General features: G+C 64.5%; 409 protein-coding genes, 3 tRNA genes, 1 other RNA gene, 2 pseudogenes and 1 riboswitch (2 of these 416 running past the window's edge). Of the genes and pseudogenes, 211 read left to right on the forward strand and 204 right to left on the reverse strand.

The features are described 5' to 3' along the window. A protein-coding gene (rocF, locus tag ACE10Z_RS39875; protein WP_375785566.1) for an arginase crosses the window boundary here: on the forward strand, nucleotides 1-63 show its 3' portion. The gene continues 915 nt to the left of window position 1, outside the view; 63 of the gene's 978 nt are visible here — the last part of the coding sequence; its start codon lies beyond the left edge, outside the window; the stop codon is at nucleotides 61-63. A 217-nt stretch (nucleotides 64-280) separates the two neighbouring features. Here rocF and ACE10Z_RS39880 read toward each other — a convergent pair whose 3' ends face one another. Then, complete coding sequence (locus ACE10Z_RS39880; RefSeq protein ID WP_375785567.1) at nucleotides 281-1897, reverse strand: phosphoenolpyruvate carboxykinase; 1617 nt, start codon at nucleotides 1895-1897, stop codon at nucleotides 281-283. 878 nt (nucleotides 1898-2775) lie between these two features. Further along, entirely contained in the window at nucleotides 2776-3510 is a 735-nt protein-coding gene (locus ACE10Z_RS39885) for a HugZ family protein (protein WP_375785568.1), read from the reverse strand. A gap of 238 nt (nucleotides 3511-3748) precedes the next feature. Between ACE10Z_RS39885 and ACE10Z_RS39890 the strand changes: the two genes are divergently transcribed. The 5 genes from ACE10Z_RS39890 to ACE10Z_RS39910 all read left to right on the forward strand — a co-directional run bounded on the left by ACE10Z_RS39890 (nucleotide 3749) and on the right by ACE10Z_RS39910 (nucleotide 7745). Further along, nucleotides 3749-4450, forward strand: a complete 702-nt coding sequence (locus ACE10Z_RS39890) for a response regulator transcription factor (RefSeq protein ID WP_016843287.1) — start codon at nucleotides 3749-3751, stop codon at nucleotides 4448-4450. A gap of 110 nt (nucleotides 4451-4560) precedes the next feature. Then, on the forward strand, nucleotides 4561-6369 hold the full coding sequence (locus tag ACE10Z_RS39895) for a stimulus-sensing domain-containing protein (RefSeq protein ID WP_375785569.1): 1809 nt from the start codon (nucleotides 4561-4563) through the stop codon (nucleotides 6367-6369). After that, the gene (locus ACE10Z_RS39900; RefSeq protein WP_375785570.1) at nucleotides 6366-6806 is read left to right on the forward strand and encodes an HPr kinase/phosphorylase; all 441 of its coding nucleotides are present in this window, start codon (nucleotides 6366-6368) and stop codon (nucleotides 6804-6806) included. The genes ACE10Z_RS39895 and ACE10Z_RS39900 overlap by 4 nt, the downstream gene beginning before the upstream one ends. A gap of 214 nt (nucleotides 6807-7020) precedes the next feature. Further along, complete coding sequence (locus ACE10Z_RS39905; RefSeq protein WP_021076632.1) at nucleotides 7021-7422, forward strand: PTS sugar transporter subunit IIA; 402 nt, start codon at nucleotides 7021-7023, stop codon at nucleotides 7420-7422. Then, complete coding sequence (locus tag ACE10Z_RS39910; protein WP_173639261.1) at nucleotides 7419-7745, forward strand: HPr family phosphocarrier protein; 327 nt, start codon at nucleotides 7419-7421, stop codon at nucleotides 7743-7745. The genes ACE10Z_RS39905 and ACE10Z_RS39910 overlap by 4 nt, the downstream gene beginning before the upstream one ends. Nucleotides 7746-7910: 165 nt before the next feature. Here the strand turns inward: ACE10Z_RS39910 and ACE10Z_RS39915 are convergent, their stop codons facing one another. The 3 genes from ACE10Z_RS39915 to ACE10Z_RS39925 all read right to left on the reverse strand — a co-directional run bounded on the left by ACE10Z_RS39915 (nucleotide 7911) and on the right by ACE10Z_RS39925 (nucleotide 11840). Then, nucleotides 7911-9524, reverse strand: coding sequence for a glycosyltransferase family 39 protein (locus tag ACE10Z_RS39915; RefSeq protein ID WP_375785571.1), 1614 nt, complete (start codon nucleotides 9522-9524; stop codon nucleotides 7911-7913). Between the two features lie 174 nt (nucleotides 9525-9698). After that, nucleotides 9699-10466 carry a M15 family metallopeptidase gene (locus tag ACE10Z_RS39920; RefSeq protein ID WP_375785572.1) on the reverse strand — a complete coding sequence of 256 codons (768 nt, stop codon included), beginning with the start codon at nucleotides 10464-10466 and terminating at the stop codon, nucleotides 9699-9701. Next, nucleotides 10467-11840: a YARHG domain-containing protein gene (locus ACE10Z_RS39925; protein WP_375785573.1), complete on the reverse strand. Its 1374-nt coding sequence runs from the start codon at nucleotides 11838-11840 to the stop codon at nucleotides 10467-10469. 160 nt (nucleotides 11841-12000) lie between these two features. Between ACE10Z_RS39925 and lepA the strand changes: the two genes are divergently transcribed. Both lepA and ACE10Z_RS39935 read left to right on the forward strand, forming a co-directional pair. After that, nucleotides 12001-13812, forward strand: coding sequence for a translation elongation factor 4 (lepA, locus tag ACE10Z_RS39930; RefSeq protein ID WP_298368398.1), 1812 nt, complete (start codon nucleotides 12001-12003; stop codon nucleotides 13810-13812). A 411-nt stretch (nucleotides 13813-14223) separates the two neighbouring features. Then, nucleotides 14224-14559: a hypothetical protein gene (locus ACE10Z_RS39935; protein ID WP_223974863.1), complete on the forward strand. Its 336-nt coding sequence runs from the start codon at nucleotides 14224-14226 to the stop codon at nucleotides 14557-14559. 379 nt (nucleotides 14560-14938) lie between these two features. Here the strand turns inward: ACE10Z_RS39935 and ACE10Z_RS39940 are convergent, their stop codons facing one another. Continuing rightward, a complete protein-coding gene (locus ACE10Z_RS39940) occupies nucleotides 14939-16360 on the reverse strand; it encodes an AAA family ATPase (protein ID WP_375785574.1) in 1422 nt (473 codons plus the stop codon). A 308-nt stretch (nucleotides 16361-16668) separates the two neighbouring features. Here ACE10Z_RS39940 and ACE10Z_RS39945 point away from each other — a divergent pair, with 308 nt between their 5' ends. Both ACE10Z_RS39945 and ACE10Z_RS39950 read left to right on the forward strand, forming a co-directional pair. Continuing rightward, complete coding sequence (locus tag ACE10Z_RS39945; protein ID WP_375785575.1) at nucleotides 16669-17895, forward strand: MFS transporter; 1227 nt, start codon at nucleotides 16669-16671, stop codon at nucleotides 17893-17895. Between the two features lie 150 nt (nucleotides 17896-18045). Continuing rightward, on the forward strand, nucleotides 18046-19218 hold the full coding sequence (locus tag ACE10Z_RS39950) for an acyl-CoA dehydrogenase family protein (RefSeq protein WP_375785576.1): 1173 nt from the start codon (nucleotides 18046-18048) through the stop codon (nucleotides 19216-19218). A gap of 135 nt (nucleotides 19219-19353) precedes the next feature. On the opposite strand, the gene ACE10Z_RS39955 is transcribed toward ACE10Z_RS39950, so the two are convergent. Beyond that, nucleotides 19354-19890, reverse strand: coding sequence for a hypothetical protein (locus ACE10Z_RS39955; protein WP_375785577.1), 537 nt, complete (start codon nucleotides 19888-19890; stop codon nucleotides 19354-19356). 79 nt (nucleotides 19891-19969) lie between these two features. Continuing rightward, nucleotides 19970-20137, reverse strand: coding sequence for an RNA polymerase sigma factor region1.1 domain-containing protein (locus ACE10Z_RS39960; RefSeq protein ID WP_375785578.1), 168 nt, complete (start codon nucleotides 20135-20137; stop codon nucleotides 19970-19972). A gap of 297 nt (nucleotides 20138-20434) precedes the next feature. Here ACE10Z_RS39960 and ACE10Z_RS39965 point away from each other — a divergent pair, with 297 nt between their 5' ends. Continuing rightward, a complete protein-coding gene (locus ACE10Z_RS39965) occupies nucleotides 20435-21196 on the forward strand; it encodes a hypothetical protein (protein WP_375785579.1) in 762 nt (253 codons plus the stop codon). Between the two features lie 357 nt (nucleotides 21197-21553). Here the strand turns inward: ACE10Z_RS39965 and ACE10Z_RS39970 are convergent, their stop codons facing one another. Next, nucleotides 21554-22054, reverse strand: coding sequence for a methyltransferase family protein (locus tag ACE10Z_RS39970; RefSeq protein WP_375785580.1), 501 nt, complete (start codon nucleotides 22052-22054; stop codon nucleotides 21554-21556). A gap of 331 nt (nucleotides 22055-22385) precedes the next feature. After that, nucleotides 22386-22910 (reverse strand): DUF2867 domain-containing protein, encoded by a 525-nt coding sequence (locus tag ACE10Z_RS39975; protein ID WP_375785581.1) that lies wholly within the window; start codon nucleotides 22908-22910, stop codon nucleotides 22386-22388. 362 nt (nucleotides 22911-23272) lie between these two features. Between ACE10Z_RS39975 and ACE10Z_RS39980 the strand changes: the two genes are divergently transcribed. The 8 genes from ACE10Z_RS39980 to ACE10Z_RS40015 all read left to right on the forward strand — a co-directional run bounded on the left by ACE10Z_RS39980 (nucleotide 23273) and on the right by ACE10Z_RS40015 (nucleotide 29968). Further along, nucleotides 23273-23563, forward strand: coding sequence for a hypothetical protein (locus ACE10Z_RS39980; RefSeq protein ID WP_375785582.1), 291 nt, complete (start codon nucleotides 23273-23275; stop codon nucleotides 23561-23563). A 208-nt stretch (nucleotides 23564-23771) separates the two neighbouring features. After that, nucleotides 23772-24584: an aminoglycoside phosphotransferase family protein gene (locus ACE10Z_RS39985; protein ID WP_375785583.1), complete on the forward strand. Its 813-nt coding sequence runs from the start codon at nucleotides 23772-23774 to the stop codon at nucleotides 24582-24584. Between the two features lie 309 nt (nucleotides 24585-24893). After that, nucleotides 24894-26861 carry a methyl-accepting chemotaxis protein gene (locus ACE10Z_RS39990; RefSeq protein WP_375785584.1) on the forward strand — a complete coding sequence of 656 codons (1968 nt, stop codon included), beginning with the start codon at nucleotides 24894-24896 and terminating at the stop codon, nucleotides 26859-26861. A gap of 70 nt (nucleotides 26862-26931) precedes the next feature. After that, complete coding sequence (locus tag ACE10Z_RS39995; protein WP_375785585.1) at nucleotides 26932-27390, forward strand: DUF1801 domain-containing protein; 459 nt, start codon at nucleotides 26932-26934, stop codon at nucleotides 27388-27390. Nucleotides 27391-27752: 362 nt separating this feature from the next. Beyond that, nucleotides 27753-28133 carry a hypothetical protein gene (locus ACE10Z_RS40000; RefSeq protein WP_375785586.1) on the forward strand — a complete coding sequence of 127 codons (381 nt, stop codon included), beginning with the start codon at nucleotides 27753-27755 and terminating at the stop codon, nucleotides 28131-28133. Nucleotides 28134-28410: 277 nt separating this feature from the next. After that, nucleotides 28411-29067: a DUF2865 domain-containing protein gene (locus tag ACE10Z_RS40005; protein WP_375785587.1), complete on the forward strand. Its 657-nt coding sequence runs from the start codon at nucleotides 28411-28413 to the stop codon at nucleotides 29065-29067. A gap of 297 nt (nucleotides 29068-29364) precedes the next feature. Beyond that, nucleotides 29365-29649 (forward strand): HdeA/HdeB family chaperone, encoded by a 285-nt coding sequence (locus tag ACE10Z_RS40010; protein WP_223974847.1) that lies wholly within the window; start codon nucleotides 29365-29367, stop codon nucleotides 29647-29649. 25 nt (nucleotides 29650-29674) lie between these two features. Continuing rightward, nucleotides 29675-29968, forward strand: a complete 294-nt coding sequence (locus ACE10Z_RS40015) for an HdeA/HdeB family chaperone (RefSeq protein WP_375785588.1) — start codon at nucleotides 29675-29677, stop codon at nucleotides 29966-29968. Between the two features lie 344 nt (nucleotides 29969-30312). Here ACE10Z_RS40015 and ACE10Z_RS40020 read toward each other — a convergent pair whose 3' ends face one another. Together ACE10Z_RS40020 and ACE10Z_RS40025 are read right to left on the reverse strand one after the other, a co-directional pair. After that, a complete protein-coding gene (locus ACE10Z_RS40020; RefSeq protein ID WP_375785589.1) occupies nucleotides 30313-32505 on the reverse strand; it encodes a putative bifunctional diguanylate cyclase/phosphodiesterase in 2193 nt (730 codons plus the stop codon). A 443-nt stretch (nucleotides 32506-32948) separates the two neighbouring features. Next, nucleotides 32949-33386, reverse strand: coding sequence for a L,D-transpeptidase (locus ACE10Z_RS40025; protein ID WP_375785590.1), 438 nt, complete (start codon nucleotides 33384-33386; stop codon nucleotides 32949-32951). Between the two features lie 192 nt (nucleotides 33387-33578). Here ACE10Z_RS40025 and mepA point away from each other — a divergent pair, with 192 nt between their 5' ends. The 6 genes from mepA (at nucleotide 33579) to ACE10Z_RS40055 (ending at nucleotide 39021) form a co-directional block, all read left to right on the forward strand. Then, nucleotides 33579-34526, forward strand: coding sequence for a penicillin-insensitive murein endopeptidase (mepA, locus tag ACE10Z_RS40030; RefSeq protein ID WP_375785591.1), 948 nt, complete (start codon nucleotides 33579-33581; stop codon nucleotides 34524-34526). Nucleotides 34527-34674: 148 nt separating this feature from the next. Further along, nucleotides 34675-35184 carry a hypothetical protein gene (locus ACE10Z_RS40035; RefSeq protein ID WP_375785592.1) on the forward strand — a complete coding sequence of 170 codons (510 nt, stop codon included), beginning with the start codon at nucleotides 34675-34677 and terminating at the stop codon, nucleotides 35182-35184. 186 nt (nucleotides 35185-35370) lie between these two features. Then, on the forward strand, nucleotides 35371-36156 hold the full coding sequence (modA, locus tag ACE10Z_RS40040; RefSeq protein WP_375785593.1) for a molybdate ABC transporter substrate-binding protein: 786 nt from the start codon (nucleotides 35371-35373) through the stop codon (nucleotides 36154-36156). 163 nt (nucleotides 36157-36319) lie between these two features. Further along, on the forward strand, nucleotides 36320-37015 hold the full coding sequence (modB, locus tag ACE10Z_RS40045) for a molybdate ABC transporter permease subunit (protein WP_342708339.1): 696 nt from the start codon (nucleotides 36320-36322) through the stop codon (nucleotides 37013-37015). A gap of 2 nt (nucleotides 37016-37017) precedes the next feature. Further along, complete coding sequence (modC, locus tag ACE10Z_RS40050) at nucleotides 37018-37689, forward strand: molybdenum ABC transporter ATP-binding protein (RefSeq protein WP_375785594.1); 672 nt, start codon at nucleotides 37018-37020, stop codon at nucleotides 37687-37689. A gap of 114 nt (nucleotides 37690-37803) precedes the next feature. Continuing rightward, on the forward strand, nucleotides 37804-39021 hold the full coding sequence (locus ACE10Z_RS40055) for a hypothetical protein (RefSeq protein ID WP_375785595.1): 1218 nt from the start codon (nucleotides 37804-37806) through the stop codon (nucleotides 39019-39021). A gap of 66 nt (nucleotides 39022-39087) precedes the next feature. Here ACE10Z_RS40055 and ACE10Z_RS40060 read toward each other — a convergent pair whose 3' ends face one another. Next, a complete protein-coding gene (locus tag ACE10Z_RS40060; protein ID WP_375785596.1) occupies nucleotides 39088-40881 on the reverse strand; it encodes a potassium/proton antiporter in 1794 nt (597 codons plus the stop codon). A gap of 240 nt (nucleotides 40882-41121) precedes the next feature. Between ACE10Z_RS40060 and ACE10Z_RS40065 the strand changes: the two genes are divergently transcribed. Both ACE10Z_RS40065 and map read left to right on the forward strand, forming a co-directional pair. Beyond that, the gene (locus ACE10Z_RS40065) at nucleotides 41122-42438 is read left to right on the forward strand and encodes a mechanosensitive ion channel family protein (protein WP_375785597.1); all 1317 of its coding nucleotides are present in this window, start codon (nucleotides 41122-41124) and stop codon (nucleotides 42436-42438) included. Between the two features lie 168 nt (nucleotides 42439-42606). After that, nucleotides 42607-43431 (forward strand): type I methionyl aminopeptidase, encoded by an 825-nt coding sequence (gene map, locus ACE10Z_RS40070; RefSeq protein ID WP_050426054.1) that lies wholly within the window; start codon nucleotides 42607-42609, stop codon nucleotides 43429-43431. 15 nt (nucleotides 43432-43446) lie between these two features. On the opposite strand, the gene ACE10Z_RS40075 is transcribed toward map, so the two are convergent. After that, nucleotides 43447-44166 carry a DNA-3-methyladenine glycosylase I gene (locus tag ACE10Z_RS40075; protein ID WP_375785598.1) on the reverse strand — a complete coding sequence of 240 codons (720 nt, stop codon included), beginning with the start codon at nucleotides 44164-44166 and terminating at the stop codon, nucleotides 43447-43449. A gap of 123 nt (nucleotides 44167-44289) precedes the next feature. Here ACE10Z_RS40075 and radC point away from each other — a divergent pair, with 123 nt between their 5' ends. From radC to ACE10Z_RS40100, 5 genes are all read left to right on the forward strand, one after another. Further along, complete coding sequence (gene radC, locus ACE10Z_RS40080) at nucleotides 44290-45003, forward strand: DNA repair protein RadC (protein ID WP_375785599.1); 714 nt, start codon at nucleotides 44290-44292, stop codon at nucleotides 45001-45003. A 531-nt stretch (nucleotides 45004-45534) separates the two neighbouring features. Further along, the gene (glgX, locus tag ACE10Z_RS40085) at nucleotides 45535-47649 is read left to right on the forward strand and encodes a glycogen debranching protein GlgX (RefSeq protein ID WP_375785600.1); all 2115 of its coding nucleotides are present in this window, start codon (nucleotides 45535-45537) and stop codon (nucleotides 47647-47649) included. 323 nt (nucleotides 47650-47972) lie between these two features. Beyond that, the gene (locus ACE10Z_RS40090; protein ID WP_375785601.1) at nucleotides 47973-49838 is read left to right on the forward strand and encodes a sigma-54-dependent Fis family transcriptional regulator; all 1866 of its coding nucleotides are present in this window, start codon (nucleotides 47973-47975) and stop codon (nucleotides 49836-49838) included. Between the two features lie 81 nt (nucleotides 49839-49919). Continuing rightward, nucleotides 49920-51503: a hypothetical protein gene (locus ACE10Z_RS40095; protein WP_375785602.1), complete on the forward strand. Its 1584-nt coding sequence runs from the start codon at nucleotides 49920-49922 to the stop codon at nucleotides 51501-51503. Next, on the forward strand, nucleotides 51503-51907 hold the full coding sequence (locus ACE10Z_RS40100) for a hypothetical protein (protein ID WP_375785603.1): 405 nt from the start codon (nucleotides 51503-51505) through the stop codon (nucleotides 51905-51907). The genes ACE10Z_RS40095 and ACE10Z_RS40100 overlap by 1 nt, the downstream gene beginning before the upstream one ends. Before the next feature lie 9 nt (nucleotides 51908-51916). Here the strand turns inward: ACE10Z_RS40100 and ACE10Z_RS40105 are convergent, their stop codons facing one another. From ACE10Z_RS40105 to ACE10Z_RS40120, 4 genes are all read right to left on the reverse strand, one after another. Next, nucleotides 51917-52672: an SDR family oxidoreductase gene (locus ACE10Z_RS40105; RefSeq protein WP_375785604.1), complete on the reverse strand. Its 756-nt coding sequence runs from the start codon at nucleotides 52670-52672 to the stop codon at nucleotides 51917-51919. 317 nt (nucleotides 52673-52989) lie between these two features. Continuing rightward, on the reverse strand, nucleotides 52990-53544 hold the full coding sequence (locus ACE10Z_RS40110; RefSeq protein WP_375785605.1) for a flavin reductase family protein: 555 nt from the start codon (nucleotides 53542-53544) through the stop codon (nucleotides 52990-52992). An 80-nt stretch (nucleotides 53545-53624) separates the two neighbouring features. Then, nucleotides 53625-54725: an LLM class flavin-dependent oxidoreductase gene (locus tag ACE10Z_RS40115; protein WP_375785606.1), complete on the reverse strand. Its 1101-nt coding sequence runs from the start codon at nucleotides 54723-54725 to the stop codon at nucleotides 53625-53627. Nucleotides 54726-54949: 224 nt separating this feature from the next. Next, nucleotides 54950-57289: a mechanosensitive ion channel family protein gene (locus ACE10Z_RS40120; RefSeq protein ID WP_375785607.1), complete on the reverse strand. Its 2340-nt coding sequence runs from the start codon at nucleotides 57287-57289 to the stop codon at nucleotides 54950-54952. Between the two features lie 325 nt (nucleotides 57290-57614). Here ACE10Z_RS40120 and ACE10Z_RS40125 point away from each other — a divergent pair, with 325 nt between their 5' ends. After that, a complete protein-coding gene (locus tag ACE10Z_RS40125) occupies nucleotides 57615-59345 on the forward strand; it encodes an ATP-dependent Clp protease adaptor ClpS (RefSeq protein ID WP_375785608.1) in 1731 nt (576 codons plus the stop codon). Between the two features lie 178 nt (nucleotides 59346-59523). Here ACE10Z_RS40125 and ACE10Z_RS40130 read toward each other — a convergent pair whose 3' ends face one another. Then, a complete protein-coding gene (locus ACE10Z_RS40130; protein WP_375790039.1) occupies nucleotides 59524-61605 on the reverse strand; it encodes a tetratricopeptide repeat protein in 2082 nt (693 codons plus the stop codon). 153 nt (nucleotides 61606-61758) lie between these two features. On the opposite strand from ACE10Z_RS40130, the gene ACE10Z_RS40135 reads away from it, so the two are divergent. The 3 genes from ACE10Z_RS40135 to ACE10Z_RS40145 all read left to right on the forward strand — a co-directional run bounded on the left by ACE10Z_RS40135 (nucleotide 61759) and on the right by ACE10Z_RS40145 (nucleotide 65706). After that, the gene (locus ACE10Z_RS40135) at nucleotides 61759-62223 is read left to right on the forward strand and encodes an Rrf2 family transcriptional regulator (RefSeq protein ID WP_375785609.1); all 465 of its coding nucleotides are present in this window, start codon (nucleotides 61759-61761) and stop codon (nucleotides 62221-62223) included. Further along, on the forward strand, nucleotides 62210-63028 hold the full coding sequence (locus tag ACE10Z_RS40140; RefSeq protein WP_375785610.1) for a class I SAM-dependent methyltransferase: 819 nt from the start codon (nucleotides 62210-62212) through the stop codon (nucleotides 63026-63028). The genes ACE10Z_RS40135 and ACE10Z_RS40140 overlap by 14 nt, the downstream gene beginning before the upstream one ends. Before the next feature lie 407 nt (nucleotides 63029-63435). Continuing rightward, nucleotides 63436-65706, forward strand: coding sequence for an IPT/TIG domain-containing protein (locus ACE10Z_RS40145; RefSeq protein ID WP_375785611.1), 2271 nt, complete (start codon nucleotides 63436-63438; stop codon nucleotides 65704-65706). Between the two features lie 54 nt (nucleotides 65707-65760). Here ACE10Z_RS40145 and ACE10Z_RS40150 read toward each other — a convergent pair whose 3' ends face one another. The 9 genes from ACE10Z_RS40150 to ACE10Z_RS40190 all read right to left on the reverse strand — a co-directional run bounded on the left by ACE10Z_RS40150 (nucleotide 65761) and on the right by ACE10Z_RS40190 (nucleotide 72152). Next, entirely contained in the window at nucleotides 65761-65943 is a 183-nt protein-coding gene (locus ACE10Z_RS40150) for a hypothetical protein (RefSeq protein WP_375785612.1), read from the reverse strand. 49 nt (nucleotides 65944-65992) lie between these two features. Further along, nucleotides 65993-66412 (reverse strand): large conductance mechanosensitive channel protein MscL, encoded by a 420-nt coding sequence (gene mscL, locus ACE10Z_RS40155; RefSeq protein ID WP_375785613.1) that lies wholly within the window; start codon nucleotides 66410-66412, stop codon nucleotides 65993-65995. 75 nt (nucleotides 66413-66487) lie between these two features. Then, on the reverse strand, nucleotides 66488-66772 hold the full coding sequence (locus tag ACE10Z_RS40160; protein WP_375785614.1) for a hypothetical protein: 285 nt from the start codon (nucleotides 66770-66772) through the stop codon (nucleotides 66488-66490). 75 nt (nucleotides 66773-66847) lie between these two features. Next, nucleotides 66848-67261: a DUF3597 domain-containing protein gene (locus tag ACE10Z_RS40165; RefSeq protein WP_375785615.1), complete on the reverse strand. Its 414-nt coding sequence runs from the start codon at nucleotides 67259-67261 to the stop codon at nucleotides 66848-66850. A gap of 342 nt (nucleotides 67262-67603) precedes the next feature. Further along, the gene (locus tag ACE10Z_RS40170; protein WP_375785616.1) at nucleotides 67604-68104 is read right to left on the reverse strand and encodes a Rab family GTPase; all 501 of its coding nucleotides are present in this window, start codon (nucleotides 68102-68104) and stop codon (nucleotides 67604-67606) included. Continuing rightward, a complete protein-coding gene (locus tag ACE10Z_RS40175) occupies nucleotides 68104-69855 on the reverse strand; it encodes an OmpA family protein (protein WP_375785617.1) in 1752 nt (583 codons plus the stop codon). Before ACE10Z_RS40175 ends, ACE10Z_RS40170 begins: the two co-directional genes overlap by 1 nt. 1 nt (nucleotide 69856) lies before the next feature. Then, a complete protein-coding gene (locus ACE10Z_RS40180) occupies nucleotides 69857-70219 on the reverse strand; it encodes a hypothetical protein (protein WP_375785618.1) in 363 nt (120 codons plus the stop codon). Between the two features lie 159 nt (nucleotides 70220-70378). Next, the gene (locus tag ACE10Z_RS40185; RefSeq protein ID WP_050406118.1) at nucleotides 70379-71035 is read right to left on the reverse strand and encodes a response regulator transcription factor; all 657 of its coding nucleotides are present in this window, start codon (nucleotides 71033-71035) and stop codon (nucleotides 70379-70381) included. Between the two features lie 46 nt (nucleotides 71036-71081). After that, nucleotides 71082-72152 (reverse strand): sensor histidine kinase, encoded by a 1071-nt coding sequence (locus ACE10Z_RS40190; protein WP_375785619.1) that lies wholly within the window; start codon nucleotides 72150-72152, stop codon nucleotides 71082-71084. A 137-nt stretch (nucleotides 72153-72289) separates the two neighbouring features. Between ACE10Z_RS40190 and ACE10Z_RS40195 the strand changes: the two genes are divergently transcribed. After that, nucleotides 72290-72706: a hypothetical protein gene (locus ACE10Z_RS40195; RefSeq protein WP_375785620.1), complete on the forward strand. Its 417-nt coding sequence runs from the start codon at nucleotides 72290-72292 to the stop codon at nucleotides 72704-72706. 39 nt (nucleotides 72707-72745) lie between these two features. Here the strand turns inward: ACE10Z_RS40195 and ACE10Z_RS40200 are convergent, their stop codons facing one another. Continuing rightward, on the reverse strand, nucleotides 72746-73699 hold the full coding sequence (locus ACE10Z_RS40200) for an alginate lyase family protein (protein WP_375785621.1): 954 nt from the start codon (nucleotides 73697-73699) through the stop codon (nucleotides 72746-72748). A gap of 252 nt (nucleotides 73700-73951) precedes the next feature. Here ACE10Z_RS40200 and ACE10Z_RS40205 point away from each other — a divergent pair, with 252 nt between their 5' ends. The 4 genes from ACE10Z_RS40205 to ACE10Z_RS40220 are packed head-to-tail and all read left to right on the forward strand — an operon-like array spanning nucleotide 73952 to nucleotide 76580. Further along, a complete protein-coding gene (locus ACE10Z_RS40205; protein WP_375790040.1) occupies nucleotides 73952-74404 on the forward strand; it encodes a MarR family winged helix-turn-helix transcriptional regulator in 453 nt (150 codons plus the stop codon). A 52-nt stretch (nucleotides 74405-74456) separates the two neighbouring features. Further along, nucleotides 74457-75032, forward strand: a complete 576-nt coding sequence (locus tag ACE10Z_RS40210) for an isochorismatase family protein (protein ID WP_375785622.1) — start codon at nucleotides 74457-74459, stop codon at nucleotides 75030-75032. After that, complete coding sequence (locus ACE10Z_RS40215; RefSeq protein ID WP_375785623.1) at nucleotides 75019-75348, forward strand: hypothetical protein; 330 nt, start codon at nucleotides 75019-75021, stop codon at nucleotides 75346-75348. The genes ACE10Z_RS40210 and ACE10Z_RS40215 overlap by 14 nt, the downstream gene beginning before the upstream one ends. Continuing rightward, entirely contained in the window at nucleotides 75345-76580 is a 1236-nt protein-coding gene (locus ACE10Z_RS40220; RefSeq protein ID WP_375785624.1) for an MFS transporter, read from the forward strand. Before ACE10Z_RS40215 ends, ACE10Z_RS40220 begins: the two co-directional genes overlap by 4 nt. A gap of 39 nt (nucleotides 76581-76619) precedes the next feature. Here ACE10Z_RS40220 and ACE10Z_RS40225 read toward each other — a convergent pair whose 3' ends face one another. From ACE10Z_RS40225 to ACE10Z_RS40250, 6 genes are all read right to left on the reverse strand, one after another. Then, the gene (locus tag ACE10Z_RS40225) at nucleotides 76620-77837 is read right to left on the reverse strand and encodes an acyl-CoA dehydrogenase family protein (RefSeq protein WP_375785625.1); all 1218 of its coding nucleotides are present in this window, start codon (nucleotides 77835-77837) and stop codon (nucleotides 76620-76622) included. Nucleotides 77838-77927: 90 nt separating this feature from the next. Next, nucleotides 77928-78356 (reverse strand): phasin family protein, encoded by a 429-nt coding sequence (locus tag ACE10Z_RS40230; protein WP_375785626.1) that lies wholly within the window; start codon nucleotides 78354-78356, stop codon nucleotides 77928-77930. Nucleotides 78357-78379: 23 nt separating this feature from the next. Continuing rightward, nucleotides 78380-79330 (reverse strand): poly(3-hydroxyalkanoate) depolymerase, encoded by a 951-nt coding sequence (gene phaZ, locus ACE10Z_RS40235; RefSeq protein WP_375785627.1) that lies wholly within the window; start codon nucleotides 79328-79330, stop codon nucleotides 78380-78382. After that, a complete protein-coding gene (locus ACE10Z_RS40240) occupies nucleotides 79323-81026 on the reverse strand; it encodes an alpha/beta fold hydrolase (protein WP_375785628.1) in 1704 nt (567 codons plus the stop codon). Before ACE10Z_RS40240 ends, phaZ begins: the two co-directional genes overlap by 8 nt. After that, on the reverse strand, nucleotides 81023-81499 hold the full coding sequence (locus ACE10Z_RS40245) for a MaoC family dehydratase (protein WP_375785629.1): 477 nt from the start codon (nucleotides 81497-81499) through the stop codon (nucleotides 81023-81025). Before ACE10Z_RS40245 ends, ACE10Z_RS40240 begins: the two co-directional genes overlap by 4 nt. A gap of 41 nt (nucleotides 81500-81540) precedes the next feature. Beyond that, complete coding sequence (locus ACE10Z_RS40250; RefSeq protein WP_375785630.1) at nucleotides 81541-83193, reverse strand: fatty acid--CoA ligase; 1653 nt, start codon at nucleotides 83191-83193, stop codon at nucleotides 81541-81543. Here ACE10Z_RS40250 and ACE10Z_RS40255 point away from each other — a divergent pair. Continuing rightward, a complete protein-coding gene (locus tag ACE10Z_RS40255; protein WP_375785631.1) occupies nucleotides 83192-84643 on the forward strand; it encodes an AraC family transcriptional regulator in 1452 nt (483 codons plus the stop codon). The genes ACE10Z_RS40250 and ACE10Z_RS40255 overlap by 2 nt on opposite strands. Nucleotides 84644-84689: 46 nt before the next feature. Here ACE10Z_RS40255 and ACE10Z_RS40260 read toward each other — a convergent pair whose 3' ends face one another. The 16 genes from ACE10Z_RS40260 to ACE10Z_RS40335 all read right to left on the reverse strand — a co-directional run bounded on the left by ACE10Z_RS40260 (nucleotide 84690) and on the right by ACE10Z_RS40335 (nucleotide 100235). Then, on the reverse strand, nucleotides 84690-84866 hold the full coding sequence (locus ACE10Z_RS40260) for a hypothetical protein (protein ID WP_224924689.1): 177 nt from the start codon (nucleotides 84864-84866) through the stop codon (nucleotides 84690-84692). Nucleotides 84867-84980: 114 nt separating this feature from the next. Further along, on the reverse strand, nucleotides 84981-85403 hold the full coding sequence (locus tag ACE10Z_RS40265; protein ID WP_375785632.1) for a hypothetical protein: 423 nt from the start codon (nucleotides 85401-85403) through the stop codon (nucleotides 84981-84983). A gap of 109 nt (nucleotides 85404-85512) precedes the next feature. Beyond that, on the reverse strand, nucleotides 85513-86064 hold the full coding sequence (locus tag ACE10Z_RS40270) for a lytic transglycosylase domain-containing protein (RefSeq protein WP_375785633.1): 552 nt from the start codon (nucleotides 86062-86064) through the stop codon (nucleotides 85513-85515). 357 nt (nucleotides 86065-86421) lie between these two features. Beyond that, the gene (locus tag ACE10Z_RS40275; RefSeq protein WP_375785634.1) at nucleotides 86422-86955 is read right to left on the reverse strand and encodes a YbjN domain-containing protein; all 534 of its coding nucleotides are present in this window, start codon (nucleotides 86953-86955) and stop codon (nucleotides 86422-86424) included. A gap of 13 nt (nucleotides 86956-86968) precedes the next feature. Continuing rightward, nucleotides 86969-88012 (reverse strand): peptidylprolyl isomerase, encoded by a 1044-nt coding sequence (locus tag ACE10Z_RS40280; RefSeq protein WP_375785635.1) that lies wholly within the window; start codon nucleotides 88010-88012, stop codon nucleotides 86969-86971. Then, complete coding sequence (locus tag ACE10Z_RS40285) at nucleotides 88009-88602, reverse strand: hypothetical protein (protein WP_375785636.1); 594 nt, start codon at nucleotides 88600-88602, stop codon at nucleotides 88009-88011. Before ACE10Z_RS40285 ends, ACE10Z_RS40280 begins: the two co-directional genes overlap by 4 nt. A gap of 2 nt (nucleotides 88603-88604) precedes the next feature. Beyond that, complete coding sequence (locus ACE10Z_RS40290) at nucleotides 88605-90473, reverse strand: putative porin (RefSeq protein ID WP_375785637.1); 1869 nt, start codon at nucleotides 90471-90473, stop codon at nucleotides 88605-88607. Nucleotides 90474-90535: 62 nt separating this feature from the next. After that, entirely contained in the window at nucleotides 90536-91345 is an 810-nt protein-coding gene (locus ACE10Z_RS40295) for a TonB C-terminal domain-containing protein (protein ID WP_375785638.1), read from the reverse strand. Beyond that, nucleotides 91342-91899 (reverse strand): hypothetical protein, encoded by a 558-nt coding sequence (locus ACE10Z_RS40300; RefSeq protein WP_375785639.1) that lies wholly within the window; start codon nucleotides 91897-91899, stop codon nucleotides 91342-91344. The genes ACE10Z_RS40295 and ACE10Z_RS40300 overlap by 4 nt, the downstream gene beginning before the upstream one ends. Continuing rightward, nucleotides 91896-92300 carry a biopolymer transporter ExbD gene (locus tag ACE10Z_RS40305; protein WP_092122695.1) on the reverse strand — a complete coding sequence of 135 codons (405 nt, stop codon included), beginning with the start codon at nucleotides 92298-92300 and terminating at the stop codon, nucleotides 91896-91898. Before ACE10Z_RS40305 ends, ACE10Z_RS40300 begins: the two co-directional genes overlap by 4 nt. A gap of 5 nt (nucleotides 92301-92305) precedes the next feature. Continuing rightward, entirely contained in the window at nucleotides 92306-94351 is a 2046-nt protein-coding gene (locus tag ACE10Z_RS40310; protein ID WP_375785640.1) for a DUF2341 domain-containing protein, read from the reverse strand. Then, nucleotides 94351-96048 carry a ShlB/FhaC/HecB family hemolysin secretion/activation protein gene (locus tag ACE10Z_RS40315; RefSeq protein ID WP_375785641.1) on the reverse strand — a complete coding sequence of 566 codons (1698 nt, stop codon included), beginning with the start codon at nucleotides 96046-96048 and terminating at the stop codon, nucleotides 94351-94353. The genes ACE10Z_RS40310 and ACE10Z_RS40315 overlap by 1 nt, the downstream gene beginning before the upstream one ends. A gap of 353 nt (nucleotides 96049-96401) precedes the next feature. After that, nucleotides 96402-97652, reverse strand: a complete 1251-nt coding sequence (locus tag ACE10Z_RS40320; protein WP_375785642.1) for a FecR domain-containing protein — start codon at nucleotides 97650-97652, stop codon at nucleotides 96402-96404. Nucleotides 97653-97848: 196 nt separating this feature from the next. Continuing rightward, nucleotides 97849-98391, reverse strand: a complete 543-nt coding sequence (locus ACE10Z_RS40325) for an RNA polymerase sigma factor (RefSeq protein WP_375785643.1) — start codon at nucleotides 98389-98391, stop codon at nucleotides 97849-97851. A 348-nt stretch (nucleotides 98392-98739) separates the two neighbouring features. Then, on the reverse strand, nucleotides 98740-99468 hold the full coding sequence (locus tag ACE10Z_RS40330) for a TonB family protein (RefSeq protein ID WP_375785644.1): 729 nt from the start codon (nucleotides 99466-99468) through the stop codon (nucleotides 98740-98742). Further along, nucleotides 99465-100235, reverse strand: coding sequence for an STN domain-containing protein (locus tag ACE10Z_RS40335; protein ID WP_375785645.1), 771 nt, complete (start codon nucleotides 100233-100235; stop codon nucleotides 99465-99467). Before ACE10Z_RS40335 ends, ACE10Z_RS40330 begins: the two co-directional genes overlap by 4 nt. A 416-nt stretch (nucleotides 100236-100651) precedes the next feature. On the opposite strand from ACE10Z_RS40335, the gene ACE10Z_RS40340 reads away from it, so the two are divergent. The 6 genes from ACE10Z_RS40340 to ACE10Z_RS40365 all read left to right on the forward strand — a co-directional run bounded on the left by ACE10Z_RS40340 (nucleotide 100652) and on the right by ACE10Z_RS40365 (nucleotide 108197). Next, nucleotides 100652-101359: a TetR/AcrR family transcriptional regulator gene (locus ACE10Z_RS40340; RefSeq protein ID WP_375790041.1), complete on the forward strand. Its 708-nt coding sequence runs from the start codon at nucleotides 100652-100654 to the stop codon at nucleotides 101357-101359. Between the two features lie 19 nt (nucleotides 101360-101378). Next, nucleotides 101379-102350 (forward strand): ABC transporter permease, encoded by a 972-nt coding sequence (locus ACE10Z_RS40345; protein ID WP_375785646.1) that lies wholly within the window; start codon nucleotides 101379-101381, stop codon nucleotides 102348-102350. A 41-nt stretch (nucleotides 102351-102391) separates the two neighbouring features. Continuing rightward, entirely contained in the window at nucleotides 102392-103408 is a 1017-nt protein-coding gene (locus tag ACE10Z_RS40350; RefSeq protein ID WP_092122674.1) for a sugar ABC transporter substrate-binding protein, read from the forward strand. Nucleotides 103409-103486: 78 nt separating this feature from the next. Continuing rightward, nucleotides 103487-105610 (forward strand): ABC transporter permease, encoded by a 2124-nt coding sequence (locus ACE10Z_RS40355; protein WP_375785647.1) that lies wholly within the window; start codon nucleotides 103487-103489, stop codon nucleotides 105608-105610. After that, nucleotides 105607-106704 (forward strand): hypothetical protein, encoded by a 1098-nt coding sequence (locus ACE10Z_RS40360; protein ID WP_375785648.1) that lies wholly within the window; start codon nucleotides 105607-105609, stop codon nucleotides 106702-106704. The genes ACE10Z_RS40355 and ACE10Z_RS40360 overlap by 4 nt, the downstream gene beginning before the upstream one ends. Next, nucleotides 106701-108197, forward strand: a complete 1497-nt coding sequence (locus ACE10Z_RS40365; protein WP_375785649.1) for a sugar ABC transporter ATP-binding protein — start codon at nucleotides 106701-106703, stop codon at nucleotides 108195-108197. Before ACE10Z_RS40360 ends, ACE10Z_RS40365 begins: the two co-directional genes overlap by 4 nt. Nucleotides 108198-108272: 75 nt before the next feature. Here the strand turns inward: ACE10Z_RS40365 and ACE10Z_RS40370 are convergent, their stop codons facing one another. From ACE10Z_RS40370 to ACE10Z_RS40395, 6 genes are all read right to left on the reverse strand, one after another. After that, the gene (locus ACE10Z_RS40370) at nucleotides 108273-108647 is read right to left on the reverse strand and encodes a hypothetical protein (protein ID WP_375785650.1); all 375 of its coding nucleotides are present in this window, start codon (nucleotides 108645-108647) and stop codon (nucleotides 108273-108275) included. A 175-nt stretch (nucleotides 108648-108822) separates the two neighbouring features. Continuing rightward, nucleotides 108823-109110 carry a DUF5658 family protein gene (locus ACE10Z_RS40375; RefSeq protein ID WP_375785651.1) on the reverse strand — a complete coding sequence of 96 codons (288 nt, stop codon included), beginning with the start codon at nucleotides 109108-109110 and terminating at the stop codon, nucleotides 108823-108825. Next, a complete protein-coding gene (locus ACE10Z_RS40380; RefSeq protein WP_375785652.1) occupies nucleotides 109097-109897 on the reverse strand; it encodes a sterol desaturase family protein in 801 nt (266 codons plus the stop codon). The genes ACE10Z_RS40375 and ACE10Z_RS40380 overlap by 14 nt, the downstream gene beginning before the upstream one ends. A gap of 227 nt (nucleotides 109898-110124) precedes the next feature. Beyond that, complete coding sequence (locus ACE10Z_RS40385; RefSeq protein ID WP_375785653.1) at nucleotides 110125-110457, reverse strand: hypothetical protein; 333 nt, start codon at nucleotides 110455-110457, stop codon at nucleotides 110125-110127. Nucleotides 110458-110683: 226 nt separating this feature from the next. Further along, the gene (locus ACE10Z_RS40390) at nucleotides 110684-111115 is read right to left on the reverse strand and encodes an alpha/beta hydrolase (RefSeq protein ID WP_375785654.1); all 432 of its coding nucleotides are present in this window, start codon (nucleotides 111113-111115) and stop codon (nucleotides 110684-110686) included. 200 nt (nucleotides 111116-111315) lie between these two features. After that, nucleotides 111316-113319: an autotransporter outer membrane beta-barrel domain-containing protein gene (locus ACE10Z_RS40395; RefSeq protein ID WP_375785655.1), complete on the reverse strand. Its 2004-nt coding sequence runs from the start codon at nucleotides 113317-113319 to the stop codon at nucleotides 111316-111318. 449 nt (nucleotides 113320-113768) lie between these two features. Between ACE10Z_RS40395 and ACE10Z_RS40400 the strand changes: the two genes are divergently transcribed. Then, complete coding sequence (locus tag ACE10Z_RS40400; protein ID WP_375785656.1) at nucleotides 113769-114866, forward strand: helix-turn-helix transcriptional regulator; 1098 nt, start codon at nucleotides 113769-113771, stop codon at nucleotides 114864-114866. A gap of 365 nt (nucleotides 114867-115231) precedes the next feature. Here ACE10Z_RS40400 and ACE10Z_RS40405 read toward each other — a convergent pair. Further along, nucleotides 115232-115308: transfer RNA gene (locus ACE10Z_RS40405), tRNA-Arg, on the reverse strand. A gap of 154 nt (nucleotides 115309-115462) precedes the next feature. Then, nucleotides 115463-116941, reverse strand: coding sequence for a sensor histidine kinase (locus ACE10Z_RS40410; protein WP_375785657.1), 1479 nt, complete (start codon nucleotides 116939-116941; stop codon nucleotides 115463-115465). A 364-nt stretch (nucleotides 116942-117305) separates the two neighbouring features. On the opposite strand from ACE10Z_RS40410, the gene rpmH reads away from it, so the two are divergent. From rpmH to dapE, 11 genes are all read left to right on the forward strand, one after another. Next, nucleotides 117306-117440, forward strand: a complete 135-nt coding sequence (gene rpmH, locus ACE10Z_RS40415) for a 50S ribosomal protein L34 (protein WP_008542748.1) — start codon at nucleotides 117306-117308, stop codon at nucleotides 117438-117440. Nucleotides 117441-117472: 32 nt separating this feature from the next. Continuing rightward, a complete protein-coding gene (gene rnpA / locus ACE10Z_RS40420) occupies nucleotides 117473-117880 on the forward strand; it encodes a ribonuclease P protein component (protein ID WP_375785658.1) in 408 nt (135 codons plus the stop codon). A 3-nt stretch (nucleotides 117881-117883) separates the two neighbouring features. Continuing rightward, nucleotides 117884-119773 (forward strand): membrane protein insertase YidC, encoded by a 1890-nt coding sequence (yidC, locus tag ACE10Z_RS40425; protein ID WP_375785659.1) that lies wholly within the window; start codon nucleotides 117884-117886, stop codon nucleotides 119771-119773. A gap of 133 nt (nucleotides 119774-119906) precedes the next feature. After that, nucleotides 119907-120560, forward strand: coding sequence for a ribosome biogenesis GTP-binding protein YihA/YsxC (gene yihA / locus ACE10Z_RS40430; RefSeq protein ID WP_375785660.1), 654 nt, complete (start codon nucleotides 119907-119909; stop codon nucleotides 120558-120560). Next, nucleotides 120557-120925, forward strand: a complete 369-nt coding sequence (locus tag ACE10Z_RS40435) for a DUF423 domain-containing protein (RefSeq protein ID WP_375785661.1) — start codon at nucleotides 120557-120559, stop codon at nucleotides 120923-120925. The genes yihA and ACE10Z_RS40435 overlap by 4 nt, the downstream gene beginning before the upstream one ends. A 173-nt stretch (nucleotides 120926-121098) precedes the next feature. After that, nucleotides 121099-121992 (forward strand): acetylglutamate kinase, encoded by an 894-nt coding sequence (gene argB, locus ACE10Z_RS40440; RefSeq protein ID WP_021079576.1) that lies wholly within the window; start codon nucleotides 121099-121101, stop codon nucleotides 121990-121992. 71 nt (nucleotides 121993-122063) lie between these two features. Next, nucleotides 122064-123050 carry a DUF1036 domain-containing protein gene (locus ACE10Z_RS40445; protein ID WP_375790042.1) on the forward strand — a complete coding sequence of 329 codons (987 nt, stop codon included), beginning with the start codon at nucleotides 122064-122066 and terminating at the stop codon, nucleotides 123048-123050. 161 nt (nucleotides 123051-123211) lie between these two features. Further along, nucleotides 123212-123910 (forward strand): pyrimidine 5'-nucleotidase, encoded by a 699-nt coding sequence (locus tag ACE10Z_RS40450; protein WP_375785662.1) that lies wholly within the window; start codon nucleotides 123212-123214, stop codon nucleotides 123908-123910. Nucleotides 123911-124168: 258 nt separating this feature from the next. After that, nucleotides 124169-125014, forward strand: coding sequence for a 2,3,4,5-tetrahydropyridine-2,6-dicarboxylate N-succinyltransferase (gene dapD / locus ACE10Z_RS40455; RefSeq protein WP_298368107.1), 846 nt, complete (start codon nucleotides 124169-124171; stop codon nucleotides 125012-125014). Nucleotides 125015-125231: 217 nt separating this feature from the next. After that, nucleotides 125232-125819: a DUF805 domain-containing protein gene (locus ACE10Z_RS40460; RefSeq protein ID WP_375785663.1), complete on the forward strand. Its 588-nt coding sequence runs from the start codon at nucleotides 125232-125234 to the stop codon at nucleotides 125817-125819. 49 nt (nucleotides 125820-125868) lie between these two features. Further along, the gene (gene dapE, locus ACE10Z_RS40465; RefSeq protein WP_375785664.1) at nucleotides 125869-127035 is read left to right on the forward strand and encodes a succinyl-diaminopimelate desuccinylase; all 1167 of its coding nucleotides are present in this window, start codon (nucleotides 125869-125871) and stop codon (nucleotides 127033-127035) included. 278 nt (nucleotides 127036-127313) lie between these two features. On the opposite strand, the gene truA is transcribed toward dapE, so the two are convergent. The 3 genes from truA to def form a co-directional block, all read right to left on the reverse strand. Beyond that, nucleotides 127314-128051 carry a tRNA pseudouridine(38-40) synthase TruA gene (truA, locus tag ACE10Z_RS40470; protein WP_375785665.1) on the reverse strand — a complete coding sequence of 246 codons (738 nt, stop codon included), beginning with the start codon at nucleotides 128049-128051 and terminating at the stop codon, nucleotides 127314-127316. Continuing rightward, nucleotides 128051-128986, reverse strand: a complete 936-nt coding sequence (gene fmt / locus ACE10Z_RS40475) for a methionyl-tRNA formyltransferase (protein ID WP_375785666.1) — start codon at nucleotides 128984-128986, stop codon at nucleotides 128051-128053. The genes truA and fmt overlap by 1 nt, the downstream gene beginning before the upstream one ends. 166 nt (nucleotides 128987-129152) lie before the next feature. Then, complete coding sequence (gene def / locus ACE10Z_RS40480; protein ID WP_076864526.1) at nucleotides 129153-129680, reverse strand: peptide deformylase; 528 nt, start codon at nucleotides 129678-129680, stop codon at nucleotides 129153-129155. 170 nt (nucleotides 129681-129850) lie between these two features. Between def and ACE10Z_RS40485 the strand changes: the two genes are divergently transcribed. From ACE10Z_RS40485 to ACE10Z_RS40495, 3 genes are all read left to right on the forward strand, one after another. Next, entirely contained in the window at nucleotides 129851-131062 is a 1212-nt protein-coding gene (locus ACE10Z_RS40485; RefSeq protein ID WP_375785667.1) for a DNA recombination protein RmuC, read from the forward strand. 77 nt (nucleotides 131063-131139) lie between these two features. After that, entirely contained in the window at nucleotides 131140-131445 is a 306-nt protein-coding gene (locus tag ACE10Z_RS40490) for a GIY-YIG nuclease family protein (protein ID WP_375785668.1), read from the forward strand. Between the two features lie 78 nt (nucleotides 131446-131523). Beyond that, nucleotides 131524-132897 (forward strand): MFS transporter, encoded by a 1374-nt coding sequence (locus ACE10Z_RS40495; protein ID WP_375785669.1) that lies wholly within the window; start codon nucleotides 131524-131526, stop codon nucleotides 132895-132897. Nucleotides 132898-133108: 211 nt separating this feature from the next. Here ACE10Z_RS40495 and ACE10Z_RS40500 read toward each other — a convergent pair whose 3' ends face one another. The 5 genes from ACE10Z_RS40500 to ffs all read right to left on the reverse strand — a co-directional run bounded on the left by ACE10Z_RS40500 (nucleotide 133109) and on the right by ffs (nucleotide 136792). Continuing rightward, nucleotides 133109-133537 carry a hypothetical protein gene (locus ACE10Z_RS40500; RefSeq protein ID WP_375785670.1) on the reverse strand — a complete coding sequence of 143 codons (429 nt, stop codon included), beginning with the start codon at nucleotides 133535-133537 and terminating at the stop codon, nucleotides 133109-133111. Nucleotides 133538-133684: 147 nt separating this feature from the next. Further along, nucleotides 133685-134290 (reverse strand): recombination mediator RecR, encoded by a 606-nt coding sequence (gene recR / locus ACE10Z_RS40505; RefSeq protein ID WP_028335942.1) that lies wholly within the window; start codon nucleotides 134288-134290, stop codon nucleotides 133685-133687. A gap of 97 nt (nucleotides 134291-134387) precedes the next feature. Beyond that, nucleotides 134388-134708 (reverse strand): YbaB/EbfC family nucleoid-associated protein, encoded by a 321-nt coding sequence (locus tag ACE10Z_RS40510; protein ID WP_092122614.1) that lies wholly within the window; start codon nucleotides 134706-134708, stop codon nucleotides 134388-134390. A 21-nt stretch (nucleotides 134709-134729) separates the two neighbouring features. Then, nucleotides 134730-136583 (reverse strand): DNA polymerase III subunit gamma/tau, encoded by a 1854-nt coding sequence (locus ACE10Z_RS40515; RefSeq protein ID WP_375785671.1) that lies wholly within the window; start codon nucleotides 136581-136583, stop codon nucleotides 134730-134732. Between the two features lie 112 nt (nucleotides 136584-136695). Then, nucleotides 136696-136792, reverse strand: an RNA gene (ffs, locus tag ACE10Z_RS40520) — signal recognition particle sRNA small type. A gap of 111 nt (nucleotides 136793-136903) precedes the next feature. Between ffs and ACE10Z_RS40525 the strand changes: the two genes are divergently transcribed. From ACE10Z_RS40525 to ACE10Z_RS40540, 4 genes are all read left to right on the forward strand, one after another. Beyond that, nucleotides 136904-137323 (forward strand): HIT domain-containing protein, encoded by a 420-nt coding sequence (locus tag ACE10Z_RS40525; RefSeq protein WP_212021210.1) that lies wholly within the window; start codon nucleotides 136904-136906, stop codon nucleotides 137321-137323. Between the two features lie 6 nt (nucleotides 137324-137329). Further along, nucleotides 137330-138280: an NAD(+) diphosphatase gene (nudC, locus tag ACE10Z_RS40530; protein ID WP_375785672.1), complete on the forward strand. Its 951-nt coding sequence runs from the start codon at nucleotides 137330-137332 to the stop codon at nucleotides 138278-138280. Between the two features lie 79 nt (nucleotides 138281-138359). Next, nucleotides 138360-139307, forward strand: coding sequence for a sugar kinase (locus tag ACE10Z_RS40535; protein ID WP_375785673.1), 948 nt, complete (start codon nucleotides 138360-138362; stop codon nucleotides 139305-139307). A 76-nt stretch (nucleotides 139308-139383) separates the two neighbouring features. Continuing rightward, a complete protein-coding gene (locus ACE10Z_RS40540; RefSeq protein WP_024578797.1) occupies nucleotides 139384-139884 on the forward strand; it encodes an Lrp/AsnC family transcriptional regulator in 501 nt (166 codons plus the stop codon). A 160-nt stretch (nucleotides 139885-140044) separates the two neighbouring features. Here the strand turns inward: ACE10Z_RS40540 and ACE10Z_RS40545 are convergent, their stop codons facing one another. After that, nucleotides 140045-141544, reverse strand: a complete 1500-nt coding sequence (locus tag ACE10Z_RS40545; protein ID WP_375785674.1) for a phosphomannomutase/phosphoglucomutase — start codon at nucleotides 141542-141544, stop codon at nucleotides 140045-140047. Between the two features lie 495 nt (nucleotides 141545-142039). Between ACE10Z_RS40545 and ACE10Z_RS40550 the strand changes: the two genes are divergently transcribed. The 4 genes from ACE10Z_RS40550 (at nucleotide 142040) to ACE10Z_RS40565 (ending at nucleotide 144271) form a co-directional block, all read left to right on the forward strand. Further along, a complete protein-coding gene (locus tag ACE10Z_RS40550; protein ID WP_375785675.1) occupies nucleotides 142040-142681 on the forward strand; it encodes a hypothetical protein in 642 nt (213 codons plus the stop codon). 199 nt (nucleotides 142682-142880) lie between these two features. Next, nucleotides 142881-143273: a hypothetical protein gene (locus ACE10Z_RS40555; protein ID WP_375785676.1), complete on the forward strand. Its 393-nt coding sequence runs from the start codon at nucleotides 142881-142883 to the stop codon at nucleotides 143271-143273. Nucleotides 143274-143336: 63 nt separating this feature from the next. Continuing rightward, the gene (locus ACE10Z_RS40560; protein ID WP_375785677.1) at nucleotides 143337-143612 is read left to right on the forward strand and encodes a DUF6881 domain-containing protein; all 276 of its coding nucleotides are present in this window, start codon (nucleotides 143337-143339) and stop codon (nucleotides 143610-143612) included. A gap of 176 nt (nucleotides 143613-143788) precedes the next feature. Beyond that, on the forward strand, nucleotides 143789-144271 hold the full coding sequence (locus tag ACE10Z_RS40565; RefSeq protein ID WP_375785678.1) for a hypothetical protein: 483 nt from the start codon (nucleotides 143789-143791) through the stop codon (nucleotides 144269-144271). Nucleotides 144272-144444: 173 nt separating this feature from the next. Here ACE10Z_RS40565 and ACE10Z_RS40570 read toward each other — a convergent pair whose 3' ends face one another. The 3 genes from ACE10Z_RS40570 to hrpB all read right to left on the reverse strand — a co-directional run bounded on the left by ACE10Z_RS40570 (nucleotide 144445) and on the right by hrpB (nucleotide 149448). Then, entirely contained in the window at nucleotides 144445-144957 is a 513-nt protein-coding gene (locus tag ACE10Z_RS40570) for a TIGR02281 family clan AA aspartic protease (protein WP_373851899.1), read from the reverse strand. Nucleotides 144958-145290: 333 nt separating this feature from the next. Continuing rightward, nucleotides 145291-146757, reverse strand: a complete 1467-nt coding sequence (locus tag ACE10Z_RS40575; protein WP_375785679.1) for an NCS1 family nucleobase:cation symporter-1 — start codon at nucleotides 146755-146757, stop codon at nucleotides 145291-145293. A gap of 222 nt (nucleotides 146758-146979) precedes the next feature. Then, nucleotides 146980-149448, reverse strand: a complete 2469-nt coding sequence (gene hrpB, locus ACE10Z_RS40580; RefSeq protein WP_375785680.1) for an ATP-dependent helicase HrpB — start codon at nucleotides 149446-149448, stop codon at nucleotides 146980-146982. Nucleotides 149449-149661: 213 nt separating this feature from the next. Here hrpB and ACE10Z_RS40585 point away from each other — a divergent pair, with 213 nt between their 5' ends. From ACE10Z_RS40585 to ACE10Z_RS40625, 9 genes are all read left to right on the forward strand, one after another. Further along, a complete protein-coding gene (locus ACE10Z_RS40585; RefSeq protein ID WP_375785681.1) occupies nucleotides 149662-150729 on the forward strand; it encodes an acyltransferase family protein in 1068 nt (355 codons plus the stop codon). 235 nt (nucleotides 150730-150964) lie between these two features. Next, nucleotides 150965-151576, forward strand: a complete 612-nt coding sequence (locus ACE10Z_RS40590) for a sigma-70 family RNA polymerase sigma factor (RefSeq protein ID WP_375785682.1) — start codon at nucleotides 150965-150967, stop codon at nucleotides 151574-151576. 518 nt (nucleotides 151577-152094) lie between these two features. Further along, the gene (locus ACE10Z_RS40595; RefSeq protein ID WP_375785683.1) at nucleotides 152095-152790 is read left to right on the forward strand and encodes a cytochrome c biogenesis CcdA family protein; all 696 of its coding nucleotides are present in this window, start codon (nucleotides 152095-152097) and stop codon (nucleotides 152788-152790) included. An 18-nt stretch (nucleotides 152791-152808) separates the two neighbouring features. After that, on the forward strand, nucleotides 152809-153387 hold the full coding sequence (locus ACE10Z_RS40600) for a redoxin domain-containing protein (protein ID WP_375785684.1): 579 nt from the start codon (nucleotides 152809-152811) through the stop codon (nucleotides 153385-153387). Nucleotides 153388-153504: 117 nt separating this feature from the next. Next, nucleotides 153505-154911 carry a cytochrome ubiquinol oxidase subunit I gene (locus ACE10Z_RS40605; protein WP_375785685.1) on the forward strand — a complete coding sequence of 469 codons (1407 nt, stop codon included), beginning with the start codon at nucleotides 153505-153507 and terminating at the stop codon, nucleotides 154909-154911. Next, on the forward strand, nucleotides 154908-155918 hold the full coding sequence (cydB, locus tag ACE10Z_RS40610; RefSeq protein WP_375785686.1) for a cytochrome d ubiquinol oxidase subunit II: 1011 nt from the start codon (nucleotides 154908-154910) through the stop codon (nucleotides 155916-155918). The genes ACE10Z_RS40605 and cydB overlap by 4 nt, the downstream gene beginning before the upstream one ends. Nucleotides 155919-156019: 101 nt before the next feature. After that, a complete protein-coding gene (locus tag ACE10Z_RS40615) occupies nucleotides 156020-156148 on the forward strand; it encodes a DUF2474 domain-containing protein (RefSeq protein ID WP_092122578.1) in 129 nt (42 codons plus the stop codon). A gap of 271 nt (nucleotides 156149-156419) precedes the next feature. Beyond that, complete coding sequence (locus tag ACE10Z_RS40620; RefSeq protein WP_229199275.1) at nucleotides 156420-157013, forward strand: L,D-transpeptidase; 594 nt, start codon at nucleotides 156420-156422, stop codon at nucleotides 157011-157013. A 63-nt stretch (nucleotides 157014-157076) separates the two neighbouring features. Next, nucleotides 157077-158114, forward strand: a complete 1038-nt coding sequence (locus ACE10Z_RS40625) for an amino acid ABC transporter substrate-binding protein (RefSeq protein WP_298378829.1) — start codon at nucleotides 157077-157079, stop codon at nucleotides 158112-158114. Between the two features lie 175 nt (nucleotides 158115-158289). Here ACE10Z_RS40625 and ACE10Z_RS40630 read toward each other — a convergent pair whose 3' ends face one another. Then, nucleotides 158290-159429 carry an acyl-CoA dehydrogenase family protein gene (locus ACE10Z_RS40630; RefSeq protein ID WP_375785687.1) on the reverse strand — a complete coding sequence of 380 codons (1140 nt, stop codon included), beginning with the start codon at nucleotides 159427-159429 and terminating at the stop codon, nucleotides 158290-158292. Nucleotides 159430-159578: 149 nt separating this feature from the next. Then, the gene (locus ACE10Z_RS40635) at nucleotides 159579-160763 is read right to left on the reverse strand and encodes an acyl-CoA dehydrogenase family protein (RefSeq protein ID WP_375785688.1); all 1185 of its coding nucleotides are present in this window, start codon (nucleotides 160761-160763) and stop codon (nucleotides 159579-159581) included. Nucleotides 160764-160932: 169 nt separating this feature from the next. Between ACE10Z_RS40635 and ACE10Z_RS40640 the strand changes: the two genes are divergently transcribed. Next, nucleotides 160933-161478: a carboxymuconolactone decarboxylase family protein gene (locus ACE10Z_RS40640; RefSeq protein WP_375785689.1), complete on the forward strand. Its 546-nt coding sequence runs from the start codon at nucleotides 160933-160935 to the stop codon at nucleotides 161476-161478. Between the two features lie 135 nt (nucleotides 161479-161613). Next, nucleotides 161614-162108, forward strand: a complete 495-nt coding sequence (locus tag ACE10Z_RS40645) for a VOC family protein (protein WP_375785690.1) — start codon at nucleotides 161614-161616, stop codon at nucleotides 162106-162108. 116 nt (nucleotides 162109-162224) lie between these two features. Here the strand turns inward: ACE10Z_RS40645 and ACE10Z_RS40650 are convergent, their stop codons facing one another. Next, nucleotides 162225-162728 carry a DUF2938 domain-containing protein gene (locus ACE10Z_RS40650; protein WP_375785691.1) on the reverse strand — a complete coding sequence of 168 codons (504 nt, stop codon included), beginning with the start codon at nucleotides 162726-162728 and terminating at the stop codon, nucleotides 162225-162227. Further along, nucleotides 162721-163584 (reverse strand): class I SAM-dependent methyltransferase, encoded by an 864-nt coding sequence (locus ACE10Z_RS40655; RefSeq protein ID WP_375785692.1) that lies wholly within the window; start codon nucleotides 163582-163584, stop codon nucleotides 162721-162723. The genes ACE10Z_RS40650 and ACE10Z_RS40655 overlap by 8 nt, the downstream gene beginning before the upstream one ends. 95 nt (nucleotides 163585-163679) lie before the next feature. Between ACE10Z_RS40655 and ACE10Z_RS40660 the strand changes: the two genes are divergently transcribed. Next, the gene (locus tag ACE10Z_RS40660; RefSeq protein WP_375785693.1) at nucleotides 163680-164120 is read left to right on the forward strand and encodes a helix-turn-helix domain-containing protein; all 441 of its coding nucleotides are present in this window, start codon (nucleotides 163680-163682) and stop codon (nucleotides 164118-164120) included. Between the two features lie 79 nt (nucleotides 164121-164199). Here the strand turns inward: ACE10Z_RS40660 and ACE10Z_RS40665 are convergent, their stop codons facing one another. The 3 genes from ACE10Z_RS40665 to ACE10Z_RS40675 form a co-directional block, all read right to left on the reverse strand. Further along, the gene (locus tag ACE10Z_RS40665; protein ID WP_375785694.1) at nucleotides 164200-165414 is read right to left on the reverse strand and encodes an MFS transporter; all 1215 of its coding nucleotides are present in this window, start codon (nucleotides 165412-165414) and stop codon (nucleotides 164200-164202) included. Between the two features lie 118 nt (nucleotides 165415-165532). Beyond that, nucleotides 165533-166777 carry an MFS transporter gene (locus ACE10Z_RS40670; protein ID WP_375785695.1) on the reverse strand — a complete coding sequence of 415 codons (1245 nt, stop codon included), beginning with the start codon at nucleotides 166775-166777 and terminating at the stop codon, nucleotides 165533-165535. A gap of 290 nt (nucleotides 166778-167067) precedes the next feature. After that, nucleotides 167068-167565, reverse strand: coding sequence for a type II toxin-antitoxin system HicB family antitoxin (locus ACE10Z_RS40675; protein WP_223974706.1), 498 nt, complete (start codon nucleotides 167563-167565; stop codon nucleotides 167068-167070). A 43-nt stretch (nucleotides 167566-167608) separates the two neighbouring features. Between ACE10Z_RS40675 and ACE10Z_RS40680 the strand changes: the two genes are divergently transcribed. Next, nucleotides 167609-167920 carry a hypothetical protein gene (locus ACE10Z_RS40680; protein WP_375785696.1) on the forward strand — a complete coding sequence of 104 codons (312 nt, stop codon included), beginning with the start codon at nucleotides 167609-167611 and terminating at the stop codon, nucleotides 167918-167920. Here the strand turns inward: ACE10Z_RS40680 and ACE10Z_RS40685 are convergent. Beyond that, entirely contained in the window at nucleotides 167911-168597 is a 687-nt protein-coding gene (locus tag ACE10Z_RS40685) for a DUF938 domain-containing protein (protein WP_375785697.1), read from the reverse strand. The two genes, ACE10Z_RS40680 and ACE10Z_RS40685, sit on opposite strands and share 10 nt — an antisense overlap. 329 nt (nucleotides 168598-168926) lie before the next feature. Between ACE10Z_RS40685 and soxX the strand changes: the two genes are divergently transcribed. The 9 genes from soxX (at nucleotide 168927) to ACE10Z_RS40730 (ending at nucleotide 175581) form a co-directional block, all read left to right on the forward strand. Then, nucleotides 168927-169274: a sulfur oxidation c-type cytochrome SoxX gene (gene soxX / locus ACE10Z_RS40690; protein ID WP_375790043.1), complete on the forward strand. Its 348-nt coding sequence runs from the start codon at nucleotides 168927-168929 to the stop codon at nucleotides 169272-169274. 32 nt (nucleotides 169275-169306) lie between these two features. Continuing rightward, a complete protein-coding gene (gene soxY, locus ACE10Z_RS40695; RefSeq protein ID WP_375785698.1) occupies nucleotides 169307-169801 on the forward strand; it encodes a thiosulfate oxidation carrier protein SoxY in 495 nt (164 codons plus the stop codon). 72 nt (nucleotides 169802-169873) lie between these two features. Then, entirely contained in the window at nucleotides 169874-170185 is a 312-nt protein-coding gene (gene soxZ / locus ACE10Z_RS40700) for a thiosulfate oxidation carrier complex protein SoxZ (protein WP_050419904.1), read from the forward strand. 86 nt (nucleotides 170186-170271) lie between these two features. Then, nucleotides 170272-171105, forward strand: a complete 834-nt coding sequence (soxA, locus tag ACE10Z_RS40705; RefSeq protein ID WP_375790044.1) for a sulfur oxidation c-type cytochrome SoxA — start codon at nucleotides 170272-170274, stop codon at nucleotides 171103-171105. Further along, the gene (locus tag ACE10Z_RS40710; RefSeq protein WP_375785699.1) at nucleotides 171102-171416 is read left to right on the forward strand and encodes a hypothetical protein; all 315 of its coding nucleotides are present in this window, start codon (nucleotides 171102-171104) and stop codon (nucleotides 171414-171416) included. Before soxA ends, ACE10Z_RS40710 begins: the two co-directional genes overlap by 4 nt. Before the next feature lie 36 nt (nucleotides 171417-171452). After that, a complete protein-coding gene (soxB, locus tag ACE10Z_RS40715) occupies nucleotides 171453-173201 on the forward strand; it encodes a thiosulfohydrolase SoxB (protein ID WP_375785700.1) in 1749 nt (582 codons plus the stop codon). Continuing rightward, on the forward strand, nucleotides 173198-173653 hold the full coding sequence (locus ACE10Z_RS40720; RefSeq protein ID WP_375785701.1) for a hypothetical protein: 456 nt from the start codon (nucleotides 173198-173200) through the stop codon (nucleotides 173651-173653). The genes soxB and ACE10Z_RS40720 overlap by 4 nt, the downstream gene beginning before the upstream one ends. Nucleotides 173654-173835: 182 nt before the next feature. Continuing rightward, a complete protein-coding gene (locus tag ACE10Z_RS40725) occupies nucleotides 173836-174279 on the forward strand; it encodes a hypothetical protein (RefSeq protein ID WP_375785702.1) in 444 nt (147 codons plus the stop codon). 261 nt (nucleotides 174280-174540) lie between these two features. Next, entirely contained in the window at nucleotides 174541-175581 is a 1041-nt protein-coding gene (locus ACE10Z_RS40730) for an MBL fold metallo-hydrolase (protein WP_375785703.1), read from the forward strand. A gap of 152 nt (nucleotides 175582-175733) precedes the next feature. Here ACE10Z_RS40730 and ACE10Z_RS40735 read toward each other — a convergent pair whose 3' ends face one another. The 3 genes from ACE10Z_RS40735 to ACE10Z_RS40745 are packed head-to-tail and all read right to left on the reverse strand — an operon-like array spanning nucleotide 175734 to nucleotide 178395. Continuing rightward, nucleotides 175734-176582, reverse strand: a complete 849-nt coding sequence (locus tag ACE10Z_RS40735) for an ABC transporter substrate-binding protein (protein WP_375785704.1) — start codon at nucleotides 176580-176582, stop codon at nucleotides 175734-175736. Continuing rightward, the gene (locus tag ACE10Z_RS40740) at nucleotides 176582-177355 is read right to left on the reverse strand and encodes an ABC transporter ATP-binding protein (RefSeq protein ID WP_375785705.1); all 774 of its coding nucleotides are present in this window, start codon (nucleotides 177353-177355) and stop codon (nucleotides 176582-176584) included. The genes ACE10Z_RS40735 and ACE10Z_RS40740 overlap by 1 nt, the downstream gene beginning before the upstream one ends. Further along, nucleotides 177352-178395, reverse strand: coding sequence for a FecCD family ABC transporter permease (locus tag ACE10Z_RS40745; protein WP_375785706.1), 1044 nt, complete (start codon nucleotides 178393-178395; stop codon nucleotides 177352-177354). The genes ACE10Z_RS40740 and ACE10Z_RS40745 overlap by 4 nt, the downstream gene beginning before the upstream one ends. A gap of 112 nt (nucleotides 178396-178507) precedes the next feature. After that, a riboswitch (cobalamin riboswitch) is annotated at nucleotides 178508-178706 on the forward strand. 177 nt (nucleotides 178707-178883) lie between these two features. Here ACE10Z_RS40745 and ACE10Z_RS40750 point away from each other — a divergent pair. Further along, nucleotides 178884-181094: a TonB-dependent receptor gene (locus ACE10Z_RS40750; RefSeq protein ID WP_375785707.1), complete on the forward strand. Its 2211-nt coding sequence runs from the start codon at nucleotides 178884-178886 to the stop codon at nucleotides 181092-181094. 109 nt (nucleotides 181095-181203) lie between these two features. Next, a complete protein-coding gene (locus tag ACE10Z_RS40755) occupies nucleotides 181204-181377 on the forward strand; it encodes a hypothetical protein (protein ID WP_375785708.1) in 174 nt (57 codons plus the stop codon). Nucleotides 181378-181488: 111 nt separating this feature from the next. Here the strand turns inward: ACE10Z_RS40755 and ACE10Z_RS40760 are convergent, their stop codons facing one another. After that, the gene (locus ACE10Z_RS40760; RefSeq protein WP_375785709.1) at nucleotides 181489-182778 is read right to left on the reverse strand and encodes a hypothetical protein; all 1290 of its coding nucleotides are present in this window, start codon (nucleotides 182776-182778) and stop codon (nucleotides 181489-181491) included. 225 nt (nucleotides 182779-183003) lie between these two features. Here ACE10Z_RS40760 and ACE10Z_RS40765 point away from each other — a divergent pair, with 225 nt between their 5' ends. After that, on the forward strand, nucleotides 183004-184236 hold the full coding sequence (locus ACE10Z_RS40765; RefSeq protein WP_375785710.1) for an MFS transporter: 1233 nt from the start codon (nucleotides 183004-183006) through the stop codon (nucleotides 184234-184236). Between the two features lie 70 nt (nucleotides 184237-184306). Here the strand turns inward: ACE10Z_RS40765 and ACE10Z_RS40770 are convergent, their stop codons facing one another. Next, the gene (locus ACE10Z_RS40770) at nucleotides 184307-185782 is read right to left on the reverse strand and encodes a CHAD domain-containing protein (protein ID WP_375790045.1); all 1476 of its coding nucleotides are present in this window, start codon (nucleotides 185780-185782) and stop codon (nucleotides 184307-184309) included. Here ACE10Z_RS40770 and ACE10Z_RS40775 point away from each other — a divergent pair. Next, on the forward strand, nucleotides 185753-185989 hold the full coding sequence (locus ACE10Z_RS40775; protein ID WP_375790122.1) for a hypothetical protein: 237 nt from the start codon (nucleotides 185753-185755) through the stop codon (nucleotides 185987-185989). The genes ACE10Z_RS40770 and ACE10Z_RS40775 overlap by 30 nt on opposite strands. Nucleotides 185990-186069: 80 nt before the next feature. Here the strand turns inward: ACE10Z_RS40775 and ACE10Z_RS40780 are convergent, their stop codons facing one another. Beyond that, the gene (locus ACE10Z_RS40780) at nucleotides 186070-186522 is read right to left on the reverse strand and encodes a MarR family winged helix-turn-helix transcriptional regulator (protein ID WP_375785711.1); all 453 of its coding nucleotides are present in this window, start codon (nucleotides 186520-186522) and stop codon (nucleotides 186070-186072) included. A 78-nt stretch (nucleotides 186523-186600) separates the two neighbouring features. Here ACE10Z_RS40780 and ACE10Z_RS40785 point away from each other — a divergent pair, with 78 nt between their 5' ends. Further along, nucleotides 186601-188409 carry a chloride channel protein gene (locus ACE10Z_RS40785; RefSeq protein ID WP_375785712.1) on the forward strand — a complete coding sequence of 603 codons (1809 nt, stop codon included), beginning with the start codon at nucleotides 186601-186603 and terminating at the stop codon, nucleotides 188407-188409. Nucleotides 188410-188760: 351 nt separating this feature from the next. Next, complete coding sequence (locus ACE10Z_RS40790) at nucleotides 188761-190479, forward strand: amidohydrolase family protein (RefSeq protein WP_375785713.1); 1719 nt, start codon at nucleotides 188761-188763, stop codon at nucleotides 190477-190479. A gap of 325 nt (nucleotides 190480-190804) precedes the next feature. Here the strand turns inward: ACE10Z_RS40790 and ACE10Z_RS40795 are convergent, their stop codons facing one another. Beyond that, complete coding sequence (locus ACE10Z_RS40795; RefSeq protein ID WP_375785714.1) at nucleotides 190805-192121, reverse strand: MFS transporter; 1317 nt, start codon at nucleotides 192119-192121, stop codon at nucleotides 190805-190807. Between the two features lie 248 nt (nucleotides 192122-192369). On the opposite strand from ACE10Z_RS40795, the gene ACE10Z_RS40800 reads away from it, so the two are divergent. The 5 genes from ACE10Z_RS40800 (at nucleotide 192370) to ACE10Z_RS40820 (ending at nucleotide 197906) form a co-directional block, all read left to right on the forward strand. Further along, nucleotides 192370-193128, forward strand: coding sequence for a class I SAM-dependent methyltransferase (locus tag ACE10Z_RS40800; RefSeq protein ID WP_375785715.1), 759 nt, complete (start codon nucleotides 192370-192372; stop codon nucleotides 193126-193128). Between the two features lie 40 nt (nucleotides 193129-193168). After that, nucleotides 193169-193822 (forward strand): ABC transporter ATP-binding protein, encoded by a 654-nt coding sequence (locus ACE10Z_RS40805; RefSeq protein WP_375785716.1) that lies wholly within the window; start codon nucleotides 193169-193171, stop codon nucleotides 193820-193822. Then, a complete protein-coding gene (locus tag ACE10Z_RS40810) occupies nucleotides 193819-196278 on the forward strand; it encodes an ABC transporter permease (RefSeq protein ID WP_375785717.1) in 2460 nt (819 codons plus the stop codon). The genes ACE10Z_RS40805 and ACE10Z_RS40810 overlap by 4 nt, the downstream gene beginning before the upstream one ends. Further along, nucleotides 196268-197353: a lipocalin-like domain-containing protein gene (locus ACE10Z_RS40815; RefSeq protein ID WP_375785718.1), complete on the forward strand. Its 1086-nt coding sequence runs from the start codon at nucleotides 196268-196270 to the stop codon at nucleotides 197351-197353. The genes ACE10Z_RS40810 and ACE10Z_RS40815 overlap by 11 nt, the downstream gene beginning before the upstream one ends. A 163-nt stretch (nucleotides 197354-197516) precedes the next feature. Next, nucleotides 197517-197906: an MAPEG family protein gene (locus tag ACE10Z_RS40820; RefSeq protein ID WP_375785719.1), complete on the forward strand. Its 390-nt coding sequence runs from the start codon at nucleotides 197517-197519 to the stop codon at nucleotides 197904-197906. A 169-nt stretch (nucleotides 197907-198075) separates the two neighbouring features. On the opposite strand, the gene ACE10Z_RS40825 is transcribed toward ACE10Z_RS40820, so the two are convergent. From ACE10Z_RS40825 to ACE10Z_RS40835, 3 genes are all read right to left on the reverse strand, one after another. Beyond that, nucleotides 198076-199266 carry an ABC transporter substrate-binding protein gene (locus tag ACE10Z_RS40825; RefSeq protein WP_375785720.1) on the reverse strand — a complete coding sequence of 397 codons (1191 nt, stop codon included), beginning with the start codon at nucleotides 199264-199266 and terminating at the stop codon, nucleotides 198076-198078. A gap of 262 nt (nucleotides 199267-199528) precedes the next feature. After that, complete coding sequence (locus tag ACE10Z_RS40830; protein ID WP_375785721.1) at nucleotides 199529-202702, reverse strand: efflux RND transporter permease subunit; 3174 nt, start codon at nucleotides 202700-202702, stop codon at nucleotides 199529-199531. After that, nucleotides 202699-203922 (reverse strand): efflux RND transporter periplasmic adaptor subunit, encoded by a 1224-nt coding sequence (locus tag ACE10Z_RS40835; protein ID WP_375790046.1) that lies wholly within the window; start codon nucleotides 203920-203922, stop codon nucleotides 202699-202701. The genes ACE10Z_RS40830 and ACE10Z_RS40835 overlap by 4 nt, the downstream gene beginning before the upstream one ends. Nucleotides 203923-204883: 961 nt before the next feature. Between ACE10Z_RS40835 and ACE10Z_RS40840 the strand changes: the two genes are divergently transcribed. From ACE10Z_RS40840 to ACE10Z_RS40880, 9 genes are all read left to right on the forward strand, one after another. Continuing rightward, a complete protein-coding gene (locus ACE10Z_RS40840; RefSeq protein ID WP_375785722.1) occupies nucleotides 204884-206038 on the forward strand; it encodes an iron-containing alcohol dehydrogenase in 1155 nt (384 codons plus the stop codon). A 115-nt stretch (nucleotides 206039-206153) separates the two neighbouring features. Next, nucleotides 206154-207704 (forward strand): AMP-binding protein, encoded by a 1551-nt coding sequence (locus ACE10Z_RS40845; protein ID WP_375785723.1) that lies wholly within the window; start codon nucleotides 206154-206156, stop codon nucleotides 207702-207704. Between the two features lie 119 nt (nucleotides 207705-207823). Further along, nucleotides 207824-208522, forward strand: a complete 699-nt coding sequence (locus ACE10Z_RS40850; RefSeq protein WP_375785724.1) for a DUF2270 domain-containing protein — start codon at nucleotides 207824-207826, stop codon at nucleotides 208520-208522. Nucleotides 208523-208601: 79 nt separating this feature from the next. Beyond that, nucleotides 208602-209489, forward strand: coding sequence for a TauD/TfdA dioxygenase family protein (locus ACE10Z_RS40855; RefSeq protein ID WP_375785725.1), 888 nt, complete (start codon nucleotides 208602-208604; stop codon nucleotides 209487-209489). A gap of 420 nt (nucleotides 209490-209909) precedes the next feature. After that, nucleotides 209910-211505: an ABC transporter substrate-binding protein gene (locus tag ACE10Z_RS40860; RefSeq protein ID WP_375785726.1), complete on the forward strand. Its 1596-nt coding sequence runs from the start codon at nucleotides 209910-209912 to the stop codon at nucleotides 211503-211505. An 85-nt stretch (nucleotides 211506-211590) separates the two neighbouring features. Further along, on the forward strand, nucleotides 211591-212538 hold the full coding sequence (locus tag ACE10Z_RS40865) for an ABC transporter permease (RefSeq protein WP_375785727.1): 948 nt from the start codon (nucleotides 211591-211593) through the stop codon (nucleotides 212536-212538). 4 nt (nucleotides 212539-212542) lie between these two features. Beyond that, nucleotides 212543-213436, forward strand: a complete 894-nt coding sequence (locus tag ACE10Z_RS40870) for an ABC transporter permease (RefSeq protein WP_375785728.1) — start codon at nucleotides 212543-212545, stop codon at nucleotides 213434-213436. Continuing rightward, on the forward strand, nucleotides 213436-214449 hold the full coding sequence (locus ACE10Z_RS40875; protein ID WP_375785729.1) for an ABC transporter ATP-binding protein: 1014 nt from the start codon (nucleotides 213436-213438) through the stop codon (nucleotides 214447-214449). Before ACE10Z_RS40870 ends, ACE10Z_RS40875 begins: the two co-directional genes overlap by 1 nt. Beyond that, complete coding sequence (locus ACE10Z_RS40880; RefSeq protein ID WP_375785730.1) at nucleotides 214446-215462, forward strand: ABC transporter ATP-binding protein; 1017 nt, start codon at nucleotides 214446-214448, stop codon at nucleotides 215460-215462. Before ACE10Z_RS40875 ends, ACE10Z_RS40880 begins: the two co-directional genes overlap by 4 nt. Before the next feature lie 133 nt (nucleotides 215463-215595). On the opposite strand, the gene ACE10Z_RS40885 is transcribed toward ACE10Z_RS40880, so the two are convergent. The 4 genes from ACE10Z_RS40885 to ACE10Z_RS40900 all read right to left on the reverse strand — a co-directional run bounded on the left by ACE10Z_RS40885 (nucleotide 215596) and on the right by ACE10Z_RS40900 (nucleotide 221917). After that, the gene (locus ACE10Z_RS40885; protein ID WP_375785731.1) at nucleotides 215596-217575 is read right to left on the reverse strand and encodes an acetyl/propionyl/methylcrotonyl-CoA carboxylase subunit alpha; all 1980 of its coding nucleotides are present in this window, start codon (nucleotides 217573-217575) and stop codon (nucleotides 215596-215598) included. Then, nucleotides 217572-219188, reverse strand: a complete 1617-nt coding sequence (locus ACE10Z_RS40890; protein ID WP_375785732.1) for an acyl-CoA carboxylase subunit beta — start codon at nucleotides 219186-219188, stop codon at nucleotides 217572-217574. Before ACE10Z_RS40890 ends, ACE10Z_RS40885 begins: the two co-directional genes overlap by 4 nt. A gap of 150 nt (nucleotides 219189-219338) precedes the next feature. Next, a complete protein-coding gene (locus ACE10Z_RS40895; protein ID WP_375785733.1) occupies nucleotides 219339-220940 on the reverse strand; it encodes an AMP-binding protein in 1602 nt (533 codons plus the stop codon). A 110-nt stretch (nucleotides 220941-221050) separates the two neighbouring features. Continuing rightward, complete coding sequence (locus ACE10Z_RS40900) at nucleotides 221051-221917, reverse strand: 3-keto-5-aminohexanoate cleavage protein (protein ID WP_375785734.1); 867 nt, start codon at nucleotides 221915-221917, stop codon at nucleotides 221051-221053. A gap of 214 nt (nucleotides 221918-222131) precedes the next feature. Here ACE10Z_RS40900 and ACE10Z_RS40905 point away from each other — a divergent pair, with 214 nt between their 5' ends. Continuing rightward, entirely contained in the window at nucleotides 222132-223355 is a 1224-nt protein-coding gene (locus ACE10Z_RS40905) for an ABC transporter substrate-binding protein (RefSeq protein ID WP_375785735.1), read from the forward strand. 139 nt (nucleotides 223356-223494) lie between these two features. Here ACE10Z_RS40905 and ACE10Z_RS40910 read toward each other — a convergent pair whose 3' ends face one another. The 4 genes from ACE10Z_RS40910 to ACE10Z_RS40925 form a co-directional block, all read right to left on the reverse strand. Then, nucleotides 223495-224316 (reverse strand): helix-turn-helix domain-containing protein, encoded by an 822-nt coding sequence (locus ACE10Z_RS40910; RefSeq protein WP_375785736.1) that lies wholly within the window; start codon nucleotides 224314-224316, stop codon nucleotides 223495-223497. 218 nt (nucleotides 224317-224534) lie between these two features. Continuing rightward, on the reverse strand, nucleotides 224535-225191 hold the full coding sequence (locus tag ACE10Z_RS40915) for a glutathione S-transferase family protein (RefSeq protein WP_375785737.1): 657 nt from the start codon (nucleotides 225189-225191) through the stop codon (nucleotides 224535-224537). Further along, nucleotides 225191-226360: an acyl-CoA dehydrogenase family protein gene (locus ACE10Z_RS40920; RefSeq protein ID WP_375785738.1), complete on the reverse strand. Its 1170-nt coding sequence runs from the start codon at nucleotides 226358-226360 to the stop codon at nucleotides 225191-225193. Before ACE10Z_RS40920 ends, ACE10Z_RS40915 begins: the two co-directional genes overlap by 1 nt. A 91-nt stretch (nucleotides 226361-226451) precedes the next feature. After that, nucleotides 226452-227588, reverse strand: coding sequence for an acyl-CoA dehydrogenase family protein (locus tag ACE10Z_RS40925; protein WP_375785739.1), 1137 nt, complete (start codon nucleotides 227586-227588; stop codon nucleotides 226452-226454). Nucleotides 227589-227803: 215 nt separating this feature from the next. On the opposite strand from ACE10Z_RS40925, the gene ACE10Z_RS40930 reads away from it, so the two are divergent. Together ACE10Z_RS40930 and ACE10Z_RS40935 are read left to right on the forward strand one after the other, a co-directional pair. After that, nucleotides 227804-229345, forward strand: coding sequence for a long-chain fatty acid--CoA ligase (locus ACE10Z_RS40930; protein ID WP_375785740.1), 1542 nt, complete (start codon nucleotides 227804-227806; stop codon nucleotides 229343-229345). 127 nt (nucleotides 229346-229472) lie between these two features. Next, the gene (locus ACE10Z_RS40935; RefSeq protein WP_375785741.1) at nucleotides 229473-230693 is read left to right on the forward strand and encodes an ABC transporter substrate-binding protein; all 1221 of its coding nucleotides are present in this window, start codon (nucleotides 229473-229475) and stop codon (nucleotides 230691-230693) included. Nucleotides 230694-230909: 216 nt separating this feature from the next. Here the strand turns inward: ACE10Z_RS40935 and ACE10Z_RS40940 are convergent, their stop codons facing one another. After that, nucleotides 230910-231674, reverse strand: a complete 765-nt coding sequence (locus ACE10Z_RS40940) for a multiprotein-bridging factor 1 family protein (RefSeq protein WP_375785742.1) — start codon at nucleotides 231672-231674, stop codon at nucleotides 230910-230912. Nucleotides 231675-231873: 199 nt separating this feature from the next. On the opposite strand from ACE10Z_RS40940, the gene ACE10Z_RS40945 reads away from it, so the two are divergent. From ACE10Z_RS40945 to ACE10Z_RS40955, 3 genes are all read left to right on the forward strand, one after another. Then, nucleotides 231874-234147: a marine proteobacterial sortase target protein gene (locus tag ACE10Z_RS40945; protein WP_375785743.1), complete on the forward strand. Its 2274-nt coding sequence runs from the start codon at nucleotides 231874-231876 to the stop codon at nucleotides 234145-234147. Nucleotides 234148-234289: 142 nt separating this feature from the next. Beyond that, nucleotides 234290-234880: a class GN sortase gene (locus ACE10Z_RS40950; RefSeq protein ID WP_375785744.1), complete on the forward strand. Its 591-nt coding sequence runs from the start codon at nucleotides 234290-234292 to the stop codon at nucleotides 234878-234880. Between the two features lie 168 nt (nucleotides 234881-235048). Continuing rightward, nucleotides 235049-237271 carry an acetate--CoA ligase family protein gene (locus ACE10Z_RS40955; RefSeq protein WP_375785745.1) on the forward strand — a complete coding sequence of 741 codons (2223 nt, stop codon included), beginning with the start codon at nucleotides 235049-235051 and terminating at the stop codon, nucleotides 237269-237271. A 174-nt stretch (nucleotides 237272-237445) separates the two neighbouring features. On the opposite strand, the gene ACE10Z_RS40960 is transcribed toward ACE10Z_RS40955, so the two are convergent. Next, nucleotides 237446-238207 carry a trypsin-like serine protease gene (locus ACE10Z_RS40960; RefSeq protein ID WP_375785746.1) on the reverse strand — a complete coding sequence of 254 codons (762 nt, stop codon included), beginning with the start codon at nucleotides 238205-238207 and terminating at the stop codon, nucleotides 237446-237448. Between the two features lie 434 nt (nucleotides 238208-238641). Here ACE10Z_RS40960 and ACE10Z_RS40965 point away from each other — a divergent pair, with 434 nt between their 5' ends. Further along, nucleotides 238642-239316, forward strand: coding sequence for a LuxR C-terminal-related transcriptional regulator (locus tag ACE10Z_RS40965; RefSeq protein WP_375785747.1), 675 nt, complete (start codon nucleotides 238642-238644; stop codon nucleotides 239314-239316). Here the strand turns inward: ACE10Z_RS40965 and ACE10Z_RS40970 are convergent. After that, the gene (locus ACE10Z_RS40970) at nucleotides 239275-239775 is read right to left on the reverse strand and encodes a hypothetical protein (RefSeq protein WP_375785748.1); all 501 of its coding nucleotides are present in this window, start codon (nucleotides 239773-239775) and stop codon (nucleotides 239275-239277) included. The genes ACE10Z_RS40965 and ACE10Z_RS40970 overlap by 42 nt on opposite strands. On the opposite strand from ACE10Z_RS40970, the gene ACE10Z_RS40975 reads away from it, so the two are divergent. From ACE10Z_RS40975 to ACE10Z_RS41015, 9 genes are all read left to right on the forward strand, one after another. Further along, entirely contained in the window at nucleotides 239734-242121 is a 2388-nt protein-coding gene (locus ACE10Z_RS40975; protein ID WP_375785749.1) for a S8 family serine peptidase, read from the forward strand. The genes ACE10Z_RS40970 and ACE10Z_RS40975 overlap by 42 nt on opposite strands. A gap of 174 nt (nucleotides 242122-242295) precedes the next feature. Continuing rightward, a complete protein-coding gene (locus tag ACE10Z_RS40980) occupies nucleotides 242296-242487 on the forward strand; it encodes a hypothetical protein (RefSeq protein WP_029080476.1) in 192 nt (63 codons plus the stop codon). Between the two features lie 56 nt (nucleotides 242488-242543). Then, nucleotides 242544-242723, forward strand: coding sequence for a hypothetical protein (locus ACE10Z_RS40985; protein ID WP_050630159.1), 180 nt, complete (start codon nucleotides 242544-242546; stop codon nucleotides 242721-242723). A 36-nt stretch (nucleotides 242724-242759) separates the two neighbouring features. Beyond that, on the forward strand, nucleotides 242760-243098 hold the full coding sequence (locus ACE10Z_RS40990) for a hypothetical protein (protein WP_375785750.1): 339 nt from the start codon (nucleotides 242760-242762) through the stop codon (nucleotides 243096-243098). A gap of 95 nt (nucleotides 243099-243193) precedes the next feature. Continuing rightward, complete coding sequence (locus tag ACE10Z_RS40995) at nucleotides 243194-243880, forward strand: methyltransferase family protein (RefSeq protein WP_375785751.1); 687 nt, start codon at nucleotides 243194-243196, stop codon at nucleotides 243878-243880. Nucleotides 243881-244035: 155 nt separating this feature from the next. Further along, nucleotides 244036-244668, forward strand: a complete 633-nt coding sequence (locus ACE10Z_RS41000) for an HAD-IA family hydrolase (RefSeq protein ID WP_375785752.1) — start codon at nucleotides 244036-244038, stop codon at nucleotides 244666-244668. A gap of 174 nt (nucleotides 244669-244842) precedes the next feature. After that, the gene (locus ACE10Z_RS41005; protein WP_375785753.1) at nucleotides 244843-245166 is read left to right on the forward strand and encodes a hypothetical protein; all 324 of its coding nucleotides are present in this window, start codon (nucleotides 244843-244845) and stop codon (nucleotides 245164-245166) included. Between the two features lie 257 nt (nucleotides 245167-245423). Next, complete coding sequence (locus tag ACE10Z_RS41010) at nucleotides 245424-246377, forward strand: AAA family ATPase (protein WP_375790047.1); 954 nt, start codon at nucleotides 245424-245426, stop codon at nucleotides 246375-246377. A 6-nt stretch (nucleotides 246378-246383) separates the two neighbouring features. Further along, the gene (locus tag ACE10Z_RS41015; RefSeq protein ID WP_375785754.1) at nucleotides 246384-247760 is read left to right on the forward strand and encodes a VWA domain-containing protein; all 1377 of its coding nucleotides are present in this window, start codon (nucleotides 246384-246386) and stop codon (nucleotides 247758-247760) included. 111 nt (nucleotides 247761-247871) lie between these two features. On the opposite strand, the gene ACE10Z_RS41020 is transcribed toward ACE10Z_RS41015, so the two are convergent. Beyond that, on the reverse strand, nucleotides 247872-248399 hold the full coding sequence (locus ACE10Z_RS41020; protein ID WP_375785755.1) for a hypothetical protein: 528 nt from the start codon (nucleotides 248397-248399) through the stop codon (nucleotides 247872-247874). A gap of 333 nt (nucleotides 248400-248732) precedes the next feature. Here ACE10Z_RS41020 and ACE10Z_RS41025 point away from each other — a divergent pair, with 333 nt between their 5' ends. After that, nucleotides 248733-249944, forward strand: coding sequence for a DUF2235 domain-containing protein (locus ACE10Z_RS41025; RefSeq protein ID WP_375785756.1), 1212 nt, complete (start codon nucleotides 248733-248735; stop codon nucleotides 249942-249944). Between the two features lie 236 nt (nucleotides 249945-250180). Continuing rightward, nucleotides 250181-252049 (forward strand): DNA helicase RecQ, encoded by a 1869-nt coding sequence (gene recQ / locus ACE10Z_RS41030; RefSeq protein ID WP_375785757.1) that lies wholly within the window; start codon nucleotides 250181-250183, stop codon nucleotides 252047-252049. A gap of 7 nt (nucleotides 252050-252056) precedes the next feature. Here recQ and ACE10Z_RS41035 read toward each other — a convergent pair whose 3' ends face one another. Further along, nucleotides 252057-253763, reverse strand: a complete 1707-nt coding sequence (locus ACE10Z_RS41035; protein WP_375785758.1) for an SWIM zinc finger domain-containing protein — start codon at nucleotides 253761-253763, stop codon at nucleotides 252057-252059. A gap of 378 nt (nucleotides 253764-254141) precedes the next feature. Between ACE10Z_RS41035 and ACE10Z_RS41040 the strand changes: the two genes are divergently transcribed. Next, entirely contained in the window at nucleotides 254142-255890 is a 1749-nt protein-coding gene (locus ACE10Z_RS41040; protein ID WP_375785759.1) for a flavin-containing monooxygenase, read from the forward strand. 83 nt (nucleotides 255891-255973) lie between these two features. Continuing rightward, on the forward strand, nucleotides 255974-256915 hold the full coding sequence (locus ACE10Z_RS41045) for a metallophosphoesterase (protein ID WP_375785760.1): 942 nt from the start codon (nucleotides 255974-255976) through the stop codon (nucleotides 256913-256915). A gap of 163 nt (nucleotides 256916-257078) precedes the next feature. Here the strand turns inward: ACE10Z_RS41045 and ACE10Z_RS41050 are convergent, their stop codons facing one another. The 3 genes from ACE10Z_RS41050 to ACE10Z_RS41060 form a co-directional block, all read right to left on the reverse strand. Continuing rightward, nucleotides 257079-258344 (reverse strand): S1C family serine protease, encoded by a 1266-nt coding sequence (locus tag ACE10Z_RS41050; RefSeq protein ID WP_375785761.1) that lies wholly within the window; start codon nucleotides 258342-258344, stop codon nucleotides 257079-257081. 205 nt (nucleotides 258345-258549) lie between these two features. Then, nucleotides 258550-258795, reverse strand: coding sequence for a hypothetical protein (locus ACE10Z_RS41055; RefSeq protein ID WP_375790048.1), 246 nt, complete (start codon nucleotides 258793-258795; stop codon nucleotides 258550-258552). A gap of 339 nt (nucleotides 258796-259134) precedes the next feature. Further along, nucleotides 259135-260148: a 1-aminocyclopropane-1-carboxylate deaminase gene (locus ACE10Z_RS41060; RefSeq protein ID WP_375790049.1), complete on the reverse strand. Its 1014-nt coding sequence runs from the start codon at nucleotides 260146-260148 to the stop codon at nucleotides 259135-259137. Between the two features lie 161 nt (nucleotides 260149-260309). Between ACE10Z_RS41060 and ACE10Z_RS41065 the strand changes: the two genes are divergently transcribed. Continuing rightward, on the forward strand, nucleotides 260310-260774 hold the full coding sequence (locus ACE10Z_RS41065; protein WP_375785762.1) for an Lrp/AsnC family transcriptional regulator: 465 nt from the start codon (nucleotides 260310-260312) through the stop codon (nucleotides 260772-260774). A gap of 260 nt (nucleotides 260775-261034) precedes the next feature. Here the strand turns inward: ACE10Z_RS41065 and ACE10Z_RS41070 are convergent, their stop codons facing one another. Further along, nucleotides 261035-261277 carry a hypothetical protein gene (locus ACE10Z_RS41070; protein ID WP_375785763.1) on the reverse strand — a complete coding sequence of 81 codons (243 nt, stop codon included), beginning with the start codon at nucleotides 261275-261277 and terminating at the stop codon, nucleotides 261035-261037. Between the two features lie 296 nt (nucleotides 261278-261573). On the opposite strand from ACE10Z_RS41070, the gene ACE10Z_RS41075 reads away from it, so the two are divergent. The 3 genes from ACE10Z_RS41075 (at nucleotide 261574) to ACE10Z_RS41085 (ending at nucleotide 263986) form a co-directional block, all read left to right on the forward strand. Continuing rightward, complete coding sequence (locus tag ACE10Z_RS41075) at nucleotides 261574-261780, forward strand: hypothetical protein (protein WP_375785764.1); 207 nt, start codon at nucleotides 261574-261576, stop codon at nucleotides 261778-261780. Between the two features lie 195 nt (nucleotides 261781-261975). Continuing rightward, nucleotides 261976-263115 (forward strand): LysM peptidoglycan-binding domain-containing protein, encoded by a 1140-nt coding sequence (locus tag ACE10Z_RS41080; RefSeq protein ID WP_375785765.1) that lies wholly within the window; start codon nucleotides 261976-261978, stop codon nucleotides 263113-263115. A gap of 67 nt (nucleotides 263116-263182) precedes the next feature. Further along, entirely contained in the window at nucleotides 263183-263986 is an 804-nt protein-coding gene (locus ACE10Z_RS41085) for an NAD-dependent protein deacetylase (protein ID WP_375785766.1), read from the forward strand. Nucleotides 263987-264009: 23 nt separating this feature from the next. Here the strand turns inward: ACE10Z_RS41085 and ACE10Z_RS41090 are convergent, their stop codons facing one another. From ACE10Z_RS41090 to ACE10Z_RS41115, 6 genes are all read right to left on the reverse strand, one after another. Next, the gene (locus ACE10Z_RS41090; protein WP_092122321.1) at nucleotides 264010-264306 is read right to left on the reverse strand and encodes a hypothetical protein; all 297 of its coding nucleotides are present in this window, start codon (nucleotides 264304-264306) and stop codon (nucleotides 264010-264012) included. Continuing rightward, entirely contained in the window at nucleotides 264303-264581 is a 279-nt protein-coding gene (minE, locus tag ACE10Z_RS41095; RefSeq protein WP_171948207.1) for a cell division topological specificity factor MinE, read from the reverse strand. The genes ACE10Z_RS41090 and minE overlap by 4 nt, the downstream gene beginning before the upstream one ends. Further along, nucleotides 264581-265396, reverse strand: coding sequence for a septum site-determining protein MinD (gene minD, locus ACE10Z_RS41100; protein ID WP_375785767.1), 816 nt, complete (start codon nucleotides 265394-265396; stop codon nucleotides 264581-264583). Before minD ends, minE begins: the two co-directional genes overlap by 1 nt. Before the next feature lie 21 nt (nucleotides 265397-265417). Then, nucleotides 265418-266128 (reverse strand): septum site-determining protein MinC, encoded by a 711-nt coding sequence (gene minC / locus ACE10Z_RS41105; RefSeq protein ID WP_375785768.1) that lies wholly within the window; start codon nucleotides 266126-266128, stop codon nucleotides 265418-265420. 198 nt (nucleotides 266129-266326) lie between these two features. Further along, on the reverse strand, nucleotides 266327-267337 hold the full coding sequence (gene pstS / locus ACE10Z_RS41110; protein WP_375785769.1) for a phosphate ABC transporter substrate-binding protein PstS: 1011 nt from the start codon (nucleotides 267335-267337) through the stop codon (nucleotides 266327-266329). A gap of 192 nt (nucleotides 267338-267529) precedes the next feature. Then, nucleotides 267530-268507: a tripartite tricarboxylate transporter substrate-binding protein gene (locus ACE10Z_RS41115; RefSeq protein WP_375790050.1), complete on the reverse strand. Its 978-nt coding sequence runs from the start codon at nucleotides 268505-268507 to the stop codon at nucleotides 267530-267532. Nucleotides 268508-268810: 303 nt separating this feature from the next. On the opposite strand from ACE10Z_RS41115, the gene ACE10Z_RS41120 reads away from it, so the two are divergent. After that, nucleotides 268811-270469, forward strand: coding sequence for an alkaline phosphatase family protein (locus ACE10Z_RS41120; RefSeq protein WP_375785770.1), 1659 nt, complete (start codon nucleotides 268811-268813; stop codon nucleotides 270467-270469). Nucleotides 270470-270563: 94 nt separating this feature from the next. On the opposite strand, the gene ACE10Z_RS41125 is transcribed toward ACE10Z_RS41120, so the two are convergent. From ACE10Z_RS41125 to ACE10Z_RS41160, 8 genes are all read right to left on the reverse strand, one after another. Next, nucleotides 270564-270944 carry a TadE/TadG family type IV pilus assembly protein gene (locus tag ACE10Z_RS41125; protein ID WP_375785771.1) on the reverse strand — a complete coding sequence of 127 codons (381 nt, stop codon included), beginning with the start codon at nucleotides 270942-270944 and terminating at the stop codon, nucleotides 270564-270566. Beyond that, nucleotides 270941-271438, reverse strand: a complete 498-nt coding sequence (locus tag ACE10Z_RS41130; protein ID WP_375785772.1) for a TadE/TadG family type IV pilus assembly protein — start codon at nucleotides 271436-271438, stop codon at nucleotides 270941-270943. Before ACE10Z_RS41130 ends, ACE10Z_RS41125 begins: the two co-directional genes overlap by 4 nt. A gap of 14 nt (nucleotides 271439-271452) precedes the next feature. After that, nucleotides 271453-272715, reverse strand: a complete 1263-nt coding sequence (locus tag ACE10Z_RS41135; protein WP_375785773.1) for a TadE/TadG family type IV pilus assembly protein — start codon at nucleotides 272713-272715, stop codon at nucleotides 271453-271455. Between the two features lie 415 nt (nucleotides 272716-273130). Beyond that, a complete protein-coding gene (locus tag ACE10Z_RS41140; RefSeq protein ID WP_375785774.1) occupies nucleotides 273131-274378 on the reverse strand; it encodes an ABC transporter substrate-binding protein in 1248 nt (415 codons plus the stop codon). Nucleotides 274379-274421: 43 nt separating this feature from the next. Beyond that, nucleotides 274422-275297, reverse strand: a complete 876-nt coding sequence (locus ACE10Z_RS41145; protein ID WP_375785775.1) for a VOC family protein — start codon at nucleotides 275295-275297, stop codon at nucleotides 274422-274424. Further along, nucleotides 275294-276499, reverse strand: coding sequence for an FAD-dependent monooxygenase (locus ACE10Z_RS41150; protein WP_375785776.1), 1206 nt, complete (start codon nucleotides 276497-276499; stop codon nucleotides 275294-275296). Before ACE10Z_RS41150 ends, ACE10Z_RS41145 begins: the two co-directional genes overlap by 4 nt. After that, entirely contained in the window at nucleotides 276496-278118 is a 1623-nt protein-coding gene (locus tag ACE10Z_RS41155; protein ID WP_375785777.1) for an FAD-dependent monooxygenase, read from the reverse strand. Before ACE10Z_RS41155 ends, ACE10Z_RS41150 begins: the two co-directional genes overlap by 4 nt. 190 nt (nucleotides 278119-278308) lie before the next feature. Then, a complete protein-coding gene (locus ACE10Z_RS41160) occupies nucleotides 278309-279187 on the reverse strand; it encodes a fumarylacetoacetate hydrolase family protein (RefSeq protein ID WP_375785778.1) in 879 nt (292 codons plus the stop codon). Between the two features lie 124 nt (nucleotides 279188-279311). On the opposite strand from ACE10Z_RS41160, the gene ACE10Z_RS41165 reads away from it, so the two are divergent. Further along, nucleotides 279312-280064: a GntR family transcriptional regulator gene (locus ACE10Z_RS41165; protein WP_375785779.1), complete on the forward strand. Its 753-nt coding sequence runs from the start codon at nucleotides 279312-279314 to the stop codon at nucleotides 280062-280064. Nucleotides 280065-280097: 33 nt separating this feature from the next. On the opposite strand, the gene ACE10Z_RS41170 is transcribed toward ACE10Z_RS41165, so the two are convergent. The 8 genes from ACE10Z_RS41170 to ACE10Z_RS41205 all read right to left on the reverse strand — a co-directional run bounded on the left by ACE10Z_RS41170 (nucleotide 280098) and on the right by ACE10Z_RS41205 (nucleotide 289088). Beyond that, nucleotides 280098-280790: a TetR/AcrR family transcriptional regulator gene (locus tag ACE10Z_RS41170; RefSeq protein ID WP_375785780.1), complete on the reverse strand. Its 693-nt coding sequence runs from the start codon at nucleotides 280788-280790 to the stop codon at nucleotides 280098-280100. 227 nt (nucleotides 280791-281017) lie between these two features. Beyond that, nucleotides 281018-282760 carry an FAD-dependent monooxygenase gene (locus ACE10Z_RS41175; RefSeq protein ID WP_375785781.1) on the reverse strand — a complete coding sequence of 581 codons (1743 nt, stop codon included), beginning with the start codon at nucleotides 282758-282760 and terminating at the stop codon, nucleotides 281018-281020. Nucleotides 282761-282842: 82 nt separating this feature from the next. Beyond that, on the reverse strand, nucleotides 282843-284525 hold the full coding sequence (locus ACE10Z_RS41180; RefSeq protein WP_375785782.1) for an AMP-binding protein: 1683 nt from the start codon (nucleotides 284523-284525) through the stop codon (nucleotides 282843-282845). A gap of 65 nt (nucleotides 284526-284590) precedes the next feature. After that, complete coding sequence (locus ACE10Z_RS41185) at nucleotides 284591-285379, reverse strand: enoyl-CoA hydratase/isomerase family protein (protein WP_375785783.1); 789 nt, start codon at nucleotides 285377-285379, stop codon at nucleotides 284591-284593. Nucleotides 285380-285403: 24 nt separating this feature from the next. Further along, complete coding sequence (locus ACE10Z_RS41190) at nucleotides 285404-287149, reverse strand: CocE/NonD family hydrolase (protein ID WP_375785784.1); 1746 nt, start codon at nucleotides 287147-287149, stop codon at nucleotides 285404-285406. A gap of 260 nt (nucleotides 287150-287409) precedes the next feature. After that, on the reverse strand, nucleotides 287410-288324 hold the full coding sequence (locus ACE10Z_RS41195; protein ID WP_375785785.1) for a DUF5996 family protein: 915 nt from the start codon (nucleotides 288322-288324) through the stop codon (nucleotides 287410-287412). A gap of 97 nt (nucleotides 288325-288421) precedes the next feature. Continuing rightward, nucleotides 288422-288631, reverse strand: a complete 210-nt coding sequence (locus ACE10Z_RS41200) for a hypothetical protein (protein ID WP_212316660.1) — start codon at nucleotides 288629-288631, stop codon at nucleotides 288422-288424. Nucleotides 288632-288896: 265 nt separating this feature from the next. Further along, nucleotides 288897-289088, reverse strand: a complete 192-nt coding sequence (locus ACE10Z_RS41205; protein WP_375785786.1) for a hypothetical protein — start codon at nucleotides 289086-289088, stop codon at nucleotides 288897-288899. 298 nt (nucleotides 289089-289386) lie between these two features. On the opposite strand from ACE10Z_RS41205, the gene ACE10Z_RS41210 reads away from it, so the two are divergent. Further along, on the forward strand, nucleotides 289387-290307 hold the full coding sequence (locus ACE10Z_RS41210) for a LysR family transcriptional regulator (protein WP_375785787.1): 921 nt from the start codon (nucleotides 289387-289389) through the stop codon (nucleotides 290305-290307). 27 nt (nucleotides 290308-290334) lie between these two features. Here the strand turns inward: ACE10Z_RS41210 and ACE10Z_RS41215 are convergent, their stop codons facing one another. The 12 genes from ACE10Z_RS41215 to ACE10Z_RS41270 all read right to left on the reverse strand — a co-directional run bounded on the left by ACE10Z_RS41215 (nucleotide 290335) and on the right by ACE10Z_RS41270 (nucleotide 302579). Further along, nucleotides 290335-291111 carry an esterase/lipase family protein gene (locus ACE10Z_RS41215; RefSeq protein ID WP_375785788.1) on the reverse strand — a complete coding sequence of 259 codons (777 nt, stop codon included), beginning with the start codon at nucleotides 291109-291111 and terminating at the stop codon, nucleotides 290335-290337. Between the two features lie 70 nt (nucleotides 291112-291181). Beyond that, a complete protein-coding gene (locus ACE10Z_RS41220) occupies nucleotides 291182-291979 on the reverse strand; it encodes an SDR family NAD(P)-dependent oxidoreductase (RefSeq protein WP_375785789.1) in 798 nt (265 codons plus the stop codon). Next, on the reverse strand, nucleotides 291970-292290 hold the full coding sequence (locus tag ACE10Z_RS41225) for a hypothetical protein (protein WP_375785790.1): 321 nt from the start codon (nucleotides 292288-292290) through the stop codon (nucleotides 291970-291972). Before ACE10Z_RS41225 ends, ACE10Z_RS41220 begins: the two co-directional genes overlap by 10 nt. Then, the gene (locus ACE10Z_RS41230; protein WP_375785791.1) at nucleotides 292287-292883 is read right to left on the reverse strand and encodes an adenylate kinase; all 597 of its coding nucleotides are present in this window, start codon (nucleotides 292881-292883) and stop codon (nucleotides 292287-292289) included. Before ACE10Z_RS41230 ends, ACE10Z_RS41225 begins: the two co-directional genes overlap by 4 nt. A 94-nt stretch (nucleotides 292884-292977) precedes the next feature. Continuing rightward, entirely contained in the window at nucleotides 292978-294312 is a 1335-nt protein-coding gene (locus ACE10Z_RS41235) for an MFS transporter (RefSeq protein WP_375785792.1), read from the reverse strand. Between the two features lie 99 nt (nucleotides 294313-294411). Beyond that, the gene (locus ACE10Z_RS41240; protein ID WP_375785793.1) at nucleotides 294412-295965 is read right to left on the reverse strand and encodes a wax ester/triacylglycerol synthase family O-acyltransferase; all 1554 of its coding nucleotides are present in this window, start codon (nucleotides 295963-295965) and stop codon (nucleotides 294412-294414) included. 135 nt (nucleotides 295966-296100) lie between these two features. Further along, on the reverse strand, nucleotides 296101-297810 hold the full coding sequence (locus ACE10Z_RS41245) for a long-chain fatty acid--CoA ligase (protein ID WP_375785794.1): 1710 nt from the start codon (nucleotides 297808-297810) through the stop codon (nucleotides 296101-296103). Nucleotides 297811-297839: 29 nt separating this feature from the next. Continuing rightward, on the reverse strand, nucleotides 297840-298607 hold the full coding sequence (locus ACE10Z_RS41250) for an SDR family oxidoreductase (RefSeq protein WP_375785795.1): 768 nt from the start codon (nucleotides 298605-298607) through the stop codon (nucleotides 297840-297842). 38 nt (nucleotides 298608-298645) lie between these two features. Next, nucleotides 298646-299086, reverse strand: a complete 441-nt coding sequence (gene phaP, locus ACE10Z_RS41255) for a TIGR01841 family phasin (RefSeq protein ID WP_375785796.1) — start codon at nucleotides 299084-299086, stop codon at nucleotides 298646-298648. 60 nt (nucleotides 299087-299146) lie between these two features. After that, a complete protein-coding gene (locus tag ACE10Z_RS41260) occupies nucleotides 299147-299956 on the reverse strand; it encodes an esterase/lipase family protein (RefSeq protein WP_375785797.1) in 810 nt (269 codons plus the stop codon). Nucleotides 299957-300138: 182 nt separating this feature from the next. Further along, complete coding sequence (locus tag ACE10Z_RS41265; RefSeq protein ID WP_375785798.1) at nucleotides 300139-301404, reverse strand: AraC family transcriptional regulator; 1266 nt, start codon at nucleotides 301402-301404, stop codon at nucleotides 300139-300141. A 110-nt stretch (nucleotides 301405-301514) separates the two neighbouring features. Then, nucleotides 301515-302579: an AraC family transcriptional regulator gene (locus tag ACE10Z_RS41270; protein ID WP_375785799.1), complete on the reverse strand. Its 1065-nt coding sequence runs from the start codon at nucleotides 302577-302579 to the stop codon at nucleotides 301515-301517. Nucleotides 302580-302851: 272 nt separating this feature from the next. Here ACE10Z_RS41270 and ACE10Z_RS41275 point away from each other — a divergent pair, with 272 nt between their 5' ends. The 3 genes from ACE10Z_RS41275 to ACE10Z_RS41285 all read left to right on the forward strand — a co-directional run bounded on the left by ACE10Z_RS41275 (nucleotide 302852) and on the right by ACE10Z_RS41285 (nucleotide 305915). Beyond that, on the forward strand, nucleotides 302852-303610 hold the full coding sequence (locus ACE10Z_RS41275; protein WP_375785800.1) for an acetoacetate decarboxylase: 759 nt from the start codon (nucleotides 302852-302854) through the stop codon (nucleotides 303608-303610). Between the two features lie 21 nt (nucleotides 303611-303631). Beyond that, a complete protein-coding gene (locus ACE10Z_RS41280; protein ID WP_375785801.1) occupies nucleotides 303632-304606 on the forward strand; it encodes a 3-hydroxyacyl-CoA dehydrogenase NAD-binding domain-containing protein in 975 nt (324 codons plus the stop codon). Nucleotides 304607-304715: 109 nt separating this feature from the next. Beyond that, nucleotides 304716-305915, forward strand: a complete 1200-nt coding sequence (locus ACE10Z_RS41285) for a CaiB/BaiF CoA transferase family protein (RefSeq protein ID WP_375785802.1) — start codon at nucleotides 304716-304718, stop codon at nucleotides 305913-305915. A 330-nt stretch (nucleotides 305916-306245) separates the two neighbouring features. Here the strand turns inward: ACE10Z_RS41285 and ACE10Z_RS41290 are convergent, their stop codons facing one another. The 5 genes from ACE10Z_RS41290 to ACE10Z_RS41310 form a co-directional block, all read right to left on the reverse strand. Then, complete coding sequence (locus ACE10Z_RS41290; protein WP_375785803.1) at nucleotides 306246-307319, reverse strand: AraC family transcriptional regulator; 1074 nt, start codon at nucleotides 307317-307319, stop codon at nucleotides 306246-306248. Between the two features lie 173 nt (nucleotides 307320-307492). After that, nucleotides 307493-308893: an L-serine ammonia-lyase gene (locus ACE10Z_RS41295; RefSeq protein ID WP_375790051.1), complete on the reverse strand. Its 1401-nt coding sequence runs from the start codon at nucleotides 308891-308893 to the stop codon at nucleotides 307493-307495. Next, a complete protein-coding gene (locus ACE10Z_RS41300) occupies nucleotides 308890-310059 on the reverse strand; it encodes a M20 aminoacylase family protein (protein ID WP_375785804.1) in 1170 nt (389 codons plus the stop codon). Before ACE10Z_RS41300 ends, ACE10Z_RS41295 begins: the two co-directional genes overlap by 4 nt. A 23-nt stretch (nucleotides 310060-310082) precedes the next feature. After that, the gene (locus ACE10Z_RS41305) at nucleotides 310083-311432 is read right to left on the reverse strand and encodes a DUF3100 domain-containing protein (protein WP_375785805.1); all 1350 of its coding nucleotides are present in this window, start codon (nucleotides 311430-311432) and stop codon (nucleotides 310083-310085) included. 242 nt (nucleotides 311433-311674) lie between these two features. Next, nucleotides 311675-312268, reverse strand: coding sequence for a GNAT family N-acetyltransferase (locus ACE10Z_RS41310; protein ID WP_375785806.1), 594 nt, complete (start codon nucleotides 312266-312268; stop codon nucleotides 311675-311677). A 197-nt stretch (nucleotides 312269-312465) separates the two neighbouring features. On the opposite strand from ACE10Z_RS41310, the gene ACE10Z_RS41315 reads away from it, so the two are divergent. Further along, nucleotides 312466-314073: an AMP-binding protein gene (locus tag ACE10Z_RS41315; protein ID WP_375785807.1), complete on the forward strand. Its 1608-nt coding sequence runs from the start codon at nucleotides 312466-312468 to the stop codon at nucleotides 314071-314073. Nucleotides 314074-314202: 129 nt separating this feature from the next. Beyond that, nucleotides 314203-314430, forward strand: a complete 228-nt coding sequence (locus ACE10Z_RS41320) for a hypothetical protein (RefSeq protein ID WP_375785808.1) — start codon at nucleotides 314203-314205, stop codon at nucleotides 314428-314430. 1083 nt (nucleotides 314431-315513) lie between these two features. Here ACE10Z_RS41320 and ACE10Z_RS41325 read toward each other — a convergent pair. Beyond that, nucleotides 315514-315933 carry a hypothetical protein gene (locus ACE10Z_RS41325; RefSeq protein WP_375785809.1) on the reverse strand — a complete coding sequence of 140 codons (420 nt, stop codon included), beginning with the start codon at nucleotides 315931-315933 and terminating at the stop codon, nucleotides 315514-315516. A 742-nt stretch (nucleotides 315934-316675) separates the two neighbouring features. Between ACE10Z_RS41325 and ACE10Z_RS41330 the strand changes: the two genes are divergently transcribed. Beyond that, a complete protein-coding gene (locus ACE10Z_RS41330; RefSeq protein WP_375785810.1) occupies nucleotides 316676-317002 on the forward strand; it encodes a hypothetical protein in 327 nt (108 codons plus the stop codon). A 2071-nt stretch (nucleotides 317003-319073) separates the two neighbouring features. Here the strand turns inward: ACE10Z_RS41330 and ACE10Z_RS41335 are convergent. The 4 genes from ACE10Z_RS41335 to ACE10Z_RS41350 are packed head-to-tail and all read right to left on the reverse strand — an operon-like array spanning nucleotide 319074 to nucleotide 322058. Continuing rightward, nucleotides 319074-319847, reverse strand: a complete 774-nt coding sequence (locus ACE10Z_RS41335) for a hypothetical protein (RefSeq protein ID WP_375785811.1) — start codon at nucleotides 319845-319847, stop codon at nucleotides 319074-319076. 6 nt (nucleotides 319848-319853) lie between these two features. Then, nucleotides 319854-320081, reverse strand: a complete 228-nt coding sequence (locus ACE10Z_RS41340; protein ID WP_375785812.1) for a hypothetical protein — start codon at nucleotides 320079-320081, stop codon at nucleotides 319854-319856. Nucleotide 320082: 1 nt separating this feature from the next. Then, the gene (locus ACE10Z_RS41345) at nucleotides 320083-321018 is read right to left on the reverse strand and encodes a cupin-like domain-containing protein (RefSeq protein WP_375785813.1); all 936 of its coding nucleotides are present in this window, start codon (nucleotides 321016-321018) and stop codon (nucleotides 320083-320085) included. After that, nucleotides 321015-322058 (reverse strand): protein-L-isoaspartate O-methyltransferase, encoded by a 1044-nt coding sequence (locus ACE10Z_RS41350; protein WP_375785814.1) that lies wholly within the window; start codon nucleotides 322056-322058, stop codon nucleotides 321015-321017. Before ACE10Z_RS41350 ends, ACE10Z_RS41345 begins: the two co-directional genes overlap by 4 nt. Nucleotides 322059-322262: 204 nt before the next feature. On the opposite strand from ACE10Z_RS41350, the gene ACE10Z_RS41355 reads away from it, so the two are divergent. Then, complete coding sequence (locus ACE10Z_RS41355) at nucleotides 322263-322580, forward strand: hypothetical protein (protein WP_375785815.1); 318 nt, start codon at nucleotides 322263-322265, stop codon at nucleotides 322578-322580. A gap of 535 nt (nucleotides 322581-323115) precedes the next feature. Here ACE10Z_RS41355 and ACE10Z_RS41360 read toward each other — a convergent pair. The 6 genes from ACE10Z_RS41360 to ACE10Z_RS41385 all read right to left on the reverse strand — a co-directional run bounded on the left by ACE10Z_RS41360 (nucleotide 323116) and on the right by ACE10Z_RS41385 (nucleotide 332313). Beyond that, complete coding sequence (locus ACE10Z_RS41360) at nucleotides 323116-324924, reverse strand: hypothetical protein (RefSeq protein ID WP_375785816.1); 1809 nt, start codon at nucleotides 324922-324924, stop codon at nucleotides 323116-323118. A gap of 281 nt (nucleotides 324925-325205) precedes the next feature. After that, nucleotides 325206-325295, reverse strand: a tRNA-Ser gene (locus tag ACE10Z_RS41365). 499 nt (nucleotides 325296-325794) lie between these two features. After that, nucleotides 325795-327246 (reverse strand): trehalose-6-phosphate synthase, encoded by a 1452-nt coding sequence (locus ACE10Z_RS41370; RefSeq protein ID WP_375785817.1) that lies wholly within the window; start codon nucleotides 327244-327246, stop codon nucleotides 325795-325797. 363 nt (nucleotides 327247-327609) lie between these two features. After that, nucleotides 327610-328419: a trehalose-phosphatase gene (gene otsB / locus ACE10Z_RS41375; protein ID WP_375790052.1), complete on the reverse strand. Its 810-nt coding sequence runs from the start codon at nucleotides 328417-328419 to the stop codon at nucleotides 327610-327612. A 27-nt stretch (nucleotides 328420-328446) separates the two neighbouring features. Further along, entirely contained in the window at nucleotides 328447-329937 is a 1491-nt protein-coding gene (locus tag ACE10Z_RS41380) for an MFS transporter (RefSeq protein WP_375785818.1), read from the reverse strand. Between the two features lie 342 nt (nucleotides 329938-330279). Continuing rightward, the gene (locus tag ACE10Z_RS41385; RefSeq protein ID WP_375785819.1) at nucleotides 330280-332313 is read right to left on the reverse strand and encodes a methyl-accepting chemotaxis protein; all 2034 of its coding nucleotides are present in this window, start codon (nucleotides 332311-332313) and stop codon (nucleotides 330280-330282) included. Between the two features lie 464 nt (nucleotides 332314-332777). On the opposite strand from ACE10Z_RS41385, the gene ACE10Z_RS41390 reads away from it, so the two are divergent. Next, nucleotides 332778-333950 (forward strand): FIST N-terminal domain-containing protein, encoded by a 1173-nt coding sequence (locus ACE10Z_RS41390; RefSeq protein ID WP_375785820.1) that lies wholly within the window; start codon nucleotides 332778-332780, stop codon nucleotides 333948-333950. Continuing rightward, complete coding sequence (locus ACE10Z_RS41395) at nucleotides 333947-335320, forward strand: hybrid sensor histidine kinase/response regulator (RefSeq protein WP_375785821.1); 1374 nt, start codon at nucleotides 333947-333949, stop codon at nucleotides 335318-335320. The genes ACE10Z_RS41390 and ACE10Z_RS41395 overlap by 4 nt, the downstream gene beginning before the upstream one ends. A gap of 258 nt (nucleotides 335321-335578) precedes the next feature. Here the strand turns inward: ACE10Z_RS41395 and ACE10Z_RS41400 are convergent, their stop codons facing one another. The 4 genes from ACE10Z_RS41400 to ACE10Z_RS41415 form a co-directional block, all read right to left on the reverse strand. Continuing rightward, entirely contained in the window at nucleotides 335579-336358 is a 780-nt protein-coding gene (locus ACE10Z_RS41400; protein ID WP_375785822.1) for a LuxR C-terminal-related transcriptional regulator, read from the reverse strand. An 81-nt stretch (nucleotides 336359-336439) separates the two neighbouring features. After that, entirely contained in the window at nucleotides 336440-337120 is a 681-nt protein-coding gene (locus ACE10Z_RS41405; RefSeq protein WP_375785823.1) for a response regulator, read from the reverse strand. A gap of 36 nt (nucleotides 337121-337156) precedes the next feature. Next, the gene (locus tag ACE10Z_RS41410; protein ID WP_375790053.1) at nucleotides 337157-338362 is read right to left on the reverse strand and encodes a c-type cytochrome; all 1206 of its coding nucleotides are present in this window, start codon (nucleotides 338360-338362) and stop codon (nucleotides 337157-337159) included. A gap of 28 nt (nucleotides 338363-338390) precedes the next feature. Then, entirely contained in the window at nucleotides 338391-340106 is a 1716-nt protein-coding gene (locus ACE10Z_RS41415) for a PQQ-dependent methanol/ethanol family dehydrogenase (protein ID WP_375785824.1), read from the reverse strand. Nucleotides 340107-340510: 404 nt separating this feature from the next. Between ACE10Z_RS41415 and ACE10Z_RS41420 the strand changes: the two genes are divergently transcribed. The 4 genes from ACE10Z_RS41420 (at nucleotide 340511) to ACE10Z_RS41435 (ending at nucleotide 345602) form a co-directional block, all read left to right on the forward strand. Beyond that, nucleotides 340511-340996, forward strand: a complete 486-nt coding sequence (locus tag ACE10Z_RS41420; RefSeq protein WP_097675807.1) for a (2Fe-2S)-binding protein — start codon at nucleotides 340511-340513, stop codon at nucleotides 340994-340996. 90 nt (nucleotides 340997-341086) lie between these two features. Next, nucleotides 341087-343426, forward strand: a complete 2340-nt coding sequence (locus ACE10Z_RS41425) for a xanthine dehydrogenase family protein molybdopterin-binding subunit (protein WP_375785825.1) — start codon at nucleotides 341087-341089, stop codon at nucleotides 343424-343426. A gap of 13 nt (nucleotides 343427-343439) precedes the next feature. Beyond that, complete coding sequence (locus tag ACE10Z_RS41430) at nucleotides 343440-344240, forward strand: FAD binding domain-containing protein (RefSeq protein WP_375785826.1); 801 nt, start codon at nucleotides 343440-343442, stop codon at nucleotides 344238-344240. A gap of 249 nt (nucleotides 344241-344489) precedes the next feature. Further along, nucleotides 344490-345602 (forward strand): CaiB/BaiF CoA transferase family protein, encoded by a 1113-nt coding sequence (locus ACE10Z_RS41435; RefSeq protein ID WP_375785827.1) that lies wholly within the window; start codon nucleotides 344490-344492, stop codon nucleotides 345600-345602. 301 nt (nucleotides 345603-345903) lie between these two features. On the opposite strand, the gene ACE10Z_RS41440 is transcribed toward ACE10Z_RS41435, so the two are convergent. Together ACE10Z_RS41440 and hppD are read right to left on the reverse strand one after the other, a co-directional pair. Beyond that, complete coding sequence (locus tag ACE10Z_RS41440) at nucleotides 345904-346941, reverse strand: IS110 family transposase (protein WP_375785828.1); 1038 nt, start codon at nucleotides 346939-346941, stop codon at nucleotides 345904-345906. A 209-nt stretch (nucleotides 346942-347150) separates the two neighbouring features. Then, the gene (gene hppD, locus ACE10Z_RS41445; RefSeq protein WP_375785829.1) at nucleotides 347151-348269 is read right to left on the reverse strand and encodes a 4-hydroxyphenylpyruvate dioxygenase; all 1119 of its coding nucleotides are present in this window, start codon (nucleotides 348267-348269) and stop codon (nucleotides 347151-347153) included. 123 nt (nucleotides 348270-348392) lie between these two features. Between hppD and ACE10Z_RS41450 the strand changes: the two genes are divergently transcribed. The 3 genes and pseudogenes from ACE10Z_RS41450 to ACE10Z_RS41460 all read left to right on the forward strand — a co-directional run bounded on the left by ACE10Z_RS41450 (nucleotide 348393) and on the right by ACE10Z_RS41460 (nucleotide 350829). Next, the gene (locus tag ACE10Z_RS41450; RefSeq protein WP_171947948.1) at nucleotides 348393-348869 is read left to right on the forward strand and encodes an Lrp/AsnC family transcriptional regulator; all 477 of its coding nucleotides are present in this window, start codon (nucleotides 348393-348395) and stop codon (nucleotides 348867-348869) included. Nucleotides 348870-349078: 209 nt separating this feature from the next. Then, a pseudogene (locus ACE10Z_RS41455) lies at nucleotides 349079-350194 on the forward strand (integrase core domain-containing protein); the annotation flags it as partial. Nucleotides 350195-350517: 323 nt separating this feature from the next. Then, the gene (locus ACE10Z_RS41460; protein ID WP_375785830.1) at nucleotides 350518-350829 is read left to right on the forward strand and encodes a DUF1272 domain-containing protein; all 312 of its coding nucleotides are present in this window, start codon (nucleotides 350518-350520) and stop codon (nucleotides 350827-350829) included. Nucleotides 350830-350964: 135 nt separating this feature from the next. Here the strand turns inward: ACE10Z_RS41460 and fahA are convergent, their stop codons facing one another. The 5 genes from fahA to ACE10Z_RS41485 all read right to left on the reverse strand — a co-directional run bounded on the left by fahA (nucleotide 350965) and on the right by ACE10Z_RS41485 (nucleotide 356634). Next, the gene (gene fahA / locus ACE10Z_RS41465) at nucleotides 350965-352236 is read right to left on the reverse strand and encodes a fumarylacetoacetase (protein WP_375785831.1); all 1272 of its coding nucleotides are present in this window, start codon (nucleotides 352234-352236) and stop codon (nucleotides 350965-350967) included. A gap of 202 nt (nucleotides 352237-352438) precedes the next feature. Continuing rightward, entirely contained in the window at nucleotides 352439-353785 is a 1347-nt protein-coding gene (hmgA, locus tag ACE10Z_RS41470; RefSeq protein WP_375785832.1) for a homogentisate 1,2-dioxygenase, read from the reverse strand. Then, nucleotides 353785-354741 carry an MBL fold metallo-hydrolase gene (locus tag ACE10Z_RS41475; RefSeq protein ID WP_375785833.1) on the reverse strand — a complete coding sequence of 319 codons (957 nt, stop codon included), beginning with the start codon at nucleotides 354739-354741 and terminating at the stop codon, nucleotides 353785-353787. Before ACE10Z_RS41475 ends, hmgA begins: the two co-directional genes overlap by 1 nt. Before the next feature lie 27 nt (nucleotides 354742-354768). Continuing rightward, nucleotides 354769-354996 (reverse strand): DUF2783 domain-containing protein, encoded by a 228-nt coding sequence (locus ACE10Z_RS41480; RefSeq protein WP_375785834.1) that lies wholly within the window; start codon nucleotides 354994-354996, stop codon nucleotides 354769-354771. Nucleotides 354997-355005: 9 nt separating this feature from the next. Then, nucleotides 355006-356634: an FAD-dependent oxidoreductase gene (locus ACE10Z_RS41485; RefSeq protein WP_375785835.1), complete on the reverse strand. Its 1629-nt coding sequence runs from the start codon at nucleotides 356632-356634 to the stop codon at nucleotides 355006-355008. Nucleotides 356635-356828: 194 nt separating this feature from the next. Here ACE10Z_RS41485 and ACE10Z_RS41490 point away from each other — a divergent pair, with 194 nt between their 5' ends. Next, entirely contained in the window at nucleotides 356829-357389 is a 561-nt protein-coding gene (locus ACE10Z_RS41490) for a MarR family winged helix-turn-helix transcriptional regulator (RefSeq protein WP_375785836.1), read from the forward strand. A gap of 192 nt (nucleotides 357390-357581) precedes the next feature. Here ACE10Z_RS41490 and ACE10Z_RS41495 read toward each other — a convergent pair whose 3' ends face one another. Both ACE10Z_RS41495 and ACE10Z_RS41500 read right to left on the reverse strand, forming a co-directional pair. Then, nucleotides 357582-358463 carry an NAD(P)-dependent oxidoreductase gene (locus tag ACE10Z_RS41495; protein ID WP_375785837.1) on the reverse strand — a complete coding sequence of 294 codons (882 nt, stop codon included), beginning with the start codon at nucleotides 358461-358463 and terminating at the stop codon, nucleotides 357582-357584. A 62-nt stretch (nucleotides 358464-358525) separates the two neighbouring features. Continuing rightward, nucleotides 358526-359332, reverse strand: coding sequence for an N-acyl homoserine lactonase family protein (locus tag ACE10Z_RS41500; protein ID WP_375785838.1), 807 nt, complete (start codon nucleotides 359330-359332; stop codon nucleotides 358526-358528). 428 nt (nucleotides 359333-359760) lie between these two features. On the opposite strand from ACE10Z_RS41500, the gene ACE10Z_RS41505 reads away from it, so the two are divergent. The 4 genes from ACE10Z_RS41505 (at nucleotide 359761) to ACE10Z_RS41520 (ending at nucleotide 366451) form a co-directional block, all read left to right on the forward strand. After that, nucleotides 359761-361332, forward strand: a complete 1572-nt coding sequence (locus tag ACE10Z_RS41505) for a caspase family protein (RefSeq protein ID WP_375785839.1) — start codon at nucleotides 359761-359763, stop codon at nucleotides 361330-361332. Between the two features lie 142 nt (nucleotides 361333-361474). After that, entirely contained in the window at nucleotides 361475-362122 is a 648-nt protein-coding gene (locus ACE10Z_RS41510; protein WP_375785840.1) for an OmpA family protein, read from the forward strand. 245 nt (nucleotides 362123-362367) lie between these two features. After that, entirely contained in the window at nucleotides 362368-363285 is a 918-nt protein-coding gene (locus ACE10Z_RS41515) for an efflux RND transporter periplasmic adaptor subunit (RefSeq protein WP_375785841.1), read from the forward strand. Nucleotides 363286-363298: 13 nt separating this feature from the next. Then, the gene (locus ACE10Z_RS41520; protein ID WP_375785843.1) at nucleotides 363299-366451 is read left to right on the forward strand and encodes an efflux RND transporter permease subunit; all 3153 of its coding nucleotides are present in this window, start codon (nucleotides 363299-363301) and stop codon (nucleotides 366449-366451) included. Between the two features lie 413 nt (nucleotides 366452-366864). On the opposite strand, the gene ACE10Z_RS41525 is transcribed toward ACE10Z_RS41520, so the two are convergent. From ACE10Z_RS41525 to ACE10Z_RS41545, 5 genes are read right to left on the reverse strand one after another with little or no spacing between them, the layout of a single operon-like run. After that, nucleotides 366865-367500, reverse strand: a complete 636-nt coding sequence (locus ACE10Z_RS41525; RefSeq protein ID WP_375785844.1) for a pyridoxamine 5'-phosphate oxidase family protein — start codon at nucleotides 367498-367500, stop codon at nucleotides 366865-366867. A 24-nt stretch (nucleotides 367501-367524) separates the two neighbouring features. Beyond that, nucleotides 367525-369228 (reverse strand): dipeptide ABC transporter ATP-binding protein, encoded by a 1704-nt coding sequence (locus ACE10Z_RS41530; protein ID WP_375785845.1) that lies wholly within the window; start codon nucleotides 369226-369228, stop codon nucleotides 367525-367527. Next, the gene (locus tag ACE10Z_RS41535) at nucleotides 369225-370058 is read right to left on the reverse strand and encodes an ABC transporter permease (RefSeq protein ID WP_375785846.1); all 834 of its coding nucleotides are present in this window, start codon (nucleotides 370056-370058) and stop codon (nucleotides 369225-369227) included. Before ACE10Z_RS41535 ends, ACE10Z_RS41530 begins: the two co-directional genes overlap by 4 nt. Continuing rightward, the gene (locus ACE10Z_RS41540) at nucleotides 370058-371059 is read right to left on the reverse strand and encodes an ABC transporter permease (protein WP_375785847.1); all 1002 of its coding nucleotides are present in this window, start codon (nucleotides 371057-371059) and stop codon (nucleotides 370058-370060) included. Before ACE10Z_RS41540 ends, ACE10Z_RS41535 begins: the two co-directional genes overlap by 1 nt. Then, nucleotides 371056-372633: an ABC transporter substrate-binding protein gene (locus tag ACE10Z_RS41545; protein ID WP_375785848.1), complete on the reverse strand. Its 1578-nt coding sequence runs from the start codon at nucleotides 372631-372633 to the stop codon at nucleotides 371056-371058. The genes ACE10Z_RS41540 and ACE10Z_RS41545 overlap by 4 nt, the downstream gene beginning before the upstream one ends. Nucleotides 372634-372819: 186 nt before the next feature. Between ACE10Z_RS41545 and ACE10Z_RS41550 the strand changes: the two genes are divergently transcribed. Next, nucleotides 372820-373680, forward strand: a complete 861-nt coding sequence (locus tag ACE10Z_RS41550) for a helix-turn-helix domain-containing protein (RefSeq protein WP_375785849.1) — start codon at nucleotides 372820-372822, stop codon at nucleotides 373678-373680. Between the two features lie 244 nt (nucleotides 373681-373924). Here ACE10Z_RS41550 and ACE10Z_RS41555 read toward each other — a convergent pair whose 3' ends face one another. Then, the gene (locus ACE10Z_RS41555) at nucleotides 373925-374599 is read right to left on the reverse strand and encodes a Crp/Fnr family transcriptional regulator (protein WP_212316557.1); all 675 of its coding nucleotides are present in this window, start codon (nucleotides 374597-374599) and stop codon (nucleotides 373925-373927) included. Nucleotides 374600-374811: 212 nt separating this feature from the next. Between ACE10Z_RS41555 and ACE10Z_RS41560 the strand changes: the two genes are divergently transcribed. The 6 genes from ACE10Z_RS41560 (at nucleotide 374812) to ACE10Z_RS41585 (ending at nucleotide 383197) form a co-directional block, all read left to right on the forward strand. Then, complete coding sequence (locus ACE10Z_RS41560; protein WP_375785850.1) at nucleotides 374812-376863, forward strand: AsmA family protein; 2052 nt, start codon at nucleotides 374812-374814, stop codon at nucleotides 376861-376863. Nucleotides 376864-376998: 135 nt separating this feature from the next. Then, nucleotides 376999-379497 (forward strand): adenylate/guanylate cyclase domain-containing protein, encoded by a 2499-nt coding sequence (locus ACE10Z_RS41565; protein WP_375785851.1) that lies wholly within the window; start codon nucleotides 376999-377001, stop codon nucleotides 379495-379497. A 411-nt stretch (nucleotides 379498-379908) separates the two neighbouring features. Further along, on the forward strand, nucleotides 379909-380118 hold the full coding sequence (locus ACE10Z_RS41570) for a cold-shock protein (RefSeq protein ID WP_029084280.1): 210 nt from the start codon (nucleotides 379909-379911) through the stop codon (nucleotides 380116-380118). Between the two features lie 233 nt (nucleotides 380119-380351). Continuing rightward, nucleotides 380352-380597, forward strand: coding sequence for a hypothetical protein (locus ACE10Z_RS41575; protein WP_375785852.1), 246 nt, complete (start codon nucleotides 380352-380354; stop codon nucleotides 380595-380597). Nucleotides 380598-381261: 664 nt separating this feature from the next. Continuing rightward, nucleotides 381262-382248 carry an alpha/beta fold hydrolase gene (locus ACE10Z_RS41580; RefSeq protein WP_375785853.1) on the forward strand — a complete coding sequence of 329 codons (987 nt, stop codon included), beginning with the start codon at nucleotides 381262-381264 and terminating at the stop codon, nucleotides 382246-382248. 70 nt (nucleotides 382249-382318) lie between these two features. Beyond that, nucleotides 382319-383197: an efflux RND transporter periplasmic adaptor subunit gene (locus tag ACE10Z_RS41585; protein ID WP_375785854.1), complete on the forward strand. Its 879-nt coding sequence runs from the start codon at nucleotides 382319-382321 to the stop codon at nucleotides 383195-383197. Nucleotides 383198-383553: 356 nt separating this feature from the next. Here ACE10Z_RS41585 and ACE10Z_RS41590 read toward each other — a convergent pair whose 3' ends face one another. After that, nucleotides 383554-384408, reverse strand: a complete 855-nt coding sequence (locus ACE10Z_RS41590; RefSeq protein ID WP_375785855.1) for a caspase domain-containing protein — start codon at nucleotides 384406-384408, stop codon at nucleotides 383554-383556. Between the two features lie 360 nt (nucleotides 384409-384768). Here ACE10Z_RS41590 and ACE10Z_RS41595 point away from each other — a divergent pair, with 360 nt between their 5' ends. The 9 genes and pseudogenes from ACE10Z_RS41595 (at nucleotide 384769) to ACE10Z_RS41635 (ending at nucleotide 396774) form a co-directional block, all read left to right on the forward strand. Continuing rightward, a complete protein-coding gene (locus tag ACE10Z_RS41595; protein WP_375785856.1) occupies nucleotides 384769-386499 on the forward strand; it encodes a hypothetical protein in 1731 nt (576 codons plus the stop codon). A 235-nt stretch (nucleotides 386500-386734) separates the two neighbouring features. Then, nucleotides 386735-387460 carry a thermonuclease family protein gene (locus ACE10Z_RS41600; RefSeq protein ID WP_375785857.1) on the forward strand — a complete coding sequence of 242 codons (726 nt, stop codon included), beginning with the start codon at nucleotides 386735-386737 and terminating at the stop codon, nucleotides 387458-387460. A 33-nt stretch (nucleotides 387461-387493) separates the two neighbouring features. Beyond that, nucleotides 387494-388327 (forward strand): LssY C-terminal domain-containing protein, encoded by an 834-nt coding sequence (locus tag ACE10Z_RS41605; RefSeq protein WP_375785858.1) that lies wholly within the window; start codon nucleotides 387494-387496, stop codon nucleotides 388325-388327. Nucleotides 388328-388459: 132 nt separating this feature from the next. After that, nucleotides 388460-389644 carry a pyridoxal-phosphate-dependent aminotransferase family protein gene (locus tag ACE10Z_RS41610; protein ID WP_375785859.1) on the forward strand — a complete coding sequence of 395 codons (1185 nt, stop codon included), beginning with the start codon at nucleotides 388460-388462 and terminating at the stop codon, nucleotides 389642-389644. A 267-nt stretch (nucleotides 389645-389911) separates the two neighbouring features. Then, nucleotides 389912-390220: pseudogene (locus ACE10Z_RS41615) on the forward strand (GIY-YIG nuclease family protein). A gap of 266 nt (nucleotides 390221-390486) precedes the next feature. Beyond that, nucleotides 390487-391539, forward strand: coding sequence for an ABC transporter ATP-binding protein (locus ACE10Z_RS41620; RefSeq protein ID WP_375790054.1), 1053 nt, complete (start codon nucleotides 390487-390489; stop codon nucleotides 391537-391539). Between the two features lie 23 nt (nucleotides 391540-391562). Then, nucleotides 391563-392627: an ABC transporter substrate-binding protein gene (locus ACE10Z_RS41625; RefSeq protein WP_375785860.1), complete on the forward strand. Its 1065-nt coding sequence runs from the start codon at nucleotides 391563-391565 to the stop codon at nucleotides 392625-392627. 98 nt (nucleotides 392628-392725) lie between these two features. Then, nucleotides 392726-394447 carry an ABC transporter permease gene (locus tag ACE10Z_RS41630; RefSeq protein ID WP_375785861.1) on the forward strand — a complete coding sequence of 574 codons (1722 nt, stop codon included), beginning with the start codon at nucleotides 392726-392728 and terminating at the stop codon, nucleotides 394445-394447. A 218-nt stretch (nucleotides 394448-394665) separates the two neighbouring features. Continuing rightward, entirely contained in the window at nucleotides 394666-396774 is a 2109-nt protein-coding gene (locus tag ACE10Z_RS41635) for a S9 family peptidase (protein ID WP_375785862.1), read from the forward strand. Between the two features lie 299 nt (nucleotides 396775-397073). Here ACE10Z_RS41635 and ACE10Z_RS41640 read toward each other — a convergent pair whose 3' ends face one another. The 3 genes from ACE10Z_RS41640 to ACE10Z_RS41650 form a co-directional block, all read right to left on the reverse strand. Next, entirely contained in the window at nucleotides 397074-397793 is a 720-nt protein-coding gene (locus ACE10Z_RS41640) for a ribonuclease activity regulator RraA (protein WP_375785863.1), read from the reverse strand. 58 nt (nucleotides 397794-397851) lie between these two features. Next, a complete protein-coding gene (araD, locus tag ACE10Z_RS41645) occupies nucleotides 397852-399591 on the reverse strand; it encodes an L-arabinonate dehydratase (RefSeq protein WP_375785864.1) in 1740 nt (579 codons plus the stop codon). Nucleotides 399592-399830: 239 nt separating this feature from the next. After that, nucleotides 399831-400463, reverse strand: a complete 633-nt coding sequence (locus ACE10Z_RS41650; protein ID WP_342725696.1) for a response regulator — start codon at nucleotides 400461-400463, stop codon at nucleotides 399831-399833. Between the two features lie 152 nt (nucleotides 400464-400615). Here ACE10Z_RS41650 and ACE10Z_RS41655 point away from each other — a divergent pair, with 152 nt between their 5' ends. Further along, nucleotides 400616-400924: a hypothetical protein gene (locus ACE10Z_RS41655; RefSeq protein ID WP_375785865.1), complete on the forward strand. Its 309-nt coding sequence runs from the start codon at nucleotides 400616-400618 to the stop codon at nucleotides 400922-400924. A 150-nt stretch (nucleotides 400925-401074) separates the two neighbouring features. On the opposite strand, the gene ACE10Z_RS41660 is transcribed toward ACE10Z_RS41655, so the two are convergent. The 6 genes from ACE10Z_RS41660 to ACE10Z_RS41685 all read right to left on the reverse strand — a co-directional run bounded on the left by ACE10Z_RS41660 (nucleotide 401075) and on the right by ACE10Z_RS41685 (nucleotide 407934). Continuing rightward, a complete protein-coding gene (locus tag ACE10Z_RS41660) occupies nucleotides 401075-401392 on the reverse strand; it encodes a PilZ domain-containing protein (protein ID WP_146989739.1) in 318 nt (105 codons plus the stop codon). Nucleotides 401393-401395: 3 nt separating this feature from the next. After that, the gene (locus tag ACE10Z_RS41665; protein ID WP_375785866.1) at nucleotides 401396-402253 is read right to left on the reverse strand and encodes a CheR family methyltransferase; all 858 of its coding nucleotides are present in this window, start codon (nucleotides 402251-402253) and stop codon (nucleotides 401396-401398) included. Nucleotides 402254-402288: 35 nt separating this feature from the next. Further along, nucleotides 402289-402678, reverse strand: a complete 390-nt coding sequence (locus ACE10Z_RS41670; protein ID WP_375785867.1) for a PleD family two-component system response regulator — start codon at nucleotides 402676-402678, stop codon at nucleotides 402289-402291. A 43-nt stretch (nucleotides 402679-402721) separates the two neighbouring features. After that, nucleotides 402722-403195: a chemotaxis protein CheW gene (locus ACE10Z_RS41675; protein ID WP_375785868.1), complete on the reverse strand. Its 474-nt coding sequence runs from the start codon at nucleotides 403193-403195 to the stop codon at nucleotides 402722-402724. Nucleotides 403196-403209: 14 nt separating this feature from the next. After that, entirely contained in the window at nucleotides 403210-405939 is a 2730-nt protein-coding gene (locus tag ACE10Z_RS41680; protein WP_375785869.1) for a chemotaxis protein CheW, read from the reverse strand. Between the two features lie 396 nt (nucleotides 405940-406335). Next, a complete protein-coding gene (locus tag ACE10Z_RS41685) occupies nucleotides 406336-407934 on the reverse strand; it encodes a flagellin (RefSeq protein ID WP_375785870.1) in 1599 nt (532 codons plus the stop codon). A gap of 556 nt (nucleotides 407935-408490) precedes the next feature. Between ACE10Z_RS41685 and ACE10Z_RS41690 the strand changes: the two genes are divergently transcribed. From ACE10Z_RS41690 to ACE10Z_RS41700, 3 genes are all read left to right on the forward strand, one after another. Further along, on the forward strand, nucleotides 408491-409201 hold the full coding sequence (locus tag ACE10Z_RS41690; protein WP_375785871.1) for a Crp/Fnr family transcriptional regulator: 711 nt from the start codon (nucleotides 408491-408493) through the stop codon (nucleotides 409199-409201). Between the two features lie 194 nt (nucleotides 409202-409395). Then, nucleotides 409396-410115, forward strand: coding sequence for a Crp/Fnr family transcriptional regulator (locus ACE10Z_RS41695; protein ID WP_375785872.1), 720 nt, complete (start codon nucleotides 409396-409398; stop codon nucleotides 410113-410115). 317 nt (nucleotides 410116-410432) lie between these two features. Next, on the forward strand, nucleotides 410433-410681 hold the full coding sequence (locus ACE10Z_RS41700) for a hypothetical protein (RefSeq protein WP_375785873.1): 249 nt from the start codon (nucleotides 410433-410435) through the stop codon (nucleotides 410679-410681). Nucleotides 410682-410797: 116 nt separating this feature from the next. Here ACE10Z_RS41700 and ACE10Z_RS41705 read toward each other — a convergent pair whose 3' ends face one another. Beyond that, nucleotides 410798-411406 carry a helix-turn-helix transcriptional regulator gene (locus ACE10Z_RS41705; protein WP_375785874.1) on the reverse strand — a complete coding sequence of 203 codons (609 nt, stop codon included), beginning with the start codon at nucleotides 411404-411406 and terminating at the stop codon, nucleotides 410798-410800. 617 nt (nucleotides 411407-412023) lie between these two features. Between ACE10Z_RS41705 and ACE10Z_RS41710 the strand changes: the two genes are divergently transcribed. Beyond that, the gene (locus ACE10Z_RS41710) at nucleotides 412024-412419 is read left to right on the forward strand and encodes a hypothetical protein (protein ID WP_375785875.1); all 396 of its coding nucleotides are present in this window, start codon (nucleotides 412024-412026) and stop codon (nucleotides 412417-412419) included. Between the two features lie 75 nt (nucleotides 412420-412494). Here ACE10Z_RS41710 and ACE10Z_RS41715 read toward each other — a convergent pair whose 3' ends face one another. Further along, nucleotides 412495-412677 (reverse strand): hypothetical protein, encoded by a 183-nt coding sequence (locus ACE10Z_RS41715; protein WP_375785876.1) that lies wholly within the window; start codon nucleotides 412675-412677, stop codon nucleotides 412495-412497. A gap of 96 nt (nucleotides 412678-412773) precedes the next feature. Beyond that, nucleotides 412774-413775 carry a glycoside hydrolase family 3 N-terminal domain-containing protein gene (locus tag ACE10Z_RS41720; RefSeq protein ID WP_375785877.1) on the reverse strand — a complete coding sequence of 334 codons (1002 nt, stop codon included), beginning with the start codon at nucleotides 413773-413775 and terminating at the stop codon, nucleotides 412774-412776. A 186-nt stretch (nucleotides 413776-413961) separates the two neighbouring features. Here ACE10Z_RS41720 and ACE10Z_RS41725 point away from each other — a divergent pair, with 186 nt between their 5' ends. After that, nucleotides 413962-416007, forward strand: coding sequence for an acetoacetate--CoA ligase (locus tag ACE10Z_RS41725; RefSeq protein WP_375785878.1), 2046 nt, complete (start codon nucleotides 413962-413964; stop codon nucleotides 416005-416007). 16 nt (nucleotides 416008-416023) lie between these two features. Here the strand turns inward: ACE10Z_RS41725 and ACE10Z_RS41730 are convergent, their stop codons facing one another. After that, the gene (locus ACE10Z_RS41730; protein ID WP_375785879.1) at nucleotides 416024-417025 is read right to left on the reverse strand and encodes a LysR substrate-binding domain-containing protein; all 1002 of its coding nucleotides are present in this window, start codon (nucleotides 417023-417025) and stop codon (nucleotides 416024-416026) included. Between ACE10Z_RS41730 and ACE10Z_RS41735 the strand changes: the two genes are divergently transcribed. From ACE10Z_RS41735 to ACE10Z_RS41745, 3 genes are read left to right on the forward strand one after another with little or no spacing between them, the layout of a single operon-like run. Then, complete coding sequence (locus tag ACE10Z_RS41735; RefSeq protein ID WP_375785880.1) at nucleotides 417019-418179, forward strand: DSD1 family PLP-dependent enzyme; 1161 nt, start codon at nucleotides 417019-417021, stop codon at nucleotides 418177-418179. The two genes, ACE10Z_RS41730 and ACE10Z_RS41735, sit on opposite strands and share 7 nt — an antisense overlap. A 17-nt stretch (nucleotides 418180-418196) precedes the next feature. Beyond that, a complete protein-coding gene (locus ACE10Z_RS41740; RefSeq protein ID WP_375785881.1) occupies nucleotides 418197-418853 on the forward strand; it encodes an HAD-IA family hydrolase in 657 nt (218 codons plus the stop codon). A gap of 13 nt (nucleotides 418854-418866) precedes the next feature. Further along, nucleotides 418867-419997, forward strand: a complete 1131-nt coding sequence (locus tag ACE10Z_RS41745; RefSeq protein ID WP_375785882.1) for a pyridoxal-phosphate dependent enzyme — start codon at nucleotides 418867-418869, stop codon at nucleotides 419995-419997. Nucleotides 419998-420211: 214 nt separating this feature from the next. On the opposite strand, the gene ACE10Z_RS41750 is transcribed toward ACE10Z_RS41745, so the two are convergent. The 4 genes from ACE10Z_RS41750 to ACE10Z_RS41765 are packed head-to-tail and all read right to left on the reverse strand — an operon-like array spanning nucleotide 420212 to nucleotide 423591. Then, nucleotides 420212-421240: a glycosyltransferase family 4 protein gene (locus ACE10Z_RS41750; protein WP_375785883.1), complete on the reverse strand. Its 1029-nt coding sequence runs from the start codon at nucleotides 421238-421240 to the stop codon at nucleotides 420212-420214. Then, entirely contained in the window at nucleotides 421240-422346 is a 1107-nt protein-coding gene (locus ACE10Z_RS41755) for a UDP-2,3-diacylglucosamine diphosphatase (protein WP_375785884.1), read from the reverse strand. The genes ACE10Z_RS41750 and ACE10Z_RS41755 overlap by 1 nt, the downstream gene beginning before the upstream one ends. Further along, nucleotides 422343-423002 (reverse strand): DedA family protein, encoded by a 660-nt coding sequence (locus ACE10Z_RS41760; RefSeq protein ID WP_375785885.1) that lies wholly within the window; start codon nucleotides 423000-423002, stop codon nucleotides 422343-422345. The genes ACE10Z_RS41755 and ACE10Z_RS41760 overlap by 4 nt, the downstream gene beginning before the upstream one ends. Before the next feature lie 10 nt (nucleotides 423003-423012). After that, nucleotides 423013-423591, reverse strand: a complete 579-nt coding sequence (locus ACE10Z_RS41765; protein ID WP_375785886.1) for a class I SAM-dependent methyltransferase — start codon at nucleotides 423589-423591, stop codon at nucleotides 423013-423015. Nucleotides 423592-423918: 327 nt separating this feature from the next. On the opposite strand from ACE10Z_RS41765, the gene ACE10Z_RS41770 reads away from it, so the two are divergent. Both ACE10Z_RS41770 and ACE10Z_RS41775 read left to right on the forward strand, forming a co-directional pair. After that, nucleotides 423919-424593 carry a response regulator gene (locus ACE10Z_RS41770; RefSeq protein WP_375785887.1) on the forward strand — a complete coding sequence of 225 codons (675 nt, stop codon included), beginning with the start codon at nucleotides 423919-423921 and terminating at the stop codon, nucleotides 424591-424593. Between the two features lie 5 nt (nucleotides 424594-424598). Then, entirely contained in the window at nucleotides 424599-425966 is a 1368-nt protein-coding gene (locus ACE10Z_RS41775) for a sensor histidine kinase (RefSeq protein ID WP_375790055.1), read from the forward strand. Between the two features lie 124 nt (nucleotides 425967-426090). Here ACE10Z_RS41775 and ACE10Z_RS41780 read toward each other — a convergent pair whose 3' ends face one another. Both ACE10Z_RS41780 and ACE10Z_RS41785 read right to left on the reverse strand, forming a co-directional pair. After that, a complete protein-coding gene (locus tag ACE10Z_RS41780; protein ID WP_375785888.1) occupies nucleotides 426091-427284 on the reverse strand; it encodes a serine hydrolase domain-containing protein in 1194 nt (397 codons plus the stop codon). 135 nt (nucleotides 427285-427419) lie between these two features. After that, nucleotides 427420-429060: a flavin-containing monooxygenase gene (locus tag ACE10Z_RS41785; protein ID WP_375785889.1), complete on the reverse strand. Its 1641-nt coding sequence runs from the start codon at nucleotides 429058-429060 to the stop codon at nucleotides 427420-427422. A gap of 293 nt (nucleotides 429061-429353) precedes the next feature. Here ACE10Z_RS41785 and ACE10Z_RS41790 point away from each other — a divergent pair, with 293 nt between their 5' ends. After that, entirely contained in the window at nucleotides 429354-430256 is a 903-nt protein-coding gene (locus ACE10Z_RS41790) for a helix-turn-helix transcriptional regulator (RefSeq protein WP_375785890.1), read from the forward strand. Between the two features lie 30 nt (nucleotides 430257-430286). Here ACE10Z_RS41790 and ACE10Z_RS41795 read toward each other — a convergent pair whose 3' ends face one another. Continuing rightward, on the reverse strand, nucleotides 430287-431321 hold the full coding sequence (locus ACE10Z_RS41795; RefSeq protein ID WP_375785891.1) for an aldo/keto reductase: 1035 nt from the start codon (nucleotides 431319-431321) through the stop codon (nucleotides 430287-430289). Between the two features lie 22 nt (nucleotides 431322-431343). Then, nucleotides 431344-432525, reverse strand: a complete 1182-nt coding sequence (locus tag ACE10Z_RS41800; RefSeq protein WP_375785892.1) for an MFS transporter — start codon at nucleotides 432523-432525, stop codon at nucleotides 431344-431346. Nucleotides 432526-432626: 101 nt separating this feature from the next. On the opposite strand from ACE10Z_RS41800, the gene ACE10Z_RS41805 reads away from it, so the two are divergent. Next, a complete protein-coding gene (locus ACE10Z_RS41805) occupies nucleotides 432627-433583 on the forward strand; it encodes a LysR family transcriptional regulator (RefSeq protein ID WP_375785893.1) in 957 nt (318 codons plus the stop codon). A gap of 32 nt (nucleotides 433584-433615) precedes the next feature. Here ACE10Z_RS41805 and ACE10Z_RS41810 read toward each other — a convergent pair whose 3' ends face one another. Further along, nucleotides 433616-434365 carry a class I SAM-dependent methyltransferase gene (locus tag ACE10Z_RS41810; protein WP_375785894.1) on the reverse strand — a complete coding sequence of 250 codons (750 nt, stop codon included), beginning with the start codon at nucleotides 434363-434365 and terminating at the stop codon, nucleotides 433616-433618. Between the two features lie 341 nt (nucleotides 434366-434706). Between ACE10Z_RS41810 and ACE10Z_RS41815 the strand changes: the two genes are divergently transcribed. The 4 genes from ACE10Z_RS41815 (at nucleotide 434707) to ACE10Z_RS41830 (ending at nucleotide 441502) form a co-directional block, all read left to right on the forward strand. Further along, nucleotides 434707-437082, forward strand: coding sequence for a glucose/quinate/shikimate family membrane-bound PQQ-dependent dehydrogenase (locus tag ACE10Z_RS41815; RefSeq protein WP_375785895.1), 2376 nt, complete (start codon nucleotides 434707-434709; stop codon nucleotides 437080-437082). Between the two features lie 177 nt (nucleotides 437083-437259). Continuing rightward, nucleotides 437260-438579 carry an Hsp70 family protein gene (locus ACE10Z_RS41820; protein ID WP_092121710.1) on the forward strand — a complete coding sequence of 440 codons (1320 nt, stop codon included), beginning with the start codon at nucleotides 437260-437262 and terminating at the stop codon, nucleotides 438577-438579. Nucleotides 438580-438717: 138 nt separating this feature from the next. After that, nucleotides 438718-440298, forward strand: a complete 1581-nt coding sequence (locus ACE10Z_RS41825) for an ABC-F family ATP-binding cassette domain-containing protein (RefSeq protein ID WP_375785896.1) — start codon at nucleotides 438718-438720, stop codon at nucleotides 440296-440298. 895 nt (nucleotides 440299-441193) lie between these two features. Then, nucleotides 441194-441502 carry a hypothetical protein gene (locus tag ACE10Z_RS41830; protein WP_375785897.1) on the forward strand — a complete coding sequence of 103 codons (309 nt, stop codon included), beginning with the start codon at nucleotides 441194-441196 and terminating at the stop codon, nucleotides 441500-441502. A gap of 21 nt (nucleotides 441503-441523) precedes the next feature. Here the strand turns inward: ACE10Z_RS41830 and ACE10Z_RS41835 are convergent, their stop codons facing one another. Next, complete coding sequence (locus tag ACE10Z_RS41835; RefSeq protein WP_375790056.1) at nucleotides 441524-442030, reverse strand: GNAT family N-acetyltransferase; 507 nt, start codon at nucleotides 442028-442030, stop codon at nucleotides 441524-441526. A 397-nt stretch (nucleotides 442031-442427) separates the two neighbouring features. On the opposite strand from ACE10Z_RS41835, the gene ACE10Z_RS41840 reads away from it, so the two are divergent. Then, entirely contained in the window at nucleotides 442428-443051 is a 624-nt protein-coding gene (locus tag ACE10Z_RS41840) for an HAD family hydrolase (protein ID WP_375785898.1), read from the forward strand. A gap of 109 nt (nucleotides 443052-443160) precedes the next feature. Here ACE10Z_RS41840 and ACE10Z_RS41845 read toward each other — a convergent pair whose 3' ends face one another. Next, entirely contained in the window at nucleotides 443161-443292 is a 132-nt protein-coding gene (locus ACE10Z_RS41845; protein ID WP_375785899.1) for a hypothetical protein, read from the reverse strand. Nucleotides 443293-443330: 38 nt separating this feature from the next. Here ACE10Z_RS41845 and ACE10Z_RS41850 point away from each other — a divergent pair, with 38 nt between their 5' ends. Then, on the forward strand, nucleotides 443331-443801 hold the full coding sequence (locus tag ACE10Z_RS41850) for a GNAT family N-acetyltransferase (RefSeq protein ID WP_375785900.1): 471 nt from the start codon (nucleotides 443331-443333) through the stop codon (nucleotides 443799-443801). Between the two features lie 102 nt (nucleotides 443802-443903). After that, nucleotides 443904-444683, forward strand: a complete 780-nt coding sequence (dapB, locus tag ACE10Z_RS41855; RefSeq protein WP_375785901.1) for a 4-hydroxy-tetrahydrodipicolinate reductase — start codon at nucleotides 443904-443906, stop codon at nucleotides 444681-444683. Between the two features lie 204 nt (nucleotides 444684-444887). Here the strand turns inward: dapB and ACE10Z_RS41860 are convergent. Further along, a tRNA-Ser gene (locus tag ACE10Z_RS41860) sits at nucleotides 444888-444977 on the reverse strand. A 211-nt stretch (nucleotides 444978-445188) separates the two neighbouring features. Between ACE10Z_RS41860 and ACE10Z_RS41865 the strand changes: the two genes are divergently transcribed. Then, nucleotides 445189-446052: an alpha/beta fold hydrolase gene (locus ACE10Z_RS41865; RefSeq protein WP_375785902.1), complete on the forward strand. Its 864-nt coding sequence runs from the start codon at nucleotides 445189-445191 to the stop codon at nucleotides 446050-446052. A gap of 220 nt (nucleotides 446053-446272) precedes the next feature. Here ACE10Z_RS41865 and ACE10Z_RS41870 read toward each other — a convergent pair whose 3' ends face one another. Next, complete coding sequence (locus tag ACE10Z_RS41870) at nucleotides 446273-447430, reverse strand: ROK family protein (RefSeq protein ID WP_375785903.1); 1158 nt, start codon at nucleotides 447428-447430, stop codon at nucleotides 446273-446275. Between the two features lie 106 nt (nucleotides 447431-447536). Further along, entirely contained in the window at nucleotides 447537-448340 is an 804-nt protein-coding gene (locus ACE10Z_RS41875; RefSeq protein WP_375785904.1) for an SDR family NAD(P)-dependent oxidoreductase, read from the reverse strand. Nucleotides 448341-448466: 126 nt separating this feature from the next. Between ACE10Z_RS41875 and ACE10Z_RS41880 the strand changes: the two genes are divergently transcribed. The 4 genes from ACE10Z_RS41880 (at nucleotide 448467) to ACE10Z_RS41895 (ending at nucleotide 451209) form a co-directional block, all read left to right on the forward strand. Then, nucleotides 448467-449417, forward strand: coding sequence for a GlxA family transcriptional regulator (locus ACE10Z_RS41880; protein ID WP_375785905.1), 951 nt, complete (start codon nucleotides 448467-448469; stop codon nucleotides 449415-449417). 255 nt (nucleotides 449418-449672) lie between these two features. Beyond that, nucleotides 449673-450053 carry a 50S ribosomal protein L21 gene (gene rplU, locus ACE10Z_RS41885; RefSeq protein WP_375785906.1) on the forward strand — a complete coding sequence of 127 codons (381 nt, stop codon included), beginning with the start codon at nucleotides 449673-449675 and terminating at the stop codon, nucleotides 450051-450053. 120 nt (nucleotides 450054-450173) lie between these two features. After that, nucleotides 450174-450443: a 50S ribosomal protein L27 gene (gene rpmA / locus ACE10Z_RS41890; RefSeq protein WP_024583287.1), complete on the forward strand. Its 270-nt coding sequence runs from the start codon at nucleotides 450174-450176 to the stop codon at nucleotides 450441-450443. A gap of 169 nt (nucleotides 450444-450612) precedes the next feature. Further along, nucleotides 450613-451209 carry a GNAT family N-acetyltransferase gene (locus ACE10Z_RS41895; protein WP_375785907.1) on the forward strand — a complete coding sequence of 199 codons (597 nt, stop codon included), beginning with the start codon at nucleotides 450613-450615 and terminating at the stop codon, nucleotides 451207-451209. A 189-nt stretch (nucleotides 451210-451398) separates the two neighbouring features. Here ACE10Z_RS41895 and ACE10Z_RS41900 read toward each other — a convergent pair whose 3' ends face one another. Continuing rightward, nucleotides 451399-452313 carry a DMT family transporter gene (locus ACE10Z_RS41900; protein ID WP_375785908.1) on the reverse strand — a complete coding sequence of 305 codons (915 nt, stop codon included), beginning with the start codon at nucleotides 452311-452313 and terminating at the stop codon, nucleotides 451399-451401. A gap of 269 nt (nucleotides 452314-452582) precedes the next feature. On the opposite strand from ACE10Z_RS41900, the gene ACE10Z_RS41905 reads away from it, so the two are divergent. The 9 genes from ACE10Z_RS41905 to ACE10Z_RS41945 form a co-directional block, all read left to right on the forward strand. After that, on the forward strand, nucleotides 452583-453062 hold the full coding sequence (locus ACE10Z_RS41905; RefSeq protein WP_375785909.1) for a MaoC family dehydratase: 480 nt from the start codon (nucleotides 452583-452585) through the stop codon (nucleotides 453060-453062). 207 nt (nucleotides 453063-453269) lie between these two features. After that, nucleotides 453270-454319, forward strand: coding sequence for a GTPase ObgE (gene obgE, locus ACE10Z_RS41910; protein ID WP_375785910.1), 1050 nt, complete (start codon nucleotides 453270-453272; stop codon nucleotides 454317-454319). 67 nt (nucleotides 454320-454386) lie between these two features. Then, nucleotides 454387-455529 carry a glutamate 5-kinase gene (proB, locus tag ACE10Z_RS41915; RefSeq protein ID WP_375785911.1) on the forward strand — a complete coding sequence of 381 codons (1143 nt, stop codon included), beginning with the start codon at nucleotides 454387-454389 and terminating at the stop codon, nucleotides 455527-455529. A 122-nt stretch (nucleotides 455530-455651) separates the two neighbouring features. Further along, a complete protein-coding gene (locus ACE10Z_RS41920; RefSeq protein WP_375785912.1) occupies nucleotides 455652-456944 on the forward strand; it encodes a glutamate-5-semialdehyde dehydrogenase in 1293 nt (430 codons plus the stop codon). A 90-nt stretch (nucleotides 456945-457034) separates the two neighbouring features. Continuing rightward, the gene (locus ACE10Z_RS41925) at nucleotides 457035-457613 is read left to right on the forward strand and encodes a nicotinate-nucleotide adenylyltransferase (RefSeq protein ID WP_229165810.1); all 579 of its coding nucleotides are present in this window, start codon (nucleotides 457035-457037) and stop codon (nucleotides 457611-457613) included. A gap of 186 nt (nucleotides 457614-457799) precedes the next feature. Continuing rightward, nucleotides 457800-458168, forward strand: a complete 369-nt coding sequence (rsfS, locus tag ACE10Z_RS41930; protein WP_173640701.1) for a ribosome silencing factor — start codon at nucleotides 457800-457802, stop codon at nucleotides 458166-458168. A 50-nt stretch (nucleotides 458169-458218) separates the two neighbouring features. Further along, nucleotides 458219-458701: a 23S rRNA (pseudouridine(1915)-N(3))-methyltransferase RlmH gene (gene rlmH / locus ACE10Z_RS41935; protein ID WP_375785913.1), complete on the forward strand. Its 483-nt coding sequence runs from the start codon at nucleotides 458219-458221 to the stop codon at nucleotides 458699-458701. Between the two features lie 40 nt (nucleotides 458702-458741). Then, nucleotides 458742-460142, forward strand: coding sequence for a murein hydrolase activator EnvC family protein (locus tag ACE10Z_RS41940; RefSeq protein WP_375785914.1), 1401 nt, complete (start codon nucleotides 458742-458744; stop codon nucleotides 460140-460142). Next, on the forward strand, nucleotides 460139-461373 hold the 5' portion of the coding sequence (locus ACE10Z_RS41945; RefSeq protein WP_375785915.1) for a S41 family peptidase. 133 nt of this gene lie beyond the right edge of the window; only the first 1235 of its 1368 coding nucleotides appear in the window; it begins with the start codon at nucleotides 460139-460141; its stop codon lies off the right edge, out of view. Before ACE10Z_RS41940 ends, ACE10Z_RS41945 begins: the two co-directional genes overlap by 4 nt.

Here is a 461373-nt window from a genome sequence, read left to right on the forward strand (position 1 = left end):
GGCCTGCAGATCACCGACCGCCAGACGCCGAGCAACGCGGTGCTGCCGGAGATGGGCGAGTAGCGAAGCACGCTCCGCTCTAGCCCCGTCATCCTGAGGAGCGCGAAGCGCGTCTCGAAGGATGCACGGCCCGGCTGGTGGCCGTCGACCCTTCGAGACGCGCGCGCTGCGCGCTCCTCAGGGTGACGGATCGAAAAAGGTGCGCGCTTCCCTGACTACATCAAAAACAAAAAGGCGGCCACGAGGGCCGCCTTCTCAAATCGCGTATCGCTTGCGCCGACTACTCCGCCGCGAGCTTCACTTCCGGCGCGGCGGCGCGGACTTCGGCGTCGACCTGCGCTTCGAACTTGGCGAAGTTCTTCTGGAACATGCCGACCAGCGCACGCGCGGTCTTGTCGAACTCGGCCTTGTCGGCCCAGGTCTTGATCGGATCGAGGATGTGCGGCTCGACGCCCGGCAGCGAGGTCGGCACCGCGAAGCCGAAATACTTGTCGGTGCGGAAATCGGCGTTGCGGAGCGAGCCGTTCAGCGCGGCGGTCAGCAGCGCGCGCGTCACCTTGATCGGCATGCGGCGGCCGGTGCCGTACTTGCCGCCGGTCCAGCCGGTGTTGACTAGCCAGCAATCGACGTTGTGCTTGGCGATCAGCTCGCGCAGCATGTTGCCGTAGACCGACGGATCGCGCGGCAGGAACGGCGAACCGAAGCAGGTCGAGAATTCCGGCTGCGGCTCGTTGCCGAGACCACGCTCGGTGCCGGCGACCTTCGCGGTGTAACCGGACAGGAAGTGATACATCGCCTGCGCCGGCGTCAGCTTGGCGATCGGCGGCATCACGCCGAAGGCGTCGGCGGCGAGCATCACTACATTCTTCGGGTGCGGCGCGCAGCCGGTACGCGAAGCGTTCGGAATGAAATCGAGCGGATAGGCCGAGCGGGTGTTCTCGGTCTTCGAGCCGTCGTCGAAATCCGGCACGCGATCATTGGCGCCGAGCACGACGTTCTCCAGCACCGCACCAAAGCGCTTGCTGGCGGCATAGATTTCCGGCTCCGCTTCGCCGGACAGCTTGATGCACTTGGCGTAGCAGCCGCCTTCGAAATTGAAGACGCCGTCCTCGCTCCAGCCATGCTCGTCATCGCCGATCAGCGTGCGCTTGGGATCGGCCGAGAGCGTGGTCTTGCCGGTGCCGGACAGGCCGAAGAAGATCGCGGTGTCGCCGTCAGGGCCGACATTGGCCGAGCAGTGCATCGGCATCACGCCCTTCTCGGGCAGGTAATAATTCAGCGTGGTGAACACGCTCTTCTTCATCTCGCCGGCATATTGCGAGCCGCCGATCAGGACGATCTTGCGGGCGAAATCGATCGCGACGACGTTCTCCGACTTGCAGCCGTGACGTTTCGGATCGGCGCGGAAGCTCGGCAGATCGATGATCGTGAGTTCGGGCACGAAGCTCGCGAGCTCCGACGTCTCGGGGCGGATGAGCAGCGTGCGGATGAACAGCGAGTGCCAGGCGAGCTCGGTGAAGACGCGCGTCTTGATGCGATGCTTCGGATCGGCGCCGCCATAGAGGTCCTGCGCAAACAGCGTCATGCCTTCGGCATGCTTGAGGAAGTCGGCATGGAGCGTGGCGAACTGCTCCGAGGTGATCGACTGGTTGCCGGCCCACCACATGTTCTTGTCGGTGAGATCATCGCGGACCGTGAACTTGTCCTTCGGGCTGCGGCCGGTGAACACGCCGGTGTCCGCGCAAAGCGCGCCATCGGCCGAGAGCACCGCTTCGCCTGATCGCAACGAGTGCTCGTAAAGCTGCGGCGCGCCATAGTTCCAATGCACGCCCTTGAGATTTTTTAAGCCGAATTTGTCGGCGCCGAAGGCACCGTTATGCACGCCCGTCTCTTGCACGAAGAACCTCCTCGAACCCGCGTATCCTTGTTCGCGCGAATATCGCTAGTCGCGCCCCGCCGCGGTGACCGTCATCAGAATAATATAGCCTCTCGGCCCCGGTCCGGCGACCTAATAGTGGGGATCGCCGGGCTTGCCAAGCCAGTCGAATGGCTTTTGGTTTATTCCAAGGCAGGCACATCATCGGGCGCAAATACCGCAGCGCGAAACGCTTTCGCTTTGCTTTCGCTTTCTCGTTGTTTTCGCGGCGATCGGACGATGTTTCGTCGCCTTTCCCGCTGCGAGCAAGGCGTTGCGATGCACAAAGAGTGCCAGCGATTGGCGTGTATCCGCGCCGGGCAACGCAGCAGGCACGGAGAATGCCGGCTATGCATTTCGCGCTGAGGATGTGTCGTTGAGATGGACCGCCGCGAGTTGAGGCTGCGCCGCAGTGCCAGGTCGTCCACGATCGTGCCGCACGCGGATAGCACCACTGGGTCCGCATTGAGCTGCATTCGATCGAGCTCAATACGCCATCGTCCAAGCTGGATGATTTCAGTGCCCGGCAGCAGCGAATGTTCCGCAACGCGGACTGCGTTAGGCGGCAACAGGATCACTCACCGCAACGATCGATGGTAACGCAATCACCGTGTTGCACGTGCACGTCAGCGCGGTCGAACCTCGCGATCCCAATGTTTTTCCGGCGCAGCGGCGCCAGAAGTTCTCGCAACCCGCATCGCGCCGGTCGGCGATGATATCAGCGCCGGCACGAAATGATCGCGCTGTCAGAGACGCTGGCTACGGCAAGCGCGCGCGGAGCCGCATTGTGCGACACCATGCCTCGCCGCGCGCAGCATTGCCGCTCGGTGCCGGCAGGCTGTGCTCCGCTATCCCTCGCTCTATCCCTTGGCGCGCGCGTCGCCGGCGAGGCGCACCAGCATCTTGCGCAGCTCGGTGCCGCTGGTGACCCGCTCCGGGAAATCGAGCCGCAGGGTGTTGCGGCCGGCCTGCAGGTCCATGCCGTCGGGGTCGCAGCCGGTGCACAGCCAGTCGGCGCTGTCAGCGCCGAGCAGCCGCGTGGCGTACAGGTTCATGGCCTCGCGGTGGTCCTCGTTCATATGCGCCACCGCGCCCGGCTCGGCCTCCAGCAGCGCTTCGGCACCACCGAGGTCGGTCAGAAACTGCGCAGGCTTGAGGTCGACGATCCGACCGAACCCGGCCACCAGATGGGCGCCGCTCGGCCGGATCAGAAAAAACGAGAAATCCTTAAATTCCACAAAGGCTTCGGCCGACGGATGAGCGCCAAGGTAGCGCCGTTGGACGAGCTCCCGCTCGGCCTCCGCGACCTCTTCAGCTCGGCCGGCCAGCATGATCCGCCCGCCCTCCAGCGGATCGCCCTCGGCGCGCTCGTCCAGCATCAGCGACACCCGGTGGTCGGCCAGGATATTCCTGGTGTGCAGCGCCAGCCGGGAAATCAGCAGGATCGGCGAGCCGTCGGGATGGCTGGCCAGGTTGACCAGCGAGCAATAGGGATCGCCGGAGCCGGCCATCAGCGTGGCGAGCGCGCCCTGGCGGCTGCGGCGGAGCAGCGAGCGGGCAAGGTGGGCGGGGTCGAAGTCAGCGGTCGGTTGCATGGGCCTATCGGGTCATTTTTGAGGCGAATCGAGCCGGTTCCCGTTGAAAAAAGAGCCTTTTCTCACGGTCTCAGGGTGCTATATGGGGGTCCAACGCGTGGGTCGCAGAGCGTTTTGCGGAACTCGGTCACACTTCAGCCCAGCTTGCATTGCTCGTTGACCGCGTTCGAAGCCCATATTCTACGGCGAGTCGCCAGAGTGCCCGCCGTCTAAACCACTCTCATTGTGAAAGCAGCTCATGCCCACAATCGCCTTGGTCGACGACGACCGCAACATTCTCACGTCGGTCTCGATCGCGCTCGAAGCCGAAGGCTATCGCATCATGACCTATACGGACGGTGCGTCGGCGCTGGATGGGTTTCGCACGTCGCCGCCCGATCTTGCGATCCTGGATATCAAGATGCCGCGCATGGACGGCATGGAAACGCTGCGCCGGCTGCGCCAGAAGTCCGACCTGCCGGTGATCTTCCTCACCTCGAAGGATGAGGAGATCGACGAATTGTTCGGCCTGAAGATGGGCGCCGACGATTTTATCCGCAAGCCGTTCTCCCAGCGCCTGCTGGTCGAACGCGTCAAGGCCGTGCTCCGCCGCGGCCAGCCGAAGGATCCGACCGCGGCCCCGAAGGAGCCGGATGCCCGCGCACTCGACCGCGGCCTGCTGCGGATGGATCCGGAGCGCCACACCTGCACCTGGAAGAACGAGCCGGTGACGCTCACGGTGACCGAATTCCTGATCCTGCAGGCGCTCGCCACCCGTCCCGGGGTCGTGAAGAGCCGCAACGCGCTGATGGACGCGGCCTATGACGACCAGGTCTATGTCGACGACCGCACCATCGACAGCCACATCAAGCGGCTGCGCAAGAAGTTCAAGGTGGTCGACGACGATTTCGAGATGATCGAGACGCTGTACGGCGTCGGCTATCGCTTCAAGGAAGCCTGATCTGCGCGCCCTAGGCGGCTTGTTAACTGACAGGCTCCGCACGGCTGGGGTAAGCTCGGGCGACTGTCTGCTTCGCGGGACGACATCCATACCAACCGGCAGCTTTGCCAGTGCTTGATCGAACGCAGCTCGAGCAGGGACTGAACACCGAGGACGCGTCACAGCTCCTCGATCAAGAGGCCGTGGCCGACGATGTCGTGCAGGACAAGGGCTGGCGCCGTCCGCTCGGCTGGGTGCGCCGCGCCGGTCAGTTCTTCTTCGCGCTGTCGTTCTCGAGCCTGACGCGCCGCATCGTCTCGCTCAACCTTGCCGGCCTCGTCGCGCTGGTCGCCAGCATCCTCTATCTGTCACAGTTCCGCGCCGGTCTGATCGAGGCGCGCACGCAGAGCCTTCTGGTCTATGCCGAGATCATCTCGGAGGCGATCGCGGCGTCTGCGACCGTCGAAGGCAATACCGTCACCATCGATCCCGACCGGCTGCTCGACCTCAAGCCCGGCGAGAGCTTCGGCCAGCCGGATGAATCGGCGGATTTCCCGATCAATCCCGAGCGCGTCGCGCCGACGCTGCGCCGCCTGATCGCGCCGACCAAGACGCGGGCCCGCATCTTCGACCGCGATGGCGGCCTGATCCTCGACAGCCGCAATCTGTTCGCGCGCGGCGACGTGCTGCGCATGGAGCTGCCGCCGCCGTCGGAGAAGCCGTCGCTGTATGAGAAGACCAAGGCCACGATCAAGACCTGGCTCAACCGCGGCGACCTGCCGATCTACCGGGAGCTCGGCCCCGAAGGCGGCAAGGGCTATTCCGAAGTCGCGCAATCGCTCGAAGGCATGAAGGGCAGCGCGGTGCGCGTCACCGATCGCGGCGCGATCATTGTCTCGGTTGCCGTTCCGGTGCAGCATTTCCGCGCCGTGCGCGGCGCATTGATGCTGACCACGCAGGGCGACGACATCGACCAGCTGGTGATGTCCGAGCGCCTCGCCATCCTCAAGATCGGCGGGGTCGCATCCGCCGTCATGATCATGCTGTCGCTGCTGCTGGCGAGCACGATCGCGGGCCCGGTGCGGCGGCTCGCCGAAAGCGCCGAGCGCGTCCGTCACCGCATCCAGACCCGCGTCGAGATTCCCGACTTCACCGGACGCCGCGACGAGATCGGCCATCTCTCCGGCGCGCTGCGCGACATGACCAACGCGCTCTACAGCCGCATCGAGGCGATCGAGATGTTCGCCGCCGATGTCGCCCATGAGCTGAAGAACCCGCTGACCTCGCTGCGCTCGGCGGTCGAGACGCTGCCCCTGGCGCGCAACGAGAATAGCCGCGCGCGGCTGCTCGCCGTGATCGAGCATGACGTCAGGCGGCTCGACCGCCTGATCTCCGACATCTCCGACGCGAGCCGGCTCGACGCCGAATTGCAGCGCCAGGATATGGCACCGGTCGATCTGCGCCGGCTGCTGACCACGCTGACCAGCGTCGCCAACGAAACCCGGCTCGGCCACGACGTCGCCGTCGAAGCCCGCTTCGAGGGCCGCGGACCGACCGACACGCTCTCGGTGCCCGGCCATGATTCCCGGCTCGGCCAGGTGATCTCGAACCTGCTGTCGAACGCACAATCGTTCTCCAAGCCGGGCGACAAGGTGCGCATCATCTGCCGCCGCACCCGCGGCGAGGTCGAGATCGTGGTCGACGATGACGGGCCCGGCATCGGCGAGGACGCGCTGGAGCGGATCTTCGAGCGCTTCTACACCGACCGGCCGCACCAGGGTTTTGGCCAAAACTCCGGCCTCGGGCTCTCAATCTCCAAGCAGATCATCGAAGCGCATGGCGGACGCATCTGGGCCGAGAACCGCGCGGGCCCTGCGGACGAAGACGGCAAGCCCACGGTCGCCGGCGCACGCTTCGTGGTCAGGCTGCCGACACTATGAGCGACAATTCAAGCGTGCACGCATCCGCCGTTCTGGTCGGCGAGCGTGCGGTGCTGATCCGCGGCCCGTCGGGCGCCGGCAAGTCGCGCCTGGCCTTCGATCTGATTCTCGCCGGACGCACCGGAGCGCTTCCGCCGGCCATTTTGGTGGGGGATGACCGTGTCCATCTCGACACAGCCGGCGAACAATTGTGGGTTCGCCCGGCACAGCAATTGGCCGGTCTGATCGAGATACGAGGCCTCGGAATCCGCCATTGTGCGTTCGCCGGAGAGGCCGTGGTCGGCTTGATCGTCGACCTTGCCGCCGATGACGCCGAGCGGCTGCCGCCGCCCGAGGCGCTCAATATCTGCCTTAATGGTGTTTCAATACCGAGAATTCCCGTGCCGGCCGGCTTTCAACCCCTGCCGCTGGTTGTCGCCGCGCTGACGACAACCTGAAAGTTCATCGTCCCGTAATCTTGCGGCCAATTGTGGGAAGGGAATTGGTAACCATATCACATCCACTATCGCGTCGGATTTTGCCGGCGCAGCCTCCCCTCTCTACCGCCAGGAACCGGGAGACTAGCCAAGATGCCCTCTTGCGCAGGGCCTCTGGATGGTCAAAGTGGCGCGTTCGTGCGGTGCACCAAAGGGCGCCCGCGAGGAGTTTCCGATGATTGGTCTAGTGCTGGTGACCCATGGGCGCCTTGCTGACGAGTTCAGAGCCGCGCTCGAACACGTCATGGGTCCGCAGAAACAAATTGAAGCAATTACGATCGGGGCCGAGGACGATTCCGATCTCTGTCGAAGCGACATCATCGAGGCGGTGAATCGCGTCGATAGTGGCGACGGCGTTGCGATCCTCACCGACATGTTTGGCGGCACGCCGTCGAACCTTGCGATCTCCTGCATGAGCCGCCCGAAGGTGGAAGTGCTCGCGGGCATCAATCTTCCCATGCTGGTCAAGCTTGCCAAGGTTCGCGAGGAACGTTCGCTGCCTGACGCGATCGCGATGGCGCAGGAAGCCGGCCGCAAATACGTCACCATTGCCAGCCGCGTTCTCGCAGGCAAATGAGCGGCGAGGCCCCGGGCGAAAACCATGTCGGCCCGGGCGTGCCAGCGGGCGCCATCTCGCGTGAACTCCTGATCGTCAACAAGCGCGGCCTGCATGCGCGGGCATCGGCCAAGTTCGTCCAGCTGGTCGAGCGCTTCAACGCCGAGATCTGGGTGACGCGCGGCGGCGAAACCGTCGGCGGCACCTCGATCATGGGCCTGATGATGCTGGCCGCAGGGCCCGGCACCACCGTCGTGGTCTCCGCGAAGGGCGACGAGGCGCAGCAGGCGCTCGACGCCATCGCCGAGCTCGTCGCCAGCAAGTTCAACGAAGAAGGCACGTAGGACGCGCTCGCGCGCTACGCCAGGCGAAAGCCTCTCCCCGTCATCCTGAGGAGCGCGAAGCGCGTCTCGAAGGATGCACGGCCCAGGTGGTGGCCGATTCATCCTTCGAGGCTCGCAAGAGCTCGCACCTCAGGATGACGGAACTGCACCGATGTGCCGAAATAACTACTTCGCCGGCGGCACCAGATAGACCTTCCACACCGTCGACGGACCGGGATGGCCGTTGAAGAAGCGCATGGTGTTCATCACCAGCGGCTCGGCGTCCTTGGCATGCTCGGCCATCCATGCCTCGCATGGCTGCAGGAACACCGGATCGGTGGTGTCGCAGACGCCGATGAAGCCGAGGCGCTTGGCTTCGTCGAGCGACGTCAGCCCCGACGACCACGCTTCGCCCGGCACCAGCGAGGCCGGATGATCCGGACTGTAGAACGTCATCGGCTCGCCGATGTCGGAGCGTGCGACGACCACCGCCCAGCGCGAATGGAATCTGTCCTGCCAGGTCTGGGTGAGCTCGCGCGCCAATTCGGAGCGCGCGGCGTAGGTCGAGCCGCCGACACGGTTGGATGCGATCTCCTGCGTGGCGATGCTGGGCGCGGCGATCAGCGTGGCGATGGTGGCCACGAACCAGACCGCCGTGATCGAGAACAGCGCCATGCGGGGGAAACGCAGCGAGGGGATCGCAACCAGCGCAAGCGGCACCAGGAAGAACAGCGGGATGCCCCAATCGGTCTTGATATAGACGGTGAAGGCCAGCGCGCCGAGCGGCGGCCCGATCGCGACGATCAGCTGGATGATCCAGATGTTGAGCGCCTGTGGAAGGTTGACGGCCGGATTGGGACCGCGCGACCAGATCCGCGCCAGCACGTCCGACGGCCGCCACGGCACCGACCCGAGCAGCAGCGCCACGAGGCCCAGCACGGTCGGAATCGCGAGCAGGCCGAGATTGTGCAAGATGTAACCGATCACGAGCTGGACGTTGAGCTCGCGGCTCGACAGCGCGTAGACGTCGCCGGCATAGGTGAACGGCACGAAGTTCACCTCCTCCAGCCACACCAGATGCGGGATCATCGTCACGATCATCGTGCCGATCGCAACCCACGGCGCCGGCGAGCGCAGGAATTGCATCCGCTGCGGATGGATCAGCGCGGCAAGCCCGATCGCGCCGATCATCGTCACCACCCAGTACTTGGTCATCAGCGCCAGCATGCCGGCAAAGCCGAGCCAGAGACCCGATTTGAAGCTGCGCTTCTCGAACGCGTTCAGATAGGCCAGCACCAACAGCGGTAACGGCACCAGCTGCGCGAGGTCGGCGTTGTATTTGAAGCCCTTGAAATTGAAGATCGGGTAGAGCGCGAGCATTACCACCATGAAGAACGCACGGCGGCGATCGACGACGCGCAGCGCGATCAGCCAGCACACCACCAGCGCGAAGCTGACGGTTGCCATCGCGAGCGCGTAGGTCGACCAGTTGGTGACGGGGAAGATCCTGAACCAGACCCCGGCGATCCAGCCCGACAGCGGCGGATGCTTGCCATAGCCGAGCAGGAAGCGCTGGCCCCAGGCATAGGCCTCCGCGACGTCCATATGGACGTCCTGCGCGGCCTTGAGCTTGACCAGGATGAGCGTCCACAGCACCGCGTGAACCAATGCGAAGCCGATCACGAACCACAGGCTGGTCCTGGGATCGGTGGCGCGCGAGGCAATCCAGGCGGCGATCCGCCGGATCGTCAGTCTGCGGGTGGTGCGCCTTGCGGCAGGGAGCGTGGTGGCGGTCGACATGGCCTGTGCCTGAGGCATGACCCGGAAACGCGGAAAGCGGTTTCCAGAAACGATCATGCCGAATGGAAGCGGAAGGGGCGATGAGTGATTGCTCACCAGCATTGCATCGCGCTTTAGCGCGTTTTTGTGGCCAGTGTAATCAGCTTGGCGTGAGAACGCCTCCAATCGGCCGGTTCACTTCTCGAGAAGCTCCGGCCGGTACTCGAAATGCATGGTATCGTAGTGGTACCACTTGCCGCCCCAGATGAAGCCGTGGCGCTCGAAGATGTCGACGATCTCGCGCGGCATCCGGTTTTTATAGGGGATGGTTTTGCCCTTGCCCGCCCATAGCCAGTAATCCGAGACTTTCAGGTTGAGGTCGATCGCGGCGGCATAGCCATGCATGCTCATCCGCCCGGTATCGGCAACATTGCGACAAGATAGCACACCCGCGATCGGAAAGGCCGCGGCGCGCAGCGCCGGATCGAGCGCGTCGATCTCGGCGGAGACCTGCGTGAGGCGCTCGGCGACGCCGTTGACCCGCGTGACCTGAACCGGCTTGCCCCAGGACCGCGGCAGCCAGGTGATCGTCACCAGGTTCCGCCTGACCTCGGCCGTGTTGCAATCGCCATACATCTTCTTGAAGAAGGCCTCGTTGCGGAAGCGACCGGGATCGACATTCGGGGCCGGCGGCGCCGCCGGCCCGGACGGATAGGGCTGCCGCATCTGGTCGAGGATCGAGGCATTGCGCAGCATCTGATCGAACGGCTTGCCGGAGACGCCGTCGTCGACCGGCATCACCGTGCCGTCGCGCCAGGTGATCGTGCTGTCGTCATGGGTGGAGAGCGCATCGGGATAGGCGCGCACCAGGCGGTCGAGCAGTTCGCTCCTGCTCTGCGCGTGTGCGAACGGCGGCAGCAACGCCAGCAAGGCAACGATGCAGGCCGTGCCGCGCGCGGCCATTCAGCGCTTTCCGGCCTGATCGATCAGCGCGACATTGGCCTCCTCGATCGCGTTCAGCTTCGGATTCCAGCTGTTCGGCGCATACCAGGGGAAGCGCGCGAAATACGCCTTGAGATCGGCGGAATCGAAATAGCGTCCCCTGCGGGCGAAGATCTCGTTGCGCGCGATCCGCAACTCGTCCCGCGACAGCCGCCGCAGATCGGCAGGCGTCAGCAGACGCCGGTCGGAATCCGGGAAGATGAAACCGCCTGGCGCAGCGCCGCCACCGGATTCGAAGCGATCGATCAGCGCGACATTCGCACTCTCGATCGCATTGAGCGGCGGGTCCCATGAGCGGGGCACATACCACGCGAACCTGCTGAATCGCGCGGTCAAGTCGGGCGCGTTGAAGTAGCGCCCGCGCCGCGCGAAGATTTCATTGCGCGCGATCCGCAGATCGTCCTTGCTGAGCACCCTGAGATCGCTCTCCGACAGCAGGCGGCTGTCGGAATCCGCAATGATGAAATCCGATTGCGTGCGCACCACCGGCGGCGCCGACGGCGGCACGTTTTGCGGCGGCAGGCTTTGCTGCGGCGGGATCACCGTCGCCGGCGGATCGGCGGTCGCGACCTGGGCCGGTGTGTTGCCGGCGAAATAGAACGAGCCGTCGATCGGCGAGGTCGAGACCCAGGGCTGCTGCGCGCTGCCGGTCGCACGCTTGACGACGAGGCCGACCTGGTTGAAGGCCTGCAACACGTCCAGCCCGGGCTTCTGCATGGTGTCGACGAGCGCGCGCGTGTAAGGACTGTGGCCGTCATCGCCGTCGAGCGCGACGTTGCCCGGCTGCGTCGCGTAGGACAATAGCGTGCCCTCCGGCGCGCGGATCTGGGCGAGGCCACCGTCGGCGGCGCGCAAGCCGCGCCCGCCGAACGGATTGTTCCGGCAGGCGTCCAGGATGACGATGTTGAGCCGCGTGCCCGCGCCTTCCATCTGCCGCAGCACCAGGCCGACATCGACCATCTGGAAATCGACATCGGCCTCGCGCACTGGATTTGCCGAGACCGGCACCAGGTAATTCGTTCCGCGAAGCTGGATGCCGTGGCCGGCGTAATAGAACAGCGCGACGTCCGCGCCCATCAGCTGGCTGCCGAAGCGCTGGATCGCGGCATCGAAACCGGCCTTGTCCAGATCGACCTGGGCCTGCCCGCCGACCAGTGCAAAGCCCAGCCGCTGCAGCGTGTCGGCCACGAGCTCTGCATCATCCTTCGGATTCTGCAACCGCGACACGTTCTGATAGGTCGAATTGCCGACCACCAGCGCGACACGCTTGTCGGCGGCCGCCGGCGCTGCGAACAACACGGCGAGCAATCCGGCGGCGAGAAGGGTCCAGCGCATCGTCAGATCCGGGTTTTGGGCCGAAAGACCTAGCAGAAACATGCCCGAAAATCGATCACGGCGGATCCGACTGAAACACGGCCGTGATTCGCCGTCACATCCCTGCAAAATACCGCAATATGGTTGCCCGCGCGGGGCTGCGGATGCTATCCCGCGCCCCATGACAACTGCCCCGATTTCGAACATCCGCAACTTCTCCATCGTCGCCCATATCGACCATGGCAAATCGACCCTTGCCGACCGCCTGATCCAGATGACGGGCGGCCTGTCGGATCGTGAAATGGCGGGCAAGGAGCAGGTGCTCGATTCGATGGATATCGAGCGCGAGCGCGGCATCACCATCAAGGCGCAGACCGTCCGGCTGAACTACCGCGCCAAGGACGGCAAGGATTACATCTTCAATTTGATGGACACGCCCGGCCATGTCGACTTCGCCTACGAGGTCTCGCGGTCGCTGGCGGCCTGCGAGGGTTCCCTGCTCGTGGTCGACGCCAGCCAGGGCGTCGAGGCGCAGACGCTCGCCAACGTCTACCATGCGCTCGACGCCGGTCACGAGATCGTGCCGGTCCTGAACAAGGTCGACCTGCCCGCGGCCGAGCCCGAGAAGGTCAAGCAGCAGATCGAGGACGTGATCGGCATCGACGCCTCCGACGCCGTGATGATCTCGGCCAAGACCGGCCTCGGCGTGCCCGACGTGCTGGAGGCCGTCGTCACCCGCCTGCCGCCGCCGAAGGGCGACCGCGACGCGACCTTGAAGGCGCTGCTGGTCGACAGCTGGTATGACGTCTATCTCGGCGTGGTCGTCCTGATCCGCGTCGTCGACGGCGTGATGAAGAAGGGCAGCCGCATCCGCATGATGGGCACCGGCGCGGCCTACGACATCGAGCGCGTCGGCTTCTTCACGCCGAAGATGCAGCAGGTCGAGGAGCTCGGCCCCGGCGAGATCGGCTTCATCACCGCGGCGATCAAGGAAGTCGCCGACACCCGTGTCGGCGACACCATCACCGACGACAAGAAGCCGGTTACGGAAATGCTGCCGGGCTTCAAGCCGGCGATCCCGGTCGTGTTCTGCGGCCTGTTCCCGGTCGACGCCGACGATTTCGAGACGCTGCGCGCGGCGATGGGCAAGCTCAGGCTGAACGACGCCAGCTTCTCCTTCGAGATGGAAACCTCCGCCGCGCTCGGCTTCGGCTTCCGCTGCGGCTTCCTCGGGCTGTTGCATCTGGAGATCATCCAGGAGCGGCTGTCGCGCGAGTTCGACCTCAACCTGATCGCGACCGCGCCGAGCGTCATCTACAAGATGAAGCTGACCGACGGCACCGAGCTCGAGATCCACAACCCGGTCGACATGCCCGACGTGGTCAAGATCGCCGAGATCGAGGAGCCGTGGATCGAGGCCACGATCCTGACTCCAGACGAATATCTCGGCAGCGTCTTGAAGCTGTGCCAGGACCGCCGCGGCGCGCAGAAGGAGCTCACTTACGTGGGCTCCCGCGCGATGGTGAAATACGACCTGCCGCTCAACGAGGTGGTGTTCGACTTCTACGATCGGCTGAAGTCGGTCTCCAAGGGCTACGCCTCGTTCGACTATCATCTGACCGACTACAAGCCGGCCGATCTGGTCAAGATGCAGATCCTGGTCAACGCCGAGCCGGTCGACGCGCTGTCGATGCTGGTGCATCGCACCCGCGCCGAGGGCCGCGGCCGCGCCATGGTCGAGAAGATGAAGGAGCTGATCCCGCCGCACATGTTCCAGATTCCGATCCAGGCGGCGATCGGCGGCAAGGTGATCGCGCGCGAAACCGTCCGCGCACTGCGCAAGGACGTCACCGCGAAGTGCTATGGCGGCGACATCACGCGCAAGCGCAAGCTTCTGGAGAAGCAGAAGGAAGGCAAGAAGAAGATGCGGCAGTTCGGCAAGGTCGACATCCCGCAGGAAGCCTTCATCGCCGCGCTCAAGGTGGATAGCTGAGGCACCGTCACGGACCGTCGCCAGCCTGACGACATCAGCGCCGTGACCGGTCCTGATCGAAAATCTCGAAAACAACCCCATGCACAGTAGCCGGGGTAGATAGCTGATGGGCTGTCGCAAGCGCGCATGACGATGCTCTCCAAGAGTACCGCGAATATTTCGAGATGTTTTGATTGTGGCGTTGCGCAGCCCCTTGACCCGTCATCCTGAGGAGCGCGTAGCGCGTCTCGAAGGATGCACGGCCCGGCTGGTGGCCGTCGACCCTTCGAGACGCGCGAAGACGCGCTCCTCAGGGTGACGGAGATACATTTACCGCGCCGCTCGAATCTCATTGTCTCCATTCTTGTCCCGGCAACAAAACGCACCATGATTTGAATCGCCACGGCGCGGCGGCCCGACTAAGCTGCCGTCATGTTGCGCATCCTGTCTCTCTCGATCGTCATCCTCGCACTGCTGCAGCCGGACCTGAGCGCGGCCGCCTCCTCGAAGAAGCGGCACGGCTCTACCCGCTGGCACGGCTACGGCTTCCTGCCTGGCTACCGCCAGCCGCCCAACGAGACCATTCCGGTGCTCGGCCCGCGCGGCGCCGCCCGCGGCTACCCGGACTTTTCGCCGGAATATTACTACGGCGGCGATTGGCACTATTTCGGCCGCCCCGGATTCCATGGTGGCGGGCGCTACAATGGCGGCAGCTATGGCCCGTGCTGGAGCTGGACACCGATCGGGCGGGCCTGGAACTGCGGGTAGATACCGATCGCGAGGCTTCGGCGCGCCGCGCTAGAGATATCTAATCTACTTGGAACACCGGTCTGTAGAGGCTGTTGCGCCCAATCCTAAGGCTGTCGTTGGTTCGCCAAGCTGCACCGCGTGGAGCAGCATTGCGTATGTTTCTCAGTATATTAATTTTCTCATCCGACAGTGGCCTCGGGCGGGCCGCTCCGGTAGATCGCCGAGGGCATGTTAAATTGCTAGTAACTTTTGATAATTGGACCAACGGGCGTGAAATCGCTGCGCTGGGAACAAATGCTGGTGCGCAATCCATTCCATTTCAGGGGTGGCGGCGCTTTAAGGAGGCGTTCGCGCCCGAGTTAATAGCAAAAGCCGTCAGCGAAAGCAGCGTCGACGTTCAGCGGTGTATCGACCCATTTTCGGGTTCGGGCACCACAGCACTGGCTTGCCAGTTTCTTGGCATCCACCCCACATTCATCGAAGTGAATCCATATTTGGCTGACCTAGCAGAGGCTAAGGTCGCGACATACGATGTCGCCTCCGTCACGCGCGATTTTTCAAAGCTGGTGCGCAAGGCGAACAACGTAAGCAGGGCTGCGAAAGTAGTTTTCGAGAAAGCCCCCCCGACGCTTATAGAGCCTGGACATAATGGGCGCTGGATTTTCGACAGAAAGATCGCAGAAAGGTTAGCGTCCTTTCGGGTGGCCTTGAAAAGCATCAAGGAGCCCGTCAATCGCCGGCTCTTCAGAGTTTTGCTGGGTGGGATCGTAGTCGAGGTGAGCAACGTTAACCGCCTCGCCAAATCTTCGGCATTGGGAGCCGGGTCGGCGCCGCACAGCAGACATTGCTGCTCTGCGAGCAAATGAGCGACAATATAATGTGCGGTCTCGTTCGAAGGCTCAAACCAATTCTTCAACGACTGCATCTTTATGCGTTCAAGCTCCCGGAGAGACGCTTCTCGGGCTTCAGCCGCGCTCAACTTTTGAAGGCGGGCCTCCCGGCGTTCTTTGTCAAAGCGAATACGAAGAACCCCAACTCGCTCCAGCTGATCCCTGTTCGCATTAACTTCGGCCTGCTTAATGCGCAGTTCGGCCTCGACGTCTAGCAATTTTTCGACGCGATGAGACGCTTGCTCCTGTTCCTTCTTCCTACGCGTGATCATATTGAACGTGTTTCTATAGGCACTGTCGGTTGAAATTAACTGCTGCTGAGCGACCGCAAGGCGCGTTGCTTCTTCCGGCGGGAGCACAAGGACACGGAAAATTTGTCGCTGCGCCGTTTTGTCCCAAACTAGACTGCGGCGGTCTTCGAGCATGAAGGTCAGATAGCGCAGAATGATCAGCGCGTCGAAGAACGTGTCAACGCCCAAGCAATTTGCGAGCGTTTTTTGATAGTTCGTTTCATCCTCATCCAGACTCACGGGCTCGCGAGCGACAGTCGCCGAGACAAGGCTGAGGTCCGATAGTCGCCTCTGGATGACAAGCGCTTTCGAACCAAACTTCACGACTAGCCTGGCTGTAGCGCTCTTAGCTCCATCGGCCACTCTCAACGCAAAATAGGACCGCCCGTGTTTATCGAATCGCGCAGCTTCCGGCCGAATCTGTCCGAGTTCTTCTTCCGATCGGCCCGCTGGCAAATCGAAAGGCCCCGTGATCATTCGCAACAGCAGGGCAACCATGGTTGATTTGCCAGAGCCATTGACTCCGACAATTACGGTCTGACCGGGGTTGAACCTGACGTTGAATGGTCTCGTATACGAGGATGGAAATAAACCGTAGTTCTCAATCGTCAGCGTCTGAAAAACTGGAAACGAAACCATTGGCCCCCGAGCCGCAGCGAATTACGTCGTAATTATTGCAAGTTGTGCCGGCTGATACAAGCTCCGCGTGCTCTCCCATGATGTTCGACCTCCAAGAGCGAGGGTCATGCTGCGGTGCGGCGGGTTGAGCCTGCCGCCGTTGCCGCAACGACAGACCAGCCTTGGGCGAAGCACTGACCGCAGTCCGCCTGCACGAGGTCGCCCTAGCCTAGCAGCTCCGTATCATCGCACCGCCTTGCTCTTCCGGGGCGGATGGACCACCATCCTCCCTGCGAGCACCACAATAAACAACAGCGCCGGGGAAACGCATGAGCAAGCACGCTCGGTTCGACTATGGCTGGGTCGTCGTCGGCGCGGGCGCGCTGATGACCTGCGTCGGCTTCGGCACCATGCTGTCGCTCGCAGTGTTCCTGCAGCCGATCTCGGATGCGATGGGCTGGTCGCGTGCCGGCGTCTCGGCGGCCGCGACGCTGGATTTCCTCTGCATGGGTTTTGCGGCGTTCGCCTGGGGCACGCTGTCCGACCGCTTCGGCACCCGCATCGTGGTGCTGGCGGGCAGCGTGCTGCTCGGGCTCGGCCTCGTGACGGCAAGCCAGGCGCAGACCCTGTGGCAATTCCAGCTCTGCTTCGGCGTGCTGATCGGGACAGCCGCCGGCAGCTTCTATGCGCCGATGATGGCGCTCGCGAGCGCCTGGATCGACAAGCATCGCAGCCTCGCCGTCGCACTGGTGTCGGCCGGCATGGGCGTATCGCCGCTGACGGTCGCACCATCTGCAAGCTGGCTGATCACGGCCTATGACTGGCGCTTCGCGATGCTCGTGATCGGCATCGCCGCATGGGTGCTGCTGATCCCCGCGTCGTTCCTGGTGCGCCCGGCGCCGCAGGGAACGAACGTCGCGATCGCAACGGCCGGCAATGTGCCGCAAGCGGAATGGACCGTGGCGCAGGCGTTGCGCACACCGCAATTCATCACGCTGGCACTGGCGCATTTCGCCTGCTGTGCGGCGCATTCGGGCCCGATCTTCCACATGGTGTCCTACGCCATGGTGTGCGGCATCGCGCCGCTCACCGCGGTCACGGTCTACAGCCTCGCCGGCTTCTCCGGGCTCGGCGGACGCTTGCTGCTCGGCGTGCTCGCCGACCGGCTCGGCGCCAAGCCGGTTTTGGTCGGCGGCCTCTTGGTGCAGGCGCTGTCGATCGCGACCTATCTGGCGGTGGCGCAACTCGGCGAGTTCTATGCGCTGTCGGTGGTGTTCGGGCTCGCCTATGGCGGCGTGATGCCGCTCTATGCCGTGCTGGTGCGCGAGTTCTTCGGCGCACGCATCATGGGCACGGTGTTCGGCGCCGTGTCGGCTTTCGCGAGCCTCGGCATGGCGCTCGGGCCGTGGGCCGGCGGCTACGTGTTCGACACGTTCCATGGCTACACGTGGCTGCACGCCGGTTCCTTCGCGATCGGCCTTGCCGCCGTCGCCGTGGCGCTGAGTTTCTCGACCAAGCGCCAGCCGTCGCTCGATCTCGGCCGCGCCGCCGCCTGAGCGCGGATGCATGCGCCGATCGCGCGCGCGGCCGCGAGCGATGGATAGCTGATCTGCATCGGCGCCGCCCCGCCTTGCCCTCCTTTGCCGGATGGGCCACCATCGCCTCAACCCGCCCAACAACAACGTCGGAAGGGGCCGAGGACACGCATGAACAAGCCGCAGGGAGTAGACCTTGTCGAGCGGGCGCGCGCGCTGGCGCCGCTGATCATGGCTGAAGCCGACGAGATCGAACGGACGCGGCGGCTGACGCCTGCGGTCACCGCGGCACTGGTCGAGAACGGGCTGTATCGCGCGCTGCTGCCGAAGCGTTTCGGCGGCGCCGAGGCGACGCTGGAAGCCTTCATGCAGATGCAGGAGGAGATCGCCAAGGCCGACGCCTCGACCGCCTGGTGCCTCGGCCAGTGCAGCGTCTGCGCCATGACCGCGGCCTATCTCGAGCCCGACGTGGCCCACGAAATCTTCAACACCGCGCCCGGCATCCTCGCCTGGGGCGCGATCGCCCATGAGGTCCGCGCCGAGCCGGGCGGCTACCGCGCCAATGCACGGTGGGATTTCGCCTCGGGCTCGCGGCAGGCGAGCTGGCTCGGCGCCCATGTCCGAATCGTCGAAGCCGACGGCTCGCCGCGCAAGAAGGCCGACGGCTCGCCGGAGATCCGGACCATCCTGTTTCCGATGTCATCGGCTGTGATGTACGACGTCTGGGACGTCATCGGCCTGAAGGGCACCGGCACCGATTCCTATTCGGTCGACAACCTCTTCATTCCGGAAAAATTCGCCGCGCTGCGCGACGACCCCGCGGCGTGCCGCGAGGGCGGCCCGCTGTACAAGCTCTCCACCAACATGGTGTTCAGCATGGGCTTTGCCGCCACCTCGCTCGGCGTCGCGCGCGCCATGCTGGATGCGGCGACCGAGCTTGCCCGCGGCAAGACCCCGCAAGGCCTGAAGGCGATGCGCGACAACAACGCCGTGCAGGGCCAGATCGGCCGCACCGAGGCGAGCCTGCGCGCCGCGCGCGCCTATCTGTATGCGACGGCGCACGACGTCTGGAGCGATCTCGCCCGCGGTGATCCAATCAGCGAGGCGCATCGCATCGCGATCCGCATCGCCTCGACCTGGACCATCCACCAGTCGGCCGCCGTGGTCGACATCGCCTATCACATGTCGGGGGCAACCGCGGTGTTTGCGAAGAATCCGTTCGAGCGACGGTTTCGCGACATGCACGCGATCGCGCAGCAGATCCAGGCCCGCGATACCCAGTATGAGGACGCCGGCAAGGCGATCCTGTCAGGCAATCTCCGCGCTCCGCCGACGACGCGCTGAAGTGCGATGAAGTCAGATTGAACTGTGGCGTGGACTGATAAATCCGCCATGTCGGCTCTACCCCAAAAACCTGATATCGCCGGGTGACCACCGCATGCTGGTTTTGGACCACAAGCGGACAATCGCCTGCTCTGGTCACCTCTTAGTCCGGGGTGTTGTCGAAGGGAGTTGTGTATCCCAGAACTTCTCCGCTTCAAACGTGAGTCCCTCGTTCTCTGAGATCACAAAGGGACCCTTGTCGGGCGGCAAGAGATTCTTGCGGACGAGCGCAAGGAAAGCATGCAGAACGCCGATCTGATCCGGCGAAATGGTTTCAAGAAGCTCAATCCACCATTTGCTTTTCGGCCTTCGATCTCTCCCCGCGGGAACGATCGCTTCGAGCGCCCAGTTCAGGTACCCCGGGTCGTCAATGACTCCGAGCAACAATGACGGCAAATAATAGAGGAAGGTCGCTGGCTCCAAACGCTCTCTGACGATGCTGATGCTTCCAATCATGGCCCAGTCGCTCATCTTAATCTCTGTCCACTGACGTTGCGCGAGCCGTTCCAGCAAATCACGGGAAAACTCGTCGCCATTGTCGTGAACGCTTTCCCTCCAAAAGAGGCGCGCGGGCTCCGGTTGCGCCGGAAAGATCGCAAGTAGCAGTTTGGAGAATTGTTCGTTTGTGGTCATGCGCTTCGTCATAACTCCGAGGCGGACCAACTCTCAAGACGTTTCCCCGGCATGTCGCTAAGCCGCCAACTGATACGCCTCACTCTTCCTGTATCCATATCCCTTGGTCGCTCAAAGCGGATATGAGGCTCTCGATATCTTCGGACCGGAGATTTGGAGGGAGTATCCGATTGAGTTCGTCAAATGTGACGTAGCCCTTCGCTTCGGCGAGGATCGCGGCTTTTCGCATTGTCTCCGACCAATCCATTTGTGCTCCTGAAACGGTCTCCTTACTAATTGGGTCAGGCAGTCGGTTCCATACGCTGGAACGTCCGCTCCGGGTTCAAACGGAGACATCACATCGCCGCCACCGCGATGCTCGCTTTGGGCTAATCGCCAACATCGCGCCCCTTTCCCACCTAGCGGTGACCCTGGCACTTACGTACCGGTGGAGGAGCCGTCCATAGCACCAGAAACGGGCCTCGGACGATCAATTCCGCGTCTAATTTCCCTGATAATCTCGGGCGGGTAGAGTAGCGATTGAGTTTTTACAGGGGCCGCGCACATGAAACAAATTCTTCTCTCTATTGCATTGCTGGTGGGCTTGTCTGGCCTGGCATTCGGGCAGACGACGCCCGCGTCGGAGATCGCGCCGGGCGGAAAGCTGCGCGTTGGCACGATTGCCATCACGGTAATCGGTGGGGTGGCCGAGCCCGTCGCGAGGTTCATCGGACAGAAGCTCGGCGCGGCCGTTGAACTGGTGATGTATCCGAACCCCGAGGCCTATCTACAAAGCTTCGGCAAGGGCGAATGGGACATCGTCATCGCGGCACGCGTCCTTGTTCCCGCGGACAAGGCCGATTCCATTGCGGACCTTTGGGTCATCAGCCTTGTCTATGTCGCCGCACCGGGAAAGGAATTTCCCGATATCGCCTCCGTCGACAAGGCAGGCGTGAGGATTGGCGTCATCCGCGGCGTTCCCTCCGACCGCGTGTTGACGCGCGAGATCAAGACCGCAGAGATCGTCCGCATCCCGCTAAGCCCGACCATTGACGCTGACGCAGCGGACCTGCTGCGCTCCCACAAGGCGGACGTCTTTGGGGCGGACTCTGGCGTTGGGTATACTGTCGCCGAGGTGCTGCCTGGCGCGACGATCGTGCCGGGCGCCTTTGCGATGGTTCGCGTGGCAGCCGCGCTGCCGAAAGGCCGCTCTGCCGCAGCGCAGGCCGCGCTCGCGACAATTCTAGACGAAGCAAAGCAGAGCGGCGTGGTGCAGAAGGCAATCGACGCGAAGGCCCTCAAGGGCGTGAATGTCGCGACGAAATAGAGAGACGCAACGAGGCCAACGAGCCAATCGAGTCCTTTGATGAAATGTTACCGCGGGGCTGAATGTGTTACTCGCGGCGAGGTCCGCATCGGGTCAAATGGAGACATCATATCGTCGCCACGGCGTCCGCGAGAACTTCCGGTCTAGCCCAGAGAACGGACCTTCTGAGGCCTGCTCCTCATGTCTCAAACGGGCCGGCCGCTGACTTTGTGGCAAACAAGCTCTGGTCGACAGCGACCTCGTTGTCTTGCCTTTCGGCAGCCGTGCATGGCGTCGCCGCAGCTGCTGTACCTGATCAGGGAGGAGAGGCGCGCTTGGACCTTAGCGAAGGCAGTGCCCGTCGTCATGATGCTCGCGTTACGGGACTCGCCATGGGGTCAGCCGTGGAACCCAGCGCGGGACATTGGCCCGAAAGTCCTCGTACTGCGCGCCAAATGTCTGCTTGAGCGTTGGTTCTTCGTACACCAAGACGAAGACGTGGAAAAAGAGCCAGAGCAGCGCGGCATACCAGAGGAGGCGCCAATCGCCGAATAAAAGTGCTTGACCAAAAATGACAGCAACGACCCCGACGTAAATCGGATTTCGGACGTGGCGATAGAGACCCGTGACCACCAGCTTCTGTGTCGGCGCGATCGGGGCTGGCGTTCCCAGCCCCTGCAGTGCAAACCGCGCGAACGAATCTACGACTCCGGGCACTCCGGCGATGATCAACATAAGTCCGATGGCGCGGGTCAGTTCAAAGCCGAAAGCCGGCCGGAACTCCCAATGCGTGATCCACCATGGGACGAACCCCGCCAGCACCAAGGGCGCGACGACGAAGAATAGAGCAGAGCCCAAGATGGCAATCGCCTTCGACACGGGTAGCCCTGGTACCAATGTTGAAATCCACACTACTGCAACCAAGCGCGAACCGGAAGACGGACCAAAAAGCTGCTTCCATCCCAGGCCCCAAGTCGGAAGCGCGATGTCGGAAGCGCCATGTCGGCCTGGGGTCAAAAGCCGTCGATCGCGACCGAACCTAAGGACTTCCGGTTCACTTCGGAGAGCCAACGTTCTCGATGGTCATTCATGCCGTCAGCTATGGGCCCAGGCTGTGTGAGGCATCGTCAACGCCGGTCGGCGTTTCCCGGACGGATCACCACACACGCGACGGAGGCAGCCTTGGGTGCTGGAAATCGGTTCTGCAGCTCTACTGCAATTGTGTTTGTGCACAGCGTGCCAGGTTGGCCCTGACCACGAGGTGATGAAATGGCCTGATCGCGTTGAGATAGGTGAAGCCCAGGGCATTGTGGGTATGCACAACGGTTGTCGCGATGAGCAACGTGCCTGTTGCAGAATGCCGTCGGAGCAGAGATAGCCGGAAGTCGAGGTGTCGGTCATCTGTGCCGAGCACAATTTCGTCCTTGCCCTCCCACTGCACCGGGAAGAAGTCCACCCGTTCATGGCTGTCCGGGGACGTCCTGACCGCATCGGAGGTTTTGATGCCAAAGGGCGTCACCATGGCGTCCCGCAGCGCGATCAACGCCTTTTGCCACGCGGGTGGATTGACGAGTGTCCGCGTCGCCACCTCGCGCATGCTCAGCTGTTCCGACGCGCTCAAGTCGATGCTGTAGCTGTCGAGTAAACTGGCGTTCTCGTACCAGCTCGCAACGACACTTTCCGACGGCGGCGTCGTCCGGCGTACCTGCGGTTTGCGGTCCAAACCCATGCTCATGACGATGTCACCTATTCAAGGGGCCAATAGGAGAGCCAATCTCAGTTTTAGACGCGGTCGTTTCCCGACGCGGAGCTCGCAACTTGTAGCTGGTTTGCTGGCCTTCAATTCTACGGTGGCCGCCGCGGGCTCTCAAGGCCGATCTGCGCGTTGCAGCACTGATCCTACGAACGATGCAGGGGTCGATGTTCGAGGCGTATTCACACTCAAACCGCGCGGGACTGTTAGCGGCTAGCCGCATTGAGAGGGATGTCCGCTTTGGGGCGTTTGCGGACCTCTACCTGAGACGCGCGTGGGTCCGCTAAGGGCCATTAGCGGTCATAGCTATCGATCCGCCATTTGATCCATGTTAGGTGGTTCTCATGGGCACGTTCTATACCGACGAGCAGATCAAGGAAGCGATTGCGGCCTTGGAGGGCCACACTCCCGGTATCTGGGAGAGAATGAAAAATCGGGCTTCAATGTGGACTGATCCTCACAATGAGGAACAGGAGATAGAACTGACAGCCATCGTGCGCGTGATGACTATCGTTTTGCCCAAGGTGTCGTTCGTTGTGCAGGCCCAGGACCCGTCCAAGGCAGAGACCTGCCTGAGTTTAGATTTAGGCGATGCTGTGCGGGCCGCAATCGCATCCGCCAAGGACGCTTCCTAAATCGCAAGCTGCGCGAGGTTCGCTCCGGGTCGAACACGAAAGTCGGCGCGCCTTCCGCCGAAGTCCGCTAGTCCCCGGTGAGCATCTAGCGGAGTGGACGAAGGTCTCTGGAGGTTGAAAGGCGATCATCGTGTCCGGCGGCCCCGCGACGGGAGGGGTTCCTTTTTGCTCGCCGCCGGTGTTTCCTCTGTCACGGCGGAGAACGGGCATGCAGGGATCGCTGGGGGAAAAGATCGGTGAAGGCGCCTACTCCGAAGCCTACGCCTGGGCGCCAGGGCAAGTCGTCAAACTGTTCAAGCCCGGCTTGCCGCGGCGGATGCCCTGGTTCGAGGTGCAGATGATCCGCGCCGTCCATGCTGCCGGCGCTCCGGTGCCGGAGGTGTTCGGCGAGGTGACCCTGGACGGGCGCTTCGGCATCGTGCTGCAGCGCCTCGACGGACCGACCCTGCTGCAGCTAACCCGAACCGGCGCGGTGACGTTCGAACAGGCCGGCGCGATCGTCGCGGCTCTTGCCATGTCCATTCACAAGACACCCCTGCCGCCGGAGGTCCTCTCCATGCGCGAGTACATGGAGGCTCAGTTGGGGCACGACGACGGCAAGCTCCCGAAGCACGTCGCCACTGAAATCCTCGCGCTGATCGATCGCTTGCCGCCGGGCGACGGGCTTTGCCATACCGACCTGAGCCCCGGTAACGTGATCATGACAGCGGAAGGCCCAAAGCTGGTCGACTGGATCAGCGCGATGTGCGGGCCCGCCGTCCTCGAGCTTGGGTTCCTGCGCGTGATCCTGTCCGAACTCGGGCCGGAAGTCGCCGACAATCCGGAGCGGCCGCGTGCGACCAATGCGGCGGCGCAATCCGAATATGCTCGGCTGGCCGGCATGTCTCTCGCGGAGCTGACGGCGGCAATGGAGCCGTATTTGCCCATCGTCCGCTCCTTCGCCGTTCTCGGCAACGCGGTGCCTTCGCTGCGGGAGCGGCTGATCCAGCGCATCGAAGCGGCCCTGCGCTCGGAGGACTGAATTGTTCTGGTCGCGCGCGCCCTCCCGTTTGCGGGAAGGGCTGGGGTGGAGTATCGCCGCGAATCCGATCATGGAGAGAGCTCCCACCCGCCGCGCTCCGCGCGTCGGCCTCCCCCGCAAGCGGGAGAGGCGAAGCGAGTCTGCGGTCCGACTGATTCAACTCACCTCATCTCGATTGATCCGCATGGTACGAAAGTAGGCACCGGCGACAACGGTCGCGGTACGAATACCGGCGGCAACAACATCCGGTTGTTAAGCTTTTTCTGGGACTTTCCGGCCGGCGCTAATGCCTGGAGTTCCGCTGGCCCCATGTTCAAGCTTCGATCGATTGCCGCCCGCCTGATCCTGGCGATTTCACTGACCGTTGCAGTCGCCTGCGCCATCCTCGGCAGCTTCTGCATCAGCCAGCAGCGCACCCTGACGCGGCTCGCGCTCGATCAGCAGCTCAAGCTGCAATATGACAGCGTGATTGCAGCGATCGAATACGAAGGCCGCGCCGCGCTTGCGGTCTCGGCCGTGATCGCCGCCCTGCCGCCGGTCGAAGAGGCCATCGCCAAAGGCGACCGCGAGGGCCTTGGGAAGCTGCTCAATGCGCCCTGGGCCGCGATCAAGGCGCAAGGCATCCCGCTGATCTCGTTCTGGCAGGCGCCGGCGACGAGCTTCTACCGGGTCCATGCGCCCAAACTGTTCGGCGACGACGCCTCCACGCGGCGCACGACGGTGGTGGAATCGATCAAGGCCGGCAAGCCGATCGTCGGCGTCGAGCCCGGCCGCGAAGCACTGTCGATCTTCGGCATGAGCCCGGTCATGCATGACGGCAAGACGCTGGCCAATGTCGACGTCGGCGCCGCCTTCGGCAAGGAATTCGTCGACCGCGCCAAGAAGCGCTTCGGCATCGACCTCGCCGTGCATTCCTTCGACGGCAAGGTCTTCAAGCGGCTGTCCTCGACCTTCGGCGACACCGTGGTCGCGACCCAGGACGAGCTCAAGGGCGTGATGAACGGTGCAGCCCTGCTGCGCGACGCGACGCTCGACGGCCACGCGGTGGAGCTCTATCTCGGACAGATCAGGAACTATGCGGGCGAGCCGGTCGCCGTGCTCGAGATCATCAAGGACACCAGCGACTATGAAGCCGCCGCGGCGGGCGCGCAGCGCAATCTGATCCTCGGCACCGTCGCGATCCTGGCCGCGGCCGTGTTGCTCGCATTCCTGCTCGGCCGCGGCCTGTCACGGCCGCTCACCGCGATCACCGCGGTCATGAACCGCCTGTCCAGCGGCGACACCAGCGTCACGATATCAGGCAGCGAGCGGCGCGACGAGCTCGGCACGATGGCGAAGGCGGTCGACGTGTTCCGCCGCGGCATGCTCGAGACCTCCTCGCTGCGCGATGCGCAGGAGGCCGACAAGCTGAAGGCTGCGGCCGACAAGCAGGCGCTGCAGCGGCAGATGGCCGACCGCTTCGAATCCGACGTCAAGGGCATGGTCGCCGCCGTCGCGCAATCGTCGAGCGCCATGCAGCGCGTCGCGGGCGAGATCACCACCAGCGTCAACGGCACCTCCGAACGGACCGCGGCGGCAGCCGCCGCGTCCGAGGAAGCGTCGGCCAGCGTCAATGCGGTCGCGGCCGCCACCGAAGAGCTGGCCTCCTCGATCACCGAGATCGGCCGCCAGGTCACCCATTCCAGCCGCGTCGCCGACAATGCCGTGGCCAAGGCGATGGAGACCACGGAGATGGTGACGAGCCTCGCCGCATCCGCCGAGAAGATCGGCGACGTGCTGCGCCTGATCAGCGCGATCGCGAGCCAAACCAATCTGCTGGCGCTCAACGCCACCATCGAGGCTGCGCGCGCCGGCGAGGCTGGCCGCGGCTTTGCCGTGGTCGCCGCCGAGGTGAAGGAACTGGCGAGCCAGACCGCGAAGGCGACCGACGAGATCGCCGGACAGGTCGGCGCGATCCAGTCCGCCACCGGCAATTGCGTCAGCGCGATCGGCGACATCAGCGGCACCATCCGCGAGATCTCGGGCATCGCGACCGCGATCGCGGCCGCGGTCGAGCAGCAGGACTCGGCGACGCGGGAGATCGCCCGCAGCGTGCAGCAGGCGTCCTCCGGGACCGTCGAGGTGTCCGCCAATATCGCAGGCGCGAGCGAGGCAGCCGGCCAGTCGCGCGCCCTCACCGGCAATGTGCTGGATACGTCCGGCCAGCTCGGCGATCACGCCTCCGCGCTGTCGCACAGCGTCGACACCTTCCTCGCCGGCCTGCGCAACGCGGCCTGAGCGGCGGGCTATGTGACGTTCAAGGCGCCATGGTAGATTGACGCGATACGTCGTCCTCGCGGAGCCCTCCATGCGCAAGCCGGCAACATCGACCAGCAAGGTGGCACGACGACCGCAAGCGAAAGCAGCGGACGCGCTGTTCGACGCCTACCCTGCCCCCGTCAAAGCCAAACTGCTGGCGCTGCGGCGCCTGATCTTCGAGACCGCGAAGGCCACCAGGGGCGTCGGCTCACTGCAAGAGACGCTGAAATGGGGGCAGCCGAGCTACCTTACACCGGAGACCGGCAGCGGCAGCACGGTCCGGATCGATCAGGTGAAGCCCGCCGCCGACCAGGTCGCGGTCTACTTCCACTGCCAGACCAATCTGGTCGAGACCTTCCGCGAGCTCTATCCCGAGCTCAGCTACAGCGGCAACCGCGCGATCCTGCTCGATGTCGCGGCAAAGCTGCCCGAACCCGCGCTGCGCCACTGCGTGGCGCTGGCGCTGACCTATCATTTGAAGAAACAGACGACAGATAGCAGGGCCTAGCTCCACGTCATTGCGGGCAGCCGAGCGACGAAGCAATCCATCTCACCGCGCGTGAGGCTAGGGCGCGTATTCATCATTCCGGGATGTCCGCTTTCGAGGGGTAAGCGGACATGCGGTCCAGACCGCGGGGTGTCGCCTTGTGACCCGTTGCGGACCTCAGCCAACGATCGCCGCTCTGAAGTAGCCGCCACCGAGAGTGTTCGGGGGGGGGGGACGAAACAAAATCTGCCGGGATGAAACCATTTTCCGGCCTTCACGAAGGCATGGTGAAACAGTCGGGCGTTTAAAAATGGCATTGGAAGCGATGGGCAAAGTGGAACTGCATAAAGAACAACGATCGCCGTGGGGCGGGGAGCGGGGCCATGTCACAGATTCGCAAAGCTTTTTTAGGCGCTCTCGCGACCGCATTGACGATCGGCGCCGTGCAATTCGCTTCAGGTCACGACCTCGGAGACCGCTGGCAGGCGGCCTCTGAACAGCCAAGGCAGATCGTCAATCGCGTCGGCAAGGCAGATCATCTTGCTGCCCCCAAGCCGTTCGCAGTCCAGACGAAAACGGTTTCTCTGCGCTTGGACGATCAAGCCGATACCTCGGTCCTAATCCGTATTCCATTTGCGCAAGCCCGCATCACCAAGCCGCCGCTGTGGAATCAGAGCCGTAAGCCGACAGTCGCCTGCGAGCCCATGGTCAGCGCGCTCACGGAAGTCGCAAGGCTCCTGCAGCCCGGCCGTTGCGTGACCTGATCGACTCAATCCGCTTTCCGGGGTGAGGCGGATAGGTCTGTGAAGCTCTTTGATGTCGTGCTTTGACCCGAACCGGAATTCGGTCGGTTTCAACGCGCCGCAAACTCCGGGGGATCACGGCTCCGACGGCGTCCCATAACGGCCGAAATGTGGCGTTTGCCATGCTCACTCGCCTATTTCTTTCCCCTCCTTCGCCCAGCTTAGAGCGCGTTTCGTATCCACGATTGCCGCGAGCACACTTAGTGCAGAGAGTTCGTTGCGTCCGGCGGAGCAAGCGATGCATACCGAACCGTCCTTTCAGCGCAAGCTGCGCCGCATGCTTGTTGCTGTCGCCATCGTTGGCCCCGTGGCGCTGGCGCCGGAAATGAGTGCGGCCGAAGGCTTGCTTGATTTCTTTTTCGGTGGCGGCCAGAAGCAACAGCAGCAGACCTCGTCTTTCAACAACAATCCGCAATCACCACCGCCCCGGCCGGTCGTCGTAAGCGCGGGACCTGCCTTCTGCGTGCGCAGTTGCGACGGCAAATATTTTCCGCTGATGCGCGGCGCGGCCTCGCCGGCGCAGATGTGCCAAGCCTTCTGCCCGGCAAGCCCGACCAAAGTTTTCTTTGGCTCCAGCATCGACAGAGCCTATGCCGCAACCGGCGAACGATACGCCGATAGCGAAAACGCCTTTGCCTATCGGAAGGCGCTGCGCGCCGATTGCACCTGCAACGGCCACAATCCCGCCGGTCTTGCGTCAATCGATCTCGCGATGGACGGGTCGTTACGCTCGGGCGACGCGGTCGCTACCGCTGACGGGCTCGTTGCCTATTCCGGCATACGGGTCGGCAACGACCAGAACCCGGATTTCACGCCGTTAGCGTCTTCCGAGTTGACCCGCACGCCGCTTCCGGCAACGACCATCACGCCGAAGCCGGTGCCCGCACGCGACTAGCGCGTAGATGCGGATTGATGTTGCAGTCACTGTCCGACGATCACATCTTGCGAAGCTTCTTCCGGTGTTGGCCCAAGGCCGAAGTTTTACCCGTCCGTCAGCACGTCAGCTAATTTGGGCAGAGCGGATGCCGCCTGGCTTGATCGCCATGGGTCGCCTTTGACCCCAAGCGGACTTCTGTTGACCTAGATCAACATCAGCGGGCGCGAGACTCCGCTTCCTAGCGTCCATGTGGCCGCAGCCCTCTCCACAATCCCGGGTAGATCAGCATCAAGGACGACCCCGATGAGATGTAGATTGATCAGTCTGACGTTTGCTGTCTCGATAGTTCCAATCGTTGCGAATGCGCAAGTAACCATTGATATGGGCAAGATCATATGTAGCCAATATCTCGCTATGCCGCAGTCACAGTCGGATAAATTTTCTGCCTGGATGAGCGGCTGGTTCAGTTATCAGAACAGCAGGACTTTTGTGGATCTTGCTTTGCATCAACAAAATATCGCCAACGTAAAGGCATGGTGCCAATACCATCCGGCGGAAAGCGTTATGTATGGCTTGCAACAATCGGTAGGCAAAAATTGACGGCCCGGGAGTTTGGAGGATCGTTATGAGATGCAGGACTCTTGTCGCTTCTGCGATTTTGATAGGCGCGGTCTCAGCGCCGGCCTCGGCTCAGATCAGGCTGGACATGAACAAGATCACTTGTGGAAATTGGCTGGGATACGGTTCAGCAGACCGGGATTTCGTAAGGTATTTCATGAGCGGCTACTATAGCGCGGCCGCAAAAAATAATGTCTTGGACTACGACCGCTTGCAAAAGAATTCGGAAAAAGTTGCCGCCTATTGCAAAAAGCACAAATCCGACACGCTGCCGACCGCCATTCAAAAAAGCGCCAGCTAGATTTTGGACCCCGACGGGCGCCGCCGCCGGAGCCTTAGCCGGCGACATTGCCACGCCTCGACCGAGAGTTGAACGGACCACCGGAAACTGCGCAACCGCCTCCTTATCGTTGCGCGCATAACCGTGCGTCGGTTCAGTACGTCTCCTTTTGGCCCTTTGCGGACATTCACTCAGGCATCGTCGATGTCTGCTTTTGAGGGCAGCCAGGACCTCGCCATTCCCGCGCACGCGCGTACCGGCTTTTATGAGTACACGCCCTGGATGGATTGCTTCGCGGAGCCTGCCATCCGGCGGCGCTTCGCGCCGACCGGGTGGCGCGCAATGACGCGGTGGAGACAGCCTCGCTACGCCGCCGTCGCGACGCGCTGCGCCTTCAGCAGGCTGACGACTTCGGCGTTCGGCCGCGCGCGGCTGAACAAAAAGCCCTGGCCCTCGTGGCAGCCCTCGGCGCGCAGGCAGCTCAGCTCCGCCTCGGTCTCGACGCCCTCCGCGGTGATGGTGACGCCGAGCCCCACGCCGAGGCTGACGATCGAACGCACGATCGCCTGCGCGTCCGGGTTCGCGCCGAGGTCGCGCACGAACGACTGGTCGATCTTGATCTTGTCGAACGGAAAGCTGCGCAGGTAGCTCAGGCTCGAATAGCCCGTGCCGAAATCGTCCATCGACATCCGCACCCCGAGCGCGCGCAGCGCATGCAGCGTCGCCAGCACTTGGCTGCTCTTCTCGAGCAGCAGCGTCTCGGTGATTTCGAGTTCGAGCCGCCGCGCCGGCAGGCCGGATTGCCGGAGCGCGTCGGTGATCAGCGCCAGCAGGTTGCCAGTGCGGAATTGCAGCGGCGACAGATTGACCGCGACGCGGACGTCGTCGGGCCATTGCGTCGCATCCATGCAGGCGCGACGCAGCATCAGCGCGCCCAGCGGATTGATCAGGCCGGTCTCCTCGGCCACCGGGATGAACTCGCCGGGCGAGATCATGCCGCGCTCCGGATGCGGCCAGCGCACCAGCGCCTCGAAGCCGGTGATGCGTCCGCTGGTGAGATCGACCAGCGGCTGATAATAGGGCCGCAGGCCTTCGTTCTGGATCGCATCGCGCAGATCGATCTCGATCTTGCGGCGGCTCTGCGCGCGCGCATCCATTTCGGCTTCGAAGAACGAGAAGGTGCCGCGGAATTCGCTCTTGGCGCGCGACAGCGCCATGTCGGCGCTCTTCAAGAGCTTCTCGGAATCCTCGCCGTCGCCGGGCGACATCGCGATCCCGATGCTGGCGCCGACCACCACCGAATGGCCATCGAGCAGATAGGGCTCGCCGATCGCATCCAGGATCCGCCGCGCCAGCAGCACCGCGTCTTCCGGCCGCATCACGCCGCCCTGCACGATGGTGAATTCATCGGAGTTGAGCCGGGCCAGCGCGTCTTCCTCGCGCAGCGTCGAGCGCAGGCGCTTGGCGACCCCGCGCAACAGCTTGTCGCCGATGCCGTGGCCGAGCGTGTCGTTGACCGCCTTGAAGTTGTCGAGCCCGAGCATCAGCACCGCGACCTTGTCGGTCGAGCGGCGGGTGTGCTGCAGCATGTCTTCCATCTGCTGGCGCAGCAGATTGCGGTTCGGCAATCCGGTCAGGCTGTCGTGCTGGGCCATGAAGGCCAGCCGCGCCTCGGCGCGCTTGCGTTCGGTGATGTCCATCAGCGCGAGCAGCATCGCCGGCTGGTCGCCATGCATCAGCTGGCGCGAATAGATCGCAAGGTCGATCAGCGTACCGTCCGCACGCACATGCTTCCAGGTCCGCGCCGCCTGCTCGTCGCTGCTGCGGCCTGCGGCCCAGGGCAGCTCGGCATCGAACGCCTGCAGGCTCTTGATCGTCATCTTCTCGAATTCGGCACGAACATAACCATAGTGCGCGATCGCGGCGTCGTTGACCGCCAGAATCTTCTCGCCGTCGAGTGCGCACAGGATCATCGGCACCGGATTGCCGTCGAACAGCAGGCGGAACGACGCCTCGCGCTGTTTCAGTTCGGTGATGTCGACGCGCAGGCCGACGATGCCGCCATCCGAGGTCAGCCGCTCCTCGATCAGCACCACGCGGCCATCGGCCAGGACCTGCTCGTGCCGCTCGCCCGGCTGGTACATCCTCTCGAGCCGCTCGGCGATCCACTCTTCCTCGCGCCCGGCGGCCTCGGGATAGTCGCCGCGCGCGACGCCGACGCGGATGGTGTCTTCCAGGCGCGCGCCTTGCTCGAACAGGTCGGAACTGCGCTTGTAGATTTCCGAGTATTTCTTGTTCCAGAGGGTGTAGCGGCCTTCGGGGTCCAGGAACACGATGCCTTGCGGCAGGATGTCGATCGCTTCGCGCAGCCGCGCATTGGACTTGCGGGCCTCGACGATCGCGGCATCGGCCTGCGCGCGCTGGCGCACCAGCTCGCCGATCTCGACGGCGGTACGGCGCGAACTGCCGGACATCTTCGGCAGCGGCATCGGCCGGCGGCCCCGAGGACCGGACAGTTTGGCCTGTTTCGGTTTCTTGATTTTTTTCGGCCGCATCATCGGTATCGCACGCCCCACGCGCATTCCAGTTCGGTGACATTCCTGCGATAAGTCTCTGAAAAATTGGTATCTCTCGGCGAATAGCTGCGCTGCCTGAGAAAGCCGGAGCTGCCCGCTTTGCAGGCGAGCTCACGCCTGATGCGCGTAGCTCGCGGTGCGCACGCGGCGAACAGCGCAGATTTGCGGCGTGGAACCGCCGTAGCGTGGTGAAGGAAGCGTAAATCGGTGCGCAGCTGCACAATGAACGCGCCGGATGCGGCTCAAGCGCACGAATGTTTGCCAGCGTGTGACAGGGTTATCGCAGGGTTAAGACACCGCCCGTTCGCGCGCGAGCGGCGGAGCTAGTGCCTTTCCCGTTCCGATTGAATCGGAACGGGGCTCTAGATTCTCGTTTTGACGCGTTTTCTTCACGCGAACCGGCACCCACTTCGCTCGAAAACGCTCTAATTGGTGATCTCGATCCGCGTGCCGCCGCGGCCATTGCGCTCGACCAGCCCGTAGAGCTGTGCTGCGTGCGAGGGATGCAGGCGCACGCAGCCATGCGAGGCCGGCCCGCCGAGACGCGTGAGCTCGTAGGTGCCGTGGATGGCGAAGCCGCCGTGGAAGAAGATCGCGTATGGCATCGGCGAGTTGTAGTACTTCCGCGAGTACCAGCGGCGCGCCATCATCTGCGGACGGAACACGCCATTCGGCGTGCCATAGCCGCGGCGCCCGGTCGACACCGGCCAGTTGTAGCGCGTCGCGCCGTCGACGCTGACCGCCATGCGCTGCGATGATTTATCGATGTGAACGACGATGTCGGCGCGCGCCGGAGAGAGCGCCAATGCCGATGCGGCGATCGCGGCGGCAAACGCCAGCCGTACGCAACATACGCTTGTCATCATAACGCCTGCCTTGAAATTATGCGCGCATGATGTCGCCAACTGCGCGCTTGTAAAGTGGCGTGGATCACATGCGAGCCGGGAAGCCGCGGGTGATCTTGATCCGCCTTGTGGGCGATCAAGCAAATGGGATGAAAGCGCGGTTGGCCTGCCTCGAATCCATGTTAGCCTTGCGCAGACAGAGTGATCCGAATGACACCCCGCCTGCGTCTGATCCCGCTCCTGATCTCCACCCTCCTCGCCTGCACCATCTCCGCGCGTGCGCAGGACAAGGGCTCGCTCAATCCGCAGCCATTGCCGCCGCTCGCCGACCCTGACGATCCAACGATCGGGGCGAAGCAGCTGTTCGCGCGCAAGGTGCTGCCGGCGGCGATGCCGACCCAATCGATCGGCGGCTATACCAAGGGCTGTCTCGCCGGCGCCGCGCAGATGCCGCTGAACGGCGACACCTGGCAAGTGATGCGCCTGTCGCGCAACCGCTACTGGGGTCACCCCGACACGATCGCGCTCCTGAAGCGGCTTGCGGCCAAAGTGCACAAGGACGCCGGCTGGCCGGGCATCCTGGTCGGCGACATCGGCCAGCCGCGCGGCGGCCCCGCGCTCTCCGGTCATGCCAGTCACCAGATCGGGCTCGACGCCGACATCTGGCTGACGCCGATGCCGGATCGCAAATTGTCGCGTGAGGATCGCGAGGAGATGTCGGCGGTCATGATGGTGCGCGACGATCGGCTCGACATCGATCCGCGCGTCTTCACGCCGGCTCACGTGCTGGTCCTCCGCGACGCGGCGCGCGAGCCTGCCGTGCAGCGCATCTTCGTCAATCCCGCGATCAAGAAGGCGCTGTGCCGCGAGGCCAAGGGCGACCGCGGCTGGCTGTCAAAGATCCGGCCGTGGTGGGGCCACGACTACCACTTCCACATCCGCATGCGGTGTCCGTCCGGCAGCCCCGCATGCGAGGGACAGAAGCCGCAATCGGAGGGCCAAGGCTGCAAGCCGTCCGATCTCGCCTTCTGGTTCAAGGACTCGGTGCTGCATCCGAAGCCTCCGCCGAAGCCGCCGAAACCGCGCCCGCCGATGACGCTGGCGCAGATGCCGGCGGCCTGCAAGACGGTGCTGAACGCAGCCGACGCCAAGCAATAATATTCAAGCAATAACATCTTTGTCAGGCGGCTTTTCCGGCCGGCTCGAACTGCGTTATGTTCTCGTGTCGTCGCGCCGTAAGCGCGTTCGAGCGATCGATCGGGGCCGCTGATCTCTTTTCATCCGTCACAATTGCAATGGACCAGTCATGCGCAAATCGCTCCTCGCCGCATCGCTCCTGCTTGCCTCAGTTCCCGCCTTCGCGGCGGAAGAGCCGAGCGGCTGCGACAAGTTCAAATGGTCGATCGACCGCGCGCGCGCCGCGCTCACCGCGCCCGATCGCGCCAAGCTTGCCTCGGGCAGCGAGCAGGCCGCGCTGCCGCCGACCGCCATCACGCTGGCGCTGGTGGCGCCCGGCGAGGCTAAACTGCCGAAGCCGCCGGAGCGCGCGCCGAAGGACGGCACCTTCGCCGGCTTCACCAGCTTCAAGGCCGCACCGAAGGCCGGGCTCTATACCGTCAGCCTCTCGGCCGGCGCCTGGGTCGACCTGGTCCAGGACGGGCATTTCCTGAAGCCGAAGGCCTTCAGCGGCGCGACCGATTGCGACGGCATCCGCAAGACCATGAAATACGACCTCACTGCCAGCCCCTTCGTGCTGCAGGTCAGCGGCTCAAAAGAGGACTCGCTGTCGATCGCGATCCAGCCGTCGGACGAATAGATCGGTTAGACAAACGGTCGCCTTTACCGTAAGTCCCAGCCTGCTATGTTTGCAGTGCGATATCCCCGAGGACCGTAAGTCCTTCGGAGACCCGCGGAACAGCGCTTCCGTCCGTCGCGCCCAGAACCCACCCAACGCCAGATTCGCGCGCCCCGTTCGTGCGCGAGCTCGCACGGAGCGCTTTCCATGTCACGACTTGCCGGACTTTTCACTGCCTTCGTCATCCTGCTCGGCGCGTTCCATTCGCCCGCGCGCGCCGAAGACAAGACGCTCACCGTCTTTGCCGCCGCCTCGATGAAGAACGCGCTCGACGAGATCGATGCGGCCTATACCGCCAAGACCGGCGTCAAGATCAGCGCCAGCTATGCCGCGAGCTCGGCATTGGCAAAGCAGATCGAGCAGGGCGCACCGGCCGACGTGTTCGTCTCCGCCGACACCGACTGGATGGACTATGCGATCAAGCAGAAGAACATCAATGAGCCGACGCGGGTGAACCTGCTCGGCAACTCGATCGTGCTGATCGCGCCGAAGGATTCCATGATCGGCAATGTCAGCATCGGACCTGGCTTCGATCTCGCCAAGCTCGCCGGCGACGGCAAGATCGCCACCGGCGACGTCAAGGCGGTCCCGGTCGGCAAATACGCCAAGGCCGCGCTCGAAAAGCTCGGCGCGTGGCAGGCCGCGGAGCCGAAATTCGCGATGGCCGAGAGCGTGCGCGCGGCGTTGACGCTGGTGGCGCGCGGCGAAGCCGTGCTCGGCATCGTCTATTCGACCGACGCCAAGGTCGAGCCCGGCGTCAAGATCGTCGGCACCTTCCCGGCCGACACCCATCCCGCGATCATCTACCCGGTCGCGGCGACCACGACCGCGAAGCCCGAGACCGCTGACTATCTCGCCTTCCTGCGCTCCTCGACAGCGAAGACGATCCTGGAGAGGTACGGCTTCAAGTTCCTGATCAGCCCGACGACCTGACCCCAGCGCCGCCGATTTGACGTTCCTCCAGTGATTGCCGCGCACACCGTGAGGAACGTCAAATCGATCAGCGGCACTGGCCTATTGACTCTTACTAGTGTCTGTTCCCGAAGTTCGTAACTGAGGAGCCGCACTTGCATACGAACTTCGGGAATAGACACTAGTGTTCGAGATCTCGCCGACCGAATGGACGGCGATCCTGCTGTCGCTGCGGGTCGCCGTCATCGCAACGCTGGTGGCGACCCCGTTCGGCATCGCGCTCGCCTGGCTGCTGGCGCGGCGCGATTTCTGGGGCAAGTCGCTGCTCGATGCCGCCGTGCATCTGCCGCTGGTGCTGCCGCCCGTCGTCACCGGCTATCTGCTGCTGCTGACTTTCGGTAAACGCGGATTGGTCGGCGGCTGGCTGGCCGATCATCTCGGCATCGTCTTCGCGTTCCGCTGGACCGGCGCCGCGCTCGCTTGCGGCGTGATGTCGTTTCCGCTGCTGGTGCGCCCGATCCGCCTGTCAATTGAAGCGGTCGACCGCCGCCTCGAGCAGGCCGCCGAGACGCTCGGCGCCGCGCCCTGGCGGGTGTTCGCAACCGTGACGCTGCCGCTCGCGCTGCCGGGCGTGCTGGCCGGCATGGTGCTCGGCTTTGCCAAGGCGATCGGCGAGTTCGGCGCGACCATCACCTTCGTCTCCAACATCCCCGGCGAGACCCAGACCATATCATCGGCGATCTATTCGCTGATCCAGACGCCTGACGGCGACACTGCCGCGGCACGGCTCGTGATCATCTCGATCGTGCTCGCGGTCGGTGCGCTGGTCGCTGCCGAAGTGTTCGCGCGCCGCGCGACCGCGCGCCTGCACGGACAATAGCGATGCTGCGCGTCGACATCACCAAGCAGCTCGGCGAGTTCTCGCTCGCGGCGGCGTTCACCAGCGAGGGCCGCGTCACCGGCCTGTTCGGCGCATCCGGCTCCGGCAAGACGTCGCTGATCAACACCATCGCCGGGCTGGTTCGTCCTGATCGCGGCACCATCGTGATCGACGGCGAGACGGTCGATGACACCGCAGCCGGCATCCATGTCCCGACCTATCGGCGGCGCATTGGCTACGTCTTCCAGGACGCGCGGCTGTTTCCGCATCTCGATATCAGGCAGAACCTCGACTATGGCCGCCGCATGAACGGCCTCGCCGAGGATCCTGCGCAACACAAACGCGTCGTCGACCTGCTCGACATCGGCGCCCTGCTCGACCGGCGCCCCGGAAAGCTCTCCGGCGGCGAGCGGCAGCGCGTCGCGCTCGGCCGGGCACTGCTGTCCAAGCCGCGGCTGTTGCTGCTGGACGAGCCGCTGGGCGCGCTCGACGAGAGCCGCAAGCTCGAGATCCTGCCCTATCTGGTGCGGCTGCGCGACGAGGCCGGCGTCCCGATGGTCTATGTCAGCCACGACGCGGCCGAGCTTCGCCAGCTCGCCACCCAGATCGTGATGCTGCGCCGCGGCCAGGTCACCGCGTTCGGCGGTGTTAAGGTGTTGACGGGCGGCGCGTAGCTGGCCGTTTTTCCGAAAGTCGGCATAAGATAGCCCATCTTGTCTGCTAGGCCCGGATCGGGACATCCGATCGGGCATGGGGAAAGGTGCACTTTGCGACTGACTGGCTGGGTATTGCTGCTGATCGGCGGGCTGCTGTGCGCCACGATTTCGTGGGCCGCGCTCGGTTTCCTGCTGATGGGCATCGGCCTGATCTCGCTGCAGGTCGCCGAGCGCCGCCGACGCCTCGGTGATGATGCCGTGCCGGCCGGGGCCGGGGAATTTACCCCACCGCGCCTCAGTCGCGGGCTGCAGCCGCCGACCCTCGACCCCATCACCGGCCAGGAAAACGGCCAGGAAAATGGCCAAGACACCGGACCGCAGCGCCAGCCGCGCCGGGTGGCCTGGCCCGACAAGAAGGCGGACGCGCCCTATGACCGGCAGGCCTGGCGCCGGCTGGTGGAGAGCGATCTCGATCTCGCCCAGCTTGCCCAGGTGCTGGCCGATTACGGCCCGCAATATGTCGATGAGCTCGCTGCCAGCTATCTCGCAGCCCCCGACAAGAGCCGCCTGGGCGCGATCGTCGACGGCATCATCGCGCGCGCCCGCGACGGCCAGCCGGCCCCGCCGCCCGCGCCGGTCGAAGGATCGCGGCCACCGCCGGTGCCGCCGCCCCGGCCGGAGCCAAAGCATATGGCCGCCCCTGCCGCCAAGCCAGCGACTTCGCCGAGCAATTCCGCCGATGCGCTGGAAGCATCCCTGCTCGCCACGGTCGAGCAGGCTTCCGCCAGGATCGCCGCCGAACGCGCGGGTCTCTTCAAGCCTGCCAAGGAGCCGGACATGGAGCCGGGCAACGCCACCGACAGCCGGCCGTCGACGGCGAGACAGCGAGAACCGCTGTTCGGGCGCGCCCCCCGGGACGCGAAGCCCGCCGAGCCGCCGCCGATGCCCGCTGCACCACCGGCCACGCCGGCGGAGACGCCCGCCGACCTCGAAGCATCGTTCATCGACGCGGTCAGCGGGGCCGCCGCCAGACGGGCGGACACATTCAAGCCAGCCCCGGTGTCGGAACCGCCGAGGCCGCCACCGGCGAAGGCCGAGATCGGCGCCAATCCGCCCAAGCCCGTTCCGCCTCCGCCCGCCAACACACCATCTGCGAAGACACCGCCTGCAAAAACAGCGGCCGATAATCTCGACGAGACGCTGCTCGCGGCGCTGGCCGAGATTTCCGGCCAGAAGTTCAAGGACGAGCCGAAGCCGGACGCTGCGTCCAAGGGACCGCCGGCCGACGACGGCCTGTCCGACATGATCGAGAAGTTCGCCCCGGATTCGAGCTTCCTGCGCAAGCAGTGACGGCGCCGGTCTTATTCTGACGCGTTTTCTTCACGCGAACCGGCATCCACTTCGCTCGAAAACACGTTAGACGCCGGCGACCGACGCCCAGATATCGGCGAGCTTTCGCCGGACGGTCTGCATCCGCGTCTGCGGTGCGACCTCCTCGTCTTCCTCCGGCAAGCGCAGGCCGACGACATTGACGCGGCCGCCGCCGATGCTGCGCGCCACCAGCACGATCTCGTCGAGCGCAAGCTCGGCACCTTCCTTCGGCGCGCGATCGAGATTGACGTCGAAATAATCCGCCAGCGTCAGCTTGGCCTGGTGCTCGTCGACCTTGACGCCGTAGATCTCGGCGAGCTCGCCGAGCGTATGCTCGCCCGACACCATGAAGTCGCCGAGCAGATGCGGATCGGGCGCGCTCGACGGCGCCATGTCGACGAAGAAGCGATCGAGCGCCTCGGCGCGCTCCGGCGGCGCCAGCAGATAGATGTAGTCGCCGGGCGCGACCGGATCGGCCTCGACAGGCGTCAGGATCCGCTCGTCGCGGATCACCAGCGTCGGCTTCGACCAGGACGGGATCAGGCCGCGGCGGAAATACAGGCTCTTCGACCGCACCGGATAGCCGACCAGCTGCTGCTCGAGCTGGCCGGGCAGATCCAGCTCGACGCGGCGCGGGCCGCGTTCGGCGCGCGGCAGCGCGACGTGCAGCCGCCGCGCCGCCGGCGCCAGCGTCCAGCCCTGCAACAGCAGCGAGATGATGACGACGACGAAGGCGACGTCGAAATAGAGATAGGCCTTCGACAGGCCGACCAGCATCGGGATCGAGGCCAGGAAGATCGCGACCGCGCCGCGCAGGCCGGTCCAGGCGATGAAGACCTTCTCCCGCCAGTTGAACTTGAACGGCGCAAGACAGATCAGCACCGCCAGCGGCCGCGCCACCAGCATCAGCGCGAACGCCACCAGCACCGCGCCGCCGGCGCTGGAGAGCAGGCGATGCGGCGACACCAGGAGCCCGAGCAGCACGAACATCACGATCTGGGCCAGCCAGGTCGCGGCGTCGAGGAAGGTCACCACCGAATTATGCGCGCGGGTCGGCCGGTTGCCGATGATGATACCGGCGAGATAAACCGCGAGGAATCCCGAGGCATGCACGATCTGGGAGCCGCCGAAGATCACCAGCGCCGCGGTCGTGACGAACGGCGCATGCAGGCCCTGCGGGAGCGCGACTTGATTCAGCGCGATCACCACCAGCCGGCCGCCGATCACCCCGATGATGGCGCCGAGCACGGCCTCCTGGATGAACTCCATCGCGATGTGCGAGGCCGAGCTCTGGCCGACCGAGATGAACTCGACCAGCATCAAAGTGAGGAAGATCGCGAACGGATCGTTGGTGCCGGATTCCGCCTCCAGCGTCGCGCCGACGCGCGGGCGCAGACGCAGGCCCTGGGTGTGCACCAGGAGGAACACCGCCGCGGCGTCGGTCGAGGCCACGACGGCGCCGACCAGCAATGACTCAGTCCAGTTGAGGTCGAGCACATAGCGGGCGACCGGTGCCGTGATCAGCGCGGTCAGCAGCACGCCGGCGGTCGCCAGCATCATCGAGGGCGCCAGCACGGTGCGGATGCTGGCAAACCGCGTCTTCAGTCCGCCGTCGAACAGGATCAGCGCCAGCGCCACCGAGCCGACCAGATAGGTGGTGCGGACGTCGTCGAACTGCAGCCGGCCGGGGCCGGAATCGCCCGCCAGCATGCCGACCAGCAAGAACACCAGCAGCAAGGGGGCGCCGAACCGCAGCGCCAGCAGGCTGGACAGGATGCCGGCCATCACCAGCACCGCACCGAGCAGGATCGCTATACTGACGGAGTCGAGGGATGCCATGCGCCTTTGGAGGTCTCAAGGACTTGGGAGGTCTCAAATACTTGCAATTGCATCCTTATCGTCGCCACACTGGGACGCCAACCGATTTCTGTCCTAAGCGGCATTGTGCCCGGCCCTGTCAGCCCCTAGGTCGCCCCGACACTGTGGTGTATCGATGGTCGCGTGCGCGCCTTTGTGGGATTCTCGCCCTACCTTCGAATCACATTTGCCTGACCCGCGCTGCAAGTTGAGATTTTGCCGATGGACATGAGCTGGAAGGACGTCCTGGAATCGATCCAAATGGCGGCGCGCTCGGTCGGCGCCGAGATCGCTTCACCCTGGTTCTATCTGCAGTTCGGCATCATCCTCGCCGCCGCGGGCCTCGCCTACGCCGCCGATACCGCCATTCATGCGCGGGTCAACATGTCGTCGCTGGCGAGCCGCTGGCCGCTGCCGCTCCGGCACTTCGCCCGCGTGATGGTATCGAGCGCCTCCACCGCCGTGTTCGCGGTGTTGATGGTGATTTCGCGCATCGTGATGTGGCACGCGACCTGGCCGAGCCGCAGCTATTTGATCGCGGTCTCCGCCAAGCTGGCGCTGGCCTGGCTGGTGATCCGCCTCGTGACCTCGGTGATCGACAACGCCTTCATCGTCAAACTGGTCTCGGCCGCGGCCTGGGTGGTCGCCGCCCTCAGCATCATCGGCCAGCTCGACTGGGCGGCCGACACGCTGGATTCGTTCGCGGTCGTCGTGGGCGGTCTGCGGCTGAGCCCGCTGCTGCTGATCAAGGCCGGTGCGGTGCTGATCCTGGCGCTGTGGCTGAGCAATATCGCCAGCAATTTCATCGACGGCCAGATCACTCGCTCGACCGACCTGACCCCGTCGATCCAGGTGTTGCTGGTCAAGATCATTCGCATCGGCCTGATGGTGGTCGCGGTCGCCATCGCCTTGAGCGCCGTCGGGATCAACCTGTCGGCGCTGGCGGTGCTGTCCGGCGCCGTCGGCGTCGGCATCGGTTTCGGCCTGCAGAAGATCGTCGCCAATTTCATCTCGGGCATCATCCTGCTGGTCGACAAGTCGGTGAAGCCGGGCGACCTCGTGACCATCGGCGACAGCCAGGGCCGCATCAGCGCGATGAAGACCCGCTACATCTCGGTCGCCGCCGGCGACGGCCGCGAGTTCCTGATCCCGAACGAGGATCTGGTGACGCAGAAGGTCACCAACTGGACCTATACCGACAAGAATACGCTGGTGAAGATCGCGTTCGCCGCCAATTACGACGCCGATCCGAGGCTGGTCTGCAAGCTCGCGATCAATACCGCGACGGCCCACGCCCGCGCGCTCAAGGGCAAGCCGCCGAACTGCATCCTGACCGAATTCGCCGAGCTCGGCATGAAGTTCTCGCTGACCTTCTGGATCGCCGATCCCGACGGCATGGACGGTGTGAAGAGCGACGTCATGCTGTCGCTGTGGGACGCCTTCAAGCAGGACGGCATCAAGGTGCCTTACCCGGTGCGGGAACTCCGCATCCGCGGCGGCGCACTGCCGGTCGAGAGCGTGGTCGAGGTCTCCAGCTAGCGCCTCCGTGCGGCTTTTTCGGACAAGCGGCCACCGCCGTTCCGGATTTGACCGGAAAATCAAGCCGTTTGAGCATTGTCCCCATGCCCAAGCTTGGCTTGCGCCGGGCGCGCCGATCATTAAATTAGGGTCTGAAATCAGCCCCTTGCCCGCAGAAACATCCCGCCCATGAGCTATATCGACGCCACCGACACCTCGCTTCGCAAGACCGGCCAGATCAAGCTGCACGGACCGAGCGGCTTTGCCGGCATGCGCAAGGCAGGCGCCCTGGTGTCGAAATGCCTCGACGCGCTCACCGACATCGTCAAGCCGGGCGTCCCGACCTCGGTCATCGACGAGTTCGTCCGCAAGTTCGCCTTCGACCACGGCGCCTATCCGGCGACGCTGATGTATCGCGGCTATCGCTATTCGACCTGCACCTCGATCAATCACGTGGTCTGCCACGGCATGCCGGGCGACCGCCCGCTGAAGGAAGGCGACATCGTCAATGTCGACGTCACCTTCATCGTCGACGGCTGGTACGGCGATTCCAGCCGCATGTATGCGATCGGCGCCATCGCGCGGAAGGCCGAGCGGCTGATCGAGGTGACCTATGAGGCGATGATGCGCGGCATTGCCGCCGTCAAGCCCGGCGCCACCACCGGCGATATCGGCCATGCCATCCAGAGCTTCGTCGAACCGCAGGGCATGAGCGTGGTGCGCGACTTCTGCGGCCACGGCCTCGGCCGCCTGTTCCACGACGAGCCGAACATCATCCATATCGGCCGCCCCGGCGAAGGCGCGCCGCTGAAGCCCGGCATGTTCTTCACGATCGAGCCGATGATCAATCTCGGCAAGCCGCATGTGAAGATCCTGTCCGACGGCTGGACCGCGGTGACCCGCGACCGCTCGCTGTCGGCGCAGTTCGAGCACTCGGTCGGCGTCACCGCCGACGGCGTCGAGATCTTCACGCTGTCCGAGCGCCACGGCGAGAAGCCGTGGGTTCAGGTGTAAGCATCCTCGACGAGGTCAGTAGTCGCTCCGCGTGCGCTCGACAATCTCCTCGGGCGTGTGGTTCTCGCCGATCGACATCGCGCAGATCCGCGACAGGTGCAGATAGGATAGCCCGGTCTCCTCCGCCCAGGCGTTGAACTGCGCCTGCACCTTGGCGAGATCGCGCTTCGACTTCACCTCCTCTGCGATATCGAGGCCGGCGTCGCGCAGGCAGGCGACGACGTCGCGCGAGGTGACGAAACCGTCCCAGCCGAGAAAGCGCAACAGCATCTGTCCGGTGTTGCCGCCGAGCCGGCTGCCGCGCTTGCTCAGCAGATCGAGCAGCCCGATCTCGTCCGATGACGGCCAGGCGCTAAGGAATTTTCCGAAGCTGCCATGCTCGCGCGCGATCTCCTGCACGAAGCGGCCATTGTCGCGCACCGACATGATCTTGGCGCCGTTGCGCACGATCCTGGCGTCGCTCGTCAACTTCTCCCAGAATTCATCGGGCTTGAACGCGAGCTTGGCGGGCTGGAAGCCGAGGAAAGCTGCTTCGAAGCCCTCCCATTTGGCGTCGATCACGCTCCAGGCGAAGCCTGCGCAGAACACGCGCCTGGTCATCTCGGCCAGCACGCGGTCGTCGCCGAGCTTTGCCAGCGCCTTGGCGCCGGCCGGCGGCCGTAGCAGTTTTTCGAGCGCCTTCGGCCCGCCCTTGCGCTTCTCCGCACGCGAGCGGATCACCTTGAACGATGTCACGCCGCCCTCCCCTCTTCGATCCTGAACGTTGCAGGTAACGGTAATTCGCCCGTCGCATCGTGGCAAACCGGTAAGTTGCATCGGCCCTTGCAAAACGCGGCAGGCACGGCATGGTTGTGGCCGATGCCCGCCAAACCCGACGCCAGCAACGACGAGGCCGACGAGACGCCGCATTATCACGGCCATCGCGAACGGCTGCGCGAGCGCTTCTACGCGGCCGGGCCGGACGCGCTGACCGACTATGAGCTCCTCGAGATGGCGCTGTTCGCCGCCATCCCGCGCCGCGACACCAAGCCATTGGCGAAAGCACTGTTGAAGAAGTTCGGCTCCTTCGCCGAGGTCGTGCATGCGCCGGTGGCGCGGCTGCGCGAGGTCGAGGGCGTCAAGGACGCCTCGATCAACCAGCTCAAGCTGCTCGCCGCGGCAGCAGGGCGGATCGCCAAGGGCGAGATCAAGCGCAGCATTGCGCTGTCGTCGTGGAACGACGTCATCGACTATTGCCGCACCAGCATGGCGTTCGCCGACAAGGAACAGTTCCGCCTGCTGTTCCTCGACAAGCGCAACCAGCTGATCGCCGACGAGGTGCAGCAGACCGGCACCGTCGATCACACCCCGGTCTATCCCCGCGAGGTGATCAAGCGCGCGCTGGAATTGTCGGCGACCGCGCTGATCCTGGTGCACAATCACCCCTCCGGCGACCCGACCCCGTCGCAGGCCGACATCCAGATGACCAAAGCCATCGTCGACATCGCCAAGCCGCTCGGCATCGCCGTGCACGATCACATCATCGTCGGCAAAGGCGGGCATGCGAGTTTGAAGGGGATGCGGTTGATGTAAGTCCCGGCAGCGTCCCTGCGAAAGCAGAGACCCATAACCACAGGGTTGTGATGTGAGAGTGAGCTGTGACCCCAGCGCTACGCAACAATCGAGATTTGGGGTAATGGGTCCTGGCTTTCGCCAGGACGACGATGAGGATGGCTCTCGATTCAAGTTGTCACACCACACGGTGTCATCACCCGCGCATGCGGGTGATCCAGTATTCCAGAGACGCCGAAAGCTTGAACCGAGGGGCCGCGGCGTACTGGATCGCCCGGTTGAACCGGGCGATGACAGTGTGGATGGGGATACACTTTCGCGTTCTCGTGGCATCTCAACGCTAGGCGCGCGCGTCTTGCTTCCACCGTCATTCCCCGGTGCGCAATTGTGCACCGGGGAATGACGGTGGAGAGAGGTCGTGATGGCACCCCCACGGCACCCGATCGTCACACGAACCACCGGCAACTGCCGCTAAACTAGCCAATGCAACGTTTTCCGCGCGGCGGCGTTTGTTGCAGGTTGAGTTGATGGCTTCCAGGCTTGGGGGACACGATGTCCGATTTCGTGATCGAGGAAGGGCTGCCCTATCCGCTGGGCGCCCATTGGAGCGGCCACGGCACCAACTTCGCGGTGTTTTCCGCCAACGCCACCAAGGTCGAGGTCTGCCTGTTCGACAACGAGCGCGAGACCCATCGCTTCGAGTTGCCCGAATATACCGACCAGGTGTTTCACGGCTTCATCAACGGCGTGCAGCCCGCAACGTTCTACGGCTATCGCGTGTACGGCCCCTACCAGCCCGACGGCGGGCACAGATTCAATCCGAACAAGCTGCTGCTCGATCCCTATGCCTGTGCCCATGCCGGCAGCCTGACATGGAATCCGGCGGTGTTCGGCTACAAGATGGAAACCGGTGACGATCTCACCTTCGACGAGCGCGACAGCGCGCCGTTTATGCCGAAATGCGTGGTGGTCGACCCCAATTTCGACTGGGTCCAGGAGGCGCAGCGGCAGGACGTGCACTGGGACGAGACCGTCGTCTACGAGACCCACGTCAAGGGCTTTACCAGGCAGCATCCGGGCATCCCCGAGAACCTGCGCGGCACCTATGCCGGCTTCGGCGCGAACGCGGCGATCGATCATCTCAAGGCGCTCGGCATCACCTCGGTCGAGCTTCTGCCGGTGCATTCCTTTATCAACGACAGCAATTTGCTGGACAAGCACCTCACCAACTACTGGGGCTACAACACGATCGGCTTCTTCGCGCCGGATCCGCGCTATGCCGCCGACGTGCCGAACAGCCTGCGCGAATTCAAGGAGATGGTGTCGCGGCTGCATGGCGCCGGGCTCGAGGTGATCCTCGACGTGGTCTACAACCACACCGCCGAAGGCAATGAACGCGGCCCGACGCTGTCGTTCAAGGGCATCGACAATGCGAGCTATTACCGCCTCTTGCCCGACAAGCGCCGCTACTACATCAACGACACCGGCACCGGCAACACGGTGAACCTGTCGCATCCCCGCGTGATCCAGATGGTGATGGACAGCCTGCGCTACTGGGCCGGCCACATGCATGTCGACGGCTTCCGCTTCGATCTCGGCACCATCCTGGCGCGCGAGGTCTACGGCTTCGACGAGCAGTCCGGCTTCCTGAAGGCGATGAACCAGGATCCACTGCTCGCGACCGTCAAGCTGATCGCCGAGCCGTGGGACTGCGGCCCCGGCGGCTACCAGGTCGGCGGGTTTCCCGCCGGCTGGGCGGAATGGAACGACAAGTACCGCAACATTGTGCGCGATTTCTGGCGCGGCGAGGCGGCGCCCGGCACACTGGCGCCACGGCTGCTCGGCTCGCACGACGTGTTCAATCGCGAGGGTCGCCGCACCTGGGCCAGCGTCAATTTCATCACCGCCCATGACGGTTTCACGCTGAACGACTGGGCGAGCTACAACAACAAACACAATGAAGCCAACGGCGAGCACAACAACGACGGCTCGCTCGACAACCACTCCTGGAATTGCGGCGCCGAGGGCCCAACCGACAACCCCGATATCATCACGTTGCGCGAACGCCAGAAGCGCAACATGCTGGCGACGCTATTGACCTCGCAGGGCACGCCGATGCTGCTCGGCGGCGACGAGTTCGGCCGTACCCAGCGTGGCAACAACAACGCCTATTGCCAGGACAACGACATCTCCTGGTTCGACTGGAATCTTTCCGACGACGCCGAGAAGCTGCTCGCCTTTACCAAGCGCATGATCAAGCTGCGGCGCGACTATCCGATCCTGCGCCGCAGCCGCTTCCTCTCGGGCGATCGTGATCCGCAGCTCGAGATCCGCGACGTGGTCTGGATCAGCTCGTCAGGCGTGGAGATGACGCAGTCCGACTGGACCACCGGCTGGATCAAATGTTTCGGCGTCGTGCTCGACGGCCGCGCCCGCAAGACCGCAATCGCCCGCGCGGGCGAGGACGACACCGTGCTTGTGATCCTCAACAGCTACGAGGGCGAGGTCGACTTCAAGCTGCCGGCGACGTCGGCGGGGCCACAGTGGTCGCTGCTGCTCGATACCAACGCGCCAGAGGAGGCGGCGGGTGCGCAGTTTGCGTTCGGTGGCACGTACAAGGCGGCGGGCCGTTCGTTCGTGCTGCTCACGGCGGACAAGGCGAAGTAATCCCGTAGCCCGGATGGAGCGCAGCGTAATCCGGGAACAGTCGAATCCTAGGAACGGAATCGCGGATTACGCTGCGCTTCATCCGGGCTACGGAGCTCCTCCTTCCCCTTGAAAGGGGGCGGAATCCATTCCTCCGCAGAACCGGCGGCCCGATGGATTCCGGGCTCGTGCTTCGCACGCCCTCAGATGCGCAATTGCGCATCGGGGACTGACGGATAGAACCACCCCTCCCTCCAAGGTCCCTCCCCGCGCCCCCGTCGGCCAATTGACATTCGCCGTCGGGGTGCCAGACTTCGGCAAAAATACTGGGTGGAGACCTCTGGATGGCCAATCTTTCGGCCTCGAATCACGTCGCCCGTGTTTTATTGGCGGCCAATCAGCTGGCCGGCGTCGACACCGAGGCGCGGATCGCCGCGTCCTGGCGGCGCTGCGTGGTCAATCACAACCTCGATCCGGCCCGGCGCGGGCCGCCGCAGACCCTGACCGAAGCCGAGGTCCGGCACATCGCCGAACCGATGGAGGATTTGATCCAGGTCGCGATCCCGGAGCTCGAGGACCTTGCCCGGGTGCTCAACGACTCCGGCTACTGCGTCAACCTCGCCGACCCCAATGCGACGATGCTGGTGAGCCGGCTGCCCGGGGGCGACTACGCGCGGATGTTCCTGGAATGGAAGATCTACACCGGCTCGAACTTCGCGGAGACCTTCGAAGGCACCAACGGGCTCGGCACCGCGCTCGCCGAGCAGCGGCCGATCATCGTGCATGGCGACGAACATTTCCGCGAGCAGTGGCACATGTTCACCTGCGCGGTGTCGCCGCTGTTCGATCATGCCGGGCGGCTCGCCGGCGCCGTCAACATCTCCTCCTGCCGCAGCGATCTCGGCCGCAGCGCGCATGAACTGGCGCTCGCCGTCACCGCGGAAGCGACGCGGCGGATCGAGCAGTCGTTCTTCCGCCGGCGCTACCGCGCCTCATGGATCGCGACACTGCCCGGCGACGGGCACGGCATGCTCGCCTATGACGACGACCGCCGCGTCGTCGGCGCCTGCCGCACCGCGCGCGGCGTATTCGGCCTGACGGATGCGATGATCGACGACGGCATCGACCTGTCGCGCCTGATTCAACTGGACGATCGCGCGACACGGGCCGCGGACGAGCCGGTCGCGCTGCGCCGGGCCGACGGCACGCCATGGGGCCGCGGCCGCGTGGCGCCGCCGGTGCGCGCGCGTGTCGCCCGTCCGCTGCCGGCACCGTCGCGTGAGGCGCCGGCCGGACAGTTCAGCGGCCTGCACCGGCTCGCGGGCCGCGATCCCGTGCTGATCAAGGGCGTGAAGCGGCTGATGACGGTCGGCAATCTCGATCTGCCGATCCTGCTGCGGGGCGAGACCGGCGCCGGCAAGGACGTGTTCGCGCGCGCCATTCATGCGGCAAGCAATCGCGCCGGCCGCAACTATGTCGCGCTGAACTGCGCCGCGATGCCGGAGAGCCTGATCGACGCCGAGCTGTTCGGCTACGAGGCCGGCGCCTTCACCGGCGCGCGGCGCGAGGGCTCGAAAGGGCTGATCGTGCAAGCGAGCGGCGGCACGCTGTTCCTCGACGAGATCGGCGACATGCCGCTTGCGCTGCAGACACGGCTGCTCCGCGTGCTGGAAAATCGCGAGGTCTGGCCGCTCGGCGCGCTGAAGCCGGTACCCGTCGACATCCGCCTGATCAGCGCGACCCATCGCGACCTCGCACGGATGGCGGAGGACGGCAGCTTCCGCTCCGACCTGTACTACCGGCTGCGCGGCATGGAGATCCGCCTGCCCGCCTTGCGCGAACGCGCCGACCGCAGGGACATCATCACGCAGATCGCCGACGAGGAAGCGCCGCACTGCCGCATCTCGGCCAATGCCTGGGCGCAGCTGCTGGCCTATCCGTTCCCCGGCAACATGCGCCAGCTCCGCCACGTGCTGCGGCTCGCAGGCGCCACCGCCGAGGGCGGCGTCATCACCGAGGCCGATCTCGATTTGCCGCCGTTCGGCGCGCGCAATGTGGAGGCGGATCATGCGGCAAGCGAACGCGCAGTGATCGTCGAAGCATTGCGCGCCAATGACGGAAGAGTGACGGACGCTGCCAAGGCGCTCGGGCTCAGCCGCGCGACGTTGTACCGGAAGATCAAGGCGTTAGGGATCCAGCTGGACAGCTAGACCCGAACAGCACCTGTTGTTCCGGCCGTGCGGGAAAGGTGCTATCCTACGCCTTTCATTCAACGCCACGGAGCGGGTCCCATGACACGGTTTCCCCTCGCTGTGGTCGTTGGCCTGGTTGCCGCGACCATTTCGCAACCTGCTGCCTCGGATTCTGTTGAACAACGATTGGGCAAAGTCCATTTTGTGACGTCCTGCAAGCCAGAGGCGCAGGAGCTGTTCGATCGCGCCATGCTGTATCAGCATTCGTTCTGGTACAGCGCATCGCGACGCACCTTCGAGGAGGTGCTCGAGGCCGATCCGCAATGCGCCATCGCCTATTGGGGGATCGCGCTCAGTTATCTCTACAATCCGCACGGGGCGCCACCGCCGGAGAACCTTCCGCTCGGCCTCGCAGCCGTGAAGAAAGGCCAGGCGCTGGGTGCGAACACCCCGCGCGAGCGTGAATACATCGATGCCATCGCCGCGATGTATGTCGATTACGACAAGGTCGATCACCGCACCCGCGTGCAGCGATTCCTCGCAGCCGAAGAGCAGGTCGCGGCGCACTATGCCGACGACGACGAGGCGCAGATCGCCTATGCGATCACGCTCAACGTCGCGGCGGCCCCGACCGACAAGACCTACGCCAACCAGCTGAAAGGCGCGGCGCTGCTCGAACCGATCTTCAAGCGCCAGCCCGAGCACCCCGGCATCGCCCACTACCTGATCCACCTCTACGACTATCCGGCGCTCGCCGAGAAGGGCCTACCCGCCGCGATGCGCTACGCCAAGATCGCCGAACGCGCGCCGCATGCCCAGCACATGCCGTCGCACATCTTCACGCGCGTCGGCTACTGGAAGGAGTCGATTGCCTCCAACAAGGAATCCGCACGCATCGCCAAGGAAGACGGCGAACAGCAGGACCAGGCCCACGCGATGGACTACCTGGTCTATGCCTATCTCCAGCTGGGCCAGGACAAGGAGGCGCGCGCGGTGGTCGACGAACTCGGCAAGCTCGAGTTCAAACAGGATCGGTTCGCCGGTCCTTACGCGGTGGCGGCAAGCCAGGCCCGCTATGTTTTCGAGCGCGGCGACTGGAAGGACGCTGCTGCGCTCCAGGTCCGTCCGACCAAATACGCCTATGCGGACGCCATCACCTATTTCGCGCGGGCGGTCGGCGCCGCGCGCTCCGGTGATCCGGCGGCCGCCAAGGCCGATATCGCCAAGCTCACCGAGCTGCGCGACAAGCTGAAAGACGCCAAGGATGCCTACTGGTCCAACATCGTCGACATCCAGCAGCAGATCGCTAGCGCCTGGGTGCTGTACGCCGAAGGCAGACATGACGAGGCGCTCGGCGCGATGAATGCCGCCGCGGAGGCGGAAGACAAGACCGAGAAGCATCCCGTCACCCCGGGACCGCTGGCGCCGGCGCGCGAGCTCTATGCCGCCATGCTGCTCGATCGCGGCAAGGCCGCCGATGCGCTCGCCGCCTACGAGGCCGTGCTCAAGAAGGAGCCCAATCGACTGGCGGCCTATCTCGGGATGATCAAGAGCGCCAAGGCGTCGGGCGATCAGGCCAAGACCCGGGAATGCGCTGATCAGATTGCCCGGCTCACCGCGGATGCGGATCTATCGCGGCCGGAGCTGATCGAATTGCGCCAGACAACCGGAAGCAAGCTGTGATGCCGCTGACGACATGGCGCAACGGTGGAGCGGCCCTGCTCGGCGCCGTTGCGCTCTGTCTTTGCCACGTGCCGCCGCTCGGTGCGATGGAGATCCTGGGCCAGGCCGGCATGCTCGGCGAATGGGAGCTGACCGGGCATCTCACCGAAAGCGGACCGGGCACGCCCGGGCAATTCTCCGGCCCGCTGAAGATGAAGCATGTCGGGATCTGTGCGCTGGACGGACCGGAGGAACGCGCCGGAGAGATCCGGCTGCAACTCACGGGTGCGGATTCGCAGGTGACGGCCGAGCTGGTGCTGGACGGAGCGCCCTGCACCTACAGCGCCCGCAAGACGCATAATTACGAGGGCACGCTGTCCTGCGAGGGCCGCGCGCCCGTCCCCCTGCTGGTGTGGCTCAAATAGAAGCTGCCGTCAGGCTGCCGGCCGCGAGCGGCGCAGCCATTCGTTCAGATCGATGCGGCCGAGGCGCGCCTCGCCCAACGGCACCAGCGAATGCTCCTCGACCCGGCCGCCCCAGTAGAGGGCCTCAGGGTCCTTCACCACCTGACGCGGGTCGCCTTTTGCCTTCAGGTAGCGGGCGACGATTTCGTTGAACGGCGCGCGTTCCGGTCCGGCGATCTCGACGATGCCGTTGCGCGGCGGCTCGAGCGCCACATCGGCCACAAGGGCGGACGCATCCTCCGCCGCGATCGGCTGGAACAGGCCGGGCGAGAGCCTGATCGTGTTTCCAACTGCGCTCGCATCAGCGATGGCTCCGACGAATTCCATGAACTGCGTCGCGCGGATGATGGTGTAGGGAATGCCGGACGCCTCGATCAGTTTCTCCTGAGCGACCTTGGCGCGGAAGTATCCGTTCTCGGGCGTGCGGTCGGTGCCGACGATCGAGAGCGCAACATGGTGCTTGACGCCGGCCGGCTTCTCCGCCGCCAGAAGGTTGCGGCCGGAGGTCTCGAAGAACGCCATCACTGCCTTGTCCTCGAATGACGGAGAATTGGCCAGGTCGATCACGACAGCCGCGCCGGCCAGTGCCTCCTTGAGCCCCTCGCCGGTGATGGTGTTGACGCAGCTCTTCGGCGAAGCGGCGACAACGTCGTGGCCGCGTTGACGCAGAATGGCAACGGTCCTGGAGCCGATCAGTCCGGTGCCGCCGATGACAACGATCTTCATGATTTGGTCTCCCTTGTCGATGACCAGAGATTTGGCGATCTCGGGACGCGCTTGTGCTTCAAGCTTGCCGGCGGCAAGCGCGATGAGCGCAGCGATTGATCGACATATCGACGAACGTTGCGTGCCCGCAAAGCGAGATCGCGCGGACGTCCGGTTGACGAGGAGAGTTGAAGAACTCGCGCCGCCGCATCGATCGCTCCTGCATGCGCGACGGCAGTTATATCATGCCGCTCGCGTTCATGGCGCGTTCGTCAAAATTGATCAGGATTGGTCAGCAGTGCTGATTGACTCGGAGAGGCGTGCCGCCCGTCGCGGCTTCAGGAAAACTCGTTCCAGCTGACGCGCCGCGCGTCGACGTCGCCGAGCGTGATCGGATCGTGGATGTTGCGCACGCTCTGGAAACCGGAGCGCAGATAGATCAGCGGATCGACCGTGGTCACGGCGCGCACATGCTGGACCTCGCCGATGAAGATCGAATGGGTCTTGGTCTCGAGCTCCTGCGCCAAGACGCAGTCGAACGCCGCGACGGCATCCTCCAGCACCGGGGCGCCGGTGGCGCCGGTGGTCCAGCGGCCGAACGCAAAACGGTCGTCGCCGTTGACACCCTTCTGGCCGGAGAAGGTCAGCGCCAGCAGCGCGTGGTCCTCGTTCAGGAAGTTGATGACGAAATGGCGCTCGGCGCGGATGCGCTCATGCGCGCTGGCGTTACGGTTAACGCAGACCAGCACCGAGGGCGGATTGTCCGACAGCGAGCAGGCCGAGGTCACCGTCAGGCCGGTGCGCTGCCCCGGCTCGCGGCCGACCGTCACCAGCGCGACCGCGCCCGCGCAATGCCGCATCGCCTGCTTGAAACTCTGTGCGTCGACCGTCATGCCCTGACCCTGAACCGGAATAGTTCCCTCAAACATATGCGAGGCAGGGTGCGAGGCAAGCCCCGCACCCCGCCTATCTGTCATGCAGCCTTCTCGAACTCGGCGCCGAGGTGCTTGAGTCGCGGCATCACCTCGTTCTTGAGCAGGTCCAGCGAGTGCCGCCAGGCCTCCGGCTTGTGCTTGTAGTCGAAGCCGAACACGCAGAGGACGCCGAAGCCGCCGACCTCCCGGTAGATCTTCTCGATCTTCTCGGTGACCGTCGCGGGCGAGCCGACGATCCAATTCCGGCGTGCGCAATATTCGACGGTGACGTCGCTGTCGGGCACGTCGGGGGCGTGCTTCAGGTAGTCCTTGAAGCCGAAATGGCCGAGCAGCGGCAGGAAGTACTCGCCCATCATCCGGCCCATCATGTCGCCGGTCGACAGCCTCCACGCCTCTTCATCGGTATCAGCCACGAACACTTCGCGCACCAGCCGCCAATCCCTGCGGCTCGGCTTGCGGCCGGTCTTGGCGGCGCCGGCTTCGACCGAGTCCCAATGGCTGCCGACATAGGCCGGGTTGAGGTTGAGGCTCATCGGGATGAAGCCGCGCTCGCCGGCGAGCTTCAGCGTGTCGGAATTCTTCGACAGGCCGGCGACGCCGATCGGCGGATGCGGTGCCTGCTGTGGCTTGATGTGCGGCTTGAGGAAGTCGAACATCGTGTCCGGCTTCGACACCGTCCAATACTTGCCCTTGTGCGTCCAGGGTCCGGGCTCGGACCACATCTTCAGGATGATCTCGAGCGCCTCGCGGGTCATGTCGCGGTTCTGGCCGGACATGCCGTCGACATTGAACATCGCCCAGTCGCTCGGCAGGCCCGAGGCCGCGACGCCGAAATTGAGCCGCCCGTTCGAGAGATGGTCGAGCATCGCGACGCGGTTCGCGAGTTCAGCGGGATGATGATACGGCAGCAGGAAGCCGCCGGGGCCGATGCGGATGTTCTTGGTCTGCAGCAGCGCCTGCGCGACCAGCAGATCGGGTGACGGGTGCGGCTCCCAGGGTGCGGTGTGATGCTCGCCGATCCAGGCTTCCTGATAGCCGAGCTCGTCCAGCCAGCGCAGCGTCTGCAGGTCCCAGTCGTGGCCCTCCTTCAATCCGCACTCCGGCGGGTGCGAGGGCATGGTGAAGTAGCCAAGCTCCATGTGCGTTTCCTTCCTTCGCTTGAGGTTCAGTCATGCAATGCGTCTTGCCGCGCATTCGACGATGCGTTGAGCAAGCGCTGTGCCAGCGCGAAAATCGCAGGAGAGATCGAGAAAGGCGGCGTTTTCGGCCAAGGGCAAGCCACGCCAAGGGCCCGGCGAGGCCCTTGCCGTCTCATCGTCGCGAGACAGTGTCTCAACGATGAGACGGAACGCGGTGTCGCAGATCAGCCCGCGGCGCGGCGCACCAGCTTGTTGCTATCAGGCTCGGACGGCGGGGGAAGCTGCATCAGGATGGTCTGGCCCATCGAGGCGATCTCGATGCCCTCCTCCTGGAAGCGCCGCTTCATGCGGCGATTGAACTCGCGCTGCACCGACCAGCGGCCGCCGTCGGTGCAGCGGATCTGGCCGACGATGGTCACGACCGAGCCGTCGACCTTGTCGACGCCCCACAATTCGAGATCGCCGCGGATCAGCGCGCGATACGCCGTCTCCTGACGCATCCCTGCGACGATGTCCTTCAGCACCTCGCCGGCGCGGTCGGTGTCCTCCTTGTAGGACACGTTGACGCTGACCGCGGCATTGCCGGCGCCACGGCTGGCATTTGTGATCGTCGTCACCGCGCTGAACGGCACGATATGCACCGAGCCGTCGCCGGCGCGCAGCCGCATGGTGCGGATCGAGACGTTCTCGACCACCCCCGACAGGCCGGACACCGTGACGGTGTCTCCGACCTGCACGGTGTTCTCGAGCAGCAGGAACAGTCCGGTGATGAGGTCCTGCACCAGCTTCTGCGAACCGAAGCCGATCGCGATGCCGACGATGCCGGCGCCGGCGAGCAGCGGCGCGACATTGACGCCGATCTCGCTGAGTGCGGTGAGCCCGACCACCGCGACGATGATGCAGAACAGCGCGGTGCGCAGCATCGGCTGGAAGGTGCGCAAGCGCGCCGCGCGGGCGAAATGCCCCTCGCGCGACAGCGCGTCGATCTGCCGGTCCATCAGCGCATTGGCGCCTTCCCAGATCACGGCCGCGGCGAGCGCGGCGATGCCGATCGTCACCAGCGCCGAGATCAGCCGGGAGCCGATCTGGCCGCCATAGAACCAGACGATGGCATCGACGCCCCACACCTCAAGCAGCGCGACGAAGCCGATCACGGCGATCACCGCCGTGACCACCTTGCGCAGCAGCGGCAGATAGCGGTTGGCGCGGATTTCCAATCCCGGGAAGCGCTGCATCAGGTCCGGGCTGATGCGGAAGCCGCGATCGATCAGGCTCAGCACCACCATTGTGACGAGCCGGGTGACCAGCAATACCGCGACGGTGCCGACGAAATATTGCAGCAGCAGCGAATAGCCGTTGCGGATGTTGAGCGCCCACACCGCCCACAGCGCGAGATCGAGCGCGATCGCCAGCACATGCCACAGCGAAGCGAGACGGTTGCGCGTCCGCGCCGCGAGGCCGGTGCGATCGGCCGGCGCCCGAATGACGTCGGCGACCTGGCGGCGGCACTGCAGGATGATGACGACGATGAAGAGATGCACGACCAGCATCACGAGCCGGAGCAGCGCGGCATAGCCGGCGTGGGACAGCCCAAGCAGCAATGCGACATTGGCCAAGCAGATCCCCGAGACCCCGACGGCGACGATGCGCCGCGCCCATATCTCGATATAGGCCGCGGTTTCGGCACGGACGCGGACCAGGCCGAACGGGCCGGCCAGCGCGCGCACCGCACAGATCAGCGCGCGCGAGAAAGCATAGGCGTTGATCACCGCGAGGATTACGAGCCGCGTGGTCGACTGATTGCCGATCTCGGTGCTGAGCAGCGCCGCGGCGACGCTGAGAAACACGACCACCGGCAGCAGCTCGAGCACGAGGCGGCCGAGCACGAAGGGCAGACGGACCAGCGACTGCCAGGCCCGCGCCAGGCTGAGCCGGCGGCGATGCAGATCGCCCTCCGGCGTGACGTCGGCAACTGACGACGGCGGATCGGCGCTCGCGAGCGCCTGCACCGGCACGCGCGCAGTTTGCGGCAGCCGCGCTTCGAGGAACGCGACCGGCCGCTTGATCAGGCGGAATACCACCCATTCGGCGGCCAGCGCGCAGCCGAGCACCAGCGCCAGCTTCCAGGCGATGTCGATCAGGAGGCCATAGGCCGCGGGATCGTTGGCGGTGCGCAGGAACCAGTAATAGAACGCTGGGAAATGCGTCAGCGTGCGCGCGACGTCGGCGACCTCGCGCGACATCTCGCCGACCTGCTCCGACACCATCAGCAGAAGCTGCGCACCGAGGCTGTCCGCGCTGAGCGGGATCGGCGAATGCTGCTCGGGCGCCGGCTGCGCGGCCGCCTGCGGCGAGGCATTGGCGATGGCGCGCAGCGTGTTGATGATCTCGCCGCGCTTCTTGTCGTCCTGCAGCGTCTCGAGCGCGCGCTTCGCCTGCTCGGGCGTCAATGCGTCGCTGGTACCAGGTTGCGGCGGCGCCGGCTTGGCGGCCGGCTGCGCCAGCGCGGGCGAGACGAACAGGGCGAGGACGAGAAGGATCGCAAAGCGAAGTTTGTGCGACACGAGGGCCTCTTATTAAAATAATTGCGCGACCGCAGATCCCCGGGAGGACTCTGCTCTCGCGCTCGCGCCATGTCGGATCGCCCCTTTTCGCCTTGATGATGTGTCGGAAGTTTGCTGCTGCGACGACCATCTCTTGGCATTTGCCGCAACACGATCGTCACAAGTGTTGAGCGGCGTTTACGCATGGCGGGCGGGGCGGGCCGAGCCGGCCGATCGGCTCGCCACACGCCAGGGCTGAGGCGGGACAATCTTTCGCTTGACGCGCGGGGGCCGTCATGATGTTCTTATTTTGTTCTTTCGGTTTCAGTTGCGTTTCGGAGGCCTCATGCACGACGTCTTTGCCGATGACGGTCCGGTCCAGCTCTTCATTCACGACGACGGCGAGACGCCGCTGGAGTTCGTGCAGGACCTGCTGCGCACGGTATTCGGGAAATCCCCGCAGGAAGCCATCGCTACCGCTGCCTTGATCGAGGCAAGGGGCGCTGTTCCGTGCGGCCCCTATCCGGGCGCCGTCGCTCGGGCAATGTTCAACAGCGCCAAATGGCTGATCCGCTCCAACGGTCACCCGTTGATGATCACAAGCGAATCCGCCGACGCCAGCCGCCCCTGCGACCTCTGCGAAGCCCCGAAGGCCGTGACCGAGATTATCCTCTCCGGCACGACGGCCTCGCTGTGCAGGGACTGCCTGCTCGCCGCGCGTCGCAGCTCGGAAGAATTGCCGAGCCACGAGTTTCGATACGCATTTGTTGCGCTCGACTGGCATTTCGCTGGCGTGCCGCGCAACCTGATCGTGACGCGGGCACGCCAGTTTCCAGGCCACATGCGTGCCGACGTTCAGGTCGCGATCGACAAGCTGCTCACGGACCCGATCCACTTCTTCGGGATCCATGAGGAATACCGCTACGAGACGATTGGATTTGCGTCCTTGATGAAGGACAGCCGCAATGCGCCGGCGATCGCACCCCCCCAGTACCAGGACGTCGATATCGGCGAGCCCGAGCCGGTGAAATGTCTCGTCAACGGTTTGTGGCTGTGCCGGTCGGGCGCGTTACGCTACGCCGTGCTGCTGACTTATCATCGCGAATATGACCGCGAACCCGCCGTTCGGATCGAGATCGCATTGCCGGCAGGCACGGCCGGCGATGCCTTCGTACAGCCGACCTTTGCCGCGCTGGAAGCCGCTGTCCACGCCGCGCGATCCTACCGCGGCAAGATACTCTCGCTCGAGGGTGGTTCGGACTATCGCGGCCGTTCGCGCGGCGTGACCGTGCATCGCCTGCCGACGGTTGCCCGCGATGACGTGATCCTGCCGGAGCGGACGCTGCGGCTGCTCGACCGCAATGTGCTCGGCTTTGTCGAAAGCCGCGACCTGCTGCGCAAGCTCGGCCAGTCGACCCGCAAGGGCATCCTGCTGTATGGCCCGCCCGGCACCGGCAAGACCCACACCATTCGCTATCTCGCCACCAACCTGCCGGATCACACCACGCTGATCATCACCGCCGAACAGGTCGGCCTGCTCGGCGCCTATATGAACCTCGCCCGCCTGCTGCAGCCGGCCATGGTCGTGATCGAGGATGTCGACCTGATCGCGCGCGACCGCGAGGACATGGGCGGACCGTGCGAAGAATCGCTGCTCAACAAGCTGCTCAACGAGATGGACGGCCTGAAGGAGGATTGCGACATCCTGTTCCTGCTGACCACCAACCGGCCCGAAGAGCTCGAGAGCGCGCTGGCCGGCAGGCCCGGCCGCATCGACCAGGCGATCGAGGTGCCGCTGCCCGACGAGACCGGGCGCGACAAGCTGATCCGACTCTATGGCAAGGGCCTGCCGCTCGAACAGCCCGTCATCGACGAGGCCGTGCGACGCACCGACGGCGTCAGCGCCGCCTTCATCAAGGAGCTGATGCGCCGTCTCGCCCAGGCCAGCATCGTCAGCGACGGCGGCGGGGAGGTCACGACCTCCGACCTCGACGGCGCGGTCAGTGAAATGCTGTTCGACGGCGGCCGGCTCAACGCCAAGCTGCTCGGCGGTGCGCAGGGAATGAGCGCAGGGTGATCGTCAATAGAGCAGTGCGCGATCTGTCACCGTCATCCTGAGGTGCGAGCGCAGCGAGCCTCGAAGGATGCACGGCCCTGCTCGTGGCCGGTCGCCCTTCGAGACGGCCGCTTCGCGGCCTCCTCAGGGTGACGGGGATGGATCGGGTAACGCGGAGCTAAACTAGCCGAACGCTTCGTTACCGCTGCGGCAGCAGCAGGTCCCGCTCCCCTCGCGCGACCCGCGCAAGCGCGTCGGACATCCGCGTCAGCACGCCCTCCCAGGCCTGCGGCTCGTCCTGGCGGAACAGCCGCATGGTCGGATACCACGGCGTGTCGGCGCGATCGCGCAGCCAGCGCCAGTCGAGCGCATAGGGACACAGCATCCAGACCGGGCGGCCAAGCGCGCCGGCAAGATGCGCCACCGAGGTGTCGACGGCGATGACGAGATCGAGCGCGCAGACGGCCGCGGCGGTGTCGGCGAACTCGCCGAGCGTCGGCGCGAGGTCGACAATATCGGCACCGAGACGCCGCAGCACCGGGGCATCGTCCGGCCGCGGCTCCTTCTGCAGGCTGTAGAGCTGCACGCCAGGTGTGACCAGCCGCGGCAGCACGGCGTCCGCCGGCAGCGAGCGCTGGCGGTCGCCCTGGTGCCTGGCATTGCCGGCCCAGACCACACCGACCTTCAGGGCGGACACGCCGGCGAGCGCCTCGCGCCAGCGTGCGAGCTTGACGACGTCCGCCTGCAGATAGGACACGGCCGTGGGGATGGTCTCGACGGTGGTGCGGAAGATCCGCGGCAGGCTCAGCAGCGGCAGTTGCAGGTCGAACGGCGGCAAGGACTCGCCGCGGGCGAACACCGCGACATCGGGCAGCATCGGCCGCAGCAGCGAGACCAGCGCCGGCTGCACCTGCAGGATGATCCGGCCGCCTCTGCCCGCCAGCATCGGCACGTAGCGGACGAAATTGATGGCGTCGCCGAGCCCGTATTCGGCAAACAGCAGCAGCGTGCGTCCCGCCAGCGGCTCACCCTGCCATTCCGGCTCGTCGAACACCGGATCACCTTCGCTGAGCATCTTGGTCTTGCGGCGCCACTGATACTCCTCAAAGCCCTCCTCGAACTCGCCGTTCATCAGCAGGAAATGCGCGTGGTTGTAATGCGCCAGCGGCTGTTCGGGGTCGAGCGCGATGGCCCGGCGCGAGGCCACCAGCGCCGCATCGATCTCGCCGGCATTGCGCAGCGCGACCGCAAGATTGGCGTGGCCCTTGGCGTAATTGGGTTCGAGCTCGATGGCGCGCCGATGCGCGGCGACCGCCGCCTCGACCATGTTCTGCGCCTCGAAGATGATTCCGAGATTGGTGTGCGCGGCGGCATAGTCCGGCTTGAGCGCCAGCGCCAGCTCGGCGCAGGCGATGGCATCGTCGACCTGTCCGAGCTCGAACAGGCAGGCGCCGAGATTGTTGAGGATGACGTGATCGGATGGATCGCGGGCCGAGACCTGCCGATAGACGCGGACCGCTTCCTCGCGCTCGCCCAGTTCGTGCAGCACCATGGCCAGCAGGCGCCGCGGCGCGAAATTGTCCGGATCGAGCGCGATCGCGCGGCGATAGTGCAGGACCGCGTCCTCCAGCCGGCCCAGGCGGTAGAGGGCCGCACCGAGGCCGCTATGCAGGCCGGGATGATCGGGATCGGCGCCGAGCCCGCGGCGATAGGCGGTGGCAGCAGCGTCGTGCTTCTTCTGATCGGTCAACGCATTGCCGAGGTTGAGCCAGACACCGCGATAGGCCGGATCGCGCGCGATCACCTCGCGATAGGCCTGCTCCGCCTCGACCGGCCGCTGCTGACCGGCCAGCGCAACCGCAAGGTTGAACCGCGCCCGCGTCAGGCCGCCATCGAGCGCGATCGCGCGGCGAAACGCCGCCTCGGCCACGTCGAAGCGCGACAGCTCGCACAGCGCAACGCCGAGCTTGATGTGCAGGCCGGCATCCTTCGGCCGCAATGTGACGCCGCGCTGGAACGCCGCCACGGCGCCCTCGTGCTCGCCCTTCACGGCGAGCGCATCGCCGAGCGTGGCGAACGCCGGTCCGTGCTGCGGATCGAGGCTGAACACCCGGTTCAGCAGCACCGCGCCCTCGGCGGCGCGATCGGTCACGAAGGCGATGACGGCGGACAGATGCAGCGCCGGAATATGGTCAGGATCTGATGTGAGGATGTCGCCGCACAACGTGCCGGCCTCCATCGCGCGGCCCGCGCCATAATGCGCCACCGCATCCAGCAACATCCGATCAACAGCCACACTGCCCACGATACCGCCCCCGCCTCTCAAGACCCGATGGGGATTAAACGGACGACGGCGGGAATTCCGGCACGCGAGTTTCAACGTTCGCCATCCCCCCTCTTGACGTCCACCCCGTCCTGTAACATATGAAGTTACATGAAACGCGACAGCCGTCTATCCGGGGTCCTGCATGGCCTGCTCCACATGATCGGAGCGGGCGAACCGGTCACATCGGAGCAACTTGCACAGGCGATGGCCACCAACCCGGTGGTCGTCCGCCGCGTGATGGCGGGCCTGCGCGAGCAGGGCCTGGTTCGTTCCGAGAAGGGCCATGGCGGCGGCTGGACGCTCGCGCGCGATCCCGCCGACATCACGCTCGCCGACATCTATGGCGCGGTCGGCGCGCCCACGATCGTCGCGATGGGCCATCGCTCGGAAAATCCCGGCTGCCTGGTCGAACAGGCCGTCAACGATGCGCTGTCAGGCACGTTTCGCGAGGTCGAGGCGATCTTCCTGAAACGCCTCGGCGCGGTGACGCTCGAAGCGCTCGCGAAGGATTTCAAGCGCCGGCTCGCCAAGCACAAGCAAAGTCTCGAGGACCAGATTCATGCAGCAGAGTGAGCAGGCGAAGCCCCTTCCGTTCAACGATCCCGCGCATTGGGACAAGATGGTCGCGACCTACGAGGCGCAGTCGCAGCCGTTCACGACACACTTCGCCGAGGCCGCGGTCGCGATGCTCCCGATCGGCTCGTCGTCGAAGGTGCTCGACGTGGCCACCGGCACGGGTGCCGCGGCGCTTGCGGCCGCACGTAGAGGCGCTGACGTCACCGCGATCGACTTCTCAGCCGGCATGGTGGCACGAGTCCGCGCACATGATGTGGCGAATATCGAGGCACGGCAGATGGACGGCCAGGCGCTCGATCTGCCGGATGCCGCCTTCGATGCGACGGTGTCGGTGTTCGGCGTGATGCTGTTTCCGGATTGGCGCGCCGGGCTGCGCGAGATGGCGCGGGTGACGCGACCGGGCGGATCGGCGGCGATTGCGGTCTGGAAAAGCGCCGACGGCGCCGCGGTGTATCTCTTGCTCTCGCAGATCATCCGGCGGCTCTATCCCGACAACGTCACGCCGATGCCCTGCACCGGCCTCGCCGAACTCGCCGATCCCGCCCGCCTCAGCGCCGCGGTCATCGCCGCCGGCTTCTCCGATCCCGTCGTCGCCGAAATCACCCACGACTTCCAGCTCAATGTCGCCAATCCTGCCGACGTCGACAAGCTGTTCGAGTTCATGCCGCATTGGAGCGGCCTCGATGCGGACCAGGGCGCCACCGTTGCGCGCGCCTTCCGGAGCGAGATCGAGCGCGGCCGAGTCGGAGACACCTTCGCGATTCCCTCGACCGCACTGATCGCGACGGCGCTGCGGCCGTAGCCGCCGCGATCCGGCAGCGACCGGCGATCGACGCGCGGCGTTATCGATCGCCCGTTTTGCGTGCGCTGAACGAGAATGATCCGCCGCTTGGTCGCCTGATCGCGGCAATCCCGCGCGCAATTTCCTTCTCAGATTGTGCAATGACGTAGCGGCCCGGCAACGGCGCGTTACAAAAGCAGATGCGCGCGGAGATTCCGCGGCGGGCTTGCCGGCTCGCGTATTACAACAAGCCCGTATTTTTTTGGCATGTGCGCCGCCTGCTGCAGGCCGGCGCGACGGGGGTTACGTTGTTGCCGATTGCAAACTTTGCGCGGGCTCGTTTCCGCTTCGCCACCTCGCGTCTTGCGTCCGAGCTTCGCAACAGACTGCCATCAACGGCGATCGCGCGACGCGCCGGATGCGGACTCGTGCTGATCGCCGCCGCATTGTTCGGCTCGGTCGCCGCGGCCAGCGCGCAGGCGCCGGCGGTAGCCTCGATCTCCCCGACATCAGGTCCCGCCGCGGGCGGCACCACCGTCATCATCTCGGGCGGCAGTTTCAGCACTGCCACCGCGGTGCGTTTCGGCGCCGTCAACGCAACGAGCTTTGTCGTCAATTCGAGCGAGCAGATCACCGCAGTCGCGCCGGCAGGGACCGGCACGGTCGATGTCACCGTGACCAACCCGTCCGGAACATCATTCGCGTCTCCCGTGGATCAGTACACCTATACGGCGTCCGCACCGACGGTGACATCGATCTCGCCGACCGCAGGCCCGACCAGCGGTGGAACGACGGTCATCATCACTGGCACAGGCTTGACCGCTGCGACGGCCGTGACGTTCGGCGCAACCACTGCAACCGGCTTCACCGTCAATTCCGGCACCCAGATCACGGCGATCGCACCGGCGGGAACCGGCACCGTCGACATCACGGTGACGACCGCAATCGGCACCTCACCCGCCTCCGCCGCCGACCAGTTCACCTACACCAGTGCGCCGACGGTGACCGCGATTGCTCCGGCAACGGGGCCCGCGGCGGGCGGCACGTCGGTCGCCATCACCGGCACCAACCTGACGGGCGCAACGGCGGTGAAGTTCGGCGCCACCAACGCGGCGAGCTTCACGGTCAATTCGGCGACCTCGATCACCGCGATCTCGCCCGCTGGCAGCGGCGCGGTGGATATCACGGTGACGACGGCAGCCGGGACATCAGCGACGTCAGCGGCGGACCGCTTCACCTTCGCAGCCGCAACGACGACCCAGACCGCACTGACCTCGTCGCAGAATCCGAGCAGTCTTGGCCAATCCGTGACCTTCACGGCAAACGTCACCGCCTCGGCGGGAACGCCGACCGGCACGGTGACCTTCAGCGACAATGGATCGCCGATCGGCACCGCGACTCTCGCGGCAGGCACGGCGAGCTTCTCGATCTCGACCCTCAAGATCGGCAGCCACACCATCACGGCGAGCTATGCCGGCAGCGGCGCGTTCAACGCCAGCACCTCGCCTGCCCTGGTGCAGAGCGTGAACGTCCCGGCCGACAGCGTGAAGCTGCGGGCATTGCAGATCGATATCACCAAGCTGGTGGCGCAGAATTCGGGCCAGGCGATCTCCGGCGCGATCGACAACGCGATCTCGGAAGGGTTCAGCGAAGGCGGCAGCTTCATGACGCCGAGCGGCGCCGGCATGCGTTTCAACTTTGCAGCCGATCCGTCAGACGGCGTGGCGCAGGTCGATGCGACGGGGAATCGCAGTGCCTATGCGTCGGATCGCAATTCCGGCGCACCCGGACGCAGCGGAAACAGTTCGCGAATCGACAATGCGTTTGCGGCGATCGATCAGCAGATGCCGGCCAAGGCGGCGCCCAAAGCCTACCGCGAACCGCGCGACTGGCTGTTCTGGATCGATGTCAGGGGCAGCGGCATCGACCGCTGGTCGTCGCCGAACTCGCCGGGCGTCGGCACGTCGGGTTCATCGATCTATGGCAACCAGCTCAATGCCCTGATGGGACTGACCTACCGGGCGCTGCCGAACCTCCTGGTGGGTGCCGTCGCCGGCTATGAGACGTTCAACTACACGGCCCAGGACATCAACGGAAAGCTCACCGGCGACGGCTGGACCGCAGGAACCTATCTCGGCTGGATGATCACGCCGGCGCTGCGTTACGACGCCGCCGTGACCTTCTCCCAGATCGGCTACAACGGGGTGGCCGGAACGGCGCAGGGCAATTTCAACGGCGACCGCTGGATGTTCGCGACCGGGCTGACCGGCAGCTACAAGACGAGCAACCTGCTGATCGAGCCGTCGGCGCGACTCTACACGCTGTGGGAGCATGAGAACGCCTATGTCGACACGCTCGGCACGCTGCAGACGGCGCGGGACTTCGTCACCGGCCGCGCATCCGGCGGCGTCAAGCTGAGCTATCCGCTGGCAACGATCGATGCCGCGGTGGTCTCGCCCTATCTCGGCGTCTATGGCGACTACTATTTCAGCAGGGACGACGCCGCGGCACTGGCCGTGAGCGGCATCCCGGTCAACCCGATGCTGGTGCTGGAGGGCTGGTCGGCCCGCGTCACCGGCGGGCTGAACGCCAGGCTCGCGGGCGGCATGATGCTCGGCGTCGGCGCGGAGTATGGCGGGCTCGGCGGCACGGCCCGGATCTGGACGTTCTCGGCCAGGGCGCGCGTGCCGTTCAACTGATCGAAGGCGGCTCGGCCGGACCTGCATCCCCGGCGATGCAGGTCCGTTCTCGTTCTAGCGCTTGTCGCCGTCCTGTTCTTCTCCGTCACGCGGTTCTTCGTCACTCGGCGGCTGCAGACCGGGGCTGTTGGCCCAGCGGTCGAGGTCCTCGATGACCCGCCGGTGGCTCGGCCGTAGCGACGGCGGACCGCCGGGCTCTTGCGGCAGTTTTCGGGGCAGCTTGACCTGTTCTGGCATGGCGAGGCTCCAGAGCTGGGGGCTGTGCGCGGGGTACAAATAGCGATCGCTACGCACGCGACATCAGCAGATCACGGATCTCGGTGAGCAATTCCTGCTCCTTGGTCGGCTTCGGCGGCTCGGCCGGCGCCGCGGGCGCTTCGCGCTTGAGCTGGTTCATCAGGCGCACCACCATGAACAGCACGAAGGCGACGATCAGGAAATTGAGCGTCAGCGTCAGGAAGTTGCCCCAGGCCAGCACCGCGCCCTGCTTCTTGGCGTCGGCCAGGTTGGTCGCCGTCACCGACTTCGACAGCGCGGTGAAATAATTGGAGAAGTCGAGCCCGCCACTGATCGCGCCGATGATGGGCATGATGATATCGGCCACCATCGACGAGACGATCGCACCGAACGCCGCGCCGATGATCACGCCGACGGCGAGATCGACGACGTTGCCCTTCATGGCGAATTCCCTGAATTCCTTCAGCATGTGATCTCCTGTTCGAAAAGGGGATGTGGTGCGGCCCCGCGACTGGATCGCCGGCCGCTGCAAAGCTGCGAACGATTATTCGCGGTCTGCCGGCTTCGCGGGTGCCGCGACCGGTTGCGCAGGCGCCGCCTGCTCCCACGGTGCCGGCAGGATGACCCGCGCCGGCGGCGGGATCTGCGCGGCGCGCTGCACATTCACGCTCGCATTGGCCGGGTGCTGCTCGTCGCCGGCGTTATCCGCGCGGGCGATGGCGATGGTGATACCCAGCGCCAATGCTGCGAGGCCTACTCCCGCGCCGATCGAAGCGGCGACGACGCCGGTCCGCGGCCTGTCCAGGATGGCAAGATGAGATGAGGTCATCGCAACTGCTCCTCACGCAATACAAATCAATCCGAGCCGTGCGGGACGCGCGCCGCGCACGGCTCAAGGCGGTGATCAGGTCTTGATGTCGGCCGGCAGCTTGCCGCCATTGGCGGCGAGCTTGGCCATCACCTGCTGATGCAGCCAGACGTTCATGGTGGCGGTGTTGTTGGTATCGCCGGTGTAGTGCAGCTCCTTGGCGAGCTCCTTGCGGGCAGCAAGGCTGCTGTCGAGGCCGAGCGCCTTCATCAGGTCGACGATCGAGGTGCGCCAGTCGAGCTTCTCGCCGGTGGCAGCGGCCGCCTTGTCGACGATCGCCGCGACGTCGACGGTTTGTGCGGCTGATGTGCCGGGTGCCGGCGATGCAGATGCAGATGTTGACGTCGATGCCGGTGCGGAACCGGGTGCTGCCGTCGCTGTGGTCTCAGCGGTCTTGGCCTGGGCGCCGTGGCCGAAGATTGCACCCATGATGCTTCCAAAAATGCTCATGTTCTCTCACTCCGTGCGCCCGGGACACCGTTGGTCCCGTGACTGGTTCCAGTGACGGGTGGACGATAGGCAGGCCATTGGCCGAGCGGAAGATGACCATCGTCACTATCGGAGTGTGGAGCGGCGTGGTGCAGTTGGAGAAAGAATCGTGCGGCCCTGCACCGCACGTCGCGCGCGTTTCATCGTACGCCCCACGTGCGATGAAGTCAGCCGTCCCGGCCCGATTCGCCAGCCCCGAGAAGTCGGGGCGGCTGACACAAATTTGCGCCCAAGCTTACTGGGCAAAGCGTTTTCGAGCGAAGTGGACGCCGGTTCGAATGAAGAAAACGCATCATCTAAAATTTAGAGCTGACGGCGGCGAATGGTCTGGGCGAGCTCGACAAAGCTTTCGGCAATGCCGACGCCGGTCTTGGCACTGACCGGTTTGACGCTCGACTTGGCGAGCTCGGCAATCGCGCCGGCGCTGCCGGCAGCCTCCGGCAGGTCGATCTTGTTGAGCAGCGCCCGGTAGGGCCGGCCCGGGAAGCGCTCCTCGAAACCGCGGACCAGCTCGACCATGCGGGTCACGGTCTGCGGCCGCGTGACATCGGACACGATGATGGCGGCGGATGCGCCGGTGACATAGACGGTGTCGAAAATCTGCGTGCCGAAATCGCCGTCGGTGTCCCACAGCACGAGGCGCATCGGATCGCTGCCGTCCGCCGGCACCACGTCATAGCTCAGGATCTCGACGCCCAGCGTCGATTTGTACTGCCCCTCGAACCGGTTGTAGATCAGCCGATAGAGGATCGAGGTCTTGCCGACCCCCATATCGCCGAGCAGCATGACTTTTGCGGTGAGCATCAGCGGGCCACTTCGCCTCGGTAGACCGTCTCGAACGCCACGCGGCGGTTGCCGCCGGCGGTGGCGTCGAGCCGGTCGGTGATCGGCATCGTCGCGGCGCGCGAGACCAAAATCAGCCGCGACGGGTCGACCCCGAGTGCGGTCAGCTTGCGCTGCACCTGCTCCGCCCGCTTGCGCCCCAGCGTCTTGTTGGTGCCTTCGGTGCCGCTCTGATCGGCGTAGCCGACGATCCGCAGCCTGAGATCATTGTTCGTCAGCAGCCCGGCGAGTTCGCGCAGCTGCTGATCGGCCTGGCCGTTGTCGAGGAATTCGTCTGAATTGTTGACGAAGAAGATCGCGGTCGAGGTGATGAAGCGGTCGAGCCGCGCCGCCGGACCGTCGGCGACGGATTGCAGCTTCGCGGCTTGCTCGGCCAATTTCGCGTATTGCTCGCCGAGCTTGTCATATTGCGCGGCCAGGGCGGCATATTTCTGGTCGCCAGACTTCGCCTGCGCGCCCATCGCCTCGCGCATCTGGTCGAGGCTCGCCTGCAGCCGGGTCAGGCTCTGCTGCAGGCCCGCAATGCCGGCCTGCGATGCCGCCGCCTGGTCCGGCGTGGACACCAGTCCGATGCGGTCGACGACCTTGTACGGCGCCGCGGCCGCAGCGAGCGCGTCGATCAACGGCGTGGTTTCCAACTGGCTCGGCTCGAGGCCCGAGACGGCGACGGTTCCGCTGCCGTGGTCGAAGTCGAGCCGCAGCGGGAAGGTGGCCAGCAAGGGCTGCTTCGCGGCGAGTTGCTCCAGCGCGGTGTGGGTCCGCCGCTCCAGCAGCGCGCGCGTCACCGACGTCGCGGCAAAATAGAGCAATAGCGCGGCCACAGCGGCGAGCACGGCAAACAGGATCACCTTGCCGCGCCGGCTCGCGATCCGCCGCGGTGTGTCGTCGGTCTCGATCGCGGCTGCGAGCGAGGCGAGCATCGGCCCGTCGCAACCCGCGCCGCGGTCGATGCGCTCGATCGCGTCGAAGAACAGCGAGTTGATCCTGGCATTGTCGGCGGGGCGCAGCGGCCCCAGGCACTCCGCCGCCAGGATGAAACGGGGCGAGGCGCGCAGCGCGAGCTGCCGTCCGCCGAAATCGAGCGTCTGCAGATTGCCTTCGCCGGCCAGCGCCTGCACGGAGAATTCGAGGATCGCCGCGACCATGGCACTGAGCAGGTCGGCGCGCTCGTCGACGGTCGCCTCGCGCTTCCAGTCGGCGATCAGGCGGCCGTTGCCGCGTTCGATGATCAGGAGCCGGTTGATCTGCGGCGGGCTATCGGCGAGCACGAACTCGCTGATCGGTCGTCCCGTCACCAGCGACTTGACCCGCCCGACCCACAATTGCGCCGAGGTCAGCGCATTGATGCGCTGCTCGAGCGAGGCAACCAGTTCCCGGAACGCATTCGCCACCGCGGCGCTGACCAGCCGGCCGACGATCGGATACAGCGCCTCGATCATCTGCTCGCGCGAATTCTTGATCTCGCTGCGGATCGCGGAGACTACGACCGGCGCAATCGCGGTGGCGAGCTCGCGCGGCCGGTTGACCTCGGCGCGCTCCAGCGCCTCGACCAGAATGCCGGCGGTGGCCGTCTCCAGGCGATCGGCGTTGCCGACATAGCGCTGCAGCGAGTCGAGGTCGGCCTCCAGCGACGTCAGACGCGTCGCCTCGGGCTGAAACAGCAATGTCTTGAGCTGCTCGATCTCGCGATTCTGGCCGGCAGCAGCTGCCATGCTATTTGCCCGTGCGGCCGGATCCCAATCCGCTGATCGCAGCGCCGAGCTGGGTGATGGCCGCACCGACATCCTTCAGCGAGTCGAGGCGCTTCTGCTCGGTATCGCGTTCGAGGTCGGAGAGCCGCGCCTGCAGCGCGGTGAGCTCGTTGGTGAAGTCCGCCTGCATCTGCTTCAGCGAGGCCTGCATCTCCTCGCGCAGACCCGAGAGGTTGGTCTCGAGCGAACGTTGCGCGCCGCCGAACAGGAGATCGCGGACCTGATCGATCGCCGCCATGCCATGCGCCGCGGCGTCCGTGCCGTTGCCGGCCGCCGCGCTTGCCAGTCCATCCGTATCCTTGGTCTGGCGCTCGATACCCTTCATGGTCATTCCCTGTTTAGTCAAAGCCGCGCAATCCGGACCTGCCGTGTCAAAAAGCAAATCCGAAACAAACCTATAGCCAATTTTGTCGGCGCGGCCCAGAGAAAGGCGAGCAATCTCAGCCGGATCAACCGCGCGGTGTGCGATTGAGGGCAGTTATTTCTAGTAAGTTATTGCCTTTATTGCGAGTTCCGTACGGTTCTTGACCTGGCATTTCTCCAGGATGGTGCTGACATAGTTCTTCACCGTGCCCTCGGCCAAATGCAGCCGCTCGCCGATCTCGGTATTGCTCTTGCCCTCGACGATCAGCGTGAGAATTTCATTCTCCCGCGCCGTCAGCCCGTCGCGAACCGGCAGCTTCGCCGAGACGCGCGGACCGCGCAGCCGCTTGAACTCGTCGAGGATGCGGGCGGCGACGCTGGGCGACAGCCCGGACTGGCCGTTGATTACCGCGCGGATGGTCGAAGCGATCTCCTCCATCCTGGCGTCCTTGAGGAGATACGCCTTGGCGCCGGCGCTGACCGCCTCAAAAATCAGATCGTTGGTCTCGAATGTCGTCAGCACCACGATATGGGTCTGCGGCAGCTCGCGCAGGATCCGCTGGGTCGCTGCGATACCGTCGACACGCGGCATCTGCAGGTCCATCAGGATGACGTCCGGCCGATAGCGCCGCGCGAATTCGATGGCCTGCTCGCCGTCGGACGCACCGGGAAGGATCTCGAAATCGTCGTTCTGCTGGGCAAGCAGTGTCGCGATACCTTCCCTGATCAGGGTCTGATCCTCCGCGATCAGCACCCGCACCTTCTCAATTCTGCTCACGGGCTTCCGTTATCCTCTCGAAGGTCTTGAATTAGCGGCAACGACATCAATCGGCCAGCAGGCCGCCAGACGCTGCCGGCGGCATCGCCACGGGGAGCGATATCCGGACCAGCGTGCCCTGTCCGGGCGCGCTCTCCACCGCGCAGCTTCCGCCGACGAGTTCAGCAAATTCGGTCATCCCGATCAATCCGAAATGTCCGGGAGTGGGCACCGCGAGATCGAAGCCGCGGCCGTCGTCGCGGATCTCGACAACGAGCTTGCGGCCGACCGCGGCCGGCGCTTCGAAGGCGTGAAAGGAGACACGGCGTGCCTGCGCATGTGCCTGAACATTGCGCAACGCCTCGCTGAGGATCCGTTGAACCGTCAAGCCGCAATCGCGCAAGCCGGGACGCGCCTCTTCGTCGATCTGGATCGACACCCTGACGCCGCTACGCGCGGCGAAGTCGCTGAGCAGTCCCTCGACATCGGGATCGAGCTTCAAATCGTCGGGCGTGCGCAGGCGATCGATGGCCTCGCGGGCGCGCGAGAGGCCGCTCGCTGCGGCGTCTTCGGCGGTCGCAAGGCTGTCCGCCACGCGCGCGGGGTCGGCCGAAAGATAATGCCTGATCAGCCGGATCTGGGTCAGCAGCGCCACGATCGAATGCACCAGCGTATCGTGCAGGTCGCGCGCCAGCCGCAACCGCGTCCGCGCCAGCGAGGCAAAGCGTACTTCCGCGCTCGCCGCCTCGAGCTGCTGCTCCATCAGGCGGCGGGCCCGGCGCTCGCTGCCGAGCAGCGTTTCGACCTGACGTCCCGCGAAGTCCGGCATGGCGATGACGAAGTAATGCGACTGTGCGTCATTCCACAGCACGACCGCCGTCATCGGCAGCGCGATGTCAGGCGAGGCACCGCGGACGCCGGCCAGTGCGATCATGTCCCGCTGTCCTGCGGCCAGCGCCGCCAGCTCGGCCTCCATGCCGACCAGCAGCATGCATTCGCAACAATCGACGCCGATTGCGGGAAGCCATTCGACCAGCCGCCCGATCTTCCGCTGCATGCTTCGGTCGGCACCGATGACGGCGAGACCGATGACGTCGGCTCCTGCGGCCGCAAGCAAATCCGCGCTCAGATCGATCATGCGTTGCCCATCAACTCAGCGAGCAGCCCACTCTGGCGTAAGCCGGCAGCGGCCGCAAACGAATATGACTTTCGTCACAACTGATCCTGACTTTCGTCAGATGCCACTGCTGCTCGAAATGCGGTTCTGTCTTACGAATGAGCAACAGCGCAAGCCATGATGTGCCACATGCCGGCGTCCATGGCGATGCCGGCCGGGCGCCGGGCCTCGCGGAAGGTCGCGCCAGTCGGCCGGAGTGTGAGCTGACAATGAAGGCCGCGCCACGGAAATCGTTGGGTATCGAGCTCATGTTGGCGGAAGCGGAAAAGCCTGCGCGGCGCCGGCGCCTGAGCGCGACCCAGAAGCTGGCGTTGCAGGAAGCGCTGGTCGGCCGCCTGCAGCTCTATCCGCGCGGATATGCCGCGAGCAAGACCGGACCGTTCCACTCGCGGCGTGCCATCCTCGGACTGGTGCGCGCCGGCCTGATGAGCCTCAGCGCGACCGCGCGCTATGCGGCCGTGACCCGGCGCGCACGGGACATGTACGCGGCGCCGGCGACCAGCGAGAGCGAGTAATCGCACCTCATCGGGGTATTACGCATCTTCGGCCGACGCTTAGTCCGGCAGGGGCGCGCCCCAGCTTGCCGTCACGTTGCCGCCGAGCCGCGGATTGTTCAAAGGCCTTCTCGAGCGGAGAATCGGCGGCAGGTCCAGACTGCGAAACCGGGCGTAATACGGCTCCATCCAGGCAAGGTCTCCCTGAAACGTCCAGGGGAAGAGCTGCTGCGGAACGTTGGTGAGAGCGCCGAAGCTGCGCTCGTCCTGCACCGCGCGAACGATCAGGTCGGCGAGCCGACGGATCGCTCCGTTGTTCTCCGCATAGAGGTCGATCTTCCGGCGGCTGGCGAGTTCGGCGCAGAACACCAGCGGGGTCAGCGCAAAATTGTGGTAGTGCAGCGCGCGCTCGCCGCGCTTCAACTCGCGCTCCAATTCGCCGTGGGCCCCGATGTCCCTGATGCCCTGGCGCGCCCGGGAAATGCCGGCATCGACCAGATCGCCTCGATCCGTCAGGGTGCCGATCGACATCAGATCGAGCCCGGCCCAATAGACCAGATTGTTGCCGAGGTGGTTGATGCGATCGGCATCGCGCGTTTCCTCGGCAATCCGGATCAGCCACGGCTTGATCTGCGGGAATCGATGATCCGCCTTGGTGGACGGGCCGGGGAAGCGCAGCAACGCGAGCGCGAAATCGGTCCCGGCCCAGGAGCGTTCGAAATCGCCCCGATAATTCGCCCCGATCGTCAGCAGTGCACCTCCCCTCGCCCAGCCTGCGAGCAAGTCCATGACGCAATCCAGGTCGCGTTCATCGGCGGCCTTGTTGACCTCAGCAATGAACGCATGCAGCGGCTTGATGGCTTCCGCGTAACCGCCTGCATTCTGGTAGAAGCCCGGCGGATCGATCGATGTCAGCGCCGGTGGCGCCTCACAGGTCCGGGCCGCTGCCGGCTGTGCGAGGCAAGCGAACACGATCGACACGCCGATCGTCGCGAAACGAACATCAAGCTTCATTCCAAACAACTCCGCGAGCCACCGCGGGGACGAGACGCCACGTTATGAGCGCAAGCGCAGTCATCGACAACCGCGCGCACGAGGACAATAAAATCTAATGTGATGCGCTCCGGAGCCGAGTTCAGGCGCCGTTCAGATTTTGAAGCATCGTCCAACAATGCTCTGCGGCCGTGCGGACGATCACGGGAATATGACGATAATCTACGAAGACAATCTTTACAGTTTACCTTCATGTCTGCTAGCCTCACCGACATGAACAATGCAGCGGCCCGTACCGGCTCCGCGCGCACATCCGCGCTCGCCGAAGACCTTCGCCTGTTGATCGGAACGCTGAAGCGACGTCTGCGCGAGCAGGGTCAGCGTGACGATCTTCCGCCGTCCCAGGTCGCGGTGCTGCTGCGGCTCGAGAAGGACGGTCCCGCGACCGTGTCCAGCCTGGCGCGGTCGGAAGGCATGCGCCCGCAGTCGATGAGCTCGGCGATAGCGGCGCTCGGGGCCGCGGGCCTGGTCCGCGGCGCGCCCGATCCGGACGACGGCCGCCAGACCATCATGTCGCTCACCGATAGCTGCCGCGAGCGGCTGCGCACCGGCCGGGCCGCGCGGCAGGACTGGCTGTCGCGCACCATCGCCGCGCGGCTGTCGGCGCGGGAACAGGATGAACTCGCCGCCGCCGTCGGCCTGCTGAAACGGCTGGTCGCGGATTGACGCCGGCCGCGCCGCGCCGACCGCGAGAAACATTCGGCTGAAGGAGACGATGATGGCTCTGACGACGCTCGATCCGATCACCGCCCTCATTGTCGTCGACCTGCAATCAGGGCTCGTCGACGCGCCCTTTGTCCATCCGTTCGGAGACGTCGTGGCGCGCGCCTGCGCCCTCATCAATGCGTTTCGGCGGCGTCGATTGCCGATCGCGCTGGTCAATGTCGACGGCACGGCGCCTGGACGAACCGAGCGGCCACGCCACAGTGGACCATTTCCCGACGGCTGGACCGACCTGATTCCGGAGCTCGACCGGCAGCCGGGCGACATCGTCGTGACCAAGCGGACATGGGGCGCGTTCGCCAGCACCGATCTCGAGAAACAGCTGCGCGCCCGCGGCGTCACACATGTCGTGGTCGCCGGCGTTGCGACCGGCACCGGCGTCGAATCCACGGCACGGCAGGCCTATGAGGCCGGCTTCAACGTCACGCTCGCGATCGACGCCATGACCGATGCGCGGCCCAACGCGCATGACTACAGCATCGAACAGGTATTCCCGCGGCTCGGCGAAACCGGCTCGACGCAGGCCATCATCGATCTGCTTGAAAGGACCAACGCGCATGAACTGGCTTGACCTCGTCGCCTACTTCTTCGGCGGCGCCTTTCTCACCAACGCGATCCCCCACGTCGTCGCCGGCATGATGGGCGAGCCGTTCCAGAGCCCGTTCGCGAGGCCGCCGGGCGAGGGCCTGTCGTCATCGACCGTCAACATCGTGTGGGGCTTCTTCAACCTCGCTGTCGGATATCTGCTGGTTTGCCGCGTCGGCGACTTCGGCTTGAGAACCACCAGCGACGTCGCAGCACTCGGTCTCGGCGGCCTCCTGATCGGCCTGTTCCTGGCGCGGCGGTTCGGACGGTTTCACGGCGGGAATGAACCACAGAGAACATGAGACGCGTCTTTCGATCGCTCGCAAGCTTCAACTACCGGGTCTGGGCGGCCGGCGCGCTGGTGTCCAACATCGGCACCTGGATGCAGCGCGCCGCCCAGGACTGGCTCGTTCTCACCCAGCTGACGCAGCACAGCGCATCCGCCGTCGGCATCGTGATGGCGCTGCAATTCGGGCCACAGCTATTATTGATGCCGTGGAGCGGCTTTGCCGCCGATCATTTCAACCAGCGCAAGCTGCTGATGGCGACCCAGGCGACGATGGGCGCGCTCGCGCTGGCCCTCGGGATTCTCACCGTCACCGGACTGGTGCAGCTCTGGCACGTCTATGTATTCGCATTCCTGTTCGGCTGCGCGGCAGCGCTCGATGCGCCGGTGCGCCAGACCTTCGTGGCCGAGCTGGTCAGCGACACCAACCTGTCGAACGCGATCGCGTTGAACTCGACCTCGTTCAATGCCGCGCGGATGATCGGCCCCGCCGTCGCCGGCCTCATCATCGCCTCCGTCGGCACCGGCTGGGCGTTCCTGTTCAACGGCGCTTCGTTCCTGGCGGTGCTGACCTCGCTGACCCTGCTGCGCACTTCCGAGCTGCGCCCGAACGCGCGAGCCCATCCCACCAAGGGCAGCGTCATGCAGGGCTTCCACTATGTCTGGTCCCGCCCCGATCTCCGGGCGACGCTGATCATGCTGTTCCTGATCGGGACTTTCGGACTGAACTTTCCGATCTTCATCTCCACCATGGCGGTCGGCGTGTTCCATACCGATGCGCGGGGCTTCGGCCTGCTGTCGTCGGTGATGGCACTTGGGACGATGTCGGGCGCGCTGCTCGCTGCGAGCCGCGACCAGCCGCGGTTCTCTTCCCTGATGCTGGGATCAGCGATCTTCGGCCTCGGCTGCACGCTCGCCGCACTGGCGCCGAACTATTGGCTGTTCGCCGCCGCGCTGGTCGTGATCGGCGTCGCCGCGCTCACCGTCACCAACACCTCGAACGCGCTGATGCAGCTCTCGACCGAGCCGGCGATGCGCGGACGGGTGATGGCGCTGCGGCTCGGCGTGGCGCTGGGCGGCACGCCGATCGGCGCACCGATCGTCGGCTGGGTCGCCGACCACCTCGGCCCGCGCTGGGCACTCGGCGTCGGCGCCGCCGCAGGCTTTGCCGCCGCGATCGTGGCCCTCGGCATGCTGTCGCGGGCAACCGCCGAAGCCGGCTATGGCAGCGTGCCCCCGGCGGAGTGACCACACGCCCCTCCTTCGGCGGCGTGGCTGCGCCGCGGCTCAGACGAAGGCGCTCAATCCCGTGATCGACTTGCCGACGATCAGGGTGTTCATCTCGCGGGTGCCCTCGTAGGAATAGATCGCCTCGGCATCGGCCACGAAGCGGCCGATATGGTTCTCGAGCAGAATGCCGTTGCCGCCAAGCAGCTCGCGCGCATAGCCGACCGTCTCACGGCATTTGACGGTGCAGAACGCCTTCGCCAGCGAGGCGTGCTCGTCCAGCATCACGCCTTCGTCCTGCATCTGTCCGAGCCGCAGCATCATCGCCTGCGTCGCGGTGACGTTGCCGAGCATCCGAACCAGCAGATCCTGCACCAGCTGGAAGCCGCCGATCGGCCTGCCGAACTGCTGCCGCTCGGTCGCATAGCGCAGCGCGTGCTCATAGGCGCCCATCGCGCAGCCGACCGCGAACCAAGCCACCCCGGTGCGGGTCATGCGCAGCACTTTGGCGGTGTCCTTGAAGGAGTTGGCGTTCTGCAGGCGATCCGCCTCGGGCACGCGGCAGTCCTTCAGCGTGATCAGGCCGTTCTGCACCACGCGCAGCGCCATCTTGGTCTTGATCTTCTCGACCGAGAAACCGGGATTGTCCTTGCCAACGACAAAGCCCTTGACCTGGTTCGAGCCTTCCTCGCGCGCCCAGATCACGTTGATGTCCGCGAAAGTGGCGTTGCCGATCCACTTCTTCTGGCCGTTGAGGATCCAGACGTCGCCCTCGCGCCGGCAGGTGGTCAGCATCCCGCCCGAGGTCGCCGAGCCGACCAGCGGCTCCGTCAGACCAAACGAGCCGATCTTCTCGAAGCGCATCATCGCCGGCAGCCAGCGTTGCTTCTGCGCCTCGTCGCCGCACAGATAGATCGAGCCCGCCGAAAGCCCGGTGTGCACGCCCCAGAAGGTCGCGACCGAGGAATCGACCCGCGCCAGCTCCATCGCGACAAAGCCGTTCAGCAGCCAGCTGCCGCCGGCCGCGCCATAGCCCTGGTAGCCGACGCCGCCGATGCCGATTTCGGCCATCTTCGGGATGATCGCGAACGGAAATTCGTCGCGGCTCCAGAACTCCTCGATGACAGGCGCGACGACGCCCTCCGTAAACTCGCGCACGCGCCGCACCAGCGCGCGCTCCGTGTCGTTGAGGACGCTGGCAATCCCGTAAAAGTCGCCATTGATCAGCGGCGGCGCGTTGTCCGGCTTGGCCGACCGTGTCGCTTGCGCGTTAGCCATGGTGTCCTCCCTGATACATGGCGATGCTTCGCCCTCATGTCGCGTTCCCGACAGGACCCACGCCCTGCCGGGATTCGTCTCATCTTGACGTCAGGTCGACTTGTTCGGGCGGACGCTGGCGCGGAACTCCTCGAAATTCTCCTTCATCCGGTCCTGGATGATCTTCACCGCTTCCGTGGTCGACTGCCGCGCCGTCGACGCGCTGTCCTGCGCGCCCTTGACCGCGATGTCGAACACCTTCCGCGCAAATTCGGTTTGCAGAGCGAGGTTCTCATGAATCTTGCCGAGCGGCTTGTATTCGCGCGCCAAGGTCGAGGCCTCGCGCAAGCCCGCCTCAATCACCTCGCGCTGCTTCTCCGCCACCGATTGCGCGCCCTGGGCCGCAACCTTCGCGCTCTGGCCGAGCGCCTCGAGATTCTTCTTCTGCGCCTGCAGCAATTCGTCCACATTCAGCTTCGGCAAGCCGAGATCACTGCCGAACTTGCGCAGCATGTCGATGTAAGAGGTATTGTCGGTCACGATATCCTCCCTGGTTGCTGTGTCTAAGGCTTCTGTCGTCCGCCTCCGGACGTTGGAACGAGATCCCTGAAATAACTCGTCGTTCGCGAGAGCAGGGATGACGATGCGGCCTGACGGCTCTCGTCAGCCAGAAACGCTTCGATCAGGCCGGCGGTTTCCTTTGGCCGCGTCACCATGAACAGGTGTCCGTCGTCGATCAGGCGCAGCTCGGCGTTCGGGATCAGGCTCGCCATGATCTGACCGTTGACCGGAGGGACCAGCGGATCGTCACTCCCCATCAGGATCAGCGTCGGCTGCGGCAGCGACCAGAGCCAGGGCAGGCTGGTCCAGCCGGTCATTGCGAGCAGCTGATAGAGGTAACCCATGCTGCGCGCGCCGTGCATCGCGGCCGCATGCCGGCCGATCAAGGACGGATCGTCGCGAAACGCCCCGCCATAGATGTCGGCGGCGATCGTCTTCATGTAGCCCTTGTCGGTGTAGCGGCGCGGCGTCGCCATCTTCCACAGCACCGCCGGACTTGCCGGCACCATGGTGAAACCTGGCGCCGTCGCGGCGAGTACCAGGCGGCGGCAGCGCTTTGGAAACTGATGCGCGAATTGCTGCGCGATGCCACCGCCCCAGGACACGCCGGCGACATCGACCTCGGCAAAGCCCAGCTCCGCAACGAGCCCGGCGGCAAGCCGCGCCAGCGTCGACGGACGATAGGGCCACGCCGGCCGCGGCGATCCGCCGACGCCGGGCACGTCGAAGATGATGGCAGTGGTGCCGGTCAGCGCGTCGAGGAATGGCCGCGCCAGCTCCCAATTGGCGCCGATGCCGTTGAACAGCAACAGCGGCGGCCGACTGCCGTCGCCGTGCCGGATCGCGACCTGAAGCAACTGGCCATCGATCGTGATCTGCCGCGTCTCGATCGTGCCGCGCTGCGCAACCGCCGCCGGCCGAGCCTCGTCAGCGCTGGTGAGATCGTCAGTCAAAGACGTAAGTCCCCGGTGCCGCGCCAAGGGATGGATAGTGCGCGCTGCCGAGCGAGGCCGGTGCCGCCACCTCGTCGCCCGAGCGAGCCTGCAGCCAGTCGCGCCAATCGAGCCACCAACTGCCCTTGCGCTTCTCGGCCGTGGCCATGAACGCATCGGGCTTGTCCGCGGAGATCGGCCCGATCATGAAGGACGCCTTCGGATTGCTCGGCGGATTGAGCAGGCTTTGCAGATGCCCGCTGTTCGACAGCACGAAGGTGGTGCCCTCGCCCATGATCTGGGCGGTCTTGTAGACGCCCTTCCACGGCGTGATGTGGTCGGTCACCCCTGCGACCACGTAGCTGTCTGCCTTGACCTTGCTCATGTCGATGGTCTTGTCGTTGAGCGTCAGCTTGCCGGCGTTGACGAACGGGTTGGAGAAATAGAGATCGAGATAGTCGCCGTGCAGCGCCGCCGGCAGGCGGGTCGTGTCGGCGTTCCAATAGAGAATGTCGAACGCCGGCGGCTGGTTGCCGAGCAGATAGTTGTTGACCCAGTAGTTCCAGATCAGGTCGTTGGGCCGCATCCAGGCGAACATCCGCGCCAGGTCGTGGCCGTCGACAATGCCGCGCAGCTGCGAGGTCGCCTTGGCCGCGCGCATGGTCTCCGGCGTCATCAGGCAGCCGAACGTGCTCTCCTCGGCCGAGTTGGGATCGAGCAAGCAGACCGCCAGCACCAGGTTCTTGATCTTCTTCTCAGTTGCGCTGCCGAGCGTCGCGAAATAGGCCGTCGAGGTGATGCCGCCGGAGCAGGATCCCATCATCGAGATGTCCGCGCTGCCGGAAATCTCGCGCGCCGCGTCGACCGCCTCGTCGAGCGCGGCGACATAGGTATCCAGTCCCCAGCCGCGATGCGCCGCCGTCGGGTTGCGCCAGCTCACGGCAAAGACCTGGAAACCGCTCTCGAGCAGGAAGCGGACCATGCTCTTGTCCGGCGAGAGATCGAGCGCGTAATACTTGTTGATCTGCGGCGGCGTGATCAGAAGCGGCCGCTTCCTGACCGTCGCCGTCGTCGGGGTGTACTGGATCAACTCGATCAGCTCGTTGCGGAAGATGACTGCGCCCGGCGTGGTCGCGAGGTTCTCGCCGACCTTGAACGCGCTCATATCGACCATCGACGGCATGCCGCGATTCTGCGTCAGATCGCCGATATAGTTCTTCAGGCCGGACCACAGGCTCTGCCCACCGGTGTCGATGAACTTGCGGACTGCTGCCGGGTTGGTGAGCATCGTGTTGGTCGGCGCGACCGCATCGATCAGGATATCCGTGATCAGATGCGCGCGCTGCTTGTCGATGTCGCTGAGGCTGGTCTTGTCAACCAGGCCATTGACCGCCTCGCCCCACGCCAGATAGGCCTTGAGCAGCCCGGAGTGCAGCGAGCTCTCCTTCCAGGTCGGATCGGCAAACCGCTTGTCGCCGGCCTTCGGCGCGCGTTCGGACTTGCCGGTGGCGATCGAGCCGAGCTCGCCGACGAAGGACAGCCACTGCTCGGTTGCGACCTTCGGCTCGTTGATGACCGCCTTGAACAGGATGCCGGCACCCTCGACGAGGTCCTGGCCCTGGATACCGACCAGCGGATTGAGCGCCAGCGTATTCCTGGACGCCGCCTCGGACATGTCGGACGCCGAGGACTCCGGGCTGCGATTTTCCGTGCTCATTGCTTTGCTCCCGCCGCGGGGATCAGAAGGGCCAGCGTTTCGGCGATCAGCGCCGGCTTCTCGGAGCCTTCGACCTCCAGCGTGTTCAGGGTCTTCATGATCACCTGGCCGCCGTCCCGCGGCTCGATGCCGGACAGCACGACCCGCAGCCGCACCCGCGCGCCTGATGGCACCGGCGCCAGGAAGCGGACCTTGTCGACCCCGTAGTTCAACCCGGCGGCGGCATCGCGCGGGATGATGCCGACCTGCATCGCCAGCGGCGCCACCATCGCGAGCGTCAGATAGCCATGCGCGATCGGGCCGCGGAACGGGCTCTCCCGCTTCGCGCGTTCGACATCGACGTGAATCCATTGATGATCGCCGGTGCAGGACGCAAAATTATCGATGCGCTGCTGATCGATCGCGACCCAATCGGAAAGTCCGAGCTCCTTGCCGACGTGTTCGCCGAGACCAGCCAAAGTGAGGTTGCTCATGATGCCGTCCTTCTCGATCCGTTCCTGGCTGTGTTGAGCCGTCACATGTCGCCGTACAGCTCGCGCAGCTCCTTCTTGTTGATCTTGCCGACGCTGGTCTTGGGAATGCGTTCGATGAACAGGATCTTGCCGGGGATGCCGTATTTCGAGATCACGCCCTTGTCGGCGAACAGCTTGAGATGGTCCTTGATGGCCTCGTCGCTGAGGCCGTCGGCACCGGATGGCTTCTTGACCACGAGCGCGAGCGGCCGCTCGCCCCATTTCTCGTCCTTGACGCCGATCACCGCGGCCTCGGCCACGCCGGCGCATTGCGAGATCAGATCCTCGATCTGCAGCGAGGAGACCCATTCGCCGCCGGTCTTGATCACATCCTTGATGCGGTCAGTGATGTGGACGTAGCCGCCCGGGCTGACCACGGCGATATCGCTCGTATGCAGATAACCGCCTTCCCAGAGCTGCTCGGAGCCTTCGGGGTTATTGAAGTAACCCTGGGTGAGCCAGGGCGCCCGCAGCACGATCTCGCCGGCGGACTTGCCGTCATGCGGCACGTCCTTCATGTCGGGATCGACGATGCGCAAATCGACCAGCGGGCCGGCCATGCCGGCGCGGGTACGGAATTCGACCTCGCCGTCAGGATCGCCGCTGAGATCCCTGGACTGGACATGGCAGACCGCGGCAAGCGGGCCGGTCTCCGACATGCCATAACCCGCGAAGATGTCGATGCCGGCCTCCATCGCCTGCTTGGCCAGCGCCTTCGGCAGCGCAGAGCCGCCGATCACCATCTTGAGGCCGTGGAGATCGGCCTTGGCCGCGGCGGCGGCGTTGAGCAGCATCTGCAGGATGGTGGGCACGCCGTGCGTGAAGGTGACGCCTTCGCTCTTGATCAGCTTGACCAGCATCGCCGGCTCGTAGCGGCCGGGATAGACCTGCTTGGTGCCGGCCAGCGTCGCCGACCACGGAAAGCCCCAGGCGTGAACGTGGAACATCGGCGTGATCGGCATGTAGACGTCGTCGCGCGAGAAGCGCCCCTGCGACCCGGCCATGCCGAACAGCGCAAGCCCGGCAATCGTGTGCAGCACGAGCTGACGGTGGCTGTAATAGACCCCCTTCGGCAGACCGGTCGTGCCGGTCGTGTAGAAGGTGGTGGCCTGGGTGTTCTCGTCGAAATCGGGAAAGTCGTAATCCGGCGAGGCTGCCGCAAGCAGGTTCTCATACTCGCCGATGAAGGACAGGCTGCCGGTCTGCGGCGATGGCTTGTCCGACATCACGATCATCCGCTTGACCTTGGGCAATTGCGCCTTGATGCCTTCAAGCAATCCGACGAACTCTTCATTGACGAGCAGCGTCGATGCGCCGGCATGATCGATCGTGTAGGCAATCTGCTCCGGCGACAGGCGGACATTCACCGTCTGCAGCACGGCCCCCATCATCGGGATCGCGAAGAAGGCCTCGAGGAAGCGATGGCTATCCCATTCGAGCACGCCGACGGTGTCGCCGGGCTCGACACCAGCCTTGCTGAGCGCCGAGGCGAGCCGGCCGATCCGCTCTCTGGTCTGTCGATAGGTCTGACGCTTGAGATCGCGATAGACGATCTCCTGGTCCGGCGCCTGCACCCGCGGCGTGTGCCAAAGCTGCTTGAAGATCAGCGGATAATTATAGGCGGATTGGGCAGTCTGAATCAGCCTTCCAACCATGGAAGCCTCCCTCGACCTGGCGTGTCCTCCGACCGTTGCGTCCGCAATTCTGAAGCGAGCGGATCGCGCGGCCTGCCGTCCTCATGTCGCAACGGCCCGACCGTGTGACATTAGGACGAAGCCTCGCGTGATGCCCGAGATTTGTGAAGGTCCGAAACGGACATCGGCGGGGTCTCAACCGGACAAGCTGCTCTCATCCACGGCAGATGTCTTGACCGAAATTGCTCACTTACCGCCCTCGACGTCCTTATCGCCGGTCTACTTTTGCTGCCGCGCAGCAAAGGCGGACCCATTGATAAGTCTTGGGTTGTGGCGCGAACCGGCTATGTTCCAAGGCGTTGGCGTACTGCTTCCGGACCGAAGGAAAGGCTGGTTCACTTTGCAACCAACCATGCGACTGAAGAAGCCTTCGGGCTCCCGCAACGACATCCTGAGCGTGGGAAGCAGCGACAGGGTCTACGAGACGACCAAGCTTGGCGCCGTCTTCGACATGCTGGCCGGCGCCGGCGTCCCGGCCGACGCCATCCTGCGCGATACGAACATTCCGCTGGCCGACGTCCATTCACCGCAGGCGCGGATCTCGCTGACGCAGCTGATGACGGTCTGTCAAAACGCGTTGCGCCTGTCGACCGACCGTCATCTGCCCTACCGCATCGGCGCATCGATCCACATCTCGACCTACGGGATGTACGGCTACGCGTTGCTGTGCTGCCCGGACTTTCGCAAGGCGATGGAATTCGCGATGCGCTACCACGCGCTCGCCGCGCCGCTGGCGACGATCGAATTCACCGAGGACAAGGCCCATGCGAGATGGACCATCGAGCCCAATCTGCACGCACTGGCCGATTCCGCGCTCTACCGGTTCGTCGCCGAGATGCAGATCGGCATCCACATTTCGCTGATGCGCGACATCATGGGACCGGGCTTCGCTCCCTCTGAGATCACACTCGCCTATCCGCAGCCACAGGACTTCGACCTTCCGCTCGATCATGTCGGATGCCCGGTGCGCTTCGATCAGCCGGCCAACCAGATCGTCTTCAAGGCGCAGTTGCTGGACCGGAGAGCGGATCTCGGCAACAAGACGACATATCCGACTATCGTCGCCCTCTGCGACGATTTGCTCGGAGACTTGAGATTGCGGACCGGCGTGGCCGGAAAAATCCGCGCCATCCTGCTTGGCGACATCGCAAACCCGCCGACTTTCGAAGCGATCGCCAAACAGCTCGGCATGAACGATCGATCGTTGCGGCGCCAGCTTCGCCAGCAGGGTTTCTCCTTCCGGGGGCTGCACGACGAGTTGCGGACCCAGATCGCGCTCAGATATCTCCGCAGCACGACGCTGGCCAATGAAGATATCGCATTGGCGCTCGGCTTCAGCGATGCGGCAAACTTCAGGCGTGCGTTCCACCGCTGGACCAACAAGGCCCCAAGCGATATCCGCGGCGAATGATTGCAGACCGCGATCGCTCACCGCCTCGCTTGCGCGGACGACCGCGCTAATACGCGTAAGACGTCTTGCCCGGCTGCACGGTCAGCCGAAAGGCGACATCGGTCGAACCGTCCATCAGCTCGATCAACTGGTCACACACCAGGCATCGAAACTCGCCGGCGATGCCGCCCTTCGACGTCAATTCGATCCGGCGATAGCCGGCCTGGCAATGGGGGCATGTCACGTCAGATTTTCGCATGGAATCAGCAAACCGTTACTCTCTTCATTTTCCATATGCCCATCGTCAGAAATGTGACGGCGTCACGATCTGTGCGAAACAGAGGTCACTTCGCGTACATCAGCGATGACTGTAGACGGGTGCCGGCGGGCGATAGGGAAACGCCGAGACCCCGAAGTTACGGCCATATTGCTGCTGCACCGCCGGGACGTTGACCACACCCACCTTAAGATCCTGCGATTTCGCATCGATCGGCGGCGTGTTGGTTACGGGCGGATTGACCTGATCGACCTGCTTCCTCAACCGCTCGTTGATGCAGCCAAGCGAGCCCGCATCGCCGCAGCGCTCGGCGGGCGCGCCACCGCTACCTCTTGCCGCAGCCCGGCCGGTGCCGCCACTGGTGTCGCGGTTGAGGTTGAGCGCCGGCGGAGGTGTGCCGACGACAATTTCCGGCAGCGGCGTGCGCTGTTGCGTCTGCGTCTGCGCCTCCGCCTGCATCGCCGACAATCCGGCAACGGCAATCGCCAACATGATCGCTTTCATCGGTGCTGCTCCTTGCAGAACCACAACTGTTTCAAACGATAGGAAGCCAAGCACAGATATCAAGCGAAGATATCAAGGCAACGATGTGAATGAGGGCAGCGCGGCCTTGCTATTTCCCTCCCCGAGCCTGGGTCACAAGCGCGTTGAGCCGTGTGTTGAGCGCGACGAGATCGACGCGCCCGATGCGTCCGCCGCCGCCGAGGCATTTGCGGCCACATCCGCCGCCACCGCCGCCGGCTCGCCCCGGTTCACCGAAGGTCGCGACCGGTACGGTTCCCGTCACCCGAAAGCCGCGGGCAAACAGCCGGGCGCGCACCGCCACGCAATAATTCACCGACAGATAGGAGAAGCGGGTCTCGCCATGGCCTGCGCGGTACTTCATGACCGCGGTGCACAGGTCGCCGCCGGCAAGGCGCCATGCCTGCGCAAGATACATGACGCCGAAGTGAATGTTGTTTTCGGGAATCGCGAGTTCGGTGAGCGAACCGGAGAAGCCGAGCATGCGCGCCGTCGACGGCAGCAGCTGCATCAGCCCGATTTCACCGACGCCGCCGATCACGTCGGGATTGTAGCCGCTCTCCACACCCATCACCGCCTCGGCGATCTCGGGCGCGAGCCCGCTGCCCGCCGCCTCCTTCTCGATCAGCGCGCGATAGCGCATGCGCGCGTCCGACACCGCGGGCTGGCTTGTGGGCGAAGGCGGGAGTGTTTTCCCGCCGACGTCCTTCGCCGCATCTTTGGCCGGTACGGCCGGCTTTGCCGTGGCGTCGGCTGAAGGGTCTGCCGACTCGACGGCGGCAAAGCGCGTGCTGAATGACGAAGCCGGCGTCGCCTGCTCCGCGTGAGCGGTCTGCGCAAGACAAAGCGCGAGCACAAGACCGCCGGCTGCGATACAACCGCCCCGCCGACGCGCACGATCGGTCCGCTTCCGCCATCGGCTGAAGCAGCTCGCCTTCATCGTGGAGGCGCCGTCATTCATGGATCGCTTGCGGTCCTGATGCTCGCCCGTGCGCGCGGCCTACTGGATGGTGGGAACCGATCCCGCTTCCGCGGCGTGCTCATGCGCCGGCTGCTGGGCCGGCGCACCGGGCTGCGGAGCAGCAGCCGCCGCACCATTCCGGGCGACGATCTTCGGCAGCTCCTCGCGCAGATAGGCGATCAGCTCCTGAACCAGCCGGTCCCAGACTTCGATCTGCGCCCGCACAAAGTTCGGCGCCACGCCGCCGGCCACGGAGACATCGAGGCAGAACAGCAGGAACGGTTGGCTGAATTGCAGCCGCCCGAACCGCCGCGTCGTGTTCCAGCGATTGACGAGGTCGAGCGGCAGCTCGCCCTGCACCTGCAGCGTGGTGACCAGCGTGGCGTCGACGAAACTCTGCTCCTCGCCGACGAGCTGGTTTCCGGGCCGAATCTCGAAGCCGAGCCCCGCCGTCGCCGAGCGCAGATAGATCGTGTTGGCGACCGGATCGGTCAGCGTCTCGACGCGATAGCCGACATTCTGGAAGCTGTCGCGCAATCCGTCGATGGTGAGCTTGGTGATGATCTCGGACATCTTTATCTCCGTATTACTTTTTCGACGCGTCGAGCAGGCTCGACAGGGCAAGCTCGTTGAGGACGGGCGGATGCTGCTTCAGCAGCTCGGCGAGATAGGCCCGCCGCATCATGTTCGACCGCTCGGAGCGGATCTGCAGCACCAGCTGGTCGCGCACTTCGGGCAGGGTGCGGGTATAGGACGCCTTGGTGTCGATCAGCTTGATGATGTGCCAGCCGTCGTCGAGCTTGATCGGCTCGGACACGCTGTTCTTGGCGAGCCCCATCACCTGGTTGCGGATCTCCGGACGGATCTGGTTCTCGGCAACCCAGCCGAGGTCGCCGGCATCCTTGGCGGCGTTATTGTCGCCGCGCGCGATCGCTGCGAAGTCGGCTCCCGGCGCCTTCAGCTTGCGCTGCACGTCGTCGAGCTCCTGCTTCGCCTTGTCCTCGGCGGCCTTGTCGCCCTCCTTCGGAACGGCGACGAAGATCTGCGAGAGCTGGAATTGCCGCGGCATCAGGAACGCGGCGCGATTGGCCTCGTAGACCTTCTGCAGATCGTCCTCGCTCGGGAAATTGGCCGGCGGCGTCGACACCGATTGAAGGTAGAGCTCGACCACAGCGCCCTCGCGTGCCCGCTCGAGCTGCGCGGCGACGGCGGGTTGCTGATCCCACTTCTTCGCCACCGCCTCCTGCAGCACGAGACGGTTGGCGAGCAGCAGGCGGACCGCCTGGCTCAGCATGGCCGGGTCCTTGGCCAGCGCAGCTTGCTCGCGCGGAGCGAGTGCTGCGACATAGCTGCGGAGATCATCGGCCGAGATATTGGTCTCGCCGACCCGCGCGATGACATTCTCGGGCGCGGTGGGCTTCGGCGCGGCCGCGACCGGGGCCGGCGCGGGCGTGGCAGCGGCCTGCGCCTGAGCCGCAGGCTGTGGCTGCGGCTTCCTGACGGGAGCCTGCACCGTCCGCGGCGCGGGAGCCTGCGCTTGCGCCGAGGCATCGATCGGCGCAACGAAAGTCGCGACGACGGCGGCGAGACCGATCGACCGGAGCGGCTTCACAAGATGGACGGTCGTCATGGATTCACCTTCTGATCGAGGAACTTGTCCTGGCTTTCCTGCAGCTGATTCTGGATTTCGACGCGGCGCTGCTGAATCATCGGCTCGCGCGAGACCACGATCTCGCCGATGGTCAGGTCCTTGTAGCGCTGCACCATCTCCTTGCCGGCCTTGATCAGCTGGGTGTTCTTGGTAATGCAGCTCTTGGTGCTGGCCTTGTAGGCGGTGGCCTCACCTTCGAACTTGGCACGCTCCGCGTCCTTGGTGCGGGCAACGGTGGCCGCCTCCTCATAGGCCGACTTCCACTTCTCTAGCGTCTCGTCGCGTTCGGCGAGCCGTTGATTGAACTCGTCGACGGCGTCGCGATGTTCCTTGTCGGCTTTCTTCAGCTGCGCCTTGAGGTCGTCGACCTCCTTCTTGGCCGCCGCCTTTTCGCGATCGGCGTCGGCGACTTTGGCCTGCAGCGCCGTACGCTGGTCTTCCAGCGCACGGGTCTGCGCCGTCGCGCTGCGCAGGGCGTCGCGCAGGCGGTCGGTCTCGGACTGGGCGGATGCGGTGCCGGAGCTCAATGCTCCGATCACCATCATCAGGACGAAGAGTGCGATGCGCATGATCAGAACTTCGCGTTGAGGTCGACTTGCAGAACGTCGACGGCATAGGGATTGCCGGCGATGCTGTTGGCACTCATCCATCGCAGGGTCGCCCAGACGTTCTCGCCGAGACCGATATTGCCGCCGACGAAATAGCCCTTGAGGTTGGTGCCGCCGAGACCGAAGTCGGAGTCCGCGAAGGCATCGATGGTGGCATCCGATTCCAGGTATTTGTAGCCGGCGTGGACGTTCCAATCCCAGAGATGCTTGATCTCCTTGTCGCCGACGGTGACGCGGCCGAGCCAACCCTGATTGCCGCCGTTGAACGGACCGGGCGTGTTGCCGCCATCCGGGCTCGGCCCGCGATTGTTCACCGCCGCGACGTTCATGAGGGAACGGCTGAACGCGGTGTTGTTGACGTATTCGCCATCGAGCACGATGTGGGTCGGATGGAAGTGTCCGAGATCGAGCTGTCCGCTGACGACGACCGGGCGATACTGGCCGACCAGTCCGAAATACTGGTACTTGAAACTGGTGCCGCCATTGTTGCCCGTGCCGGGGGGATCGGGGATGATGTTACGCAGCGCGAAATAGCTGTTTCCCTTCTGCGCAAAGGACGGCCGGGTCAGATCGGTATCGCAAACGTCGGATGCAACCTCGACGATGCATGGACTGGAGAGCTGGCCCTGCACATTGTCGAAGTCGTAGTAGGCGACGCCGAGCCGGAACGCATATTCCGAACTGAAGCGCGCATTGAAACCGACCTGGCCTCCGAACAGCCACTTGTCGTGGCTCGCGAACTTGGTTGGCGGAGTTGTCAGATTGATTCCGGCGTTGAAATCGGTGTTGTAGATCGGGAATGCGCCGGCCACCGCGAATGGCGTGAAGCCTTCCCACACCTCGTGCTTGGCCTGAACGGCAAAGCCGTCGAATCCAAGTTCTTTGTACCAGACGAGATCGGTCGGCGACCAGAACGGGTTGTCGAAACGGCCCGCGGAGATCCTCAGATCGTCGCCCCAAGTCTGCCAGTTGATGTAGCCGCGATCCAGCCAGACGCCATATTTCGAGAAGTTGCCCCCACTGCTACCAAGCGTCTGATTGGTCGACACCGGCGAGTTATTTTCGCCAGATGCAATGCGCAGGCCGGCGGTGAACCCGTACAGCAAGTCCGCTTCCATGCCGAGGCGGCCGCGAAACCGAAACTGGTTGCGGTCCTGCAGGGTATCGTAAGTCGGCGCGGAATAGGGGTTCGTGAAGGACGAAAGGTCGTAGGGCGAACCGGTATTGATGGCGTTGAAATTGATGGCGCCGGCCTGGTCGTTGCCGGTCGGGAAATAGTTGCCCTGATAGCGCACGCGCGCATCGCCGTAGAAGCGGATGCGTTGCGCCCATTCCGGGTAGGTTCCGGGCGACGCCCAGTTCTCTTTCTGCGCCTTGGCCATCACCTCCTGCTTAATCTCTTCCCGTAACTGTCTTTTGACGACTTCGGGAACGTAGGTGACGTGCCTGGTGCCGGGCGGCTGCGCCGCCGCGGCGGCGGCAGTTGCGGCCTTGGTGGCGTCGTCGGCCTTGGTCGTGGCGTCCTTGGCGGCCTGGCGCGAGACAAAGGCCTCGTCCTCGGCCTGCTTGATCAGCGCCTGGGCCTGCTCGTCCTTGAGGACACCCTGCTGCACCAGCAGATTGACGAGGTTGACGGTGGCGTTCGACGATGTCGGCTTGGTGCTCGACACCTTCGGCTTCTTGGCATCGGTCCGCTTCGCCGCGGTGGCGGGACCCTGCTCGGCGGCCTGGTCCGCGGTCTGGCCCACGGCCGGCGTTGCGCAGGCGAGCGCGCTCAGCGACACCGCAAGCGGCAACGCGCGCCATTCTGCGTGAGCTCGTTTCTTAAACATCAGTCCCCCAGTTCTCACTCGCACATTGAATTTCGAAGGTTGGTCGTTCGTCAGCCGTCTCGTCAGCTCGGCCGTCGCGCGGTGACGCGCGTGACCACCGGCATCGGCATGTCCTTGGGCGGCGGCTCGCGCAGCGTCAGGCTGCCGATCACCTCGTTGCGAAGCGCCGCATCGATCTCCGGATTGCCGGAGGACGGCGTCAGGACAACGCGGGTGACGTGGCCGGAGCCATCCACCCACAGCCGCAGCTGGATCTGCGTCGCCATGTTGCGGGTCTTCGGATTGGCGCGGATCGCCGCCTCGACCTGCGAGGTGATGATCGTGGTGTACCAACCCCAGCGGCTGCCACCGCCGCCGCCTCCGCCATACGGGTTGCCGCCGGGCTTGCCGCCGAGATTGAACAGATCACCGGGTCCCGTCGGCTTGGCATCGAGCGACAGCGGACCGGGCGGCTCGTCGTTCTTGGCGTCCTTGGCCGGCTCGTCCTTCGGCTTGTCGACCGGCTTCTCTTCCTTGAACTCGGGCTCCGCCATCTTGGGCTGCTCGATCATCTTCTGCTCGGGCTGCGGCTGTGGCGGCGGAGGCGGAGGCGGCGGCGGCAGCGTCACATTGACGATGGTGAGATCGCGCACCTGACGCGGCGGCGGCAGGTCGTCGTGACCGAGAAAGAAGTAGGCGATGCCGGCAAGGAACAGCGCGACCACCGCCACCACCGCGCCGTAGCGCAGCAGTGCGCTGCGCTCGCCCTTCCGGGCGGCCGTGTTGCGGGCAGCCGACGCCGGCGCCGCGGCCGTTGCGGGCGCGACGGCGACATCGTGATCGTCGGCTGACGGCGCGACACGCGCGTTCTGGTCCCGCATCGGCGCGTTCATGGCGCGGCCTCCACCGAGGCGCGGTCAAGCAGCCTGTCATTGACATATTGCATGACGAAGCTGGCAAGCGCGTCGAAGTTCGTGGTCTTCAGGATGACCTTGGTGTCGGGGCCTGCTTCGATCGCTGCGTGAAAGGTCTCAACCTCGCTCACATAGTCGACATAGGCCATCGCGTCGATCGACAGGCGGGCCCACGGGCATCGCGAGATCGTCAGCCGCAGCGGGGCGTCGGCGGGCTCGCGGCCTGCGACGTGCCGGCGCAGCACATCCGCGAGCTTGACCAGCAGGGCCTCGCCATGGACGGGAAATGCCACCAGCTCGCCGCGCGGCTCTTCGCGCCCAACCGGGGCGACCGTCGACACGGGGATCTCCGCGCCAATCCCGGCGCGGATCGACACCTGTGACACGGGGTCGGCGCGCGTGGCGTCCGTGGCACCGCAGCCGTGATCGAATGATCGCATCATGCCGCTCAGCCATGACCGCAGCGTCTTGCGCTCGGTAAGTCGGAAAGGTGCTGGCTGCGTCATCATGGCGGCGCTTCCCGGCTGGCTCACTTCACGAGCGGCTTGGTGGCGAGCCCGACCTGGCTCAGGCCGATACGGCTGAGCAGATCGAACACATCCATCACGCTCTGGTACTGCGCCTGCGCATCGCCGCGCAGCACCACGGGAAATTCCGGCGTCAGCGCCTTCTGCTGGATCAGCCGCTGCTCGAGCTCGGCCAAGGTCACCGGTATGGTGTCGAGGAAGATTTTGCCGTCGTTGGCAACCGTGATCGCCTTGGTGGTCTGGGTCGCAAGGCTCGGCGCCGCCGAGGCCTTCGGCAGATTGACCTTCTGACCCTGCACGGTTGCCGTCGTCATGATGATGAAGATCACCAGCAGCACGTAGGCGAGGTCCAACATCGGCGTGATGTTGATGTCGTCATAGGGCTTGGAGTCGGCCTGGATCTGCATCGCCGTTACTCCGCGGCGATGCGGTGTTCGATCGGGTCCGGCCGGTCGGCGGAATAGAATTCCGCCATCTTGGTCACGAACTCGTCGACGAAGACCTGAATGTCGTTGGTCAGGTCCTTGATCCGGGAGATCAGGTAGTTGTAGCCGAACAGCGCCGGGATGGCGACGCCGAGACCGGCGACGGTTGCCACCAGCGCCGCGGCGATGCCGGGCGCGATCGCGTTGACGTTGACGTCGCCGCTCGCCGCGATCGCCGCGAAGGTGATCATGACGCCGACCACGGTGCCGAGCAGGCCGAGGAACGGTCCGCCGGAGATCGCGATGGTCAGCACCACCATGAGGCGGTTGAGCCGCTGCATCTCCTTGACGACGCCGCTATCGAGCGCGGCGCGGATTGCCGCGATCGAGACCGCCGACAGCACCGGAGCGCGCTGCGAGTTGCTGAAGCGGTGGCGGATTTCCGCGGCGCCGATGTGATAGATGCGATAGAGCGAGGACGAGCGCATCATCTTGGCGTCGGCCTCGGTGAGGCGTCCGCCCAGCGTCGAGATCTCGTCGGCATCGCCGCGATCCAGCATGGTGAGATCGGCCGCGATCTCGCGGAACCCCTTCATGAACTGAGCATTCGCCTTGGCCTGCTTGCTGAGATACGAGGCCCTGTCGAACATCACGACCCAGCTGATCGCAGCCATGATCAGCAGAATTCCGATCACCACCCAGCCGTCGAGCGTCACCGATTTCAGGATCACCGCGAAGTAGCCGGACAGCCAGCTTGCGGTCTCTTCGTCGACGCTGAAAGCTATCAGCTTGGCCTGGTCGGGGCCCTGCCCGATCGCCATCACCTTGATGAGTCCGGCGGGGCGCGCGACCTTGCTGATCTGCAGTTCGTCGATGTCGCCGACGAAGCCGGCCATCGCGGCGGCTACAGGCGCCGGCGCCGGTGCCACCGTTGCCGCCGCATCCGGCGCCGCCGCGGGCGCGGCGCCACCGTCCGCAGCCGACGCATCAGGGGGCACTGACGGTGTTGCTGCGGACGGGGCCGTCGCAGGCGCGATCGGAGAGGCACTGGAGGTCGACGAGTCTCCTCCGATCAGGCCAACGGTGTTGAGGGCCGGCAGGTTCGCGCTGAGCGCTGCGTAGGATACGCCGTCGAGATAGAGCGTGACCTGTCCGTTTCCGGCAACGACGGCGACATGATGCCAGCTGCCGGCCGCCACCGGCGCTCCGGCGCTCGAGCGCTGCACGGAGCCCGCATTGGTGACCTCCACAAACGGGCTGCCATTATCGACACCAATCACCAGCGCGTTGGCGCCGTCACGCCGGCTGAACAGCGCGGCGTTGGGCTGCAAGGCGGCCGGCTTGATCCAGGCCGACCAGGTCAGCGCAGCACCATCCGGCGACGCGAGCGACGGCGAGGCCGGCACGGTCACCGGCGCGCGGCCGTCGAGTCGCAAGCCGGTCCCGATCAGCGAGCCGTCCGCCGGCTGGCCGACGCTTTGGGCGTTGTTGGCCCATACCGAGGAATCGATCGCCGGCGTGCCGCGCTCGTTGAAGTGATAGACCGTCAGGGTATCCGGGTCGTAAGTGCCCTTGGGGTCGCTGGTCGCGAGCGCTTTCTTGTTGCCGTAGTAGAGCCAGATATCGGTCCGCGCGCCCGGCGCGATATTCGGCACCGCGACCCAGACCAGGCCCTCGCCAAGCAGCGAATCGAACTTCTCGATGTGATGCTTCAGCGGCGTCTTGTCGTCACCGGCGACGAACCGCAGATCGCTGCCGTCGTCCTTCGCCGCACTGAACCGGAAATTCCCGACATGCAGCCGCACCAGCACCGGCACCCCGCCGATCGGATCGGTGACGTTGGCGCCCGACGCGCTGGCATCGATCGTGATCTTCTTGCGCAGCGACCATTCGTCGTTCCACCACGCATTGGCCGGCGCGAGCGACGCCATCAGGGCGACCAGCCCGAACAACAATGCCGTCACGGCGTTCGCAATGCTTCGGCGCAGTGCCGGCCGGCGCGTGCGTCGCTCGAGAGTAAGACCCATCCCCATCAGAATTCACCCCAGATTCGGAAGTTCACGCGCGGACTGTTTGCGTGCGTGTATTGTTGAGTGACCCCAGGCATCGAAAGCGCGACCATGCCGTTGAAATATTCGAAGGTCTTGAATCGCGTGCCGAGGCCGTAGCTCCATTCGACGAATGACGATTGCTGATCGAGCAGCGGCTGCTGGATCGACGCGTAGCCGGCATCGAAGAACGTGAAGAAGCGCCAATCGTTGAAGGTGATGAAGCGCGGCTTGCCGTCGCCGGTTTCGCTCTTGAGCTCGCCTTGCAGCATGCTGCCGACATTGGGCGTGCGCAGCTCGAAATTGGCGACCGCGCCGTTGTCGCCGAGCACCTCGGATTCGAGATAGCCGCGCACGGTATCGAGACCGCCGAGGCTGAACTGCTCGCTCGAGACCAGCGGACCGTCGGCAATCTGCCCCTGCACCTTGCCGTAGAGCTGGAAGCCTTCCGGCAGCTCCTGGGTATGCGAGACGTCGAGGTTGAGGTGGGTGAAGCTCGGCGAGGCCTTGAAGCGCTTCGCGTCGAACTCGTCCCACGGGCTGCTCAGCGTCCGGATGTTGTAGGTGACACCGGCATTGAACTGCGTCGTGAACTTCTCTTGCTGGAACGTCGCCCCATAGGTCGCGACAACGGGATAGTAGGTGACAGGCGACGAGAACCCGTCGGTGCCGAGCTTCACGGTCTGGTCGAAATGCTTGTAGTCCATACCGACCGACAGCGTGTGGAACAGGCCCTCGCGCGTCGGCAACGTGATCACGGCGCGCTCGCCGATGATGGTGCCGGGGCCGACCACGTTGGTGCCGCCGATCGTCGCGACGTTGCTGTTCGACTTCACGCTGGAGAACAGCAGATTGAGCCAATCGGCGTTCGGTATCCGCGCCATATACGAACCGGAGAACACCTCGGCGTCGCTCGGGCGCTCCGGCGCGACCTGATAGGTGAAGCTCAGGGAATGCCCGAGCTGCCACAGATTGTCATAGTGCACGGTGGCGGAGACGCGGCTCGGCGTGGTGGACGGCGATTGCCGGTTGTTGGCTTCGAGGCTGGCGTGGAACGGCGCCTTGTCCTCGACATTGAGGTCGACGTCGACGGTGCCTGGTGCCACGCCGGCACGCAGCGCCGGAGTCACGCGGCGATCCGGCCACTGGTTGAGCGAGACGATGTCCTTGGTGACATCAGTGAAATTGGGAACGGTGCCTTCCTTCAGCGAAGGCGCACTGTCCTTGATTCGGTCGAGATCGAAATAACGCGAATTCTTCACCCGCAGGCGTCCGACCTTCAGCTCGGTCACTTTGAGGGTGACCACGCCGCCCGTCACGTTCTGCTGCGGGACCGCGACGCTGACGGTTTGGAAGCCCTTGTCGTGATACGCCTTCTCCAGCGCGGCCCGCGCCTTCTCGACGTCCTCCGAGGTCTTGCCCGGACCGAGGAAGGGATAGATCGCCTCCTCGATCTCGACCTGCGGCAGCCTGTCGGCGCCCTGCACGGCAAAGTCGTCGATGTCGAAGCGCTGCAGCGGCGCCGACGGCTTTTGCGCCGGTGCATTCGCCTGCGCCGGCTGCTTGTCCGCCGCCGGCGCTGCGGCCGTAGCCGTATCTTTCGCTGCTTCCTTCGCCGCGCGCGCCGGAACGATGGCTGCTACGGAGCCAACCACGGTGAGTGCCGCAGCCGACACACACAACCCGATCCGGCATCGCTGACGATGCCCGAAAACCCGATGATCTCTTCGACTACGCACAGACGTCCCACTTACTTCGCGCAGACGCGCGCCATTGCGACAGGAAGGTCGCGATGACGACGCCTTACTCTGAAGACGATTGGGCGAACGCAAACCCGCAAAAAAATCTGCGGCATCGCAAAACAAATTTTTGGTTTGTTAGGAAATCGAGCGCGCGGTGCCGATTCGTTCGATGAGAGTCCCGTTCCGATCGAAGCGGAGCGCGGCTCTAGATCTTCTTGACGCGTTTTCTTCGCACGAACCGGTATCCATCCCGCATCAAGTGCGGGACAGGCTTCGCTCGAAAACGCTCCAGGTCAGCTCATCAGCACCACACCGCCAGGCAGCGATGTGATCCGCGCGCCGAACAGTTGCTCGACCTGGGCGACAAAATTGTCGAGCTTGTCGACCTGGAATGTGCCATTGACGAGCCGGCGCTTCAGTTCCGCGTTGGTGATGATGATTTTTCCGGCGCGGTACCGGTTCACTTCGTCCACGACGCTCGCCAGCGGCCGGTCGCGGAAGATCAACAATCCGGTCTGCCAGGCCGCGACCTGCCTGGCGTCGACCGGAAGCGATGCCTGTAGTCCCGCGCGCGAATAGGTGACCTGTTCGGCCTTGCGAAGCTGCACCGAGCTGCCGTCCTGCTCGACGGTGACGATGCCATCGAGGCATGTCACCGACACGACGCCGTCGAGGCAGCGCGCGTTGAAATCGGCCTGCAGCGCGCTGATGCGCCCGTCGCGGGCCAGCATCACCAGCGGCGTCGACGACGACCTGCGGGCGACCACCGAGGCCTCGCCCGAAATCAATTCGACTCGCGTCTCGTTCGGCGTGGGCCGCAGCGCCAGGCTGGTCTGGGTGTTCAATTCGACCGATATGTCGGGCGCCAGCATCACCTTGCGCTGTTCGCCCTTTCCGGTCCGGTAGTCGGCCGAGAGCTCGTCGATCGAGGGCCACATGTCGAGTGGCGGACGGATCATCACATAGCCGGCCGCGGCCGCGATCGCGCCGCCGAGCACGATACGGCGCGTCAAGAGGCGTGATGGCCGGGGCGGCAACGCCACCACGGGCGCCGCGGCGGCCTGTTCGTCGGCAAGCTCCTTTGCCGCGGCGCTGGCGCTGCGGAGCAGCCGGGCAGCCGCCCTGAAGGCATCCTCGTGGTCGGGACTTTGCGCGCGCCAGCGTTGCAACGCATCGACGTCGGCGCGTGTCGGCGCACCGGCTTTCAGCCGAACAACCCAGTCAAGCGCCTCATCCAGCAACGGATCGGGCCCGGAAGTGCGGGTCGGCTCGGTCACGACGGATCGCTCATCACCCTGCTCGCCAAACCTCAACCTCCCGATCGCGTCGAGCACATAGCGAAGGTCGCTATATAGACGATTCCGACGGCAGCAGGGCACCGCAATCGGCCGTTGCGCACAACGCAAGCAGAAACATCCGGCAATCGCAGCTTGCGCCGCGTCGCGCGCCGGAAGGCCTCGCGGCGATCGCATGCCGGGCCGATCAGGTCTACACGTGTCTTCAAGCTGCTCAACACTTCCAGCGAACCTTTCCCAGGCACCCAAACGGTCCTTCCGAGATCGCTCTCTACTCTATAGACGACGGAAAGCCCGCTATCCCGCAGAACAGAGGTTGAAATTCCTGCAGCTTGTGACCCCTGATTTCAGACCAAGCGCCTGCAGTCGTTGGAAATAGTTCCCGCAACAAATTTCGACGGCCCGCTGCGCCTGAGGGCGCGCGGCGCGGCCGCGGCGAACTCGATCACGAACGGGGACGAGGACCGCCGAGACGACGGATCAGAGTATAGTCGAGGCAATTGGCACAATGGCTCAGGGCCAACTTCAAATCACTTTCCACCGTTCGCACGCTGACACCGAGACGGGTAGCCACATCGCTCGGCGTCCGTCCCTCGATCGCAATACCATAAAGGACATCGCGCGGCCGTTCCGGCAATTCGGCCAGCGCACGCTTGAAAGCATCAATATCGGAGCGCGCCTCGACGATTCGCGCCGGGCTCGGTCCGTTGTCGCTGACGTCGAGCAATGAATCGATTTCGGCCGCGCTGACACGGAGATTCTGCGCCTTCTGGCGATCCCGGGCGATGTTGATCGCGATACGGAAGATATAGTCGGCGGGGCTGCGGATCGGCACGGCGTCAGTGACCCGCTCCAGCCGCAGGAACGTCTCGTGCAGGGCTTCGTACGCGAAGTCCGACGATCCCAGACGGCGCGTCAATTTCTTGACCAGCCCGTCGTAGTTGTCTGCAAGCTGGCCCCGCAGCCGCACTCGATTGATTTCAGCCACGTTCCGCGGCCTCCCAGACACCAGCCCGATATCCAGATTGAATTGTTCTTGAAGCTGCCCATCTCGTATCGGCCGCGCACAACACATTTATGACGGCAACAAGTCGACACCGAACGACACGCAAGCTAGTGTGCTGAATGCGAAGTTCGTGCGATCTCGCGGCAGCCGCTTTCACGAACTTCGCATTCATAAAGCACACTAGAAACATAAGTTTGCTAGTGTCCTTATCGAATCCGAAGTTCGCTCCGAAGGTGCGGCGAATGATACGAACTTCGGATTCGGGACACTAGCGCATCGGCGTCACATCCAAACAATGAACCGGTGCTCGGGACAGCGAAACGAGTCGGTTCAGTCCGGGCCGAATGCCAGGGTGATCTGAATATTGAGCCGGTCAGGCAGGGCCGACGGGATCGGTGGCAGCGGCTGCGCCCTCCGGATCGCATCGACCGCGGCCTTGTCGAGCACGGCCTGTCCGGAGCTGGTCTTGACCCAGACCTCAAGCAGGGTGCCGTCTCGCCGCATCGAAAACAGCGTCTCGACCGCTCCGTGCAGCCGCCCGGGCAGCGCCGCGTTCGGATAGCGCTGGTAGCGTGCCACGTGACGAAGCAGCGCCTGCTGAAATTTCACGGCGACACTGTTGGGCGGCGCATCGGCCGGCGACGGCGTCGGACGCAGGCTCGGCACGGCCGGCTCCGCCGGCATCGGCTCCCGCGCCGGGGCTGCGGTCAGATTGTCGAGCGGCGGTTCGGAACTCTCCGGCGACACGTCAGTCCGGCTGGCGACGGTCGCGGTTTGCGGCTGCGACACCGGCGCAACCGGAATCGGCGCAGGCGACGGGCTCGGCAGCAACCGAACCTGCACGATCGAGCTCTGCTCCCGGCTTGCCGGTCCGGCCGGCGGCTGCAACCGAATCCAGTAAATTCCACCGACGAACAACAGGGCTGCGATCGCCGGCACCAGGAGCAGACGCAACACCTCGCCCGAGGTCCAGGCGCCCGGATCCTCGGGATGAAACAGCCGGGTCATCGGGCTCAATCCGCGCGCGCCATCCGCTCCGCTGCTGTCGTCGGCACTCATTGGAACGATTTCACCCGGATCGCGATCCGCACCGGCTGCGACGCATTCGCAGGCGTGGTTCGGCTGACGGTCAATCCTTGCAGCGCCGCGGTCACGGCGGCATCCCGGTTCTGATCGCCGGTCGAGCGCAACAGCTGGGTCCGCTGGATCGTGCGCGAGGGATCGATCCACAGATCGACGACGAGCTGATAGCTGCCGCCGCGAGACCCGATATTCTTCTGCAGCGCCTTTTGAAGGTCGAGCTGCAGGCTTTCGCTGTAGTCGCGCAGCGCGCCGGTGTCGTTGCCGTGACTGCTCGCCCGCACCTGCAGCGTGCCGAGCGACAGATCCGCGGTCACAAGCGGGCTCGCCGGCGGATGGTCGGCGCGCACGGCACGCGAAGCAAGCGTGATGGCATCCGGACGAATGTACTGGACCTTCAGATCTGTTCCCGTCAGCAGCAAATTCAACGCATCCTCGGGCGTGAGCCTGCCTTCGACCGACGCCGACTTCCGGCCGGTCGCAGAATTGCTCTCATAGAGCACCTGAACGCCGGTTCGTTCGCCATAAGCCTGCAGCGCGCTGGCAAGCTGCTGGGCCGGGATGTTGAATTCGATCGCTGCGGATGCCGCGACGGTGTCGCGCTGCTGCGCGGCAACCGCGCAGATGCTGCCGATCAGGAGCGCAGCACAAATCCCGAACAGATACCGCGACGTTGCGGAGGCTCCCGGAGGGTTAGCGCCGATCGCAGCGCGCGCGCATGCACCATGTGATCCAACTGCCGTCATAACCTTGCTTCGGCCCAAAGTGACCGCGGGTGGAATTCGGCCAGCATGTCTGCGCGGGCTAGCCTTCCGGCCAGCGAACCTGCGTTCTTTATATCTGGAATGTGACGGCCGTCTAACCGGCAACACGATCGGCCAGGGTGCCGGGAATTTGTGCTGACCTTTCAGCGCGAAAAGTTCCCGAACAGCGCCGGCGCGGCGCCGAGCTCCAGGCTAGCGAAGCGGCGCGGGCGAAAAACGAGCGAGCGCTCTCTCAGAAAATTTGCACATACCCCTTTTCCGAACGCCGGTTCGTGGGCTACGAATTAGGCAAGGGCGTAAAGCCCGGCCCGGAACCACGAAATGAAATGGTCCGGGGACATAGCCAGGGAGGCAACGTGGGTCTCGCCCGTCAGCGGCCGGGGACGAATGCGTTCGCGATGGACGTGCTTTGCGCACGCATCCTCGAACGCCATCGGGATTCCATCCGGGTCCAGAAGCCGCATCTCGCCGTTCCGAACCTCACGCGCATCATCGGCGCCACGCTCACGCTTTCCAACAAGCACGGCTTTCACGCCACCACGCTGCGCCAGCTCGCGGAGGCGTCCGGCCTCAGCATGGGCGGCCTCTATACCTATTTCGACAGCAAGCCGACGCTGCTCTCGATGATCCTCGGCGAGGTCGCCGAGACGGCCGCCGAGGTGCTCACCGCACCGCCAGCCAGCGTGAAGCAGGATGCGCGCAAGCATCTGCACTGGATCATCGCCACCCATGTTCGCATGAGCGAGGCGATGCAGCCCTGGTTCGTGTTCTCCTTCATGGAAGCGAAATCGTTTCCGCCCGCGGAGCGCCAACGCGCCATCGAGATGGAGGTGATGACCGAGAAGATCATCGCCGATGTCCTGAAGCAGGGCGTCGCCAGCGGGGTGTTTGCAATCGACCAGGTCACGCTGACGGCCTCGCTGATCAAGCCGCTGTTGCAGGACTGGTACGTCAAGCGCGCGAAGTACCGCAGACGCGGCACCTCGATCGAGGCCTACATCAACGCCGTCGGCGCCTTCGTCGACGCCGCGGTCGCCGGCAGAACGCGGCCCGGCCGCGCCGCGACCGGCTCCCGCACGCGATCCAGGCCGACGGCGCAGCCATAGAAGCAGGAAGGACGAGGCAATGAAGCGATTGCGATTCAATCAACAGGAGATCGTCTTCGCCGTATTCGCCGTGCTCTTCCTGGCGTTCTCGATCTTCCTGCGCGGCTTTCTGACACCGGAGAACATGCTGACGCTGCTGCAGAACGTGGCGGTGCTCGGCATCCTCGGGCTTGCCATGGCGCTGGTCGTGATCGGCCGCGGCATCGACATCTCGCTGATCGCAGCCCTTGCGGTGCCTCCGGGGCTCGTGCTGCAGATGGTGCAGAACGGCCACTCGCTGCCGGCCTCGCTGCTGACGGCCGTGCTGCTCACGATCGCCTTCGGCCTGGTCAATGGCTGGCTGATTGCCTACGCCGAGGTCCCTTCGCTGTTTGCGACGCTGGCGACCGGCCTGCTGCTCGCCGGGCTCGGACAGGCCGCGCTGTTTCAGCTCGACGTCGTGCAGTGGAGCGACGGCATGAAAGGCTTCGAGCGGCTCGGACAGGGGACTATCCTCGGCATTCCGACCTCGATCGTGATGTTTGCGATCGCCTGCGTGGTGGTCGCCTTCCTGCTGCGCCAGACACGCTGGGGCGCCTATATCTACGCGATCGGCGACAATCCCTATGCGGCCCGCGTCACCGGCATCCCCTCGCGGCCGATCATCGTGCTGCAATACGTCGTCGCGGCCCTGATCGGCTGCTTCGCAGGCCTCGTGATGGCTGCGTCGGTCAACTCGATGCCGACCCGGGTCTTCAATTCGACCCTGATCTACGACGTCATTCTCGTCGTCGTGCTCGGCGGCATCGGCCTGTCGGGCGGCCGCGGCGGCGTGCTCAACGTCATCATCGGAACGCTGCTGATCGGCACCATGCTGAACGGCATGACCATCATGGACATCTCCTACGCCGGCCAAAACCTCGTCAAGGGCGTCGTCCTGCTGCTCGCCGTCATCACGGATTCATTCCTGAATCCGCGCAACGAAGAAACGGCACAGCAGGGCGACATCTGAACCAAGTCAAAGAACGATCAATCACGACCAAGGAGGAAGCAATGAAGTACGCTGTCAGGACTGCCAAGGTGATCGCCGCAGCGCTCGGACTCGCGGCCATCGCCGCCCCGGCTCTGGCCCAGCAGGGCCTCGACGAGCCGTTCCAGAAGCCGTTCAAGGAGGCGCTCGCCGGCAAGACGGTGGCCTACGTTCCGGTCGCCATGAACTTCGACCTCACCGAAGGCTGGTACGCCGGCATGAAGAAGGAGCTCGAGCCCCTCGGCGTCAAGTTCGAGATCCGCGATCCCAACTGGAACACCAATGCCGGCGCGCAGGCGGTGACCTCGCTGATCTCGGAGAAGCCGGCCGTGATGGTGATCCACAATCCGGACGTGCAGACCTACGCCAAGCTGCTGCAGCGCGCCGAGAACGAAGGCATCTACGTTATCCAGATCAACATGGGATCGGCCTATCGCTCTTCGGCCTTCGTCGGCGCCAACTGGATCGAGATCGGCGAGAAGGACACTGAGGCCGTGGTCAAGGCCTGCCAGGGCAAGTCGAACAAGATCGCCATCGTGCAGGGCGCGCTCTCGGCCGCTGCCAGCGCCTACACGCTCAAGGGCGTCGAGAACGTGCTCGCCAAGCATCCCGAGATCAAGGTGGTCTCGAGCCAGGCGGCCGACTGGGACGCGGCAAAGGCCAAGGCGATCACCCAGACTGTGCTGAAGCAGAATCCCGATCTCTGCGGCATCGTCGGCTTCTGGGACGGCATGGACATCGGCACCGCGGCCGCGGTGAAGGAAGCCGGTCTGACCGGCAAGGTGTTCGTCGCCACCTCCGGCGGCGGCGAGCGCAAGGGCGCCTGCGAACTCGTGAAGTCCGGCGCCTTCGACCTCAACCTGAGCTACGACGTGCCGACCCAGGCCGCGCAGATGGCCGGCACCATCAAATGGCTGCTGTCGTCCGGCGCCAAGGCCGGTTCGATCAAGGGATCGGAATACACGACCCTGATTCCGATCACCAAGGAGAACGCGGACAGCCAGACCGCCTGCTGGAACCTCAGTGACCTGAAGAAATAGCCCGGCCACGTCCGCCTGACGTCCCGGGCGCGCTCCGCCCGGGACGTCGATCTCCGAAAAATCGAACGCCTTGCTGGAATGCCGATGCGCGACACCTTGACGAGCCTGCGTTACCGCTATTGGCCGGATCATCTCCTCGGCGAGATCCTGTCAAAGCGTTGGACCGAGACCGCCATTCCGGTGATCCTGCTTTTGATCGTCGGCTTCGCGCTCAGCCGCTCCATCGATCACTTCCTGTCGCCGGCGAGCCTTGCCGACACCGCGCGGCAGGCCGGCGAGATCGGCTTCATCGGGCTCGGCATGGCGCTGGTCGTCATCGTCGGCGGCATCGATCTGTCGGTCGGCTCGATCTTCGCGCTGACGGATTTCTGCGCGCTCTATCTGCTCGACGTGCTGAACTGGCCGGTGCCTGCGGTGGTGGTCGCCACCCTCGCCTGCGGCGCGCTGCTCGGCGCCGTCAACGGCGTCCTGATCGGATACCTTCGGCTACGCGCCTTCATCACCACGCTGATCACCCTGATCATCTACCGTTCGGCGTTCGATCTCTTGATCCAGCGCTATTCCAATTCGATCGCCGCGGCCTTTCCCGACATCCCGTCCTGGAACTTCATCGGCGGCGGCGACGTGTTCGGAATTCCGAGCGTCGCGCTGGTCTACATCGCGATCGCGATCTTCGGCCACATCTTCATGACCCGGCTGCGCCCGGGCTGGCACATTACCGCGATCGGCGGCTCGCGCCGTTCGGCCTACAACTCCGGCATTCCGGTTCGCCGCACCATCGCGCTGTGCTATGTCGCGAGCGGTGTGCTGACCAGCATCGCCGCGCTGTTCTTCGCGGCAAGGCTCGGCACCGTCGGCGGCGACATCGGCGTCGGCCTCGAGGTGATCGTGCTGACCGCGACCGTGCTCGGCGGCATCACGCTCGGTGGCGGCAAGGGCTCGGTCGCCAAATCGCTGGTCGGCGTCTTGATCGTGCTCTTGATCACCAATGGCCTGACCACGCTCAATGCGCGCGGCGGCATCAACCGCATGGCGCTCGCCGGCATCCTGCTGGTCGCCGCGATGGTCGACATCCGCTGGCAGAAGAACCGCACCCGCATCATCAGCAAGGTCTATGTCGCGCCGACCTATCACGCGTTGCCGCCGCCTCCGCCGACCGAGATCGGCCAGGGCGGCCCGTTCGAGCAGAACGACAAGCTGCGCGACGTCGAACTGATCGGCCTCGGCCGCATCGAGGCGCCGGAGGACGTAATCCTCGACCGCAACAACAACCTCTACGCCGGCTCGCGCCATGGCGACATCATGCGCTTCTTCGCGCCCGACTATCAGCGCATGGAGGTGTTCGCCCATATCGGCGGTCAGCCGCTCGGCATGGCCTTCGACCAGCACGACAACCTCTATGTCTGCATCGGCGGCATGGGCCTGTACCGGATCACACCCGACGGCACCGTGGAGAAGGCGACCGACGAAACCAACCGCAGCATGCATTCGGTGAATGACGACAGCCGGCTGCGGCTCGCCGACGACCTCGACATCACCGACGACGGCCTGATCTTCTTCTCGGAAGCCACCGTGCGCTACGAGATGGACGAATGGCCGATCGACGGTCTCGAGGCGCGCGGCAACGGCCGCATCATCTGCTACGACACCAAGACCGGCGCCACCCATACGGCGCTGCGCGGCCTCAAATTCCCCAACGGCATCTGCGTCGCCAGCGACGGCCAGTCGATCCTGTTCGCCGAAACCTTCGGCTGCTCGATCAAGCGGCTGTGGTTCGCAGGGCCGAAGAAGGGTCAGGTCGAGGTCGTGATGGACAATCTGCCGGGCTACCCCGATAACATCAACCTCGCCTCCGACGGCAATTACTGGCTGGCGCTGGTCGGCATGCGCAGCCCCTCGCTCGACCTCGCCTGGAAGATGCCGGGCTTCCGCCGCCGCATGGCCAAGCGCGTCCCGGTCGACGAATGGCTGTTCCCGAACATCAACACCGGCTGCGTGGTCAAGTTCAACGAGCAGGGCAAGATCCTCGAATCGTTCTGGGACCTGCGCGGCGAGAACCATCCGATGATCACTTCGATGCGCGAGCATCGCGGCTATCTCTATCTCGGCGGCATCATGAACAACCGGATCGGCCGCTACAAGCTCGACAACGCCGACCCGAACTACGTGCAGTATGACAAGCGCTGGGGGAAGCTGTCGTGATCGCGGCCGTCAGGGAATTCGCCAACCGCTTCCTCGGCCGCGGCGAGGCCACCATCACCGTGCCGTCGTTCGACGGCGCGCTCAAGCCGAACCAGAAACTGGAGGCAGCGACCACCTTGCTGGAGTGCGAGGCGCCCGAGGACCTCGCGAGCGATGGCCGCAATCTTTATGTCGCCGACGGCCGGCGCCTGCTGCGGCTCGACGGCAGCGCTGCGACCGAGCTGCGCAGCTTCGAGCAGCCGATTTCGGCGCTCTGCGCGCTCGCCGATGGCGGCCTCGCGGTCGCGCTCGGCGGCCGCGAGGTGCGCCTCTACGCCAATCCCTCATCGGGCGAGCCGAGCGTGACATTCAGCGACGCCGCCTTCAATGCGATCAACGCGCTGACGCTGGCGGACGACGGAGCGTTGATCGCGACCGATGGCTCGACAACCTGCGGCGTCGACGATTGGACGCGCGACCTGATGGAGCTCAACCGCAGCGGCCGCGTGTTCCGGCTCGATCCCAGGACCCGATCGGTGAAGCCGCTGGCCTCGAAGCTCGGCTACGCCTTCGGCGCCTGCGCGCGCGGCGATGGCGTCTTGGTCAGCGAGAGCTGGCGGCATCGTCTCGTGCTGGTCGCGGATGGCAGGCCGCCGCAGGTCGTGCTCGGCCACCTGCCGGTGTATCCGTCGCGGCTGTCGAAGGCTGCGGGCGGCGGCTATTGGCTCACGGCGTTCACCGCACGCACCCAGCTGATCGAATTCGTGCTGCGCGAGCCGGCCTACCGGCGCCGCATGATGGCCGAGATCGACCCGGCCTATTGGGTGGCGCCGCGGCTGCGCTCGGGCTTCTCGTTCAAGGAGCCGATGCAGGGCGCGCACATCAAGACGATGGGCGTCATCAAGCCGTGGGCGCCGCCGCGCTCCTACGGCCTCGTGATCAGGCTGGGCGAAGACGGCAAGCCGCTCTACTCGCTGCACAGCCGGGTCGACGGCGTCAATCATGGCGTCGTCGCAGCGCTCGAGCTGGGCAGCGACCTTGTGCTGATCGCCAAGGGACCGGGCCGCGTGCTGAAACTGCCCCTCGCCGGGCTTGCCGAGGAGGTCGGCTCATGAGCGACACCGTGCTGTCCCTGCGCAAGGCCACCAAACTCTACGCTGGCGTGCCCGCCATCGAAGGCGTGGACTTCGACCTTCGCCGCGGCGAGATCCACGCACTGGTCGGCGAGAACGGCGCCGGCAAGTCGACGCTGACCAAGGTCATGGCCGGCGTCGTGACATTGACCTCGGGCAGCATGACGGTCGACGGTTCCGACGTCGCGCCGCGTACGCCGCTCGAGGCACGCAATCTCGGCATCGCCATGGTGTTCCAGGAGAACAGCCTGGTGCCGACCATGACCGTGGCGCAGAACCTGTTTCTCGGGCAGGAGAAGTTCTACAACCGGCTGCGCGGCATCTACATCGCCGCCCAGCAATTCCTGCAGTCGCTGAATTTCGACGTGACGCCGACCGCGACCGTGAGCGGGCTCGGCGCGGCCAAGAAGCAGATGGTGGAGATCGCGCGCGCGGTCCTGCACAAGGCCAAGGTCATCATCTTCGACGAGCCGACCGCGTCGCTGACGCCGGAAGAGAAGAAATATTTCTTCGACCTCGTTCGTGATCTCAAGAAGCGCGGCGTCTCGATCGTCTTCATCTCGCATGCGCTGGAAGAGGCCTTGCTGCTCGCCGACCGCATCACCGTGCTGCGCGACGGCAAGCACGTCATCACCGACGACGCGGCGAAGTTCGACCGGGCCGCGATCGTGCAGGCGATGGTCGGACGCGACCTCTCCAACACGCTGTACGGCGCCAGGAAGACCAACGTCCGGCCCGCCGGAGCGCGCGTGCTCACGGTGCAGAATCTCAAGATGGCGCCGATGGTGAAGAACAATTCGCTGTCGGTGTTTGCCGGACAAATCACCGGCGTGTTCGGCCTGGTCGGCGCGGGCCGCACCGAGACCTTCAAGATCGTATCCGGCGTGTTGAAGCGCGACTTCTTCCACGGCGGCGAGATCCTGCTGCATGACAAGCCGGTGCGTTACCGGGTTCCGGCGCCGGCGGTGAAGGCCGGCATCGCCTATGTGACCGAGGATCGCAAGGTCGAGGGCTTCTTCGAGACCGCCTCGATCGCCCGCAACATCTATCTCGGCCTGCTCTCGAAGTTTCCCGCCGGCCGGATGATGCTGTCGCGGCGTGAGACCAACACCGTGGGCAAGACCTGGACCCAGCGGCTCAAGGTCCGCGCCATCGGTGACGAGGCCAAAGTGGTCGAGCTGTCAGGCGGCAACCAGCAGAAGGTCGTGATCGCCAAATCGCTGGTGCAGGAACCCGGGCTGATCATCTTCGACGAGCCGACCCGGGGCGTCGACGTCGGCGCCATTGTCGAGATCCACGAGCTGATCAACCAGCTCGCCGATGAGGGCAAGGCGGTGGTGGTGATCTCATCCTATTTGCCCGAGATCATGGCCCTCTCCGACCGCATCCTGGTCTCGCGTCAGGGCAAGGTGGTCGAGGAATTCTCCGCGGTCGAGGCGACCGAGGAGAAGATCATGTATGCGGCGATCCATTGACGCCTCAACGCCCATGCGTCGCGGCCGGCTCGCCGCTCGCTGTCATGCAGCATCCGCTGCGATCCCGGTCACGTGCTACCTTGGAGCGATGGTTCCGGTTACCTTCAGTCTCGCCGACCTCACCCAGCCCGAGACGTCGTTGCCCGTCCCTGGATTGAGGTACATCACCGACGACCAACCGTCATCGGTTTGCGCATAGGCGACGAGTTCGTCATTCGGAATGACGAACACGCCGCTGATCGGGCAGTGAAGATTCGGCGCCGAGTAGAATTGCAGCCGTCCCTTGCCCGTCACCACATTGGCGAGCGGCGGCGACAGCATCGGGACGCGGCTGGTGCCTGCCCGCGGCTCCTTGCAGCTCGACGGCGTCTGCGCGTGCACGGTCGCGCCGAGAGCCCCCAGGATCACCGCGCTACAGACGATGCAGGCGAGAACAAACCTGTCCGACATCACTCATTCTCCTGGACCGCCGGTACGCGATCATCGGTCATTCCAGGATGTTTGTCGCCGGACGATGCGGGCAGGTTCTGCGAGATGCGACGAAAGTCTGCGCGGCTGCCAAGGGCAATGAAAGTCCGCACAGGGCAACACTTCGCCAGTTGCGACAACTGACGAAGCGGCCGGCTCAGCTATTGCCCGCGATGATGACGAGGTTGTTCAGCACGGGCGTCGAACAGAAGGCGACGACGAGCGCGATGTTGTAGACGTTGTTGCTGCGCCAAAGCAGCCACGTGATGAGGAACGTCAAACCGAGCTTGGGGACCAGCCACCACACGCCGAACCATGTCTGTGCCAGGTGCATGAACGGGTTCAACTCACCCAATCCAAGATTCAGGATCACATTGGTCGACACCAGGTCGGCGTATCCCAGCAACAAGGCGAGGAGCACCAAAAGACCTTTAACCCAATTCATTCCGAGACTCCCGATGGCGAAGATGCCGGATTGGCCAGATCACACTGTTGATGATGTCCACTCGCTCGGCAGGCACGAGGCCCGTTGCAGGATACTCATCCGGCTTCGGCACGCAGGCTGTGCCGAACAGAATGTCCAGGAGTGGAAAGAAGGCCGCAAAGTTCTTGTCGCGATGCTCGGGATGGATCGAGTGATGGATCCGGTGCCATTGCGGATTGTTGACCCAGGTCACGAAACGGCCGAGCGGAATGCGTACATTGAGATGAGCGCACGCATCGGGGATGAAGAAGATAAATCCCACCGCGACCGCCATGTCCGGCGGGATGCGAAACAAGATCGCCATGATCGGAAGAAAGGCGTCGGACAGCACCCGCTCAAGCCAGAAATGTCGGGCGCCGGTAATGAACGTGATGCCGTTCGCGCTGTGATGGAACGAGTGCATCGCCCAGAGAAAGGGGATCGCATGCTGAAGGCGATGGAATGTGTATTTGTAGAGATCCAGCGCCACCACGACGATTGCGAGGGAGACGTACCACCGGTAGCCTTCGGTCGGCAGCTTGATCCAGCCGAGCCCGGCGTAGCTCGCAATCGCACCCGCGCTGATCGCCGCGATCGGAGCAAGCATGTGCTCGAACCCGACGCTCACGATCACCGCTAGCCAATCGTCACGAAACTCGGTGTAGGGAACGTCCGCAATCGGCCATCTTTTTTCGAGGATGCGACTGGTATAGACGATGCCCAGAAATACAGCCGCATAAAATACGGCGTTTGCGATGTTACTCGGCATGAGGGATGGCTCGCCGGTTCAATAGGATGGACAAAAGGAATAAAAACACTCCGTCCCCTATAAGCTGAAAACCTTATTTTTTCTCAACGGTCGGGCGCGCGCAAGCAGGGTTTTTACGGGAGATTCCCACGCCTTCAGCCCGATTTTGACGGGGCGTTGGCGAGCGCGAGTGCCTTTTTGCACCCTGCCATCGATCCAGGGGGCGGCGGCCGGCAGGTTCGACCTCGCTAGCCGGCCCCGGCCTGTCCATCCTTCGCGATCAGGCCGAGGAAATGATGCAGGGCCTCGGTCGTCCGCTCGTGATCGCCCGTGGTCAGGAAATCCTGAAGCAGCCCCGCGACCGTCGCCCAGATCAGCGTCGTACGCCCTGGCGGGGCGGCCGCGGACTGACCGGGCAGAGACCCCGCATTCCTGATCAGATTCAACCAGACCGACGTGCTCTCGTTTCTCGCCTGAGTGGAGAAGCGCAGCTGGTCGTGCATGGCGAGGCCATCGATCTCGAACAGAAGGCGGAAGTATTTCTGATTGGGCTTGTCGGTCGCCCAACGCCAGAAGCGCAACAGCGCAGCTGGCGGGCGAGTTCGAGATCGTCGGCAGGCTGCGGCAACAGTCGCGACCTCCCATGGAGCATGCTCCACGTCACCAGCGCACTATCACTGACGAGGTCCCAGAGCGGCGAGAGCAGCAGAAAATCCTTGGTGACAAAATGGGCGGCCAGAAGATAGGCCCCTGCCGTCTTGATCAGGAGCGCGAGAATCCAGCCCAGCGTCAGCGTCTGGTAGGCCTTCAGCGCAGCCGGACGCGTCGCAGCCGCATCGAAAGCATCGCGCCATGACAAGCACTCCTGCGGGCTCGCGACATCGGTGCGAGTTGTTTCAGGTTGAACTCATTTCGAGATTCACTTGGTTGAGCCGGCCGCCTCAGCTGCGCGACGTCATCGGGATGGGAGATGAGAGAGAGGTGGCTGGCCTTCAGCTCGATGGTCTTGGCGCCCATCCGCTTGGCCATGAAACGCTGAAGGTCCGGATTGATCGTTCGGTCCTCGGTCGAAACGGCGTAGAAGCCGGGCTTCTTGCGCCACGCCGCCTGCGTCGTCTTGCCGGTCAGGAGCGCCTTGTTGAATGGCTCCTGCACCGCATACAGCAGCTTCGCCTTCGCTGCCGGCAAGTCGCCCGCGAAGTCGCGGAGAAACGCCTCCTCGGTCAGACGCCCCGTCACCGTCGAAGACGATGCCGGCCGTGGCCGGAGGCGTCGGATAGGTCTTGGCCAGGGCGGTGTAGTCTTCGCCGGCGTCCGGCGCCCGTGCCGCCACGTAGACCGCTCCCCCGAGCAAATGCTCGGGTCGTTCGATAGCCCTGCGGAGCGACAGCCGTGACCGTGCTCCGCGAAAGCTTGAGAGTGTGAGCGCGTCGATGCCCTCAATATCTCGCCGAAACTGCCGCCGGGTTCAGTGCGAGGTTCAAGCCGAGCTGGCCCCCGTAGGTGGTCACGTTGTTCTGGCCGATTGCGCTGATGAAGGCGGCGTAGCCGCTCAGCCCCTCGCCCAATCTGACGCGTGTGCCAATCGTCGCCGAAGCCCAATCACGTCCAAGAACGACCGCGGGCATCGCATAGCTTGGAGCGACGACCGACGTCAGCGACGCCGTGACCCGCCGGTTGAGGTCGGCCCATTCGTGATTCCACACGACTTTTGCGTAAGGCTGCCAGATGCCGTATTTCAGGCTTGACTGATAGCCAAGCTCGCTCACCGCCGAATTGCGCGTCTGGGATCCGAACGACAATGCGGTCGGAGCGCCACTCGCATTGCTTTCGGTAAAGCCATTCAGATAAACCTGCTGCAGGATAACACCCGCGACTGGCCCATGGGTCAACTCGAGCGCGGCCGGACGGGCCGGGGCCTTGTAGGAAAGACGGGTCGCGGCCGGCGTGTCACCGAACGAATGAGTGAAATCGTATCCGATCTCACCGGCAAAGGAGATGTTGGTGCCGGTGGTGCTACCCTGATTGGATTGCTGCGTGATACCGAGCGGGATCTGCCGGTTGACAGTGTCACGCAGCGCGCCCCAGCTCACGATCGCGTCTGTCCAGAACGAGCCGTGGCGATAGGCCGTGTAGAGGGAGACCGCGAATTCGTCCTGCTTGTAGTTGCCGCCCAGGCTAAAGCTCTGCTTTGTGGTGAGCCCGGAGAATGCCGCACCGACCAGCCAATTCGAGGTGATCGCATAGTCGAAGCCCGCGGTCGTCATCAGCGGCGTACCGGGATCGTCGGGAAACCCTGCGGCGTTGTTGGTCATCTTGAGCCAGGAGACGTCGCCGCTGGCCCAGCCATGGAAGGCGCCAGGCGTGCCATAGGAAAGCGGAATCTGGTTGTTGATCGCGCTGATCACACCCTGCCGGGTCTTGAGCGGCGCCTCCGCGAGGAACGAAATCTGGCTCGGAGCTACGACCAGGCTGTAGACATAGTCTGCCACGATCTGCTGCACGGCGCCTGTCGTGTGCACACCGCCATCGGGTGCAGCCGGACCGTCGGCATAAAAATAGGTCTTGTTCGCGTTCGGGGCCACCCAGTTCGCCGGCGTGCACTGGAACGCGTTCACGATACCGCAGGCCGTTGTGAACATGCTCGTGTGGGTGATCCCGAACGGCGCAGGGTTGACGAGAACGTAGTTGGAGACCGCGGAAATGTCGGCGGGGATGAAGCGGACGCCGTTGGCGGCAAGCCCGTTCCAGACCGTCTGATTGTAGATGCTTCGCGAAGCGACCACGACCGGATCATAGGCGACCCCTGCGGCGGCCGCCGATTCAGGCGTCAGGGACTGGGCACCCGGCACCAGAATATAGCGCGCGCCGGCGGCCGACAGCGTGGATATCTGCGCGACCGTTTGTCCCGCCACCGCCGTCAGTTGAGCGACATTCTGAGGGTTGACGATATTGCCGGGGGAAGGCCCGAGAGGCTTGGTGGTCGTCTTCAGATCGTTGGAGCCGATCCAGTAGGTGTACAGCGCGTTGGGATCGGCGACGCCGCCCGTGCTGGCCAGATAGGCCGTGAGCTGATGCTGGCTCGACCACGTGTTGTGATATTCCGCGACGACGCGTGCGCCGCCGATGGCCCAGTTGTTGCCGCCGGTACCGGGGGTGTCGGCGGGCGTCGCCGCGTAGCCGAACTTGCTGGCAAGGACCTGTGCCCAGCCGGGGTCGGGATTGGTTGTCCACGTTCCCGCACCGGGAGGCGCAAGGCCGGTCCCAAAACCCGCCGGCGGTGCCCCCGCTCCCGGACCGGCCAGGAGCGGCTTGTACAGGAACCAGCCGGAATCCGTGGTGCTGTCGCCGAAGAAGACGGTGTTGGAAAAGTTCTGCGCACTGGCCGAGGTGGCCAGAGCTGAAAAGGTGATCCCCAAGAGCCACGTCAAGTTGTTCCGCATCGTCAATCATTCCCCAGCGATATGTACCCCGCGGGACATGGCACGATCCCATGTCTCCGATTCCTCACGAGCAATGAGCCGACATTGGCAGGACGACGCCTGACCCGATCGGGTCAGCCGCCCGCTTTCTGGTTTGTCTCGTGACAGAAATGCCACAGGCGATTCCTCGAGGTGTGGCGTGTCGCTCTCGCTCGCCGCCACGATCCGCTGCCTTCGCCCGCCCATCAGATCCATGGTTTAATATTACCTGCCGCCTGATTCCGGCCGCTCTGCGATAAATCAGCCAAGAGACTTGCTCTGCGCCGGGTTCCCACGCGAGAGTTCGCGACCGCCGGACGCATCTTGGAGGAGGTCGCGAGGCGGGGCATCCGGGCTGCTGCTTTTGCGGCTTTGCGATTGTGTGCGGCTCGCCTCACGAGTCCGCAGCACGCGGAGAGGGGGGACCGCTCTTGAGGACTGGAATCGACAACGATCAGCTATCCAAAGTCATCGAACGGCTTGGTGAGGCGGCCGTCGACCCGGCGGCTTGGCCCACGATCATGGACGACATCTGCAAGGCCGTCGGCGCATCGGCGGCCATGCTGCTCCAGAGCGACGTTCGGACCCCGGACATCCCGCGCACAGCCTCGATCGACGAGGGGACGCAGTTCTATTTCAAGAACAACTGGCACCTGAGAGACCCGCGCGCAAATGGATTTCCCCGCATGATGTCCGGGGAAATCGTCACCGACCATGATGTGTTGACGCCGGATCAGATCCGCTCCGATCCGATGTACAACGAAGTTCTGCTTCCCTTCGGATTCCAATGGTTCGCGGGCATCGGCTTTTGGGCCGATTCTTCAGCCTGGGCACTGACCCTCCAACGAACGGGGCGCGAGGGCTCATTCGACACGCGAGACAAGCGCGTCCTCGCACGGCTTGCTCCCCGGCTCACGGAAACGGCGACACTCGCGACTGCGGTCGGCCGTATCGCTCTGAGCGCGATGACGAACGTGCTCGATCAGGTGCGTCAGCCAGCCCTCGTCCTGGACCGGCGAGGAACGGTCGTGAGCACGAATTCGGCAGCCGATGCCGGGTTCGACAGTGATATCCGCATCCGGGATCGCCGGCTCATCCTGCGGGACAACAAGGCCGCCGCCAGATTCGATCAGTTGCTCGACGCAATTCGATCGACCTCCGATGTGGCCGCCCTTCCCGCTGCACCCATTCCAGTGCGGCGAAGGGAAAAGCCACCAGTGATCATACGCGTGCTCCCGATCGACGGAGCCGCGCGCACTGTGTTCCTGGGCGCTCGCGTCATGCTTGTCCTGTCCAACCTGGAACCAGCGCTGGCACCAGAGCCGACATTGATCGCCGATGCTCTTGATCTGACCTCTGCCGAGTCTCGATTGGTATCGCTATTGGTGGGGGGCGCGACCATCGACGGAGCCGCGCAGCAGCTCCGCATCGCGCGAGAGACTGCACGTAATCACCTCAAGTCCGCATTCTCGAAGACAGGAACACATCGTCAGGCCGAACTTATCACTCTCGTCTCCCAGTTGGTTTGACGGAAAGGGATCTCCCAACAGGCTGGCTCAAAATGCGTGCGGCACTTCCGGCCTTCGCGAAACGGCGGGCCAAGGGTCTTGGATGGGCTACGAAAAGCCAGGCACATTGGTTGGCTGCGGAGGCGAGACCGGGAAAGCCGCTACGATGATGCGGCAGAAGGAAACGAGCCCTAACTCCCGACTCTGGGCTGCGGCCTTTTGCTGCCAGGAGGAACCAACCCCGCAAAGGCTAAATCCGTTCGATCATCGATGCGGTCGATGTGGACGACCGAGCCATCCGGATCATCGACAGCAAGGACGTTCTCCAGGCCGCCGTTGCCGGCAAACAGACCGAGAGCCGAAATGTCGGCGATTTTGTACGCGAATGGCGCGCCCGGAACGATTCGAACGTCCGACCCTCAGATTCGTAGTCTGATGCTCTATCCAGCTGAGCTACGGGCGCATTTTCGCAGGTGGGCCTAAAGCCCGCACGGCTCCGGGAGCCCCGGAACGTCGCGAAAGAGCGCTCTAGCTACAGGCTCCCGGTCCGGTTGGCAAGGTCTGCAAGCGCCAATTTCGGCCGCGGTTTTTAGCCGCCCTGGGTTACCGGAATGGCCTCACGCCCTCGCCCGCTCGCTGCGAACGGACAGCAGTTCCACCGGGCGGTCCGGGATCGAGATCTGGAACGTGGCGCCGATGGTGCCCTCGACCAGATGGATATGGCCGCCATGGGCACGGATCAGCTCGGCGGCGATCGCAAGGCCCAGCCCGCTGCCGCCGGGGCGGCCGGAGGTCTGGAACGCCTCGAACAGGTGCTCGCGCGCCTTGGCCGGAACGCCGGGGCCGGTGTCGGAGACCTCGATGATCGCAACCGTGCCCTCGCGGCGGCCGGTGATGCGGATCTGCTGGGCACCGCCATCGCTGTCCTGCCGGCTTTCCAGGGCCTGGGTCGCGTTGCGCACCAGGTTGAGCAGCACGCGGAACAGCTGGTCCGGGTCGGCGTCGATGGTGAGGCCGCGCTCGATCGCGCAGATCCAGGTGATCGAGACATCGGTCGCAAGTCCGGCCGATTCCCGCACCTCGGCAACCGCAGGCTCCACCATGATCACGCGGCGGTCGGGCGCCGCCTCCTGCGCGCGGCCATAGGACAAGGTCGACTGGCAGAAGGCGATGGCGCGCTCCAGCGAGCGCAGCAGTTTCGGCGCGAAGCGCTGCACCCGCGGATCGGGCACGCTGGCGAGTTGGTCCGACAGCAGTTGCGAGGACGCCAGCAGGTTGCGCAGGTCGTGATTGATCTTGGAGACGGCGAGCCCGAGCGCGGCAAGCCTGCTCTTCTGATGCAGCATCGAGACGAGGTCGCGCTGCATGTCCGACAGCTCGCGCTCGGCAACGCCGATCTCGTCGCCGCGCTGGCTGGGCACGATGATTCGCGCCGAGCTCTCCGGATTCTCGTGGAAGCCGACCAGGCTCGCGGTCAGCCGCCGCATCGGGCGGACGAACAGATAATGCAGCGCCAGATAGACCAGGCCGGCGGTCAGGCCGGCGATCAGCAGCGCGACCACCAGAACATTGCGCGAGAAGCGGTACATCGCCTGCCGCAACGGCTTCTCGTCGATCACGACCTCGATGAATTGCGCCTGGCCCGGCGCGGGTCCGACCACGCGGATGGTCTGGTCACCGTGTTCGAGCATGATCTCGAAGGCATCGACGATCGCCGACCACACCGTCATGGCCCGCATGTCGACATCATGGTCGATCGCGGCCGGCAGGTCGGCGCTGGCGAGCAGGCGGCGCTGTTGGCCGAGCTTGATGGCGACGGCGCGGGCGCCGATGCTGGTCAGGATCTGCCGCGCCAGCGAATCCGGCACCAGGCCGGACGGGGCGGCGTCGAGCACCAGCGCCGCGGTGTTGGCGGCGGCCAGGCGGTCATTGAGCCGGTTCATCCGGAAGTTGGCGATGGCCGGCACGTAGATCAGGAGTCCGGCGATCATCACCAGCGGAATCGTCAGCAGCAAAAGCTTGCCCGACAGCCCGAGCCGAAGGGGCGGCTTGGGCCGCTGCTTCTGCGCGGTCGCCTGATCGTCAATTAGAGCCACAAGATAAGGCCTTGTTGGGCTTAGGGGTCGGAGGATGCGGCCCGGCCCCCAAGCCGGTCAAATTACGGATCGCTAATGTCGGCGGTTCCCCGAACGCCCCAAAGCGCTCCTCACCGTCAAAAACCCCGCGAAAACAGTTATATTCGCCCCAATTGCGACGTTTCAAAGAAGCCTCTTTGCGACGCCCTGTGACATTGACGAAAACAGGGCGCTCCCTTATAAGCCGCGCCAACTGTCCGCGATGGCCCGGTTCTTGACCGGGGGCGGCTCATTTGGGGCCGTAAACGGCTCGCTTGGGCCCGCCAGCATCATCGGACTCCATCTCAATACAACGGCAAATTGCCCGGTCAGCGGAGAATTACCCGTGAAGCGGACTTATCAACCCAGCAAACTGGTGCGCAAGCGCCGTCACGGCTTCCGCGCCCGCCTCGCAACGGCCGGCGGCCGCAAGGTCCTCGCTGCGCGCCGCGCGCGTGGCCGCAAGCGCCTGAGCGCCTGAGCCCGGACGTCTCCTCTCCGGAGATACCCATTATGGATCGGCTGAGGCAGCGGGCGGATTTCCTCGCCGTTGCCAATGGCGCACGGGCGAATACCACAGCTTTTGTGCTGCAGGGCCGCCGTCGCGACGATCAGGGCCCGATCCGCGTCGGCTATACCGTCACCAAGAAGAACGGCACCGCGACCGAGCGCAACCGCATCCGCCGCCGGCTTCGCGAAGTGATAAGACGGGTCGATGCCGTATTCATGCGGCCGCACCATGATTATGTGCTAGTCGGCCGTCGTGACGCGCTGACCCGCGACTTTGCGACCATGATTGACGACCTGCGGTCGGCGCTGCGCCGCCTCGACCGGCCTGCGCCCACTGGTACCAACAAGACGGGTACCAACAAGGCGGGTAACAAAAGCGCGCCCAATCCGAATGGAATGACGAGACCATAAGAGATGTCCGACAACCGCAATACGATCATCGCCGTCATTCTGTCGGGCCTCGTCCTGATCGCCTGGCAATACTTCTACAACGTGCCGCAGATGGAGAAGCAGCGCGAGGCGCAGCGCCAGGCCGAGCTGTTGAAGCCGGCGCCACAGGCGACCCCTGGCGCTGCTCCCGGCGCCGCTCCCGGAAGCGCAACGACGCCCTCCCCGGCACCGGGCAGGCCTGCTGCCGACGCTCCGGTGGCGAGCCGCGAGACGGCGCTCGCGGCCGGCCCGCGCATCAAGATCGAGAGCCCGCGCATCATCGGCAGCATTGCGCTGAAGGGCGCCCGGATCGACGATCTTTCGCTGGTCCAGTTCCGCGAGACGGTCGACCCCACATCGCCGGCCATCGTGCTGCTGTCGCCGTCGGGCACCGCGGAGCCTTATTATGCCGAGTTCCTGTGGCTGACCGCCAACGGCTCGTCGGTGAAGACGCCTGATGCCGAAACCGTGTGGCAGCAGGAAGGATCGAACAGCCTGTCGCCGAGCGCCCCGGTGGTTCTGAAATATGAGAACGGCCAGGGCCTGACCTTCCGCCGCACCATCTCGATCGACGATCGCTACCTCTTCAGCATCAAGGACGAGGTCATCAATCAAGGCAGCGCGCCGGTGACGCTGTATCCGTTCGGGCTGATCTCGCGCGGCGGCAAGCCGCCGGTCTCCGGTTACGCGATCCTGCACGAAGGCCTGATCGGCTATCTCGGCGAACAGGGCCTGCAGGAATACACCTACAAGAATATCGACGACAGCAAGATCCCGACCGGCGAGGACTCGCGTGGCGTCAAGTTTGACAACGTGACCAACGCCTGGTTGGGCATTACCGACAAATACTGGGCGACAGCCCTTCTGCCGGACACCAACGCCACCCTGCAAACGGCCCGTCTTACCAACGACCAGGCTTCCGATCCGCGCGCCAAGCGCTATCGGGCCGACTACATGCTCGGCGCGCAGACCATTCCGATCGGCGGTACCGGCGTTGCCAATGCGCGGCTGTTCGCCGGCGCGAAGGAAGCCGCCACGGTCGGCCTCAACTTCCCGCTGGTCGGCTTCGGCGGCTACAACAAGCAGCTCGGCCTCAACCATTTCGATCTCCTGATCGACTGGGGCCATTTCTACTTCATTACCAAGCCGATGTTCCTGGCGCTCGACTGGTTCTATCGCCTGGTCGGCAATTTCGGCATCGCGATCCTCTTGGTGACCGTGATCGTGAAGCTGTTGTTCTTCCCGCTCGCCAACAAGTCCTACGCCTCGATGGCGAAGATGAAGTCGGTGCAGCCGCAGCTTCAGGCGCTGAAGGAACGCTATCCTGACGACCGCGTGAAGCAGCAGCAGGAGATGATGGAGATCTACAAGAAGGAGAAGATCAACCCGATCGCAGGCTGTCTTCCCGTCGCCTTGCAGATCCCGGTGTTCTTCTCGCTCTACAAGGTGCTGTTCATCACCATCGAAATGCGGCACGCGCCGTTCTTCGGCTGGATCAAGGATCTCTCCGCGCCCGATCCGACCAATCTGTTCACGCTGTTCGGGCTGATTCCGTTCGATCCGATCGCGCTGCTCGGACCGCATTTCGGCGCCTATCTGGTGATGGGCATCTGGCCGATCATCATGGGCATCACGATGTGGGTGCAGATGAAGCTCAACCCGGCGCCGCCGGATCCGACCCAGAAGATGATCTTCGACTGGATGCCGCTGATCTTCACCTTCATGCTGGCCGGCTTCCCGGCGGGTCTCGTGATCTACTGGGCCTGGAACAACACGCTCTCCGTGCTGCAGCAGAGCTTCATCATGCGCAAGAACGGCGTGAAGGTGGAGTTATTCGACAATCTGAAGTCGACCTTCGCCAAGAAGCCGACTTAACTTCCGCTGCTTATCCCGTCATTGCGAGGAGCAAAGCGACGAAGCAATCCATTCTTCCCGTGCTGAGGAATGGATTGCTTCGCTCCACTCGCAATGACGGCCAAGCCGCTTGCGCCTTGATGGGATCCTTCGCATGACCGCCGAACCTGATGCGGAGCTGATCGAGCAGGGGCGAAAGCTGTTCGCCGGCGACTGGCGCTTCATCTGGGCCTCGCCCTCGATCGAGACACTGCCGCCGATGGCCGGCCTCGAGGTCGCCTTTGCCGGCCGCTCCAATGTCGGCAAGTCGAGCCTGATCAACGCGCTGACCGGCCGCAATGCGCTGGCTCGCACCTCGCATACGCCGGGCCGCACCCAGGAGCTGATCTTCTTCGAGGGCCCGGAAAACGCGGACATTCGTCTGGTCGACATGCCGGGCTACGGCTATGCCTCGGCGCCGAAGACCAAGGTGGCGTCATGGACGGCGCTGATCCACAAATTCCTGCTCGGGCGCGCGACGCTGGCGCGGGTCTATGTGCTGATCGACGCCCGCCACGGCATCAAGGACGTCGATCTCGACGTGCTGAAGACGCTGGACAAGTCCGCGGTCAGCTACCAGGTCGTGCTGACCAAGGCCGACCAGGTCAAGGCCGGCGAACTCAAGACCGTCACCGCCGACACGATCGCGACGCTCGCAAAACATCCCGCCGCGTTCCCCGAAGTTCTGGTGACCTCGTCGCGCACCGGCGACGGCATGCCGGAGCTGCGTGCCGCCATGGTACGCCTGATCGAGGAGCGGCGCCGATGAAAGGCGCATCGCGCCTCCTGATCGGCCTTGCCGCCATCATGGGCGCCTGCGGCGTGATGCTGGCGGCGGCCGCAGCCCATTTGCCGGATGCATCGCGGCTGGCGTCGACGTCCTCGATGCTGCTGTTCCATGCCACCGCCGCCATCGCGACCATTGCGGTCGCGGAGCGCGCGATCATCCATGTAAAGCTCGGCGTCGTGGCGGCGGCAGGCTTCGTCATCGCGGCGTCATTGTTCGCGGGCGATCTCACGCTGCGCCAATATGGCGGCCATGGCTTGTTTCCGATGGCCGCCCCATCAGGCGGAACGCTGCTGATCCTGAGCTGGCTGGCGCTGGCAGTTTCGGCCATGTGGCCGAGGCGCTGACCCGTAGCCCGGATGCAGCGAAGCGAAATCCGGGAATCGTGCCGCAGGTGCAGACCCCGGATTGCGCTTCGCTGCATCCGGGCTACGGATTACGGATCATCATCCCGCTTTGCGCCCTGCCCGGCAATCAGATAGAAACGCGCCCGTCCCTCCGCTGACGTGAGACCAGCCCCATGACCGACCAGCACATCAGCCCGCTCGATCAGGCCCGCATCCTGTCCGAGGCGCTGCCGCACATGCAGGAATATGACGAGGAAACCATCGTCATTAAATATGGCGGCCATGCCATGGGCGCCGAGGACACCGCCAAGGCATTCGCGCGCGACATCGTTCTGCTCGAGCAGACCGCGATCAATCCGGTGGTCGTGCACGGCGGCGGCCCGCAGATCGCGACCATGCTGAAGCGCCTCGGCATCCAGTCGGAATTCGCGGCCGGGCTGCGCATCACCGACGCCGCGACCATCGAGATCGTCGAGATGGTGCTGGCGGGCTCGGTCAACAAGCAGATCGTCGGCTACATCAACGAAGCCGGCGGCAGGGCCGTGGGCCTGTCCGGCAAGGACGGCAACATGGTGAAGGCGTCGAAGACGACACGCACCATGGTCGATCCGGATTCCCACATCGAGAAGGCGGTCGACCTCGGCTTCGTCGGCGATCCCGAAAAGGTCGACCTCACGCTGCTCAACCAGTTGATCGGCTATGAGTTGATCCCGGTGCTGGCGCCGCTGGCGACGTCGAAGGACGGCCAGACGCTGAACATCAACGCCGACACCTTCGCCGGCGCGATCGCGGGCGCGCTGAAAGCCAAGCGCCTGCTGCTGCTGACCGACGTGCCCGGCGTACTCGACAAGTCCAAGAAGCTGATTCCGGACCTGTCGATCAAGGAAGCCCGCAAGCTGATCGCCGACGGCACGATTTCCGGCGGCATGATCCCGAAGGTCGAGACCTGCATCTACGCGCTCGAACAGGGCGTGCAGGGCGTCGTGATCATCGACGGCAAGACGCAGCACGCCGTGCTGCTCGAGCTCTTCACCAACCAGGGCACCGGCACGCTGATCCATAAGTAATGGCAGACGAGGTCGTCATCGCGGGACGCGCGGCGAGGAACCCTCGCCGGTCGCCGCCGGCGCGGCTCGCGATGTCGCTGCCGGCCGCGCTGGTGTCGTTCCTTTTCTCGGCCGCGCCGGCGCATGCCGATCTCAAGCTGTGCAACCGCATGAGCTACGTGATCGAGGCCGCGATCGGCATCGACGACAAGGCCGCGACGGCGACACGCGGCTGGTTCCGCATCGATCCCGCCACCTGCCGGGTCGTGGTGCAGGGGGCGCTCACCGCGGACCGCGTGCTGCTCAATGCCCGTGCGCTCGGCGTCTACGGCGCGTCGCCGATCCCGCAGAACGGCACCGACACGCTCTGCGTCGCGCAGGACAATTTCGTGATCGCCGCCGCGCGGCAATGCCGCTCCGGCCAGGCACCCGCGCAGTTCACCCAGATCACGCCGACGCAGACCGATGACGGCAACCTTGTCGCCTACCTCGCCGAAGACAGCGAGTATGACGACGAGCAGGCGCGGCTCGCCGGGATCCAGCGCCTCCTGGTGATCGCAGGCTACGACGCGGCGCCGATCGACGGCGTCGACGGGCCGAAGACCCAGAGCGCGCTGTCGGCATTCCTGAGGAGCCGCGGGCTCGGCAGCGACATCGTGCAGTCGCCGAACTTCTTCGCCACCATGGTCGATGCCGTGCAGAAGCCCTCGCCGTCGGGACTGACCTGGTGCAACGACACGCCGCACAAGGTGATGGCCGCGGTTGCGACCGACGACGGCAAGATGGTGACCAGCCGCGGCTGGTATCGGATCGACCCCGGCAAGTGCCTGCATCCCGACGTGTCGGGCACGCCGAAGCAGATCTATTCCTTCGCGGAAGCCGTCGACGGCGACAACCGCGCCATCCGCATCAAGGACAAGCCGCTGAACTGGGGCGGCGGGGTCCAGCTCTGCACCCGCGAAAGCAAGTTCGAGGTCAACGAGCAGGGCGACTGCGCCACCCGCGGCCTCACCGCGCTCGGCTTCACCACCGTCGACATGACCAGCGGCGGCAAGACGCTGCGCTTTGCGATGCCGTGATCACTCCTTCGTCGTCCCTGCGAAAGCAGGGACCCATAACCACAGGCCAAGGTTTTGCAGTTGCCTATGTCCCCAAGCGAAGGTTACTCCCATTTTGCTCAACAATATCAGGCACGGCGTATGGGTCCCTGCTTTCGCAGGGACGACACGCGGAGAAAGCCATGACTAAAACTCCCCGCAGCTTCGGCCATGTCGAGACCTGGGTGTTCGACCTCGACAACACGCTGTACCCGCATCACGTCAATCTGTGGCAGCAGGTCGACGCGCGGATCGGCGAGTTCGTCGGCAATTGGCTGAAGATCTCGCCCGAGGAAGCACGGCGGCTACAGAAGGACTATTACCTGCGCTACGGCACCACGATGCGCGGCATGATGACCGAGCACGGCGTGCAGGCGGACGACTATCTCGCCTACGTGCACAAGATCGACCACTCGCCGTTGCAGCCGAATCCGGCGATGGGCGCTGCGATCGCCAAACTGCCGGGGCGCAAGCTGATCCTGACCAACGGCTCGGTCGACCATGTCGATGCGGTGCTGGGCCGGCTCGGCATCTCCAACCATTTCGACGGCGTGTTCGACATCATCGCCGCCGATCTCGAGCCGAAACCGGCGCCGCAGACCTACCAGAAGTTCCTGAAGCTGCACGACGTCGACCCGACGAAGGCTGCGATGTTCGAGGACCTCGCGCGCAATCTGGTGGTGCCGCATGAGCTCGGCATGACCACCGTGCTGGTGGTGCCAGACGGCAGCCAGGAGGTGGTGCGCGAGACCTGGGAGCTCGAGGGCCGCGACGCCGCTTATGTCGACCACGTCACGGACGATCTCACCGGGTTCTTGCAGCAGCTCGATAGGAAGCCGTAGCCTCTCAACAGGCGTCGTCCCAGCGAAAGCTGGGACCCATAACCACAAATCTGCGATTGGCTACTCGCCGTGGCCCCAGCGTGCCGCAACACTGGCATTCGTGTTTATGGGTCCCGGCTCGCGCTTCGCTTGGCCGGGACGACGACGGAGGGTGACCGCTCGTCGCCCCACGAGTTTGCCTTGACTCTCTTGCCCCGAATTCCGAAAAAGCCCTGCAAAATTCCCGCCATATCCCCGATACGCCCAAGGATTGTCCCGATGTCGTTGTCCGCCCTCGAAACCACCGTCAACACCGCGTTCGACGCCCGCGAAGGCATCTCGACCTCGACCAAGGGCGAGGTCCGCGAGGCCGTCGACCACGCGCTGGAGTTGCTCGACAAGGGCGAGGCCCGCGTCGCCGAGCGCGAGGCCGGCGGGAAGTGGAAGGTCAATCAGTGGCTGAAGAAGGCCGTGCTGCTCTCGTTCCGTCTCAACGACATGGGTCAGATCGCGGGCGGCCCGGGCAAGGCATCGTGGTGGGACAAGGTGCCCTCGAAGTTCGAGGGCTGGGGTGAGAACCGCTTCCGCGACGCCGGCTTCCGCGCCGTGCCTGGTGCGATCGTGCGCCGCTCGGCCTTCATCGCCCGCAACGTCGTGCTGATGCCCTCCTTCGTCAATCTCGGCGCTTACGTCGATGAAGCGACCATGATCGACACCTGGTCGACGGTCGGCTCCTGCGCCCAGATCGGCAAGCGCGTGCACATCTCCGGCGGCGTCGGCATCGGCGGCGTGCTCGAGCCGCTGCAGGCCGAGCCCGTGATCGTCGAGGACGACTGCTTCATCGGCGCGCGCAGCGAGGTCGCCGAGGGCGTGATCGTGCGCAAGGGCGCGGTGCTGTCGATGGGCGTGTTCCTCGGCGCCTCCACCAAGATCGTCGACCGCGAGACCGGCGAAATCTTCGTCGGCGAGGTCCCGGAATACGCCGTCGTCGTTCCCGGCACCCTGCCGGCCAAGCCGCTGAAGAACGGCCAGCCGGGCCCGGCCACCGCCTGCGCGGTGATCGTCAAGCGCGTCGACGAGCGCACCCGCGCCAAGACCAGCATCAACGAGCTGCTGCGCGACTGATCGGTCTTCCGCCGCAATAATCTATCACCGTCACCCTGAGGAGGCCGCACAGCGGCCGTCTCGAAGGGTCGACGGCCCGGCTGGTGGCCGTGCATCCTTCGAGACGGCCGCTTCGCGGCCTCCTCAGGATGACGGGTCTGGACTGATCGAACCAAATTTCATCTGACGCCGACAAAACTCCGGGCCGCGAAGAATTGCCGCTGCCCGGAGTTTTTTCATGGACTGGGCCAATTACCTGTTCGGCTTCAAGGGCCGCGTCAACCGGGCCAAGTTCTGGCTCGCAGCACTGATCATCGTGTGCTGGATGATGTTGCTGGCCGTGCTGGTGATCTGGGCGGGCCTTGGCGGCAAGGGTGCGTCGTTCGGCTTCAATGTCGACGACATCTTCCGGGCGTTCGACCCGGATAGCTACAAATCGCTGACCTCTGCCGGTTTGCCCGCACTGCTGGTCAAGGCCAGCGGAACGGCGCTGTTCGTCTGGGTCTATGTCGCGGTCTCGATCAAGCGCCTGCACGACCGCGACAAGAGCGGCTGGTGGATGGTCCCGTTCTTCGCGATCCCGGGCCTCATGAGTCAGTTCTCCGACCGGCTTCCCGATGATTCCTATTGGGTGATGGCCGCGGGCGCGATCGTCTTCGCGCTCTATATCTGGGGCTTCATCGAGCTCGGCTTTCTGCCGGGCACCCGTTACCCCAATCGCTATGGTCCCAATCCGCTTGGAAAAACCCATCTGCGGCAAGGCGGCGACCGCGACAGCGGGTCGCGCCCCAGGCAGGGCTGGGATCAGCAGAGCGAGTTCGAATGATGCCGCACAAAGCTGGTCCACCCACAGCGTGACGTGTTAAGCGAGGCGCATGAGTGATGCTGTCTCGATTACCCGCGATCTGGTTCGCTGCCCCTCCGTCACCCCGGCCGACGCCGGCGCGCTTGGCGTTCTTGAAAATTTGCTGAAAAGCGCAGGCTTCGACGTTCACCGCGTGACGTTCTCGGAGCCCGGCACCGCCGATATCGACAACCTCTACGCCCGCATCGGCAACACGGCGCCGCACATCACCTTTGCCGGCCACACCGACGTGGTGCCGCCCGGCGATGAAGCGGCGTGGACGCTCGGCGCGTTCTCCGGCGAGGTCAAGGACGGCTATCTCTACGGCCGCGGCGCCGTCGACATGAAGGGCGGCATCGCCTGCAGTGTCGCCGCGGTGCTGCAATATCTCCGCGACCACGGCGGCAAGCCGCGAGAAGATGGCAATGGCTCGATCTCCTTCCTGATCACCGGGGATGAGGAAGACGTGTCGATCAACGGCACCGTCAAGCTGTTGAAATGGTGCGCCGAGCGCGGCGAGAAGTTCGACCATTGTGTGCTCGGCGAGCCCTCGAATGTCGAAGTGCTCGGCGACATGATCAAGATCGGCCGGCGCGGCTCGCAATCCGGCACGCTGATTGTCGATGGCGTGCAGGGCCACGTCGCCTATCCGCACCGCGCCTCGAACCCGGTGCCGGATATCTCGCGGCTGATCGTGGCGCTGAGCGACGAGCCGCTCGATCACGGCAGCGCGCAATTCCAGGCCAGCAACCTCGAATTCACCACGGTCGATGTCGGCAACACCGCAAGCAATGTGATCCCGGGCCAGGCGCGGGCGAAATTCAACATCCGCTACAACGACAACCACACCCAGGAGAGCCTGCGGCAGTTGGTCGACGAGCGGCTGGCGAAGGCCTGCGGCAACCGCATCCGCGCCCACATCGATTGGCAACCGTCGAACTCGAACGTGTTCGTGACCCAGCCCGGCCCATTCACCGACCTCGCGGTCGCCGCGATCGAGGAGACCACCGGCCGCAAGCCGGAGCTGTCCACCTCGGGCGGCACCTCGGACGCGCGCTTCATCTCGAGCTATTGCCCGGTGATCGAGTTCGGCCTGGTCGGCCAGACCATGCACCAGATCGACGAGCGCACGCCGGTGGCCGATCTGGAGCAGCTGACGAAGGTCTATCGGGGCGTGTTGGACAGGTATTTTGCGTAGTCCAGCCGCTCGGCTGGACCAAAACATCGAAAACAACCCCATGCACAGTAGGGATTGGGGCCGCTGGAGCGCGATGAGTTTGGATTGAATCGTGTCCGCGGACTGGGTTTACCTCTCCCCGTTGGGGAGAGGTCGATTTGCGCAGCAAATCGGGTGAGGGGCCGCAGCTCTCGCGAGGGACCGTAACCCCTCACCCGGCGCTCCGCGCCGACCTCTCCCAAGGGAGAGGTAAACCTCCGACGCCGCTCCAGCCCAACCCAATCTCATCGCGCTCTCGACTAATAATCCACCCGCATCAGATAGAGCCCGTCCGGCGGCGCGACGGGGCCACAGGCGGCGCGGTTGCGGGCGGCGAGTGCGCCAAACAGATCGTCCGCGCTCCAGCGGCCCTCGCCGACCCAGACCAGCGAGCCCACCATCGAGCGCACCTGGCTGTGCAGGAACGAGCGCGCCGACGTCACGATATTGATGGCGTCGCCCTCGCGCGTGACGTCGAGCTGATCGAGCGTCTTCTCCGGCGACTTGGCCTGGCACTCGGTGTCGCGGAAGGTGGTGAAATCGTGCTTGCCGAGCAGTCGCTGCGCGGCCTCATGCATCGCGTCAGCATCGAGCGCGCGCGGCACGCGCCAGACGCGGCCGATGTCGAGCGCGAGGTTCGCCCGGGTGTTGGTGATGCGATAGAGATAGTGCCGCTTGATTGCCGAGAACCGCGCCTCGAATTCGTCAGGCACGATATCAGCCGCAAGCACACCGATCGGATTCGGCCGCAAATGCGCGTTCAGCCCGTCGCGGAAGCGGCCGGGCGGAAAATGCTTGGCGATGTCGCAATGCGCGACCTGGCCGCGCGCGTGCACGCCGGCGTCGGTACGCCCGGCGCCATGGACGCGCACGTCCTCGCCGCAGATCGCCTTGACCGCCGTCTCCAGCGCGCCCTGCACGGTCGGCGCGGTATCCTGGATCTGCCAGCCGGAGAACGGCGTGCCGTCATATTCGATGGTGAGCTTGTAGCGGGGCATCAGGTGAGCCGCGCGGGCGGCTTCAGCGGCGTGCCGCGCAAAAAGTCTGCCGCCTTCATCGGCGCCTTGCCGGCGCGCTGCAATTCGAGGATCCGGACCGCGCCTTCGCCGCAGGCGATCGCAAGATTGTCGTCGAGCACGTCGCCGGGTTCGCCCGAGCCTTTCACCAATTCGCAGCGCAGGATTTTCAGCCGCACCGGCTCGCCCTCACCTGCGAGTTCGCACCAGGCGCCGGGGAACGGCGACAGCCCGTGGATGTGCCGCAGTACCGCGTGCGCCGGCTGCTTCCAGTCGATCCGCGCCTCGGCCTTCTCGATCTTGGCGGCGTAGGTGACGCCGTCCGCGCTCTGCTTGGTCAGCTGCAAGCCGCCACGCTGCAGCCCACCCATCGCGCGCACCATCAGATCGGCGCCAAGCGGCGCCAGCGCGTCGTGCAGGTCGGATGCCGTCATGCTGTCCGAGATCGGCAGCCGCTCGGCCATCGCGACGTCGCCGGTGTCGAGGCCGACATCCATCTTCATCACCATCACGCCGCTTTCGGCATCGCCGGCCATGATGGCGCGATTGATCGGCGCAGCGCCGCGCCAGCGCGGCAACAGCGAAGCATGCAGGTTGAAGCAGCCGAGCTTCGGCGCGTCGAGGATCGCCTGCGGCAGGATCATGCCATAGGCGACGACCACAGCGGCATCCGCGTCATGCGCGCGAAACTCCTCGAGCGCTTCGCCCGTCTTCAGCGTCTTCGGCGTCAGCACGGGAATGCCAAGGCGGCGCGCCTCCTGCTCGACCGGTGTCGGCTGCAACTGCAGGCCGCGCCGCCCGCCCGGCTTCGGCGCGCGGGTATAGACAGCCACGACCTCGTGGCCATGGGCCACCAGCTCCAGCAGCGTCGGCACCGCGAAATCGGGCGTGCCCATGAAGATCAGACGGAGAGGCATGCGGTCAGATTCTTCCGGGAGGATCCAATCTTCGTCATGGCCGGGCATAGCCGTCAAGGACGGCGTCGCTTTCGCTCGCCTATGCCCGGCCATCCACGTCTTTGGTCTCCCAGAAGGAAGACGTGGATGCCCGGGTCAAGCCCGGGCATGACGGCGGAGTGCGCGGCTATTCCGCCGCGCGCTTGGCGGCCTTCTCGAATTTCTTGAAGACGCGGTCGCGCTTGAGCTTCGACAGATAGTCCACGAACAGCACGCCGTTGAGATGGTCGATCTCGTGCTGGATGCAGGTGGCGTAGAGCCCCTCCGCATCCTCCTCATGCAGCTTGCCGTCGAGGTCGGTGAAGCGCAGACGCACCCGCGCCGGGCGCTCGACCTCCTCGTAATATTCGGGGATCGACAGGCAGCCCTCTTCGTAGACCGACAGCTCTTCCGAATGCGAAATGATCTCCGGATTGATGAACACCCGCGGCTGCGGCGTGGTCTCGCCGTTCTCGTCGCGCTTGGCGAGGTCCATGGTGATCAGCCGCAGCGGTTGCGCGACCTGGATCGCCGCGAGCCCGATGCCCGGCGCGTCATACATGGTCTCGAGCATGTCGTCGGCGAGCTTGCGGATCTCCGGCGTCACCTTCTCGATCGGTTTCGACACCAGACGCAACTGCTTGTCCGGCAGGATGATGATTTCTCGTAATGCCATGGCGGCGATTTAAGCTGCTGACTTCATGGGGTCAATGCGCTCAGGAACCGGTTAAGGCGGCCTTAACCACGTTTCTTCACGCAAGATTAACCAAGGAATTTAAGGAAGCGTTTACCATAAATGTTCCCTTTTCGTTCGGCAGCAACGCCGAATCGGCTACAACTGCCGGCATGAACGAGATTCTCCTCACGATTGGCGACCTTGCCCTCCGTGTCTCCGACGCGTTGATCGGCCTTGGCGCGCTGGCGCTGATCCTGCTGTTCGCCATCGCCGTGGTGATCGCGCGCGCCAGCCGGCGCGGCGCGGAACTCGCGATGGCCCAGGCCATTCGCGCCGACGAGCTGGAGGAGCGGCTCGCCGACATGCTGCGGGCGCAGAGCGAATCCTCCGGGCGGGTCGACGCCATGGCGCAGACGCTGGCCGGCCGCCAGGCCGAGATGGCCCGCGCCGTCAACGAGCGGCTGGATTCGGTGACCCACCGGGTCGGCCAGTCCATGGAACAATCGACCCGCAACACGATGGATTCGCTGCGCGTGCTGCACGAGCGGCTCGGCATCATCGATCACGCCCACAAGAACCTCAACGAGCTCACCACCCAGGTGACGACCTTGCGCGACGTGCTCGCCAACAAGCAATCGCGCGGCGCGTTCGGCCAGGCGCGGATGGAGGCGATCGTCCAGGACGGCATGCCGAAGGGCTCGTTCGAGTTCCAGTACACGCTGACGTCAGGCAAGCGGCCGGACTGCGTGGTGTTCCTGCCCGACCAGCGCCCGCTCTGCATCGACGCGAAATTCCCGCTGGAAGCCATGACCGCGCTGCACGATGCGCGCAGCGACGAGGAACGCAAATCGGCCTGCCAGCGGCTGCGCGCCGACGTGCTGAAGCATGTCAGCGACATCGCGGAGAAATACCTGATCCCGGGCGAGACCCAGGACACCGCGCTGATGTTCGTGCCGTCGGAATCGGTCTATGCCGAAATCCATGACGGCTTCGACGACGTGATCCAGAAGGCCTACCGCGCCCGCGTCGTGCTGGTGTCGCCCTCGCTGTTGATGCTGGCGATCCAGGTGATGCAGCAGATCCTGAAGGACGCCCGCATCCGCGACGCCGCCGACCAGATCCGCAACGAGGTGATGCATCTCGGCGACGACCTCGGCCGCCTGCGCGACCGCGTGCTCAAGCTGCAGACCCATTTCGGCCAGGTCAACGAGGATGTGCGGCAGATCCTGATCTCCGCCGACAAGATCGAAAAGCGCGCCGGCCGCATCGAGGAACTCGACTTCAGCAAGTCCGAGACCCCGATCGAGGTGCCTCGCTTCGTCAAGGCCGCCGCCGCCCCCGACCTGTTCCCCGCCCCGCGCAAGCTGCAGGCGGGGGAGTAGTATGGACCCTGATCTCACCTCATAGTCGGTGTCATCGCCCGGCTCGACCGGGCGATCCAGTATTCCAGAGGCGGCAGATGGGAGCACGCAACTACTACGTCTACATCCTCGCCAGCCATGTCGGCGGAACACTCTACATCGGTGTGACAAATGACCTCATTCGCAGAGTCGGCGAGCACAAGCTGAAACTCATCGAGAGCTTCACTGAGAAATATGGTGTGGTGAAGCTCGTCTATTTCGAGCAATTCGACGATCCCGAGAACGCGATCAAGCGCGAGAAGCGGCTGAAGAAATGGCCGCGCGCATGGAAAATCTCCCTAATCGAGAAAGACAATCCGGATTGGATCGATCTTTACCCGGAAATTGCCGCAGGTGGCGGATAGGCCTCTGGGATACTGGATCGCCCGGTCGAGCCGGGCGATGACAGTCTTTTTGGGGCCGAATCTGGTAACAACCACCCTATGACCGCACCTGAAGCCACGTCAGACGGGTCTGCCAAACCGGTCCCAGCGTCCCCCACCTCCTGGCGCGACAGCTTCGCCGTGTACCTGCAGCCGCGCGTCCTGATCGTGTTGCTGCTCGGCTTCTCTTCCGGCCTGCCGCTCGCGCTGTCGGGCTCGACGCTGCAGGTGTGGATGAAGGAGGCCGGGGTCGATCTCGGAACCATCGGGCTGCTGGCGCTGATCGGCACGCCCTACACGCTGAAATTCCTCTGGGCGCCGCTGGTCGACGCGCTGCATGTGCCGCTGTTCACGCAGATCTTCGGTCGCCGCCGCGGCTGGCTATTGCTCTCGCAGCTGTTGCTGATCGGGGCGATCCTGGTGCTGGCGCTGGCCGATCCGGCACGATCGCCATGGTTCGCGGCCTTTGCCGCACTGCTGGTCGCAACCGCCTCGTCGACGCAGGACATCGTGGTCGATGCCTTCCGCGTCGAAAGCCTGCCGGAAAGCGAGCAGGCTGCCGGCATGGCGTCCTATGTCGCGGCCTATCGTATCGGCATGCTGGTCTCGACCGCCGGCGCGCTGTTCATCGTCAGCGGTTTCGAGTCCGCCGGCCTCGCGCGCCCGTCGGCGTGGATGTGGGGCTATGTGGTGATGGCCGCGCTGGTCGTGATCGGCATCGTCACGGCACTTGCTGCGACCGAGCCGGTCCAATCGAAAGGCGCGGAGGCCGCCACGCATGCGCAGACCGCAGCCGAACGCGTCTTGCATGCGGCGCTCGGCGCATTCTCCGAGTTCCTCAGCCGCAAGGACGCATTGGCGGCGCTCGCCTTTGTGGTGCTGTTCAAGTTCACCGACGCGTTCTCGGGCACCATGACCGCGCCGTTCGTGATCGACATCGGCTTTTCCAAGGTTGATTACGCCGCGATCGTGAAGGGCGTCGGCCTTGCCGCGACCCTGATCGGCGGATTTGCCGGCGGCTTCGTGGCGCGGCGCTATTCGCTGGCGACCAGCCTGTGGATCGGCGGCGTGCTGCAGGCGGTCGCGAACCTCTCGTTCTCCTGGCTCGCGCATGTCGGCGTCGATCAATGGGCGCTGGCGCTCGCGATCACCGCGGAGAATTTCACCAGCGCGATCGGCACCGTGATCTTCGTCGCCTATCTCTCGGCGCTGTGCCGCAACCCGCTGCACACCGCGACCCAGTATGCGCTGCTCACGGCGCTCGCGGCAGTCGGCCGCACCTATCTATCGTCAGGCGCGGGCTATGTGGCGAAGGCCGTCGGCTGGCAAATGTTCTTCGTGATCTGCGTGCTGGTCGCGATCCCGAGCCTGATCCTGCTCGCCTGGCTGCAGCGGCGCGGGCATTTTGATGAGCTGGGGCCGGTGAGGGTTTAGCCCAGCCGCTCGCTCCCCTGTCATCACCCGGCTTGACCGGGTGATCCAGTATTCCAGAGACGTTCGTTGTTTGACGGAGAAGCCGCGGCACCACTCTCTCCGCGCGTCGTCCTGGCTTTCGCCGGGACGACGATGAGGATGGATCGCAACTCAAGAAACAGCGCGGTGCCATTACCCGCGCAGCCGGGCGATGACACCGCAATTGGGGCAGCTACTTCGCCACCACGCTCCACTTGGTGACGATGGCTTCGCTCATCTCGCCGGCATCCTTGGCGCAGGCGATCTCGTCGACCTTCACCGAGATGGCCTTGCCGGAAAGGCTCTTGAGCTGCGCGGCCTGGGTGTCGTTGGTCGGAATCAGCTGAAAGGTTTCCGGCCCGGTTTCGAGGTTGCAGAGACCGTTCGGCGGCGGCAGGCGGCGCGGCTCGCTGGTGATCTGGTAGGTCGCAACGCGCTTGCCGCGGTTCTTGGTGTCGCGCACCTTCATGACGCCGAGTTCCCCCGACAGCACGTCGCCGGCCCGGATCATCTTGCCGGGCTTCTGCGGCGCATCGCTCTGCTGGGCGAGCGCGCAGGGCGCGGCGAATGTGACCGCCAGAAACGCAACGGCCAAGCGTACGCCGAATCGGTGTGTCGTCATTTGCAGTGGTTCCGTATTTGATTCGTCAGAGCGTGGATGACCGTCCCCGAATCGTCATCCACCCTATCATTTTGTTTCAGTGCGATCTTTTCGACTTGTGACGGATCGCCTGGCGAACTCCGCCGCGTCCCGTTGCTGGATCGCTTGCTAGAACAGCGTCCGCTGCCGCATGGCTGCGGATAGCGTACCTTCATCGAGGTAATCAAGCTCTCCGCCGACCGGCACGCCATGCGCCAGCCGCGTCACTCGCACATTGGCCTCCGACAACAGGTCGGTGATGTAATGCGCGGTGGTCTGGCCATCGACGGTCGCATTCAAGGCGAGAATGATCTCGCTCACTTCGGGTGCGTGCGCGCGCGCCACCAGCTGATCGATGGTGAGATCCTGCGGGCCGACGCCGTCGAGCGGCGACAGCGTTGCGCCCAGCACGTGATAGCGGCCATTGGTCGCATTGGCGCGTTCCAGCGCCCAGAGATCGGCGACATCGGCGACCACGACGATGATCGAGGGATCGCGGCGCGGATCGGTGCACACCGTGCAGGGGTTTTGCGTGTCGATGTTTCCGCAAGTCTTGCAGACCTGGATCTTGTCGATCGCGACCTGCAGCGCCGCGGTCAGCGGCGTCATCAGGGCTTCGCGCTTCTTGATCAGATGCAGCGCCGCGCGCCGCGCCGAACGCGGCCCGAGCCCGGGCAGCCGCGCCAGCAGCTGGATCAGCCGTTCAATCTCGGGGCCGGCAACGCTTGCAGCCATTAGAGCATGATCCGGAAAAGTGTGGAGCGGTTTTCCGAAAAGATCATGCTCAAACAAAGATCTAAAGCACGATGATTCATCTTGATCCCGCCGCGCTTCAAGTCGGACCAAATCCCGGCGGCAGGCCGAGCCCACCGGTGAGTGCCATCATCTTCTCCTGCATCGCCGTCTCGGCCTTGCGGCGCGCATCGCCATGCGCGGTGACGAGCAGATCCTCGAGCACCTCGCGCTCCTCCGGCTTCATCAGCGACGGATCGATCTTGATGCCCTTCACTTCCATCTTCGCGGTCATGCGCACCGCGACCAGGCCGCCGCCGGAAATGCCCTCGACCTCGACATTGCCGAGCTCTTCCTGCATCGCCTGCATCTTGGATTGCAGCTGCGCTGCCTGTTTCATCATGCCGAGAAAATCAGCCATGCGTGCGTTCCTATCGCCAGATCAATCGTCGTCGCTGTCAGAAGTTTCAATCGGGTCTTCGCCGGTCGCATCCGCCACCGGAACCTCGGCGGCAAGGCGGCGGACCTCGACCACCTTGGTACCGGGAAAGCGCGCCAGCACCTCCTGCACGCGCGGATCGGCCTCGGCGGCCCGCTGATGCTCACTACGTGCCAATTCGTTCTGCGAGCGCACCGTGGGCTGGCCGGCCGCGTTGGAGATGATCACGGTCCAGCGCCGCCCGGTCCACAGTTCCAGCTTGCGCGACAGATCGGTGACGAGCGCGCGCTGCGCCTTCGGCTCGAGTGCGATCTCGAGCTGGCCGTCCTCGATGCGCACCAGCCGCACATCGGCCTCCAGCGCACTCTTGGTCATGATGTCGCGCTTCTCGCCGGCGAGCGCGATCAGTTGCGGAAAGCTTGATATCCGCAGCGCCGGCGCGGCATCGGCGACCGGCGCCGCCATCTGCGGGCGCGCGGCGAGATCGGCGCGCGGCGAGGCCTGCGGCGCGCGCACCGGCACTGAGGACATCGCCGACATCGTCGAGGCCGGCGCGCCGCGCGGCGGTGACGACGCGGCGGAGCCTGACGTCGCGAGGGCTGCGCCGCCGCCATTCTGCTCGATCATCCGGATCGCTTCATCCGGCGTCGGCAGGTCGGCGACATAGGCGATCCGCACCAGCACCATCTCGGCGGCAGCAGCCGGGCGCGTCGCGGTCTGCACCTCGGCGATGCCCTTGAGCAGCATCTGCCACATCCGCGACAGCACCCGCATCGACAGTTTTGCGGCGAATTCGCGCGCCCGCACGCGCTCAGTCTCGCCGAACGCGACATTGTCGGCGGTTCCCGGCACGACCTTCACGCGGGTGACGAAATTGACGAACTCGGCAAGGTCGGACAGCACCACGACCGGATCGGCACCGACGTCGTACTGTGCGCGGAATTCCGCGAAGGCGCCGGCGAGATCGCCGCGCGCCAGCGAATCGAACAGGTCGATCACGCGGGTGCGGTCGGCGAGGCCGAGCATCTGCCTGACCGCGTCGGCCTTCACGAGGCCTGCGGCATGCGCGATCGCCTGGTCGAACAGCGACAGCGAGTCACGCACCGATCCCTCGGCGGCGCGCGCGATGATGCCGAGCGCCTCGGGCTCGACCTCGACGCCTTCCTTGGCCGCGATGTTGCCGAGATGCTTCATCAGCACGTCGGCCTCGACGCGGCGGAGGTCGAAGCGCTGGCAGCGCGACAGCACCGTGATCGGAACCTTGCGGATTTCGGTGGTGGCGAACACGAACTTGGCGTGCTCCGGCGGCTCCTCCAGCGTCTTCAGGAAGGCGTTGAAAGCCGCGGTCGACAGCATGTGGACTTCGTCGATGATGTAGACCTTGTAGCGCGCGCTCGCCGGTGCATAGCGCACGCTGTCATTGATCTGGCGGACATCGTCGACGCCGGTGTGCGAGGCGGCGTCCATCTCCAGCACGTCCATGTGCCGGCTTTCCATGATCGCCTGGCAGTGCACGCCGAGGTCGGGCATGTGGATGGTCGGCCCCTTCACCGAGCCGTCGGGCTTCGCGTAGTTCAGTGCGCGGGCGAGGATGCGGGCGGTGGTGGTCTTGCCGACCCCGCGGACGCCGGTGAGGATCCAGGCCTGCGGAATCCGCCCGGTCTCGAACGCGTTCGAGACGGTGCGGACCATGGCCTCCTGGCCGATCAGATCCTCGAAGCTGGAGGGGCGGTATTTGCGGGCGAGAACGCGGTACGGCTTGGCCGTATCCGGCGCGCCACCCAAATCAAAACCGCCGTCAAGGCTTGCCTTGCCTGCGCCGTCGGACGGTTGGGAGGGGTCGCCAGCGTCATTCATGCATCGATCCGCAACTTGGGAATTGTCTCTTCGGCCGGCGTGCGGATAGGAGCCGAAATCGAGCGCCGGGCGCGGAGACCGCCATTCCAGCACGATTCGCTCGGAAAAACAGGTAGGAGACTGACGAGCGACCCGATCCGGACCTCGTTAGGGCTGCTTCCTTCCGGACCTGACCCGGTTGGCGAGTGGCTCGTCCACCGCCAATCTCCCGGTCCCTATTTGGGGCCAAAACCGCCGGAAAGCAAGCGGCCTGACCCGGCTTTGTAAGGCTGGCTTTGTGGGGCTTGTCTGGGAACACGGAAAGGCATTACTTGCCCCTCATGCCCGCCTCCAACTGGTCGCTGCATTCGCAGCTCAACAAAGACACCATCGACATCGGCGACCTGCCGCTGTGCAAGGTGCTCGTCATCAAGGATGCGCATTATCCCTGGCTGCTGCTGGTGCCGCGGCGCGACGGTGCGGTCGAGATCATCGACCTCGACGAGGTCGAGCAGGCGCAGCTGATGACCGAGATCACCCGGGTCTCGCGGGCCCTGAAAGAGGTCACCAAGTGCGACAAGCTGAATGTCGCCGCCCTCGGCAACCTCGTCCCGCAGCTTCACGTCCACGTCATCGCACGCCGTACCAGCGACGCTGCATGGCCGCGTCCCGTTTGGGGCGTGATGCCGCCGCTGGCGCATGACGCCGAGGAAGTGCAAAATTTCATCAGCGCGCTTCGCCGCAAGATCTGGTTGGGTTGAAATTCAATGTCTGCATCCGATTCATTTCCGCTCGGCCAACCGGCCTTCGTCACCCATGTGCTGGACCGCGCCGCGCATCTGCGCACCAATGACGAGAAGCTGTTCGCGCTGGAGGGCCACCGGGAAGCCCGCGCCTACGTGATCTATCGCGACTCGCTGGTCGTGAAGCAGGAGGATGGCGGGGCCCGCGCCCTGCTCTCGCTGGAGGAGGCCCGCAGCTTTGGCGCCAATCCCGGCACGATCTTCTTAGGGCTCCGCGATGCGGCGCCGATCTTCGGCATGGGGATCGCGCCGCAGGCGGCCGAGAAGCTGGTCGGGCGTCCTGATGTTGCGATCACCGAATTGCGCGGCATGGCGATGCAGGGCGTGGTACCGCCGGAGCAGCTCTCCGCCATCGCGATGGCGAAATCGATGGTGACCTGGCATCAGCGCCACGGCTTCTGCGCGAACTGCGGCACCCGTACGGCGATGAAGGAAGGCGGCTGGAAGCGCGAATGCCCGAGCTGCAAGGCCGAACACTTTCCGCGCACCGACCCGGTCGTGATCATGCTGGTCACCTCGGGCGACAAGGTGCTGCTGGGCCGGCAGAAGCAGTTCATGCCCGGGATGTATTCCTGCCTCGCCGGCTTCGTCGAGGCCGCCGAAACCATCGAGGACGCGGTCCGGCGCGAGATTTTCGAGGAGTCCGGCATCCGCTGCACCGACGTCAATTATTACATGACGCAGCCCTGGCCCTATCCGTCATCGCTGATGATCGGCTGCACCGCGCGCGCGACCAACGAGGACATCGTGGTCGACCGCACCGAGCTTGAGGATGCGCGCTGGTTCGACCACGCTGAGGCGACGCTGATGCTCAAGCGCCAGCATCCCGACGGCCTTGCCGGTCCGCATCCGTTCGCGATTGCCCATCATTTGCTCGGCCGCTGGGTGCACCACCGAAATCCGTTGGACCAATAGCGGGAACCGGACATCGTTCTGCCGATTACATCTGGCACAGCTTGTGCCAGATGACGGAACCATTGCGACGGACCTTTGCATGAATTTTCAAGACGGCGCCACGAAAGTCCCGCCCCGCATCCTCTGCATCGGCCTGCCGGTGCGCGACCTGACCTTCCGCGTCAACGTTCCGGCACGCGGCTCCAAGGAGAACGCAACCCATTTCGACGAGATCTGCGGCGGCAACGCGCTGAACGCCGCCATCGGCATCGTCCGGCTGGGCGGCCGCGCCTCGATCTGCGGGCCGATGGGCGATTCGCGGGAGACCTCGAGCCGCTACATTTTCGACAAGATGGCCCAGGAGGGCATCGAGACCAACCATCTCATCCACATGCCGGACCTGGTCACCCCGATCTCGGCGATCATGATCGACGACACCGGCGAGCGCACCATCGTCACCTTCCGCGATCCGGAGCTCTGGAAGGTCAAGCTGCCGCCGACCGAGCTGCTGCTGGAGGATTGCGCGGCGATCCTGACCGAGAGCCGCTGCGCGCCGTTCTGCACCGAGCTTTGCGCCGAGGCGGTCAAACGCGGCATTCCCGTAGTGGTCGACGTCGACCGCGCGATGTCGATGCGCGAAGGGCTGCTGACGGCCTCGTCCCATCTGGTGTTTTCCAGCGAGCCGCTGCAGCAGACCGCCGACGTCACCGACGACGGCCAGGCGCTGCAAAAGCTCGCCAAGCTCACCCCCTCCTTCCTGGCCGGCACCCGCGGTCCTCAGGGCACGATCTGGCTCAATGAGAAGGGCGGGCTCGAGGAGACGGCGGCCTTCCCGGTCCATACCGTCGACACGCTGGGCGCCGGCGACGTCTTCCACGGGGCGTTTGCCCTCGCCATTACCGAGAAGCAGGAGCTGCGGCAGGCGCTCCGCTTCGCTTCCGCCGCCGCGGCGCTGAAATGCACCCGGTTCGGGGGCGCTTATGCCGCACCGCAACGTACTGAAGTTGAAGCGTTTTTGGGCGAACACGCCGACGTCCGGCCGGCCTGACCGGTCACGACCCGCTTGATTTGGAAGATTTTTCTCTATATGAGGGAGTTTGAACCTTCATGTGGAACTTTCTTCTATGACCGATGTCGCCATTCAGCTTCACGACAACAACCGCCGCCTCGACGCCATCGATCGCAAGATCCTGACCGTGTTGCAGGAGGATGCCTCGCTTTCCGTCGCCGAAATCGGCGACCGGGTCGGGCTGTCGTCGACGCCGTGCTGGAAGCGCATCCAGCGGCTCGAGGCCGACGGCGTCATCCTGCGCCGCGTGGCGCTGGTCGATCAGAACAAGATCGGGCTCGGGATTTCGGTGTTCGTCTCGGTCGAGAGCGCCGACCATTCGGAAGCCTGGCTGCGCAAGTTCGCCGACGCCGTCAGCGCCATGCCCGAAGTGATGGAGTTCTACCGGATGGCCGGCGACGTCGACTACATGCTGCGCGTCGTGGTCGCCGACATGCAGGCCTATGACGTGTTCTACAAGAAGCTGATCTCGGCCGTGCCGCTGAAGAACGTCACCTCGCGCTTCGCGATGGAGAAGATCAAGTCGGTGACGGCCCTACCGGTGCCCGCGGCGTAAGGGGCACCCTCAGGCGTAGCGGCACACTCAACTGTCATCGCCCGGCTCGACCGGGCGATCCAGTACGCCGCGGCTTCTCGACTCAATCACAACCGTCTCTGGAATACTGGATCACCCGGTCAAGCCGGGTGATGACGAATTGATTTGCGGAGGCTCCGCCTCAAATCTTCTGATTGTACTCGCCGACCTCGGGGTGCGTGCGCAGCACCGAATCCATCGCCTCGAACATGTCGCGCATGCGCTGCTCGCTGACCGGGCTTTCCACCACGACCACGAGCTCCGGCTTGTTGGAGGATGCGCGCACCAGGCCCCAGCTGCCGTCCGCGACCGTGACGCGCACGCCGTTGACGGTGACGAGATCGCGGATGTTCTGGCCCGCGACCTGCGCGCCGTTCTGCTGCAGCGTCTCGAAGTGCTTCACCACGGCATCGACCACGCCGTATTTCGCCTCGTCGGCGCAGTGCGGCGACATGGTCGGCGACGACCAGGTCTTCGGCAGCGCATCCTTCAGGTCGGCCATCGACTTGCCGGGCGCGCGGTCGAGCATCTCGCAGATCGCGATCGCCGACACCAGGCCGTCGTCGTAGCCGCGGCCGAACGGCTTGTTGAAGAAGAAGTGGCCGGACTTCTCGAAGCCGGCGAGCGCGCCGAGCTCGTTGGTGCGGCGCTTCATGTAGGAATGCCCGGTCTTCCAGTAGACGGTCTTCGCACCCTGCTTCTGCAGCACGGGATCGGTCACGAACAGCCCGGTCGACTTCACGTCGACGACGAACTGCGCGTTGGCGTTGATCGCCGACATGTCGCGCGCCAGCATGACGCCGACCTTGTCGGCAAAGATCTCCTCGCCGGTGTTGTCGACCACGCCGCAGCGGTCGCCGTCGCCGTCGAAGCCGAGGCCGACATCGGCCTTGTGCGCCAGCACCGCATCGCGGATCGCGTGCAGCATCTCCATGTCTTCCGGATTCGGATTGTATTTCGGGAAGGTGTGATCGAGCTCGGTGTCGAGCGGGATCACCTCGCAGCCGATCGCCTCCAGCACCTGCGGCGCGAACGCGCCCGCGGTGCCGTTGCCGCAGGCCGCCACCACCTTCAGCTTGCGCGTCAGCTTCGGCCGGCTGGTGAGGTCGGCGATGTAGCGCGCCGGATAGTTCTCGTGAAACTGGTAGGAGCCGCCGGCCTTGTTGTCGAACGCGGCATTGAGCACGATCTCCTTCAGCCGCGTCATCTCGTCCGGGCCGAAGGTGAGCGGGCGATTGGCGCCCATCTTGACGCCGGTCCAGCCATTGTCGTTGTGCGAGGCGGTGACCATCGCAACGCAAGGCACGTCGAGATCGAACTGCGCGAAATAGGCCATCGGCGTCACCGCGAGCCCGATGTCATGCACCTTGCAGCCGGCCGCCATCAGGCCCGAGATCAGCGCGTATTTGATCGACGCGGAATAGCCGCGGAAATCGTGACCGGTGACGATCTCCTGCTTGACGCCGAGCTCGGCGATCAGCGCGCCGAGCCCCATGCCCAGCGCCTGCACGCCCATCAAATTGATCTCCTTGTTGAACAGCCAGCGCGCGTCGTATTCGCGAAACCCGGTCGGCTTCACCATCGGCTCGGATTCGAAGGCATAGGTGTTCGGGACCAGCACGGGTTTCGGCTTGGGAAACATCAGAAATGGCCTCGTGGAAATGCGGAGGAACGATGCCGCCGGCTTTAGCGAATGCATCGCCGCAGCGGAAGGCAGGATTGACGGCTTGTGGCCAATAATTACGGCAGATTTGGCGTCGGCGAAATATCGGTTGACATGTCGGGCAACTCACCGGCACAATCTGAAAATCAGAAATAATTCGAGCCCGCACCGGAAAATCCGCTGCGGGCTTTTTGAATCGGACAGGACGCTGTCGGCCAATCCACTGCCGAGCGCACCGAAATTGGCCACCGCAACGAACCGAACTGGCTGACAGCCAGGGCCGACCCCGCCGACAGGCGGGCGCCCGGCCAAGACGGTACGCAAGCCGAACCGGAAGCGACACTTCCGCGCCCTCGCGCAAGCCGTCACTCAAGCACTTGCCTTCAACTCATAAAGCCAACCCAGCCTTCTCCGCGAGGTGCGGTCACGCACGGGCTCACCCGAAGGTGTCCGCAATATCTACAGGTGATAATGATGCCTGATTACTCTCTGGTGCCGGTCGACCATCAGCCGGATTTCGGTGACTACTCACTCGTTCCCGTTGACTACGATCCGTTCGCCGCGGATGGCGTAACTCAACAGGCGCAGATTCAACAAGCTCAGGCCCAGCCGCAGCAACAGCGACCAACGGGAGCCGGTCAACCCAATGCCGATGCGCCGGCTGCAGGCAGTGATCCCAGCGGATCGGTAGGCGGCAGTATCGGCCCCGCTGGTCGTGTCCCCAACCCGACTTTGGATCAGGACGCAGCCAAAACTGCTCCGTTTAGCGGCCAAGCTAATCCGACGCCAACAGACTCTCTTCCATCACACGGTGGCCCAATTCCCTTGCTTGAACATGGTAAGGTTGACAGCTACTTTTACGCAAGAAACTCGACTGGCACCCCGCCAGAAGGCCCTCAGGTTACGACTGCCAACCGTAATCTCACAATCGCTGCCACTGAAAACGCCAAACCCACGAATTTCGGTGGGGTTTATGGACATACGCTAACGTTCTCAGAACCCGGTAGCAGTAATTTGAGAATAATCACCGCTGCCGACCCAACTGGCTTGTTGGTAGCGACCCCGGTTGAAGGTAATCCAAATCTCCTGAGTGTCAGAGAGTACAAGGGCTACTGAACAACCGCGGTCGTGGCGCATGATTCGAGGCTTCGCTCTGAATTTGGGTCAAGCTTCTGGAAGCGTCGTCAAATGGTCCGCAGCACAGCCTCTAACGCGATGAATCTCCTTCTGCTTTCGGTGCAATGGTGGACGTGGTCCGAATTCCTGCGAGACGGGTACATGGTCCGCACCACAGGGGAAGACATGGAGAGGTCTTATGAAGCTTCTGAAGACCGGGATACTCGCACTTTCGCTAACCGTGACGGCGACCGTTGGGCTCGCTGCGGATTACGAAATTTTCGCTGAGTTTGCGACTGTGGAGACTGGGGTAAACCATTATGCGGTCGAACGCCTCGACCACAAGAACCAGAAGCTTCATCATTGCACCGCAGTCCTCGACGCCGAGACCAAGCAATTGACCGGTCAATGCACCGAGCGGCCCGGCCTTCCAGAGAAACCGACCGGCAAAGGACCTAACGTACAGCGAGGGATTTCAAACATTTTTGGCGGATTGCCGGTGTTAGGCTCTTGGAAAATCGATCAGACTACCGGGAAAACTGAGTTCTGTATTTCAGACCCCGCTCAGTGCGTGGAGGTAACTCCGCAATAGACGAAAAATGCCAAGCTGGCCCAGTCCAAGCCGCAAGGCCCGCCGCAGCAAGGTATCCGACCAATGACCTACCTCAAGGTGAAGTGGATTCACGCGTTACCCCACCGACCAGTGTTGATCTACAGCGAGCTGGATCACGAACATTGGGAGCTTCGTAAGGTCGAAATCTTTCCCGACGGAAGGATCGGGTATGCCGATGCTGAAGTTGAGGTCGGGGACACGGGCCTGGGTCAGATGCCATTGCCGTCTGTTGAGGAGATCGCCGCCAATCCGAAGTTCGAGCCGGAAGTGATCTCAAAGGCCGAGTTCGAAAAAATCTGGGCAATGGCGACGGCGTAAACGGGTTTCGCTGCCGCCTGATGGAAATCGAAGAAATGCGGGTGCTTATTCCCAGAAAGTACCAGATTACAGCGCATGGGTCGGATCTTGGTATGGGGCGGATTGTATTGGCATAACGGCAAGCCAACGGGGTCGCCGATGCCGGATTGGAATCGATACAAATACTGAGGACGTCGATGAAAACGATCGCGCTCGCTGCAGCTCTATGTCTTCTACTCAGTTCAACGTTATGTAAGGCGAACTCTAGTCCCTGGTGTGCAGCGGATGTTGCGATTCTGAATTTCAAAAATTACAAAGGTCAAGATCTTGCGAGGATCGAACTTCGCTCCCTCAAGACAGTCTGCGACCGGAACCCGGAAAAGGAAGGGTTTGGAGCAAACTTGGAACGCTCGATGCGCATCGAGCACAATGGGCAATGGATTGACGTGCCGAAAGCGTGTCTATCCGGTTTTTCTTTTTCGGTGGAGGGGCTGGCGCTATCGGGCGACGATGCCGGTCTGGGCATATCTCTTATTGGAAAATCGTCGGACAACGACGAGCGTGTAAAACGCACGATATTCAAATTTCGTGATAGGGTTTTCTGCTATCAGGTAGAGCGCTATCCGAATGTCGACGATCAGGATCACGAAATTAGGGAGTACGAAAGGGACTTGCAGTGAGTACGCCGGGAGACCGGCTCGACACTCTGCGCAAGCGCCTCCGGTCTGATGTTGCCCGCGAACGTCTGGCGCAAATGCCGCGCCGTCGCGAAGATCGACTCGAATACCCTCTCATTCCCAAAATGTGAACAAGCAGCGCGCCCTGAATTCCCTCGCAGTGCGAAAGCGCGGCCTTACTGCTCCAGCAACAATTTGCCGTTGGCGTATTCGAAGCGCTTCAGCTTCGACAGGAAGGACAGGCCGAGCAGGTTTTCCGACAACGCCTCGTCCGGCAGCACCAGCGCATCGACGTCGCGCACGGTGAGGCCGCCGATCTCGATCATGGCGAGGTGGGCCCGCGCCGCCTTGATGGTGCCGTTGGCGGTGGTGACGCGCGAGGTGTAATCGCCCGGCACCGGGCGCAGCCCGAAGCGCGCGGCCGAGGTCTCGTTCAGGGCCACCACGGAGGCGCCGGTGTCGACCATGAAGTTGATGCGCTGGCCGTCGATCCGGCCGTCGGTCGCGAAGTGACCGCGCGGATCGGGCGCGATGCTGAGCGTGCGGGCGCTGGCCTGCGCCACCGTGACGGCGGGGGCAACGGTCTGCTTGGCGGTGGTCGCGGCGGCGGGCGCCATCTTGCTGGCCATCTGGGCCATGAAGGTGCCCAGCCCGATCAGGATGGCCGCGAAAATCATCAGGTTACGCATGACACCATACTCGGAAAACCGAACACGCAATTTCACCACGCCCGCCGCCCCGCCGCGAGCGAGGGCGGCAGCGCGAGGCTGCCATTTTGGCGAAAAGGATGAGCGAAGAGTTAAGATGACCTACGAGAGGCGGCGGAAGTTCACCTCTCCCTTGGGAGAGGTCGGCGCGTAGCGCCGGGTGAGGGGGTACGCTCTGTCGTTGGAGCCGCGGCCCCTCACCCGATTTGCTGCGCAAATCGACCTCTCCCCGTTGGGGAGAGGTGAGCCTAGTCTGCGGTCCCGATTCAACCCAAACCAATCCTGCTTTGGGCGAACTTTCAGACGACCTCGCCCTCAGGCCGTTTTCGCGACCGGGCTCGGCATCGCAACGCGCAGCGCGTAATACACCGCGCCCGCGATCCCGACCCCGAAGAACCAGCCATAGACCGCCCACCAGGCCGGCAGGATCGAGGTGAAGTTCGGCAGCACCGACGAGAACAGGGCGCCGATCGCGGCTGCGATCAGCGCACTGACGTTCCAGCCGTTCTGGAAGCGATACTCGCCGTCCTCCTGGTACAGCGCCGGCACGTTCACGCGACCTTTGGCGATCAAATAATAATCGACCATCATGATGCCGAAGATCGGCCCCATGGTCGCGCCGATCAGCCCGACGAACGAGGCGGCACTGCCCTCCCAGGGCGCGAACGGATACAGCGCCAGCGCGATCAGCGCCGCGATGTAGCCGCCCTTCTTGAAGTCGATATGCCGCGGAAACACGTTCGAGAAATCGAACGCCGGCGAGACGAAATTGGCGACCACGTTGATGCCGAGCGTCGCCACCGCGAAGGTGACCGCAGCGAGCAGCGCCAGAAACCAGCTGCCGAACTTCGCCGAGATCTGGTCGGGATGCAGCAGCACCTCGTGATAGACGTTGAACGCTGCGATCGTGGTGACGCCGGCAACCAGCGAGAACAGGATCAGGTTGACCGGCAGGCCCCAGATATTGCCCTTGCGCAGCGCCTTGGCGTCGGGTGCGTAACGCGAGAAGTCGCAGAAATTGAGATAGAGCGCCGCGAAATAGGTGATCCAGGTCGCAGCGACGGCGCAGAGCGCCGGAAAGCTACCGGGCTCGCCGGGCACGCCGGCCTCCTTGGTCTTCTCCAGCAGCACGTCCTGCGGGATCGGCGCAGTGAGCGAGATGCCGCCGGCCGCGATGCAGAGATAGATCGCAAGGATCAGCATCATCAGCCACACCGCCGGCCCCGCCCAGTCCTGGAAGCGGCGCACCGTCTCCATGCCGCGCTGGATGATCAGGAGCTGCAGCGCCCAGATCACGACAAAGCAGATCACCTCGAGCCCGGAATGGCCGAGCACATGGCTGGACTGGTGGAACGCCTTGAAGCTGTCGATGCGCGTCAGCAACGCGACGATCGCGCCCGAGGCCGCCGCGGTCTGCGCGCCGTACCAGAAGCAGGCGACGATGGCGCGCACCAGCGCCGGAATATTGGCGCCCCAGATCCCGAACGAGGCCCGCGCCAGCACCGGATAGGGCACGCCGGTCTTCACGCCGGCATTGCCGATCAGGCTCATCAGCACGAAGATCACCAGCGAGCCGGCGCCGATCGCGATGATGAAGTTGACGAAGCTGCCGCAGAGCAGGAACAGGCTGGCGGCGAGGTAATAGCCCCACAGGCTATGCACGTCCGAGGTCCAGACGTTGAAGATGCTGAAGGCGCCCCAGTTGCGTTCCTTGGCCGGCGCCAAATCTTCGTTGTACAGCGACGGCGATGCGTTCTTGATCTCCAGATTCTTGAGGTTCATGGCAGCGTCCCCAATGTGCGAGCCCGTGATCCCATCCCAGCCCGCAAATCTAACCACCGTTTGCCGGCGCTCGCCAGCGCTAGAGGTCGTCATGCCCGGCCTTGTGCCGGGCATCCACGTCTATGCATCCCTCGGGCAAAGGAAGACGTGGATGGCCGGGACGAGCCCGGCCATGACGGGGAGCGAGTCAAATGTTCCCGAGTGCCGACTGCGCTCGAAATTTCAAGTGCCGCGCGGTTTCACCCGCCTTGTCGGCATCGCGCTGGCGGGATCTTCCGGCCAGGGATGGCGCGGATAGCGGCCGCGCAGGTCGGAACGGACTGCAGCGTAACTGCCGCGCCAGAAACCGGGCAGATCGCGCGTCACCTGCACCGGGCGCTGCGCCGGCGACAGCAGCTCCAGCACCAGCGGCACCACGCCCCTGGCGATCGAGGGATGGGTGTTGAGCCCGAACAGCTCCTGCAGCCGCACCGCGATGGTCGGGCCCTGCTCGGCCTCGTAATCGATCGCAAGCTGCGTTCCGGTCGGCGCCTCGAAATGCGTCGGCGCCTCGCGATCGAGCCGCGCGCGCAAGTCCCACGGCAACAACGTCATCAGCGCGTCCGACAGGTCGCCGGCGGACAGATCCTTCAGCGCGGTCTTGTCGTACAGCGCGGGCACCAGCCAGTCGTCGGCGCGCGCCGCAAGTGCCGTGTCCGACAGATCGGGCCAGCTTTCGTCCTCGGCCTTGCGCAGGAACATGATTCGGTCGCGCCACTGCTTGGAATGCTTCGACCACGGCAGCCGGTCGAGCCCGGCCGCGATCAGGCCGTCGGCGAAGACACGCGCGGTCTCGGCCGACGGCTTGAGCGGCATCGGCGCTTCCGACAGCGTGATCGCGTGCAGCGAACGCCGGCGGCGCGCGCGCAGCGCCATCGCGCCGCGGTCGAACGTCACCTCTTCCACGTTCTCGATCTGGTCGGCGAAGCGCTGCTCGATCTCGTCCTGGGTGATCGGCGCCGCCAGCAGGATGCGGCCGTTCGCCGCCGTCCCGGTCAGTTCGGCGACCGCGATAGTGGGCAGCCGCGCCAGCGCCGCGGTCTGCTCGACGGCGGCGCCGCGGCCATTGGCCAGCACGAAGCTGCCATTGCCGCGGTTTTTCGCGACGCGGTCCGGAAACGCGAAGGCCAGCATGACGCCGGTCGAGAGATCCTTCGGCTCGCTCACCGCCACCTTCACCTGCGCAGCCCAGCGCGCGGCCATGCTGCGCGCGCTCGATGCGCGCTGCGAGCGGTCGCGGCGGAATTGGTCGAGCCTGTGGTCGAGATCGACGCTGTCGCCGCCGAGCCCGCGCTCGGTCAGCACGGCGGCGATCTCGGCCGCCTCCTCGCCGGCACCGAAGCGCGCGGAATCCACGATCATGCGCGCCAGCCGCGGCGGCAGCGCCAGCGCGCGCAGGCTCTTGCCCTCCTCGGTGATGCGGCCGTCATCGTCGAGTGCGCCGAGCTCGCCGAGCAGCGATCTTGCTTCCTTCAGCGCCGGTCCCGGTGGCGGGTCGAGGAAGGCAAGGCTTGAGGGATCGCTGACGCCCCATTGCGCGAGGTCGAGCACCAGCGAGGACAGGTCGGCGGAGAGGATCTCGGGTGCGGTATAGGCCGGGAGCGAGGCGGTCTGCGGCTCGTCCCAGAGACGGTAGCAAACCCCGGGCTCGGTACGACCGGCGCGGCCGCGCCGTTGATCGACCGCGGCGCGCGAGGCGCGCACCGTCTCGAGCCGGGTCAGCGCGATATCCGGCTCGTAGCGCGGCACCCGCGCCAGGCCGGAATCGACCACGATGCGCACGCCCTCGATGGTCAGCGAGGTTTCGGCGATCGAGGTCGCCAGCACCACCTTGCGCGTGCCCTTCGGCGCCGGCGCGATGGCACGATCCTGCACGGCGGCATCGAGCGCGCCGAACAGCGGCACGATCTCGACCGAAGCGTCATGCACGCGCTCGGCGAGGAAGGTCTGGGTGCGGCGGATTTCGGCCGCGCCCGGCAGGAAGGCCAGCACCGAGCCGGCATCGGCGCGCAGCGCGGTCGCGATCGTCTCCGCCATCTGCCGCTCCAGCGGCGCGTCGACCTTGCGACCGACATAGCGGGTCTCGACCGGAAAGGCGCGCCCCTCGCTCTCGACGACAGGCGCATCGCCGAGCAGCCTTGCGACCCGCGCGCCGTCGAGCGTGGCCGACATCACGAGGATGCGCAGATCCTCGCGCAGGCCGGTTTGCGCGTCGCGCGCCAGCGCCAGCCCGAGATCGGCATCGAGCGAGCGCTCGTGGAATTCGTCGAACAGCACCGCGGCGACGCCGGTAAGTTCGGGATCGTCGAGGATCTGGCGCGAGAAGATGCCCTCGGTCACGACCTCGATCCGCGTCGCGCGCGACACTTTCGAGCCGAAGCGCACGCGATAGCCGACGGTCTCCCCGGGCCGCTCGCCGAGCGTCTTCGCCATCCGCTCGGCGCTGGCGCGCGCGGCGATGCGGCGCGGCTCCAGCACGATGATCTTCTTGCCCTTGGCCCAGGGCGCATCGAGCAACGCCAGCGGCACGCGCGTGGTCTTGCCGGCGCCCGGCGGCGCGACCAGCACTGCGGCATTATGGCGATCGAGCGTGCGGTCGAGCTCATCGAGCACGGCGTCGATCGGCAGCGGGCTATCGAAGTGGTGCGGCAAGCGGTCTCATCGCGGCAGCGGCGCTCGGCCGACCTGCGTCCTGTGGTTAACGAAGCACGGCTTCTTCTAGGATTTCCGGGCCTCTTAGACCATTCGCCGGTTACAGGGAACCGGGGATAGGCCCGCCTTCGGCGGCACATCATTTGTATGGGTAAAGGAGAAAGCAACCGATCGGGCCGATGATAGGCCCGATCACGCCGGAACGGGACAAGGATGACCACAAACGGCACACAGGCTGCGACGGATCGTTCCGCCGGGAACGCGGCCGCGCGCGTCGATTGGGTCGACTATGCCAAGGGGATCTGCATCGTCATGGTCGTGATGATGCACTCGGTGCTGGGGGTCGAGAAGGCCGCCGAGCAGACCGGCTTCATGCATTATGTCGTGATGTTCGCAAAACCGTTCCGGATGCCGGACTTCTTCCTGATCTCGGGGCTGTTCCTGTCGGTCGTGATCGATCGCGACTGGCGCACCTATCTCGACCGCAAGGTGATGCACTTCGCCTATTTCTACGTGCTGTGGGTGACGATCCAGTTCGGCTTCAAGGCACCGTCGCTGGCTGCTGAGGCCGGCTGGGCCGCGGTCGGGCTGCAATATCTCGAGGCCTTCATCGAGCCGTTCGGCACGCTGTGGTTCATCTATCTGCTGCCGATCTTCTTCGTCGTCACCAAGCTCACGCGCAACATCCACCCGCTCGCGATCTGGCTGGTCGCGGCAGCACTGGAGAGCGCGCATGTCGTGACCGGCTGGACCGTGATCGACGAGTTCTGCGCCCGCTTCGTCTACTTCTTCACCGGCTATGTGCTCGCGGCTTACGTGTTCGCGCTGTCGGACCGCGCGCGGGCGCGGCCTGCATTTGCACTGCTGGGGCTTGGGCTCTGGGCGCTCGTCAATGGCGGCCTGGTTGCGCTCGATGTCAGTGAATGGCCGGTCGTCTCGCTGGCGCTCGGGCTTGCCGGCGCCTGCGCGATCATCGTGACCGGCACGCTCTTGGCGCGCGCGCACTGGCTCGGCTTCCTGCGCTTCTGCGGCGAGCACTCGATCGCGATCTATCTTGCCTTCTTCCTGCCGATGGCCGCGTCACGCACCCTGCTGCTGCGGTTCGGCGTCATCCACGACATCGGCTGGGTCTCGCTGATCGTCACCGCGATCGGGGTCGCAGGCTCCCTGCTGATCTGGCGGCTGGCGCTGGCGGCCCGGGCCAATTTCCTGTTCGAGCGGCCCGACGCGTTCTGGATTGCCCCGAAAAAGGCAGCTCCCGCTCTGCAGGCGGCCGAATAGTGCCAAAAGTCATGGCCCGGATTCGTTCCAGCAAGGGCGAACTCGCCTGATCTAATTTTCCGCACCTTGAAATGACTGGCTTTTTGGTCCCGAATGTTTCGTCGCCAGGGCCGCGACGAAACAATTCTCCCGGTCACGAAACCATTTTCCGCTTTTCGCGCAGACATCCGGAAACGGGCGCTAACTAACAATTCTCCCAACGAACCGCCGCTCAACGGCGAACTGGGAGCCTGTCATGCCGAACGTCATCGCCATCAACTCAGCAGCCAAGAAGCACATCGATGCTGCACGCGCGATCTCGGATGAAACGCTGCTCGAGCAGATCGCCAAGAACGACCGCACCTCGATGCACACGCTCTATGCCCGTCACAACGTCCGGGTTTACCGCTTCGTGCTCCGCATGGTGCGCGACACCACGATGGCCGAGGACCTGGTGAGCCAGGTGTTCCTCGACGTCTGGCGCACCGCGGCCCAGTTCGAGGGCCGCTCGCAGGTCTCGACCTGGCTGCTGTCGATCGCCCGCTTCAAGGCGCTGACCGCGCTGCGCCAGCGCAGGCATGAGGATATCGACCAGGAGGACGTGCTGGAGATCGCCGATGGCGCCGACACGCCGGAAACCTCGCTCGATCGCGCCACCACCAGCGAGATCCTGCGCGCCTGCGTGGCCAAGCTGTCGCCGGCCCACCGCGAGATCATCAATCTGGTCTACTACCATGAGAAGTCGGTCGAGGAGGCCGGCCAGATCATCGGTATCCCGCAGAGCACGGTGAAGACCCGCATGTTCTATGCCCGCAAGCAGCTCGCCGACCTCCTGAGGGGCGCCGGCGTGGACAGCGTCGCGGCCTAAAGCAAAGCGAATTCAGATATTTAGGAGGAGATCAAGCAACCCCGGGCAATTGTCCACGAAGCCAAAAAAGTCCGGCGACGAAACAATTGAAACAAACGACGACATCACCCGGAAAAACGCGATCTCTATACCGATATCCAACGACGCAACCCCAACCCCAATTCACTGACCCAGTTTCGATACCTCCCTAGTTCTAACCTCCCAAGTAACCTCCAACGACCCGGCCGGGATGCCCCCCAGCCGGGTCGCTCTGTTTTTGGCGCGGCAGGTGGGGACGGTCATGCGGGAACAGATTCGGCCGCAAAAAGACTGTCGTCCCCCGGCTTGATGTGCGGACCGGGGATATGGGTAACACCGATTGGGTGGCGCGAGCCGCGCAGCGCATGACATCGGCCTCACGCTGACGTGACGTCAGCCTCGCCCGGATGCCGTAACGGCCTACGCCGTCCTCGCGAAGAACATCAGGCGTACCGGGCACGGCCCTCTGGCGTGCCCGGACTTCTGATGGACGGACGACGATGCTCAGCCTTGCCCTTGCCCTGCTTGCCGGTGTCGCCACCGTCGCCGCGCCTTGCACCCTACCGATGCTGCCGATCCTGCTTGGGGTATCGATAGGCCAGACCGGCAAGGCGCGGCCCGCGATGATCGCGCTCGGCTTCGTGATGTCATTCTCTGCGGTGGCATTGCTGCTGAGTGCGATCACGCGCGCCTTCGATTTCGACCCGAACCTGCTGCGGACCGGCGCGGCGATCCTGCTCGCGGGCTTCGGCCTCCTGATGATCTGGCCGGCGCCGTTCGAATGGCTGTCGATCCGGCTGACCGGCGCCGCAGGCAGCGTCAGCCAGGCCGCGCCGTCGCAGAGCCTGTTCGGCGGCTTCGTGCTCGGCTCTACGCTCGGCCTGGTGTGGACACCCTGCGCCGGTCCCGTGCTCGGTTCGATCCTGACCATCGTCGCGACCTCGAAGGATACCGCGTGGGCGAGCCTGCAACTCGTCACCTACGCGATCGGCGCCGCGATCCCGATGCTTGCCATTGCCTATGGCGGGCAGGCCGTCACCACCCGCGTGCGTAGCATGGCGCGGATCGCGCCGCGGCTCCAACAGGGATTTGGCGTCGTGATCATCGCCTTCGCCGCGCTGTCCTACCTGCAATACGACACGCTGATCGTGGCGTGGCTGACCCAGTTCTATCCCAACGGCCAGATCGGCCTGTGAGCTTATGAGGAGATATCGATGTCCCTGCGCTTGATTGCTGTATCCACTCTGGTGGCGGGCCTTGGCCTCGGCGGCGCCGTCATCCCCGGCCTCTGCACCGAGTCCAATGCGCCGGCCGTGCCCGTTCCGATGGCCACCGCGATGACGACGGCGCAGAGCCAGAGCGCGCCCGAATTCGCCGGCATCAGCAACTGGTTCAATTCGCAGCCGCTCAAGCTTGCCGACCTGCGCGGCAAGGTCGTGCTGGTGGATTTCTGGACCTATGGCTGCGTCAACTGCGTCAACACGCTGCCGCACGTGACCCAACTTTATTCAAAGTACCGGGATCGCGGCCTCGTCGTGATCGGGGTCCACACGCCGGAATTCCCGTTCGAGCATTCGGCCTCCAACGTGCAGGCGGCGCTGAAACGGCACGGCATCCTGTATCCGGTGGCGCAGGACAACAATTCGCAGACCTGGAACGCCTACCACAACGAGTATTGGCCGGCGCAATACATCATCGACCAGAACGGCAAGATCGTCTTCCAGCATGCCGGCGAGGGCCAGTACGACGAGATCGACCGCACCGTCGCCCGGCTGCTCAACGCCAATAGCTGATTGGACAATTTGTCAGCTAATTGGACAATCCGCCGTCATTCCCGGCATGCTAGGCTCAACGCCGGGAGTGCGCGATCCCGAACGTGATCGCGCCGAAATGACGACGGACGGTGCGTGATGTTCGAAGGCTGGGATGCGGTCGTACTCGCCCGCGCGCAATTCGCTTTCACGATGTCGTTCCACATCGTGTTTCCGGCATTCTCGATCGGGCTTGCGAGCTACCTTGCGGTGCTCGAAGCGCTGTGGCTGACCACCAAGCGCGAGGTCTACATCAACCTGTTCAATTACTGGCTGAAGATCTTCGCGGTCGCGTTCGGCATGGGCGTGGTCTCGGGCATCGTGATGTCCTACCAGTTCGGCACCAACTGGTCGGCCTTTGCCGACAAGACCGGGCCGGTGATCGGCCCGATGATGGCCTATGAGGTTCTGACCGCATTCTTCCTCGAGGCCGGCTTTCTCGGCGTGATGCTGTTCGGGCTCGAACGTGTCGGCCCCAGGCTGCATTTCGTGGCGACGCTGATGGTCGCGATCGGCACGCTGATCTCGGCGTTCTGGATTCTGTCGGCGAATTCCTGGATGCAGACACCGGCTGGTCAAGCGATCAATGCCGACGGCCAGTTCGTCGCCGCCGACTGGCTGAAGGTGATCTTCAATCCCTCATTCCCCTATCGCCTCGTGCACATGGTGCTGGCGGCGTATCTCACCACCTCGCTCGTGGTCGGCGCCGTCGGCGCCTGGCACCTGCTGCGCGACCAGCATCTCGCGGGCCCGCGCGTGATGTTCTCGATGGCGATGTGGATGGCGACCTTGGTGGCGCCGATCCAGATCCTCGCCGGCGACCAGCACGGCCTCAACACGCTGGAGCACCAGCCGGCCAAGGTGATGGCGATGGAAGGCCATTATCAAAGCCACAAGGACGGTGCGCCGCTGATCTTGTTCGGCTGGCCCGACCAGCGTGAGGCGAAGGTGAAGTATGCGATCGAGGTGCCGAAACTGTCGTCGCTGATCCTGAAGCATTCGCTCGATGCACCGCTCGCCGGCCTCGACACCGTGCCGCGCGAGAACTGGCCGCCGGTGCCGATCACCTTCTGGTCGTTCCGCATCATGGTCGGACTCGGCTTCCTGATCCTCGGCCTCGGCCTGTTCAGCCTGCTGATGCGCTGGCGCGGCATGATGTACCAGTCACAGCTGCTGCATCGCTTCGCGGTCCTGATGGGCCCGGCCGGCTTCATCGCGGTGCTCGCCGGCTGGATCACCACCGAGACCGGGCGGCAGCCGTTCACCGTCTACGGGCTGCTGCGCACCACCGATTCGGCATCGCCGCTGGCGGCGCCGGCGGTGGGCTCCTCGCTGATCGCCTTCATCATCGTCTATTTCGCCGTGTTCGCCGCCGGCGTGATCTACATCCTGCGGCTGATGGCGCAGCCACCGCATCCCGGCGAGCAGGGCCCGACGAAAGACCTTCCCGCCCGTGCGGCCGGCATCACGCCGGCGGCAGGTGCTGCCGTGGAGGGTGCGCGATGAGCTTAGCCGTCGATCTGACCACGATCTGGGCCTTCATCATCGCCTTCGCCGTGTTCGTCTATGTCGTGATGGACGGCTTCGACCTCGGCCTCGGCATCCTGTTTCCACTGTTTCCGCAAAAGGCCGATCGCGACGTCATCATGAACACGGTGGCGCCGGTGTGGGACGGCAACGAGACCTGGCTGGTGCTCGGCGGCGGCGGCATGATGGCGGCGTTTCCGCTGGCCTATGCGGTGCTGATGCCGGCGCTCTACACGCCCATGATCGCGATGCTGCTCGGCCTCGTGTTCCGCGGCGTCGCCTTCGAATTCCGCTGGCGGACCCAGAAGGCGCGCAACAAATGGGACCTCGCCTTCGCCGGCGGCTCGCTGGTCGCGACGCTGGCGCAGGGGATCGCGCTCGGCGCCATCCTGCAGGGCATCCATGTCGAGGGACGCCACTACGCCGGCGGCTGGTGGGACTGGCTGACGCCGTTCAGCGTCCTGACCGGCATTGCGCTGGTGATCGGCTATGCGCTGCTGGGCGCAACCTGGCTGGTGATGAAGACCGAAGGCGAACTGCGCGAGCGCGCCTATCATCTGAGCTGGATGTTGTTGGTCGCGATGCTTTGCGCGATCGGCGCCGTCAGCATCGCAACGCCGTTCCTGGCCGTGCAGTACACCCAGCGCTGGTTCGCCTGGCCCAACATCATCCTCACTGCGCCGGTACCGATCGCGGTGGCTGCCGTCACCGCGCTCTTGCTGCGCGCACTCAGCAACAAGAACGACCACCAGCCGTTCTTCCTGACGCTCGGACTTTTCGCACTGTCCTATGCCGGGCTCGGCATCAGCATGTATCCGTACATCGTGCCGCAGAGCATCACGATCTGGCAGGCGGCGTCGCCTGCGAACAGCCAGATCTTCATGCTGTTCGGGGTCTCCATCCTGGTGCCGCTGATCCTCGGTTACACCGCCTGGGCCTATTGGGTGTTCCGCGGCAAGGTGCGCCCCGGCCACGGATACCACTGATGCCGACAGAGCGTTTTCCAGCGAAGTGGATCCCGGTTCGCGTCAAGAAAACGCGTCAAGACGGGAATCGAGAGCCCCGTTCCGATTCCATCGGAACGGAAATGGCTCTCGTGCCGAATCAGCGGCCGCTCGGCCAGCGCCTGCTGTGGTTCGCAGCGCTCTGGCTCGGCGGCGTCGGCACTGTGACCCTGGTCTCATTCGCGTTGCGACTCTGGATTGCACCGAAATAAGCCGGCCCGCCGGCGCGCTCCGGCGCCCAATGACAAAAAACAGAAGCATTACAGGGATATACCCGTAGCGCCGCCCTAAACTTGCCATCAAGCTGCCGCTGAGATTTGATGCTGCTGAGCGCGATCAGCAAAAGTGGGTACCGGTTTTGCGTCCGATCGCGCTCAAGTTAAAAGTGGCGCATGATCTGATCGCCAAACCGCTCACACTTTGGCGGATCATGCGCATTTGGGTGGAGCAACCATTGGCCGCGCGCCACAAGGAGAGCTGTGCATGACGAAACTTCGTCACCTGGTCTGGATGTTGATCGCCACGGGCGCGCTCGTGCTGTCGACGTCGCAAGGCTTTGCCCAGAGCCGCCCGGACGCCGACGAGCCGGGCCTGATCGCCGACGACGGCTACGAGCTCGATCCGGAATGGCAGAAGCAGGTCGTCTACTACCGGACCAATGAGGCGCCGGGCACCATCATCGTCTCCACCGCCGAACGCCATCTCTACCTCGTGCAAGGCAACGGCCGCGCGCTCCGCTACGGCATCGGCGTCGGCCGCGACGGCTTTCAATGGCAGGGGCTGGTGACCATCACCCGCAAGGCCGAGTGGCCGGATTGGACCCCGCCGCCGGAAATGATCGCCCGCCAGCCCTACCTGCCGCGCTTCATGGCCGGCGGCCCGGGCAATCCGCTCGGCGCGCGCGCGATGTATCTCGGCACCACGGTGTACCGCATCCACGGCACCAACCGGCCCGACACCATCGGCACCGCGATCTCGTCCGGCTGCTTCCGCCTGGTCAACGCCGACGTCGCCGATCTCTACAACCGCGTTCCCGTCGGCACCAAGGTGATCATCCGGCAGAAACCCGAACTGTAATCTCGACCCACCCGCCTTCGATATCCGACCTGTTTTTCCCCGATCATTCGCGAGAGAGAACCCATGCGTACATTTCGAGGCGGCCTGACGATCGGGCTCGCGGTCGCCGCACTGGTTGCGGCCGCCGCCATCACCTATGAGCGTTACGACACCCGCACGCTGAAGCGCACCGTCCGACGCGGCGATGTGCTGTGCGGCGTCAACAAGGGCCTGCCGGGCTTCTCGATCCCGGATGACAAGGGCAACTGGACCGGCTTCGACGTCGACTTCTGCCGCGCGGTGGCCTCGGCGATCTTCGACGATCCGACCAAGGCGAAGTTCGTTCCGCTCGACGCCAGCGAACGCTTCAAGGAGCTGCAGAACCGCAAGGTCGACATCCTCTCGCGCAACTCCACCTGGAGCATGTCGCGCGAGACCAATTACGACCTCTATTTCCCGGCGGTCGCCTATTACGACGGCCAGGGCTTCATGCTGCCGCGCTCGCGCAACATCGATTCCGCGCTCGACCTGAACGGCAGCAAGGTCTGCGTTCAGGCCAACACCACGACGCAGCTCAACCTCGCCGACTATTTCCGTGCCAACAACATGAAGTACACGGAGATGAAGTTCGACAAGCTGGAGGATGTCGTGAAGGCCTATGACACCGGCCAGTGCGATACGCTGACGTCGGACGCCTCGCAGCTCTATGCGCTGCGGCTCAACCTCTCCAAGCCGAACGACCACACCATCCTGGCCGACATCATCTCCAAGGAGCCGCTGGCACCGGTGGTCCGGCTCCGCGACGACGACTGGATGATGATCGTGAAGTGGACGCTTTACGCCATGATCAATGCCGAAGAACTCGGCATCACCTCGAAGAATATCGACGAGGCGCTGAAGTCGAAGAAGCCGGAAGTGATGCGGCTGGTCGGCACCGAGGGTTCCTATGGCGAGGATCTCGGCCTGACCAAGGACTGGGCGGTCCGCATCATCCGCCATGTCGGCAATTACGGCGAGGTCTACGACCGCAACGTCGGCGCCGATTCCAGGCTGAAGATTCCGCGCGGCATGAACCAGCTCTGGAACGCCGGCGGCGTCCAGTACGCCCCGCCGATCAGGTAACGGCGCGTAGCCAGGCCACAGCCGCCGCCACATACAACGCCGTCGTCCCTGCGAAAGCAGGGACCCATACGCCGCGCCCCATCCGCTCAAGCACAACCGTCTCTGGAATACTGGATCGCCCGGTCGAGTGCCGGGCGATGACAGTGTGTTGCGTGGCGACGCCAAGGCGTCCGCCTCAGTACCCCTTGCCGCTCGCCAGCTGGTCGGTGTGGAAATTGCTGTCGCCGAACAGTTCCTGGCAGACGCGGGCGCGCTTCATGAAGAAGCCGATGTCGAACTGGTCGGTCATGCCCATGCCGCCATGCATCTGCACGCCTTCCTGGACGGCCAGCGTCGCGGTGGTGCCGGCGCGCGCTTTGGCCACCGCGACAGCGGTTGCAGCCTTCTCGATATCCGTATCGAGCGCCTGCAACGCCTTCAGCACGGCGGCGCGGGTGATCTCGATATCGATGTAGAGCTCGGCGGCGCGGTGCTGCAGCGCCTGGAATTCGCCGATAGCCTTGCCGAACTGCTTGCGTTCCTTCAGATAGGTCACGGTGCGGCCGAACACCTCTTCGGAGAGGCCGACCATCTCGGACGCGACCGCGCCGCGGCCGATGTTGAGCACGCCCTCGAGCAGCCCGCCCCCCTGGTCGACCTCGCCGAGCACGCTGTCGGCGTTGACCTCGACATTGTCGAACACGATGCGCGCCGCGTTGTGCGAATCGACCATCGCCGTGCGCTCGATCGCGAGCCCCTTGGCCTTCGGATCGACCAGGAACAAGGTCAACCCGTTCTTGTCGCCGGCGCTGCCGGCTGTGCGCGCCGCGACGATCAAAAGATCAGCGGTGTGGCCGTCGACCACAAAGGCCTTGTCGCCGGACAGCTTGAAGCCGTTGCCGGAACGCGTGGCCTGCAGTTTCGTCTGCAGCGGGCGATGCTTGGCGCCCTCATCGATCGCGAGCGCTGCGAGCAGCGAGCCGTCGGCGATTTTCGGCAGATGCTGCGCCTTCTGCGCCTCGCTGCCGCCGCGCGACAGCGCCGAGGCCGCAAGCACCGAGGTCGCAAGGAATGGCGACGGCATCAAGGTGCGGCCGATCTCCTCCATGACGATGCCGGCCTCGACGCAGCCAAGCCCGCTGCCGCCGAACTGGTCCGGCACCAGGAGGCCGGAGAAGCCCATCTCGGCAAAGGTCTTCCAGAGCTCGCGCGAGAAGCCGGTAGAGTCCTTGCTGTCGCGCAAGGATCGCAAATGCGCCACCGGCGCCTTGTCGCTGATGAGTCCGCGCGCACTGTCGCGCAGCATGGATTGTTCTTCGGTGAGGACGAGGGCCATGGATGGATCCGATAAATCTGATGTTGTTCGTTCAAGCGAATTTCAAGGGAACGTCATGCCCGGCCTTGTGCCGGGCATCCACGTCTTGTGCCAGCCGCGACAAAGACGTGGATGGCCGGGTCAAGCCCGGCCATGACGGCGGAAAGACTTCACGCCCCCGGCATATCGAGGATGCGCTTGGCGACGATGCCGAGCATCACCTCCGAGGTGCCGCCCTCGATCGAATTGGCCTTGGTGCGCAGCCAGGCGCGCGGGCGGGCGCCGCCTTTGGAGCGGTCGCTCTCCCATTCCAGCGCGTCAATGCCGCCCGCCGACATCAGGATCTCGTAGCGCCGCTTGTTGAGCTCGGTGCCGTAATATTTCATCGCCGAGGAGAACGCCGGATGCGATTGCCCGGCCTTGGCGAGATCGACCGCGCGCTCCGCCGCCGCGGCGAGCGCGGCCTCGTCGACCTCGAAATTCGCGATCTGGCTGCGCAGCTGGGCGTCGTCGAGCCGCCCTTGCGCGTCCGCGCCGACCGAGTCGGCGGCGATCTGGCCGAGCGGACGGCCGACGCCGCGCTCGCCCATGCCCGAGATCATCGCGCGCTCGTGCTGCAGCAGATATTTCGCGACATCCCAGCCGCGGTTGACGGTACCCACGACGTGCGATTTCGGCACGCGGACATTGTCGAAGAAGGTCTCGCAGAACGGCGAGTAGCCCGAGATCAGCAGGATCGGTTTCGTGGAAACCCCCTTCGACGTCATGTCAAAGAGAATAAAACTGATGCCGTCGTGCTTCTTGGCGGCCGGATCGGTACGCACCAGGCAGAAGATCCAGTCGGCATAGTTGGCGTAGGATGTCCAGATCTTCTGGCCGTTGATGATGTAGTCGTCGCCGTCGCCGACCGCGCGGGTCTGCAGCGAGGCGAGGTCCGAGCCGGCATTCGGCTCGGAATAGCCCTGGCACCAGCGGATCAGGCCGGCGGTGATCTTCGGCAGATGCTCCTTCTTCTGCTCCTCGGTGCCGTATTTCAGCAGCGCCGGTCCGAGCATCGAGATGCCGAACGAGGTCAGCGGCTGGCGCGCGCCGATCGCCGCCATCTCCTGGCGCACGATCTTGGCTTCCTCGCCGTCGAGGCCGCCGCCGCCATATTCCTTCGGCCAGTGCGGCACGGTCCAACCTTTGTCGCGCATCCGCTCGAACCAGACCCGCTGCGCGTCCGACGAGAATTTCGTGTTGCGGCCGCCCCAGAAGGTGTCGCCATCGGAGGTCATCGGTTTGCGCATCTCCGCCGGGCAGTTCTGCTCCAGCCAGGCGCGGGTCTCAGCGCGGAATTTCTCGAGGTCAGCCATGGTGCGTTTCCAGTAAAAAATCGTCGAATTGGAATCGACCTTAGCCCCGCGCGGCCGCGGAGTTCAATATGCCTCGCAGCCGCGCCATGCTCTGGCGTCGCTACTCACCTCACGCGATCGGGTGTATCGCCGAGACGGGGTAACGCTTGAAAAACAAGAGGAAACGGACATGCGGCTAAAGCTGCTTTCGCCTAGCGAAATGAACCCCGCCCAGAAAGAAACCTACGACGAGTCGATCGCCGGCAAGCGCGGCGCGCCACCGGCGCCGATGATGGCCTGGCTCAACAGCCCGGAAATGGCGCGGCATGCCACACGGCTCGGCGAGGTCTTGCGCTTCGACACGATCTTTCCCGCGAAACTGTCGGAGATCGCGATCCTCGTCACCGCGCGGCACTGGACCGCGCATTACGAATGGTATGCCCACAAGCGCCTCGCGCTGAAAGGCGGCCTCGACCCGAAGATCATCGAGGATATCCGCGTGCGCCGGACGCCGACCTTCGAGGACCCCAAGGCCAGGGTGATCTACGACGTCGCCAAGGCGCTGCACGAAGGTCACGGCCTGCCGAAGGCACTGTATGACGAGGCGATCGAGGTGCTGAGCCAGCGCGGCCTGGTCGAGGTGATCGGCCTCTGCGGCTACTACACCATGGTGTCGATGACGCTGAACACGTTCGAGTTCCAGCTGCCGGGCGGCGAGTTGTCGGAGCTTTGCTAGGCTGAGCCGGCCGTGGCGCCGTTCGGAAACGCTGCGTTTCAGGATGGATTGCTCCGGCCCCGGCAAATCCGGACTATATCAGGCGGCGAAGCCTTGCCCCTGCCGGCAAGGCATTGATGCCGACGGAGCCAGGCCATGCCGGAAAATCCCCCCATTATCGCGGGCACGCGGATCGGGCATGTCCACCTCAAGGTGGCCGATCTCGAGCGGGCGCTAGGCTTCTATTGCGGCGTGCTCGGTTTCGAGCTGCAGCAGCGCATGGGCGCGGATGCGGCCTTCATCTCGGCCGGCGGCTATCACCACCACATCGGCCTCAACACCTGGGAGAGCAAAGGCGGCCGGCCACCGCCGCCCGGCACCACCGGCCTGTTCCACACCGCCATCCTTTATCCGACCCGCCCGGCGCTCGCCGACGCGCTGCACCGTGTGCTGTCGGCCGGCATCCAGCTCGACGGCGCCAGCGACCACGGCGTCAGCCAGGCGCTTTACCTGCGCGATCCCGACGAGAACGGCGTCGAACTCTACTGGGACCGCCCCGCAGCCGAATGGCCGCGCAGCGCGGACGGCAAGCTTTCGATGTTCACGCGGCGGCTGGACCTGGAAGACCTGCTGAAGCAGCGCGTGGCGTAATTCCGCAAGCCGGAAGGAGTCTTGTAGCCCGGATGAAGCGCAGCGTAATCCGGGGTTCGCTCCATGGGCGATACTGTTCCCGGATTGCGCTTCGCTCCATCCGGGCTACGAACTTACTACGGGTTCAGCGACAGGCGTGTCAGCCAGCCAGCCGCGTAGAGCCCAACGCCGAACACCGCATGCGTCAGGAGGCTCTGCAGCCGCGCGGCCCATGGACGGGGCGTTCGGCTCGCGGCGACGCCGGCCCCCATTGCGGGCTGCATCACCAGGAACGGCGCGGCCACGCTGCCGATCCCGACGATCAGAGCCGGAGCGATGGTGGGCTGCCGCGCCCAATCAAGGCCGAAGAACGCAAGCAGCATTCCGGCAAAGCCGATCCCGATCAGATAATGCGCGACCCATCCGATCACCCGTTCGCCCGCGACCGGCGGCGACGTGGCGATGCGCTCGTGGCGCAGGCGGCCGGATACGAGATGGCCGAGCCAGCGGCCGACCAGGGTATAGTCCAGCGAGGGAATGCCGAGCAGATGCTTGCGCACCATGCCCCAGATGTCCATCACGATGGTCGCGCCGGTGCCGATCAGCATCGCACTTGTCGCAAATTCCACGGCGTCAGCCATGCGCAGCCTCCACCGGTGCTCGCGCCGCGACCATCCAGCAGGCCGCGGTGAAGCGAATTTCGCTGCCGTGGATGTAACGATCGAAGGCGCCACGCACGGCCTCGATCACCTGCGTGCGGCGCGGCTCTTCCGTCCCCTGCAGCATCGTGCCGACCGGGCCGAGCCAGCTCACGTAGCGCGTCAGTTCCGATGCCGGGAAGCGCAAGGCGACATCGATCGGCTCGATCGCGATCGCGCCCCAGCCGCTGTCCTGCAGGATTCGCCCGACCCGCTCCCGGTCAGCGAAGCCGAACTGCCCCGGCGCATCGGGACGCCGCGCCGGAAGATCCGGCAGCAGCGGCTTTGCCGCCCGCTCCGCCGTCGTCATGAACGGGTTCTCGGCGGCGCCGCGCCACGCGATGAAGCGCAGCGCAGCACCCGGCCGGGCCGCGCGGCGCAAATTGGCGAAGGCCCGCACCGGATCGGCAAAGAACATCACGCCGAGACGCGAGATGATCATGTCGAAACTCGCCGGCGCAAAGCCATGGGTCTGCGCGTCGGCGCAGATGAAGTCGGCAGGCAGCGCTTCCCGCTCCGCGCGGGCGCGAGCCGCCGCAATCATCGGTTCGGAAATGTCGATGCCGGTGCAATGCCCTTGCGGACCGAGGACTCGCGCAACGGCGAATGTCGTGGCGCCCGTGCCGCAGCCGATATCCAGCACATCGCTCGCCGCGGCGGCGGATACGGCCCGAACGAGCAGCTCTTCGAGCGGCTTGAACATCCCTTCCAGCACGTTGCGGGTCTCGACCCAGGCGCGTCCGGCGGCGCCGTTCCAGAGTTTGGCCTGCTCGTCGTCGGCCTGCGATGCGATACTCATGATCTCGTCCTTTGGCTATTTGCCTGTCCTGATGCTTGCCTTAAGCCAGCGCCTGGCGGCACACTGCCAGTTCAAGTGAACTTGAGGTCAAGGCCATGCGGGACATCGACATCGCGGAGGTGGCGCAACTGTCGGGCGTTCGCGCCTCGACGTTGCGCTTCTACGAGGAAAAAGGACTGATCGCCTCGCATGGACGGCGCGGGCTGCGCCGCCTGTTCGATCCGGCCGTGCTGGACCGGCTGGCGCTGATCGCGCTCGGGCGCGCCTCCGGCTTCTCGCTCGACGAGATCGCGAGAATGTTCGCGCCCGACGGCAGGCCGCGTATCGACCGGAAATTGCTCGCGGCCAAGGCCGACGAACTCGACCGCACCATCCGCCGGCTCAACGCGATGCGCGACGGCCTGCGCCACGCCGCCGTCTGTCCCGCGCCGAGCCACATGGAATGTCCGACCTTCCGCCGCCTGCTGCGGGTCGCAGCGGCGGGGAAGATCGGCGAGAAGAAGGTGAAGAAGTCGCGACGCAAGTCGGGATCGTAGCCCGGATGAAGCGCAGCGAAATCCGGGGTTCTCTCTATGAGGTGATACTGTTCCCGGATTGCGCTGTGCTTCATCCGGGCTACTTGCCCTTCGCCATGATCGCCGCCGCCGCGATCAGCTCGAGGCCGATGCAGCCGTAGAACGGCAGCGTGTAGCTGCCGGAGAGATCGTGCATCAGTCCGATCACGCCGGGGCCGAAGGCGTAGGTGATCTGGTTGATCGCGGTGATCAGGCTGACCAGGACGCCGAATGCACGCGGGTCGAATTCGCGCTGCACGATCAGCGCCGGCAGCGTGATGAGATTGCCGACCGAGAAACCGAACAGCGCGCAGGCGGCGATCTGCGCGATGTCGTTGTGCACATTGATGATAATGACGAGCGCGATCGCCTGGCTGACAAAGGACAGCGCCGACGCCAGTCGCTGATTGAGGCGGTCGATCACGAACGAGAAGGAGACGCGGCCGACCACCGCCATCGCGGTCAACAGCGCCATCGCCACCGTCGCGCGCTCGCGCCCGATGACCTGATCGAGATAGGCGATCAGATGCACGATGAAGCCGACCTGGGCGAACAGCACCAGCGCGAAGGCAATCGAGACCGAGAGGAAACGGATGTCGCGCAGCGCCCGGGCGCGCACCTGGGTCGCCGACGGCGCATCGGCCGCCGCTGAAGTCACCGCGTGTAGATGCACCGGCGGCCGCCCGACGAAGATCAGGATGACAGGCACCATCACCACGACGAGCGCCACCGCGGCTGCAATCATCGCGCCGGAGAAGCCAAAATAACCGATGCCGCCAACCAGCAGCGGCACGCCGACGATGCCGCCGAAGCTGGCGCCGTTCAGCGCCAGGCTGATCGCCATGCCACGCTTCTTGTCGAACCACAGGCCGAGCGTGTTGGTGATGATGCCGAGGCTGGTGCCGGCCCAGCCGAACGCCAATAGCGCATCGGCGACATAGAGCTGCCACGGCTCGCGCACCTCGCCGATCGCAACCGCCGCGACCGCCATCGCGAGGGTGCCCGCGACCAGGCAGCTGCGCGCACCGAACGCCTTGATCGCCTCGCTGACAAAGGCAACCAGCGCGGCGCCGAACAAATAGAAGAAGGTCGTGCCCGACGAGATCAGCGACGCAGGCCAGCCGTGCAGCCGCTGCAGCTCGGCGACATAGACGCTCTGTCCATAGAAGCCCAATCCCCAGCCGAAGGTCGCAAGCAGGAAGCAGACGACGACGATGCGCCAGCCCTCGTAGCCGAGCGAGGATTCGTCATGCAGCGTCGGTGATGATGCGTCCATTTCTTGCTCTTGCTTCTCACATCGTCAGGGCCGGACCTATCCGTTCCCACGATGTGAGCAGCCTTGCAAGCCGATCATTTCGAAACCGATCGAAGTGTCAGCAATTGGCAGCAGGAGATTAGATGCTCGGGTCCGGGATTTCTTCCACCGCACGCAATTTCGCACGCCGCTTTGCGAATGAGGCGAGCGACAGCACGACGAGCCCGAGCAGCACCGGCGGAAACACCACCATGTTGACGGCGTTCCAGCCGTAATGCGCCAGCAATTGGCCCGACGAGAATGAGCCGATCGCCATCATGCCGAACACGAGGAAATCGTTGAACGCCTGCACCTTGTTGCGTTCCTGCGGTCGGTGCGTTTCCAGCACCAGCGCAGAGGCGCCGACGAATGCGAAGTTCCAGCCGATCCCGAGCACGAACAGCGTCGCCCAGAAGTGCGGCGCGGTGATGCCGGACAATCCGATCATCGCGGCCACCGCCTCCAGCGCCAGCCCGAGCGCAACAATGACGGGCGCACCGAAGCGCGCGATCAGCGAGCCGGTGAAGAAGCTCGGGCCGTACATCGCCACGATGTGCCACTGGATGCCGAAATTGGAATCGCTCACCGACAGTCCGCACATCTTCATGGCGAGCGGCGCCGAGGTCATCACCAGATTCATCATCGGATAGGCGATCACGCCGCACAGCGCGGCGGCAATGAAGCGCGGCTGCCTGGCGATCTCGAGCAGAGGGCGGCCGCCATGCAGGTCCGCGGCCGCGGGCTTCGGCGCGTCAACGCCCGACAGCACCGCCATCGCCACCAGCGCGACCAGCGCCTGCATCACGAAGGAGAACGCGAACAGATAAGGCGGCCAGATATCCATGGTCCATTGCACGAGTTGCGGCCCAAGCACGCCGGCGAACACGCCGCCGGCCATCACCCAGGACACCGCCTTGGGCCGGAACGCGACACTGGCGCCATCGGCGGCGGCAAAGCGATAGGACTGCGCGACGGCGCCATAGAGGCCGCCGAGGAAGGTCGCGCCGCAGAACAGCCAGAACGATGAGTGCAGGATCGCCCAGGCGCCGAGCGCGCCGGTCAGCGTGCCGCAGAAGGTGCCGACGATGAAAGCGACGCGCCGGCCGTAAGCGCGTGAGATCGCACCGGTCGGCAGCGTGCCGGCGGCAAGCCCGAGCACATACATCGAGAGCGGCACCGTCGCGAGCGAGATGTCGGGCGCCAGCGTCGCGCCGACGATCGAGCCGGTGGCGAAGATCACGGCCGAATTGGCGCCGGTCAGCGCCTGCGCCGCCGCAAGCCGCCACACATTGCTGCGCGCCCGCGCGTCATCGCTCGCCTCGTCCGCAGCTGTCACGTCGATCATCGGTCGTCCCGCCTCGAAGCCCCGGCGGGAGCCTCCAATCGCGCGCACTATGGAGATCAGATTCAGGCCGATCAACCGGCGCAAACGGACGTAGGCCATGCGGGAGGCGCACACGATGGCTGCGCGCAGTGTAAGGGCCGCCCCTCTCGGCCCCGTCATCCTGAGGAGCCCGCGCAGCGGGCGTCTCGAAGGATGCACGGCCACCAGCCGGGCCGTCGACCCTTCGAGACGGCCGCGCTGCGGCCTCCTCAGGGTGACGGTGAGAAAGCTTGTGCTCGATGATCAATCACCTACCGCGCAGGCTTCTTGCCCGGCCGCTTCTCGGCGCGCAGCGCGCCGGTCTTGTGTACCTTGGAGCGCGGCGCGATCGGGGCGCCGCGCGGATATCCGCCCGGCCATTCGAGCGCAAGCGAGCTCGCAAAGCCGAAGAAGCTCGAACGGCTCATGCCGAGCTCGGCGGCGCGCTTGTCGATGCGCGCGATCAGGCTTTTCGGCAGATAGACGTTCACGCGCTCGGACGGATCGGGCGGGTCGACGCCGACCATGAAGAAGGCCGCGACGTCGGAGCCCTTCGGCGGCACGATCCGCTCGATCGGCGTCGGCTCCGGCAGCGCGTGGCCCTGCTCGACCCAGCCGTCCACCGCCTGCGCCAGCGCATGCTCGGCACGCTCGATCGCCTCCTCCTGCGACTTGCCGCCGGCGACGCAGCCGGGAAAGTCGGGAAACCACGCCCCGAACGCGCCGCGCGGACCGCGCTCAAGCACGGCCGGATAAAGCCGTCTCTTCATTCTGGCCTCCGTCGTTGAAGTATGCTATTTCACACACCTTGGTGTGTCAAATGACACAACACTTGAAATCGCAGGAGAGCGCGGCCATGGACCCGCAAGCGCGCCGGAGCAGATCGCGCGCTCCGGCGCGGTGTTCCGTGTCCGGCGCGAGGGCGCACAGTATCAAGCCACCTGGATCTCACCGGTCGCGATCATTCCGTACGACGGCGGCCGTGACGAGGAGTCGGAAAGGGCTTTGGCCGAAGCCTTCGCGCGCGGCGGCTGGCAGAAGGTGACACGGCTTTATCGCGATGCCGGCATCCCCGACGAGCGTTGCTGGCTGCGCGGGGATGGCTGGTGCCTCGCCTATGATTGAGGTGCATCCTTTCGGACAAACATCAGGATCATGTTGTTGGCCGGCAATTCGAACGTCGCGGCCAATCGCAGTTCGACGCCGTCAGCGAGCCGTTCAAGATCGGCGATGTCGCGCACGCCCCATTCGGCGTCGCGTTCGCGCAACGACGTGTCGAACACCGCGTTGCTGAGCGCGGTGTGCTTGCCGCCGCGCTTGAACGGGCCGTAGAGGAACAGCCGGCCGTCGGCGCGCAAATGCCGCGCGGCGCCGGCGAACAGGCCCTCGGCCACCCGCCAAGGCGCAATGTGGATCACATTGGCGCAGAAGATCGCGAGCAGCTTGTCCGGACCTTTGCCGTCCGATGGGGTCGGCGACCAGGCGGGGGCGGACAGATCGATCGGCTGCGGCTGTCGGATGTTGGCAAGCCCGGCATGCACGCGCCAGGCCTCGATGCTGCGCAGATGCGCCGCATGGAGATCGCTCGGCCACCAAATGATGTCGGGCGTCTGGCGGGCGAAATAGACGACATGCTGGCCGGTGCCGCTGCCGGCCTCCAGCACGTCGCCGGACTGGCCGGCAAGGTAGTCCTTCAGGACCGCCCAGATCGGCTGGTGATTGCGGTGGAACGCTGCCGCGTCGAGCCGCCCGTCCGCCTCGACCGTGCCGTCTTTGCCGAACTCCACCACAAACTCCGCCACCATGCTTCTCCTTTAGTCGAAAGTAGACCGCGCCGCCGCAACCGGCAAATGCGGAACCAGCATCGTGAAACTGCCCAACCCGTCATCCTGAGGAGCGCGTAGCGCGTCTCGAAGGATGCACGGCCCCGATAGTGGCCGTCGACCCTTCGAGACGCGCGCAAGAGCGCGCTCCTCAGGGTGACGGGTTTGATCTCGTCTTTGCTGCGTGCTGTTCTGGCATTAACCCCGTCGCAACGCGCCTATTCTCCGAGTTGCCAGCCGATGGCCTTTGTGCTTTTCACTCTTTATATTGCGATGGGATCATCGAGATTGAAGCCCGGGAAACGTCCTTGATCGCCACTTTCTCCAAGCCAGCCCTCGTTCTGGCGCTGCTGGCCGGCATTGCCGTGGCCGCACCCGCACAGGCCCAATCCGCCACCGAGGGCCAAAAGCTCGCCTTCGACCGCGGCAAGGGCAATTGCCTGACCTGCCATGTCATCAAGGGCGGCGAGCTGCCCGGCACGATCGGCCCCGAGCTGACCGGCCTCAAGGCGAAATACAGCCGCGACGAGCTGATCGCGATCGTGACCGACGAGACCAAGCGCAACCCGCAAACGGTGATGCCGCCGTTCGGCCGAAACCGGATTTTGAGCGAGAAGGAAATCAGCGCGGTGGTGGACTTCCTGCAGACGCTGTGAGGCCGCAACCGTCGCTTGAGGAGATTTTTTTGATGAGCATCACGACCAGCGAATTTCTTGGGAACCGCCGCCTGGTACTGAAGGGCGCGGGCGTCGCCGCACTGATCGGTCTTGGCGTCATTCCGTTCGACGTGCCGCAGGTGCTCGCCGCCGCCAACGACAAATATCCGGAAGAGGCGTTCAAGCAGAAGAACGAGGCCGATGCGATCAAGGCGCTCTACGGCAAGACCGCCGAGCCTTCGGACAAGGTCAAGATGGACGCACCCGAGATCGCCGAGAACGGCGCGGTCGTGCCGATCTCCGCCACCACGACGCTGGCCGACGTCACCTCGATCTCGTTCCTGGTCAGCGAGAACCCGATCTCGCTGATCGCGACGTACAGGCTTCCGGCCGGCACGCTGCCGTCCGTCGCCAACCGCATCAAGATGGCCAAAACCAGCAACGTCACCGTGATCGTCGAGGCCGGCGGCAAGCTCTACAGCGCGAGCAAGGAAATCAAGGTCACCGTCGGCGGCTGTGGCGGCTGAGCGCGCATGATCCGGAAAAGTGGGAACCGGTTTTCCGATAAGATCATGCGCAAACAACAGGGATAAAATCAGATGGCATCGAGCATTCGCGTGCGCGCCACGTCAAACGGCGACACCACCGAGGTGCAGGCGCTGATCCAGCATCCGATGGATTCCGGCTTCGTCAAGGACGCCAAGGGCGAGATCATTCCGCCGCACTTCATCCAGGTGCTGACCTTCGAGTATGACGGCAAGCCGGTGTTCGTCGCCGACTGGGGCGGCGGCGTCTCCAAGGACCCGTATGTCAAGTTCGCCTTCAAGGGCGGCAAGAAGGGCGACGACCTGAAGGTCAGCTGGGTCGACAACAAGGGCGCGACCGACACCACGACGGCGAAGATTCAATGACGCGGCGCTTCGCAATCCGCGCCCTGGAGCGTTTTCGAGCGAAGTGGACGCCGGTTCGCGTGAAGACAACGCGTCAAAACAAAAATCTGGTCGCGACGCTCGCGCTCGGCGTGCTGGCGCTGGCGCCGGCCGCGCATGCAGCCGGCAGCGTCGATCCCGCCGCCGACAAGGCCGCGTTCCAGAAATTCTTCACCAGCAAATTCCCCAAGCTGAAGCTCGAGGATTTCGTCAACGGTCCGTATTCGATGAACGAGGACCTGCACAAGCAGTGGGAAGAAAAGGAACAGTTTCCGCCCTACGAGTTTTCGCTCGAGGCCGGCAAGGAAATGTTCTCGACGCCGTTCAAGAACGGCAAGACCTATGCCGACTGCTTCCCGAACAAGGGCATCGGCATCCGCCAGAACTATCCTTATTTTGACGAGAAGGAAGGCAAGGTCGTCACGCTCGAGCTCGCGCTCAACCGCTGCCGCGAGGCCAACGGCGAGGCGCCGTTCTCCTATGTGAAGGACGACATGGCGGCGCTCACCGCCTACATGGCCTTCACCTCGCGCGGCAAGCCGATGGACATCAAGATCCCGAACGATCCGCGCGCGCTGGAGGCCTATCAGAAGGGCAAGGAGTATTTCTACACCCGCCGCGGCCAGCTCAATTTCTCCTGCGCCACCTGCCACATCCAGAGCCCGGGCGAACGGATCCGCGCCGAGGTGCTGGCGCCGGCGCTCGGCATCCTGAACGCGATGCCGATCTACCGCTCGGAATGGTCAGGAATGGGCACCACCAGCCGCCGCTTCACCACCTGCAACAGCCAGATCCGCGGCGTGCCGCTCAATCCGCAGGACGACGAGTACCGCAACCTCGAATACTATTTGTCCTATGTCAGCAACGGCCTGCCGATCTCGGGGCCGGGAGCAAGGCCATGAGCGCGGCCATCAGAGCCACCTTCGCGGCATCGGCCCTGCTGATCGCAACGGCGACCGGCGCCCTCGCCGCCTCCGAGGCCGACTACAAGGCGGCCTACGCCGCGGCTGAGGCCGCCAACAAGGAAGCAGGCCTGCTGCGCAACCAGTGGACCACGACGGCCTCGACGCTATCCGCCGCAAAAAAGGCCGGTGAGGCTGGTGATTTCGACACCGCAGTCGCCCAGGCCAAGGAGGCCGAGGCGCTGGCAAAGGCATCGATCTTCCAGGCCACCAGCGAAAAGGAACGCTGGAAGGACATGGAAGTTCGCTAAAGGCGCGCAGGCCACGGGGGCCGCGCGGAGAGAGTGATGATCATCCGCCGCCGGGATTTCCTGAGAGCTTCGGCCGCCGCAACGCTTGTGGCCGGCCTGCCTCGCCTCGCGCGCAGTGCCGATACTGCCAGCGTCTACGACTTCGAACGCTTCGGCAACGCCCGCATCCTGCACATGACCGACACGCATGCGCAGCTGAAGCCGGTGTTCTTCCGCGAGCCCGGCGTCAATATCGGCGTCGGCGCGATGGCCGGCCAGCCGCCGCATTTGGTCGGCAAGGCGTTCCTCGACCGCTTCGGCATCCGGCCCGACAGCGCCGACGCCTATGCCTTTACCTGCGTCGAGTTCGAGAAGGCCGCCGTCCGCTTCGGCCGGCTCGGCGGCTTCGCCCATCTGAAGACGCTGATCGACAAGCTGCGCGCCGATGTCGGCGAGAAGCGTTCGATCCTGCTCGACGGCGGCGACCTCTGGCAGGGCACCGGGCTCGCTAACGCCATGAACGGCGCCGACATGGTGGAGGCCGCCAACCTGCTCGGCATCGAGGCGATGACCGGGCATTGGGAATTCACCTATGGCGAACAGGTGCTGCGCGACAATCTCTCCCGCTTCAAGGGCGAATTCCTGGCGCAGAACGTATTCCTGACCGAGGAAGCCGCGTTCAACGACGCCAAGGCGTTCGATCCGGCCTCGGGGCGGGTGTTCAAGCCGTCCACGATCAAGGAGATCGGCGGCCACCGCGTTGCGATCATCGGCCAGGCCTTCCCTTACGTGCCGATTGCGCATCCCAAGCGCTTCACGCCGGACTGGAAGTTCGGCATCCGCGACGAGGAGCTGCAAAAGCTTGTCGACGGCCATCGCAACAACGACAAGGTCGAGGCGGTGATCCTGCTGTCACATAACGGCATGGACGTCGACCTCAAGCTCGCGAGCCGCGTCACCGGGATCGACGTCATCCTCGGCGGCCACACCCACGACGCGATCCCGATCCCGATCACGGTGACCAATGCCGGTGGCGTCACGCTGGTCACCAATGCCGGCTCCAACGGCAAGTTCATCGGCGTGCTCGATCTCGACCTCGCCAAGGGCAAGGTCGCCAATGTCCGCTACCGCCTGCTGCCGGTGTTCGCCGAGCTCCTGAAGCCCGATCCCGCGATGCAGACGCTGATCGACAAGATGCGCGATCCGCATGTCGACGAGTGGAGCGACAAGCTCGGCACGGCCGATCGTCTGCTCTACCGCCGCGGCAATTTCTCCGGCACCGTCGACCAGCTGATCTGCGATGCGCTGCTGAACGAGCTCAACGTCGAGATCGCGTTGTCGCCGGGCTTCCGCTGGGGCCTCACCACGCTCGCCGGCCAGCCGCTGACCATGGAAGACGTGCTGTCGGAAACCGCGATCACCTATCCCGAGACCTACGTCGCGACCATGACCGGCAGCCAGATCAAGGATGTGCTGGAAGACGTCTGCGACAATTTGTTCAACGTCGATCCCTATTATCAGCAGGGCGGCGATATGGTCCGCGTCGGCGGCCTCGCCTACACCTGCACGCCGGGCGAAAGCGTCGGCAAACGCATCACCGAGCTGAAGCTTGGCAACGGCAAGCATCTCGAAGCCACCAAGCATTACAAGGTCGCGGGCTGGGCCTCGGTCAACCAGCAGAACGGTGCACCGGTCTGGGACGTGGTGGCCAAGCATCTGCGCTCCGGCCGGCCGCCGAACCGCGACGAACCCGGTGTGACGCTGAAAGGCGTCGAGGACAATCCGGGCATCGCGAGGCACCGATGAGGCGGCGCGCGTTCATCGCCGGGCTCGGCCTTGCGGCGTTCGCGCTGGCAACGCCGCTCGCCCGCGCCCAGCTCGCGCCGTTGCAGGACAAGCCGTTCGCCGAGCACAAGGTCGTGCTGCAGCTCTCCGACAACGATCCGAAGAAGCAAGGCCTCGTCATCAGCGTCGCCAACAATCTGATGAAGCATTACGACCCCGACAAGGTCGCGGTCGAGATCGTCGCTTTCGGCCCGGGCATCGACCTGCTCAGACCCGACAATGCCAACCGCAAGCTGGTCGAGAGCCTGGTCGCGCAGGGCGCGCGGGTCGACATCTGCCTCAATACCGTCGACACGATCGAGCGCGACACCGGCGAGCGGCCGGACTACATCGCCGCCGCCACCCCCGTGCAGGTCGGCGTCGCGCAGATTTTGTTCCTCACCGAGAACGGATACACGCTGGTCCGTCCCTAACCCCGCCGTCATTGCGAGCGAAGCGAAGCAATCCTTGCTTTGACGCAAGGACAGAATGGATTGCTTCGTCGCTTCAGCGCAAAATTGCATTGCAATTTTGTCGCGAGCTCCCGTGCGCAAACGCTATTGCGTTTGTCGCAGACAATGACGGGGAGAGCGGCAGTCACATGAGAGATCCTGCCATGCTTCGCCGTCTCGCCGCCGCCGCCGTGCTTTCGCTTGCCTTCACAGCGAGCGCACCCGCCGCCGACAAGCTGCACCACATCGCGATCCAGGTCGACCAGAACGACCCGCAGGTCATGAATCTCGCGCTCAACAACGCGACCAACGTGATCGAATATTACCGCGCCAGGAACGAGGACGTAGACGTCGACATCATCACCTACGGCCCCGGCCTGCACATGCTGCGCAGCGATACCTCGCCGGTGCAGGACCGCATCAGGCGGCTCAAGGAGCTCGTCTTCCCCGGCAAGATCCAGTTCTCCGCCTGCAACAATACCAGGCAGGGCATGGAGAAGGCCGAGGGCCATACGATCTCCGTCGTCCCCGACGCCACCATCGTACCGTCGGGCGTGGTCCATCTGATGGAGCTGCAGGAGCAGGGCTGGAGTTACGTCCGGCCGTGAGGCTCCAAAACTGCGAAGCATAGCCCGTCATCCTGAGGAGCCGCGAAGCGGCGTCTCGAAGGATGCACGGCCTCGACGCCTCCGCGCGCTGCCATTCCTTCCGTGAAAGAGCGGGGCCGTCCACCCTTCGAGACGGCTGCTGCGCAGCCTCCTCAGGGTGACGGGATAGCTTATCGCCGGGGGATGGATTTGCTTTGAATCCACCCTATCTATGGAATAATATCCTCTTCACGACTCGACCCGGAGAACAGGAAAGCCGTCATGATCTTTCGCCAGCTCTTCGACAGCGTGTCCGGCACCTACAGCTATCTGCTCGCGAGCCGCGCCGGCGGCGAGGCGCTGATCCTCGATCCGGTGCTGGAGAAGGCCGACCGCTACTGCAAGCTGCTGCAGGAACTCGACCTCAGGCTGGTCAAGGCCGTCGACACGCACCTGCATGCCGATCACGTCACCGGCCTCGGCGAACTGCGCGACCGCACCCAATGCATCACCATCATGGGCGAGCAGAGCAAGGCCGACGTGGTGTCGATGCGCGTCTCCGACGGCGACAAGGTGACGATCGAAGGGCTCTGCCTCGAAGCCTTGTACACGCCCGGTCACACCGACGATTCCTACAGCTATCTGATGGGCGACCGCGTCTTCACCGGCGACACGCTCTTGATCCGCGGCACCGGCCGCACCGATTTCCAGAACGGCAGCGCGCGGGCGCAGTATGATTCGATCTTCAACCGCCTGCTCAAGCTGCCGGAAGAGACCATGGTGTTCCCCGCGCATGACTACAAGGGCGACACCGTCTCCACGATCGGCGAGGAGAAGCGCTACAATCCGCGGCTGCAGGTGAAATCGATCGACGACTATGTCGAGCTGATGAACAACCTTCATCTCCCGAATCCAAAGATGATGGACGTCGCGGTGCCCGCCAACATGCATGTCGGCCTGCACCAGGACGAGCTCACCAGGCAAGGCCTCTCCCTTAGCGCGCGCGATGCCATCGCAAGCCTCGGCCGGCCCGATATCCTGCTGGTCGATTTGCGCGAAAGCGGCGAGCGGGCCAAGCACGGCATGCTCGCGGGCGCGCTGCACGCGCCCTATCCGGGGATTTGCGCCACCTTGCAGCCCGGCGGGATGCTGCGCGAAGTCGCGGCCGCGACCGGCCGCCGCGTCGTGTTCTTCTGCGCCTTCGGCGAGCGTTCCGCGATGGCCGTTGCCGCCGCGAAGAAGGCAGGGCTGGCGAACACCGCGCATATCGAGGGCGGCATCGATGCGTGGAAGAAGGCCGGCGGGCCGGTGGTGATGGGATAGCCCGTTAGCTGCGCACAATTTCCATCACCGTCACCCTGAGGAGCGCGTAGCGCGTCTCGAAGGGCGACGGCCCAACTCTCACCGCAGACGTGTGGAAATATCCGGGCCGTGCATCCTTCGAGACGCGCTGCGCGCTCCTCAGGATGACGGATTTAGTGAGAGCCGCCAGCACTCACCCTCTGTAACTCTTCCGTCAGCCGGTCCAGCGCATCGGCCAGCATCACACCGCCGCACACTGTGAGCCGCTCGGGCAGCACGATCCGCTTGCTCTCCGGATAGAAGCGCTCCAGCGCCGGATGCAACAGAAAGGCGCGCCCCTCATCCTCGGCGCGATCGCCGGCCTCCGACACCAGGATGAAATCCGGCCGCAGTTTTACGATGGCCTCCAGCGAAGCAAATCCGCCCGCGCTGAAGCCGAGCTCGCCGGCGGCATTGGTCAGGCCGGTCGCCGCCATCAGCGAGCTGACGAGGCTGCTGTCACCCGACACAAAGCCGCGCCGCTCCAGCGGCAGCACGCGGTAATGATGAGCGCTCGCCACCGCCCGCGCGCGGACGATCGCCGCATCGAGCCGCGCGATCTCCGCCTGCGCGCGATCCGGATGCTGCACCACATCGCCCATCGCGCGGATCTGGTCCCTCACCTCGTCCAGCGTGCGCGGCACGGTGAACTCGACGAGGTGCAGCCCCTGCGCCTTCAGGAGATCGCGCGTCGCGCGCTTGTCGAACAGGCTGACGACGACAAGGTCCGGCTTGAGCAGCAGCACGTCCTCGGCCCCGCCCGACAGGCGCGGATAGTTTCGCGCTTTCTCGGCGGCCCAGGATTGCCAGGCATCGCGCGAAAAGCGACTCAGCCCGAGGATCTGGTCCGGATCGGCCAGCGACAGCACCAGCTGGTCGCTGCACACGTTCATCGAGACGATGCGCGGTCCGGCGGCGGACGCGGCACCACACGACATCATCCATGCTGCTGCGGCCACCGCTGCGAGACGCCGCCCACCCATCACGCGTCCGCCCACGGCACGATGACGGCCTCGCGCTGAAATTCGGCGCGGTAGGCGCTGATGCGGAACACGCTTGCGAGGACCGCTTCGGACAACGCCGCGCCGGGGGCGCCCTGCGCCGCCAGCCGTCCCTCCGACAGCACCAGCACATGATCGGCAAAGCGCGCAGCAAGCCCGAGATCGTGCGTCACCACGATGACCAGCACGCCGGTGTCGGCGACGTTGCGCAGCTTCTGCATCACGTCGATCTGGTGACGCGGATCGAGCGAGGCGGTCGGCTCGTCGGCGAGGATCACCGGCGCCTCCACCGCCAGCACCCGGGCCAGCGCGACGCGGCTGCGCTCACCGCCGGAGAGCTCGGTGACGCGGCGATCGCTGAATTCGGTAACGTCGACCGCCTGCATCGCACGCAGCACCGCCTCGATATCCTTCGGCGACAGCCGCGCCGGATCGGTCGCGCCATGCGGATAGCGGCCGAGCGCGACGATATCGCGCGCCGGCAGCGGCCAGTGCACCATGTGCCCCTGCGGCAGGTACGCGAAACGCTTCGCCCGCTCGCGCAGTGCAAGCGACGCCAACGCATCGCCGCCGATCCTGATGTCGCCGTCGGATGGAATTAGTCCAGCGAGCGCGCGAAGCAGCGTGGTCTTGCCGGCGCCGTTCGGGCCAACCAGCGCGACCAGATGGCCCGCCTCCAGCGACAGCGAGACATCGTGCAGCACCTTGCGGCTGCCGAGCGAGGCATTGAGCGCGGTGGTGGAGAGCAGCGTCATGCCACGCCTCCGCCAAGCGCGCGGCGTTCGCGCATGATGAGGTAAAGGAAGAACGGCACGCCGATGATCGATGTCAGCACGCCGACCTTGATATCGGAGGTCGAGGGGATGATGCGCACCGCGATATCGGCGGCGAGCAGCAGTGCCGAACCGGTGAGCGCGCTCGGCACCAGGAGCCGCGCCGGATCGTGACCGATTAGAGGGCGCATCAGATGCGGTGCGACGAGACCGATGAAGCCGATCGTGCCGGTGACAGCGACCGCACCGCCGACGCCGAGCGCAACACCCGTGATCACATAGAGCCGCAGCCGCCCGACATCGACGCCGAGACTTTGTGCTGCCTCCTCGCCGAGCGTCAACGCGCGGAACGCGTTCGCCTGGCTGAGCAGGATGACGGCGCCCGCGATGATGAAGGGCAGCGCCAGCGCCACGTGCTGGAAGCTGCGGTCCTCCAGCGAGCCGAGCAGCCAGAATGCGATCTCCAGCACGACGAACGGATTGCTCGACAGATTCATCACCAGCGCAGTCGCAGCCCCGGCAAAGCTCGAGATCGCAAGCCCGGCGAGGATCAGGATCAGCAGCCCGGCATTGCGGCCGGCGATTGCGAGCAGCGCGAACACCGAGCCGAACGCCGCGATGATCGCCACCACCGGCAACGCGTAGGACCGAACATCGGCGAGGCCCAGCGCGATCACCAGCACCGCGCCGAATGCCGCCGATTGCGGCGCGCCGAACAGCGACGGCGAGGCCAGCGGATTGCGCAGCAGGCCCTGCAGCGCCGCGCCCGATAGCCCGAGAATCCCGCCGATCGCGAACGCCAGGATGGTGCGCGGCAGCCGGATCTCGCGCACGATCACCTGCGCGACGTCGCTGCCGCCGCCGAACAGCGCCTCGATCACCGCAAGCGGCGACAGCCGCACCGGCCCGATGCCGAGCGAGAGCACAAGCAGCAGGACCACGAGCGCGAGCAGCGCCGCGGTGGCGCCCCACCGGCGCCGCGCCGCGACCTCGGCCGCCAAGGCAAAATCCTGCACACTCATTGGATCCATGCTCTTACAGCGATCGCCGTGGCAGACAAGCGACACTCGACAAAAACCGTGGCCGTGCGGCCGTTGCCCGACTTCCGCCGGATTGACTTTGCTGCCCGGCCGAACCCTAGATGAACATGACGGTTCTTCAATGAGATGAAAAGGGAATGCGGTGCGGGGAAACATCCCCAAGGCCGCGGCTGCCCCCGCAACTGTATGCGGTGAATCCTTCGTCACAGGCCACTGGGAATCTCGGTCCTGGGAAGGCGACGAAGGGTAACGACCCGCGAGCCAGGAGACCTGCCGTCAGCCGTGGTCACACGCGAAGATGCCGGTCGGGGAGTACAGGCATGAGCTTCACCTGAGGCTGCAAGCAGCTGAGCCTGCGAGCACGACGGTGAGACTGGTTCGCGGTGACGTGCCACTGACGTTACCGAGGTCTCACCTGGATGTTCTCCAACTCTTCCTCCCGGCGCCGCGCGCTTCTGCTCGCGTCGACGATGATCGCGCCAACAATCGTTCTCTCAACCGCGCGGGCGCAGCAGGCGCCCGCCCCCGAGCAACTTCCGGCGATCGAAATCACCAAGCCGGGCGACCAGAATGTCACGCGCGCCAGGCCGGCCGCTGACGAAGCACCGGCCCCGCGCCGCCCGGCGCCGGGCACAGGAAAGGGCAGCGGGAGCGGGAGCGGATCGGGCTCGACGGGGACCGGACCTGCCACTGGAACGGGCGGCACCGGCAGCGGCGGCCGCCAGTTCGCCGGCATCGTCGGCTCCTCCTCGGCCGTGATCACGGCCGACGACATCGCGCATTCGCCGGTGCAGTCGCTGCCCGAGATTCTCGCGCAGGTGCCGGGCGTCCAGCTGCAAACGCTTTTTGGCGGCCCGAACGGCGCCAAGACCGCGGTCGACCTGCGCGGCTTCGGCGCATTCGCTTCCGACAACACCCTGTTCCTGCTCAATGGCCGCCGCCTCAACGACGTCGACAAGGCCGGCTTCGATCTCACCACGATCCCGCTCGATTCGATCGAACGCATCGAGATCACCCGCGGCAACAGCGGCGCGGTGCTCTATGGCGACAACGCGGTGGGCGGCGTGGTCAACATCATCACCAAGACCGGCGCCGGCGGTCCGCCGGCCACGATCAGGGCCGAAGGCGGTTTCGGTTCGTTCAACACCCGCATGGCCGCGGTGTCCGCGGCGCTCAATGCGGGCCCGTGGTCCACTTCGTTCTACGGCAACGGCATCAAGTCCGACGGCTACCGCGTCAATAATGCGCTCGACCAGCGCAACGCTATCGGCAACGTCAACTACACGACATCGGATCTCACCGCCTTCCTCACCGTCACCGGCAGCGACCAGAAGCTCGGTCTGCCCGGCGGACGGCTGGTCGATCCGTCGATCGGCGTCAACGAACTGCTCACCGATCGCCGCGGCGCGGCGACGCCGTTCGACTATGCCAACCAGCAAACCGCCAGCGTCACCACCGGCTTCACCAAGACGCTCATGAATGGCGTCGACCTCATCGTCGACGGCGGCTGGCGCCAGCGGGAAACGCAAAGCGGCTTCTTCGGCACCGTGCCGACGATCAGCTTCGCCTCGACCTACAATGATGCCGCGCTGCAGACCTGGTCGATCACGCCGCGCCTCAGCGTCAAGAACGTGATGCTGGGAATGCCGTCGACGATCCTGACCGGCATCGACTATTACGATTCGACGTTCCGTGAAGCGCGCGGCGCCTATCAGGGCGTCGATCCCACCCACATCTACAATATCGAGCAGCAGACCGTGGCCGGGTACTGGCAGCATACACTCGGTCTGCTGCCGACCACCGATTTCTCCTACGGCGCGCGCGTGCAGAATACGAGCGTCTCGGCACGCGACCGCTACGACCCGAATGCGCCGTTTGCCTTTGACACGCAAGCCGCACCGCTCGACAGCAACGAGACCCAATACGCGCTGCATGTCGGCGCCGAGCATCGCTTCACCGACACCTTCTCGGTGTTCGGCCGCGCCGCGCGCGCATTCCGCACGCCCGACGTCGACGAGCGCGTTGCATCGGGTCCGTCATTCGACCCGCTGACCTTCGCCCCGATCCCGCAGAACTTCCAGCTCAAGAGCCAGACGTCGCAGGACGTCGAGGGCGGCTTCCGCGTCAAGACCAACCTGTTTCAGGTCCAGAGCAGCGTCTATTTGATGGATCTCGAGAACGAGATCCATTTCAACCCGGTGCTGTTCTACAACGTCAACCTAGATCCCACCCGCCGCTACGGCAGCGAGACCAGCGCGTCGCTCAAGGTCAGCGACACCGTGACGTTGCGCGGCGGCATGGCGATCACACGTGCCGTGTTTCGCGAGGGCATGTGGGCCGGCAACGACGTACCGCTGGTGTCGCGCTATACCGGCAATCTCGGCGTGACCTGGAATATCTGGCAGAACTATCTGGTGTTCGACGCCACGGTGCGGGCCTGGAGCTCGCGCATCATGGACAACGACCAGGCCAACACCCAGAGCAGGATTCCCGGCAACGCCACCGCCGATCTCAAGCTGAGCGGGCAGGTTGACCGCTTCTTCTGGTCGCTGAGCGTGAACAACCTGTTCAACGCGCTCTACTACGACTACGCCATCGCGAGCTCCTTCACGGCCGGCCGCTTCTCGGCCTATCCGCTGCCCGGCCGCACCTACATGGTCAAGGCCGGCGCGACATTCTGAGCTATCCGGCGCGGCGGTGTGATGCCGCCGCGCCGTCTCCTCACGTTACAAGCGCCCGTAAACTGGAGTAGAATTCCGGCGGATGATTTGACCCGCGCAGGGGAAACGCATGGCCAAGACCGGAAAGAAGAGCAAGGGCAGCGCCGGGAGCAACGACAAGTCCGACGACAAGTCGAAAAAGCCTCCGCCGCCCGCAGCGCCGCAAGACGACGAGTATTACGAGGATGGCGATATCGCCACGCCGAAGCTCGATCGCTACGGCAATGACGACGAGCCGTTGTGAGGGCTATACCCATCCACGATGTCGTCCTGGCGAAAGCCAGGACCCATTACCGTTGAAGCGAGTTAGCGGGTGAGCTACCGCCCCAGCGTGCCGCCAAACTTGCAGCGGTGGTTATGGGTCCTGGCTTTCGCCAGGACGACGTGGTGAGGTATCGCGCAGAAAATTCTCGCCCTCTATCTTCCTGATACTCTCGCGATCGAGCAGATGCGCACCGAAGCCGCCGCGCGCCAGCGATGAGGCGATCGGCGGCGATGCCAGAAGCAGGGCTGTCGTCATCGCCAGCGGCACGGCACCGAGCCAATCGAGCCGCACCGGCGTCAACTCCTCGCTGCTTCCCCGATAGAGACCTTCGCCCGCGGCGATGCGGCCGCATTCCCTGATCAGGTCGCGCCGCGTGCCGTCGCGCGATGCGCTGCCGAGCAGCGCCTGCATCGCGAGATGCGTCCGCACCCCGGCGCGGCCATCGGCCAGCGGCGCCGGCGTCTCGCCGAGCGAGACCCGCAGCAGCAAATCGACCAGATCGGTGCCCGACCGGTACGCATTCATCGGCTCGACCAGCCGCGGATTGCAGTCGATCAACAGCGGCGTTGCGCTGTCGAGCGGCATGATGACGTCGACCGAGAGCGCGCCATGCCAGCCGAGACGCGCGCCGATGGTCTCGAGCGCGGCGCGGATCGCCGGCCGGCTCACGCTCTCCTTGATCGCCTCGCCGCCGCCGACGCCGGCCGCGATCTGCCGGTAGGCATGGAAGCCGACCAGCGTGCCGCGGCAGAACACCGACTGGGCCTTCTCGACGGTGCCGGTGACGAGATCCTGCGCCAGCACCTCGCCGGCAAAATCGCCGGCGGATTCGAGATCATAGAGCGCGCGGTTGAGATCGCCCGCGTCGCGCACGAACCAGACGCCGCGGCTCGCGGTGCCGACCGACGTCTTGACCACGGATGGAAACCGCACCGCCTCGCGCAGTCCGCCGGCCGAGGTCACGATCCGGGTCGGCGGCTGCGGCAGGCCAAGCTGGTCGAGCAGCCGGCTGAAGCCGGCCTTGCTGTGCACCGCGCGATAGGAGGCGAAGTCCGGCAGCGCCAGACCGGTACGTGATGTCAGCCGCGCCGCGGCGCGGGCGAACAGGAAGCCTTGCTCATGGGTCGGCAACAGCACATCGAAATGCCGCGACGCCAGCAGCCGCTCGACGAAGCGCAGGAAGCCGGCCGGATCTGACCGCAGCGGCGGACAATGGTGGTACTTGCGGACAAAGCGGGAGTAGCGCGCCAGGCACCAGCGCGAGGGGTCACAGACCTCGACGTGATGGCCGGCCAGCCCCAGGATCGTGATCGCCTCGCGGCCGGAGGTGCTGGAGCCCTCTGACACAAGCACCCGGAGCGGCTTTTTGGCGTCTATCATGGCCGATCATCACCGCAGGATCACACTTTGTCGCCGCCTTTAATGCCGCATGTGTCGATCCGGCTCGCCCGCGCCGGGGGCAGCCATGCAGGCGCGTTCATGGACAATTAGCGGCCAGCCTTTATTTTCTGGCGGCCCTGCCGGGCATATTTTTTGACGCGTTTTCTTCACGCGAACCAGTACCAACTTCGCTCGAAAACGCTTTGGAATTGGGGTTTCACTGACATGGTCGACATTCTGGCCGCACCGCAGCAAGCGAAAGCCGACAGCGCGGTGCGTACGCTGACGGGGATTTCGGTCGCCCATTGGGTCAGCCATTTCCATATCTTCGTGCTGCCGATGCTGTTCCCGTTCCTGAAGCAGCAGCTCGGCGTCGGCTATGTCGAACTCGGTTTCGCGCTGACGGTGTTCGCGGTGGTGTCGGGCCTGACCCAGGCGCCGATCGGCTACCTCGCTGACCATATCGGTGCGCGCAAGATCCTGCTGATCGGGCTGACCATCGGCGGCTGTGCGCTGATCGCGCTCGGCCTGCATTTGAGCTATACTTCGCTGATCGTCTGTGCCGTGCTGCTCGGCCTCGCCAACAGCGTCTATCATCCCGCTGACTACGCCATCCTCTCGGCCCATATGGACGAGGCGCGGATGGGCCGCGCCTTCTCGATCCACACCTTTGCCGGCTTCCTCGGCGGCGCGGTGGCGCCCGCGATCATGGCAGCGTTGGTCGCCTCGATCGGCGGCCTCGGCGCGCTGGTCGTCGCTGGCGCCGTCGGCCCGCTGGTGGCGCTGTTCCTGATCGTGCTCGGCATTCCCGATGCCGGCGCCAATAAGAACAAGCCGAAGGACGACTCAGCACCGAAGGCCAGCGTGATTACGCCGGCGCTGATGGTGCTGACCGCCTTTTTCACGCTGCTCAGCCTGTCGAGCTCGGGCATCAACAATTTCGGCGTGGTCGCGCTGATGGGCGGTTACGGCGCGTCGTTCTCGACCGCCAACATCGCGCTTACCGCGTTCCTCGGCGCCAGCGCGGCGGGCGTGCTCGCCGGCGGCTATCTCGCCGACTGGACCCATCGCCACAGCCAGCTCGCTGCGGCCTGCTTCGCGGTCAATGCCGTGCTGGTGCTGCTGATTGCGCTGATGAACCTGCCGCCGGCCGTGCTCACGCTCGCGATGGGGCTTGCCGGATTCCTCGGCGGCGTGATCGCGCCGTCGCGCGACATGATGGTGCGCAACGCCGCGCCTCCCGGTGCCGCCGGGCGCGCCTTCGGCATCGTCTCCACCGGCTTCAACTTCGGCGGCATCATCAGCCCGCTGCTGTTCGGCTGGATCATGGACCAGCACATGCCGCATTGGGTGTTCGGTGCGTCGGTGGGCTTCATGGTGCTGACCGTGCTGCTTGCGCTGGTCACCGAACGCAAGCCGCAGGCCTCCGGGCTTGCGATCCAGGCGCAGCCCCGTTAGGGCAGCCTTGCTCCAAACCGCATCGAGCTTCCGTCCACGGAAGGCGCGACGATCCACGCTGCTGCCGAACTCACCGGCCCCAGAATGCGGGCGTCGTCTTGAATCGCTGCCAGCTCTTGCGCAGCGCCTTCGCCACCGCGATCTGATCGCGGGCCAGCCAGCCGGCCATCGCGCCGATGCCGAGGTGAAGCGCAGGCTGGTCGTCCTGCCGGATCGCATGGAGCAGCACGCGGGTGCTTCCGATGTCGCACACCCGCCCCAGACTGGTCTGCAGCCCGGCGAGCCGCTTCACATAGCGCTTCGCCGGCGCGTGGGACGCATAGAGCGGCAGGAAGAACTCCGCCGCATAGCGCAACTTCTTGAGGTTGATCCTGAGATTGTGCTGCGCGTTGATATCGAGCCGCCGGAAGCGCGCACCACGCTTCAATGTCTTGCGATGCAAGCGTTCCAGAATTCGATCGGCGAGCACCGGCATTGGCTGCGACAGGACAGCCAACGCTTCGCTGTCGATCTCGTTGCGCCAGCCGCGGCGTTCCACCAGATGTCCCAGCGAGAGCAGGAAGCGGCTGCATCGGGGATCCGCCAGAACGCTTTGCAAGGTCCCGTAGCTCGACTTCCGTTGCTGTTGAACCGCCTGGCGGAGGCCATCCAGGTCGATATCCGGAACCGCGCTGACCAGGCGGGTGATCGTCGTCTCGGCGAACACGTCCCAATCCCGGGCCTTGCCGAGTTGCCGCATCAGCCATTTTGCTTCGCTGTTGACCGCCAGAAATGCCGGCGCCGGAATGTCGCGCCGGAACAGCGCACAGATCGTCCGCAAGCGCCGCAAGGCCACCCGCATCTGGTGCACGCCTTCGGGGTCCGATCCCTGCTCGGCCACCGCGTGATTTCTCAAAAGATGGTGCCAGCAGGAGCCCACCAGCAGCGCGATGACGTCGTCGACCGCAAGCTCCGCGGTGATGCCCGGCAACTCGGCCTTCGCTGCCGATGGCGCGACATCGAACGCCAGCGCATAGCCGCGCTCCGCCTTGCTCCGCGTGCCTATCTGCAGCGGCGCAGCATCGAGCAACTGCGTTCCGAGATCGAACAGGACGCCGGCATTGCCGCTCTTCAGTTCAAGCTCGATTTCCGACAGCACCTCCTGGCGCGCATCGGCCTCGATCGTCCCCTCGTCGAATGCGACTTCAACCGACGCATCGGGCAGATCGAGCTGGCGCGCGTGCCGGCGCACTTTTGTCGCGAACACCGGCACCAGCGCATCGTTGCTGAGCGCCGCCACGGGATCGCCGATCTCGTCGGCAGGGAACCGCGCCAGATCAGGGGCGATGCCTTCAACCGCCGCCTCCCATTGGCGTCGCATCAGAGGCTGCGCGCCATTGGGTGCAAGCTTCAGCGTCTGGACGAAGGTCTTGCCGTTGCGTCGCACGCGCAGCGACATGCCATGCCGAAATAGCAATCGCTCAGGCGTGTCGTAATAGACCGTTTCCAACCGGTGAAATGCGCCGCGGTTGCGCGCATGCTGCACGATGCAGGCCGCCTCGCGCAATTTTTCGAGGCTTCCTTGCGGCGCAAGCAGCTTGAGTTCGATTTCCGCCTGATCGCCATGCCTGACGGCAATGGCAGTCCCCGCATCGGTCACGACCGGCCGCGTCCATCTAATGAAATCGCCCCCGGCATGGTCTATGAAGGTTTCATGACAATGACAAGGTATATCGCGCTATTGCAGCCCGAATTGCCCGCGAATTCTATCTAAAATCACCCCTTTAAGTTGGATTTGACCGCATCGCCATCCAAGCGCGAGAAGCGTGCTGAAGCGTTACGCGCAGCAGGAATTCATTCCGATCGCCGCGACAACACCTGCTTCAAGAGCGGCTCGATCCGCGACAGCTCATCGAGATGAACCGCAGACAGTTCGGCGAGATGATCGGCCGCGAGGCCGGTTAGCTTCAACAGCACCCGCCGCTGGTCGGCGGGATCGGGCACGCGCTCGACCAGGCCCGCCTCCGACAACCGGTCGGCGAGTTCGACCGTGGTGTGGTGACGAAGCCGCAGCCGCTCGGCCAGATCGCCGATCGTGACCGGCCCGCCACCCGGATAGCCCCTGATCGCCAGCAAGGCCTGATGCTGCCGCGGCGTCAGACCCTCGGCTTTGGCGGCATCCTGGCTGAATTCCAGAAAACGGCGGATCAGATAGCGAAATTGCGACAGCGCCTCGTAATCGGCCTGGCTGGGAACCCGCTTTCGGGCCTTGCCCTGCGATTTCGGCGGTCTTTTCAACGCTGCCATTTCGATGTCTCCCGCTTGTAATTATATCGCAATGCGATATGACGCCTGCGTCCACTCCACCCGAGCCTTACGCCACCCATGAGCGTCATTTCCACCAAATCGAGCACCTCCGCCAAAACCAGCAATACGATCGGCGACAAGGCCAGCCACCTGCTGAGCGACTTCACCACCGATCCGCGCGTCGTGGTGATCTCGGCGATCGCCGTGTTCGTCTCCACCGCCGGCGTGCTGGCCGGTGCGGGACTTCTGCAGCTGATCAAGCTTGCCACCAACATCGCCTATTTCGGCCGGTTCAGCTTCGTCGACCTGAAATTGCAGGATTCGCCGCTTGGCCTCTGGACCGTGCTGGTGCCGGTCGCGGGCTCGCTGATCATCGGCCTGATGGCACGCTTCGGCAGCGAGAAGATCCGCGGGCACGGCATTCCGGAAGCGATCGAGGGGATCTTGCTCGGCCGTTCCCGGCTCGACCCCAAGGTGGCGATCCTGAAGCCGTTGTCGTCGGCGGTGTCGATCGGCACCGGCGGTCCGTTCGGAGCCGAGGGCCCGATCATCATGACCGGCGGCGCGATCGGCTCGCTGATCGCGCAGATGCTTCCGGTGACGGACAACGAGCGCAAGACCTTGCTGGTGGCGGGCGCCGCCGCCGGCATGACCACGGTGTTCGGAACGCCGATCGCAGCGATCATGCTCGCGGTCGAACTCCTGCTGTTCGAATGGACGCCGCGGAGCTTCATTCCCGTGACTGTCGCCGCCGTGGTGGCGGCGGTCGGACGCACCTTCCTGCACATGCCCGCGCCGCTGTTTCCGTTCACCGGCGGTGTCGACATTTCCGTGCTCCAGCTCGGCGCCTGGATGCTGATCGGAATCCTCTCCGGGCTGCTGTCCGGCGTGCTCACCCAGCTGGTCTATGGCTGCGAGGACATTTTCCTCAAGCTGCCGATCCACTGGATGTGGTGGCCGCTGATCGGCGGCCTGGTCGTGGGTCTCGGCGGGCTGATCGAGCCGCAGGCGCTCGGTGTCGGCTATGACAACCTGGCTTCGATGCTGAGCGGCGACGTGGTGCTGAAAGCCGCGCTGCTGCTGCTCGTGGTGAAAGCGGTGATCTGGTCGGTCGCGCTCGGCTCGGGCACGTCGGGCGGCGTGCTGGCGCCGCTGCTGATCATGGGCGGTGCGATGGGAACGGCGCTGAGCGGCTATTTGCCGGCTGCGAGCCCCGGCTTCTGGGCGTTGCTCGCGATGGCGGCGACAATGGGCGGCACGATGCGCTCGCCTTTGACCGCGACCTTCTTCGCGGTCGAGCTCACCGGCAACACCCATGTGCTGTTGCCGTTGATCGCGGCCTGCGGCACCGCGCATGGCGTCACGGTGCTTTTGATGCGGCGCTCGATCCTGACCGAGAAGGTGGCGCGGCGCGGTCATCATCTGGTGCGCGAGTACCGGGTCGATCCCTTCGCGCTGACGCGCGTGCGCGACGTGATGACCAAGGCGGTGGAGACGGTCGCCGACACCATGACGCTGCACGGCGCGGCGGCCTTCCTGACCAACCCGAAGACCGGTCACCCGAGCTTCCCCGTCGTCGACGCCAACCATCACGTGCTCGGGGTGATCGACCCGCCGTCCGTGTTGCGCTGGCGCCGCGCCGGCAAGCATCGCACCGCGACGCTCAACCAGCTGCTGGCGGGCAGCAAGATCACCGTCGCCTATCCCGACGAGTATCTGGATCGGCTCGCCGATCGCCTGATGCAGGTCAACGTCTCGCATCTGCCGGTGATCTCGCGCGAGGACCAGCGCCTCGTCGGCTATATCGGCTGGAAGGACCTGATGCGGGTGCGCGCCAGGCTGCAGGCCGAGGAGACCCAGAAGACAGCCTTCTTCGGCGCGCGCTAGCGCGCCGCGAGTTCATTTTGAATCAAGCCGCGGACTCCGTTTCACCTCGCCCCGCGTGCGGGGAGAGGTCGGAACGCATCGTCAGATGCGTTCCGGGTGAGGGGGAGCCACCGCGAACTCAGCTATCACCGCGTATGCCGAGACAGCCCCTCACCCCAACCCTCTCCCCGTAAGAACGGGGAGAGGGAGTAAAGCGGCGCCCCCGGCGGAACAAATTTCCGCGGCGCGCAACGCGCGTTCTCGCCGGCAAATCGTCGCCGGCGCATCCCAGAGCTTCACCGGCGATGGTTGACAGCATCAAGGGCTCACCCATGATGCCGGTAACCAAGAACAGCCTCGGGATGAAATGCCATGACCTCGACCCCAGACCTCGTGATCCGCGGCGGCAACATCGCCGACGGCAAGGGCGGCGACCTCTATGAAGCCGATGTCGCGATCTCGGGCGGCAAGATCACCGAAGTCGGGAAGGTCTCCGCAAAAGGCAAGGAAGAGATCGACGCGCGCGGCAGACTGGTGGCGCCCGGCTTCGTCGACGTCCACACCCATTACGACGGCCAGGTGACCTGGAGCCACGACATCACCCCGTCGTCGCAGAACGGCGTCACCACCGCCATCATGGGCAATTGCGGCGTCGGCTTCGCGCCATGCAGGCCGAGCGACCACGGCAGGCTGATCCAGCTGATGGAAGGCGTCGAGGACATTCCGGAGCCGGTGCTGAGCGCCGGCATTCCCTGGGCGTGGGAGAGCTTCCCCGACTACATGGAGTGGCTGTCGAAGCGCAGTTTCGACATGGACATCGGCGCTCAGCTGCCGCACGCGGCGCTGCGCGTCTATGTGATGGGCGAGCGCGGCGCGCGCCGCGATCCCGCCACGCCCGAGGACAACCAGGCGATGGCGGCGCTCGCCGGCGATGCGGTGCGATCGGGCGCACTGGGCTTCTCGACCTCGCGCACGCTCAACCACCGCACCTCGACCGGCGACTACACGCCGACGCTGAAGGCGGGCGAGGATGAATTGACCGCGATCGCCGGCGCGATGCACGGCGTCGGCCGCAGCGTGCTGCAATTCGTGCTCGACCAGAGCACCGTGCATGAAGACCTGCCGATGATGCTGCGGGTCGCCGAGAACACCAAATGCCCGATCTCGTTCTCCGTTGCCCAGGCCGACAAGGCGCCGCGGCGCTGGCGACAGACCATGGACACCATCAATGAAGCCGCCGCGCGCGGCCTATCGATCACGACCCAGATCGCCGCGCGGCCGGTCGGCCTGCTGCTCGGACTGGAATTGTCGCGCAACCCGTTCCAGACCCATCCGAGCTATCGCGAAATCGCCAGGCTGCCGCTGGCCGAGCGGCTGACGCATCTGCGCCGGCCCGAGGTGCGCGCGGCGATCCTGAGCGAGAGCGCAACCGCGACCGACGATCCGCTGTTCTTCCGGCCGAACTACGACAAGATGTATCTCCTGGGCAATCCGCCGGACTATGAGCAGCCGCCGGAGAACGCGCTCGGCCCACAGGCGCGCCGCCAGGGCCGGCAGCCGGAAGAGCTCGCCTATGATGCGATGCTGACCGACGAGGGCCGCGGCATGCTCTATGTGCCGTTCCTGAATTATGCCGACGGCAATCTCGATGCCGTGCACGAGATGCTGCGCGAGCCGAGCGCCGTGCCGGGCCTGTCCGACGGTGGCGCGCATTGCGGCATCATCTGCGACGCCAGCTTCCCGACTTACCTGCTGACGCACTGGACGCGGGACCGCAGCCGCGGCGAGAAGCTCTCGATCCCGTTCGTGATCGCGGCGCAGTCGCGCAAGACCGCGCTGTCGGTCGGCCTGCATGATCGCGGCGTGATCGCGCCGGGCTTCAAGGCCGACGTCAACGTGATCGACTACGACCACCTGCATCTGCATCCGCCGAAGGTGCATTACGACCTGCCGGTCGGCGGCCGCCGCCTGTTGCAACAGGTCGACGGCTACGACGCCACCATCGTCTCGGGCGTCGTGACCCAGCGCGAGGGCAAGGCCACCGGCGCACGCCCGGGCCGGCTGGTCCGCGGCGCGCAGGGATTGCAATGAGCCCGTAGCCCGGATGGAGCGAAGCGCAATCCGGTGCGGCTCTATCCGCGGATAGCAAGGCCCCGGATTTCGCTGCGCTTCATCCGGGCTACGAAGAAACTCGACATTGACGCGAACTGCAGCCGCGGCGTCACCCTCCCCTGGAGGGCAGGGGAGGGGGAGGGTCGGATCACATTGAGCGCAGCGAAATGTGAGACGGGGTGGGGTGACCTCTCAACACGGGCAGTGCCCGAATGGAGAGATCACCCCACCCCGCTGTGCATTTCGCTTCGCTACATGCTCAGCGACCCTCCCCCTCCAGAGGAGGGTCGAAGCAGCACGCCCCTTACGTCGGCGACATCGCGCCCTTGATCGCGCCCGCTTGCGTTGAGGTGCCGGTCAGCCGCGCGCGCTCGGTGTTGGGCCACAGCAGCAGCAATCCGAGCAGGCCGGAGCCGGCCATGATGGCAGCGTTGATGGTGAAGCCGCTCATGTAGCCGGCCATCGGCGTGGCCGCATGCTGGATCACACTGCCCATCACCGTCGGCGCCAGGATGCCCGAGATGGTGTACAGCGCGCCGTAGATCGCGATGATCGCGCCACGCTGCGACACCGGCGTGAACTCGCCGAGCATCGGCGGGCACACCACATATATCGAGCCGCACAGGCCGGAGCCGATCACCAGCAGTGCGATCATCAGCGCGCCGGGCGGCGCATAGGGCAGCATTGCAAGAATGGCGCCGCCGACGATCAGGGGCACCGAGCCGAGCACGCCGCGCGCTCCGCGGGTGGTGAAGCCGCGTGCCAGCATCAGCTGCGAGATCCAGCCGGTCAGGAGCACGATCGTCGCACCGAAGATCCAGGGCAGGATCGAGACGAAGCCGGCCTGCTGCTGCGAGAAGCCGAGCCCTTCGATGATGAAGGAGGTGAACCAGGTCAGCCCGAGCGACAACGCCCAGTAGGCGCCGAAGGTCGCGACCACGCAGCCGACGAAGGTCCGCGAGGTCAGCAGCTTCCGGTAGGGAATCCGCGGCTCCTCGGCCATGACGGCAGCGGTCGACACCAGCGGCCCTTCCTTGCCGAGCGCGAACCAGGCGACGGTCCAGAGCAGGCCGACGATGCCGAGCGCGCCGAAGGCGTGATGCCAACTGTGATTGACGATGATCCAGTTCAGCGCGGGCACTGCGAGAATCACGCCAAACGCCGACCCCTGCGACAGGATCGCGGTCGGCAGCGTGCGCTTCTCATCCGGAAACCATTTGTAGATGGCGTGCGCGGCAACCGAGAAGGCCGGTCCCTCGCCGGCGCCGAGGATAATGCGGCAGATCACCAGCGTCGTATAGCTGACGGTGCCGATCATCGGAAATTGCGCCAGCGACCAGATCACCGCCAGAATCAGCAGCACCCAACGCGTATCAACGCGGTTGACGATGAAGCCGACCACGATCGCCGAGATCGAGAACAGGATGAAGAAGGCCGAGCCCAGATCGCCGAACTGCTCCGGGGTGAGACCCATCTCCTTCCGGATCGGCACACCAGCGAGCCCGACCACGATCTTGTCCGCAAAGTTCACCACCATGAACAGGAACAGAAGGAAGGTGATTTGCCAGGCGCCTTTGGGCGTCCCCTTCGACATCCCCTTGGGCGTCGGTTGCGTCGTCATGTCTGGCTCCCCGTCGTTTCGTTTTTTGGCTTCGTAAGATCGGCCCCAATCGGCGATGCTAGCCACGCCTCGCCGCGCAACGCAACACCGCATTTCCTCGGATTCCGTGGCCGGCGCGACACGATAACCTGGCAGGCGCGCCCGATCACGATCGCGTCGTCGCGGCCAGTGGAGCGGTGATCTGTCACGGACCGGCTGCTATGCTCGGGGCAACGAAAAGCCGAGGTTATTGGAGGTTGGGTTATTTCATGAACAGATCGATCCTTCGCACAGCCGCCTGTCTTGCACTTGTATCCGCCGCGCTGCTCGCCGTGCCTTCTGTCCGCGCCCAGGACGCGGCAAGCCCAGACTATGCGGCGATTGTCGCCGCGCCCGATCGCAGCGATGCGGATCGTCAGGTCGACCAGCGCCGCCAGCCGGCCAAGATGCTCGCCTTTGCCGGCGTCAAGCCCGGCATGAACATCCTCGACATGGCGGCGAGCGCCGGCTACAGCACCGAACTGTTGGCGCGCACCGTCGCCCCGTCGGGCAAGGTCTACGCGCAGGACTCGGCGACCGTGCTCGAGCGCTTCGTCAAGGACAGGTTCGACACCCGCGCCAAGTCGCCGGCGATGAAGAACGTGGTCCATGTGGTGCGCGACTATGACGACCCGATCCCGCCCGAGGTCAGCAACCTCGACATGATCACCTTGTTCTTTTTCTATCACGACATCAGCTATCTGCCGGTCGATCGCGCTGCGATGAACAAGAAGATGTTCGCCGCGCTCAAACCCGGCGGCTTCCTCGTCATCGCGGACCATTCAGCCAAGGCGGGCGAAGGCACAAGCGTCGCCAAGACGCTGCACCGGATCGAGGAGAGCACCCTGAAGCAGGAGATCGAGGCCGCCGGCTTCAAGCTGGTGGCCGAGGGCGATTTCCTGCATCATGCGGAGGACCCGAAGGACATTCCCGTCTTCAAGGCGCCGGTGCCGATCGACGAGTTCGTCCTGAAATACCAGAAGCCTTGAATGAGGCACGGCCATCGCTTCATCTGACCAGACCGCCGCGGTGCTTCGCGTCACCGGCCTGACCAAGAGTTACCGCTCTGCCGGTGAAGACGTCGCGGTGCTGCGCGGCGTCGATCTGGCCGTTGCAATCGGCGAGAGCGTGGCGCTGTCAGGCGAATCCGGCAGCGGCAAGAGCACGCTGCTGCATCTGATCGCGGGGCTGGACGCCGCCGACAGCGGCGAGATCAGGCTCGCCGACATCACGGTTTCCGGTCTCAACGACGCCGGCCGCGCCGAGCTGCGCCGCGACCGGCTCGGCCTCGTGTTCCAGCAGTTCAACCTGATCCCGAGCCTGACGGTCGCGGACAATCTCGTTTTCCAGTCCCGCATCGCCGGCCGGCACGATGCGGCCTGGCATGACGAACTGGTCGAGCGCCTCGGGCTCAAGCAGCTCCTGAAGCGCTATCCCGAGCAATTGTCCGGCGGCCAGCAGCAGCGCGTCGCGATCGGCCGCGCGCTGGCGCCGAAGCCGTTGTTGCTGCTCGCCGACGAGCCGACCGGCAATCTCGACGAAGACACCGCCGACGAGGTGCTGCGGCTGGCGCGCGATCTGGTTGTTCGCACCGGCTGCGGTTTCCTGATGGTCACCCACAGCGCGCGGCTCGCCGCGACGCTCGACCGCCAGGTCACCCTGCATGCCGGTATAATCGCATGAGGCGGGCGTTGTGGATTCTTGCGGTGCTGCTCAGCCATTGGCGGCGGCATCCGATGCAGCTCGCAACGCTCTTGATCGGGCTGATCTCGGCGACCGCGCTGTGGAGCGGCGTGCAGGCGCTGAACCAGCAGGCCCGCATCGCCTATGACCGCGCCGCCGCGACTTTCGGCGGCTCGCGCACCGCCATGCTGGTGAGCCGCGACAGCGCGACCTTTCCGCAAAGACTGTTCGTCGACCTGCGCCGCGCCGGCTGGCCGGTGTCACCGATGCTGGAGGGCCGCGTCCAGATCGACGGGCGCAGCTTCCGCCTGCTCGGCGTCGAGCCGGTGACGCTGCCGTCCGAGGTCGGCAACGCACCGGCGGTCGGGCGCGGCAGCCAGCTATCTTTCGTCACGCCGCCAGGCGAAATGCTGGTGGCGCCCGAGACACTGCGCGATCTCGGCCTCAAGGAGGGCGAACGGCCGCAGGCCAACGGCACGACTTTGCCGCCACTGCGCGTACAGGCGGAGCTCGCACCCGGCGCGCTGGTCGTCGATATCGGCATCGCGCAGGACATCCTGAAGATGCCCGGCCAGGTGTCGCGCCTGCTGGTCGGCAAGTCCAAAGCACCGCATGCAACGCTGGAAAGCGCGGCAGGCGAAAAGCTCCGCCTGGTCGAGCCGAGCGCCGAGAGCGACCTCGAACGGCTGACCGACAGTTTCCATCTCAACCTCACTGCATTCGGCCTGCTGTCGTTCTTCGTCGGCCTGTTCATCGTCAACTCCGCGATCGGCCTCGCCTTCGAGCAGCGGCTGCCGATGCTGCGCACCTTGCGCGCCTGCGGCGTCTCGGCGCGGCTGCTCAACACCGTGCTGGTGATCGAGCTGGTGTCGCTGGCGCTGGTCGCCGGCCTGATCGGCCTGGTCTGCGGGTACTTCATCGCGGCGGCCTTGCTACCCGATGTCGCGGCCTCGCTGCGCGGGCTCTATGGCGCGCAGATCCCCGGGCAGCTTTCGCTCAAACCCATCTGGTGGTTCGCCGGCATCGCCATCAGCATCTTGGGCGCGCTCGCGGCCGCCGCCGCGAGCCTTGCCAAGGCGATCCGGATGCCGGTGCTGGCGACGGCACAGCCGCAGGCCTGGCAGCAGGCGCAGCGGCGCTGGCTGATGTTCCAGAGCGCTGCGGCACTCGCGGTGTTTGCGGTCGCCGCGGCTCTGATTCAGTTCGGCGATTCCCTGATCGCGGGCTTTGCCGTGCTGGCCGCGCTGATGCTCGGCGCGGCGTTGATCCTGCCGATGGTGCTGCAAATCGCACTTGCGTTCGGCCAGCGCAGCGCGCGGGCGCCGGTCGGCATCTGGTTCTGGGCCGACAGCCGCCAGCAGCTCTCAGGCTTGTCGCTCGCGCTGATGGCGCTCTTGCTCGCGCTCGCGGTCAATGTCGGCGTCAGCACCATGGTGGAAAGTTTTAGCCGCACTTTTCTGGTCTGGCTCGACGGCCGGCTCGCCGCCGACGTCTACATCAGTGCCGCCAGCGATCAGCAGGCGAAAGACATCAAGACCTGGCTGCGCGACCGGCCCGAAGTCGAGGCCATCCTGCCCGGCGGCCGCGCCGATACCCAATTCGGCGGCGCACCGATCGAGGTGCTCGGCCTGCCCGATCACGTCACCTATCGCGACAATTGGCCGTTGCTGGAGAGCACCGCGAATGCCTGGGTCAGGCTGCGTCCCGGCGACACTTGTCTGGTCAGCGAGCAGCTGTCGCGGCGGATGAAGCTTGCGATCGGCGATCATATCGAGGTGCCCGCCCCTGGCGGCAACTGGCCGCTCGAGATCGTCGGCATCTACGCCGATTACGGCAACCCCAAGGGCCAGATCGCGGTCAACTTCGCCGCGCTGACCCGGCGCTTCCCGCAGACGCCGCAGACCCGGATCGGGCTCCGCGTCGCGCCCGATCACATCGCTCCGCTGATCGCGGCGTTGCAGGAGAAATTCGGCCTCGACGACCGCAACGTCGCCGACCAGGCGACGATGAAGCGGGAATCAAGGCGGGTGTTCAACCGCACCTTCTCGGTGACGGCGGCGCTCAACGCCTTCACGCTCGGCGTCGCCGGCATCGCGCTTTTGACCAGCCTGCTCACGCTCGCCAATTCGCGGCTGCCGCAGCTGGCACCGCTATGGGCGATCGGCCTGACGCGGCGGCGGCTCGCGGCACTCGAACTGCTGAAGACCATGGCGGTCGCATTGATCACCGCGCTGTTCGCGCTGCCGCTCGGCCTTCTGGTCGCGTGGTGCCTGCTTGCGATCGTCAATGTGAAAGCCTTCGGCTGGCGGCTGCCGTTCCACGTCTTTCCGTTGCAGTTGATCGAGCTGCTCGCGGTGGCGCTCGCCGCCGCCTTCTGTGCGGCGGCGCTGCCGGTCGCTAGACTGGCGCGCATGCAGCCGGCCAGCCTGATCAGGATCTTCGTCAATGAGCGCTAGCAGCGCGATCAGCCGCCGCGCCTTTACCGGCGGCGCACTGGCGCTCGCGCTCGGCGGCAAGGGTTTTGCGCAGGGCTTTGCCGGGCTCGGCGAGAATGCCGAAGGTTTTGCGGCCGTCACGCCGGGCAGGCAATTCGTATTCCCGATCGATCACGGCCCGCATCCGGAGTTCCGGATCGAATGGTGGTACGTCACCGCGAACCTGTCCGACATCAGCGGCGCAGCCTATGGCGCGCAATGGACGCTGTTCCGCCAGGCGATGAAGCCGGGCGGCCCCAGCGAGGGCTGGGCCAACCAGCAGCTCTGGATGGGCCATGCCGCCGTGACCAGCGCCACCACGCATCGCTTCAGTGAGACCTTTGCGCGCGGCGGCGTCGGTCAGGCCGGTGTCGAAGCCACGCCGTTCCGTGCCTGGATCGACGCCTGGGAGATGCACGGGATCGACCCGTTCGATGCGCAGAACGTCGCACAGCTCGAGCTGAAGGCCTCCGCTGCCGACTTCAGCACCGCGTTCCGCCTCGACGCCAAGCGCCCGTTGGTGCTGCAAGGCGACCATGGCTACAGCCGCAAGTCGGATCGCGGACAGGCCTCCTATTACTATAGCCAGCCGTTCTACCAGGCGTCCGGCCGCATCGTGATCGACGACAGACCGGTCGACGTCACGGGCATGGCCTGGATGGATCGCGAATGGAGCAGCCAGCCATTGGCGGCGGATCAAACCGGCTGGGACTGGTTCTCGCTGCATCTGCCCGGCGACGAGAAGCTGATGCTGTACCGGCTGCGCCAGAAGGACGGCCGCGAGGACCTGTTCGGCAACTGGATCACCCCGGACGGCCGCTCGGCCGAGATTGCGGCAGCCGGCAACAGCATCACGCCGGTTGCGACCACCGAGATCGACGGCCGTAAACTGCCGACGTCATGGCGCGTCAGCCTGCCGGCGCGCGGGCTGTCGATCGAAACCACACCGCTCAATCCGAAGAGCTGGATGGGAACCAGCTTCCCCTATTGGGAAGGCCCGATCCGCTTTTCGGGCAGCCACGCGGGAATCGGCTATCTTGAGATGACCGGATACTAGAGCGGAGCTTGGTTGGGGCAGTCGGGCGGCAAACTCGCTGCACCTCTCCCGCTTGCGGGAGAGGGAAGGCAGCTCCTTCGCCGTCGATCGTCCGGCCAGTCACACCGGTTGCGGCCGCCCCGTCATGGCATCGGGGCCAATGAAACAAGAGGACACGCCTGACATGTATCACTACACGGCCATCGTGACCTGCCTTGCGGTCGCGTTCTACTTCTTCACCTCGACACAAGTCGCGCGGGCCCGCGTCGCCTATGGCGTCAAGCTGCCGGCGATCTCGGGCCATCCGGATTTCGAGCGCATCTTCCGCATCCAGATGAACACGCTGGAATGGATGCCTATCTTCCTGCCGTCGCTGTGGCTGTTCGCGATCTATATCGGCGATGCTGCGGCGGCCGCGATCGGCGCGCTCTGGGTGATCGGCCGCATCGTCTACTTCATCGGCTATCGCGAGGCGGTGGCGAAGCGCAGCCGGGGTTTCGCCATCCAGGCCGCAGCGTGCATCATCCTGTGGATCGGCGCACTCGGCGGCGCGGTGTGGCGGCTGGTGCATTGAGGGCGCGATCGCCGCCACAACCACTCCCGTCGTCCTGGCGAAAGCTAGGACCCCATAACCACAGGGCGTGGTTATGAGCAATCCGATGGCCACAGCGTGGTGCAATACATCCAGTCGGGGTAATGGGTCCTGGCTTTCGCCAGGACAACACCACCGCTGGAAATACGCGTCACTTGGTCAGCGGACAGCCGCTGTCCTTGGCGGTGAAGAACGCCTTGTCGCCCGGCACCACGGCGAGCTGCTTGTAATAGTCCCACGGCTTCTTCGATTCCGACGGCTTCTTGACCTCGAACAGATAGAGGTCGTGGACCATGCGGCCGTTGGCGAGCACCTTGCCCTTGGCAAAGGCGTCGTCGACCGGCAGCTCCTTCAGCTTCGCGGCGACCGCGTCGCTGTCCTTGGTGCCGGCGGCCTTCACCGCCTTCAAATAGCTCAGCGTCGCCGAATAGGTGCCGGCATGGATCATGCTCGGCATGTGGCCGGTGCGCTTGATGAAGCGCTCGCTGAATGCGCGCGAGGCGTCGTCGTGATCCCAGTAGAACCCTTCGGTGAGCACGAGACCCTGCGCCGCCTCGAGCCCGAGACCGTGCACCTCCGACAGCGTCATCAGCAGGCCGGCGAGCTTCTGGCCGCCCCTGACGATGCCGAACTCGGCGGCCTGCTTGATCGAGTTGGTGGTGTCGAGCCCGGCATTGGCAAGCCCGATGATCTTGGCCTTCGAGCTCTGCGCCTGTAGCAGGAAGGACGAGAAGTCCGACGAGTTGAGCGGCACGCGGACGGAGCCGACCACCTTGCCGCCCTTCGAGGCGACGATGTCGCTGGTGTCCTTTTCCAGCGCGTAGCCGAAGGCGTAGTCGGCGGTCAGGAAGAACCACGTGTTGCCGCCCGCTTCCGTCAGCGCCCCGCCGGTACCGACCGCCAGCGCGCGAGTGTCGTAGGCCCAGTGGAAGCTGTAGGGCGTGCAGGCATCGCCTGAAATGCGCGAGGTCGCGGCGCCCACCACGATGTCGATCTTCTTCTTTTCCTTGGACAGCTCCTGCACCGCGAGCGCGACCGACGAAGTGGTGAGCTCGGTGATCATGTCGACGTTCTCGACCTCGTACCAGCGCCGCGCGATTGCGGTCGCGAGATCCGGCTTGTTCTGATGGTCGGCGGTAACGATCTCGATCTTCTGGCCCAGCACCTCGCCGCCGAAATCCTCGACCGCCATCCGCGCCGCCTCGAGCGAATACTTTCCGCCGTAATCGGCGTAGACGCCGGACTGATCGTTCAGGATGCCGATCTTGACACCCTGGGCCATCGCCGGCGCCGCCAGCATCAGGCTGCACGCCGCAACCGCAGCCAAAAATCCCGACTTCATTGTTATGCTCTCCCAGCAGTCTCTCATCAGGAAAAATCGGCGCGACATTATTTTATAACCCCGCGCCTGCCCATCTCTTTCCGCTCAGCCGTTAGTATGGTCCGCCGACGCACGCTGGTAGCTCCCCGTCACCCTGAGGAGCGCGGAACGCGCGTCTCGAAGGGTCGACGGCCCGGCTGGTGGCCGTGCATCCTTCGAGACGCCTGCTTCGCAGGCTCCTCAGGATGACGGGGAAGCACTCGCGGCTCCGGAATGCCGCCCGCTACCCAGCCACGGTCGCCGCTGGTTCCTTCGGCTTGCCCTCGTTCTTTCCTTCCGCGAGGTTGCGCACCACCATGTAGAAGATCGGCGTGAAGACGAGGCCGAACAGGGTGACGCCCAGCATGCCGAAGAACACGGCGACGCCGACCGCCTGGCGCATCTCCGAGCCCGATCCGGTCGACAGCACCAGCGGCAGCACGCCGAGGATGAAGGCGAACGACGTCATCAGGATCGGCCGCAGGCGGAGCCGGCAGGCCTCGATCACCGCCTCCAGCCGTGGCCTGCCCTCGAGCTCGATATCGCGCGCGAACTCGACGATCAGGATCGCGTTCTTGGCGGCGAGGCCCACCAGCACCACGAAGCCGATCTGGGTCAGGATGTTGACGTCCTGGCCCATGATGCGCACGCCGATGGTGGCCGCGAACAGGCACATCGGCACGATCAGGATCACCGCGAACGGCAATGTCCAGCTGCCATATTGCGCGGCCAGCACCAGATAGACGAACAGCACGCAGATCGGGAACACGTAGAGGCCGGCATTGGCGCCGTTGATCTGCTGGTAGGACAGGTCGGTCCATTCGAACGAGAAGCCGCTGGGCAGGGTTTCGTCGGCGAGCTTCTTGATGGTGTTGAGCGCCGTCGTCGAGCTGACGCCCGGCGCCGGCTCACCCTGCAGTTCGGACGCTGAGTAGAGATTGTAGCGCGCGACACGGTCGGGGCCCGAAATGTCCTTGAAGTCCACGACGCTGCCGAGCATCACCATGTCGCCGGCGGCGTTGCGGGTGCGCAGCCGCGAAAGATCCGTGGTCTCCTTGCGGAACGGCAGATCGGCCTGCGCCGTGACGTGGTAGGTGCGCCCGAACAGGTTGAAGTCGTTGACATAGGTCGAGCCGAAATAGGTCTCGATCGTGTCGGTGATGTTGGCGATGGGAACGCCGAGCTTCTGCGCCTTGACGCGATCGACATCGACGAACAGCTGCGGGGTGTTCGCAGAGTACGGCGAGAACACCGAGGTCAGGTTCGGCGACTTGCGCGCGGCCAACACCAGTTCGTCGGTCGCGGACGCCAGCAATTCGGGCCCGCGGCCCTGTCGATCCTGGACGCGGATGGTGAAACCACCGCCGGTGCCGATACCGGGCACGGCCGGCGGCGGAATGACGATGATGAAGGCGCCCTGGATCACCGACAGACGCTTGCGCAGTTCGGCCGTGATCGCGGTCGCGGTCAGTCCCTTCTTCAGGCGTGCCTCCGGCTCGTCGAACACCGGGAACAGTGCCGCGGCGTTGCCCGCCTGCGTGCGCGTCGCGCCGGAGAAGCCGGCGAAGGCCGCGACCCGAACGATGCCGGGCGTATCCAGCGCGATCCGCTCGATCTCGCGCACCACAGCCGTGGTCCGCGCCAGCGACGCGGCGCCCGGCAGTTGCGCCGAGATGATGACGTAGCCGCGGTCCTGCGCCGGGATGAAGCCCTGCGAGGTGGTCGCGAGCAGCCAGCCGGCGCTGCCGATCAAGACGAGGTAGATCGCGACCATCACCACCGTGTGCCGGATCACGAAGTCGGCGACCGCCGCATAGCCGTGGGCCAGCCGATCGAACACGCGATTGAACAGCGCGGTGAAGCTGTCCCAGCCGCGCGCGATGACGTTCCAGCGCGCCGGCGGGCGCTTCTCCTCGTGCGGGACCAGGATCTGCGAGGCCAGCGCCGGCGACAGCGTCAGCGAGCAGAAGCAGGAGATCGCGGTCGCGACCGCGATCGTCACGGCGAATTGCTGGAAGAACTGCCCGGAGATGCCGCCGAGGAAGGCGGTCGGCACGAACACCGCGCACAGCACCAGCGCGATCGAGACCAGCGCGCCGCCGACCTCCTCCATGGTCTTGAGCGCGGCGTCGCGCCTGGACATGCCGTGCTCGAGATGCCGCTCGACATTCTCGACCACCACGATGGCGTCGTCGACCACGATGCCGACCGCGAGGACCAGGCCGAACAGCGTCAGATTGTTGATCGAGAAGCCGAGCGCGGCCATCACCGCGAAGGTGCCGACCAACGACACCGGGATCGCGATGATCGGGATGATCGCAGGCCGCCAGCCCTGCAGGAACACCAGCACCACGATGACGACGAGCGCCATCGCCTCGTAGATCGTCTTGATCAGCTCATGAACCGACTGGGCGATGAACTCGGTCGGGTTGTAGCCGATGTTGTAGTCGAGCCCCTTCGGGAAACTCGCCTTCATGTGCTCCATCGTGTCGGAGATGCTCTTGGCGGTGGCGAGCGCATTCGATCCGGGCCGCTGCGTCACCAGCAGGGCGACGGCCGATTTTCGCAGCAGGAAGCTGTTGGTGGCATAGGACAGCGCACCGAGCTCGACGCGGGCGACGTCGCGCAGGCGCACGGTCCGGCCGTCGGAGCCGGCCTTCACCACGATGTCCTCGAACTGCCTGATGTCCTTGAGGCGGCCGGTGAAGACGAGGTTCGGCTGGAAGGCGCGATCGGCGATCGGCGGCTCGGCGATCTGGCCGCCCGCGATCTGCAGGTTCTGCGCCCGGATCGCCGCCAGCACCTCGGTCGAGGTCAGGCCGAGATTGGCGATCCGGTCGGGATCGAGCCACAGCCGCATCGAGTAATCGCGCGCGCCGAACATCTGGATGTCGCCGACGCCGTCGAGCCGCAGCAGCTGGTCGCGGACCTGCAGCAGTGCGTAGTTGGAGATGTAGAGCTGGTCGAACGTGTCGTCGGGCGACAGCATGAACACGACCATCAGGATGTCGGGCGAGTTCTTGCGGGTGACGACGCCGTTGCGCTGCACTTCTTCGGGCAGCCGCGGTTGCGCGATCGCGACCCGGTTCTGCACCAGCACCTGGGCCTTGTCGAGATCGGTGCCGAGCTTGAAGGTCGCGGTGATGGTCAGCTGGCCGTTCGAGGTCGCCTGGCTGTAGAGATACAGCATGTCCTCGACGCCGTTGATCTCCTGCTCGATCGGAGCGGCGACGGTGTCGGACACGGTCTGCGCCGAGGCGCCTGGGTACTGCGTCGTGACGGTGACGGTCGGCGGCACGACCTGCGGATATTCCGAGACCGGCAGCGTCGGATAGGCGATCGCGCCGACGATCAGCAGCACGATCGACAGCACCATCGCGAGGATGGGCTGGTTGATGGAGAGCCTGCCGAGATTCATGGCTTGGCACCTGCCGCCGGCTTGTCGCCTGCCGGCGGTTTGGCTTCGGCCGGAGCCTGGGCCATTTTCGGCGTCACCTTGGCGCCGACGCGGGCGCGTTGCAGCCCGTCGACGATCACATGGTCCTCCGGCTTGAGGCCTTCGCGAATCACGCGCAACCCCTCATCAAGCGGCCCGAGCGTCACCGTTCGTGCTTCCACCGTGTTGTCGTCCTTGACCACGAACACGATCTTGCGCGACTGGTCGGTGGCGATGGCGGTATCCGGGATCAGCAGCGCCTCATACGGCGAGGAGCCGATCAGGCGGACGCGGCCGAACTGGCCGGGCAGGATCGAGAGGTCCTTGTTCGGAATCACCGCGCGGCTGCGCAGCGTTGCGGTGGAGATGTCGAGGCGGTTGTCGAGGAAGTCCATCTTGCCCTCATGCGAGGGCTTGGTCTCGCCGGTCAGCGTCACCTGCACCGGGTTCGCGGTGTCGCGCGAGCTCGGCCGCCGGCCTTCGAACCACAGCTTGCTGTTGCGCTGATAGGTCGCCTCGTCGACGTCGAAATAGATGTAGATCGGATCGAGCGACACGATCGAGGTCAACAGCGTCGCACCGCTCTCGCTGCCCTGCACCAGATTGCCCGGCGTCACCAGATGCCGGCTGACCCGGCCGGTGATCGGCGCCAGCACATGGGTGAATTCGACGTTGAGCTGCGCGGCCTTCAGCGTGCCCTCGGCCTGCGTCTCGGCGGCGCGCGCGGCCTGCAACGCCTGGCGGCGCTGGTCGACGACCTGCTCCGAGACCGCGCTGGTCTGCACCAGATTGAGCCCGCGCTCGAGATCGCGCTTGGCAAGCTCCCCCTTGGCGCGCGCGTCGGCGAGCTGACCTTCGGCCTGCAGCACGACCGCCTCGAACGGCCGCGGATCGATGATGTAAAGCAGATCGCCGGTGTGGACGATCGCACCGTCCTTGAACTCGACACTGTTGACGAAGCCGCCGACGCGGGCGCGGACCTGAACCTCCTCGATCGCCTCGAAGCGTCCGGTGAACTCGTCCCAGTCGGTGACGGTGCGCTTGACCGGCTGCGCGACGGTCACGGGCGGCGCCGGAGGCGCGGCCTGCGATTGCGCGCTCTTGTCGCCGCAGCCGCCGAGCGTCAGCGCGGCCAACAGCCCGATCGGCGCAAGGCCGCGCCACACATGGCGGCGAAGCGAATGACGCTCGACACCGGTCACCGGAGCCGGACGCCCCGTTCTGTCAATCGAACTCAATTCCTTCTCCCCCAAAGACCACGAAGCACGCCGACCAAATCAGGGCTACGAAAGTCGCAATCGAACTTGCGGTGATTCAACACGGATGCACCACCGCAATGTCGCGGCAGCGGACGTCACAGATGTACCCGCCCCCCAGTCTGTTCAAGATGGCCGCCGGATCAAGCAAATAGTTACGTAGTCTGAAAGCCTTACGACACGCTCGCGAAGCCGTGACGACGAAAAGGGGCAGTTTGGCTGGCCTATCGAAGGCGCATGATCACAGACAGATCGTCCCGAATCAATCACAGCGCGAGTTTGTTTCACAAATTCGTCACACCGCCCGCGATTCTATTTTTGGCACACGAGCCCCTGGCTCACAGACGTCAGGGCCAGCACGCGAAGCATGAGCCCGGAATCCATTCATCCGCGAAGCCCGCGGCCCGATGAATCCGAGCTCGCGCCACGAGGCACGCGTCCAGGTGCACAAATTGCGCACCTGGGAATGACGGGTGGATGAAGCCGTGCCCCCTGCATCGGGCGTTTCCCGCGCCCTCTGCTCAAGAGGAGGGCAAGTAAACGCAAGACTCAGGCGCATCGCGCCGCGAGACTGCGGGTGTATGACTCACAAGCCGCGCAACAAACTCGGTGTCGTCCCGGGCAAGCCAACGGGTCGGCGCGAAGCGCCGCCCGATGACAGGCTCCGCGCGACCCCGGACCCATAACCACCGATGCCAATTGCTTAGTCAGCGCTGGGGCCACAGCTCACTTCAACGACACGACCCTGTGGCTATGGGTCCCTGCTTTCGCAGGGACGACAGCGGAATGGACGACGCGACCGTACCAAACCACCGGCAGGAGGACAGATGACGGCCTCGATTTCCTCCGCTAACCTCCCCGCAAAGCGCCGCCGGCAAGGCGGGCCATCTTGAGGGAGGACAGGCGGGTGCATCGAGGCCGTGTCGTATTCGGCGCCATGGACGAGGTCGTGTTCGGGCGGCCCGCCCGTGAGGCCGTCGTCGAGCAACTGGACCGGCTTGGCGCCCAGCGCGCCTTCCTGATGGTGTCGGGTACGCTGAACCGCGAAACCGACGAGATCGAAAAAGTCCGCCAGGCGCTCGGCGCCCGCTGTGTCGGCACGTTCGACCAGATGCCGGCACATACGCCGCGCGCCGCGGTGATCGCGGCGGCGCAACAGGCGCGTGATGCGAAGGCCGATCTGATCGTCACCATCGGCGGCGGCTCGATCACCGACGGCGCCAAGGCGGTGCAGCTTTGTCTCGCCAACAATGTCATGACATCCGACGGCATCGACACGATCCGCACCCGTGGCGGCGTCTCGCCCGAGATGAATCCTCCGACCGTGCGTCAGATCAGCGTGCCGACCACGATCGCCGGCGGCGAGTTCTCCTCGATCGCGGGCGTCACCAACGAGGCCAAGCGGCAGAAGGAGATGCTGCGCCATCCCCTGGTGATGCCGCGCGCCACCATCCTCGATCCGGACCTGTCGGTGCACACACCGGATTGGCTGTTCCTGTCGACCGGCATCCGCGCCGTCGATCATTGTGTCGAGGGCATCTGCTCGCGCGAAGCGCATCCTTACGGCGATGCACAAGCGCTGAAGGGGCTGGAGATGCTGGCGGCTGGCCTGCCGCTGGTGAGGGCCGATCCGAAGGACGTCTCGGCGCGGATGGATTGCCAGATCGGCACCTGGCTCTCGACCGGCCCGCTCGCCTCCGGCGTGCCGATGGGCGCGAGCCACGGCATCGGCTACGTGCTCGGCGCCGAGTTCGACGTGCCGCACGGCTACACGTCATGCGTGATGCTGCCGGCGGTGATGCGCTGGAACAAGCGCGACAATGCCGACCGGCAGGCGCTGGTCGCGGCCGCGATGGGCCATCCGGGCGCGGACGCCGGCGACGTGCTCGACCGCTTCATCCGCGACCTCGGCATGCCGCGCAGCCTGCAAGAGGTCCACGTCGGGCCTGAGCATTTCGACCGCATCGCGGCGGGTGCGATGCGCACGCCCTGGGTGCCGCGCAATCCGCGCAAGATCGACGGTCCATCCCAGGTCCGCGAGATTTTGCTGATGGCCGCTTAGAGCATGATCCGGAAAAGTGCGAAGCGGTTTTCCCTCGCGACAAACGCGAAGCGCTTGCGCGGAGATCATGCTCAAACAAGAAGCAAAGCAAGACTAAGGGGAGATCTGAGCTTCGATGTACACCGGCAAGCATGCTTACCTGCGCCCGCTGCAACCGGCCTTCATCATGGCCGGGACCGGCGAGATCGTCACCTATCGCGAGCTCGAGGCGCGCAACAACCGTCTCGCGCATCTGTTCCGCAATCGCGGCATGAAGCGGCTCGATCACTATTCGATCTTCATGGAGAACAACAACCGCTACCTCGAGGCTTGCGGCGCCGGTGAACGTTCCGGCCTCTACTTCACCTGCGTCAATTCCTACCTCACGGCCGCCGAGCTCGCCTACATTCTGACCAACAGCCAGTCGCGGATCCTGATCACCTCGAAGCTGAAGCTCGACGTCGCGCGCGAGGCGCTGAAGGAGTGCCCGCAGGTCGAGCTCTGCATCGTGGTCGACGGCGATAGTGAAAGCGATCGGATCGTCGGCTTGCTGCAGGCGACCGCGGGGCTGCCGGCGACGCCGATCGCGGACGAATATGCCGGCACCGCGATGCTCTATTCGTCCGGCACGACCGGCCGGCCAAAGGGCATCGTGCGGCCGCTGCCCGAGCAGCCGCCGTCGCAAAACCTGCCGCTGTTCGATTTCCTGACCAAGCTCTGGCACTACCGCGAGGGTATGGTCTATCTGTCGCCGGCGCCGCTTTATCACTCCGCGCCGCAGGCGGCGGTCAATCTCACCATCCGGATGGGCGGCACCGTCGTCATCATGGAGAGCTTCGATCCCGAGCGCTATCTCCAGCTGGTCGAGACATGGGGCATCACCCACAGCCAGCTGGTGCCGACGATGTTCTCGCGCCTGCTGAAGCTGCCGGAGGAGGTTCGCGCCCGCTACGATCTGTCGACGCTCGAGATCGCGATCCATGCCGCGGCGCCCTGCCCGGCGCTGGTCAAGGACGACATGATCAAATGGTGGGGCCCGATCATCCACGAATATTACGGCGCGACCGAAGGCCTCGGCTTCACCGCCTGCAACAGCGAGGAATGGCTCGCGCATCGCGGCACCGTCGGCAAGGTGCTGCTCGGCGACCTGCATATCCTCGACGAGAACATGCAGCCCTGCCCGAAGGGCACGCCGGGCACCGTGTGGTTCAAGACCGCCACGCCGTTCGAGTATTTCAACGATCCGGCCAAGACCAGCGAGGCGCGCTCGGCGGACGGCAGCATGAGCACGGTCGGCGACGTCGGCTATGTCGACGACGACAACTTCCTCTATCTGACCGACCGCGCCACCTTCATGATCATCTCCGGCGGCGTGAACATCTACCCGCAGGAATGCGAGAACCTCCTGATCACCCATCCCAAGGTCGCCGACGCCGCCGTGTTCGGCGTGCCCAATGTCGATCTCGGCGAGGAGGTGAAAGCGGTGGTGCAACCGGTCGACGGCATCGCGCCGGGGCCGGAGCTCGCCGAGGAGTTGATCGCGTTCTGCGCAAGCTCGCTGTCGCGCCAGAAGGTGCCGCGCTCGGTGGATTTCGAGACCGAGCTGCCGCGGCTGCCGACCGGAAAGCTCTACAAGCGCCTGCTGCGCGATCGCTATTGGGGCAACAAGACCTCGCGGATCGTGTGAACAGCGATGCTGCGAGCCGGGCAGTCGCAGCCGGACGCCAGACGGCGTAACAGACTCGCCCCTCGCGCGGATTTCGCGCTATGCTCCGGGATCGCAAGCCAGCTTCGCCGGAGGCCGCCATGCCCTCGCCCCAGCCGCGCGAGCCCGAGCCGGTACAGGCCGGAAGGCTCGAATTCACCGCCGCCGAGATCGGTGCGCTCGCCCATCTCTATCGCGGCGAGGTCTACCGCAGCACGGTCTGGCGCACCCGCCTCGACAGCTCGACCAACTGGGCAGTGGTCACGACCGGGATCGCGCTGTCGGCGACCTACAGCAGCGCGGAGGCCTCGCCGTTGCCGATGGTGCTGGTCGGGTTGCTGGTCACGGTGTTCCTGTTGTTCGAGGCGCGGCGCTATCGCTACTTCAACGTCTGGCGCGCCCGTGCGCGGTTGCTCGAAACCGATTTCTACGCGCCGATGATCCGCGGCGAAGGGCCGACACCGAACGCGGCCTGGACCGAGTTGCTCGCCAACGACTACCGCCGCCCGAGCTACCACATCTCCCTTGCCCGGGCGATCGGCCGGCGGCTGCGCCGGACCTATGGCTGGATCTTCGCGATCCAGGCCATCGCCTATTACGGCAAGCTGGCGATCCACCCTCTGCCGCTGACCACGCTGAGCGAGATCTGGGACCGCGCCTCGATCGGCCCGATTCCCGGAGCCATCGTGGTTCTGGCCGGCGTCGCCTTCCATTCCAGCTGGGCGCTGTTCGCCTTCGTCACGCATCGCATGGAGGTCACCGACCGGCGCACGCGGCACAATTTGATCGCGATGGGGTGAGGCGGCGTGAGCCGCGTTGCCGCTGGCGGGCTTTTCCCCTAACCTCGCCTCAACAAGAAAAGTCAGGGAGGATTTGCCGATGGAAGTGATCCCACTGCGCGAGGGATTCGGAGCCGAACTGCGCGGCGTCACGCTTTCGGATGTTGCCGCCAGCGATGCCGCCTATGCCGCGGTGCGCGCGGCGTTCGAGGAGCACTCGGTGCTGGTGTTCCGCGGCCAGGAGGTCAGCGACGACGTCCAGCTCGCCTTCTCGCGCCGCTTCGGCCCGCCCGAGACGACCAAGGTCGGCTCGATGGGCACCGGCTCGCATTTCGTGATCCTCTCGACCTTCGGACCCGACGGCAAGGTGGTTCCCTCGGACCATCGGCAGCAGCTGCGCGCCAGGGCCAATCAGCTCTGGCACACCGACTCCTCCTTCAAGCGCCTGCCGGCGCTGACCTCGATCCTGTCCGCGCGCATCATCCCCGAACATGGCGGCGAGACCGAGTTCGTCTCGATGCGGCTGGCCTTCGAGCGGCTCGACAAGGAGGTGGCGAAGCGGCTGGAGAACTCATTCGCCTGGCACTCCTACGCGCATTCGCGCAGCAAGGTGGCAACCGGGCTCGCAACAATTGAGGAGGTCGATGCACTGCCGCCGGTGTGCTGGCGCATGGTCTGGCGCAACCCCGTCAACGGCCGCGGCGCGCTGTATCTCGCCTCCCACGCCTATGGCGTCGAGGGCATGGATGCCGACGCCGGCAAGGCGCTGATCGAGCAATTGACCGAAGCCGCCACCGCGCCCGGGGTCAGCTATCTGCATCAATGGAAGCAGGGTGACGTCGTGATGTGGGACAACCGCGCCACCATGCATCGCGGCCGCCCCTGGCCGGCGCATGAGGGCCGCCTGATGATCCGCACCACGATCTCGGCGACCGACGCGGATGGTGTCGCGAACATGCACCTGCCCTCAACGCAGGCGGCAGAGTGAACGTTGCTCTTGTGTCTCACCGTCATCCTGAGGTGCGAGCGCAGCGAGCCTCGAAGGATGAATCGGCCACGGCTCGGGCCGTGCATCCTTCGAGACGCGCTTCGCGCTCCTCAGGATGACGGGACAGACTTCGACGCTGCGTGGCGAGCAGAAGCGGCGATAAACTGTCGCTGATCGCAAGCCGTTTCAAGTCGCACCATCAGCGTTAGCAATCGAATTCAAACGGAGAGTCGTCATTGCATAGCAAAACAGACTGAGTTCCCCGCCATCACAGCCATTATTCCCGGTCCGTGGAAATCTTAATGCTCTCACGTCATCCGAATTGCCAATCCCCGCACGGCCCTCGCTGGTTGCCCGACAGCCTCACCGTGCTATCGTCGATGCCAATCGGCCGTTGAGACCGACATGTGGGAGGGGACCATGCGGAGCGTGCAAGCGCTGGCCGTCGCGGTATTATCTGTGCTGACCATCAGCGACGTTTCGCGCGCAGCCGAGCCGAAATCCGGCGGTATCTTCAGGATCTATCACCGCGATAGCCCCGGCAGCGCCTCGATCCACGAGGGCGCGACCTATTCGGTGAACATTCCGTTCATGCCGATCTTCAACAACCTCGTCATTTTCGACCAGCACATCGCGCAGAACAGCGCCAGCACGATCCGGCCCGAGCTTGCGGAGAGCTGGGCCTGGAGCGGCGACAACAAGACGCTGACCTTCAAGCTGCGCAAGGACGTGAAATGGCATGACGGCAAGCCGTTCACGGCGGCCGACGTCAAATGCACTTTCGACATGCTGATGGGCAAGTCGCAGCAGAAGTTCCGGCAGAACCCGCGCAAGTCCTGGTACGACCAGGTCGACGAGGTCACGACCAACGGCGACTATGAGGCGTCGTTCAAGCTGAAGCGGCCGCAGCCGGCGCTGTTGTCGCTGCTCGCCTCGGGCTATTCGCCGGTCTATCCCTGCCACGTTTCGCCGGCGGAGATGCGTACCAAGCCTGTTGGTACCGGCCCCTTCAAGTTCGTCGAGTTCAAGGCCAACGAGTCGATCAAGCTGACCAAGAACCCTGATTACTTCAAGAAGGGCCTGCCCTATCTCGACGGCATCGAGTTCACCATCATCCCGAACCGCTCGACCGCGATCCTCGGCTTCGTCTCGGGGAAGTTCGACATGACGTTTCCGACCGAGGTCTCGATCCCGCTGCTGAAGGACGTCAAATCGCAGGACCCCAAGGCGGTCTGCGTGGTGGAACCGAATAACGTCTCCACCAACATCATCATCAATTCGAGCGCGCCGCCGTTCGACAATCTCGACATCCGCCGCGCGCTGGCGCTGGCGCTCGACCGCAAGGCGTTCATCCAGATCATGTTCGAGGGCCAGGGCGACATCGGCGGCACCATGGAGCCGGCGCCGGACGGCCTGTGGGCGATGCCGAAAGACATGCTGGAGCAGATCCCCGGTTACGGTCCCGACATCGAGAAAAACCGCGAGGAGGCGCGCAAGCTGATGCAGAAGGCGGGCTATGGCCCGGACAAGCATCTGCAGATCAAGGTATCGACCCGCAACATCGCGGTCTACCGCGATCCTGCGATCATCCTGATCGACCAGATCAAGAGCATCTATATCGACGCCGAGCTCGACGTCGTCGACACCGCGCAATGGTTCCCGAAGATCGCCCGCAAGGACTATTCACTCGGCCTCAACCTCACCGGCAACGCCGTCGACGAGCCCGATCAGTCCTTCTACGAAAACTATGCCTGCGGCTCGGAGCGGAACTACACCAACTATTGCAACAAGGACATCGAGAAGCTGTTCGACCAGCAGTCCGAGGAAACCAACCTCGACAAGCGGAAGAAGCTGGTCTGGGAGATCGACAAGAAGCTGCAGGAAGACGTCGCGCGCCCGATCATCTTCCATGCCCGCACCGGCACCTGCTGGCAGCCTTACGTGAAGAATGTCACGATCATGTCCAACAGCTCCTATAACGGCTATCGCTACGAGGACGTCTGGCTGGACAAGTAGGCGTAGCGTTTTCGAGCGAAATGGACACCGGTTCGCGTCAAGAAAACGCGTCAAAAGAAGATTCGGGATCAGGGAGAGAGCCAGGGTGTTTGCCTATATCGTGCGACGGCTGTTCCTGATGCTCGTGACCCTGTTCGGGATCTCGGTCATCATCTTCGTGCTGCTGCGCGTCGTTCCCGGCAATATCGTCGACATCCTGTTCGACGCCGCAGGCTTCGTCGATCCCGCCGACAAGGCCAATCTCGAGCGCGAGCTCGGCCTGAGCCAGCCGATCGTGATCCAGTATCTGCACTGGATCGGCGGCCTGCTGCGCGGCGACCTCGGCTATTCCTATGTCTCGGAGAAGCCGGCGCTGGAGGAGATCCTGCCGCGGATCCCGATCACCGCGCGGCTCGCGGGGCTGGCGCTCTTGTTCTCCGCCTCGATCGGCATTCCGCTCGGCGTCATCAGCGCCGTGCACCAGGGCTCGAAGCTCGACTACGCGCTGCGCGTCGTCAGCCTCAGCGGCCTGTCGCTGCCGTCATTCTGGCTCGGCCTCTTGATCCTGATGGCCTCGGTCTCGCTGTTCGGCACCATGCCGATCTTCAATCCGAACCCGAAGACCTGGCTCGAGGCGCTGACCATCTATGCGGTGCCGGCGATGGCGGTCGGCTTCCGCAGCGCGGCGCTGACCATGCGCATCACCCGCTCCTCGATGCTCGAGATCCTGCGCCAGGACTACATCCGCACCGCGCGGGCCAAGGGCGCCTCCGAGGCCTCCGTGAACTATCACCACGCGCTGAAGAACGCGGTGCTGCCGGTCATCACGGTGATCGGCATCGAGGCCGCGTTCCTGATCGGCGGGTTGATCGTCACCGAGACCGTGTTCAACATCCCCGGCATCGCCCGCTTCCTCGTCGAGGCGCTGCGCTGGCGCGATTACCCGATCGTGCAGAACCTCGTGATGTTCATCGCTGTCGTCGTCGTGGTCGTCAATTTCATCGTCGACATGCTCTATGCGGCGATCGACCCGCGCATCCGGTTTGGAGACTGACCTGATGGCGACCATCAACTTTGACAGCGAACTGCGCCGCGCCGGAGCCAACGCCACCCCCGGATGGGGACGGCTGGCCTTCTTGGCACAGCGCCATGTGCTCGGCACGGTCGGCCTGATCATCATGCTGCTGTTCGTGCTGACCGCGATCTTCGCCAACGTCATCAGCCGCTACGATCCGCTCACCGTCGATTCCGCCCATCGGCTTGCGGCGCCTTCAACGCTGCACTGGTTCGGCACCGATTCCTTCGGCCGCGACGTCTGGAGCCGCATCGTCCATGGCGCACGGATCTCGCTTGCGGTCGGCATCGGCTCCACGACCTTGGGCGCCACGCTCGGCGTGATCGTGGGCCTCACCTCGGGCTATCTCTCCGGCTGGGTCGATCTCGTGTTCCAGCGGGTGACCGACATCCTGCAATCGCTGCCGCTGTTGGTGCTCGCCCTTGTGATGACCGCGGCGCTCGGCCCCTCGCTGCCGAACGTGATCCTTGCCATCGCCATTCCCTTGATCCCGACGGTCGCCCGCGTGATCCGCGCCAACACGCTGGCGCTGCGCGAGCAACCGTTCGTCGAGGCCGCCAAATCGATCGGCATGAGCGAGATGCGCATCGCGCTGCGCCACGTGCTGCCGAACACCATCGCTCCCCTGATCGTGCTTGCTACCGCACAGCTAGGCTCGACCATCCTGACCGAGGCCTCGCTGTCGTTCCTGGGCCTCGGCATCCCTGAGCCTTATCCGTCCTGGGGCCGCATGCTATCGGAATCCGCCGCGGAATATGTCCGCACCGCGCCGTGGCTGGTGATCTTCCCCGGCATTGCGATCAGTCTCGCGGTGTTCGGCACCAATCTGTTCGGCGATGCGCTGCGCGACATCCTCGATCCGAGGCAGCGCGGCTGATGAGCGAGGCACTTCCGGCAGAGACGGTTCTCGACGTGAAGAACCTGCAGACGGTGTTCTTCACCAATTCCGGCCTGTTCCGCGCGGTCGACGACGTCTCGTTCTCGGTCCGCCGCGGCGAGACGCTGGCCATCGTCGGCGAATCCGGCTGCGGCAAGAGCGTCAGCGCGCTCTCGATCATGCGGCTGGTGCCCGATCCGCCCGGCCGGATCGTCGGCGGCTCGGTGACGCTCGAGGGCACCGACCTCCTGAAGCTCGACGATGCCGCGATGCGCGCCATCAGGGGCAATCGTATCTCGATGATCTTCCAAGAGCCGATGACCTCGCTCAACCCGGTGATGCGGATCGGCGACCAGATCACCGAGGCGGTGCGCCTGCATCGGAAGATGAGCAGCAAGGAGGCTTGGAAACAGGCGGTCGACATGCTGCGGCTGGTGCGCATCCCCGAACCGGAGCGCCGCGCGCAGGAATATCCGCACCAGCTCTCCGGCGGCATGCGCCAGCGCGCCATGATCGCAATGGCGCTGGCGTGCCGGCCTGCGCTCCTGATCGCGGACGAGCCGACCACCGCACTCGACGTCACCATCCAGGCGCAGATCCTCGCGCTGATCGTCGACCTGCAGCAGCGGCTCGGCACCGGGCTGATCCTGATCACCCATGACCTCGGCGTCGTCGCGCAGACCGCGCAGCGCGTGATCGTGATGTATGCCGGCAAGAAGGTCGAGGAAGCGACCGTCGAGTCCTTGTTCGAGACGCCGCTGCATCCCTATACGCGCGGGCTGATGGCCTCGATGCCGGCGGTGATCGCGCTCGGCGCGAAGGCCGATGCGCGACTGACCGAGATCCCCGGCATGGTGCCGTCGCTGACCAATCTGCCGCCCGGCTGCGCCTTCGCGCCGCGCTGCAAGTTCGCGATCGACCGCTGCCTCAAGGAGTATCCGCCGCTCGACGAGGTCAAAGGCAATCACTGGGCGGCCTGCTGGCGCGCCGGCGAGATGACGGAGGCGTCATGACCGAGCACCGCCCGCTCCTCGAGGTCACCGATCTCGTCAAGCACTATGCGGTGCGCGGCGGCGTGCTGCGCCGGCAGGTCGGCACCGTGCATGCGGTCGACGGCGTCAGCTTTTCGCTCGGCGCCGGCGAGACGCTCGGCCTGGTCGGAGAATCCGGCTGCGGCAAGTCGACGGTGGCGCGCACCGTGCTGCGGCTGGTCGAGCCGACCAGCGGCGCGATCAAGCTGGACGGCGAGGATATCGCACCGCTGAGCAAGAGCGCGCTGCGGCCGTACCGGCGCTCGATGCAGATCGTGTTCCAGGATCCGTTCGCCTCGCTCAACCCGCGCATGACGGCCGGCGATATCGTCGGCGAGCCCTTGACCGTGCACGGCATCGCGACCGGCACGAAGAAGCAGGAGCGCGTCGCGGAACTGTTCCAGCAGGTCGGTCTCCGGCCCGACCAGATGAGGAATTTTCCACACCAGTTCTCCGGCGGTCAGCGCCAGCGCATCTGCATCGCACGCGCGCTGTCGCTCGGGCCGCGGCTGATCGTCTGCGACGAGCCGGTCTCCGCACTCGACGTCTCGATCCAGGCGCAGGTGATAAACCTTTTGATCGACCTGCAGCGCAGGCAGAACTTCTCCTACCTCTTCATCGCGCACGATCTCGCGGTCGTCGCCCATATCAGCCACCGCGTCGCGGTGATGTATCTCGGCCGCATTGTCGAGATTGCCGACAAACACGAATTGTTCGCCAATCCGCGTCACCCCTACACCCAGGCCCTGCTCGCCTCGGTGCCGATCGCCGACCCCAAGGCCAGGCGGATCGCGCCGCTGATCGACGGCGACGTGCCGAGCCCGATCAACCCGCCCTCAGGCTGCGCGTTTCACACAAGGTGCCGCTACGCGATGGATCGCTGCAAGACCGAGCGGCCGGTGCTCAAGGAAGCCGGAGCCAAGCATCAGGTGGCGTGCTGGCTAAATGACGGGACGGGGCAAGCCGCCTCATACTCCACTGTCGTCCCGGCGTAGGCCGGGACCCATTACCCCGACTGTCCATTGATTTGCGGGGCTGGGGCCACAGCCTATTCCAACAACATACAGCGGTGGTTATGGGTCCCGGCCTTCGCCGGGACGACAGAGGAGTATGCCGCCGGCACTTCCTTCAGGCCGCCACCTCGATCTCCACCACGATCTTCCCGGTCGTCACCTGCTCGCCCTCGGCAACATCGATCGACGACACCGTGCCCGCAACACCCGCTGTGTGGACATGCTCCATCTTCATCGCCTCCAGCGTCATCACCGGCTGGCCGGCCGCGACCTTGTCGCCGGCCTTCACCAGCACCGCGACGACCCGGCCGTTCATGGCCGCGCGGACCTTGCCGTCGCCGCCGGCGGCCGCAGCACTCTGCGGCGGCGCAAGCGTGAGATCGCGCGCCACCAGCGACACGCCACGATGCAGGATGTATAGCCGGTCGCCGGCGCGCAGGAATTTGGCCTGCTCCATCAGGCCATCATGGTGGAAGCGGATGCTGTCCTGACCGAGCTCGTCGATCTCGAAGCTGAAGCGATCGCCGTTGCGGGTCGCGAGGTAGCTGCCGTCGCGCTCGCGGACGATCTCGATCTCCTGCGCGCCGTGGCCGAGATCGATGCGCAGGCCGAGCGGGAATGTCGCCGACAGCGACCGGCCGCGCTGCCATGGCGGCGCGTGCGGATTGGTGACGTAGAGCAGCAGCGCCGCGAGCGCGAGATCGCTGCCGCGATCGGGCCGCGGCGCCAGCAGCACATCGCGGTTGTTGCCGATGAAGGCGGTGGTCGCCTCGCCCTTGGCAAACACCGGATGACGCAGGCAGTCGATCAGGAATCCCTGATTGGTGGTGACGCCGAAGGCCGTGACCTGCTCCAGCGCACAGATCAGCTTGCCGCGCGCCTCATCGCGCGTTGCGCCATGGCTGATCACCTTGGCAATCATCGAATCATAGAATGGCGGGATCTCGGAGCCGGACTGCAGCGCGTGCTCGACGCGAATGCCTTCAGGCATCTGCCACCGCGCCATCGTGCCGGATTGCGGCATGAAGTCATGCCCGGCATCCTCCGAGCACAGCCGCACCTCGATGGCGTGACCGGAGAAGGCGATGTCCTCCTGCCTCAGGCCGAGCGGTTCGCACCGGGCGACGCGTAGCTGCAATTCGACGAGATCGAGCCCGGTGATCGCCTCGGTGACGGGATGCTCGACCTGAAGGCGCGTGTTCATCTCCATGAAGTAGAAATTGCCGGCGCGATCGAGCAGAAACTCCAGCGTGCCGGCACCTTCATAGCCGATCGCCTTCACCGCCTGCACTGCGACCGCACCCATCCGCGCGCGCAGCTCCGGCGTCACCGCAGGCGACGGCGCCTCCTCGATCAACTTCTGGTGCCGTCGCTGCACCGAGCAATCACGCTCGCCGAGATGGACGGCGTTGCCATAGCGGTCGCCGAACACCTGGATCTCGATGTGGCGGGGATCGAGGATGGCGCGCTCGAGGATGACGGTTGGGTCGCCGAACGCGCCCTGCGCCTCCGACCGTGCGCTGCGCAGCGCATCCGGAAATGCCGAGGCGTCCGCGACCAGCCGCATGCCGCGGCCGCCACCGCCGGCGACCGCCTTGATCATGACCGGAAAACCAATTGCCTTGGCTTCCGCCAGCATCACAGCATCGCTCTGGTCGGCGCCCTGATAGCCGGGCACACAGGGCACGCCGGCCTCTCGCATGATCTCCTTGGCGCCGGCCTTGTTGCCCATCGCAAGGATCGCTTCCGGCGACGGACCGATGAACACCAGCCCCGCATCGCGGCAGGCCTGCGCGAAGTCCTCGTTCTCGGCGAGGAAGCCGTAGCCCGGATGCACCGCGCCGGCGCCGCTTGCCTTTGCTGCAGCGATGATCGCGTCGATCTTCAGATAGGATTGCGCCGGCAGCGCCTCGCCGATCCGCACCGCCTGGTCGGCCTCGCGCACATGCAATGCGTCGCGGTCGGCGTCGGAGTAGACCGCGACCACGCCATAGCCGAGCCGCCGCGCCGAGCGCATGATGCGCAGCGCGATCTCGCCGCGATTGGCGATCAGGATCTTGAAGAACGGTGTCCGCTTCACGATGGTACCGCTCATGGCCGCGCCACCGAGAACTGCATCCGCTGCGGGCTGCGCGCCTCGGCCTCGCGGCAGATCGCCAGCACCTCTGACAGCACCGTCCGCGTATCGCGCGGATCGATCACCCCGTCATCGAGCACGCGGGCGCTGGTCGAGAACACGTCCATCTGGCCATCGAACACACCCGTGATCTGCGCCTTCATCGCCTCCAGCTTCTCCTTCTCGATCGGCTTGCCGCGCCGCGCGGCTGCCGCCTCGGTGACGATCGCCATGGTCTCGGCAGCCTGCTCGCCGCCCATCACGGCGGTCTTGGCATTCGGCCAGGAGAAGCAGAAGCGCGGATGGAAGCCGCGGCCGCACATGCCGTAATTGCCGGCACCGAACGACGCGCCGCAATACAGCGTGATCTGCGGCACCGTCGCCGAGGTCACGGCCTGGATCATCTTGGAGCCATGCTTGATCATGCCGGCCTCTTCATAGGCCCGGCCGACCATGTAGCCGGTGGTGTTGTTCATGTAGAGGATGGGCGTGCGCGACTGGCAGCAGGCCTGGATGAAATGCGTCGCCTTGTTGGCACCGGGCACATCGAGCGGCCCGTTGTTGGTGATGATGCCGATCGCCTGCCCTTCGATACGGGCGTGGCCGCAGACCGTCGCCGGGCCGTAATTGGCGCCGAATTCGGTGAAGTCGGAATCGTCGATGAAGCGGGCGATCGCCTGTCGCATGTCAACGGGGCGCTTGTGGTCCATCGGCATGATGCCGAGCAATTCCTCGGCGTCATAGCGCGGCGGCTTGAATGCAGCTGGTTCCGGTGCCGGACGGTCCCACGGCAGCTTGGCCATGATGTCGCGCGCGATGCGCAGCGCGTCGCGGTCGTCCTCGGCGAGATAATCGCCGAGCCCCGAGATCGAGGTATGCATCTCGGCGCCGCCGAGCTCCTCCTCGGTCGCGATCTCGCCGGTGGCGGCCTTGAGCAAGGGCGGGCCGGCGAGGAACGCGCGGGTGCGGCCGCGCACCATCACGATGTAGTCGGAAAGGCCGGTCTGGTAGGCACCGCCTGCGGTCGAGGAGCCGTGGGTGACGGTGACGACAGGAAGCCCCGCCGCCGACAGCCGCGCCAGATTGCGGAAGATGTTGCCGCCGCGAACGAAGTCCTCGACGCGGTAGCGCAGCAGATTGGCGCCGGCGCTTTCGACCAGCTGCACATAGGGCAGCTTGTTCTCCAGCGCGAGCTCCTGCACCCGCAGCGTCTTGTCGAGGCCGTAGGGTTGCAGTGCGCCGGCGTCGATGCCGGCATCATTGGCGCTGACCATGCAGCGGATGCCGGAGACGAAGCCGATGCCGGCGACCAGGCCGCCACCGGGGACGCTCTTGTCCGCGTCCGGCACGTCGAACATGTAGCCGGCGAGCGTCGAGAGTTCGAGGAACGGCGAGCCGGGGTCGAGCACCAGCCCAACGCGCTCGCGCGGCAGCAGTTGGCCGCGCTTGTGGAAGCGGTCCTTGGCCGCGGCGGATGCCGTGCGCGTGCGCTCCTCCAGCCCCCGCATCCGGGCGATCAGCGCCAGCATGCCGTCGCGATTGCCCTGGAACGCGGCGCTGCCGGTCGAAATCGTGCTCTCGATGATGGCCATGAATCTAACCTCCGTCACTCCGGGGCAGCCCGAAGGGCTGAGCTATGATGTGCAATTGCACATCAGAGAATCCATACTCTCGATCATGGTTATGGATTCCGGACTCGCGTTGCGCGCGCCCTGGAATGACGAAAGTGAGTGTGCCGCACATCATGCGCCCCTTCCGCTAAAGTACTCACTATACTGCTGCCGCAGCTCGACCTTGCGCAACTTGCCGGTCGCGGTCATCGGCATCTCCTCGAGGATACGCACCAGCTTGGGCACCTGGAAGCCGCCGAGATGCTTTCGGCAATGCGCTTCGATCTCGGCCTCGTCGGCCACCGCGCCGGGCTTCAGCTTGACGAAAGCTGACACCGCCTCGCCCCATTGCGGATGCGGCAAACCGACCACGGCCGCGTTCTGCACCGCGGGGTGCGCCAGCAGCGTCTCCTCGATCTTGACGGAAGCGACGTTCTCGCCGCCCGACTTGATCATGTCCTTCTTGCGATCGAGGAACAGCACCTCGCCATTGGCGTCGATCAAAGCAAGATCGCCGGTATGGTGCCAGCCGAACTTGCGCGCCTCCTCGGTCGACTTGGGGTCCTTGTAGTAGCCCATCATCACGTTGGGTCCGCGATGCACCAGCTCGCCGATCTCGCCGCGCGGCAGCAGATTGCCGTTGTCGTCCATGATCGCCGTCTCGTTGACGATCAGCGATTCGCCCCAGTAATTGCCGAAGCGATCGAGCTGCACCTCCGGGCGCGACATCGTCGTCGCCGGGTACATCTCGGTCTGTCCGCTGGTCAGCACGAAGTTCGGACACATGTCCGCCATCGCGCGTTCGAGCAGCGGCTTGCCCATCGGCGCCATGGTGTAGATGCAGCAGCGCAGGCCCGTGAGATCATATTCGCGCCGGCGCGGATGATCGAGGATCGCCTGATACATCAGCGACAGGCCGACGAACACCGTGAGCTTGTCGCGCACGATCGCCTCCATGCAGACGACCGGATCGAAGCCGCGCATCAGCGCCATGCGGCCACCGACCGAGAGGTAGCTGAGCAGCAGCACGTGGCCGGCGCAGTGGAACAACGGAAACTGCCCGGTGATCCCATCATCGCGCGACAATTGCATCTCGATGCAGTTACTCATCACGGCCATGACCACCGCGAGATGGCAATGCATCGCGCCCTTCGGCCGGGAGGTCGTGCCTGAGGTATAGATGATCATCGCGAGATCACGGTCGTTGATCTCGATGTCAGGCTCGATGTCGGACTGTCCTTGCAGCAGGTCGTTGAACTCCTGCAATCCGGTCTTGCCCGCATTGCCGGTCAGGTCGATCGCGATCATCTCCATGCCACGGGCCTCCAGCGCGGCGCGCCGGTCGGCCTGAGCATGAAGATTGTCGTCGATGATGGCAAAGCGTACCTCGGCGTGAGCGAGGATGTAGTCCATGTCCGACGGTCCGAGCATGGTGTTGATCGGCACCCAGACCAGGCCGGCGCGGTGGATGCCGAACAGCGCTTTGACGAACTCGACGGAGTTGTTGCAGATCGTCGAGATCTTCTCGCCCGGCTTCAGCCCGCGCTGCACCAGATGATTGGCGAAGCGGTTGGCGTCGCGTTCGAGCTCGGTGAAGGTGACCTGCCTGCCGCCATCCGTCAGCGCGACGCGATCCGGAAACCGCCGGGCGGCGCGTTTGAGGAGATCGCCGATCGCGACCCGTCCGATGCGGCCCGGGCCGGTGACGCCGCCGGTTGCTGCGAGATTGTCCATGTTTCCTCCTGCCTCGTCATTGCGAGAAGCGAAGCGACGAAGCAATCCACTCTCCCTTCGAGTGGCAAGATGGATTGCTTCGCTTCGCTCGCAATGACGGCTGGTGCGGCCTAGTGCCTGACCCCAAAGATCTGCCGCGCCTCGGCCGGGCTCGCGATCTCGCGCCCCGCGCGCCGCGCGCAGGCGGCGAGCCCCTCGACGAGTTGCCCGTTCGACGTCACCTTGGTGCCGTCGCCGAGATAGAACGTGTCTTCCAGGCCGCTGCGCAGATGGCCGCCGAGATCGGCGGCGCGCTGGTGCAGCGGCCAGATCTCGGCGCGGCCGATCGCGGTGACCTGCCAATGCGCATCCGGCGCCTTCAGCTTCAAGAGGATCGGCAGCAACTCCGGATCGGCCGGCATGCCCGAGGCGACGCCCATGACGAAATTGTATTCGAGTGGCCCGGAATACATGCCGGTCTGCCGGTACATGCCGACGCAGCGCACGATGCCGACGTCGAAGCACTCGAATTCCGGGATCGTGCCGGCGACCTTCATCACGTCGAGATAGTCCTGCACCTTCTCGACCGCGTTATCGAACATCATCGGCGGCCACGCCCAGGTGTTGTCGGCCTTGACCTTCAGATAGTTCAGCGAGCCGGCGTTGCAGGCCGCGATCTCGGGCTTGGTCTCGCGCACGCAGTCGAGCGCGCCCTGGTAATTCGGGCCCGAGGTGCCGGTAGTGTGGTTGATGATCACGCCGGGGCAGGCTTCGCGGATCGCCTGCTGGATTTCCTTGCTGACGCCGACCTCCCATGACGGCAGGTGGCCCTTGTTCGGCTCCTGTTGGCGCAGATGGATGTGCATGATGCTGGCGCCGGCGTTGAACGCGGCTTTGGCCTCGCGCGCCATCTCTTCCGGCGTCACCGGAACATTGTGCTGCTTCGGGTCGGTAAGCACGCCGTTCAGCGCGCAGGTGATGACGGCCTTGTCGCTCATGGGTCTCTCGTCCGGGTTGCAGCGCACCTGCGCGGCTGATTTTCCCATGATGAGAAATTTGCCTGTGCGCCATCTTGCGTTGACTGGCTAAGTGGATGCGCTCACGACGGAATTCGTCGTCAGCCGGTTAACACAAGACGCGACAGCCGCGTGGCGCGTAGGCTTTGCTTCAAGCAGAAGCGGCGCAACAAGCCGGCATCACGGGGAGAACGTCATGGTCTCGATTAACCGGCGCAGATGGCTCACAGGCGCCGCGGGCGCGGGGCTTGCCGCGGTCGCGGGCCTGCGGCCTTCGCTAGCCGACGATACGCCCGGCGTCACCACGACCGAGATCAGGATCGGCAGCACCACATCGCTGAGCGGCCCGGTGTCGGCGCTCGGCGTGCAGGCGCGCTGCCAGGAAGCCTATTTCAAGATGTTGAACGAGCAGGGCGGCATCGCCGGCCGGCAGATCAAATACATCTATTACGATGACGCGTTCAATCCGGCGAAGACCGTCGAGCAGGTGCGCCGCCTGATCGAGAGCGACAATGTCGCCTTCCTGTTCAACATGCTCGGCACCGCGCCGAACTCGTCGGTCGTCAAATATATCAACGCCGCCAAGGTGCCGCATCTGTTCCTGTCGGTGAACGGCGACAAATGGGGCGACTACAAGACCTATCCCTGGACCATGGGCTTTGCGCCAAGTGCGCGGACCGAGGCGCAGGTGTTCGTCAAGTATGCGCTGAGCCAGAACAAGAACGCGAAGTTCGCGGTGCTCTACCAGAACGACGATCTCGGCAAGGATTTCGTCGCCGGCACCAGGGATGTGCTGGGCGAGCGGTTTGCGACATCGGCCGTGGTGGCCTCGCACGAGGTCACCGATCCTACGATCGATTCCCAGATCGTCGCGCTGCGCGGCGCCAATCCCGACGTGCTGATCTCGGGCTCCACGGCAAAATTCTGCGCGCAGTCGATCCGCAAGATCTACGAGCTCGGCTGGAAGCCGATGCATTTCATCGCGAGCGGCGCCGCCTCGATCTCCTCGACCATTGCACCTGTCGGCCTCGACAAGTCGCAGGGCACGATCTCGTCGGCCTATGTGAAGGACGTCGCCGACCCGGCCTGGGCCAACGATCCCGGCGTGAAGGATTTCCTCGCCTTCATGGCGAAGTACTTCCCCGACGGCAATCCGAAGGAGGGCTACAGTCTTTACGCCTATACGGTCGCACAGGTGCTCAAGATCGTGCTCGAGCAGTGCAAGGGCAATTTCAGCCGCGACAACATCATGGCGCAGGCGAACAATCTCAGGGATGTCGAGGTCCCGACGCTGTTGCCCGGCATTCGCGTCAACACCAGCCCGACCAATCACCACCCGCTGCAGCAGCTTCAGCTGCAACGGATCGAAGGGCCCGGCTGGCTGCGATTCGGCGAGGTGATCCAGGGCGCGAATCTCTAACCGTCGTCCCGGGCAAGCGAAGCGCGACCCGGGACCCATAACCACATATGGCGGTTATTTGAGTCAGCTGGAGCCATAGCCATTTCAATTATTGAGGTCTGTGGTTATGGATCCCGGCTTTCGCCGGGACGACGGATAGTTATGTCAACACGCGCTCTTGCCCGGTGCGGTAGATCGCAAGATCCCGCGAGCCGGAGAAGATCGCACGCGGCTTCAGGCCATAGAAGCGGCGGATCGAGTGGCTGAAATGAGTCGAGTCGGGATAGCCGATATCCTGCGCGAGATGCGCGAGATTGATGTCCTGGTTGGCGAAGTGCAGCAGATGCCGCGCGCGCTTCCAAGCACGGAAGGAGCGGAACGAAATCCCGGTCTCCTCCTTGAACAGATGCAGGAAGCGTGACGGAGAAAGACCGGCCTCGGCGGCGCAGCCTGCCGCCGTCACCGGCTCGCCGGAGAACTGCCCGATGCGGCCGATTGCGCGCACGACGCGCGGATCGAGCACACGCTGCGGCAGCGCGTCGCCGAAGCACATGGTGTCGAACTCCGCATTCGCAATCGCGTCGCGATGCTGCATCTCGGCAAGCGTCGCATACGCATTGCGAATCCGGTTCGCGAACAAATGGGAGTCGGGTCCTTGCAGGCGGCGCGCGACGGCTTCGAGCGTGCCGTCAGGCACGCTTTCCGGCTCGATCGCAACGCAGATCGCGGATCGATATTCGCTGGTGATGGTGTGGCGCAGGTTCGGCATCGTCACCGCGAGTTCGCCATGGGACTCGCGGCCTTCGCTGGTCGACAGATGCAAGCCCTCGCGGATCGCGACATAGACATGGAATGCGCCGGGACAGCGCTCGCGCGGGCGGCCGAGCAGCCCGGCGTAGAACACCCGTTCCGGCGTGATCAGCATCCGGTGGCCGGACTGCTGGCCTGAGTTCTGGCACTTCGCGTCCACGATGGCGTCCATGGCGGTTCCTCCTCGCGCGGCTCTTTAGGCCGCTGCGGCTGAGCTACCATAACGCAAATTCGCAAAAGCGATACGTCGTCATTCCGGGGCGACGCGACGCATCGCACGCGGAATCGTTAGGTTCCACAATGCGCAATTGCGCATTGGGGGTTCAATGCTGTGTCATCGGGCCGCGCTTTGCGCGGACCCGTTGGCATCGCCCCGGAACGACGGAGAAGTTACGGCCGCGCGCGCGGCGCAACGTTCTGTTCCTGCCCGGCTTTTTGCTCCGACGCCACCGCGCGCTTGTAACCTTCGCGCTGTTGCAACCGCGCCCAATAGGCCGCGACATTCGGCCCGAAATCCTTGGCGAGGCCGATATTGGTGGCGAGCCGGAGCGCATAACCGTTGGCGATGTCCGCCGCGGTGAAGCGTTCCGCGCAGAGGAATTCAGAATTCGCGGCAGCGGCCTCCACCGCGCGCAGCCGGCCCAGGAACCATTTTGCATAATCGCCCGAGACCTGGGGGTTGCGACGCTCCTCCGGTTCGAGCTGGCTGTAGCGAAGCACCAGCGTCTGCGGAAAGGTCAGCGTCGCATCGGAAAAATACATCCAGTTCAGGAACGCGCCATAGGCCGGCTCGTCGACACCTACGATCAACGGCGTCGGGCCGTATTTGGTGCCGAGGTAATGGCAGATGCCGGAGGATTCCGTCATCTTCGTCTCGCCATCGACCATGAACGGGATGGTGCCGAGCGCATTGATGCCGAGATATTCCTTGGCGAACACGCGCGGCGGGAACGGCAGCATCTTCAGCTCATAGGGCAGCCCGAGCTCCTCCAGCATCCACAGCGGACGGAACGAGCGCGCGGCATCGCAGTGATAGAGCGTGATCATCAGGCGTTTCCCTTTTGCTTCATCCCGGGCAGCGTGCCCATCATCTTGCACAATACCATCAGCATCACCTCGTCGGCGCCGCCACCGATCGAGGTCAGGCGGCTGTCGCGATAGGCGCGGCTGACCGGCGTCTCGTTGGTGAAGCCCATGCCGCCCCAATATTGCAGGCAGGCGTCGGTCAGCTCGCGGCCGAGCCGGCCGGCCTTCAATTTCGCCATGGTCGCAAGCCGCGTCACGTCCTCGCCCGCCACCAGCGCCTCGCCGGCGCGATAGATCAGCGAGCGCAGCAGCTCGACCTCGGTCTGCATTTCCGCCAGCTTGAAGTGCACCACCTGATTGTCGAGAATCGAGCCGCCGAACGCCTTGCGGTTCCGGGTGTAATCGATGGTCTCGTTGATGATGAATTCATGCGCCTTCAGGCAGGCCGCCGCGCCCCACAGCCGCTCCTCCTGGAACTGAATCATCTGGTAGGTGAAGCCCTGGCCCTCCTCGCCGATCCGGTTGCGCTTCGGCACCCGGACGTTGTCGAAGAAGATCTGCGCGGTGTCGGACGAGCGCATGCCGAGCTTGTCGAGTTTTCGCGCGACCTGCACGCCCTTGGTCTTCATCGGCACACAGATCAGCGACTTGTTGCGATGGACCTGGCCGTCGCTGGTGTTGGCGAGCAGGCAGATCCAGTCGGCCTGGGTGCCGTTGGTGATCCACATCTTGCCGCCATTGATGACGTAATCGTCGCCGTCGGAGCGCGCATTGGTCTTGATCGAGGCGACGTCGGAGCCGGCACCGGGCTCGGAGACGCCGATGCAGGCGACCTGATCGCCCGCGATCGCCGGCACCAGGAATTCGCGCCGCACCTCGTCGGAGCCGAACCGCGCCAGCGCGGGCGTTGCCATGTCGGTCTGCACCCCGATCGCCATCGGCACGCCGCCGCAGGTGATGGCCCCTAACTCTTCGGCCATCATCAGCGCGTAGGAATAATCCAGCCCCTGGCCGCCGAATTCGACCGGCTTGTTGAGGCCGAGGAAGCCGAGATTGCCGAGCTTCTTGAACAGCTCATGCGCCGGGAAGATGTCGGCCTTCTCCCATTCGTCGACATGGGGATTGATCTCGGCCGCGATGAACTTCTGTAGAGCGCGGCGCGGTTCGTCGTGGTCGGCGGTGAAGAGCATGTTCCTTCGTCATTCCGGGCTCGCGCTTCGCGTCGCCCTCAGGTGCGCAATTGCGCACCGGGGAATGACGGCTGAGGGTGAGCGGCATCTCCTACAATCCCATCTGCCGGCTCGCGAGATCTTTCATGATCTCCTCGGTGCCGCCGCCGATGGCGTTGACCTTGACCTCGCGGTAGATGCGCTCGACCTTGATGCCGCGCATGAAGCCGGCGCCGCCGAAGATCTGCACCGCCTCGGAGGCGCAGTGCGCCATGGTCTGTGTCGCCTGGTTCTTCATCATGCAGATCTCGGCAACCGGGCTTTCGCCCTGGCCGAGCCGCCACGCCAGCATTTCCAGCATCGCCTGCGAGGCCGCGACCTTCTGCGCCATGTCGACGATCTTGTGCCTGATCACCTGGTGCTGGGCGATCGGCTTGCCGAACGTCTTGCGCTCCTTGGCATAGGCGACCGCCTCGTCGAGGCAGACGCGCGCATAGGCGGTGCAGCTCGCCGCCATGCCCATGCGCTCGCTGTTGAAGTTCTGCATGATGATCTTGAAGCCCTGGCCTTCCTCGCCGATCAGGTTCTCGACCGGCACCCGGCATTCGTCGAAGTGAAGCGTCGCGGTGTCCGACGCCCACCAGCCCATCTTCTTCAGCTTGGTGCGGGAGAGCCCCGGCGTATTGCCCTCGATCAAGAGCAGGCTGACGCCACCGGGGCCTTCGCCACCGGTGCGCACCGCGACCGTCAGATAGTCGGCGCGCATGCCCGAGGTGATGAAGGTCTTCTCGCCGGAGACGACATAGTGGTCGCCGTCGCGCCGCGCTTTGGTGCGCAGGTTCGCGACATCGGAGCCGCCGCTCGGTTCGGTGATCGCGAGCGCAGAGATCTTCTTGCCCGCAAGCACCTCCGGCAGCACCCGCGCCCTGACCTCGGGCCGCGCGGCGCGGGCGATCGGCGGCGAGCCGATGGTGTGGCTCATCAGGCTCGCGGAGACGCCGCCGGCGCCGGCACGCGCCAGCTCCTGCGAGGCCACGATCTTCATGAACTGGTCGGCGGCGATCCCGCCATATTCTTCCGGGAAACCGAGGCCGAGCAGCCCGATTTCGGACGCCTTGGCATAGAGCGCGCGCGGAAACTCGCCCTCCTCGTCCCATTGATGGGCATAAGGCTCGATTTCCTTGGCCACAAAGCGCCGCATCACCTCGCGAAAGGCCTCATGCTCGCCGGTGTAAAACGGGTTTGCCATCCGCGTGCTCCGTTGATTCCCACGCCCGACGATGTCCGGATTTTTCCCGGGCCACTTGCGTCGAGTGGCTGTCGGCTGGACCGACCTTCCATCTCGCCACCCGCCAGCCACTAAACGCAAGACAGTATCCTAATACGCCCCCTCCACTGCCAATTCATGGCATCAATTGAGCCAGGAACAGGCGGCGCAAGACTGCCGTTCCGGAGGAGGGAAATGTGCCGGTTCGTTATTACGACTGGATCGCGCATCATCGCCGGCGCACGCCGGACAAGATGGCGCTTGTCGATCTCGCAAGCGGTCGTCGCTTTGGCTATGCGGAGCTCGACGCCCGCGTGTCGCGGCTCGCCACCTGGCTGCGCGACGAGCTGAAGGTTGCCAGCGGCGACCGGGTCGCGGTGCTGGCGCTGAACACGACGGATACGCTGGAGATCCAGTTCGCCTGCTTCCGGATCGGCGCAGTCTTCCTGCCGCTCAACACCCGCCTCACCGTTCCCGAGCTGCGCTACATCACGGGCGACGCCGCGCCCAAGGTGATGATCCATGACGACGAGCTCGCCGAGGCCGCGCTTGCGGTCGCAAAACTGTGCGATGTCGCCGCCACGGTGCGGCTCGGCCCGGGCGGTGCCTATGAGGCCGGCATCGCGGCGGCCAAGCCGCTCGAACGGTTCGAGGAGGTCACGCTCGATGACATCTCGACCATCATGTACACCTCGGGCACCACCGGCCAGCCCAAGGGCGCGATCATCACGCATGGGATGACGTTCTGGAATTGCGTCAATCTCGGCGGGCCCGCTTACATCTCGCCGGCCTCGGTGCTGCTGACGGTGCTGCCGCTGTTCCACACCGGCGGGCTGAATTGCTACACCAATCCGGTGCTGCATGCCGGCGGCACGGTGCTGATCATGCGCGCGTTCGATCCCGGCGAGGCGCTCAAGCTGATCGGCGATCCCTTGCAGGGCATCAACGTGTTCTTCGGCGTGCCCGCGATCTACCAGTTCATGGCGCAGCACCCGGCCTTCGCATCAGTGGATTTCAGCCGCCTCGTGATCGGCGGCGTCGGCGGCGCGCCGATGCCGGTGCCGTTGCTCAAGACCTGGGAGGCGCGCGGCGTGGCCCTGCAGCAGGGCTACGGCATGACCGAGACCTCGCCGGCAGTGATGGTGCTCGACCGCGAGGATGCCGCGCGCAAGGCCGGCTCGTCCGGCAAGCCGGTGCTGCACACCGAGGTCCGGATCGTGCGGCCCGACGGCAGCGATGCCGCGGTCGGCGAGCTCGGCGAACTCTGGGTCAGGGGCCCGAACATCACGCCGGGCTACTGGAACCGGCCGGACGCCAACGCCTCCTCCTTCACCGACGGCTGGCTGCACACCGGCGACGCCACGCGGATCGACGAGGAAGGCTTCTACTACATCGTCGACCGCTGGAAGGACATGTACATCTCCGGCGGAGAGAACGTCTATCCGGCCGAGGTCGAGAGCGTGCTTCATCAATTGGCTGCCGTCGCCGAGGCCGCCGTCATCGGCATCCCGAACGAGCAATGGGGCGAGGTCGGGATGGCCGTGATCGCCGTGAAGCCGGGCCATACGCTGACGCCGGCCGAGATCCACGCGCATTGCCAGGCCAATCTGGCGCGGTTCAAATGCCCGCGCCTGATCGAATTCATCGATGCCCTGCCGCGGAATGCGACAGGCAAAATTCATAAGCCGACGCTCCGGCAGCAATTCAGCCAGCCGAAGCCGACCGATACTGCCGCATGATCCCGCGGACGCGCGTCGCGTCTCCCTGGCCATGTCGAGAGAAGTGTTGCCCGCAACCGTCTGCCGGGACCGGCTGCGGGTTCGTTGCGTAAGTCCCCAACCAGAATAGATCGAGGAAATTGCCTTTATGAAAACCACAAAACTGTCGCTGCTGGCCGCGGCCGCAGCGCTCTGCCTGCTCTCCACCCAGGCCGCCTTTGCGCAAAAGAAGTATGACACCGGCGCCTCCGACACCGAGATCAAGATCGGCAATGTCGAGGCCTATAGCGGTCCAGCCTCCGCCTACGGCGTCATCGGCAAGACCGAAGAAGCCTATTTCAAGATGATCAACGATCAGGGCGGCATCAACGGCCGCAAGATCAACTGGATCTCCTATGACGACGGCTACTCGCCGCCGAAGACCGTGGAACAGATCCGCAAGCTGATCGAAAGCGACGAGGTTTTCCTGGTGTTCAACGCGCTGGGCACGCCGACCCAGACCGCGGTGCAGAAGTATCACAACGCCAAGAAGGTGCCGCAGCTCTTCCTCGCCACCGGCGCCAGCAAGTGGAACGATCCGAAGGATTTCCCGTGGACCATGGGCTTCCAGCCGAGCTATCGCGTCGAGGCGCGGATCTTCGGCAAGTACATCCTCAAGGCCAAGCCGGACGCCAAGGTCGCGATCTTCTATGCCAACGATGATTTCGGCAAGGACTACCTGGTCGGCCTCAAGGAGGTGCTCGACAAGTCGAGCGTCAAGATCGTCGCCGAGGAAAGCTACGAGACAACCGAGCCGTCGATCGATTCCCACATCGTCAAGCTGAAGGACACCGGCGCCGACGTGTTCGTCAACATCTCGACGCCGAAGTTCGCGGCGCAGGCGATCAAGAAGATCGCAGAGCTCGGCTGGAAGCCGATGCAGGTGATGACCGACGTCTCGATCTCGATCGGCGCCGTCATGAAGCCCGCCGGCCTCGAAGCGTCCGAAGGCGTTCTGTCGGCCGGCTACCTCAAGGATGCATCCGATCCGCAGTGGAAGAATGACGAGGGCATGAAGAAGTTCATGGCCTTCGCCGAGAAGTACATGCCGGGCGCCAATCTGTCCGACGCCAATCTGGTCTATGGCTACGCCGCGGCGCAGACCATGGTGCAGGTGCTGAAGCAGGCCGGCGACAACCTGACGCGTGAGAACGTGATGAAGCAGGCCGCCAGCCTGAAGGACTTCACGCCCGACACGCTGATCCCCGGCATCCGGATCAACACCAGCGCGACCGACTTCGCTCCGGTCGAGCAGCTCAAGATGATGCAGTTCAAGAACGGGCAATGGGAGTTGTTCGGCGACATCATCAGCGCCGAGACCGGCGGCTAGCGCTACGCTGGCACGACGAGCAAACTGTGTCGCGAAGCCGCCCATCCGGGCGGCTTCGTTGTTTCGGCAAGCACTCTCACCGTCACCCTGAGGAGCCGCGCAGCGGCGTCTCGAAGGGTCGACGGCCCCTGCTGGTGGCCGTGCATCCTTCGAGACGCGCTACGCGCTCCTCAGGATGACGGGATTGGCATCGTGAAGTTGACGTAAGCCGGTCGATTACCCCGGCAGGAAGATCGCAAACGGCTCGTCGATCGTGCGGCGCAGATGCTCGCGATAGAGGGCGTAGTTGGCATCGTCAGCCGACACCCGGCCGAGGCTCGGCCTGGGTACGTTCTTCACCGGCAGGAACGCGATCGGCGCGGCGACCGGCGTCAGCAGCGAGCCGCGGCCGGCGAGCAGCGTCGTGATGATGCCGTACATCTCACCGGAATTGCGCGGACGCGAGACCGTGATCACGCGATGCTGCCCATGCCGGTTGGTGACGAGATAGACGAAGCCGGATTCATTCGGCACCGCCACCTCGCCATACTGGGTGTAATCTGCATCCTGCCGCTCGCCCTCGCGGAAGCCGAGCGCTGATGCCGCATCGTCCCAGGTGATCTCCGTCCGATAGGCATAGACCGCGCCCTGCTCGCCGAACGACGGGCGCACCGTGATGTAGGTCCCTTCGATCCGCGCCACCGAGCGGCGTGAATAGGATCCGAGGCTGTCGGGCGCGATCCCGCCATTGGCAGGTGCGGCCACACTGATCGCCTCCGGCAGCTTGCGCAGCGACACGCCGAGCGCCTGCTCGAGCCGCACGGTGGTCGCCAGCGTGAACGGGCGGCGGCCGCCGAGCACCTTCTCCAGTGTCGAGAGGCTGAGCTTGGCCTGCTCGGCCAGCGTCTGCCGCGAGATGCGGCGGCGCGCGATTTCCTCGCGAATGGTCTCCGCGACCTGCTGGCTCTGCTCGGCGGAAAGCTGCTTGTCCGGCGTCGGCATCGTGATTCCTGCCCGGTTCCTCTTGATTCCGCGCAGTCTAGCAGACCGGACAATCCATCACAAAACCGCACAAACCCGCCTCGGCCGGCGGCGGACCGCGCCGGACGGCGGCCGATCATTGCCGATCATTCTGCTCGCGCCAAAACCGCCGTTCTCCATGATCGCGAGGCAGCGAAAGTCTCGCTCGGGAGTGACGAAAATGACGATTTACGATACATGTGAGAGCAGCCCGCAGATCCGCCTGTCGCGCCGGATGCGCATTGCGCTGTTCTTCCTGGTGGAAGGTGTCGCCGCACTGGCGATCGGCTTCGCGGCGCTGTTCGTGAGTTTTGATCCGGTGTGGTCGGCCGAGCTGCCGCAACAGGCGGTGCTGCGGCCGAGCGAGGCGCGCTCCGGCTCGCTGCTGTTCAAGACCGACGACGGCTATGCCGATGCAACCAGGCTCGGCATCGATGTCGACCTCACCGTGTCGGGCCCGACCGTTCGGGCCCGCGTCACGCAGATCTTCCGCAACCCGACCAAGGACTGGGTGGAAGCGACCTATGTCTATCCGCTGCCGGCCGGCGGCGCGGTCGACACGCTGAAGATGGTGGTCGGCGACCGCATCGTGGTCGGCGACATCAAGGAGCGGCAGCAGGCCCGCGCGATCTACGAGCAGGCCAAGCAGAATGGCCAGAAGGCGGCGCTCACCGAGCAGGAGCGGCCGAACATCTTCACCAACTCGGTCGCCAATATCGGCCCCGGCGAAACCGTGCTGGTGCAGATCGAGTATCAGGAGCCGGTGCAGCAGAACGGCAACGAATTCTCGCTGCGGGTGCCGATGGTGGTCGGCCCGCGCTACAATCCGCGTCCGGTGGTGCAGAGCGTCGACCTCCGTGCCGACGGCAGCGGCTGGGGCGCCACGTCAACCGATCCGGTGCCGGACCGCGATCGTATCGCCTCCGAAGTGCTCGATCCCGCGACAAATGCGCCGGTCAATCCGACCAACATCACGGTGCACCTCAACGCCGGCTTCCCGCTCGGCGAGGTGAAGAGCCATTTCCACCAGGTCGGGATCGAGAGCCCCGACAGCACCACACGCATCGTCAAGCTCGCCGAAGGCCCGGTGACGGCCGATCGCGATTTCGAACTGACCTGGAAGCCGGCCGCCGAGAAGGCGCCGTCGGTCGGATTGTTCCGCGAGCATGTCGGCAATTCCGACTATCTGCTGGCCTTCGTCACCCCGCCATCGGTCGAGCAGGCGCAACAGAAGGCCCTGCCGCGCGAAGTGATCTTCGTGATCGATAATTCCGGCTCGATGGGCGGCACCTCGATCATCCAGGCCAAGGCGAGCCTTATCTACGCACTCGGCCGCCTTCAACCGACCGATCGCTTCAACGTGATCCGCTTCGACGACACCATGGACACGCTGTTCCCGGCACCGGTCGCCGCCAACAGCAGCAATATCGGTAACGCGACGGCGTTCGTCAGCGCGCTGCAGGCCCGCGGCGGCACCGAGATGGTGCCGGCGATGCGCGCAGCGCTCTCCGACACCAACCATGACGACGCCGACCATGTCCGGCAGGTCGTGTTCCTGACCGACGGCGCGATCGGCAACGAGCAGCAATTGTTCGAGACCATCAGCGCGCTGCGCGGTCGCTCACGGATCTTCATGGTCGGCATCGGCTCGGCGCCGAACACCTATTTGATGACGCGCGCTGCCGAGCTCGGCCGCGGTACCTTCACCCATATCGGCTCGGTCGAGCAGGTCGACGAGCGGATGCGCGACCTGTTCGCCAAGCTGGAGAATCCCGCGGTGACGAACCTGTCCGTAAAGTTCTCCGAGGCGACCGCCGACCTGACGCCGTCGGCGCTGCCCGACGTCTATCGCGACGAGCCACTTGTGCTGGCCGCGAAGCTCGACAAGCTTGCCGGCTCGGTCGAGATCAAGGGCCGCATCGGCGACCGTCCGTGGAGCGTGACACTGCCGCTTGCGAATGCCGCCGAAGGCAAGGGCCTCTCCAAGCTGTGGGCGCGCCGCAAGATCGCGGATGCCGAGGTTGCGCGCACCACGCGGCAAGCGAGCCCGGAGGACGCCGACAAGACCATCCTTGCGCTGGCGCTGGAGCATCAGCTTGTGACGCGGCTGACCAGCCTCGTTGCGGTCGACAAGACGCCGAGCCGTCCCGAAGGCGAGCCGCTCAAACTCTCCGAACTGCCGCTCAACCTGCCCGCGGGCTGGGATTTCGCAAAGGTGTTCGGCGAGCGTCCGCGCCTGCCGGCCGCACCGACCGAGCGGCGCGCTGACGCAGCCGACGGCAAGGTGCAGCTCGCCGCGCTGAAGCGGTCACCGGTCGCGACGCAAGGTCCCGGCACGATCCAGCTGCCGAAGACTGCGACCGATGCCGAATTGAAGATGATCGCGGGTGTGATCCTGCTCACGGTCAGCCTTCTGCTTCTGGTGTTCAACCGGCGTCAGACGTCGTCCCACTGACGTCGGATGAAAGGAGGAGGTGCCCCCGACCTCCTCTTTCAAGAGCGCGCGCGGCCTTCTCACCCGTCCCCCCGGGGGCCGCGCGCGCCACTTCTCTCACCAAGCGTCATTGCGAGCGAAGCAACGACCCGAGCAGAACAAGATGCGCCGCTTCATCCTCCCGCTCGCCTTCGCCCTCGTCGGCCTGATCCTGTTCGGCCAAGGCGCCTATATCCACGCCAAGGCAGTGCTTGCGCAGCTGCTGCTGGAGCGCGCCTTCGCACAGAGCATCGCGACCGGACATCCGGTGAAGCCGTGGCGCTGGGCCGATACCTGGCCGGTGGCGCGGATCGAGGTGAAGCGCCTGCACGCGTCCGCGATTGTGCTTGCCGGCAGCAGCGGCCAGGCGCTGGCGTTCGGTCCCGGCCATGTCGAGCAGAGCGTCGATGCCGGCGAGCCGGGCGTTGCGGTCTATTCCGCGCATCGCGACACCCATTTCCGCTTTCTGAAAGATGTCACAATTGGCGACGAGATCGACGTCACGAGAAGCAACGGCAAGATTTTTCGCTACCGGGCCGATCGCAGCTCGGTCGTCCGCTTCGACCAGTCCGGCATCGATCCGCTCACCGACCGCTATGAACTGGTGCTGTCGACCTGCTGGCCGTTCGACGCGCTGACGTCCGGCCCCGAGCGTTATCTGCTGCACGCAACCATGATCGAACCGGATTCGAGCTTACCCGAATCAGGTTCCTGATCCGCACCGATTTTGCGCCTGCCGGGATATTGCAAGCGATGGCCTGACTTGCGCCAGCGTGAGTTGCTACCCCCTTCCATCGGCCATAAAAACAATGAAAAATCACGTTCTGCGGTGATCCGCCGTGGGCCAGAGGAAACAAGCAGAACAAGGATAAGGGCAGGCTCCATGGAAGCTTTCGCAGGCACCGCGTCACATTCGTCCCGCAAATGGGCACCGCCCGCTGACGCCAGCGACATCGTCAAGAGCATCCATGCGATGCTGCATCCGCGCAACATCGTGCTGGTCGGTGCCACCGACAAGCCCGGCAACTACGCCGAACGCATCTGGAACAACCTCATCAAGTACCAATATGCCGGCGGCCTGTTTCCGATCAACGCCAAGCGCGAAACGATCTGGGGCGTCACCTGCTACAAGGATTTTGCCAGCCTTCCCGAGAAGCCCGACCATGTGCTGGTGCTGGTGCCGGCCCGCTTTGCCGTGCAGGTGATCCGCGACGCGGCCGCCGCCGGCGCCCGCTCGGCGACCATCGTCACCTCCGGCTTCAGCGAGCTGCAGGATGAGGAAAGCCAGCGGCTCGCGGAGGAGCTGAAGCAGGCGATCGAGGAGACCGGACTTGCGGTCACCGGTCCGAATTGCCTCGGCAATCTCAGCGCCGGCGAGAACCTGTTCACCAATATCGACGACCGCATTGTCACCATGGAGCCGGGCGCGGTCGCGATCGCCGGCCAATCCGGCGCGATCGTGATGGCGATCCGCCAGGCGCTGGAGGATCGCGGCGTCGGCGTCGGCTACATGGTCACGACCGGCAATGAATCCGGTCTCGAGACCCCGGACCTGATGAGCTATTTCGCCGCCGACCCGAGCATCCGCGTCATCGTGGTCTATCTCGAAGGCGTCAGGAACACAAAGGTGTTCCGCGAAGCTTGCAAGGCCGCGCGCGCCGCGGGCAAGCCGGTGATCGCGCTCAAGCTCGGCGCCTCCGAAGGCGGCCGCGCTGCTGCGATGGCGCATACCGGCGCGCTGGCCGGCTCGATCGAGACATTCGATGCGATCTCGACCCGCGAAGGCGTGATCCGGGTGCGCGGGCTGGATGAACTGATCGAGACCACCGAGTGCTTCGTCCATGCCGATCCGCCGAAGGGCAACCGCCTCGCGGCGGTGTCGTTGTCGGGCGGCAAGCGTGGCCTCTTGATCGACGCGTTCTATTCCGCCGGCCTGAACTTTGCGCCGCTGAGCCCGAATGCGTCGGAGCAATTGGCGAAGATGCTCGGCCCCGGCAGCATCGTCGGCAATCCGCTCGATGCCGGCTTCGCCGCGGTGGTCGATCCCTCCGTCTACATGAAGTCGATCAAGATCATGATCGACGATCCCGACACCGACGTCGTCATCATCGATGCCGAGCTGCCCAAGGCGCCGCATGAGCTGCGCGAGCGCAATCTGAAGATCGTCAACGAGATGGCAGGCCAGGCCAACAAGCCGGTGATCTATATCAGCGCGATGTCGATCGGCTTCACCGAATTCACCAAGGGACTGCGCAAGTCGCTGCCCGATATTGCAGTCATGCAGGGTCTCGACCGCGCGGTCGGCGCGATCAAGTCGCTGATCGAGTACGCAGGTCTGCGCAAGGAAGTGCCCGACATCGTGTCGAGCTCGAAGGCGTCCGCACGCGCGGTGCTGGAGAAGACGCTGAAGGCCGCCAACGGCGCCGCCGCGCTCGACGAGGTCGCCTCGAAGCAGCTGCTCAAGGCCTATGGCATCCCGATCTCGAAGGAAGACGTCGCGCAGACCGCGGCGGAGGCGGTGAAGATCGCCAAGGCCATCGGCTTCCCGGTGGTCGCGAAAGTTGTCAGCCCCGATATCCTGCACAAGTCGGACATCGGCGGCGTGGTGCTGAACCTTGCCAACGCCGCCGAGGTGAAGAAGGCGTTCAACGACATCACCGCGCGGGTGAAGAAGCTGAAGGGCAAGCCGAAGCTCGAGGGCATCCTGATTGCGCAACAGGTCAAGGCCGACCTCGAGCTCGTGGTCGGCGCCTCGCTCGATGCCGAGATGGGCCCCGTGGTGCTGTTCGGCACCGGCGGCGTCGATATCGAGCTGATGAAGGACGTCGCCCTCGCCGGCGCGCCGCTCGATGCCACTGAAGCGAAAGAGCTGATCGCCAAGACCAAGGCTGGCGTCAAGCTGAAGGGCTATCGCGGCAAGCCTGCGCTGCACGAGCCATCGGCGGTGAAGGCGCTGGTCGGGCTCTCCAACCTGATGGCCGACGCCAATGGCCGCATCGCCTCGATCGACGTCAATCCGTTCCTGATCAACAGCAAGCTCGGCGTCGCCGTCGACGGCCTGATCGTGCTGAACAACGCCGCCGCGAACAAGGCGGCGGGGCATTAGGGTTCAGCACGCGCGCGTCATACTCTCTCCCCGTCATCCTGAGGAGCCTGCGCAGCAGGCGTCTCGAAGGATCGACGGCCACCAGCCGGGCCGTGCATCCTTCGAGACGCGCTATGCGCTCCTCAGGATGACGGAACTTTGAGCGCGTCGGCTGCTCGACCAGCGCACCGCGCACTAGAACCCCGCGCCCCACTGCAGCGCGGTCTGCATCACCCAGTCGCGATAGAGCGTGAGCGGCGTCACCCCGGTGATGCCGCCGCAACCGGCGGTGCCGTTCGGGCCGGTGGACCAGCTCACCACGCCGACGATAACAGGTCCGCCTTGCTTGTCCTCGAACACGGGCGCACCGGAATCGCCGGTGCAGGCGCCGAGCCCGTCGCGCACGCCCTGCCCGACCGGATCGACCAGACGGATCTGCAGCGTGCCGGGTTTGCCGCTCGCGATCAGGCCGGCGACACGAATGCTGCCGCCGCTCTTGCCGTCGCCACGCACGGTGACACCGACGCCCGCGACGGTGAAGCGGCCGCCGACCTGGATCGGAATGTTGGGCATGCCGAGCGCGGCCGGCGCCTTGCCTGCGGCTGGGACCGCAAGCTGTAGCAGCGCCACATCGGCGGTCGCCACATGATTGGTCATCGCCTGCATCCGAAAGCCGGGATGGATCGCAACCGTCTTGACGTCCTGCAGCTTCGGTTGCCGGTCCGGCCCATAGTCGACGATCTTGTAGTCGGCACCGGGCTGCACGCAATGCGCCGCGGTCAGCACCACCTTCGGCGCGATCAGCGCACCGCTGCAGAAATTACCGCGTGAGCCGACGATGGTGACGACGGCGCGCGCGACGCCATCGGTCGACGGCGCGCCACCACCGACGATCGCGAAGGCCGGCGTTGCCACCAACAGGGTCAGAAAGGCTGTCGCTCGAATCAATCTCGTCATGGAACCCTGTCGATCTGCCTGAACCTAAGCACATGCGAGGCGCGGCATTGCGTCGCTCACGCCACATATCCGAACACGCAATGTTGTACAGAGCATCCGCGCCCACACGCGTCAATTATCTAAATATCTAGCCGTCGACGACTACGGCGTTGAAGTCGCCTTCAGATTTCCTGCATCGCCATCGCGCGCACGCGCCCCGTCATCGTCTTGTCGCGATATGCAACACATCAGATCGGGGGCTGCGCAATTCGCGACGATGCTCTAATGTGAACTGCATCTCTTGATCCGGCGCGCATCGACGCCGTAATTTCGATCCGACAACAATACAACCTCTGGCAGCGCGCCGCATACTTACCTTCATGACTTTCTGGATGCCGGTACCGTCGACCTACTGACGGCTTTCCATCCGCCATTTCGTTGAGTTCGAGGATAATATGAGGATCGCGGTCGTCACGCCGATCAGGCTGTTCAGCGAGGGGCTTGCCTCGAGTTTCCAGAACCACGCCGAGTTTGCCGTCGAGGCGGCGGTCGCCGATCTTGCTGGCCTGCGTGCGACCCTCGAGACCGGCAGTGTGAGTGTCATTCTGATCGACGTCACACAGGGCATCGATCTCGACGAGGTGCGCGTGATTGCGAGCGAGCATGCGGAGATCGCGCTGGTGGCGCTCGGCCTCAACGAGGACCGGCGCGACGTGGTCCGCTGCGGCCGGGCCGGGTTCAGCGGCTACATTTCCCGGAACGCCAGCTTCGACGAACTCTGCCGCGCCTTGTCGGACGTGGCATCAGGGCGGCTTGCCTGCAGCGCCGAGATTTCCGGCGGACTGCTGCGCGCGTTGTTTTGCATGGAGCGTCAGGCGGATACGATCGATACGGACCAGGGCCTGACGCGCCGCGAAGGCGAGGTCCTCAAGCTCATTGGGCAAGGCATGTCGAACAAGGAGATCGCACGCGATCTCAAGCTCAGTCTTGCCACCGTCAAGCATCACGTCCATCACGTGCTGCAGAAGCTCGGCCTGCCGCGCCGGGCCCAGGCGATGCGGCGGGTACGCGAAGCGCCGTGGCTCGCATCATCTGCGCCGGCTCTCGATCGCCGCCGCGAACTCGACTGACACCAGCGACCTGAATTCGACTTGACCGCAGCGCGTGCACGCATTGGTGCGGCGATGCGCGCGGCCTTGCACGCACGCATGCATGCGCATCACGCCGTGAAATCGATCCCGACTAGATCCTTTGATCGATCTTTCGAGGCGCAGGATCGATCTGATGGATCGGTCGATCCGTATCATCGGCTCGATCCTTTCTGATCCACCGCGGTGAATAGGCCTTTCGCGGCACAGCTGCCACAACAGCACCAACGCAGCGACATGCCGCTCTTTTCGCTCGCTGCACATTTGCAGATTGCCGTGGAAAGCGGATCGGCTGCGCGAATTCGCAGCGGATCGGCCAGGATCGATTTCATGAATCCAGTTGCCGATATCGCTGGTCTGACTGCCTTGTGGCAGAGAACGTCGGGTGGCGACCCCGCGGTGAAGATCGCGATCATCGACGGCCCCGTCGATCTCAATCATCCCTCGCTCAGGCAGGCCCGCGTCGCGATGGGCGGCGAATTCGTCGCGCCGTCGTCGTCGACGATCCAGTCCGAGCACGGCACGCATGTCACGAGCGTGCTGATGGGCACGCCCGGCAGCCCGGTGCTCGGGGTCGCGCCGAACTGCAGCGCAACCGTGTTCTCGATCTATCGCGAGAATGCCGCCGGGCAGATCGAACCGTCCTCGCAAAGCACATTGGCGCTCGCGATCAACCAGGCGCTGGCGGTGGGCGCCGACATCATCAACATCAGCAGCGGCCAGCAATCCGCGACGGGACAGGCCGATCGCATTCTGGTCGACGCGGTGCGCGCCTGCGAACGCGCGGGCAAGCTGATCGTCGCCGCTGCCGGCAATGATGGCTGCCGCTGCGTCCAGGTGCCGGGCAGCCTCGCTTCGGTGCTTGCGGTCGGCGCGTGCGACCTGGCCGGCAGTCCGCTGCCGTTCAGCAATTTCGGCGACGCCTATCTGGAGAACGGTATCCTGGCGCCGGGCGAGAACATCGCCGGCGCCTCACCGGTCCGCAGCGTCAGCCTGCGGTCCGGAACGAGCTACGCCACGCCGATCGTGACCGGCGTCGTCGCGCTGCTGCTCTCATGCCTGCGCCAGAACGGACGCAAGGCCGATCCGCAAGCCGTCCGTGCCGCGCTGCTCGAAACCGCGGTGCCCTGCCGCAACGACGGCAGCGCCTCGCGCTGCCTCGCCGGACGGCTCGATATTCCCGCGGCTGTCGCCGCCCTGCTTGGCGAGCAGGCGGACGCCGTCATGCCGTCGGGTGCCACGGCCGCGCCTCCCCGCTTCTGGGGAGTGTCCGCGCGCCCTTTCGTCCAACCGTCATCCGCCGCTCAGCCAACTGCAACCAGAGAGGGTTCCATGGGAGATCTATCAGCAATGTCTGCACCATCGGCTCCGCGCATATTCGGGCCGGACGGCTCGGTCCTGCGAAGCAGCGCCGGGATCATGCCAAGCGAGGCGCAGCCCGCCGCGCCGGCAGCACCTGCGGCCATGGGCGTCCCCGTTGATCACGGCGTCGTCGCAGCGCCGATCGCAGCGCCCGCGCCTTATCCGTATCACGCCCCCCATCCGGGCGGCGACATGGTCTGGATGCCGGCACCGGCACCGCAGATGGTGATGCCGCCGATGATGATGCCGCAGATGGCGATGCCAACGGCCGGCATGATGCCGCAAACCTGGCTGCAGCCGCAGCAGTTGCACGCGCTGATGCCGAGCAATGCGCTTCCCGTCGCAATGCCCCAGGCGCTGCCGATGTACGAGGCGCCCGCGGTTCGAGCCAGCGAGAAGAGCTGCGGCTGCGGCGGCATGCGTCCGCAGGGCGCAACGCCCGAGTCCACCGGTCAGCTCGCTTTCCCGATCGGCCGGCTGTTCTACGATTTCGGCAAGGAAGCCCGCCTCGACTACTTCGTGCAGGCGATCGCCAACTGGCGCGACAGCCTGATCGGCCGCGGCGATCCGGCGTTCGGACCGGAGCGCGATCACTCCGGCGATACCTCGGCGCCGTACAATCCGGCGATCATGGCGCGCTATCTGTTGAACCAGGCCGAAGGCGAGACCGCGACGCCGGCCGGCGCCGGCAACAACTTCCCCGACGCCGACGCCATCACCTGGACGATGACGATCGATTCGATCCCGATCTATGCGATCAAGCCGCTCGACGTGTTCGGTCTCGGGTTCTTCGCCGCGCTGATCCTGGCGCTGTGGCATCAGGAAGTCTCGCATGACGATCCCGCGACGACCCGCACCGTGGTGCTGGCGACGGTGGCCGCCGCCGACGCCGACGCACGACCGATCACACCACCCGCATTCCCGCCGCGCGGCGGCGTGGCGCGCGTCTCGATGGCCGGCTGGGTCGACAGCACCAACACGACCAAGCTGCTCAACGGCACGGTCGTTCCGACGCTGGTGACCGATTGGCGCGGCTTCTACCAGTGGGATCTCTACACGCTGTTCGGGCCCGACCCGACCACCTGGCCGGACGGCGCCGAGGGCTTCCTCGAGCGGATCTACAACGAATTCCGCAATGTCGGCCTTTCGCCGCAGGATCGCGCGCTGAACTACTCGGCGATGAACGCCTACAACACGCGGAAGATCTTCACCGACGTCGCCAAGAAGGGCTTGCGGCTCGACACCGTCGAAGTCGACCAGAGTCTCATCTGCCGTCCGGAATCGATTTGCCACGACGTAACCTACCGCTTCTTCAACCCGATGCAGGTCCTGACCCAGGCCCGCGAAGTCTATCAGTACACGATCGACGTGAGCGACGTGGTGCCGGTGGCGGTCGGGCCGCTGCGGCAGTGGCAGGTCTATTGACGCGATTGCTCCTCTGCGTCCGGAGGAGATCAGAACGTGGCGCGAATTAGCGTCACGTGGTCCGGGGGATCGACGCGATGAGCGATCCCCTGGGCGACGTCCAGCGACGGCTGCCCCGGTCGGTGCCCACCTCCCGTAGTTGCCGTCAATTCAAACCGAAAGAAGGAGCTGAACATGTACGCAAGGAACGACTTTGAGACCTTCGGCAGCGTGCGTAGCCCGATCCAGTGTGAGGGCATCGAGCGCGGTCCGAAGCGGATTGCCGAAGTGGCGACCAACGGGTCGGTCAACCCGCAGGGTTGGCAGGACATCCTCGGTACGGCCGTGCAGGCGCTGCCGGGCGTCCTCGGTGCCTTCGGCATCTGATCGCCAAACTCGGGGCCCGGCGCTGTCGGGCCCCACCCCACCTCGAGGAGGCCGACATGATGCAGAAGTCCACCGCCAGGAGCCCGCAGCAACAGCAGCAGAACGGTCGCCGGATCGAGCCCTCCGGAAAGATCGTCGTGTCGTCAGTCGTGACCCACGCCTCGCTGCTCGCCGCGATCAGCGACCGCAACCCGATCATCGCCAAACGCACCACATCCGACGAAGACAAATCCTGACGTCGTCGTCATCACCGAACCTATGGAGCCGATGCCATGGCAAGACCGCCCCGCAAATCCGGATCCGACAGCACAGCCTCTCCGCCGCCGGCGGAAGCATCCGCAGCGTCAAGCCTTGCCGACGCGCGGCGCCCGTTGGAGGCAGCTGTCGTCGCCCGTCCGAAGATCGCCACCACCCCCGCCCCGCCGACAACGTCGGCCTACATGGCGCCGCCGCAGGGCCCCGGTGCTCCGCAGCAGATGCGCCATGACGGCTCGCCGCATTCGGAGGCGAGGCTCAATACCGCGATGAAGATCCTGCTCGATCCCGCAGCCCGCGCGCTGCCGAGCAAGGTCTATTCCGGACAGGCACGAAACTGGACCCGCAGACCGTAACCAGGTCTACGCACTGAGCGGCGCTTCGATCCGCTACCCACGCAACGGTCCGCCCGATCCGGCGGCGCGGCCGTTGCCGCTCGTCGGAGAGAGACATGGACCAGAACGGCAATTCCCCTCGCATCGATCTGCGCCGCGCCGCCTGCACATTTGCGGGCCTCGGGACACTCCTGTTTCTCGCGGCCGGCACCATGCGATGGGCCGGCGCCTGGGTGTTCCTGCTCGAGATCGCGATCGGCGGGCTGATCACCGAGGCATGGCTCGCAAGGCACGATCCGGGGCTGCTGGCAGAGCGCCGCACCGCGCGCGGCCAGGCCGGGTGGGATCGCGTCATCACGACGATCATGCCGCTGTTGTGGCTGACATGGCTGCCGCTGATGGCGCTCGATGCGGTACGCTACCAGGCATCGTTCGTCCCCTTCTGGCTGCAATGCGCGGGCGCGGCGATGATCGCCGCCTCGTTCTACATCGTCTACCGGACCTACCGCGAAAACAGTTACGCCGCCCCGGTCGTGAAGATCCAGCGCGAGCGCGGGCATGCAGCTGTGACCACGGGGCCTTACGCCTTTGTGCGGCATCCGATCTATGCCAGCGGCCTGCTGACCTATGTCGGCACGCCGCTGCTGCTCGGATCCTGGTATGGCCTTGGCATCGTCCCTGTCATGGCGGCGTTGCTCGGCCTGAGGTCCATGATGGAGGAGCGGATGCTCGCCGCCGAGCTCGACGGCTATGCCGAATATCTCGCCCGCGTACGCTACCGCCTGGTTCCGATGGTCTGGTGAGCCCGTTCCGTATGGCGGAGTTTGCCGCAAACTGGCGGCTTGCCTGATCGACGGCAATTCCAATAAAGAAGGCTGAACGCGCGTTTCCCTGTCTTCGGCCAAAACGGCCGGACGACCCGAGGCGAAGCCGCCGCTTTGCAACGGGCAGGACATTGATGATCGAGGCAGTGATCTGGGATTTCGGCGGCGTCTTGACCACCTCGCCGTTCGAGGCCTTCGCGCGCTACGAGACCGAGCGCGGCCTGCCGGTCGACATCATCCGCCGCACCAACGCCGCTAACCATCTCGAGAACGCCTGGGCCAAGTTCGAACGCGCCGAGATCGGCATCGACGCGTTTGATGAGCTGTTCGCCACGGAATCGAAAGCGCTCGGCGCCGAAGTGCGCGGCAAGGACGTGCTGCCGCTGCTCTCCGGCGACCTGCGCCCCGAAATGGTCGAGGCGCTGAAGCGCATCAAGGCGAAATTCAAGACCGGCTGCATCACCAACAACCTGCCGTCGAACGCAATCGGCAGCCACAGCGGACGCACGCTCTATGTCGCGGAAGTCATGGCGCTGTTCGACCACGTCATCGAATCCGCGAAGATCGGCCTGCGCAAGCCCGATCCGCGCATCTACCAGATGATGGTGGAGACGCTGCGGGTGAACCCGAAGAACTGCGTCTATCTCGACGATCTCGGCGTCAACCTGAAGCCGGCGCGCGAGATGGGCATGACCACGATCAAGGTTGTGAACGCCGCGCAGGCGATCTCCGAGCTCGAAGCCGCGACCAGCCTCACGCTGAGGTGAAGCGGCCTCGGAGCATATTCACTCCGCATTCAGGCGGCAGTCTCTAATTCTCAGCCTCCCCTGGGGTCACGGCGCGAACGCGAAATCGCATTGTGATCCCGTTCCTGGTCTGAGCATGACGTTCCGGAAAAGCCGACATCGCTTCTTCGGATCATGCCCGCGGAGGCACATCCCATGAAACGTCTCGTCGTCGCCCTTGTCTCGGCTGGTTCGCTGTTGGTCTCGGTGGCAGCGTTCGCTCAAGCAACCTCAACCCCCGCACCGGCAGCAGCGCCGGCGGCAACTCCCGCGCAAGAGAGCACGTCGGCGGCAGTGCCCGTGCCTGGTGCGAAGCGCGCGGCCTGCCAGAGCGCGGCGAAGGCGCTGAAGGGTCAGGACCGGCACGACCAGATGCAGCTCTGCATGGCGCAGGCGCATCTCGACTGCCTGAAGCAGGCGATCGACCAGAAGATCGTCGGCCCGCAGCGCAAGGATTTCGTGAAGAGCTGCGCGGGCTGACTGCGACCGACGCAACTCCAAGGCTGGGTGCTCGCCACGATCGAAGTCTGTAGCCCGGATGAAGCCAACGGGTCGCGCGAACGCGCGCCCGGTTGGCTTCATCCGGGCTACGCTCCTCCGTATTGCGCTCGGCGGAATACCCCGGAACCATGCGCTAAGCCCAGCCTTTACCCCATGCCTTTGCGGGCCAAACGAGCCTTGTGCTTTGCCCGCAACGGGAGCAGAACAGGTCCGAGTTCAAGGCAAATTCGGAGCTGATCCTCGTGGCTGACACCAGGCCCACCGCCTCGATCGAGGCCGTGGAAAGCGGCCTCGCCGCGCAAGGCTATATTGCGAGCCGGCAGATCGCGACCGCGGTCTATCTGTCGCAGCAGATCGAGAAGCCGATCCTGGTCGAAGGCCCTGCCGGCGTCGGCAAGACCGAGCTTGCGAAGGCGATCGCCGCCTGGCGCGGCCTGAAGATGATCCGCCTGCAGTGCTATGAGGGCCTCGACGAGGCCAAGGCGCTGTATGAGTGGAAATACGCCAAGCAGCTGCTCTACACCCAGATCCTGAAGGACAAGCTCGGCGAGGTGCTCGGCGGCGCGCAGTCGCTGGCCGCAGCGCTCGACCAGCTCCATACTTTCGGCGACGTGTTCTTCTCCAAGGAATTCGTCGAGCCGCGGCCGCTGTTGCAGGCGCTGGAGCAGCCGGCCGGCTGTGTGCTCCTGATCGACGAGATCGACAAGTCGGATGCCGAATTCGAATCGCTGCTGCTGGAAATCCTCTCGGACTTCCAGGTCACGATCCCCGAGCTCGGCACCGTCTCTGCGGTGGCGCCGCCGACCGTGATCCTGACCTCGAACAGCGAACGCGATCTCGGCGATGCCTTGAAGCGGCGCTGCCTGCATCTGCATATCGGCTTTCCGGAGCAGAAGCTGGAAGAGCGCATCGTCGAGAGCCGGGTGCCCGGCATCTCGCAGACGCTGCGCAAGCAGATGGTCGGCTTCATCCACGAGATCCGCTCGCTGGACCTGAAGAAGCTGCCTTCGGTCAGCGAGGCGATCGACTGGGCGCGCGTGCTGGTGCTGCTGCAGGCAAGCGAGCTCGACCACGAGATCGTCAAGGACACGCTCAACGTGCTCCTGAAATACGAGGCCGATATCGAGGCCGCGTCGCCGCAGATCTCAAGCTTCATCGCCAAGGCGTCGCGCCAAGGCGTGTTCAGCTAGATCAAGATGCGCGAGAACCTGCATCGCTTCTTTCGTGCGGCGCGGGGAGCCGGGGTCCGGGTCTCGCCTGCCGAGAGCATCGATGCGATGCGGGCGGTCGCCCAGGTCGGCTTTGCCGACCGCGACATCCTGCGCGACACGTTCCTGCTGACGCTTGCCAAGACCCAGGACGAGAAGCGCTCGCTCGGCGAATGCTTTGACCTTTTCTTCAGCCAGCCCGAGCTGCAACAGGAAAGCGCCGAGCAGAACAAGACCGACGACAACAGCGAATCCGGCGCCAACCCGTCGGCTGATGAGCATGGCGATACGGCGGGCGGCGCCGCCAACGAGAATGTCGGGCCGCTGGCGCAGATGCTGCTGTCGCAGGATCGCGCCGCGATATCGACGGCGATCGCCAATGCTTCCGGCGCCGCCTCGCTGCCCGATATCCGCTACTTCACGCAGCGCGGCATCTTCCAGACCCGCATCCTCGATGCGATGGGCATCCAGCGCCTGCGCGACGATATCGACGAACAGACCACGCGCAATCCGGCGCTCGCCGAGCGGCTGCAGGAAGCGCTCAACGGCCTGCGCGGCACGGTTCGCGACGCGGTCTCGCAAGCCCTGCTGCTCTACGGGCGCGAAGAGGCCGAAAACCTGCGCAACGAGATCCTGCGCAACGCCCCGCTGGCGCGGATCGAGCCCCGCCAGGTCGAGCAGATGCGCGCGCTGATCCGCCAGATCGCGCGCCGGCTGCGCGAGCGCTATTCCAAGCCGCGCAAGCGCCAGCGCCGCGGTCATCTCGACGTCCGCCGCACGCTGCGGCGGAACGCCGCCTGGGGCGGCGTGCCGTTCCTCACCGCGTGGAAGCGCAAGCATCGCGACCGGCCAAAGATCGTCGCGCTCTGCGACGTTTCGGGTTCGGTCGCCCGCGTCTCGGACTTCTTCCTGCTCCTGATCCACAGCCTGCACGAGGTCGTCGACGACGTCCGCTCGTTCGCCTTCTCGGGCCATTTGATCGAGGTCAGCGACATCCTGGAATCCAATTCGCCGGAAGAAGCGATGAAGGAGATTATGTCCAAGGTCGGCTTCGGCTCGTCCGACTACGGCAATTCCTTCGCCGATTTCGAGGACAATTGGATGAGCGCGATCACGCCGCAGACCACTGTGATCGTGCTCGGCGACGCCCGCAGCAACAATCTCGATCCGCGCGCCGACATCCTGCGCCGCATCGGCGAGCGCTCCAAGCGGCTGGTGTGGCTCAACCCCGAAGGCCGCATGGTCTGGGGTTTTGGCGATTCCGAGATGCCGCGCTACGCGACCTTCTGCACTGTTGTGCGCCAGTGCGCGACCGCGCAGCAGCTCGAGCGCGCCGTCTCCGACATCGTGGCGACGTATCAGTAGATCGCCGGCGCATTAGAGCGTTTTCGAGCGAAGTGGACACCGGTTCGCTTGAAGAAAACACGTCAAACAAAAATCTAGAGCTTCGGTTCTGATTCAATCAGAACCGAAGCTCTAGAGGCGAAGCGAGTCGCTGTGAAATAGCCATCCGACAAACGCGACCAGCGTCAGCGCGATCGAGGCAAAGATGCTGACGAGCTTGATCGTCGTGATCGCCTTCAGGATCGAGACGGAGCGTGCCGCAGCATGCGGGTCACCGTGCAGCAGCAGCCAGCCCAGCAGGCAATCCTCGATCAGGTCGCTCAGCAGGTATACCGCCGGCACGACCAGGCCGAGCCACGCTGCAGTCGGATAGATCTGGTTGAGCCAATATGATGACGCCGCGCCCATCGCGCCCGCCAGCGCCAGCATGACGATGAGATCGAGCGGAAACAGGATCGGGAAGACATACTTCATTCGCAGATCGGATTGCACCAGTTCGCCGAGCTGATCGCCGGTGAATCTCAGCGTCTTCTCCGGAAAGCGGGTGCGGAATCTGCCCGCGAAAACGCGATCGGAATAGCTGCCGACCCACCAGAACAATCCGAACGCACTCACCACCAATCCCGCGAGAATGACCGTCACGAGCGCTTGGTGGCTCATGCCGATCCGTTCCTGTCCAGGCTGAGAAAGCTGCGGAAGGCAGCGGGCAAGATGATCGCGCGCACCTGCGAAATCCCTGAAGGGCAAAAAATATCGACGCGATATCGCAATCACTGACGATGAGATTTCCACCTTTTCCAAAGTGTTGCAATTGAATTCTGCGGATCGCTGTGGCGTGCGCGCACGCGCGCCCGATGCCGGCCGCAGACTCCAGAACGACAGTCGGCGTTCATGCCGCGTACACAGAACCGTCTTCAATTGAAGATTGAATCTTCCCCGTATTCTGCCGTACATAGATGTCGCGAATTTTCACGGCGGCCGCGGGGACAACGGATGCCGAAGGATATTGTGATTTGTTGCGACGGCACCGGCAACGAGATCGGCGCCAATATTTCCAACGTGCTGAAGCTGTTTCGCGTCGCCGACAAGGATGGCCGGCAGCGGATCTACTATCATCCGGGTCTCGGCACGATCGGGCTGCAGAACAGCTGGGGCCGCTTCAAGCAGGAGGTGCGCGGCCTTTTCGGCCTGGCCTTCGGCGCCGGTCTCGACGAGGACACGCTTGGCGCCTACCAGTTTTTGTGCCGGCTCTGGGAGCCCGGCGACCGGGTCTGGATGTTCGGTTTCAGCCGCGGCGCCTATACGGTGCGCACGCTGGCGGCCTTTGTCCATGCGATGGGCCTGTTGCCGGTCGACCAACTCGACCTCGCCAGCTACGCCTTCGGCAGCTACAAGAAAGCCAGCTCGGACGCTCAGAAGTCCGACGGGACGTTTGACCCGGCCCCGTTGAAGGAAGTCTGGCACTTCAGCCAGATCGCCGGCGGGCGCAACATCGACATCGAGTTTGTCGGAGTCTGGGACACCGTGGCCTCGATCATCGTGCCGCGGCAGGACAACTTCCTGTTCGACATCCAGACGCTGCTGTTTACCCGCACCAACTCCAGCGTCAAACGCTTCCGCCAGGCGATCTCGATCGACGAACGCAGGCGCATGTTCCGCCTCAACCGCTGGATCGATCCGCAGAAGTTCCGCTCCGATCCGTTCGATCCGGCAACGGAGGTGGAGCAGGACATTCGCCAGGTCTGGTTCGCCGGCGTGCACTCCGACGTCGGCGGCGGCTATCCCGAGGATCAGAGCGGGCCGTCAAAATTTCCGCTGATCTGGATGCTCGAGCAGGCCAGGGTCGCCGGGCTGCACATGGATCAGGCACTGATCGATCATCTCGCCTGGGGGATGCCGCTGCCGCCGCACAAGCACGAGTACGTGCCGCCGAACGCGACCGCCCCGCTGCACAATTCGCTGACCGCCGCCTGGGAAATCCTGGAATGGATTCCGAAGAGCGACAAATGGAAGGAATGGCCGGAGCGGAAGTCCTTCCTCGGCTTCTATCTGCCGCGCGGCGAGCCGCGGCCAATTCCGGAAGGGGCAACCATCCATGCCTCAGTGGTCGAGCGCATGGAGAAGGATCCGACCTACAAGCCGATCAACCTGCCGAAGACCTACAAGGTCGAGCCAATGACGCCACCACCGGCGCCGCCGGCCTGACAGCGCGAGGGCTCCTTGCTTCGACCCGTTTCTTCACGCGAGCCGGCATCCACTTCGCTCGAAAGCGCCTGTCGATCGCAGCCTTGATCCGCTTGCGGCTGAATTCAGCCGATCGTGCGGCGTGCGCGATGACAAGCAGCCATTGCCTGAATTGAGTTTATCGCAGGACGGTGTATTAACTCGTTTCGTTCCGGAATCGTTCGACCGGGGAACTCGAATCGCCCCGCGCAGGGATCATGACCGCCCAGCCCGCCCTCGATCATGCATCCGCTTCGCCCCGCGACGCACGATCCGTGCTCAGTTCCGTATTCGGCCTGTCTGGCTTCCGCGGCGCGCAGGAAGAGATTGTCCGCCACGTCACCGATGGCGGCAATTGCCTGGTGCTGATGCCGACCGGCGGCGGCAAGTCGCTGTGCTACCAGCTGCCGTCGCTGCTGCGCGACGGCTGCGGCATCGTTGTGTCGCCCTTGATCGCGCTGATGCGCGACCAGGTCGCGGGCCTCACCGAGGCCGGCGTCAACGCCGCGGTGCTGAACTCGACGCTGTCCTATCAGGAAGCCTCAGAGGTCGAGCGGAGGCTGCTCGCGGGCGATCTCGATTTGCTCTATGTCGCGCCGGAACGACTGCTGACGCCGCGCTGCCTCAATCTGCTCGGCCAGGCGCAGATCGCGCTGTTTGCGATCGACGAGGCGCATTGCGTCTCGCAATGGGGCCATGACTTCCGCCCCGAATACATCGGCCTGTCCGCCCTCGCCGAGCGCTTCCCCAAGGTTCCGCGCATCGCGCTGACGGCGACCGCAGACGCGCTGACGCGAAAGGAGATCGCCGAGCGGCTGTCACTCACCGACGTGCCGGAGTTCGTCGCAAGCTTCGACCGCCCCAACATCCGCTACGAGATCGTCGACAAGCAGAACGCCACCACGCAGCTGAAGAACTTCATCAAGGAGCGGCATGCCGGCGACGCCGGCGTGGTCTATTGCCTGTCCCGCGCCAAGGTCGAGGACGTCGCGGCGTCGCTGAGCGAGGCCGGCATTCCCGCGCTGCCCTATCACGCCGGGCTCGATGCCGGCGTGCGTGCCCGACATCAGGATCGCTTCCTCAATGAGGACGGCATCGTGATCGTCGCCACGATTGCGTTCGGCATGGGCATCGACAAGCCCGACGTGCGCTTCGTCGCGCATCTCGATTTGCCCAAGAGCATCGAAGCCTACTACCAGGAAACCGGACGCGCCGGGCGCGACGGCAAGCCGTCGGCTGCGTGGATGGCCTATGGTCTCTCCGACATCGTGCAGCAGCGCCGCATGATCGACGAATCGACCGGCTCCGACGCCTTCAAGCGGGTCTCGATCGGCAAGCTCGATGCGCTGGTTGCGCTCGCGGAGACGGTGCATTGCCGGCGGCAGCGCCTGCTCGGCTATTTCGGCGAGACCCGCACCGATGAAAGCTGCGGCAATTGCGACAATTGCCTGACGCCGCCGCGGGTCCGCGACGGCAAGGTGCTCGCACAGAAACTATTGTCCTGCGTCTATCGCACCGGACAACGCTTCGGCGCCATGCACCTGATCGACGTGCTGGTCGGGCGGCTGACCGAACGCGTCAAGCAGTTCAACCACGACCAATTGTCGGTGTTCGGCATCGGCCGCGAACTCAACGAGAAGCAATGGCGCGCGGTGCTGCGCCAGCTGGTGGCAATGGGCCATCTGCGCGCCGACAGCGACGCTTTTGGCGCGCTGAAGCTGACCGACAGCGCCCGCGGCGTGCTGAAGGGCGAGACGTCCGTAATGCTGCGCGAGCAGCCGGAAGGCGCGCGCAACCGTGCGGTGCGCAGCAAGTCGCGCCGCGGCGAGCTCGCGCCCGCCGCCGACAGCCCCGGCGGGATCGCCAACCCCGCGCTGCATGCAGCGCTGCGCGCGTGGCGTTCGGAGGTCGCGCGGCAGCGCGGCGTGCCGGCCTATGTGGTGCTGCACGATTCGACGATCGACGGCATCGCCGCCATGCGTCCGGATACGCTGGACGAACTGCGCAACATCGCCGGGATCGGCGACAAGAAGCTCGAGCATTACGGCGACGAGCTGATCCGGATCGTGAAAAGGACGGAAGGCTGAACCAACCTCAAGATACCTTCTTCGACGTCAGCAGCTTGATAAAATTCCGCTTCGCCTTGTGGCGTGTCATGAGGTCAGCGAGGTAGGCCGAATGTTGGATGGCTCCGTCAAGCCGCCGCATCCGTTTGATCATAGCGTGAGCGTCGCTGTAGTTGCCCTGGCCACCTAGCCGAACCTTGCGTTCGACCAGCTCAGCATAGGCCTTCAACGCCTCGGCAGGAAGATCCGCTTCGCTCGCCCTGGCGAGTTCTTCCATCAGAATTTCGCGGCATCCGTGCTTGTCGGCAGCCGCCCATGCGTCTGCCAGCAGACCCTCCGCCATGAGCACTCGAACGAGAACCTCGGCTGCTCCGAACACACTCCATTCCGATTGCGAACCAGACTTCCCCGCTCGGACGCTCAGCGCGGCGATGGCCTTGTCGCGGACGAGGATCTGGGCGTTGCCAGCGCCGGCGTCGGATTTCAATCGCAGGTACAGCTCGACGCTGGGTTCCCGACTGAACAGCTTCCAGAGCCGTTCGTTGGCATCTTCATTTCGGCCGCTGCGCTGAAGCAGACCACAGGTAAAGAGAACCAGACGCTGGTCGGGCTCATCCTCGAATTTCCACAACCCCTCTTCAGCCCATTTCAGCGCTTCCTGTTCCCGTCCGTTGTCGAGACAGAGCTGGGCAACACCGAGATAGTCGTGCGCAGTCGACAGATCACTCGCCCGAATGGCGATGCCCGCGTCGACATCACCGTCTCGTTCAGCAAAGCGCTCCATCATAGCCCGAAGCGCATATTCTCCGCCGGTCCGGATCTCGGTTCGCCTCCCTCGCCTGGATCTTGTCTTTTGCCATGCTTCGGTCGCCAGTCTGCGATACTCGGCTAGCCCCGCCGTACCCAAGACATCAGCATAGGTCTCGCTCGCGCCAAAGAAGAAATCCCGGTCGGAATTGAGTTCGCGGGCAAACAGCACGCGCGCCAATTCGATGGAATCAGGCTTTGCCTGCTCGCAGGCGGCAAGATGAATTTCGCAAGCCCGCGCGTAGCAAGCTCCCCCGCCGCCATCGGAATCATCGACCTTGGTCAGCGCCTCGTCCATTCGTCCGAAGAAATGATCGAGCAGTTCGAGGACAAGCAACGCTCTCCCGCCTCCGAGCAGAACCGAAATGCGATCAAGTGCGCCATCAATGTGACGCACCCAGTCGCGCATGTCGCGATATTCGATGTAGCCGCGGACGCGGGTCGCGTCAGTGATGGCTCTCTTGAGTTGCGCGCTCAGCGTGGCATCGTCGGCCGAGTCGAGCGCGGCCGACAGCTCCAGCTCCTCAAGCAATTTGGGGGCGCGCTCAGCGAGTCCGATAATCATTTCGACAAGACGATCGATGCCCTTCGCGCGCAGATGATCACGGATCTTGCCAAGCCGGTTCGAGGCCTGTCCCAGTTCGTCCGGCTCCAGATTGTTGACGGTCAAGGCTACCGCGGTCAGATGCTTGCAGAAGCCCCGATCGGCGAAGGCCTGACAAGTGCAAGCGCCGGAAAAGATCTCGCCTTGGCCGGTCAGCTCACAGCGATAGATTTCAGTACCTGCTACCCGCGCAACCACGCGGGCCTCGTCGATCGTGATGATCTCCACCCGCCGATCCGCCTGATAAGCGCTGCCGCGAGCAAAGGTCTTGTCACCAGCGACCTCGCGCAACGCCGCGAGGTCGAATCGGTCGGTCCGTAGCATAGCCTCAATATCGGAGGCGGATCGCTTTCGGGCTTGCGCCATATGGACGGCCCATTGGTCTCGAGAGGTTCGATAGCCCGGACTATATCCGACTGCGCCGACCCCGACGAGATTCGAGGGTCTCAAGATCACAGGGATTGACGACAGTCCCCTGTTCCGTCATCTGCCGCTCTTGCTGTTCGCGGCCTCGCGCGCAAGGTTCGGCGCCTCGCCTGAAGCAGCGCCCGGATACCGCAGCCCTCCGCCCAGCGGCATAGGAGCCATACCCGGCGCGGCAACCCATGTGCTTGCGGGCCGCGTCGCCCTCGCCCTAATCTTTTGCCCAACGCGTCCAGCGAGGCGCGGACAAGTCATAACGATATAGGGAAGAGACGGGCCATGGCTCAGGAGAGCACCGCGCGCAAGGCTGCGCGCCCTGCCGAAACTGGAACGTTCGACGCCGTCGTGATCGGCGCAGGGTTTGCCGGCATGTACATGCTGCATCGGCTGCGCGGGCTCGGCTTCACCGCGCGGGTCTATGAGGCCGGCGGCGGCGTCGGCGGCACCTGGTACTGGAATCGGTATCCGGGCGCGCGCTGCGACGTCGAGAGCCTGCAATACTCCTTCTCGTTTTCCGAGGAACTCGATCAGGACTGGAGCTGGTCGGAGAAATATTCTCCGCAGCCCGAAATTCTCGCTTACGCCAACCACGTCGCCGACCGCTTCGACCTGCGCAGCCAGATCGTGTTCGACACCCGCGTCACGGCGGCGACCTTCGACGAGCAAGCAGGCAGCTGGCTGATCGAAACCGATCGCGGCGACAAGGTCACCGCCAAATTCTGCATCATGGCCGTCGGCTGCCTGTCGGCGCCCAACCGACCCGCTTTCGCCGGGATGGCGGATTTCCGCGGGCCGATCTATCACACCGGCGAATGGCCGCATGAGGGTGTCGACTTCACCGGCCTGCGCGTCGGCGTCATCGGTACCGGCTCGTCCGCGATCCAGTCGATTCCGATCATCGCGCAGCAGGCCTCCGAGCTCACCGTGTTCCAGCGCACCGCGACCTGGTCGGTCCCGGCGTGGAACGAGCGCCTGTCGGCGGAGTACCTGAAGGAAGCCAAGGCGCATTATCCGGAGCTGCGCGCGAAAGCGCGTGCGCGCCCGACCGGCTTCTACTTTCAGTTCAACGCCCAGCCCGCCTTGCAGGCGAGCGAGCAGGAGCGCGAGCAGCTCTATGAGGAAGCCTGGCAGCGCGGCGGCCTGCCCTTCCTCGGCGCGTTCGGCGACCTCCTGTTCGAGCAAGCCGCCAACGACACCATCGCCGATTTCGCGCGCGAGAAGATCCGCGGCATCGTCAAGGATCCCGCCACCGCCGACCTGCTGTGCCCTCGAAACGTGTTCGGCTGCAAGCGGCTCTGCGTCGATACCAACTACTTCGAGACCTACAATCTGCCGCATGTGAAGCTGGTCGACGTGTCGAAGACACCGATCGAGCGCTTCACCACCGAGGGCATTGTGGTCGACGGCACCGAACACAAGTTCGATGCGATCGTCTCCGCCACCGGCTTTGCTGCCATGACCGGCTCGTTCGACAAGATCGCGATCACCGGCCGCGGCGGGCAGACGCTCGCCGAAAAATGGCAGGCCGGCCCGCGCGCCTATCTCGGCCTCGCCTCGGAGGGATTTCCGAACCTGTTCATGATCACCGGGCCGGGCAGTCCGTCGGTGCTCGCGAGCATGATCCAGGCGATCGAGCAGCATGTCGACTGGCTGGCGGATTGCATCAGTCACATGCGCGACATCGGCGCCGGGACGATCGAGGCGGTCCGCGACGACGAGGATGCGTGGGTCGCCCATGTCAACGACGTCTCCACGGTCTCGCTGCGCTCGACCTGCAGCTCCTGGTATGTCGGCGCCAACATCCCGGGCCGTCCCCGGGTGTTCATGCCCTATATCGGCGGCTTCCCGATCTATGTACAGAAATGCAATGAGGTGATGAATTCGGGCTATGACGGCTTCGTGCTGCAGGGTGCGCGCAACGGCAACGCGCCGCCGCAGGTCCGCTTCACCGAGCGCTGGCAGGTGCCACTCGATATCGAGGTGATCTCGCCGGCCGCGGTCGCCGCCAAGCGCGTCCCCATGGTCTGAGCCTCAGCGGTATCCCGGCCGGGATCGCGCGTGATAGTGTCGTGCCGGGTTCGCGTTTCGCACCGCGGGCCGCACGGGAGACGATGGCCGACACGGCATTGCAGGGATTGGTCGAGCGGATCGGCGCGGATCACGTCGTGCGCCGGCTTGGAATCGAGGCCGCGCATGAAAAGCAGCTGTTCGGCCAGGGCACGCTCGTGTTCAATGTCGAGAACTGGAAGCTGGCGCCATGGGTCGTCGAGACTGCGCTCAAGCTGGCTGGCCTCTATGGCCGCGCGCGGCGCAACGCCGACCGGGTCGAGGTGCGACGCAATCTGGTGACGTCGACGCGCCTGCCGGCGGCGTTCGACGGCTTCACCATCCTTCATCTCAGCGATCTCCACGCCGACATCAGCCAGGGCGCGATGCGGCATCTGGCTGATATCGTCCGCTATGTCGCCTGCGACATCTGCGTCCTGACCGGCGATTATCGCGGCAAGACGTTTGGACCGTTCGAGACCAGCCTCGCGCTGATGAAGGATATCTGCGCGCGGATCAAGCTGCCGCTTTACGGCATCCTCGGCAATCACGACAGCATCCGCATGACGCCGGCGCTGGAGGCGATGGGGATCAGGATGCTGTTCAACGAGCAGGAGCCGATCACGCGCGACGGTGCGACCATCCATCTCGCCGGCATCGACGATGCGCATTTCTATCGCACCGACGACATTGCAAAGGCGGCCGCGGCGATCCCGCGCGATGCGTTCTCGATCCTGCTCGCGCATACGCCGGAATCCTATCGCGAGGCGGCAGCGGCCGGCTTCGACCTGATGCTGAGCGGCCATACCCATGGCGGCCAGCTCTGCCTGCCCGGCGGCATCGCGATCAAGCTGGAGGCGCGGCTGCCGCGCCGGATGGGCAGAGGTGCCTGGCGGTTCGGCGAACTGGCCGGCTACACATCGGCCGGCGCCGGCACCAGCCTTGCGCCGGTGCGGCTGAACTGCCCAGCCGAGATCACGGTGCACACGCTGCGGCGGCTCGGTTGAACCCGACCTGCCGTCACAGGCGCCCTTGGCCAAAATATCGAAAACAACCCCATGCACAGTAGCCGGCGGCTGCCCGACGTCGCGGTCGCAGGTAAAATCGTATGGCCGACAGCCCTATGCGATCGCCCTGCCGTAACGATGGGGAGAAGCGGCAGCGGAGGTCTCAATTTCCCCGTTTCGCGCTCGCGCTTTGTTCGCTCACCGTGCAGGTGATCAACAGGGTGTAGCCGCGCGCATCCTTGGCGATATCGGACGTCTCCTTCTTCGTCCCGTCGCGCCATTCGGCGGTCCGGTACATCACCGCGCTGTTGTCGAGGAAGTCGCGAAGCGCGCCGGTCTTGATGGCGAAATTGATGTTTTCCGGGATCGATCCCGTGGCCCGCGCCATCCTGACCGCGTCGAGCTTCGCGGCCACCACGCCGACCACGGCGCCGCCGAGATCGAACAGCGGTCCGCCGCTGTTGCCGGGTTGGACCGCGGCGCTGATCTGCAGATGACGCGTGTCGTTGAGGATACCGCTCAGTGACGAGACGATGCCCGTGGTCACGGTGAAATCGGATGTCAGCAGGCCGTGATAGGGATAGCCGATCGCCACGACTCCGTCGCCAACCCGAATCGAGTTCTGCCGGATGCTCGCAACATCCTTGAACGGGGACGGCGCCTGCAGCAGCGCAAGATCGTTGGTCTCGTCGTCGGACACCAACCGCAATTTGACCGCCGCCGCGCCGCTCAGATTGCCCGTGATCTCGCTGCAACCATCGACGACATGATGGTTGGTGACGACGTGGCCGCTATCGCTCACGACGAAGCCGGTACCGGTGCCTGATCTCGCCTGCTTCGCGGGCGGCGCGCTGGGTGCTGCGGCCCGTTGCGGCGGCGCGGCCGCAGGCTTTGTCGCGACCGCGAATTCGCCGGCATTGGCGACGCCGTTCTTCTTCACCGAGACCACGCAGTTGAGCAGCGCCGGCAGCAGCTGCGCGGTCTGATTGAGATTGTACTGAAACAACTGCCCCTGCGCAAACGCAGTCATCTGGCGCGCCTTGCGGAACTGATTGATCAGGTTGGAGGTCACCGGCATCTCAACATTGACGAGCTGGGTGCCGAGCGGCATGCCGTAGACATTGAACGTAGGCTGGCCGTCGAAGGTCAGCGCCAGCGGAAAGGCCTCACCCGGCGTCAGGCGCCAGCTGTCATGGGCAAAGCCCAGCCGCCAGCTGCCCGTCGCGGTAATCGCCACCACGAAGTAGATTCCGCTCTGATAGACCGTCCCCGCCGAGCAATGCGTGAACGCGCCGCTCTTGTCGTCGGTGAAGGCGCCGCCCTTCCAATTGCCGACCGTGATCGAGCCGTAGGGACCGCGGGCGCTCGATGGAGTTGCGGACACAAACAGCCACGCGGCCGCAACAGCCGCCCAGATCGCAACTCTCATGACGCATACTCCAAAACCACAACCCATCATAGGAGGTGGAGAAATTCATCCGCAAGTGGTGCGCGTCTTGGCCTTTGCTCCAGCGGCCACGCAATACCGCCGCGGATGAGGCGATCGCCACATCCTCAGGTTACAGCACCAATGTTCTTATTTTGTTCCGAAGATGTCAACCCGGGCACATTCCAGCCGCCGCGCCAGGCGGACGCTATTGCGGCTCCCGAACCGATGACGGCGCCGGCGGATTCGGATCGCTGAACCAGTAGCGGGATGCGAAGGCATGCACGCCGACGCCGATCAGGAAGATGCCGGCGTAGAGCTCGATCTCGCTGTTCATCGCCAGCAGGCGAGCGCGCGGCGTATGACCATGGCTCTGGCAAGCCCAAAACCAATGCCCCACCGCGACGATGCCGACGCCGAGCGCGGCGATGGCTCGGCCGGCCGCATTCATCATCCTCACGCGAAGGTCTCCCGACTCGCCCGGCTTGGGCAGGATATCGGGAGAAGCTGACGCCGACCTGACGCAGGACGGACGGGACCTGTAGGCCTGTAGCCCGGATGCAGCGAAGCGAAATCCGGGATCTCGCGCCGTCGAGAGACCTACCCGGATTGCGCTTCGCTTCATCCGGGCTACGAACTGGTGGCCGTGCATCCTTCGAGACGCGCGGAGCCTGTCATCGGGCCGCGCTTTGCGCGGACCCGTTGGCGCTCCTCCAGCGACAAAGGCGAAGCCCTTGCGCGGGGATGACGGACGAGAAGTTCGAAGCCACGAAATCGGCAGCCCTGCCCCGCCTCAGCCGTTCCTGAACGCGTAGGCGTAGCCGTTGAGCGCCGGCGCGCCGCCGAGATGGGCGTAGAGCACCTTCGACCCGGCCGGGAAGAAACCCTTCTGCACCAGATCGATCATGCCCTGCATCGACTTCCCCTCGTAGACAGGGTCGGTGATCATGCCTTCCAGCCGCGCACTGAGGCGGATCGCCGCCTTGGTCTCTTCCGACGGCACGCCATAGGCGGGATAGGCGTAGTCCTCGATCAGAACGACATCATCCTCGACAATGTCGCGGCCGAGCTCGACCAGATCAGCGGTGTTCTGCGCGATCGACAGCACCTGCGCCTTGGTCTGCGCGGGCGTGAACGAACCGTCGATGCCGATCACGTTGCGCGCGCGCCCGTCGGCGGCGAAGCCGACCAGCATGCCGGCATGGGTCGAGCCGGTCACCGTGCAGACGATGATGTAGTCGAACTTGACGCCGAGCTGGCGCTCCTGCGCGCGCACCTCTTCGGCGAAGCCGACATAGCCAAGCCCGCCATATTTATGCACTGAGGCGCCCGCGGGAATGGCGTAGGGCTTGCCGCCTGCAGCCTTCACCTCCTCGATCGCCTGCTCCCAGCTCTTGCGGATGCCGATGTCAAAACCTTCGTCGACCAGGCGTACATCCGCGCCCATCACCCGCGAGAGCAGGATGTTGCCGACGCGGTCATAGACGGCGTCCTCATGCGGCACCCAGCTTTCCTGGACCAGCCGGCACTTCATGCCGATCTTGGCCGCGACCGCTGCAACCATGCGGGTGTGGTTGGACTGCACGCCGCCGATCGACACCAGCGTGTCGGCGTTGGAGGCGATCGCGTCGGGGATGATGTATTCGAGCTTGCGCAGCTTGTTGCCGCCGAAGGCTAAGCCCGAATTGCAATCCTCGCGCTTGGCATAGAGCTCGACCTTGCCGCCGAGATGCTTGGACAGCCGATCGAGCTTCTCGATGGCGGTCGGCCCGAAGGTGAGCGGATAGCGCGCGAACTTCTCCAGCATGCTGGCATCCTCTTTGGTGGTCTGGAATGGCGGCGACATTTATCACTCAAGACGCGAAAGGTGCTCTCTAAGTCAGCCCACCTGATTGTCATGGATTGCACCATTTTCTCTGAATGATACGTTTTGTCTCACTTATCTGCCAAACAACGAAAGATTCTTTCATGTCCGCCCGGCTCGACCGCATCGACCTCAAGATGTTGAGATTGCTGCAAAAGAACGGCCGGCTCAGCAACGCCGAGCTGGCCGATCAGGTCGGTGTCAGCCCCGCGACCTGCCATCGCCGGACCCAGGCGCTGTTCGACGAGGGCTTTCTCAGCGGCGTCCGCGCCATGGTGGCGCCGCGCAAGGTCGGCAAAGGCGCGCTCGTGATGGTCGGCGTCGTGCTCGACCGCTCGACGCCGGAGAGCTTTGCGAGCTTCGAGCAGGCGGTGGCGAAACTCAAATGCGTGCTCGACTGCCACCTCGTCGCCGGCGACTTCGATTATTTCCTCAAGATCCGCGCCGGCGACATGGAGGATTTCAACCGCATCCATGGCGACCAGCTGATCGCGCTGCCCGGCGTGCGGCAGACCCGCACCTTCTTCGTCATGAAGGAGGTGGTGGACAACGCGGCGCTGGAGTTCTGAGCCGCTAAAGCGCGATGAGATTGGGTTGAATCGGCTCACGGCGGTTTCGGTTCACCTTCCCCGTCGGGGAGAGGTCGGATTGCGCCTGGCGATGCGAAGCATCGTCCAGTGCAATCCGGGTGAGGGCTCTTGCTCTCTCGATAGGCCGTAACCCCTCACCCGATTTGCTACGCAAATCGACCTCTCCCAAGGGAGAGGTGAACCTGCGATGCCGATCCAGCCTAACCTAATCTCATCATGCCTTGGCTCCGCTCGGCAACCTACTTCGATGCCTTGGCGATCTTGTGCGCAAGATGGCCGGTCTGATGATCGCGACGGAGTTGGCTCAGCGAGGTCTCGTTCAGCGCAGCCAGGACATCGCTCAGCTTCTCGGTTTCGGGATAACCCGCCGCGAAACCTGGCCCGTAAACCTTGCGCAAGGTGCCGAGCAGCGTGTTTCCGTGCTTGCCGCTGATTTCGCCGTCCTTGTTGGGATGCCGGTGGTCGAGACCTGCCTTGCTCATGTTGCTCTCCCTTGAACCATTGGCCGGCAGCATCTGCCTGCGGAGATCAAATGGCAATTGAGGCCGCAAACGGCCGGGAACCCATCGAGCGCTCTCATCCGTCCTTCGTCGAAGGCGAGTATTCGGTGGCTATTTGCGGCGGATTCGGTCAATGTAACCAACGTGCTCCTGCGGACTCCGGAGAGGCCTGACGCGGCCTACCGAACCAGCAAGTCGCGTCCGTACGGGAAGCCACAGCTCCATTGCGTCACAGCACAGTCCTGCGTGAGAGCACCCCCAACTGCAGAGGTGGACAGATGTCATATGCCTACAAGCTGAATGAGGACGTTCACCACCGAGCCCAGGGACCGCAAGGTCGTGCCGAGGCCGATGAGCCGGCGGTCTACACCATCGTTCAACGCATGCCGATCGAAGCAGACGGGCGGCTTCGATACCGGATCAGGAGCAAGGCAGGCAATATCGAGCGCGTGGTGACGGAAGAGCAGCTGTCGTATTCGCAATAGGCAATGGGCCGCCGGAGTTCTGAGCCAGACGCGATCTCCGACAGCTGCTGCTGTCGGCCTGCCTGCCCGAGAGGAGTAGTCCTTTCATTCGACTTGATGGGCCGCGCAAATCGGCGCAGTCTCTCCCGGACTCCCCACAGGGCTGCAGGGTCGCGCGCGCGGATGCGCGGGTAGATTCATCCGGGGATGACCGTCATGAACGTCACGGCGATGAGACTGGCCATACCGTTGCTGGCACTTGCGGCCGGCGGCACAGCTGCGTTCATTTTCGGCATCCACCGAACCCAGCAGATCCTGGGCGAGAACACGCGCTTGATGGCGGCGGCGCCGTCCGCGCCCGCGCAAGACCAGGACAAGACTGCGCTGGCAAAGGCGCAGACCGAGACCGCCGCGCTGGCCAGCGCGTTGGCAGGACCCTCGCCAACACCGGACGGCAACGCGGTGCCGGAATTCGACGTCGTCAGCATCGAGCCGACCGGTGAGACCGTTGTCGCCGGCCGGGCGCTCCCTGGCGCGACGGTGGAATTGCTGCGCAACGGCGAGGTGCACGATCGCGCCGTGGCGGACAAGTCCGGCCAGTTCGTCATGGTGCCGCGCCCGCTTCCGCCGGGAAACTACGACCTCACCCTGCGCATCACGCGCGATGGCAAGCAGGTGACCTCGAAGCAGAGCGTGGCAGTGGCGCTCGACGCTGCGGCCAGCGAGCGGCCGATGGTGGCGCTGATGGCGCCGGACAAGCCGATCCGCGTGCTGTCGCAACCGGCGCCCACCTTGCCGGCCGCCGGGAAGGTGGCTGTCGAGGCCGTCGAGACCGAACCGGGCGGCAAGCTCCATGTCAGCGCTCAGGCAACTCCCGGCGCGACGGTCAGGCTCTATCTCAACGACAGCTTGATCACATCCGCGACTGCCGACGCGGCGGGGCACTTCTCGGTCACGATCAACAAGGGCGTAACGACCGGCGATTATCGGATCCGGCTTGACGACGTCGACCCCGGCTCCGGCAAGGTCCGCGCGCGTGCCGAGGTTCCGTTCAACGTATCCGACACGACGACGACCGCATCGATCCCGGCGCCTGCGGCGTCGTCCGCTCGTACGGATGTGACTGCGCCTCAACTCGCGGCGGCAACCACCGCCACACTGAGCTCACCTTCCGCGGTGATCGTGCCGAAGATCACGACGACCACCGTCGCCCGCGGCGACAGCCTGTGGCGGATCAGCCAGCGCGCATTGGGCGCCGGGCAGCGTTATGCGGTGATCTATCGGGCCAACTCGAAGCAGATCCGGAACCCCAATTTGATCTATCCCGGCCAGGTGTTCGTCCTGCCGGCTCGTTGAGGCCAACGCTCCGCCAGCGGCGCAGCAGGTCTGGCGCACGCGCTTGCTCAGCACTAGATGTGCAGCCATGCAGCACCCCGCCCTTGAGGATTTCGTCGCCGGCCACCAGCGCCTGTTTGTCCTGACCGGGGCCGGCTGCAGCACCAATTCCGGCATTCCCGATTATCGCGACAGCGACGGCAACTGGAAGCGGACGCGGCCGGTGACGATCCAGGCATTCCTGGGCGAAGCGGCGACGCAGCAGCGCTACTGGGCGCGCAGCATGGTCGGCTGGCGGCGGTTCGGCCGCGCGGCGCCGAATGGCGCGCATCGCGCACTGGCGAAGCTCGAACAGCAAGGCCGCTGCGAACTGCTGCTCACCCAGAACGTCGACCGCCTGCACCAGGCAGCGGGCAGCCAGCGCGTGATCGACCTGCACGGCCGGCTCGATGTGGTGCGCTGCCTCGGCTGCGGCGCGACGATGCCCCGCGAGCAGTTTCAGGGCGAGTTGGCGCGGCTGAATCCTGCCTGGCTCACACTCGATGCCACCGATGCGCCCGACGGCGACGCCGATCTCGAGCAGGATTTTTCGTCGTTCGTGGTGCCGGCCTGCGAGGCCTGCGGCGGCGTGCTGAAACCCGACGTGGTGTTCTTCGGTGAGAACGTGCCGCGCGATACCGTCGCGTCGGCGCAGGCGCATCTCGAGCAAGCCGACGCTCTCCTGGTCGTCGGCTCCTCGCTGATGGTCTATTCCGGCTTTCGTTTCGTCCGGATGGCAGAGCAGCGTGGCCTGCCGATCGCCGCCGTCAATCTCGGCCGCACCCGCGCCGACGAGCTGCTCACGCTCAAGATCGAGGATAGTTGCGAGACCGCGCTGGCGTTCTTGCTATAGGCCGGCGCCGTTCGCCCGCGCTCTCACGCGCGATGGCGCTGCGACTTGGCCATCGGCATGTTGGCGTTCCAGTGCGTCCAGCTGACGCTGGCGAGGCTGCCCCGGTCCGTTGCCAACGGACGACGCGTGCGGCGTTCGTACTCCGCGATGCAGCGGCCGGATTCGCCGATCTTGCGCTGCAATTCGTCGATCGTCATCTGCGTCGCGCGGCCGCAATTGGCCTTGCCGAGCTGATCGACCTCGATCGCCTTCAACGCCGCACGCAGCTTCTTGAGCTGCGCGCGCTGCCAGGCAATGTGACTGTTGCTGTCTGCCGTCATGTGGCCGCCACCATCTTTGATCGTTGCACGCCGTTGGGAACCTCGATGTCGACTTCGAGCATCGAGACGAACTTGCCCCGGTCCATCCGGACCACGACCTTGTCGGGATCGACGTCGATATGCTTGGAGACCACGCCCAGGATTTCCGAGCGGAGCATCTCCAGAAGGTCTGGCGTGCCGGTCCGGCCGCGCTCATGCGACAGCAGGATCTGCAACCGCTCCCGCGCGACGGGCGCCGATGCAGAGCGCCCGCCGAACAGCCGCATTACGTTCATCATGCCGCCCTCCGTCGTAGCAGCCGGTCCATCAACCCCTTGCGCTCGACCGGCACGATCATCTCGACCGCCTCGCCCATCAGGCGCCGCACCGCGTCGGTATAGGCTCGCGCCGGCGCGCTGCTCGCAGCGTTCAGCGTGACCGGGCAGCCGACATTGGAAGCGCGCAGCACGTCCTGGCTTTCCGGGACAATGCCGAGCAGCGGCGTCGCAAGGATTTCCAGGATATCGTCGATCGACAGCATCTCGCCGCGGGCGGCGCGGGCGCTGTCGTAGCGGGTGACCAGCAGATGCTTCTCGACCCGCTCGCCGCGCTCGGCGCGGGCCGTCTTGGAATCCAGCATGCCGATGATGCGGTCGGAATCGCGCACCGACGACACTTCCGGATTGGTGACGATGATGGCCTCGTCGGCATAGCGCATCGCGAGCGTCGCGCCGCGTTCGATGCCGGCCGGGCTGTCGCACAGGATCCAGTCGAACTTGGTCTTGAGATCGGCGATCACGCGCTTGACGCCTTCTTCGGTCAGCGCGTCCTTGTCGCGGGTCTGCGACGCCGGCAGCAGCCAGAGATTTTCCAGCCGCTTGTCGCGGATCAGCGCCTGCGGCAGCTTGGCGACGCCCTGCACCACATTGATGAGGTCGAACACGACCCGCCGCTCCGCGCCCATCACCAAATCGAGGTTACGCAGGCCGACGTCGAAATCGATGACGACGACGTTCTGGCCCAATTGCGCGAGCGCTGCGCCAAGCGCTGCGGTGGAGGTCGTCTTGCCGACCCCGCCCTTCCCAGATGTCACGACCAATACCTTGGCCATTCTCTCTCTCCTTGTGGTCGATCAGTTCAAAGCTGTGATGCGCAGCATTTCGCCCTCGAGCCACGCCTGGGCGGGCCGGTTGCGCAAGCTGTCGGCGATGTCATCTGCGGTCTGGTAGTAGCCGTCGATGGCGAGCAATTCGGCTTCGATCTTCTGGCAGAAGATTCGCGCCGCCGAATTGCCGTTGATGCCGGCCATCGCGCGGCCGCGCAGCGCGCCGTAGACATGGATCGAGCCGCCGGCGACGATCTCGGCGCCGGAGCCGACCGAGCCGAGCACGGTGACATCGCCCTCGGCGAACACGATCGACTGGCCGGAACGCACCGGGCTCTCCAGCAGCAGCGACGGCAGCTTGGTCTTGTCCTTGTTTTTTTCCTGCACAGGCGGCGTCTTCGGCTCGACATGGGTGATCGCGCAGGCGCGGCCGCCGGTCAGAAGCGGCGGCAGGTTGGCGCCGAGCTTGGATTCGTCGACACCCTCGATGCCGAGGATGCGGATGTTGCGTTCAGCGAGGCTGCCGACCAGATGCGCGATCGCGGCCTGGCTGAGGTCGACCGCCGAGAGGTCGAGCACCACAGGCTTGCCGGTGAAGAAGCCCGGCGACTTCCCCAGCGTTGCGTCGATCTCGGCGAGCCAGGACACGACAGGCACGACGGGCGAGAAAACGAACGCAACATAGGAACGGCCGCGCATGCGGACCTGCTGACGTGCCACCTGTTGAGTTGCGTCCATCGCCTCTGACTCGGTTGTCTTGTCGAATGGTTAACAATCGGGCCGCATGGTTAACCAAAGGTTAACGAAAGGGGGTGTTTTCACGGATTTGCGAGGGCTGTTCCTTTCGCCCTGCCGCGTGGCGGCCAACCGCCAAAGAAAAAGCCGGCGTCAGTCGACGCCGGCTTCATGCCGTTGAGCGGATCCGAAAGGGGCAGCTCAGCTCTTGACGTCGGCAGCCCAGGTCTTCTCGATCTGCTTCACGACGCCGTCGGGCATCGGAATGTAGTCGAGATCTTCCGCGCTCTTGGCGCCCTTATCAAAGGCGAACTTGAAGAACTTGAGCGCTTCCTTCGAGGCCGCCTTGTCGGTCGCATCCTTGTGCAACAGGATGAACGTCGAAGCGACGATCGGCCAGGACTTGTCGCCCGGCTGGTCGGTCAGGATCAGGTAGTAGCCGGGCGCGTTGGTCCAGTCGGCGTTCGAGGCGGCAGCCTGGAATGCTTCATTGGTCGGCTGAATGGTCTTGCCCGCCTTGTTGATCAACGCGGTGTAGGTCAGCTTGTTCTGCTTGGCATAGGCATACTCGACATAGCCAATCGAGTTCTTGGCCTGCGCGATGTTGCCCGCGACGCCTTCGTTACCCTTGGCGCCGACGCCGACCGGCCATTCGACCGCAGTGCCGGAACCGATCTTGCTCTTCCAGTCCGGGCTGACCTTGCTCAGATAGTCGGTGAAATTGAAGGTCGTGCCCGAACCGTCGGCGCGGTGGACCACCGAGATCGCTTCGGACGGCAGCTTGGCCTTCGGGTTGAGCTTCTTGATCGCCGCGTCATCCCATTTGGTGATCTTGCCAAGGAAGATGTTGGCAAGGGTCGGACCGTCGAGAACCAGATCGCCGGCCTTCACGCCGTCGAGATTCACCACCGGAACGATCGCGCCCATGATCATCGGCCACTGCGCAAGACCGTCCTTCTGCAGCTGGTCGGATTTCAGCGGCGCGTCGGTGGCACCGAAGGTCACGGTGTTGGCTTCAATCTGCTTGATGCCGGCACCCGAACCGATCGACTGGTAGTTCACGCCGCTGCCTGAATCCTTCTTGTAGGCGTCGGCCCACTTGGAAAGGACGGGGAAGATAAATGTCGAACCGGCACCGGTGATGTCGGCTGCGAAGCTCGGCGTCGCCATGACCACCAGACTGGCGGCCACGATTGTCTTGACGAATTTCATGTTGATCTCCGTGGAAACGCGAGAGGTCTCGCGCGCTCGATGCTCTCGTAAGCAGCCGCAATGTTTTTTCGGAGGCCCATGACGATGGGATGACAGTGGCCCCTGACCTTCGGCCTACGTCAAAAGTTCGGAACGGCAAGGGATACCGCCTGTCGCAGTTCCCTTGAGCTCGACGGAGCGTCGCGGTGGAGGTTATTCCGCCTTGATGTTGGCCGACTTGACGATCGGCCACCATTTCTCGACCTCGGCGGCCTGATGGTCGCGCAGCGCGGCGGGGGTCTGCTTGTCCTGCGGCGGGATCTCCTGTCCGAGCTCGGCGAAGCGTTGCCGGACGACGGGCTCGGCGAGCGCCGACATTACCGCCTTCGACAGCGTCGACACGATGTCGGCCGGCGTACCCTTCGGCGCCCAGATACCGTGCCAATAGGCGATATGGAGTCCCGGCAATCCGGCCTCGTCGACCGTCGGGATCTCCGCTGCCGATGCGAGCCGCGATGATGCGGTCACCGCAAAAGCCTTCACGGTCCCGCTCTTCACCTGCGGCAGCGAGTTGGAGGCCTGATCGAACATGATGTCGATATGCCCGGCCATCAGATCGTTCAGCGCGGGACCGGCGCCGCGATAAGGTACGAAGGACAAGTTCGTGCCCGTCAGTTGCTGGAAGAACACGCCGGCGACATGCGCCCCGGATCCCGGCCCCGCGGTGCCCGCTGTGACCTTGTCGCCATTGGCCTTGAGCCAGACGATCAGCTCCTTCAGATTTTTCGCCGGCAGATCGGGCCGGCCGACGATGAGCTGCGGTCCGCTCGCGATCAGTGCAATCGGCGCGAATTCGCGCACGTCATATTGCAGCTGATAGATCGCACCATTGAGGCAATGCGTGCCCCAATGCCCGATCGTGATCGTGGTGCCGTCCGGCGCCGCGCGCGACGCGCGCAGGCCCGCGACCGTGCCGGAGGCGCCCGTGACATTCTCGATGATGACGGGATGGCCGAGCGTATTGCGCATATATTCGGCGAGGATCCGCGCCAGCACGTCGGTCGGTCCGCCGGCCGCGAACGGCACGATCATCGTGATCGGGCGCGCAAGCGTTTCCGCGCGTGCGCCGCGGGAAGCAAGCGGCAGCGTCGCCGCGCCGAGCGCGAGTTGCAGGAATGGCCGGCGAGACATGTTGGGCATGCGCGTTCCCCCTCATGCTGTCATAGAGCCGGCAGTGCCGCGCGGTCCAGCGTAAGTCGTCAGAGACGCGATGTCCGTGTTTGAACGGCAAAAAGCTTTGCCGTTGCGCGGCGTCGCCCAGCCGGCGCGTCGCCCAAATTGGGCAAATCCCGCGACCCCTGGATACCGGTCAGCCCCGACAACGGTCATCGAACTCGCAAGAAAGCGTCATCCCGCCGTCAATTGACCGCGACAAGTTGTCGCGGCCAGTGCAGGCGATTCCAGACTTACCGAAAAATAGAGAGGGGCGATCTCATGAGTGGCTTTCGTGACTATTTCTTGTCAACCGCCGCGATCGCGGCGGCCATGCTGGCTTGCGGCGTCGCCGTCGCGCAAGCGGATGATGACAACGACCATTCGCAGCGGCATGGCTACAAGCACGTCCTGCTGATCAGCGTCGACGGCATGCACGCCGTCGACTTGAAGCGTTGGGTCGAAAGCCGCCCCGGCGGCAACTTCGCCCAGCTCACCGGAAAGGGCGTCGTCTATCCGAACGCCTACACCACCGCGCCATCCGACAGCTTTCCCGGCATGCTCGCGCAGGTCACGGGCGCCACGCCGAAGGGCGGCGGCCTGTTCTATGACGACAGCTATGATCGCACCGAATATCCGGCCAAGGCCTTCTACACCAGCAAGGGTCTTAGCGACCCCGGTTGCGTGGGCCCGGCGGGAACCGAGCTCACCAACTTCGAAGCGCTCGACAAGAGCTACAATTATTCCAGCGGGCTGGTCGCCGATTACACCGCCGGCGGCACGCTCGGTCAGGTCTACACGCAGCTCGATCCGGATCACATGCAGCGCAGGCTGGTGAACGGCCAGTGCGTGCCGGTCTACCCCCACGAATACGTGCGTACCAACACGATCTTCGAGGTCATCAAGGAGGCCGGCTTGCGCACGGCCTGGTCGGACAAGCATCCTGCCTATGAGGACCTCGCGGGCCCGTCGGGCAAGGGCCTCGATGAGCTCTTCACGCCGGAGATCAATTCGCAGAACACGATCGACCCCGGCGCCCAGCCCGGCGACGACTACACGACGAGCTACACCGGCGTCCGCTCCTACGACTCGCTGAAGGTGAAGGCGGTGTTGAACTGGATCGACGGTTACGACGGCACGCGAACCCAGCGCCAGCCGGTGCCCGCGATCTTCGGCATGAACTTCCAGGCGGTCAGCGTCGGCCAGAAACTCGCCAAGGCCGGCCATGCGGATGCCGACAAATCGCTCGTCGGCGGCTATGCCGACGGCAAGGCGACGCCCGGCAATGCGCTTACGCTGCAATTCCAGTTCGTGGACGACGCGCTCGGCAAGTTCGTCAACGAACTCAAGGCGCAAAATCTCTACGATTCGACGCTGATCATCGTCAGCGCCAAGCACGGCCAGTCACCGATCGACGTCAAGGACCGCGTGGCGATCTCGGACGCGCTGTACAGCAACGCGCCCGGTTTCGGCACCAACGGCTTCGAGATCTGCGACGACGAGGCGCTGGTCTGGTTGTCGCCGGAGCTGCAGCAGGCGACCAATCCGGCGACCGGCCATCCCTATTATGCAGATGCCAAGGCTTACATCCTCGCCCACGCCGCCGATCTGCATATCCAGAAGCTGCTCGACCGCGACGAACTGACCAAGCTCTACGAGGATCCGTTCCACAACAGCCGGGTGCCGGACTTCATCGCCATCACCGATCATGGCGTCATCTGCACCGGCGGCAGCAAGCTCGCCGAGCATGGCGGCTTCTCCAACGACGATCGCAACGTGCTGCTGCTGCTCTCGTCGCCGCACATCAAGCATGCGAGGGTCGTCGAGGAGACGGCTTTCACCACCCAGATCGCGCCGACCATCCTCCGTGCGCTCGACCTCAATCCGCGCAGCCTCCAGGCGGTTCGTGACGAAGGTGTCGAGGCGCTGAAGCTGAAGTAAAAGCGCAGCGGGCTAACGCACCGAATGGCCTACTTATCGGCGCCCCGGGCATGGGGCGCCGATATCTTTGGGGCACGCTTCGAGAGACGAACCTTCAGGCCGGGAAGCAGGCCGCAGCCGTCAGCGTGAACGGCGCCAGATTGAGGATCTGGGGAAACTGGAATTGATAGTTCGCGCTCACCTGGCTGCCGCACGCCGCGGCGCTGTAGGTGAACGTCGAGGACGGCAGGCTCAGTCCAAACGCCTGCTGGGTTGCGTAGGTGGCGATCGCACTCGGGTTGCCGGTCGGACAAAGCGCAGCGTTGACGCTGGCGCATCGCGCCGTGACCGCGACGGCGTGCTGCATTCCCACCTGTGTCCACATCAACAGACCGAATTCGATCACGCCGAACAGGAACGCGAAGAAGAGCGGCGCGATCAGGCCGAATTCGAGCGCCGACGCCCCGCTCCGGTCGAGCCAGAACGGGCGTTTCACTGCAGCCTCGCCGTCGACTGCGTGCTGATGACATAGCTGTTCGGAACGATCTGATAGTTGATGATGGTCGAGTAGCTTCCTTGCGCGGAGACGACGGTGTATGTACCCGCCATTCCGCCTCCGGGACAGACTCCGCCGCAGGTCATGCTGGTGACGCCCGAGCTGGTCGCACACCCGCAAAACTTGATCGGAGCAGGCGAGGCGTTGATCACATTGGAATTCGTCGCGGCTGCCACGGCAGTCGAAATCGCATTGGCGTCGAACCCATGTGCGATGGCATACTCGACGCCTGCTTGCGACGAACCCTCCACCTGCATCTTGCGGTAGATCGCAAGGCCGATATCGGTCACCGAAACGACCATCAGCGAAAGCAGCGGAACCAGGACGCCGAATTCGATCGCCGCGACCCCGCGTGTGTCATTTCCGAACCTGCGACGGAAAAACATGCGACGCCGCCGAGAACGGCGCTCACTACCTGTCGTGCCCGTTTTCATCTCATCCCTCCGGCTTACTCGACAAGCTGCGCTGTCGCCGTACCGATGGCATTGCCACCCATCGCAGCACAATTGACCTGGACACTGGAATTTCCGACGATCGAGATCGTGTCGGCGATGATTTGCGTACATGTCGTGCTCGTGCCATTGCCGCCGCTGAAGCTCAGCGCCCCCTTCGGCAGATAGACCGCTCCTTGCAGATTTTGCGTACCGCCGCCCGTCAAGTTGAAGCTGCTGCCGACAGGCATCCTGCGGTCGCCATAGATTGCGATTCCAGCGGTCGTTCCGCTCGTCGGCGCCGTGAGGCTGACATTCGCATTGCTTCCGATCGTCGCCGAGCCCCAGTTGCCGCTCGAGCCGGTAAACACCAGGGTGACGCCCGTTCCAGTGATCGTGGCATTGCCGGCCACCGACAGGTTCGCGCCATTGAAATAGTAAATCCCCGGATTGAATGTCAGCGTGGCACCCGCGGCCACCGAGATGTCGCCGCAATAGCTGCCCGGGCTGAGGGTCGTCGTCCCCTTCACGTTGAACTTGTTCGAGTAGTCGCACCATGTCGGCATCGTGGGCGTGACGTTGGCATAGGGATCCGCGATCGCCCTGATGCCGGTTCGAATGCCGTTGGTCGCCGTGATGCTGCTCGCGCCGGAAACCCCGCCGACGACGCCAACCATGGCCGCGGATATCGTTGCCGAGCCGCTGACATTGAGTGCAGAGCCGGCGTTGGAATCGTCATAGAGGTTGCAGTTGATCAGGTTGAGCTGGGTGTTGCCCTTCACCGTCACGGCGGGATTGGCGGTCGGGTCGAGCGCCAGCACGCAGCCTGTCCCGACATTGCCCAGTGCGACAGCTCGGGCCGTGACCGGCACCGCCCCGGAGCCAAACAACGCCGACATTAGCCGCGCTTGCGGCTGGGTGATGATGACTTCGACCGCCTGGGAGCTGGAAGTGAAGCTTCCCCTGGACGGCGGCTGGTTCACGGTGACGGTGACGTTGCCGATCCCGTTCGCGTAACCATAGAACGTCGTGATGGCGTTGGCCTCGGTCGCGAAATTGGTGCCGGCGGTGGCTGCACTGACAGCCGCCGAGTCGGCCGCACTCATCATGTTCTTGTGCTTGTAGAACCACCACGCGACCTCGGTACCGAGTCCTGCAGTTCCGACCAGGACTGGCATCAGCAAGGCGATGATAATCGCGTAACTGCCGGACTGGTCGCGCGCAAAGCGCTTCAGGAGACCATCCGGGCACGCTTGGCACTCATCCGGTGCCGACCTCATTTGCGAGGATATTCCAACTTCCGCCTTCCAAGTGATGAAGGCCGTCATGTTGTCCTCACGCCGCTAGTGGCAAGCCTCCCCGATTCCTACCCCATGACAATTTAATGTCAGTTCTGCGCGACCGACGAAAATCGGGCATTGCTCTTAACACTCCTTTAGCCAATCCGGGCTGTCCGATCCTCTGTCGTGCCGCAGCAAACATGAAGTTCGCCGCGCGCAGCTTCTACGCGCGCTCAGGAGCCGAACTTCGCCCGCAGCATGGGGCCAAGGAGATTCGAGTAATCGTTCGTCCAGAGTGCGCTGGTCGGAACTGGCGACATGGCGGCCCAATGCCGGCCCGCCTCGCCGACATCGTCAGGCGTGCGCGCAAGCATCACCACCCGGGACGCCGTCTCGAACCTCCGCCGGTGGCCCGTCACCTCTTGTCCGGCGTCCCTTCAACACCGGAGCCAAATCGCACCCAGTTCTGCCCATCGAACTTCTGTAATTGCATTCGTTCGATCGGATAGTGGTCGCTGGGCGATGTCGTCAACGCAATGTCCGGAAGCAGCATGTCGAGGTGCGTCCCGTCCAAGGCCTCGGCCTGCCTCACGACGTTGGCGCGCGTCAGGTCCTCCCCGCATTGCCTAAGCACGTCAACCAGCGCCTGCGCGGCGTTGTATCCATAGACCACGTAAGAGTTGTCTTTGTCCTCGCCCGGCATGTGCTTGGCCATGAAGTCGGAGAATTTCTTCAAGCCGGGGTCATCCTTCCAGGCCGCATCCGCGGGGTCCTTGCTGTAACTTGCGGTGATGATGTCCCTGGCGTTCTCGAGGCCAGCCGGCTTCAGGACGGCGCTGATCGACTGCGAGTTTCCATGCAGGATCTGCACGGGCTTCCAGCCGATCTCTGCGGCTTTCTTGATGGCTTGGGCCGCAAATTTCGCGGAGGCGAAATTGACGAAGATGCTCGCGCCCGAGAACTTCAGCTTCACAAGCTCGGAATCGATCGTCGGCGCACTCGTCTCATACGTGACCTCGGCGACGATGTTGCCGGCCGCTTCGCCCAAACCGTCTTTCAAGCCCTTGATGTTGTCCCGTCCGAAGTCGTCATTGGACGACAGAACGGCAATCTTTCCGTTGGGATAATTCTCACGCAGGTATTTTCCGTAGATGCGCGTTTCGCTCTGGTAGCTCGGCTGGAAGCCCATCGACCAGGGATATGCGTTGTGATCGCCGAACACGGTTGCGCCGGCCGCGATGAACAGCTGCGGCACCTTCCTGGCGTTGACATATTTGATGACCGACATGGTGGTCGGCGTACCGAGCTGATTGAAGAGCAGCAGCACCTCGTCGCTCTCGATCAACTTGCGGGTCTGCTCCACGGTCTTCGGGGGACTATAGGCATCATCATAGGAGATGAACTCGATCTTGCGACCGTTCACCCCGCCCTGATCGTTGATCATCTTGAAGTAGGCGGCTTCCGTCCTCGCGATGATGCCATTCGAGGAGAGCGGCCCACTATAGGGAGCCGTGTTGCCGATCTTGATCGCTGCATCGGATGCGCCGGGATCGTAGCGCTTCTCCCCGTGAGCCGAGCCCGGCGCCGCAACGGCGAGCCCGGTCAGGATCGTCAGCGCGACACCCAAACAAGCGGATCTCGCCTCGCGCGCGTGCCGTGGCATCTCTTTCCTCGCGGTTGATGTTCGATCGGCAAGCTGCCGGGCGCTACGCCGTCTTCAAGTCGAACTCGAAACGGGTTCCCCACGTCGTCAGCTGCTCGATCGTCCACAGGCGAGGGCGTTGGGGAAATGCATCGTGCCACGGCCGCGGCTCGAAGATATTGAGCTCTGGAACGAGCACATCCATGTCGGAGTAGAGCTCGATCAGGAAGCGGCTGGGGTCATAGTGATAGGAAGCGAGGTTGTGGCCCGCGGTGTGCCGCGACGGGCCCCAGAGCATCGGATGACCCGTCGTCGCCAGAAAATCCGCGGCATCGTGATGCGCGGCGCGGCTGCGCAGCTCAAAGGCGAGATGATGGACGCGCGCCTCAGGTGCTGCGATGATATTGAGCACGTGGTGATCGTGATTGCAGGTCAGGAACGTGGCTATGCCCTCGAACCAGTCGGTCGCACGAAACCCGATAGCCGAACAGAATTTGATGAGCTTGTCCGCTTCCGGCGCCATCAGGGCGACATGTCCGAGGCGCGTCGGGACGACGCCCGAGGTGCGGAAGCCGGGGCCGGGCATCGCCATCTCCGGTACGAGGTGGAGTGTGTGCCCGGCAACGACGACCTCCACCAGATCCGGAACGCCCGGCCGCGCGTCGCTCTTCCTTGCCGCAGATAGTCCGAGATCGCGCAGGGAGCGGATCGTCTCGTCGACCGCCTCCTGGCCGATCCTCAGGCCAAGCGCGGTGAGGCGCTTTTCCGACGCCGGCTTGATGGTGATGTTGTGGTGATCGACACCGAGGCTGAAATAGGTGCGGCCGTCGGAGCCACGCTCGGTCGGAGTTGCGCCGATCACCTGATCATAATAGGCGAACTCTTGTTCTGCGGCAGGCGTATCGAGATCGACATAGGCGATTTGGAAAGCGCGGGTCATGATTTTTCCTCCAGCGTCGCCGCGACGGCTTCAGCGTCGTAGCCATAAAGTCTGTTCATTGCCTCGGGGCTGCCACGCACGCCGCGCGTGGCGAGGACGTGATCCCTCTCGATCTGCTGCGGTCCGTCCGGCATATGGAAGCTCACGGAATTGGCACGAGATCTTTCCTGCACCTCGGTCGCACGCGGCTTGCGCAAGGCGACGTAAGCCCGGAACGCGGACGGAATGTCGAAGGCTGCGTGCTTCAGGCAGGCCGCCAGCGCCGCGCCGTCCTCGATCGCCTGTGCGGCACCTTGTGCCATGAATGGCAGCATGGGATGACACGCGTCCCCGAGCAGCGCGATGCGTCCCTGCGTCCATTCCGGAAATGGATTGCGATCGAACAGCGCCCATTTGAACGTCTCGTCGACCGCGTTGAGTATCGTCGCAATCTGCGGGTGCCACCCTTCATAGATCTTGACGGCATCCGAGATCGAACCGCGGTCGGACCACTGCTCCCGCGTCCAGGTCGCCGCTTCGCTCACCGCGACAAAATTCAGGAAGCGGCCGGCGGCGACGAAGTAGTGGACGAAATGTCCGCCCGGCCCCACCCAGTTCGTGACGTCAAGCGGCAGGCCGAGATGCGCGACGCGCTCCACAGGCGCGAGCCCGCGGTACGCGATCTGCCCCGAGAACCTCGGCTTCTCCTCGCCGAACAGACACTCGCGAACCCTGGAGTGGATGCCGTCGGCCCCGATCAGGAGATCGCTGCGCGCGGACGTGCCATCCTCGAAATGGGCGGTCACGCCATCGTCGTCTTGGTCGACATGGATCAGACGACGTCCGAGCTTGATTTCATTGGGACCGAACGCGTCCGCCAGAACGGCGATGAGGTCCGCCCGGTGGAAATGATAGTAGGGCGAACCGTAGCGGTGCTCGAGGGCATCGCCCAATTCCTCGCGCCCCAGCACACGGCCGTCCTGCCAGCGACGAAACACCACCGCGGCGGGGCGAACGGCCGCGCGCGCCATGGCATCGCCAAGCCCGTAGCGGCGAAGCAGCCGTGAGGCGTTGGGGCTGATCTGGATGCCGGCGCCGACCTCGCGTTGCGCCATCGTCTGCTCGAACAGGGAAACGTCGAGACCAGCGCGGCGCAGCGCAATGGCAGCGGCCGTGCCCCCGATGCCGGCGCCGATCACGAGGGCATGCAGCGGCCGCTTCACCGCTCGCCTCCCCAACCGAGAGCCGTCGCGAGGATCGCGTCGGCATTGGGTGCCTTGCCGCCCGTTCCACGCCACGCGATGTGATGGTCGGGGCGCACCAGCAGCATGTCCCTGCCATAGACGCCCTTTAGATCAGGCTCGTCGAGTTGCAGGATCGACAGCGGGATCCGCCGTCGCGCCGCAGCGTCGACGAAGGGTGACAGGTCGGCGCCGCGGAAATCGATCAGCGTGAAGTGCTGACCCAGCCGATCGTAAAGCGCCGTCCCGTCCTTCAGGAACGTGCTGGGCAGGCGGGCACCGGGCGTGGTCGTCGGCTTGTAGACGACCGGATCGAACGGAAATGGAGCAGCCGCGCCGTCGGCGACGATCGGCGATCCCTCGTAGACAAAGCCGTGCTCGATCCCGAAGCATTCGTTCTCTGCGTTGCCGAGCCTGGCGAGCTCCGCACCGACTTCGGCGCGGCGCACCGGATTTTCGCTGTTGTCGCCTTGCAGCAGGTTTCCGTAGGCTTCGGCAATCTGCATTCGCACTTGCATGTGGCGGCCGGACGCGTCGCGATTTCGTGCGGCCACGGGGCGCCGCTCGACTTCGTATGAAGCGAGCAGGCCGGGCCCGCCGAAGCCTTGCAGCGTCGCAGCCAGTTTCCAGCCGAGGTCGATGGCGTCGCCGACCCCGGAGTTCATCCCGTAGCCGCCGGTCGGGATGAACTGATGTGCGGAGTCGCCAGCGAGGAGCACCCGTCCTTTGCCATAGGATTCGGCGACCAGGAGATGCGGTGTCCAGGCATTGGCGACCAGGATCTCGAACGCAAACGGTCGGCCGGCATAAGCCTCGACGAGCGCGCGTGGATCGAGCTTGCTCGCATCCTGGCCGGGCAGCACGGGAACATGCACGGTCCAGATATCATCATCGTTCTGGGCAATCATGGTTCCAAGCGGCGATTGGTAGTGCCAGGCGACACCCCAGCGCTGCAACAGGTCGCGCTCCGTCGATCGAAAGTGGATCATGTAGAGCTCGCCGACGCGCGACTGGCCCTCCAGCGCGATATCCAGTCCCGCGCGAACGCGGCTGGAGCCGCCGTCGCAACCGATCAGATACTGACAGCTGACCTGCTCTTGCGCGCCACTCCCCTGCTCCCGCAGGACCGCGACGACGCCATCGCCCTTCGCTTCAAAGCTTTCAAAGGCGACGCCGAACCGCACCTCGACTTCCGGACGGGCGTCGATGGCCTTCTTCAGGACAGGTTCGATCTCGACCTGCGAAACGCGCATCGGCGGCTCGAGCGGCTGGGTGCCGTCGTTCCTGGTTCGGCCGTGCTTTCGAAACGCGCTCGGGCTCATGTAGCGGAAGCGATGCAGCTCATATCCGGCAAGACTCGTGATCCAGGAGACGTCGAAGGGATGATCTTCCGCTACCGCGACCTTTCGCAACGCATCCGACAGGCCGAAGCGGCGGAACAGCTCCATGCTGCGGCTGTTGGTGATGTCCATCTTCGGATGACGGGTCGTCGTCGCATTCCGCTCGACCAGCATGGATCGAATGCCGAAATGGGCCAGCACATTCGCAAGCGTCATGCCGACGGGACCGCCACCTGCAATCAAAACCGGAACCGATTTCATTCTTTCCTCCCATAAGGACCGGCGGCGGATTTTATGTTGTTGCCGCTCGCGCACCACGTCAGATCAAGATCTGGCCTGATCGACTCCCTCAAGTCCGGGCACTGTGCGTATCGACCTCGGCCAAGCTTTCATCCTCCTGGCGATCGATACGACGTCCGTTCGCAACCGCGTGCAGCGACGCCGGCGAAGGTCAGGCAGCTGCGCGTACCGCATCATCGCCCTCTTGCACGATCGGATTGCGGAGGATCCCCAATCCCTCGATCTCGATCTCGCACACGTCGCCGGGCTTCATGTAGAGAGGCGGCTTGCGGGCTGCGCCGACGCCGGACGGCGTGCCGGTCACGATCAGATCGCCCGGATACAACGTTATACCCTCGCTGATCAGCGCGACCAGTGTTGCAACATCGAAGATGAGATGGGAGGTCGATGTCTTCTGCATCACCGTGCCGTTCAAGCGCGTCTCGAGCGTCAGGCCGCCGGCACCGGGCGGAAGTTCGTCGGCCGTCACGAGCGCGGGTCCGAACGCACCAGTCCCGTCGAAGTTCTTGCCCATGGTCCATTGCGGCGTCCGGAACTGATAATCCCGGATCGTGCCGTCATTGAAGATCGAATAGCCGGCGACATGATCGAGCGCCGCAGACTGAGGGATATGGCGGCCGCCGCGCCCGATGACTGCGACAAGCTCGCCCTCATAGTCGAGCGCTGCCGAGACCTTCGGCCGCACGATCGGCGCACCGTGCCCGATGAGGCTCGACGAGAACCGGCCGAACAGCGTGGGGTAGTCAGGTTGCTGGATGCTGCTTTCGGCAGTGTGGTCCGCGTAGTTCAACCCAACACAGATGATCTTGCCGGGCGAGGACAGCGGAGGAAGGAAGCTCACGGCCTCCTGATCGAGCGGCTCGCCCTTGAGAAGCGCCGCTGCAAGATCCTTCAGTCCGTCATGTCCGCCGGAGAGGGCGCGCTCGAGCCGGCCATGCATCGCGCCGTCATCAAGTCCCCGATATCGACCGGCCTGATCGGCCACGGCGAGGCCGCGCCTGGCGTTTCTTTCGTAAGCGATGAACCGCATGGGTGTTTCCTCCGTGTTCGTCTCCTCTAGCACATAAAATGCACTTTGCAAATAAAAATGCACGATTTAAGAAGCGTGCATTTTTTGAATGACTCGGATCACCCCTTTTGTTATGGCTAAGCCCATGGAATCACCGACGAGTCTGACCCACGGGGCCTATGCCAAGCTTCGCTCGCAATTGCTGGCATGCCGCTTCGCGCCCGGAGAAAAGCTGAAGATCGACGATCTGTGCCGCCGCTTCGAGGTCGGCTCGAGCGCCGTGCGCGAGGCGCTGTCGCGCCTCGCTTCAGAAGGGTTTGTGGTCAGCGAACCGCAACGAGGTTTCCGTGTGGCGCCGTTGTCCGTCGACGCCCTCAGCGACCTCACGAATGTTCGATGCAGCATCGAGGCGCTGTGCCTTCGGGGTGCGATCGAGAAAGGCGGGATCGAATGGCAGTCGCAGGTGGTCGCTGCACTGCATCGCCTGTCGCACACGCCGGTATGGGCAGATAAGGCCGCGCGACGCTACAGCGAAGAGTATTCGCGGGCTCACGAGATTTTTCATGAAGCGCTCGCATCGGGTTGCGGGAGCCCCTGGCTGCTTCATCTGCGCGCGACCCTTTACAACCACTCCGAACGCTACCGCGCGTTTTCCGGTCCCTTGTCCAAAGTCGACAGAGACCTGGACAGGGAACATCGGGAGATTGCGGAAGCCACTTTGGCGCGGGACAGCGAACGCGCCGTCACGCTGATGAACCAGCACTTGCAGATGACCACGAAGGTCATCCTCGATTCCGTATTGGCCGGGCGCGAGCCGGCTGCGGAATCTGCAAAGGCGAAACCCGGCGAGGCTCACCTGCCGGAAAGCCTGCCCCGCAAACGCGGCGCGCCCGTCTGACGCGGGCCGCATTTCGAACCGTTCGGCGCAGCGTCATGGCTGCCTTTGACGCCGACCGTCGTTTGGCTCCTTGCCGAAGACCATCTCCTCGACAAGCCGCCAATAAGCGGCAACAACCTTCGGGTCACCGGATGAAAGTCCGCTGGTCACCTGCATTTCGGGACCGAACTCCGAAAGCGTGGCGGTGAGGCTGACCATCATGTAGTGAAACAGGATCGGGTCCACGGCGGGAAGCAGACCCTGCTTCTGAGCCTCGGTGATCTGGGGCAACAGCCGGCTCAGAAGCGGGGCCAGGACCGCTTCTGCCACCCATTTCAGCCGCGGATTGTTCGTCAGGGTCTCCTGGCGCATGAACCGATGAAACTCGGGAAATGCGACCGTGTAGCGGAACAGGGTCGTGTATTCCTGGCGCAGCCGCGCCAACGGAGACGGATCGATCCCCGCCTCCACCGATCGATCCCATTCGGCACGGATCTGCGTGAAGGCATGCTCGGCGGCCGCGCGCCACAGAATGTCCTTGCTTCGATAATGATAAGTGATCAGCGGGTGTTGCAGGCCAAGCCGGTCGGCGATGGCGCGAATGCTGGCGCCGTCGAAGCCTCGCTCGGCGAATTCCGCGATAGCAGCATCGAGGATCGAGACTCGGGTCTCGATCGAACGTTGCTGTTCGGCTCTCTGGCGCGGGCGGCCGCGGCGTCCGGCCGCCGGCTTCGTTATCTTCGTCATGTGATCTTGGACTAACATGGTTGCCGGCCCAACGTCACGCGAGGTGTCGCACAGTTCTTCACAGCTCTAGTGTGCTGAATGCGAAGTTCGTGCGATTTCGCGGCAGTCGCTTTCACGAACTTCGCATTCATAAAGCACACTAGAATCATAAGTTTGCTAGTGTCCTTATCGAATCCGAAGTTCGCTCCGAAGGTGCGGCAAATGATACGAACTTCGGATTCGGGACACTAGCGCACGCCGCTGCGACCAAGGATCGATCGCATGGCCTGGCGAAGTGCCGCCGCCGGATCACCGGGGAGATCGTGACTTCTCCAGGCAATGAAGCGGTCGGGCCGCACCAACAGGCAGCCCTGGTCGGACACTCCGCGGATGTTGATCCATTCTCCATACATGTCGTCGAAGTCCTGGCGCAGGCCAATTCGCGCGAACGCGATTGGCACGCCGAGCTCGGAGGCGACACTCGCTGCCGCCTCGCCCCAACGATCGCCGGCCGCACCAACGATCAGCGTGAAGGTCGAATAGTCGCATACGTCAAGCGTCGAGATCTCAGCTCCTGCATGCTGCACCCAGACGTGCGGGATGTGGGATCCTGGCACCGCGTCCGGCTGGAAGAACAGCTCCGGATCGCGCTGATATTCGGGGAACGGCTCGGAAGACGCGATCGCGCCGCTGCGATAGCGCTGTCCCAGCTCGACGCCATGCGCATTGAATTGATAGTTCATCAGATCTACCCCGGCCAACAAGGCCTTGCGCCGTGTCGCGCCGACGTCCGATGCCCCGAACAGCTCCTCGATATTGTGCCTCGCGTCCTGTCCGTTCATGCCCGGCTTGAGCCCGGCCGCCTCCGACCACGGCTCGATTTCGACATGGCTCTTCATGGCGCGATCGATGACCTTCCGCCCGACCGGTTGACGTTCGTCATTGTAACTGTCCAGCAAGCCTTCATCGGCCTTGCCCGACAGGACGAGTGAAAGCTTCCAGGCCAGGTTATAGGAATCCTGCACCGACGTATTGGATCCGAGCCCGTTCGCAGGCGAATGCCGGTGCGCCGCGTCCCCCGCAAGAAAGACGCGTCCGCTCCTGTAGCTTTTCGCAACGACATGGTTGACCTGCCAGGGCGATATCTTCTTGATCTTGAACGGCACGGTCGGATCGCCGATGGCTTCGCGGATGTAGCCCTCGAGCGTTTCCTCGTCGGTTGCACCGGGCGCCCAGCCATGGCGGAAAAAGAATGGATTCCACTCGGTCCACGGCGTCACGCACGGCCAGATGCTCATCCAGATGTCACTCACCTGGGGCGTGATGAAGGCGATCGCACCTGACCTGTGCCGCGTATAGGCCGTCAGATCCGCTTCGAGCCAGATGCTTATCGCCTCGCCGATGTTGAAGCGTCCGTCGAATTCGAAACCCGCCTTCGCAGCGACCAGACTGCGGCCGCCGTCCGCACCGATCAGATACTTGCTGCGGATCTCCTGCTCCCGGCCCGTCGTTCGTTCGACAACGCGGGCCGTGACCCCGTCGCGATCCTGGTGCAGGTCGACCAACTCATGGTTGAAGCGAATATCGGCGCCGTTCCTCGCCGCGGCCTCCAGAATGATCGGCTCCAGCTTGTGCTGCGCGATATTGCTCATCGAACTGGGGCTGGCCGTCTGATAGTCCGTTCGGCGATCGATTCCTGCACCCCAGGCGCTGGTTCGCGACAATTCGAGCCCCGCGAATGACGTCGCGAAGATCTGCGTCCCCATCAATTCGTGAGGCATGGCCGTCTGACGCAGGCGGTCCTCTACGCCGAGGTCGCGCAGCACCTCAGCCGTTCTCTGGTTGGTGATGTGGGCCCGGGGCGAGTCGGCCGTGCCCGGATATTTGGTAATGCCGATCGCCTTGACGCCGGCGCGCGCCAACAGGGCGGAGGCCGTCAGCCCGGCGGGCCCGGCTCCAACGACGAGTACGTCAGTCACGAATGTTGCCATCGTTTCCTCCAATAGATTCCGGACTGCGGTCACGGTCGAGCGATCTGCGCGCTCGATTCCGCCGGCCACCTTCAGCAAATGCTCACGCACTGACTTTTGCCGCGCGAGCGAACTCCTCGATCATCGCCTCGCGCATCGCGAACTTCTGGACCTTGCCGGTCACGGTCGATGGGAAGCTCTCCACGAACCGGATGTAGCGCGGGACCTTGTAGTGCGAGATTCGGCCCTGGCAGAACGAGCGGACGCTCTCCTCGTCGATCGCGGCACCGGGCCTCGAGACGATCCAGGCGCAGAGCTCTTCGCCATATTTGGCGTCAGGTACGCCGAAGACCTGGACATCCTGAACATCCGGGTGCTGATACAGATACTCCTCGACCTCGCGCGGATAGATGTTCTCGCCGCCGCGGATGACCATGTCCTTGATCCGGCCGACGATGCGGCAATATCCGGCATCGTCGATCGTCGCGAGGTCACCGGTATGCATCCAGCCGGCCGCATCGACCGCCTCCCTGGTTCGCGCATCGTCATTCCAGTAGCCGAGCATCACGGAGTAGCCGCGCGTGCAGAGCTCGCCGGCTTCTCCCCGGGGCACGATGCGACCGTCACGGTCGACGATCTTGGCTTCGAGGTGCGGCTGGATGCGTCCGACCGTCGAAACGCGGAGCTCGAGCGGATCGTCCCGGCTGCTCTGAAAGCTCACCGGACTGGTTTCCGTCATGCCATAGGCGATGGTGATCTCGCTCATATGCATCAGTGAGGCGACTTCCTTCATCACCTCGATCGGACATGGCGCCCCGGCCATGATCCCTCGCCGCAGCGAGCTCAGGTTGAAGCTGGAGAATTCCGCTTGATTGAGCTGGGCGATGAACATCGTCGGCACGCCGTAGAGGACGTCGCAACGCTCGGCCTCGACGGCTTGGAGTGTTTTCAGCGGATCGAACGCCTCGGATGGATAGACCATCGTCGCCGCGTGCGTGACGCAGCCGAGATTGCCCATCACCATGCCGAAGCAATGGTACAGCGGCACGGGAATGCACACACGGGAGCCTGGTTCGACGCCGGTGGCTTCACCAACGAAGAAGGCATTGTTGATCAGATTGTGATGCGACAATGTCGCGCCCTTCGGCAATCCGGTCGTCCCGCTGGTGAACTGGATGTTCACGGCATCGTCGATCTGGATCGCGGCCGCTACGGCTTCCAGGCGCCCGCCTCCCGCTTGCCTGCCCTTCTCCATGACCCGATCGAAGGCGAGGCAGCCATCCGGCTTCCCTGCAATAGAGATCACGTGTCGCAGGTCCGGCAGGCGCGGGCTGTGAAGCTCGCCGCTGCCACGCCCCAGTTCCGGGACGAGCTCGCGGATCATCGCGATGTAATCGCTGGATTTGAAGCGCGCGGCTGATATCAGCGCGCGACAGCCGACCGCGCGCAGCACGTGCTCCAGCTCGCCGATGCGATAGGCCGGATTGATGTTGACGAGAATGAGGCCGGCCTTCGCGGTCGCAAACTGCGCGACCGTCCATTCCGCGCAGTTCGGCGACCAGATTCCGACCCGGTCGCCGGGCTCGAGGCCAAGCGCCAACAATCCCGCCGCAAACGCGTCGGATCGCGACTTGAGCTCGGCATAGGTCCAGCGAATCTTCTGATGCGCGACAACCAGTGCCTCGCGCGCTCCGTCGGTTGCGCTGACGTCGTCCAGCAGCGCCCCGATGGTCTTGCCGATCAGCGGCGCACCGCTATTGCCATGCACGTAGCTTTCGCGCGGCACGATTCCCTCCCATCGATAACGAAACCCTGGAGGACCGCCGACGTTCGGCGGTCTTGCGCAGGCGACTATTTGCCTTCGAACACCAGCGGCGGCGGTTCGATATCCTTGTCGAAGGCTTCAGCGGTGTTGGCAAAGCCGCGCTGTGCGTCCGCACCGTTGTAGAGCTCCATCGCGACGTCGAGCATCACGAGATCGGCCGCAGCCACCCCTCCGCTCGACCACGCCTTGAGCAGGGTGCGCGTCGCAGCGTATGACCTGGTCGGCCCGGTCGCGAGCTGGTGGGCCAACGCCGTCGCAGCCGCTGTCAGATCTTGCTCGGCCACCACATGCGTCGCAATTCCGAGCGCTCCGGCTTCACGTCCGGAAATCGGCTCGCCGAGCATGGCCAATCGCGAGGCGCGCGCGCGTCCGGCGCGCTCGGCGATCCGCTGCAGCGCACCTGCGATCGGCAGCATCGCGGTCGTGACCTCGACGCAGCGGAAGGTGGCGTTCTCGGCCGCGACCAGAAAATCGCACGCCAGCGCCAGCTCGAAGCCGCCACCGAAGGCGATCCCCTGCACGACGGCGACTGTCGGGATCTTCAGCATCTCGATCGCCCGATAGGAGACGTTGACATCCGCGACGAATGTCCGGAACCAGTTGATGTCCTTGCCCGGCCATTCCCGCACCTCACCGCCGAAGCTGAAATGCGGCCCCTCGGCGCGAACCACCAGCACGCGAATGTCGCTCCGGCTGGCTTCATGCACCGCGGCGCGCAGGTTCTCCGCGAAACGCACGTCGAGGCGATTGAATGGCGGATTGGCCAGGACAATGTTGCCGATGGCGCCGTCTCGTTCAAAGCGGATCGTTGTCATTGCAGCACGCGCTCCTGTACGGGGTCAGACCGGACGCCGGTTGGTGGATTCGGGGATGATCGGCAGCAGCAGATGCGAGGGACGCTCCGCGTCGCGGTAGACGCGGTGGGTGACCGTCCTGCTGCTGCAGACGTGATAGGGGATGTATTCGACATTGGTCATCGCGCCGGTTCCGGTGGGCACGTCCATGGACGTGATGTCGACGCAGATCCGGTGGCCTGCCTTGAACTGGTTCGCGGTCGCCAGGATCTGGATCTGATATTCGACCACCTCACCCGGATTGGCCGGCGCAATCGCATCCTGCGTCAGCTTGTGGAACGGCTCCCACGGCTTGGAACGCTTTTCGTCGAGCGCCCGGTATGACGCCTTCAGCCAGCCTCGGGTCAGTTCACGCTCGGGCAGCGTCGCCGGAACGTCCCGCTCGCCTTCGCGTGCGGTCTGAACCGAGACGTCGGGCCCGACGTCCTTGAGCACGATGATCCAGTTGGTGTCGTCCTGATCGATCGCGGCGTGAAGCGTCAGTGTGATCGGGCCGGCAACGGTGACGTCGTGCGGCAGCGGATCGGTCATGTAGCGCAGGCGTTCGACCTTGGTCGTCCGCGTCAGGGGCATCTGTGTGAAGACGTCGGGCTCGCGCGCCGATGCCCCCACCTCGGAAGCGGGCCGCGGCGGCTCGGTCGAGAGCGTGCCCCAATGCGAAAGATAATACTTCGTCCACTGCGTCTCCGGCAGCGGCCAATTCGTTCCGGTGCGCCACTCGTTGGCGCCCATCAGCCAGTAGCGCACCGGCGGCTCGTCCATGATGCCGGTGTCGTGGCCCTTCAGCCAGTGATCATACCAGCGGATGATCTCGTCGTGATATTGATGGAACGGCCGCTCGAGATGGGCCGGGCCGGTGAACAGCAGCTTCTTGGGTGCATCGACGTTCTGGAAGTAATGCTGCGCCCCGAGCCAGTGGAGCTTGTAGGTGTAAGCGTAGGCACCCGAGCCGGTGTAGAAAGGAATCTTGATCTTCTTGAAGACCTCCTCGGCGCGCTCGACGGTGCCGTCGAGCTCCCACGGGTGGGTCATCATGAGATACATGACGAACGTCCGCTGCCCCTTCTGGGTGAGGATGTTGTAGAGATTGATGTACTGCTTGTAGTCCGGATTCTGCATCGCCCGGCGCCACAGCGCCTCTTCCGCGGCGGGAAGCTCGGCGGGACGGTCACGCGACTCATGAACCGTGCTGAAGACGTCGAGCAGGTAAGGGAAGCTGTGCAGCACGCCGCCCGGATTGAAGTCGCGGAATCCGAACATGCCGCCATAGGCGCTGCAGGCGTCGTAGGGGAAGATCGCCTTGAGCGCCGGATGTCCTTGGGCAGCGGCACGCCACTGTTCGCCGGCAAAACCGGAGATGCCGACCATCCCGACCTTGCCGTCCGACCAGGGCTGCTGCGTGATCCATTCGATCAGGTCGTAGTGATCGGTGTCCTCGTGGCCGTAATGCCCTTCCGACTTGGCTGAGCCGCGCGGCTGCGCGATCACATGGACGTAGCCATTGGCGATGAAGCGCCGCGTATCGCCGGCCTCGATCGGACCGAACCAGAGCGGCGCGTGCGCCGGCTGCGGCGGCAGGATGTCCGCGATGTCGGGCCCCTGGATGTCCTTGTTGTGCAGCGCTGATGCGTACAGCACCGGGTACTTGCCGGCCGCATCCGGGCGGTAGACGTCGACCGCCAGCCGGGTGCCGTCCCGCATCACGACGCTGATGTCCCGCTCCTCGATCATCGGTTCTCTCCGGCGTTTCCGCGACGCTTTCCGTCGACTTCGACCATCACAAGCGGAGAGGCAGGCCTCTCCCTTTGGCCGCACCAACCATCGCACTCTACTTTACGATCGTAAAGTATAATTTTCGCGCCGACGGGACGTCAGACGGAACGGTGTGTTCTGCTGGTGGAACGACTGACGCTTGGCTCGGCGAGTTCCGCACAGGGCGGACTGATCAATTCACGACACGCCGTCGTGATACACAAGCGATCGTGAGCGCTTCACTCCGGACAGCCGCTGCCCAATAGCCGGGAATCCCACCCCGCCGCGGTTGCGCCAGCATGATAGGTGGATTCGAGAAAGGTCAGCAGGTCACGTTCGGGATCGCCGGACTGGCGCAGGTCATTGTAGTCGAGCAGGAACTCGCCCATGCCCGCGTCCCAACGGGCGGCGGCCGGACCGACCTTGGCGTTCTCGATGCCTTGCGGCTGCGGGTATGTGAAAGAGTAGAACGCGGGCCTTGGATAGGACGCATCGCCCGACCACCATCCCATCTCGATCAACTCCGCATTCATCGCGTTACGCCGAATGAAGCCGATATCTTGCGCGGGTGCGACGGGCTTGCCGTTGTAGAACACCACCCGAATATCCAACGTCCCCCACATCAGGCCGATCGGTTGCGTCTTGCCCGTGAACCGGCCCTGAAAGACCTGGAGGACGCGTTGCGTACTGAGGAGGATACGCCACCACGCGTTGACCAGGTCGCGATCGTACGGGCGCGGTTCCTTGTCCTCATTGAAGGGGATCGGACGGGATCGTTCCTGCGGCAGGAGGGTGATTGAAGCGTCAATGCCGGCGCCACGAAGCTGATCGAGCAGAGCATCGACGAGCGCGGCAACGGATGTTGGCCGCAGCGGCAACTGTCCCGATGCGCCCGAACTCGTGAGCCACTGCAGCTCGTGCGAGATGAAGTCCGCGCGGACCTCGTAGACGCCGCCGGCGTAACGGATCGGGCCGGTGGTCAGCCCTCGCGCGCTGAGCCACAACGGCACCTCGGCCCATTGCGCCTGAAACGGTTCGGCGAGCTTCAGCTTGCCGACCGCCTGCAACGCCATGTGCAGAAGATTTCGCGTCGGCTCGAAGGCCGGGCTGGAAAGCGTCGGCCAGAAATCGGAAGTGCGGCTGCCAGCAGTCATGGCGTGTCCTCACACGCGGCGCCTGGACGGCCTGGCAGCTGGTTCGATTCAGCGAACCTTCGCTGCCATGCAGCCCGCTCCAATGCGCCGCTTCCAGTTAGCGGTTTGCGTCAAGGTTATCGCTTATGACCTTGTCGATCACCCCTTCATTATGCTGGATGAACTCGTCCCGCGACATGCCGGAGGCCTGCCACAAGGCCTGAAGGCCGGCGTCCCTGTGCAGCCATTCGTTTCGGGTTTGATGGTCGATCTTATGCCGCCGCGCGTCCTGTGATCCGTGGGAGGCCTTGTCATGATCCTTGGACATTGAGGTTCCTCCTATGTCGCTATCAATGACATTCAACGTCGCGCTCTACCGGATTGTTCGTACCAACAGGAGTTCCGATCCGCCGGAGCGTCGAAAGTCCTGATGGCAAAGAATGCGCCAACTTGGTCACAGAAACAATGTCAATGGCTTGGCCACGAAACCCTGGCGACGACGGACATTTTGTCCGCGCCGTCAAGGACAGGCTGTCCATCGGCGATGCATGCACGCGCTCGGCATCTCCCGCGCGGATGAACTTTTCCCGAGCCTAGTCGGCCTCGTCGAGAGGCGGCCGGGTCGCGCGAAAGCCGTGCGCGTCCGCGAACCGAAGCGCCTCCACGATCATCGTCTTCATCGCCTCCGGTCCATCATCGTGCGTGATCTCATATTCCAGGAGAAACGAGGCAAACGCATCTTCGTCGATCTTTTCGAGCGCATCAGCGAGTTCGTTCATCGTCATATGGCACCTCCTGGACTGCGACCTCACCTTGATATGCTAGTTCAGCGTATGCTCACGGCAACGACAATCCGAAGACAAACGCATCGCGTTTCTACCGCGGTGCGCCCCAATAGGCCCGCAGCGGCACGATCGCTTTGAAACCTGCCGAAACCTGCCGGCGCTGACGAACCGGCCTGTCCCGGATCGCGAACCCAACCTCCGATGAAGATCCGCTATCGCGCCTCGCCCGACATGCTTGCATAAATAGCCGCGCGACTGAATATTCGTTGCGCTGTCTGCAACGATCAGGATCATGCCGATGAACGCCAAGCTGGAGCCCCGCCGACTGCACTATTTCATGGAGGTGCTCAATAGCGGTTCCGTCCGCGGCGCCGCCGGCGCGCTCGGCATGGACGCCTCGGCGGTCAGCCGTGCGCTCAGCCTGCTCGAGAAGGAGTGTGGCGCGCGCCTGCTCGAACGGCGAGGCCGCGGCGTTGCGCCGACCGACGCCGGCCAACTGCTGGCCGCCTACCTGCACCGCCAGCAGGGCGAACGACAGGCGCTGCTCGCGCAGATGGACAGCATCCGCAAGGTCGAGTCGGGTCATATCGATCTCGTGACGGGCGAAGGTTATGTCGACTGGTTGGCCAAGACCAGCCTGTGCCGCTTCATGCAAACCCACCCGAAGATCACGATCAGCCTCGACATCGGGAGTACCGACGAGATCGTCCAGCAAGTCGTGGGAGAACGCGCGCATATCGGTGTCCTGTTCAATCCGCCGCGCGACGATCGACTGCGTTCGCATCATTCGCAGCCGCATCCGATCAAGGCCGTGGTGCCGCGCGGGCATCCGCTGACCCAGCTCGGTCGGCCGCTCAAGCTCGCCGACCTCGCACCCTACCCCGGAGCCGCAATGCATCTGAATTTCGGCCTGCGCCAGCATGTCCAGGCCGCTGAAATCAGCGAAGGCGTCCGCCTCGATTTCGCGTTTACGACCGCCTCGTTCGATGCGCTCGCCCATTTCGTGACCGCCGGACTTGGCTATGCGCTGGCATCGCGCCTGGCTATGACGGAGGCCGATGCCGCCAAGGTGGTGGCGCTGCCGATGAAGAACGCGCTGCTGCATCGTGGCCGCACCCACGTGGTCTCGCGTCAAGGACGCACGTTGCCGCCTGCCGCGATGCAGCTGCTGCGGATGATGGTCGGCGAGATGCGATCGCCGGGAAGCAGTGCGCGGTAGACTGAGGCAGGCGGCGCCTTTGCGAAATCAATCGCGACGCGTCGTTGCCGGAAACCAGATCGCGACCTGCGGAGGCGGTCGAAACGGCTTCCAGCTGCCCGCCGGCTGGGCGAGGCGATCGGCAATCACCCACAGCGCCGGCGCGTGAAAGCCAAGCCCTATATGCGTCGTGTTCACTTCGACGTTTTCCCGCTCTCCGCCCTCCTGCTCCAGGCAGGCGCGCCACGCCACCACGCCATCGGTGCGGGTATAGATCGATGTTGTCGGCACGGGAATCGGTTGCGCGAGGCGACTGATCCGCTCGGTGGTCGGCGGCTCATATTTCTGGCCAGTCAGAAGCCGCCAGATCGCGCGGACATTGCTCGCGCCCGGCGCCGCGAACGGACTGCCGAGCGTGATGACCATCCGCACCGCCGTGGGGATCTGCCGCGCAGCCTCGCGCGCGATGATGCCGCCGCGGCTCCAGCCGACCAGACTGACCTTCGAGCCGCCCTGCTTTTCGAGTTCGATGACTCGCGCCGCCACGGCGGAAAGGTCAGCGTCCGGCGCGCGCACATTGCGGCCGCGGCCCCATCCATGAACCTGATAGCCGAGGAATTCGAGGAATGAGCGTATGGCCAACGTCGACCGGTCATCGGCGCCCAACCCGGGCAAAACCATGACCGGATGCCGCTGCCCGCGCGGCGCGGTCGCCAGAAGCGGCGCCGCCACGGCAAGAAGCGCCGGAATATCAAGAAAGCCGCGCCCTTCCGCGGCAAGCAGGGCGAGCGAGGGTGGTTCGACAGTCTGCTCGTCACGTCCCATGGGTAAGCGTCCGTGGTTGATGGTCAAGAATAGCGCTTGCAACCGTGCATCGCGCGGCGAGCACGAGAGGTCAGTTCGGCGGTGCGGCTTTTCCGAGCACTCCGCCGATGGCCCGCAACAGCCAACTCGGCTGATACTTGATCCATTGGACCGCCAGCTCGTTGGCAAGCCCTGCGACATGCACCGGCTTCCCCGCCATGCAGGCGCGGTAGCCCTCCTGTGCGACGGTCTTCGCGTCCATGATCATCATGCTCGGCATGTTGCCGAGATTGGTGCCATGGACCATTCCGGTGTTCGTCACGCCGGGACACAGCGTCGTCAGCGTGATCCTGCTGCCGCTTAATTCCTGGGACAACGCCTCGCCGAACGACAGCACATAGGCCTTTGACGCGGCATAGACCGCAAGGTTCGGCACCGGCATGAACGCCGCGACTGAAGCAACGTTCAGGATCCGTCCGCTGTTGCGCTCGAGCATCGGCGCGAGGAAGAGACGGGTCAATGCCGTCATGGCAACGACATTGACCTGCAGCAGCCGCAACTGGTCATCGAGGCCGATTGCGCCGACGCGTCCTTCGAGCAAGAGGCCGGCATTGTTCACCAGCAGGTCGACCCGCACGCCAGCGTCCTTCAGCGAATCGAACACCGCTTGCGGCGCCGACGGCTCGCTCAGGTCGGCAGCAACGATGGTCACCTTGGTGCCATGATCGGCCTTGAGCTCGCGGGCGAGCTCCTGCAGCTTGTCGCGGCTACGCGCCAGCAGCACGAGGCTGAAGCGATTGGCCGCGAGCACGCGCGCGAGCTCGAGCCCAATGCCGCCCGATGCGCCGGTCACAAGCGCGCATTGAGCTTCGTTTCCGCTCACCGACATGAGGCGACTCCCTTCGCTGCCAGAACGGTTCTGCGCGATCCACGGACGGCGCGTGCTACAAGCCGCCGCCGCGCCAGACCACGTTCGTCGCGCCGCGCCAGCTCGGCAGGCGTGCCGGCGCACTTCCGGTCGGCAGCATATGTGCGGGAGAACCGTTCGATCGCCCGCAGCAACGCCTGGGCCTGCTCGAATTGATCGGCCGTTTCCTTCACCTCGCCAAGCGACCTGCGCAACGGCTCGAGCACCTCGATCCGGTCAACATAGCCCGACAGCCAGGCTTGCGGATCGCGATTTTGCAACGCCGGCATCACGTCACCGAACGATCTTGGCCGATCGCCATGACGACGTCGAAGGCGACGCGCTCGACCGGCTGCAGTCCGTCGACGGTTCTGAGGATGTTCCGCGATCGATAGTAGTCGACCAGCGGCGCGGTCTGCTCGTTGTAGGCGTCGATACGCAGCTTGAGCGTTTCGTGATTGTCGTCGGCGCGCACTGCGCCGCCCTGCTCTCGCGCTTCGCGGGCCCTCGCCTCGATCCGGTCCAGCAACACCGTCTCGTCGGCCTTCAGCTCGACGACGTGGTCGATCGCAAGACCCTCGGTATCGAGCAGATCGTCGAATTTGACCGCCTGTGCCATCGTCCGCGGGAAGCCGTCGAGCACAAAGCCACGCTGGGCATCCGCTTGCGAGATACGTTCGATCACCGCGGCGATCACGAGCTGATCGGGAACGAGCCCACCACTCACCATGATATCCCTGACCTTCCGTCCGATGCCGGTGCCCGCGTCGACCGCAGCACGCAGCATGTCGCCTGTCGAAAGGTGCGGTATGTCGTACTCCTCGACCAGGCGCCTCGCCTGCGTTCCCTTGCCCGCACCAGGCGGCCCCAGCAGAACGATCCTCATCGCGTGTGTCCCGATACTCGCTTGATCACCGACAACTTTCTGGCGGAAGGTCGAGCGACCCGGCTCCGTACGGGCCGGGCCGCTCGAATTGTCGTCACGCCATCGCCAGGCGCGCACTGGGAGCAGGCCGCATCGACAGCAGCAACAGCAATCCCGACAACACGTAGAGCGCCATCACGAAGTACATGCTGTAGATGTTGTCGCCGGTGCCTCGCACGATCAGCCCGTTGATCGATGGGCTGATCGCCGGGCCGAGGTTGCCGAGACTGCTGATCAGCGCAAGCCCTCCGGCGGCGGCGCCGGTGGACAGATATTCGCTGGTCAGTGCGAAGAACAGCGGCGTCGCTGACGCAATTCCGATCACCGCAAAGGACAATGCAAGGATTGATCCGACGAGGTTGCCCTGCAGCATCGTGGTGATGAACAGGCCGAACGCGGCGATCGCGACGCAGGCAGCATAGTGCCAGCGGCGCTCGTGCCACTTGTCGGAGTGCCGGCCGATCAGGATCATGCCAATGACGCCGGCGGCATTCGGGATCGCGGCATAAACGCCGACAAGGAACAGATCCTTGACACCCCAACTCTGGATCAGGGTCGGCATCCAGAACACCATCGTGTAGGTCGCGCCGAGCAGGAGCAGATAGACGAACGACAGCACATAGACCTTGGGGTCCTTCAGCATCTGCCCGAACGTTCCCGAGGGCTCGCTCTCGATGTCTTTCTCATCGTGCCGGAAGGCGTCCTCGAGCAAGGCTTTCTCGTCCTTCGAGAGCCACGCGGCCCGCTCGGGCTTGTCCTCGAGCAAGGCGTAAACCAGGATGCCAAGAATCAGCGCCGGCAGACCCTGGACGAGGAACAGCCACTGCCAGCCATGAAGGCCGCCGGCACCGTCGAGATACTTCAGGATCGAGCCACACAGCGGACCGGCGATCACAGACACGATCGTCGTCGCCGACATGAAGGTGGCGATCACCTGCCCGCGCCGCGCCGATGGATACCAATAGGTGAAGTACAGGATCACGCCGGGAAAGAAGCCGGCCTCGAACACACCGAGCATGAACCTGACGAGATAGAACTGGAACGGTGTCGACACGAACATCATGGCGGCTGCGGCGAGCCCCCACAACACCATGATGCGCAGCAGGGTCTTGCGCGCGCCGATCCGCTCCAGGAGCAGGTTGCTCGGCACCTCGAACAGAAAATATCCGACGAAGAAGATGCCTGCGCCGAGACCGTAGACCGCATCGTCGAACGGCAGCGTCTGCTTCATCTGCAGCTGTGCGTAGCCGATATTGATGCGGTCGAGATAGGCGATCATATAAGCGATCAACAAAAGCGGGATCAGGCGCCAATCGATCTTCGAGAACAGGGATTTGTGCGCGGGGCTTTCCAATACCGACAGGGATCCCTTTGCGGCGGGTGGATGCATCCTGGTGTCCTCCAAATGTTCTTTTGATACCGGCGCCGAGCGGGAGACCGCGGTGGCGTTCCCAGCTCCGGCAATGTGACGCGTTGAAGGCCCGGGCGCCTAGCTGGCCCGGCTCGCCTTGTCGTTTGCGGCAGCCGGCGGCACTTCGTCTGGCTGGATGATCGTCACCGACGCCGCGGCCGCCGATGCCGCCTTCGATTGGGCCGCAGCCTGCGTCGTCAGCTCGACGATCTCGGCCTCGACCGGAGGCAGGGCTTCGATCGCGCGCAAGGCCGCCCGGAGGTGCTCGATCATCTCGTAGGACTCGTCCTGCGTGAGTACACGCCGGCATGCGGTCAGACCGAACTCGAGCAGTCCCGCATAGCTGTGCACCGTGATGTTCAGCGCGCTGCCGTGATAGGGGATCGAGACCGGGAAATAATGCACCATCCGTGCGCCGGCCATGTAGAGATGCTGCCCCGGTCCCGGCACATTGGAGATCAGCACGTTGCCCGCTGCCGGCATGCGGCTGGCGAGGTTGGAGCGGCCAAGCAGTGAGGCGAGCCCGGTCATCAGCCACGGCGAACCCGTGATCGGCACATCGACACCGAGCACCGGCTTGAGTTCGCGCACGACCGCCTTGGCCGCCTCGGATGACGCGTGGATCGCCTTGAAGCGGGTCGGCAGGTCATCGATATCGGTCGCCAGGTCGACGCGTACCGCCGAAACCTGGTTGTTCATCGCCTTGTCGCCTTCGGCACGCAGGCTAACCGGCACCATCGCGATCAGGGCCTCCTTGGGCAGCAGGCCGCGCTCGGCGAGGAAGCGTTGCAGCGCGATGCTGCACATCGCCATGACAATGGTGTTGACGGTACCGCCGACACGTTTGCCCAGGACCTTGATGTCGGCAAGCGGCAACGACATCGTACTGTAGGAGCGCTGATTGGTGATGGAGTCGTTGAACACCGTCTTCGGAGCCAAGCCGAGGCCGAGCGAGCGCTCCCCCTTCTGCGACCGCTGGCTGGCCATCACGGTTGCAGCCGTGCCGAGCGCCTTTGCCGCCGTCGGCAGGAGCTCCGCGAGCTTGCGATATTGCTGGGCCGCGTTGTTGGCCGCCGCCTGCAATAGCTCGGTCACGCCGAGCTGGTATTGCGCGGCGGCGCGCTTGCGCCGTGGCGGCGGCACCTCGCGCATCTTGGGCGAGACATCATAGAGTACCTTGGCGAGCTCGACACCGGCCTTGCCATCGACGCCGCTGTGATGCGCCTTGGTGTAGAACGCGACCTGGCCGTTCTCGAGGCCATCGATGACATACATCTCCCACAGCGGACGGCTGCGGTCGAGCAGCGAGGCGTGCAACCGCGCGACGAGTTGCTCGAGCTGTGCCATGGTGCCTGGCCGACGCAAGGTGACGGTCCGCACGTGGTAGTCGAGGTCGATATCATCGTCCTCGATCCAGACCGGTTCCGCGAGCTGGAACGGCATCTGCGCCAGTTTGCGGTTCAGCAACGCCGAGAGATGGAGACGCTTGCCGAGCATCTCCTTGACATCCTCGTAGTAGTCGCCCTGATAGCCCTCGGGGAGATCGAAGATCATCAGGCTGCCGACATGCATCGGCGTCTCCGGCGTTTCGAGATGCAGGAACGATGCATCCATGCTGCTGAGTTGATCCATTCTTCCCTCCCATGACGTTGTGACGGCGATTGCCGTCTTGATGACCGTGCGCCGATATCTCGCGCGTCACGGTCATTGCATTACGGCCGGACAGACAGCTCTGCGCCGCTGCCGATCCGGTTCACGCAGGCGATCTCAGGCCTGCGCCCGGGCCGCGCGCTCTTCCTCGTCGTACAGCTCCTTCTTCGAAAGCTTGCCGACCGCGGTCTTCGGCAGTTCGGCGCGGATTTCGAGCGCCTGCACCATCTCGTGCTTGCCGAGCTTGTCCTTCAGGAACGCCTGCAGCTCTTCGAGCTTGAACGGCTTGGCGTCCGCCTTCAGCTTGATGAACGCCTTCGGCGACTGGCCGCGATACTCGTCGCGGATGCCGATCACGGCGACCTCCTCGACCGCCGGAAATTTGTAGATCGCCTCTTCGAGGACGCGCGGATACACGTTGTATCCGCTGCACAGGAGCATGTCCTTGGTGCGGTCCACGATGAAGATGAAGCCATCCTCATCCATGTAGCCAACGTCGCCCGTGCGCAAGAAGCCGTCCGCGGTCGTCACCTCGGCAGTGGCGTCCGGCTTATTCCAGTAGCCCTTCATCACATTCGGGCCCTTGATGCAGATCTCGCCGCGCTCGCCGAGCGGGACATATCCGCTGCCGTCGTCGACGTTGAGGAACTTGATGACGATGCCGGGCATCGGCATGCCGCAGGAGCCGGCCTTGCGCATGGCGCCATGCTGCGCCGGCGTGTAGGTGCCGCTCGGCGAGGTCTCGGTCATGCCCCAGCCTTCGCTCAGATTGCAGCCTGTGATCGAGGCGAATTGCTGCGCCACCTCGAGCGGCAACGGCGCGCCGCCGGATCCGCAATATTTCAGCGCGCGCAGGCTGTGCTTCGGCGTCTCCGGATGGTTGATCAGCGCGGTGAACATGGTCGGCACCCCGCAGAAGACACTGACCGACTTCGTCGAGATTTCCTCGAGCGCGGCCTTCGGATCGAAGCGGACATGCTGGATGATCTCCGCGCCCATCAGGACGCCGAACAGCACGTTCACGGAAAGCGCGTAGATGTGGAACGGCGGCAAGACGGCCAGGAAGCGCTCTTGCCCATCGACCAGCACCGGCGGCGAGCCGGCCGTCGTCGCCCGGTACTGCTGGCACGCGCTGGTCAGGTTGGCGTGGGTGAGCATCGCCCCCTTCGGCAACCCCGTCGTCCCGCCGGTGTATTGCAGCACCGCGATGGTCTCGCGCGGATTGTCGATCGGATAAGCCTGGTAGGCGCCATCATTGTGGGTCAGCTGGCCGAAGCTGATGTGATGATCATCCCAGGCGACTTCGCTCAGCTGCTTGGCCGCCTTCATCTCGTTGACGACGGTGTCGGGGTCGGCGGTGATCTCGCCAAGCGAGCCGACCACCAGCTTCTTCAATCTTGTCTTGCCCAGCATCGCCGCCATCTGCGGATAGAGCGAAACCATGTCGAGCGTGATCAGGATATCGGTCTTGCTGTCCTCGATCTTGTGTTCGAGCACCTTGGCGGCGTCCAGCGGCGAGTAGTTGACCGCCGTGCCGCCTGCCTTGAGGATGCCGAAAAACGAGATGATGTAGTGCGGCGTGTTGGGCAGATAGAGGCCGACATGAACGCCCGGCTTCACGCCGAGGAGCTGCAGGCCCTTGGCCACGCGATCGGTGAGCCGCCCGAGCTCGGCATAGGAGATCCGCTTGCCCATGAAATCGATCGCGGGACGATCCGGCCATTTGGCAACGGCATCGCCCAATATCTTCTGCACGGGTCCGGCAGCGATCTCGATGTCCCAGCGCACGCCGTCGGGATAGGATCGGATCCAGGGCATGTCGTTCATGAGATCTCTCCCTTCTATGGTCGCTCGGATCAGACGGCGGTCACGCCGCCGTCGACCGCGATGGTCTGGCCGGTGATGAATGCACAGGCATCGGAGGCGAGGAGCGCGGCGACGCCCTTGAGGTCTTCGGGGCCGCCCTCGCGATTCATCGGCGCCATATGCGCGGTCGCGCTCTGGTCGAGCTGCGCGGTCATCTTGGTCGGGAAATAGCCCGGCGCGATCGCGTTGACGTTGATGCCGAGCGGCGCCCATTCGTTGGCGAGCGTGCGGGTCAGGTTGACGACCGCGCCTTTGCTCGTGTTGTAGGCCAGCGTCGGCGTGCCTTCCGGATAGCAGCCGGTGAGGCCCTGGATCGACGCGATGTTGATCACCTTGCCGCTGCGCCGCGGCACCATGCAACGGCGGCCGACCTCTTGGGTGGCGATGAAGATCGCAGTCACATTCAGGTTGATCACCTTGTTCCAGCCGTCGAGCGTATGCTCGATCGTGGCGGCGCCCCAGGACGTCCCGGCGTTGTTGACGAGGATGTCGACCGGGCCCAGCGCGGCCACGACCTGCTCGATCATCGGCGCGATTGTCTCCAGCCTGCCCATGTCGCAAACCACCGGGAGCGCCTCGATGCCAAGCCCTTTGAGGTGAGCAGCCGCGGCATCAAGCTCATCCCGCTTGCGCGCGGTGATCGCGATCTTGGCGCCGAGTTCGCCCAGCACCTCGGCGATCTGAAGACCGAGACCTCGCGATCCGCCCGTGACGAGCGCGACGCGACCCGTTAAGTCCTGCAACTTGGCCAGACTCATGGCTTTCCCCCGATGGTTGGCGCCTCACACGCGCAGCACTATTTCGGCTGCAACAGCTTCTGAAGGTTCGTAAGGTTCTCCTGCATGCGGTCCTGCATGACCTTCCAGGCGTTGTTGCGCGCCTGCGCCTCCAGCTGCGACAGCTCGCGGAAATCGGCGACCGCCTTCTCGACCTGCTGCCTGGCGGTCTCGGTCTGCTTCGACATGCCTCCACCGCTTGCGAAGCCCTGCATCGCCGCCTGCCACTGCGCGAGTGTCTCCTGCAGGATTTCGTTGCGCCGGCTGACCAGCGCCTGCACGCCTTCGTAAGCCTGCCGGTTCGCCTCCGCCAACGCCTCCATGTCCTTGCGCTGCCACTCGACCAGTGCTGCGATATCGAACCCGGGCAGCGCGAATTTCTCGGCCATTTTCTTCAGATCCCCGAGCCACGGCAGCGCGCCCGTGCCACCTGCGTCGGATTGCCTGTCATCGGTCCCCATCGACGTCCTCCTTCTGGTGTTTGGCTGGCGGCGGCGACACGCCGACCCGTGGACTGCGCGTCAGGCCGCCGGCCAGCGCGGTCGAAACAGGCTGACGCTGTCATCGGCTCGATCCGGATCGGGGTACACCATGCCGCGGAGACCGCTGCGGTCGAATGGCGACCATTCGTCCTCTCCGAGCGCGAGGCGGTCCGCGATCGCATAGAGCACGGCCGGATTGTGTCCGAGCCCGCAATGACTGCCTTCGACCTCGATGTTCTGTGTCCGGTCGGCATGCTGCTCGCGGCAACCCCACCACGAGACGATGCCGTCGGTGCGTGAGTAGATTGCCGTGCTCGGTACCGGCGGCGGCAGCTTCATCGTGTTCCTGTCGGGCCAGTCGTCGACCTGGCGCTCGCTCAGGATCTCGTAGAGCCGCCAGGCATTGCTTGCCTTCGGCTCGTTGGCGAACGGGCTGCCGAGCGTGATCACCTGGCGGACCAGATCGGGCGCACGCCGTGCAATCTCACGCGCAAACACGCCGCCAAGGCTCCAGCCGATCAAGCTGACCTTGCGATTGTATCGCTCGGCGAGTTCGGCCAGCCTTGCGTCCATGGCAGCCTCGACGCCGGGACGCGGTCCGCGATTGGGTCCAAGCTTCCAGCCATGCACCGCGTAGCCCTGCGCCTTCAGGTAGGCGCGCAACGGTCGCGTCGAGATATCGCTGGCGGAGAGCCCCGGTAGTACGAGGACCGGATGTCCGTCGCCGCGCGGCGCGCGGCGAAGCAGCGGGTAGCTGGCGAAGAACGCCTGCAACTCCCAGATCCCGCGCACTTCGAGCGCGAGCAGCAATTGCGACGGCGGCGCAGAGCGGTCGACGACCGTATTCATGTCAGAATGTCCCCTCCCGGATCACGCAGCGCGTCCCGCACGACCCGACATTTTATGATTGCTGCGTGGCCCCGCGAGCGTCGCCATGCAGACCCTGATCGCGCAACCGCGCATCCTCTTGGTCTCAAAACGCTATCGAGCAGGTCAGACCCGTTAAAGGTGCAATTGGCCCGCTTGACCGGTTAGTTTGGGACATCCGCCAATGAATCTTGCGCGCCGGCTGCGATGCCTGGTGCCCGGCCATCGCGGAAGTCCGAAGGACTTTTGCCGGTCCAGCGGGCAAAGGCGTGGCGGAAGTTCGCCGCATCGCTGTAGTCAAGCCGCGCGGCGATCTCGTCATTGGTCATTTGGGTGTTGCGCAGATAACCGACCGCGAGCTGCATGCGGACCTCGGAAACGATCTGCCGGTAGGTTTTCCGCTGCAGCTGCAGTCTGCGGCGGAACGTTCGCGGATGAATCGCAAGCTCCGCCGCCATTGCCTCGATACTCGGGAATCGACCGGGATGCTCGACGAGCCGTCGCCGGATGTCGGCGGCAAGACCGTCGTCCCGCGCGACAGGATCGAGAACCTCATCATAGATTCGGCCTGCCATCGCCCTGGTCATCTCGTCGGGGCAGACCGCCGGACGGTCGATCCAGGCCGCGTCGAATTCCAGCGCGTTCTTGCACTGGTCGAACCCGACCGGACACTGGAAGATGCGGTCGTAGGTCCCAGCGTGCGGCGGCCGTGCATAGGCGGCGCTCAGCTTCGAGAAGCGGAACGAGCTGCCATAGACGTCACGGCTCAGCGTCTGATAGGTCGCGAAGGCGAACTCGAGCGCGAACCGATAGACGTCATCGGCCGGGTCGCGCGAAAGCAGGGGCTCGAGCACACAGCTCACCGTTTCGTCCTTGCGGGTAAAGTCGATGTCGGCGACCGTTCCGAGGATCCGACCATACTTGGCCGCAAAGTCGATGACTCCGGCCCGCGTCGGGCTGCTCAGCATGGCATAGCCGTACATGCCGTAGGCCATGACATGCATTCGTTCTCCGGCGCGAAACGCGATCGCCGGATCCCGCGACAGCCGCATCGCATTGCGAAAGACCGTCCCGACCTGCCGATAGGAGACGCGCACCGACGAATCCCTCAGGTCGGCACTCGTCAAATTGGCGCCGCCGAGCGCGCGCGAGGCGGAGATCCCGTCCTCGGACAGGACGTCCACGACCGCAGCGATCCGTTGCGGCGAATAGAGACACTGCAAAAGATTTGGTGACGGGTGATACACGAGCTTCCTCGTCCGCCTTCCGTGCCTGTTTCCGGTCCCACAATCCGGGAGGCTAGTAAGCCGAGCCAGGCAACGGAAGGTTCGATTGGTCGCGTTTAAGGGTGAGTTCCGGACAAGACCGGCCAAAAGAAAGACCGCCGAGGGGAGGCGGTCCAGGTTGGGAGAACGCGATCGCGAGCGCAACCACGGCGCCGAGCTTATGCGCGCTTCGGCCGCACAAAAGGTTCGATTGAACCAATTTGCCGGTGAACTACGGACAACGCCGGCGAAGCGCCCCTTGGATAAGTCGGGGTCTAAAGACCCTCGTCGCCCCGGAACTCGGATGGATTCCTGCCGGTCCAGCGCGAAAAGGCGTGGCGGAAGTTGGCCGCGTCGCTGTAGCCGAGGCGGCTCGCGATCTCCTCATTGGTCATGCGCGTCTTGCGCAGATACTCGATCGCGAGCCGCATGCGTACCTCTGCAAGCAGGCCGCGATATGAGGTTCCTTCCGCCTCGAGCTTGCGCCGCAGCGCGCGGGGATAGATGTCGAGCTGCTCGGCGATCGCCTCGATACTTGGATAACTGCCCGGCTGCTCGATCAGTAGCCGGCGGATATCGGCAGCAACGCCGCCGGCGCGGTTCACCTCGCCGAGGATCTCCTCGCACATCTCCCGCGCCATGGCGTGGGTACGCGGATTTGCCAGCGCCCGCGGGCCGTCGTTGCGTACGTATTCGTATCCACAATGATGCTGATTGAACAGGACCGGACATCCGAAAAGAGCACGATACGCCGCTGTGGACGGCGGCGGTGCATAGTCGAGCAGCACGCGCGAGAACCCGAAGCCCTGACCGGAGCGGTCGCGAATGGTCGTCAGATGCGCGGCCAGTGCGAACTCCACCGCGAAGCGATGCACACTCTCGGTCGGATTCGGCCAGTGCATGGGCTGGAACGTCGCCACCACCACCTCACCATCATAAGAGAGGCCGAAATCGCAGAACGGACCCACCACGCGGATGTATCGCGCCGCGAAGTCGCGGGCCTCCGCGTGGGTTGCGCTGCTCAGCAGCGCGTATCCGTACATGCCATAGGCGGTAACATGCATCCGCGCTCCGGAGCGCAGCGCGATGGCGGGGTCCCTTGCCAGCCGCAGCGCATTGCGGATCACCGTGTCGAGCTGCCGATAGGATATTCGCGTCGTATGGGACTCGAGCTGACCGATCACAAGCCCGGTGCCATCGAGAACCTCCGATGGATCAATGCCCTGCTCGCGAAGCTCGGCCGCGATGGCCGCGATCGAATGCGGCGGGAATATTCGCTGCGCGAAGCTGGGCAGCATCCGGCTCGGCAATTGGCTTACGTGCGAATCTTGCCTGGTCATTCCGATCGCGTGTCCCTCGCATTCCGCGCGTTCCCGCTCCACGATTGATTTACCGCTTCAAACGTAAGCCCGATCACGTACGCGACGCAATGATCGGGTACCCGCGCGCGCTGCGTGCGCCGCGTTCCCCGTCCGGAAGTCACCCGGTCGGCGGTCCAATCGCACCTTTCTCCGCTTCGCGAGATCGCTAGGCTCGCGATGCCTTGCTCGACAACCGGCACGCAGCCGGAGGCCCGCACGGACCACGGCAAGCGCTATCAAGGGAGGAGCGGATGCGACGGGAGGACATTCTCAAGCAGCTGACGACGCCAATCGGCGCCCCGGCATTTCCCCGCGGGCCGTTTCGCTTCACCAACCGCGAATACCTCAACATCCTGTATCGCACCGATATCGAGGCGTTGCGCGCCGTCGTTCCCGAGCCGCTGGAGATCGACGATCCGCTGGTCCGCTGGGAAATCATGCGGATGCCCGACACCTCCGGTCTCGGCGACTACACCGAATGCGGCCAGGCCGTCCAGGTGCGCTTTGGCGACGAAAAGGGTGAGTACCTTCACGCGATGTACCTCGATAGCCTGCCGGCGCTGGCGTCCGGCCGCGAAATCAGCGGCTATCCCAAGGTGATCGGCAAGCCGAAGCTCTATATCGATTCCGATACGCTGGTCGGCACGATGGATTACGGCAGCCTGCGCGTGGCCACCGCGACGATGGGTTACAAGCACCGCGCGCTGGATCTCGAAAAGGCAAAGGCCGAGATCTGCGTACCGACCTTCATGCTGAAGATCCTGTGGACCTATGACAGTCCGAAGCCGGCGGGCGAGCCGCGCATCTGCGAGCTGCTGCGCTCCGAGATCACCGACATTACCGTCAAAGGCGCCTGGACCGGACCGGCCCGGCTGGAGCTCTTCGCCCACGCATTGGCCCCGATGGCCGACTTTCCGGTGCGCGAGATCGTCGCGTGCAGCCACATCATGACCGACTTGACGCTGTCCCGCGCCAAGCGCTGCCACAACTATCTCGATCAGCCGCGGTAAACGTGCACGTCGGAGAAAGCCATGCCATCATCCGCAGATCGCGCCGCGGCGCTCAACCGCTATCGTAATGTGTGCGTTATCGGGGCCGGCGTCATCGGCTCCTCCTGGGCGGCGCTGTTTCTCGCGCACGGGCTCAATGTCGTGATCAACGATCCGCAGCCCGGCATCGAGGCCACGACCAAGGACGCCCTGATCAAGATCGCGCCGACATTGCTGAAGCTCGGCCTGCCGCATGAGGGGTTGGAGCGCAACCTGCGCTTCGAGCCGGATCTCGCGCGCGCCGTCGCCGGTGCCGACCTCGTGCAGGAGAACGGCCCGGAGAAACCCGAATGGAAACAGCAGCTCTGGGCGCGGATCGAGCCAGCGGTGCCGAGGCATGCGTTGCTGTTGTCCTCGAGCTCGGCGCGGCCGGCCACCGAGCAGGCGCGAGAGATGAAGGATGCAAGCCGGCTGCTCGTCGGCCATCCCTTCAACCCGCCGCACTTGATCCCGCTCGTCGAGGTCGTCCCCGGCGAGCAAACCGATCCGCAGGCCACCGCCGACGCCGTGGCGTTCTACGAGGCGCTCGGCAAGGTGCCGCGGGTGCTCAAGAAGGAGATTCAGGGCTTTGTCGCCAATCGGCTGCAGCGCGCGATCATGCGCGAGGCCTGCTATCTCGTGCAGGAGGGCGTCGTCACGGTCGACGAACTGGACGACATCGTCACCAGCTCGATCGGGTTGCGCTGGGCCGTAAACGGGCCGTTCAGCTCGTTCCACATGGGCGGTGGCCCGAAGGGGCTGGAATCGTTCTTCCAGCACCTCGGCAAGAACATGGCCGCGTCGTTCAAGGTGATTCCGCAGGTCGACCTCGACGAGGCGCTACAGCGCAGGATCATCGACCAGGCTGCGGCGTCTTTCGGCAAAACGCCGATCCCGCGGATGGAGCGCGAACGCGACGACACGCAGGTGGCGCTGTTGCACGTGCTGGCGGCACGCAACGGCAGGGATCGCACATAGTCGGCTCGCCCTCAGGGCTACGCGCGCTCGCAGACACAGGCGGTCGCCATCTTTCGGAATCCAGACGCGCCCGGGGTGATCCTCGGGCATCAAGCGGAGACGGACGCTCATGAGCATCTTCAAGGGATTGAAGGTCATCGACTGCGGCAGCTTCATCGCCGCGCCAACCGCCGCGACACTGTTGGGAGACTTCGGCGCCGACGTGATCAAGATCGAACCGCCGGGCGCCGGCGACGCGTTCCGTCAGGTACCTAAGCTACCGGGCATGCCGAGATCCGACCAACCCTATGGCTGGCTGCTCGATAACCGCAACAAGCGCGGCCTTGCGCTCGATCTATCGAAGCCCGAAGGCCAGGCGGTGCTGCATCGACTGGCCTCCACCGCCGATGTCTTCATCACCAATTATCCGCTCGCCGTCCGCAGGAAACTTGCGATCAGCTACGAGCGGCTTGCCGCGGCGAATGATCGGCTGATCTACGCATCCTTCACCGGCTATGGCGAGACCGGCGACGAGGCAGGAAAGCCGGGCTTCGATGTCACTGCCTACTGGGCGCGTTCAGGCCTGATGGACATGGTGCGGAGCGACGCCAGCACGCCGCCGGCGCGGGCGCTCGCCGGCATGGGCGATCACCCGTCGGGCGTTTCGCTGTTCGCGGCCGTGGCGGTGGCGCTGTATCAGCGCGAGCGCACCGGCCGCGGCACCCAGGTCGGTTCCTCGCTGCTCGCCAACGGCGTCTGGTCGAACGGCATCATGGCACAGGCGGCGCTGTGCGGGGCCACGTTCACTCCGCGGCCACCGCGCGAGAATTTGTTCAATGCGCTCGGCTGCTATTACCGCTGCCGCGACGGCCGCTGGCTGCTGCTCGCGATCGTCAACGAGCAGCGCGACTTTCCGACCGTAGCGAAATGCCTGGGCCTCGACGACCTGCTCACCGATCCGCGCTTTGCCAAGCAGGCCGATCGCTTCGCCCGTTCCGCGGAACTGATCGCTCTGTTCGACGCGGCATTCGCGACACGGGACCGGGACGAATGGCGGGCGCGCCTCGACGAAGCCGGCATCGTCTTCGAATGCGTCGCCGAGATGGGCGACCTGTGCGCCGACCGGCAAATGCTATCAGCCGGCGTGCTGGTGCCGTTCGAGGACGATGAGATGCTGACGATCGACAGCCCGTTCTTTGTCGACGGTGCGACCAAGGTGAAGCCGCGCAAGGCGCCCGCGGTCGGCGAGCACAGCACGCAGATCATGCGCGAGGCCGGCTACGATGACGCGGCCATCGCCGGGATGCGCGAAAGCAAGATCCTGGCATGATGCGCTGACCACCTGCCGCCTTCGTCGCGCGCACGAGAAAAAGGCCGCGCCCTCGGGTGAGGAGCGCGGCCAGTCTCGAGGCGCCCGAACCGGGGGGCACCACAGCGGCGATGCGGCGCAGCTGAGGTTCGGAGGACGCCCCCGAGCAGAAACGATCAGCGCCGGACGCGCTCCCAACTCCCTGACCAGCCGCCGCGTTTACTGTCGATGGCCAAATCTATGCGTGGAGTTCGACCACGAGGAGGTTCGACGAGGCCGGTTCGGAGGTGACTTATGGACAGCGCTGAGTGACGAACGGTCAGACGGAGCTTTGTCCTGCCCGCACGGTCTTCACATCGGCGAAGAGACCCGGAAATCGGAGGGGCTCTTACCGGTCCAGCGGATGAAGGCATGCCGGAAGTTGGCGGCGTCGCTATAGCCCAGCCGGTTCGCGATCTCCTCGTTGGTCATCGCGGTCTTCCGCAGATATTCGATCGCAAGCCGCGTCCGCACCTCGGCGAGCAGCTCACGATATGATGTATCTTCCGTTTCGAGCTTCCGCCGCAGCGCGCGAGGATGCATCGAAAGCCTCTCGGCGATCGCCTCGATGTTCGGATACCTGCCGGGCTGCTCGATCAGCACCCGCCTGACATCGGCAGCGACCCCGCCCGCATGATTGACCTCGGACAACACCTGCTCGCACATCTCGCGCGCCATTCCATGGGTGCGAGAATCCGCCAACGCCACCGGCCCGTCGGCCTGCGACAGCTGGTACCTGTACTCGTTGCCGCGCTGGCGAAACAACACCGGACAGTCAAAGATCACCTGGTAGGCGTGGGCATGCGCCGGTTCGCCATAGGCGAGGGAAATCTGCGAGAAGCGGAATGACTCGCCGGCCAGGTCCTTCATCGTTGTCAAATGCGACGACAGGGCGAACTCGGCCGCGAAGCGATGCACGTCCTGCGTCGGATTCGGCCAATGCAACGGCTCGAACGCACAGACGACCGCCGCGCCGTCATACGAGTATTTCGCATCGCACAGCGGGCCAACGACCCGAAGGTATCGATTGGCGAAGGCGCGCGCATCGTCATAGGTCGCGCTGCTCAGCAACGCATATCCGTACATTCCGTGCGCCGTCACCCGCATGCGCTGTCCGGCACGGAGTGCAACGGTCGGCTCGTTGGACAGCCGCAATGCATTGCGAACCACGATGTCGATCTGCCGGTACGAGATGCGCGTCGTGTGCGCTTCGAGCTGATCCTCGGTTAAGCCGGTGCCCGCCAGCGCCACGGACGATCGAACCTGTTGCCTGCCGAGCTCGGCGATGATGGCAGCAATCAACTGCGCCGAGTACACGTGCTGGTCGAAATCCGGCGGTAACTGACATTCCGGCACGGCGTCCCGCAGGCGCCTTCCAGCGCTCATGTTCGTCTTCCTCCCTGGGCCTAAAGTCTTGCTCAAATCGAAATCATTCGCAATGCTGCCAGCAGCCGGCCGGCTCCCCCTATCCCCAGCCTTGGGGCAGCGCGCACGCGGGTCGTATCCAGCGATGCCGAATTCGGTCGCGAGATATTTCGTCGGCGCCGCCGTGCTTCTGGTCAGCACTCCACGACATTCACCGCGAGCCCGCCCAGCGACGTCTCCTTGTATTTGGACTTCATGTCCTCGCCGGTCTGCAGCATCGTCTTGATGACGGCATCAAGCGAGACGTAGTGCTTGCCGTCGCCACGCAGCGCCATTCGGGCGGCGTTGATGGCCTTGACGGCCCCCATCGCATTGCGCTCGATGCAAGGGATCTGCACCAGGCCCCCAACGGGATCGCAAGTGAGACCGAGATTGTGCTCCATCCCGATCTCGGCAGCGTTCTCGACCTGGGCCGGCGCACCGCCGAGCACGGCCGTCAGGCCGCCTGCGGCCATCGAGCAGGCGACGCCGACCTCGCCCTGACAGCCAACTTCCGCGCCGGAGATCGAGGCATTCGCCTTGTAGAGCATGCCGATCGCAGCCGCGGTGAGCAGGAAGGTAACGACGCCCTCGTCGGTGGCACCCGGACAGAACTTGACGTAGTAATGCAGCACGGCCGGGATCACGCCGGCGGCGCCGTTGGTCGGCGCGGTCACGATCCGTCCGCGCGCTGCATTCTCCTCATTCACCGCCATCGCGAAGGCGTTGACCCAATCCATCGCCGCCAGCGGATCGACGCTCTCGGTGTCGCTGTTGCGGGCCGACAGTTCGCGGTAGAGCGCCGGAGCGCGACGGCGAATGTTCAGCGGCCCAGGCAACGGTTCCGCCGCACCGGCATTGTCGATTCCGAAGCCGCGATCGACGCATTGCTTCATCGTCTCCCAGATCTTCAGGAGGCCGGCACGGACGTCAGCGTCGGTGCGATGAACACACTCATTGGCCAGCACCATGTCGGCGATCGAGAGCCCGCTCGACTGCGCGCGCGCGACCAGCTCGGCGCCGGTTCCGAACGGATACGGCCAAACCGGAAGCTCACCGCCTGCGCCGCCAGCCAGGTCGCCCAAGCCACGTTCGATCACGAACCCGCCGCCGATCGAGAAGTAATAGCGTTCCGCCAGCAGACTGCCGTCGGCCGTGAACGCCACAAGACGAATCCCGTTGGGGTGCTCCGGCAGCGAACTGTCGGGCTGGAAGATGATATCGCGTCCGCGCCGGAACGGGACCGGGTGAACATTGAGCAGCCGCAACTCGCCGGAGCGCCGGATATCCGCAAGCTGCGGCGCCACCTGGGCCGGATCGACCGTATCGGGCTTTTCGCCGAGCAGGCCGAGGATCACGCCGAGATCGGTCGCATGCCCTCGCCCGGTCGCGCCCAGCGAGCCATAGAGGTCGGCACGGACCTGCGCCGTCCTGGAAAGAAGGCCATCGCGCTCGAGCGCGCGGGCGAATTGTCCGGCCGCGCGCATCGGCCCCACCGTATGCGAACTCGATGGGCCGATACCGATCTTGAAGATGTCGAAGACCGAAAGCATCAGGCAGCAGGCAGTTGTTGCTTCACCAGCTCGACCCAATACGCGGCGCCGAGCGGCAGGATGGCGTCATTGAAATCGTAGTATGGATTGTGCAACGGCGGATCATTGGCGGTCTCGCCCGCGCCGATGCAGATGTAAGCGCCCGGACGCTCTTGCAGCATGAAGGCGAAATCCTCCGATCCCATCGCCGGCTTGATGTCGGTTTGCACCTGTTCGGCTCCGACGAGGTTTGCGGCTGCCGACGCTGCGGCATCGGTTTCCGCGGGCGTGTTGATCACCCCCGGATATCCCCGCATGTAGCTCAGATCGACTTTTGCGCCATGGGTTTGCGCCACGCCGGCGCAGACCTGCTTCATGGCGGCCTCGACCTGATTCTGTATCTCGGCGTCCAGCGTTCTCACCGTGCCGCGCAATGTGACAGTTTCGGGCACCACGTTCCAGGTGTCGCCGCCATGGATCTGGGTAACGCTCACGACAGCGGCGTCCATTGCGCCGATGCGGCGGCTCACGATGCCCTGTAGCGCGGAGACGAGATCGGCCGACACCAGGATCGGGTCGATGCCCTTTTCCGGCGTCGCGGCATGACAACCGCTCCCAGTCACCACGATCTCGAAGGTATCGAGAAAGGCCGTCGCAATGCCAGTCCGGATCGCGAATTTTCCGCGCGGGATATTCGGAATGTTGTGCATCCCGTAGACCGCGTCGGCCGGAAACATCTTGAACAAGCCCTCCTCGACCATCTTCTTGCCGCCGCCTTCGTTCTCCTCGGCAGGCTGGAAAACGAAATGGACGGTGCCGCGGAACGGCCGGTGACGAGCGAGCTGCACGGCAGCTCCGAGCAGCATCGTGGTGTGGCCATCGTGGCCACAGCCGTGCATCTTGCCGGCGCGGGTTGACTTGTGAACGCGGTCCCCCAGTTCCTGGAGATCAAGCGCGTCCATGTCGGCGCGCAGCGCGATCGTCGGGCCTTCGCCGTTCGTCAGTGTCCCGACCACGCCGGTTCCACCGAGGCCGCGATGGACCGGAATCTGCATCTCCATCAGCGCATCGGCTACGAGCTGGGCCGTGCGGTGCTCCTGGAACGCGGTTTCCGGGTTGGCATGGATGTCATGACGCCAATCCAGCATCCGGGCACAGATATCGTCGGCGATTCCAAACTTCTTTGACATGCGTTGGTCCACCTGTTCGTTGGTTAGCGATGGAAGAATTCGGCGATCAATGTCGCACCAAGGAATGTGCCCGCGGCGGCCGTCAGCGAGACCACCACGATACGCCAGCTCAGCTTCCTGAAGATCGGAAGATCCTTGGCAACCGAGAAGCCGGCGAGCGTCAGCACGGGGGTCGTGAAAGCAAGGAAGTTCAGCTTGTCGACCGAGCCGATCATCGCGTTGGAGAACGGCAGCAGGCCGGGAATGCCGAGCACGGTGGTGACCACGACCAGGATCAGGATGTGCGGCACTTTCGACAGCAGACGGGCAAGGACGTCGACCAGCAGCACGACCGCGAGCACGATCAGGAGACCTGCCCCCGACTCCAGCAGCGGAACCTTGTAGGTGAGCGAATTGCCGATCAGGACGCCGCACGCGACGGTGATCCAGGCGAGCAGCGAGTCGAAGAAGCCGAAGGTGCCGTGCTTCGTCTCGCCGGCGCTGGCGATCGAGGGCCCGAGATCTTCCGACGCGAAGTTCGAGAACCGGCCGAGCGCAGGCTCCAGCCTGTCATACAGCCAGGAACACACCGGCAGCGAGAAGAACAGGGCGAAATAGAAGCCGAGGACGGCGGTCATCAGGTTCGCCGCCGAGGCGATCGCAATCAGCTCCTTCGCCATCTCGGGCGGATTGTGGCCGTTGATGGTGCCGATCGCGGCCGCCATCATGCTGCCCGAGCCGACGCCCGCGCCCATCGCGAGCGACCGCGGATCGAAAATGTGCAGGCTGGCGATAAAGCCGGCCAATAGTGCGATGAACAGCGCGCCGAGCACGGTACCGGTGATGTACTCGGCCAGTACGCCGCGCCCCTCGGCGGAGTTCATGCCGTATTTCTCGCCGATGATCACCATGTTGCCTTCACGGCCGATCGAGAAGGTCGCGCCGACGGCTTCGCGCTTGACGCCGAGCAGCAGCGCAATCGGCAGGCCGAGGACGAGCGTGCCGAAGGTGTGCCCGAGCTCCTGGAAGATCAACGCCCAGCCAGCCTTCTGCACCTCAGGCAGCGCGCCGCCGACCGTGAAAGCCATCTTGATCACGAAGAGCAGCAGGCCTGCGTTGAGCAGTTGTCCCGCATAGGTCTGCAGGCTGGGCCCGATCCGCGCGGCGGCAGGCAGATAACGTGCCGAGAGGCCCCATGCGGCCGCGATCAGCAGCGCCCACACCATCGGTTGAAGCAGCACCTTGCCCGGTCCGATCTGGAACTGGACGATCCCGATCGTCTCGGCGACGGCAACGATGATCAGAACGGCAACGAACAGCGTGAGCTTGCCGGTGCTTGCGGGATTGACCGCCTGGGCGGCCAGGTCTGCGGAAGGCGAAGAGGTCGACGTCATGGTGCTGGACACCTCCAGAAAATGATTGCGAGGCAATGCGGTGAACGGTGAACCAACTTGCCCGCGCAGCATCGGGGAGAAAGCGTCTTGCATCAATGATCGTGTCGTCCAGTTTTTGTTGCATTTTTTGCAACGCTGGAAAAACGAAAGTCCAGCCCGCGAAAGCCGGCATGACCGCGACCGTTACCGTGATCGATGCGAACGGTGCGAGGACGGCGAAGCCGTTCCTCGGCTAGCCCCTGCTAGTCGATCGCTCCGGACGAGCCGCCCGGTTCGAGCTTCTGCACATCCGCCACGTTGACGCCAAGCACGACGATGTCGTGCGGCTTGCCCTGAAGGTCTTTGACCTGGTCGCGCAACAGAGCTTCGGCGCGGAAGCCGAGTGCTTCGAAAATCGCGATCGCCCGGGTCTGGTCGGACGTCATCTGCACGGTCAGGCGTTCCAGGCCCATCGACAGTGCGAGGTCAAACGCCTCATTGGAAAGAGCCCGTCCGATGCCGGTGCCGCGCACATGCGAGGAGATCACGGTCCTGATCTCGCCGACATGGGCCGACCACGACATGGGGTCCCGCACGATCGTGCCGCACCCCACCACGATGCCGTCCTTGACCACCAGCAGGCTGACGATCGAGCCGCGCTCGATCTCCTTGATCCATGCCGAGAGCACCTTCGGCTCGCGGATATTCCGCGGCAGGAACAGCATGTCGTGCACGGCAAGCGCGTTGGCAAACTTCAGGACGGCGGCCTCGTCGGGAGGCCCCATCAACCGAAACTCGACGTCCCCGCTCTCGAAGTTGACGCGACGCGGATAGGATCGCATCTTGGTATTCCTCATGCAGATCGCTCAATCAATCCGAAATCCAGACTTCACCGCAACCACCTTGTGGGGATCGCAGCGTTTTTCCCGCCTGTCCTGCACGTAGGAGCCAGATCAGGCAAGCCGAGTGTAGCAATGTCCTAATATAACTCCTGAAACGGCCCGTTTGCACCTTTCCGTCTCGATATGAGCACATAAGCCTGGCGACAATGACCATGAGCGCTTCCAACGACGACCTCGAACGACCGCTACATGAAATGCTGCGGAGACATGCCCGTGAGCGGCCGGAGAAACCGGCCTGCATCTGGTATGGCCGCGCCATCACGTTCCTCGAGCTCGACCGCGCGAGTGATGCATTCGCGGCGCGCCTGCAACAGCTCGGCGTCGCCAAGGGCGAGCCGGTCGCACTGTTCATGAACAATTGTCCGCAATACCTGATGGCGCAATTCGGCATCCAGAAGATCGGCGCCATTGCCTCGCCCTGCGGGGCGCTGAACAAGGAGCACGAGCTCGCCTACCAGCTCGACGATCTCGGCGCGCGCGTGATCGTCGCGGCCGAACCGCTATTGCCGATCGTAGGTCAGGTCCGCGACAAGACGAAGCTCGAGCATGTCTTCGTGGTCCGCTACCCGGACCTGCTGCCCGACCGGCCACCGATCGGCGTTCCGGATGAACTGCTCGCATCCGGCTCCGAGCCGGCCGGTACGGCCGGCGACATCGAGGACTTCCTCTCCGTCGCTGCAAGCGGCGCGTCGCCCCGCGATGTCGCGATCGACATGAACGATACGGCACTGATGATCTACACGTCAGGCAGCACGGGCCGGCCCAAAGGGGCGATGCTGTCCTATCGCAACGTCATCTTCAAGACGGCCGCGACCGTGAACTGCAACGGGATCGGCACCGATGACACGCTGCTCTCGATCGCGCCGCTTTACCATATCGCCGGCATGGTGATGGGCGTGAATGCACCGGTCTACGCCGGCGCGACGTCCGTGCTGTTGTACCGGTTCGATCCGCTCGTGACGGCACAGGCGATCGACCGCTACCAGGTAAGCTGGTGGTACAGCGTGGCGCCGATGAACGTCGCGATCACGCAGCTCCCGAACATTTCCGACTTCGCGCTGAGGAGCCTCCGCGTCAATCCCGTGACCAGTTTCGGCATCGACTGGACCGAAGCGCTTGCCAGGCAATGGCAAGCCGTCGCGCCGAACTGCGAGAGCTTCGAGGCGGCGTACGGGCTGACCGAGACCCACACGGTAGACACCTTCATGCCGCGCACTTCGGTTCGCTGGGGTACCCATGGCAGGCCGGTGCCCGGCAACGAGATCCGGATCGTCGATCCCGACTCCGGCGCAGACAAGCCAGCCGGCGTGCCGGGCGAAATCGTGATCCGCGGCCCGGGCGTATTCAAAGGCTACCGCAATCGTCCCGATGCGACCGCGGACGCGCTGCGCAATGGCTGGCTGCACACCGGCGACATGGGCCGCCTCGATGCCGACGGCTATCTGACCTTCATGGGGCGCTTCAAGGAGATGATCAAGGTCTCCGGCTACAGCGTCTTCCCGGAAGAGGTCGAATCGATTCTGAACAAGCACCCCGACGTGGCGGCGTCAGCCGTGATCGGCGCGCCCGACGCCACCAAGGGCGAGGTGGTCAAGGCCTTCATCGTCCTGGCCCCGCGTGCGGAGCTGGACACCACCAAACTCGTGGCATGGGCGCGCCAGAACATGGCGCCTTACAAGGTGCCGCGCGATGTCAGCTTCGTTACCGAGTTGCCGCGCTCACCGGCCGGCAAGCTGTTGCGGCGGCTGCTCAAGGACTGATGCGGCAGCGAACTTGCGCCAGCCAGAAATCCCGATCGGCCATGTCCCAAAATCACTCCAAATTTGGTCCGACAGCACCTTTTCGGGAAGCGATGTCCATTGGACATGTCATTTTTGGATCCCCGGCGATTGATCGATAAAGAGCAAATTGCAGCCTGCGACATGTTCAGTCACGACAACGAATGCTCGAGCATCAAGTACCAGCGACGCATGAAACGGATGATCGAAGCGCTCACGGGAGAACTGACGCTGCAAGGCATTATCGGTCAGGGGACCACCACGGATCTGCGGGTGGACATCGCCAGCCTAGCCGAAACCGTGCTCATGGCGTGCGACTTTGATAAAGTCGCGGACTGATGTGTCTACCCGGGGCCGAATTGAAAAAAACCTTCGTTCGCGCAAATGACCTAGCTGGCCGCCAACAAACCGACCCACAAATCGGCGGCAGGTTGGCAATGCATTCGGCACAAATAATCGACCGCACGAAATCGCAGTTTGCGCGCACAAAATCGGGCTATGGCGGAGGGAGAGAATCTAGAAAAAGAATTGCTCGATTGCTGCAGCTCGGGTTCTCTCCCAAGGCGAGGGAACCGCGCTCCAGGACAAAGCTTATGCTCTCCCGTTCGTGAAAACCAACGCGTCTAAAGCCGTTGCCGCATTGCAAACGAGACCTCATAACCGCCCGTAGGCAAACGCCAGCCCAAGGGCGCTGCCCAGAACCGACGCGCTGGCTGCCGCGGTAGACGGCCTCGCCAAAGCCTTTGAAAGCGCCTGGTTTTGAGGATCGCTGCGTCTCTCAATCCGCTCTCTAGAGGCCCATCTGCCCCCCTCAGTACCTGCAGGAACCAGGCCTGCCCTTCCAAAATGAAGTCCCTCGGACTCCCGAAAAGGGATCATAGGTACTTTGTCAGATAGTCTCTGCAAACAAATCAATCAGTGTGTCGGATCCCAACGTGGAGCTCTGCTCTTGAGATAACTTTCATGATCGCGAAATTGGCAAGCTTCTTAGCCCGGGAGCTCTTGTATTGTCCCACTCCGGATTCTTCGACGGCTGCACCTTTGCCGTTTCTCGCCACAACGCACACCCTCCTCGATTCGCCTTGCTGGGTGAAATGCGGCGTCTTGCAAGCTATTGTCCCCCTCGCTTCGGTGACGTCCGCAAGCACAGAGTCTTCACCGCGAGACCGGACCGAACGCGTCTTTCACTTGCCTGGCACGAGCGGATCGCCTTCGTCCGTCAACCAAAGTTAGGATCGATCGCTACAGACACCTTCGGGATACACACACCGCTTTGACTCATAGTCAACCAATCGCAATTGCGACGTCCGGGCAACCTCATTTGACTCCAGTGTGCTTCAGAAGACTCTGGAAATCGGGTTTACGCAGCTAGACTGAGTAAGCACTCAACCATCGACTACAGTATGGAGATACTGAAGCTTCCTAGAAGCCTTTGCAGCCGTGGCCAAGCAAAAATTGCCTGGTCGTGCCACCGGATAATTCAGCTAGCACTTCGCTCATCCGACCCGCGGAACCACGCTTACCTTCGACCTTCAGCATTTGGTAGAATCGATAAACGTTATTCTTGTCCTGAAGATAGAGACTTTCCTCGATCGTTGCTTGAGCTATCCTGCACGTATCGGCCGTCATGATCGTCCTTCTATTCAACCAAGCTTGCATGCGTTGAGTCTCTTGCTTCAGTCGTTCATATCCTGACTCATACGCAACTCCATCACCGAGTTCGCGCTCAGCCTCTAGCATGCTTGATGAGAATAGCGGATGCGATGCGGTAATCGAGTCCAATACCTCTTGGGCCATCTGATATTGGTGAAGGATCTCGTGGACCTCATGTGGACCGATCATGGAATTCGCGCTTGATCGAATTGCATACTCCGCCAGCATGCTGATCCGGCATCGAAATGATATCCCCCCCGCGGCGCCATACCGCCAGTTCGCTCGGTCATAAAGTGTATAGCTAACTGTCGGGCACAGCCGCCTGACATCGATTCCAGTGATCTTACGATAGGCAGGAAAAACTCTGCATGCCTGATTTCGTAAAAACGGGCTGCACATCCTTCTAGTCGCAAGGTCTCCCAGCCGAGAACAGTCGATTCGGAATTTAACCCGAAGGCGCTCTGCTTGCGGACAACTAGACACCAGAGTTACGTCCGCCCCGACCGCGGGACAGCTCATCGACGCCACCACAACGGCCGCGGCAATATTCAAGCTGGCTCCAAGCCCGCTTCGTTTGACCTTGAGCATCGCTACCAACTTTGATCAGCCCGTCACACCCAGGGGCTGTTGGGCTTCGCTCTGTGCCAACGAATTTGATGCCAATACTTGAATTACCGCTTCAAGTATTGTGCGCGCCCGCCCTTCAGGTTCGCTGTGTCGCGAACCTCGCGAATCCCAGCTCCCTTATCGGCCTATTCAAAAAGCCCGACTTCTACTTGGGGTCCGATTCGCGTCGACGGATCAACGGCAGCTGTTGAAGGCTACGCACTGTTGGCCTGCGCGACAACACCAATACACGTTGCCGGCGATAGGGTGGACTGCGTGACAACAAACGTCTCCATCATTTTGGCAGCGCCCAAGAAAGCATGATGTGATCGCAGCGACCGAAAAGCTGCCGTCGCTATTTTTTTTGACCGGCGTAAAGTTTACGCTGCCCCCTTGTAGGTCGACTTTCTTTGCAACGCGCCCGTCTTCCGCATGGCCACCGACCGGTAAGCATACGGAGGCGGTCGCGAGAAACAACACCAAGATGGTGACTACTCTCGCCATGAAAGACGCAGTTAATATTGCGAAGATCGATCGCATATCTTCCTCCATTCCAGCAACGGGCAATGGCTTGATGAAGGGCTTCACGGCCGCAGCACTTGATCGACAAAAAGACAACGCCGCCGCGATTTTCGACGAGAGGCGAAGATGAACCTTGCTTGTTTACGCGATCAAGCGATATGGCGCTTCAAATGCACTGCTGCGAACCACCCGCAAATGTATCGCAAGCCTTTGAGCAGCAATCGCTATCTTTCGTGCACTTCGCGTTCACCGGAAGGCACAGTGATGGCGATCTGCGCGCAGGAGACATTCGCTTAGATGAATGCTTGTGTTGCGCAACCGCCAACCCCGATGCTTGCGAATCGTCGACGCGCAGAATTTGCGTCTTTTCCATCGCCTCACCCTTTGAAGAACTTAGTGGGCACAGAATGACTGCGCTGAGCGCAAGTACTACAGATTTAGCAACGAGCATCATTGGTCATATCCCTTGAGATGCGACAACCGCTAATGACATCGAATTTGCAACTGAAGGTATCCGCATCGATTGCCTTCCACGTCTTGCTTCCTAATAGACGAAAAATCTCTAACTTTTGGACCATCAGGCGTATGAACCGTACAAAGCGAAGCTCCGACTCGGTCCTCTGTCGCCCCGCAGCCAAACCACGCGTCGTGAGCGAAAGGGCATTTGTTTTGGTCTTCGCCGATGCAAACAAGGTAGTCTTCGGCCATTGCAACGGAGTTGAATGTCGCTCCCGCCACCAACAGAATCAAACCGGCAATGCGGTTAGTCTTCATGGTCGTCGTCCCTTAGTTGCTAAAGGCAACGGCATCCGCCATTCTCTGCTGTGTCCGCTTCACGGCGAGCTACTTCAAAGTCACTGCCTAGGACATCCGCTCACCTGAATCTCCTCGGAGCGGATCGTCGAATAGTCGGAGTCCCAATGGCGACAGGGATCGCCACCCTGACTTTGAACATTTTCTTGGATGGCCTGTCGGGAGGCAGGGCACGACGCCCCATCGGCAGATATAGTTTGATCGCCGGTGTCGGGTCGGGCTGCAGATCGACAATAGAACCGACGAGCAACGAAGTTCTGCCCGTTATTCGCCTCGGAGACTGAGGGGAGCCCGACAATCACCTGAGATGCAATAATCACAACAGCAAATGCTCGGAAGCCAGCCATAGAAGCGCTCCCAGTTGTAAGTATCAATCCCCCCACGCTATACGAGTATCCCGAGTATTGCAATCTCTGATTTTAAAATATTTTAACCTCAGGTTTAGACGCCTCAACGGGCACGGGAGGTGAGCCTCGAACACAAAAATGATTCTCAAAGAAGGAGGTAGAGAGTGACGCTCCCGAAGAGCGCATCATCTGCGAGTCTGCGGTTCAGTTTCGTCCCTTAGGCCTAGAATGGGCATGGTGCATACTCCTATCAACGAGCCGCCGTGACGGCTTGAGTCGGCCGTCACCGGAAATGGAGCGACGAGTGAAGATCGTGGCGAGCCGCGGCTCCGTGTGTTCGGGTTACAATGCACCTAGACTGTGCGAGTGATCGACAGGCTAAAAGCACTGCCGAAGCGAAGGAGAGAGTACGATGTGGGTATCAATCGTGTTCAATTTGGCAAATGGATCGATGATCTCCGTTCCCGGGTTTTCAGAGCAGAGTCACTGCGATCAATTGGACAACAGCTCACGAAACCATCTGATCGAAAGACGTTTGATCTAAAATATTTCAAAGTAGTCGGCCAGACATAGAACCGGCGTCGGTCACTCCAAAAGAGCCGCTCACAACTGCAACATCTCACCGCGGCTCTGTTTACACCGTTGGCTCAGAGTGGACACAGTGTGCGGAGCCCAGCGACGGTCTGAAGTCTTCACCCGAGTCGACCCGTCGCCGGAAATGGAACGACGAGGACAGCGCGCATTGCTGCAGAGATCGTGTCGAGCAGCAGCTCGGTCTGTTCGGTAGTCCAACGGATCGTAGCCGCCGCAGCTGTTTGGCTAGCGACACAGTCGCGAGAACCCGCGGGCGGTCATTCCGAAGCGGAAGAATTAGAGCTTGTTCCAGAAGTAGTGTATGCCGTCGCGCGGGCTCTCATCGGGAGCACGGGGCGGTACGCTGCAAGGCCAATGGAGCGCCTCTCGTTCGGCAACGAAAGCGTTGGCCGCTGGCGGAAACCTTCGGGCGCGGTGCGCAGGATCGTCGCTAGTGTTCTATTCCGGCTATCGATCCCGCACCAGCTTCGTGCCAAAAAGTCCTTCCTTCTGACGTCCAAGCTCGGTCTGCGTATATGCCTCAAAATCCTTGACGCGTCGTGAGAAGAGCTCCTGACATCTTTGTTTGCCAACCTCGCGCGCGAGGGCCCCAATACGCGACGCTGTATACTTGATGTGGCAACATTCATCATCCGCGATTGCGCAGAGGGTGCGACAAAGAAGCGGCCGCTTCTCGGTGGGCGCGTATGCGTATAAAACAGGTTCCAATAGTTTTTGATGTATCCTTGTGCGCACCTCTCCCAGATTTATCTGGATCAAATGATCCAGAATTTTGTAGTCGCTTGTTGGGGATTTTGGCGCCCGAGCAAACCTCGCCGGTGGAAACTGCCGCTCGATCTCATCTCGGATTTTGGTCGGCAACGCGCCTGGAAAGACCGTGTCGATCATCTGAACGTACATGCGGCAGTGACGCGCTTCATCCTCCACGTGTACCGCCAAGTCGGCTTGAATGTCCTTCCGCTCACATTCATTCGCTGTTTCAGAAAGATCTCTCGCGCCTTCGCCTTCCTTAACTGCGTTCGAGATAAGCGACTGGACAACCCAGACCGGATTCTCAATGTGTTGTCTAAAGCTGTGCCCGTAGGCAGCAAGGAAGTGAACTGGCACTACGTCCCTAGTGGCCGTTTCGAATAGTTCGAGGTAGAGGGCTACATCATCAGACGACTCAGCGCCTGCCAATGTCGGCACGACTTGTCGTTCAATATGTGTACGCCCAGCCAAACCGCCTCAATCCTTCTTGAAGTCTCCGTTGCAGGCAATAAAGGGCGCCATCCCTTCTGCGAAAGGAGCGCTCGAGATTCCAACGATCCCAGCATTGATTGCGATGCTATCGATCTTGACCGTCGTTCCATCGACGTAACCTGAGATCCGTATCCCTTTCTTTCCGGCTATCGCCTTCAAGGCTGCGGCCTGCTCAGGAGTTAGTTCAAAGGAGATAGGAGCGTCTGCGGTCATGTTAACTGCCTCCCATGCTGTAGATACGCGCCAGCGTTGCACCGAGCCGATATTGCACCGAAATCGGGAGGTTTGCAATTAGACCGTGGAAAATCTTTTCGCCGCCTAGCGAGGCGATGTCGAAGAGATAATCGCGTTCGGTTAAGGGGGATTCTGACGATTTTGGCCGGTAGCATTCGGGCTGCGTGAGTGCGTAAAGCTCCTGCGCGATGCGATTCGAGAACCACCATCGCGACAAGGACAAGCTCACGTCGATCGACACTAGAAAGTGCCACCACATGGGAGGGATGTACAACAGGTCGCCTGGTTGGAGTATTGCGTGCTGGAGCGTCGCAACGCATTGCGATTCCGGATGCCTAGGATCAAGAGAAGAGTGGCGGGTAACGCCTGGCGCCAACGGACGGCTCTCAAACACCGCGGTTTCAGTCGGGGCAGCAATCGCCACATACTTATGACCGCATATTTGCATAAAGAGGTTGTGGTTGACTATCCCAACGCCCTCATTGTCTTGATGAAACGTTTGAACAGTACTTCGCGGCCCTAGCCATCCGAGGTCAAAGTACGCGGTGCCAGGACGAGCATTGGCCGGTCGGTAGAGACGCTCGGGGTCAATGGTCAGGTACGAAAGGGGGATCTTTCTCCAATAATATTCGGTGTCGCGGAGCTCGGCTAAGAACGACGCGGCCGTTAAGGCGGCCCGTGCGTGTTCCCATCGATATCGATGCTGTACGGTTATCAGAGTGTCCGGCGAGACCCTCAGCAAGGACTCGTTCAGCTGATGTTTCGTGAGATAGTTGAAATGTCTGCCGCCACGGAGGACGACCGGTACACCATGGTCGATCAGTGTATCTATTGGCGTCTCCACGTGGAGCTGAATTTCGCCTCGCTTCGTGAACCAATCCGCACCGTTCACGTCTGAGAGATGAGGCGTATTCATTGGGACGAAGTGCGCACTGCCATCGAGCCGAAGCCGGCGGAGAAAACGAGATCCGCGCTCGTCGGAACTGGCAGGTCGTAGCGAAAGTTGCTCAATGAAGGGCTACCGGAACGCTCCCACTCGGACCGCATATTATGAAGGTCGGACAGCAGTGCCAATCCATCCGCGCCATGAACAAGGTCGCGGTCGAACGCAGAGATCGCAAAGCTGTTGTCCGGACCCGAGCTACGTAAGCCAAATCCCATCGTACTCGGCGCTAGATATGGCACCTTGCCGAGATTGACAGAAAAAAAGCGCCGCTCGGTGAAGTGAAGATAGCTGCGGAAGCACAGCGACTCATGGATGTGGTGTTTTGCTTTCGGCCTATGACGCACCGTGAGAATATCCCGTTCCAAGACACCGGGGAAAATCTTGTCAAGGTGCGGCGCCCAAAATGCGTCAGGCGAATACGAGCCGCGCGTCGGTACTGAGACTGACAAGATTGCATGATAGCATCTAATCCACCCGTCCCAGTATCGGAACAAGCTGAAACAATCACCACCGCCGGGAATCGCAATAGGCACGGCTAAGTAGCCCCCATCTTTTAGGCTGAGCAATATCGAGCGGTGGAACCGGTCCATTGACGACGTGGAGATGATGACGTCGGAGGGCTGCGGCAGAATGTCGATGAAGTCGCCAGCTACGAGCGTGATGTTAGGTTGCGAAACGATAAGCGGATTGCGCACCGAATGCGCGTACAACGTCTCGATGATTTCACAGCCGGTCACGTGCCCTAACGGGCCAACCAATTGGCTCATGACGTAGGCCAAGTAGCCAGTTCCGCTTCCTATCTCGAAGACTTTTTTGCCGTCGAGAGGAGCCAGATTATCGAGCACGACCTCAAGAAAGTCGCGATCCGAAATGGCGGATAGAACGATCCCGTTGGCACCAACTGCGGTGCGGACAGGACCACGTGGGTTGACTAGCGGCAATCGCCGCGCCAGCTCGGCGGGAAGAAACGAACTGACATTCACTTGCGACAGCGCTGTGGCTACGTTCACACGAAGTCTCCCTACGTCGGTTTCCTTCGGGACCAATCTTGCCAATGCTACAAGAATGCCGTTTGCCGATCACTAAAATTAAAATCTTCTGCCGATGTGGCGGCTGCGCCAACTTGTTCTTATGGCCGATCCAGGAGAATGTTAATCAAATGGCGAGATCAGCGAACTTCCTGATGGAGCTTTAGCTGCTGATACGCGTATTGATTGTTACGAAACAAGTCGGCCAAGGGCCAACATTGGTGCAACCCTATCCTGCTCGACTGGCAGAAGGCTCGGCCAGCAACCCAGAGAAACTTGATTGGCCCACTCAACAACAACGGCACGGGCAATCAGGGAAAAGCGTTTCGTCTAATCGAGCCTGCTACCCACCCTGTTGAAGTGGAGTTGGACGCAGTGGCCGACGTATTTGATCTCACAGAGCTAGCCGCCCAAGAGTACTTTGCTCCGAAGAATGGCAAGCTGGAGCTTAATGAAGGCCGGCGCTACAAGCTCAACCATACACAACTCGAAACTAACCTATGAGAACGACCGGCAGTACAATATTGGGTATTAGGGTATGCGATGCTCATCTACGAAAAGCGCTATCCCACCACTCACCGGCATCGGTGCCCTTCAAACCCGCGCCTATGTTGTCGAGTGCACGGATCATCACGTAGACGGACGCGAACAACAGGGCCAGTCGTGTGACGAGAGGCTGTTCGGCTATTCCATGAGAGTTGAAAGCGAAGCTCTGGAGAACTAAGAACCCGCTGATGAATGGACACGCACAACTCTAGGAGCCCGAAAAAGAGCCGTTTCGTCTCTCTCAAGCGGTACAGCAGAACGGCAATCGAAAATACCGCAGACGTCGCGGTAATTACGCCTGCCAACGACATCCCCGCGATCTTGCAAAGCCCTGTCAGTGCGATCAGCACGCAGGTGACCGATAGAAACCACGACTGGACTTTCACTTACCTTCCCTCCTGAGGAACTATAAAGCTCTTTTATCTCGCTCGCGAAAAAACGACCGACCACGATATCGCCGCATCTCGAGATTCGATCTGAATATCTGTCGCGTCTATAGCTTTTGAATTCGTCGAGAACGCGTTGGCCGGCCGAAGCGCTTCGCGACAGGCGGTTTCGGGCGATGCGACTTTCCCGGGCAGAAACAAGCCTTACGGATCGCAAGGTGTCTCTTTCGACCAGCGGTACCCTTGCGAGCTTCCGGACTTTCTTCGAACGACAAACGGCGCGCCGATCGACGTAGCTCGAGGCGGCTGCGCTTGCGTAGCTTCCGCTCTTCGCCAATTCGAAACTCCACGAACACGTGATCCGACCAATCTATGTCTTGTGCCAGCTTCACGCGAACGCGACTCGCGAATAGATCCTCGCCATCGAGAAAGCGGAAGTCCGCCAAGTCCCCATCTTCTCGCACAACGCTGTAACGGATCCTGCGAATGAGTTGGCTCGAACAAAGGTACGCTCTACTCGGGCTTATGTGAGGTCCGCAGTAAACGCGAACGCCCTCGATCGTGCCTTGGTATCCTAGCCCGCCGCCGGACGGCAGGTTCCTCTCGTGCACGATGTCGTAGTCTTCACGCACCTCACCAGGCCTTCGGTGGATCGCGGCGAATAACTCTGCGCCGAATGGATGGTAGGACGCGATCAGGACCGGCATCGGGCCGACAGTCGGCGCTTTGGCGATCACAGCCTTCCAAAACTCTTCCGTACCTTTCGATATGTCCATGGCGACGACGCGTTTAGGCCGTCGGTTCATGGCCCGCCATACGAGGTTGGCCGACAAGATGCGGCAGCTGTCCGAAAACAACTTGGGTAATTCGTCGAAGGACAGAGCGGACATTTCGGGAATGACGAAGCTACCCTTGTCGATGGTGCCGAATTCCAGTTCGGACCAAATGGCCTGCTCGTACTGCCGCTCGAGCGAATACTGGAAGCAACTCAGCCACGGCCCGATCGACAGCAAGCTCTCGGTCATGTGCTTGCGCACCACACTCATCCTGCCCTCGTCCAAGGACGCGGCCCGCAGGCGCTCCTTTCTAAGGTCCCTAAATCCATTCGTCACCGCGACGAAGACCGAGCACAGTCGCTTCGTCGCAGAGCTAACGTCGAGGTCTGGCTTCACGGCCTGGACCGACCGTTCGTACGCTTCCGACTTCTGCACGTCGGCGAGGTAGTCACCCGTCTGTTGCATGGTCGAAACGAAATTTCGGACCGTTTCGTCATTTTCGAAGACCGGATAGCTCTTCAATTGATCCGCAGTCCGCGATACGCCTTCGTCCCCCTCCTCAGGCAGATTGGCAGCCATTGCGCCGAGAAGAGACGGACGCAGGGTGTCGACGCCATCGATGCCAAAACCGCCGTACACTCGTCCCGAAACCATGCGGGGCGACGCTAAATTGGTGAGGTAACGCACCAAATCATCGAGCGTGGAGCTATATCTGGATTCGGCGAAACGGGGATTGAGCGCATACCTTATTAAGAACTCCCAAAGAAGCCGGAACGTCGTCTTGGACGTCGTGTCGATCATTAGAGAACCCTCGGAGGCACGGATGCGGCGGTCGAGCGTCAGCACGCCGGTTGTCCGTGCCGTCTCTGACGGCTGCTGCTTGGTCGCGTACCAATGCAACGCGAGGAGTCCGCTAACGCAGACGACGTCGGAATGCACTTCCGAAAGCACGATTGCGGAAACCTGGCCCGGCTCCAAACTTCCAGGATCGAACCGGACGTGATGCGACAACTCGCTTCGCACTTCATTCCAATTCTTGGCGAGTAAATCGGGCGTGAAGAGAACCGTGTTCTCGAAGAGATACGTGGATTCCAGATTGGCGTAGAACGGCTGCAACCAACGCAGGAGAAGGTCGCTCAATCGGGCTCGTAAATTCCGAGTTGGTACTGGATCGAGAAACGTTCGTTTCCATCGGTTGAGCGAGAGAGATTCAAAACTGGCCCCTACGAGGGCCTAGTTTTTCGCCGAAATGCCGTACTGTACCAATTCCCGACGTTCTAGGATTCGGAGAAAAATGCGTTCTCCAGCCCCGTTCGCGGCTCGTTTTTAGTACGGCCAGCATTCTCCAGGGCAAAAAGATCACGAAACCGGCCGAGTTTTCGGGCCGTCTCCGTTTCGAGGTACGAAATTTGGTGGCAAAGTGGCGGAGAGAGTGGGATTCGAACCCACGGTACGGTTTCCCGCACACACGCTTTCCAAGCGTGCGCCTTAAGCCACTCGGCCATCTCTCCGGGAGGCCTCTCTTGAAGGGCTGAGGCAGATTTTGCAAGGGGCGCGCGGCTGGAGCGCGAAATTTCCCCAATGGATTGAAAATATTGGGTAAATTAGCAGCGAGGTCGGCCGCGCCCCGCGACTTCGCTTGCCGCGGCCCGCGATTTTTGCCGCTGGCCGGTCAAAGACCGGCGCAAATCAGGCCATGCAAATCGATCGGCCGATCCTCGTCACTCCCAAGTGCGCAATTGCGCACTCCGGCGCATGCGGCTTTACCCCCGCGCATTCTACCTTGCTCGGGGCCCCTGGGTGCGATCGGCACCCGGCTTTCCCCGCCCCTCTGCTCAAGAGCAGGCGAAGCAAGATGCAAAACTCGGACCGATCATGTCGCGAGAACGCGAATGCGTGGCCTGCCGACCGTGCCACAACTTCGGTGTCGTCCTGCGAAAGCAGGCACCCATAGCCACAGGCGGTCATCATTGAAAGACGGTGGAACGACGAGTCCCGTTCGCTACACACTCAGTGATATCGCGCCGCAAAATCCGCCGTGCGGCGCGGCCACAGGCTCGGCGGCTCCGGCAGCGCCGCGGCACCCGCACCGTGCGTATCCTGCAGCGCCTCGATGAAATCGGCGAACCATTGCTGGATGGTGCCGCTGTTGAGCTTCTCCATCATGGCTTCCCAGCGCATCCGCCGCTCGGTCAGCGGCATTGCGAGCGCCGTCGCCAGGGTGCGTGCCATGCCGTCGATGTCGTGCGGATTGACCAGCAACGCGGCGTCGAGCTCGTTCGCGGCACCGGCGAACTTCGACAGCACCAACACGCCGGGGTCGGCCGGATTCTGGGCCGCGACATATTCCTTGGCGACAAGGTTCATGCCGTCCTGCAGTGGCGTCACCACGCCGACCTGCGCGGTGCGGTAGAGCCCTGCGAGCACACCCTGGCCAAAGCCCTTGTTGAGGTAGCGGATCGGCGTCCAGTCGACCTCGCCATGCACGCCGTTGACGTCGGTGACGAGCTTGGCGACCTCGCTCGCGAGATTGCCGTAGGCCTCGATCGCACCGCGCGACGGCGTTGCGATCTGCAGCAGCGACACCGAACGCTTCAGGTTCGGATGCACCGACCACATCCGGTCGAACGCCTTGATGCGGTTGACGAGGCCCTTGGAATAATCGAGCCGATCGACGCCGATCGCGAGCTTCTCGCCGTTGAGGCTGCGCCGCAGCCGCGTTACGTCGGGATGCATCATTGCCTTGGTCGCCTGCTGCGCGAACTTCCCGGGATCGATCCCGATCGGAAACACCGCAGCGCGGGTGCGCCCGAACGGCGAATTGATCACGCCGTCGCGCACCGCGAAATCGAGATCGTTCTGCACGTAGCTCAGGAAGTTCTCGCAGTCCTCATCGGTCTGGAAGCCGATCAGATCATAGGACAGCATCGCCTCGATCAGCTCGCGATGATTGGGCACGCCCGCGATCACCGCGCGCGCCGGCCACGGCGTGTGCAGGAAGAAGCCGACCGGCTGCGTGACGCCGAGATCGCGCAGCTCGGCGCCGAGCGCAAGGAAATGATAGTCCTGGATCCAGAACACGGAATCAGGCTTGCGGAAGCGCAGCAACGCGCGCGCCATGAACGCGTTCACTTCGCGATAGCTCGCGTAGTCCTCGTGCGAGGCACGGATCAGGTCCGCGCGCGAATGCATCGCGGGCCACAGCGCCGAATTGGCAAAGCCTTCATAGTAGCCGCCATAGTGCGCGGCCGGCAGATCGAGCATCGCCAGCGCGCCGGCGCCGAGAGCTTCGACTTCTGCAAAAGGTTCCTTCAAGTTCCCGTCGCGGACGCGTCCACTGGAACCAACCCAGATTGCCCCTGTCTTTTCCACCACCGGCAACAATGCCGCAGCCAGCCCCCCCGTCATGGGTTCATTGGGTTTTCCGCGCGAGACGCGGTTCGATACGACGACGAGGTTCACCCGGTCCCCTCCTGTTGGTCAACTCGCGTATTAACAACCATTCATCAAGATGGTTCCGAGCGCCCCATTTCCGAAGTTGGCGTCGCGTTCGCCGCGGTTTCTTACGCCAACTTCGGAAGAAAAGGGGCGCTCGCAAACAACAAATCGCGTGCCGCTGATCGATTTGAAGTTCCTACACGTGCCAGCCGCGAGATTTTAGGAACTTCAAATCGGCGGCACGCGTCAAGGAATCTCCCAAATGAAACCAAATTCTGGCGAAGACGCATGGAACTCGCGGGAACTCGCGAAAAGAAAAATTCATGCGAGGTCGCTCACACGACGCAAAAGCACCGCATTCGAATCGGCTGCGATGAATCTGACTCGTTAGGACAGGCCCACGGCCCTATCATCGCCGAGCAGCTGCGCGAGAAATTCGCGCACATCGCTCGGCCCGTCGAAATGTCCGGCGACGCCGGTGGCGCGACGGCCGACGGAGAATGCGAGACCGTTGAAATCGGGCATGATCGCGAACACGGTCTCATCGGTGACGTCGTCGCCGATGAAGAACGGGCGGCGTCCCTTGAACGGCTCATGCGTCATCAACTCGAGCACGCCGGTCGCCTTGGTGAAGCCGGAATGCTTGATCTCGCAGACGCTCTTGCCCGGCAGCACCTCGATCGGCGCATTCGGCAGCTCGGCGCGGATCAGAGACACCGCCTCATAGATCGCCTTCTCCGCCTGCGGCGCCAGCCGATAGTGCAGCGCCAGCGAATAGCCCTTGTCCTCGAGCAGAATGCCGGGGCTGAGCTTGGCGATCGCGGCGAGGCGGCGCTTCAATTCCTTGTCGAGCGGCGGTGCGTGCGCGGCGACCGCCTCGCTGTCCGGCTGCAGCCGCATCTCGGCGCCATGGCCGCCGACCGCGGGGAACTGCTCGGGCGCGAAGATCAGATCGATGTCGTTGAGCGAGCGGCCGCTGACCAGCGCCAGCGCGCCGCCCGTGCGATCATGCAATTGCTTCAGCGTGGTCGCGAGCTCCGGCGGCACCCAGACCTCGCGCGGCGTCGGCGCGAAATCGAGCAAGGTGCCGTCGATGTCGAGCAGCACCGCGGTGCGATCCAGCGGCGGAATCAGCGATGCCGGCGCCGGCACGCTGCCGGTCGTAGCATTGGGGGCGATGTCATCATCCAGGGGCATTTCGGCCACGTCATGCTTCGTCATAGTCTACTCCACAAATGCCAACGGCCGCGCGACAGATTCGAGCGGTTTTCGCTCGGCCGCGACGGCATAGCGCCATGCGACGGCTGCGGCGACCATCATGAGTGCCGACCCCAGCAGGTAGCCGGCGAAGACGCTGTTGCGCGATCCGGTGTCGATCAGCACGCCGAACAACGCCGGTCCGATCACGCCGCCGATTCCGGTGCCAACGGCGTAGAAGACGGCGATCGCGAGCGCGCGGACCTCCAGCGGAAACGTCTCGCTGACGGTGAGATAGGCCGCGCTCGCAGCCGGCGAGGCGAAGAAGAAGATCACCATCCAGGCGATGGTCTGGGTCTGCGCGCTGAGCACCCCGATCGAGAACAGATAACCGGACAAAGCCAGCAGCACGCCCGAGATGCCATAGGTCAGCGCGATCATGGTGCGGCGGCCAAGCGTGTCGAACAGGCGGCCGAGCAGCAGCGGCCCGAGGAAGTTGCCGGCGGCGAACGGCAGGATGTACCAGCCAACATTGCTGGCGGCGATGCCGAAGAAATCGGTCAGGATCAGCGCGAAGGTGAAGAAGATCGCATTGTAGAAGAATGCCTGCGCGGCCATCAGCGTCAGCCCGACCAGCGAGCGCTGCCGGTAGGTGGAGAACAGCGTCACGGCGACCTCGCGCAGCGGCGTGTGATCGCGCATCCGGATCTTGATCTTCTCAAAACCCTCGCCCGGCTGCTCGTGACCGAGCACGGAAGTCTCGATATCGGCGACGATCCGGTGGGCCTCTTCGGGGCGTCCATGGATCATCAGCCAGCGCGGGCTTTCCGGAATCCACATCCGCATCAGCAGCACGACGAGGCCGAGCACCGCGCCGGTGAAATAGGCGATCCGCCAGCCGTGATCCGGCGCAAGCAGCGCAGGATCGAGCAGGACGATGGCGCTCAACGCGCCGATCGCGGCGCCGATCCAGAAGCTGCCGTTGATGACGAGGTCGGTCCAGCCGCGATAACGCGCCGGCACCAGCTCCTGGATGGTCGAATTGATCGCGGTGTATTCGCCGCCGATGCCGGCGCCGGTGAGGAAGCGAAACAGCGCGTAGCTCGCGACATTCCACGACAGCGCGGTCGCAGCCGTCGCCGAGAGATAAAGCGCGAGCGTGATGAAGAACAGCTTCTTGCGCCCGATCCGGTCGGTGAGCCAGCCGAAGCCGAGCGCGCCGAGCACGGCGCCAGCGAGGTAGGCGCTGCTGGCAAGCCCGACATCGGCGTTGGAGAAGCTCATCGTCGGGCTCTCCTTCAGCGCGCCCGACAGCGCACCGGCGAGCGTCACTTCGAGCCCGTCGAGAATCCAGGTGATGCCGAGCGCCAGCACGACGCGGGTGTGGAAGCCGCTCCAGCTGAGATTGTCGAGCCGAACCGGGATCGAGGTCTCGATGATGCGGTCGTCATTGGGCGTGCCTTGAGCCACCGCCGCGTGCGTCGTCGCAGAACTCAATTGTGTCCGCTGCAGTGTCATCAGAATGGACCAATGAGAAACGCCCCGGAACGCTGTGTTCCAAGGCTCTCTTTCCCAGGATTGCGGCAAACGGAGTGCCCGCCACACGACATCAACGCCGCAGGCCGGCAGGGGTTCCCGCAATGCGGCAAAGCGAGGAAAATCGCCGTATTGCTGAAAATAATTCGAGCGGGATTGATTTTGTCGTCCCGGCGAAAGCAATTATTTCCGTCGTCCTGGCGAAAGCCAGGACCTATACGCCGCGGCCATGACAATGGGCACGCGGCGAATTGCACGTATAACGATAACGATTGGTGGGTCCTGGCTTTCGCCAGGACGACGATGGATACACCAGCGCGCCGCTTACGCCGCGCGGATGTTCGCCATGAAGCGGTCGAGCTCCTCGCGCAGCCGCGAACTCTCGACCGACAGCGAGCGGGCCGAGTTCAGCACCTCTTCGGAGGCGACTCCCGTCTCGGTGGCGCCGCGGTTGACCTGGGTGACGCTGGAGGCGGCTTCCTGGGTGCCCTGCGCGACGTTCTGCACGCTGCGTGCGATCTCCTGCGTTGCCGCGCTCTGCTGCTCGACCGAGCTCGCGATATTGGTCGCGATCCCGGAGATCTGGCCGATCGTGCCGCCGATCTCCTTGATCGCGGCAACCGATTCCTGCGTCGCGGCCTGCATTCCCGAGATGTGGGTGGAGATCTCGTCGGTGGCTCGCGCGGTCTGGCTCGCCAGCGACTTCACTTCGGCGGCGACCACCGCAAAGCCGCGGCCCGCGTCGCCGGCGCGCGCGGCCTCGATGGTGGCGTTCAATGCCAGCAGGTTGGTCTGCTCGGCGATCGCCGTGATCAGCTTGACCACGTCGCCGATCTCCTGCGCGGCGCGCGAGAGCTTGCCGATCCGGGCATCGGTCTGCTCGGCCTGGCGCACGGCGGAATCGGCGATCTGGCTGGATTCCTTGGCGCGGCGGCCGATCTCGTCGACCGAGGCGGACAGCTCCTCGGTCGCGGAGGCCACCGACTGCATGTTGCTGGAGGCCTCCTCGGAGGCGCCGGCGACCTGGCTCGACAGGTTCTGCGTGGTCTCGGCAGTGCGGGTCAGCGTCCCGGCCGCGGATTCGAGCTGCACGGCGGAAGCCGACACGTTGGAGACGATCGAGCCGACGGCGGATTCGAATTCGTCGGCGAAGCGAATGAGCTCGGTGCGCCGCGCGGCGGCGCTCGCCTTGTTCTGCGCCTCCTGGGTGGCGGCATCGCGCTCGGCCTTGGCGACCGCCTGGACCTTGAACTCTTCCACCGCGCCGGCCATCTCGCCGAGTTCGTCGCGACGGCCGAGGCCCGGCAGCACCACGTCGAAATTGCCGGCCGCAAGCTCGCGCATCGCCGCACACATCGCCGCGATCGGGCGCGAAATGCCCTTGCCGAGCAGGAAGGCCCACACCAGCCCGAGCACGAAGCTGCCGGCGGCAAGCATCAGGATCAGCTGCTCGGTTTCGCCGATCATGGAATGCGATTCGTTCTCGAGCCGCTTCTGGTCGGCGAGCAGGTCGGACTTCATGGCCGCCGCACCCCGGCTGATGGCGGCCGCGGATTCCGTCATCTCGACGATCAATTCGTCGATCGACTTCGCATTCGCGATCAGCTTGGCCAGCGCCTCGCGGTACTCTTCAAGCAGCCCGGTGATATCCTTCACGCCCTGGGTGATCCGCTCGTTCTTCGAGGTGATCCCCTTCACGAGATTGTCGGCGAATTTCAGCCGGGCGAGCGCGCTGGAGGCAACCGTCTTGTCGCCGTTGACGACGAAGGTGTTGACCGCGCCGGTGATCGACTGCAGCTGGTCGGCGACCTTCTTGGCGCCGAACTGAATCGACTGCAGCTCGGAATCGTCGGCATTGCTCGGCAGGTCGTCGAGCTTGTACCGCATCGAGGTCGCACTGCGGACCAGTTTGTTCTGCGCGGTCTGCGCGCTCTCGTCCTTGATACGGACGATCTCGGCAAAGATCTTGGTGAAGGCGCGGAATTCGCGCTCCAGCTTGGTGACCTGCTCGAGCCGGGCCGGATTGGTGGTGCCCTTCATCGACGCCACGATGGCATCCTTCAGGCCGCCCTCGGCGGCGAGCGCGGCCTTGGCGTCGTCCTCCTTGCCGGTGGCGACGTAGTAGCGCGCCAGCGAACGGTAGGAGATCAATTCGCGATCGATGTTGCGGGCAAGATCGGCTTCCGCGACGCTCTGGCGATAGGACCCGACCCCGGCGGAGACCCGCTCAAAGCCCATATAGGCAAAGCCCATGGTGGCCGCCGACAGCGCCAGCGTAACGGCAAAGCCGAGCATGATCTTGGCTTGAAATCTGAGGGTTGGGAACCTGATCGACAGCGATCGCTTGAGTCCCGGCATTCCAACCCCCGTCTTCATTCTGAAAACCACGCAGGGTCCGGCAGCAACCCGCCCCAGCCCCCGGAGGGCAAAACTAAGGCAGAATCAATAAGGCCCGGTAAATGGGCAGCGCCGCGCCCGTATCGGCCCGGTACTACCTTGGTCTGCCCAGGGGGGTGGGCAAGGTGATTGACGCGCGGGTCCGGCCCGATACTTTAGAACCTATCAAACCTGTCCCTGCCCGGGCCAGGAGAACACATCGGGAGGTGTCCCATGTCATCGCGTCGGTCGGCGCTGCTGGCGCTTGCGGCGAGCGTAGCTGCCGGCGAAGCCGCGCGGCCCATGACATCCCCCCTCACGACCTAGAGTATAAAGTCAGGGCGGACCGCGAACCATCGCGGCATGGCCCGGATGCCCTTACGGCCCGCGCGGCTTCAATCGGCCGCGCCAAGAAAAGCAAGAAATTCTGGTCAGGGAGAACGCCTTTGGCGAAGCAGAACGGCAGCGCCACCGACAGCATTGTGGTGGTGCAGGCAAAGACCAACGGGCCGCAGGAAGCCGCCGACGAGATCGCGCGCCAGTTGGCGGCGGCTGATCTCGCCATGCTCGTGGTGTTCGTGTCGCCGTTCTATGACCCGAACGAATTCATTGCCGAACTGTCGAGGCAGATGCCCGACGTTCCGATCTTCGGCTGCACCACGGCGGGCGAATTGTCGCCCGGCGGCTGGGACGAGGACAGCGTCGTCGCGATGGGCTTCGACGCCGCCGATTTCGTCATCGCGGCCCGGCCGCTGTTCGATCTCGCGACGTTCCGGGTCGATCACGGCCGCTCGATGTGCACCGAGTTGCAGAACGAATTCGCGCAACGCACCGAGCATTGCGATCACACCGACGATTCCTTCGGGCTGCTCTTCATCGACGGCATGTGCCAGCGTGAGGAAACCATCATGTCGGCGATCTACGCATCGCTCGGCGACATCCCCGTGGTCGGCGGCTCCGCCGGCGACGGCCTGCGTTTCGAGAAGTCGTGGGTCTTCCACGGCGGCGAGGCCCATACCGACGCGGCCGTCCTGATCCTGATCCGGACCCGGCTGCCGTTCCGCACCTTCAAGTGCGACCATTTCGAGCCGACCTCGACCAAGATGGTGGTGACCGAGGCCGACATCGAGCACCGTATCGTCAAGGAGTTGAATGCCGAGCCCGCCGCGCTGGAATATTCGCGCGCCGTCGGCCTCAGCGACAGCAAGCTCGAACTGTTCTCCTTTGCCGCGCATCCGGTCCTGGTGCGCGTCGGCGGGGCCTATTACGCGCGGTCGATCCAACGCACCAATCCGGACGGGTCGCTGCAATTCTTCTGCGCGATCGACGAGGGAATGGTGCTGACGGTGGCACGCGAGCGCGACCCGATCGACGTGACGAGCCGCCTGCTCAAGGAGCTGACCGAGGATCTCGGCGAGGTCTCGATGTTCATCGGCTTCGAATGCGTGCTGCGCCGTCTCGATGTCGAGCAACGCCAGCTGTCGCGGGAGATGTCGGAGCTCTATCGCCGCAACAAAGTGATTGGCTTTCAGACCTATGGCGAGCAGTATCGCTCCATGCATGTCAACCAGACGCTGACCGGCATCGCCATCGGCAAGCGGGCTGTCGCGCCGCAATGACCGACAGCGAGACCACACGCATTGCGGCCCTCGAACGCGAAGCCGAGAAGCTGCGCAAGATCAACGCGGCACTGATGTCGCGCGTCGAACGTTCGACCGACCAGCAACTCAACGCTTTCTCGCTGTTCGAAACCGCCATCGCGCTGGATCAGCAGGTGCGCGACCGCACCCAGCAGCTCAAGCAGGCGCTGCAATCGCTGGAAAAAACCAACGGACGCCTGCTGCAGGCCAAGCAGCAGGCCGAGGCGGCAAGCTCGCTGAAATCATCGGTGCTGGTTTCGGTGACACACGACCTGCTGCAGCCCCTCAATGCGGCGCGGCTGACACTGTCCGCGCTGACCGAAATGGCCAGCGAGCCCAAGAGCGTCGCGCTGACCGACCAGATCGACCGTTCGCTGGCGACGCTGGAAGACATGTTGCGGACGCTGCTCGACATCTCGAAGCTCGATGCCGGCGTGCTCAGGCCCGAATTCGGTCCGGTCGCGATCGCCTCGCTGTTCGAGCCGCTGCAGCAGGAATTCGCGGCAACCGCCGCCAAGCGCAATCTCGGCTTCCGGATCATGCCGTCGTCGGCGGTGGTTCGCTCCGATCCGCTGATGCTGCGCCGGATCCTCCAGAACCTCTTGGCCAATGCGCTGCGCTACACCCAGCGCGGCACCGTGCTGATGGGATGCCGCCTCAAGGGCGACGACATCTGCATCGAGGTGCATGACACCGGGCCGGGCATCCCGGAAGCCCAGCGCGAAGCCATCTTCGTCGAGTTTCAGCGCGGCGACGCCGGCGCCGGCGACAAGGCGGGCATCGGTCTCGGCCTTTCGATCGTGCGGCGGTTTGCCGATTTGCTCGGCCACAACATCAGGCTGAGTTCGCGCGCCGGCAAGGGCTCGGTGTTCTCGGTCACCGTGCCCCGCACCTTCGATCCGGTTGCGATCCCGGTACGCGAACAGGCCAGCGTCGACTATCGCTATGGCGGCATGGAGGGCGCGAAGATCCTGCTGATCGAGAACGACCTCTCGAGCGCCGAGGGCCTCGCCCATCTGCTGGAGAAATGGGGCTGCGACGTCGCCGTGACGATCTCCAAGACCGAGGCGCTCGAGCGCATCCACGCGCTGGACGGCATCCCCGATGCGATCATCGCCGACCTGCACCTCGACAATGGCGAGACCGGCATCCAGGCCGTCGACGTGATCCGTGGCGAAATCAACGCCAAGGTTCCGGCGATCATCGTGACCGCCGACTACTCGGCCAAGGCCGCCTCCGACGTTTCGGCCTTCGGCCACGAATTGCTGAAGAAGCCGATCAAGCCCGCCGAGATGCGCTCGCTGCTGTCCTTCCTGCTGGCCGCGGAGCAGTCGAGCGCGCGGTTATGACCAGAGCGTTTTCGAGCGAAGTGGATACCGGTTCGCGTGAAGAAAACGCGTCGGACAAGAACCTAGAGCCCCGTTCCGATTCTATCGGAACTGGGCTCTAGTGTCCCGAATCCGAAGTTCGTATCATTCGCCGCACCTTCGGAGCGAACTTCGGATTCGATAAGGACACTAGCAAACTTATGATTCTAGTGTGCTTTATGAATGCGAAGTTCGTGAAAGCGACTGCCGCGAAATCGCACGAACTTCGCATTCAGCACACTAGTCGCCATGTGGTGGCGGCGGGGCCGTCACCGGCGCATGGTCGTGCTTGCCGAAATCCAGTTTCGACAGCGCAATGATGGCCTCGGTCCGGCTGCGCACGCCGAGCTTGCGCAGGATCTCCGAGACATGCACCTTCACGGTGGTGACCGAGATATCGAGCTGATAGGCGATGTGCTTGTTCTGAAGGCCGTGGCAGATCATGTCGAGCACACGAAGCTGCTGCGCGGTGAACTGGCCGAGCTGCTGCACCAGTTGCTTGGTGTCGGCCTGGCCCTTCCGTGCGGCAGCCGAATCGCGAAAACGCGTCGGCAGGCACACCTCGCCTTCGAGAATGCCGCGCAGCAGGCGCGCCAGCTCGAGCTTCGGCGTCGACTTCGGAATGAATCCGGAAATGCCGAGCGCGAGGGCGCTGCCGATGATCCGGGAATCGTCATGCGCCGAGACGATCACGAGCGCGCTGCGCGGCGCCGCGGCCCGCACCCGGTAGGCGCCGAGCAGCCCCGTGGTGCCCGGCATCGACAGGTCGAGCAAAATCAGATCGAGCCCGTCGCGCGTTGCGATCACGTCCAGCGCGCCGTCGATCGAGGTCGCCTGCAGCACCTCGGCATCGGGAAACTCGGCCCCGATCACACCGATCAGGGCGGCACGGAACAGCGGGTGGTCCTCGACGATCAGCAGTCGAGGCGCACCCGCTCTATCGACCGGCGGCTCGTCCGCCAGGGGCGCGGTCGTGGTCAATGCTGCGCCGTCCTCCCTCGGATCGCTGATGACAGCCATTGTTTGCACGACGTTATCTCAAAGCCGGGCCGCAGCCTATAGGTAGCCCCCCGGATGCGCTCGCCTTGCAGCGCAGCAAATCTAGGGCGCCTTCTCTGCCTTCGCACCCGAGCTGGCCTCGAGGACGGGAAGCGGAATCTTGCCGAGCTCGATGATCGCCTTGTTGCGGCTGAACAGCTTCAGCTTTCGCAGGATCTCGGTCACATGCGCCTTCACGGTGGATTCCGCGAGCTTGAGCTCGGAAGCAATCTCGCGGTTCTGCAAGCCGCGGATGATCAAGTGCAGCACCCGAATTTGCTGCGGGGTCAGCTTCTGGATCCGCTCGCGCAGCGTCCGCGCGGTCTCGGACTGTTCCAGCGCGCCGCCCGCGACGAAATCGCGCGGCGCCGAGACCGACCCGCTCAGCACGCGTGCGATCGCCTGCGAGAGCTCGCCGAGCGAGGTCGATTTCGGCAGATAGCCGACCGCCCCCATTTCCAGCGCCTCGCGGATGGTATGCTTGTCCTCCTCGCTCGAGACGATGGCAATCGGCAGCCTGGGATAGCGATCCCTGATCTTCTGGAAACCGGAGAAGCCGACCACATCGGGCAGCAGCAGATCGAGCAGCGCCAGATCGATATTCGGCTCGCTGGCGAGGATGCCAAGGGCCCCCTTGATCGAGGTGGCCTCGTAGATCCGGGCATCGGGATGCGAGATGCGGATGGCGTTGCCAAGCGCCTCGCCAAACAGGGGGTGATCGTCGATGATCAGGAACCCCATCATGAGGACCCTCGCACTGCTATTCGCCAATGGCGGCGGCTAGTTCGACCCGCCGGTATCCTGCACACTCTGCAGATAGGCATACACGTTTCTGAGCTCGTCGTCGCTGAAGACGTCCTTCCAGGCCGGCATGCCCTTGGCTGGCCGCCCGTCATGGACCGTCTTCCAGAATGTCGATTCCATGTCGTCAGCATAGCGCTGCTTCAGCAGCCTGAGATCGATCTTTCGCTCGGCCTGCACCGCGTCCGGACCATGGCAATGGGCGCAGGTGCCGTTGAAGACCTCCCGCCCGGCCTGGGCATCCCCCTTGGCATCTCCGCTCGCCGCAGCAGCGGCCTGGACCGGTTTCTCGGCCGCAGCCGCCTGCCCGACCGTGACGGGTTCACTGGCCCCAACGGACGACGTCGCCGCCGGGGTTGCCTGGCCGAACTTCACCGGCGCGCCGTTCGGCACGCCATATTTGGCAAACAGGGCGGAAATCTCCGGCTGCAGCGACGGCAGCACGCCGTCGACTTCATCGCGCAGCGCGCCGGACGCCTTGGCGAAGCCGATCGCGGTCGGCCAGAGCAGGCCGTCACCCTCGGTCGACACGATCTGGTACTTGTCGCCATAGGTGGTCTTGTTGAGCCAACCCGCCACCGGCGCCCAGATGAAGGCGATGTCCGCCTTGCCCTGTTCGAGGGCCGCCATGCCCTCCTCCGGGCTGAGCACCGTGACCTTCTGGATGTCGTCACGCAGCGCGAGCAGATTTTGCGGTGTCGATTGATACTGCACCGCAACCCGCAATCCCTTGAGATCGTCGGTGCCGGCAAGCTTGCGATCCCTGGCGCCGACCATCGCGTAGCCTTCGTGGGCGATCGGCTTCGAGAAGATCACCGCCGGGCCCATGAAATCGTCGATCAGCGGCAGGCCGACCATGGCGTCGCACTGCTTGCTGAGCAGCGTCTCCCGCACGGTGCGCTTGCCGAAATAGGACTTGTACCAGTTGGTGCTCACCGTGCGGCCGAGCTTTTGCGCCACCGCCTGGCCGATCTCGAGATAGAGGCCGGGCTTGCCCGGGTCGTCGCTCGAGAACGGCAGATTGGTCGGGTCGGCGCAGAGCCGCAGCAGCGGTTTTGTCTCGTCGGCGCCGGCCGCCAGGGCCGGCACCATAAGCAGGGCGGAGAGCAGCACGGTCCGGATTGCATGTTCCAACCGCGTGTTGCGCGAGGGGGTGCGCAGTTCGTTTCGGGCGATACAGGACACGGACAATGCTGCCTCCTAGACGGATGGTTTACTGCAGGGCGAACACGAACAGCGAGCCGCCTTCGGGCGCCGCGGCGACCATCTTCTTGCCGATGTCGCCGAGGAAGGCCGGCAGCGCCGCGGTACGTCCGACCACGATCGCGACATACTGCTTGCCGTCGACCGAATAGGTCACTGGACCCGCGCCGATGCCGCTGCCGAGGTTCTTGCTCCACAGCACCTTGCCGTTCTTGGCATCGATGGCGCGGAAGTCGCCGTGCAGATTGCCGGAGAACACGAGGTTGCCGCCCGTCGTCAGTGTGCCGCCGTTGAAGGGCAGGTCTTCCTTGATGCTCCACACCTTCTTGTTGGCGATCGGATCCCAGGCCACGAGCTCGCCGAGGAAGCCGCCGGGGCCCGCCTTGGTCGGGAATTCGGCGCCGAGATAGAACACGCCGCGCTTGTAGTTCACGTCAGAGACCGACCAGTCCATGCAGACATTGTTGCTCGGGATGTAGACGAGGCCGGTCTGCGGGTTGAACGACATCGGCTGCCAGTTCTTGCCGCCGATCAGGTTCGGGCAGATGTCCTTGGCGGGATGGCCGGGACCCGGACGCTTGTCCGGATCCTCTTCCGCCCGCATCGTGTTGATGTCCCACTTCTTGGCCCAGTTGGCGAAGACGTACTTCTCGGCCGAGATCACCTTGCCGGTCTCGCGGTTGGCCACGAAGAAGAAGCCGTTGCGGTCCGCCTTCATCAGGACCGGCGTCTCGGCGCCCTTGATCTTCAGGTCGGCGAGCAGCAGCTCGTTGACACCGTCAAAATCCCAGGCGTCGGCCGGCGTGCCCTGGATGTGCCACTTGATCTTGCCGGTGTTGGGGTCGATCGCCAGCGTCGAGGCCGTGTAGAGGTTGGTCAGCTTGCCGAAATTGCCGTCGCCGGTGGAGCGCACGCCGGTATTCCACGGTCCCGGATTGCTGGTACCCCAATAGACCGTGTCGGACTTGGCGTCGTAGGAGCCGACCAGCCAGGCGGCGCCGCCGCCGTGCAGCCCGGTGTCGCCCTTCCAGGTGTCGCTGCCGGGTTCGCCGGGCGCCGGCACCGTGTAGGTCTGCCAGAGCAGCTTGCCGTCATTGAGCGAGAAGGCCTGCAACGAGCCGCGGACGCCGTATTCGCCGCCGCCGAAGCCGGTGATCACCTTGTCACGGACGATGAGCGGCGGCGAGGTGATGACCGAGCCCTGCTTGTAGTCGACCACCTTCGAGGTCCAGAGCTCCTTGCCGGTCTCGGCGTCGAGCGCGGTCAGCTTGCCGTCGAGCCGGCCGACGAAGATCTTGCCGTCGGCGTAGGACACGCCGCGGCTGTTGACGTCGCAGCAGGCGTATTGAAGCACGTCATCCGGAATATCGGGCTGCCAGGTCCATTTACGCGCTCCGGTCGCGGCATCGATGGCATAGACGTATTTCGGACCCCACGACGTCGACACATACATCGTCTTGCCGATCACGACCGGCGAGGACTCGTTGGAGCGCAGTGATGCGAGCGACAGCGAGTAGACCAGCTGCAGCTTGCCGGCGTTCTCGGAATTGATCTGCTTCAGGGGGCTGAAGCGTGTATTGCCGTAGTCGTGGCCGGCGATTGCCCATCCGTTCGGATCGGACGCCGCCTTCACGACGGAATCATTGGCTTTCGACGCGCCAATGCTTGCCATCACCATGGCGACCAGCGACACACCGGCAAAGAAAATCCCGCTCCTCAGCTTCATTGGCTTCCTCCAATATGGTTTCGTTGCCGCGATGGATGCATCGCGCGCGCGGATCGATACCCAATTTCATGAACCAGCGATCTTCTGTCGCTGCGTCGGCGAAGAAAATGACAGCAACGGTATTGCGTCGTTATAGGCGGAAGGTAGTAGCGATCGCGGCGGCGATTTTTGGCGCGCCGTAGCACCATCCGCCTGCCGAAAACCGCTTGCACTGCGGGGTGATTTCGTCGCGCCGGAGCATGCCCAAGGCAGCTTGCAAATTGCTCATCCAACGGCTGCCTGCTAGGATCGGCAGTACAGCCCGGCGCCTTCACGACAGGGCCGCACCTACGACTTTGATCGCGGTTACGTCCCATATGAAGCGTGGTCTACTGGGCCCATAACGAAGCTATTGGGAGAAACGCGTGTCTACAGTCAAACTGACGGTAAACGGCAGGGCGGTTTCGGTCGACGTCGAGGACCGGACCCTCCTCGTGCATCTCTTGCGCGAAAACCTCAACCTCACCGGCACCCATGTCGGCTGCGATACCAGCCAGTGCGGCGCCTGCGTCGTCCATGTCGATGGACGGGCGGTCAAATCCTGCACCATGCTGGCCGGTCAGGCCGCTGGCTCCAACGTCACCACGATCGAAGGCCTCGCCAAGGGCGACGAGCTGCACCCGATGCAGGCGGCGTTCCGCGACAATCACGGCCTGCAGTGCGGCTATTGCACCCCCGGCATGATCATGTCCGCGGTCGATATCGTGCACCGCCATGGCGGCAAGCTCGATGAGGAAACGGTTCGCCACGAGCTCGAAGGCAACATCTGCCGCTGCACCGGCTACCACAACATCGTCAAGGCGGTGCTCGATGCAGCCGGCCGCATGAAGGTCGCGCAGGCCGCCGAATAGCCGGCCCACGCAGTACACACGATCAAGCTCATCACCGCCGGTCTCGATGGAAACGGCGGCAAATCGAATCTCCGTCGGGAGGACTAGACTATGGGTGTTGAAGGAATTGGCGCACGCGTCGTGCGCAAGGAAGATCGCCGGTTCATTACCGGCCAGGGACGTTACGTCGACGACGTTAAAATGGTCGGCATGAGCTATGCTCACTTCATCCGCAGCCCGCATGCACACGCCAAGGTCAAGGGCATCAACTCCACTGATGCCATGAAGATGCCGGGCGTGATTGCGGTGCTGACCGGACAGCAGATCGTCGACGACAAGGTCGGCAATTTGATCTGCGGCTGGGCCATCACCTCGAAAGACGGTTCGCCGATGAAAATGGGCGCGTGGCCGGCGATGGCGCCGGAGACCGTGCGCTTTGTCGGACAGGCGGTCGCGGTCGTGATCGCCGAGACCAAGAACCAGGCCAGGGACGCGGCGGAAGCCGTCGTCGTTGACTACGAAGAGCTTCCCGCGGTGGCCGACGTCAGGGCCGCGATCAAGTCGGGCGCTCCGCAACTGCATCCCGAAGCCCCCGGCAACATCGTCTATGACTGGCATATCGGCGACGAAGCCGCGGTCGGCGACGCCTTCAGCAAGGCCGCCAATGTGGTGACGCTCGAGCTCACCAACAACCGCCTGGTGCCGAATGCGATGGAGCCGCGCGCGGCGGTCGCGCATTACGATCAGGCCGAAGAGCACTACACGCTCTACACGACCTCACAGAATCCGCACGTCGCCCGCCTCGTGCTGTCGGCGTTCTACAACATCGCGCCCGAGCACAAGCTGCGCGTCATCGCCCCCGATGTCGGCGGCGGCTTCGGCTCCAAGATCTACATCTACCCGGAAGAGATGGTGGCGCTGTGGGCCTCGAAGAAGGTCAACCGCCCGGTGAAATGGACCGGTGATCGCTCGGAGGCCTTCCTCACCGACGCGCATGGCCGCGACCATGTTTCGAAGGCGGAGATGGCGTTCGACAAGGACAACAAGATCCTTGGCCTGCGGGTGAAGACCCACGCCAATTTCGGCGCCTATATGTCGCTGTTCTCCTCGGCGGTCCCGACCTATCTCTACGCGACGCTGCTGTCGGGCCAGTATGTGATCCCCTCGATCTACGCCGAGGTGATCGGCGTCTACACCAACACCACGCCGGTCGACGCCTATCGCGGCGCCGGCCGTCCCGAGGCGAGCTATCTGCTCGAGCGTATGATGGAGACGGCGGCGCGGCAGCTGAAGGTCGATCCGACCGAGCTGCGCAAGAAGAACTTCATCAACCAGTTCCCGTATCAGACGCCGGTCATCATGGCGTATGACATCGGCGACTTCCACGCCTCGATCGATGCCGCGATGAAGGCGATCGACTATGCCGGCTTCCCGGCCCGCAAGGCCAAGGCGAAAGCCAGTGGCAAGCTGCGCGGCATCGGCGTCTCCTGCTACATCGAGGCCTGCGGCATCGCACCGTCAAAGGCGGTCGGCAGCCTGGGGGCCGGCGTCGGCCTGTGGGAATCGGCGGAGATCCGCGTCAATCCGGTCGGCACCATCGAGGTGCTCACCGGCTCGCACAGCCACGGCCAGGGCCACGAAACGACGTTCTGCCAGATCATCGCAGAACGGCTCGGCGTGCCGATCAGCCAGGTCTCGATCGTCCATGGCGACACCGACAAGGTGCAGTTCGGCATGGGCACCTACGGCTCGCGCTCGATCGCGGTCGGCGGTGCGGCGATCGTGAAGGCGATGGAGAAGGTGGAAGCCAAGGCCAAGAAGATCGCGGCGCATGCGCTCGAGGCTTCCGAGAGCGACATCGTGATCGAGAACGGCGAGTTCAAGGTCACCGGCACCGACAAGGCGATCGCGCTGCCGATGGTCGCGCTCGCGGCCTACACCGCGCACAACCTGCCTGACGGCATGGAGCCCGGCCTGAAGGAGACGGCGTTCTACGACCCGACCAACTTCACCTTCCCGGCCGGCGCCTATATCTGCGAGCTCGAGGTCGATCCCGGCACCGGCAAGACCTCCTTCGTCAACTTCGTGGCAGCGGACGATTTCGGCCGGCTGATCAACCCGATGATTGTCGAGGGCCAGGTCCATGGCGGCCTTGCGCAGGGCATCGGTCAGGCGCTGCTCGAGGGCGCGGTCTATGACGACACCGGTCAGCTCGTGACCGCGTCGTTCATGGATTACACCATGCCGCGCGCCGACGACCTGCCGTCGTTCGAGCTCTCCCACACCACGACGCTGTGTCCGGGCAACCCGCTCGGCGTCAAGGGCTGCGGCGAAGCCGGCGCGATCGGCGCCTCTGCGGCCGTGATCAACGCGATCACGGACGCCATCGGCAACAACAAGCTGGAAATGCCCGCGACGCCCGATCGCGTCTGGCACGCCATTCACGGTTGAGGGAGGAAGAGCCATGTACGAGACAAATTATCACCGTGCTTCCTCGGTCGCCGACGCCGCAGCCACGTTTGCCAAGGGCACGGAATCAAAATTCCTTGCCGGCGGACAAACCCTGCTCCCCGTGATGAAGCAGCGCCTCGCCGCCCCGTCCGACGTGATCGACCTTTCCAAGGTGCAGGAGATGATCGGCATCGAGGTTTCGGGCGACACCGTCACCATCAAGGCAGCGACGCCGCATTACGATGTAGCGCAAAGCGATGCGGTCAAGAAAGCGATCCCCGCGCTTGCCAATCTGGCGTCGATGATCGGCGACCCCGCCGTGCGCTATCGCGGCACGATCGGCGGCTCGCTCGCAAACAACGACCCGGCGGCGGATTATCCGGCGGCGGTGCTGGCGCTCGGCGCAACGATCAAGACCAACAAGCGGTCGATCGCGGCGGATGATTTCTTCAAGGGCCTGTTCACGACGGCACTCGAGGATGGCGAGATCATCACGCAAGTCGCGTTCCCGGTTCCGGCCAAGGCAGGTTATGCCAAGTTTCCGAACCCGGCCTCGCGCTTCGCGCTGACTGGCGTGTTCGTCGCCAAGACCAAGTCGGGCGACGTCCGCGTCACCGCGACCGGTGCATCGCAAAGCGGCGTCATGCGGGTGGGGCCGATCGAGCAGGCGCTGAAGGCGAACTGGGCGGCTTCGGCGCTCGATAGCGTCACGATCGCGGCGAGCGGCCTGCTCGCCGACATCCACGGCTCGGCGGACTACCGCGCGAACCTGATCAAGGTGATGGGACAGCGTGCCGTGACCGCGGCCGGCTGATAGCGCCTAAACACAAGTCGAGCGGCGGCGCGCAGCGATGCGCGCCGTTCGCGTTTTACCGGCGCCTCGTTTTACCGGCGCTTCGAGGCAAAAGACGCTTGCCTCATCGCGCGTTCGGCGAGACAATTTAGCTAATCAGCTAATTAAAAATACCGCCCCACGGGCGGCTGGGAGAACGCACGACATTCGGCGCCAAGCCAGCCGCAAGCACCTCAGCCGCTTAACGCCCCACAACCAACGGATAACAACGTGCTCGATAAACCCGCCTCCCAAACCGCCGCTCGCACCTCGGGCCCGCTCGCCGGCTTCCGCATCGTCGAATTCGCCGGCATCGGCCCCGGCCCGTTCGCCTGCATGCTGCTCGCCGACATGGGCGCCGAGGTCATCACCCTCGATCGGGTCGGCGCAGGCAAGAATTTGAAGGCGGTGGCAACCCGCGGCCGCAAGGTCATCGAGCTCGACCTCAAGAACAAGGCGGCGATCGCGGAAGTGCTCGACCTGCTCAGCCATGCCGACGCGCTGATCGAAGGCTTCCGCCCCGGCGTCATGGAGCGTCTCGGTCTCGGCCCCGACATCGTGCTCGCGCGCAATCCGAGGCTGGTCTTCGGCCGCATGACCGGCTGGGGCCAGGAAGGCCCGCTGGCGAACGCCGCCGGCCATGACATCAACTACATCTCGATAACAGGCGCGCTGGCCGCGATCGGCACCAAGGAGAAGCCGGTGCCGCCGCTTAATCTGGTCGGCGATTTCGGCGGCGGCGCGCTTTACCTCGTGGTCGGCGTGCTCGCGGCGCTGCTGGAAGCGCAGAAGTCGGGCAAGGGCCAGGTGGTCGACACCGCGATGTGCGACGGCGCGGCCTCGCTGATGTCGATGTTCTACGACATGCGCGCCCAGGGCCGCTGGAGCGGCGGCCGCGACCAGAATTTCCTGGACGGCGGCGCGCATTTCTACGGCGTCTACGAATGCTCCTGCGGCAACTTCATCTCGATCGGCTCGATCGAGCCGCAGTTCTACGCGCTGCTGCGCAAGCATGCCGACCTGACCGACGCCGACTTCGACGCCCAGATGGACCGCAAGGCGTGGCCGGCGCTGAAGGCGAAGCTGGAGAAGGTGTTCAAGAGCAAGTCGCGCGCCGACTGGTGCACAATCATGGAAGGCACCGACATCTGCTTCGCGCCGATCCTCACGATGGAGGAAGCGCCTGCCCATCCGCACATGGCGGCACGCCAGGTGTTCGTCGAGCGCCACGGCGTCACCCAGCCCGCCCCCGCGCCGCGCTTCTCGCGCACGCCGTCCGCGATCCGCGAGCCGGAGTTGGCGAGCATTGGTGACGTGACGAGTGCGTGGAAGGCGGGGAAATAATTCTCGGTGTCGTCCCGGGCAAGCGCAGCGCGACCCGGGACCCATATGTGGACGGCCCCCGTGGCACAAGAGCTTTCTGAGTAGATCGGATCGCTGCATCCATATGTGCGGCCTGTTGATGCGACACGCAATGGTCGCTGGCCAAGATGGGTTGCGCGACGCGAGCTCCAAACAACCCCGCGACCTGTTGGCGGCCAATGGGTCCCACGGACTGTCTCGCATCGTTGATCGACCGATTGCTCCATCTGCTCTTGCAGCTTCCGGGTCGGCTGGTGGGCGAACCCGCCGGCCGGCCAATCTGTTAGGCGGCGGCCGCCATGGCATTGAGCCGCGCGGCATCGTAACTCTCGCCCGTCGCCATCAGCTTCCAGGCGATGCGGGCAACCTTGTTGGCGAGCGCCACGGCGGCCAGCTTCGGCGGCTTGCGCTTGAGCAGCGCCAGCAGCCAGCGCGACGGATGGCCTCGGCCCCGCCGAACCTGCTGGATGACCGCAGTCGCCCCAACCACGAACAAGCGGCGCAGGTCTTCGTCACCGGCCCGCGTGATCTTGCCGAGCCTGGTCTTGCCGCCGGTGGAATGATCCTTCGGTGTGAGGCCGAGCCAGGCCGCAAAATGCCGGCCGGAGCGGAACGCATGCGGATCGGGCGTCTTCATCACCAGCCGTGTTGCGGTGATCGGGCCGACGGATGGGATCTGCGCCAGACGCCGGCTCAGCGCATCGGCGCGGTGCCAGGCCATCAGCCTAACCTCGAGTTGCTTGAGCTCGGCTTGCAGAGCAGCGTATTGGCGTCCCTGCACCGCAAACACCTCGCGCGCCATGCTGGGCAAGCTCTCGTCCTGCGCGATCCGCGCCAGCAGCGGCTCGATCTTGTCGAGCCCCTTGGGCGCGATCAGGCCGAGCTCCGCCGCATAGCCGCGGATCGCGTTGCTCAGCTGGGTGCGCCGGGCGATCAATCCATCGCGCAGCCCCGCCAGCATCAGCGCGGCCTGTTGCTCGGCCGTCTTGACCGGCACAAAGCGCATGTTCGGCCGGTCCATCGCTTCACACAGCCCTTCTGCATCGCGCCCGTCATTCTTGTTCCGCATCACGTAAGGCTTCACCAATTGCGGGGCCATCAGCCTCACCTCGTGACCGAGCTTGCCAAGCTCCCGCGCCCAATACTGCGAAGCTCCGCAGGCCTCCATCCCGATCACGGTCGGCGGCAATTTGGCGAAGAACTCCAGCACTTGCTTGCGCGACAGCTTCTTGCGCAGCACCACCTGCTCCGCCGCATCAACCCCATGCAGCACAAAAATATGCTTCGACGTATCCATTCCAATGCGGTTAATCTCTCCCACGGACGGCTCCTTTGTCTGAGATTTGCAACAACCTCATTCTGGCACACTGATGCCGTAGGGGGCCGTCCACACCATCAACCACAGGGCTTCGTTGTTGAACAAGGCTGTGGCTCCAGCTTGCCTCACACCACGCCCGGTGGTTATGGGTCCCTGCTTTCGCAGGGACGACACCTGTTGATTTAGCGCTAGCGCGGCACCTTACGTCGGCTTCACGCCGCGTGATCGACCTTCAGCACGCCGCGGCGGATCTGGTCTTCCTCGATCGATTCGAACAGCGCCTTGAAGTTGCCTTCGCCGAAACCGTCGTCGCCCTTGCGCTGGATGAATTCGAAGAAGATCGGCCCGATCGCGTTCGCCGAGAAGATTTGCAACAGCACCTTGGTCTGGCCGCCGTCGACCACGCCCTCGCCGTCGATCAGGATGCCGTTGGTCTTGAGCCGCGCGACGTCCTCGCCATGCTGCGGCAGGCGGGCATCGATCCGCTCGAAATAGGTGTCGGGCGGCGACGGCATGAACGGCAAGCCGTCCGCGCGCAGCGTCTCCACGGTGCGGTAGATATCGCGCGCGCCGCAGGCGATGTGCTGGATGCCCTCGCCGTGATAGATGTTGAGATATTCCTCGATCTGCCCGGAATCGCCGGCATCCTCGTTGATCGGAATCCGGATCTTGCCGTCGGGGCTGGTCAGCGCCCGCGAGAACAGGCCCGACGCGCGGCCCTCAATGTCGAAGAAGCGGATCTGACGGAAGTTGAACAGCTTGGCATAGAAGCCGGTCCAGACATCCATGCGGCCGCGATGCACGTTGTGGGTGAGGTGATCGACGTAATAAAGGCCCGAGCCCGCGGGACGCGGATTCTCGCCCCCTAACCACTCGAACTCGGCATCATACGCCGAACCCTTGGCGCCGTAGCGGTCGACGAAATACAGCAGGCTGCCGCCGATGCCCTTGATCGCGGGCACATCGAGCGTCTTCTCGGCGGACGACGCATCCGCCGGCTCGGCGCCGAGCGCGATCGCGCGCTCATAGGCGTGCTTGGCATCGACCACGCGGAACGCCATCGACGGCGCGCAGGGGCCGTGCGCGGCGACGAAATTGAAGCCGTGAGTACCCGGCTCCTCATTGACGAGATAGTTGATGTCGCCCTGGCGATAGACCGTGATCTTCTTGGTGGCATGGCGGGCGACCGCGACAAAGCCCATCAACTTGAACAGCGCATGCAGCTCGCCGGGGTTGGGATGGGCATATTCGACGAACTCGAAGCCGTCGGTGCCCATCGGATTGTCGGTGCTGATTTCGGCCGGCGGCGCATCGTGCGGAAACGGACCCATGGCGGCAACTCCCTGATTTGTCTGGGGATCAGTTTCCGTCATTATTGACGCAACGTGCGTGCAAAATGGCCCATGATTTGCTAGAATGGCGCACGATCCATGCATGAAATGGACTATCTACGCATGCCAGACGTCGATGCCTTCGACCTCAAAATGCTCGCCGCGTTGCAGGATGACGGCCGGCTGACCAACCAGCAGCTCGCCGACCTGGTCGGGCTCTCCGCCTCGCAATGCTCGCGGCGGCGGATGCGGCTGGAGGAGGAGAAGGTGATTTCCGGCTACCATGCCGACCTCGCCGGCGAAGCGCTCGGCTTCGGCCTGATCGCCTTCATCCACATCACGCTCGCGACCCACTCGCCCGACAACGCCAAGCGGTTTCGCGAACTGGTCAACCGCGTCGACGACATCCAGGAAGCCTACGCGCTGACCGGGGATGCCGATTACGTGCTCAAGGTGATGCTGCGCGACCTCAAAAGCCTGTCCGACATCGTCAACAACGTGCTGATGCCGCATCAGAGCGTGGCGCATGTGCGCTCATCGATCGTGCTCGACCGCCTGAAGGAGAGCACCAAGCTGCCGCTGAAGGCGCTGCAGACCTGACTGGCGCAAATCGAGGGAATTCCGTCATTCGCTTCGGTGACACGACCTGCGATCATCTGCGTGAATTGGTTCGATGCTGCGACATCGGCGGTGGGCTCCCTCTCCCCTTGTGGGAGAGGGTTGGGGTGGTCCTAACCGGCTACATAGGTAACAGAATAGACCGGCGACATGGGTAACAGGTCAACTGATCGGCAAGGAGGAGCTTGCCGATGGGGTGGATGGAGACCTGTGCTGTGGATGAGCGGATGCGGTTTGTGGTTGCGGCGCAAAAGCACGAGGAGTCATTTGCGGCGGTGTGTCGGCGGTTCGGAGTGAGCCGTCGGGTGGGCTACAAATGGCTTGCACGGTTCGAGGAAGAAGGCGCGGCCGGACTGTTCGATCGTCCGCGAGCTCCTCTGCATCGTCCGCAAAGCGTTGCGGAGGAGATCGCCGAGCGCTGCCTTGAGGTGCGTCGGGCGCATCCGACCTGGGGGCCGATCAAGGTGCTGGCCTTTCTTGAACGGAAGTCACCTCGGACGGCATGGCCTGCGGCAAGCACGATCGGCGAGCTGTTCGATCGTGAGGGCCTGACGGTGAAGCGCAAGCTGCGCCGGCGTAGCCCGCCCTCGAGCGCGCCCTTTGCCGGTTGCGATGCAGCCAACGATACCTGGTGCATCGACTTCAAGGGCTGGTTCCTGACCGGGGACGGCATGCGCTGCGAGCCGCTGACGATCACCGATGCCTACAGCCGCTACCTGCTGCGCTGCCAGGTTCTGGCGCGCACCGACACGGATCATGTCTGGCCGGTGCTGGACGCGGCGTTCCGCGAGTTTGGGTTGCCGCATTACATGCGCTCGGACAACGGCTCGCCGTTTGCCTCGCGCGGCGCCGGAGGATTGTCGCGGCTGTCGGTCAAGCTGATCAAAGCCGGCGTGACGCCAGAGCGCATTGCACCGGGCAAACCTCAGCAGAACGGCCGCCATGAACGCATGCATCTGACCCTGCTGCAAGACGTTGCCAGTCCGCCGGCTCCCACCATGCGCGAGCAGCTCAAGCGCTTGCACAGCTTCCAGCATCTCTACAACCAAGAACGTCCGCACCAATCGCTCGACAACGCCACGCCAGCCGACCGTTACCAAGCCTCCTCGCGCCGCTTCCACGGTGTCTTGCGCGAGCCGGAATACGCTGACGATCAGGAGGTCCGCTCGGTCCGGCAGAACGGAGAGATCAAGTGGCTGGGCAACACGATCTACATCAGCGAAGCGCTGATCGGTGAGCCCGTCGGCCTGGCCGAGGACCAAGACGGCTGGACCGTCAGCTATGGCCCGATCGTGCTCGGCACGATCGCTCGCCGCGGTGACCAACTCCGCAGGCCGAGACGCAAAGCAAGAGGCTGTGGACTTGAGGACAACGCTGCGCGTTGCCCTCAGGGTCCACAGCCTCAACAACAACAGACCTGAACGAAACGAGAATTGTGTTACCCATGTCGTCGGTCTGAACTGTTACCCATGTTGCCGGTTGCTCAGGGTGAGGGGTTCTCTCCGCCGAGCACACTCCGTCGAGAGACCGAGACCCCTCACCCGGATCGCATCTTGCGATGCGATCCAACCTCTCCCACAAGGGGAGAGGTGCAGCGGTGTACGCGGCATCCAGGAATCTGAGGAAACCCATGGCGCTGCAGCTGCGACCGAACTGCGAATATTGCGACAAGGACCTGCCGCCAAGCGCGCTGGACGCGCGGATCTGCTCGTACGAATGCACGTTCTGTGCGGACTGCGCCGAAACCAAGCTCGGCAATGTCTGCCCGAACTGCGGCGGCGGCTTTGCGCCGCGGCCGATCCGCCCGGCCAAGCCGTGGCGGGCGGGTGTCTGCACCGTGAACCAGCCGCCGTCCGACAAGCGGGTGCATCTGAAATACAGCCTCGAGGACTGCGCGGCGCATACGGCGCGGCTGAGGGATGTGAGGCCGGAGGAGCGGTGAGTTCCCTCTCGCCATTGCGAGCGAAGCGAAGCAATCCATCCTCTCCGTGCGGGGATTGATGGATCGCTTCGTCGCTTCAGCGCAAAATTGCTTAGCAATTTTGTCGCGAGCTCCTCGCAATGACGGAGAAACAACCTACTCCGCGGCGACGATCGTGCCTTCGACCTCGCCAAAGCCGACGCGATAGCCGTCGCCCTGGCACCAGCCGCGCATGACAAGCGAGTCGCCGTTTTCGAGGAACGAGCGTGTCACGCCGCTGCCAAGCTCGACCGGCTCGGTGCCGTTCCAGCTGATCTCCAGGAGGCTGCCGCGCTGGTGCTTCTCGGGACCCGAGATCGTGCCCGAACCCAAGAGGTCGCCGACATTCATCGCGCAGCCGCTGGAGGCGTGATGCACCAGCTGCTGCACCGACGACCAGTACATGTATTTGAAGTTTGTGCTGCAGATCGTCTTCGCTTCGTTCATCGCACCGGCGCGCAAGCTCACGTCGAGCTGCAGGTCGTAATTGTTCGGCTGGGCCTGCTTCAGGTAGGCCAGCGGCTCCGGCTCTTGCTTCGGACCCTGCATCCGGAACGGCTCCAGCGCCTCGCGCGTCACCACCCACGGGCTGATCGAGGTCGCAAATGCCTTGGCCTGGAACGGCCCGAGCGGCACATATTCCCACTGCTGAATGTCGCGCGCGCTCCAGTCATTGAGAATGACGAAGCCGAAGATCATCTCCTCGGCCTGTTGCTCGGTGAGCATTTCGCCCATCGCTGACGCCTGGCCAACCACCACGCCCATCTCGAGCTCGAAGTCGAGCCGCTTGCAGGCGCCGAAGCTCGGCACCTCTGCGGTCGGCGGCTTCAGCTGGCCGCGCGGCCGCCGCACCTTGGTGCCTGACACCACCACGGTCGAGGCGCGGCCGTTGTAGCCGATCGGCATGTGCAGCCAGTTCGGCTGCAACGCATTGTCCTTGCCGCGGAACATGACGCCGACATTGGTGGCGTGCTCCTTCGACGAATAGAAATCGGTATAGCCCGAGACGGCAAACGGCATGTGCAGCCGGACCTCCGCCATCGGCACCAGCGCCCGCGCCCGCAATTCCCGGTTGTCGCGCAGCTCCGGATGATCGGCGCGCAACAGCTCGCTGATCCGTGCCCGCGTCGCCGACCAGACCTTCGGCCCGAGCGCCATGAAGGCGTTGAGCGACGGCTGCGAGAACACGCCGAGCGGCCCGACATCGAGCCGCGAGTCCTGCTCGAGCTCCCAGAGGTCGAGCACATAATCGCCGATCGCGACGCCGACGCGTGGCGCAAGGCCATCCTTCGACGAGAACACGCCGTAGGGCAGGTTCTGGATCGGGAAGTCCGAGGTCGGGGCGACGTCGATGAAGGAGCGGAGGGATGGGTCGTTGGGGTGGGTCATCGTTTTCTCGATGCAATGATGGTGGTGCCAGTTTCGCCACCCTCCCCTGGAGGGGGAGGGTCGGCTCGCATGGAGCGAAGCGAAATGCGAGACGGGGTGGGGTGATCCCTCCACTCGGGTACTGCCTCAAGGGAGAGACTGTCACCCCACCCCGCCGCTCATTTCATTCGCGTCGACCCTCCCCCTCCAGGGGAGGGTAAGATTACGGCTTGGTCGGGTCGAACTTCTTCTCGAGCCCCTTCCAGCAATCCGAGTAGTCGTCCTGCAGCGTCGACGAGGTCGCCGCGTGCTGCGTCACGCGCTGCGGGAAACGGGTCTCGAACATGAAGGCCATCGTGCCGGTCAGCTTCACCGGCTTCAGCTCGCCGTTGCTGGCGTGCTCGAAGGCTTCGCGGTCGGGACCGTGCGGCAGCATCATGTTGTGCAGCGAGATCCCGCCAGGCACGAAGCCTTGCGGCTTGGCGTCGTAGACGCCGTAGATCAGGCCCATGAACTCCGACATGATGTTCATGTGGTACCACGGCGGGCGGAAGGTGTTGTCGGCCACCATCCAGCGCTCCGGGAAGATCACGAAGTCGATGTTCGCGGTGCCCGCGGTCTCCGACGGCGAGGTCAATACCGTGAAGATCGAGGGATCGGGATGATCGAACGCGATCGCGCCGACCGGCGAGAAAGTGCGCAGGTCGTATTTGTAGGGCGCATAATTGCCGTGCCAGGCGACGACGTCGATCGGCGAATGCGGCAACGTGGTCTTGAACAGCGCGCCGCCCCACTTCACGTAGAGCTCGGTCGGCGTGTCCTTGTCCTCGTAAGCAGCCACCGGCGTCAGGAAGTCGCGCGAATTGGCCAGGCAATTGGCGCCGATCGGGCCACGCTCCGGCAGCGTGAAGGCGCCGCCGTAATTCTCGCAGAGATAGCCGCGCGCCGGGCCATTCGGAATCTCGACGCGGAATTTGACGCCGCGCGGGATCACCACGATCTCGCCCGGCTCGGCATCGATCCGGCCGAACTCGGTGACGAGGCGCAGATTGCCCTGCTGCAGCACGAACATCATCTCGCCGTCGGCATTGTAGAAATGCTGATCGACCATCGATTTGGTGATGAGATAGATGTGCGCCGCCATGCCGGCCTGGGTATTCGCATCGCCCGCCGTGGTCATGGTCTGCACACCCTGCAGGAACGTCATGTCCTCTTTCGGGATCGGCGCCGGGTCCCAGCGCAGTTGCGCGATCGGCATGTCGTATTCGTGGCATGGCGCGGTGCGCCACAGCCCGCTATCTGCCTTGGCGAAGCGGCCGGAGTGCCGCACCGACGGTCGGATACGGTAGAGCCAGGAGCGCTCATTGGTGCCGCGCGGCGCCGTGAACGGCGAGCCCGACAGTTGTTCAGCATAGAGCCCGTAGGCGCAGCGCTGCGGCGAGTTGCGCCCCATCGGCAGCGCGCCGGGCAACGCCTCGGTCTCAAAGCTGTTGCCGAAGCCGGACATGTAGCCCGGCGTGACTTGCCCCGAGCTGCGAACGATCTGATCAGGTGAGGTGTTGATGTTCATCATGATCCTCCTTGCAGGGCGGCCCACATTTCCTGGTCGCGCTTGTCGGTCCAGATCACGGGATCGTCGATCCCGGACGCTTCGTCATAGGCACGCGAAACGTTGAACGGCAGGCAGTGCTCGTAGATCGCGAACTTCGAGAATTTCGGATCCATCACCTCGCGCGTCGCCGCCATCGATTCCTTCAGGCTGCGGCCCTTGGCGACGGCCGATTCGGCCGCGCCATAGAGCGTGGTGACGAAATCGCGGGTCATCGCGATCGCATCGCGACCGGTCTCGAGGCCCTTCAGCGCATCGCCGCGGCCCGGCGCGATCGCCTTCGGATTGAAGGCGCGGATCTCGTTCAAGGTCATCGGCCATTCGCGCAAATGCGCATCGCCGCAATAGCAGGCCGAGTGATATTCGATCAGATCGCCGGAGAACATCACCTCGGCGTCCGGCACCCAGGCGACGATGTCGCCTGAGGTGTGGCCGGCGCCGAGCTGCATCAGCCGCACCTCGCGCTTGCCGAGATAGATCGACATCTCGCCCTCGAAGGTCAGCGTCGGCCAGGTCAGTCCGGGAATGCTCGCGGCATCCTGGAACAGCCGCGGGAAGCGGCCGTATTCGGAATCCCAATCCTGCTGGCCGCGTTCCTCGATCAGGCGATAGGTCTCCTGCGAGGCGACGATGCCCTGTGCGTGATAGGCCGAGGCGCCGAGCACGCGCACCGCGTGATAATGCGATAGTACGACGTACTTGATCGGCTTGTCGGTGACGGTCTTGACCCGCTCGATCACCTTGTTGGCCATCGCGGGCGTTGCCTGCGCGTCGAACACCAGGCAGCCGTCGTCGCCGACGATGACGGCGGTGTTGGGATCGCCCTCGGCGGTGAAGGCATAGAGATCGGTGCCGATCTCGGAGAAGGTGACCTTCTTCTCCGCGAGATCCGTGGTCGATGCGAAACCTTTGGCCATCAGTTCAATCCTGTTCGTTGATCGGTGCTATTGTTGTTGCTGTTGTTGCTGCTGGCTCGCGTCCGGCGTCCGCCGCTTCGCCAGCGCGATCGCCTCGCGCAGCACGTCGAGATCGCCGATATGGTTGGCGAGCACCAGAACCAGCGCGGCATCGAGATCGGCGCTCTGCGCGTCGGTGAGGCCGCGATGCGCCTCGACGATGGCGCGGAAGGCGTCGTCGGGACGAGCGAAGTTCGAACTGGTCGACAGCGCCATGACTGCTCCTCAGTTCAAGCCGGCAGCGCGCGCCAGCGCCGCATCGAGTGCCGGCCGCGCGGCGTTGCGGAAGCGTGCCGCGACGTAGCCGTCCGGCCGCAGCAGATAGGCGGTGCCGGGCTCGGCATCATAGCGCTTGCCGGCGAGACCCTGTGCGTCGATCAGCCCGCCCTGGCCACCGATCCGGATGCTCCCGACGCCGTCAGGCACATCGACAGCTGCGCCATTGCCAAACTCCAGCAGGGTGAAACGCGTTCCCTGCCTGATGAAAACGTCGGTCAGATAGCTGGAACCACCGCCCTGCTCCATCACCGGCGCATCCGGCATCGAGGCGCCAGGCCGCGGGCCGCCACGCCAGCTATCGCGATCGCCGCTCGATAGCGGCGTGTCGTAGACCGACGGCACCGACAGCCGGCCGCCATTGACCATGCGCTTGCCGAACTCGGTGTCCTTGGCGAGCGAGAGCACGGCTTCGCGCAGCCGCGCCTCCTGCCGGGTCACCGGCGCCATGAAATCGGTCGAGCGGGTGGATTCGCGGATGTTCTCGTCCGCCGCCGCGCTGCGTTCGATGTGATAGGTCTCGAGCAAGCCTTCGGGCGATGACCGGCGCAGCACGCGATCGAGCTTCCACGCCAGATTCTCGGCGTCCTCGAGCCCGGAATTGGCCCCGCGCGCACCGAACGGCGAGACCTGATGCGCGGAATCACCGGCAAAGATCACGCGGCCGTGGATGAACTTGGCCATCCGGCGGCACTGGAACTTGTACAGCGAGATCCATTCAAACTCGAACTTGTCGTGCCCAAGCATGCGCTCGATCCGCGGCCGGACATTCTCGGGCTGCTTCTCGGCCACCGGATCGGCATCCGGATTGAGCTGCAGATCGATCCGCCAGATATCGTCCGGCTGCTTGTGCAGCAGTGCCGAGCGCCCCGCATGGAACGGCGGATCGAACCAGAACCAGCGCTCGGTCGGGAATGCCGCGGTCATCTTGACGTCGGCGATCAGGAACTGGTCCTCGAACACCTGGCCCGCGAACTCGGCGCCGACCATCTGCCGCAGCGAGGAACGCGCGCCATCGCAAGCGACGACAAAGGAGGCGTGCACCTGGTAGGGGCCTTCAGGCGTCGCAATGGTCAGCGCAACGCCGTCGTTGCGGCTTTCCAGCGCGATCACCTTGTTGCGCCAGCGCAGGTCGATTTCAGGCAGCTGCTCGACCCGGTCGACCAGATAGGCCTCGGCATAGAACTGCTGCAGGTTGATGAAGGCCGGCCGCTTGTGACCCTCCTCGGGAAGCAGGTTGAACTGGTAGAGCTGCGAGGCGCCGTGGAAGATCTTGCCGACGCTCCACACCACGCCCTTCTCGACCATGCGGTCGCCGACGCCGAGGCGGTCCCAGAATTCCAGCGAGCGTTTCGAGAAGCAGATCGCGCGCGAGCCCTCGCCGATCCGGTCGGCATCGTCGAGCAGCACCACGCGCTGGCCGCGCTGCGCGAGATCGATCGCAAGCGACAATCCCACCGGACCGGCGCCGACCACCACGACCGGATGCTCCGCGACGTTGGCGCCCGACCGCTCCTGGTCGGGGTGACGGCGATAGCCGAACTGGGTTTTGGCTTGTGCCGTATTGGCCTGTGCCATTGCGTGACCCTGATTGCGTGACCCTGGATGTTCCCTGGTGCCGCCGGCCCTCTTTTGCGGCTTGGGCTGCGGCTTGTGTGACCGGTTTGCGACCGGGACCTTGCGGGCCGGGCGCGACCTTGCTAAATTAGTCTCACTTGCAACTATCTTAAACTCCCAGTCGGGCCCGCCGTCAACTCAAATTGGAGGAATTTTTGGCCAGGACCTCCGCAAGCCAGCCTCCGATCCGGCCGCGCAACGCCGTGGAAGCGGACGCGCGCGACAATGTCGCACCGACCAAGAAGCGCCTCGACCTGTTCCACTTCATGCCGTTCCGGCTGAACCGGCTGGCGGCCGAGGTGTCCTCGGCGCTGTCGAGCGAATATCAGGCGCGGTACGGCCTCGATATTCCGGAATGGCGCGTGCTTGCCACGCTGGGTTTCCGCAGCGATCCCTGCAGCGCGCAATACATCGCGCATTGCACCCGCACGCATAAATCCACCATCAGCCGCGCGGTGTCGGCGCTGATGGAGCGCGAGATCGTCGAGCGCGTCGAGAACGCCGACGACCGCCGCGAATTCCGCCTGCGACTAACCAAGAAGGGCCAGGGGCTTTATGAGGAGTTGATCCCGCGCCTGCTGCGCAAGGAGCAGGAGATCTTGTCCTGCCTGTCCGCACAGGAACGCCGCGACCTCGCACGCCTGCTCGGCAAGGTCGAGACCAGCCTCGAGCTGGTGCAGACCAGCGAAGAGGCCGACGCCAAGGACGCGTATTAGGCCCTGCTGTCGTCCTGGCGAAAGCCAGGACCCATACTCCGCGGCCGGTGATGTGAACGGGACTCGTCGTTGCAGCGAGCCCAACAAAGGGCATTTGTGGTGATGGGTCCTGGCTTTCGCCAGGACGACGATGGGGGTTTGGTTTGGCGTCCCCGGTGCGCTTCGCGAGCCCCGGAATGACGACGGAGGGCATCACGCCCCGCCGATATGCTTCGCGATAACCGGGAAATAATTATCCTTCGATCCCTTGTCGATCGCCTCCTGCAGCACCGTGCCGATCAGCTCCGCGCCGCGGATCTTGATGCCGGCGTCGGCGGCGAGTTCCAGCGCGTAGGACAGATCCTTCAGCGCATATTCGGTCGAGAACGCGCGCTCGGGAAACACGCCGGGCACGATCGCCTTCATGCCGTGGTTGCGCAGCGCAAAGCTGTCGGCCGAGCCCTTCGACAAGGTTTCCAGCAAGAGCTTCGGATCGACGCCATTGTGCTTCGCCACCGCGACGGCCTCGGCAAGTGCGTTCACGGTCTCGAACAGCACCATGTTGTTGAGGATCTTGGTCACCTGCCCCGCGCCGACCTCGCCGCAATTGGTGACGTCGGTGGCAAAGCACCGGATCAAGGGCTCGATCGCGGCATAGAGCGCGGGCACCGCGCCGACCATCACGCTGAGCGTGCCGTCCTGCGCCGCCTGCCGGGTGCGCGCGATCGGCGCGTCGGCCCAGGCAGCCCCCTTGGCCTGCAATTGCCCGGCGAAGTCGCGGGTCTGGCTCACTGAAGACGTGCCGAGATCGACCACGACCTGGCCGGCTTTCGCATTCTTCAGGATGCCGTCGCCCTCGAACACCGCGCGCACGTGTTTGGCGCTCGGCAGGCAGAGGAACAGCACGTCGCCCTGCCCGATGACATCGGCGACCGTTTCAGCCACATCGGCGCCGTCGGCGCGCAGGCGCTGCAGCGGCTCGGCCGACAGGTCGAACACGATAACGCGCTTGCCGCTCTTCTTGACCAGGTTGCGGCAAATCGGCTCACCCATCACGCCGAGGCCGATGAACCCGAGAGTCTTGTATTCAGTCATATCGCTTCTTCTTTTTGACATTTCTTGACGAGCTACGGATACGCCGCGCCCAATCGGCGAGGCTATTTCGCGAACGATCGCGACGGCGCCAGATGCAGTGCGAACGCATCGACCTTGTCGCTGGCGCGCGGATAGATCTCGCTGACGATCGGATCGTGGCCGGGGATGAAGCGGTCGGGATGACCGGCGAGCCGCTCGACGGTCTCCCAGCCCTGCGCCATGTCGCCGACATTGTAGACGATCGGGAACGGGCTCTTCTTGTGCAGGTTCGCATAATAATGCGCGGCATCCGACGCCAGCACGACCGGACCGCGCGCGGTCTCGACCCGCACCACCTGCAGGCCGTCGGAATGGCCGCCGACGCGATGCACGGTGACGCCGGGCGCGATCTCGCCGTCGCCGGAATGGAAGGTGACGCGCTCGCCATAGACATGGCGCACCATCTGCGTGACGTGCTCGATCGAGAACGGATGGCGCAGCATGCCGTTGCACATGCAGCGGCCGGTCGCGTAGCTCATCTCGCGTTCCTGCAGATGGAATCTGGCATTCGGGAAGCGATCCAGATTGCCGGCATGGTCATAGTGCAGATGGGTGACGATGACGTCGCGGATCGCATCGGCGCTGACGCCGAAGCCCGCCAGCGCATCGACCGGATTGAGCGTCAGCTTGCGGGCGCGCGCCTTGGCCTCCTCGGCGTTGAAGCCGGTGTCGACCAGGATGTCGCGGCCGTGGCCGCGGATCAGCCAGACGAAATAATCGAGATCCTGCGCTGTGGTGTCATGCGGATCGGGCACCAGGAAATTGAGGTGGGGCGTGCGCGGCGACATCGTCGCATAGCGCAGGGCGTAGATTTCGTAGGCGTTTCCCATCGGTATCGCTCTTGTTGGCAGGACTTGTTTTGCAGGACTTGTTTTGCAAGGCTTGTTTTGAATCGCTTGTTCTTGAATGGCTTGGCGTCCCGACCACAAAGCCATCGCCTCGCGCAAAGGTCAAACCGCACGCACTGCGACGAGCGCATGACAGGACGGCCCAAACCACTGCGCAAGCCTCTGTGAATGCAATCACACTATCCGGTCGCAGGAACCTGCACCATGCCACGGAGGCGATGGCCGCCATGACCGCGGCTGTTGCACTGCGGTCTCGTTACCGCCGCCGCGATTAGCGGTGGTGCAGCAAGCCGTTGACGGGGGTTTGACCGTGGTTTGATAATGGATTTTCGCTAGAGTAAGGTCCCCGGGGCGCAGGCTGAAAGCGGCGCCATTTCATTGCAATGCCGCGATCTGGATTAGCCGCGATTATGAAAATCCGCCTTGCCTTGCTCGCCACGCTGATTTTTTCAATCGCGTCGCCCACCCTGTCCGTCGCTGCCGGCGATCGTTTCGCGCTGGTCATCGGCAATGCCAAATATCCCGACGCCGACGCGCCGCTGAAGGAGCCGGTCAACGACGCCCGTGACGTCGCCGACGAGCTCAAGCGTGACGGCTTCACCGTCGAGGTCGGCGAGAACCTGACCGGCGACGGCATGCGGCGCGCCTTCGACCGGCTCTATGGCAAGATCAAGCCGGGCTCGGTCGCGCTGATCTTCTTCTCGGGTTACGGCATCCAGTCGAACCGGCAGAGCTACATGATCCCGATCGATGCCCAGATCTGGGCCGAGGCCGACGTTCGCCGCGATGGCTTCAGCCTCGAGACCGTGCTTGGCGAGATCAACAGCCGCGGCGCCGGGGTGAAGATCGCCTTGGTCGACGCCTCGCGGCGCAACCCGTTCGAGCGCCGTTTCCGCAGCTTCTCGGCGGGGCTCGCCCCGGTGATCGCGCCCAACGGCACGTTGGTGATGTACTCGGCCGCGCTGTCGTCCGTGGTTTCGGACAATGGCAGCGACCGCAGCCTGTTCGTGCGGGAACTTCTAAAGGAGATCCGCACCCCCGACCTGATGGCGGAGGAAACGCTGAACCGGACCCGCGTCGGCGTGACCCGGGCCTCGCGGCAGGAACAGGTGCCGTGGATCTCGTCGTCGCTGGCCGAGGATTTCTCGTTCATTCCAGCCGGCACAGCCACTCCGAGCGGCGCACCGGGGACATCGAACGCTGCGCCAGCGCCTGCCGCATCACCGTCGCCCGAGGTGGCAGCGGCACCGCCGGTCTCGCCTCCACCGCCAGCCCCGCCCGCTGCAACGCCAACGCCGGCCCCGACGCCTCCAGCGGCAACCGCGCCTACGCCACCGCCGGCGCCGCCGAAGCCAGCGGTCGCGACAGCACCGGCGGCACCGCCACCGCCGCCAAAGGCGCCCGACATCGTGCTGCCACCACCTGCGCCTCCGCCGCCGGTGGTGATCCAGCCCACGCCGGCTCCGAGCAATTCGCCGGTGCTCGCGGATGATCCGACGATCAAGGGCCTGAACGAGAAGCTCGACAAGAACCCCGATGACGCGGCTGCGCTGTATCGCCGCGGCCAGGTCTTTGCCAGCAAGGGCGCCTACGACCTCGCGGTGAAGGACTTCACCAATTCGCTGCGGCTGAACCCGAAGGACGTCGAGGCCTATAACAACCGCTGCTGGGTTCGCACCGTGATCGGCGACCTGCAAGCGGCCCTGAAGGACTGCAACGAGGCGTTGCGGCTTCGCCCGAATTTCGTCGATGCGCTCGACAGCCGCGGCCTGATGAACCTGAAGGGCGGGCAGAACAAGAACGCCATCGCCGATTTCGACGCCGCGCTGAAGATCAACCCGCGGCTGACCTCGTCGCTGTACGGGCGAGGCCTTGCCAAGAAGCGCAACGGCGCGGTCGCGGAAGGCGATCTCGACATCGCCAACGCCAAGGCGATGGACCCGAACATTGTCAAGGAATTCGCCGACTACGGCGTGCAGTGACACATGAAACCGGGGCCTGCCCGCGGCTCGAACCGCGGATGAAATTGCGCGACTAATCAGAGGGTGCGCGCCGGGCAGCGATGCTCGCGACCGATCCGAAGAGCTGCATGGAACCGCGCCAGCCGGCGCAGGAGGGACCGAGATGTTCAAGCCGTCGGCGAAGGCCGCGATCCTTTCAATCCTGACGGTCGGCGCCGCGCTGTCGTTCGGCATGGCGGCCGCCCGCGCCGGTGACGTCACCGAGGATCAGATCATCAAGGCGCTGACGCCCGAGAAGAAGCCGCTGACCCGCGGCCTTTCGGTCGGCCCGCAGACCTCGCCCGGACTGAACGCCGACCAGGCCAGATTCGTGCAGAGCGTCCGTGGCCGCGCCACCCGCTCGCTGTCCTCGACTGAGCGCGAGGAAATCGCGACCATCGTCCAGGACAAGCCGAAGATCGATCTCGAGATCAACTTCGATTACAACTCCGCCGACATCAGCGCAAAGTCGCTGCCCTCGGTGCAGGCGCTCGGCCGCGCCTTAACCAATCAGGACCTGAAGGGCTCGACCTTCGTGGTCGCCGGCCACACCGACGCCGCCGGCGGCGAGGAATACAATCAGGGCCTCTCGGAGCGCCGCGCCGACGCCATCAAGCGCTATCTGGTCGACAAATATGGCATCAACGGCACCGATCTCGTCACGGTGGGCTATGGCAAGAGCAAGCTGAAGGACCCGAGCCACCCGATGGCGGAGATCAACCGGCGCGTGCAGGTCGTCAACGTCGAAAACAAGGACACCGCTTCCAAGTGATGGGCGGTGGCGCGGCCCCCTTTTGAGGTTACAATGCGTCCCGCACCCCGGCGGGGCGCATTTGCTTGAGGGCCGAGCCCCAAGGTGGCCCACAGGTGACCCGCCTCGCATGACGTCACGGCATGATCCGGGACAGTGGACCCCGGCTCGATCGATGTCTGGACAATACGGCGGCGAGATGAGACTTCGAGGAGCGCCCAAGACAATCACTGTCGATACGCGCCAAGTTCTGGATTGATCAGGCGATGAATTTCTCCCAGTACCTCAAGCCTGCGCTCGGCACGGTGTTCTTCCTCGCGCTGGCTGTCGCCTATTACGCGTTCGAGCACCGCTCCCATCCGGAGGAGAAGGAGACGCCGGGCCAAGCGCTGGTCGTGGTGACGAAGTCGACCAACGCCTGCTTCTCGGACATGGTCCGCGTCACCGGCTTCATCGTGCCGCGCCGCGAGGCGCAGGTGAATGTCGACCAGGACGGCTCCAAGGTGACCGACGTGCTGGTCCGCGAGGGTGACACCGTGACCGAGAACCAGGAACTGGCGCGGCTGACCCCGCCGCCGCAGCAGGCGGCGCAGGGTAACGCCAAGCCGATCGTGCTGCGCGCGCCGGCCGCCGGCCTCGTCACCGAGGTGCGCACCGCGCCCGGCGCCCCGGCCTCGCCGCAGGCTCCGGCGATGTTCAAGATCTCCGTCAACAACGAGATCGAGCTCGACGCCGAGGTTCCGGGCTTCCAGCTCCTGAAGCTCAATCCCGGCGCCAATGTCCGGATCAGCCGCGACGATGCGCCCGACATCGTCGGCAAGGTCCGCCAGATCTCGCCGCAGATCGACCGCGCCACCCAGCTCGGGCACGTCCGCATCACCATCAACAACAATCCGACGCTGAAGGTCGGCATGTTCGCGCGCGCCAATATCGACGCCAAGCGCTCCTGCGGCGTCGCGGTGCCGCGCACCGCGATCGACCGCCTGACCCTGCAGGTCGTGAAGGGCAACACCGTCGAAACCCGCAGGGTGCGCGTCGGGCTGACCTCCGACACCTCGACCGAAATCCTTGAAGGCCTCGACGTCGGCGAAATCGTCGTGGCCGATGCTGGCACCTCGCTGCATGACGGCGACCAGATCAAGACCATGTTCGCCGACGAACTCGATCGCACGCGATCACGCTAATTCGGGCACGCTAATGGCTTTGAACATCTCGGCATGGTCGATCCGGAACCCGCTTCCCTCGATCGTCTTCTCGATCATCCTGCTGGTGCTGGGCTGGGTCTCCTTCACCAAGCTCGCGGTGACGCGGCTGCCGAGCGCCGACATTCCGGTGATCTCGGTCGCGGTCTCGCAATTCGGCGCGGCACCCTCGGAACTTGAATCGCAGGTCACCAAGACGATCGAGGACGGCGTCTCCGGCGTCGAGGGCGTACGGCACATCTCGTCCTCGATCACCGACGGCCTGTCGGTGACCACGATCCAGTTCGCGCTGGAGACCAACACCGACCGGGCGCTCAACGACGTCAAGGATGCGGTGACGCGGGTGCGCGCCAACCTGCCGCAGAACGTCACCGAGCCGTTGATCCAGCGCGTCGACGTGATCGGTCTGCCGATCGTGACCTATGCTGCGATCTCGCCCGGCAAGACGCCGGAGCAGCTATCTTATTTTGTCGACGACGTGGTCAAGCGCGCGCTGCAGGGCGTGCGCGGCGTCGCCCAGGTCGAGCGCATCGGCGGTGTCGAGCGCGAGATCCTGGTCTCGCTCGATCCCGACAAGCTGCAGGCGGTGGGGCTGACCGCGGTCAATGTCAGCCAGATCCTGCGCGGCACCAATGTCGACGTCGCCGGCGGCCGCGCCGAGATCGGCAAGAACGATCAGGCGATCCGGACGCTTGCCGGCGCCAAGACGCTGAACGAGCTCGCCGGCACCATGATTCCGCTGTTCGGCGGCGGCGAGATCCGGCTCGACGATCTCGGCACCGTCACCGACACCATCGCTGACCGCCGCACCTTCGCCCGCTTCAACGGCGAGCCGGTAGTGGCGCTCGGCATCAAGCGCTCCAAGGGCGCCAGCGACGTCGTCGTCGCGGCCGCAGTGCAGAAGCGGATCGACGCCCTGAAGGTTGCCTATCCCGACGTCGACCTCAAGCTGATCGATACCTCGGTCGAATTCACCAAGGGCAACTACGAAGCCGCGATCTCGACCTTGTTCGAGGGCGCGATCCTCGCCGTCATCATCGTGCTGCTGTTCCTGCGCGACATGCGCGCCACCATCATTGCGGCGGTCTCGCTGCCGCTGTCGATCTTCCCGGCGTTCTGGGCGATGGACCTGCTCGGCTTCTCGCTCAACCTGGTCTCCTTCCTCGCCATCACGCTGTCGACCGGCATCCTGGTCGACGACGCCATCGTCGAGATCGAGAACATCGTCCGCCACATGCGGATGGGCAAGACGCCCTACCGGGCAGCGCTAGAAGCCGCCGACGAGATCGGCCTTGCGGTGATCGCGATCTCGCTCACCATCATCGCGATCTTCGCGCCGGCGAGCTTCATGTCCGGGATCGCCGGGCAGTTCTTCAAGCAGTTCGGCATCACCGTGTCGGTGCAGGTGTTCTTCTCGCTGCTCGCCGCGCGCTTCGTGACGCCGATGCTGGCCGCCTATTTCCTCAAGCATCATGACCACGACGACCCGCCGCCCGGCCGCATCCTGCGCAGCTATCACGGCCTCGTCACCTGGTCGGTGAAGCACCATTACATCACCGTGCTGATCGGATTTGCGGTGTTCGCCGCGTCGATCTGGAGCATCACGCTGCTGCCGCAGGGCTTCCTGCCGGCGCAGGACACCGCGCGCTCGCTGCTCGCGATGGAGCTGCCGCCCGGCTCGCAGCTTGCCTATACCGAGAAGGTCACCGAGGAGATCGTGGCGCGGCTGCGCAAGCGGCCCGAGGTGCGCAGCGTGTTCGTCGACGGCGGCCGCGTGCCGCCGGGCATCCAGGAAGTGCGCCGCGCCGCGCTGATCATCAACTACACGCCGAAGGCGGATCGCAGGATCACCCAGCGCGAGCTGGAGCTGTCGATCGGCAAGGAACTCGATAACGTCCCCGATATCCGGTTCTGGTTCCTCGACGAGAACGGCCTGCGCGCCATCTCGCTGGTGGTCACCGGCACCGACAGCAATATCGTCAACAACGTCGCCAGCGAGCTGGCGACGCAGATGAAGCGGATTCCGATCATCGCCAACGTGATCTCGGAGACCGCGCTCGACCGGCCCGAGCTGCGCATCCGTCCGCGCGCCGAGCTCGCGGCACGGCTCGGCGTCTCGACCGAGAGCCTGTCGCAGACCATCCGCGTCGCCACCATCGGCGACGTCGGCCCGGCGCTGGCGAAATTCGACGCCGGCGACCGCCAGGTGCCGATCCGCGTCCAGCTCGAGGACAATGCGCGCAGCGACCTGCAGATGCTGGAGCAGCTGCGGGTGCCGCTCGGCGCGCGTGGCGAACGCGGCGGCGTGCCGCTCTCGGTCGTGGCCGACATCCAGCTCGACCAGGGCCCGACCAGCATCAACCGCTACGACCGCGAGCGGCAGGCCACCGTCGCGGCCGACCTCGTCGGCAATGCCGCGCTCGGCGATGCCACCAAGCTGATCTACGACCTGCCGGTCATGAAGAGCCTGCCGAAGGGCGTGAGGGTCAGCCCGTCCGGCGATGCCGAGAGCCTCGCTGAACTCTCCGACGGCTTCGCCACCGCGATCACCGCCGGCCTGATGATGGTCTATGCGGTGCTGGTGCTGCTGTTCGGCACCTTCCTGCAGCCGATCACCATCCTGTTCTCGCTGCCGCTTTCGATCGGCGGTGCGATCGGCGCGCTGCTGCTGACCGGCAAGCAGCTCACCACGCCGGTGTGGATCGGCATCCTGATGCTGATGGGGATCGTCACCAAGAACGCCATCATGCTGGTGGAATTCGCGGTGGAAGCGATCCGCGACGGCAAGGCGCGCGAGGAAGCCATGATCGACGCCGGCATGAAGCGCGCCCGCCCGATCGTGATGACCACGATCGCAATGGCCGCCGGCATGATGCCGTCGGCGTTGGCGTTCGGCGCCGGCGGCGAATTCCGCTCACCGATGGCGCTTGCCGTGATCGGCGGCCTGATCTTCTCGACCGTGCTGTCGCTGGTGTTCGTGCCGGCGATGTTCATGGTGATGGACGATATCGGCGGCCTGATCTGGCGCCTCGGCAAGCGGCTCGTGGTCTCCCACGCCGATCACGAGCTGACCCCGAGCGAGCACCAGACCGACCAGACCAAGCGGCCGCCCGGCCCGCCAAGCGTGATCTCGCCCGCCGCCGAGTGAGCTGAAGCCGCGCCAGCGGCGCCGCTAAAGCATGGTGAAGTCAGGTTTGGCAGCGGTCGCGCAGGCCGCCGTCGCAGGGGCGCGCTGCCAAAATATCGAAAACAACCCCATGCAAAGTAGCCGGCGGCCGACGCGGCAACTTGACTCGTCGGGCAACTCAGCGGTATTTTTCCATTATTCCGAAATCATGATGTGAGTCTACGGCTCCTCCAAACGCGTCGTCCCTGCGAAAGCAGGGACCCATACTCCGCGGCAGACGTTATTGAAGGGACCCGTTGTTCCAGCATCGTCCAGCAATCGGCAGGCGTGGTTATGGGTCCCTGCTTTCGCAGGGACGACGATGAGGAAGGATCTCGATTCAAGGCGTCACACCAGGCGGTGTCATCGCCCGCGCATGCGGGTGATCTCAAGCTCTAGTACAGCCTGGTGCGATAGGCCTCTTCCATCGTCTTCTCGGCGACCTCGACCTCGACCGCGGCGGTCTGCTCGGCAATGATGCGGCCGAGCGTCGGAAAACTGTGGCGCTCGACCTGCGCCGCCGGATTCCAGAGTTTTGAGCGCATCAGCGCCTTGCCGCAATGGAAGTAGGTCTCATCGACATGCACCTTGATGCCGATCATCGGTGTGACGTTCTGCACCGTCAACGGCGTCAGAAGATCCGGCTCCTGCGAGATCTCGGCCCGCCCGTTGATCCGCAGGGTCTCGTTGATGCCCGGCACCATGAAGATCAGCCCGACCCCGGGCGAGGCCAGGATATTGCCGAACGTATCGACGCGGTTGTTGCCGCGCCGGTCCGGGATCAGCAGCGTCTTGTCGTCGAGCACCGAGACGAAGCCCGGCGCATCGCCGCGCGGGCTGGCGTCGGCATGGCCCTTGCCGTCGCTGGAGGCGATGACGAGGAACGGAGACAGCGCGATGAAGTCGCGGCAGAACTTGTCGAGATGGTCGAGCACCTTCTTCTCGGCAAGCGGGCTCAATTGCCCGAAATGCGCGCGAAGATCCTGCTGCGACTTGACCGGCGGCTTGCCGCCTGCGCCCTCGTGACCCATAGCGAACCTCCCTTTGTTGTTAGTCTATACCGCGTCGATGCCGGAATCGATCCTCGCCGTCTGGCGTGCGCCGGTCGCGGCCGCGAAGCCCGGCTGGTCGAAGAAGTCGCGGCCGGGAATCGCATCGAGCAGGTCGCGCGTATAGGCCTGACGCGGCGCGGTGAAAACCTCGGCCGTGGTGCCCTCCTCGACGATACGCCCCGTCTGCAGCACGATGACGCGGTCGGCGATCTCGGCGGCGATCCGCAGATCATGGGTGATGAAGATCATCGCGAGCCGCATCTCCTGGCGCAGCTCGGCGAGCAGCGCCAGCACCTGGGCCTGCACCGAGACGTCGAGCGCCGACACCGCCTCATCGGCGATCAAGACCCGCGGCTTGAGCGCGAGCGCCCGCGCGATGCAGATCCGCTGGCGCTGGCCGCCGGAGAATTCGTGCGGATAGCGATCGGCAGCAGCCCCTGACAACCCGACCCGGACCAGCAGCTTCCGCGCTAGCGCCATCGCCTCGGTGCGCGAGGTGCCGTAAGCCATCGGCCCGCGCGCGATGGCATCGCCGATCTTCTGGCGCGGATCGAGGCTGGCAAACGGATCCTGGAACACGATCTGAAGCCGCTGCCGCGCCTGGCGCAACGCCTCGCCGCGCAGCTGCCGAAGATCGGCGCCGCCGAAGCGGATGGCGCCGGCATCCGGTTCGGTCAGCCGCATGATCATGCGCCCGAGCGTCGACTTGCCGGAGCCGGATTCGCCGACGACGGCAAGCGTCTCGCCCTCGTGCAGCGTCAACGAGATGCCATCCGCGGCGACGACCTCGCGCGGCGGCTGCAACCAGCCGCGCTTGACGCGAAAGGTCTTTTGCAAGCCGACGACTTCCAGCAGCGGCTCGGGCCGCACGATGGCGTCATGGATGTCGGCGAGCCGTGCCTTCGGCACCGCGTCGATCAGTTCGCGCGTGTAGGCGGCCTGCGGATTGCGCAGCACCTCGCTGACCGTGCCCTGCTCGACCACCTTGCCATGGCGCAGCACCACCACGCGGTCGGCGACATCGGCGACGACGCCGAAATCATGGGTGATCAGCAACACGCCCATGCCGCGCTCGCGCCGGAGATCGTCGATCAGGCGCAGGATCTGGCGCTGGGTCGTGACGTCGAGCGCGGTGGTCGGCTCGTCCGCGATCAGCAGCGCAGGCCGGTTGGCCATCGCCATCGCGATCATCACGCGCTGGCGCTGGCCGCCGGACAGCTCGAACGGATAGCTCTTTTCCAGCAGCTGAGGGTTCGGCAGCCCGACCTGCGTCAGCAGCGTCTGCACCCGCTCGCGAACCTCTGCCATCGATGGTGTCGGCCGCTGGTGCGCCAGGATCATCTCCTCGATCTGCTTGCCGACCCGCTTGAGCGGATTGAGCGAGGACAACGGCTCCTGAAAGATCATCGCGGCGTTGCCGCCGCGCAAATTCCGCAGACCGCGGCCGTCGAGTTGCGACGGATCCTGCCCCGCGACCATCACGGTGCCGGATACGATATCGACGCCCCGCGGCAACAGCTGCAGCACCGCATGGGCGATCATCGACTTGCCGGAGCCGGATTCACCGACCAGACAGACCACCTCGTTGGGCTTGATCTCAAACGACACATTCTCGACCGCGAAGGGGCGGTCGCCGCCTTTGGGAAGCGCGATCGAGAGGCGATCGACGGACAGAACGGGTGCGTTGGATTGCATGGTTTCGCTCATGACCGGCGCCTCGAGACGCGCGGGTTGAGCACATCGGACAGCCCTTCGCCGAACAGGTTGATCGCCAGCACGGTGACGAGAATGGCAAGGCCGGGAAACACGCTCATCCACCACGCATTGCGGATTGCGGTGCGCCCCGCGCCGATCATGAAGCCCCACGACATCAAATTGGGATCGCCGAGCCCCATGAAGGACAGCGCACTCTCCAGCAGGATCGCGGTCGCTACCGTCAGCGACGTCACGACCAGGATTGGCGAGATCGCGTTCGGCAGGATGTGGCCGAGCACGATGCGCCAGGTGCGCTCGCCCTGGCACAGCGCCGCCTCGACGAATTCGCGGTTCCGCAAACGCAGGAACTCCGCGCGAGTCAGCCGCGCCAGCGGCGGCCAGCTCACCGCCCCGATGGTCAGAATGATCGTGAGCAGCGACGGATTGAAGGTTGCGACCAGCAGGATGGCCAGCACGAAGGCCGGAATGGTCTGGAACAATTCCGTCATCCGCATCAGCACCAGATCGACCTTGCCGCCGAAATAGCCCGAGATCGCGCCGACCACGACGCCGATCGCCATCGCCGCAAGCGCCGATGCGATGCCGATCAACAGCGAGACGCGCGCGCCATAGGCGACGCCGGCTGCGACATCGCGGCCGAGCGTATCGCCGCCGAGCCATAGCCCGTCCTCGCCGGGCGGCGTGAACGGCGCACCGACCATCTCCCAGGGCGAGACCGGAAACACGATCGGCGCTGTTATCGCGACGACAACGACGATCAGCAGCAGGACAAGCCCGATCATGCCGCTGGGGTGACGCAGGAAGGCGCGCACCGTCTCCATCACGCCGCTCCCGTGGTCATGCGCGGATCGATCAGCCGGTAGACCAGGTCGGTCAGGAGGTTGAGCGCGATCACGACGATCGAGAGGATCAGGAAGATGCCGAGCAGGACCGGATAGTCGCGTTGCAGCAGCGCCTCGAAGGTCAGGCGGCCAAGGCCGGGCCAGGCGAACACCGTCTCGATCACCACGGCGCCGCCGACCAGCGCGCCGGCCTGCATGCCGGCAACGGTGACGACCGGCACCAGCGCATTGCGCAGCATGTGACCGACGACGATCCGCGTTCCGGACAGCCCTTTGGCACGCGCCGTCTTGATAAAGTCCTGTTGCGCAACCTCGATGATCGAGGATCGCATCAGCCGCGCATAGATCGCGAGGTAAATCGCTGCCAGCGACGTCACCGGCATGATCATGTGCTTCATGATGTCGAGCGCGTGCTCGATCGGAGAGAGCTGGACGTTGATGGTCTCGTAGCCGAACGGCGGCAGCCAACCGAGCGTCACCGAGAACACCAGCACCAGCATCAGGCCAAGCCAGAACACCGGCGTCGCATACAGCACGAGCGAGAGCAGGGTAAACACCGTATCGAGCACGCTGCCGGCCGCGAGGCCGGCCAGCGCGCCGAGCGCGGTGCCGATCAGCAGCGCGAGACAGAACGCCGTGACCGTCAGCAGCAGCGTCGCCGGCAGCCGCTCGAGGATCAGATCGACGACCGGGCGGCGCTGGCGGTAGGAGTAGCCGAGATCGAGCCTGACGACGCGGCCGAGGTGGCTCGCGAGCTGGACGAAATACGGCTTGTCGAGCCCGTACTCCTTGCGCAGATCATCGAGCAATTTTGGATCGGACGCACCGGATTGTCCGGCCATCACCTGGGCCGGATCGCCGGGGGCGGCCCGCACCAGCACGAAGTTGAACGTCGCGATGACGAGGATCACGGCAACGAGCTGGGCGATGCGGCTGATCGCCTGGAGCCCGATCGCCGCTGCGCTCCCGAGCCGGTTCACGATTTGTAGACCGAACCGAAGGTTTCGTGCGAGCCGATGCCCGTGGTCACGATGTTCTTGAACGCCTTGTCGTAGATGATCGGGTATTCGATCTCGAGCGTCCAGGCCACCGGCACATCCTCGACCAGGATCTGCTGCACCTTGCTGTAGAGCTCCTGGCGCTTGGCTTCGTCGAGCGTGATTGCAGCCTCGTCGAACAGTTTGTCGACCTCGGGATTCGAGTAGCCTTGCGTGTTCGAGAACAGGATGCCCTTCTTGATGTTCGACGAAATATAGGTGCGCGCCACGCCGAGCGCTGGATCGCCGAGCTGGTAGAGCAGGTTCTGGGTCATCTCGTAATCCCAGTTGCCGACCTTCTCGGCCCAGCCGGCCATGTCGGTGCCGACAAGCACGAGGTCGATGCCGACGCGCGCAAAGCTCTGGCGGAAGAACTCGCCTGCGCGCTGATAGGACTCGCCATAGGGCGGCACGATGTACTTGATCTCGGCCCGCTTGCCGCTCGCGCCAGGCTTTAGTCCCATTTCGTCGAGCAGCGCCTTGGCCTTGTCCACGGAGAACTCGTAGCGTTTCACGTTCGGATCGTAGAACCGCGTCTTCGACGAGATCGGGCCGGTCGCGACCTTGGCGTTGCCGAAATAGACACGCTTGCTGAATGCCTCGCGATCGATCAGGTGCATCACCGCCTGCCGGAACCGTTTGTCGTTCATCGGCGCGATGCGGTTGTTCATTTCGAGCCACTGATGCGGCGCGAAATACTCATAGCCCTTGGTGGTGAATTCGAGATTCTTCTGCGCCTTGAAGCGCTGCACGTCATAGAATTCGACGTCGGACCATTGCACCAGCTGCACGGTGCCGTTCGCGAGCGCGAGCGCGCGCGACGCCGCATCCGGAATCACGCGGTAGACGATCTCGTCGAGATAAGGCTCGTCCTTCAGATAGTAGCCGTCGTGGCGCACGAGGTGGACGTGCGAGCCGCGCACCCATTCCTTCAGCTTGAAGGGGCCGGTGCCGATCGCCTTGTCGTTCTCCGGGTTCTTGCGATAGTCGGTGCCGTCGTAGATGTGCTTGGGCACGATCGGCGCGGACGTGCAGTCGAAGCAGCCGATGAACGGCGCGAACGGCTGCTTCAGCTTGAACACGACGGTGAGCGGATCGGGCGCCTCGGCCGAGGCCACGCGCGAAAAATTCTGCCGCGCGCGCGGATGGGTCTCCACCAGCAGCTTCATGCAGCTGAACACCACGTCTTCCGAGGTCATCGGCTTGCCGTCGTGGAAGGTGATGCCGGGAAACAGCTTGAATGTGTAGGTCAGGCCGTCGGGCGAGATCTCCCAGGACTGCGCCATGCCGGGCATCGGCTTGAGGTCGGCGCCGTATTTCAGCAGGCCTTCATAGATCTTGCCGCCGAGCGTCAGGGTCGGCTGCTGCTGGTTCAGCGCGGTCACCAGAACCGGCGGCTCGGGCTGGATGATGGTGTTGAGCGTTCCACCGCGGGTCTGGCCTGCCGCCCGCGTGATGCCGAACGGGATGGCTGCACCGCAGGCCAGCATTGCCTTGGTGAATTCGCGTCTGTTCATCGGACCTCTCCGTCGCCGCGCGTCAGGCATTCGATTTCGGCGAATGTCGCGGGGTGAGGCATTGTTGCCAAATGCCCTAGCCCGCGCTACCTGAATGGGGACAACAACCATCGCGATCGGGCCAACTGGCCCGGAAGATGCATGAGCACCCTGCGAAAACGACGATCGATCAGGAGCTCACGACACTTGAAAGTCGCAGCGCGACGAAATGACACCACCGGCTTGCGCGTCTGCCGCAAGCAATCCGGTCCCGTAGCTGCCGCGCATTATGCCGGACAACTGCAACAGGTCGAACGGCCGCTCGCGGCGATGGCGGCCTCTTATCCGAACGAAAGCACGAGCGCGCGACACGCGCACCGACGCGATCAGTTCATCCTGCAGACCGCAGGCGTGACCTCGATGATGACCGAGCGCGGCCATTTCGTCGTGCCGCCCGGCCATGGCCTGTGGATTCCGGCCGGCGTCGCACACCAGTCGCGCGCATGGGGCGAGGTCGAGATCCAGACCATCTATGTCACGCCCGACCGCGTGCGGAACGCGCCGGCAACCTGCCGCCTGATCAGGGTCTCCGCGCTGGTCGAAGCGCTGATGGAAGAAGCTGTGCATATGCCGACCCGTTACGACCTCGAAGGGCGCGACGGCCGGCTGGTCGATTTCCTGCTGGATGAGATCGGCAGGATGCCCGAAGTGTCGCTGCATGTGCAGGTGCCGCCCGATCCGCGGCTCGCCGCGATCTGCGAAGCGGTGCTGATCGATCCGAGCTCCGATCTCACGCTCGACGAATGGGCCGATCGCAGCCAGCTCAGCCGGCGCACATTAACGCGTCTGTTCCGGCGCGAGACCGGACAGAGCTTTGCGGCCTGGCGGCAGCGGGTGCGGCTGCTCGAAGCGCTGGCACGGCTCGGCGCCGGCGAAGCCGTCACCTGCGTCGCGCTCGACGTCGGCTATGACAGCCCGAGCGCGTTCGCCGCGATGTTCAAGCGCGAGCTCGGCGCCGCACCGCGCCAGTATCTGCGCTGGGCCGATCCCGAAGTGGTGTTGAGGTAGGCGCATTCGCGTCACGCACCCGCGGAACGCAAAACCCCTGCGGTCAACGGGAAAGACCGCAGGGGTTTGCAGGTGGATGGCGTGAGGCCAGCAAGGCTGGGTGTCACCCCAAGGACCGGCAGGCGGATGAAAGCGACACCCGCCTCGTCATGCAAGCAAGTCTTTTAGGCAGGAGTGCGTCAACATTCGCAAGCAAGGCGCGCGAGAGGACGGCGATCCTCACGCGCGCGTTGCATGCAACCGTTTAGTCGTTGCGTGCGACCGCCGTCAGCTTGGTCATGTTGTGCAGCATGATCCGGCCGCGCTGCAGGTCGACGATGCCGTCCTTGCGCCAGGTCTGCAGTTGCCGGTTGACGCTCTCACGCGCCGCACCGACGAAGATGCCGAGCTGTTCCTGCGAGATGTGCACCTCGGAACCGAAATCCTCGGCCAGCGCGCACAGCCGGCGCGCGAGGCGGACCGGCAACGGCTGCAGCACGGATTCTTCCATCCGCTCGCTCTGCCAGCGAATGCGCTGGCACAGCAATTCGATCAGCCTGACCGCGACCTTGGGCTCGCGCTCGAGGAAGCCCAGGAAATCCTCCCGCCGCAAGACGAACAATTCGGTGGGCTCGCCGGCGGTCGCATCCGCGGTGCGATCCTGTCCGTCGAGCACGGCGACTTCGCCGAACAGATCGCCGGATCCCATGAAGTTCAATGTGAGCCGGCTGCCGTCGGAGGCGCCGGTTTCGATGCGCACCTGCCCGCGGCGGACCCCAAACAGGGCGTCGCCGGGATCGCCTTTCTGGAACAGCACCTCGCCGGTGGCGAGCTGCTGGGTGTGGCAGAGGCCCGAAAGCCGCGCCAATTCGTCCGCACCGAGATCGGCGAACATAGGGTTCATTTTCAGAATGACCGCAAATTCGGCCTGTTTGCTCATTGTAATGCCTTCCAAATCGATCCGAACGGTCCCCCGACGCCCGGTTAGCAACAATCACCCTCATAAGAGTGTGTGAGAGGTCACATAAGTTCATGCTGGTAACGGATTATTTTTACGGTCGTTGGAGCGAGGTCCCGTTTGCGGGATAATCTGGTGCGATCGGCCGTGCCTTTCCGCGGCGGAACCGTGTCTGCCCGGCCTGGAATATCGAGATGAGAGCACTGAAATTCGCCGGGGCCGCCATCGCTGCCGTGATCGTGATCATCGCGCTGGTGGCCGCGGTCGGGATCCCGTCCTCCTTCCTGACGTCGGCCATCACCGAGCGGGTCGAGCGGGAGACCGGCTACACGCTCAGCATCAATGGCGGCGCCAGGATTGGCCTCTGGCCGACCGTCAATCTGGTGCTGAGCGATGTTGTGTTGCAGGACCCGCGGGAGCGTGAGGTCAACAACCGGTTCGCGGCTGATCGGGTCGAAGCCGAGATGACGCTGTCGAGCCTGTGGTCGGGCCGGCCCGACATCACCGACCTCGTGATCGTCAAGCCGGTGGTCAATCTGCCGCTGCAGCGCGAGCGCACCCGCGACCATAACCCGCCGGCGAAATCGTCCGCGTCCGACAATGGCGGCCTCACGATCCGGCATGTCAGTATCAGCGGCGGCACTCTCGTGTTCTCCAATGTGCGCGACCGGGTCGAGAACCGGATCGAGACGCTCAATGCCGATGCGACCATCGGCAACGACCGCAGGATCGTCGTCACGGGGAGCGCGAGCACCGGTGACAAGCCGCTGAAGTTCGAGATCCGCGCGACCGCGCCGCAAGCGCCGCTGGACCATCAGAGCGTGCCGGCCGAGTTCAACATCGATGCACCCGGCCTGTTGCCCGCGCCGATCAAGGCGAATGCGGAAGCGCGCCTGAACGGCACGGTGGTGATGTTCAACGGCGTATCGGGCACGCTCGGCGATGGCGGCTTCACTGGCTGGGCCTCGGTCGACTTCGCCAGCAACAAGCCGCTGGTGAAGCTCGATCTCGACTTCCAGCGCATGACGATGGCACTGACGCCGAGCCAACCCGATGCGGCGCAGCCATTGGGCACCAACATTTGGAGCAATGCATCGATCGATCTTGGCGGGCTCAACTACGTCGACGCGCAGGCGCGCATCTCGGCGGCGGAGCTCGTGATCGGCGACGGCCGCTTCGCGCAGGCGGCGATCGATGCATCTGTTGACAGCGGCGTGCTGAAGGCCCGGCTTGGCAATCTCGGCGCCTATGAGGGCACCGCCAATGGCGACGTCACGATCGACGCGAGGGGCGCTACTCCAACCTATGCGCTGCGGCTCGATCTCGCCGGCGTGCGCGCGCTGCCGGTGCTGAAGAGCCTTGCCGAATTCGACAAGCTCAACGGCAGGATGCAGGCGAAGATCGCGCTGACGGCGCAGGGCACCAGCGCGCGCGCCGTCGTCGGCAATCTCGGCGGTACCGCGTTCGTCGTGTTCCAGGACGGCAAGATCCTCGGCCTCAACGTCGCGCAGATGATCCGCAATCTCACCACCAGCACCTTGTCGGGCTGGCAGCAGAGCCAGGAGCTGTCGACCGATCTCAGCCAGCTCTCGGCTTCGTTCAAGCTCGACAAGGGCCAGGCCGTCACCACGGATCTCAATCTGATCGGCCCGCTGGTGAAGATGAGCGGGGTCGGCACCGTCGACCTCAACACCCGCCAGATCGGGTTCCGCGTCGAGCCGCAGCTCGTGATGACCACCGAAGGCCAGGGCCGCGCCGGCAATCCGGTCGGCCTCGGCATCCCCGTGATGATCGAGGGGCCGTGGGTGTCCCCCCGGATCTATCCGGAGATGCAGGGCATCCTCGATAATCCCGAGGCCGCCTACGCAAAGCTCAAGGAGATGGGCAAGGGCCTGTTCGGCGCGAATGGCCAGGGTCTGAACCAAGGCCTGAGCCAGGGCATGGACGGGCTCACCAACCTCCTCAACGGCGTGCAGGGCGGCGGGACCAGCGCGCAGCCCGGCACCGGCCAGAACAACCCGCTCGGCGGGCAGCTCGGCGACACCATCGGGAACCTGCTGCAGCAGGGCCTCTCCACCCTCAATCAAGGCAGCGCCTCCCGCCCGAGCCGCAGCCTGGCCCAGCCCACCCCCGACGCGCCGCCGGCCGCCGCACCACCACCGCCCGCCCCTCCGCCGGCCGACACCGCCGAGCAGCACGACAATCCCGCGATGAACGACGTGCTCCGGCAGCTGTTCAGCCGCTGAATATTCCCGGATATCCCCCGCCGGAATGCAGGGCTAACCATGCGACGGGAGGCCCCGCTTTGCCTCGCCGATCCGTGCTAAACAGCAGCGATACAGTGGCGCACCCGACCGATTGGAGGGGACGGACGAGGCTGGATGAACGGGGCACCGGACAAAGGCAAGAACTGGTTCCTGCGCGGCGGTCTGTTCGCCAAATACGTCCTCGCGCTGGTCGGTCTCGTCGTGTTCGTGCTCGCGGTCAACGGCGCGCTCGAGACCTGGATCAGCTATCGCGGCATCAGGAGCACGCTCACCGACGCGATGAGCGAGAAGGCGGACGCCACCGCCAAGCACATCGAGCAATCGATTTCCAATCTCGAGCGGCAGATCTCCTGGGTGACCCGCGCCTCCTCCAACACGATCGAGCTGCGCCGCGCCGATTATGCCCAGTTGCTCGGCCAGGTGCCGGCGGTGAACCAGCTCACCCTGATCAACGGCCAGGGCCGCGAGATGCTGCGGCTGTCGCGCCAGACCGTCACGCTGAACTCCAATGCCGACCTCTCCCGCGACCTCCGCTTCACCGAGGCTGTCGCGCGCGGCACCGCCTACGCGCCGGCGTACTTCCGCGACGAGCGGCCGTATATGTCGATCGGCGAGCAGCATTCCGGCTTCAACGCCGGCGTCACGGTCGCCGAGATCGACCTGCGTTTCCTGGGCGACTATTTCGGCGATTCCCAGGTCGGCCGCACCGCTTACGCCTATCTCGTCGACGCCAAGGGCCGCGTGCTCGCGAGTTCGTCGAAGGGCCCCGAGGTCGGCAAGGACCTCGCCGCGCTGCCGCAGGTCGCCGCGGTGCTGTCGCCGAGCGGCAGGCCGATCGCCTCCGGCAAGGATGTCGACGGCAACGCGGTGCTGACGACCGCGACAGCAGCGCCGGACCTCGGCTGGCACGTCTTTGTCGAGCAGCCGACGGCGCAGGCGCTGTCGCCGATCCGCGACCAGCTGGTGCGCATCGCGCTTTTGATCGCGCTCGGCCTCGTGGTCGCGATCATCGCCGGCACGATTCTGGCGCGGCGCATGCTGGTGCCGATCACCGCGCTGCGTACCGGCGCGCGGCGGTTAGGGGCCGGCGATTTCGGCCACCGCATCGACGTGAAGACCGCGGATGAGCTGGAGGAGCTCGCCGGGCAATTCAACAGCATGGCCTCGCAGCTCGCCGAAACCTATTCCGGCCTCGAAGGCAAGGTGAAGGAGCGCACCCGCGACCTCGCGCAATCGATCAACGAGCTGAAGGTGCTGGAGGAGGTCGGCCGCGCGGTGGCGTCCTCGCTCGACCTCAACGCCGTGCTGCCGACGGTCGCCGCCCGCGCGCTCGAGATCACCCATGCCGACGCCGTGCTGATCTATGGCTATGACGCGACGAACCGCACATTCAACCTGACGCAGTCGATCGGCATCGACGGCGAAGCCGAGGGGCATCATCGCGCGATCGACGCGGCGAACAGCCCGCTCGGCGAAGCCGCAGCGAAGGGCGAGCCGCTGGCGTTTCCCGATCTCGCCACGAGAGCGTTTTCGAGCGAAGTGGATACCGGTTCGCGTGAAGAAAACGCGTCAAAACAAGAATCCAGTGCCGATCATCCGCTGCGCGATGTCGTGGTCGGCGCCGGCTTCCACTCGGTGCTTGTGGTGCCGCTGGTCGATCAGCAGGGCGTGCTCGGCTCGCTGGTGGTGCTGCGCAAGACGGCCGGCGATTTCCCCGCGAACCTGATCGGCCTGATGAAGACTTTTGCGCACCAGGCGGTGCTGGCGATGCGCAACGCGCGGCTGTTCACCGAGGTGGACCAGAAGAGCCACGCGCTGGAGCAAGCCAATTCCACCGTGCGCGAGCAGGCCGACAAGCTGCGCGAGCAGACCGAGCAGCTCAAGGACTGGAACAAGTCGCTGGAGCAGCGGGTCGAGACCCAGCTCGGCGAGATCGAGCGCATCCGAAGGCTCGAGCGCTTCCTGGCGCCGCAGGTGGCGCAGCTGATCGCCTCCTCCGACAATCCCGAGGGCCTGCTCGACAGCCACCGCCGCGAAGTCACCGTCGTGTTCTGCGACCTGCGCGGCTTCACCGCCTTCACCGAGGCGACCGAGCCGGAAGAGGCGATGAACGTGCTGCGCGAATATCACGCGGCGCTCGGCAAGCTGATCTTCAAGTACGAGGGCACGCTCGACAAATATGCCGGCGACGGCGTGATGATCCTGTTCAACGCGCCGATCCAGCTCACCGACCACACCGCGCGCGCGGTGCGGATGGCGGTGGAGATGCGCGACACGGTCGGCCCCCTGACCGAGAAGTGGCGCAACCGCGGGCATAGCCTCGGCTTCGGGATCGGCATCGCGCTCGGCTATGCCACGCTCGGCCAGGTCGGCTTCGAGCAGCGGCTGGAATATGCCGCGATCGGCAGCGTCACCAACCTCGCCTCCCGCCTGTGCGGCGAGGCCAAGGCCGGCCAGATCGTGGTGAGCCGCCGCGTCTACGGCATGGTCGAACCCCTTGTCGAAGGCCGCGCCATCGACGACCTCGTGCTGAAGGGTTTCAATCACCCGATCCTGGCCGCGGAGATTTTGCGCTGGAAAGGCGAGCCATCAGCGGAAGCGGCGGCGGAGTGATCCGCGCACGCACGTCGCCGGAGCGCCAGGACAAACCCGTCATCCCCGCGCAAAGGCTTCGCCTTTGTCGCTGGAGGTGCGAGCGGAGCGAGCCTCGAAGGATGCACGGCCCCGCTCGTGCCCGTCGACCCTTCGAGACGCGCTACGCGCTCCTCAGGGTGACGGTTCGGGAGCCCGCTTCGCTGCGGCGCTGTCGCGAGGAAAGACTGTCCGCCCCCGTCTACCAGCGGGAACCCGCTACCGCCCGAACCTTGCATTCGCGCGGAAAGTGTGTATATTGGGGCCATTCGATTAGCCGTTGCGCCTTGTTGAATGGTCAGAACGGCCCTCCTCCAAAGACATCGTCAGTTGAATGGATGGCGCGCGATTCTGCGCAACACATGCGCAGACGCGCATTTTGGAGAAGAGAAGATGGCGACAGGTACTGTGAAGTGGTTCAACGGCCAGAAGGGCTTTGGTTTCATCGAGCCGAGCGACGGCAGCAAGGATGTGTTCGTTCACATCAGCGCAGTCGAGCGTGCCGGTCTGACTGGCCTCGCTGAAGGCCAGAAGGTCTCGTTCGAGCTGAAGACCGACAAGATGCGCGGCAAGACCAGCGCCGAGAATCTTCAGATCGTCTGAGTTTTTTACTTCGGCATGATATCAGCGCAAACGCGTTCCGCGTTTGTCGCGATCATGCCGGTTCGTCATTCCACGGATGTACTGGGATGACGTTGCGGCCCGCTCGATCCACCCGGATTGGGCGGGTTTTAGCATGTCTTGCTGCGCGCGTTCCCAAAGCACGCCGCATCGCGCCGTTCCGTGCAACAGCCGCGAAGCGTTCGCAGCGGGATCATGCCTTGGAGAGAACGCCGATGACCGCCAGGAAGCCCACGCCATCGCCCGCGAGCCTCGCCAGGGCCGACCGCCAGCGGCTGGCGGCCGAGGAAGGCGCGCGCGCCATCGCCGAGGTCGAGCGCGACGCGACCGCGATCCGCAAGAACATGGAGCGCCTGCGGGCGCTGCGCGAAGCCCGCGAGGCCACGGCTGCGGCCGAAGCCGAGCTGGCGCCGGCGCCCATCGCCAAGAAGAAAGCGCGCGTGAAGCGCATCGTGCGCTGACGCTGCGCTGTTTTGATTGCGGCGGAAACCGAATGAGCCGCCTGCCTCCCTCGTCATTGCGAGCGAAGCGAAGCAAACCATAGTTCAGCATACGCGAAGCCATGGATCGCCGCGTCGCTTGCGCTCCTCGCAATGACAGCTCTGCACCACCGTTAGTTCCGTCATCCTGAGGTGCGAGCGGAGCGAGCCTCGAAGGATGCACGGCCACCAGCCGGGGCCGTCGACCCTTCGAGACGCGCGCAAGAGCGCGCTCCTCAGGGTGACGGCGCTGCACCCAATCTAGTCCCCGATCAACATTGTCAAACAGCGGAAGGGATGTGCGTTCGCGATATCGCGACGCCCGAGGGATGCGATCAACTCACCCTCAATGATCGTGAGAGGGCGCAGAGAAGGCCGGGCGCCGAGTTGGGACGTCAAGACAAATCCTGATATTCAGAATAATCTAAGCGACTAGAAGATAGCAACTGCTGCGACATTGCTTTCATTTCCGCGAACTCCCACGGGCCTCAAATCAACATCCAGTGAATCTGCTTGCCTCCGTAATCACGATCACGACCCTTCCCACCCCTCCCAGGAATAACCCATCCACCACCTCACTCGCGTCATGACGGGCGCGCGGAACCGCGTGCTCGCCGAGAACAAGAACACGCGAGGAATGGGATTGATGACAGGTTTGGACGGGACGCACGCTGCGGCGTCGGTGGTGGCGCTGCACTGCTCGCTGGGGTCGGGGCGGCAATGGACGAAGCTTGCGGGCGCGCTCAGTGGCAGGCCGTTCATGGCGCCAGATATTTCCGGCTATGGCGTTGCCGCCTGCGGGCGCGACTGGCCGCGGACGCTGGATGGCGAGATCGCGCGGCTCGAGCCCTGGCTCGCCAACGCCACGGGGCCGCTCCATCTGGTCGGGCATTCCTATGGCGGGGCGATCGCGTTCCGGCTGGCGACCACTTCGCCTTATGCGCAGCGCATCCGCAGCCTGACGCTGATCGAGCCGGTGCTTCCGACGCTCTTGCGTGATGGGGCATCACGCAAGAGCTCTCTTTGTGAGCATGATCTTATCGGAAAACCGCTTCACACTTTTCCGGATCATGCTGTGCGCGACGGCTCCGCCGACGTGCGGCTGTTCGATCGCTTCGCGCGGATCGCGCAGGTGGTGTCGCAGGATATTTTCGACGGCGCGGTGCTGGAGGCGGTCGAGGCGTTCACCGCGTTCTGGGCCGGCTCCGGCCCGCGCGAGCAGTTCTCGCCGAGCGGGCGGCTGCGGATGATCGAGCAGGCCGACAAGCTGCCTTACGATTTCAACGCCGCGCTCGATCTCGACGGCGTGGCGGACGCCGCGCGTGCCTTGCGGGTGCCGACGCTCTTGGTGTCGGGCGGGCTGTCGCCCTATGTGACGCAGCGCATCGTCGCAAAACTCGCCGCGATCATTGATGGCGCCGAGATCCGGCATCTGCCGGCCGCCGGCCACATGCTGCCGGTGACGCATGCCGAGCGGGTCAATCCGGAGATCCTCCGGCACATCCGGCGCGCCGAGGAGCTGGCGAAGCTGGAGTTCGCCGCGTGTGCCGGGCCGACTGAGGCGGCTGCCGCGGCGGCGCAGCCGGCTGGCTCGGCGAGGCCCCATCTGGTATTCAGGAGGAGCTTCAATTGACGCGTTTTCTTCACGCGAACCGGTCTCCACTTCGCTCGAAAACGCGCTGCATTCTGGGAATAGTTTGCCGATGATTTTGTCCCGCCTGCGCGCAACCGCCCTCGCCGCCTCGGCGCTGCTTCTGTTCGCGGCCTCTCCCGCGCTTGCCGCGGGCGAGGCCGACGCTGTGCCGAAGGGCGCGGCGGTGACGGTGCTGAAGGCCTCGAAATTCTGCTTCGGCAATATCGTCGAGGTCTCCGGCATCGTGCTGGCGCGCGACGAGCAGCAGGTGCGGCCGGACCGGTTCGGCTTGAAGGTGGCGGAGGTGAAGGCCGATCCCGGCGACACCGTTACCGCGGGCCAGGTGCTGGCGCGGCTGACCGACGGCACCAACGCGATCAACCTCACGGCGCCGGTGGCGGGCACGATCTCGGCCTCGTCGGCGATCATAGGCAGCCCGGCATCGGGCAAGGACGCGCTGTTCTCGATCATCGCCAAAAGCGAATACGATCTGGTCGGCATGGTGCCGACCCGCGACATCGCCAAGCTGAAGACCGAGCAGACCGCGCGGCTGAAGATCATCGGCGCCGGCGAGATGGACGGCAAGGTGCGGATGATCGCGCCGACCATCGAGCCGAACAGCCAGCTCGGCCAGGTGTTCGTCGGCATCGCATCGAACCAGCGGCTGCTGGTGAATTCGTCGGGCCGGGCGCAGATCAAGACCGGGCAGAGCTGCGGCGTCGCGGTGCCGCTGACTGCGATCCTCTATTCCACCGCGGGCACCGTGGTGCAGGTGGTGCGCGGCGGCCGCGTCGAGACGCGGCGGGTGGAGACCGGATTGATGTCGGCCGGCCAGGTCGAGATCCGCGACGGCATCCAGGAAGGCGACATCGTCGTCGCCCGCGCCGGCGCGCTGCTGCGCGAAGGCGATCCGGTGCGGCCGGTGGGCGCGAGCGCGGACGCGAAGTAGACGGTGCACGACGTTAGGTGAGCACACCTGTCAGGCTCCCTCTCCCCTTGTGGGAGAGGGTTGGGGGTGAGGGGTATCCCTCCACACGGCAAACTGCATGGAGAGACCGCGACCCCTTACCCGGATTGCATCTGGCGATGCAATCCGGCCTCTCCCACAGGGGGAGAGGCGAAGCGGAGCGAGCGGCGCGGCATCCACAGTGTCGTCCTGGCGAAATCCAGGACCCACCACCGGCAGAAATTTTTCGAAGATTAGCAGTGAACGCGCGCCACGGTACACGCAGCACGCTTCACTGATGGATCACGCGGTATGGGTCCTGGCTTTCGCCAGGACGACATTTGAGGAGACGACGTGGCTCAGCCGCCGAGCTTGATGTCTTCCAGCAGCGAGGACGACACGCTCGGCACCTGCTCGCCTTCGCTGGCGCGGGAGATCGCGACGCGGGTCTTGTTGAAGGCGGTCTCGGCGCCGGCCTGGGCGTTGAGGTTGTTGATGAGCTCGGAGACCAGCACGCTGTTCGCACCCTTCGAGTCGTCGGCGACCTTGCCCGGCGTGGCCGAGCTCAGCACGATGGTGTTCTCCGGCGGGCTGATCGGGGCGAGGCCGTGCGAGAAGGCACGGAAGCGGCGCTCATAGGGATTGCGGCGCGAGGCATCGAGCACGACGAGCTTGGCTTTCGCACCGCGCTCCTTCATCGCATCGAGCACGGACTCGACGCTGACGCCGGTGCGCTTGACGTCGGCTTCCTTCCAGATCGTGGCATCGACCGGGATCATGTAGCTCTCACGGCCGACCTGCACGCCGTAGCCGCCGAAGAACAGCATCACGACGGTGTCGGGGCGGATCTTGGCCTTCATGCGCTCGATCGCGCGGAACATGTCGTCCCTGGTCGCGTCCTCGACCACGTCGACGTCGAAGCCTTCGCGGCGCAGCGCCGACGACAAAGTGCGGGCATCGTTGATCGGCTGGGCCAGCGGCGCGGCTGCGTCCGGATAATGGCCGTTGCCGATGATCAACGCGAGGCGGGAGGCGCCGGCCGCAATGCTGCCGGTCTGCCCGGCGGTGACGGCCCCGGCAACAGTCTCCTTGGCAACATCCGGTGTCCGCTTGTTGAGCGCCGCATGGGCGCCAATCGCCAGCGACACCGTGCCGGCCACCGCCACGCAGACGGCGATGGTGCGACGGGAAATCTGAAGCTGCCTAAGGTTCATAACGTTCTAGTCCCAATCTCTATCCCGATGGCGTTCGAGCGAAATCGCGCCAGTTAGTCGCGTCAGTGACGATCAGGTTTAATGGGGTTGAGGTGTGTGTGCCGTTGAACTCAGCTCAATTTGCGGCGCCGCAACAAACACTCCCTTAACCCGGCCGGACCGCCGGAGCAACCCGGTTTGCAGCATGCTGCCGCCCGGCACAGGCCATTGACGCCGTTAAGATGCCGTTACGTGATCTCGGTCACATTTGTATTTTGTAGGGATTCATGTAGGTTTCCAAAGACTTGCGCGTTTGGGGGAGGACCGGAGGGAAACACTGCCGGGGCGGCGGCGTTAACCGGTTCCTTGAGAAAGGCATTCATGAGCCTTCACGAAATCGCCGGGACGGTGTGCCGGGCGCTGACCGCCAGGAAGGACGGCCCGTCGCTTTACGACGTCTGCGACCCCGTGCTGCAGGCCTATCGCGGCGGCGATGCCCATCTCGGGAAGTTCTACCGAACCGCGCTCGGCAATCCACCGCTGCGCGCGCTGCTCCGCCGCACCGGCCTGCCGGCGCTAAAGGATTCCGACCGCCTTGCCGGCTTGCGCGCGGCGCTGACCGAGGCGCGCGATGCCGCGGCTCCGGACTGGGCGGCGATCGGCGCCCCGGTCGCCGACCTGATGGACGGCATCGGCGTGCGCCACCCCGCCCCGCCGGCCGCCAGCGCGACGGCGTGCCCGCCCGCAATGGCTGCGATCGACCACGTGATCCGCTCGACCGGCGCGCATCTGCTCGGTTCGTTCGGCAGATGCGGCTTCATCCCGACCTATGCCGCGTTCAACCTGATCGGCGACCCCGACATCAGCGGGCGCGAGATGCTGATGGCGCTGACCGGACTTAACGCGCGCGGTTACAAGAACTCGACCTTGCTGTTCAGCCTGGCGCGTATCTTCATCGCGCATTCGCCGGCGCGCGCGCTGATCAACCCGCCATGGCGCGGCATCGCCGAGCCGATGTGGGAGCCGGTGCAGATCCGCCATCGCTCGGCCTATTACGACGCGTTCTTCACCGAGGCGCTGCTGAGTTATGTCGAGACCGGGCTCGCGTCGCCGCATGAAGCGGGCGCGGCGCGGCGCGCGGTCGCCGAGATGGTGGATTTCTGCCTCAAGACCAGCGCCGAGCAGGTGCCCTCGCATGACGGCTCGGTCGTGAAGGTGATTACCGCGCTGGCGCCAGGACGGCATCCGCGCTTCTCGCGCTTCTTCACCCAGATCAAGCAGGACCTCGGCTTCGGCGTCTATGTGCCCGATTGCGACACCACGGCGTGCGCGTTCTCGGCCGCGACGCAGGCTGGCTCCGACGACCCGATCCTGCAGCAGCCGCTGCTGGATTTCTACCGCGGCTACCAGGTCCGCGCGGGCGCCAACGAGCCGCGCGTCACCGTGCCGCTCAACGATAACATCGACTATGAGGGCGGCGTCGTCACCTGGATCGACAATCTCGCCGGCGAGCGGCCTTATGGCAACGACCTCGATCCGACGCTGAACCTCGACATCCTCGAGGTCTCGTTCCGCAACCTCGCCCGCTGGCGGATCATCGAGACGCCGCAGCGGCTGGAGACGGTGCATCGCATTATCGCCTTCCAGAAGAGGTTGGTCGAAAGCGGCGCGTTCAGGAATCCGCGCTCGCACATCTATTACCTGCCGGAGCTCTATTCGGCCTATTTCGGCCGCTGCTACGCCGCCTTCATCGCGCTGCCGCTGGCCGCGCAGCGCGTCATCGATCCCGGCAATGTGTTCGCGCTGATCCGCGCCCGCGTGCTCGGCTACGTGCAGGGCGAGCTGATCGCGCATGAGATGAATCCGTTCGACGCCGCGCTCGCGCTGATGGCGCTGGCGCATCTTGGCGCCGAGGTCTCGACCTTCACGCCGGCGCTGCACTGCATCGTGCAAGGCCTCGGCGAGGGCGGCCGCAAGGGGCCCTACCGGGCCTATGAATGGAACAAGATGAAGACGCCGACGCGGATCCTGGTCGGCGGGCCCGAGGTGACGTCGGCCTTCGTGCTGATGGCTCTCGCGCTGGCCAGGAAGCGAATGGCCAACGTTTCGTAGCCCGGATGGAGCGCAGCGTAATCCGGGAACCGTCTTTCAACGGAAACACCGTCCCGGATTACGCTTCGCTCCATCCGGGCTACGAGACTGCGAATGGCGCATACGCAGGGGAATGACGCGAAGTTGAAACTGGCGGAAACACGACACCACTGGCAGGGTTGCCCAATTGCCCGCACAATGCTTGCCGATCCTTTGGGCACTGAACGCCGAACGAAAGACCTGGCCGGGAATGCCGATGCTCAAGACGCTGCTCACTGCTGGCCTGCTGCTGTCGCTGCCGACGCTGGCTGCCGCCGCCGACATCACCGGCGTGCCGAAGATCCGCGACGGCGACCAGCTCATGATCGGCAGCGTCAAGATCCGACTCGGCGGGATCGACGCGCCGTCGACCGACCAGCTCTGCCTCAACACCAAGGGCGAGCGCTGGACCTGCGGCGTCGCCGCGCGCGACGAGCTGATCAAGCATGCCGGCAACAAGAGCTGGACCTGCCACGCCCGCACGGTCGATCGCCGCGGTCGCACCATCGCGCGCTGCGAGGTCGACGGCGAGGACATCCAGAAGTGGATGGTCAGCAATGGCTGGGCGCTGGCCTTCACCCGAATCTCGCATGACTACGAACCGGACGAGAAGGCGGCGCGCGAGGCCAAGGTCGGAATGTGGCAGGGCGCGTTCATCGCGCCATGGGACTGGCGCGTGCGCAACAAGAAGACCGCCGTGCTCGGCGCGGTGAAGCCGCCGGATGGCGCCAACGCGATCCTGCTCGCCTCGGCCTCCGGTCCGGTGGCGCCGTCGCCCGACTGCACCATCAAGGGCAACGTCAACCGCTCCGGCGAATGCATCTTCCATCAGCGGAGCAGCCGCTGGTACGCCAAGATCGAGATGAAGATCAGCAAGGGCACGCGCTGGTTCTGCTCGGTCGAGGAGGCCGAGGCCGCCGGCTGCCGCGAGACCCGGCGCTGAGGCGCGCCACGCACTGATCCGGAAGCGTGTGCCGTGACCGATGTCGAGATCGATCCACCTTCCACGCGACGGCGCAGCCGCCTCCGGCAAGCGCAGATGCTGCTGCTGTTCATCCTGGCCTCCTATCTGATCGCGGCCTATCTGGTGCTGCCGGCGCTGTGGACGCACCACGAACATCAGAAGGGCCTGGCCAATCTGCCGATGGTGACCCGCACCGCGCAGGGCATTCCCGGCGACCCCATGAACGTCGGGCTGATCGGCGACACCAAGGACGTGGTCTGCGCGATGCATGAGGCCGGCTGGTTCCCGGCCGACCCGGTCACGCTGAAATCCTCGATCGAAATCGTCGGCTCCGTGCTGCTCGATCGTCCCTACAAGGATGCGCCGGTGAGCAACCTGTTCTATCTCGGCCGCCGCGAGGATCTCGCCTTCGAGCGGCCGGTCGGATCGAGCGCGGATCGTCGCAACCATGTCCGGTTCTGGAAAGTGCTCGATCAGGGCGAGGAGAAGCGCCCGGTGTGGCTTGGCGCTGCGACGCTCGACCGCAGCGTCGGCATCAGCCACTACACTGGTGCGGTGACGCATCATATCGCAGCCGACCTCGATGCCGAACGTGCGCTGCTCGCCACGGACCTTGAGTCCGCCGGCATGGTGACCGCGAAGTACCAGGTGACCGGCATCGGCCCGACCTTCGATGGCCATAACGGCGGCGGCGATCTCTATTACACCGACGGCGAAATCTGGGTGCTGCGGCTGGTCGAGGCCTGCAGCAAGAATCACGGCCCGGTCGAGCAGATCCCGAGCCCCGCCGCGACCGAATTCAAGGACCAGGTCTGGCGCGCGGTCGTCGGATCGATCGGCAAATAGAGCTGTGTCCCGCGCTTTTGGAAACGCTGGATTGCCTAGACCTGCTCGCAATCGCGGCCGCGATGGCATATCCTCCACACTTGACCCCTCACACGCATGATTTGCGTAGCTTTACCCAAAAGGAACAGGACGATGACCGTTCGCGCGGGCCGGGAATTTCTGGCCATCCCCGGGCCCACCACGATGCCCGATCAGGTGCTGCAGGCGATGCATCGCCCGGCGCTCGATATCTACTCCGCCGAGATGTTCGAACTGACCGAAAGCCTGCTGCGCGATCTCTCGAAGCTGTTCGCCACCATGGGCAAGTCCTACATCTACATCGCCAACGGCCATGGCGCCTGGGAGGCAACGCTCTCCAACGTGCTGTCGCGCGGCGACAAGGTGCTGGTGCTGGAGAGCGGGCGCTTTGCGATCGGCTGGGGCCAGGCGGCGGCCGCGATGGGCGCCGATGTCGAGGTGCTGAAGGGCGACTGGCGCCGCGCGATCCGCCCGGCCGAGGTCGAGGAGCGGCTGCGCCGCGACAAGGAGCACAAGATCAAGGCGATCCTCGCCGTGCAGGTCGACACCGCCTCGGGCGCCTATAACGACATCGAGGCGATCGGCAAGGCGATCAAGGCCGCGGGCCATCCCGCGCTGTTCATGGTCGACACCGTGGCCTCGCTCGGCTGCATGCCGTTCGAGATGGACAACTGGTATGTCGACGTCGCGATGTCCGGCTCGCAGAAAGGCCTGATGACGCCGCCCGGGCTCGGCTTCGTCGCCGCCAGCGACCGTGCCTGGGACGCACACAAGAAGGCCGATCTGCGCACGCCCTATTGGGACTGGACCGAGCGCGAAGGCTCCGAGCACTACCGCAAATATGCCGGCACCGCGCCGGTGCATCTGTTGTTCGCGCTGCGCGAGGCGATCAACATGCTGCACGCCGAGGGTCTGGAGAATGCCTTCGAACGGCATCGCCTGCTCGGCGAAGCGGTGCGCCGCGCGGTTGCGGTCTGGGGCGAGGGCCAGGTGCTCGGCTTCAACATCACTGAACCCGCCGAGCGCTCCAACACAGTGACCACGGTGACCGTGAAGGGCGCCGATCCCGCCGCGATCCAGCGCTATGCCAAGGAGAAATGCGGCGTGGTGCTCGGCACCGGCATCGGCGACCTGCAGGGCCAGGCGTTCCGCATCGCGCATATGGGCCACGTCAACGCGCCAATGATCCTCGGCACGCTCGGCGTCGTCGAGGTCGCGCTCACCGCGCTGAAGATCCCGCACGGCAAGGCCGGCGCCGACGCCGCCATCCAGTGGCTCGGCGAGAACGTGAAGGCGTAACGCTGCAGCCAGTTCGCACTTCAAACCCGTCATCCTGAGGAGGCGGCGAAGCCGCCGTCTCGAAGGATCGACGGCCGTGCTCTCGCCGCGAGGGAATCGGAGCACGCCGAGATATCCGGGCTGTGCATCCTTCGAGACGCGCTTCGCGCTCCTCAGGATGACGGGAAAGGCTGTTCGCCGTGTGACCAAACGCCCGCGAATATTCGCCCATTGACGCTCGCAATGCTTGCTTCATGATCGATGCGCGATACGCGCGAGATCATCACGATGGGCATCTACGTCTACATGCTTCGTTGCGCCGACAACTCGTTCTACGTCGGCAGCGCTACGGGCGACGATCTCGCGCCGCGTATCGAACAACACAATGCGGGCGCCTTCCCTGGCTACACCTATAGCCGGCGACCCGTCGTCCTGGTCTGATCGGAGTATTTCGAGCGCATTACCGACGGCGTCGCCGCGGAGCGGCAGATCAAGGGCTGGAATCGGGCGAAGAAGGAGGCACTGATCAAATCGGATTGGGCCACGATCAGCCAACTGGCTCACCGACGCGGAGCAACCCCTTCCCCGTCATCCTGAGGAGGCCGCGGAGCGGCCGTCTCGAAGGATCGACGGCCGTGCTCTCGCCGCGAACGAGTCGGAGTGTGCAGAAACAGCCGGGCCGTCGATCCTTCGAGACGCGCGCAAGAGCGCGCTCCTCAGGATGACGGGAGCAACGAAGCGGCACCCCGACTATTTGACGGGGCCCCAACACTTTTCGTCGTCATCTTTTTCCGCTTTACTGCCGGCAACAGCCGGGCACGGATCCCTGCGACAGAACAAAATGGAGGGATCGCTTGGCATCGGTGGAACTGCGCGGCCTGGTCAAGCGGTTTGGGTCGTTTGTCGCTGTTGATGACGTCTCCCTTACGATCGATCACGGCCAGCTGGTCTGCCTGCTCGGGCCGTCCGGCTGCGGCAAGACGACGACGCTGCGGCTGATCGCCGGCTTCCTCGAACCATCGGACGGCGAGATCCGCGTCGGCGACCGCGTCGTGTCGTCGAAGGCGCGCACGCTGCCGCCCGAGCAGCGCAACATGTCGATGATCTTCCAGAGCTACGCGCTGTGGCCACACATGACGGTAGCCGAGAACATCGTCTATGGGCTGCGCCTGCGCAAAATGGATCGCGACACCATCGCCAAGAAGCTCGCCGCGATCCTGGCGACCACCAAGCTGGAACCGCTGGCGCAGCGCTATCCGGGCGAACTTTCCGGCGGCCAGCAGCAGCGCGTCGCGCTGGCACGCGCGCTGATCGTCGGCCCCGAGACGCTGCTGCTCGACGAGCCGCTGTCCAATCTCGACGCCAACCTGCGCGAGGAGATGCGGTTCGAAATCCGCCGCCTGCACGACGAATATCGCTACACCACGGTCTACGTCACCCACGATCAATCCGAAGCGATGACCACCGCCGACCTGATCGCGGTGATGAATGCCGGCAAGATCGACCAGCTCGGCAGCCCCGAAGACATCTATGCGCGGCCGGAATCCGAATTCGTCGCGCGCTTCATCGGCGCGGCCAATGTGATCAAGGGCACCGCGCGCGATGCGACCCATGTCGAGTTCGCCGGCGCGACGCTCGCGGTGGTCGGCGCCCGGCTCACGGCCGGCCAGAGCGCGCCGGTCGCGATCCGCCAGCATGAAATCCAGCTCTCGACGCAAGCCCCCGCAGGCGCGCAGAACACGCTCAAGGCCATCGTGACGCGGCAGGTCTATCTCGGCATGAACCGCGACTACATGGTGGAAACCCCCGACGGCACCTCGCTGCGGGTGACCACGCCGACGGAGACTGCGGTCGAGAAGGGCAGCGAGGTCTGGCTGACACTGCCGCCCGAGCGCTGCCGGGCACTCAGCCGGTAAACAACAAGAAACGGAGGGACGCGATGCGGAAACCGATTTCCAGACGCGATGTCCTGAAAGGCTCTGCGGCGCTTGCAGCGGGTGCGGTATTCGCGTCACCGGCGCGCGCCGCGGCACCCGAGCCGGTCGCGATCACGCCTGACCTGATCGCGGCCGCGACCAAAGAAGGCAAGCTCGTGTTCTATTCGTCGATGGACCTGCCGGTCGGCGAAAAGCTCGGCAGGGCGTTCGAGGCCGCCTATCCCGGCATCACCGTGCAGATCGAGCGCTCGGGCTCGGAGCGGCTGTTCCAGCGCGTGGCACAGGAATTCGACGCCAACATCCACGCCGCCGACGTCGTCAACAGCGCCGATGCCTCGCACTTCATTCCCTGGAAGAAGAGCGGCTGGCTGATGCCGTTCGTGCCCGAGGACGTCGCCAAGCACTTTCCCGACGGATATCGCGACCCGGACGGCATGGCCGTGACCACGCGGCTATGGCTGTCGTCGATCGCCTACAACACCAACCTGGTGAAGGCGGAGGATGCGCCGAAGAGCTTTGCCGATCTGCTCGACCCGAAATGGGCCGGCAAGATGGTGAAGGGCCATCCGGCCTATAGCGGCACCATCATGACCACCACGTTCCAGATCGTGCGCGAGCTCGGCTGGCCATATCTGGAGAAACTTGCGAAGCAGCGCGTGATGCAAGTGCAATCCTCGACCGATCCGCCGAGGAAGCTCTCGCTCGGCGAGCGCGCGGTGATGGCCGACGGCAATGAATACGGCATCGTGCTCCTGAAGGAAGCGGGACAGCCGGTCGAACCGGTGTACCCGACCGAAGGCACGCCGACGATCTCGGGGCCGACAGGCATCTTCGCCGGGGCGCCGCATCCGAACGCCGCAAGGCTGTTCCAGGCCTGGCTGCACACCCGGCAGACACAGCAATTCTTCGTCGACTTCACCGGCCAGTATTCGGTGCACGCCCAGGTGCAGCCGAAGGCCGGCCGGCGCAAGCTCTCCGAGATCAAGCTGATGAAGGAGGACCCGGCGGGGGTGGAAGCGATGACCGAAGAGATCAAGACGCGCTACGCGCGGCTGTTTCGGGTTTAGATGCAACGGCCCTCACAACAATCGTCATTCCAGGATGCGCCTTGCGCGCCCTCAGGTGCGCAATTGCGCACCGCGAATGACGCGGGGAGATAACTCGCATGACTCTCACAACCTCCTCCTCCCCCGCGGTCAAACCCCGCATCGACTGGACGCGCCCCGTCCTGTGGCTGTTCGCGGCCGTGCTCGTGCTGTTGATCCTGCTGCCGCTGTCGTGGCTCGCGATCTACGCCTTCACCGACAAGAACCGTCATCCGACGCTGCAAAACTTCGTCACGCTGTTCAGCAATCCCGATTTCCTCGATCCGCTGCTGACGACCGCGATCATCGCAACGACGTCGGCGCTGATCTGCTGCATCGTCGCGGCGCCGCTCAGCTGGCTGGTGTCGCGCACCGACATGCCGGGCCGGCAGACCATCCGCGCGCTGGTAACGGCCTCGTTCGTGACGCCGCCATTCCTCGGCGCGGTCGCCTGGGAGTTGCTGGCGGCGCCGAATTCGGGGCTGCTCAACCAGCTCTACCGGCTGTTTGCCGGCGAGGATGCCGACGCGCTGTTCAACATCTATTCGATGACCGGGATCATCTTCGTGATCTCCTGCTACACGTTCCCGTTCGTGTTCGTGCTGGTGGCCAATGCGCTCGACACCATGCCGGGCGAGCTGGAGGACGCCTCCGCGATCCTCGGCGGCAATGCCTGGACCACGGCGCGGCGGGTGACCATTCCGCTCGCGCTGCCCGCACTGGTCGCGGGCGCGCTGATCGCCTTCCTGCAGGCGATGACGCTGTTCGGCTCGCCGGCGATCCTGGCGCTGCCGGCCGGCTTCCACACCATGACGACCAAGATCTGGAGCCTGTTCCAGTATCCGCCGAAGCTCGAGCTCGCGGCCGCGGCCGCGGTGCCGCTGCTGGTGCTGACCATCCTGCTGTTGCAGGGCCAGAAGGCCCTGCTCGGCCGGCGCGGCTATTCGGTGATCGGCGGCAAATATGGCGCGCCGCGCCGGGTCGCGTTGCGCGGCTGGCGCTGGGCCGCGCTCGGCTTCTGCCTCCTGGTGCTGCTCAATCCCGTCTTCCTGCCTTACCTCGCGCTGCTCAACGCCGCGTTCTCGCCCAACGCCACCACGCTGGTGACGCCGTCGACGCTGACCTTGCACAACATCGTCTTCGTGTTCACCGAGCTGTCCTCGACCCAGCTCGCGCTGAAGAACACCGTGATCCTGGGCACCGCGACCGCGACGATCGGCACCATCCTCGCGCTCGTGATCGCCTATGTCACGACGCGGAAGGTGATCGCGGGCCACCGCATCCTCGGGTTCCTCGCCACGGCGCCGGTCGCCGTTCCCGGCATCGTGCTCGGCGTCGGCCTGTTCCTGAGCTACACGCGGCCGCCCTTCGTGCTCTACGGCACGCTCTGGATCCTGCTGCTGGCGTTCCTCACCATCAATTTGCCGTCGGCCTATCAGCAATTGCAGGCGGCATTCACGACCATTCATCCCGAGCTCGAGGAAGCCAGCCGCATCCTCGGCGCGACGCGGTTGCAGGCGCTGCGCCAGATCACCGCGCCGCTGCTGCGCACCGGCGTGATCGCGACCTGGTGCTTCATCTTCATCGGCGTGATGCGGGAACTGTCGGCGGCGATCGTGCTGTTCACCTCGCAGACCAAGGTGCTGTCGGTCCTGATCTACGATCTCAACGAAGGCGGCGACCTCGCCGCGATCGCGGTGCTCGGCATCGCGATGCTGGTGATCACATTCGCCGTGGTGCTGGCGGTGAACCAGATCCCGATGTCCGGCGGCAATGCGGGCGCGAAGCTGCGGAACGGGTAGCTCGCTCTCGTGTCCCGGACGCGCTGTAGCGTGACAACGCTGCTGCGCAGAGCCGGGACCCAGCGACCATGGGCCCCGGCTCTGCCGTGCACCGCTGCGCGCTGCACGGCGTCCAGGGCACGAGGTCATGCGAGCGGCAATGACCTACAGCCCCATCCCATCTGGCAATCGCCACATTCGTCCCGATATAAAGCGGAACCCCGCACCATGAGGATCGTGTGACAAAATCCGCCACCACAACATCGCCCCCTGTCGCGCCGCGCCGGCCGCATTCCTTCACCACCCACGGCATCACGGTGACGGACGACTATGCCTGGATCAAGGATCCGAAATGGCAGGAGGTGCTGCGCGATCCCTCGATCCTCGATCCCGACATAAGGAGCTATCTCGAAGCCGAGAACGGCTACACCGACAGCCTGCTCGGCCATACCGACGGCTTGCAGAAGCGGCTGGTCAAGGAGATGCGCGGGCGGATCAAGGAGGACGATTCCAGCGTGCCGTCGCCGGACGGCCCGTTCGCCTATTTCCGCAAGTTCCGCGAAGGCGGCCAGCATGAATTGTACTGCCGCATGCCGCGCGACGGCGGCGAGGCGCATGTCGTGCTCGACGGCGACGCGCTGGCAAAGGACCACGAATATTTCAAGTTCGGCGGCAGCCGGCATTCCAACGATCACCGCCTGCACGCCTGGAGCGCCGACACCAAGGGCTCCGAATATTTCTCGATCCGCGTCCGCGATTGGGCAACCGGCGGCGATCTGGACGACCTCGTCGAGGAGACCGACGGCGGCGTGGTCTGGGCCGCGGACTCCAGGAGCTTCTTCTACGTCAAGCTCGACGACAACCACCGCCCGATGCAGGTGTGGCGGCACAGGCTCGGCACCAGGCAGGCCGACGACACCCTGATCTATGAGGAGCAGGATTCCGGCTGGTTCACCCATCTGCACGAGAGCGCCAGTGGCCGCTTCTGCGTGATCGCCGGCGGCGACCACGAGACTTCGGAGCAGCGGCTGATCGACCTCTCCAACCCCGACGCGCCGCCGCGGCTGGTCGCGGCGCGCGAGGAAGGCGTGCAATATTCGATCGCCGACCGCGGCGACGAGCTGTTCATCCTGACCAATGCCGACGACGCGATCGACTTCAAGGTCGTCACCGCGCCGCTCGCCGCGCCCGGGCGCGCCAACTGGCGCGACCTGATCCCGTATCGCGAGGGCGTCTACGTGCTCGACGTCGAGCTCTATGCCGGCCACATGGTGCGGCTGGAGCGCGCCAACGCGCTGCCGGCGATCATCATCCGCGACCTCAAGAGCGGCGAGGAGCACGCCATCGCGTTCGACGAGGCAGCCTATTCGCTCGACACCATGGGCGGCTACGAGTTCGAGACCACCAACCTGCGCTTTGCCTATTCGTCGATGACGACGCCGTCGGAAGTCTATGACTACGACATGGCGACGCGGACGCGGGTCTTGCGCAAGCGGCAGGAGATTCCGTCCGGTCACAACCCGGCGAATTACGTCACCACACGCATCATGGCGACCTCGCATGACGGCGCGCAAGTGCCGGTGTCGATCCTGCACGCTAAGGATTTCGTCCGCGACGGCAAGGCGCCGCTGCTGCTCTATGGCTACGGCTCCTACGGCATGGCGATGCCGGCATCGTTTGCCGCCAACCGGCTGTCGCTGGTCGACCGCGGCTTCGTCTACGCGATCGCGCATATCCGTGGCGGTGCCGACAAGGGCTGGGGCTGGTATCTCGACGGCAAGCGCGAGAAGAAGACCAACACGTTCGACGATTTCGCCGCCGCCGGCCGCGCGCTCTGTGATGCGAAATATACGGGTGCAAAACGCATCGTCGGCCATGGCGGCTCGGCCGGCGGCATGCTGATGGGAGCTAGCGCCAACCGTGCCGGCGAACTGTTCGCCGGCATCGTCGCCGAAGTGCCGTTTGTCGATGTGCTCAACACCATGCTCGACGACACCCTGCCGCTGACACCGCCGGAGTGGCCGGAATGGGGCAACCCGATCGAGAGCGAAAAGGATTTCCGCACCATCCTGTCCTATTCGCCCTACGACAATGTCGCGGCCAAGGACTATCCGGCGATCCTCGCGATGGGTGGCTTGACCGATCCGCGCGTCACTTATTGGGAGCCGGCGAAATGGATCGCGCGGCTGCGCGCCACGATGCGCGGCGGCGGCCCGGTGCTGCTGCGCACCAACATGGGCGCCGGCCACGGCGGCGCATCCGGCCGCTTCAACCGCCTCGACGAAGTCGCGATCGTCTACGCGTTCGCGCTGTGGGCAGTCGGGATGGCCGACAAGGCGGAGGTGTAGCGGGGTCCCGTAGCCCGGATGAAGCGCAGCGAAATCCGGGGCAGTCGTGCCACATCCAAGAGTCCCGGATTACGCTTCGCTCCATCCGGGCTACAGGCTCCATCCAGGTTACGGATCGCAGTCGATCGCCGCGCTCCCTCCCTATCGTCGTCCTGGCGAAGGCCAGGACCCATACCGCGTGATCTATCGATGAAGCGCGGTGGTCGTACCACGGCGATGGATCACTGCCAGTCTTCGCCAAACCACGCCCTATGGTTGGGTCCCGGCCTTCGCCGGGACGACCGCGGAGTGTGCGGTAGCTACCGCCCCTTCGCCTTCCGCCAGGCCGCAAAATCCTTCAGCGTCTGCTCGTCGGTCGCGGGATAGAGGCCGAAGATGCCACGGCCGTTCTGGACCTGCTCGGTGACGAAATCCTCGAACGCGGTCATCTCGAAAGTCTCGTTCGCGATCTCGTCGGCCAGATGCGCCGGGATCACGATGACGCCGTCGCTGTCGCCGAGGATCACGTCGCCGGGAAACACCGGCGCGTCGCCGCAGCCGATCGGTACATTGATCTCGATCGCCTGATGCAGCGTCAGATTGGTCGGCGCGCTCGGACGATGATGAAACGCCGGGAAACCGAGCCGCGCGATCTCGGCGGAATCGCGGAAGCCGCCGTCGGTGACGACGCCGGCGCAGCCGCGCTTCATCAGCCGCGTCACCAGGATCGCGCCGGCAGAGGCCGCGCGCGCATCCTTGCGGCTGTCCATGACCAGCACGCTGCCGGGCGGGCAATCCTCGATCGCCTTGCGCTGCGGATGCGCGCGGTCGCGGAACACCTCGATCGTGTTGAGATCCTCGCGCGCCGGCATGTAGCGCAGCGTGAAGGCCTCGCCGACCATGGTCGGCTGGTCCGGGCTTAACGGGTGAACATCCTGGATCATCTGGATGCGCAAGCCGCGCTTGAACAGCGCGGTCGCAACCGTCGCGGTGGAGACGGATTTCAGCTTGTTGCGGGTGGCGTCGCTGAGTTTGGACATGACTTGCTCCTTTCGTCATTCCGGGACGCCGCGTAGCGGCGAGCCCGGAATGACAGCGTCAATAAATCGACGGCTCGCCCACCGGCTTGCCGAAACCGGTCTCGAGGAAATCGAAGTCGCAGCCCTCATGGGCCTGCTTGATATGCTTCGAGAACATCCAGCCGTAGCCGCGCTCGAAGCGCTGCTCGGGCTGCTTCCATTCGGCGCGGCGCTTGGCCAGCTCCGCCTCGGACACATCGAGATCGATGGTGCGCGCGGCGACGTCGAGCGTGATGCGGTCGCCGTTGCGAACCAACGCCAGCGGGCCTCCGATGAAGGATTCCGGCGAAACGTGCAGGATGCAGGCGCCGTAGCTGGTGCCGCTCATCCGCGCATCCGACAGCCGCACCATATCGCGCACGCCCTGCTTCACGAGCTTGGTCGGGATCGGCAGCATGCCCCATTCCGGCATCCCCGGCCCGCCCTGTGGGCCGGCATTGCGCAGGATCAAGACATGATCGGCCGTGACGTCGAGATCAGGATCGTCGACTGCCCTCTTCATCGAGGGATAGTCGTCGAACACCAGCGCAGGTCCGGTATGCTTGAGGAAGCGCGGATCGCAGGCGCTCGGCTTGATCACGCAGCCGTCGGGCGCGAGATTGCCCTTCAGCACCGCCAGCGCGCCCTCCTTGTAGATCGGGTTGTCGACGGTGCGGATGACGTCGTCATTGTGGACTTCAGCGCCTGCGATGTTCTCGCCCAGCGTCTTGCCTGACACGGTCATGCAGTCGAGATGCAGATGCTGCCTGATGCGGTTCATCAGGCCGGGCAGCCCGCCGGCATAGAAGAAATCCTCCATCAGATAGAGGTCGCCGCTCGGCCGCACATTGGCGATGACGGGCACCTCGCGGCTCGCGGACTCGAAATCGTCGAGCGAGATGTCCTGGCCGGCGCGGCGCGCCTGCGCAATGAGGTGAATGATGGCATTGGTCGAGCACCCCATCGCCATCGCGACCGTGATCGCGTTCTCGAAGGCCCTGCGGCTCTGGATCTTCTGCGGGGTCAGATCCTCCCACACCATCTCGACGATGCGGCGGCCGGCTTCCGAACTCATCCGGATGTGGTTGGCGTCGGCCGCGGGGATCGACGAGGCGCCGGGCAGCGTCATGCCGATCGCTTCCGCGATCGCGGTCATGGTCGAGGCCGTGCCCATGGTCATGCAGGTGCCATAGCTGCGGGCGATGCCGGCCTCCATGTCGATCCAGTCCTTGTCGGAGATCTTGCCGGCGCGGCGCTCGTCCCAGTATTTCCAGGCGTCCGAGCCGGAGCCGAGCGTCTTGCCCTTCCAGTTGCCGCGCAGCATCGGACCGGCCGGCAGATAGATCGCCGGCAAGTTCATGCTGGTGGCCCCTAACAGGAGCCCGGGCGTGGTCTTGTCGCAGCCGCCCATCAGCACCACGCCGTCGACCGGATGGCCGCGCAACAGCTCCTCGGCATCCATCGCCAGCATATTGCGATAGAGCATCGTGGTCGGCTTCAGCAGCGATTCCGACAGCGACAGCGCCGGCAGCTCCAGCGGAAAGCCGCCGGCCATCAGCACGCCGCGCTTGACGTCGTCGACCCGGCTCTTGAAGTGCATGTGGCAGGGCTGTGCGTCCGACCACGTGTTGATGATCGCGATCACCGGCCGGTCGCGCCACTCCTCCGGCGCGTAGCCCATCTGCATCGCGCGCGATCTGTGGCCGAAGGCGCGCAAATCGTCGGGCGCAAACCAGCGCGCGCTGCGCAATTGATCCGGGGTCTTGTTCTTCTTGGTCATCTTGGATGCGCCATCTGCTTCGATATTGCGTGTTGCGATATTGCTCGCACGCGCGCGGTCTCGGCACGCATGCCCTGCGCCACGCATATACAGGATTTCCGGACGCCTCGTCCCGCGCGCGGCGCAGACGTGCCGTTCGCCGCCTGTGTGCCGGGCATGCGCCGCACAAACCCCGCGATGTGGAAATCGCAGCGTGAACCGGCCTTGGCCGATCTCGGCTTTCCTTGGCTTTCCTTGGCTTACTTCTGCTGCGCCGTCATCACGATGCGGACGAGGTCGGCGGCGTTGCGCGCGCCGAGCTTCTTCATGATGTTGGCGCGGTGATCCTCGATCGTACGCGGGCTGATCCCGAGGTGACGCCCGGCCTCCTTGTTGGAGGCGCCCGCGGTGAACTGCTCGAGCACCTCGCGCTCGCGGCGGGTCAGCGGCTCACGGCCGGGAAAGTGCAGCGCGGCGATGCGCGATGCCGAGGTCTCGGCCTGGCGCCTGGTATAGGCGTCGATCGCCTCGCTGAGGCGGCTGACGATCTCGTTGCCGCGGAACGGCTTCTCGATGAAGTCGAGCGCGCCGTTCTTGATGGCGCTGACCGCCATCGTGATGTCGCCCTGGCCGGAGATCATGAAGATCGGCGCCGGATAATCCTCGCCGTGCAGCTCCTTCAGGATATCGAGGCCGGATTTGCCGGGGATATGCACGTCGAGCAGGATGCAGGCCGGCGTCCGGCTGCGCGCCACCGCGAGCAGCGCGGCGCCGTCCGCAAAGCAGATCACCTTGTAACCGGCGGTCGACAGGACCACGGAAAGCGTCTCGCGAACGGCGGGATCGTCGTCGACTACAAAGATTTCCCCGCGAGGAGCGCCATTCTCAACCATATGTCTCGTCCATCAGTGGTGAAGCGTGCTGGCCAGACTGCACAAGAAGTAACTCGACCATCTCGATCAATGGACCCGTATTTGTACGGGACGTCCGCTTAACGCACAAGTAGCACCGCGTTCCCTAAAAGTGGGGAAGTGGAGAAACATGCATGGTAAATGCAGCGGCGGACGGCGTTGCGGTGTGCCTGGACGAGGGCAGCGATCCCTACAGCCTGATCCTGACGGACCTGGTCGCGCTGATCGGCCATGTCCAGGCGAGCCTGCGGCTGATCGAGGCGGCGATTGCGCGCGAGGCATTTCTGGCCGAGCAGGACGCCGCCGCCGACATCTTCCTGCTTGACGACGTCACCCCGCGCTATGTGGTGGCGTCCACGGCCCTGAAGGCCCGCGACGCCGGCCTCGGCATGGCGCTCGATCGGCTGCGCGATCCAGAGGCACCGGCGCGTCTCCTCAACTGACCGGCCGGACCGGCCACCGCCAAGTTCGGCGCCATGCTGCCGACGACGGCCCAACCGTCGAGGCGACGATCCGTTCCACATTTCGGATTGGCGACAGGCATCGTCCGCCCAGCCGTGGCAGGGCCTTCTTGAGGTCAGGCCTTCTTGATATCAGGCCCTGGCGCGCTCTTCGTCGGAGCCCGACCGCCGCTTGGTCGGCTTGCCCTTGAGGAAGCTGATGTCCATTTCGGTGCCGTTGACGCGGACCAGCTCACAGCGGCGATAGGCGAGCCCGGTCGACGACAGCAGGAGGAAGAACTCCTTCAGGTTGAGCCCCTGAATGGAACCCTCGACGGTCAACGCCGCGTCATTGTCGGAGATGGCATTGAGCTGGCAGTCGCGCCGCCAGGTGCCGTCGATGGCCATGATGCAGACATCGACGCCCCGGCTGAACGTGACACGCTCAATTGATTTGCCGTCCTCCGTCATCGCTCAATATCCGACCGCCATGGCAGGCCTCGGCATCGCGAGCGCTGGCCGCACCCCGCTCGGCCGGTACAGGCCGCGCCGTTCGGGAATCGGCTTGAACGCGTCGGTCAGGCCGACCACGGTTTCGGCGGCGCCGAGAACCAGGAAGCCGTCGGCCTCCATCAACCGGGCGAGCCGGTTGAAGGTGTTGATCTTGGTGTCCTGATCGAAATAGATCAGCACGTTGCGGCAGAAGATCACATCGAACGTGCCGAGCTGGGAGAAATCGTGCAGCAGATTGAGCTGACGGTGCTGCACCATCGCGCGCAACTCGGGATTGATCTGCCAGAGTTCTCCCGACTGCTTGAAATACTTGACCAGCAGCTGGATCGGCAGCCCGCGCTGCACCTCGAACTGGCTGTAGATGCCGGCCTTCGACTTCTCCAGCACCTCCTGCGACAGGTCGGTCGCGACGATTTCAATCCGCCAGCCCGCAAGCGCCGCGCCCATCTCCTTGAGGCACATCGCCAGCGAATAGGGCTCCTGGCCGGTCGAGCCGGCGGCGCACCAGATCCGGACGCTGCGGCGCGCCGCACGCGCCTTCAGAACCTGGGGCATGATGGTGTCGCGGAAATGGTCGAACGGCACCTTGTCGCGGAAGAAGAACGTCTCGTTGGTGGTCATCGCCTCGACCACCTGGACCGTATGCGTGGACGAGCCCGCCTTGATCTTGGCGATCAGGTCGGGGATGCCGGACAGGCCGCATTTGCGCGCCAGCGGCAGCAGGCGGCTCTCGATCAGATATTGCTTGTCCGCGGACAGATCGAGACCGGAATGGTCCTTCAGGAGCTTACGCAGATACTCGTAGTCGGGGGGCGTCACGGGAGCCTCGCAAAGGCAAAGGGTGAAACTGGGTATCAGGCTTCGGCCGACGCATCGAGCGCCAGCAGACCCACTTCCTGGAATTTCGCGATCACGATGTCCTTATCGAACGGCTTCATGATGTACTCGTTGGCACCGGCATGCAGCGCCCGCGAGATGTGGTCGATGCCGTTCTCGGTGGTGCAGAACACAACCTTCGGCACGTCACCGCCCGGCATGCGGCGGAGCTGCACGAGGAATTCGAAGCCGTCCATCACCGGCATGTTCCAATCGAGCAGCACCGCGTCCGGCAGCGCGCGCTTGCAGGCCTCGAGCGCGACCGCGCCGTCCTCGGCTTCGATGACGGTGAACTCCATTCCTTCGAGGATGCGGCGCGCGATCTTGCGCACCACACCGGAATCGTCGACGACAAGACATGTCTTCATAGGTTGGCCTCCTTGTAGAGTCCGCCGTCTCCGCGGCGGAGCGTTACGCTGCAGCTGCTGTCTTTGGCACCAGTTCGAGCACGCGATCGATATCGAGGACGACCATGAGCTGTCCGTCGAGGCGGTGAACGCCGCCGGCGAGCCTGGCCATACGGGGATCGAGGTTGACCGGGTTGTCCTCGCGGCCGTCGTTGGGCAACCGCAGCACCTCGCCGATCTGGTCGATCAAGAGGCCATAGGATTCGCCGCGCTGGTCGACGCCGACCGCCATCGGCGGCGTGCCGTCGTCGGCCTTCGGCAGGCCGAGCCGGGCGCGCATGTCGATCACGGTGACGATGCGGCCGCGCAGATTGAGCACGCCGGCGATCTCGCTGGAGGCCAGCGGCACCCGCGTCAGCCGCTCCGGCATGAACACGTCCTGCACCCGCGAGATCGGCAGGCCGAACAGCTGTCCGCCGATCACCGCGGTGACGTATTCCGCCATCGCGCCTTCGCTGGTCTCGGTCTTGCTGATCATCACTCTCGTTTCCCTTAAGCCGCCCGGCGCAGTTCGGCGGTCTGCTCTTTCAGCGCCGCGATCAGCCCGGGACGGTCGAACTTGGCGACATAGTCGTGGAAGCCGGCCTGCCGGCCGCGCTCGATCGCCGCCGGCGACACCATCGCCGACAGCGCGATGATCGGCAGCCCGATCAGGTTGTGGTCGCTCCGGATGTTCTCGGCGAACTCGAAGCCGTTCATCTCGGGCATCTCGATGTCGGTCAGCACGACGTCGAAGGCCTGCCCCGAGCGCAGCGCCGCGAGCCCTTCCTGGGCATTCGGCGCAGTCCGCACCTTGTAGCCGGCGGCCTTCAGCACCGGCGCCAGCATGTTGCGGAAGAACGCTGAGTCATCGACCAGCAGCACCGACTGCGCCGAAGCGGACGGGCGCATCTCCTTGCGCGAGAACCAGTCGGCAAACGCCATCGGCAGGAAATGGCCGACGTCGATCACCTCGGTGGCCTGGCCCTTGATCACGGCCGAACCCAAAATGCCGTCCTGGGAGCCCGCGACCTCGATGTTGAGCCGCTCCTCGACGATGTCGATGATCTCGTCGACCACGAGCCCCATCGAGCGGCCGTCGTCGGCGAACACCAGGATCGGCTGCGCGCCCTGGGTCTGCACCTCGACGCCTATCATCTGCACCAGCGGCATCAGCTGCTCGCGGTACTGCACCATGTAGCGGCCGTTCGAGAGCTCGATCTTGTCGGTTGCGATCTCCTCCAGCCGGGTGACGAGGCCGAGCGGCACCGCCTTGGGCTGGCTCGAGCCGGCGCGGAACACCAAAAGCGAGGTCAGCTGCTCGCCGCTCGAGGCATGCGCCGCGGCGTTGTCGTCGGCCATGTCATGGGCCGAGGAGCCGGACGCGCCGAGCGCCTTGGCAATCCCGTTGGGGTCGATGATCATGATCACGGCGCCATCGCCCAGGATGGTGTTGCCGGAGAACATGTCGATGTGCCGCAGTTTCGTGGACATCGGCTTGACCACGATCTCCTCGGTGTGGAACACGCCGTCGACCACGATACCGAAGGTCTGGCTGCCGACTTGCGTCACCACGATGAAGCCGTTCTCGGCATCTGACGTGGTCGCGCCATCGTCGATCTTGAGCAACTTCTTGAGATGGATCAGCGGCAGCAGCTTGTTGCGCAGTCTGAGGACCGCGGTGTCCTTGATCCGCTCGATGCGGTGCTCGGAGTTGGCGCGCGCGCGCACCAGCTCGACGACGGACAATTGGGGAATTGCAAACCGGTCGCCGCCGGCTTCCACGATCAAGGCGGAGACGATCGCCAAGGTCAGCGGGATCTTGATGGTGACGGAGGCGCCCTCGCCGGCCACGCTCTTGATGTCGATGGTGCCGCCGATCTGGTCGATATTGGTGCGCACCACGTCCATGCCGACGCCGCGGCCGGACACCGAGGTCACTTGCGCGGCGGTCGAGAAGCCCGGCGCGAAGATGAACTTGTGGATCTGGGCCTCGGTCATCTTCTCCAGTTCAGCCTCGGTGACGAGACCGTTCTGGAGCGCCTTGGCCTTGATCCGCTCGGTGTTGAGCCCGCGGCCATTGTCGGCGATGCAGATGATGATGTGGCCGCCCTCGTGATAGGCGGACAGGCGAATGGTGCCCTGCTCTCCCTTGCCGCTAGCGACCCGCTCGGCGGTGGTCTCCAGGCCATGATCGGCGGAGTTGCGCACCATGTGCGTCAACGGATCCTTGATCAGGTCGAGCACCTGGCGGTCGAGCTCGGTGTCGGCGCCGTGCATCTCGAGCTCGATCTGCTTGCCGAGTTCGCCGGAGAGGTCGCGGACGATGCGCGGCAGCTTCTGCCAGGCATTGCCGATCGGCTGCATGCGCGTCTTCATGACGCCTTCCTGCAGCTCGGCGGTGACATTGGAGAGCCGCTGCAGCGGCACCTTGAACTCGGTGTCCTCGTTGCGCCTGCTGATCTCGAGCAGCTGGTTGCGGGTCAGCACCAGCTCGGAGACCATGGTCATGAGGTGTTCGAGGGTGTCGACATTGACCCGGATCGACTGGTTGGCGATCTTGTCGCCTTCCTGGACAACATCCTCGGTGGCGGCCTTGCGGGCCGGCTTCTTTGCAGCCTCGGCCGGCTGGGCTGCGGGCGCAGCGGCGACGGGCTTCGCGACCGGCGCGGGCGCGGGCGCTGCGACTTCAATGTCGGTCTCGCGGAAGGCGCGCTCGAGCTCGTCGAGCGAGACCTCGCCCGGGCGCAGTGGACGCTCCAGCGTCTGCACCACCAGCGTGCCCTCGCTCATCGCCGCCTGCACGGGTGGAGATTCAACGACAGGCATGTCTTCAGCAGCAGCCTCACCGGCAGCCATGGCCGCCATGCCGTGCTCGACCATCGCTTCCAGCTGATCGATCAGGTCGCGGTCGTTGCCTTCGGGCTCGGCCTCGGTCGCCTCGAGCCCGCCAAGGATCTCCTTGATGCGGTCGATCGAGGACAGGATCAGCGTCACGGCTTCCGCCTTCACCGGCATGCCGTCGCGGAATTTGCCCATCAGGGTCTCGCCGGCATGCGCCAGCGCTTCCAGCCGCGGCAGCCCGAGGAAGCCGCAGGTCCCCTTGATCGTGTGCACAAGCCGGAAAATGTTGTCCAGGATCTTCGCGTTGTTCGGATCCTGCTCGAACTGCACCAGTTGGTTGTCGACCGTATCCAGGCTCTCGCTGCTCTCCGTCAGGAACTCGCGCAACAGATCGTCCATGGATGGGTCCCCTCAAGGTGCTACGGAACGCGGGCCTCGCATCGATAACTTTGCCGGCTTCACGGCGACGTTAATTTTGTCGTCCGTGCAAATACGGACGATGAAGCCGTTCAAGGACGACGCATCACCACATCGCGGCCGGTTTCACAGCAACAAGCCCTTACCACCCGGACGGGAAAGAGCCCGTTCCACCTGTCGTCGCAATTTGAACGAAATGAAATCGAGGGACGGTCAAATCCGGCGAAACGCTGCGGCCATGACATCCGGCTGCAGCAGAGCGCGATCGCCCAAGGGTTGAACATGGGTTGAAGCGGCGGGATGGTTAAGCGAACCCAAAAGCAAAGGCGGCGGAGTTTCCTCCGCCGCCTCGTTAGTCGTTGTCTGTCGCGGCTACGCTTAGCGGAGCAGCTGCAGAACGCTCTGCTGCGACTGGTTGGCCAGAGCGAGCGCGGACACCGCGATCGACTGGCGGGTCGACAGCGCCTGGCTGTTGGCCGCTTCCTCGTTGGTGTCGGCCAGCGTCAGGTTGGACGAGCCGGTCTGCAGCACGTTGATCAGGTTCTTCGAGAAGTCCTGGCGGATCTGCACGATCGACAGGTTCGAACCGAGGGTCGAAGCCTGGGTGCGCAGCAGGCCGCTCGCGCTGTTGAGCGTCTTCAGCGTGGCGTTGGCCGAAGCGTTGTCGATGAAGTCCGTGCCGGCGGTCAGCTTGGTGAGGTTGAGGCCGGAGGCATCGAAGGTGACGCCCTGGATCTTCAGCGTCGAGGAGCCCGTCTCGTTGAAGGTCAGCTTGAGCTGATCGCCATTGAGCAGGTTGATGCCGTTGTACGACGCGTCCTGGGCGGTCGTGGTGATCTGGTCCAGGATGTTGTTGTACTGATTGACCAGGTTGGCGCGGTTCGCCAGCCCGTTCGGATCCTGCACCGGGGCGCTGCCCACAAGGGCGTTGAACAGCTTGCCGGCGCCGGCTGCCGTGCCACCGATCGTGCCGATGGTCGCGGACGCAGCATCGTTGGTGGTGCTGATGGTGAGCGCTCCGCCCGCGCTGAGCGACGCCTGCAGGTTGTTCGCCGACAGCGCGTTGTTCAGGTCGTTGAGGGACTTCACCTGACCCGCGCCGCTACCAAACGTAATGTTGGTGGCCTTGCCGTTGCCGGTCGCGCCGATCGTCAGCGTCAAGCCATCCAGCGGCGAAGGCGTTGCCACGGTGCGTGCCTTGGTTCCGGCGGTAAGGCCGAAAGCGGCCAAGCCCGAGCCGGAGATGTTGAGATCCTGGTTGGTGCCGGTGCTGATCTGGAGCGCACCAGCCGCCACGGTGGAGGCGGTGGCCGTGCCGGTGATGCCGTCGATCGCGGTGAGCAGGTCGCCGACCGTCAGCGTGCTGCCCGCGCCGGTGCCGAGGGTGACGTTGCCGGACGAATCGGTCGTCGAAGTGGTCTGCGAGGTCGAGAAGGTGATCGACTTGCCATTGACGCTGATCGTGCCGGTCGGGGTCGCCGCCAGGGTATCGGAGTTGGTCGCAGTGACGAGCTTAGTGGCGGCCGTGATCGGCGCGGCGGCCGTGAGATTGTTGTTGACGGCCGTACCAGCGAGGGTCGCATTGCTGTAGGTGGCGGTGCCACGGATATCGTCGGTGGTCGCGCCGGTGACCACGGCGGTCGTCACCTGCGACTTCTGGGAATAGCCGACCGCAGCCTGCAGGGCCTGGTTGGCGACCGACTTGGCGCTGTCAACGAGCTTCTGCAGCGAAGTGATGCCGGTGTTGGCGGCCTGCAGCACCTGCACGCCGTTGCCGATTCCGTCCAGCAGGTTGTTGATGTCGCTGGCGCGGTTGTCGAGCGACTGCGCCGTGAAGAAGTTGGTCGGATTGTCGAGAGCGGTGTTGACCTTCTTGCCGGTGGACAAGCGATTCTGCGTGGTGGCAAGCAGGTCGGCCGTCGACTGCAGCGAAAGCAGGTTCTGACGGACCGACGACGAAAGGACGATGCCGGACATACTGGTACCCTTCTGGATGAACACGATTGACGCGACGCCGTAAATTTCGCACGGCGACTGGTGCCACACTGGTCCGTCCGCGCTACCCGTTCGTTAAAGCGCTGCTCCGTACAAATACCCAGGATGGCTTTGCCGGTAATTCTACGTCCGCCGCTCAGGCGCCCGGCTGCGCGGCGCCTATCCGCCGCCGGATCAATCTCGTGAAAGCGAATTTGTTCTCGCCTTTGCGGGACTTGTCACATGCTGGCGCTGCCGCGCCGGGGGCTTCGAGATCCGCAATTGCAATCGCGACGACACACGCTTGGCTACGCACCAGAGTTAATGGAAATCAATAAATGCGAGACAATGTCGCAACCGTATCGTCTGGGATGCGCAGCATTCGAATCGCCTCGAACGCCGCGCAGGCCGATGCGATTGCCGACCGTCTGCCCCCTAGAGGGTATAGAGTTCGCACCACAACCCTTGTGCTATTGGACAGGCAAGCTATGTTCGCACTCCACACGCCAAGAGTAGGTGATGCGAGACCGTAGTGCTCCCGCCCTCGGCAGGAGCTCCAATGTCTGCGGTATCGCGTCCGCCCAATCGTCTGTTGCAAGCACTTCCCTCCACGGAATACACGCAACTTCATCCCCTTCTGGAAACCGTCGACCTGATCAAGGAGACGGTGCTCGCCGATGCCGGCGCGCCGGTGCAGCGGGTCTATTTCCCGCACGGCGGCGTGGTCTCGATGATGGTCAATCTGTCCGACGGGCAATCCGTCGAGATTGCGACCATCGGTCGTGACGGCATCGTCGGCGCATCCGCCGCCCTGCATGAGCGGCCGCTGCTCGCCGACGCGATTGTCGTGGTGCCGGGCACGGCATCGATGGTGCGGGCGGAAGATTTCCGCGAGGCCGCCAATCGCAGCGCGGAGTTCCGGACCCTGGTTGCGCTCTATGAGCAGGCGCTGATGGCGCAGACCCAGCAATCCGTCGCCTGCAACGTGTCGCATCCGGTGGAGGCGCGGCTGTCGCGCTGGCTGCTGCGCGCGCGCGACCTGTGCGGCAGCGAAGCCTTGCCGCTGACCCAGGAGATGCTGGCGCAGATGATCGGTGTGCGGCGCAACGCGATTTCGATCGTCGCGCATGGGTTTCAGCAGGCCGGTATCCTGCGCTACAGCCGCGGCCATATCGAAATCACCGATATCGACGGCCTGCGGAAGGCGGCGTGTGAATGTTATGCGACCGTCAAGGCGCACACCGAACAGTTGATCGGCCCGGAAGATTGATCGGGGCAGTACGCACTGCTCAACTGTTTTGTCGGGCAACACAAGCGCGACCTGTGCTGATAGCTGTTCCTAATGGAACCAAGATATGTTTCCATCGGAACCAAGACGTGCCAGAATAAGTTGCATAACGATCCAATTGCACGCGTTAGCCCTGATGACCAGAGACAAGCTTTGCCGGGAGGCAGGAGGTTGCTTTGGATACGGTTCCGCGATCACCCAACGGATTTCTGTCTTCGCTCTCGGAGAGCGATTTTGGACTGATCAGGCCCTATTTGCGGACGATCGACCTCGCCGCCGATTCGGTCCTGATCGAGACAGACGAGACGCTCAAGCGGACATACATGCCGCACAAGGGGGTGATCTCGCTGGTAGTCAAGCTGGCAAGAGGCGTGTGCGTGCAGATCGCGATGGTCGGCCGCGGAAGCATCTATGGTGCGTTCTCGGGGCTTGGTGAAGCCCCCACGCTGAACAGCGCCGTGGTGCTGGTGCCGGGCGTCGCTTCGACGATCGAGGTCGAAGCCTTGCGGACGGCCGCCGGCCAGAGCCCGACTTTGCGAGCGATGCTGGTTCGGCACGGCCTCGCCGTCTATGCCCAGATCCAGCAGACGGCCGGCTGCAACGCCGCGCACACCGTGGAGTCGCGGCTGGCGCGATGCCTGCTGCAGACGCGCGATCTCTCCGGCAGCAACAAGATCGCCCTGACGCAGGAGGCGATGGCCCAGATGATCGGCGCGCGCCGCAACAGCGTGTCGCTGGTCGCGCATACCTTGCAACAGGCAAACTTCATCCACTACAGCCGCGGTCACATCGAGATCACCAATGCGGATGGACTGATCAGGACCGCGTGCGAATGCTATGCCACGGTCAAGGCGCAATATGCGCGGCTGCTGAGCTTCCATGAAACCGGCGGCTAGTGTCCCGAATCCGAAGTTCGTATCATTCGCCGCACCTTCGGTGCGAACTTCGGATTCGATAAGGACACTAGCAAACTTATGATTCTAGTGTGCTTTATGAATGCGAAGTTCGTGAAAGCGGCTGCCGCGAAATCGCACGAACTTCGCATTCAGCACACTAGAGCCTGCTGTTCTTGACGCGTCTTCTTCGCGCGAACCGCTACCCGGCTCGCGCGAAAGCGCTCCCGCCGGCGCACAAGCCGTACTTCTACGGCGTTCGATTTTCACCGTCGGATAACGCTGCATCCGCAAAGTCGCCTGGACGCACGGGGGAGCCGATGTTCACGTACCAGACGACCGACCGGAAGGAAGCCCGGCGCTTCCGCATGGCCCAGTTCAACGGCCGGCCCGCCACCATCAGGTCCGCCGGCGCGACGGTGACGGGACGTGTGCGCGCGATCGTCGAAAGCAAGTCCGGCGCGACGGCGGCATGGGTGGTCACGATCGTTCCGGACGAGCCGAAGACGGCCGCCTCCGCCATGCGGCTCGCGCCGCGCCTGTGCTTCGCCGCGGAAGACGATTTCTGAGAACCGCGAACCGATTCACCGCTCGGAGCCCACTCCGGCGGAATCGGACAGGCGCTGGACCTTCGATTTGACGCGTTTTCTTTGCGCGAACCGGTACCCGCTTCGCTTGAAACGCCCTATGCGGAATGCAACAAGGCCTTGCGGACGAGATCTGCGGTGTTGCGCGCACCCAGTTTGCGCATGGCTTCGGCGCGATGGCTCTCGAACGTGCGCGGGCTGATGTTCATCCGCAGCGCGCCCTGCTTGTTGGAATAGCCGTCGCTGATCAGGCTGAGCACCTCACGCTCGCGCTTGGTCAGCGGCTTGCGGCCTGCCTCCGGCGTGAACATGACATCGGGCGACCGGGCGCCTGCCGGCTTGTCGTCAAGCGGCGGCCTGAGATCGGTGGCCGGAATCGCGTTCGGATAGAGATCGGAGATCTGCTTCAGCATCGCGGACACCCGCTCGGTCTGCTCGAGCGCGTTCTCGATCACTTGGCGCAGATAGACGCCGTTGCCGGGCGCATGCGCGAACTGCTGACTGTGCTGTTTGAGCTCGTTCATGTAGAGCAGCAGCGCCGTCACCGGCCCATTGAACTGCCGGACGATCGCCGCCCCGGCGTCCGCGGTCACCTGCGTTCGCGGCACAACAGTTCCCTGAAGCTCGGGCGGCTGCGCCTCGAGCGTCGCGGTTCCGCCCATCCACGTCGGAAGACGCGCCTCGGCTCGGTTGTCATGTTGCGTCATAAGTATGGTTTACCGAAGGTGAACTTGTGGCCGCGTTAACACGGGACTCCGTAAAACTACGGGTGACGCAACTGTGACATCGGGCCCCGACCTGCCAAGCAGGCGCAGATTACCGCTGATTTGGCAACGAATCTCGCTTGTTTGAGCCGAAGGACGGTATTCTTACGGGATGTCGCGGCGTTTCATCCCGATGATCCCGCGGGTGGGGTTTTACCTTCCCGAAACGCGCTCCGGGGCGCAGCCGCACCCACATCCGCCCCCCCGGCTCAGGTTGAAATGGGCGGGATCCGCGCCGCCCCCTCGGACGTCAAGGGCGCCGCAGCCGAAGAAATTTCTCAAGGAAGCGTCCCGAAAGAACGAACCTGAGCCACCAAAACGCCATTCGCCGGGCCGTCATCGATCACCCCTCCGGGCATCGGGATCGCATCGGCTTACCGCACACCGAGCGACGCGCATATGAGACGGATCACATCGGCCCAGGGGCGAGGCGGTGGGCGTCGGGTCAGGCGAATGTCAATTTACAGCCCCGGCATGCGCCGCGATGATCGCCGCCTCTCGACCAACAACAAAAGGGCGCGGCAATGAAGCGAGGGCGGAACGGGCGGAATGGATCCTGGATGACGATTGCGGCGCTGGCCGCAGTACTGCTGTCCGGCACCGGCGCGCAGGCCCAGACCACGCCGTCCGGCAATGCAGCACCGACGTCAGACAACGCGATCATGGTCACCATCTTCTTCAAGCATGATCAGTCACGGCCGCTCAGCGAGTTGAATGCGCAACTCGAGCGGCAGGGCTTCTACAAGGCGTTTCCGCCCGAAGGTGTCGAGGTCGTGAGCTGGTACGTGATGATGGGGGTCGGCCAGGTGGTGACCCTGCGGCTGCCGGCCTCGCGGCTGCGCGAGGTCAACCGTGTTATCGAGAACAGTGCCTGGGGCGCCTACCACACCGAGTTCTATCCGACCTACGACTACAAGGCGGTCGGGATCGGCAACCACGAGAAGGCGAAGCAATAGGTCGATCGCATGAGGACCGAACGGCATCGCGGTCCGCGCGCCGCGAACCGGCTCACGATTGGACGGCTCCGCTGCCTATGCGTGAGCCCGGGAACGCTGGCTCAGCCGCTTTGCCAGTATCCGCAAATCCTCGCGGCGCCCGCTGCAGAGCAGGCGGGTGAATTCGTCGGGATCGATGCAGGCAGGCGGCAAATCGGCGGAGTTGCGTGGGACGCGGCGTAGCCAGGTCAATCGGAAGAGACGCTTGAGCATCTTCATGGTTCGTTGCCCCGATGAGCGTCTGTGTTAAATCGCGGCAATGAAGTTTGGTTCCGCTCCTTGTGGTCGCCCGGCGCAAAATTTGGTTCAATGCCGTCAGGCGACCAGTGCCTTGCGCCTTTGCACCCGCGCAATGGAGCGCTGCACCGCGGCCCGATCCAGCGATCCGTCCTGCACTGCACCCGCGACCGCAGCGGCGATGCCGGCCATCGCCTGCTCCTGATCGAGCAGATTGTTGCCGATGCAGAACATGTCCATGCCGGCGGCGATCGCCTGCAGGCTGGCCGCGCTGGTGCCGAGCGCCTTCTGCAGCCCCTGCATCTGCATGTCGTCGGTGATCAGCAGCGTCTCGGGCAGCCGACGGCGAAGCCGGCCGATTCCAGCCGACGACAGGGTCATCGGATGCTGCGCGTCCCACTGGCGGACGATGGCGTGGCTGACCAGCACCGCATCGCCGAAGATATCCGGGGCCAACGCGTAGAACAGCTCTTCCTGCTCCGGCCGCAGCGCGTCGGAAATGTCCATGAACTCGAGATGTGAATCGACCTGCGCGGCGCCGATGCCCGGATAATGCTTCAGGCAAAGGCCCACCCCTGCCTGCCGCGCCGCAGCGTCGACCAGGCGGGCATTGGCCGCGACCTCGCCGATCTCGGACGAATAGGATCGCTTGATCCTGCCGATATTGGGATTGTCCGGATTGTAGTCCACGTCGATCACGGGCGCGAAATTGTAGCGGATGCCGAGCCGCCGCAGCTCGCCATAGCTCGCAGCCAGGATCGTCCGCTTTTCCGCATGTCCGAGTAGATTGAAATCCTTCGCGCTCGGCAGCGGCTGAAAACCGAGGCCCTCCTTGAGCCGGCGCACCAGACCGCCCTCCTGGTCGATGAAGACCAGTGGCTGCGACGGCAGCGCCGCGATCTCGGCGCAGAGCGACTGCAGCTGCGCGGGCGATACGATGTTGTTGTCGTATTGCCGGGTCTGGCACGAGTAATCGAACAGGATCACCCCGCCGAGCCCGAACTGTGCGGCAAACTCCTTCAGCCAGGGCGGAATGACCTTGCCGTAGAATCCCAGGATGAAGAGTTCGCCGACGGACATGGCCACTCGCTATCGGATAGGCATGGAATCAGCCCCGCACCCGAAGCAATAGCACGCTGCGGCAGCGGTAAGAATATGACGCCAGTCGCGGCGCGACTGCGTTCCCCGTGCTCGCATCACTATGTTAAGACACGCCGGCACGCCTCGATCGCGGCTACCACAACACAAGAAATTTCGGAAACGCCCATGACAGCACCTTACGTCCCGCAAATGGCCCTGTACCGCGATTGGCTGAAGGAGACGCGCGGCCTTGCGTTTGCGGATTTCGAGGCGATGCGGCGCTGGTCGGTCACCGATGTCGACGCCTTCTGGCAGAGCGTCTGGGATTATTTTGACCTGCGCTCGCCGACGCCGCATGCGGCGGTGCTGGCCGAACGCAAGATGCCGGGCGCGGTGTGGTTTCCCGGCGCTTCGGTGAATTATGCACGGCAAGTGTTCCGCCATGTCGCGCCGGCGCACGCCGCCGGCCTGCCGGCGCTGATCTCGAGCGGCGAGGACGGCAAGCTTTCGGAGACCAGCTGGCCCGAGCTGCAGCGCAAATCGGCGGCGCTTGCGCTGCATCTGAAGGCCAAGGGCGTCCGCACCGGCGATCGCGTCGCGGCATACTTGCCGAACATCCCGGAGACGATCATCGCGTTTCTGGCGACCGCGAGCCTGGGTGCGATCTGGAGCGTCTGCGCGCCCGACATGGCCGCACCCGCGGTGATCGACCGCTTCAAGCAGATCGAGCCGAAAGTGCTGATCGCCTGCGACGCCGTGACCTATGCCGGCAAGCGCCATGACCGGAAGTCGGTGATCGAGGAATTGCGGCGCGCGCTGCCGACGGTCGAGCACGTCATCCTGCACAGCGATGCCGCGCCGTCCGAAACACTGCTGTCGTCCATCCTTGCCGGCCAGAGCGCGGAAATCGACGCCTTCGAGCCGGAATGGCTGCCGTTCGACCACCCGCTCTGGATCGTCTATTCCTCGGGCACCACCGGATTGCCGAAGCCGATCCTGCACAGCCATGGCGGCATCATCGTCGTGGCGCTGCCGCTCTCGACGCTGCACAACGACATCGGCTGCAGCTACCACCCGAATTCGCTCGGCGAGCGCTTTCACTGGTACTCGTCGACCGGCTGGATCATGTGGAACTGCCAGGCCAACGGCCTGCTCAACGGCACCACCTGCTGCATTTTCGACGGCAGTCCGGGCGGCACCAAGGACAAGCCGGACTGGACCACGCTGTGGCGCTTCGTCGCCGACGCCAAAGCGACCTTCTTCGGCGCGGGCGCGGCGTTCTTCGCCAATTGCACCAAGGCCGAGATCGATCTCGCAGAGGTCGGCGACCTCTCGGGCCTGCGCGCACTCGGCTCGACCGGCTCGCCGCTCTCAGCCGACACCCAAGCCTGGTTCAACGAGCGCTTCGCCGCGCTTTCGAAGCGCAACGGCAATGCCGCCCAGGCCGACATGTGGTGGGCCAATATCTCCGGCGGCACCGATTTCGCCGGCGCCTTCATCGGCGGCAACCGCGAATTGCCGCAGACCCCGGGCATCATGCAATGCCGCCTGCTCGGCTGCGCGGTGGAAGCTTTCGACGAGCAGGGCCGCGCCGTGATCGACGAAGTCGGTGAGCTCGTCTGCACTGAGCCGCTGCCCTCGATGCCGCTGCGCTTCTGGAACGATCCCGGCAATGCGCGCTATCTGTCGAGCTATTTCGAGACCTATCCCGACAATTTCGACGGCACCGGCCGCGGCCCGGTGTGGCGACACGGCGACTGGCTCAAGATCAACCCCGACGGTTCCTGCGTGATCTACGGCCGCAGCGACGCCACCATCAACCGCCATGGCTTGCGGATGGGCACCAGCGAGCTCTATTCGGCGATCGAGGCGCTGCCGGAGGTGCTGGATTCGATGGTCGTCGACCTCGAATATCTCGGCCGCGACAGCTACATGCCGCTGTTCGTGGTGCTGCGCGAAGGCTTTGCGCTCGATGCCGCGATGAAGGCGAAGATCAACAAGGCGGTGGAAGCCGGGCTGTCGCGCCGCTTCCTGCCCAACGACATCTTCGTCGTGGCGGAAATCCCGCGCACGCTGTCCGGCAAGAAGCAGGAGCTGCCGGTCAAGAAGCTGTTGCTCGGCCATCCCGTCGAGAAGGTCATCAACCGCGACGCGATGGCCAATCCCGGCTGCCTCGACTGGTATCTCGACTTTGCCAAGGGCTATTTGAGCAGGCAGGCCGGCGCGGCGTAGGCGAACGCGACGCCGGTCAGCGCGACCTGCTGCGCCAGGGCGGCGGTGAGAGGGCGGCGCGCAGATGCTCCACGAAAGCCTGCGTGCGCCTGGCTCGGCCACTGCGGCCCGGATTGAGCAGCGCGACGATGTCGGCCGGCGGCAGGCGGAAGTTCGGCAGGACCCGCACCAGCCGGCCGGAGGCGAGATCGTCGGCGACATCCCACTCCGACCTGACGATCAGGCCGTGATCCGCCAGCGCCCAGGCTTTCACCACCGCGCCGTCATTGCTCGACAGCATAGGCTCGATCCTGATGACATCAGGCTCTGCCGCTGCGCGCCGGCGGGAGAACCGCCAGAGCGTCACATCCTCTTCGTTTTCGCGGAGCGCAATACATTGATGCCCGCGCAGCTCCTGCGGGCTCGCCGGGATTCCACGGCGCTTCAGATAGGCCGGCGAGGCGCAGAGAACGCGTTCGTTGGGCGCCAGGCGCAGCAAGCGAAGCGTGGAATCCTTCAACGCGCCGATATGGATCATGACGTCCCATGCGCTCGCAGCGGCACGCGCCGGCCGATCGGACAGTTCGAGCTCGACCGACACGTCGGGATGGCGGGATCGGAAGGCCGCAACGACCGGGGCGATGTAGCGGCGTCCGAAGCCGAGCGGCGCGAGAATCTTCAGGTGGCCGGCGATGGTTCCGCGACGCGCCTGCAGCGCCTCCGTCAACTCCGTCGCCTCGTCGAGCAACGCGCCGCCGCGCAGCACCAGCAGCTCGCCTTCATCGGTCAATGTCAGGCGCCGGGCCGAACGGCTGACCAGTTGAACACCCAGGCGCTGCTCGAGGCTCTGCAGCCGCTGCGACACCGCCGATGGCGTCACGTCGAGCGCCCGCGCCGCGGCCGCGAGCGACCGGGCCGCAGCGATGGCCACGAAGAAGCGGATGTCGTCGGTCGAAAGCATTAAGTCCAGACTTAATATAAGAATGACATTCGGTAAATTGTACTTAGCATGGAAACGGCTAGTCTCGCCGGATGTCATCAGCCCCCGTTTTGAACGCCTCGCATCCGCTTGCCGATATCGAGACGCCCTGCCTCGTGCTCGACGAAGACCGGATGCTGCACAACATCGCCCGCCTGAAGACGCGGCTGTCGCGGCTCGGCGTACCGCTGCGCCCGCATCTGAAGACCGCGAAATCCATTCCGGCGGCCCGCGCCGTGATGGACGGCCCAGGCGGCCCTGCCGCGGTCTCGACCCTGCAGGAGGCCGAGGCCTTTGCCGCGGCAGGCGTGAAAGACATCCTCTATGCCGTCGGCATCGCGCCGCAAAAGCTCGATCGCGTCGCCGCGCTGCGGCGACAGGGCGTGGACCTGTCGGTGGTGCTCGACAGCATGGAGCAGGCGGCGGCCGTCGTCACGATGGCGCGCGTGACGAACGACCGCATTCCCGTGCTGATCGAGATCGATTGCGACGGCCATCGCGCCGGGGTCGGCGCGCGCGACCCGCAGCTGGTCGAGATCGGCCGCGCGTTGCATCAAGGCGGCGCCGAGTTGCGTGGCGTGATGGCGCATGCCGGCGAATCCTATTCCTGCCGCAGCGTGGCGGCACTCGAGCAGGCGGCCGAGCAGGAGCGCGCCGCCGCGGTCACCTGCGCCGAGGCGTTGCGCGGGGCCGGACTGCCCTGCCCCGTGGTCAGCGTCGGCTCGACGCCGACAGCGCATTTCGCGCGCCGGCTCGACGGCGTCACCGAGATGCGCGCCGGCGTGTTCGTGATGTTCGACCTTGTCATGGCCGGGATCGGGGTCTGCACGGTCGGGGACATTGCGCTGTCGGTGCTCGCGACGGTGATCGGTCATCGCGCCGATCGCGGCTGGACCTTCATCGACGCCGGCTGGATGGCGCTGTCGCGCGATCGCGGCACCGCGAAGCAGCCGATCGACCAGGGCTACGGCATCGTGTGCGACATCGATGGACGGCCCTATCCCGATTTGATCGTGACCGAAACCAATCAGGAGCACGGCATCATCGCGCTCCGTCCCGGCAGCACGGCGCCGCAGGTGACGCTGCCGGTCGGCGCGAAGGTGCGGATCCTGCCGAACCACGCCTGCGCGACCGGAGCCCAGCACGACCGCTATCATGTCGTCGCCGCCGGCTCCGGCTCGGTCCGGCAATGGGAGCGGTTTCGCGGATGGTAGCAGACGGAGCGCAGCCCATGACCCGAGCCTATGACGCCGTTCTGTTCGATTTGCTGACCGCGCTGCTCGACAGCTGGACACTCTGGAACAAGGTCGCGGGCTCCGATGAAGCCGGGCTGCGCTGGCGCGCCGAGTATCTCAGGAACACCTATGGCACTGGACGCTATCGGCCCTATGAGGATCTGGTGGGCGAGGCCGCGCGCAATGTCGGGTTGCCGTTCGAACGGGCCGCGGAGCTCGGCGCACGCTATGCGGAACTCGATCCCTGGCCCGAGGTTCGTGATGTCCTGCAAACACTGCACGACGCCGGCATCGCGCTCGGCGTCGTGACGAACTGCTCGGAGCGGCTCGGCCGCATCGCCGCCGATCGCATCGGCGTTCCCCTCACCGTCTTCGTGACGGCCGAGCGCGCCGGCTATTACAAGCCGCAGCCGCAACCCTATCAGCTCGCGCTCGACGAACTGCCGGTCCCGGCCAATCGATGCCTGTTCGTCGCGGGATCGGGCTACGATCTGTTCGGCACGGCACGTGTGCAGCTGCCGACTTGGTGGCATAATCGGGCCGGAATGAAGCTGCCGGAAGGGGCGCCCGCCCCGATCACGGTTCGCGACAACCTTGCGACCTTGCCGGCTTTCGTGCTCGGTCGCGACTTGTCCGGCCGGCGCACCCCTTGAGGACCGAACTGAGATGCCATCACCCAGCTACATCGACCCGCTCAACGGCAAGCTCTATCCGCTGGAGGTGCCGCGCTGGTGCTCGGATGAGGGCAAGCCGCTGCTCGTCACAGCGCTACCCGGAATCTCTCGCGACGACATCGAGCGCGGGACGCGCTCGCTGTGGCGCTATCGCGCGGCGCTGCCGGTCGAGATCAAGCAACCGGTCACGATGGGCGAAGGCTGCACGCCAGCGGTCGAGAAGGCGTGGGGCGACCTGCGGCCGCATTTCAAGCTCGAATGGTTCAACCCGACCGCAAGCTTCAAGGATCGCGGCACCACGGTGATGCTGTCGTTGCTGCGCCAGCTCGGCGTCGATGCGGTGCTAGAGGACAGCTCCGGCAATGGCGGCGCGTCGGTCTCGGCCTATGGCGCGGCGGGCGGCATGCGGGTCAGGATCCTTGCGCCGGCGACGACATCGCCGATGAAGGTAGCGCAGATGCACGCCTTCGGCGCCGAGGTACAATTGGTCGAAGGCCCGCGCGAAGAATCCGAGGCGGAAGCGATCCGCCAGTCGAAACAGATCTTCTACTCCAGCCACAACTGGCAGCCGTTCTTCCTGCAAGGCACCAAGTCGCTCGCCTACGAGATCTGGGAAGACTTTGGCTTCACCGCGCCCGACAACGTCATCATGCCGGTCGGCGCCGGCAGCTGCCTGCTCGGCTGCTATATCGGCTTCAAGGAGCTGCTCGCGGCCGGGCAGATCGCGCGGCTGCCGCGGCTGTTCGCGGCCCAACCACTCAATTGCTCACCGGTCGATGCCAGCTTCACCGCCGGCGTCGACACGCCGGTGGATCGCGAGGTCCGCAAGACCATCGCCGAAGGCACCGCGATCAAGCATCCGCTGCGCCTGAAGCAGATGATCGCGGCGCTCAAGGAGAGCGGCGGCGGCACGGTCGCGATTCCTGAAGACGGCATCGTCGCCGCATTGAAGCGGCTGGCGCGTACCGGCCTGTTCGTCGAGCCGACCTCGGCCTCGGCCGCCGCCGCGCTCGACGTCCTGAAGGAACGTGGCGCGATCCGGCCGGCGGAGCGCACCGTCGTCATCATCAGCGGGACCGGGATCAAGGCAGCCGGGCTGATCACGGAGCTGCTCGGCAGCTAAAGCCTGATGAGATTAGGTTGAGCTGGAACGGCGTCAAAAGTTCACCTCTCCCTTGGGAGAGGTCGATTTGCGCAGCAAATCGGGTGAGGGGTTATGGTCTATCGAGAGCAAGAGCCCTCACCCGGATTGCTTCGCAATCCGACCTCTCCCCGACGGGGAGAGGTGAACCGAGACCGCGCCAAGCCGATTTCAACCTGATCTCATCGCGCTTTAGTCAGCCCGCGGCTGCTGCGCGCGCCGGCGAGGCGTGCGCCCGCCCGATGTTGTCGAGGAACTGCCGCACACTTTCCTGCCAGGTAAAGGTCAGGGCATGGGCGCGGCATTTCTCGCGCGGCACCCGCAGCGCGCCGAGCGCCGCGCGACGCAGATCGTGATCAAGACAACCGCAGCCCGACTTGCCGATCACATCGAGCGGTCCCATGACCGGAAAGGCCGCAACCGGCAGGCCGCTGGCCAGCGCCTCGAGGATCACCATCCCGAACGTATCGGTCAGACTTGGAAACACCATGACGTCGGCGGACGCATAGACATCGGCGAGCGCCCGGCCGGTCCGCGTGCCGAGGAAATGGACGTGCGGAAACCGGGCCTGCAGGCTGCTGCGCAGCGGCCCGTCCCCGACCACGACTTTCGAGCCCGGCAGGTCGAGACCGAGAAAGGCGTCGAGATTCTTCTCGACCGCAACGCGGCCGACATAGAGAAACACCGGCGCCGGGAAGGCGAGCGGCCGCTCTATACGCGGGCAAAACAGCTCGGCATCGACGCCGCGCGACCACGGCATCAACTTGCGGAACCCATGTGCCTTCAGCGCCTGCTCGAGCGACGGCGAGCCGACCATGATGCCGTCTCCGCTGTTGTGGAAACGGCGCAACGCCGCGTAGCTCCACCGCAGCGGGACCGGCAGCCGCGCAGCGAGGTATTCGGGAAAACGCGTGTGATAGCTGGTCGTGAACGGATAGCCCCGTGTCCGGCAGACATGCCGGCTGATCCAGCCGATCGGACCTTCGGTCGCGATGTGCACCGAGTCCGGGCGCGCAGCCGCGATCGCGCGCTCGATCCGCCCGAGCGACGGCAGCGCGAGCCGGATCTCCGGATAGCCGGGCAGCGGCACGGTGCGGAAATCGGCCGGCGTCAAGAAGGTGATTTCCGCGCCGAGCGACGGCGCTTCGCTGGCAAGGTATTCGAGCGAACGAACCACACCATTGATCTGCGGCCGCCAGGCGTCGGTTGCCACCAGCACGCGCATCAGGCGACCGCCTGCGCGAGCGGCGCAAGCTCCGCCGCATCCAGCGTCGTTCGCGCCTCCGTCCATCGGACGATTTCAAACTGCCCGTTATGGCGCTCGACCACGCCCGTGCAGGACTCCACCCAATCCCCGGTGTTGATGTAGCGGACGCCGAAATCGTCGTGCAGCGCCGCATGGTGGATGTGACCGCAGATCACGCCTTGAACGTTGCTGCGCGTGGCCTCCGACGACAGCACCTCCTCGAACCGGCCGATGTGGTTGACCGCATTCTTGACCCGCAATTTCGCCCAGGACGAGAACGACCAATAGCCGAAACCACATCGGCGCCTGATCCAATTGAGCCAGACGTTGCAGGCGAGCGCGGCCCGGTAGCCGGCATCGCCGATCAGCGCGAGCCAGCGCGCATGGCGCACCACGAGATCGAAATGATCGCCGTGAACCACGAGGTAATCGCGGCCGTCGAGGCCACGATGGACCGCCCGTTCGACAATCTCGACGCCGCCGAACGCCGCGCCGGCATAGTCACGCAGAAACTCGTCGTGATTACCGGGAATGTAGACCAGGCGACAGCCCCGTTGCGCGAGCTCGATCAGCTCCCGCGCAACCGCATTGTGCGCTGAAGGCCAATACCAGCTCGACCGCAGACACCAGCCATCGACGATGTCGCCGACCAGGAACACGGTCTCGGCATCATGGTGACGAAGAAAGTCGATGAACCGCTCAGCCTGGCATCCCCGGGTCCCGAGATGGACGTCGGAGACGAACAGGCTCCTGACCTTGACGACATCCCTCGGCGTGTGATCGCCAGTCCCATGCATCGCGAATTGGGAGTCGGCCTTGCCGCCGTCCGGCCGAAACGCCGCCGCCATGGCGTCGGCCAATCCCGCGAGAACCTTCGTGACATCGCGGCTGGCGCATCGCCTGAAGATCGAACGGTGCCAATAGATGCCAGCGATAAGGACCAGCAGCGCGAACTCAGCCGCGCGATATCGCCCGCCGGAAGCCGCGTGACCGAACTGATAGCTCGCGGCCAGGACCAGCAGGGTCGCAGCAGCACGCTCGAGCGTATCCGAGCCCGGCCGCAGGCGGGACAACAGGCCTCTCATGCGCCTTCCTCCACCGGCAAGCGTGAGGGGAGAGCGAGCGGCTTCGCCAAAGGCTGCGGCGCGAGCGAGCGCTTGTAGAAGCGAAATCCCAGGAACAGCGCGACCTCCACGGCGATCAGGATGACCACCACCCAGAAGCCGAGGCTGATCGGATCATGGCCGCTGCCGCGCAGGACATAGCCAAGAGTGAGGAACGGCATGTTCCAGATCACGGTGCCGATGGCCGTCGCCATCACGAAGGCGCGCGGCTCCAGGTGCAATACACCGGCCGGGAGCGCGAGGTAGATCCGCACGGTGGGCAGGGTCTGACCGATCAGGGTCACCCAGAAATGATTGCCGCGATAGGCGTCGGTGAGCTGTCGGTAGAGCGAGGGCCGCAGCAACACGAACTTGCCATAGCGCGCCACCAGCCCTTCGATGCGCCGCGAGCCGAGCGCGCGCCCGAGCCCGTACCAGCCGATAGCACCGACGACAGACCCGGCGCTGGTCGCGAGGATGGTCATCGCGAGCATCGAACCGTCGGAGACCGTCAAGCCGAGCAGCATCAGCAGCACGTAGGACGGCAGCAGCGGAACGAACTTCTCGGCGACGGCGAGGCAGCCAACTCCTACCAGGCCGAAGTGCAGAAACATCGCGATCGTGCTCGACGTGTCCATGGCGCCTCGATCAAGCGTGGGAGTGGCGGCGGCTGATCCGGTACACGGAAGCCGGCGGCAGGTTGAAGAACGTCTGCCCGATGCAGCTCGCCTGCAGATCGAGGCGATCCAGGATCGCGTCTGCGACAGGACAACGCGGACCATAGGTGATCTGGTAGAACGCCCCGTCGGCGCGGAGATAGCCGAAGGCGCCGTGCAGGATGGTTATGACTTTCTCCGGCGGCATCATGAGAAGCCCGAGGCCGCTCACGACCGCACCGACCGGCGCCCCGTCGAACAGCCCCTCCCTCCGCAGCCAGGCCGCGTCCATCCAGAGCACGCGCGCGCCCGGAAAGCGCCGCTGCAGTAGCGGGATGAACTCGGAGCCGTACTCCACCAACGTCAGATCCTGCTGCCTCACGCCACGCTTCAGCAAAGCGCGGGTGAAGACGCCCGTGCCGGGGCCGAGCTCGAGCACCGGACCGGTGTCCGGCGTGATCTCCTGTGCCATGAGGGACGAGATCGCTGGCCCGGACGGCGCAACTGCGGCAACACGCAACGGATTGCGCACCCAGGCGCGGACGAACGGCAGGATGTCAGCGGCCGACATGCTGGAGCTCCCGCACGATAAGCGCGTTGCCGATGCCTCGGCGGAAGTTCGTTAACAAGGCCATTCGCGTATCTTTCGCATTGCGGGTGCCTCCCATCATGTGTGGTAGGCTCCCGTCGGTTGAGCAGTGCCGGTCGGTGTTGGGACGATTCGACCGCCCCGATGCACGTCTCTGTCTCATGCGAAGCTTGCGCGAGCCTGTCGTGAATCCGGGCGCCTACGATTTTTCACGCCGCGACGCATTCAGGTTGAGCAAGCCGCAAGGTTGCCGCAATGAATCGGACATAAAACCGGCAAATCGAACGACGAACCGAGGCAGACAACGAAATGCGGGTGCTGTTGGTGGAGGACCAGCCGGACATGGTCGCGGCGCTGCGCGCGGCACTCGCGCGCCACGACATGCTGGTCGATCACGCGCCGGATCTTCTGGAGGCCGAGGCGATTGCCGCAGCGGGAAGCTATGATGCGATCGTGCTGGATCGCCAGTTGCCTGACGGCGACGGGCTGTCGCTGATTCCGAAATTGCGCGCGAGCGGCAACACCGTGCCGGTGCTGGTGCTGACCGCCCGCGGCGAGCTCGCGGACCGGATCTCGGGTCTCGACAGCGGCGCCGACGATTATCTCGGCAAGCCGTTTGCGTTCGAGGAGTTGCTGGCACGGTTGCGCGCGCTGCTGCGCCGCCCGGCCAATGTGCAGCAGGACGCTGCGCGGATCGGCCGCCTGTCGTTCGACTTCACCCATCGCGAGGCCAGCGTCGACGGACGTCCGCTGGAGATGCCGCGTCGCGAGCGGCTGGTGCTCGAGACGCTGCTGCATCGGATGGGACGCATGGTGCAGCGCTCCGCGTTGATGGAGGCGGTCTACGGCCTCGACGACGAGGTGCAGCCCAATGCGCTCGACACCCATGTGTCGCGTTTGCGCCGCAGGCTCGCCGAGGCCGACGCCGGCGTCACGATCAACGGCGTTCGCGGCCTCGGCTATGTGCTGCGGGAGACACCGTGAGTGTGCTGCGACCGCGGTCCCTCACATGGCGTCTGGTCGGGCGCCTCGCGGGCCTGCAAGCCGTCACGCTGACCCTTCTGATCCTGCTGATCGGAGCCGCCGTCATCGGGCTGCTGCGGGCGGGACTGCTGATCGGCGAGTACGAAGGCAGCACGCTCGATACGCTGCGGGGCGCCGTCACCCGCGATGAAGCGGGCGGACTGACGCTGCGCCAAACGCCGGAGCTGGCCGCCCTGCGCGGCGAGCACGCCGACCTCTGGTTCATCATCCGCGACGCCGAAGGACACCAGCTGGCCGAAGGCGCCGTGCCCGCGCAATTCGCGCCGATCGCATCAAGCCTCGATCATGTCAGCGAGGCGCGGCTCAAATGGAATGCAGCGGAAGCCACGCGGCCTGCGGGTCTCGTCAAATGGGTCGACACCTCGGCAGGACGGATCCAGATCCTGACCGGCACATACGGACAGCTCTCGATGTGGCGCGCGCTGGAGAGCACACCGCTGCTGTTCCTCAACATGATCCTGCCGATCGTCGTGCTGATGACGCTGGCGACACTGGTCGCGACCCCGTTCGTGGTGCGCCGGGCCATGAAGGGCCTCGCGCAGGTCGCGGCGCAGGCCGGACGCATCGACATCGACCAGCGCGGCGTGCAATTGCCGCTCGACGAGGTGCCGATCGAGATCACCCCGCTGGTCAAGGCCATCAATGCCGCGCTCGACCGCCTCGACAAGGGTTACGAACGCCACCGCCGCTTCCTTGCCGATGCCGCGCACGAGCTCCGCACGCCGATCGCTATACTCTCGACCCGGGTCGCCTCGCTGGAGGCCGGACCTGAGAAGACCCATCTGCTCGAGGACGCCACCCGCCTCAGCGTCATGGCGGGCCAGCTGCTGGACCTGCAACGGCTCGATCAGCGCGCCGACACGTTCGGCCCCGTCAATCTCGTCGGCATCGCGCGACAGGTCGTGCTTGACCTCGCGCCGCTCGCTTTCGCGGCGGGATATGAAATGTCGTTTGAGCACGATGTCGAGACGGTCATGGTGACCGGCGACCAGACCGCACTCGAACGGCCCCTCACCAATCTCGTGCAGAACGCCGTCGACCACGGGCAGCGGCGCGGCACGATCCTGGTTCGGGTCGCGGCAGCGGGCCGGATCGAGGTCTGCGACGACGGCGACGGCATTCCACGCGACGAGCGCGAGCAGATCCTGGAGCCGTTCCGCCGGCTACATCCGGGCGGGCGCGGCGCCGGCCTCGGCCTCGATCTGGTGCAGAGCATCATGCGTCTGCACGGCGGCCGGATCGAGGTCGATCAGGCGCCGTCCGGCGGCGCCTGCATGCGCATGGTGTTCCCGAAGGTTCAGCCGGCGTGCTGATCGAGCGGAGCTAGCCGCGGCGCGGAACAAGAGCCCGCTCCGATGGAATCGGAACGGCGCTCTCGCTTCTTGCTTTGGCGCGTTTTCTTGACGCGAACCTGTGTCCAGGTCGTTCGAAAACGTTCTAGCCAGCCTTGCGCAGTTTCAGGGCCTCGTAGAACGAGGTCTCGAAATTGATGTATCCGATGAAGGATGTCGGATCACCAAACGGCAGGATCTGCGTCGCCCAGAATCCGCCGAAGCCGTTCTGGCGATCGATCCAGTAGAACAGGTTGGCGAGACCGGCCCAGCCGAGCGCGCCAGCCGGGCGGCCGGTCGGAGCCTGCTCGTCATTGATCATGAAGCTCAGCGCCCATGACTTCGACTGGCCGGGGAAGAATTCGGCGTCGTTGGCGAGCGAGGTGATCACGCCGGTAATCGCGGTGACCTTGTTGTTGCCGAGATGGTTCTTCTCCGCCATCCGCACGGTTTCGGCTTTCAGCACCCGGCCATGCTCGCCGGCGCCGTCGTTCAACCACATCCGGATGAAGCGCATGTAGTCGCCGATGGTGCCGTAGAGCCCGTGGCCACCCATATGGATCTCCGGATTGGCCGGCAGCTCGAAATCCATCGGCGTGAGCGAGCCGTCGGCGTTGCGGGCGTGAATCCCGGCGAGCCGGCGGCGCATCGCATCGGTGAGCTCAAATGCCGTGTCCTGGATTCCAAGCGGCTCGAAGATCCGCGTCTTGAAGACCTCGCCGAGCCGGCGGCCGGCGATCGACTCGACGATCTGGCCGCACCAATCCAGGTTGGTGCCGTATTCCCATCGCTCGCCGGGATCGAACAGCAGCGGCGTCATCAACGAGGCCTTGGACGCCGTGATCACGCTGGGCTGCCCCTTCTCCTGCGCCAGGCGATTATAGGTGTGATTGATAAAGTCGTAGCCCAGGCCTGCGCTATGGACCATCAGCATGCGCGTGGTGATGTCGCGCTTCGGCGCACGCAGCCGCGGCTCGCCGTTGTCGTCAAAACCCTCGATGACCTGGAGCTTGCCGAGGTCGGGCGCGTAGGTCTTGGCCGGCGCGTCGAGATCGAGCTTGCCCTCCTCGACGAGTTGCAGGACCGCCGTCCCGGTGATCGCCTTCGTGGTCGAGAAGATAGCGAACACGCTGTCGGTGGTCATGTCGGCGGCCTGGTCGAGGCGGCGCTTGCCGGCTGCGCCTTCGTAGATGTTGCGATGGCGGTCGGTCACCATGGCAACGACGCCGGGAACGCGCGGGTTGGATGTCACGACGCCGTCGAGAATCGCATCTGCTGCCGCACCAAAATTCATGCTCATTGTCGTCCTCCCATACTTTGTGATGTTGACCTGTAACCCGGATGGAGCGAAGCGAGATCCGGGGCTGATGCGGCCGGTGTCACCGGCCCCGGATTGCGCTTCGCTCCATCCGGGCTACAAATCCAGTTGCAGGCGCTACTGCATGGCAAAGCCCTGATAGCCGCTCGCGGCGACCTCGTCGCATTTCTGGCGATAGGTGCCGACACCGCCGCAATAGGACAGCACCCGGCGCGGCTTGCCCTCGACATTCGAGCCGAGGTACCAGGAGTTGGTCTTGGCGATCAGCGTTGCGTTGGCGGTCTCGTCGTGATGCGCCACCCACTGATCCTCGGCATCCCTGGTCGGCTCGATGACGTTGAGGTTCTTGCCGCGCAGATATTTGATGCAATCGGCGATCCACTCGACCTGCTGCTGCAGGCAGGTGGTCATGTTGCAGAGCGCGGCCGAGGGCGCGAGCGGTACCGCGGTCGTGAACAGGTTCGGATAGCCATGGACCTGCAAGCCCATCGTGGTGCGGATGTCCCTGCCCCAATCGTCCTTCAGTGATCGCCCCTCGCGACCTCGGATGTCGATCCGCGTCAACGCCCCCGTCCCGGCGTCGAAGCCGGTCGCCAGGATGATGACGTCGAACGCGTGCACCGTGCCGTCGGCGGTCTGGATGCCATCAGGCGTGATGCGGGCGATCGGATTGTTCTTGACGCCGACGATCTCGACATTGGGCCGGTGGAAGGCCTCGAGGAAATTGCTCTCCAGCGGCACCCGGTGCGTGCCGAAACCGTAATCGGACGGAATCAGCTGTTCGCACAGCTTGGGATCCTTGATCCGCTCGCGCATCTTTTCGCGCACGAACTCGGTGATCTCGGCGTTGATGGCTTCGTCGAAGAACAATTCGGCAAAGGACGAAACCCACAATTTGAGCGATCCGTCATTCCAGCAGTCCTCGATCACCTGGCGGCGCTGCTGCGGCGTCAGGTCGGCCCAGGCGTGCTCGAAGTCGAACTCGAATCCGGTGAACGTCTTCGGCAGCCGCTCGGTCAGGAACTTGAACTTCGACTTGTAGGCCTCCGCATCGGCCGCGTCCCATTTCGGGTTCTTCATCGGAATGATGTATTGCGGGGTGCGGATGAACACCTTGAGATGACCGACCTCGCCGGCAATCGACTGAATCACCTGGATTCCGGTCGCGCCGTTGCCGACCACGCCGACACGTTTGCCGGCAAGTTCGATCGGCCCCTTGGGCCAGCGCGCAGTGTGGAACAGCTCGCCCTTGAAGGTCTCCTGTCCCGGGAAGGACACGTGCGGCGCCGAGAGCATGCCACAGCAGGTGACCAGGAACTGGGCGTCGATCACCTCGCCCTTGTCGGTCGTCACCAGCCAGCGCTGGGTCGCTTCATTGAAGTGCGCGCTCTTGACCGTGGTGCCGAACTGGATGTCCTTCCTGAGATCGAGGCGATCGGCGACGTAGTTCAGCCAGCGCTCGATCTCCGGCTGGCCCGGGAACCGCTCGCTCCAGCTCCAGCCCTTGTAGAGTTCCTCGGAGAACAGGTACTGATAGGTGTGGCCTTCGGAATCGAAGCGCGCGCCGGGATAACGGTTCCAGTACCAGGTGCCGCCGACGCTTGACCCGGCATCGATCGCCTTCACGCTCAGCCCCTGCTCACGCAGGCGGAACAATTGATAAAGACCGGCGACGCCGGCGCCCACGACCACGGCGTCGAGCTTGGTCGTTGCACGCGCACCATTGCTTCCATTCGACCTTGTGACGGTCTCGGTCATCGTTTCCTCCTGTTGTCTTGCTTCGCACCCGCTCATGCCCACCGTGTCGCCGGGGGATGGTGCGTTGCGTCAATTGCGTCTCGAGCGTTGTCGCCGGGACGCTGAGCAGGTTACGGGCCGCGCGACCGAGCGGCTTGGATGAAACCGACAATCTCTGGAACGCCGCCGTGCGATCGAGCCATCGGCCGTTGGTCGCCTTGGCAAACCGCGAAAGCGGCCTATCCTGCGCTCAGACGTCCAGCCAAGAAGAAGCGGTCAACCGCGCCACGGATTCCACGGAGGAGGCTCACGCGATGGGCCAATTGATCACGGTCGAGGAGCTGCCGCGCTATGCGCCCGGTGAGCTGAAGCTGGACAGCGCCTCAGTCGGGAGGAACGATTTCCGGCTGCGGATCTTCCGCTATCAGCCATCGGATATCTGGGTCCCCCCGTCGGAAAACTTCCTGCTCGTACTCTATCGCGACGGCGTGACGTCGATGAACCGTCGCGTCACCGGCACGTGGAAGCAGGATCACGTCGGTCGCGGCGTCACGTCATTGCTGACCCGCGCCGAGCCATCGAGCTGGCACTGGAAGAACGACATCGAGGTCACCCATTTCTATATCGCCCCTGCCCTCATGACGAAGACCGCCAGCGATGCCTTCGACCGCGACGCCGAAGCGATCGAGCTTCACGACCTGCTCAAGGCCGAAGACCCGATGCTGACCTGGATCAACGACCAGATGGTTCAGGAGGTTGCCGCAGGCGGCCCGGGCGGACGCCTCTGCTATGACGCGCTGGCGCTGCAGGCGAGCGTGCACATCCTGCGGAAATATGCGGCGATCGAATTCAAGATGCCGTGCGCGCAAGGGCGCTTTCGCCCAGCGCACGCCCGGCTGATCGAGGACTATATCGAGCAGAACATCTTCCGGAACATCACGCTGGAGGAACTGGCGAACATCTGCCATTGCACGCCGATCCAGTTCGCCCGCAAGTTCCGCGTGCATTACGGCACGCGGCCGCACGCCTATGTCCTGCGGCGCAAGGTGGAGCACGCGTGCCAGCATCTGCGCAAGGACCGCGTTGCGCTGAAGGAGATCGCGCTGCTGAGCGGCTTTGCCGATCAAAGCCACCTCAATCGCGTGTTCCGGCAGCACATGAACGTCACGCCGGCTGAATACCGCCGGCAAGTCTGCGAGCATTCCGTGCAGGCTTGAGACCGTGACGCCGGCAGGCCCGCGGCCGGTTCACACCGGCGGCGGGTTCAGCCGCGCAAAGCCGTCCTGGATTCGGTAGGGGTAATATGGATAGGCCGGCATCACCGCGCTCGCTCTGTCGAGACGCGCGATCTGGTCTGCCGAGAGTGACCATCCGACCGCGCCGAGATTGTCGCGAAGCTGCGCTTCATCGCGCGCGCCTGTTATCACGGACGAGACACTGGGCCGCGTGAGCAGCCAGGCAATCGCGACCTGCGGCACGCTGCGGCCGGTCTCGGCGGCCACGGCATCCAGAGCGTCGACGATCGCGAAAAGCTTCTCGTCGTCGACCGCCGGCCCGAACTGCGCGGTCTCATGCAATCGGCTGTTCGCCGGCAGCGGCTGGCCGCGCCTGATCTTGCCGGTGAGGCGGCCCCAGCCGAGCGGACTCCAGACCAGCGCGCCGACGTCCTGATCGAGCGCGAGCGGCATCAGCTCGGATTCATAGTCGCGGCCGACCAGCGAGTAATAGACCTGGTGCGCCACGTAGCGCGGCCAGCCGTGCCGCTCGGCAATGCCGAGCGATTTCATCAGGTGCCAGCCGGAGAAATTCGAGGCGCCGATATAGCGCAGCTTGCCGGCGCGGACGAGCGCATCGAGCGTCGACAGCACCTCGTCGATCGGCGTGAAGGCGTCGAAGGCATGGAGCTGCAAGAGGTCGATATAATCGGTGCCGAGCCGGCGTAGCGCGGCGTCGACCGAACCGACGAGGCGATATCGCGACGTGCCGGCATCGAGCGGACCGTCGCCCATCGGCAGGCCGGTCTTGGTCGAGATCAAGACCTTGTCGCGGCGGCCCTTGATCGCGGCGCCGAGGATCTCCTCCGATGCGCCGTTCGAATAGACATCGGCGGTGTCGAACAAATTGACGCCGGCCTCGAGGCAGATGTCGATCAGCCGTCGCGCCTCGCTGGCGTCGCTGCGGCCCCAGGCCGAGAACAAAGGCCCCTGGCCGCCGAAGGTGCCGGTGCCGAAGCTGAGCACGGGGACTTTCAGGCCGGACGCGCCGAGATTGCGATATTCCATGGTCATACTCCTTTGATCGGATTCATTCGGCAGGGCACTGCGTGGCGAGGACGACCGGCCGGTCGAGGCGCAGGCTCCACAGCGCGAGCAGCAGCCCGACCGCGGTGATGAGTGCCGCCACCAGCGGCAGCGCGCCGAGGCCGAGGCCGCGATCGATGGTGACGCCGCCGGCCCAGGCGCCGAGCGCGTTGCCGAGATTGAAGGCTGCGATGTTCAGGCTGGAGGCCAGCGTCCGCCCCTCCACACCGGCGGCTTCGAGCACGCGGAGCTGCAGCGGCGCGACGGTCGCGAACGCGGCGATGCCGAGCGCGAACAACAGTACGACAGCCAATGCCTTGATCGAGATCACCGCTGCCAGCGCGACCATGACGGCGGCAAGGCCACCGAGCGACACCAGCAGCGCACGCGCAACTCCCTTGTCGGCGAGCCGTCCACCCGCGACGTTGCCGATCGCAAGGCCGGCGCCGAACACCAGCAGGATCGGCGACACCGCGGCGTCGGAAAATCCGGTGAGCCGCGTCAGGATCGGCTGCACATAGGTGAAGACCGCGAACAGCCCGCCGAAGCCGAATACCGTCATCGCAAGCCCGAGCAGGACCTGCGGGCGGCCGAGCACGGCGAGTTCGTCGCGCAGCGGTGCGGGCTTGTCGTTGGCGCCGACATGGCCTGGGACCAGCACCGCCAGCACGATGAAGGCGACCACGCCGATCACCGCCACGGCCCAGAATGCCGCGCGCCAGCCGAGCATCAGGCCGAACCATGCGCCGAAGGGAACGCCGAGCAAGGTCGCAACCGTCAGGCCGATGAACATCGTGGCGATCGCCGACGCGCGCTTGTCTTCCGGCACGAGGCTGGTCGCGACCACCGAGCCGACGCCGAAGAAGGTGCCGTGCGCCAGCGACGTCAGAATGCGCGCCGCCATCAGCAGCTCGTAATTCGGCGCCAGCGCGCAGGCCGCATTGCCGAGCGTGAAGATCGCCATCAGCGCCAGCAGCACCGCCTTGCGCGGCATCCGCCGCGTGGCCAGCGTCAGGATCGGCGCGCCGACGAACACGCCGAGCGCGTAGCCGGAGATCAACAGCCCCGCCGCGGAGACCGACACCTGCATATCGGCGGCGACCTGCAGCAGCAGCCCCATGATGAGGAATTCGGTGGTGCCGATGCCAAAGGCACCGGCGGTCAAGGCAAGGACTGCAGCAGGCATGTGTCGCTCCGGAGGGTAAGGATTCCGCAATGCGAGATAGCGGTCCGGGCGAGGAAGGATTAGAATGGCCGCAATCCAATCATTTGTGACGTGAATTCAAGATGTCCCGAACAGACACCAACCGCTCCGGCGAGATGGACGTGTTCGTCCGTGTCGTCGATCTCGGCGGCTTCACCGCTGCGGCGAACAGCCTGCGGCTGACGCCGTCGGGCGTCAGCAAACTGGTCTCCCGGCTCGAGACGCGGCTCGGCACGCGGCTGGTCAATCGCACCACCCGCAAGCTCCAGCTCACCGAGGAGGGGCAGGCCTTCTATCAGCGCGCCCAGCGCATCCTTGCCGACATCGACGAGGCCGAACGCGAGGCCGCCTCATGCGTTCCGCGTGGCCATCTCACCGTGAACAGCAACATCCCGTTCGGCATGCTGCATGTGATGCCGCTGCTGCCGCGTTTCATGCGCGAGCATCCCGACATCACGCTCGACATCGTGCTGACCGACACGCTGGTCGATCTGATGCAGGCGCGCGCCGACGTCGCGATCCGCGTCGGTCCGCTCGTCGCCTCGAGCCTGATCGCACGCAAGCTCGGCACCAGCCGCATGGTGGTGGTCGCCGCGCCGTCCTATCTCGCGCGCTTCGGCAGCCCGAAGACCCCGGCCGACCTCGCCGCCCATCGCGGCATCGGCTGGACCTTTCCGCGCAGCATCCGCGGCTGGCCGTTCCGCCGCGCCGAAAAAATCGAGGAGGCGCTGCCGCCGCCGGTCGCCCGCGTCAGCGACGGCGAGGCCGCGCGCCAGCTCACGCTCGGTGGCATCGGGCTCGGACGGCTGGCGCTGTTCCACATCGGCCGCGACATCGAGGCCGGCCGCCTGGTGCCGGTGCTGCAAAACCTCAATCCCGGCGATCGTGAGGACATTCACGCGGTCTATGTCGGCCATGCCGGTCCATTGCCGGCGCGGGTGCGCGCCTTCATCGATTTTCTCGCGCAGCACATCCGGATCGGCGATCCGGCGTTGCGGCGTGGCGCGGATGGAAAATGGAAAGTCGTGATCGGCAAGTGAGCTATCGCGCAGCGACGATGTCGTGAGCGGACCTAGACGCGCTTCAGCAAGAAGAGCTGCGTGACATAAGGAAACACCACTTCGTCGTCATCACCGAGACCGGCCTCACGCAGGATGGCGTCGGTCTTGTCGCGAAGGACCGCTTTTTCGGCGTCGGGAAGATTGGCGACATAACTCGTCGACACGACGCGCTCATAGACGCCCTGGCGCGCCATCCGATGCGGATGGTCCTGCACGATTTCCTTCTCGATCGCGAAGCGGGGATCCTGCAAGATCCAGCGCCAGCGTCCCGAGCGTTGCCGGGGTGTGTCTCCCGCGTATTTCTCAATCATCACCGACAACGCGTCGACCCACGGCGCGCGGTCATCCCTGTTATTCCAGACCAGCGCCAGCGTACCGCCAGGACGCAGCAGCCGCGCGATCTCGGCGACCGACGGCTCGTTGTCGAACCAGTGGAACGCCTGCGCGCAGGTCACGAGATCGACGCTGCCGGTTTCGAGGCCGATCGCATCGGCGCGGGTGTTGATGACCTCGATCCCTGCTTCGTTAGCGAATTTCGCCGACATCTCGGCGACGGGCTCGATCGCGACCAGACGCGCCGTCTCGGACAAATGCGCCAGCAGCAGGCGCGTGAACTTGCCGGTTCCGGCTCCGAGATCGACGACACAGCGCGCGGCCTGCAGCGGCAGCGCGTCGACGATCTCCGCCGGATAGCTGGGCCGGCCCGCCTCATAGGCGGCGACCGCGACACGATAATTCCTGGCAGTAGGGTTCAGTGACATTGCTGCTTCTCCTGCGAGCCGGGCATCTGCGATGAGATCTGCGGAACGGTATAAAGCAGCGCTGGCGCAGAACTGGAAGAGCGCGTCGGGTCAAGATTCGCTGAAGTCCGTCACCTGTGCGTCTGCACCAGCCGCTTGGCGTTGCTCCTTGTTGAACAAAGTGCGCGCAGTTTGAATGATCTTGCTTCGGAAAGAATCGCAACGTTGCAAGCTCGTGTTGCATCAACGTCGCAGTTCCCGGTTGCAAGCTACGGTTGATTGAACCACAGTTCCTGAAAGCGGACGTGGTCTGTTGCGCTTGCGCAGGACAAGCCCGGTGCCTCTTCCGCACTGGTGCAGCCATGCAGCGATCCAGGGCCGTCTTTGTCACGGGTATCGTCTACGCCTTGATCGGCTTGGTCCTCGCGAGCGGCGGCATCTGGCTCGCCGCACTGGGTGGCTCGATCTCCTACATCGTCATCGGCGTCGGCATTCTCGCCACGGCTGCGCTCCTGCTGGCGCAGCGACGTTCTGCGCTCTGGCTGTTTGCGATCGTGCTGGTCGGCACGCTGGCATGGGCCGTGTACGAGGTGAAATTCGACTGGTGGCCGCTCGCGGCGCGCGGCGACATCATCTTCCCGATGGCGCTCTGGCTGCTGACCCCGCTGATCGTTCGCGGGCTGGTCCGAAACGAGCCGGTGTCATACGCACGCGCCACCGCGCCGCTCTGGGTCGGCGTCGTGGCGGCGGCAGCCGTTCTCGTGGCCGGGCTGCTGTCGAGCTATCACGACATCAACGGCACGATCGCCGAGTCTGGCTCCGCTGTGCAGCAAAGCGAAGCCGACCCGCAACCGGATGGCGATTGGCGCGCCTATGGACGCACGCAATTCGGACAGCGCTATTCGCCGCTGAAGCAGATTACCCCCGACAATGTCGTCAACCTCAAGGTCGCCTGGACCTTCCGCACCGGCGACGTGCCGACGCCGGAGGATTCCGGCGAGACCACGTTCGAGGTCACCCCGATCAAGGTGCGCGACACGCTTTATCTCTGCTCGCAGCACCAGGTGCTGTTCGCGCTCGACGCCACGACCGGCACCGAGCGCTGGCGATACGACCCCAAGCTCGTGCACAACAAGACGTTCCAGCATATGACTTGCCGCGGGGTGTCCTATCACGAGACCGCGGCTGGTGCCGTCGACAGCAGCGGCAATCCGGCGCCAGCCGAATGCCCGCGCCGCATCTTCCTGCCGGTCAATGACGGCCGCATGATCGCGCTCGATGCCGACAGCGGCAAGCTCTGCGATGGCTTTGCCGATCACGGCATCCTCGACCTGCAGCAGGGCATGGGGATCAAGACCGCCGGCTTCTTCGAGCCGACCTCGCCGCCGGTCGTCAGTGACAGGATCCTGGTCGTCGCTGCCGCGGTGATCGACAATTACGCGGTCGAAGTGCCTTCGGGCGTGATCCGCGGCTTCGATATCTACACCGGCAAGCTGGTCTGGGCCTGGGACTCCGCCGCGGCCGACGAGAATGCACTGCCGTCGCCGACGCGGCACTACACCAACGGGTCGCCGAATTCCTGGATCACGGCCTCGTTCGATCCGAAACTGAATCTGGTCTACATCCCGACCGGCAACAACGGACCTGACATCTGGGGCGGCAATCGCAACGCGCTGGTCGAGCGCTATTCCAGCTCCATCGTCGCGCTGGATGTCAACACCGGCAAGCGCGCCTGGTCGTACCAGACCGTGCATCACGATCTCTGGGACATGGACGTTCCCTCGCAACCGAGCCTGGTCGATGTGACGACGGCCAAGGGCGCAGTTCCCGCGATCATCCAGCCGACCAAGGTGGGCAACATCTTCGTGCTCGACCGCAGAACCGGCGAATTGATCGTGCCGGCGCCGGAACGTGCGGTGCCGCAGGGCCCCGCGCCCGGCGACCGCTCCGCACCGACCCAGCCGTTTTCCGAACTGACGTTCCGGCCGGAGGCAAAGCTGACCGGCGCCGATATGTGGGGCGGCACGATCTTCGACCAGCTGCTGTGCCGGATCATGTTCCACCGGCTACGCTACGAGGGCACGTTCACGCCGCCATCGTTGCAGGGCACGCTGGTCTTCCCCGGTAATCTCGGGATGTTCGAATGGGGCGGCATCGCGATCGATCCTGTCCGGCAGATCGCGATCGCCAATCCGATGTCGCTGCCGTTCGCGTCACGGCTGATTCCACGCGGCCCGCAAAATCCTCCGGCGCCGACCGCCGAGAAGCCGGTCGGCAGCGAGGTCGGCACGCAGCCGATGTACGGCACGCCGTTCGGGGTGGATATCTCGAGCTTCCTCTCGCCGCTCTCCGTGCCGTGCTACCGGCCGCCATGGGGCTCGATGGCCGCCATCGATCTGAGGACGATGAAGATCGTCTGGCAGCACCCCAACGGCACGATCCGGGACACCACGCCGCTGCCGCTTCCGTTCAAGATGGGCGTGCCGATGCTCGGCGGGCCGATCACCACGGCCGGCGGCGTCGCGTTCTACACCGGCACCTATGAGTACACGATCCGCGCCTATGACGTGCGCGACGGCAAGGTGCTCTGGGAAGATCGCCTGCCCGCCGGCGCGCAATCGACGCCGATGAGCTACGAGGCCGGCGGCAAGCAATACGTCGTCACCGCGGCCGGCGGCCACGGCTCGTTCGGCACCAGGCGCGGCGATTATGTCATCGCCTACGCGTTGAAGGATTGAACCCATCCGGGTGCGACAAGCGTGACGCCCGGGACGCGGCAAGCGCCGCATCCGGATATGACGCAGTGGTGATGAGACGTCGCGCTCCAAATCGGTTCCGCGACGTCCAGACGGGTTGGCAAATCCGGCCAAAGCCGCTAAAGGTCCGCCCCCTTTCACAGACAATCCGAGCATGACATGACGAGCGCCCCGCCCGCCGTCTCGATTGGCGTCGATTTTGGCACCAGCAACACCGTGGTCGCGCTGTCCGATGCCGACGGCCGCGTCGAGGCGATCCGCTTCGACCATGGCGGCCGCACGCATAGCGTCTATGTCTCCGCGCTGTGCTTCTGGGAGGACCGGCCGGGCGCCGGCCTGCATCCGCGCGCCGAGGGCGGCCCGTGGGCGATCGAGCAGTTCCTCGAGGGACGCACGATCCATCGCTTCATCCAGTCGTTCAAGACCTTCGCGGCAAGCTCGGCGTTCAACACCACCCAGATCTTCCGGCAGCGCTACAAGTTCGAGGATTTGCTTGCGGCGTTCCTGCGCACGCTGACGCGCCATGCCGGCGAAGGCTTCGACCTCGGCGCGCCGACCATCATGGTCGGCCGCCCTGTGAAGTTCGCCGGCGGCAATCCCAATGACGAGCTCGCCATGCAGCGCTACCGGGCCGCGTTCGAGCGGCTCGGCGCCGGCCACGCGCGCTATGTCTACGAGCCGGTCGGCGCGGCGTTCTCCTTTGCGCGTAGCCTCGATCACGATGCGACCGTGCTGGTCGCCGATTTCGGCGGCGGCACCAGCGACTTCTCCGTGATGCGCTTCTCGCGCAAGGGCGGCGTGCTGCGCGCCGAGCCGCTGGGACATTCCGGCATCGGCATCGCCGGCGACACCTTCGACTATCGCATCGTCGACCACATCGTCTCGCCACGGCTCGGCAAGGGCACCAACTACCGCTCGTTCGACAAGGTGCTGCCGATCCCCAATCATTATTATTCGAGCTTGGCCCGCTGGCATCAGCTCGCGATGATGCGGGGCAATGGCGATCTGCGCGAATTGCAGCAGCTCGCGCGCACCGCGATCGATCCGGCGCCGCTGCACGACTTCATCACCATCGTCGACCACGATCTCGGCTTCGCGCTCTACCGCGCCGTCTCCGACACCAAGGTGGCACTGTCGAGCCGCGACCGCGTCGAGTTCCGCTTCGCCCGCCAAGGCATCGATATCGGCGCGACCGTGACCCGCGACGATTTCGAATCCTGGATCGCCGACGACATCGAGCGGCTCGGTGCGACGGTGGACGAGGCGCTGGCGAAGTCCGGCATCACCGCGCGCGACGTGGAGAAGGTGTTCCTGACCGGCGGCACCTCGTTCGTGCCGGCGGTGCAGCGCCTGTTCGCCGAGCGCTTCGGCGAAGCGCGGCTGACCTCGGCGGACCAGTTCGAATCGATCGCCTATGGTCTCGCCTTGATCGGCCACACGCCGGATCCCGATCGCTGGACCTTCGCCGAAGCCGCGTGACGGTTCGCGTCGCGCCTTGATCCCGGCCCAATACGCGGCTACATCACTTCAACCATCAATTCGAGAGGATGCCGACAGCCATGGATTTCATCCGGACCGCAAAGCCCATCAGCCTTGCCCACCGGGATTTCCATTGCCATGCCTGCATCGATCACGCTCTCTCATCTGACCCTGTCCGCGCCTGACGGCCGGGTTCTCCTTTCCAATATCGACCTCAGTTTCGGACCCGAACGGACCGGCCTTGTCGGCAGGAACGGCGTCGGCAAGACGACGCTGCTCGGCCTGATCGCCGGCCGGCGCGCGCCGCAATCCGGCGCGGTCGCGGTTCAGGGACGCGTCGCGATGTTGCACCAGACGATTCAGCTGACACCGGACGAATGCGTCATCGATCTGTTCGGCGCGCGCCGTGCGCTGGCTGCATTGCGCCGTGCCGAACAGGGCCTTGCCAGCACTGAGGAGCTTGCGGACATCGACTGGACGCTCGACACCCGCATCGCGTCCGCGCTCGCGCGCGTGGGACTGAACGATGTGCTCGACGCGCCACTGGCGACGCTGTCCGGCGGGCAAGCCACCAGGGCGCGCCTTGCCGCACTGAGCTTCGCGCAACCGGACTTTCTGCTGCTGGATGAACCCACCAACAATCTCGATCGCGCGGGACGCCAGGCGGTGGTCGACCTGCTCACCGACTGGCGGCATGGCGCCATCATCGTCAGCCATGACCGCGAACTGCTGGAGACCATGGATGCGATCGTCGAACTGACCTCGCTGGAAGCCCGACGCTATGGCGGCAATTGGAGCCAGTACCGTGCGCGCAAGGCCATCGAGCTGTCGGCAGCACGACACGATCTGGCCGATGCCGAGAAGCGCGTCGCCGAGATCGACCGCAAGGCCAGGGAAACGTCCGAGCGGCAAGCACGCAAGGACGGCGCCGGCGCGAGGAAGCGCGCCAAGGGCGATCTGCCGCGCATCGCCGCCGGGCTGCGCAAGGATCGCAGCGAGGATACCGGCGGCGAGAACGCCCGCCTCGCCGAGCGGCGGCGGACGCAAGCGCTCGAATTGGCCACCGCGGCACGCCAGCGCATCGAGGTGCTGCAACCGTTCTCGGTGCAGCTGCCGTCGACGCAGCTGCCGGCGAGCCGGATGGTGCTGCGGATCGAGGGCACCGATGCCGGCTACACCGCGGACGCGCCGATCCTGCGCGATCTCACCTTCTCCATGTCGGGGCCGGAGCGCGTTGCGATTGTCGGTCCCAACGGCGCCGGCAAGACGACGCTGCTCAAGCTCGTCAGCGGCGAGCTGACCGCGGCGCGCGGCACCGTCGAGGTGATGACCCGCTTTGCGATGTTCGATCAGGCGGTCAGCCTGCTCGATGCGTCAGTCTCCATCCTGGATAATTTCCGGCGCATCAATCCGGATGCCGGCGAGAACGCCTGTCGCGCCGCGCTGGCTCGCTTCATGTTTCGCGCCGATGCGGCCCTGCAGAGGGTCGCGAGCCTGAGCGGCGGCCAATTGCTCCGCGCTGGCCTCGCCTGCGTGCTGGGTGGCGTGAAGCCACCGCCGCTCCTGATCCTCGACGAGCCGACCAATCATCTGGATATCGAATCCATGGAAGCCGTCGAGGCCGGACTGCGTGCCTATGATGGCGCGCTGCTCGTGGTCAGCCACGATGAGACCTTCCTCGAAGCCATCGCAATCACCCGCAGGTTGGATCTCTCTTAGTGGAGGTCATGCGGCGAACTGAAGCGATTGCGTTCACGCAATTCCATGTTTCAAACGACGAGGTCAGTCAGAAAGTGAACAGCCGAGCACGCGTCGCCGGGGGCAGGATGTAGGCGCGGTGCTCGGCTGTCAGGCCGCGCGGCGGTGCGGCCATTCCGCCGGCTTCGCTCATCCCCATGAGCGAGGCCGTCGGAGCTAGATCTCGCCTGTTGCTAAATCCGCGCCGTCGAATGGAGCGCGTTTCTCCAGAGGGCAAATGCGACGAAGCCCGCCAGCAACAAAAAGCCGCCGCCGACCGCGATCAAGAAATGCGCGAACGTCATCTTGGAACATCCCAATTGAGAAGCTTCATGCGGCGCGACATGCACCGCACCCTGGCAATCAAATGCACTTCCAAAATTGATTTGCCCCGCCGGCCGCGGCCGGACAGCCCGAAAGGTGGCTGGCACTGCGCTCTGCCCACCCTTCGATTCCGGAGAGGTCGTCACGCCACTCGGCTGTTGCCTCTCATCTTGCGGTTCGTCACACCGCTCAACTGTCACGAGCATAATCGATAAAACTTTATCGACAATCGAAACGGAAAATTAAGGTTACCGACGCGCGGCCGGTGCACTGCTGGTGGTCAGCCACGATGAAGCCTTCCTCGAGGTGATCGCGATCACCCGCGGTTCGAGCTCGGTGCCTATACCCGATGACGATTAGATGGGATTGTCGGGGTCATCCTTTTGGCAGGGGTCGATCGCGCCAGGCGGCCGCGGCTTCCACCAAAATATCGAAAACAACCCCATGCAAAGTAGCCCGCAGCCACCGCTTCCGACCTGAGCGGCGGTCAATTGGAGCAACATCCCCTTCTTCACGGCAACGCGGATAAGGCGACCTTGCAGCGCTCCGAGCCATGCTCGCCGAAGATGTCGAGGTCTCTGCGGATGGCGGCGGCCCGGTCCCGGCGCCGACCCAGCCTCTGGTCGGGCTCGATGCCGCGATGGAGCGTTTCGCAGGGCTCGCCCGGCTCTTCGCCGTGCATCCCTCACGATTGATCCGCTACGCCATCATCAACGGATTGCCGGGCTTCATCACGATCGAGAACGGTATCGTTCAAACGACCGCCTTGCATATCGAGAACGAACGGATCGTTGCGATCTATGTAACCGGCAATCCGGACAAGCTGCAAAACGTGCCTGATGTGACGGGATGGCGGAATTGATCGCGCTTCGCACGTCTCCGCTCAGCGCGCCCGATAGCGGTAGACGTGATCATCCGGGTCGTCTCTCGGTGCTGACGGATCGAGTTCGCCGCCCAATCGCTTTGCCACCGCGGCGGACATCGCATTGTCAGGCGACATGTAACTGACCAGCGACGGCAGCTTCAACGTCGCAAAGGCCCAGTCGCGCAGTGCAAGCGCCGCTTCGGTGGCGTAGCCGTGTCCCTCATATCCATCATAAAGCAGCCAGCCGAGCTCCGTCTCCGGAAACAGCGGCCGATGGTTGATGCCGACCTGGCCGATGCACTGCTTCGTCGCGGTGAGCTCGATCATCAGTGCGCCGTGGCCGAAGAAATCCCAGCACGCCAGATCGTGGCAGAACATCCCCCATGCCGCACGTACATCAAACGGACCGCCCACGCCGATGGAGCGAGGTGAAGCCAAGAACGCCTGGTAGGCGGGGAAGTCATCGACAGTCTGCGCACGAAGCGTCAGGCGAGCAGTCGAGATCGTTGGAATGTCAGGGGGCATTGGCCCTACGCTTCTCCGAAGCTTCGGGAGACACCCTTCGCCCTGGTTTGAAAGGGTGGCCTGCCACCCGAAGCCCGGCAGGGCGAAGGATGGCGGAACGCGAACGATGAAGCTGGGCAATTCTCCTACTCCATAGCCCTCCTCTGACCTCCACATCGCTAACCACTGTCGCGGTGGACTGCGAGGGGCAGCGTTTAAGGACGCAAAACCGATTCAAGACTCGTGGTTTTTTTTCGACGATAGTTCGGATCCGAAAGTTGCCATTGGCAGAACTCGTCTTGTTTTGCGGCGGTGGCAAGATTACTCATCGCAGACGAGATTTTCTTGAGGGAGGCTGATGCCGATATCTGCCGTCATGTTCGACTTGGATGAGACGCTATTCAATAGGACGGAGTCCGTGCGCACCTTTGTGGAGAACCAATTCTCGAGCGTGGACCTCGGGCAATTCGACAGCCTGCGATCGGTATGTGATCGCTTTCTCGAACTCGACGGAAGAGGACGTGTCTCCAAGCGCGAAGTCTACGCCCAACTCGTCGCCGAGATGGCCGTCTCCGACACCACGATTGCGACAGCGATGTTCAATGATTATGAGGCCCACAGCTGGCGTTTCGCCAAGGCATTTGACGGAGTCGCAGACCTCCTATCGTGGCTTGCAGAGTCGGGGCTGAAGATTGCCATCGTCACCAATGGCCAAGCACATATCCAGTTGCGCAGTCTGTTGGCGTTGAATCTCGACCGCCTCGCGGATGCCTATCTCATCTCGGAACAGGAAGGCTGCCGGAAACCAGAACCGGAGATATTCCTGCGCGCGGCCAAGAGACTCGCTGTCCAGCCTACCGATTGCGCCTTTGTCGGGGATTCGCCCGAATCTGATATGTTCGGAGCGAGGGCGCTGGGTATGAAAACCATCTGGATTCCGAATGGCACGCTCTGGCCGGACGAATATGATTGGCAGCCAGATGCTATTGTTGAAGGATTGTCAGAGGTCCGGGAACTCATTGAGGTCTGGATGAAAAGCTAACGACCACGTCACCTCGCACAGCCGTCGTTCAGTCTGACTTTTGCGACACCCGTGAATGGACCAAATGATCCATTGAATAACTGAGCTTGCCAAAATTCGAGATTTCCCTTCATTTGTAGCCGATGAGAACGCCTCGCCGTGAAAAGATCGCCAAAAAACGCCCCTTGGTTGGGGCTGGCAGTGCTTTGAGATAGCTTTCCATCAATGCTTCTGAAGCCCGCCGCAGGTCGGTGGAGCGCAAAATCCTCTCCGGCTTGCCTGACAAGAGAGGATTTGAAATTGTCTGATGCCATCGCAATCAGGGAAGCAGACGCCGCAGATAGGGCGTTTCTGTTTGACCTTGCACCCCGCCTCTACAACGTGCCACGTCCATCGTGGCATACGCTCGATGCGATGATGCAGTTCCAAAACAGATTTATGGCCTCTACCTTGGAGCCCGCCGCCCCGAACTCTCTGACACTCATTGCCTCAGATCCAGGGGATAGAGCGCTTGGATACGTTCATTTGCAAACAAGTCGCGACGGCATCACCGACGAGGTTTGTGGCTATATCGCAATTATTGCCGTGATCGAGGAAGCCGAAGGAACGGGCGTGGCCCGACGACTGATCGTCGAGGCCCAAGAGTGGGCGCGTCGGCAAGGATATAGATTTCTAAGCCTCGACGTGTTTGCCGACAACAAGCGTGCCGTCAACTTCTACACTCGGGAAGGCTTTGAGGCCGAATCCATACGGATGGTCAAACCACTATGATACCCGTCTTCACTCAGGTCTACTATGTAGCGTAGATTCCTAGACCTTGCTAAGTTGCAGGTTTTATTCACAAATTCGGAATTTTCGCGACAAGGAGACGGTTTGACCTCACGTATCAAAATTGCCGTTGCTGGCGCTCAGGGTCATATGGGCCGCGCCGTCATCTCGATTCTCGCCGTGGACCCGGATTTCACGCATATTGGTAGCTTTGGGCGCATCGGCAGCACAGGCGACGGGTTGATTGATCGTTCGGCCGCGATCGAGGCAGCGGATGTGATTTTAGACTTTTCGACAGGAAGCGCCGCCGCCGAGCTGGCCGGGTTATGCGCGGCAAAGGGCGGGCCGGCCTTGGTGATCGGGGCGACGGGTTTTGAGGCGAAGGAAGTCGCCCGGATCGGTGAGGCCGCACGCAGGATTCCAATCGTGCGGTCCGGCAATTTCTCAATCGGCGTGAATATGCTGGTCGGCCTTGTCGCCCAAGTCGCCGGCACGTTCCCGGCCGAGATTTGGGACGTTGAAGTTTTGGAAGCCCATCATAGGCGGAAGATCGACGCCCCTTCTGGCACGGCATTGATGCTAGGCGAAGCGGCTGCACGCGGCCGTGGCGTTTCGCTCGCGTCCGTTGAGAGGCGATGCCGCGACGGCATCACAGGCGAGCGCCCGACCGGGGAAATCGGCTTTTCTGTCTTGCGAGGCGGCGGCATCGTGGCGGAGCACAGCGTTGTGTTCGCAGCCGGCGAGGAAGTCGTGACGCTTTCTCATTCCGCGCTCCATCGCGGCATGTTCGCGCGGGGCGCACTGGCGGCCGCGCGCTGGATCGTAGGACGAGCGCCCGGTGAATATGACATGCAAGATGTTTTAGGTCTGTCGCACAATTCCTGACTTTCTGACCCACTTGCGCCAACTGAATTTGCTCAACAATTCCAGGCGCAAAACTCGCTCGCAGAAGTCCGATTTTTGCGACGGACATTTGCGACACCTTGTGATCCGGATTCCGGGTCGCTCCTGCCCCTGATCGAGGGTCAGCATTTCGGCTTGAATATGATCGGACACGAGGTCGGGCCATAGCGTACCAACGACGGCAAATGGCGGAGAGGGAGGGATTCGAACCCCCGATAGGCTTGCACCTATGCCGCATTTCGAGTGCGGTGCATTCAACCACTCTGCCACCTCTCCGATGGCCCGGGTGATTTGCGCCACCCGCGGTCGGGGCGTGTTCTAGGCGAGGATGGCGGGCCAGACAAGGCACTGCAATAATATTTCCGTCACTGGCGCCTCGCGCCATCGAAGCACCGGATGACGCAAGAAAGTGCGCGGAAACAATGCGCTAGCAGGACGGTTCTGGTCCAATCGGCGCGCGGGCGAAGCAAAACAGCAGGAGCGGCCGATGGAGCATGTGACGATTCGGGCCAATGGCGCGGCGTTCCACGTCGCGCGGGCCGGCAGCGGCAGGCCGCTGCTGCTGTTGCATGGCTGGCCGGAATTCTGGCTGACCTGGAAGCCGGTGATGGCGCGGCTGGCCGACCGTTACACCCTGATCGCGCCCGATCTGCGCGGCTTCGGCGACAGCGATAAACCCCAAGGCCCTTACGGCCCCGATCAGCATACCGACGACATGCTGGCGCTGCTGGACGCGCTCGGCATCGACAAGGCGGGCGTGGTCGGCCACGACGTCGGCGGCGCGGTGATGCAGCCCCTCGCCCGCAAGGCGGCCGAGCGCATCGCCGGGCTGTTCTTCTTCGATTTCGTCTATCCCGGCATCGGGGCGCGGATGGCGGCGCCGGACCGGCTGAACCACATCTGGTACCAGTCGTTCCACCAGATGGAGATGGCGCCCGCGCTGGTCGGCGCTAACAGAGAGACCTGCCGCACGTACATCGGCCATTTCCTGCACAACTGGACGCATCGCAAGGCTGCGTTCGACGACGTGATCGAGGACTTCGCCGACAACTTCTTCAAACCCGGCAACCTCGCCGGCGGCTTCGCGCATTATCGCGCGTCACATGCGGGCCGCGTGAAGATGATGCAGGGCGAGGCGCCCGCGCTGCCGCCGATCACGGTACCAACCTGCATCCGCTGGGCCGAGCACGACCCGCTGTTTCCCTATGCCTGGACCGACCGGCTGGGCGAGACCTTCTCCGATCTGGATCTGAAGATGTTTCCCGATGTCGGGCACTTCCCGCATCGCGAGGACCCCGACCGCGCCGCGGCCGAGATCGCCGGCTTCTTCGCGCGGATCAATTGGAAGTAGAAAGTGGTGGGACCGCCAGGACGCGACAAAAACTGGCGGTCCCGTGCCGCTTCTTAATATTGCTGGCCGGGAAGTGCGGCTTCGCCGGTCGGCGGGAGCGACACCTCCACGGTAGCGGCCGGCGTCCAAACGGCAACGCGAAACCGATCTTAACCTAACCGATCAACCTTACCGCGCGATCGGCTGCGCCCAAGAATCTCAGGCCGTCTCAGGCATCGTCTCAGGCGTCGGCCTTCCTGGCTTTTTTGGCCTTTTTCTCGCTCTTTTCGTCTTCGGCGTCCTTGTCCTTTTTCTCGGCCTTCTTCTCGTCCTTGGCGTTGTCTTTCTTGCGATTGGTGTAGCGGGCATTGCCGAGCCCGGTTCCGATCGTCAGCACGCCCCAGCGCGCGACATCCTGCATGAACGGGACCTCGGCCAGTCCCTGCGCCACACCGTCATTGTGCATCACGATCGCGGTGTCATGATCGCCGATCTGCGGGATCGCCTCGACCAGGCTCGCCGGCAGGTTGAATTTGCTGCTCTCCCAATTGCCCGGCAAATTCTGTGCGCCCTTCTCGATCGAGCCGTCCTCGTTGATGACGCCGGGACAGGAGATGCCGATGAACGGCGCGAGCTTGAGGTTCTCCTTCTCGGCGGCGGCGATCAGATCCTTCAGCATCTTCACCAGCCGCTTCACCGCGCCTTCGCGCGTCGGCTCGTCATCGGCATGTCGCCACAGCTCCGATTTCCAGACCGCCGCCTTGGAGAGATCGGGCGCCTTCTTCCAGCGCGTCTCCACGATGCCGCAGCGGATATTGGTGCCGCCGATGTCGACGGCGAGCATGCCGTCATGGGCCTCGAAAATCCACGACGGCGCCAGATGCAGCGTGCCGATCAGCCCGGCATCATCGGGATGAAAGCGGATCGGCACCATGTCGACCTTGAAATCCTCCGACTTCAGGATGATGTCGGTGCGCGCGATGGCAAGCTCGCCGAGCCTGGAGTCGCGGAAGCCGCCGCCGACCACGATACGCTCGGTCTTGGCCCAGGCCTTGGTGCCGAGGAAGCGCCGCGTCACATAGGCGAGCTCCTGCGCAAACTCCTCGATCGCGCTGTGCACGACCGCGGAGGCCTCGGTGTCGTCGCCGACCAGCAATTCATCGAGCTTCTTCTTGCTGATCTGGTCCGACGGCTCCTCACCGAACGGATCCTCCTCCGATTTGCGCAGCGGCTTGCGCCAGCGGTCGAGGATCTTGCGGAAAGCGCCCTTGGAGGCGCGATCGCCGAGAAAACCCTCGTCGTCCTTCAGCTCGATGTTGAAGCTGTCGATGTCGACGGATGGCAGCCGCGCCGCGCCATGGTGCGCGATTCCCGTGGTCAGTCCGGTGTCTTCGGCCATTCGCCCTGCCCGCTTGAGGTTCCCAGCACTAACAATCGGGAACTCAAATGGTTGCGTCCCGCGCTCAGGCGCTCGGCCTGCGCGGGACGCAATTTTCGCAGGGGCGTCAGGCGGCCTTCACCCCGTAGCGCGCCGCCGGCGTGCTGCGCGACAGGTTCGGCATCAGCTTCTGGCGGGCCGCCTCATAGGCCTGCCAATCGGCAGCCTCCGGCAGCGACGGCACGGTGAAGACCTCGCCCTGGTCGAGGCCGGCCAGCGCAGCGTTCACCATGTCCTCGGCCTTCATCACGATCTCGCCGGGCAGATGCTCGACCGGCGTGCCGGCGATGTCCCAGAACTCGGTGGCGGTGGCACCGGGCAGCACGGCCTGGACGCGAATGTTCTTGTCCTTCAGCTCGTGCTGCAGCGAGTGGGTCAGCGCCAACACGAAGGCCTTGCTGCCGCCGTAGACGCCGTTGAGCAGTTCCGGCTGGACGCCGACGACCGAGGCGATGTTGATGATGGTGCCGCCGCCGCGCGTGACGAATCCCGGCACCGCCGCATAGGTCAGGCGCATCAACGCGTCGACATTGAGCGCGATCATGTCGCTCATCTTGTCGACATCGGATGCGAGCAGCGGCGCGGTGGCGCCGACGCCGGCGTTGTTCACGAGCACGCTGATGCCTTCGTTGCTGCGCAGAATGGACTCGATCCGCGATACATCGCCGCGCTTGGCGAGGTCGGCGGCGACGATCTCGATCGATCGGCCTGTCTCCTGCGAAAGACGCTTGGCGAGCCCATCGAGGCGCTCGCGGTTACGTGCAACGAGGATCAGATCGTAGCCACGCCGTGCGAGCCGGTCCGCATAGATGGCACCGATTCCGGACGACGCACCGGTAACGAGCGCCGTTCCTTTGGCTGACTTGGTCATGTTGGTCTCCTGTTTGACCTTGGACGGCCGAATTTGGCCGCTGCTCAGGTTTTTACAGGCCCTCTTGCGTGTCTCAAATGTCATATATACTCCTTTTTAGGACATAGATTGCCGTCGGAGGGTTCCATGCAGGAAATCGGCTTCGTCATCTTCAGGGATTTCCAGGTGATGGGCTTCACCGCCATCACCGCCTTCGAGGTCGCCAACCTGATCGCAGGTGCGCCCTTCTACGAGGTCACACTGCTGTCAGAGAACGGTGGCCCGGTGCGCTCATCCGCCGGCTTCAATGTCGAAACCGAAGCCTTTGGCGATCGCAGCTTCGACACGCTGTTTGTCGGCGCCGGCCACGAGCTTCACCCGGCATCGGCGAAGCTGATCGACTACATGCGGCGCGCCATGACGACATCGCAGCGCATCGCCGCGCCCTGCATCGGCGCCTTCTCACTGGCTGAAGCCGGCCTGCTCGACGGCCGGCGCGTCTCGACGCACTGGCAATTCGCCCCGGAATTGCAGGCCCGATTTCCCGGGCTCAAGGTCGAGCAGGACCGCATCTACATCGTCGACGGGCCGATCTGGACCTCGGCCGGCATGACCGCGACGATCGATCTGGCGCTCGCCATGATCGAGCATGATTTGGGCGTCGAGATCGCCCGTTCGGTGGCGCGCAAGCTCGTGGTCTATCACCGCCGCACCGGCGGACAGTCGCAGTTTTCAGCGCTGCTCGAGCTCGACCCGAAATCCGACCGCATCCAGAACGCCCTCAACTACGCCAAGGCGCATCTGCGCAACGAGCTCTCGGTCGAGGAATTGGCCGAAGTGGCACGGCTCAGTCCGCGCCAGTTCAGCCGCGCCTTCCGCGCCGAGACCGGCCAGTCGCCGGCCAAGGCGATCGAGCAGCTCCGGGTCGAGTCCGCGCGCGAATTGATCGGCGACGGCCGCCATTCGATGGACGAAATTGCTGGTGAGACCGGCTTTGCCGATCGCGAACGGATGCGGCGGGCGTTCCTGCGGGTGCTGGGCCAGCCGCCGCAGAGCATCCGCCGGCACGCGCGGGCTGCGGCCAAGACCGCGGCCTGAGGGTCAATCCGGGCCAAAATCACGCCAAACCCTTCATTTTTGGCCGGTTTTTGTCCTGCTTTACCTTGACTCCGCGTCGCTAGCGGCTATAAGTCCGCCCATCCGGCGCGGGGATTTCTCGCGCCGATCGTTTTTGCGCGATCCAGTTTGGGAATTCATTCCCTTCGCGCGAAACACATAACCCATAGCGACTGAACAAAAAGCCGACCCGGGCGATCCGTCCGAGGCCGGAACCGAACACGAAGGAATCAAACGATGTTCGCAGTCATCAAAACCGGCGGCCGGCAGTACCGTGTCGTTCCGAATGATGTACTCGAGATTGGCAAGATCGCCGGCGATGTCGGCACGATCGTGCAGCTAGGCGAAGTTCTGGTGCTCGGCGGTGACACGCCGGTGCTGGGAACGCCCACCGTGGCAGGCGCCACCGTTGCGGCCGAAGTGCTGCAGCACAAGCGCGGCGCCAAGGTGATCGCGTTCAAGAAGCGTCGCCGCAAGAATTCACGCCGCAAGCGCGGCTATCGCGACGAGCTCACGGTGCTTCGCATCACCGAGATCCTCGCCGATAACGCCAAGCCGACCATCGGCCCGCGGCCGAAGAAGGAAAAGGTCGCAGCTCCGGCAGAGGCGGCCGAGTAAGGCCGCCGCGGCAAGCGAGCAGAAGTGATCGTCGCGCTCTCAGATGTGAAGCGTGACAAAACGTGAAATGATTCCGTCAAGGAATTGATCTAGAGATCAAAGCGAAGTCGGAGACGAGCTATGGCTCATAAAAAAGCAGGCGGTTCATCGCGCAACGGACGTGATTCCAAGGGCAAGCGCCTTGGCATCAAGGCGTTCGGTGGCGAGCGCGTGATCCCCGGAAACATCATCGCGCGTCAGCGCGGCACCACCTGGCATCCTGGCCTTAATGTCGGCATGGGCACCGATCATACTCTCTTCGCCAAGGTCGAGGGTCATGTCGAGTTCCGTGCCAAAGCCAATGGCCGCACATTCATCTCGGTTATTCCGATGGCAGAAGCGGCCGAGTAGACGGTGGACACACATGAGTCCGCCGGGTCCTGTTGAACCGGCGGAGTCGCAAAGGGCTCCAAGGGGAGGCGGGATGACCGGCCTCCCCTTTTCGTTGCGCGCGATCCGGTTCGACGGCGCGCAACGTTCCAAGCGTTGCGTACCGATTGTCGCATCACAGGAGCTCGACATGTTGCAGGACATCCCGACGCCGACCTTGCGCGAGGCAAGAGCTTGCGTCCTCGAGACCGAACGGCTGACCTTGCGCAAGCCGACGCTCGCGGACGTAAAAGCCATCGCTCGCCTCGCCAATGACCGCCGGATCGCGGAGAACACCCGCCGCCTGCCGCATCCCTATACCCAGGACGACGCCATCGACTTCGTGCGCGCGCTCGGCGCCGGCGGACGCGAAACCGTCTTCCTGATCGAGAACAATCACACGCCGATCGGCATGGTCGGCATCGACTGGCGCGAGGAGACTGCGGCCGAACTCGGCTACTGGCTCGGCGTCGACCATTGGGGCCAGGGCTTCGGCACCGAGGCCGCGCGCGCTGCCATCGACTACTTCTTCGAGGAATTCGATCTCGACCAGCTGATCGCGGGCGCCCGTGTCGTCAACCCGTCGTCGCGCAACATCCTCGAGAAGTGCGGCTTCCAGTGGAGCGGCGTCGAGCTGCACCGCTTCGAGGCGCTGGGCTCATCGAGCCCGGTGGATGCCTTCCGGCTGTCGCGCAGCGTCTGGGCTTCGCTGAAGAGCTGGAACAACTCGACCCGGCGGGAGAGCTGAGGCTTCCGGCCTTCACCCTCCCCTGGAGGGGGAGGGTCGCTGGGCATGTAGCGGAGCGGATTGCGCAGCGGGGTGGGGTGACGGTCTCTCCACTCGGACGCTGCCCGAGTTGAGAGATCACCCCACCCCGTCTCACATTTCGCTGCGCTCAATGTGATCCGACCCTCCCCCTCCAGGGGAGGGTAAGAATTAGGCCGGCGGATTCACTGCGGAATCCGTGCGCCCCAGCTGCTGCTCGCGCACGAAGATGTAGAGGCCAGCCCCGATGATGATTGCGGCGCCGATGATCGTGGCCCAGGACGGCACGTCGCCGAACCCCACGAAGCCGAAGATCACCGCCCAGACGATCATCGAATACTGGTACGGCACCACCACGCTTGCCGGCGCGAGCTTCAGCGAACGGTTCACGCACAGCAGCGCCGCGACCGAGATGATGCCGGCGGTGAAGAACAGCACGAGGCTGCCGGCTGATGGCGTCACCCAGCCGAACGGCGAGAGCACGAGCCCCAGGATGAACGTGCCGCCGAATTGCGATGTCGCCAGCACGATGTCGGGCGTCGCACGCAGCGAGCGCGTGATCAGCATCAGCACCGCAAACGACAGGCTGCCGCCGAGCGCGATCATCGCCGGCCAGCTGATGGTCTGCGCCGATGGCCGCAGCGCGATCAACACTCCGCAAAAGCCGACCAGGATCGCGGTCCAGCGCCGCCAGCCGATATGCTCGCCGAGCACGAGGCCCGACATCGCGGTGACGAAGATCGGTCCGGCCAAATAGTAGGTGATGACGTCAGCGAGCGGCAGATAGACCGTCGCCAGGAAGAACGCCGCGACCTCCAGCGTCGACAGCGTGACGCGCAGCAATTGCAGCCACGGACGCTCCAGGTGCAGGAAATCCGCGCGCCGCTTCCACACGATCGGCAGCAGCACGAGCAGCGCCGCGCAGGCGCGCAGCCACAGCAATTGCCCGACCGAATAGGTGGCGACGATGAACTTGCCCATCGCGTCGCCGAACGAGAACATGAAGATCGACAGCAGCATCAACCCGATGCCGGCGAGCCGCGCTGATCGATCGTCGTAGGAGGACAGTTTTGCGAACAGGCTCATTGTTCTCTTGTTGTCGCCGCCTCTGAGTCGGGCCGGTCCTGTCGCCGGTTTTACCGACGTCGTTGCGCAGGACAACCCCGGCTGCGGCAGATCGAACCAATTGTCGCAGTGCGGCGCCTGCGCTACCGGTAGAGCGTTTTCGAGCGAAGTGGATACCGGTTCGCGTGAAGAAAACGCGTCAAAACAAGAATCTAGAGCCCCGTTCCGATTCAATCGGAACGGGATAGGCTCTCGGGCAGCCATTCAAGAAGCAGAGCAGGAAACGCCGCATGAGCGAATTCGACCCCACCCAACATCGCATGGTCCCCGCGCAGCGGTGGTTCGAGGATTTCGTGCTCGGCGAGCGCTTCGTGATTCCGAGCCGGACCCAGACCTCGGCCGTGTTCGCGGCGTTCCAGACCGCCAGCGGCGACACCCATCCGATCCATTACGACGTCGAATATTGCCGCACACGCGGCATGCCGGACCTGCTCGCGCACGGCTTCCAGACCCTGGTGCACACTGCGCCCGGCGCCGGGCTGTTTCCCTATGTCGTGGAGGAGTCGCTGGTCGGCTTCCTGGAACAGTCGAGCAAGTTCCTGAAACCGGTCTATGCCGGCGATACCATCTACCCCGCGCTGGAGGTGATCGAGCTGGCGCCCGGCCGAACCACCGGCGTCGTGACGCTGCGCTCGACCGTGCACAACCAGCGCCGCGAGCTGGTGCTGGAGGGGATGCAGAAATTCCTGGTGCGGCGCCGGCCGGGCTAGCTGCGAGGGGCCGCAAAAAGGCCCGAAAATTAAGGCTTTCTGCCGAAGTCAGGGCGCTTCTGGGTTGCCGCAGCGGCCGCCCTGCCCTAACTAGAGCACGCCGGTCCTGATGACATCAGAACCGGTGCGCTCTCGATTCTCATTTTGACGCGTTTTCTTCACGCGAACCGGCGACCACTTCGCTCGAAAACGCTATAGTAGCGGATCATGAAATTCCTCGATGAAGCCAAGGTCTATATTCGCTCCGGCGACGGCGGCAACGGCTGCGTCGCGTTCCGGCGCGAGAAGTTCATCGAGTTCGGCGGCCCCTCCGGCGGCAATGGCGGCCGCGGCGGCGACGTCATCATCGAGTCCGTCGACGGACTGAACACGCTGATCGACTACCGCTACCAGCAGCACTTCAAGGCGCAAAAAGGCACCAATGGCATGGGCAAGGACCGCCATGGCGCCAACGGCAAGCCGATCGTGCTGAAAGTGCCTGTCGGCACCCAGGTATTCGACGAAGACCGCGAGACGCTGCTGCACGATTTCACCGAACTCGGTGAGAAATTCGTGCTGGCTGAAGGCGGCAATGGCGGCTTCGGCAATGCGCATTTCAAGTCTTCCACCAACCGCACGCCGCGCAACGCAAATCCCGGCGCGCCGGGTGAAGAACGATGGATCTGGCTGCGGCTGAAGCTGATCGCCGACGCTGGCCTTGTCGGCCTGCCCAACGCCGGCAAATCGACCTTCCTGTCGGTGGTCAGCGCGGCGCGGCCGAAGATCGCCGACTATCCCTTCACCACGCTGCATCCGCAGCTCGGGGTGGTGAATTACGGCGGCCGCGAATTCGTGCTCGCCGACATCCCCGGCCTGATCGAAGGCGCGCATGAGGGCGCGGGCCTCGGCGATCGTTTCCTCGGTCATGTCGAGCGCTGCCGCGTGCTGCTGCATCTGGTCGATGCGACCTGTGAGCACGCCGGCAAGGCCTACAAGACGGTGCGCACCGAGCTCGAGGCCTATGAAGGCCAGCTCGCCGACAAGATCGAGATCGTCGCGCTGAACAAGATCGACGCGGTGGAGCCGGACGAGTTGAAGAAGCAGAAGGACCGCCTCAAGCGGGCGGCGAAGAAGACGCCGCTGTTGCTGTCCGGCGTGACCGGCGAAGGCGTGCAGGACGCGCTGCGCGCGCTGGTCGAGGTGATCGGCGAAGCGCCGGTGTCCAACAAGGCCAAGGGCCAGACGGAGCCGTGGGCTGTGCCGGTGCCGCAGGGTTGACGGCATCTCGACTTGTCTAGCCACTTCGTGGCGCCTCTTGCTTCCACCTTCCTGCCAGACCGATCCCATGAAACGCCCCGCGCTCAAGAACTTTCGCCGCATCGTCGTCAAGGTCGGCTCGTCGCTGCTGGTCGACTCGCAGGCCGGCGAAGTCCGCGCATCCTGGCTCGCCGCGCTGGTCGACGACATCGCAAAACTCCACAAGCGAGGCTGCGAGGTCATGGTGGTGTCGTCGGGCTCGATCGCGCTCGGCCGCAGCCGCCTGAAGCTGCCGCGCGGCCCGCTGAAGCTCGAGGAGAGCCAGGCTGCTGCTGCCGTCGGCCAGATCGCGCTGGCGCGAATCTGGTCGGAGGTGCTCGGCCATCACGGCATCGGCGCCGGGCAGATCCTCGTGACCTTGCAGGATACCGAGGAACGCCGCCGTTATCTCAACGCGCGCTCGACCATCGCCAAGCTGCTGGAATGGGGCGCGGTGCCCGTGATCAACGAGAACGACACCGTCGCGACCACCGAGATCCGCTACGGCGACAATGATCGCCTCGCCGCCCGCGTCGCCACCATGGCGAGCGCGGACCTGTTGATCCTGCTGTCCGATATCGACGGCCTCTACACCGCGCCGCCCGCGGTCGATCCCGATGCGAAACTGATCCCGGTGGTCGAGAGCATCACCTCGGAGATCGAAGGGATGGCGGGCTCGGCCGGGTCCGAACTGTCGCGCGGCGGCATGACCACCAAGATCGAGGCCGCGAAGATCGCGACCACCGCCGGCACCCACATGCTGATCGCCTCCGGCAAGATCGAGCATCCTTTGCAGGCGATCGCCGACGGCGGCCGCTGCACCTGGTTCCTGACCCCGGCCAATCCCGTCACCGCGCGCAAGCGCTGGATTGCGGGCTCGCTCGAGCCGAAGGGCACGCTGACCATCGATGCCGGCGCGGTCGCGGCGCTGCGCGCCGGCAAGAGCCTGCTGCCGGCGGGCGTGATCCGGGTCGACGGCCAGTTCGCCCGCGGCGACGCCGTGGTGGTGCGCGGCCCCGACACCCATGAGATCGGCCGCGGCCTGGTCGCCTACGACGCCGAGAATGCCGAGAAGATCAAGGGCCGCTCCTCGCCCGACGTGATGGCCATTCTGGGCATCAGCGGCCGCTCCGAGATGATCCACCGCGACGACCTCGTGATCGGCCCGGCCGGGGCGATCCCGGCCAAGTAGCCATTGGGTAGGCCATTGGCCGAGCGGGGCTGCCCGCCGCCCACCTGCCATGCCGGTTCCGCGCCTCGCCACCCGTCAATTGCCATGCTAGAACATGGCCTTATTGCAAAGTTGGGACTTCCATGAGCGCCCCCCTGAAGGCGATCGACGGCAACGCCGATCTCGCCGCCCTGATGACCGACCTCGCCGCCAAGGCCCGCGCCGCCGCGCGCGTGCTGGCGCTGGCGCCGCCGGAGCAGAAGAACCGGGCGCTCACTGCAATCGAGCGCGCGATCCGGGCCAACGCGCCGGCCATCCTCGCCGCCAATGCCGAGGATGTCGCCGAGGCGCGCGCGGGCGGCATGACCGCTGCCTTCGTCGACCGCCTGACACTGACGCAGGCGCGCGTCGACGCCATGGCCGATGGCGTTGCCACCGTGCGCGAGATTGTTGATCCGGTCGGCGCCGTCACCGAAAGCTGGCAGCGGCCGAACGGCATGACCATCGAGCGCGTCCGCGTGCCGCTCGGCGTGATCGGCGTGATCTTCGAAAGCCGCCCCAACGTCGCCGCCGACGCCGGCGTGCTGTGCCTGAAGTCCGGCAACGCGGTGATCCTGCGCGGCGGCTCCGACAGCTTCCGCTCCTGCCGCGCGATCCATGATTGCCTGGTGCATGGCCTGCGCGAAGCCGGCCTGCCCGAGGCCGCGATCACCCTGGTGCCGACCCGTGACCGCGCGGCCGTCGGCCTGATGCTGACGGGATTGAACGGCGGCATCGACGTGATCGTGCCGCGCGGCGGCAAGAGCCTGGTCGCACGCGTCGAGGCTGAGGCACGCGTTCCGGTGTTCGCGCATCTGGAGGGCGTCAACCACATCTATGTCGATGCCAGCGCCAGACTCGATATGGCCAAGGCGGTCGTGCTGAACGCCAAGATGCGCCGTCCCGGTGTCTGCGGCGCCGTCGAGACCCTGCTGATCGATCGCAACGCTGCCGCGACCAAGCTGAAACCGCTGGTCGAGTTGCTAATCGATGCCGGTTGCGAGGTGCGCGGCGACGACATCGTGCAAGGCGCCGATGCCAGGGTGAAGCCCGCATCCGACGAGGACTGGAACACCGAATATGAGGACGCGATCATCTCGGCGAAGATCGTCGGCAGTCTCGATGAGGCGATCGCGCATATTCAAAATCACGGCTCGCATCACACAGATGCGATCGTGACGGAGGATGCCGCTGCCGCGCAGAGATTCCTCAACGAGGTCGATTCGGCGATCGTGCTGCACAACGCCTCGACCCAGTTCGCCGATGGCGGCGAGTTCGGCTTCGGCGCCGAGATCGGAATTGCCACCGGCAAATTCCACGCCCGCGGGCCGGTCGGCGCCGAGCAGCTGACGAGCTTCAAGTACCGCGTCCACGGCACCGGGCAGACACGGCCGTGATCATTGTCGCACGCGCACGGTAGACCCTTGCAACAAACTTCCACCGGGCCGCTATCTCCCGCCCAGGCGCTTCCGTTCTATACCAACGGCATGCGCATCGGGCTGCTCGGCGGCTCGTTCAATCCGCCGCACGCCGCGCATCGCGCCATCAGCCAGTTCGCGCTCAAGCGCCTGCAGCTCGACCGCGTGTGGTGGCTGCTGACGCCGGGCAATCCGCTGAAGAACCATGACGGCCTGCACGCGCTCAACGAGCGCGCCGCGGCTGCGCGTCGCGTTGCCGACGATCCGCGCATCGACATCAGCTGTCTCGAAGCTGTCATCGGTGTCCGCTACACTGTCGACACGATCATCCACTTGCGCCGCCGTGTCTCCGGCGTGCACTTCGTCTGGATCATGGGCGCTGACAATCTCGCGCAATTTCATCGCTGGAAAGATTGGCGGCGCATCGCGTCCGATGTGCCGATTGCCGTGATCGACCGTCCGCCCCAGAGTTTCCGCGCCCTTGCCGCACCGGCGGCGCAGGCGCTGATGCGCTATCGCTTGCCCGAAAATCAGGCGACACGGCTGGCCGATCAACAGGCGCCGGCCTGGGTGTTCCTGACAGGAATGAAATCCAATCTGTCTTCGACCGGACTGCGGAACCCGGACGGGAGCTGGAGAACGGCGTGAGGCGCAAAAGGGTTACTGGAATATTGAAACCATTAACCCCACATGCGTAATATGGTGCGTGGGGCCGAGGATTCGGCACCCGCGATACAGTGAAAGGAATGGTCCCTGGCCACATCTGTATTGTCCAAGTCTGTTTTACCCAAGGTTCCCAAGACTGCGCGTAAAACATCGACGAAAACCGCGGCCTTGCAGGCGCAACCGGACGCCGACAAACCGGATGCCAACAAGACGCTGAGCCTGATCCTCTCTCGCCTCGACGACATGAAGGCGGAAGAGACGGTCACCATCGACCTTCGCGGCAAATCCGCATATTCCGACTACATGATCGTCACCACCGGCCGGGTTAACCGGCACGTTGGCGCGATCGCGGAAAATGTGACGAAGAGCCTCAAGGAAAACGGGGTCAAGAACATCCACGTCGAGGGCTTGCCCAATTGCGACTGGGTGCTGATCGATTCCGGCGAGGTGATCGTGCACGTGTTCAGGCCTGAGGTGCGTGAGTTCTACAATCTCGAGCGGTTGTGGACTCAGAACCCGGCGGTCGCGGCGGTCTAAGGCGTATCGAAGCCGATGCGAATCGGCTGCAGCGCAGCTAGTCTGCGTTGATGCGTCTCGTCGTGATCTGCATCGGCCGTCTGAAACAGGGCCCTGAACGGGAGCTCGCCGAGCGTTACCGCGAGCGCTTCGAGGATATCGGCCGCAAGCTCGGCTTTCGCGGCCTCGAGATCCATGAGATAGCGGAGAGCCGCGCGCGCGACACGGCCGCGCGCATCATTGAGGAGGCGGCGGCGATCGCGGCGCTGCTGCCGGAAAAGCACATGCTGGTCGCGCTCGACGAACGCGGCAAGAGCATCGACAGCGCGAGCTTTGCGCAGCAGCTCGGCCGCTGGCGCGACGAGGGGGCAGCACATACTGTCTTCGTGATCGGTGGTGCTGACGGACTTTCGCCTGAATTGCAGCGCAAGGCTTCGTTGCGTATTGCATTCGGCTCCGCGACCTGGCCGCACCAAATGGTCCGCGTCATGCTTCTGGAACAGATTTATCGGGCCGCGACCATTTTGGCCGGCCATCCCTACCATCGCGCCTGAGGCGCGGTGACGGACAGTCGAAAGCGCTGAACGCACGCGAATGCAGCATAAGCGGGACACAGCTTCGGATTCGCATCTCGGCGCCGCACGCCGCCGCTGGCTGCCGGCATCCCTGCCTCTGTCGATCGCCATGCTCGCCGCCTATCCGCTGACCGCGGCGCATGCGCAGGCGACACCATCAGCGCAACAACCCACCCCGCCCGCACAGCAGGCCGCGACAGCGGAGACATCGCCCGACGCCATCAAGCAGCGCGAGCAGGAGCTCGAGGCCGCGCGCGAACAGCAGCGCAAGGCCACCGAGCTGCAGGAGAAGCTGAAGGCCGACATCGCCGCGATCGGCCAGGACCGCAGCAAGCTCAATCAGCAGCTGATCGACATTGCCGGCCAGGTGCGCGGCGTCGAGACGCGGATCGCCGACGCCGAGGCACGCCTGCAGCCGCTCGACGGCCGCGAGCGCGAAATCCGCGGCTCGCTCGATTCACGCCGCTCCGAAGTGATCGAGGTGCTGGCCGCGTTGCAGCGTGCCGGACGGCGTACGCCGCCGGCGCTGCTGGTGCGGCCCGAGGACGCACTGCAATCGCTGCGCACCGCGATGCTGCTCGGCGCGGTGGTGCCGGAATTGCGCGTCCGCGCGGAGAAGCTCGCGGCCGATCTCGGCGAACTGGTCGCGCTGCGCAAGACCATCTCGACCGAGCGCGATGCGCTGGCGGCCGATCGCGACAAGCTCAGGGAAGACCAGACGCGCCTTGCGGCGCTGGTCGACGAACGGCAGCGGCAGCAGAGTGCGGCCGAAAAGGACATGGAGGCCGAAGGCGCCCGCGCCATCGCGCTGTCGAAGCAGGCCGCCGATCTGCAGGGCCTGATCGCCAAGATGGAGCAGGATCTCAAGAGCGCAGCCAAGGCCGCCGCCACGGCCAGCCTCCAGGGGGCTCCCGCGACCGTTAACGGCAAGCCCAATCTGGGGGCGCTCAAGGACCCGGCCCGGATGAGCCCGGCGGTCGCCTTCGCCTCGGCCAAAGGCCTGTTCTCCTATCCCGTGAATGGCATCAAGATTCGCGAATTTGGCGGTTCCGACGGCGCGGGGGGCGTACAAAAGGGCATTTCCTTGGCCGCCAAACCGGGCGCACAGGTCACAACCCCGTGTGACGGCTGGGTTGTTTACGCTGGTCCTTTCCGCAGCTATGGACAACTCTTGATCCTCAATGCCGGGGGCGGGTATCATGTCCTGATCGCCGGGATGGAGCGTATTTCGGTAAACATCGGCCAGTTTGTGCTAACGGGGGAGCCGGTTGCGACCATGGGGTCGACGTCCCAGGTTGCATCCATTCTCGCGACCAATGCGAGCCAGCCAGTGCTCTATGTCGAGTTCCGGAAAGACGGCACTCCAATCGATCCAGGTCCATGGTGGGCCGCAAATGAAGGCGAAAAGGTTCGCGGATGATGCGCAAGACTTCGGTAATTCTCCTTAGCGCCGCCACCGGCGCGGCCCTGACGCTTTTCGTCACGCAGCCCCGCGCTGTGCTGATGGGATCGAGCGCGCGCGCCGCGACGTCGGACACCTACCGCCAACTCAATCTGTTCGGCGACGTGTTCGAACGCGTGCGCAGCGACTATGTCGAGAAGCCGGATGACAGCAAGCTCGTCGAGTCCGCGATCTCGGGCATGCTGTCCGGTCTCGATCCGCACTCGAGCTACATGGATGCCAAGAGCTTCCGCGACATGCAGGTGCAGACCCGCGGCGAGTTCGGCGGCCTCGGCATCGAAGTCACGATGGAAGACGGCCTGATCAAGGTCGTCTCGCCGATCGACGACACGCCGGCCTCGAAGGCCGGCATCATGGCCAACGACATCATCACGACCCTCGACGACGAAGCCGTGCAGGGCCTGACCTTGAACCAGGCCGTCGAGAAGATGCGCGGTCCGGTCAACACCAAGATCAAGCTCAAGATCATCCGCAAGGGTCAGGACAATCCGATCGACGTCACGCTGGTGCGCGACAACATCCGCGTCCGCTCGGTGCGCGCACGCGTCGAGGCCGACGACATCGCCTACATCCGCATCACGACCTTCAACGAGCAGACCACCGAAGGCCTGAAGAAGGAAGTTGCCAACCTGCAGAGCCAGATCGGCGACAAGCTGAAGGGGTACATCATCGACCTCAGAAACAACCCCGGCGGCCTGCTCGAAGAAGCCGTCACCGTGTCCGACGCCTTCCTGGAGCGTGGCGAGATCGTGTCGACCCGCGGACGCAATGCCGAGGAAACCCAGCGCCGCGCGGCTCACCCCGGCGACCTGACCAAGGGCAAGCCGGTCATCGTGCTGATCAACGGCGGCTCGGCCTCGGCCTCCGAAATCGTCGCCGGCGCACTGCAGGACCACAAGCGGGCGACGCTGGTCGGCACCCGCTCGTTCGGCAAGGGTTCGGTGCAGACCATCATCCCGCTCGGCTCGGGCAACGGCGCGCTGCGCCTGACCACCGCGCGCTACTACACGCCGTCGGGCAAGTCGATCCAGGCCAAGGGCATCGTGCCCGACATCGAGGTGCTGCAGGACGTGCCGGACGAGTTGAAGGCGCGGACCGACACCAAGGGCGAGGCCTCGCTGCGCGGCCATCTGAAGAACGACGGCGACGAGAAGACCGGCTCGCAGTCCTACGTCCCGCCGGACGCCAA

The sequence above is a fragment of the Bradyrhizobium sp. Pha-3 genome (assembly GCF_042258615.1).
Taxonomy (GTDB): domain Bacteria; phylum Pseudomonadota; class Alphaproteobacteria; order Rhizobiales; family Xanthobacteraceae; genus Bradyrhizobium.

Coding starts and splice junctions, on each gene's coding strand:
- ACE10Z_RS39885 (WP_375785568.1), bottom strand. CDS start 3,510: ATGCAACCGACCGCTGACTTCGACCCCGCCCACCTTGCCCGCTCGCTG.
- ACE10Z_RS39890 (WP_016843287.1), top strand. CDS start 3,749: ATGCCCACAATCGCCTTGGTCGACGACGACCGCAACATTCTCACGTCG.
- ACE10Z_RS39900 (WP_375785570.1), top strand. CDS start 6,366: ATGAGCGACAATTCAAGCGTGCACGCATCCGCCGTTCTGGTCGGCGAG.
- ACE10Z_RS39905 (WP_021076632.1), top strand. CDS start 7,021: ATGATTGGTCTAGTGCTGGTGACCCATGGGCGCCTTGCTGACGAGTTC.
- ACE10Z_RS39910 (WP_173639261.1), top strand. CDS start 7,419: ATGAGCGGCGAGGCCCCGGGCGAAAACCATGTCGGCCCGGGCGTGCCA.
- ACE10Z_RS39915 (WP_375785571.1), bottom strand. CDS start 9,524: ATGTCGACCGCCACCACGCTCCCTGCCGCAAGGCGCACCACCCGCAGA.
- ACE10Z_RS39920 (WP_375785572.1), bottom strand. CDS start 10,466: ATGGCCGCGCGCGGCACGGCCTGCATCGTTGCCTTGCTGGCGTTGCTG.
- ACE10Z_RS39925 (WP_375785573.1), bottom strand. CDS start 11,840: ATGCGCTGGACCCTTCTCGCCGCCGGATTGCTCGCCGTGTTGTTCGCA.
- lepA (WP_298368398.1), top strand. CDS start 12,001: ATGACAACTGCCCCGATTTCGAACATCCGCAACTTCTCCATCGTCGCC.
- ACE10Z_RS39935 (WP_223974863.1), top strand. CDS start 14,224: ATGTTGCGCATCCTGTCTCTCTCGATCGTCATCCTCGCACTGCTGCAG.
- ACE10Z_RS39940 (WP_375785574.1), bottom strand. CDS start 16,360: ATGGTTTCGTTTCCAGTTTTTCAGACGCTGACGATTGAGAACTACGGT.
- ACE10Z_RS39945 (WP_375785575.1), top strand. CDS start 16,669: ATGAGCAAGCACGCTCGGTTCGACTATGGCTGGGTCGTCGTCGGCGCG.
- ACE10Z_RS39950 (WP_375785576.1), top strand. CDS start 18,046: ATGAACAAGCCGCAGGGAGTAGACCTTGTCGAGCGGGCGCGCGCGCTG.
- ACE10Z_RS39955 (WP_375785577.1), bottom strand. CDS start 19,890: ATGACCACAAACGAACAATTCTCCAAACTGCTACTTGCGATCTTTCCG.
- ACE10Z_RS39960 (WP_375785578.1), bottom strand. CDS start 20,137: ATGGATTGGTCGGAGACAATGCGAAAAGCCGCGATCCTCGCCGAAGCG.
- ACE10Z_RS39965 (WP_375785579.1), top strand. CDS start 20,435: ATGAAACAAATTCTTCTCTCTATTGCATTGCTGGTGGGCTTGTCTGGC.
- ACE10Z_RS39975 (WP_375785581.1), bottom strand. CDS start 22,910: ATGAGCATGGGTTTGGACCGCAAACCGCAGGTACGCCGGACGACGCCG.
- ACE10Z_RS39980 (WP_375785582.1), top strand. CDS start 23,273: ATGGGCACGTTCTATACCGACGAGCAGATCAAGGAAGCGATTGCGGCC.
- ACE10Z_RS39985 (WP_375785583.1), top strand. CDS start 23,772: ATGCAGGGATCGCTGGGGGAAAAGATCGGTGAAGGCGCCTACTCCGAA.
- ACE10Z_RS39990 (WP_375785584.1), top strand. CDS start 24,894: ATGTTCAAGCTTCGATCGATTGCCGCCCGCCTGATCCTGGCGATTTCA.
- ACE10Z_RS39995 (WP_375785585.1), top strand. CDS start 26,932: ATGCGCAAGCCGGCAACATCGACCAGCAAGGTGGCACGACGACCGCAA.
- ACE10Z_RS40000 (WP_375785586.1), top strand. CDS start 27,753: ATGTCACAGATTCGCAAAGCTTTTTTAGGCGCTCTCGCGACCGCATTG.
- ACE10Z_RS40005 (WP_375785587.1), top strand. CDS start 28,411: ATGCATACCGAACCGTCCTTTCAGCGCAAGCTGCGCCGCATGCTTGTT.
- ACE10Z_RS40015 (WP_375785588.1), top strand. CDS start 29,675: ATGAGATGCAGGACTCTTGTCGCTTCTGCGATTTTGATAGGCGCGGTC.
- ACE10Z_RS40020 (WP_375785589.1), bottom strand. CDS start 32,505: ATGATGCGGCCGAAAAAAATCAAGAAACCGAAACAGGCCAAACTGTCC.
- ACE10Z_RS40025 (WP_375785590.1), bottom strand. CDS start 33,386: ATGACAAGCGTATGTTGCGTACGGCTGGCGTTTGCCGCCGCGATCGCC.
- mepA (WP_375785591.1), top strand. CDS start 33,579: ATGACACCCCGCCTGCGTCTGATCCCGCTCCTGATCTCCACCCTCCTC.
- ACE10Z_RS40035 (WP_375785592.1), top strand. CDS start 34,675: ATGCGCAAATCGCTCCTCGCCGCATCGCTCCTGCTTGCCTCAGTTCCC.
- modA (WP_375785593.1), top strand. CDS start 35,371: ATGTCACGACTTGCCGGACTTTTCACTGCCTTCGTCATCCTGCTCGGC.
- modC (WP_375785594.1), top strand. CDS start 37,018: ATGCTGCGCGTCGACATCACCAAGCAGCTCGGCGAGTTCTCGCTCGCG.
- ACE10Z_RS40060 (WP_375785596.1), bottom strand. CDS start 40,881: ATGGCATCCCTCGACTCCGTCAGTATAGCGATCCTGCTCGGTGCGGTG.
- ACE10Z_RS40065 (WP_375785597.1), top strand. CDS start 41,122: ATGGACATGAGCTGGAAGGACGTCCTGGAATCGATCCAAATGGCGGCG.
- map (WP_050426054.1), top strand. CDS start 42,607: ATGAGCTATATCGACGCCACCGACACCTCGCTTCGCAAGACCGGCCAG.
- radC (WP_375785599.1), top strand. CDS start 44,290: ATGCCCGCCAAACCCGACGCCAGCAACGACGAGGCCGACGAGACGCCG.
- glgX (WP_375785600.1), top strand. CDS start 45,535: ATGTCCGATTTCGTGATCGAGGAAGGGCTGCCCTATCCGCTGGGCGCC.
- ACE10Z_RS40090 (WP_375785601.1), top strand. CDS start 47,973: ATGGCCAATCTTTCGGCCTCGAATCACGTCGCCCGTGTTTTATTGGCG.
- ACE10Z_RS40095 (WP_375785602.1), top strand. CDS start 49,920: ATGACACGGTTTCCCCTCGCTGTGGTCGTTGGCCTGGTTGCCGCGACC.
- ACE10Z_RS40100 (WP_375785603.1), top strand. CDS start 51,503: ATGCCGCTGACGACATGGCGCAACGGTGGAGCGGCCCTGCTCGGCGCC.
- ACE10Z_RS40105 (WP_375785604.1), bottom strand. CDS start 52,672: ATGAAGATCGTTGTCATCGGCGGCACCGGACTGATCGGCTCCAGGACC.
- ACE10Z_RS40110 (WP_375785605.1), bottom strand. CDS start 53,544: ATGACGGTCGACGCACAGAGTTTCAAGCAGGCGATGCGGCATTGCGCG.
- ACE10Z_RS40115 (WP_375785606.1), bottom strand. CDS start 54,725: ATGGAGCTTGGCTACTTCACCATGCCCTCGCACCCGCCGGAGTGCGGA.
- ACE10Z_RS40125 (WP_375785608.1), top strand. CDS start 57,615: ATGCACGACGTCTTTGCCGATGACGGTCCGGTCCAGCTCTTCATTCAC.
- ACE10Z_RS40130 (WP_375790039.1), bottom strand. CDS start 61,605: ATGTTGCTGGATGCGGTGGCGCATTATGGCGCGGGCCGCGCGATGGAG.
- ACE10Z_RS40135 (WP_375785609.1), top strand. CDS start 61,759: ATGAAACGCGACAGCCGTCTATCCGGGGTCCTGCATGGCCTGCTCCAC.
- ACE10Z_RS40140 (WP_375785610.1), top strand. CDS start 62,210: ATGCAGCAGAGTGAGCAGGCGAAGCCCCTTCCGTTCAACGATCCCGCG.
- ACE10Z_RS40150 (WP_375785612.1), bottom strand. CDS start 65,943: ATGCCAGAACAGGTCAAGCTGCCCCGAAAACTGCCGCAAGAGCCCGGC.
- mscL (WP_375785613.1), bottom strand. CDS start 66,412: ATGCTGAAGGAATTCAGGGAATTCGCCATGAAGGGCAACGTCGTCGAT.
- ACE10Z_RS40160 (WP_375785614.1), bottom strand. CDS start 66,772: ATGACCTCATCTCATCTTGCCATCCTGGACAGGCCGCGGACCGGCGTC.
- ACE10Z_RS40165 (WP_375785615.1), bottom strand. CDS start 67,261: ATGAGCATTTTTGGAAGCATCATGGGTGCAATCTTCGGCCACGGCGCC.
- ACE10Z_RS40170 (WP_375785616.1), bottom strand. CDS start 68,104: ATGCTCACCGCAAAAGTCATGCTGCTCGGCGATATGGGGGTCGGCAAG.
- ACE10Z_RS40175 (WP_375785617.1), bottom strand. CDS start 69,855: ATGGCAGCTGCTGCCGGCCAGAATCGCGAGATCGAGCAGCTCAAGACA.
- ACE10Z_RS40180 (WP_375785618.1), bottom strand. CDS start 70,219: ATGAAGGGTATCGAGCGCCAGACCAAGGATACGGATGGACTGGCAAGC.
- ACE10Z_RS40190 (WP_375785619.1), bottom strand. CDS start 72,152: ATGATCGATCTGAGCGCGGATTTGCTTGCGGCCGCAGGAGCCGACGTC.
- ACE10Z_RS40195 (WP_375785620.1), top strand. CDS start 72,290: ATGAGCAACAGCGCAAGCCATGATGTGCCACATGCCGGCGTCCATGGC.
- ACE10Z_RS40200 (WP_375785621.1), bottom strand. CDS start 73,699: ATGAAGCTTGATGTTCGTTTCGCGACGATCGGCGTGTCGATCGTGTTC.
- ACE10Z_RS40205 (WP_375790040.1), top strand. CDS start 73,952: ATGAACAATGCAGCGGCCCGTACCGGCTCCGCGCGCACATCCGCGCTC.
- ACE10Z_RS40210 (WP_375785622.1), top strand. CDS start 74,457: ATGGCTCTGACGACGCTCGATCCGATCACCGCCCTCATTGTCGTCGAC.
- ACE10Z_RS40215 (WP_375785623.1), top strand. CDS start 75,019: ATGAACTGGCTTGACCTCGTCGCCTACTTCTTCGGCGGCGCCTTTCTC.
- ACE10Z_RS40220 (WP_375785624.1), top strand. CDS start 75,345: ATGAGACGCGTCTTTCGATCGCTCGCAAGCTTCAACTACCGGGTCTGG.
- ACE10Z_RS40225 (WP_375785625.1), bottom strand. CDS start 77,837: ATGGCTAACGCGCAAGCGACACGGTCGGCCAAGCCGGACAACGCGCCG.
- ACE10Z_RS40240 (WP_375785628.1), bottom strand. CDS start 81,026: ATGAGCACGGAAAATCGCAGCCCGGAGTCCTCGGCGTCCGACATGTCC.
- ACE10Z_RS40245 (WP_375785629.1), bottom strand. CDS start 81,499: ATGAGCAACCTCACTTTGGCTGGTCTCGGCGAACACGTCGGCAAGGAG.
- ACE10Z_RS40255 (WP_375785631.1), top strand. CDS start 83,192: ATGGAAGCCTCCCTCGACCTGGCGTGTCCTCCGACCGTTGCGTCCGCA.
- ACE10Z_RS40250 (WP_375785630.1), bottom strand. CDS start 83,193: ATGGTTGGAAGGCTGATTCAGACTGCCCAATCCGCCTATAATTATCCG.
- ACE10Z_RS40265 (WP_375785632.1), bottom strand. CDS start 85,403: ATGAAAGCGATCATGTTGGCGATTGCCGTTGCCGGATTGTCGGCGATG.
- ACE10Z_RS40270 (WP_375785633.1), bottom strand. CDS start 86,064: ATGCGCTATCGCGCGCTGATCGAGAAGGAGGCGGCGGGCAGCGGGCTC.
- ACE10Z_RS40275 (WP_375785634.1), bottom strand. CDS start 86,955: ATGTCCGAGATCATCACCAAGCTCACCATCGACGGATTGCGCGACAGC.
- ACE10Z_RS40280 (WP_375785635.1), bottom strand. CDS start 88,012: ATGACGACCGTCCATCTTGTGAAGCCGCTCCGGTCGATCGGTCTCGCC.
- ACE10Z_RS40285 (WP_375785636.1), bottom strand. CDS start 88,602: ATGCGCATCGCACTCTTCGTCCTGATGATGGTGATCGGAGCATTGAGC.
- ACE10Z_RS40290 (WP_375785637.1), bottom strand. CDS start 90,473: ATGTTTAAGAAACGAGCTCACGCAGAATGGCGCGCGTTGCCGCTTGCG.
- ACE10Z_RS40295 (WP_375785638.1), bottom strand. CDS start 91,345: ATGAACGCGCCGATGCGGGACCAGAACGCGCGTGTCGCGCCGTCAGCC.
- ACE10Z_RS40305 (WP_092122695.1), bottom strand. CDS start 92,300: ATGCAGATCCAGGCCGACTCCAAGCCCTATGACGACATCAACATCACG.
- ACE10Z_RS40310 (WP_375785640.1), bottom strand. CDS start 94,351: ATGGGGATGGGTCTTACTCTCGAGCGACGCACGCGCCGGCCGGCACTG.
- ACE10Z_RS40330 (WP_375785644.1), bottom strand. CDS start 99,468: ATGAGTGCCGACGACAGCAGCGGAGCGGATGGCGCGCGCGGATTGAGC.
- ACE10Z_RS40335 (WP_375785645.1), bottom strand. CDS start 100,235: ATGACGGCAGTTGGATCACATGGTGCATGCGCGCGCGCTGCGATCGGC.
- ACE10Z_RS40340 (WP_375790041.1), top strand. CDS start 100,652: ATGGACGTGCTTTGCGCACGCATCCTCGAACGCCATCGGGATTCCATC.
- ACE10Z_RS40345 (WP_375785646.1), top strand. CDS start 101,379: ATGAAGCGATTGCGATTCAATCAACAGGAGATCGTCTTCGCCGTATTC.
- ACE10Z_RS40350 (WP_092122674.1), top strand. CDS start 102,392: ATGAAGTACGCTGTCAGGACTGCCAAGGTGATCGCCGCAGCGCTCGGA.
- ACE10Z_RS40355 (WP_375785647.1), top strand. CDS start 103,487: ATGCCGATGCGCGACACCTTGACGAGCCTGCGTTACCGCTATTGGCCG.
- ACE10Z_RS40365 (WP_375785649.1), top strand. CDS start 106,701: ATGAGCGACACCGTGCTGTCCCTGCGCAAGGCCACCAAACTCTACGCT.
- ACE10Z_RS40370 (WP_375785650.1), bottom strand. CDS start 108,647: ATGTCGGACAGGTTTGTTCTCGCCTGCATCGTCTGTAGCGCGGTGATC.
- ACE10Z_RS40375 (WP_375785651.1), bottom strand. CDS start 109,110: ATGAATTGGGTTAAAGGTCTTTTGGTGCTCCTCGCCTTGTTGCTGGGA.
- ACE10Z_RS40380 (WP_375785652.1), bottom strand. CDS start 109,897: ATGCCGAGTAACATCGCAAACGCCGTATTTTATGCGGCTGTATTTCTG.
- ACE10Z_RS40395 (WP_375785655.1), bottom strand. CDS start 113,319: ATGCGGAACAACTTGACGTGGCTCTTGGGGATCACCTTTTCAGCTCTG.
- rnpA (WP_375785658.1), top strand. CDS start 117,473: ATGGATCGGCTGAGGCAGCGGGCGGATTTCCTCGCCGTTGCCAATGGC.
- yidC (WP_375785659.1), top strand. CDS start 117,884: ATGTCCGACAACCGCAATACGATCATCGCCGTCATTCTGTCGGGCCTC.
- yihA (WP_375785660.1), top strand. CDS start 119,907: ATGACCGCCGAACCTGATGCGGAGCTGATCGAGCAGGGGCGAAAGCTG.
- ACE10Z_RS40435 (WP_375785661.1), top strand. CDS start 120,557: ATGAAAGGCGCATCGCGCCTCCTGATCGGCCTTGCCGCCATCATGGGC.
- argB (WP_021079576.1), top strand. CDS start 121,099: ATGACCGACCAGCACATCAGCCCGCTCGATCAGGCCCGCATCCTGTCC.
- ACE10Z_RS40445 (WP_375790042.1), top strand. CDS start 122,064: ATGTCGCTGCCGGCCGCGCTGGTGTCGTTCCTTTTCTCGGCCGCGCCG.
- ACE10Z_RS40450 (WP_375785662.1), top strand. CDS start 123,212: ATGACTAAAACTCCCCGCAGCTTCGGCCATGTCGAGACCTGGGTGTTC.
- dapD (WP_298368107.1), top strand. CDS start 124,169: ATGTCGTTGTCCGCCCTCGAAACCACCGTCAACACCGCGTTCGACGCC.
- ACE10Z_RS40460 (WP_375785663.1), top strand. CDS start 125,232: ATGGACTGGGCCAATTACCTGTTCGGCTTCAAGGGCCGCGTCAACCGG.
- dapE (WP_375785664.1), top strand. CDS start 125,869: ATGAGTGATGCTGTCTCGATTACCCGCGATCTGGTTCGCTGCCCCTCC.
- truA (WP_375785665.1), bottom strand. CDS start 128,051: ATGCCCCGCTACAAGCTCACCATCGAATATGACGGCACGCCGTTCTCC.
- fmt (WP_375785666.1), bottom strand. CDS start 128,986: ATGCCTCTCCGTCTGATCTTCATGGGCACGCCCGATTTCGCGGTGCCG.
- def (WP_076864526.1), bottom strand. CDS start 129,680: ATGGCATTACGAGAAATCATCATCCTGCCGGACAAGCAGTTGCGTCTG.
- ACE10Z_RS40485 (WP_375785667.1), top strand. CDS start 129,851: ATGAACGAGATTCTCCTCACGATTGGCGACCTTGCCCTCCGTGTCTCC.
- ACE10Z_RS40490 (WP_375785668.1), top strand. CDS start 131,140: ATGGGAGCACGCAACTACTACGTCTACATCCTCGCCAGCCATGTCGGC.
- ACE10Z_RS40495 (WP_375785669.1), top strand. CDS start 131,524: ATGACCGCACCTGAAGCCACGTCAGACGGGTCTGCCAAACCGGTCCCA.
- ACE10Z_RS40500 (WP_375785670.1), bottom strand. CDS start 133,537: ATGACGACACACCGATTCGGCGTACGCTTGGCCGTTGCGTTTCTGGCG.
- recR (WP_028335942.1), bottom strand. CDS start 134,290: ATGGCTGCAAGCGTTGCCGGCCCCGAGATTGAACGGCTGATCCAGCTG.
- ACE10Z_RS40510 (WP_092122614.1), bottom strand. CDS start 134,708: ATGGCTGATTTTCTCGGCATGATGAAACAGGCAGCGCAGCTGCAATCC.
- ACE10Z_RS40515 (WP_375785671.1), bottom strand. CDS start 136,583: ATGAATGACGCTGGCGACCCCTCCCAACCGTCCGACGGCGCAGGCAAG.
- ACE10Z_RS40525 (WP_212021210.1), top strand. CDS start 136,904: ATGCCCGCCTCCAACTGGTCGCTGCATTCGCAGCTCAACAAAGACACC.
- nudC (WP_375785672.1), top strand. CDS start 137,330: ATGTCTGCATCCGATTCATTTCCGCTCGGCCAACCGGCCTTCGTCACC.
- ACE10Z_RS40535 (WP_375785673.1), top strand. CDS start 138,360: ATGAATTTTCAAGACGGCGCCACGAAAGTCCCGCCCCGCATCCTCTGC.
- ACE10Z_RS40540 (WP_024578797.1), top strand. CDS start 139,384: ATGACCGATGTCGCCATTCAGCTTCACGACAACAACCGCCGCCTCGAC.
- ACE10Z_RS40545 (WP_375785674.1), bottom strand. CDS start 141,544: ATGTTTCCCAAGCCGAAACCCGTGCTGGTCCCGAACACCTATGCCTTC.
- ACE10Z_RS40550 (WP_375785675.1), top strand. CDS start 142,040: ATGCCTGATTACTCTCTGGTGCCGGTCGACCATCAGCCGGATTTCGGT.
- ACE10Z_RS40555 (WP_375785676.1), top strand. CDS start 142,881: ATGAAGCTTCTGAAGACCGGGATACTCGCACTTTCGCTAACCGTGACG.
- ACE10Z_RS40560 (WP_375785677.1), top strand. CDS start 143,337: ATGACCTACCTCAAGGTGAAGTGGATTCACGCGTTACCCCACCGACCA.
- ACE10Z_RS40565 (WP_375785678.1), top strand. CDS start 143,789: ATGAAAACGATCGCGCTCGCTGCAGCTCTATGTCTTCTACTCAGTTCA.
- ACE10Z_RS40570 (WP_373851899.1), bottom strand. CDS start 144,957: ATGCGTAACCTGATGATTTTCGCGGCCATCCTGATCGGGCTGGGCACC.
- ACE10Z_RS40575 (WP_375785679.1), bottom strand. CDS start 146,757: ATGAACCTCAAGAATCTGGAGATCAAGAACGCATCGCCGTCGCTGTAC.
- ACE10Z_RS40585 (WP_375785681.1), top strand. CDS start 149,662: ATGACCACAAACGGCACACAGGCTGCGACGGATCGTTCCGCCGGGAAC.
- ACE10Z_RS40590 (WP_375785682.1), top strand. CDS start 150,965: ATGCCGAACGTCATCGCCATCAACTCAGCAGCCAAGAAGCACATCGAT.
- ACE10Z_RS40595 (WP_375785683.1), top strand. CDS start 152,095: ATGCTCAGCCTTGCCCTTGCCCTGCTTGCCGGTGTCGCCACCGTCGCC.
- ACE10Z_RS40600 (WP_375785684.1), top strand. CDS start 152,809: ATGTCCCTGCGCTTGATTGCTGTATCCACTCTGGTGGCGGGCCTTGGC.
- ACE10Z_RS40605 (WP_375785685.1), top strand. CDS start 153,505: ATGTTCGAAGGCTGGGATGCGGTCGTACTCGCCCGCGCGCAATTCGCT.
- cydB (WP_375785686.1), top strand. CDS start 154,908: ATGAGCTTAGCCGTCGATCTGACCACGATCTGGGCCTTCATCATCGCC.
- ACE10Z_RS40615 (WP_092122578.1), top strand. CDS start 156,020: ATGGCTCTCGTGCCGAATCAGCGGCCGCTCGGCCAGCGCCTGCTGTGG.
- ACE10Z_RS40620 (WP_229199275.1), top strand. CDS start 156,420: ATGACGAAACTTCGTCACCTGGTCTGGATGTTGATCGCCACGGGCGCG.
- ACE10Z_RS40625 (WP_298378829.1), top strand. CDS start 157,077: ATGCGTACATTTCGAGGCGGCCTGACGATCGGGCTCGCGGTCGCCGCA.
- ACE10Z_RS40630 (WP_375785687.1), bottom strand. CDS start 159,429: ATGGCCCTCGTCCTCACCGAAGAACAATCCATGCTGCGCGACAGTGCG.
- ACE10Z_RS40635 (WP_375785688.1), bottom strand. CDS start 160,763: ATGGCTGACCTCGAGAAATTCCGCGCTGAGACCCGCGCCTGGCTGGAG.
- ACE10Z_RS40640 (WP_375785689.1), top strand. CDS start 160,933: ATGCGGCTAAAGCTGCTTTCGCCTAGCGAAATGAACCCCGCCCAGAAA.
- ACE10Z_RS40645 (WP_375785690.1), top strand. CDS start 161,614: ATGCCGGAAAATCCCCCCATTATCGCGGGCACGCGGATCGGGCATGTC.
- ACE10Z_RS40650 (WP_375785691.1), bottom strand. CDS start 162,728: ATGGCTGACGCCGTGGAATTTGCGACAAGTGCGATGCTGATCGGCACC.
- ACE10Z_RS40655 (WP_375785692.1), bottom strand. CDS start 163,584: ATGAGTATCGCATCGCAGGCCGACGACGAGCAGGCCAAACTCTGGAAC.
- ACE10Z_RS40660 (WP_375785693.1), top strand. CDS start 163,680: ATGCGGGACATCGACATCGCGGAGGTGGCGCAACTGTCGGGCGTTCGC.
- ACE10Z_RS40665 (WP_375785694.1), bottom strand. CDS start 165,414: ATGGACGCATCATCACCGACGCTGCATGACGAATCCTCGCTCGGCTAC.
- ACE10Z_RS40670 (WP_375785695.1), bottom strand. CDS start 166,777: ATGATCGACGTGACAGCTGCGGACGAGGCGAGCGATGACGCGCGGGCG.
- ACE10Z_RS40675 (WP_223974706.1), bottom strand. CDS start 167,565: ATGAAGAGACGGCTTTATCCGGCCGTGCTTGAGCGCGGTCCGCGCGGC.
- soxY (WP_375785698.1), top strand. CDS start 169,307: ATGAGCATCACGACCAGCGAATTTCTTGGGAACCGCCGCCTGGTACTG.
- soxZ (WP_050419904.1), top strand. CDS start 169,874: ATGGCATCGAGCATTCGCGTGCGCGCCACGTCAAACGGCGACACCACC.
- ACE10Z_RS40710 (WP_375785699.1), top strand. CDS start 171,102: ATGAGCGCGGCCATCAGAGCCACCTTCGCGGCATCGGCCCTGCTGATC.
- soxB (WP_375785700.1), top strand. CDS start 171,453: ATGATCATCCGCCGCCGGGATTTCCTGAGAGCTTCGGCCGCCGCAACG.
- ACE10Z_RS40720 (WP_375785701.1), top strand. CDS start 173,198: ATGAGGCGGCGCGCGTTCATCGCCGGGCTCGGCCTTGCGGCGTTCGCG.
- ACE10Z_RS40725 (WP_375785702.1), top strand. CDS start 173,836: ATGCTTCGCCGTCTCGCCGCCGCCGCCGTGCTTTCGCTTGCCTTCACA.
- ACE10Z_RS40730 (WP_375785703.1), top strand. CDS start 174,541: ATGATCTTTCGCCAGCTCTTCGACAGCGTGTCCGGCACCTACAGCTAT.
- ACE10Z_RS40735 (WP_375785704.1), bottom strand. CDS start 176,582: ATGGGTGGGCGGCGTCTCGCAGCGGTGGCCGCAGCAGCATGGATGATG.
- ACE10Z_RS40740 (WP_375785705.1), bottom strand. CDS start 177,355: ATGACGCTGCTCTCCACCACCGCGCTCAATGCCTCGCTCGGCAGCCGC.
- ACE10Z_RS40745 (WP_375785706.1), bottom strand. CDS start 178,395: ATGAGTGTGCAGGATTTTGCCTTGGCGGCCGAGGTCGCGGCGCGGCGC.
- ACE10Z_RS40750 (WP_375785707.1), top strand. CDS start 178,884: ATGATCGCGCCAACAATCGTTCTCTCAACCGCGCGGGCGCAGCAGGCG.
- ACE10Z_RS40755 (WP_375785708.1), top strand. CDS start 181,204: ATGGCCAAGACCGGAAAGAAGAGCAAGGGCAGCGCCGGGAGCAACGAC.
- ACE10Z_RS40760 (WP_375785709.1), bottom strand. CDS start 182,778: ATGATAGACGCCAAAAAGCCGCTCCGGGTGCTTGTGTCAGAGGGCTCC.
- ACE10Z_RS40765 (WP_375785710.1), top strand. CDS start 183,004: ATGGTCGACATTCTGGCCGCACCGCAGCAAGCGAAAGCCGACAGCGCG.
- ACE10Z_RS40775 (WP_375790122.1), top strand. CDS start 185,753: ATGCTGCACGATGCAGGCCGCCTCGCGCAATTTTTCGAGGCTTCCTTG.
- ACE10Z_RS40780 (WP_375785711.1), bottom strand. CDS start 186,522: ATGGCAGCGTTGAAAAGACCGCCGAAATCGCAGGGCAAGGCCCGAAAG.
- ACE10Z_RS40785 (WP_375785712.1), top strand. CDS start 186,601: ATGAGCGTCATTTCCACCAAATCGAGCACCTCCGCCAAAACCAGCAAT.
- ACE10Z_RS40790 (WP_375785713.1), top strand. CDS start 188,761: ATGACCTCGACCCCAGACCTCGTGATCCGCGGCGGCAACATCGCCGAC.
- ACE10Z_RS40795 (WP_375785714.1), bottom strand. CDS start 192,121: ATGACGACGCAACCGACGCCCAAGGGGATGTCGAAGGGGACGCCCAAA.
- ACE10Z_RS40800 (WP_375785715.1), top strand. CDS start 192,370: ATGAACAGATCGATCCTTCGCACAGCCGCCTGTCTTGCACTTGTATCC.
- ACE10Z_RS40810 (WP_375785717.1), top strand. CDS start 193,819: ATGAGGCGGGCGTTGTGGATTCTTGCGGTGCTGCTCAGCCATTGGCGG.
- ACE10Z_RS40815 (WP_375785718.1), top strand. CDS start 196,268: ATGAGCGCTAGCAGCGCGATCAGCCGCCGCGCCTTTACCGGCGGCGCA.
- ACE10Z_RS40820 (WP_375785719.1), top strand. CDS start 197,517: ATGTATCACTACACGGCCATCGTGACCTGCCTTGCGGTCGCGTTCTAC.
- ACE10Z_RS40825 (WP_375785720.1), bottom strand. CDS start 199,266: ATGAAGTCGGGATTTTTGGCTGCGGTTGCGGCGTGCAGCCTGATGCTG.
- ACE10Z_RS40830 (WP_375785721.1), bottom strand. CDS start 202,702: ATGAATCTCGGCAGGCTCTCCATCAACCAGCCCATCCTCGCGATGGTG.
- ACE10Z_RS40845 (WP_375785723.1), top strand. CDS start 206,154: ATGTACACCGGCAAGCATGCTTACCTGCGCCCGCTGCAACCGGCCTTC.
- ACE10Z_RS40850 (WP_375785724.1), top strand. CDS start 207,824: ATGCCCTCGCCCCAGCCGCGCGAGCCCGAGCCGGTACAGGCCGGAAGG.
- ACE10Z_RS40855 (WP_375785725.1), top strand. CDS start 208,602: ATGGAAGTGATCCCACTGCGCGAGGGATTCGGAGCCGAACTGCGCGGC.
- ACE10Z_RS40860 (WP_375785726.1), top strand. CDS start 209,910: ATGCGGAGCGTGCAAGCGCTGGCCGTCGCGGTATTATCTGTGCTGACC.
- ACE10Z_RS40870 (WP_375785728.1), top strand. CDS start 212,543: ATGGCGACCATCAACTTTGACAGCGAACTGCGCCGCGCCGGAGCCAAC.
- ACE10Z_RS40875 (WP_375785729.1), top strand. CDS start 213,436: ATGAGCGAGGCACTTCCGGCAGAGACGGTTCTCGACGTGAAGAACCTG.
- ACE10Z_RS40880 (WP_375785730.1), top strand. CDS start 214,446: ATGACCGAGCACCGCCCGCTCCTCGAGGTCACCGATCTCGTCAAGCAC.
- ACE10Z_RS40885 (WP_375785731.1), bottom strand. CDS start 217,575: ATGAGCGGTACCATCGTGAAGCGGACACCGTTCTTCAAGATCCTGATC.
- ACE10Z_RS40890 (WP_375785732.1), bottom strand. CDS start 219,188: ATGGCCATCATCGAGAGCACGATTTCGACCGGCAGCGCCGCGTTCCAG.
- ACE10Z_RS40895 (WP_375785733.1), bottom strand. CDS start 220,940: ATGGACAATCTCGCAGCAACCGGCGGCGTCACCGGCCCGGGCCGCATC.
- ACE10Z_RS40900 (WP_375785734.1), bottom strand. CDS start 221,917: ATGAGCGACAAGGCCGTCATCACCTGCGCGCTGAACGGCGTGCTTACC.
- ACE10Z_RS40905 (WP_375785735.1), top strand. CDS start 222,132: ATGGTCTCGATTAACCGGCGCAGATGGCTCACAGGCGCCGCGGGCGCG.
- ACE10Z_RS40910 (WP_375785736.1), bottom strand. CDS start 224,316: ATGGACGCCATCGTGGACGCGAAGTGCCAGAACTCAGGCCAGCAGTCC.
- ACE10Z_RS40915 (WP_375785737.1), bottom strand. CDS start 225,191: ATGATCACGCTCTATCACTGCGATGCCGCGCGCTCGTTCCGTCCGCTG.
- ACE10Z_RS40920 (WP_375785738.1), bottom strand. CDS start 226,360: ATGCTCTTCACCGCCGACCACGACGAACCGCGCCGCGCTCTACAGAAG.
- ACE10Z_RS40925 (WP_375785739.1), bottom strand. CDS start 227,588: ATGGCAAACCCGTTTTACACCGGCGAGCATGAGGCCTTTCGCGAGGTG.
- ACE10Z_RS40935 (WP_375785741.1), top strand. CDS start 229,473: ATGAAAACCACAAAACTGTCGCTGCTGGCCGCGGCCGCAGCGCTCTGC.
- ACE10Z_RS40940 (WP_375785742.1), bottom strand. CDS start 231,674: ATGCCGACGCCGGACAAGCAGCTTTCCGCCGAGCAGAGCCAGCAGGTC.
- ACE10Z_RS40945 (WP_375785743.1), top strand. CDS start 231,874: ATGACGATTTACGATACATGTGAGAGCAGCCCGCAGATCCGCCTGTCG.
- ACE10Z_RS40950 (WP_375785744.1), top strand. CDS start 234,290: ATGCGCCGCTTCATCCTCCCGCTCGCCTTCGCCCTCGTCGGCCTGATC.
- ACE10Z_RS40955 (WP_375785745.1), top strand. CDS start 235,049: ATGGAAGCTTTCGCAGGCACCGCGTCACATTCGTCCCGCAAATGGGCA.
- ACE10Z_RS40960 (WP_375785746.1), bottom strand. CDS start 238,207: ATGACGAGATTGATTCGAGCGACAGCCTTTCTGACCCTGTTGGTGGCA.
- ACE10Z_RS40965 (WP_375785747.1), top strand. CDS start 238,642: ATGAGGATCGCGGTCGTCACGCCGATCAGGCTGTTCAGCGAGGGGCTT.
- ACE10Z_RS40970 (WP_375785748.1), bottom strand. CDS start 239,775: ATGATTGAGATCGACGGGGCCGTCGATGATCGCGATCTTCACCGCGGG.
- ACE10Z_RS40980 (WP_029080476.1), top strand. CDS start 242,296: ATGTACGCAAGGAACGACTTTGAGACCTTCGGCAGCGTGCGTAGCCCG.
- ACE10Z_RS40985 (WP_050630159.1), top strand. CDS start 242,544: ATGATGCAGAAGTCCACCGCCAGGAGCCCGCAGCAACAGCAGCAGAAC.
- ACE10Z_RS40990 (WP_375785750.1), top strand. CDS start 242,760: ATGGCAAGACCGCCCCGCAAATCCGGATCCGACAGCACAGCCTCTCCG.
- ACE10Z_RS40995 (WP_375785751.1), top strand. CDS start 243,194: ATGGACCAGAACGGCAATTCCCCTCGCATCGATCTGCGCCGCGCCGCC.
- ACE10Z_RS41000 (WP_375785752.1), top strand. CDS start 244,036: ATGATCGAGGCAGTGATCTGGGATTTCGGCGGCGTCTTGACCACCTCG.
- ACE10Z_RS41005 (WP_375785753.1), top strand. CDS start 244,843: ATGAAACGTCTCGTCGTCGCCCTTGTCTCGGCTGGTTCGCTGTTGGTC.
- ACE10Z_RS41015 (WP_375785754.1), top strand. CDS start 246,384: ATGCGCGAGAACCTGCATCGCTTCTTTCGTGCGGCGCGGGGAGCCGGG.
- ACE10Z_RS41020 (WP_375785755.1), bottom strand. CDS start 248,399: ATGAGCCACCAAGCGCTCGTGACGGTCATTCTCGCGGGATTGGTGGTG.
- ACE10Z_RS41025 (WP_375785756.1), top strand. CDS start 248,733: ATGCCGAAGGATATTGTGATTTGTTGCGACGGCACCGGCAACGAGATC.
- recQ (WP_375785757.1), top strand. CDS start 250,181: ATGACCGCCCAGCCCGCCCTCGATCATGCATCCGCTTCGCCCCGCGAC.
- ACE10Z_RS41035 (WP_375785758.1), bottom strand. CDS start 253,763: ATGCTACGGACCGACCGATTCGACCTCGCGGCGTTGCGCGAGGTCGCT.
- ACE10Z_RS41040 (WP_375785759.1), top strand. CDS start 254,142: ATGGCTCAGGAGAGCACCGCGCGCAAGGCTGCGCGCCCTGCCGAAACT.
- ACE10Z_RS41045 (WP_375785760.1), top strand. CDS start 255,974: ATGGCCGACACGGCATTGCAGGGATTGGTCGAGCGGATCGGCGCGGAT.
- ACE10Z_RS41050 (WP_375785761.1), bottom strand. CDS start 258,344: ATGAGAGTTGCGATCTGGGCGGCTGTTGCGGCCGCGTGGCTGTTTGTG.
- ACE10Z_RS41055 (WP_375790048.1), bottom strand. CDS start 258,795: ATGATGAATGCGGCCGGCCGAGCCATCGCCGCGCTCGGCGTCGGCATC.
- ACE10Z_RS41060 (WP_375790049.1), bottom strand. CDS start 260,148: ATGCTGGAGAAGTTCGCGCGCTATCCGCTCACCTTCGGGCCGACCGCC.
- ACE10Z_RS41065 (WP_375785762.1), top strand. CDS start 260,310: ATGTCCGCCCGGCTCGACCGCATCGACCTCAAGATGTTGAGATTGCTG.
- ACE10Z_RS41070 (WP_375785763.1), bottom strand. CDS start 261,277: ATGAGCAAGGCAGGTCTCGACCACCGGCATCCCAACAAGGACGGCGAA.
- ACE10Z_RS41075 (WP_375785764.1), top strand. CDS start 261,574: ATGTCATATGCCTACAAGCTGAATGAGGACGTTCACCACCGAGCCCAG.
- ACE10Z_RS41080 (WP_375785765.1), top strand. CDS start 261,976: ATGAACGTCACGGCGATGAGACTGGCCATACCGTTGCTGGCACTTGCG.
- ACE10Z_RS41085 (WP_375785766.1), top strand. CDS start 263,183: ATGCAGCACCCCGCCCTTGAGGATTTCGTCGCCGGCCACCAGCGCCTG.
- ACE10Z_RS41090 (WP_092122321.1), bottom strand. CDS start 264,306: ATGACGGCAGACAGCAACAGTCACATTGCCTGGCAGCGCGCGCAGCTC.
- minE (WP_171948207.1), bottom strand. CDS start 264,581: ATGAACGTAATGCGGCTGTTCGGCGGGCGCTCTGCATCGGCGCCCGTC.
- minD (WP_375785767.1), bottom strand. CDS start 265,396: ATGGCCAAGGTATTGGTCGTGACATCTGGGAAGGGCGGGGTCGGCAAG.
- minC (WP_375785768.1), bottom strand. CDS start 266,128: ATGGACGCAACTCAACAGGTGGCACGTCAGCAGGTCCGCATGCGCGGC.
- pstS (WP_375785769.1), bottom strand. CDS start 267,337: ATGAAATTCGTCAAGACAATCGTGGCCGCCAGTCTGGTGGTCATGGCG.
- ACE10Z_RS41115 (WP_375790050.1), bottom strand. CDS start 268,507: ATGTCTCGCCGGCCATTCCTGCAACTCGCGCTCGGCGCGGCGACGCTG.
- ACE10Z_RS41120 (WP_375785770.1), top strand. CDS start 268,811: ATGAGTGGCTTTCGTGACTATTTCTTGTCAACCGCCGCGATCGCGGCG.
- ACE10Z_RS41130 (WP_375785772.1), bottom strand. CDS start 271,438: ATGAAAACGGGCACGACAGGTAGTGAGCGCCGTTCTCGGCGGCGTCGC.
- ACE10Z_RS41135 (WP_375785773.1), bottom strand. CDS start 272,715: ATGAGGTCGGCACCGGATGAGTGCCAAGCGTGCCCGGATGGTCTCCTG.
- ACE10Z_RS41140 (WP_375785774.1), bottom strand. CDS start 274,378: ATGCCACGGCACGCGCGCGAGGCGAGATCCGCTTGTTTGGGTGTCGCG.
- ACE10Z_RS41145 (WP_375785775.1), bottom strand. CDS start 275,297: ATGACCCGCGCTTTCCAAATCGCCTATGTCGATCTCGATACGCCTGCC.
- ACE10Z_RS41155 (WP_375785777.1), bottom strand. CDS start 278,118: ATGAAATCGGTTCCGGTTTTGATTGCAGGTGGCGGTCCCGTCGGCATG.
- ACE10Z_RS41160 (WP_375785778.1), bottom strand. CDS start 279,187: ATGCGGTTCATCGCTTACGAAAGAAACGCCAGGCGCGGCCTCGCCGTG.
- ACE10Z_RS41165 (WP_375785779.1), top strand. CDS start 279,312: ATGGAATCACCGACGAGTCTGACCCACGGGGCCTATGCCAAGCTTCGC.
- ACE10Z_RS41170 (WP_375785780.1), bottom strand. CDS start 280,790: ATGACGAAGATAACGAAGCCGGCGGCCGGACGCCGCGGCCGCCCGCGC.
- ACE10Z_RS41175 (WP_375785781.1), bottom strand. CDS start 282,760: ATGGCAACATTCGTGACTGACGTACTCGTCGTTGGAGCCGGGCCCGCC.
- ACE10Z_RS41185 (WP_375785783.1), bottom strand. CDS start 285,379: ATGACAACGATCCGCTTTGAACGAGACGGCGCCATCGGCAACATTGTC.
- ACE10Z_RS41190 (WP_375785784.1), bottom strand. CDS start 287,149: ATGATCGAGGAGCGGGACATCAGCGTCGTGATGCGGGACGGCACCCGG.
- ACE10Z_RS41195 (WP_375785785.1), bottom strand. CDS start 288,324: ATGACTGCTGGCAGCCGCACTTCCGATTTCTGGCCGACGCTTTCCAGC.
- ACE10Z_RS41200 (WP_212316660.1), bottom strand. CDS start 288,631: ATGTCCAAGGATCATGACAAGGCCTCCCACGGATCACAGGACGCGCGG.
- ACE10Z_RS41205 (WP_375785786.1), bottom strand. CDS start 289,088: ATGACGATGAACGAACTCGCTGATGCGCTCGAAAAGATCGACGAAGAT.
- ACE10Z_RS41210 (WP_375785787.1), top strand. CDS start 289,387: ATGAACGCCAAGCTGGAGCCCCGCCGACTGCACTATTTCATGGAGGTG.
- ACE10Z_RS41215 (WP_375785788.1), bottom strand. CDS start 291,111: ATGGGACGTGACGAGCAGACTGTCGAACCACCCTCGCTCGCCCTGCTT.
- ACE10Z_RS41220 (WP_375785789.1), bottom strand. CDS start 291,979: ATGTCGGTGAGCGGAAACGAAGCTCAATGCGCGCTTGTGACCGGCGCA.
- ACE10Z_RS41230 (WP_375785791.1), bottom strand. CDS start 292,883: ATGAGGATCGTTCTGCTGGGGCCGCCTGGTGCGGGCAAGGGAACGCAG.
- ACE10Z_RS41235 (WP_375785792.1), bottom strand. CDS start 294,312: ATGCATCCACCCGCCGCAAAGGGATCCCTGTCGGTATTGGAAAGCCCC.
- ACE10Z_RS41240 (WP_375785793.1), bottom strand. CDS start 295,965: ATGGATCAACTCAGCAGCATGGATGCATCGTTCCTGCATCTCGAAACG.
- ACE10Z_RS41245 (WP_375785794.1), bottom strand. CDS start 297,810: ATGAACGACATGCCCTGGATCCGATCCTATCCCGACGGCGTGCGCTGG.
- ACE10Z_RS41250 (WP_375785795.1), bottom strand. CDS start 298,607: ATGAGTCTGGCCAAGTTGCAGGACTTAACGGGTCGCGTCGCGCTCGTC.
- phaP (WP_375785796.1), bottom strand. CDS start 299,086: ATGGGGACCGATGACAGGCAATCCGACGCAGGTGGCACGGGCGCGCTG.
- ACE10Z_RS41260 (WP_375785797.1), bottom strand. CDS start 299,956: ATGAATACGGTCGTCGACCGCTCTGCGCCGCCGTCGCAATTGCTGCTC.
- ACE10Z_RS41270 (WP_375785799.1), bottom strand. CDS start 302,579: ATGACCAGGCAAGATTCGCACGTAAGCCAATTGCCGAGCCGGATGCTG.
- ACE10Z_RS41275 (WP_375785800.1), top strand. CDS start 302,852: ATGCGACGGGAGGACATTCTCAAGCAGCTGACGACGCCAATCGGCGCC.
- ACE10Z_RS41280 (WP_375785801.1), top strand. CDS start 303,632: ATGCCATCATCCGCAGATCGCGCCGCGGCGCTCAACCGCTATCGTAAT.
- ACE10Z_RS41285 (WP_375785802.1), top strand. CDS start 304,716: ATGAGCATCTTCAAGGGATTGAAGGTCATCGACTGCGGCAGCTTCATC.
- ACE10Z_RS41290 (WP_375785803.1), bottom strand. CDS start 307,319: ATGAGCGCTGGAAGGCGCCTGCGGGACGCCGTGCCGGAATGTCAGTTA.
- ACE10Z_RS41300 (WP_375785804.1), bottom strand. CDS start 310,059: ATGTCAAAGAAGTTTGGAATCGCCGACGATATCTGTGCCCGGATGCTG.
- ACE10Z_RS41305 (WP_375785805.1), bottom strand. CDS start 311,432: ATGACGTCGACCTCTTCGCCTTCCGCAGACCTGGCCGCCCAGGCGGTC.
- ACE10Z_RS41310 (WP_375785806.1), bottom strand. CDS start 312,268: ATGAGGAATACCAAGATGCGATCCTATCCGCGTCGCGTCAACTTCGAG.
- ACE10Z_RS41315 (WP_375785807.1), top strand. CDS start 312,466: ATGAGCGCTTCCAACGACGACCTCGAACGACCGCTACATGAAATGCTG.
- ACE10Z_RS41325 (WP_375785809.1), bottom strand. CDS start 315,933: ATGATCGGTCCACATGAGGTCCACGAGATCCTTCACCAATATCAGATG.
- ACE10Z_RS41340 (WP_375785812.1), bottom strand. CDS start 320,081: ATGACCGCAGACGCTCCTATCTCCTTTGAACTAACTCCTGAGCAGGCC.
- ACE10Z_RS41345 (WP_375785813.1), bottom strand. CDS start 321,018: ATGAATACGCCTCATCTCTCAGACGTGAACGGTGCGGATTGGTTCACG.
- otsB (WP_375790052.1), bottom strand. CDS start 328,419: ATGCCCCTGGATGATGACATCGCCCCCAATGCTACGACCGGCAGCGTG.
- ACE10Z_RS41380 (WP_375785818.1), bottom strand. CDS start 329,937: ATGACACTGCAGCGGACACAATTGAGTTCTGCGACGACGCACGCGGCG.
- ACE10Z_RS41385 (WP_375785819.1), bottom strand. CDS start 332,313: ATGCCGGGACTCAAGCGATCGCTGTCGATCAGGTTCCCAACCCTCAGA.
- ACE10Z_RS41395 (WP_375785821.1), top strand. CDS start 333,947: ATGACCGACAGCGAGACCACACGCATTGCGGCCCTCGAACGCGAAGCC.
- ACE10Z_RS41400 (WP_375785822.1), bottom strand. CDS start 336,358: ATGGCTGTCATCAGCGATCCGAGGGAGGACGGCGCAGCATTGACCACG.
- ACE10Z_RS41405 (WP_375785823.1), bottom strand. CDS start 337,120: ATGATGGGGTTCCTGATCATCGACGATCACCCCCTGTTTGGCGAGGCG.
- ACE10Z_RS41415 (WP_375785824.1), bottom strand. CDS start 340,106: ATGAAGCTGAGGAGCGGGATTTTCTTTGCCGGTGTGTCGCTGGTCGCC.
- ACE10Z_RS41425 (WP_375785825.1), top strand. CDS start 341,087: ATGGGTGTTGAAGGAATTGGCGCACGCGTCGTGCGCAAGGAAGATCGC.
- ACE10Z_RS41430 (WP_375785826.1), top strand. CDS start 343,440: ATGTACGAGACAAATTATCACCGTGCTTCCTCGGTCGCCGACGCCGCA.
- hppD (WP_375785829.1), bottom strand. CDS start 348,269: ATGGGTCCGTTTCCGCACGATGCGCCGCCGGCCGAAATCAGCACCGAC.
- ACE10Z_RS41450 (WP_171947948.1), top strand. CDS start 348,393: ATGCCAGACGTCGATGCCTTCGACCTCAAAATGCTCGCCGCGTTGCAG.
- ACE10Z_RS41460 (WP_375785830.1), top strand. CDS start 350,518: ATGGCGCTGCAGCTGCGACCGAACTGCGAATATTGCGACAAGGACCTG.
- fahA (WP_375785831.1), bottom strand. CDS start 352,236: ATGACCCACCCCAACGACCCATCCCTCCGCTCCTTCATCGACGTCGCC.
- hmgA (WP_375785832.1), bottom strand. CDS start 353,785: ATGAACATCAACACCTCACCTGATCAGATCGTTCGCAGCTCGGGGCAA.
- ACE10Z_RS41475 (WP_375785833.1), bottom strand. CDS start 354,741: ATGGCCAAAGGTTTCGCATCGACCACGGATCTCGCGGAGAAGAAGGTC.
- ACE10Z_RS41480 (WP_375785834.1), bottom strand. CDS start 354,996: ATGGCGCTGTCGACCAGTTCGAACTTCGCTCGTCCCGACGACGCCTTC.
- ACE10Z_RS41485 (WP_375785835.1), bottom strand. CDS start 356,634: ATGGCACAGGCCAATACGGCACAAGCCAAAACCCAGTTCGGCTATCGC.
- ACE10Z_RS41495 (WP_375785837.1), bottom strand. CDS start 358,463: ATGACTGAATACAAGACTCTCGGGTTCATCGGCCTCGGCGTGATGGGT.
- ACE10Z_RS41500 (WP_375785838.1), bottom strand. CDS start 359,332: ATGGGAAACGCCTACGAAATCTACGCCCTGCGCTATGCGACGATGTCG.
- ACE10Z_RS41505 (WP_375785839.1), top strand. CDS start 359,761: ATGAAAATCCGCCTTGCCTTGCTCGCCACGCTGATTTTTTCAATCGCG.
- ACE10Z_RS41510 (WP_375785840.1), top strand. CDS start 361,475: ATGTTCAAGCCGTCGGCGAAGGCCGCGATCCTTTCAATCCTGACGGTC.
- ACE10Z_RS41515 (WP_375785841.1), top strand. CDS start 362,368: ATGAATTTCTCCCAGTACCTCAAGCCTGCGCTCGGCACGGTGTTCTTC.
- ACE10Z_RS41520 (WP_375785843.1), top strand. CDS start 363,299: ATGGCTTTGAACATCTCGGCATGGTCGATCCGGAACCCGCTTCCCTCG.
- ACE10Z_RS41525 (WP_375785844.1), bottom strand. CDS start 367,500: ATGGGTCACGAGGGCGCAGGCGGCAAGCCGCCGGTCAAGTCGCAGCAG.
- ACE10Z_RS41530 (WP_375785845.1), bottom strand. CDS start 369,228: ATGAGCGAAACCATGCAATCCAACGCACCCGTTCTGTCCGTCGATCGC.
- ACE10Z_RS41535 (WP_375785846.1), bottom strand. CDS start 370,058: ATGGAGACGGTGCGCGCCTTCCTGCGTCACCCCAGCGGCATGATCGGG.
- ACE10Z_RS41545 (WP_375785848.1), bottom strand. CDS start 372,633: ATGAACAGACGCGAATTCACCAAGGCAATGCTGGCCTGCGGTGCAGCC.
- ACE10Z_RS41555 (WP_212316557.1), bottom strand. CDS start 374,599: ATGAGCAAACAGGCCGAATTTGCGGTCATTCTGAAAATGAACCCTATG.
- ACE10Z_RS41560 (WP_375785850.1), top strand. CDS start 374,812: ATGAGAGCACTGAAATTCGCCGGGGCCGCCATCGCTGCCGTGATCGTG.
- ACE10Z_RS41565 (WP_375785851.1), top strand. CDS start 376,999: ATGAACGGGGCACCGGACAAAGGCAAGAACTGGTTCCTGCGCGGCGGT.
- ACE10Z_RS41570 (WP_029084280.1), top strand. CDS start 379,909: ATGGCGACAGGTACTGTGAAGTGGTTCAACGGCCAGAAGGGCTTTGGT.
- ACE10Z_RS41575 (WP_375785852.1), top strand. CDS start 380,352: ATGACCGCCAGGAAGCCCACGCCATCGCCCGCGAGCCTCGCCAGGGCC.
- ACE10Z_RS41580 (WP_375785853.1), top strand. CDS start 381,262: ATGACAGGTTTGGACGGGACGCACGCTGCGGCGTCGGTGGTGGCGCTG.
- ACE10Z_RS41585 (WP_375785854.1), top strand. CDS start 382,319: ATGATTTTGTCCCGCCTGCGCGCAACCGCCCTCGCCGCCTCGGCGCTG.
- ACE10Z_RS41590 (WP_375785855.1), bottom strand. CDS start 384,408: ATGAACCTTAGGCAGCTTCAGATTTCCCGTCGCACCATCGCCGTCTGC.
- ACE10Z_RS41595 (WP_375785856.1), top strand. CDS start 384,769: ATGAGCCTTCACGAAATCGCCGGGACGGTGTGCCGGGCGCTGACCGCC.
- ACE10Z_RS41600 (WP_375785857.1), top strand. CDS start 386,735: ATGCTCAAGACGCTGCTCACTGCTGGCCTGCTGCTGTCGCTGCCGACG.
- ACE10Z_RS41610 (WP_375785859.1), top strand. CDS start 388,460: ATGACCGTTCGCGCGGGCCGGGAATTTCTGGCCATCCCCGGGCCCACC.
- ACE10Z_RS41625 (WP_375785860.1), top strand. CDS start 391,563: ATGCGGAAACCGATTTCCAGACGCGATGTCCTGAAAGGCTCTGCGGCG.
- ACE10Z_RS41630 (WP_375785861.1), top strand. CDS start 392,726: ATGACTCTCACAACCTCCTCCTCCCCCGCGGTCAAACCCCGCATCGAC.
- ACE10Z_RS41640 (WP_375785863.1), bottom strand. CDS start 397,793: ATGTCCAAACTCAGCGACGCCACCCGCAACAAGCTGAAATCCGTCTCC.
- araD (WP_375785864.1), bottom strand. CDS start 399,591: ATGACCAAGAAGAACAAGACCCCGGATCAATTGCGCAGCGCGCGCTGG.
- ACE10Z_RS41650 (WP_342725696.1), bottom strand. CDS start 400,463: ATGGTTGAGAATGGCGCTCCTCGCGGGGAAATCTTTGTAGTCGACGAC.
- ACE10Z_RS41655 (WP_375785865.1), top strand. CDS start 400,616: ATGGTAAATGCAGCGGCGGACGGCGTTGCGGTGTGCCTGGACGAGGGC.
- ACE10Z_RS41660 (WP_146989739.1), bottom strand. CDS start 401,392: ATGACGGAGGACGGCAAATCAATTGAGCGTGTCACGTTCAGCCGGGGC.
- ACE10Z_RS41670 (WP_375785867.1), bottom strand. CDS start 402,678: ATGAAGACATGTCTTGTCGTCGACGATTCCGGTGTGGTGCGCAAGATC.
- ACE10Z_RS41675 (WP_375785868.1), bottom strand. CDS start 403,195: ATGATCAGCAAGACCGAGACCAGCGAAGGCGCGATGGCGGAATACGTC.
- ACE10Z_RS41680 (WP_375785869.1), bottom strand. CDS start 405,939: ATGGACGATCTGTTGCGCGAGTTCCTGACGGAGAGCAGCGAGAGCCTG.
- ACE10Z_RS41685 (WP_375785870.1), bottom strand. CDS start 407,934: ATGTCCGGCATCGTCCTTTCGTCGTCGGTCCGTCAGAACCTGCTTTCG.
- ACE10Z_RS41690 (WP_375785871.1), top strand. CDS start 408,491: ATGTCTGCGGTATCGCGTCCGCCCAATCGTCTGTTGCAAGCACTTCCC.
- ACE10Z_RS41700 (WP_375785873.1), top strand. CDS start 410,433: ATGTTCACGTACCAGACGACCGACCGGAAGGAAGCCCGGCGCTTCCGC.
- ACE10Z_RS41705 (WP_375785874.1), bottom strand. CDS start 411,406: ATGACGCAACATGACAACCGAGCCGAGGCGCGTCTTCCGACGTGGATG.
- ACE10Z_RS41710 (WP_375785875.1), top strand. CDS start 412,024: ATGACGATTGCGGCGCTGGCCGCAGTACTGCTGTCCGGCACCGGCGCG.
- ACE10Z_RS41715 (WP_375785876.1), bottom strand. CDS start 412,677: ATGAAGATGCTCAAGCGTCTCTTCCGATTGACCTGGCTACGCCGCGTC.
- ACE10Z_RS41720 (WP_375785877.1), bottom strand. CDS start 413,775: ATGTCCGTCGGCGAACTCTTCATCCTGGGATTCTACGGCAAGGTCATT.
- ACE10Z_RS41725 (WP_375785878.1), top strand. CDS start 413,962: ATGACAGCACCTTACGTCCCGCAAATGGCCCTGTACCGCGATTGGCTG.
- ACE10Z_RS41735 (WP_375785880.1), top strand. CDS start 417,019: ATGTCATCAGCCCCCGTTTTGAACGCCTCGCATCCGCTTGCCGATATC.
- ACE10Z_RS41730 (WP_375785879.1), bottom strand. CDS start 417,025: ATGACATCCGGCGAGACTAGCCGTTTCCATGCTAAGTACAATTTACCG.
- ACE10Z_RS41740 (WP_375785881.1), top strand. CDS start 418,197: ATGACCCGAGCCTATGACGCCGTTCTGTTCGATTTGCTGACCGCGCTG.
- ACE10Z_RS41745 (WP_375785882.1), top strand. CDS start 418,867: ATGCCATCACCCAGCTACATCGACCCGCTCAACGGCAAGCTCTATCCG.
- ACE10Z_RS41750 (WP_375785883.1), bottom strand. CDS start 421,240: ATGCGCGTGCTGGTGGCAACCGACGCCTGGCGGCCGCAGATCAATGGT.
- ACE10Z_RS41755 (WP_375785884.1), bottom strand. CDS start 422,346: ATGAGAGGCCTGTTGTCCCGCCTGCGGCCGGGCTCGGATACGCTCGAG.
- ACE10Z_RS41760 (WP_375785885.1), bottom strand. CDS start 423,002: ATGGACACGTCGAGCACGATCGCGATGTTTCTGCACTTCGGCCTGGTA.
- ACE10Z_RS41765 (WP_375785886.1), bottom strand. CDS start 423,591: ATGTCGGCCGCTGACATCCTGCCGTTCGTCCGCGCCTGGGTGCGCAAT.
- ACE10Z_RS41770 (WP_375785887.1), top strand. CDS start 423,919: ATGCGGGTGCTGTTGGTGGAGGACCAGCCGGACATGGTCGCGGCGCTG.
- ACE10Z_RS41780 (WP_375785888.1), bottom strand. CDS start 427,284: ATGAGCATGAATTTTGGTGCGGCAGCAGATGCGATTCTCGACGGCGTC.
- ACE10Z_RS41785 (WP_375785889.1), bottom strand. CDS start 429,060: ATGACCGAGACCGTCACAAGGTCGAATGGAAGCAATGGTGCGCGTGCA.
- ACE10Z_RS41790 (WP_375785890.1), top strand. CDS start 429,354: ATGGGCCAATTGATCACGGTCGAGGAGCTGCCGCGCTATGCGCCCGGT.
- ACE10Z_RS41795 (WP_375785891.1), bottom strand. CDS start 431,321: ATGGAATATCGCAATCTCGGCGCGTCCGGCCTGAAAGTCCCCGTGCTC.
- ACE10Z_RS41800 (WP_375785892.1), bottom strand. CDS start 432,525: ATGCCTGCTGCAGTCCTTGCCTTGACCGCCGGTGCCTTTGGCATCGGC.
- ACE10Z_RS41805 (WP_375785893.1), top strand. CDS start 432,627: ATGTCCCGAACAGACACCAACCGCTCCGGCGAGATGGACGTGTTCGTC.
- ACE10Z_RS41810 (WP_375785894.1), bottom strand. CDS start 434,365: ATGTCACTGAACCCTACTGCCAGGAATTATCGTGTCGCGGTCGCCGCC.
- ACE10Z_RS41815 (WP_375785895.1), top strand. CDS start 434,707: ATGCAGCGATCCAGGGCCGTCTTTGTCACGGGTATCGTCTACGCCTTG.
- ACE10Z_RS41820 (WP_092121710.1), top strand. CDS start 437,260: ATGACGAGCGCCCCGCCCGCCGTCTCGATTGGCGTCGATTTTGGCACC.
- ACE10Z_RS41825 (WP_375785896.1), top strand. CDS start 438,718: ATGCCTGCATCGATCACGCTCTCTCATCTGACCCTGTCCGCGCCTGAC.
- ACE10Z_RS41830 (WP_375785897.1), top strand. CDS start 441,194: ATGCTCGCCGAAGATGTCGAGGTCTCTGCGGATGGCGGCGGCCCGGTC.
- ACE10Z_RS41835 (WP_375790056.1), bottom strand. CDS start 442,030: ATGCCCCCTGACATTCCAACGATCTCGACTGCTCGCCTGACGCTTCGT.
- ACE10Z_RS41865 (WP_375785902.1), top strand. CDS start 445,189: ATGGAGCATGTGACGATTCGGGCCAATGGCGCGGCGTTCCACGTCGCG.
- ACE10Z_RS41870 (WP_375785903.1), bottom strand. CDS start 447,430: ATGGCCGAAGACACCGGACTGACCACGGGAATCGCGCACCATGGCGCG.
- ACE10Z_RS41875 (WP_375785904.1), bottom strand. CDS start 448,340: ATGACCAAGTCAGCCAAAGGAACGGCGCTCGTTACCGGTGCGTCGTCC.
- ACE10Z_RS41880 (WP_375785905.1), top strand. CDS start 448,467: ATGCAGGAAATCGGCTTCGTCATCTTCAGGGATTTCCAGGTGATGGGC.
- rplU (WP_375785906.1), top strand. CDS start 449,673: ATGTTCGCAGTCATCAAAACCGGCGGCCGGCAGTACCGTGTCGTTCCG.
- rpmA (WP_024583287.1), top strand. CDS start 450,174: ATGGCTCATAAAAAAGCAGGCGGTTCATCGCGCAACGGACGTGATTCC.
- ACE10Z_RS41895 (WP_375785907.1), top strand. CDS start 450,613: ATGTTGCAGGACATCCCGACGCCGACCTTGCGCGAGGCAAGAGCTTGC.
- ACE10Z_RS41900 (WP_375785908.1), bottom strand. CDS start 452,313: ATGAGCCTGTTCGCAAAACTGTCCTCCTACGACGATCGATCAGCGCGG.
- ACE10Z_RS41905 (WP_375785909.1), top strand. CDS start 452,583: ATGAGCGAATTCGACCCCACCCAACATCGCATGGTCCCCGCGCAGCGG.
- obgE (WP_375785910.1), top strand. CDS start 453,270: ATGAAATTCCTCGATGAAGCCAAGGTCTATATTCGCTCCGGCGACGGC.
- proB (WP_375785911.1), top strand. CDS start 454,387: ATGAAACGCCCCGCGCTCAAGAACTTTCGCCGCATCGTCGTCAAGGTC.
- ACE10Z_RS41920 (WP_375785912.1), top strand. CDS start 455,652: ATGAGCGCCCCCCTGAAGGCGATCGACGGCAACGCCGATCTCGCCGCC.
- ACE10Z_RS41925 (WP_229165810.1), top strand. CDS start 457,035: ATGCGCATCGGGCTGCTCGGCGGCTCGTTCAATCCGCCGCACGCCGCG.
- rlmH (WP_375785913.1), top strand. CDS start 458,219: ATGCGTCTCGTCGTGATCTGCATCGGCCGTCTGAAACAGGGCCCTGAA.
- ACE10Z_RS41940 (WP_375785914.1), top strand. CDS start 458,742: ATGCAGCATAAGCGGGACACAGCTTCGGATTCGCATCTCGGCGCCGCA.